410 protein-coding genes, 4 tRNA genes and 6 pseudogenes (1 of these 420 cut by a window edge) are annotated in these 459,307 nt (G+C 61.1%); 168 read left to right on the top strand and 252 right to left on the bottom strand.

Annotation, left to right across the window (positions count from 1 at the left end; genetic code table 11):
- Positions 1–58 precede the first annotated feature (58 nt).
- From IFT59_RS10925 to IFT59_RS10955, 7 genes are all read right to left on the bottom strand, one after another.
- Positions 59–322: a hypothetical protein gene (locus IFT59_RS10925; protein ID WP_062579714.1), complete on the bottom strand. Its 264-nt coding sequence runs from the start codon at positions 320–322 to the stop codon at positions 59–61.
- A gap of 160 nt (positions 323–482) precedes the next feature.
- Positions 483–704: a hypothetical protein gene (locus tag IFT59_RS10930; RefSeq protein WP_062453440.1), complete on the bottom strand. Its 222-nt coding sequence runs from the start codon at positions 702–704 to the stop codon at positions 483–485.
- A 64-nt stretch (positions 705–768) separates the two neighbouring features.
- Positions 769–4,566 (bottom strand): baseplate multidomain protein megatron, encoded by a 3,798-nt coding sequence (locus tag IFT59_RS10935; RefSeq protein ID WP_192086821.1) that lies wholly within the window; start codon positions 4,564–4,566, stop codon positions 769–771.
- 563 nt (positions 4,567–5,129) lie between these two features.
- A complete protein-coding gene (locus IFT59_RS10940; protein ID WP_192086822.1) occupies positions 5,130–5,573 on the bottom strand; it encodes an NlpC/P60 family protein in 444 nt (147 codons plus the stop codon).
- Positions 5,570–6,445, bottom strand: coding sequence for a DUF2163 domain-containing protein (locus tag IFT59_RS10945; protein ID WP_192086823.1), 876 nt, complete (start codon positions 6,443–6,445; stop codon positions 5,570–5,572). Before IFT59_RS10945 ends, IFT59_RS10940 begins: the two co-directional genes overlap by 4 nt.
- Positions 6,442–7,080 carry a DUF2460 domain-containing protein gene (locus tag IFT59_RS10950; protein WP_192086824.1) on the bottom strand — a complete coding sequence of 213 codons (639 nt, stop codon included), beginning with the start codon at positions 7,078–7,080 and terminating at the stop codon, positions 6,442–6,444. Before IFT59_RS10950 ends, IFT59_RS10945 begins: the two co-directional genes overlap by 4 nt.
- A 9-nt stretch (positions 7,081–7,089) precedes the next feature.
- Positions 7,090–7,563, bottom strand: coding sequence for a phage tail tape measure protein (locus tag IFT59_RS10955; protein WP_192087145.1), 474 nt, complete (start codon positions 7,561–7,563; stop codon positions 7,090–7,092).
- A gap of 169 nt (positions 7,564–7,732) precedes the next feature.
- Here IFT59_RS10955 and IFT59_RS10960 point away from each other — a divergent pair, with 169 nt between their 5' ends.
- Complete coding sequence (locus tag IFT59_RS10960; RefSeq protein WP_113111197.1) at positions 7,733–8,503, top strand: hypothetical protein; 771 nt, start codon at positions 7,733–7,735, stop codon at positions 8,501–8,503.
- Positions 8,504–8,516: 13 nt separating this feature from the next.
- Here IFT59_RS10960 and IFT59_RS10965 read toward each other — a convergent pair whose 3' ends face one another.
- The 3 genes from IFT59_RS10965 to IFT59_RS10975 are packed head-to-tail and all read right to left on the bottom strand — an operon-like array spanning position 8,517 to position 9,510.
- Complete coding sequence (locus tag IFT59_RS10965) at positions 8,517–8,732, bottom strand: rcc01693 family protein (protein WP_192086825.1); 216 nt, start codon at positions 8,730–8,732, stop codon at positions 8,517–8,519.
- Complete coding sequence (locus tag IFT59_RS10970; RefSeq protein ID WP_446737815.1) at positions 8,732–9,082, bottom strand: gene transfer agent family protein; 351 nt, start codon at positions 9,080–9,082, stop codon at positions 8,732–8,734. Before IFT59_RS10970 ends, IFT59_RS10965 begins: the two co-directional genes overlap by 1 nt.
- A 20-nt stretch (positions 9,083–9,102) precedes the next feature.
- Positions 9,103–9,510 (bottom strand): phage major tail protein, TP901-1 family, encoded by a 408-nt coding sequence (locus IFT59_RS10975; RefSeq protein ID WP_192086826.1) that lies wholly within the window; start codon positions 9,508–9,510, stop codon positions 9,103–9,105.
- A gap of 110 nt (positions 9,511–9,620) precedes the next feature.
- Between IFT59_RS10975 and IFT59_RS10980 the strand changes: the two genes are divergently transcribed.
- On the top strand, positions 9,621–10,847 hold the full coding sequence (locus IFT59_RS10980; RefSeq protein ID WP_192086827.1) for an MFS transporter: 1,227 nt from the start codon (positions 9,621–9,623) through the stop codon (positions 10,845–10,847).
- Here IFT59_RS10980 and IFT59_RS10985 read toward each other — a convergent pair.
- The 10 genes from IFT59_RS10985 to IFT59_RS11030 form a co-directional block, all read right to left on the bottom strand.
- Positions 10,826–11,227, bottom strand: a complete 402-nt coding sequence (locus IFT59_RS10985) for a DUF3168 domain-containing protein (RefSeq protein ID WP_192086828.1) — start codon at positions 11,225–11,227, stop codon at positions 10,826–10,828. The two genes, IFT59_RS10980 and IFT59_RS10985, sit on opposite strands and share 22 nt — an antisense overlap.
- Positions 11,224–11,556, bottom strand: a complete 333-nt coding sequence (locus IFT59_RS10990) for a phage head closure protein (RefSeq protein ID WP_197978040.1) — start codon at positions 11,554–11,556, stop codon at positions 11,224–11,226. The genes IFT59_RS10985 and IFT59_RS10990 overlap by 4 nt, the downstream gene beginning before the upstream one ends.
- The gene (locus IFT59_RS10995; RefSeq protein WP_192086830.1) at positions 11,556–12,125 is read right to left on the bottom strand and encodes a head-tail connector protein; all 570 of its coding nucleotides are present in this window, start codon (positions 12,123–12,125) and stop codon (positions 11,556–11,558) included. The genes IFT59_RS10990 and IFT59_RS10995 overlap by 1 nt, the downstream gene beginning before the upstream one ends.
- 119 nt (positions 12,126–12,244) lie before the next feature.
- Positions 12,245–13,528, bottom strand: coding sequence for a phage major capsid protein (locus tag IFT59_RS11000; protein ID WP_249407525.1), 1,284 nt, complete (start codon positions 13,526–13,528; stop codon positions 12,245–12,247).
- A gap of 16 nt (positions 13,529–13,544) precedes the next feature.
- On the bottom strand, positions 13,545–14,138 hold the full coding sequence (locus tag IFT59_RS11005; RefSeq protein ID WP_192086831.1) for an HK97 family phage prohead protease: 594 nt from the start codon (positions 14,136–14,138) through the stop codon (positions 13,545–13,547).
- 93 nt (positions 14,139–14,231) lie between these two features.
- Positions 14,232–14,558: a DUF6107 family protein gene (locus IFT59_RS11010; RefSeq protein WP_062453454.1), complete on the bottom strand. Its 327-nt coding sequence runs from the start codon at positions 14,556–14,558 to the stop codon at positions 14,232–14,234.
- A 179-nt stretch (positions 14,559–14,737) separates the two neighbouring features.
- Entirely contained in the window at positions 14,738–15,046 is a 309-nt protein-coding gene (locus IFT59_RS11015; RefSeq protein WP_113111204.1) for a type II toxin-antitoxin system RelE/ParE family toxin, read from the bottom strand.
- The gene (locus IFT59_RS11020) at positions 15,046–15,333 is read right to left on the bottom strand and encodes a CopG family ribbon-helix-helix protein (protein ID WP_184654789.1); all 288 of its coding nucleotides are present in this window, start codon (positions 15,331–15,333) and stop codon (positions 15,046–15,048) included. The genes IFT59_RS11015 and IFT59_RS11020 overlap by 1 nt, the downstream gene beginning before the upstream one ends.
- Positions 15,334–15,393: 60 nt before the next feature.
- Positions 15,394–16,563: a phage portal protein gene (locus IFT59_RS11025; protein WP_192086832.1), complete on the bottom strand. Its 1,170-nt coding sequence runs from the start codon at positions 16,561–16,563 to the stop codon at positions 15,394–15,396.
- Between the two features lie 46 nt (positions 16,564–16,609).
- On the bottom strand, positions 16,610–17,239 hold the full coding sequence (locus tag IFT59_RS11030; RefSeq protein WP_197978041.1) for a hypothetical protein: 630 nt from the start codon (positions 17,237–17,239) through the stop codon (positions 16,610–16,612).
- Between the two features lie 97 nt (positions 17,240–17,336).
- Between IFT59_RS11030 and IFT59_RS11035 the strand changes: the two genes are divergently transcribed.
- A complete protein-coding gene (locus IFT59_RS11035; RefSeq protein WP_062453459.1) occupies positions 17,337–17,537 on the top strand; it encodes a hypothetical protein in 201 nt (66 codons plus the stop codon).
- Between the two features lie 109 nt (positions 17,538–17,646).
- Here the strand turns inward: IFT59_RS11035 and IFT59_RS11040 are convergent, their stop codons facing one another.
- From IFT59_RS11040 to IFT59_RS11055, 4 genes are all read right to left on the bottom strand, one after another.
- On the bottom strand, positions 17,647–18,984 hold the full coding sequence (locus IFT59_RS11040) for a DNA-packaging protein (protein ID WP_249407526.1): 1,338 nt from the start codon (positions 18,982–18,984) through the stop codon (positions 17,647–17,649).
- Between the two features lie 88 nt (positions 18,985–19,072).
- Entirely contained in the window at positions 19,073–19,711 is a 639-nt protein-coding gene (locus tag IFT59_RS11045; RefSeq protein ID WP_192086833.1) for a hypothetical protein, read from the bottom strand.
- A 248-nt stretch (positions 19,712–19,959) separates the two neighbouring features.
- Positions 19,960–21,420: a protein adenylyltransferase SelO family protein gene (locus tag IFT59_RS11050; RefSeq protein WP_192086834.1), complete on the bottom strand. Its 1,461-nt coding sequence runs from the start codon at positions 21,418–21,420 to the stop codon at positions 19,960–19,962.
- 107 nt (positions 21,421–21,527) lie between these two features.
- On the bottom strand, positions 21,528–22,925 hold the full coding sequence (locus IFT59_RS11055; RefSeq protein WP_192086835.1) for an MFS transporter: 1,398 nt from the start codon (positions 22,923–22,925) through the stop codon (positions 21,528–21,530).
- Between the two features lie 181 nt (positions 22,926–23,106).
- Here IFT59_RS11055 and IFT59_RS11060 point away from each other — a divergent pair, with 181 nt between their 5' ends.
- Both IFT59_RS11060 and IFT59_RS11065 read left to right on the top strand, forming a co-directional pair.
- Positions 23,107–23,736 carry an outer membrane protein gene (locus tag IFT59_RS11060; RefSeq protein ID WP_062453463.1) on the top strand — a complete coding sequence of 210 codons (630 nt, stop codon included), beginning with the start codon at positions 23,107–23,109 and terminating at the stop codon, positions 23,734–23,736.
- 268 nt (positions 23,737–24,004) lie between these two features.
- Positions 24,005–25,924, top strand: coding sequence for a diguanylate cyclase (locus tag IFT59_RS11065; protein WP_192086836.1), 1,920 nt, complete (start codon positions 24,005–24,007; stop codon positions 25,922–25,924).
- Between the two features lie 24 nt (positions 25,925–25,948).
- Here IFT59_RS11065 and IFT59_RS11070 read toward each other — a convergent pair whose 3' ends face one another.
- From IFT59_RS11070 to IFT59_RS11115, 10 genes are all read right to left on the bottom strand, one after another.
- On the bottom strand, positions 25,949–27,175 hold the full coding sequence (locus tag IFT59_RS11070) for a nickel/cobalt efflux transporter (protein ID WP_192086837.1): 1,227 nt from the start codon (positions 27,173–27,175) through the stop codon (positions 25,949–25,951).
- A gap of 26 nt (positions 27,176–27,201) precedes the next feature.
- On the bottom strand, positions 27,202–27,483 hold the full coding sequence (locus IFT59_RS11075; protein WP_062453466.1) for a metal-sensing transcriptional repressor: 282 nt from the start codon (positions 27,481–27,483) through the stop codon (positions 27,202–27,204).
- 113 nt (positions 27,484–27,596) lie between these two features.
- Positions 27,597–27,797 carry a hypothetical protein gene (locus IFT59_RS11080; RefSeq protein ID WP_062453467.1) on the bottom strand — a complete coding sequence of 67 codons (201 nt, stop codon included), beginning with the start codon at positions 27,795–27,797 and terminating at the stop codon, positions 27,597–27,599.
- Positions 27,798–28,199: 402 nt separating this feature from the next.
- A complete protein-coding gene (locus IFT59_RS11085; RefSeq protein WP_062453468.1) occupies positions 28,200–28,535 on the bottom strand; it encodes a hypothetical protein in 336 nt (111 codons plus the stop codon).
- 88 nt (positions 28,536–28,623) lie between these two features.
- On the bottom strand, positions 28,624–28,821 hold the full coding sequence (locus tag IFT59_RS11090; protein WP_062453469.1) for a hypothetical protein: 198 nt from the start codon (positions 28,819–28,821) through the stop codon (positions 28,624–28,626).
- A gap of 84 nt (positions 28,822–28,905) precedes the next feature.
- Positions 28,906–29,871: a magnesium and cobalt transport protein CorA gene (locus tag IFT59_RS11095; RefSeq protein ID WP_062453470.1), complete on the bottom strand. Its 966-nt coding sequence runs from the start codon at positions 29,869–29,871 to the stop codon at positions 28,906–28,908.
- Positions 29,872–29,915: 44 nt separating this feature from the next.
- Complete coding sequence (locus IFT59_RS11100; protein ID WP_062453471.1) at positions 29,916–30,116, bottom strand: heavy-metal-associated domain-containing protein; 201 nt, start codon at positions 30,114–30,116, stop codon at positions 29,916–29,918.
- A gap of 15 nt (positions 30,117–30,131) precedes the next feature.
- On the bottom strand, positions 30,132–30,542 hold the full coding sequence (gene cueR, locus IFT59_RS11105; protein ID WP_062453472.1) for a Cu(I)-responsive transcriptional regulator: 411 nt from the start codon (positions 30,540–30,542) through the stop codon (positions 30,132–30,134).
- On the bottom strand, positions 30,539–33,013 hold the full coding sequence (locus tag IFT59_RS11110) for a heavy metal translocating P-type ATPase (protein WP_192086838.1): 2,475 nt from the start codon (positions 33,011–33,013) through the stop codon (positions 30,539–30,541). The genes cueR and IFT59_RS11110 overlap by 4 nt, the downstream gene beginning before the upstream one ends.
- A gap of 96 nt (positions 33,014–33,109) precedes the next feature.
- A complete protein-coding gene (locus IFT59_RS11115; protein WP_192086839.1) occupies positions 33,110–33,580 on the bottom strand; it encodes a YcgN family cysteine cluster protein in 471 nt (156 codons plus the stop codon).
- A gap of 162 nt (positions 33,581–33,742) precedes the next feature.
- Between IFT59_RS11115 and IFT59_RS11120 the strand changes: the two are divergent.
- Positions 33,743–35,950, top strand: a pseudogene (locus tag IFT59_RS11120) (transglycosylase domain-containing protein); the annotation flags it as partial.
- 197 nt (positions 35,951–36,147) lie between these two features.
- On the opposite strand, the gene IFT59_RS11125 reads toward IFT59_RS11120, so the two are convergent.
- Positions 36,148–36,468, bottom strand: a complete 321-nt coding sequence (locus tag IFT59_RS11125; RefSeq protein WP_062453475.1) for a HigA family addiction module antitoxin — start codon at positions 36,466–36,468, stop codon at positions 36,148–36,150.
- Positions 36,469–36,664: 196 nt separating this feature from the next.
- Here IFT59_RS11125 and IFT59_RS11130 point away from each other — a divergent pair, with 196 nt between their 5' ends.
- Together IFT59_RS11130 and IFT59_RS11135 are read left to right on the top strand one after the other, a co-directional pair.
- Positions 36,665–37,249 carry a DUF1214 domain-containing protein gene (locus IFT59_RS11130; protein WP_192086841.1) on the top strand — a complete coding sequence of 195 codons (585 nt, stop codon included), beginning with the start codon at positions 36,665–36,667 and terminating at the stop codon, positions 37,247–37,249.
- Entirely contained in the window at positions 37,246–37,827 is a 582-nt protein-coding gene (locus IFT59_RS11135) for a DUF1254 domain-containing protein (RefSeq protein ID WP_192086842.1), read from the top strand. Before IFT59_RS11130 ends, IFT59_RS11135 begins: the two co-directional genes overlap by 4 nt.
- A 17-nt stretch (positions 37,828–37,844) precedes the next feature.
- On the opposite strand, the gene IFT59_RS11140 is transcribed toward IFT59_RS11135, so the two are convergent.
- Positions 37,845–38,018 (bottom strand): hypothetical protein, encoded by a 174-nt coding sequence (locus IFT59_RS11140; protein ID WP_184654775.1) that lies wholly within the window; start codon positions 38,016–38,018, stop codon positions 37,845–37,847.
- A gap of 655 nt (positions 38,019–38,673) precedes the next feature.
- On the opposite strand from IFT59_RS11140, the gene IFT59_RS11145 reads away from it, so the two are divergent.
- Positions 38,674–39,765: a DUF2336 domain-containing protein gene (locus tag IFT59_RS11145; protein ID WP_192086843.1), complete on the top strand. Its 1,092-nt coding sequence runs from the start codon at positions 38,674–38,676 to the stop codon at positions 39,763–39,765.
- A 3-nt stretch (positions 39,766–39,768) separates the two neighbouring features.
- On the opposite strand, the gene IFT59_RS11150 is transcribed toward IFT59_RS11145, so the two are convergent.
- The gene (locus IFT59_RS11150) at positions 39,769–40,119 is read right to left on the bottom strand and encodes a DUF1491 family protein (protein ID WP_092661659.1); all 351 of its coding nucleotides are present in this window, start codon (positions 40,117–40,119) and stop codon (positions 39,769–39,771) included.
- 146 nt (positions 40,120–40,265) lie between these two features.
- Here IFT59_RS11150 and IFT59_RS11155 point away from each other — a divergent pair, with 146 nt between their 5' ends.
- Complete coding sequence (locus tag IFT59_RS11155) at positions 40,266–40,427, top strand: Thivi_2564 family membrane protein (protein ID WP_092662461.1); 162 nt, start codon at positions 40,266–40,268, stop codon at positions 40,425–40,427.
- Positions 40,428–40,458: 31 nt separating this feature from the next.
- On the opposite strand, the gene IFT59_RS11160 is transcribed toward IFT59_RS11155, so the two are convergent.
- Positions 40,459–41,640 carry a peptidoglycan-binding domain-containing protein gene (locus IFT59_RS11160; protein WP_192086844.1) on the bottom strand — a complete coding sequence of 394 codons (1,182 nt, stop codon included), beginning with the start codon at positions 41,638–41,640 and terminating at the stop codon, positions 40,459–40,461.
- Positions 41,612–43,219, bottom strand: coding sequence for a sensor histidine kinase (locus IFT59_RS11165; protein WP_192086845.1), 1,608 nt, complete (start codon positions 43,217–43,219; stop codon positions 41,612–41,614). Before IFT59_RS11165 ends, IFT59_RS11160 begins: the two co-directional genes overlap by 29 nt.
- A 456-nt stretch (positions 43,220–43,675) precedes the next feature.
- Between IFT59_RS11165 and IFT59_RS11170 the strand changes: the two genes are divergently transcribed.
- From IFT59_RS11170 to IFT59_RS11180, 3 genes are all read left to right on the top strand, one after another.
- Entirely contained in the window at positions 43,676–44,113 is a 438-nt protein-coding gene (locus IFT59_RS11170) for a DUF5330 domain-containing protein (RefSeq protein WP_092661655.1), read from the top strand.
- A 182-nt stretch (positions 44,114–44,295) separates the two neighbouring features.
- A complete protein-coding gene (locus tag IFT59_RS11175) occupies positions 44,296–44,718 on the top strand; it encodes a SufE family protein (protein ID WP_062453480.1) in 423 nt (140 codons plus the stop codon).
- Positions 44,719–44,852: 134 nt separating this feature from the next.
- Positions 44,853–45,869, top strand: coding sequence for an acyltransferase family protein (locus tag IFT59_RS11180; RefSeq protein WP_192086846.1), 1,017 nt, complete (start codon positions 44,853–44,855; stop codon positions 45,867–45,869).
- 5 nt (positions 45,870–45,874) lie between these two features.
- On the opposite strand, the gene IFT59_RS11185 is transcribed toward IFT59_RS11180, so the two are convergent.
- The 10 genes and pseudogenes from IFT59_RS11185 to IFT59_RS11230 all read right to left on the bottom strand — a co-directional run bounded on the left by IFT59_RS11185 (position 45,875) and on the right by IFT59_RS11230 (position 54,610).
- Entirely contained in the window at positions 45,875–46,642 is a 768-nt protein-coding gene (locus IFT59_RS11185; RefSeq protein ID WP_192086847.1) for a DUF6456 domain-containing protein, read from the bottom strand.
- A 22-nt stretch (positions 46,643–46,664) separates the two neighbouring features.
- A complete protein-coding gene (locus tag IFT59_RS23100; RefSeq protein ID WP_082476152.1) occupies positions 46,665–47,105 on the bottom strand; it encodes a helix-turn-helix domain-containing protein in 441 nt (146 codons plus the stop codon).
- 209 nt (positions 47,106–47,314) lie between these two features.
- The gene (locus IFT59_RS11195; RefSeq protein WP_062453483.1) at positions 47,315–47,746 is read right to left on the bottom strand and encodes a MucR family transcriptional regulator; all 432 of its coding nucleotides are present in this window, start codon (positions 47,744–47,746) and stop codon (positions 47,315–47,317) included.
- A gap of 414 nt (positions 47,747–48,160) precedes the next feature.
- The gene (gene mnhG, locus IFT59_RS11200) at positions 48,161–48,505 is read right to left on the bottom strand and encodes a monovalent cation/H(+) antiporter subunit G (RefSeq protein WP_175487268.1); all 345 of its coding nucleotides are present in this window, start codon (positions 48,503–48,505) and stop codon (positions 48,161–48,163) included.
- Positions 48,502–48,795 (bottom strand): cation:proton antiporter, encoded by a 294-nt coding sequence (locus tag IFT59_RS11205; protein ID WP_425503217.1) that lies wholly within the window; start codon positions 48,793–48,795, stop codon positions 48,502–48,504. The genes mnhG and IFT59_RS11205 overlap by 4 nt, the downstream gene beginning before the upstream one ends.
- Positions 48,796–48,851: 56 nt before the next feature.
- Positions 48,852–49,325 carry a Na+/H+ antiporter subunit E gene (locus tag IFT59_RS11210; RefSeq protein ID WP_062453485.1) on the bottom strand — a complete coding sequence of 158 codons (474 nt, stop codon included), beginning with the start codon at positions 49,323–49,325 and terminating at the stop codon, positions 48,852–48,854.
- Positions 49,322–50,938 carry a Na+/H+ antiporter subunit D gene (locus IFT59_RS11215; protein WP_174195844.1) on the bottom strand — a complete coding sequence of 539 codons (1,617 nt, stop codon included), beginning with the start codon at positions 50,936–50,938 and terminating at the stop codon, positions 49,322–49,324. The genes IFT59_RS11210 and IFT59_RS11215 overlap by 4 nt, the downstream gene beginning before the upstream one ends.
- A 9-nt stretch (positions 50,939–50,947) precedes the next feature.
- A complete protein-coding gene (locus tag IFT59_RS11220; protein WP_062453487.1) occupies positions 50,948–51,325 on the bottom strand; it encodes a Na+/H+ antiporter subunit C in 378 nt (125 codons plus the stop codon).
- A gap of 134 nt (positions 51,326–51,459) precedes the next feature.
- Positions 51,460–51,867, bottom strand: a pseudogene (locus tag IFT59_RS11225) (Na+/H+ antiporter subunit B); the annotation flags it as partial.
- A 295-nt stretch (positions 51,868–52,162) separates the two neighbouring features.
- The gene (locus IFT59_RS11230) at positions 52,163–54,610 is read right to left on the bottom strand and encodes a putative monovalent cation/H+ antiporter subunit A (RefSeq protein WP_192086848.1); all 2,448 of its coding nucleotides are present in this window, start codon (positions 54,608–54,610) and stop codon (positions 52,163–52,165) included.
- 173 nt (positions 54,611–54,783) lie between these two features.
- Between IFT59_RS11230 and msrB the strand changes: the two genes are divergently transcribed.
- Positions 54,784–55,194, top strand: coding sequence for a peptide-methionine (R)-S-oxide reductase MsrB (gene msrB / locus IFT59_RS11235; protein WP_062454782.1), 411 nt, complete (start codon positions 54,784–54,786; stop codon positions 55,192–55,194).
- Between the two features lie 76 nt (positions 55,195–55,270).
- Here msrB and IFT59_RS11240 read toward each other — a convergent pair whose 3' ends face one another.
- From IFT59_RS11240 to trhA, 4 genes are all read right to left on the bottom strand, one after another.
- On the bottom strand, positions 55,271–56,155 hold the full coding sequence (locus tag IFT59_RS11240; RefSeq protein ID WP_192086849.1) for an aldose 1-epimerase family protein: 885 nt from the start codon (positions 56,153–56,155) through the stop codon (positions 55,271–55,273).
- 69 nt (positions 56,156–56,224) lie between these two features.
- Positions 56,225–56,635 (bottom strand): (R)-mandelonitrile lyase, encoded by a 411-nt coding sequence (locus tag IFT59_RS11245; RefSeq protein ID WP_192086850.1) that lies wholly within the window; start codon positions 56,633–56,635, stop codon positions 56,225–56,227.
- Positions 56,636–56,730: 95 nt separating this feature from the next.
- Positions 56,731–57,231, bottom strand: coding sequence for a GNAT family N-acetyltransferase (locus tag IFT59_RS11250; protein WP_062453490.1), 501 nt, complete (start codon positions 57,229–57,231; stop codon positions 56,731–56,733).
- Between the two features lie 89 nt (positions 57,232–57,320).
- Positions 57,321–57,986 (bottom strand): PAQR family membrane homeostasis protein TrhA, encoded by a 666-nt coding sequence (gene trhA, locus IFT59_RS11255; protein ID WP_062453491.1) that lies wholly within the window; start codon positions 57,984–57,986, stop codon positions 57,321–57,323.
- A 320-nt stretch (positions 57,987–58,306) separates the two neighbouring features.
- Here trhA and IFT59_RS11260 point away from each other — a divergent pair, with 320 nt between their 5' ends.
- Positions 58,307–59,170, top strand: a complete 864-nt coding sequence (locus IFT59_RS11260) for a VOC family protein (protein ID WP_192086851.1) — start codon at positions 58,307–58,309, stop codon at positions 59,168–59,170.
- A gap of 104 nt (positions 59,171–59,274) precedes the next feature.
- Positions 59,275–60,447, top strand: coding sequence for an AI-2E family transporter (locus IFT59_RS11265; RefSeq protein WP_192086852.1), 1,173 nt, complete (start codon positions 59,275–59,277; stop codon positions 60,445–60,447).
- 23 nt (positions 60,448–60,470) lie between these two features.
- On the opposite strand, the gene IFT59_RS11270 is transcribed toward IFT59_RS11265, so the two are convergent.
- Positions 60,471–60,878, bottom strand: a complete 408-nt coding sequence (locus IFT59_RS11270; RefSeq protein WP_082471859.1) for a DUF930 domain-containing protein — start codon at positions 60,876–60,878, stop codon at positions 60,471–60,473.
- Between the two features lie 145 nt (positions 60,879–61,023).
- Here IFT59_RS11270 and IFT59_RS23290 point away from each other — a divergent pair, with 145 nt between their 5' ends.
- The 4 genes from IFT59_RS23290 to IFT59_RS11285 all read left to right on the top strand — a co-directional run bounded on the left by IFT59_RS23290 (position 61,024) and on the right by IFT59_RS11285 (position 64,488).
- Positions 61,024–61,155, top strand: a complete 132-nt coding sequence (locus tag IFT59_RS23290; protein ID WP_274598265.1) for a hypothetical protein — start codon at positions 61,024–61,026, stop codon at positions 61,153–61,155.
- Positions 61,156–61,253: 98 nt separating this feature from the next.
- Entirely contained in the window at positions 61,254–63,344 is a 2,091-nt protein-coding gene (locus IFT59_RS11275; protein ID WP_192087150.1) for a S9 family peptidase, read from the top strand.
- 295 nt (positions 63,345–63,639) lie between these two features.
- Positions 63,640–63,915: a hypothetical protein gene (locus IFT59_RS11280; RefSeq protein WP_062579631.1), complete on the top strand. Its 276-nt coding sequence runs from the start codon at positions 63,640–63,642 to the stop codon at positions 63,913–63,915.
- Between the two features lie 156 nt (positions 63,916–64,071).
- A complete protein-coding gene (locus IFT59_RS11285) occupies positions 64,072–64,488 on the top strand; it encodes a MerR family transcriptional regulator (RefSeq protein ID WP_062453496.1) in 417 nt (138 codons plus the stop codon).
- A gap of 4 nt (positions 64,489–64,492) precedes the next feature.
- Here IFT59_RS11285 and IFT59_RS11290 read toward each other — a convergent pair whose 3' ends face one another.
- Both IFT59_RS11290 and IFT59_RS11295 read right to left on the bottom strand, forming a co-directional pair.
- Entirely contained in the window at positions 64,493–64,810 is a 318-nt protein-coding gene (locus IFT59_RS11290) for a type II toxin-antitoxin system RelE/ParE family toxin (protein ID WP_192086853.1), read from the bottom strand.
- A gap of 5 nt (positions 64,811–64,815) precedes the next feature.
- Positions 64,816–65,106, bottom strand: a complete 291-nt coding sequence (locus tag IFT59_RS11295; protein ID WP_249407528.1) for a type II toxin-antitoxin system ParD family antitoxin — start codon at positions 65,104–65,106, stop codon at positions 64,816–64,818.
- 179 nt (positions 65,107–65,285) lie between these two features.
- Between IFT59_RS11295 and IFT59_RS11300 the strand changes: the two genes are divergently transcribed.
- Complete coding sequence (locus tag IFT59_RS11300; protein WP_192086854.1) at positions 65,286–65,867, top strand: GNAT family N-acetyltransferase; 582 nt, start codon at positions 65,286–65,288, stop codon at positions 65,865–65,867.
- Positions 65,868–65,954: 87 nt separating this feature from the next.
- On the opposite strand, the gene IFT59_RS11305 is transcribed toward IFT59_RS11300, so the two are convergent.
- From IFT59_RS11305 to IFT59_RS11325, 5 genes and pseudogenes are all read right to left on the bottom strand, one after another.
- A complete protein-coding gene (locus IFT59_RS11305; protein WP_197978098.1) occupies positions 65,955–66,275 on the bottom strand; it encodes a type II toxin-antitoxin system HicB family antitoxin in 321 nt (106 codons plus the stop codon).
- Positions 66,276–66,380: 105 nt separating this feature from the next.
- Positions 66,381–66,428: pseudogene (locus IFT59_RS23105) on the bottom strand (hypothetical protein); the annotation flags it as partial.
- Positions 66,429–66,579: 151 nt separating this feature from the next.
- A complete protein-coding gene (locus tag IFT59_RS11315) occupies positions 66,580–67,494 on the bottom strand; it encodes a cytochrome c (protein WP_192086856.1) in 915 nt (304 codons plus the stop codon).
- 77 nt (positions 67,495–67,571) lie between these two features.
- On the bottom strand, positions 67,572–68,009 hold the full coding sequence (locus IFT59_RS11320) for a c-type cytochrome (RefSeq protein ID WP_062579617.1): 438 nt from the start codon (positions 68,007–68,009) through the stop codon (positions 67,572–67,574).
- Positions 68,010–68,311: 302 nt separating this feature from the next.
- Positions 68,312–68,914, bottom strand: coding sequence for a superoxide dismutase (locus IFT59_RS11325; protein ID WP_062453504.1), 603 nt, complete (start codon positions 68,912–68,914; stop codon positions 68,312–68,314).
- A 190-nt stretch (positions 68,915–69,104) separates the two neighbouring features.
- Between IFT59_RS11325 and IFT59_RS11330 the strand changes: the two genes are divergently transcribed.
- The 3 genes from IFT59_RS11330 to IFT59_RS11340 all read left to right on the top strand — a co-directional run bounded on the left by IFT59_RS11330 (position 69,105) and on the right by IFT59_RS11340 (position 71,074).
- Complete coding sequence (locus IFT59_RS11330; protein WP_192086857.1) at positions 69,105–69,428, top strand: hypothetical protein; 324 nt, start codon at positions 69,105–69,107, stop codon at positions 69,426–69,428.
- Positions 69,429–69,543: 115 nt separating this feature from the next.
- Positions 69,544–70,275 (top strand): sulfite exporter TauE/SafE family protein, encoded by a 732-nt coding sequence (locus tag IFT59_RS11335; protein WP_192087152.1) that lies wholly within the window; start codon positions 69,544–69,546, stop codon positions 70,273–70,275.
- A 169-nt stretch (positions 70,276–70,444) separates the two neighbouring features.
- Positions 70,445–71,074: an alpha/beta hydrolase gene (locus IFT59_RS11340; RefSeq protein WP_342366086.1), complete on the top strand. Its 630-nt coding sequence runs from the start codon at positions 70,445–70,447 to the stop codon at positions 71,072–71,074.
- A 55-nt stretch (positions 71,075–71,129) separates the two neighbouring features.
- On the opposite strand, the gene IFT59_RS11345 is transcribed toward IFT59_RS11340, so the two are convergent.
- Together IFT59_RS11345 and IFT59_RS11350 are read right to left on the bottom strand one after the other, a co-directional pair.
- On the bottom strand, positions 71,130–72,017 hold the full coding sequence (locus tag IFT59_RS11345) for a branched-chain amino acid aminotransferase (protein WP_062579607.1): 888 nt from the start codon (positions 72,015–72,017) through the stop codon (positions 71,130–71,132).
- 146 nt (positions 72,018–72,163) lie between these two features.
- A complete protein-coding gene (locus IFT59_RS11350) occupies positions 72,164–72,346 on the bottom strand; it encodes a hypothetical protein (protein ID WP_062453508.1) in 183 nt (60 codons plus the stop codon).
- Positions 72,347–72,557: 211 nt separating this feature from the next.
- Here IFT59_RS11350 and IFT59_RS11355 point away from each other — a divergent pair, with 211 nt between their 5' ends.
- From IFT59_RS11355 to IFT59_RS11375, 5 genes are all read left to right on the top strand, one after another.
- A complete protein-coding gene (locus tag IFT59_RS11355) occupies positions 72,558–73,286 on the top strand; it encodes a gamma-glutamylcyclotransferase (protein WP_249407529.1) in 729 nt (242 codons plus the stop codon).
- 148 nt (positions 73,287–73,434) lie between these two features.
- A complete protein-coding gene (locus IFT59_RS11360) occupies positions 73,435–73,629 on the top strand; it encodes a hypothetical protein (protein WP_062453509.1) in 195 nt (64 codons plus the stop codon).
- Between the two features lie 109 nt (positions 73,630–73,738).
- A complete protein-coding gene (locus tag IFT59_RS11365; RefSeq protein ID WP_192086859.1) occupies positions 73,739–75,253 on the top strand; it encodes a phospholipase D-like domain-containing protein in 1,515 nt (504 codons plus the stop codon).
- Between the two features lie 168 nt (positions 75,254–75,421).
- Complete coding sequence (locus tag IFT59_RS11370) at positions 75,422–76,246, top strand: aldo/keto reductase (RefSeq protein WP_192086860.1); 825 nt, start codon at positions 75,422–75,424, stop codon at positions 76,244–76,246.
- Positions 76,247–76,439: 193 nt separating this feature from the next.
- Positions 76,440–77,753: an alpha/beta hydrolase family protein gene (locus IFT59_RS11375; RefSeq protein ID WP_192086861.1), complete on the top strand. Its 1,314-nt coding sequence runs from the start codon at positions 76,440–76,442 to the stop codon at positions 77,751–77,753.
- Between the two features lie 68 nt (positions 77,754–77,821).
- Here the strand turns inward: IFT59_RS11375 and IFT59_RS11380 are convergent, their stop codons facing one another.
- Positions 77,822–78,838 carry a magnesium transporter CorA family protein gene (locus tag IFT59_RS11380; RefSeq protein ID WP_192086862.1) on the bottom strand — a complete coding sequence of 339 codons (1,017 nt, stop codon included), beginning with the start codon at positions 78,836–78,838 and terminating at the stop codon, positions 77,822–77,824.
- Positions 78,839–79,110: 272 nt separating this feature from the next.
- Here IFT59_RS11380 and IFT59_RS11385 point away from each other — a divergent pair, with 272 nt between their 5' ends.
- Complete coding sequence (locus tag IFT59_RS11385) at positions 79,111–79,794, top strand: spermidine synthase (protein ID WP_192086863.1); 684 nt, start codon at positions 79,111–79,113, stop codon at positions 79,792–79,794.
- 16 nt (positions 79,795–79,810) lie between these two features.
- On the opposite strand, the gene IFT59_RS11390 is transcribed toward IFT59_RS11385, so the two are convergent.
- From IFT59_RS11390 to IFT59_RS11400, 3 genes are all read right to left on the bottom strand, one after another.
- A complete protein-coding gene (locus IFT59_RS11390; RefSeq protein WP_062579592.1) occupies positions 79,811–79,990 on the bottom strand; it encodes a hypothetical protein in 180 nt (59 codons plus the stop codon).
- Between the two features lie 78 nt (positions 79,991–80,068).
- Positions 80,069–80,461: a hypothetical protein gene (locus IFT59_RS11395; RefSeq protein ID WP_062454796.1), complete on the bottom strand. Its 393-nt coding sequence runs from the start codon at positions 80,459–80,461 to the stop codon at positions 80,069–80,071.
- A gap of 116 nt (positions 80,462–80,577) precedes the next feature.
- On the bottom strand, positions 80,578–81,585 hold the full coding sequence (locus IFT59_RS11400; protein ID WP_184654962.1) for a YihY/virulence factor BrkB family protein: 1,008 nt from the start codon (positions 81,583–81,585) through the stop codon (positions 80,578–80,580).
- A gap of 132 nt (positions 81,586–81,717) precedes the next feature.
- Here IFT59_RS11400 and IFT59_RS11405 point away from each other — a divergent pair, with 132 nt between their 5' ends.
- Positions 81,718–83,304 carry a helicase HerA-like C-terminal domain-containing protein gene (locus tag IFT59_RS11405; protein ID WP_192086864.1) on the top strand — a complete coding sequence of 529 codons (1,587 nt, stop codon included), beginning with the start codon at positions 81,718–81,720 and terminating at the stop codon, positions 83,302–83,304.
- Between the two features lie 8 nt (positions 83,305–83,312).
- A complete protein-coding gene (locus IFT59_RS11410; protein ID WP_192086865.1) occupies positions 83,313–83,708 on the top strand; it encodes a c-type cytochrome in 396 nt (131 codons plus the stop codon).
- A gap of 16 nt (positions 83,709–83,724) precedes the next feature.
- On the opposite strand, the gene IFT59_RS11415 is transcribed toward IFT59_RS11410, so the two are convergent.
- From IFT59_RS11415 to IFT59_RS11425, 3 genes are all read right to left on the bottom strand, one after another.
- Positions 83,725–84,525: a hypothetical protein gene (locus tag IFT59_RS11415; RefSeq protein WP_192086866.1), complete on the bottom strand. Its 801-nt coding sequence runs from the start codon at positions 84,523–84,525 to the stop codon at positions 83,725–83,727.
- 71 nt (positions 84,526–84,596) lie between these two features.
- Complete coding sequence (locus IFT59_RS11420; protein WP_062579583.1) at positions 84,597–85,421, bottom strand: VOC family protein; 825 nt, start codon at positions 85,419–85,421, stop codon at positions 84,597–84,599.
- Positions 85,422–85,467: 46 nt separating this feature from the next.
- Positions 85,468–86,220, bottom strand: coding sequence for a DUF899 domain-containing protein (locus tag IFT59_RS11425; RefSeq protein ID WP_192086867.1), 753 nt, complete (start codon positions 86,218–86,220; stop codon positions 85,468–85,470).
- Between the two features lie 54 nt (positions 86,221–86,274).
- Between IFT59_RS11425 and IFT59_RS11430 the strand changes: the two genes are divergently transcribed.
- Positions 86,275–86,721, top strand: a complete 447-nt coding sequence (locus IFT59_RS11430) for a MarR family winged helix-turn-helix transcriptional regulator (RefSeq protein ID WP_113111296.1) — start codon at positions 86,275–86,277, stop codon at positions 86,719–86,721.
- 83 nt (positions 86,722–86,804) lie between these two features.
- Here IFT59_RS11430 and IFT59_RS11435 read toward each other — a convergent pair whose 3' ends face one another.
- From IFT59_RS11435 to IFT59_RS11465, 7 genes are all read right to left on the bottom strand, one after another.
- Entirely contained in the window at positions 86,805–87,227 is a 423-nt protein-coding gene (locus IFT59_RS11435; protein ID WP_062453520.1) for an organic hydroperoxide resistance protein, read from the bottom strand.
- A gap of 267 nt (positions 87,228–87,494) precedes the next feature.
- The gene (locus IFT59_RS11440; RefSeq protein ID WP_092661600.1) at positions 87,495–88,220 is read right to left on the bottom strand and encodes a L,D-transpeptidase; all 726 of its coding nucleotides are present in this window, start codon (positions 88,218–88,220) and stop codon (positions 87,495–87,497) included.
- A gap of 285 nt (positions 88,221–88,505) precedes the next feature.
- On the bottom strand, positions 88,506–89,330 hold the full coding sequence (locus tag IFT59_RS11445) for a L,D-transpeptidase (protein WP_192086868.1): 825 nt from the start codon (positions 89,328–89,330) through the stop codon (positions 88,506–88,508).
- 82 nt (positions 89,331–89,412) lie between these two features.
- Positions 89,413–90,321 carry an alpha/beta hydrolase family protein gene (locus tag IFT59_RS11450; RefSeq protein ID WP_192086869.1) on the bottom strand — a complete coding sequence of 303 codons (909 nt, stop codon included), beginning with the start codon at positions 90,319–90,321 and terminating at the stop codon, positions 89,413–89,415.
- An 87-nt stretch (positions 90,322–90,408) separates the two neighbouring features.
- Positions 90,409–92,046 (bottom strand): cisplatin damage response ATP-dependent DNA ligase, encoded by a 1,638-nt coding sequence (locus IFT59_RS11455; protein WP_192086870.1) that lies wholly within the window; start codon positions 92,044–92,046, stop codon positions 90,409–90,411.
- Between the two features lie 175 nt (positions 92,047–92,221).
- Positions 92,222–93,232, bottom strand: a complete 1,011-nt coding sequence (locus IFT59_RS11460; RefSeq protein ID WP_192086871.1) for a ligase-associated DNA damage response exonuclease — start codon at positions 93,230–93,232, stop codon at positions 92,222–92,224.
- A 40-nt stretch (positions 93,233–93,272) separates the two neighbouring features.
- A complete protein-coding gene (locus IFT59_RS11465; RefSeq protein ID WP_192086872.1) occupies positions 93,273–94,811 on the bottom strand; it encodes an MDR family MFS transporter in 1,539 nt (512 codons plus the stop codon).
- A gap of 131 nt (positions 94,812–94,942) precedes the next feature.
- On the opposite strand from IFT59_RS11465, the gene IFT59_RS11470 reads away from it, so the two are divergent.
- Entirely contained in the window at positions 94,943–95,464 is a 522-nt protein-coding gene (locus IFT59_RS11470) for a MarR family winged helix-turn-helix transcriptional regulator (protein ID WP_192086873.1), read from the top strand.
- Between the two features lie 82 nt (positions 95,465–95,546).
- On the top strand, positions 95,547–96,926 hold the full coding sequence (locus IFT59_RS11475; RefSeq protein ID WP_192086874.1) for a TIGR03808 family TAT-translocated repetitive protein: 1,380 nt from the start codon (positions 95,547–95,549) through the stop codon (positions 96,924–96,926).
- Here the strand turns inward: IFT59_RS11475 and IFT59_RS11480 are convergent.
- Positions 96,923–97,237 carry a type II toxin-antitoxin system RelE/ParE family toxin gene (locus IFT59_RS11480; protein WP_062453528.1) on the bottom strand — a complete coding sequence of 105 codons (315 nt, stop codon included), beginning with the start codon at positions 97,235–97,237 and terminating at the stop codon, positions 96,923–96,925. The genes IFT59_RS11475 and IFT59_RS11480 overlap by 4 nt on opposite strands.
- A complete protein-coding gene (locus IFT59_RS11485) occupies positions 97,234–97,515 on the bottom strand; it encodes a ribbon-helix-helix domain-containing protein (protein ID WP_062453529.1) in 282 nt (93 codons plus the stop codon). The genes IFT59_RS11480 and IFT59_RS11485 overlap by 4 nt, the downstream gene beginning before the upstream one ends.
- Before the next feature lie 146 nt (positions 97,516–97,661).
- On the opposite strand from IFT59_RS11485, the gene IFT59_RS11490 reads away from it, so the two are divergent.
- A complete protein-coding gene (locus tag IFT59_RS11490) occupies positions 97,662–98,309 on the top strand; it encodes a glutathione S-transferase family protein (protein WP_192086875.1) in 648 nt (215 codons plus the stop codon).
- Positions 98,310–98,312: 3 nt separating this feature from the next.
- Here the strand turns inward: IFT59_RS11490 and IFT59_RS11495 are convergent, their stop codons facing one another.
- Positions 98,313–98,948: a glutathione S-transferase family protein gene (locus IFT59_RS11495; RefSeq protein WP_192086876.1), complete on the bottom strand. Its 636-nt coding sequence runs from the start codon at positions 98,946–98,948 to the stop codon at positions 98,313–98,315.
- 23 nt (positions 98,949–98,971) lie between these two features.
- Entirely contained in the window at positions 98,972–99,979 is a 1,008-nt protein-coding gene (locus IFT59_RS11500; RefSeq protein ID WP_192086877.1) for an asparaginase, read from the bottom strand.
- 101 nt (positions 99,980–100,080) lie between these two features.
- On the opposite strand from IFT59_RS11500, the gene IFT59_RS11505 reads away from it, so the two are divergent.
- Positions 100,081–100,818 carry a DUF3750 domain-containing protein gene (locus tag IFT59_RS11505; protein ID WP_192086878.1) on the top strand — a complete coding sequence of 246 codons (738 nt, stop codon included), beginning with the start codon at positions 100,081–100,083 and terminating at the stop codon, positions 100,816–100,818.
- Positions 100,819–100,922: 104 nt separating this feature from the next.
- Here IFT59_RS11505 and IFT59_RS11510 read toward each other — a convergent pair whose 3' ends face one another.
- From IFT59_RS11510 to IFT59_RS11520, 3 genes are all read right to left on the bottom strand, one after another.
- Positions 100,923–101,069: a DUF1127 domain-containing protein gene (locus IFT59_RS11510; protein ID WP_082471856.1), complete on the bottom strand. Its 147-nt coding sequence runs from the start codon at positions 101,067–101,069 to the stop codon at positions 100,923–100,925.
- Between the two features lie 583 nt (positions 101,070–101,652).
- Complete coding sequence (locus tag IFT59_RS11515) at positions 101,653–102,654, bottom strand: NAD(P)H-quinone oxidoreductase (RefSeq protein ID WP_113112189.1); 1,002 nt, start codon at positions 102,652–102,654, stop codon at positions 101,653–101,655.
- Between the two features lie 100 nt (positions 102,655–102,754).
- Complete coding sequence (locus tag IFT59_RS11520) at positions 102,755–104,563, bottom strand: GGDEF domain-containing protein (protein ID WP_062453535.1); 1,809 nt, start codon at positions 104,561–104,563, stop codon at positions 102,755–102,757.
- Between the two features lie 359 nt (positions 104,564–104,922).
- Between IFT59_RS11520 and betC the strand changes: the two genes are divergently transcribed.
- The 3 genes from betC to betA all read left to right on the top strand — a co-directional run bounded on the left by betC (position 104,923) and on the right by betA (position 110,009).
- Positions 104,923–106,440, top strand: coding sequence for a choline-sulfatase (gene betC / locus IFT59_RS11525; RefSeq protein ID WP_192086879.1), 1,518 nt, complete (start codon positions 104,923–104,925; stop codon positions 106,438–106,440).
- 23 nt (positions 106,441–106,463) lie between these two features.
- Positions 106,464–107,927 (top strand): betaine-aldehyde dehydrogenase, encoded by a 1,464-nt coding sequence (gene betB / locus IFT59_RS11530; RefSeq protein WP_192086880.1) that lies wholly within the window; start codon positions 106,464–106,466, stop codon positions 107,925–107,927.
- 432 nt (positions 107,928–108,359) lie between these two features.
- Positions 108,360–110,009, top strand: coding sequence for a choline dehydrogenase (gene betA / locus IFT59_RS11535; RefSeq protein ID WP_192087154.1), 1,650 nt, complete (start codon positions 108,360–108,362; stop codon positions 110,007–110,009).
- Positions 110,010–110,022: 13 nt separating this feature from the next.
- Here the strand turns inward: betA and IFT59_RS11540 are convergent, their stop codons facing one another.
- The 9 genes from IFT59_RS11540 to IFT59_RS11580 all read right to left on the bottom strand — a co-directional run bounded on the left by IFT59_RS11540 (position 110,023) and on the right by IFT59_RS11580 (position 118,360).
- Positions 110,023–110,322 carry a type II toxin-antitoxin system RelE/ParE family toxin gene (locus IFT59_RS11540; RefSeq protein ID WP_192086881.1) on the bottom strand — a complete coding sequence of 100 codons (300 nt, stop codon included), beginning with the start codon at positions 110,320–110,322 and terminating at the stop codon, positions 110,023–110,025.
- A complete protein-coding gene (locus IFT59_RS11545) occupies positions 110,319–110,594 on the bottom strand; it encodes a YlcI/YnfO family protein (RefSeq protein WP_092661564.1) in 276 nt (91 codons plus the stop codon). Before IFT59_RS11545 ends, IFT59_RS11540 begins: the two co-directional genes overlap by 4 nt.
- A gap of 72 nt (positions 110,595–110,666) precedes the next feature.
- Positions 110,667–112,037, bottom strand: coding sequence for a virulence factor family protein (locus IFT59_RS11550; protein ID WP_192086882.1), 1,371 nt, complete (start codon positions 112,035–112,037; stop codon positions 110,667–110,669).
- Positions 112,034–113,353 carry a phosphatidylglycerol lysyltransferase domain-containing protein gene (locus IFT59_RS11555; RefSeq protein WP_192086883.1) on the bottom strand — a complete coding sequence of 440 codons (1,320 nt, stop codon included), beginning with the start codon at positions 113,351–113,353 and terminating at the stop codon, positions 112,034–112,036. Before IFT59_RS11555 ends, IFT59_RS11550 begins: the two co-directional genes overlap by 4 nt.
- A 193-nt stretch (positions 113,354–113,546) precedes the next feature.
- On the bottom strand, positions 113,547–114,596 hold the full coding sequence (locus IFT59_RS11560) for a sulfate/molybdate ABC transporter ATP-binding protein (RefSeq protein WP_192086884.1): 1,050 nt from the start codon (positions 114,594–114,596) through the stop codon (positions 113,547–113,549).
- A 13-nt stretch (positions 114,597–114,609) separates the two neighbouring features.
- Positions 114,610–115,473, bottom strand: a complete 864-nt coding sequence (cysW, locus tag IFT59_RS11565; RefSeq protein ID WP_192086885.1) for a sulfate ABC transporter permease subunit CysW — start codon at positions 115,471–115,473, stop codon at positions 114,610–114,612.
- Positions 115,474–115,670: 197 nt separating this feature from the next.
- Complete coding sequence (gene cysT / locus IFT59_RS11570) at positions 115,671–116,528, bottom strand: sulfate ABC transporter permease subunit CysT (protein WP_192086886.1); 858 nt, start codon at positions 116,526–116,528, stop codon at positions 115,671–115,673.
- Between the two features lie 12 nt (positions 116,529–116,540).
- The gene (locus IFT59_RS11575; protein ID WP_092661552.1) at positions 116,541–117,575 is read right to left on the bottom strand and encodes a sulfate ABC transporter substrate-binding protein; all 1,035 of its coding nucleotides are present in this window, start codon (positions 117,573–117,575) and stop codon (positions 116,541–116,543) included.
- A 299-nt stretch (positions 117,576–117,874) separates the two neighbouring features.
- A complete protein-coding gene (locus IFT59_RS11580) occupies positions 117,875–118,360 on the bottom strand; it encodes an RrF2 family transcriptional regulator (protein ID WP_192086887.1) in 486 nt (161 codons plus the stop codon).
- Positions 118,361–118,718: 358 nt separating this feature from the next.
- On the opposite strand from IFT59_RS11580, the gene IFT59_RS11585 reads away from it, so the two are divergent.
- The 5 genes from IFT59_RS11585 (at position 118,719) to IFT59_RS11605 (ending at position 125,503) form a co-directional block, all read left to right on the top strand.
- Positions 118,719–119,525 carry a phosphoadenylyl-sulfate reductase gene (locus tag IFT59_RS11585; protein ID WP_192086888.1) on the top strand — a complete coding sequence of 269 codons (807 nt, stop codon included), beginning with the start codon at positions 118,719–118,721 and terminating at the stop codon, positions 119,523–119,525.
- Between the two features lie 69 nt (positions 119,526–119,594).
- The gene (gene cysD, locus IFT59_RS11590; RefSeq protein WP_192086889.1) at positions 119,595–120,548 is read left to right on the top strand and encodes a sulfate adenylyltransferase subunit CysD; all 954 of its coding nucleotides are present in this window, start codon (positions 119,595–119,597) and stop codon (positions 120,546–120,548) included.
- 1 nt (position 120,549) lies between these two features.
- A complete protein-coding gene (gene cysN / locus IFT59_RS11595; protein WP_192086890.1) occupies positions 120,550–122,058 on the top strand; it encodes a sulfate adenylyltransferase subunit CysN in 1,509 nt (502 codons plus the stop codon).
- A 223-nt stretch (positions 122,059–122,281) separates the two neighbouring features.
- Positions 122,282–125,011 (top strand): ABC transporter transmembrane domain-containing protein, encoded by a 2,730-nt coding sequence (locus IFT59_RS11600; RefSeq protein WP_062453552.1) that lies wholly within the window; start codon positions 122,282–122,284, stop codon positions 125,009–125,011.
- A gap of 39 nt (positions 125,012–125,050) precedes the next feature.
- Positions 125,051–125,503: a cyclic nucleotide-binding domain-containing protein gene (locus tag IFT59_RS11605; RefSeq protein WP_062454806.1), complete on the top strand. Its 453-nt coding sequence runs from the start codon at positions 125,051–125,053 to the stop codon at positions 125,501–125,503.
- Positions 125,504–125,701: 198 nt separating this feature from the next.
- Here IFT59_RS11605 and IFT59_RS11610 read toward each other — a convergent pair whose 3' ends face one another.
- Positions 125,702–126,184: a class I SAM-dependent methyltransferase gene (locus IFT59_RS11610; protein ID WP_062453553.1), complete on the bottom strand. Its 483-nt coding sequence runs from the start codon at positions 126,182–126,184 to the stop codon at positions 125,702–125,704.
- 43 nt (positions 126,185–126,227) lie between these two features.
- Positions 126,228–127,505 carry a nucleotide sugar dehydrogenase gene (locus IFT59_RS11615; RefSeq protein ID WP_192087155.1) on the bottom strand — a complete coding sequence of 426 codons (1,278 nt, stop codon included), beginning with the start codon at positions 127,503–127,505 and terminating at the stop codon, positions 126,228–126,230.
- Positions 127,506–127,661: 156 nt separating this feature from the next.
- Between IFT59_RS11615 and IFT59_RS11620 the strand changes: the two genes are divergently transcribed.
- Positions 127,662–128,789: a glycosyltransferase family 4 protein gene (locus tag IFT59_RS11620; protein WP_446737816.1), complete on the top strand. Its 1,128-nt coding sequence runs from the start codon at positions 127,662–127,664 to the stop codon at positions 128,787–128,789.
- Positions 128,786–129,517, top strand: a complete 732-nt coding sequence (locus tag IFT59_RS11625; protein ID WP_192086891.1) for a polysaccharide deacetylase family protein — start codon at positions 128,786–128,788, stop codon at positions 129,515–129,517. The genes IFT59_RS11620 and IFT59_RS11625 overlap by 4 nt, the downstream gene beginning before the upstream one ends.
- A 15-nt stretch (positions 129,518–129,532) precedes the next feature.
- Here IFT59_RS11625 and IFT59_RS11630 read toward each other — a convergent pair whose 3' ends face one another.
- The gene (locus tag IFT59_RS11630) at positions 129,533–130,516 is read right to left on the bottom strand and encodes a glycosyltransferase (protein ID WP_192086892.1); all 984 of its coding nucleotides are present in this window, start codon (positions 130,514–130,516) and stop codon (positions 129,533–129,535) included.
- A gap of 247 nt (positions 130,517–130,763) precedes the next feature.
- Between IFT59_RS11630 and IFT59_RS11635 the strand changes: the two genes are divergently transcribed.
- The 7 genes from IFT59_RS11635 (at position 130,764) to IFT59_RS11665 (ending at position 140,509) form a co-directional block, all read left to right on the top strand.
- Positions 130,764–132,656 carry an ABC transporter ATP-binding protein gene (locus IFT59_RS11635; protein ID WP_192086893.1) on the top strand — a complete coding sequence of 631 codons (1,893 nt, stop codon included), beginning with the start codon at positions 130,764–130,766 and terminating at the stop codon, positions 132,654–132,656.
- Positions 132,653–134,572 (top strand): ABC transporter substrate-binding protein, encoded by a 1,920-nt coding sequence (locus IFT59_RS11640; protein ID WP_249407530.1) that lies wholly within the window; start codon positions 132,653–132,655, stop codon positions 134,570–134,572. The genes IFT59_RS11635 and IFT59_RS11640 overlap by 4 nt, the downstream gene beginning before the upstream one ends.
- Complete coding sequence (locus IFT59_RS11645) at positions 134,572–135,570, top strand: ABC transporter permease (protein WP_062453560.1); 999 nt, start codon at positions 134,572–134,574, stop codon at positions 135,568–135,570. Before IFT59_RS11640 ends, IFT59_RS11645 begins: the two co-directional genes overlap by 1 nt.
- Positions 135,567–136,745, top strand: a complete 1,179-nt coding sequence (locus IFT59_RS11650; protein ID WP_113109646.1) for an ABC transporter permease — start codon at positions 135,567–135,569, stop codon at positions 136,743–136,745. The genes IFT59_RS11645 and IFT59_RS11650 overlap by 4 nt, the downstream gene beginning before the upstream one ends.
- Before the next feature lie 57 nt (positions 136,746–136,802).
- Entirely contained in the window at positions 136,803–138,008 is a 1,206-nt protein-coding gene (locus IFT59_RS11655; protein ID WP_062453562.1) for a glycosyltransferase family protein, read from the top strand.
- An 87-nt stretch (positions 138,009–138,095) separates the two neighbouring features.
- Positions 138,096–139,346, top strand: a complete 1,251-nt coding sequence (locus IFT59_RS11660; protein WP_192086894.1) for a glycosyltransferase — start codon at positions 138,096–138,098, stop codon at positions 139,344–139,346.
- On the top strand, positions 139,343–140,509 hold the full coding sequence (locus tag IFT59_RS11665; protein ID WP_192086895.1) for a glycosyltransferase family protein: 1,167 nt from the start codon (positions 139,343–139,345) through the stop codon (positions 140,507–140,509). The genes IFT59_RS11660 and IFT59_RS11665 overlap by 4 nt, the downstream gene beginning before the upstream one ends.
- A gap of 59 nt (positions 140,510–140,568) precedes the next feature.
- Here the strand turns inward: IFT59_RS11665 and IFT59_RS11670 are convergent.
- A tRNA-Pro gene (locus tag IFT59_RS11670) sits at positions 140,569–140,645 on the bottom strand.
- Positions 140,646–140,929: 284 nt separating this feature from the next.
- Between IFT59_RS11670 and IFT59_RS11675 the strand changes: the two genes are divergently transcribed.
- The gene (locus IFT59_RS11675) at positions 140,930–141,289 is read left to right on the top strand and encodes a hypothetical protein (RefSeq protein ID WP_062453565.1); all 360 of its coding nucleotides are present in this window, start codon (positions 140,930–140,932) and stop codon (positions 141,287–141,289) included.
- 36 nt (positions 141,290–141,325) lie between these two features.
- On the opposite strand, the gene IFT59_RS11680 is transcribed toward IFT59_RS11675, so the two are convergent.
- From IFT59_RS11680 to IFT59_RS11710, 7 genes are all read right to left on the bottom strand, one after another.
- Entirely contained in the window at positions 141,326–142,654 is a 1,329-nt protein-coding gene (locus IFT59_RS11680) for a capsular polysaccharide export protein, LipB/KpsS family (RefSeq protein ID WP_192086896.1), read from the bottom strand.
- Positions 142,655–142,941: 287 nt separating this feature from the next.
- Entirely contained in the window at positions 142,942–144,675 is a 1,734-nt protein-coding gene (locus tag IFT59_RS11685) for a tetratricopeptide repeat protein (protein WP_192086897.1), read from the bottom strand.
- A 145-nt stretch (positions 144,676–144,820) separates the two neighbouring features.
- Complete coding sequence (locus tag IFT59_RS11690) at positions 144,821–145,615, bottom strand: ABC transporter permease (protein WP_197978044.1); 795 nt, start codon at positions 145,613–145,615, stop codon at positions 144,821–144,823.
- A gap of 1 nt (position 145,616) precedes the next feature.
- A complete protein-coding gene (locus IFT59_RS11695; RefSeq protein WP_174195788.1) occupies positions 145,617–146,897 on the bottom strand; it encodes a hypothetical protein in 1,281 nt (426 codons plus the stop codon).
- A gap of 156 nt (positions 146,898–147,053) precedes the next feature.
- Positions 147,054–148,013, bottom strand: coding sequence for a polysaccharide biosynthesis/export family protein (locus IFT59_RS11700; RefSeq protein ID WP_162734889.1), 960 nt, complete (start codon positions 148,011–148,013; stop codon positions 147,054–147,056).
- Positions 148,014–148,361: 348 nt separating this feature from the next.
- Positions 148,362–149,402 (bottom strand): polysaccharide pyruvyl transferase family protein, encoded by a 1,041-nt coding sequence (locus IFT59_RS11705; protein WP_192086898.1) that lies wholly within the window; start codon positions 149,400–149,402, stop codon positions 148,362–148,364.
- 11 nt (positions 149,403–149,413) lie between these two features.
- A complete protein-coding gene (locus IFT59_RS11710; RefSeq protein ID WP_192086899.1) occupies positions 149,414–150,484 on the bottom strand; it encodes a polysaccharide pyruvyl transferase family protein in 1,071 nt (356 codons plus the stop codon).
- A 170-nt stretch (positions 150,485–150,654) separates the two neighbouring features.
- Here IFT59_RS11710 and IFT59_RS11715 point away from each other — a divergent pair, with 170 nt between their 5' ends.
- The 4 genes from IFT59_RS11715 to IFT59_RS11730 all read left to right on the top strand — a co-directional run bounded on the left by IFT59_RS11715 (position 150,655) and on the right by IFT59_RS11730 (position 154,763).
- Positions 150,655–151,839 (top strand): glycosyltransferase, encoded by a 1,185-nt coding sequence (locus IFT59_RS11715; RefSeq protein WP_192086900.1) that lies wholly within the window; start codon positions 150,655–150,657, stop codon positions 151,837–151,839.
- The gene (locus tag IFT59_RS11720; RefSeq protein WP_062453573.1) at positions 151,840–152,559 is read left to right on the top strand and encodes a hypothetical protein; all 720 of its coding nucleotides are present in this window, start codon (positions 151,840–151,842) and stop codon (positions 152,557–152,559) included.
- Between the two features lie 105 nt (positions 152,560–152,664).
- On the top strand, positions 152,665–154,017 hold the full coding sequence (locus IFT59_RS11725; protein ID WP_342366087.1) for a glycosyltransferase family 4 protein: 1,353 nt from the start codon (positions 152,665–152,667) through the stop codon (positions 154,015–154,017).
- Positions 154,014–154,763 (top strand): hypothetical protein, encoded by a 750-nt coding sequence (locus tag IFT59_RS11730; protein WP_192086901.1) that lies wholly within the window; start codon positions 154,014–154,016, stop codon positions 154,761–154,763. The genes IFT59_RS11725 and IFT59_RS11730 overlap by 4 nt, the downstream gene beginning before the upstream one ends.
- A gap of 49 nt (positions 154,764–154,812) precedes the next feature.
- Here the strand turns inward: IFT59_RS11730 and IFT59_RS11735 are convergent, their stop codons facing one another.
- The 3 genes and pseudogenes from IFT59_RS11735 to IFT59_RS11745 all read right to left on the bottom strand — a co-directional run.
- Positions 154,813–155,868 (bottom strand): polysaccharide pyruvyl transferase family protein, encoded by a 1,056-nt coding sequence (locus IFT59_RS11735; RefSeq protein ID WP_249407531.1) that lies wholly within the window; start codon positions 155,866–155,868, stop codon positions 154,813–154,815.
- Positions 155,869–156,307: 439 nt separating this feature from the next.
- Positions 156,308–157,474: a hypothetical protein gene (locus IFT59_RS11740; protein ID WP_192086902.1), complete on the bottom strand. Its 1,167-nt coding sequence runs from the start codon at positions 157,472–157,474 to the stop codon at positions 156,308–156,310.
- Between the two features lie 520 nt (positions 157,475–157,994).
- Positions 157,995–158,586 (bottom strand): annotated as a pseudogene (locus IFT59_RS11745) (IS3 family transposase); the annotation flags it as partial.
- 116 nt (positions 158,587–158,702) lie between these two features.
- Here IFT59_RS11745 and IFT59_RS11750 point away from each other — a divergent pair.
- The gene (locus tag IFT59_RS11750; protein ID WP_192086903.1) at positions 158,703–159,398 is read left to right on the top strand and encodes a DUF6656 family protein; all 696 of its coding nucleotides are present in this window, start codon (positions 158,703–158,705) and stop codon (positions 159,396–159,398) included.
- Between the two features lie 264 nt (positions 159,399–159,662).
- Here IFT59_RS11750 and IFT59_RS11755 read toward each other — a convergent pair whose 3' ends face one another.
- Together IFT59_RS11755 and IFT59_RS11760 are read right to left on the bottom strand one after the other, a co-directional pair.
- Positions 159,663–160,274: a helix-turn-helix domain-containing protein gene (locus IFT59_RS11755; RefSeq protein ID WP_192086904.1), complete on the bottom strand. Its 612-nt coding sequence runs from the start codon at positions 160,272–160,274 to the stop codon at positions 159,663–159,665.
- A 251-nt stretch (positions 160,275–160,525) separates the two neighbouring features.
- Positions 160,526–160,599 (bottom strand) — tRNA-Gln (locus IFT59_RS11760).
- A gap of 194 nt (positions 160,600–160,793) precedes the next feature.
- Here IFT59_RS11760 and IFT59_RS11765 point away from each other — a divergent pair.
- The gene (locus tag IFT59_RS11765) at positions 160,794–161,711 is read left to right on the top strand and encodes an MBL fold metallo-hydrolase (RefSeq protein ID WP_192086905.1); all 918 of its coding nucleotides are present in this window, start codon (positions 160,794–160,796) and stop codon (positions 161,709–161,711) included.
- 7 nt (positions 161,712–161,718) lie between these two features.
- On the opposite strand, the gene IFT59_RS11770 is transcribed toward IFT59_RS11765, so the two are convergent.
- Positions 161,719–162,615, bottom strand: coding sequence for a DUF1499 domain-containing protein (locus IFT59_RS11770; protein ID WP_192086906.1), 897 nt, complete (start codon positions 162,613–162,615; stop codon positions 161,719–161,721).
- Between the two features lie 77 nt (positions 162,616–162,692).
- Positions 162,693–163,061, bottom strand: a complete 369-nt coding sequence (locus IFT59_RS11775) for a hypothetical protein (RefSeq protein WP_192086907.1) — start codon at positions 163,059–163,061, stop codon at positions 162,693–162,695.
- 146 nt (positions 163,062–163,207) lie between these two features.
- Here IFT59_RS11775 and IFT59_RS11780 point away from each other — a divergent pair, with 146 nt between their 5' ends.
- Positions 163,208–163,477 carry a hypothetical protein gene (locus tag IFT59_RS11780; protein ID WP_192076551.1) on the top strand — a complete coding sequence of 90 codons (270 nt, stop codon included), beginning with the start codon at positions 163,208–163,210 and terminating at the stop codon, positions 163,475–163,477.
- 4 nt (positions 163,478–163,481) lie between these two features.
- On the opposite strand, the gene ppdK is transcribed toward IFT59_RS11780, so the two are convergent.
- Positions 163,482–166,154 (bottom strand): pyruvate, phosphate dikinase, encoded by a 2,673-nt coding sequence (gene ppdK / locus IFT59_RS11785; protein WP_192086908.1) that lies wholly within the window; start codon positions 166,152–166,154, stop codon positions 163,482–163,484.
- Positions 166,155–166,331: 177 nt separating this feature from the next.
- Here ppdK and IFT59_RS11790 point away from each other — a divergent pair, with 177 nt between their 5' ends.
- The gene (locus IFT59_RS11790; RefSeq protein ID WP_192086909.1) at positions 166,332–167,312 is read left to right on the top strand and encodes a VOC family protein; all 981 of its coding nucleotides are present in this window, start codon (positions 166,332–166,334) and stop codon (positions 167,310–167,312) included.
- Between the two features lie 275 nt (positions 167,313–167,587).
- Here IFT59_RS11790 and IFT59_RS11795 read toward each other — a convergent pair whose 3' ends face one another.
- The 3 genes from IFT59_RS11795 to IFT59_RS11805 form a co-directional block, all read right to left on the bottom strand.
- On the bottom strand, positions 167,588–171,049 hold the full coding sequence (locus IFT59_RS11795) for a chromosome segregation SMC family protein (RefSeq protein WP_192086910.1): 3,462 nt from the start codon (positions 171,047–171,049) through the stop codon (positions 167,588–167,590).
- Positions 171,050–171,100: 51 nt separating this feature from the next.
- The gene (locus IFT59_RS11800) at positions 171,101–171,805 is read right to left on the bottom strand and encodes a DsbA family protein (RefSeq protein ID WP_113109616.1); all 705 of its coding nucleotides are present in this window, start codon (positions 171,803–171,805) and stop codon (positions 171,101–171,103) included.
- 289 nt (positions 171,806–172,094) lie between these two features.
- The gene (locus IFT59_RS11805) at positions 172,095–172,607 is read right to left on the bottom strand and encodes a DUF721 domain-containing protein (RefSeq protein WP_174195767.1); all 513 of its coding nucleotides are present in this window, start codon (positions 172,605–172,607) and stop codon (positions 172,095–172,097) included.
- 92 nt (positions 172,608–172,699) lie between these two features.
- Between IFT59_RS11805 and mutY the strand changes: the two genes are divergently transcribed.
- The 5 genes from mutY to IFT59_RS11830 all read left to right on the top strand — a co-directional run bounded on the left by mutY (position 172,700) and on the right by IFT59_RS11830 (position 176,027).
- Positions 172,700–173,812 (top strand): A/G-specific adenine glycosylase, encoded by a 1,113-nt coding sequence (gene mutY, locus IFT59_RS11810; RefSeq protein ID WP_446737817.1) that lies wholly within the window; start codon positions 172,700–172,702, stop codon positions 173,810–173,812.
- Positions 173,813–173,830: 18 nt separating this feature from the next.
- The gene (locus IFT59_RS11815) at positions 173,831–174,448 is read left to right on the top strand and encodes an HAD family hydrolase (protein WP_192086911.1); all 618 of its coding nucleotides are present in this window, start codon (positions 173,831–173,833) and stop codon (positions 174,446–174,448) included.
- Positions 174,445–174,960 (top strand): hypothetical protein, encoded by a 516-nt coding sequence (locus IFT59_RS11820; protein WP_192086912.1) that lies wholly within the window; start codon positions 174,445–174,447, stop codon positions 174,958–174,960. Before IFT59_RS11815 ends, IFT59_RS11820 begins: the two co-directional genes overlap by 4 nt.
- A gap of 257 nt (positions 174,961–175,217) precedes the next feature.
- A complete protein-coding gene (locus IFT59_RS11825; RefSeq protein ID WP_192086913.1) occupies positions 175,218–175,502 on the top strand; it encodes a helix-turn-helix domain-containing protein in 285 nt (94 codons plus the stop codon).
- 90 nt (positions 175,503–175,592) lie between these two features.
- Positions 175,593–176,027 carry a VOC family protein gene (locus IFT59_RS11830; RefSeq protein ID WP_192086914.1) on the top strand — a complete coding sequence of 145 codons (435 nt, stop codon included), beginning with the start codon at positions 175,593–175,595 and terminating at the stop codon, positions 176,025–176,027.
- A gap of 232 nt (positions 176,028–176,259) precedes the next feature.
- Here the strand turns inward: IFT59_RS11830 and IFT59_RS11835 are convergent, their stop codons facing one another.
- Positions 176,260–177,390 (bottom strand): site-specific DNA-methyltransferase, encoded by a 1,131-nt coding sequence (locus tag IFT59_RS11835; protein WP_062453606.1) that lies wholly within the window; start codon positions 177,388–177,390, stop codon positions 176,260–176,262.
- A gap of 146 nt (positions 177,391–177,536) precedes the next feature.
- Between IFT59_RS11835 and IFT59_RS11840 the strand changes: the two genes are divergently transcribed.
- The 3 genes from IFT59_RS11840 to IFT59_RS11850 all read left to right on the top strand — a co-directional run bounded on the left by IFT59_RS11840 (position 177,537) and on the right by IFT59_RS11850 (position 180,446).
- On the top strand, positions 177,537–177,833 hold the full coding sequence (locus IFT59_RS11840) for a nucleotidyltransferase family protein (RefSeq protein ID WP_062453607.1): 297 nt from the start codon (positions 177,537–177,539) through the stop codon (positions 177,831–177,833).
- A gap of 176 nt (positions 177,834–178,009) precedes the next feature.
- Positions 178,010–179,647: a Na+/H+ antiporter gene (locus IFT59_RS11845; protein ID WP_174195763.1), complete on the top strand. Its 1,638-nt coding sequence runs from the start codon at positions 178,010–178,012 to the stop codon at positions 179,645–179,647.
- 112 nt (positions 179,648–179,759) lie between these two features.
- Complete coding sequence (locus tag IFT59_RS11850; protein ID WP_192086915.1) at positions 179,760–180,446, top strand: HAD family hydrolase; 687 nt, start codon at positions 179,760–179,762, stop codon at positions 180,444–180,446.
- Here the strand turns inward: IFT59_RS11850 and IFT59_RS11855 are convergent.
- Both IFT59_RS11855 and IFT59_RS11860 read right to left on the bottom strand, forming a co-directional pair.
- Positions 180,443–183,235 carry an autotransporter outer membrane beta-barrel domain-containing protein gene (locus tag IFT59_RS11855; RefSeq protein ID WP_192086916.1) on the bottom strand — a complete coding sequence of 931 codons (2,793 nt, stop codon included), beginning with the start codon at positions 183,233–183,235 and terminating at the stop codon, positions 180,443–180,445. The genes IFT59_RS11850 and IFT59_RS11855 overlap by 4 nt on opposite strands.
- Before the next feature lie 127 nt (positions 183,236–183,362).
- Positions 183,363–183,920 (bottom strand): PilZ domain-containing protein, encoded by a 558-nt coding sequence (locus IFT59_RS11860; protein ID WP_192087162.1) that lies wholly within the window; start codon positions 183,918–183,920, stop codon positions 183,363–183,365.
- A gap of 149 nt (positions 183,921–184,069) precedes the next feature.
- Here IFT59_RS11860 and thrC point away from each other — a divergent pair, with 149 nt between their 5' ends.
- The 4 genes from thrC (at position 184,070) to IFT59_RS11880 (ending at position 190,361) form a co-directional block, all read left to right on the top strand.
- A complete protein-coding gene (gene thrC / locus IFT59_RS11865; RefSeq protein WP_062453612.1) occupies positions 184,070–185,464 on the top strand; it encodes a threonine synthase in 1,395 nt (464 codons plus the stop codon).
- Between the two features lie 41 nt (positions 185,465–185,505).
- Positions 185,506–186,804 (top strand): M16 family metallopeptidase, encoded by a 1,299-nt coding sequence (locus tag IFT59_RS11870; RefSeq protein ID WP_192077106.1) that lies wholly within the window; start codon positions 185,506–185,508, stop codon positions 186,802–186,804.
- Positions 186,805–186,840: 36 nt separating this feature from the next.
- Positions 186,841–187,452 (top strand): GNAT family N-acetyltransferase, encoded by a 612-nt coding sequence (locus IFT59_RS11875; RefSeq protein ID WP_192086917.1) that lies wholly within the window; start codon positions 186,841–186,843, stop codon positions 187,450–187,452.
- A 71-nt stretch (positions 187,453–187,523) separates the two neighbouring features.
- Entirely contained in the window at positions 187,524–190,361 is a 2,838-nt protein-coding gene (locus IFT59_RS11880) for an EAL domain-containing protein (protein ID WP_371816136.1), read from the top strand.
- A 96-nt stretch (positions 190,362–190,457) separates the two neighbouring features.
- On the opposite strand, the gene IFT59_RS11885 is transcribed toward IFT59_RS11880, so the two are convergent.
- The 3 genes from IFT59_RS11885 to IFT59_RS11895 form a co-directional block, all read right to left on the bottom strand.
- Entirely contained in the window at positions 190,458–191,609 is a 1,152-nt protein-coding gene (locus tag IFT59_RS11885) for a zinc-binding metallopeptidase family protein (protein WP_082471851.1), read from the bottom strand.
- 111 nt (positions 191,610–191,720) lie between these two features.
- Entirely contained in the window at positions 191,721–191,912 is a 192-nt protein-coding gene (locus IFT59_RS11890) for a CsbD family protein (RefSeq protein ID WP_062453615.1), read from the bottom strand.
- Positions 191,913–192,015: 103 nt separating this feature from the next.
- The gene (locus IFT59_RS11895) at positions 192,016–192,645 is read right to left on the bottom strand and encodes a YqgE/AlgH family protein (RefSeq protein WP_062453616.1); all 630 of its coding nucleotides are present in this window, start codon (positions 192,643–192,645) and stop codon (positions 192,016–192,018) included.
- Between the two features lie 280 nt (positions 192,646–192,925).
- Here IFT59_RS11895 and IFT59_RS11900 point away from each other — a divergent pair, with 280 nt between their 5' ends.
- Both IFT59_RS11900 and IFT59_RS11905 read left to right on the top strand, forming a co-directional pair.
- Complete coding sequence (locus IFT59_RS11900; protein ID WP_244474004.1) at positions 192,926–193,768, top strand: protein-disulfide reductase DsbD domain-containing protein; 843 nt, start codon at positions 192,926–192,928, stop codon at positions 193,766–193,768.
- Between the two features lie 84 nt (positions 193,769–193,852).
- Positions 193,853–194,338 carry a peroxiredoxin gene (locus IFT59_RS11905; RefSeq protein ID WP_062453618.1) on the top strand — a complete coding sequence of 162 codons (486 nt, stop codon included), beginning with the start codon at positions 193,853–193,855 and terminating at the stop codon, positions 194,336–194,338.
- A 96-nt stretch (positions 194,339–194,434) separates the two neighbouring features.
- Here the strand turns inward: IFT59_RS11905 and IFT59_RS11910 are convergent, their stop codons facing one another.
- The 13 genes from IFT59_RS11910 to coxB form a co-directional block, all read right to left on the bottom strand.
- On the bottom strand, positions 194,435–194,743 hold the full coding sequence (locus IFT59_RS11910) for a Dabb family protein (protein ID WP_192086918.1): 309 nt from the start codon (positions 194,741–194,743) through the stop codon (positions 194,435–194,437).
- A gap of 121 nt (positions 194,744–194,864) precedes the next feature.
- Positions 194,865–195,308 (bottom strand): ribonuclease HI, encoded by a 444-nt coding sequence (gene rnhA / locus IFT59_RS11915; protein WP_342366096.1) that lies wholly within the window; start codon positions 195,306–195,308, stop codon positions 194,865–194,867.
- On the bottom strand, positions 195,302–196,267 hold the full coding sequence (locus IFT59_RS11920) for a homoserine kinase (protein ID WP_192086920.1): 966 nt from the start codon (positions 196,265–196,267) through the stop codon (positions 195,302–195,304). The genes rnhA and IFT59_RS11920 overlap by 7 nt, the downstream gene beginning before the upstream one ends.
- 79 nt (positions 196,268–196,346) lie before the next feature.
- Complete coding sequence (ispH, locus tag IFT59_RS11925) at positions 196,347–197,372, bottom strand: 4-hydroxy-3-methylbut-2-enyl diphosphate reductase (protein ID WP_192086921.1); 1,026 nt, start codon at positions 197,370–197,372, stop codon at positions 196,347–196,349.
- 71 nt (positions 197,373–197,443) lie between these two features.
- On the bottom strand, positions 197,444–198,211 hold the full coding sequence (locus tag IFT59_RS11930) for an SURF1 family protein (RefSeq protein ID WP_246453898.1): 768 nt from the start codon (positions 198,209–198,211) through the stop codon (positions 197,444–197,446).
- Positions 198,212–198,221: 10 nt separating this feature from the next.
- Complete coding sequence (locus tag IFT59_RS11935; RefSeq protein ID WP_192086923.1) at positions 198,222–198,515, bottom strand: helix-turn-helix domain-containing protein; 294 nt, start codon at positions 198,513–198,515, stop codon at positions 198,222–198,224.
- Positions 198,512–198,784, bottom strand: a complete 273-nt coding sequence (locus IFT59_RS11940) for a type II toxin-antitoxin system RelE/ParE family toxin (RefSeq protein ID WP_342366088.1) — start codon at positions 198,782–198,784, stop codon at positions 198,512–198,514. Before IFT59_RS11940 ends, IFT59_RS11935 begins: the two co-directional genes overlap by 4 nt.
- 159 nt (positions 198,785–198,943) lie before the next feature.
- Positions 198,944–199,819: a cytochrome c oxidase subunit 3 gene (locus IFT59_RS11945; protein ID WP_062453626.1), complete on the bottom strand. Its 876-nt coding sequence runs from the start codon at positions 199,817–199,819 to the stop codon at positions 198,944–198,946.
- A 61-nt stretch (positions 199,820–199,880) separates the two neighbouring features.
- Positions 199,881–200,525, bottom strand: coding sequence for a cytochrome c oxidase assembly protein (locus IFT59_RS11950; protein ID WP_192086925.1), 645 nt, complete (start codon positions 200,523–200,525; stop codon positions 199,881–199,883).
- A gap of 25 nt (positions 200,526–200,550) precedes the next feature.
- Complete coding sequence (locus tag IFT59_RS11955; protein ID WP_162734883.1) at positions 200,551–200,691, bottom strand: hypothetical protein; 141 nt, start codon at positions 200,689–200,691, stop codon at positions 200,551–200,553.
- Entirely contained in the window at positions 200,688–201,644 is a 957-nt protein-coding gene (gene cyoE / locus IFT59_RS11960) for a heme o synthase (protein ID WP_184653951.1), read from the bottom strand. The genes IFT59_RS11955 and cyoE overlap by 4 nt, the downstream gene beginning before the upstream one ends.
- A 73-nt stretch (positions 201,645–201,717) precedes the next feature.
- Complete coding sequence (gene ctaD / locus IFT59_RS11965; RefSeq protein ID WP_192086926.1) at positions 201,718–203,454, bottom strand: cytochrome c oxidase subunit I; 1,737 nt, start codon at positions 203,452–203,454, stop codon at positions 201,718–201,720.
- 17 nt (positions 203,455–203,471) lie between these two features.
- A complete protein-coding gene (gene coxB, locus IFT59_RS11970; RefSeq protein ID WP_192086927.1) occupies positions 203,472–204,356 on the bottom strand; it encodes a cytochrome c oxidase subunit II in 885 nt (294 codons plus the stop codon).
- A gap of 326 nt (positions 204,357–204,682) precedes the next feature.
- Here coxB and IFT59_RS23005 point away from each other — a divergent pair, with 326 nt between their 5' ends.
- The 5 genes from IFT59_RS23005 to IFT59_RS11995 all read left to right on the top strand — a co-directional run bounded on the left by IFT59_RS23005 (position 204,683) and on the right by IFT59_RS11995 (position 209,330).
- On the top strand, positions 204,683–205,354 hold the full coding sequence (locus IFT59_RS23005; RefSeq protein ID WP_062453632.1) for an invasion associated locus B family protein: 672 nt from the start codon (positions 204,683–204,685) through the stop codon (positions 205,352–205,354).
- Between the two features lie 122 nt (positions 205,355–205,476).
- Positions 205,477–206,892 carry a metalloprotease TldD gene (tldD, locus tag IFT59_RS11980; protein ID WP_192086928.1) on the top strand — a complete coding sequence of 472 codons (1,416 nt, stop codon included), beginning with the start codon at positions 205,477–205,479 and terminating at the stop codon, positions 206,890–206,892.
- On the top strand, positions 206,889–207,329 hold the full coding sequence (locus tag IFT59_RS11985; protein WP_062453634.1) for a bleomycin resistance protein: 441 nt from the start codon (positions 206,889–206,891) through the stop codon (positions 207,327–207,329). Before tldD ends, IFT59_RS11985 begins: the two co-directional genes overlap by 4 nt.
- A gap of 76 nt (positions 207,330–207,405) precedes the next feature.
- A complete protein-coding gene (locus IFT59_RS11990; protein WP_192086929.1) occupies positions 207,406–208,197 on the top strand; it encodes a TSUP family transporter in 792 nt (263 codons plus the stop codon).
- A gap of 92 nt (positions 208,198–208,289) precedes the next feature.
- Complete coding sequence (locus tag IFT59_RS11995; protein WP_446737833.1) at positions 208,290–209,330, top strand: polysaccharide deacetylase family protein; 1,041 nt, start codon at positions 208,290–208,292, stop codon at positions 209,328–209,330.
- A gap of 21 nt (positions 209,331–209,351) precedes the next feature.
- Here the strand turns inward: IFT59_RS11995 and pdxH are convergent, their stop codons facing one another.
- Positions 209,352–209,972, bottom strand: a complete 621-nt coding sequence (gene pdxH / locus IFT59_RS12000; RefSeq protein WP_062579430.1) for a pyridoxamine 5'-phosphate oxidase — start codon at positions 209,970–209,972, stop codon at positions 209,352–209,354.
- A gap of 63 nt (positions 209,973–210,035) precedes the next feature.
- Between pdxH and IFT59_RS12005 the strand changes: the two genes are divergently transcribed.
- The 4 genes from IFT59_RS12005 (at position 210,036) to IFT59_RS12020 (ending at position 213,448) form a co-directional block, all read left to right on the top strand.
- The gene (locus IFT59_RS12005; protein ID WP_244474003.1) at positions 210,036–210,488 is read left to right on the top strand and encodes an RT0821/Lpp0805 family surface protein; all 453 of its coding nucleotides are present in this window, start codon (positions 210,036–210,038) and stop codon (positions 210,486–210,488) included.
- 223 nt (positions 210,489–210,711) lie between these two features.
- Positions 210,712–211,881, top strand: a complete 1,170-nt coding sequence (locus IFT59_RS12010; RefSeq protein ID WP_192086931.1) for a DnaJ C-terminal domain-containing protein — start codon at positions 210,712–210,714, stop codon at positions 211,879–211,881.
- A 150-nt stretch (positions 211,882–212,031) separates the two neighbouring features.
- Complete coding sequence (gene fabI, locus IFT59_RS12015; RefSeq protein WP_062453638.1) at positions 212,032–212,850, top strand: enoyl-ACP reductase FabI; 819 nt, start codon at positions 212,032–212,034, stop codon at positions 212,848–212,850.
- A 7-nt stretch (positions 212,851–212,857) separates the two neighbouring features.
- Entirely contained in the window at positions 212,858–213,448 is a 591-nt protein-coding gene (locus tag IFT59_RS12020; RefSeq protein ID WP_062453639.1) for a histidine phosphatase family protein, read from the top strand.
- Positions 213,449–213,471: 23 nt separating this feature from the next.
- Here IFT59_RS12020 and IFT59_RS12025 read toward each other — a convergent pair whose 3' ends face one another.
- A complete protein-coding gene (locus IFT59_RS12025) occupies positions 213,472–213,732 on the bottom strand; it encodes a DUF1344 domain-containing protein (RefSeq protein ID WP_062453640.1) in 261 nt (86 codons plus the stop codon).
- 297 nt (positions 213,733–214,029) lie between these two features.
- Between IFT59_RS12025 and IFT59_RS12030 the strand changes: the two genes are divergently transcribed.
- The 7 genes from IFT59_RS12030 to glgB all read left to right on the top strand — a co-directional run bounded on the left by IFT59_RS12030 (position 214,030) and on the right by glgB (position 229,221).
- Positions 214,030–217,173, top strand: coding sequence for a putative bifunctional diguanylate cyclase/phosphodiesterase (locus IFT59_RS12030; protein ID WP_249407532.1), 3,144 nt, complete (start codon positions 214,030–214,032; stop codon positions 217,171–217,173).
- A 159-nt stretch (positions 217,174–217,332) separates the two neighbouring features.
- Positions 217,333–218,430, top strand: coding sequence for a chorismate synthase (gene aroC / locus IFT59_RS12035; protein ID WP_192086932.1), 1,098 nt, complete (start codon positions 217,333–217,335; stop codon positions 218,428–218,430).
- A gap of 10 nt (positions 218,431–218,440) precedes the next feature.
- Positions 218,441–219,541 carry a 3,4-dihydroxy-2-butanone-4-phosphate synthase gene (gene ribB, locus IFT59_RS12040; RefSeq protein ID WP_062453643.1) on the top strand — a complete coding sequence of 367 codons (1,101 nt, stop codon included), beginning with the start codon at positions 218,441–218,443 and terminating at the stop codon, positions 219,539–219,541.
- Between the two features lie 225 nt (positions 219,542–219,766).
- Complete coding sequence (locus tag IFT59_RS12045; protein WP_192087164.1) at positions 219,767–220,258, top strand: cupin; 492 nt, start codon at positions 219,767–219,769, stop codon at positions 220,256–220,258.
- A gap of 133 nt (positions 220,259–220,391) precedes the next feature.
- Positions 220,392–223,646, top strand: a complete 3,255-nt coding sequence (locus IFT59_RS12050; protein ID WP_192086933.1) for a maltotransferase domain-containing protein — start codon at positions 220,392–220,394, stop codon at positions 223,644–223,646.
- 23 nt (positions 223,647–223,669) lie between these two features.
- Positions 223,670–227,014 carry a maltose alpha-D-glucosyltransferase gene (treS, locus tag IFT59_RS12055; protein WP_192086934.1) on the top strand — a complete coding sequence of 1,115 codons (3,345 nt, stop codon included), beginning with the start codon at positions 223,670–223,672 and terminating at the stop codon, positions 227,012–227,014.
- A complete protein-coding gene (gene glgB, locus IFT59_RS12060; protein ID WP_192087165.1) occupies positions 227,014–229,221 on the top strand; it encodes a 1,4-alpha-glucan branching protein GlgB in 2,208 nt (735 codons plus the stop codon). Before treS ends, glgB begins: the two co-directional genes overlap by 1 nt.
- A gap of 55 nt (positions 229,222–229,276) precedes the next feature.
- On the opposite strand, the gene IFT59_RS12065 is transcribed toward glgB, so the two are convergent.
- Positions 229,277–230,467 carry a winged helix-turn-helix domain-containing protein gene (locus tag IFT59_RS12065; RefSeq protein ID WP_192086935.1) on the bottom strand — a complete coding sequence of 397 codons (1,191 nt, stop codon included), beginning with the start codon at positions 230,465–230,467 and terminating at the stop codon, positions 229,277–229,279.
- A 110-nt stretch (positions 230,468–230,577) separates the two neighbouring features.
- On the opposite strand from IFT59_RS12065, the gene IFT59_RS12070 reads away from it, so the two are divergent.
- Genes IFT59_RS12070 through IFT59_RS12080 form a run of 3 tightly spaced genes read left to right on the top strand, consistent with a single transcriptional unit; the run spans position 230,578 to position 232,450 of the window.
- Positions 230,578–231,255: an energy-coupling factor ABC transporter ATP-binding protein gene (locus tag IFT59_RS12070; protein ID WP_249407584.1), complete on the top strand. Its 678-nt coding sequence runs from the start codon at positions 230,578–230,580 to the stop codon at positions 231,253–231,255.
- Positions 231,252–231,857: a CbiQ family ECF transporter T component gene (locus IFT59_RS12075; protein ID WP_192086937.1), complete on the top strand. Its 606-nt coding sequence runs from the start codon at positions 231,252–231,254 to the stop codon at positions 231,855–231,857. Before IFT59_RS12070 ends, IFT59_RS12075 begins: the two co-directional genes overlap by 4 nt.
- Positions 231,858–231,886: 29 nt before the next feature.
- The gene (locus tag IFT59_RS12080; protein WP_062453649.1) at positions 231,887–232,450 is read left to right on the top strand and encodes a biotin transporter BioY; all 564 of its coding nucleotides are present in this window, start codon (positions 231,887–231,889) and stop codon (positions 232,448–232,450) included.
- A gap of 4 nt (positions 232,451–232,454) precedes the next feature.
- On the opposite strand, the gene IFT59_RS12085 is transcribed toward IFT59_RS12080, so the two are convergent.
- A complete protein-coding gene (locus IFT59_RS12085; protein WP_192086938.1) occupies positions 232,455–232,853 on the bottom strand; it encodes an acyl-CoA thioesterase in 399 nt (132 codons plus the stop codon).
- 133 nt (positions 232,854–232,986) lie between these two features.
- Between IFT59_RS12085 and IFT59_RS12090 the strand changes: the two genes are divergently transcribed.
- From IFT59_RS12090 to dxs, 5 genes are all read left to right on the top strand, one after another.
- On the top strand, positions 232,987–233,919 hold the full coding sequence (locus IFT59_RS12090; protein ID WP_192086939.1) for a histone deacetylase family protein: 933 nt from the start codon (positions 232,987–232,989) through the stop codon (positions 233,917–233,919).
- 5 nt (positions 233,920–233,924) lie between these two features.
- Entirely contained in the window at positions 233,925–234,191 is a 267-nt protein-coding gene (locus IFT59_RS12095) for an exodeoxyribonuclease VII small subunit (protein WP_062454826.1), read from the top strand.
- 68 nt (positions 234,192–234,259) lie between these two features.
- Positions 234,260–234,571 (top strand): nucleotidyltransferase family protein, encoded by a 312-nt coding sequence (locus IFT59_RS12100; RefSeq protein ID WP_113166771.1) that lies wholly within the window; start codon positions 234,260–234,262, stop codon positions 234,569–234,571.
- Between the two features lie 219 nt (positions 234,572–234,790).
- Positions 234,791–234,922, top strand: a complete 132-nt coding sequence (locus IFT59_RS23425) for a hypothetical protein (protein WP_192086940.1) — start codon at positions 234,791–234,793, stop codon at positions 234,920–234,922.
- A 293-nt stretch (positions 234,923–235,215) separates the two neighbouring features.
- Entirely contained in the window at positions 235,216–237,135 is a 1,920-nt protein-coding gene (gene dxs, locus IFT59_RS12110; protein ID WP_062453654.1) for a 1-deoxy-D-xylulose-5-phosphate synthase, read from the top strand.
- A gap of 103 nt (positions 237,136–237,238) precedes the next feature.
- On the opposite strand, the gene IFT59_RS12115 is transcribed toward dxs, so the two are convergent.
- Positions 237,239–238,249, bottom strand: coding sequence for a DUF4424 domain-containing protein (locus IFT59_RS12115; protein WP_192086941.1), 1,011 nt, complete (start codon positions 238,247–238,249; stop codon positions 237,239–237,241).
- Between the two features lie 132 nt (positions 238,250–238,381).
- Between IFT59_RS12115 and IFT59_RS12120 the strand changes: the two genes are divergently transcribed.
- From IFT59_RS12120 to IFT59_RS12130, 3 genes are all read left to right on the top strand, one after another.
- Complete coding sequence (locus IFT59_RS12120) at positions 238,382–239,131, top strand: TlyA family RNA methyltransferase (protein ID WP_174195742.1); 750 nt, start codon at positions 238,382–238,384, stop codon at positions 239,129–239,131.
- A complete protein-coding gene (locus IFT59_RS12125; RefSeq protein WP_092661441.1) occupies positions 239,128–240,375 on the top strand; it encodes a class I SAM-dependent RNA methyltransferase in 1,248 nt (415 codons plus the stop codon). The genes IFT59_RS12120 and IFT59_RS12125 overlap by 4 nt, the downstream gene beginning before the upstream one ends.
- A 133-nt stretch (positions 240,376–240,508) precedes the next feature.
- Positions 240,509–242,113: a peroxidase family protein gene (locus IFT59_RS12130; protein ID WP_174195741.1), complete on the top strand. Its 1,605-nt coding sequence runs from the start codon at positions 240,509–240,511 to the stop codon at positions 242,111–242,113.
- A gap of 17 nt (positions 242,114–242,130) precedes the next feature.
- Here IFT59_RS12130 and IFT59_RS12135 read toward each other — a convergent pair whose 3' ends face one another.
- The 3 genes from IFT59_RS12135 to IFT59_RS12145 form a co-directional block, all read right to left on the bottom strand.
- Positions 242,131–242,448: a hypothetical protein gene (locus tag IFT59_RS12135; protein WP_192086942.1), complete on the bottom strand. Its 318-nt coding sequence runs from the start codon at positions 242,446–242,448 to the stop codon at positions 242,131–242,133.
- Positions 242,449–242,540: 92 nt separating this feature from the next.
- On the bottom strand, positions 242,541–243,317 hold the full coding sequence (locus IFT59_RS12140; protein ID WP_192086943.1) for a crotonase/enoyl-CoA hydratase family protein: 777 nt from the start codon (positions 243,315–243,317) through the stop codon (positions 242,541–242,543).
- Between the two features lie 11 nt (positions 243,318–243,328).
- The gene (locus IFT59_RS12145) at positions 243,329–245,110 is read right to left on the bottom strand and encodes an acyl-CoA dehydrogenase (RefSeq protein WP_192086944.1); all 1,782 of its coding nucleotides are present in this window, start codon (positions 245,108–245,110) and stop codon (positions 243,329–243,331) included.
- Between the two features lie 181 nt (positions 245,111–245,291).
- Here IFT59_RS12145 and IFT59_RS12150 point away from each other — a divergent pair, with 181 nt between their 5' ends.
- Positions 245,292–246,323, top strand: a complete 1,032-nt coding sequence (locus tag IFT59_RS12150) for a transporter (protein ID WP_249407533.1) — start codon at positions 245,292–245,294, stop codon at positions 246,321–246,323.
- A 73-nt stretch (positions 246,324–246,396) separates the two neighbouring features.
- On the opposite strand, the gene IFT59_RS12155 is transcribed toward IFT59_RS12150, so the two are convergent.
- Positions 246,397–247,641, bottom strand: a complete 1,245-nt coding sequence (locus tag IFT59_RS12155) for an aromatic ring-hydroxylating oxygenase subunit alpha (protein WP_192086945.1) — start codon at positions 247,639–247,641, stop codon at positions 246,397–246,399.
- Positions 247,642–248,045: 404 nt separating this feature from the next.
- On the opposite strand from IFT59_RS12155, the gene IFT59_RS12160 reads away from it, so the two are divergent.
- The 4 genes from IFT59_RS12160 to IFT59_RS12175 are packed head-to-tail and all read left to right on the top strand — an operon-like array spanning position 248,046 to position 251,536.
- A complete protein-coding gene (locus tag IFT59_RS12160) occupies positions 248,046–248,666 on the top strand; it encodes a DUF6656 family protein (RefSeq protein ID WP_192086946.1) in 621 nt (206 codons plus the stop codon).
- Positions 248,667–248,699: 33 nt separating this feature from the next.
- The gene (locus IFT59_RS12165; RefSeq protein WP_192086947.1) at positions 248,700–249,677 is read left to right on the top strand and encodes an L-threonylcarbamoyladenylate synthase; all 978 of its coding nucleotides are present in this window, start codon (positions 248,700–248,702) and stop codon (positions 249,675–249,677) included.
- A 24-nt stretch (positions 249,678–249,701) separates the two neighbouring features.
- The gene (locus IFT59_RS12170) at positions 249,702–251,147 is read left to right on the top strand and encodes an FAD-binding oxidoreductase (protein ID WP_192086948.1); all 1,446 of its coding nucleotides are present in this window, start codon (positions 249,702–249,704) and stop codon (positions 251,145–251,147) included.
- Positions 251,144–251,536 carry a winged helix-turn-helix domain-containing protein gene (locus IFT59_RS12175; protein WP_062453665.1) on the top strand — a complete coding sequence of 131 codons (393 nt, stop codon included), beginning with the start codon at positions 251,144–251,146 and terminating at the stop codon, positions 251,534–251,536. Before IFT59_RS12170 ends, IFT59_RS12175 begins: the two co-directional genes overlap by 4 nt.
- Before the next feature lie 4 nt (positions 251,537–251,540).
- Here IFT59_RS12175 and IFT59_RS12180 read toward each other — a convergent pair whose 3' ends face one another.
- From IFT59_RS12180 to IFT59_RS12195, 4 genes are all read right to left on the bottom strand, one after another.
- Positions 251,541–253,376, bottom strand: coding sequence for a methyl-accepting chemotaxis protein (locus IFT59_RS12180; protein ID WP_174195734.1), 1,836 nt, complete (start codon positions 253,374–253,376; stop codon positions 251,541–251,543).
- A gap of 229 nt (positions 253,377–253,605) precedes the next feature.
- On the bottom strand, positions 253,606–254,115 hold the full coding sequence (locus tag IFT59_RS12185; protein ID WP_192076515.1) for a plant virulence effector HPE1-like domain-containing protein: 510 nt from the start codon (positions 254,113–254,115) through the stop codon (positions 253,606–253,608).
- A 105-nt stretch (positions 254,116–254,220) separates the two neighbouring features.
- Positions 254,221–255,492, bottom strand: coding sequence for a phosphoribosylamine--glycine ligase (purD, locus tag IFT59_RS12190; protein WP_192086949.1), 1,272 nt, complete (start codon positions 255,490–255,492; stop codon positions 254,221–254,223).
- Positions 255,493–255,573: 81 nt separating this feature from the next.
- Complete coding sequence (locus IFT59_RS12195) at positions 255,574–255,789, bottom strand: hypothetical protein (protein ID WP_062453668.1); 216 nt, start codon at positions 255,787–255,789, stop codon at positions 255,574–255,576.
- A 223-nt stretch (positions 255,790–256,012) separates the two neighbouring features.
- Here IFT59_RS12195 and IFT59_RS12200 point away from each other — a divergent pair, with 223 nt between their 5' ends.
- The 3 genes from IFT59_RS12200 to ubiA all read left to right on the top strand — a co-directional run bounded on the left by IFT59_RS12200 (position 256,013) and on the right by ubiA (position 260,812).
- Positions 256,013–258,313 (top strand): Tex family protein, encoded by a 2,301-nt coding sequence (locus IFT59_RS12200; RefSeq protein WP_192086950.1) that lies wholly within the window; start codon positions 256,013–256,015, stop codon positions 258,311–258,313.
- A gap of 153 nt (positions 258,314–258,466) precedes the next feature.
- Entirely contained in the window at positions 258,467–259,723 is a 1,257-nt protein-coding gene (locus IFT59_RS12205; protein WP_192086951.1) for an SAM-dependent methyltransferase, read from the top strand.
- A 129-nt stretch (positions 259,724–259,852) separates the two neighbouring features.
- Complete coding sequence (ubiA, locus tag IFT59_RS12210; protein WP_192086952.1) at positions 259,853–260,812, top strand: 4-hydroxybenzoate octaprenyltransferase; 960 nt, start codon at positions 259,853–259,855, stop codon at positions 260,810–260,812.
- Between the two features lie 70 nt (positions 260,813–260,882).
- On the opposite strand, the gene IFT59_RS12215 is transcribed toward ubiA, so the two are convergent.
- The 9 genes and pseudogenes from IFT59_RS12215 to IFT59_RS12255 all read right to left on the bottom strand — a co-directional run bounded on the left by IFT59_RS12215 (position 260,883) and on the right by IFT59_RS12255 (position 269,173).
- Complete coding sequence (locus IFT59_RS12215; RefSeq protein ID WP_062579378.1) at positions 260,883–261,449, bottom strand: DUF6101 family protein; 567 nt, start codon at positions 261,447–261,449, stop codon at positions 260,883–260,885.
- A 227-nt stretch (positions 261,450–261,676) separates the two neighbouring features.
- Positions 261,677–262,162 carry a DUF523 domain-containing protein gene (locus IFT59_RS12220; RefSeq protein WP_192086953.1) on the bottom strand — a complete coding sequence of 162 codons (486 nt, stop codon included), beginning with the start codon at positions 262,160–262,162 and terminating at the stop codon, positions 261,677–261,679.
- Positions 262,159–262,464 (bottom strand): type II toxin-antitoxin system RelE/ParE family toxin, encoded by a 306-nt coding sequence (locus IFT59_RS12225; RefSeq protein WP_092661418.1) that lies wholly within the window; start codon positions 262,462–262,464, stop codon positions 262,159–262,161. The genes IFT59_RS12220 and IFT59_RS12225 overlap by 4 nt, the downstream gene beginning before the upstream one ends.
- On the bottom strand, positions 262,457–262,708 hold the full coding sequence (locus IFT59_RS12230) for a type II toxin-antitoxin system ParD family antitoxin (RefSeq protein WP_113166700.1): 252 nt from the start codon (positions 262,706–262,708) through the stop codon (positions 262,457–262,459). Before IFT59_RS12230 ends, IFT59_RS12225 begins: the two co-directional genes overlap by 8 nt.
- Before the next feature lie 60 nt (positions 262,709–262,768).
- Positions 262,769–264,925 (bottom strand): glycine--tRNA ligase subunit beta, encoded by a 2,157-nt coding sequence (glyS, locus tag IFT59_RS12235; RefSeq protein WP_192086954.1) that lies wholly within the window; start codon positions 264,923–264,925, stop codon positions 262,769–262,771.
- Between the two features lies 1 nt (position 264,926).
- Positions 264,927–265,385 (bottom strand): annotated as a pseudogene (locus IFT59_RS12240) (endonuclease domain-containing protein).
- A 279-nt stretch (positions 265,386–265,664) separates the two neighbouring features.
- Entirely contained in the window at positions 265,665–267,578 is a 1,914-nt protein-coding gene (locus IFT59_RS12245) for a DUF2207 domain-containing protein (RefSeq protein WP_192086955.1), read from the bottom strand.
- Positions 267,579–267,591: 13 nt separating this feature from the next.
- Positions 267,592–268,143 carry a LemA family protein gene (locus tag IFT59_RS12250; RefSeq protein ID WP_113109574.1) on the bottom strand — a complete coding sequence of 184 codons (552 nt, stop codon included), beginning with the start codon at positions 268,141–268,143 and terminating at the stop codon, positions 267,592–267,594.
- Between the two features lie 94 nt (positions 268,144–268,237).
- A complete protein-coding gene (locus tag IFT59_RS12255) occupies positions 268,238–269,173 on the bottom strand; it encodes a glycine--tRNA ligase subunit alpha (RefSeq protein ID WP_192087167.1) in 936 nt (311 codons plus the stop codon).
- A gap of 339 nt (positions 269,174–269,512) precedes the next feature.
- Here IFT59_RS12255 and IFT59_RS12260 point away from each other — a divergent pair, with 339 nt between their 5' ends.
- The gene (locus tag IFT59_RS12260) at positions 269,513–271,333 is read left to right on the top strand and encodes a methyl-accepting chemotaxis protein (protein ID WP_192086956.1); all 1,821 of its coding nucleotides are present in this window, start codon (positions 269,513–269,515) and stop codon (positions 271,331–271,333) included.
- 253 nt (positions 271,334–271,586) lie between these two features.
- Here IFT59_RS12260 and IFT59_RS12265 read toward each other — a convergent pair whose 3' ends face one another.
- The 4 genes from IFT59_RS12265 to IFT59_RS12280 form a co-directional block, all read right to left on the bottom strand.
- Positions 271,587–271,781, bottom strand: a complete 195-nt coding sequence (locus tag IFT59_RS12265) for a hypothetical protein (protein WP_184653991.1) — start codon at positions 271,779–271,781, stop codon at positions 271,587–271,589.
- 30 nt (positions 271,782–271,811) lie between these two features.
- Positions 271,812–272,678: a S49 family peptidase gene (locus IFT59_RS12270; RefSeq protein ID WP_446737818.1), complete on the bottom strand. Its 867-nt coding sequence runs from the start codon at positions 272,676–272,678 to the stop codon at positions 271,812–271,814.
- Between the two features lie 84 nt (positions 272,679–272,762).
- Positions 272,763–273,569, bottom strand: coding sequence for a tRNA1(Val) (adenine(37)-N6)-methyltransferase (locus tag IFT59_RS12275; protein WP_446737819.1), 807 nt, complete (start codon positions 273,567–273,569; stop codon positions 272,763–272,765).
- Positions 273,566–273,787 (bottom strand): putative signal transducing protein, encoded by a 222-nt coding sequence (locus tag IFT59_RS12280; protein ID WP_062453679.1) that lies wholly within the window; start codon positions 273,785–273,787, stop codon positions 273,566–273,568. The genes IFT59_RS12275 and IFT59_RS12280 overlap by 4 nt, the downstream gene beginning before the upstream one ends.
- A 106-nt stretch (positions 273,788–273,893) precedes the next feature.
- On the opposite strand from IFT59_RS12280, the gene IFT59_RS12285 reads away from it, so the two are divergent.
- The 4 genes from IFT59_RS12285 (at position 273,894) to moaB (ending at position 278,419) form a co-directional block, all read left to right on the top strand.
- Complete coding sequence (locus IFT59_RS12285; protein WP_062453680.1) at positions 273,894–274,910, top strand: polyprenyl synthetase family protein; 1,017 nt, start codon at positions 273,894–273,896, stop codon at positions 274,908–274,910.
- A gap of 192 nt (positions 274,911–275,102) precedes the next feature.
- Positions 275,103–276,938, top strand: a complete 1,836-nt coding sequence (locus IFT59_RS12290) for a tetratricopeptide repeat protein (RefSeq protein WP_192086958.1) — start codon at positions 275,103–275,105, stop codon at positions 276,936–276,938.
- A gap of 18 nt (positions 276,939–276,956) precedes the next feature.
- The gene (locus IFT59_RS12295; protein ID WP_192086959.1) at positions 276,957–277,871 is read left to right on the top strand and encodes a 4-(cytidine 5'-diphospho)-2-C-methyl-D-erythritol kinase; all 915 of its coding nucleotides are present in this window, start codon (positions 276,957–276,959) and stop codon (positions 277,869–277,871) included.
- A complete protein-coding gene (moaB, locus tag IFT59_RS12300) occupies positions 277,868–278,419 on the top strand; it encodes a molybdenum cofactor biosynthesis protein B (protein WP_184653994.1) in 552 nt (183 codons plus the stop codon). Before IFT59_RS12295 ends, moaB begins: the two co-directional genes overlap by 4 nt.
- A gap of 9 nt (positions 278,420–278,428) precedes the next feature.
- Here the strand turns inward: moaB and IFT59_RS12305 are convergent, their stop codons facing one another.
- Positions 278,429–278,959: a glycosyl transferase gene (locus IFT59_RS12305; RefSeq protein WP_192086960.1), complete on the bottom strand. Its 531-nt coding sequence runs from the start codon at positions 278,957–278,959 to the stop codon at positions 278,429–278,431.
- Positions 278,960–279,089: 130 nt separating this feature from the next.
- Here IFT59_RS12305 and IFT59_RS12310 point away from each other — a divergent pair, with 130 nt between their 5' ends.
- Entirely contained in the window at positions 279,090–280,247 is a 1,158-nt protein-coding gene (locus tag IFT59_RS12310; RefSeq protein WP_192086961.1) for a PA0069 family radical SAM protein, read from the top strand.
- A 238-nt stretch (positions 280,248–280,485) separates the two neighbouring features.
- Complete coding sequence (locus IFT59_RS12315; protein ID WP_192086962.1) at positions 280,486–281,196, top strand: ribonuclease HII; 711 nt, start codon at positions 280,486–280,488, stop codon at positions 281,194–281,196.
- A gap of 52 nt (positions 281,197–281,248) precedes the next feature.
- On the opposite strand, the gene IFT59_RS12320 is transcribed toward IFT59_RS12315, so the two are convergent.
- The 9 genes from IFT59_RS12320 to IFT59_RS12360 form a co-directional block, all read right to left on the bottom strand.
- Entirely contained in the window at positions 281,249–281,734 is a 486-nt protein-coding gene (locus IFT59_RS12320; RefSeq protein WP_062453686.1) for a F0F1 ATP synthase subunit B, read from the bottom strand.
- Between the two features lie 4 nt (positions 281,735–281,738).
- Positions 281,739–282,383 carry a F0F1 ATP synthase subunit B gene (locus IFT59_RS12325; protein ID WP_371816117.1) on the bottom strand — a complete coding sequence of 215 codons (645 nt, stop codon included), beginning with the start codon at positions 282,381–282,383 and terminating at the stop codon, positions 281,739–281,741.
- Between the two features lie 80 nt (positions 282,384–282,463).
- Positions 282,464–282,691: a F0F1 ATP synthase subunit C gene (locus IFT59_RS12330; RefSeq protein WP_037087706.1), complete on the bottom strand. Its 228-nt coding sequence runs from the start codon at positions 282,689–282,691 to the stop codon at positions 282,464–282,466.
- 67 nt (positions 282,692–282,758) lie between these two features.
- A complete protein-coding gene (locus IFT59_RS12335; RefSeq protein ID WP_062453688.1) occupies positions 282,759–283,511 on the bottom strand; it encodes a F0F1 ATP synthase subunit A in 753 nt (250 codons plus the stop codon).
- A 63-nt stretch (positions 283,512–283,574) separates the two neighbouring features.
- Positions 283,575–283,928, bottom strand: coding sequence for an AtpZ/AtpI family protein (locus IFT59_RS12340; protein WP_062579350.1), 354 nt, complete (start codon positions 283,926–283,928; stop codon positions 283,575–283,577).
- 242 nt (positions 283,929–284,170) lie between these two features.
- Positions 284,171–285,346 carry a cell wall hydrolase gene (locus IFT59_RS12345; protein ID WP_192087169.1) on the bottom strand — a complete coding sequence of 392 codons (1,176 nt, stop codon included), beginning with the start codon at positions 285,344–285,346 and terminating at the stop codon, positions 284,171–284,173.
- 239 nt (positions 285,347–285,585) lie between these two features.
- On the bottom strand, positions 285,586–287,487 hold the full coding sequence (locus IFT59_RS12350; RefSeq protein ID WP_192086963.1) for a potassium transporter Kup: 1,902 nt from the start codon (positions 287,485–287,487) through the stop codon (positions 285,586–285,588).
- 272 nt (positions 287,488–287,759) lie between these two features.
- Complete coding sequence (locus IFT59_RS12355; RefSeq protein ID WP_192086964.1) at positions 287,760–288,926, bottom strand: Mrp/NBP35 family ATP-binding protein; 1,167 nt, start codon at positions 288,924–288,926, stop codon at positions 287,760–287,762.
- Between the two features lie 379 nt (positions 288,927–289,305).
- Positions 289,306–290,040 carry a helix-turn-helix transcriptional regulator gene (locus IFT59_RS12360; protein WP_192086965.1) on the bottom strand — a complete coding sequence of 245 codons (735 nt, stop codon included), beginning with the start codon at positions 290,038–290,040 and terminating at the stop codon, positions 289,306–289,308.
- A 189-nt stretch (positions 290,041–290,229) separates the two neighbouring features.
- Between IFT59_RS12360 and IFT59_RS12365 the strand changes: the two genes are divergently transcribed.
- Positions 290,230–291,123 carry an SMP-30/gluconolactonase/LRE family protein gene (locus tag IFT59_RS12365; protein WP_342366089.1) on the top strand — a complete coding sequence of 298 codons (894 nt, stop codon included), beginning with the start codon at positions 290,230–290,232 and terminating at the stop codon, positions 291,121–291,123.
- 227 nt (positions 291,124–291,350) lie between these two features.
- Positions 291,351–291,959, top strand: coding sequence for a PRC-barrel domain-containing protein (locus IFT59_RS12370; RefSeq protein WP_062453695.1), 609 nt, complete (start codon positions 291,351–291,353; stop codon positions 291,957–291,959).
- A 90-nt stretch (positions 291,960–292,049) separates the two neighbouring features.
- Here the strand turns inward: IFT59_RS12370 and IFT59_RS12375 are convergent, their stop codons facing one another.
- The 3 genes from IFT59_RS12375 to IFT59_RS12385 all read right to left on the bottom strand — a co-directional run bounded on the left by IFT59_RS12375 (position 292,050) and on the right by IFT59_RS12385 (position 297,369).
- Positions 292,050–294,095, bottom strand: coding sequence for an NADH:flavin oxidoreductase (locus tag IFT59_RS12375; protein WP_192086967.1), 2,046 nt, complete (start codon positions 294,093–294,095; stop codon positions 292,050–292,052).
- Positions 294,096–294,219: 124 nt separating this feature from the next.
- The gene (locus tag IFT59_RS12380; RefSeq protein ID WP_062579341.1) at positions 294,220–295,575 is read right to left on the bottom strand and encodes a putative bifunctional diguanylate cyclase/phosphodiesterase; all 1,356 of its coding nucleotides are present in this window, start codon (positions 295,573–295,575) and stop codon (positions 294,220–294,222) included.
- Positions 295,576–295,686: 111 nt separating this feature from the next.
- Positions 295,687–297,369 carry a response regulator gene (locus IFT59_RS12385; RefSeq protein WP_062453698.1) on the bottom strand — a complete coding sequence of 561 codons (1,683 nt, stop codon included), beginning with the start codon at positions 297,367–297,369 and terminating at the stop codon, positions 295,687–295,689.
- Between the two features lie 326 nt (positions 297,370–297,695).
- On the opposite strand from IFT59_RS12385, the gene mutL reads away from it, so the two are divergent.
- Both mutL and IFT59_RS12395 read left to right on the top strand, forming a co-directional pair.
- Positions 297,696–299,507, top strand: a complete 1,812-nt coding sequence (gene mutL / locus IFT59_RS12390) for a DNA mismatch repair endonuclease MutL (RefSeq protein WP_192086968.1) — start codon at positions 297,696–297,698, stop codon at positions 299,505–299,507.
- Between the two features lie 79 nt (positions 299,508–299,586).
- Positions 299,587–299,820 (top strand): DUF2093 domain-containing protein, encoded by a 234-nt coding sequence (locus IFT59_RS12395; protein ID WP_184654004.1) that lies wholly within the window; start codon positions 299,587–299,589, stop codon positions 299,818–299,820.
- 26 nt (positions 299,821–299,846) lie between these two features.
- Here IFT59_RS12395 and lpxK read toward each other — a convergent pair whose 3' ends face one another.
- The 6 genes from lpxK to IFT59_RS12425 form a co-directional block, all read right to left on the bottom strand.
- Entirely contained in the window at positions 299,847–300,887 is a 1,041-nt protein-coding gene (lpxK, locus tag IFT59_RS12400; protein WP_192086969.1) for a tetraacyldisaccharide 4'-kinase, read from the bottom strand.
- Positions 300,888–300,890: 3 nt separating this feature from the next.
- Positions 300,891–301,649, bottom strand: coding sequence for an HAD family hydrolase (locus IFT59_RS12405; RefSeq protein ID WP_192086970.1), 759 nt, complete (start codon positions 301,647–301,649; stop codon positions 300,891–300,893).
- On the bottom strand, positions 301,649–302,977 hold the full coding sequence (gene waaA, locus IFT59_RS12410; RefSeq protein ID WP_174195708.1) for a lipid IV(A) 3-deoxy-D-manno-octulosonic acid transferase: 1,329 nt from the start codon (positions 302,975–302,977) through the stop codon (positions 301,649–301,651). Before waaA ends, IFT59_RS12405 begins: the two co-directional genes overlap by 1 nt.
- A 167-nt stretch (positions 302,978–303,144) precedes the next feature.
- Positions 303,145–303,381 carry a DUF4170 domain-containing protein gene (locus tag IFT59_RS12415; RefSeq protein ID WP_062454846.1) on the bottom strand — a complete coding sequence of 79 codons (237 nt, stop codon included), beginning with the start codon at positions 303,379–303,381 and terminating at the stop codon, positions 303,145–303,147.
- Between the two features lie 62 nt (positions 303,382–303,443).
- Entirely contained in the window at positions 303,444–304,247 is an 804-nt protein-coding gene (locus IFT59_RS12420; protein ID WP_062579328.1) for a 3'(2'),5'-bisphosphate nucleotidase CysQ, read from the bottom strand.
- 3 nt (positions 304,248–304,250) lie between these two features.
- Positions 304,251–305,597: a TldD/PmbA family protein gene (locus IFT59_RS12425; protein ID WP_192086971.1), complete on the bottom strand. Its 1,347-nt coding sequence runs from the start codon at positions 305,595–305,597 to the stop codon at positions 304,251–304,253.
- 110 nt (positions 305,598–305,707) lie between these two features.
- Between IFT59_RS12425 and IFT59_RS12430 the strand changes: the two genes are divergently transcribed.
- Positions 305,708–307,516, top strand: coding sequence for a monovalent cation:proton antiporter-2 (CPA2) family protein (locus IFT59_RS12430; RefSeq protein ID WP_062579326.1), 1,809 nt, complete (start codon positions 305,708–305,710; stop codon positions 307,514–307,516).
- On the opposite strand, the gene IFT59_RS12435 is transcribed toward IFT59_RS12430, so the two are convergent.
- Genes IFT59_RS12435 through IFT59_RS12445 form a run of 3 tightly spaced genes read right to left on the bottom strand, consistent with a single transcriptional unit; the run spans position 307,517 to position 311,247 of the window.
- Positions 307,517–308,401 carry a patatin-like phospholipase family protein gene (locus tag IFT59_RS12435; protein ID WP_192086972.1) on the bottom strand — a complete coding sequence of 295 codons (885 nt, stop codon included), beginning with the start codon at positions 308,399–308,401 and terminating at the stop codon, positions 307,517–307,519.
- Between the two features lie 20 nt (positions 308,402–308,421).
- Entirely contained in the window at positions 308,422–308,982 is a 561-nt protein-coding gene (gene rsmD, locus IFT59_RS12440; protein ID WP_192086973.1) for a 16S rRNA (guanine(966)-N(2))-methyltransferase RsmD, read from the bottom strand.
- A gap of 3 nt (positions 308,983–308,985) precedes the next feature.
- On the bottom strand, positions 308,986–311,247 hold the full coding sequence (locus IFT59_RS12445) for a pseudouridine synthase (protein WP_192086974.1): 2,262 nt from the start codon (positions 311,245–311,247) through the stop codon (positions 308,986–308,988).
- Positions 311,248–311,391: 144 nt separating this feature from the next.
- On the opposite strand from IFT59_RS12445, the gene IFT59_RS12450 reads away from it, so the two are divergent.
- Entirely contained in the window at positions 311,392–311,844 is a 453-nt protein-coding gene (locus IFT59_RS12450; protein WP_192086975.1) for a nucleoside deaminase, read from the top strand.
- A 15-nt stretch (positions 311,845–311,859) separates the two neighbouring features.
- Here IFT59_RS12450 and IFT59_RS12455 read toward each other — a convergent pair whose 3' ends face one another.
- Both IFT59_RS12455 and ileS read right to left on the bottom strand, forming a co-directional pair.
- Complete coding sequence (locus IFT59_RS12455) at positions 311,860–312,498, bottom strand: hypothetical protein (protein ID WP_062454852.1); 639 nt, start codon at positions 312,496–312,498, stop codon at positions 311,860–311,862.
- A gap of 135 nt (positions 312,499–312,633) precedes the next feature.
- Positions 312,634–315,543: an isoleucine--tRNA ligase gene (gene ileS, locus IFT59_RS12460; protein WP_192086976.1), complete on the bottom strand. Its 2,910-nt coding sequence runs from the start codon at positions 315,541–315,543 to the stop codon at positions 312,634–312,636.
- A gap of 297 nt (positions 315,544–315,840) precedes the next feature.
- Between ileS and IFT59_RS12465 the strand changes: the two genes are divergently transcribed.
- Both IFT59_RS12465 and IFT59_RS12470 read left to right on the top strand, forming a co-directional pair.
- A complete protein-coding gene (locus tag IFT59_RS12465; RefSeq protein ID WP_062453709.1) occupies positions 315,841–316,107 on the top strand; it encodes a type II toxin-antitoxin system Phd/YefM family antitoxin in 267 nt (88 codons plus the stop codon).
- Positions 316,104–316,562 carry a PIN domain-containing protein gene (locus tag IFT59_RS12470; protein WP_192086977.1) on the top strand — a complete coding sequence of 153 codons (459 nt, stop codon included), beginning with the start codon at positions 316,104–316,106 and terminating at the stop codon, positions 316,560–316,562. Before IFT59_RS12465 ends, IFT59_RS12470 begins: the two co-directional genes overlap by 4 nt.
- Here the strand turns inward: IFT59_RS12470 and IFT59_RS12475 are convergent.
- The gene (locus IFT59_RS12475) at positions 316,559–316,798 is read right to left on the bottom strand and encodes a BrnA antitoxin family protein (protein ID WP_092661361.1); all 240 of its coding nucleotides are present in this window, start codon (positions 316,796–316,798) and stop codon (positions 316,559–316,561) included. The genes IFT59_RS12470 and IFT59_RS12475 overlap by 4 nt on opposite strands.
- Positions 316,799–316,976: 178 nt before the next feature.
- Here IFT59_RS12475 and IFT59_RS12480 point away from each other — a divergent pair, with 178 nt between their 5' ends.
- Positions 316,977–317,129 (top strand): hypothetical protein, encoded by a 153-nt coding sequence (locus IFT59_RS12480; RefSeq protein WP_192086978.1) that lies wholly within the window; start codon positions 316,977–316,979, stop codon positions 317,127–317,129.
- 16 nt (positions 317,130–317,145) lie between these two features.
- On the opposite strand, the gene IFT59_RS12485 is transcribed toward IFT59_RS12480, so the two are convergent.
- From IFT59_RS12485 to chrA, 3 genes are all read right to left on the bottom strand, one after another.
- Positions 317,146–318,126, bottom strand: coding sequence for a bifunctional riboflavin kinase/FAD synthetase (locus IFT59_RS12485; RefSeq protein ID WP_192086979.1), 981 nt, complete (start codon positions 318,124–318,126; stop codon positions 317,146–317,148).
- 13 nt (positions 318,127–318,139) lie between these two features.
- On the bottom strand, positions 318,140–318,988 hold the full coding sequence (locus IFT59_RS12490) for a TIGR01459 family HAD-type hydrolase (protein WP_192086980.1): 849 nt from the start codon (positions 318,986–318,988) through the stop codon (positions 318,140–318,142).
- Positions 318,989–319,133: 145 nt separating this feature from the next.
- The gene (chrA, locus tag IFT59_RS12495; RefSeq protein WP_192086981.1) at positions 319,134–320,483 is read right to left on the bottom strand and encodes a chromate efflux transporter; all 1,350 of its coding nucleotides are present in this window, start codon (positions 320,481–320,483) and stop codon (positions 319,134–319,136) included.
- 158 nt (positions 320,484–320,641) lie between these two features.
- On the opposite strand from chrA, the gene groES reads away from it, so the two are divergent.
- The 3 genes from groES (at position 320,642) to IFT59_RS12510 (ending at position 324,818) form a co-directional block, all read left to right on the top strand.
- Positions 320,642–320,938: a co-chaperone GroES gene (gene groES / locus IFT59_RS12500; protein ID WP_062453716.1), complete on the top strand. Its 297-nt coding sequence runs from the start codon at positions 320,642–320,644 to the stop codon at positions 320,936–320,938.
- 59 nt (positions 320,939–320,997) lie between these two features.
- Positions 320,998–322,644 carry a chaperonin GroEL gene (gene groL, locus IFT59_RS12505; protein ID WP_062453717.1) on the top strand — a complete coding sequence of 549 codons (1,647 nt, stop codon included), beginning with the start codon at positions 320,998–321,000 and terminating at the stop codon, positions 322,642–322,644.
- 239 nt (positions 322,645–322,883) lie between these two features.
- A complete protein-coding gene (locus tag IFT59_RS12510) occupies positions 322,884–324,818 on the top strand; it encodes a methyl-accepting chemotaxis protein (protein ID WP_092661349.1) in 1,935 nt (644 codons plus the stop codon).
- Positions 324,819–324,937: 119 nt separating this feature from the next.
- On the opposite strand, the gene IFT59_RS12515 is transcribed toward IFT59_RS12510, so the two are convergent.
- Complete coding sequence (locus IFT59_RS12515) at positions 324,938–325,258, bottom strand: hypothetical protein (RefSeq protein ID WP_062453719.1); 321 nt, start codon at positions 325,256–325,258, stop codon at positions 324,938–324,940.
- 267 nt (positions 325,259–325,525) lie between these two features.
- Here IFT59_RS12515 and IFT59_RS12520 point away from each other — a divergent pair, with 267 nt between their 5' ends.
- The gene (locus IFT59_RS12520) at positions 325,526–325,972 is read left to right on the top strand and encodes a DoxX family protein (protein WP_062453720.1); all 447 of its coding nucleotides are present in this window, start codon (positions 325,526–325,528) and stop codon (positions 325,970–325,972) included.
- Between the two features lie 70 nt (positions 325,973–326,042).
- On the opposite strand, the gene IFT59_RS12525 is transcribed toward IFT59_RS12520, so the two are convergent.
- The 4 genes from IFT59_RS12525 to hisS all read right to left on the bottom strand — a co-directional run bounded on the left by IFT59_RS12525 (position 326,043) and on the right by hisS (position 330,190).
- Positions 326,043–326,660 carry a class I SAM-dependent DNA methyltransferase gene (locus IFT59_RS12525; RefSeq protein WP_192086982.1) on the bottom strand — a complete coding sequence of 206 codons (618 nt, stop codon included), beginning with the start codon at positions 326,658–326,660 and terminating at the stop codon, positions 326,043–326,045.
- Positions 326,660–327,355 carry an ATP phosphoribosyltransferase gene (gene hisG, locus IFT59_RS12530; protein ID WP_062579299.1) on the bottom strand — a complete coding sequence of 232 codons (696 nt, stop codon included), beginning with the start codon at positions 327,353–327,355 and terminating at the stop codon, positions 326,660–326,662. Before hisG ends, IFT59_RS12525 begins: the two co-directional genes overlap by 1 nt.
- Entirely contained in the window at positions 327,355–328,470 is a 1,116-nt protein-coding gene (locus tag IFT59_RS12535) for an ATP phosphoribosyltransferase regulatory subunit (RefSeq protein WP_192086983.1), read from the bottom strand. Before IFT59_RS12535 ends, hisG begins: the two co-directional genes overlap by 1 nt.
- A 199-nt stretch (positions 328,471–328,669) precedes the next feature.
- Entirely contained in the window at positions 328,670–330,190 is a 1,521-nt protein-coding gene (hisS, locus tag IFT59_RS12540) for a histidine--tRNA ligase (protein WP_192086984.1), read from the bottom strand.
- Positions 330,191–330,337: 147 nt separating this feature from the next.
- Between hisS and relB the strand changes: the two genes are divergently transcribed.
- From relB to IFT59_RS12560, 4 genes are read left to right on the top strand one after another with little or no spacing between them, the layout of a single operon-like run.
- Positions 330,338–330,571, top strand: coding sequence for a type II toxin-antitoxin system RelB family antitoxin (gene relB / locus IFT59_RS12545; protein ID WP_192086985.1), 234 nt, complete (start codon positions 330,338–330,340; stop codon positions 330,569–330,571).
- A 33-nt stretch (positions 330,572–330,604) separates the two neighbouring features.
- Positions 330,605–331,357, top strand: coding sequence for a hypothetical protein (locus IFT59_RS12550; RefSeq protein WP_192086986.1), 753 nt, complete (start codon positions 330,605–330,607; stop codon positions 331,355–331,357).
- A gap of 39 nt (positions 331,358–331,396) precedes the next feature.
- Entirely contained in the window at positions 331,397–331,771 is a 375-nt protein-coding gene (gene copM / locus IFT59_RS12555) for a CopM family metallochaperone (protein ID WP_446737834.1), read from the top strand.
- Positions 331,772–331,831: 60 nt separating this feature from the next.
- A complete protein-coding gene (locus IFT59_RS12560; RefSeq protein ID WP_062453728.1) occupies positions 331,832–332,536 on the top strand; it encodes an HAD family hydrolase in 705 nt (234 codons plus the stop codon).
- On the opposite strand, the gene IFT59_RS12565 is transcribed toward IFT59_RS12560, so the two are convergent.
- Entirely contained in the window at positions 332,523–333,164 is a 642-nt protein-coding gene (locus tag IFT59_RS12565; protein WP_062453729.1) for a DNA-3-methyladenine glycosylase I, read from the bottom strand. The genes IFT59_RS12560 and IFT59_RS12565 overlap by 14 nt on opposite strands.
- A gap of 188 nt (positions 333,165–333,352) precedes the next feature.
- On the opposite strand from IFT59_RS12565, the gene IFT59_RS12570 reads away from it, so the two are divergent.
- Both IFT59_RS12570 and IFT59_RS12575 read left to right on the top strand, forming a co-directional pair.
- The gene (locus IFT59_RS12570; RefSeq protein WP_192086988.1) at positions 333,353–334,147 is read left to right on the top strand and encodes a L,D-transpeptidase; all 795 of its coding nucleotides are present in this window, start codon (positions 333,353–333,355) and stop codon (positions 334,145–334,147) included.
- Positions 334,148–334,296: 149 nt separating this feature from the next.
- Positions 334,297–334,998: a L,D-transpeptidase gene (locus tag IFT59_RS12575; protein ID WP_249407534.1), complete on the top strand. Its 702-nt coding sequence runs from the start codon at positions 334,297–334,299 to the stop codon at positions 334,996–334,998.
- Positions 334,999–335,210: 212 nt separating this feature from the next.
- Here IFT59_RS12575 and glcF read toward each other — a convergent pair whose 3' ends face one another.
- From glcF to IFT59_RS12590, 3 genes are all read right to left on the bottom strand, one after another.
- Positions 335,211–336,527: a glycolate oxidase subunit GlcF gene (gene glcF / locus IFT59_RS12580; RefSeq protein WP_192086989.1), complete on the bottom strand. Its 1,317-nt coding sequence runs from the start codon at positions 336,525–336,527 to the stop codon at positions 335,211–335,213.
- A 79-nt stretch (positions 336,528–336,606) separates the two neighbouring features.
- On the bottom strand, positions 336,607–337,803 hold the full coding sequence (locus tag IFT59_RS12585; protein ID WP_174195685.1) for an FAD-binding protein: 1,197 nt from the start codon (positions 337,801–337,803) through the stop codon (positions 336,607–336,609).
- A 40-nt stretch (positions 337,804–337,843) separates the two neighbouring features.
- A complete protein-coding gene (locus tag IFT59_RS12590) occupies positions 337,844–339,277 on the bottom strand; it encodes an FAD-linked oxidase C-terminal domain-containing protein (protein ID WP_192086990.1) in 1,434 nt (477 codons plus the stop codon).
- A 292-nt stretch (positions 339,278–339,569) separates the two neighbouring features.
- Here IFT59_RS12590 and IFT59_RS12595 point away from each other — a divergent pair, with 292 nt between their 5' ends.
- The 5 genes from IFT59_RS12595 to IFT59_RS12615 all read left to right on the top strand — a co-directional run bounded on the left by IFT59_RS12595 (position 339,570) and on the right by IFT59_RS12615 (position 344,788).
- Positions 339,570–340,076 carry an NUDIX hydrolase gene (locus tag IFT59_RS12595; RefSeq protein ID WP_174195683.1) on the top strand — a complete coding sequence of 169 codons (507 nt, stop codon included), beginning with the start codon at positions 339,570–339,572 and terminating at the stop codon, positions 340,074–340,076.
- Between the two features lie 41 nt (positions 340,077–340,117).
- Positions 340,118–341,626 carry an inorganic phosphate transporter gene (locus IFT59_RS12600; RefSeq protein WP_192086991.1) on the top strand — a complete coding sequence of 503 codons (1,509 nt, stop codon included), beginning with the start codon at positions 340,118–340,120 and terminating at the stop codon, positions 341,624–341,626.
- Positions 341,627–341,643: 17 nt separating this feature from the next.
- Positions 341,644–342,381, top strand: coding sequence for a 16S rRNA (uracil(1498)-N(3))-methyltransferase (locus IFT59_RS12605; protein WP_192086992.1), 738 nt, complete (start codon positions 341,644–341,646; stop codon positions 342,379–342,381).
- Positions 342,382–342,533: 152 nt separating this feature from the next.
- Complete coding sequence (locus tag IFT59_RS12610) at positions 342,534–343,907, top strand: glutamate--cysteine ligase (protein ID WP_192086993.1); 1,374 nt, start codon at positions 342,534–342,536, stop codon at positions 343,905–343,907.
- 89 nt (positions 343,908–343,996) lie between these two features.
- Positions 343,997–344,788, top strand: a complete 792-nt coding sequence (locus IFT59_RS12615) for a DUF937 domain-containing protein (protein ID WP_192086994.1) — start codon at positions 343,997–343,999, stop codon at positions 344,786–344,788.
- A gap of 98 nt (positions 344,789–344,886) precedes the next feature.
- On the opposite strand, the gene IFT59_RS12620 is transcribed toward IFT59_RS12615, so the two are convergent.
- Positions 344,887–345,174 carry a DUF1127 domain-containing protein gene (locus IFT59_RS12620; protein ID WP_192086995.1) on the bottom strand — a complete coding sequence of 96 codons (288 nt, stop codon included), beginning with the start codon at positions 345,172–345,174 and terminating at the stop codon, positions 344,887–344,889.
- A 212-nt stretch (positions 345,175–345,386) separates the two neighbouring features.
- On the opposite strand from IFT59_RS12620, the gene IFT59_RS12625 reads away from it, so the two are divergent.
- Positions 345,387–346,334: a LysR substrate-binding domain-containing protein gene (locus tag IFT59_RS12625; RefSeq protein ID WP_062580164.1), complete on the top strand. Its 948-nt coding sequence runs from the start codon at positions 345,387–345,389 to the stop codon at positions 346,332–346,334.
- Between the two features lie 24 nt (positions 346,335–346,358).
- Here IFT59_RS12625 and IFT59_RS12630 read toward each other — a convergent pair whose 3' ends face one another.
- From IFT59_RS12630 to IFT59_RS12645, 4 genes are all read right to left on the bottom strand, one after another.
- The gene (locus IFT59_RS12630) at positions 346,359–346,778 is read right to left on the bottom strand and encodes an MAPEG family protein (RefSeq protein ID WP_192076468.1); all 420 of its coding nucleotides are present in this window, start codon (positions 346,776–346,778) and stop codon (positions 346,359–346,361) included.
- 84 nt (positions 346,779–346,862) lie between these two features.
- Complete coding sequence (locus IFT59_RS12635) at positions 346,863–347,234, bottom strand: hypothetical protein (RefSeq protein WP_192086996.1); 372 nt, start codon at positions 347,232–347,234, stop codon at positions 346,863–346,865.
- A gap of 133 nt (positions 347,235–347,367) precedes the next feature.
- Entirely contained in the window at positions 347,368–348,852 is a 1,485-nt protein-coding gene (gene guaB / locus IFT59_RS12640; RefSeq protein ID WP_192086997.1) for an IMP dehydrogenase, read from the bottom strand.
- A 187-nt stretch (positions 348,853–349,039) separates the two neighbouring features.
- The gene (locus IFT59_RS12645) at positions 349,040–350,056 is read right to left on the bottom strand and encodes an MBL fold metallo-hydrolase (RefSeq protein ID WP_425503192.1); all 1,017 of its coding nucleotides are present in this window, start codon (positions 350,054–350,056) and stop codon (positions 349,040–349,042) included.
- A 211-nt stretch (positions 350,057–350,267) separates the two neighbouring features.
- On the opposite strand from IFT59_RS12645, the gene IFT59_RS12650 reads away from it, so the two are divergent.
- The gene (locus tag IFT59_RS12650) at positions 350,268–351,689 is read left to right on the top strand and encodes an MFS transporter (protein ID WP_192076467.1); all 1,422 of its coding nucleotides are present in this window, start codon (positions 350,268–350,270) and stop codon (positions 351,687–351,689) included.
- Between the two features lie 2 nt (positions 351,690–351,691).
- Here the strand turns inward: IFT59_RS12650 and IFT59_RS12655 are convergent, their stop codons facing one another.
- Together IFT59_RS12655 and IFT59_RS12660 are read right to left on the bottom strand one after the other, a co-directional pair.
- Complete coding sequence (locus IFT59_RS12655) at positions 351,692–352,495, bottom strand: RlmE family RNA methyltransferase (protein WP_062579257.1); 804 nt, start codon at positions 352,493–352,495, stop codon at positions 351,692–351,694.
- Complete coding sequence (locus tag IFT59_RS12660) at positions 352,492–354,189, bottom strand: Ppx/GppA phosphatase family protein (RefSeq protein WP_197978046.1); 1,698 nt, start codon at positions 354,187–354,189, stop codon at positions 352,492–352,494. Before IFT59_RS12660 ends, IFT59_RS12655 begins: the two co-directional genes overlap by 4 nt.
- 226 nt (positions 354,190–354,415) lie before the next feature.
- Here IFT59_RS12660 and IFT59_RS12665 point away from each other — a divergent pair.
- Positions 354,416–354,489, top strand: a tRNA-Gln gene (locus IFT59_RS12665).
- Between the two features lie 145 nt (positions 354,490–354,634).
- Positions 354,635–356,719 (top strand): integrase, encoded by a 2,085-nt coding sequence (locus IFT59_RS12670; RefSeq protein WP_192086999.1) that lies wholly within the window; start codon positions 354,635–354,637, stop codon positions 356,717–356,719.
- 43 nt (positions 356,720–356,762) lie between these two features.
- Here IFT59_RS12670 and IFT59_RS12675 read toward each other — a convergent pair whose 3' ends face one another.
- Positions 356,763–359,093, bottom strand: coding sequence for a hypothetical protein (locus IFT59_RS12675; protein WP_192087000.1), 2,331 nt, complete (start codon positions 359,091–359,093; stop codon positions 356,763–356,765).
- Positions 359,094–359,318: 225 nt separating this feature from the next.
- Here IFT59_RS12675 and IFT59_RS12680 point away from each other — a divergent pair, with 225 nt between their 5' ends.
- Positions 359,319–359,822 carry a hypothetical protein gene (locus IFT59_RS12680; RefSeq protein WP_192087001.1) on the top strand — a complete coding sequence of 168 codons (504 nt, stop codon included), beginning with the start codon at positions 359,319–359,321 and terminating at the stop codon, positions 359,820–359,822.
- Positions 359,823–359,964: 142 nt separating this feature from the next.
- On the opposite strand, the gene IFT59_RS12685 is transcribed toward IFT59_RS12680, so the two are convergent.
- From IFT59_RS12685 to IFT59_RS12710, 6 genes are all read right to left on the bottom strand, one after another.
- A complete protein-coding gene (locus IFT59_RS12685) occupies positions 359,965–360,903 on the bottom strand; it encodes a DUF429 domain-containing protein (protein WP_192087002.1) in 939 nt (312 codons plus the stop codon).
- Between the two features lie 35 nt (positions 360,904–360,938).
- Positions 360,939–361,712 (bottom strand): ATP-dependent Zn protease, encoded by a 774-nt coding sequence (locus IFT59_RS12690; protein ID WP_192087003.1) that lies wholly within the window; start codon positions 361,710–361,712, stop codon positions 360,939–360,941.
- Positions 361,709–363,676 carry an ATP-binding protein gene (locus tag IFT59_RS12695; protein WP_192087004.1) on the bottom strand — a complete coding sequence of 656 codons (1,968 nt, stop codon included), beginning with the start codon at positions 363,674–363,676 and terminating at the stop codon, positions 361,709–361,711. The genes IFT59_RS12690 and IFT59_RS12695 overlap by 4 nt, the downstream gene beginning before the upstream one ends.
- Positions 363,669–364,172 carry a hypothetical protein gene (locus tag IFT59_RS12700; protein WP_192087005.1) on the bottom strand — a complete coding sequence of 168 codons (504 nt, stop codon included), beginning with the start codon at positions 364,170–364,172 and terminating at the stop codon, positions 363,669–363,671. The genes IFT59_RS12695 and IFT59_RS12700 overlap by 8 nt, the downstream gene beginning before the upstream one ends.
- 149 nt (positions 364,173–364,321) lie before the next feature.
- Positions 364,322–365,461, bottom strand: a complete 1,140-nt coding sequence (locus IFT59_RS12705) for a hypothetical protein (protein WP_192087006.1) — start codon at positions 365,459–365,461, stop codon at positions 364,322–364,324.
- Between the two features lie 319 nt (positions 365,462–365,780).
- Positions 365,781–366,962, bottom strand: a complete 1,182-nt coding sequence (locus IFT59_RS12710; RefSeq protein WP_192087007.1) for a hypothetical protein — start codon at positions 366,960–366,962, stop codon at positions 365,781–365,783.
- A 340-nt stretch (positions 366,963–367,302) separates the two neighbouring features.
- On the opposite strand from IFT59_RS12710, the gene IFT59_RS12715 reads away from it, so the two are divergent.
- A complete protein-coding gene (locus tag IFT59_RS12715) occupies positions 367,303–368,238 on the top strand; it encodes an HNH endonuclease (RefSeq protein WP_192087008.1) in 936 nt (311 codons plus the stop codon).
- A gap of 114 nt (positions 368,239–368,352) precedes the next feature.
- Here IFT59_RS12715 and IFT59_RS12720 read toward each other — a convergent pair whose 3' ends face one another.
- From IFT59_RS12720 to IFT59_RS12775, 12 genes and pseudogenes are all read right to left on the bottom strand, one after another.
- Positions 368,353–369,108, bottom strand: coding sequence for an HNH endonuclease (locus tag IFT59_RS12720; RefSeq protein ID WP_192087009.1), 756 nt, complete (start codon positions 369,106–369,108; stop codon positions 368,353–368,355).
- Positions 369,108–370,787 (bottom strand): DUF2326 domain-containing protein, encoded by a 1,680-nt coding sequence (locus IFT59_RS12725; protein WP_249407535.1) that lies wholly within the window; start codon positions 370,785–370,787, stop codon positions 369,108–369,110. The genes IFT59_RS12720 and IFT59_RS12725 overlap by 1 nt, the downstream gene beginning before the upstream one ends.
- A 271-nt stretch (positions 370,788–371,058) precedes the next feature.
- Positions 371,059–375,546 carry an Eco57I restriction-modification methylase domain-containing protein gene (locus tag IFT59_RS12730; RefSeq protein ID WP_192087011.1) on the bottom strand — a complete coding sequence of 1,496 codons (4,488 nt, stop codon included), beginning with the start codon at positions 375,544–375,546 and terminating at the stop codon, positions 371,059–371,061.
- A 2-nt stretch (positions 375,547–375,548) separates the two neighbouring features.
- A complete protein-coding gene (locus IFT59_RS12735) occupies positions 375,549–378,320 on the bottom strand; it encodes a DEAD/DEAH box helicase (protein ID WP_192087012.1) in 2,772 nt (923 codons plus the stop codon).
- Position 378,321: 1 nt separating this feature from the next.
- A complete protein-coding gene (locus IFT59_RS12740) occupies positions 378,322–383,499 on the bottom strand; it encodes a DEAD/DEAH box helicase (RefSeq protein ID WP_192087013.1) in 5,178 nt (1,725 codons plus the stop codon).
- A gap of 326 nt (positions 383,500–383,825) precedes the next feature.
- Positions 383,826–386,480 carry a DEAD/DEAH box helicase gene (locus IFT59_RS12745; protein ID WP_249407536.1) on the bottom strand — a complete coding sequence of 885 codons (2,655 nt, stop codon included), beginning with the start codon at positions 386,478–386,480 and terminating at the stop codon, positions 383,826–383,828.
- Entirely contained in the window at positions 386,477–393,994 is a 7,518-nt protein-coding gene (locus IFT59_RS12750) for a sacsin N-terminal ATP-binding-like domain-containing protein (protein WP_192087014.1), read from the bottom strand. Before IFT59_RS12750 ends, IFT59_RS12745 begins: the two co-directional genes overlap by 4 nt.
- The gene (locus tag IFT59_RS12755) at positions 393,987–394,424 is read right to left on the bottom strand and encodes a hypothetical protein (RefSeq protein ID WP_192087015.1); all 438 of its coding nucleotides are present in this window, start codon (positions 394,422–394,424) and stop codon (positions 393,987–393,989) included. The genes IFT59_RS12750 and IFT59_RS12755 overlap by 8 nt, the downstream gene beginning before the upstream one ends.
- Positions 394,425–394,802: 378 nt before the next feature.
- Positions 394,803–394,999: pseudogene (locus IFT59_RS12760) on the bottom strand (metallophosphoesterase family protein); the annotation flags it as partial.
- Positions 395,000–395,195: 196 nt separating this feature from the next.
- A complete protein-coding gene (locus IFT59_RS12765; protein WP_192087016.1) occupies positions 395,196–398,315 on the bottom strand; it encodes a helicase-related protein in 3,120 nt (1,039 codons plus the stop codon).
- Positions 398,305–400,158, bottom strand: a complete 1,854-nt coding sequence (locus IFT59_RS12770; protein ID WP_192087017.1) for a phospholipase D family protein — start codon at positions 400,156–400,158, stop codon at positions 398,305–398,307. The genes IFT59_RS12765 and IFT59_RS12770 overlap by 11 nt, the downstream gene beginning before the upstream one ends.
- The gene (locus IFT59_RS12775) at positions 400,151–401,326 is read right to left on the bottom strand and encodes a DUF6361 family protein (RefSeq protein WP_192087018.1); all 1,176 of its coding nucleotides are present in this window, start codon (positions 401,324–401,326) and stop codon (positions 400,151–400,153) included. Before IFT59_RS12775 ends, IFT59_RS12770 begins: the two co-directional genes overlap by 8 nt.
- A 1,070-nt stretch (positions 401,327–402,396) precedes the next feature.
- On the opposite strand from IFT59_RS12775, the gene IFT59_RS12780 reads away from it, so the two are divergent.
- Both IFT59_RS12780 and IFT59_RS12785 read left to right on the top strand, forming a co-directional pair.
- Positions 402,397–402,882 carry a hypothetical protein gene (locus IFT59_RS12780; RefSeq protein WP_192087019.1) on the top strand — a complete coding sequence of 162 codons (486 nt, stop codon included), beginning with the start codon at positions 402,397–402,399 and terminating at the stop codon, positions 402,880–402,882.
- 1 nt (position 402,883) lies between these two features.
- Entirely contained in the window at positions 402,884–403,681 is a 798-nt protein-coding gene (locus IFT59_RS12785; RefSeq protein ID WP_192087020.1) for a hypothetical protein, read from the top strand.
- Positions 403,682–403,851: 170 nt separating this feature from the next.
- Here IFT59_RS12785 and IFT59_RS12790 read toward each other — a convergent pair whose 3' ends face one another.
- A complete protein-coding gene (locus IFT59_RS12790) occupies positions 403,852–404,373 on the bottom strand; it encodes a hypothetical protein (RefSeq protein ID WP_192087021.1) in 522 nt (173 codons plus the stop codon).
- 26 nt (positions 404,374–404,399) lie between these two features.
- On the opposite strand from IFT59_RS12790, the gene IFT59_RS12795 reads away from it, so the two are divergent.
- Positions 404,400–404,765: a hypothetical protein gene (locus IFT59_RS12795; RefSeq protein WP_192087022.1), complete on the top strand. Its 366-nt coding sequence runs from the start codon at positions 404,400–404,402 to the stop codon at positions 404,763–404,765.
- 612 nt (positions 404,766–405,377) lie between these two features.
- Here the strand turns inward: IFT59_RS12795 and IFT59_RS12800 are convergent.
- A complete protein-coding gene (locus tag IFT59_RS12800; RefSeq protein WP_148165676.1) occupies positions 405,378–406,271 on the bottom strand; it encodes a LysR family transcriptional regulator in 894 nt (297 codons plus the stop codon).
- A 104-nt stretch (positions 406,272–406,375) separates the two neighbouring features.
- On the opposite strand from IFT59_RS12800, the gene IFT59_RS12805 reads away from it, so the two are divergent.
- Complete coding sequence (locus tag IFT59_RS12805; RefSeq protein WP_192087023.1) at positions 406,376–407,044, top strand: peroxiredoxin-like family protein; 669 nt, start codon at positions 406,376–406,378, stop codon at positions 407,042–407,044.
- A 168-nt stretch (positions 407,045–407,212) separates the two neighbouring features.
- Here the strand turns inward: IFT59_RS12805 and IFT59_RS12810 are convergent, their stop codons facing one another.
- Positions 407,213–408,295: a hypothetical protein gene (locus IFT59_RS12810; RefSeq protein ID WP_192087024.1), complete on the bottom strand. Its 1,083-nt coding sequence runs from the start codon at positions 408,293–408,295 to the stop codon at positions 407,213–407,215.
- Between the two features lie 151 nt (positions 408,296–408,446).
- Between IFT59_RS12810 and IFT59_RS12815 the strand changes: the two genes are divergently transcribed.
- From IFT59_RS12815 to IFT59_RS12825, 3 genes are all read left to right on the top strand, one after another.
- On the top strand, positions 408,447–409,343 hold the full coding sequence (locus IFT59_RS12815) for a LysR family transcriptional regulator (RefSeq protein WP_148165673.1): 897 nt from the start codon (positions 408,447–408,449) through the stop codon (positions 409,341–409,343).
- A gap of 1,151 nt (positions 409,344–410,494) precedes the next feature.
- The gene (locus tag IFT59_RS12820; RefSeq protein ID WP_342344780.1) at positions 410,495–411,202 is read left to right on the top strand and encodes a GGDEF domain-containing protein; all 708 of its coding nucleotides are present in this window, start codon (positions 410,495–410,497) and stop codon (positions 411,200–411,202) included.
- Positions 411,203–411,250: 48 nt separating this feature from the next.
- Positions 411,251–413,017, top strand: coding sequence for a putative bifunctional diguanylate cyclase/phosphodiesterase (locus tag IFT59_RS12825; protein ID WP_192087025.1), 1,767 nt, complete (start codon positions 411,251–411,253; stop codon positions 413,015–413,017).
- Positions 413,018–413,101: 84 nt separating this feature from the next.
- Here the strand turns inward: IFT59_RS12825 and IFT59_RS12830 are convergent, their stop codons facing one another.
- From IFT59_RS12830 to IFT59_RS12855, 6 genes are all read right to left on the bottom strand, one after another.
- Positions 413,102–413,329 carry a hypothetical protein gene (locus IFT59_RS12830; RefSeq protein WP_156466398.1) on the bottom strand — a complete coding sequence of 76 codons (228 nt, stop codon included), beginning with the start codon at positions 413,327–413,329 and terminating at the stop codon, positions 413,102–413,104.
- Between the two features lie 324 nt (positions 413,330–413,653).
- Positions 413,654–416,914, bottom strand: coding sequence for an error-prone DNA polymerase (locus IFT59_RS12835; protein WP_192087026.1), 3,261 nt, complete (start codon positions 416,912–416,914; stop codon positions 413,654–413,656).
- Positions 416,915–416,924: 10 nt separating this feature from the next.
- The gene (locus IFT59_RS12840) at positions 416,925–418,439 is read right to left on the bottom strand and encodes a Y-family DNA polymerase (RefSeq protein ID WP_192087027.1); all 1,515 of its coding nucleotides are present in this window, start codon (positions 418,437–418,439) and stop codon (positions 416,925–416,927) included.
- Positions 418,357–419,115, bottom strand: a complete 759-nt coding sequence (locus IFT59_RS12845) for an ImuA family protein (RefSeq protein WP_192078267.1) — start codon at positions 419,113–419,115, stop codon at positions 418,357–418,359. Before IFT59_RS12845 ends, IFT59_RS12840 begins: the two co-directional genes overlap by 83 nt.
- 608 nt (positions 419,116–419,723) lie before the next feature.
- The gene (locus IFT59_RS12850) at positions 419,724–420,014 is read right to left on the bottom strand and encodes a hypothetical protein (protein WP_062579170.1); all 291 of its coding nucleotides are present in this window, start codon (positions 420,012–420,014) and stop codon (positions 419,724–419,726) included.
- A 94-nt stretch (positions 420,015–420,108) separates the two neighbouring features.
- Positions 420,109–421,575: an MDR family MFS transporter gene (locus tag IFT59_RS12855; protein ID WP_192087028.1), complete on the bottom strand. Its 1,467-nt coding sequence runs from the start codon at positions 421,573–421,575 to the stop codon at positions 420,109–420,111.
- 286 nt (positions 421,576–421,861) lie between these two features.
- Between IFT59_RS12855 and IFT59_RS12860 the strand changes: the two genes are divergently transcribed.
- Genes IFT59_RS12860 through IFT59_RS12870 form a run of 3 tightly spaced genes read left to right on the top strand, consistent with a single transcriptional unit; the run spans position 421,862 to position 425,823 of the window.
- Positions 421,862–423,109 (top strand): NAD(P)/FAD-dependent oxidoreductase, encoded by a 1,248-nt coding sequence (locus tag IFT59_RS12860; RefSeq protein WP_113109523.1) that lies wholly within the window; start codon positions 421,862–421,864, stop codon positions 423,107–423,109.
- 55 nt (positions 423,110–423,164) lie between these two features.
- A complete protein-coding gene (locus tag IFT59_RS12865) occupies positions 423,165–424,523 on the top strand; it encodes a glutamine synthetase family protein (protein WP_092661257.1) in 1,359 nt (452 codons plus the stop codon).
- A gap of 1 nt (position 424,524) precedes the next feature.
- Positions 424,525–425,823 (top strand): NAD(P)/FAD-dependent oxidoreductase, encoded by a 1,299-nt coding sequence (locus IFT59_RS12870; RefSeq protein WP_192087029.1) that lies wholly within the window; start codon positions 424,525–424,527, stop codon positions 425,821–425,823.
- Between the two features lies 1 nt (position 425,824).
- Here IFT59_RS12870 and IFT59_RS12875 read toward each other — a convergent pair whose 3' ends face one another.
- The 6 genes from IFT59_RS12875 to IFT59_RS12895 all read right to left on the bottom strand — a co-directional run bounded on the left by IFT59_RS12875 (position 425,825) and on the right by IFT59_RS12895 (position 430,794).
- A complete protein-coding gene (locus IFT59_RS12875) occupies positions 425,825–426,481 on the bottom strand; it encodes a TetR/AcrR family transcriptional regulator (protein ID WP_062453755.1) in 657 nt (218 codons plus the stop codon).
- 184 nt (positions 426,482–426,665) lie between these two features.
- Positions 426,666–427,187: a gluconokinase gene (locus IFT59_RS12880; protein WP_192087030.1), complete on the bottom strand. Its 522-nt coding sequence runs from the start codon at positions 427,185–427,187 to the stop codon at positions 426,666–426,668.
- Positions 427,188–427,244: 57 nt separating this feature from the next.
- Entirely contained in the window at positions 427,245–428,315 is a 1,071-nt protein-coding gene (locus IFT59_RS12885) for an AbrB family transcriptional regulator (protein WP_113166252.1), read from the bottom strand.
- 143 nt (positions 428,316–428,458) lie between these two features.
- Positions 428,459–428,935, bottom strand: a complete 477-nt coding sequence (gene rirA, locus IFT59_RS12890; RefSeq protein ID WP_062453758.1) for an iron-responsive transcriptional regulator RirA — start codon at positions 428,933–428,935, stop codon at positions 428,459–428,461.
- 122 nt (positions 428,936–429,057) lie between these two features.
- Positions 429,058–429,189: a hypothetical protein gene (locus IFT59_RS23295; RefSeq protein WP_256413688.1), complete on the bottom strand. Its 132-nt coding sequence runs from the start codon at positions 429,187–429,189 to the stop codon at positions 429,058–429,060.
- Positions 429,190–429,297: 108 nt separating this feature from the next.
- The gene (locus tag IFT59_RS12895) at positions 429,298–430,794 is read right to left on the bottom strand and encodes a CoA-acylating methylmalonate-semialdehyde dehydrogenase (RefSeq protein ID WP_062579163.1); all 1,497 of its coding nucleotides are present in this window, start codon (positions 430,792–430,794) and stop codon (positions 429,298–429,300) included.
- Between the two features lie 122 nt (positions 430,795–430,916).
- Between IFT59_RS12895 and IFT59_RS12900 the strand changes: the two genes are divergently transcribed.
- Positions 430,917–431,822 carry a LysR family transcriptional regulator gene (locus IFT59_RS12900; RefSeq protein ID WP_192087031.1) on the top strand — a complete coding sequence of 302 codons (906 nt, stop codon included), beginning with the start codon at positions 430,917–430,919 and terminating at the stop codon, positions 431,820–431,822.
- Positions 431,823–431,885: 63 nt separating this feature from the next.
- Here IFT59_RS12900 and IFT59_RS12905 read toward each other — a convergent pair whose 3' ends face one another.
- A complete protein-coding gene (locus tag IFT59_RS12905) occupies positions 431,886–432,131 on the bottom strand; it encodes a helix-turn-helix domain-containing protein (RefSeq protein WP_062579161.1) in 246 nt (81 codons plus the stop codon).
- Positions 432,132–432,375: 244 nt separating this feature from the next.
- Between IFT59_RS12905 and IFT59_RS12910 the strand changes: the two genes are divergently transcribed.
- Positions 432,376–432,840, top strand: coding sequence for a hypothetical protein (locus tag IFT59_RS12910; RefSeq protein WP_092661249.1), 465 nt, complete (start codon positions 432,376–432,378; stop codon positions 432,838–432,840).
- Positions 432,841–432,862: 22 nt separating this feature from the next.
- Here the strand turns inward: IFT59_RS12910 and IFT59_RS12915 are convergent.
- Positions 432,863–432,939 (bottom strand) — tRNA-His (locus IFT59_RS12915).
- Between the two features lie 141 nt (positions 432,940–433,080).
- The gene (locus tag IFT59_RS12920) at positions 433,081–433,527 is read right to left on the bottom strand and encodes a phasin family protein (protein WP_192078263.1); all 447 of its coding nucleotides are present in this window, start codon (positions 433,525–433,527) and stop codon (positions 433,081–433,083) included.
- Between the two features lie 238 nt (positions 433,528–433,765).
- Here IFT59_RS12920 and IFT59_RS12925 point away from each other — a divergent pair, with 238 nt between their 5' ends.
- Positions 433,766–437,818, top strand: coding sequence for a PAS domain S-box protein (locus tag IFT59_RS12925; protein WP_192087032.1), 4,053 nt, complete (start codon positions 433,766–433,768; stop codon positions 437,816–437,818).
- A 230-nt stretch (positions 437,819–438,048) separates the two neighbouring features.
- Here the strand turns inward: IFT59_RS12925 and IFT59_RS12930 are convergent, their stop codons facing one another.
- Positions 438,049–440,025 carry an acetoacetate--CoA ligase gene (locus IFT59_RS12930; RefSeq protein ID WP_192087033.1) on the bottom strand — a complete coding sequence of 659 codons (1,977 nt, stop codon included), beginning with the start codon at positions 440,023–440,025 and terminating at the stop codon, positions 438,049–438,051.
- A 134-nt stretch (positions 440,026–440,159) separates the two neighbouring features.
- Here IFT59_RS12930 and IFT59_RS12935 point away from each other — a divergent pair, with 134 nt between their 5' ends.
- Positions 440,160–442,043: an AsmA family protein gene (locus tag IFT59_RS12935; protein ID WP_192087034.1), complete on the top strand. Its 1,884-nt coding sequence runs from the start codon at positions 440,160–440,162 to the stop codon at positions 442,041–442,043.
- A gap of 16 nt (positions 442,044–442,059) precedes the next feature.
- Here the strand turns inward: IFT59_RS12935 and IFT59_RS12940 are convergent, their stop codons facing one another.
- From IFT59_RS12940 to IFT59_RS12965, 7 genes are all read right to left on the bottom strand, one after another.
- Positions 442,060–442,878: an ABC transporter permease gene (locus tag IFT59_RS12940; RefSeq protein WP_062453767.1), complete on the bottom strand. Its 819-nt coding sequence runs from the start codon at positions 442,876–442,878 to the stop codon at positions 442,060–442,062.
- A gap of 1 nt (position 442,879) precedes the next feature.
- Entirely contained in the window at positions 442,880–443,791 is a 912-nt protein-coding gene (locus IFT59_RS12945; RefSeq protein ID WP_192087035.1) for an ABC transporter permease subunit, read from the bottom strand.
- Between the two features lie 11 nt (positions 443,792–443,802).
- Positions 443,803–444,960 (bottom strand): ABC transporter ATP-binding protein, encoded by a 1,158-nt coding sequence (locus tag IFT59_RS12950; RefSeq protein WP_062579145.1) that lies wholly within the window; start codon positions 444,958–444,960, stop codon positions 443,803–443,805.
- Positions 444,961–445,036: 76 nt separating this feature from the next.
- Positions 445,037–446,134: a polyamine ABC transporter substrate-binding protein gene (locus IFT59_RS12955; protein WP_082471837.1), complete on the bottom strand. Its 1,098-nt coding sequence runs from the start codon at positions 446,132–446,134 to the stop codon at positions 445,037–445,039.
- 257 nt (positions 446,135–446,391) lie between these two features.
- The gene (locus tag IFT59_RS12960; protein WP_249407537.1) at positions 446,392–448,113 is read right to left on the bottom strand and encodes a methyl-accepting chemotaxis protein; all 1,722 of its coding nucleotides are present in this window, start codon (positions 448,111–448,113) and stop codon (positions 446,392–446,394) included.
- Positions 448,114–448,409: 296 nt separating this feature from the next.
- Positions 448,410–448,544, bottom strand: coding sequence for a hypothetical protein (locus IFT59_RS23300; protein WP_256413687.1), 135 nt, complete (start codon positions 448,542–448,544; stop codon positions 448,410–448,412).
- 144 nt (positions 448,545–448,688) lie between these two features.
- Complete coding sequence (locus IFT59_RS12965) at positions 448,689–449,870, bottom strand: NAD(P)/FAD-dependent oxidoreductase (protein ID WP_192087037.1); 1,182 nt, start codon at positions 449,868–449,870, stop codon at positions 448,689–448,691.
- Between the two features lie 184 nt (positions 449,871–450,054).
- On the opposite strand from IFT59_RS12965, the gene IFT59_RS12970 reads away from it, so the two are divergent.
- The 5 genes from IFT59_RS12970 (at position 450,055) to edd (ending at position 456,989) form a co-directional block, all read left to right on the top strand.
- Positions 450,055–451,494, top strand: a complete 1,440-nt coding sequence (locus tag IFT59_RS12970) for a glutamine synthetase family protein (protein ID WP_062453771.1) — start codon at positions 450,055–450,057, stop codon at positions 451,492–451,494.
- 13 nt (positions 451,495–451,507) lie between these two features.
- Positions 451,508–452,797, top strand: coding sequence for an NAD(P)/FAD-dependent oxidoreductase (locus IFT59_RS12975; RefSeq protein WP_192087038.1), 1,290 nt, complete (start codon positions 451,508–451,510; stop codon positions 452,795–452,797).
- Between the two features lie 96 nt (positions 452,798–452,893).
- Positions 452,894–454,366: a glucose-6-phosphate dehydrogenase gene (gene zwf, locus IFT59_RS12980; protein WP_062453773.1), complete on the top strand. Its 1,473-nt coding sequence runs from the start codon at positions 452,894–452,896 to the stop codon at positions 454,364–454,366.
- A 7-nt stretch (positions 454,367–454,373) separates the two neighbouring features.
- On the top strand, positions 454,374–455,072 hold the full coding sequence (gene pgl, locus IFT59_RS12985) for a 6-phosphogluconolactonase (RefSeq protein WP_192087039.1): 699 nt from the start codon (positions 454,374–454,376) through the stop codon (positions 455,070–455,072).
- 99 nt (positions 455,073–455,171) lie between these two features.
- Positions 455,172–456,989: a phosphogluconate dehydratase gene (gene edd / locus IFT59_RS12990; RefSeq protein ID WP_192087040.1), complete on the top strand. Its 1,818-nt coding sequence runs from the start codon at positions 455,172–455,174 to the stop codon at positions 456,987–456,989.
- 72 nt (positions 456,990–457,061) lie between these two features.
- Here edd and IFT59_RS12995 read toward each other — a convergent pair whose 3' ends face one another.
- The 3 genes from IFT59_RS12995 to bglA form a co-directional block, all read right to left on the bottom strand.
- Positions 457,062–457,418, bottom strand: coding sequence for a hypothetical protein (locus IFT59_RS12995; RefSeq protein ID WP_192087041.1), 357 nt, complete (start codon positions 457,416–457,418; stop codon positions 457,062–457,064).
- 182 nt (positions 457,419–457,600) lie between these two features.
- A complete protein-coding gene (locus IFT59_RS13000; RefSeq protein WP_092661219.1) occupies positions 457,601–458,689 on the bottom strand; it encodes an ABC transporter ATP-binding protein in 1,089 nt (362 codons plus the stop codon).
- A 33-nt stretch (positions 458,690–458,722) separates the two neighbouring features.
- Positions 458,723–459,307 carry the final stretch of a beta-galactosidase BglA gene (gene bglA, locus IFT59_RS13005; RefSeq protein ID WP_192087042.1) on the bottom strand. 1,083 nt of this gene lie beyond the right edge of the window, so 585 of the gene's 1,668 nt are visible here — the last part of the coding sequence; its start codon lies off the right edge, out of view; its stop codon occupies positions 458,723–458,725.

Below are 459,307 nucleotides of genomic sequence, written 5' to 3' on the forward strand. Positions count from 1 at the left end.
AATCACTGCGGGCCCCGCCGCGGTATGAAGCTTACAAGCCGGTTTACAGGCAACCGGCCTACATGGGAACCCGGACCGTCACCTTGCGCGGACGTTCGCCATTGCCCTGCACCAGGACGGTGACGATGCAGGTCTGTCCGTCCGAGGATGGCTGGGCGGACAAAAGCTGACCTCCCGTGTCGCGCAAGACCTTGTTCGCCGCCGTGCCGCAGTCGCCTGCAACCAGGATCAGATAGTCGCGCGCCGGCGCGTTTGCCGGCACAAAGGCCGCCAATCCCGCTATTGTCGCGGCGATGATCGCAATGATCGGCAGTCGCGCCATGGCTTTCGGTTTCCACTCATAAGACGACAGGTGTCACGCCCCGGGATCACGGTCTTGAATCACGTCCCCGAAATCATGTCCAAAGCATTCGATGGAGTATGTATCCAATACCAACTGAATGGCAAATGAATGGTCTGTAATGCTGACCCTCGTGGCGCCGTCATCCCTTGCCCGTCGGATGGATCGGCGCGCTCGCGACGATCCGCCCGTAGAGCGCCAGCAACCCGCCGAAAGCACCGGCAAAGGTGACCAGAATGTCGGCAAGCTCCCCTTGCGCATCAGCGTTAATCTCCACTCCCGCCACATGCGCAAGCGGGGCGGCAACGGCAATCAGCGCGCCCCAGATCGTCTTCGATTGATACCAGGCTTTTGTCCCGTCCATAGCTGTCTCCCATCACGATATTGTCAGAAATCGGCACGCAAAAATCGGCACTCAAACTCGGCTGTCAGAACTCGATCGTCGCAAGCGCAGCAATGCCGAGCGGCACGGCTTGCCCGATCTGGCGGATGCGCAGGGTGAGGCTCGGCTGCTGAGAGCCGAAATCGGCAAGCTCGTCGCTCGCCGGATAAAGGAACAGCGGAGCCTCGACATCCACCCGCCGCACCACGACGTCACTGGTCCCGAGGATCTCGACGCGGTAGCCTTCGTCCGGCTCGTCTCGCGGAATATCGCGCCCGTCCCAGCCGTCGGCATCGACGCGCCCGCGCCGGATCCAGCGGAACTGGGCAGCGCCATCGGCCAACCGGACACCGCGGATATGCACCGGCGAAAGCGGCGTCTGCGCCCTTTCTCCACCGGCAAACACATGCGGTCCGGATCGGCCTCCGACGGCGCCCAGGCTTTCGGCCAGGAAATTCAGCCTCCGTCCCTGCTCGTCACCGGTCAGCCCGAGCGGCTTCACGGCATCGTCCAGCACCACGCAGGCCGCACCGACAGCGCTCCCGGCCGCCATCGCATCCTCGGTTCCCGCCAGTCCCCGCAGCAATCCGGACAGCCGCCATCGCCCCGCCGCGATCTCCTGCGCCTCGGCAAACCCGACGATCTCCCAGATGCCGTTTGACGCGCGGATGGCTAGCCGGTTGTCGCCGCTCAACACCGCCAGCGTCTGCGCCGACGAGAGACCGCCGAAATAAAGGTCGAGATCGAGCACTTTTGAGCGGTCGAACCGTCCCGTTACACCGGGATCGAGCGCCGAAACCAGCAAGCCGAGCCTTGCTGGGCGATCGACCGTCACCCGCCGGCGATATCCATCGGTCGTTGCCGAAGACGAAACCGCGATCCGCCGCCAGGGCCTGCAATAGGCTGCCACCGCCGCAAACCCTTCATCATCAGAGGAGGTCAGGTGCGGCAGGTCGAGGAAATGGAGGACCGGCGCAAAGGCGTCGCTCGCCGAACGCCCGCTGTCGCGCCGCGTCGTCACCGCGTCATACCGGCCAGGCGGAAGCGGCGCATGGCTCTGCGCCTCGATCCGCCGCACCGCCCCGTCCTCAACTCGCTGGACGACGAACATACCGTCAGGACCATCAGTCAGGTGCACCGCATCGCCGGGCTCAAGCGCCAGATCCTTCGGCGGCAGTGTGAAGGAGATCGAGCGCCGTGCCACGCGCTGCGCCCGCAGCACCGATTCCACTGCTCCGAGCGCCGCTTCCTCGCACAGCGTCGCCGGCAGGTCGTAGCTCGCCACCCGCTCGCTTTCAGCCGTGGCGCGGCGCGACCTTGCGCTCGCCTGCTCGTAGTCCAGAACCGGATTGTAGAAGCCGAGCACCGCTTCCGCCGGAAAATCGCTGTCGTGCCCCCGGCTTTCCGACCAGAGCGGTTCGCCCTCGACCTCCGCCATAACCCCAATCTCGCGTGCAGCAAGGCTCGCGCCCTGCCGTGATCGGAACCGCAAGCGTCCCGCATCCTCGCTGACGTCGATCTGGAACACGCTCAGCAGAGGCTCCAGCAGCGAGCGCGCCGAAGTCACGTCGGCCTGCACGTAGCCGGTCAGATCGCCGCTCACGCCGGACACGTCGAAATCGTCAAAACCGTGATCGGTCAGGATCGCCGCAATCGCATCGGCAAGCGTCGTGCCTCCCAGCCTGCCGTTCAGCCAATGCCCCGTGCGCCAGTTCTCGCCGTCGCTCCAGATCGTCAGGTCGTCGGGAAACGCCGGAGACGGCCGCACATCCCACGTCCAGACGAACACATGATCCGGATCGACCATGCCGGCGGGTGCCGCATCGCCCTGCCACCAGCCATGATGCGCTTCAAGAAACCGTCGCTGCTGGCTGTCGGAGCGCCCGCCGGACGAGAAATACGGCAGGCTGCTTTCCACCGATTTCGGATCGACAAACACATTCGGCTGGTTGGCGCCCTTGTCGACAGCCGGGCAGCCCAGTTCGGTAAACCAGGTCGGCTTCATAGCGGGCAACCAGGCCGTCGCTTCCGCACTCTCCACGCCGCCCACCCGGTTATAGTGACGGTTGCTCCACCAGCCCTGGATATCCTTGGCGCGAAACACCCAGGGCTTGCCCGCCAGCCCGTCGCTGATCGGCGAGCGCAGTCGGTTCGCCCGGTCGGCCTCGCTTGCATAATACCAGTCGAAGCCCTCACCCGCCGCAATCTGCGCCGCCATCGCCGCCCGGTCCTCGCAGGACCGGAACCCATCCGGATTTGCCGCTGCCAGATCCTCGTCGCGCCAGTCGGCGAGCGGCATGTAATTGTCGATCCCGACCGCATCGATATGAGGCGACGCCCAGAGCGGATCGAGATGGAACAACACATCGCCGGAACCATCCTGCGAGTGGTAGCCGAAATATTCGCTCCAGTCGGCGCCATAGGTCAACGCCGTCGCCGGTCCGACAAGCGCCCGCACATCCGCTGCCAGCGACACCAGCGCCTCGACAAACGGAAACTTGCCGCTCTGATCCCGGATCTGCGTCAGCCCCCGCAGTTCCGATCCGATCACCAGCCCCTCGACGCCACCGGCCGTATTGGAGAGCCCCGCATAGTGCAGCACCATCCGCCGATAGCCTTCCGCCCCGCTGGCAAAAGCCTCGACCTGCGTCCTCGCAAGAGCCGTCCTGTCGGCACTTCCAGCCAATCCCGCTGCCGGATGACAGGTGATCCGCCCGCGCCACGGGTAGCTTGCCTGCTCCGCCTTGCCATAGGGATCGGCCAGACCATTGCCCGGCGCGATGTCCATCATCACGAACGGATAGAGAAACACCTTCAGCCCGCGCGCCTTGAGATCGGCAATCGCCGCCAGCACGCTCGCATCCCCAGGCGTGCCGCCATAGGCCGGCCCGCCTCCCGACGAACTGACGCGATGCGCCGCGCTCCTGACCACGCCTGCAACCGACCATGGCGTGCTTTCGTCGCGCCGCGTCTCGACCTCGACGCCCGGCAGAATGCGGCATTGCCCGGCGCGCAGATCCGTCCCGAACCAGGCAACGACCAGCGCCACACTCTCGATATTGGGGCAAAGCGCCTGCAATTCGTCGAGCGAAGCCTGCCAGTCCGTCTCAGCCACCATCGTGTTTCGGTTGAGAATGCGGGCGCTGCCTTCCGCCGTCTTCTCGGTCACCTGGACCGTGTGATAGCCATGCTCCGTCGCACCGGGAATGATCGTCACCGCCCGGATCTGCCGCTCCAGTGTCCCGACCGGCCGCACCACCTCGAACTGCAGCAGCGGAATGCGGTTGCCAAACGCTTCGAGCGGCAACCGGTCGAACACGACATAGGCAAGCCCGCGATAGGCCGGCGCCTTTCCTTCCCCCTGCTTCGCCTCGATCAGCGGATCCGGCAACTGCGTCTCGTCGCCCACATGCACCCGCATCTCGATCGCCGTCAGGTCCAATTCCTGGCCATCGGCCCAGACGCGCCGCACGCAGGCGATCGGACGCTCGCAGAGCCCGACGGCGAAGTTGGCGAAATACTGAAACGTTTCCGTCTGAGACCCGCCCGTCGCCTTGGCGCCGCTCCGCTCCCGCGTCGCCTCCTCCTCGAACCGCGTCGCCCAGATCAGCGTGCCCCCGATCCTCGCGGTACCATACAGCCGGCTGACCGCCGCCCCTTCGTCCGCCCCCGGAATACGCGCCGTCGCAAGCCTCGCACCCGAGACGGTCGAGGAGCCGCCAAGCAATGCCCGATCAACGACGCTCCCCGCCAACGCCCCCGCCGCCCGCCCAAGGATCGCCCCGACAGGACCGAACACCCCACCAAGTGCCGCACCCGCCGCCTGAAACAGGATCGTCGCCATGGAAACCCCTCACGCCGACCCAGTCGTGACCTGGATGCGCGCTCATGCTGTGGATCTATCGGATTGCGGGATGGAGGTGGCTGCCCCTCACCCTAACCCTCTCCCCGCTCGCGGGGAGAGGGAACGTGCCTCGATTAGGCTGGAGCAAGCAGCTTTCGTCCTTCTCCCCGCAAGCGGGGAGAAGGTGCCGGCAGGCGGATGAGGGGCAGATGCACATTCGCCGACGCCAGCCGGATGAGTGGCAGATCCCCGCTCATCCATCACCTAGATACCCGCTAAAATTGTGATAACGTATCGGCGTTTGGAAGCAGAATGCAGCACGCGCCGCGCCAGCCGGCGCATTGGCGGAGATGGGCTCCGCCAGCTCAGGCAGGGAGCCTTGTTTCCAACCATGGAGGTGATGTCATGAGGCTTTGGCCAATTGGCATGACGCTTATCGTGAGGGTGACCCGGACGGGCTGGTCAATGACCGTCCGGATCAATTTCACAAAATAAGCAAACCGATGGGTGGGGTGACAGCCCCATCCATCACTCCATGATCATACGCGGATCCTCGCCAACTTTCAACCATCCCTTGCCGGCGGAAACCGGTGCACGGCAGCGATTTTGCGGCGCCAGGAGGGCACCAGAACCGAGCGCGTCACCGCCACCTGCTCGTAGGCATGAATGAAATGGGACGGCCCGACGAATATGCCCGCATGCTTCACCCTCGTGTCCGGTCGCCAGCGAAACAGCAGCAGATCGCCCGGTTGCATCTGACCAAGGTGAAGCGCCGGTCCAAACAACCGGATGCCAGCCTCCGCCATCCGGTCCTCGCCGCCCCGTTCCGCCCAATCGGGCGCATAAGGCCCCACCGGTTCCGGCTCCTCGCCGTAGAGCTCCCGCCAGATGCCGCGGATCAGGCCGATGCAATCGCAGCCGATGCTACGCGTTGCGCCCTGATGCCGATAGGGCGTGCCGATCCAGCTCTCAGCCACCGCGACGATCCGCTCTCCTGCGCCGCTCATTCGAACAGCGCTCCGCCATCATGCAGCCGCTCGCCATCCACGTAGGAATAGGCGAAATCTGCGCCCGGCACATGCGGAAAGCCGCGGAAATTGAGGATGTTCGCAAACCGCCCCCGGCACATCGAAACCGTCTTGTCGCAACCGGCCGTCAGCGTCACCGCCTGCCCGGGAACGACCGTCTGCTCCAGCGGCAACCAGAATGTCAGCACCGCCTTGCCGTCTGCGCGTCGCTCGTGAAGCTCGACATCCACCTGCGACCCGCCGGGAAATTCCGCGATACCACGCCCGAAAAATCCCTCCGCAAAACCGAACAGACCCGACACGACGATGCGGCTTTTATCAACGACCGCATCCACCACGCCATTCCCGCGCCAGGCCGAGAGGTCGACCCGGCAACGGGTATCGCCAAGGCTCGCGTCGCAGCGCCTGCCATAGACACGGCCCTGCGGCTGGCCCAGCCGATGCGCAAGGCTGCGCAACTCCGCCCTGAAAGCCCCGCCCGATCGCGAAACTTCGCCGATCTCGCGGATATTGAGCAGCATATGCTGAGCCGGATCCGCCCAGTTGACCACGAACAGCTCAACCCGCGCGCCGTCATAGCGCCCGCTTGCAAGATCCGCCTCGTCGATCGCAGCGCTGGAGAGGCCGCCTTCCACCTCTTCCGCGCTGGCTGCCATGCCGAGCGCCTGTTCTGCCTCGCTTGCCGCAAAACCGCTCGCCGCCAGAAATGTCGTGCCGTCGAATACCAGATCGCGGTCATGCTCGGTAAACCCAAGCACCACCGCGTCACGTCGCGTCACCCGCCAGCAATAACAGATCGTGGTCGCCTCGCCGATCAGATGGGCGGCAAGACCCGCCGGGATCGCCCTCATGCCAGCACCTCCGTCAATGGAATGGCCGGGATACGCCCGGCGTCGAAATGCGCCAGATTGATCTCGATCCGGTCGGTATCGAAGCGCACGGCCACGTCGAATTCGAACCCGGCCCGCACGATCTGGCCGGCCGTAGGCACCTGCCCTTCCGCAAAGGTCACGATGCCGGTCGTCGTATCGACGGTGAAGGACGTCGCTGCCTTCGCCACGCCGCCGACCGACACGACCACCGTTCCCGCCACAGGCTTGGTGATCCGTCGCTCCCAGCCGCCGGCCGCATCCGCATAGGTTTTTGTCAGCGAGAACGCGGAGGTCGCCCCATCGCCGACCCCGATCTGCTGGTCGCTTGCCGAGATCGCCTGGCCCGGACCGCAGGATTTCCAGTCGACGGGATCGCGAAACCGAAAACCGTAGAGCTGGCCGCCGCGCGCCTCGAAGAATTCCAGAACCGCATAGAGATCGGCAACCGATTTCACCCCGGATCCGGCCTCATAGCTTCGCCGCGAATCGCGCCAGCGCTGGTTGCGGCTTTCGCGTCCATTGGACAGGTTGACGATATCGGTCCGGCGCACAGGCCCGCCGCTTGCCCCAAGCGCCACCCGCAGGGGAAAGCGCACTTCATGAAATCCGCTCATCGATGCCCCTCACAATCCTCTGTTTCCGCGCGAAACGCTGCGTGCCAGCATGGCCGAAATCTGGCCCTCGCTCTTGCGAAAACTCGCCGCATCGGTCGCCGTCACGTTGAACACCACCTGCGCTCCCCCGCCGCCGCCAGCTGACGCCACGCCGAGCGCCCCGTCCGCGCCGCGCCGTAGCGGCAGGATCGCCTCGGCCCCCGCCTCGCCCATCAGACCGGTGCCGCCACCCATGGGAAAGAAGGTCGGCGCCCGCACGACACCGCCATCGGCAAACGGCGTCACCGAACCGATCAGCCCGCTCACCGCATTGCCCAGCAGGCTTTCGAGCGGCTTCAGCCCTGCCGAGAGCGAAATATCCGCCAGCCGGTTGCCGAGGCCTTTCAGCACGTCGTCCAGCCCCTTGCCCCCGGTCGTCGCCGTGCTCAGCGCACTGGCCAAAGCCCGGCCGAACCGGTCCGAACGCGCCTCAAGATCCGCCATCACGCCGGACAAGGCTTCAGCCCCCGTCACGGCCGCACCAAACGTCTCGTCATCTGGATCCACAGCCTCAGCTCCCGTTCAAATTTCGCCGACCAAACACCTTGCGGCGGGCAGGAACAATGCTAGATTGCAATTAATACTATTTGCACCTTAAGATGGAGGAGGCCGAATGCTGATCGATCGAACATGGTTCCGCAAAAATCTCGGATGGATCATTCTGTTTCTAGCTGTCTTACCGGCTGCAGCCTGGGTCATGGTTTACGGCAGCATCCACCTCCCGGTACTCACTTTCGCCCTGTGCGAGCAGACCAGATGCACCGCTCAGGACTGGGCAAGCGCGACCAGCGGTTGGGCAGCTCTGGTGGCTGCCATCATCGGAACCTTTCTGGCACATGGCCAGCTTTCGCAACAGCGCCGGCAGACTGCCTTCATGCTGGGCGATGCGCCTCCGACGATCGAGCGCGTCGTCATGCGTGACGACCAACAGTATGACTGGATCAGAGTCATCAACTGGAACAGACGAAACTTCAACATCGTCGAGGTGCAGGCGACGGTCGGGTTTCGCAACATGCCGATGGGCAGCGTGAAATTCGTTCGCAAGAACGGGGATGGCTCAATCAGGGAGCTCACACCCAGCGTCGAGGCGGGCAAACTGCAGTATTTCGTTGCCATCCCTGGCTGGATAGATCGTCAGACAACGCCCGGCGCGGTCGAGTTCCGATGCGCCTTCGATCTCAAGTCGGCTCCGCGCGCCCTGGCGAGAAAGCGCGGAAACTACATCACCTTCAAGGTAGCGATCTTCTCCGGCGAGGATCTGACCGAAAGAACCCTGAAGATCAGGCTACCTGCCGGGACGGTCGTGAACTACGTCGATCAAAGTATTGATCTAGTCAACGATCAAGGACTGCACCCGGTCGCCTCGGTTGGTCACATGTCATGAGGCGCGGGGCGAACTAGCCATCCGGAAAAGCCCGCATCAGCGTCTCCAGCCCAGCTCGCTCGATCGACGTTGTGCGTTTGATCAGACCACCGGTTGCGGCAAACAGCTCCCGTGGCGTCAGCGCCCAGAATTGCGGTGCGGAAAGCCGCAGCAGGCAGAGACCGGCATGCATCGCCGCGTCCCATGGAAAAGGCTCAAACCCTTGCGCCTTCCCGCCCGCTGCGGCCATTAGGGGTTTGCGGGTGACGTGCCATCATCCGTTCCGAAGGCAGCACTCAGCAACTCGCCGACGATCCGCGCGCAGGAGAGGATCCCGCCATCGACGCTCATCGCCGCCGCCTCGTCGTCGGTAATCAGGTTGCCGCCGCCGCGAAGGCCCGCCCCGATGATGCGGATCATGTCGGCTGCCTTCATCCGCCCGGAGGAAAACCGTCCCGCGAGCTCCGTCAGATCGCTCGCCGCAAACGCCGTTTCCAGTTCTGCCAGCGCGCCCAGCGTCAGGCACAGGATCCGCCGTTCGCCGTCCATTTCGGCCTCCACCTCGCCGCGGCGGCGGTTGGCCCGTCCATGCATGCCCATGAAATCCCCCTTTCATGCTCCTACAATGCTGTGAAACTCACGACGCCGGCGGATTCGAGTGCAATCTCGAACCTCACCTCGCCATTGTGCTCGCCGGAATATTCGAGCGCCGTCACCTGGAACGCCCCCGCGAGCGTCGCGAAACTGGGGATGATGATCTGCCAGGAGGGGATCGTGCCGCCAAAGAATATGCTGCGCACCAGCGCGTCGCTTGTGCCGTCCTTGAAGATGCCCGAACCGCTCAGCGATGCCCGCTGCACCCCCGCTCCGCCCAGCAGTTCGCGCCAACGCCCGGTGCTTTCGGCATCGGTAATGTCGACCGTTTCCGCGTTGAAGGCGATCCGCCTGGAGCGCAGTCCCGCCACGGTCAGAAACGTCCCGCTATTGTCCACCTTCAGGAGAAGGTCCTTGCCCTTCTGTGCCGCCATGTCCCGATCCTTTTCCAACCGCTTTCAAGTATTGATGCTTTCGGCGTCGCCGCCGACCTGCTACAGCCGCGGGACAGATTTCCTTGCCCGCTTCCCATCGCGATATCGCATTGACCAAGTCCCCCCTCCGGTCCGCCCGGACCATTGGCGTTCTCGCCATCACGCAACTCATCGGCTGGGGCACCACGTTCGAAAGTCTCGGCGTTCTCGGTCGCTCGATCGCGCCCGATCTCGGCCTTGCCAACGAAATGGTGTTTGCCGGACTGTCGGTGATGATGCTCGCCAGCGCGTTTTGTGGTCCGCTCGTGGGACGGCTGCTCGGGCGCCATGGGGCAGCAAAGGTTCTGGCTGCCGGTTCCGTATTCTTCTGCGTCGGGTTGCTCGTGCTGTCGCTTGCGAACGGCCTGCCGCTTTATGCGGTCGCCTGGATCCTGCTCGGTGCCGGCGGCGCCTTTTGCCTGTCGGCACCGGCCTATGCGGCCGTGGTCGAGCGTGAAGGCACGAAGGGCCGTCGCAGCATCACCATCCTGATGCTGTTTACCGGCCTCTCCGCCACCATCTTCTGGCCGCTGCTCAGTCTCGGAAACGATCTCATCGGCTGGCGCACCACGCTGATGGTCTGCGCGTTCCTGCATCTGTTCGTCTGCGTGCCTCTTTACCTCTTTGCGCTGCCGAAGCCGATCGCCTGGGATACGGCAGATGCCGGCGTCGATGCGCCGCCGGTCGCCTTCACAAAGCGGCAAGGCAAGCTCGCCTTCCTTCTGGTCGCCACCGCCACCACCATTGCCTCCTTCGCATCCTACGGCGTGTCGCCGTCGCTTCTGGAACTGTTGCGGCAATCCGGTGCGACGCCTGAATTTGCCCTGCAGCTTGCCGCAGCGCGTGGCGTCATCGGCATTTCGGCGCGTGCCTTCGATATGCTGCTCGGCAAGCGCGGCAACCCGTTCATCACGGCAGTGACCGGCAATAGCTTCATGATCCTCGGCTTTCTCAGCCTCATCGTCCTGCCGTCGTCGACCGCAACGCTGTGGATCTTCATCGGGCTTTACGGCATCGGCTCGGCCGTCCTGCAGGTCGCAAAGGCGCTGCTGCCGCTCGCCCTGTTTTCACCGCGCGACTATGGCCGCCAGGCCGCACGGCTGTCCATGCCGCAGAACCTTGCCAATGCGCTCGCCCCCGTCGTGTTCACAGCACTTCTCGATCGTTCGGGCGCGCTGACGGTTCTCGTCGTCACCGTGCTTCTCGCCGGCTCCGCGCTTACCGGCATCCTCTTCCTCATGCATCTCGTCCGGCAAAGTAACCGCATGGCGGCCTCTCACTCGGTCACCGCGCGATAACGCAGCTCGACCTGAAGATATCGCGTGTTCGGCTCGCGCCTGGTGCGCGATCCCGTTCGCAACAGGCTCACCAGCACAAACCCTTCCAACGTCAGCGCCGCATCGTGCAGCAGCGTGTCCACCCGGCTTGCGATCTCCTGCGCCTGCCGACGCCCTTCGGCCTGCGACCAGACGGTGATCGTCAGGCTATGCGCCTCGCCCGGTTCCGTGCCGGTCGAATAGTCGCGCGTCTCCCACTCCCCGAAGGCGATCGCCGGCAGCTTCGGCTTCGGCAGCAGTCGGTCATGAACGCCGCCTTGACCGACCAGCGCCGTCAGTGCCGCGTCGCCGGTCAGCCGCGCATGGACCGCCTTCATCAGCGCATTGTTAGCGGATGTCATGGGGCCTGCTCCTCGCATTGGCAGACCAGATAGCGACCGGTCTCGTCAGGGTCGCGCACCAGTTTCAGCAGGAAGATGCGTGCGCCTTTGGTCAGCCTCTGCCCGGCCGCGACATCGCTTCGAAACCTTATCCAGATCCGGTGACTGACCGTGCCCACCTCGGCGCTTGCCGCCTCCGTCACCACAAACGAAACCGGCTCGATCTTCGCCCAAACGGCCGCCACAGATTGCCAGGTCACGGTCGCCCCGCCCTGACCGTCGGACACGGCAACCGGCGCTTCCAGCTCTAGCCTCGCGGTCATCTGGCCCGGATCGAGAAACACCACCATCACAGCCTCCGCATGCGAAAGGCCGCGATCAGGCGCTCATAGCCATCGGGAATTCCCGCCGGCTGCTGGTCCGGCGACAGCACGCCGCGGAAGGCGAACATATGGCCGATATGGATCAACATCGCCCGCTTCAGCGTATCCGGCACATCGGTCCCGGCCTCGCCATAGCCGGCCGAAAAGTCGATCTCGATGCCGTTCATCACCTGGCCGGGATCGATCGTCGAGCGCAGCCACAGTCGCGCTGGTCGCCCCTTGCCGTCGAGCAGATGGTCTTCAAGCGACACATGAACCGCAGTGCCTGCAGCGTCGTAAACCGTAACAGTCTGAATCGCTTGCACGGGAGACTTGAGGATGCGGATCACGCCGTCGCAGGGCCAGCGGTCGAGATAGAGCCGCCAGGACTGCGCCATCAGGCATAGGCCCGTCTCACGCTCCAGATGCTCGCGGGCAGTCGCAATCAGCGATCCGATCAGCGCATCCTCATCAGCGCCGTCAAGACGCAGATGCGCCTTTGCCTCGGCAAGCGTCAGCGGTTCCGCCAGGGGCGGATTGGTCTGGGCATAGGTCATGGGGATCCTCGTCGAAGATGATATCCGGCCCTGCCCCACCCTCTCCCCGCCGCTGCGGGAAGAAGGTGGCGATGGCCGGATGACGGGCAGTTCCGGCAAGCGTCGGTAGGCTTGGCCGATCAGCTCACGGCGAACCGCACCAGCTTGATCGCCTCGAAGTTCTGCACCCCGCCGCCGACCCGCTTGGTGGTGTAGAACAGCACATAGGGTTTGGCGGAATACGGATCGCGCAGGATGCGCACGCCGGCCCGATCGACCACGAGATAGCCCGAGCGGAAGTCTCCGAAGGCAAGCGACGTCGAGCTTGCGGCAATGTCAGGCATTTCCTCGGCTTCTGCGATCGGAAAGCCCATCAGCGAGGCGGCCTGGCCCGCACTTGCCGGCGGCCGCCACAGGTAGTTGCCGTCGACATCCTTGAACTTGCGGATATCGGCCTGCACCTTGCGGTTCATCATGAACGTGCCGTTCTGACGATGACCGGCCTTGAGCGCGTAGATCACCTCGATCAGCGTGTCGGAGGGATTAGTCGCCTTCCAGCCGCCGGCAACGCCGGTTGCGATATAGCCGAGACTGCCCCAGGCCCAGCTCGAATCGGCAACAGCCGTATAGGCAAGAAAGCCCTTCGGCTTGTTTACCCCGTCACCGCGCACGAAGGCATCGCCCTCCTGCTCGGCAAACACGATGTCCACCTCGCCGGCGATCCACGCCTCCATGTCCACAGCCGCGTCGTCCAGCAGCGCCTGGGTGGCGGCCGGCATCGCGTAGAGTTCCATCGTCGGGAAGGCGAGTTCGGCCAGAAGCGGCGTATTGGTCTGCGGCCGCGCCGCCGTTTCCGCCACCCAGCCGGTGGTCAGCCCCGTCGTGGAGAACGGTTTCTTCAGGACGGAGGTCGAGACGGTGCGCACGGTCGAGAGCGCCCGCATCGGCGACACGACGGACACGCGGCGGCCGATTTCCGTGTCGGTCTCCGGCGGCACCAGATAGCCGCCATCGGCGCCGACCCCAACCGAGAACGCCTTCGCCTCCAGCTCGCGCAGCCCACTGTCCTCGCCGCGACGGATATAGGCGTCGAACCCCGCCTTGTGCTCCAGCGCCTCAGGCGAAAGCTCGGCACTCTGGCCGTAGCCACTTCTTCCACCAAGCGGCGGTCGCGCCTTCTTCAGCGCCAGCTGGTCCAGCACCCGTTTCTGGTCGTCCATCGCACGGTTGATGCGATCCACCTTGTCGCGGGTCACCACGTCGGCGGTCAGCTTCTGCTCGATCTCGCCAAGCCTTCGGTCATTGACGTCCTTGAACGCCTCGAACGCTTCCATGAATTCATCGAGCGCCGCCGTCACCGTCTCAGGCACGGCTTTCACTTCCGGCGCCACGGCGCCACTTCCCTGCACATGTTCCGTCATCATGTCCTGTCCTTCTCCATTAAGCCTTGTTCTGCCTGAACGACGATCTCCACATCATCTTCGCCGCCCGCCGCATCTGGCGAACCAGCTCCGTCTCGCGGTCGCGGAAGAAGCGCTGATGCTTGACGTCGGACACCCGTGCCGATGGCAGCATCGGAAAGGTCACGACGGAGATTTCCCAAAGATCCGCCTCGAGAATGCGCCGCACCCCAGTCTTGGCGTCGGTGCGGGCCCGCACGGTTCGAAACCCGATCGAGAGCCCGTCCAGCGCACCGGATTTCATCAGCGCCAGCACTTCCCGCGATCGGGCAACGCCCGGCGACAGCACGCCCTCGACGAACAGCCCGCGACCATCCTCGCGGATCGTCTTCCAGGCGCCGATCGGCTCATTCGGGTCGTGCTGGTAGAGCATGCGCACCCCTGGCGCGCCGCGTTCGACAAGCGAGGAGAGAAAAGCCCCCCGCTCGATCCGGTCACGACCGAGATCGACCTCGCCGAACACGCTGGCATAACCGGAAAACGTGCCGTCGCCGGCAATGCCGGCCAGTTCCAGATTGGCGAATTTGCGCACATTCGGGCGCATGGGCGGGCGTTGCCCGCGGTCAGCGTGCATCAGGATCTCCTGCAATGTCATTGGAATTGCTGCACCCCATCCGCTCGCGGCGGCGGCCGCTTGCAGCAGAGGAGGTTCGTAGTCGGGAGCGCCTTACTCCCTGCGGCGCCCGTATCGCTCGGCTAAGCGCGACAGCGCGCCCAGCACCCACCAGGCCGAAAGGCTGGCGGCAGCCGATCCCGCCAGCAAGGTCTCCGGCTCGGGAAGCTCACCGCTGATCCCCAGCCGTGCCATCAGCCAAAGCCCGGCCGGACCGCCGAAGATCAGCCCGCAGGCCACCCCGGTCAGAAACCGGCTCGCCGCCTCGTGCCCGCTTTTCGGCAGGAGATAGACCAGCGAAACGCCCGCACCCGCCACCGCACCTGCGGTCCGCGCAGCCCACACGCCGAGCGTTCCCGGATCATGCCCAAGGTCAGCCATCGTTAAACTTTCTGGGTTATGTTGAGAGTGTCAGCCGGTAAGCGGATCTTCATCCGTAACCGCCAAGGCCTCGCGCATCTTCACGCGCCACATGAGGCTGGCAGGTTTTCATCAATCCCCTGAATCGCTTGAGAGACAGCGTTGACGAGTTGAGTCAGGGGGGTGAGAAGTTGAGTCTCTCAGTTTCCGTCGTCTGCCGGTGCGTCCGCTAAAAGATCGGGCGGCAGCTGACGGCCGTGTCGAATGTGGGAAACGGAGACGATCCCCTTCTCCATCCTGTAGTCGATGACATACTCGCCGGACACGAAACGGCGCCGGCCTTCCAGCGCCTCAATCGGGCTCCCGGCTTGCGGATAGTCCAGCAAGAGCCGCATCGATCCCCGCAACTGCCGCAGCACCGCTTCGGCGGCGCGCGGATTGAAACGCTCCAGATACCGCTGCTCGCTTCTCAGAAAGAGCGCCGCATCCTTGGAGAGCCTGATCCGCATCAGGCGGCGTCGCTCTTCTTCTCGTCGAGCACCTCCGCGAAGAACTCCTCCGCATCGACGAATTCGCCGCGCGCAATTTGTTCCTCGCCCTTGCGGATCTGCAGGATGTCATTCCCCTCCGCCATCAGATAATATTTCAACGCCCGGACAATCACCCAGCTTCTGCTGCGATCGGATGTCTCGGCGATCTTCTCGATATCGTCGAGAATGTCCTGCGGCACGCGCAAGGTGATCGGGTCCGAGAGAACGGGCTTTTCGGCCTTCTTGTCAGAGTTGGCGTCTGCCATGTCGATCTCCATCTGTAATACACCGTATTACAAATTACACCTTGCGCCGCGATCGCGCAATCACGCCGAATAGCCCACCGCCTCGCGCTTCTCGTCCTCCGTCAGGAAGGCTGCAGCGGCGATCCGCGCCCACAGCGCCTCACGCTCGGCCGACAGCCCGGCCACCCGGTCGAGATCCGGTTCCAGCCGAAGTCCCTCCCCGAGCGTATCCGAAAGCCAGGCGGAAAAGCTTGCGGCCGTTCGGGCAATCAACGGCAGCACCGTGAGCCGGTAAAGGGCGCGGTTGGCCTCCTGGTAGTTGGCATAGGTATTGTCACCGGGAATGCCGATCAGCATTGGCGGCACGCCGAGCGCCAGCGCAATGTCGCGGGCAGCACCGTTCTTCGCCTCGATGAAATCCATGTCCTTCGGCGAAAGCCCCATCGCCTTCCAGTCCAGCCCGCCTTCCAGAAGCAGCGGCCGGCCGGCATTTACCGCCCCTGAATAGCCCGCCTCCAGTTCGTCCTTCAGCCGCTGATACTGATCCGCGGAAAGATTGCCGCCGTCCTTCGGCTGGTAGACCAGCGCGCCGGACGGTCTTGCGGAATTGTCGAGCAGCGCCTTGTTCCAGCCCGCCGCCGCATTGGAAAGGTCGAGCGCTGCGCCAGCCGCCACCAGCGGCGACAGGCCACAATGGTCGTCGAGCGGGTGAAACAGCTTCAGGTGCAGCAGCCCCGGCCCGTCACGATCGACGGCAAGCCGCCGTGTCACCTGCCCGGCGCGATAATCATAGGCCGCAATCCATCCGTCGCGCCCCTCGACGACGCTCACCCGGTCGGGCCGCAGCAGATGCAGTTCCCGCAGGTCGCCGCCAAGCGCCAGCGGCTCCACATAGGCATTGCCGGACAAAAGCAGATGCCCGTACAGCGCCTCGAAGAAATCCGGCCCGCTCTGGCGGCCGTTCGGACGTGCCAGAAGCGCCAGCGCCGGATGATCGGCTGCCTCGCTCGTCCCCCGATAGGCGAGCCACGGCACGGCGGCGGCAGCTTCGGCCACCATCCGCATGGCCCGATAGGCGATCGGGTTCTTCATGAACCCGGCCTTTGCCAGAGCCGCATAGGACCGCCCGGACCAGTGCGCCGCGCCATCGCCAGATACGATCGCAAAGCCCGACGATAGCCCCGACGTCGCCTTGGTTTCCTGAGGCGGCGCGATGCGGGAAAGCCCAGGAAGCCGGAATGGAAATCTCATCGTTTCATCCTTCACTCGATCCGGGATCAATTCCCTCTGAAGACGTTCAGGCCGCCATCGCCGCATCGTCCCGCAGCGCTGCCGCGAACGCTTTCGCGTACCCCGCCACCCGCGCCGCCCGGTCATTGCCATTGATGATTTTTCGCGCCCCGACCCAGTCCGATTTCCCAGGGCCGAAATAATCGCCGAGCTTGCGGCCGGTGAAACTGCCGGCCCGCATGCCCTCGATCAGGATTTTTACTGCCACATCCATCTCCATGGCGCGATGAGGTGCCGTGACCAGATCGATCCCTGTCAGCGCCGACATTTTCTGGTAGTTGCGCCTGTGGGTCAGTTGCACGAGCCCGCGCCCCAGCCAGGTGCGGCCATCGGCATCGTAACGCCAGTACGGCGTCTTCACCGTCCGCAGCCGGCCGGCGCTGTAAGCGCTTTCCAGCCGCACCACCGCAAGCTGATCGGTCTTGGCCAGCGTTTCGCGCACCGGCTGCATCGTCGCTGCCGTCTCGTGAAACGCGGTCGCCAGCGCATAGGCAAGCGCCGCGGGGCCTTCGATGGGGTTGCGCGCCTCCCATGCCTCCAAAACAGCAGCCAACCCGGCCACCTGACCACTTGCCAACCGCCCGCTGAACGGGTTCCTGCGCACGTGATCGAAGAAAAAACTGCGCTCGTATCCCATGTTAATCCTACCCCTTTACCGCGTTCGAAGGTTTCAATCGGTTTAGAAAAAACTAAATCGTTTTAGTCTGTTAGTGACGATTTACTTCGGAGTAAGGATGTGGAACCAATCCAACCATGCGACGTTCATAGGGGCGCACCACCATGATGGTGCAGCGCACAATCCGGAGATCATGATGATGCAGCAGACCGCCCAGACAGCCGCCACGAAATCGGTGCCGCAGCACGTCCTCGAGCGCATGGAATCCGAATGGAAGCAGATGCGCGACAGCGCTCCGGCTGTGCCGGCTAAAAGCTGAATTGCAACTGTTGGCAGTAGCCAACTGTCAGATATAGAACGCTTGAGCGGCCCTGTCAGGGCCGCTTTTCGTTGCGCGGTTCACCAGAAGCGCCACACCGGGCCTAGGCTCAAATCCCCCTCACCCGCGGCTCGCCCTGGCCGTCCAAAACAAGCGCCGTCAGCGCCCAGACCAGCGCATCCAGCCGGTCCGGCGAGCGTCCCGATGACAGTCCGTTGGGACCGAAATCGCACATCTGGTCCTCCAGCTCCGCAAACCGTCCCGCATGCACCACCCGTCCCTGCTCGTAGAGGGCTGCGACCGGTTCTGCGCGGGCAAACTTTCCGCGGGATGCATGCACCACCGTTACCGGCAGGTTGGCGTCGATGCTTTTCAGCATCGCCGGCACCATGTCGCCGCCCTGGTTGCCCTCGGCCACGACGCGGTCGGCCGAAAACCGCGCATAGGCCTTCACCACGGCCTTCGCCCAGCCGCCCGGCGTATGGCCGGTCACCGAACAGTCGGCCAGCACCACCGCCCTACCAGGCGAACCTTCGCTTGCCTCGACACCCGCCACGACGATGCCGCAGCAGGAGTTCTCGCCGGATCCCGAGGGCGGATCCACCGCCACCACGATGCGCCGCAGAACCGCGGTAAAGCGCGTCACGCAGGCCTCGAGGTCGGTGCGCTTCCACAGCGCGTCGTCGCGATCCTCGATCAGCTCGCCGCCAAGTTCCTGACGACCAAGTCTCGTCCCGCCATAGCGTCGCTCCAGCGCCGCGATAAAGCCCGGTGCCAGATTGCCGGCGTTACCGGCTGTGGAGATCTTGATCAGCCGCGTGCCGGGGTCGGCAATCAGTTGCTTCAGCACCGGCACCGGTCGCGGCGTGGTCGTCACCAGTTGGCGCGGATCGAGTCCCAGCCGCAGGCCGAACTGCAGCATGTCGAACGTTTCCTGCGCATGCTTCCATTTGCCGATCTCGTCGCACCAGGCGTAATGAAACTGCGGCCCTCGCAGGGCTTCCGGATCCTCGGAGGAAAAGATCTGCGCCACCGTGCCGTTCGGCCAGACCAGACGTTTGCGTGAAATCTCGAATTCGGGCCAGTGCCGTGCCGCAATCCGGCAGATGCCGGACACACCGCCCACCATCACCTCGCGGGCATCGCCCAGCGTTTCCGCCACGAGCGCGATGCGAAGATCGGACCGCTCTCCAGCCGCACACGCCAGCGCATGCACCCATTCGGCGCCCGCCCGCGTCTTGCCGGATCCGCGCCCGCCCATGATCAGCCACGTCCGCCAGTCGCCCTCTGGCGGCCTCTGTCCGGGAAGCGCCGTAAACGCCCAATCCCGGTCGAGACCGGCCACAAACCCGTCAAACGCGTTCTCTCCCGGACCAGGCTCGTCACAGCTCTCCGCCGGCACCGAGTCCGGAGCGCGGGGCACGCCCATCGCACCGGCCAAAACCATTCCGGCCTCCAGATCCCGTGCACTCTTCTCCCTGACATCAGCGATGCCAGACATGCCCGCCCTGAATGACGCGGATGCCTTTACCGCCTCACCCGTGATCTTCTCTGCGGCCCGCCGCATCTTGCGCTGGCTGGGTTCCTCTCGCTGGAAGCCTTTGCGCCACCCATCCCGGTGGGCCATCGCGTTTCCAGGCTTCGAAATACCCAAAGGCTGTTTCATTGGCGCGATCCTCGATCATCCGGACGAAGCGGGCCTTCGCCTCTTCGTATCCGCCGGCATCGGCCAGCCTGTCGGCCTCCACCTGCCGGTCGCGGGACAGCTGACGCTGCAGCGCATCGACCTTTTCCAGCGTGCGCACGATCAGGCTCATCGCATCGGTCGCCGCCTTCACATCGGCCCGCGCCAGTTTTTGCGCCGCCTCGTTGCCGTCAGCTGACACCGCGTCGTCGGCCTCGCCGGACAACAGCCCGGACGCCGCTTCCCGCATCGTCCGGAACGTGGCGAACTGCTGGCGCATCTCCGCCGTCATCTCGTTCAAAAGCTGCCGCAGTTCATCTGCGGGCTTCAGCTCGGTTTCCGCAGACTTGAGCTCCAGCAGAACGTTTCGAACCGTCTCTTCCAGTTCGGCATCCTGCGTCACGTCGTCATCCGCGTCGTAAAGCGGTTCGTCCGTCCACAGGCCGAACAGGTCTGGATCAAAACCGGCGAGAGCATCGGAACGGTTCATGGCAGATCTCCACAGCCGAAAACCCGCCGCGCCGGCTTGCCGTCGCACGTTCGGTTTCGATATCGATGTCCTGGAAAAAAAAAGGGCCCGGAGGTCAATCCGAGCCCTGACTGGAAGCCTTGCGGCGGTCGGGGCGTGAAGCCTCTCCCGACGCAACTCTTCGACTATGCCTAAACACTACCCGACAACCGTCACGCCGTCAAGGATTAAATTCCTATCTCGAAAATTTTACCGGAGCCGCTTCTCCCTCACGTCCCGCAGAAGGTGCGCGCAACCTTCTGTTCCGCCGTCGGCGCAATCGCGTAGTCGGCAAATTCCGGCCGCTCTTCGAACGGTTTTTCGAGCGCCTCCACCAGCTTTTCAAAGAAGCTGAAATCACCGTAATTGGCAGCCGCGATTGCTTCCTCGATCCGGTGGTTGCGGGCGATCAGCCACGGATTGACGCCACGCATCTCTGTTGCCACGTCCGCCGGGCTGCGACCTTCCTCGGCCAGCCGCTCGTTCCATTTCGGCAACCATTCCCGCAGCTTGGCCGTATCCGCGAAACAGGCGAGCAGGTCGTCGTCATGTCCTTCCGCGGCGTTGCAGAGCGCTCGGAACGTACGCGTGAAATCCGCTTCATTTTCCTCCATTGCAGAAAGCAGTCCCTGCACGAAATCGCCATCACCGTCGCGCGCGGTGACCAGACCGAGCTTTGCGCGGAACAACTCGATCCAGTGCGCCTGGAACGTGTCGCCGAATGCCTTCAGGACAGCATTGGCCGCTTCCACCGCCTTTTCCTCGTCGGCATCGATCAGCGGCACCAGCGCCTCGGCAAGCCTTGCGATGTTCCACTGGCCGATGCCCGGCTGGTTGCGATAGGCGTAGCGTCCCTGCCGATCAATCGAGGAAAACACCTTCATCGGGTTGTATTCGTCGAGAAAGGCGCAAGGACCGAAATCGATCGTCTCGCCTGAAATCGTCATGTTGTCGGTGTTCATCACACCATGGATGAAACCGACGCCGAGCCAGCGGGCAATCAGCTCCGCCTGCCGGTCCGCCACGGCCTGCAACAGCGCCAGATACGGGTTCTGCGCCCCCATCAGGTCAGGGTAATGCCGCTCGATCACGTAGTTCGCCAGCGTCCGCACGCCCTCGGTATCGCCGCGGGCGGCAAAGAACTGGAACGTGCCCACTCGCACATGGCTTGCCGCGACCCGCACGAACACTGCGCCCTGCTGCTCCTGCTCGCGCTGAACGAGCTCACCGGTCGAAACCGCCGCCAGGGCCCGCGTCGCCGGTATGCCCAGCGCATGCATGGCCTCGGACACGACATATTCGCGGATGACCGGCCCAAGCGCTGCCCGCCCGTCACCACGGCGCGAAAACGGCGTCGGCCCCGCTCCCTTCCACTGGATGTCGCGGCGCTGTCCGGCACGGTCCATGACCTCGCCGATCAGGATCGCCCGCCCATCGCCGAGCTGCGGTACAAAATTGCCGAACTGGTGCCCAGCATAGGCCATGGCGAGAGGCGATGCCCCCTGCGGCACGACATTGCCGGAAAGCACGGATGCCAGACGATCAGGATCCGAAAGATCCGCCTCGACGCCCAGTTCCGCTGCCAGCTTCTGGTTGAACCTCAAAAGCTTCGGCCCCTCCACCGGCTCCGGGTAGACGGAAGCGAAGAACCGATCCGGCAGGCGGGCATAGGAATTGTCGAACTGGAACACGGGATCTCTCCTTCGGCCCTTTCAGGGGCTTGGTCTCGGGTATGTGCTTGAGTCTGGTCTGTGGCGTATCCCCAATATGGGGTCTCGCGCCTGCGGAACAAGCAAGATCAGCCCTTATTGCCCGCCGTCAAACGCACCCCGAACCCGAGCAGAAACGTCACCAGGGCCGCGGCTGCGGACGTCCCGTAAAGCCAGTAGGCGACCTGCCCGGGATCGCCTTGCGACAACTGCCGTGTCAGCCCGGTCGCTGCCGCGATCATGCCGGCCAGCGCCGATCCGACGGCGTAGCCGGCCGTCGACATGGTCGGCAAAAGCGCGCTCGCCCGGTCGCGCTCCTCGTCGCCGGCGGCCTCCATCGAGGCCTGGTTGATCGCCGCCCAGGACAGGCCGAAACCGGTACCGATCGCCATCTGGCTCAGGATCACGAGCAGGATCTCCCGGACGTCGATCGATATCGCAATCATCAGGAAGCCCGCGAGCTGGAACAGCGGCCCGGCCCGCATCGCAAAATGCCGTCCTTTCAGAGACTTGATCCGGCTGGAGGCCATCGCGACCGCGCTCCAGGTCAGTGCCATCGCCACCACGATATAGCCGACCGCCGCCGGTCCGATGCCCCACACGTCGCGGATGATCAGAGCAAGATAGGTGGCACCAGACGCATGGCCCGCCGACATCAGGAACAGCATCCAGAACCCGTGGCCGAGCACCGATCCCAGCCTGAAAGCGCCAGCCGGAAACAACCGCGGCCCGAGCTTTCCGTCTGTCGTCACGGTCAGCGCCAGCGCCAGTGATCCCAGCACCAGACAGGCGACCTGCCAGCCGATCACCCCCGTTGCGGACGACAGTGCGAAAACGAAGGACGCAGTCACACAGAGCGCCACGGCCAGAGGCGCAAACGCGGCCTTTGCCGCGCTGCCGGTCTCGGGCGTCGTCAACAGCGTGAAAAGACCAAGCAGGATGAGAAACGGCGTCACCGCCAGAAACGCGGCATGCCACGAAAACGCCTCTGCGAGCAGCCCCCCGATAAGCGGCCCGAGCAGAGCCGCGACCGCCCAGACGGTTGCCTCCACCGCAAATACCTTCGCCGTCACCGTGGACGAGAAATTGGCCGGGATGAGGCTGTAGCAGATTGCCACGATCAGACCGTCGGCAATCCCCTGCAACAGTCTGCCCGCAACGATGAAGAAAAAGCTCGGCGCCAGAACCGCCATCAGACCGCCCAGCGAAAACAGCGCCATGGACCAGAACAGGCTGGATTTCACACCCAACCGATCGCGGAGATAGGCAGCACTGGTGCCGCCGGCGATCGAACCGATGAAATAGAGGCTGTAGACCCAGCTGAACCAGTCGCGCCCGCCAAGTTCGGCGGCGGCCAGCGGCATGGCGGCAACAATCGCGAACTGGTTGAAGGCATGCAACCCGATCCCGGCGGAAATCAGCGCCAGCATCAGGCCGTTCCGGCCCGACAAAAGCGTTTTCCATCCGGTGTCTGTTCTTGTCAGCACGGCATGCTCCCCGGTTCATCCGCAAGGCTTTCCCGACCGCAGCAGTGGCGGCGCAAAGTCCTCCGGTCAACGGTCAAGGATCGATTTTGGCGCGCGTGACATTTTAGCTACAGCTTTCCAAGCCGAACGCACTACATTGATCCTCATAACAAGCAGTCGTTGAAAACACGGAGAAATCATCATGAGGAACACACTCGTTCTCGCCGCAGCTCTTGCAGCCGGCCTCTCGTCCGCAGCTCTCGCCGCCGATGCGGTTGAGACCATTCCGAGCGCGCCAGTCGCCTACGAAACCGCTCCGGCATTTTCCTGGTCCGGTCCTTACCTCGGTATCCACGGCGGATACGGCTGGGGCGATGCTGATATCGAAGGCGCTGGTTCCCAGAACTTCGACGGCGCCCGCATGGGTGGCTTCGTTGGCTACAACTGGCAGTTCTCCAACGGTTTCGTTGCCGGTGTTGAAGGCGACGTCAACTACGACTGGAACAACGACGATGTCGCCGCTGGCGTCGATGCCGAAAGCGGCTTCTCCGGTTCGGCCCGTGCGCGTCTCGGTTACGCCATGGACCGCACCCTGATCTACGCAGCAGGCGGCTGGACAGCCACCAATGTTGAAGTCGACACGCCGGTTGGCGACGACGACGACACGCTGCACGGCTGGACGATCGGCGCTGGCGTCGATCACGCCTTCACCGACAACCTGTTTGGCCGCGTCGAGTATCGCTACAACGACTACGGCAACGGCAACCTCGCCGGCGCTGATGTCGACTTCAACCAGCACGTCGTGCAGGTTGGCCTCGGCGTGAAGTTCTGATCGCGTCAAGCATCTGATTGTATGAGGAGAAGGCTGCCGCTCGCGCGGTGGCCTTTTTCTTTGGAACTTGCTCTTCAGGGATTTCGACCACTGTCCCGGCCATCATCACGGCAGGATCAGGCTCCCGTTGCGAGAGGTTCGCTTAACTTTCCTGTATTAGACGGGACTTGTCGGCTCTTTGCCCGTGGTCCTGCCGATGACGTCGGGCTCGGCGTGAATCAGCCGGGTTGCAGTTTCGTGTTTTGACTATTTTCGGAAGTTTCTGCGCATGCCGTTTTCCCCATCGTCTCGCGGGGCAGACCCCGAGAACCGCAAAGGGCTAGGCCGCCGCACCAGACAAGGCCTTGGCCCAGCTCTGGCGACGCCTGCGGCGGTATTGGGCTTCGGTGCGTTTCTGGCACTTTTCGGCTGGGCGGAATATTCCAACTGGAAGACACAGGTCGCACGGGTCGAAGCGGCACTGGAACAGACGGCCGAAGCAATTACCCAGCATGCCGACGACGTGGTGGAAATGTCGCGGCTGCCGCTCGCAAGCCTGATCTCCAAGATCGAGGAGAAAGACGGCGAGGCCGATCTCGCCCAGGCGATCGACGCGCTGATGAAGCGCCAGCTCAGTGCGTCGCCCACTCTCGATACGCTCTCCTATCTCAATGCCGATGGCCAGATGGTTGCGACCTCGTCGGCAACACGCCCCGCCGGGGTCTCCTATCAGGACCGCGACTATTTCAAATTCCACAAGGCCAGCCCCTTCCCGCTCCCGGTCCTTGGCAAGCCCATCCTCAGCCGGCTGACCCAGACCTGGGTCCTGCCGATCTCACAGAAGGTGATTTTACCGGACGGCACGTTCGGCGGCGTTGTGGTCTCCACCATCAAGGTCAACCATTTCGTCAATTTCTTCAGCCGCTACGATATCGGGTCCGATGCCTCCTTCCTGCTCGTTCGCGGAGATGGCGTGGTTCTCGCCCGCGCGCCCATGGCCGACAGCATTCTCGGCCAGGACATGTCGAAGAGCGACCTGTTTGCCCATGTCCGCCAGACCCGCGTCGGCGCCTTTCATTACCAGTCACCGATCGACCAGACGGCGCGGGCGGGTGGCTTTCACCAGAGCCAGCTGACCGGCTTGGTGGCGCTCGCGGCCGCATCGGAATGGCAGGTGCTGATCTCCTGGGCGTCGACCGCGAGGACGCGCTGGATCTATGCGGCGATCCTTCTCATCGCGGCCGGGTTCGCCACGGTCTACTGGCGCCGCCAGATGCAATTGCGCCAGGAGCGCGAAGCGCTGGTCGCCGCGCGCGAGGCGGAGTTCCGCCTGCTCGCTGAATCCTCCAGCGACCTCATCACCCGGTTCGATGAACACGGCATCCGCGAATATGTCTCGCCCTCCTCGATCGGCATCCTCGGGCTCGAGCCAGAGGACCTGATCGGCCGCAGCATCTTTGCCGGCATGGCCGAAGATACCGAATTCCTGGTGCGCCAGGCAACGGAGCGTCTCGGCAGCGGGCGTGGTCATGAGAAATTCCTGATCCGCCACGTCAAGCCCGACGGCGAGGAAGTATGGCTGGAAACGGCGATGAGCCGTCTGCCGGCTTCGCATCCGGCCCAGGCGCCGCGGGTGGTTGCGATCACCCGCGATGTCAGCCGCCACAAGCGCGCACAGGACGAGCTCGATCTTCTCGCCAATACCGACGACCTGACAAGGCTTGCCAACCGGCGCTTCTTCAACGCGAGGTTCGAAGCGATGGTCACTGCGGCGAACCGTTCGATGACGCCGCTGTCGCTGCTGATGATCGACGCCGACCGTTTCAAGCTTTTCAACGACACCTATGGCCACGCGGCCGGCGACGAATGCCTGCGCGCGATCGCACAGGTGGTACGGTCAACCGTCATCCGCCCCGGCGATGTCTGCGCCCGCTATGGCGGCGAGGAAGTGGCGGTGCTGCTCGCCGCAACCGACGCGAAGGCCGCGCATGCCATCGCCGAAAGCATCCGCGTGGGCGTCGAAGAGATCGGTCTGGAACACGGCAGAAACCCACCCTCCAACCGCGCCACGATCAGTGTCGGCCTCGCCACGCTCACCCCCGGCCACGACCTCGTGACGACCTCGCAAGCCCTCTTCAAGCGCGCCGACGAAGCCCTCTACAACGCCAAGGCCGCAGGCCGAAACCGGGTGGAGGTGGCGGGGAGCTAAGCCCCGCCCAATCCGCGACGCCCCTTACGCCGGCAGTCCCTGCCAGCCGTGGATGCCGACATAGAGGCCGACGGCGATGATGAGGAGGCTGGAGACGTAGGGAGCGCGACGGGCAACCGTCGAAAACCAGCTCCAGCGCGACGTGGCGTGACGCACGCTCAGCGCAGCAACGGCCCCGACGGTCACCAGCGTGATTGCAAGGCCGATGGAAAAGCACATGACCAGCACGAAGCCGAGCGTGAATTCCTTGAGCTGTAGGCAGAGAAGCAGAACCGTGATGGCGGCCGGGCACGGGATGAGACCTCCGGTCAGACCGAACAGAACGATCTGCCATGTGGTCACCTTGCGGTCGGCGAACCGGCGACGAATGTCGTTGGCATGCGCCATTTCATGGGCATCCTGATACCCGTCCGTCGCCACGTCTAGCCCCTGCATCTCGTCGTGGTCATGGTCGTGGCCTTCCGTGAAGGACAGGTCGTAGTCATGGGTATGGTTGCCGTGGCCAAGGCTCAGGCTTGCGACGAACGCATGCGGCTCGGGAATGTCCGTGGTCGACTGCAGATATCCGCCCTGATCGGCAAAGACGAAGGCCTGCCGCGATCCATCCGGGCGCTGTGTCGTGACGACGACATCGGACGCCGTCCAGCCGTGGCCGCGCTCGGAGCGAAAACGCCAGACAGGCGCAACGCCGTCTTCGAAGATTTCGAGCGTGACGATGCCGTGCCCGGTATCGACCCGCGTGATGTCACCGTGGCCTGCGGCATGCCCCTGCGCTGAACCGTGGTCATGTGCGCCGTGATGGGCGCCGTGATGGCCGTCGTGGCCATGGCCACCGTGGTGGCCGTGATGACCGTCATGCCCATGCGAGCCATCATGCCCGTGGGCGGCAGCGGCCTTTCCCATCTGCTGATCCTGCCATGTTCGCCACAGCATCCAGAGTGCGATCGCAATGATGACCGCCGCGGAAACAAGCTGGAAATAGGGTTCGGAAGCTTCGGCATCCATGCCCTGCCAGAGATACATGCCCGCAAAGGCGATGCCCCAGACGACGATCGTGTGCGAGATCGTCGCGGCAAGACCGAGCAGCACCGCCTGCGTGACCGTCCCCCTCACCGCAACGATAAAGGCTGCCATCATCGTCTTCGAATGGCCCGGCTCCAAGCCGTGCAAGGCCCCAAGCAGGATGGCGCTTGGAACAAACAGCCAGGCATGGGCAGATCCCTGCTGCAGGAGGTCGGCAAAATCAGGCATGGGAATATCTCACGGGTATTTAGGTCTCAAAGGTATTTGGTGATCGACTTGAACTCGTCGATGGAGTGGCGCTTCTCCCGATCGAGCGCGCCGATCGTGTCTTCGAGACAGTGGTCCAGATGGTCCTGGATCAGGGTGCGCTTGGCATTGGTGATCGCCTTTTCCACCGCATGCAGCTGCTGGGCGATGTCGAGACACGGCCTGCCGCCCTCGATCATGGCGATCACACTTTTGAGATGTCCCTCAGCCCGTTTCAGCCGCTTGACGATTTCGGGATGACTTTCGTGGACGTGATCGTGTTCTGTCATGCGATAATCCTATCCCCCTGGAGGGGATAAGGCAAGTATCTTCAGAACTGCTTTCATACGAGTTCCTCCAGCTCTCTGGGTGGAGGCTGCGAGCGTTGTGCCGTTAGCCTGGCTTACGACCGCCGGGCTTCCAGACGTCTTTTGTCACGCTGGATATATTCGAAACCCATCTCTGTCAGTCGGAACTGGCGTTTCTGGAACTCGCCGCGGATGGTGATGAAGCCCTGCTCTTCGGCTTCGCTCAGCGTCTTCAAGCTGGTGCCCTTGGGCGGAGACTGCCATTCGAGGCCGTTGGCGCTGTGAAGCAATACCATGATCTTGATGATTGTCGTGTCTCCCGGCCAATGCGTTCAGGCCAGACGAATAGCTTTTCGCACGATCCCCTGCAATGACCGATGTTCATGCAGGAATGTCGGGCCCGTGTTGCCAAATTTGCAATGGACTTGACGGCTGCGGTCTGCCAAAAGCGCGAAAGGACGCGACTGCCGTTATCTTTAGAACGGGGTCGGGTGGCCGATTGACGTCACGTCGCTGCCGCGAGATCACGCTGGCCGTCCTTTTGATTTTCCAGTTTTCCCAGCATTCAATCTACGACCTTGGTTGTGACTGCGAACCTTTTGTCATGAAAAAAGGTCCTGCGGCTTTCACCGAGGACCTCTGATCAGGCTCGATCAGACGGGGGTAAGACCCGTCCAACCGCTACCGTCATTGTTTAATCAGCAACCGGTACCCTGGGCAGTTTCGCCCGTCAGGTTCGGCAGGTTGCCGGAGTTTGCAGCATCGCCTGGCTCACCGCCCGGTGCGCAGCCTGCGCGGCTACCGTAGGCGCCGGTCGAACCGACTGCCGAGCCCGGGGTAACGCTGCCTGTCGAATAGGGGTCTACAGTACCCGATGCGGCTGGCTTCGGCGGGATGTTGCCGCCGGCACCGCTCATGTTCTGCTGGACGTCCGCGCGGTTGGCCGAACCGTTCATATCATAGCTCGTCTGCGCAAATGCTGCAGAGGATAGGCCAAACGAAAGTGCGGCAACAACTGTCAAAGTCTTGATCATTTTTGAATTCCTTTTCGTATCCCTACAGGATGTTAACCGGCCGGGCACAAATTGGTTTCATCTCAAATTCCCGTGAGGAACCGCGCTTTTATGGAACCCGTTTGTCGATGAGCGACTGCGCATTGCGCGCTTCGCGTCGCAGCCAGCGCCGGTTGGCGACCTCGGGCAGATCGTGCGCTTTGGGAATGCGCTTGGTCTTCCAGCGGCGCAGGATTAAAAATCCGAGCGTGCCAATACCGGCAAGCAAGACAACGGCCAGCAGGATCATCGGGGTCTGGTCGACCATGGCGGGGTTCTCCGTAGCAAGGGTTTCATCTTTCTGACCGAACCAACTCGACGCCGGCTCGAGAGTTCCCTTGCTTGGTTGCAACTACAACCAGCCGGACTTCCGGAACCGGTAGAAAAGGATGCTGCAGAGAAGGACGATCGCAACCAGCACGGCGGGATAGCCGTATTCGGTCTTCAATTCCGGCATGTTCTCGAAATTCATGCCGTAGATGCCGGCGATGGCCGTCGGCACCGCAAGAATGGCGGCCCAGGCAGCCAGCTGCCTGGTGATGACGCCCTGGCGCTGCTGTTCCAGAAGGTTCGAGGCTTCAAAGACCGAGGTGATGACTTCGCGAAGTCCGCCCACCATGCCTTCGACCCTTCGGATATGATCGAGCACGTCACGGAAGAACGGCTTGGCGTCCCGGTCGAGGCAGGGAAGGTCGAGATTGACGAGCTTGCCCGCCACTTCCGACATCGGGCCCAGGATACGCCCGAACAGGATCAGCTGACGGCGCAGGCGGAAGAGACGGCGGATCTGCTCGCGTTCGAGAAAGTTCGCGAGCATCTTCTGCTCCATTTCCAGCACCTTGTCCTCGATCGTTTGCACCAGCGGCAGATAGCCGTCGGCGATGAAATCGATGATCCCGTGCAGGACGTAGTCAGGCCCCTTGGAGAGAAGCTGCGGCGAGGCTTCGAGCTGTGCCCGGATGGCGGCATGGTTGCGGGCCGAGCCGTGCCGGACGGTGATGATGTGGCGCCTTCCGACGAAGATCGCCGTCTCGCCATACTTGAATTTCTCGCCTTCCAGATGGGCGGTCTTTGCCACCACGAACAGCTGTTCGCCATAGGCTTCCACCTTGGGCACCTGATGGGCGTTGATGGCGTCTTCGACCGCGAGAGGGTGCAGCTCATAGGTTTCGGCCAGCGCATGCAGCTCGTCCGGTGACGGCTCGTGCAGGCCGATCCAGACGAAATCCTGACCGGACAGTCTCGGCGCCGGCCCATCGACAGGCACCGCCTCGGCACGTTTTCCGTTGCGGTACACATAGGAAGCGACAACTGTCATGGTATGCTCTGCGATGGAGTATGGTCTGCGATGCCGATAACGTACTAGGCCTTGGCCCGTTCCGGCGAATAACCCGCGTCACGGATCGCTTGCGCGGCCTTTGCCTCGTCGCCACCCACCATCACCGTATGCGTGACAAGATCGATCGACACGGGTGCATCCGGCAGCGCTTCGGCGAGAGCGTTTCGCAGGGTCTTTTCGCAGTGGCCGCAGGTCATGTCCGGCACGGTGAAGATCACGGTCATCTCAGGTCTCCTTCTTCAATCTGTATGCGCCGGTGACGCGGAACCGGCAAGGTCGTCGAGGATCGGGCAGTCGGGACGGTCGTTTCCACCGCAGCAATGGGCAAGGTGCTTCAATGTCTTGACCATGCCCTGCATCTCCGCGATGCGCCGCTCCAGATCGTCGATATGGGTGGTGGCGATGTCCTTGACGGCGGCGCTCTCGCGGCTGCGGTCCTGCCACAGTTTGAGTAGCGCCTGCGTTTCCTCCAGCGAAAACCCCAGCGAGCGGGCCCGCTTGATGAAGCGCAGCACATGCACCTGATCGCCGCCATAGGTGCGGTAATTGTTGCCGGTGCGGGCGGCCGGCGTAATCAGGCCGATCTCCTCGTAATAGCGGATCATCTTGGCCGAAACGCCGGATGCCTGTGCGGCCTCGCCGATATTCACGCTTTCTCTCCCAGTGCGACGGTTTTCAATCGCAGCGCATTGCCAAGCACGAACGTGCTCGACAGCGCCATGGCGGCAGCGCCCAGCATCGGCGAAAGCGTCAATCCGAGCAAGGGATAGAACAGACCGGCGGCGAGCGGTATCAGCGCCACGTTATAGCCGAACGCCCAGAACAGGTTCTGCTTGATATTGCGCATCGTTTCCCGGCTGATGGCAATCGCCGACACCACGCCGGTCAGATCGCCGCCGACCAGCACCACATCGGCGCTCTCGATCGCCACATCCGTACCGGTGCCGATGGCAATGCCGACATCCGCATGCGCCAGCGCCGGCGCATCGTTGATGCCGTCGCCGACAAAGGCGATCCGGCGTGCCCGGGGTGAAGTCGCCTGTGGCGAGGACACGGCGGCGGAACCGCTCCCCTTCCGCAGGTCATCCAGCGCCTTCACCTTGCCCTCGGGCAGAACCTCGGCAACGACCGTATCGATCCCCACCTGGGCGGCAATCGCTTGTGCGGTGCGACGGTTGTCGCCGGTCACCATGGCAACCTCGATGCCCATCGCCCGCAGCGCCTTGATGGCCTGAACGCTCGACGGCTTCAGCGGATCGGCAACGGCAATCACAGCCACCAGACGACCGTCTATCGCCGTATAGAGCGGCGACTTGCCCTCGCCGGCCAACCGGGCGGCCGTCTGTTCCAGGGGTGCGACCGAAACGCCGAGCTTGTCCATGAACCTGTCGGCGCCGACCGAAACGTCCCGGCCATCGACGCGGGCACTGATGCCGTAGCCGGTGACGGAGCGGAAATCCTCGGTCTCGGCCAAGACCAGACCCTTCGCCTCCGCCGCCTTGACGATCGCATCCGCAATCGGGTGTTCGGAGCGACGCTCCACGGCAGCGGTGAGGCGCAGAACCTCGTCTTCCGAAAACCCGTCCACGACATCCAGATCCGTCAGCTGCGGCCGTCCCATCGTCACTGTGCCCGTCTTGTCGAACACGACGAGATCCACATCCGACAGCGCCTGCAGCGCATCGCCCTTGCGGAAGAGCACGCCGATGCCCGCCGCCCTGCCCGCGCCGACGACGATCGAGACCGGGACGGCGAGACCCATGGCGCAGGGGCAGGCAATGATCAGCACCGCCACCGCGGCCACCAGCGCATGCGACAGCCGCGGCTCCGGTCCGACCAGGAACCAGACGACAAATGTAACGACCGCCAGAAGCATCACGGCCGGCACGAACCACGCAGTCACCTTGTCCACCAGCGTCTGGATCGGCAGTTTGGCGCCCTGCGCCTGTTCCACCAGCCGGATGATGCCGGCAAGCGCCGTATCGCGGCCGACCTTTTCGGCGCGGAAACGGAAGGAGCCGGTGCGGTTGACCGTTCCGGCGGTGACGGACGCGCCCGCCATCTTCTCGACCGGCAGCGGCTCACCTGTGATCATCGATTCATCAACATTCGATTGCCCGTCGATGACGGTGCCATCGACCGGCAGACGTTCGCCGGGACGGATGACGACGATATCGCCGACCACGACCTCGCCTGCGGGAATATCGACGACCGCCCCGCTCCGTTCGACCCGCGCGGTTTTCGCCTGCAGACCGGCCAGTTTCTCGATTGCCTCGCCGGTGCGGCCTGTGGCACGCGCCTCCAGCAGGCGGCCGAACAGGATCAGCGTCACGATGACGGCGGCCGCTTCATAATAGACAAAACGCGCGCTTTCCGGCAGCAGTCCCGGCGCGAATGTCGCAAACACCGAATAGCCATAGGCGGCAAGAACGCCCACTGCGACCAGCGAATTCATCTCCGGATGGCCCCGCAACAGGGCCGGCAGACCAAGCTTCAGGAACCGCAGACCCGGTCCGAAAATCACCACCGTTGCCAGCACGAAGTAGAGGTAGTGGAGGTTCTGCGTGTCGATGACTCCCATCAGCCAGTGATGGAACGGCGCGTAGACGTGGCCCGTCATCTCCAGCACGAACAGCGGCAACGTCAGCATTGCCGCAATGGCGAGATCACGCTTCAGGACACCGGCTTCACCGCCATGCATGTGGGCGTGGTCGTGGGCGGCGTTTTCATGCGTTGGATGCGGATCCTCGGCTTGAGAATGGGCGGCTCGAGTATGATCAGCATGGGTATGACCAGCCTGCGCGCTCGTCTCCGCAGGCTTCAACGCCGGGTGACGATCAGAGCCCGCGTCAAAACCCGCTTCCCGCAGCGCAAGAGCCATCGCGCCGTCGGGGATCTCGTAGCCCATCTTGCGGACAGCCGCCTCCAGCGTCTCCGGATCAAACCCCACACCCGTCTCGACCGTGAGCTTCTTCGTTGCAAAGTTGACAGCGCTTTTCTCGACGCCCGCCACTTTTGCAGCCGCGGTTTCCACCCGGCGCACGCAGGAGGCACAGGTCATGCCCTCGACGGGCACGGTGATCGGTTCGGAGCGATGGATGGGGCGAATAATCTGGTTCATGGGTCGCGATCCTCTTCGCAACCGCATGTAGGGCTTCCCATCATGGGAAGGTCAAGGGCCGGGCCGTTTTTTCGCGAGGGTTGTTCTTCGCGTCTTCTACCTGGCGCCTGGTGTTTCGCCGACATGCAGGGGCCAGTCGATCAGATAATTCTCGAAATCCTCGACATCGACCTCTTCTTCGCTGATCGTGCGGCCTCGGGCCGAGATGCCGGCCTGGTGAACCGTTTCCGGATCGCCTGAGATCAGCGGGTGCCACCAGTAGAGATCGTGGCCGTCGCGCACCAGGCGGTAGCCGCAGGTCGGCGGCAGCCAGGGGATTTCGTCCACCTGGGCCGGCGTGAGCTGGATGCATTCCGGAACGGTCGCCTGGCGGTTGGGATAGTCCTTGCACTGGCAGCTCGTGCCGTCGAGAAGCCGGCAGGCAACCGAGGTGAAAGCCACCTCGCCCGTGTCGTAATCCTCGAGCTTGTTGAGACAGCAGAGCCCGCAGCCATCGCACAGGCTTTCCCACTCCTGCTGGGACAGATCCTCAAGCGTCTTGGTTTTCCAGAATGCGTCTTCCATCATCATATCTGTCGCGGATGGGGACCAATTTTCCCCTGCCGCCTTTACCCTGTTGCGGATTCTCTATCGCGCATAAACCTTTTGTCAGCTAATGCTGAATAACGGTGAGACGCTCATGCCTTTGATCCCTCCGGGGGGTCGGCGTCAAGCGTTTCTCATCGGGCGATGGGGGAAATGGGGCAGGAACTTCCAGTGCAGGACCATCCGAAATCACCGGTTAAGCAAGAGCGCTCCGGCTCCTCGCGCAAGAAGCGCCACATCCTCCTGCGGATCGACAGCTGGATCGATTCCACTGTCTGGAACCTCGGTTTCCGGGCCGGCGAAGTCTGGGAAGAGATCACCATCTTCTTCCGGCGGTTCCGCGTTACAGGCTTGAAAAAGCTTGGTTTCGAGCTTGCCGGCGAGGCTATGACGCTCGGCACGGTCGGTTGCGTTGCGCTTCTGGCGCTTGCCCAGCCAGCCTTTGAAGAAACCAAGGAAGACTGGCGCAACCGGGGCGATTTCGCCGTTACCTTTCTTGATCGCTACGGCAACGTCATCGGCCATCGCGGCATCATCCATGAAGGCTCGGTTCCGATCGAGCAACTGCCCGACCACCTGATCAAGGCGGTGCTGGCGACCGAGGACCGCCGCTTCTTCGATCACTACGGGATCGACTTCATCGGCCTCGGCCGCGCGCTTTCCGAAAACGCCAAGGCCGGCGGCGTCGTCCAGGGCGGATCGACGCTCACCCAGCAGCTGGCGAAGAACCTGTTCCTCACCAACGAACGGTCGATCGAGCGCAAAATCAAGGAAGCGTTTCTGGCCATGTGGCTGGAGGCGAACCTTTCGAAGAAAGAGATCCTGTCGCTCTATCTCGACCGCGCCTATATGGGCGGCGGCACGTTCGGGGCAGCCGCGGCAAGCCAATTCTATTTTGGCAAGAACATTACCGAAGTCAGCCTTGCGGAAAGCGCGATGCTGGCCGGCCTGTTCAAGGCACCGGCGAAATATGCGCCGCATGTGAACCTCCCGGCTGCGCGCGCCCGCGCCAATGACGTTCTGTCCAACCTTGTACAGTCAGGCCTGATGTCGGAGGGCCAGGTGATCGCGGCCCGCCGCACGCCGGCAACCGCGATCGACCGCGCCGAGGTCAAGTCGCCAGACTATTTCCTTGACTGGGCCTTCGACGAGGTGCAGCGGCTGGCCAAGGCCGGCAAGATCCGCGAGCATTCGATGGTGGTCAGGACCACGATCGACATGGGCCTGCAGCAGGCAGCCGATGCGGCGATGGAAACCAGCCTTCGCGAATACGGCGACAGCTTCAAGGTGAAGCAGGGCGCCATGGTGATGATCGAAAACGGCGGCGGCGTGCGCGCCATGGTCGGCGGCCGCGACTATGGCGAGAGCCAGTTCAACCGTGCCACCAAGGCGCTGAGACAACCGGGCTCGTCATTCAAGCTCTATACCTACTCCGCCGCGATGGAGCACGGCTACAAGCCGGAATCGGTGATTTCAGACGCGCCGATCACCTGGCGGGGCTGGTCGCCGCAGAATTACGGTCGCTCCTACAAGGGCAAGGTCACCCTGATGAGCGCCATGCAGCAATCGCTCAACACGGTGCCTGTCCGGCTTGCCAAGGATGTGCTCGGCACCGACGTCATCGTCAACACCGCAAAGGCTTTTGGTGTCGAGACGCCGCTCAGAAGCGACAAGACGATCCCGCTCGGAACGTCCGAGGTAACGGTACTCGACCAGGCCACCGCCTATGCGGTGATGCCGGCCGGCGGCGTGCAATCGCATCGCCACGGAATCGAGCAGGTTCTGGGCTACGGCGGCAACATTCTCTACGATTTCGGCCGCGACGAGGTGCCGGCGAAGCGGGTTCTGTCCGAACAGGCGACCTCATCGATGAACCGCATCCTGACGACGATCCCCTATCAGGGCACGGCGCGGCGCGCGGCACTCGATGGTGGCATCGTCACCGGCGGCAAGACCGGCACGTCGCAGAGCTATCGCGACGCCTGGTTTATCGGCTTTACCGGCAATTACACGACGGCGGTGTGGTTCGGGAACGACGACTTCACCTCGATGAACAACATGACCGGCGGCTCGCTTCCGGCGATGACCTTCAAGGTGCTGATGGACTACGCCCATCAGGGGATCGAGCTGAAACCCATTCCCGGCATCGAAAACCCACTGCCGAACGGCGACCACAAGAGCGACAAGAAGAGCCAGGAAATTGCGAAAGCGAAGGAAGGCGAGAACGCCCTGCCGCCGCTGCAGAGACCGCGCTCGCTTTCGGCCGAAGCCACCAGAACGCTCAAGCAGATCGGCAAGGCGCTGTCCGAGGCTCCACCGCTTACAGCGGGCGGCCCCAAGGTCGCCGATGCCGGCAAGCCAGCTGTCGACGGACAGGCAACCTCTGTTCAGGGTGACAAGGTCCAGGGCGCCGCTACCCAAAGCGACAAGGCGTCGGTGCCGGAAGCCGGTCCCGTGACGGGCTCGATATCGACCCGGCATCAGCCGAAACAGTCGACGGCAAAGGTGACGCCGATCAATCTGGAAGTGCGGCGCTAGGTGGGTTGGCCTCAGACAGCGCGCGGGGTGATCCGCTCGAGATCATCTCCGAGTTCGCGGCGGCGGCGAAGAAGCTCGTAATCAGCCTGCAGGCCGAGAAAGACGCCTTCCGACATGCCGAAATAGCGTGCCAGACGGAGATCCGTATCGGCTGTGATCGCGCGCTTGCCAAGCACGATCTCGTTGATGCGCCGGGGTGGAACGCCGACGGCACAGGCAAGCCCGTTCTGGCTAAGCTGCATCGGCTTTAAGAAATCCTCCAGAAGAATCTCGCCGGGATGCGGGTTCGGCAGCCATTCAGCATCAGCCTTGGTAATTGACGATTTCGACATGCTCGGGCCTCCATCAGTTCAGACGAAATCTATTCACTATTTCCGTTCGATGGGGATCGTTACTTCCATCTCGACACTGCAGGCCGGGCCGGATCGATCGGCATAGATTTCAATATGCCGCGCGAGGCCCTTCCCCCTTCCCGCCAAACAATGCTAACCCTTCGCGAACGCTCCAAAAAGACACAAAGCCAATCCCGTGTTCCGTATCCCCTTCCTCATCGCCGTTGCACTTGCCATCGCATTCGGCGGCGGGATCTGGTCGACCCGGCTGGCGCTTGATGCGACGACCGGGTTCGGGGCGCTCCGGATCGGGCCTTGGGAGGCGTTTCCGCAGGCGCAGACGGCCGATGCAGACCCTTATGCCAAATCGCACCGGGCCAATGCCGGCAAGCTTCTCTACGCCAGTGCCGAAGGCCTGACCTTTACCGCGACGACCGACATGACAGGCGAGCGGCTTGTGGCAAGCTGCTCCTACAGGATCCGGGGTCACACGCCGCACGCACGGTTCTGGACGCTGTTTGCGCAGGCGCCCGGGGCTGCTGCACCCTCGCTGTCGTCGGATTTGCCGCAGGCGCTCAATTCGCGCATCACGCTGCGCCAGCCGAATGGCGAGTTCGAGATCACCGCATCGCCGACGGCCAAGTCCGGCAACTGGCTGGCTCTCACACAAAGCGGGGACTTCAGGCTCGTCCTCACCCTGTTCGACACGCCGACCGCGGGCAGTTCCGGACTGATCGACCTTGCCATGCCGCTCATTGAAAAGATCGGATGCGGCCCATGATCCGGCGGTTTTTCACAGGTCTGGCGTTTGCTGTCGCGGCAGGACTGGTCGGGGCAGCACTGCTGCATTTGATCATCGTGCTGGCACTGCCGCATTTTTCGGAAAACGATGCCTATACGCGGGTGCTGAAGGAAGGCGAAACGCAACGGTTCTACCGACTGACCGAAACGGCGGACCGGGCCGGTCTTTCCAAGGACGATCCCTTCGTGGAGACCGCGGTCTGCGGTTTCGACGTGTCGGAAGGCCCGGTCAGGCTGACGGCTGAAAATACCGGCCTGCCGTTCTGGTCGCTCGGGATCTATGACGGGGCGTCCAACGAGGTGTTCAGCATCAACGACCGAACGTCGCCGGGCGGCATGCTGGATGTAGCGATCGCGACGCCGACGCAGATGACGATGCTGCGCAAAAGCCTGCCCACCGGGATCAGCCAGTCGATCCTTGTCGAGAGCCAGTCGGGCGAAGGCTATGCAGTGCTGCGGGCGCTGACGCCGCAGGCGAGTTTTTCTGAGGCAGCCACACAGTTTCTGAAGGACGCGGATTGTGGCGCGTTCCAGTGGCGCGGCAGAAGCCGCTTCTAGGTCCGTTTCGTACCGGCCTACTCGGCGCGGACGGCGTGGTTTTCGGCCTTGCGGTCCATCCGGTCGTCGAAACGCTCGTAGCGCACGCCGGTAAACAGCACCACTTCGCCGGGATCGGCCTCGCCGATGCGGATCTGCGGCCTGCGGCCATGCTGGTCACGCCATTTGTTCAGTATCACGATCTCTGCCATGCTCGTCTCCGTGACTTTACGAATTCGAGACGGATGAAGACGAAGATATCTCACCCTGCCCTTTCGGGGCTGACGCGACCTGCCTGATACGGCAGGAACATCCGCGTCCTTCTCGTCAGAGCGCCCAATCGCGGCGCAGCGACATTACCTTAGAAAAGCGACCTCACGGTCGTTATGCGAGCCTTCGGGCCATCTACCCAGTTTTACGGGCTTTCAGGGTGCCCAGACGCTTATCAAACCGGATGCTACGGCCCGGTTACAGACCAATACAGCCAGACGTGGATTAACAGTGAGTTAATTCTAATATGGCAGTTGATATCGACGTATGCTGGTATCAGGCTGATGAACGCCAAAACGGCATCTTTGTTCACCGCGTCATTCAAACTTCACAGTCTTCGAACGGCACAATTTTGTCGTTTTCGAACCGTCATCGGTGCGCCAAAACGAGCCGCTTTCACTGACCGTTAACCCTCAAAGCGTTAGCATCTGGTAAACCAAGGCGAAACCGACGGGTGCGGCGCGAGAGACAGCTGCATCCGGCGGAATATGCTCCGGGGAGTTCCCCAGGCACAGGTAGATGAGATGCACCGGGGCGCGTGTTTACCCCGGCGGCATCACGCGTTTCGGACATGTATTGCGTAGATGAGAGTTGCCCGTGACCAACGAGTTTCGAGACCTTGAGAGGCCACAAGCCATGCGAAAAAAGGATGTGGTGTTGATGGCCACCGTCACGAGCTTCGAAAGCCTGTCGCGTCCTTCCCGCTCCGAACTGAGACAGTTCGCCGAGCTGTTCGCACCGCTGTTTGCCGCCTCTTCGGAAGAAGCCCGCCGCGATGCGGTGGCAGCCCTTTCGCAATCACCCGCCATTCCGCCGGCCGTCGCCTTTTTCATCGGAAGCCAGCCGATCGCGGTCGCCGCACCCTTCCTGATTGCCTCGCCCTGCCTTTCCAACGATGCGCTGATCACCATCGCCCGCAGCCAGGGCGTCAACCACGCCCGCGCGATCGCCAAGCGCGAAAGCCTGTCGCCGATCGTCATCGATGCGCTGGTCGGCATGCGCTATGATACGATCGCAAGGCCGATCACCGAACGGCGCGAGCTTCCCGCTGCCGCGATCGAGGCCATGTCGACCGTGGTCGAACCCCCGGCAGACACGCCGGTCGAAACCGCCAAGGCCGAAGACGACTTTCTGCTGCCCGAGGAAGCCCGGGCTGCGCGCGAAGAGGAGCTGCGCCGCCGCATCAAGCTTCTGGCCGGCCATATGGAACGCCAGAGCGACGACCGGCAGGGTCTGCGGCAGCTCAGCGAAACGCATGCCGCCCTTCTCGTCCGATTTGCCCGTGCCCGCGAGGCGACGCTGTTTGCCGGCGTTCTGGCAGACGCGCTGTCGGCCAGCCGCTGGCTGGCACAACGGATCATGCTTGATATCTCCGGCCAGCAGCTGGCGACGACGCTCAAGGGTCTGTTCATGGACGAAGCGGAAGCCGTCTTCGTCCTGGAAAGGTTCTACGGTCACCTCGCACACGAACAGCTTGACGGCACAAGCCGGGCGACGGCCATGTGGCTGGTTCTCGATATCGACGAATGCGGACGAAGGCTCGAAGCCTGGCGCCGGGCCGACGGCTATACCTATGCGGAGCGACCGGTTGCGCAACCCGTCGAGGCCCCTGCCCCCCACGCGACCGAAGAGGCCGAGCGGCCATTCCGTACATCGGCCAGCATGAGACGCGCCGGCCGCGGCCGGTAAGGCCTATCGAGCATCGGCGCTGACGACCTCGATCAGGTCGCCGATCTCGTCAACCTCGATCTCGACCACCCAGAGATCCGGATCGAAGCGCTTTTCGCGATCGATCGTCTCGCGCACCGTATCGGGCTCTGCCCGCACCAGACGCCGTTCGAACTTGCGCCCGCCATCGTCCTCGTCGTCAAAGAAGTTTTGCGGTGCCGGCGCATAAAGCGTTTCGGTGCCATCGCGAAAGCGTTGGCGGATGAAGATGGCACCAGCCTCCTCGGCACCCTTTTTCTCAACCGCTGCGTAGTCGCCCATGGCAAAGACGCGGCGGGTCAGGGCGGAGACAAATATGTGGGTTTTAAGGCGCATTACAGCGTCATAGCGGCTGCGGACGGCATCGTTAAGCGAAAATAATCAAAAGAAAGTGAGGGTAAAGGCTTGGCAACCCTTTCCTTTTGGCATCGCTGTCATATTTCCCACCCCACTACCGCATTTTTGCCAAAAAGGAGTGGGCCTTGAGCGTTCTTATCAGCATTCTGATCACCTTCCTCGTGATCGTCCTCGTACTTTATCTTGTCGCGCGCCTGCCGCTCGAAGCACGGATCAAGCAGATCATCCAGGTTATCGTGCTGATCATCGGCATCATCGCGCTGCTGAAGTATCTGGCCGTATTCTAACAACCGACCCGGCGCGCTTGCGGCTTCAGGCTTAGAGCGCGCCGATCGCCTTCAGTTTCTTCAAGACCGCTTCGCTTGGTTCACCGGTCTCCGGCAAGCGGTAATGCTTTTCGAAACGGCGTATCGCCGCCTTCGTCTGTGCACCGGCAACCCCATCCACTTCGACATCCGAATAGGCAATGTTCTGCAGCCCACGCTGGATCTGCAGCACGAGCTTCGGCGCCGGGATATCCGCCGTCATGACGGCGTTCGACTTCGCGACCGCAGGCGACGGACGCAATCCGCCAGTCGGAATATCCGCGGGCGGGATGCGGATCTGGCCCGACCGCGAACCTGCGGTTTCGGACGAGCGGATCGCCGCCGCCACCGGGTCTTCACTCTTCAGACTGATATTTTCGGCCGGCCGGTTCGCAGGCACGGTCTTCGGCTGCGCCATCGGCTTTGGCTGCACGCGGGCCGTCTCGTCAGCCGCGGGTTTTGCAACGACCGATGGCTGGGGTACGGGGACATGCACGGCAGCGCTCGAGGGCGAGCCGGTCGAGGGCTTGCGTTCCGCCTTCAGCGCCGCCAGCAGATCGCTGCCGGCCTCGCCGGATTGCGCCAGCCCCATGCGCTGCTGATACATCACGATGGCCGACTGGGTGCGCGGACCGGTAACGCCGTCATCGGCCCCGTCATAGAGACCGCGCTTCGTCAGCTCACGCTGGATTTCGGCAACCAGCTCACGATCCTCGTCGGAACCGGGGACCGGCGGTGCTGCGGTGATGAGCGTCGTGATCGGATCGACAGCGGGAGCCTGCATGGGTGCCGGCATTGGAGCCGGTTGGACAGCGGTCTGCTCGGCAGGCTGTTCGACCGGTTCGACAAGGGGCTTGGCATCGCCGGACCGTTCGATGCGGAACGTGGTGACGTCTTCTGCCGGCATGCGCTTGTAAGGCCGGTAGCCGGCGATGGCGTTCGGGTCTTTCGGATCGCGTGTGGCAAGGAAGGGCGACGGATGTCCGCCCGGCTGATACCAGAGCGCATTGGCGGCGACGAAACTGAACAGAACGACAAAGCCTGCCGCGCCCAACACAGGACGCGGATGGCGTGTCAGGACGCCGCCCACGACGCCACCAACAATTCCCCCCGTCGCGGTCACCGCGCGAAGGGCAAGCGCCGGCCGTTTTGCCGGTTTGCGCCTCTCAGGCGATTTTCGCTTTCGCGGGGCCATCGGTAAAATCCTCTTCGTCCATCATGGTCGTAAGTATTTCGGGGGCGATGTGGGCTTGCTGCCTATTCGTGACTGGCTTGTTGGATATCATGAGGCGCGGCGGAAATTCCACCCTCTCCTCACCGTCATCCACGGCTGCGCCTTCGATGCCGGACCCATCGGATGGCAGGGCGATCGTGACGACGGTCCCCTCGCCGAGACGGCTTTCGATCGTGAAGCGGCCGCCGTGCAGGGCGATCAGGCCCTTGACCAGCGACAGGCCGAGGCCCGTGCCTTCATACTGGCGGCTCAAATCGTTTTCGATCTGCGTAAACGGCTGGCCAATCGTCGCAAGCTTGTCTGCGGCGATGCCGATACCGGTATCGCTGACCGTGATCACCAGCTCGCCGGCCACAACGGTGGCATCGATCGAGACGACGCCGCCAGCCGGCGTGAACTTGATGGCGTTGCCGGCAAGGTTGATCAGGACCTGCTGCAGCGCGCGACGGTCGGCCACCACTTCGGCAAGGTTGCGGTTGGTGCGGGCTGTCAGCGTGACGCCCTTTTCGCGAGCCGAGTGATCGAGCATCGCACGGCAGGCTTCGACCGCTTCGCTGATATGGAAGGGTTCGGCGAGCAGCTCGTAACGGCCGGCCTCGATCTTCGACATGTCGAGCATGGTGGTGACGACCGACAGGAGGTGGCCGCCTGACTGGCGGATGAGGCCGACATATTCGCGCTGACGGTCATTGGCGAGCTTGCCGAAATACTCGCCGGCGAGCACATCGGAAAAGCCGAGGATCGCATTGAGCGGGGTGCGCAGCTCGTGGCTGACGGCGGCGAGGAAGCGCGACTTCGCCTCATGGGCCGACTGCGCCTCGATCGTGCGATTTTCGGCTTCGACCCGCAGGCGCTCTTCGGCACTGCGATCGAGCGCCTGGACGAAGATCTGGACCAGATCGCCTTCGCCGTCGCGGATCGCCGACATGTCGAACGACATATGCAGGAACTGCCGGCCGCCGACGGCGCTGAAGGGACGTTCGACACGGATGTCGACGATTGCGTTGCGGCCACCCTGACGCAGCGTATCGACGGCCTGAAGGAGCGCCAGACGATCGGAAACATGGACGATTTCGGCCAGCATTTCGCCAAGGCCGGCTTTCAGCTTGTCCGGGAATGCGGCGTGGTCGCGACCGCCGAGCTTCACCACCCGTCCCTGCGGATCGACTATGAGGGCGAGGCCGGGGCAGGCATGAAAGGCGATATCATCGACGGCTGGCGCGTTGGCGACCGGCCGGACGACATTGCGCGGCCATGCAAAGGCAAGCGCTGCGAGAATCAGGAAGAGCGCCGAAACGACGGTTGCGCCAAGCGGCAGAGCCAGTGCCGGCTTCATAAAGACGGAGAGAAAAGCCGGCACGGCCACGAAGGCGACGCCACCGCAAAAGGCAAGCCGGCGCAGCGACGCGACGGCCGCGGCAGAGACGGTTTCGCCCTCGCCGATGCGTCGCAGCCAACGGGATGCAGCCCCGTCAACCAGCAGAACCGCCCTCTCGGCAATGTCACTCAATACGCGCACGCAAAACCTACTCAGTCTCATATTCGAGGCTTCACAATAGGGCTCGTGCGCTTAAGGAAACTATAAAGACAGGCTTCCGCAGCCCCGTCCAGGGCCCCGTTTTCCGGCTTTGGCACACATCCACGGCTTGTTTTCTGATTGTGGTTAACAGGGCGTAAGCGTCGGAATTGGTTTGATTTTTCTTGATACATTAACCATTGGGGCAGATCCGCGGACCGACAACCCTTGGCGCGTAGGCGGGCCGCCCCATTTATGCTTAATCCGGTTTGTTAAAATTGTCCGGAAGCATCCGTCCACCCCGCCGCCCGAGCAAGGAAAGGTCGTATTTTAATCGAATTTGCCGAAAACCCGAGCGAACCCGTCAAAGCGATGTTCGCTCCCCGCGGCTAGATTAACGCCAAGACCGGAACAGGCAAGCCAGACGACTGGAGCTTAGCCGGCACGCCCGAAAACGGGCAAAACAGGTGGACCAAGACGATGTGGTTTCTGATCAAGGGAAGTGTGTTCTTCGCAGCCGTGCTGGTGGTGCTGTCCTATTTCAGTGCCGAACCGGCCTCCGATGACGCCAACATTTCGCCGCTCCAGGTGGCCGATGCGGTGTCTGCCGCAAGCGGCGCCTATCAGTATATCAGTGCGATCTGCAGCGAACGTCCCGAAGTCTGCGAAAAGGGCGCCGACACGCTTGCCGTGCTTGGTGTCCGCGCCAAGGAAGGTGCCCGTGTCGCCTACGAGCTTCTCGACAAGCAGTTCGGCGACGGCCAGCCGAAGCTTGCCATGAAGGCCGACCCAGAAGCCACCCCGATGCCATCAGGTTCGCTTTCCGACATCAGCATCGAGACCCCCCGCGGCGAGCAGGTTGCGACCGGCACGATCCCCCGCAACATTCCGGTGCCGCTCAAGCGCCCGACGCTCTGAGCGCTTCTCCAACGAAATTCAAAGCTTGCACCGGGTCTCGTGCCACGGTTCCCGGTGCCGGACTGCCTTAACTCTCATCAGCCTATTGCTGACGCCGTGAGGACCAACATCCTCACGGCGATTTTTTTGCTTTAATCGAGGCCCGGACCGCCTATATGAAGGCGCAAACGGGACCGCACGCCATGGCCAGCATCGAACAGATCATCGACGATTTTGCCTATCTCGAAGAGTGGGAGGACCGCTATCGCTATGTGATCGAACTCGGCAAGGCCATGCCCGACCTTTCCGACGACAAGAAGACTGCGGAAAACAAGGTACAGGGCTGCGCCAGCCAGGTCTGGGTCGTCAGCCACGGCAGCGATGACAGCGCCGACCCCGTGATGACGTTCGAGGGCGACAGCGATGCGCATATCGTGCGCGGGCTCGTCGCAATCGTGCTGTCGGTCTATTCCGGCAAGCATGCGTCTGAAATCGCCTCCACGGATGCGATCGAGGTGTTCGACAAGATTGGCCTTGTGGAGCATCTTTCGGCACAGCGCGCGAATGGCCTGCGCTCGATGGTCAAGCGCATCCGTCAGGAAGCGGTGATCATGCAGGCCGCCTGATCAAGACACGGATTTCCGGTATTAACCCTGTCGCACGATAGTAGTCCCGCTCACCCGGACGTGAAGGACTGCCGATCCTCGTTGTTATACTGATGCTCTACTCGCTTATTTAAAAGCAATCACAGGGCAGCAGGATGCAGGACCAGGCAAACCGTATCGCATACCTGGACGGATGGCGCGGCATCGCGATCCTGTTCGTGATCGCCGACCATTTCTCAGGCGGGCTTCTGCCCTTCGGTTCACTCGGAGTCGAACTCTTCTTCGTCTTGAGCGGACGGCTGATGGCCGATATTCTGCTCGTCCGCAAGACCGACATTCCGACCTTCTTCCAGCGTCGGTTCTCCCGCATCTATCCGGCGCTCCTGGTGTTTGCCACGGCGATGCTCGCCGTCTCCGTCGTCGGCGGGCTTGCTGGCGCGCCGCCGCATCTCCTGCTGGAGCCCTCCGCCTATCTCGCGGCGATCACCTTCACCACGAACTATTACGAGGCCTGGACCCACACGTCGTCGGTGCTGGGGCATGTCTGGTCGCTGTCGGTCGAGGAGCACTCTTACGTGCTGCTCGCCCTCCTCGTCGTCCTCGTCATCCGCAATGCGCGGGCTGCTGCCTTCGTCAGCCTGGCGATTGCGGTTGCGGCGATGGCAAACGGTGCGATCCGCACCACTCTCGCCGAACCCGGCGCCATGAGCGTCTACTGGCTGAGCGATGTGCGGATGGCCTCGATCTTTGCCTCGGTGGCGCTGTTCGTGCTCATCGACAAGGTCCGCGTTCCTGCTGCGGCACCGGTACTTGCCGCCTTGGTGGGACTGTCGCTGTGGATCCTGCCGGCGCCTGACATCGCTCGCTATACGCTCGGGACGCTGCTTCTCGCCTTTGCCATCAACACGATCGACATTGCCCCGAAGGCAGCGCTCGGCGCCCTGTCGTTCCAGCCGCTCGCCATGATCGGCATCTGGTCCTATTCGCTCTATCTGTGGAAGCAGCCCTTCTACAAGGTGGCCGAGATCGCTCCCTGGTGGGCGACGCCTATCCTTGTCGCCGCGATGTTTGTGGCAACGCTTGTGAGCTTCTACGGGGTGGAGCAGCCGGCCCGGAAATACATCAACGGCCTCAACCTGTTTCGCAGGCGCCAAGCCATAGCTGTGGTCTGACGTCGTCAGAGGATCGGCCGGTAATCGTCTGCTCCCCAACTGTGGCTGCGGCGGCGGGGATCCGGCCGCGGCGGATCGTAGTGCCGGCCGAGAGCAAGAAGTGCGGTGCGCAGCATCAGCTTGGCGGAGCGTGCCGGCCATTGCCGCTCCCGTTCGACCAGTTCCAGCCCTTTCGAAAAGCAGCAGACGTCGACGGCGACGCCCGACAGTTCCGGTCCCATCGCCTCCACGGCCGCACCAAACCGGCGTCGTGCGTCGATGGCGCTGCCGGCCACATCCGCCTGCCCGCCGCGGCCGCCATCAGCACGGCTGGACAGGCGCGGCTCCCACGAGGCGGTGATCTTGGGCTGCAGCTGACCGCGGGTGAAATCGGCAAGCAGCCGCTCACCCGCCTCGACGGCGGCTGATGGCAGGAAGGCCGACCCGTCCCTGTCCTTCAGCCTTGCGACAGTGCCGAGCGGCGATTCGGCGAGATTGCGGCGGACCGTCTGGCGTGTGCCCTCAACCACCAGCCCGACCCGTTCGATCTCGCCATGCTGAGCGGCAAACCCCTCCTCCTCCCGCTCCGCCACGGCCCGGCGCAGATAGGACCTGGCCTCAACCGACGCCGAAAGCCGGCCATCCTGCTGGACAGCAAGGCCGAGCGACACGGCCTGGTGCACGAGGTCGCGACCATGCGCCGTCTCGACATCCGAGATCGCGCCGTCGTTTTTCAAAAGCTGGCGCAGCAAGCGCACAAGACGCAGACGCTCTTTGCTCTTTTCATCCTTCATCGACCCGTCTCCTCTTTCAGCCTCAGCCCTCATCCGCTTCACCGAAGACGGAGGTGACCATCCGTTCGACGGCGGAAACGAAATCGTCAAAGGCCGGGTTGTCGCGACGGTCCTCGACCAGATGGCAGGCATGGGCGACGGTCGAGCGCTCCCGGCCGAAGCTTGCGGCGATGTCATCGACCGAGATCGACAGCGCCACGTGGCAGACATACATGGCGATCTGGCGGGAATGGGCGGCAAGCCTTCGGCGGTCGCGCCGGACCATGACCCGGTCTCCGAAGAGGAACACCATTTCCGAGACGAGCTGAAACACGATCAGGCATGTGGGTTTCGGCTTTCGACCGATTCGAAGCGTTACCCCGGAAGGCGTGGATGCGCCGGCGGCCATCCGTGCGGTGGAACGGCCGGAAACGCTGAGGCTGGGCGAAACGGGTATTGCCCCGGCGGACGGTTCGGCAGGCATGACAGCTCCTCCACTTCTAGGAATTAATTCACATACGGTAGCGGAGGAAGAGACGGATGGAAATACGAAATGCACCCTAGCGGTCGCCATCCGAGCTAAGCATCAGGAATCTAATTATGATTTTTTTCCTATCTCTAGACAACAAAAACCGGGCATGCGCCCGGTTCTCTTGATTGGCAGTGTTACTGCTGCCGTCTGTTAAAGGCTGATCAAGCCTTGGCGCGCTTGCGGCGCTGGCCGAGGCCCATTTCCTTTGCAAGACGCGAGCGGGCTTCCGCATAGGCGGGAGCGACCATCGGATAGTCGGACGGCAGGCCCCACTTTTCGCGGTATTCTTCCGGCGTCATGTTGTAATGGGTCATGAGGTGTCGCTTCAGCGACTTGAACTTCATGCCGTCTTCCAGGCAGATCAGGTAATCGTCCTCGATGGACTTCTTGATCGGGACCGGCGGCTTCGGCTTTTCAACCACGGCCACGACGGGCGTCGGCGATGCCGTGCCACTCAGTGCCGTATGAACGTCGGCAATCAGTCCTGAAAGGTCGCCGACCGGAACGACGTGGTTGCTCACATAGGCAGCCACGATATCTGCTGTCAGTTCCACCAGCAGGTCCGGGCCTTTGCCCAATGCGATTTCTGTCATTTTCGTCTCCTGTTCGTAATTCGCGGACGGTTGCGAGAGCCGACCAACACCCGCATCCTGCAGAACCACGATGGCATTCCACTGCCCGCACACTGTCCGAAGACTGAAACCTACCCCTAAGTCTCGCGCGCGAAGCCGATCATAAATACCACCGGACATTGTTTACTTCGGACAATTCCCGCATAGGCACACAATTCTGAGACGTATTGTGCGTTTTACACGAGAAATAATCCGCAAGAGAACAATTTCAGGGTTCTACTGCACCTGAATTAGCATCCGGACCCCCAAAATCCAACTGCGAAATCTAGTAATGCCGATCGAATTCTGATGGTAAAGCCGGGGGAAGACCTGATAACTGATAGTGTATCGAAAAAAGACGCCTTTATGACGGGCTTATAGCTCGAACTGCGGCCTCTATATTGATTCTTCGTGCGCTTTCATCTCATCGTGGAGCGAATGTTCGCTCATCGGATAGCCGGCGCGGCGGGCAGCGACGGCCAGAAGATGCGCCGAAACCGGGGCCGTCAGGACGAAGAACAGAAAGCCTGCAATTGCGCGGGCAAGGACCGGCAGATCCCCGGCATAGACCCCGACAGCGAGCAGCAGCAGACCCGAACCGACCGTGCCGGCCTTCGAGGCTGCGTGCATGCGGGTATAGAGATCCGGCAGCCGGTTGATGCCGATCGCGGCAATCAGCGAAAAGCAGGCGCCGGCGAGGACGAGGACGGAGACGACAAGCGCGACGACGAGATCCATCAGCGTTTCCTCCTTTGCACGCGTGTCTTGCCGGATGTCGCTGGATCTTTTGCGGCATCGGTGACGCGCGGCATGATGAAGCGGGCAAAGGCGACGGTCGACAGGAAGCCGACGAGGCCGAGCGCGATGGCGATATCGATATAGAGGTTGAAGCCGGTTCGGATGGCAATCAGCGCGATAAAGCCGATGACGATGCCGACCAGCATGTCGAGCGCAAGCACACGGTCCGGCAGCGTCGGCCCCGCCACCACCCGCCGGATGGTCAACAGGAACGCGACCGACAGGACCGCCATGGCAATCCAGGTGGAGACAGACAGGATCGTCGCGGCCAGGGACGGATCGGACACGGTCATTCGAATGCCTCCAGGATCTTGCGCTCGAAACCGTCAGCGATTTCCCGCTTGGTCGCGTCGATATCGGAGGCGTCAAGCGCGTGCACGAAGAGGAACTTGCGGTCGGCCGAGACATCCACCGACAGCGTGCCCGGCGTGAGCGTGATGAGGTTGGCAAGCAGCGTTATCTCGAAATCGCGGCTGACCGTCAACGGAAAGGCGAAAATTCCGGGTTTGACGTCTAGCCTCGGTCTCGTGACGAGGACCGCCACCTTCCAGGCCGACATTGCCAGTTCCCTGATAAACAGGACGAGGAGCGAGAGCATCCGGCCTATTCGCATCTTACGGCTGGCGCGGTCGATCTCGCCACGCACGACCCAGAGCGCGAGCGCTGCGACGGCAAAGCCGAACACAAGGTTGAGGATGGTGGCGCTGCCCGTGATCGCCACCCAGATGACGGCAAAGACGCAAGCGCGGATGAATGACGTCATCTTATGCCTCCCGACGGCAGGGCGTCCGGAAAGACCGAACGGATATAGGCGGACGGGCCGGCAAGTCCCTCGGCGGCCGATTGCGTCAGCGACAGAAGATGTTCCGGAAACAGGCCGAACCCGGCGGCCAGCAGAACGAGGGCGCACAGCGGCAGCGACAGCCGCCAGTCGCCGCGAACTGCAGTCTGTCGCTCAAGGCCGGCCGCGGATTCAGGCCCCTGCCGCCAGTAGGCGAGAAGCACGATCCGGCCAAGCGTGAGGGTGACGAGAAAGGAAGAGACGAGAATGGCGGCGGCAAGCCACCATGCGTTGATGTCCATCGCGGCTTTCAGAAGCATGATCTTCGGCCACAGACCCGACAGCGGCGGCAGGCCGGCGACGGCGAGGAACACGAGAAGCGACACCGCCGTGAAACCCGGCGACGACCGGTAGAGCCCGCCGAGCGTATGCAGCGACCAGCGGTTTGCTTGGTTTTCGTCGCCGGAAAGCAGGCTTGCGCGGCGGGCCGCCTCGCCGACCACGAGATAGAGCGCCGTCATCGCCACCATCGAATGCAGCGCATAAAAGATGGCGCCGGAAATGGCGGCCGGAGACCCGATCGCCACGCCCGCCAGCATGTTGCCGATGCCGGCGATGACAAGGTAGCCGGCAAGTTTGCGGATATCGCTCTGCGCCAGCGCACCCAGGGCACCCGTTATCAGTGTCAGAATGGCGAGTGTGGCAATGGCGGGGCTCAGCACCTCTCGCTCCACCGGCAGAAGCATGACCGTGACGCGGATCAGCGCGTAGATGCCAACCTTGGTGAGGAGCGCGCCGAACAGCGCCGACACGACGATGCGCGGCGTGTGATAGGAGGCGGGCAGCCAGAAATTGAGCGGAAAGGCCGCCGCCTTCATGGCAAAGGCAAAGGTAAACAGCGCCGTCAGCGTGACGAGCGGTGCCGTGCCCGAGAGGTCGCCGGCCTTCAGCGCAATATCGGCCATGTTGAGCGTGCCGAACAGCGAATAGAGATACCCGACCGAGATCAGGAACAGCGTCGTGGCGATCAGGTTCAGAACCGCGTATTTGAGCGCGCCATCGATCTGTTCGGGTCGTGATCCCAGGATCAGAAGGCCGAACGAGGAAATCAGCAGGACCTCGAACCAGACATAGAGGTTGAAGATATCACCGGTGAGGAAGGCACCCGAGACGCCGGCCATCAGCAGCATCAGGAAGGGATAGAAACCGTAGCGCCGTCCGGAGCCATCGATATCCCTGAGCGCGAAGATGCCGGCGGCGAGTGCCACGAGCGAGGCCGTCAGTGCCATCGTGGCACCGAACAGATCGGCCGTGAAGGCGATGCCGAACGGTGGCAGCCAGCGGCCCATGACCATCGTCACCGGGCCGTTCTCGATCACCCGCAAAAGCAGGCTTCCATTGACGAGGACGAGCAGAAGCAGCGCTGCAATGGCGATCCCGCCGTGGAGGCGGACGGACTTGCGCACCATCAGGAGAATTGCGCCGGCGCCGATCATCAGCACGACGGGCAGGATCACCAGCCAGTCGCCGAGCGGCGGCGGGGTGAGGACCAGGGCGGCTGCGAGATCAACGGGGGATGTTGCGGGGGATGCCATCAAACGTCCTCAATATCCCATCGGCGGCGATGGTTCGTCGCGGGGTTCCGCCAGTCGCATCTCGTCGGAATTGTCGCTGCCGAGATCCTGAAAAGCGCGGTAGGTGAGCACGAGGAGAAAAGCGAAGAACGAAAACGAAATCACGATAGCCGTCAGGATCAGCGCCTGCGGCAGCGGGTTGGCGGCGGTATGGGACAGCGTGTCTGCGCCCGCCGGAATGATCGCCGGGACCGAACGCGTCAGGCCGCCGGCGGTAAACAGCAGCAGGTTGACGCCATTGCCGAGCAGCACGACGCCAAGGAGAATACGGACGGTGAATTTCGACAGCATGAGATAGATCGCGGCCGAAAAGAAGAGGCCGATCAGGATCGCGAGCGGCGTTTCCATCAGCGTTTTCCTCCCGATTTGCGGCGCTTCTTCTTCGTTACCGGATCTGGCGCGCCCTCTCTTGCGGAGGCAGCCGTTTCGGCGCGCCGCGACGTCGTGCCGCGCAATGCCGGAGCGGGAAACTCAGGACCGGGTTCCTGTTCCAGCGCCAGCACGATCGAGGTGATGGCGCCGAGCACGACGAGGTAAACGCCGAGATCGAAGGATATGACCGTCGACAGCGGAATGTCCGTGCCGAACAGGCTCGGCGTGATCCACAGCCCGGTCATGAAGGGCACGCCGGCAAAGATCGACACGAGGCCCGACAGCATGGCGATCAGTAGTCCTGCCCCGGCGATTGCCATCGGATGGAAGCGCAAGGCCCGGCGCACCGCACCGGTGCCGAACGCAATCCCGTAGATCGCCAGACCCGACACCGCGATCAGACCGCCGATAAATCCGCCGCCAGGCTCGTTATGGCCGCGCAACAGAACAAAGACCGAAAAGAGCAGCGTCAGTGCAGTGACGACCGGGGCGACGGTGCGAAGAATGATGGTGTTCATGGCAGGGCCACCTGTTCGAAGCTTTCTGTCACCCGCCGCTCGTTCCTGTGGTTCAGCCTTGCCGTATTCCCGTGGCCCAGCCGTCCAGCACGACTGCGCTCCGCCCTGCCAGCGCGACGTTGCTCCACACTCCCCTCATCTCTGTGCTTGTCACAGAAATCCAGCGCACCCAAGTCCTTGGGTGCGGGAGAGGTGGTCGCGCGAGACGCGTCATTCACGGCGCAGACGCGCCGGGGCTGGGTTCCTGTGACAAGCACAGGAATGAGGGACGTTGGGGGAAGTGTCCGGGCTTTGATCATCGGCCTGGTCTCCCGGTCGATGGTTTGGCCTGCGGGGCTTTGGTGGTCGGGGCTTTGGCCGCTGTCTTTCCAATGGGGATAGCTGTCGCCGTCCGTTTCGCGCCCCCTGCCCCAAGTTCCGTCTTCGTCCCGGCCCGGACCCGGACGAGCGCCAGAACCGCGAGCCCGGTGATCATGACGACGGCGATTTCTCCCAGCGTGTCAACGCCGCGGAAGTCGACGATGATGACGTTCACGACGTTGGCGCCGTGGGCGATGACCTTGGAATAGGCGTTGAAGAAATCCGTCAGCGCGTTGTCGAACGGCGTCTCCACGGATTTGAGCAGCAGCAGCGTAAAGCCCGTGCCGCAGGCGAGCGCGATCGTGCCGTCGAACAGGCGCTGGAGGAGCGGCCGGTGATCGGACGGCGTCAGACGGAGGCGCGTCATGACCAGCGCCAGGATGACGACCGAGAGCGTTTCGACCATGAACTGGGTGAACGACAGATCCGGCGCGCCGAACAGGAGGAAGAGAACGGCGATGGCAAAGCCCTGGATGCCGAGCGCGACGATTGCCGTCAGCCGGTCGGCCGCGCGCAGGACCGCCGCAACACCGATCACGGCAATGCCGAGAAACACCCATTCGTGCAGGGCAACGGTCTGCGGGAACGCCGGCATGGCCGGGAATTCATTGAACAGGAAGGGCGGCACCAGCAGGGTAAGCGCCAAAAGGATGAAGGTGGCGGTGACATAGATTTCCAGCCGGCCGGGCTGGAGAATGCGGGTCAAGACGACTGACAGGCGGATCAGGCCTTGAACCGCATGGTCGAAACCGCGATCGGGCCCGGGACCGAGCGCATCGAACAGTCTTCGCATCAACCCGCGTGCCGTCTCCAATTGCCACAGGACCAGACCCGCAAGAATCAGTGTGAGGACCGAGAGGAGAAGCGGCAGGCCGAGATGCGGCACGGTGGAGATGTCGATGACCGTGTTTTCATGCAGCACGGCGCTTGCCATGGGTGTTGAAAAATACTGGTGCGCGGTGCCCGAGAAAACGCCCGCTAAAAGTCCGAGCAGCGCGAGAACGACGGGGCCGAGCCACAGGCCCCATGGCCCTTCATGGACGGGCCCAAGATCCGGGCGGTTTGGACCGAGAAAAGGTTTGAAACCGATCGCCAGCGCCAGCGCTCCCATCAGCGCGTTGCCGATGACGGCGAGGCAGAGAAAGAAGATCGCTCGCGGATTGCCGTCGACGAGCGCCAGATAGATCTCTTCCTTGGCGAGAAATCCGAAGAACAGCGGCAGGCCGGCCATGGAGAGGGCCGCAAGCGCTGCCGCTGCAAAGGTAACGGGCATCGCCTTGCGCAGGCCGCCGAGTTTCGAGATCTCGCGCGTGCCCGTCTCGTGGTCGATGGCGCCGGCCACCATGAACAGCGCGCCTTTGAACAGCGAATGGGCGATGAGATAAAGCACCGCGGCCTCGATCGCATGGTCGGAGCCGAACCCGGTCAGCATCACCATGAGGCCGAGCGAGGCCATCGTCGTGTAGGCGAGCATCATCTTGAGGTCGGTCTGCCTCAACCCGAGAAGCGCGCCGGAGATCAGCGTGATGCCGCCGAAGAAGGGAAGCAGGATTTCCCAGGCGGGCGTATCGCCGAGAACCGGCTGCAGCCGCATCAGGAGATAGACGCCGGCCTTTACCATGGTTGCCGAATGCAGATAGGCCGAGACGGGCGTCGGCGCCTGCATGGCGTTGGGCAGCCAGAAATGGAACGGAAACTGAGCCGATTTGGTAAAGCAGCCGGCGAGAACCAGAAGAAGAATGGCGAAATACTGCGGGCTGGCGCTGAGCGGCAGGCCCGAATGCAGAAGAAGCGACAGCTGGGTGATGCCGGTGACGTTCCAGAGGAGAACAAGGCCGGCCAGAAGCGCCAACCCGCCGCCGCCGGTGACGACCAGCGCCTGCAGCGCAGCCCTTCGTGCCTCTGCCCGGTCGTGATCGAAGCCGATCAGCAGGAAGGAGGCGATCGAGGTCAGTTCCCAATAGACGAACAGCATGAGAAAGCTGTCGGAGACGACCAATCCCAGCATGGCACCCATGAAGAACAGGATGAAGGCGAGGAAGCGGCCCTGCTGTGGGTGGCCCTTCATGTAGGCGCCGGAATACAGCACGATCAGCGTGCCGATGCCGGTGATCAGCAGCGCGAAGGTGAGCGACAGGCCGTCGAGAAACCAGGAGAAGGACAGGTTGAAACTCGGCACCCAGACATAGCCGCCCGTGGCAGATTCTCCGGCGGCAATTTCCGGAAGGAAGCTCAGGAAATGCAGGCAGGCCAAGGCGGGTGCAAGTGCGAGAACAAGCGCTGTGCGATGGCCCATCAGGCGCGAGAGCATGGGGGCAAGAAGTGCTGCAAGAAACGGCAGCATGAGTGCCGCGAAGGTCAATGCCGGCGTGGTGGCGGCCATGGTCCCCTCCCGTTGAGTATCCTCGCAAATCCCTGCCGAGCGGCAGCGCCCCACGGTTTCTAAGGGAAACCCGTCTGTCCCTCAAGCATTGACGGGCAAGAAACACGGCACCGTGACCTTTATCGACAGGCTGAACGCACCTATCTATGGCTTACAATGAAAGGATGGTTCAGATGTCCGACGTCATCACCAAGAAAGTCCAGAAGACAGATGCAGAATGGCGCGAAGAGCTGACGCCCGAGCAGTATCAGATCTTGCGCCAGGCGGGCACGGAGCGTCCCTTTACCGGGCCGTACTGGAACGCCAAGGATAAAGGCATCTACAGCTGCGCCGGTTGCGGCACGGATCTGTTCGTGTCGGATACCAAGTTCGACAGCGGCTGCGGCTGGCCGAGCTACTTTGAGGCTGTCAGCCCCGATGCGGTGACCGAACTGCGTGATACCACGCACGGCATGGTGCGCACCGAAGTCCGCTGCGCCACCTGCAACGGCCATCTCGGGCACGTCTTTCCAGACGGCCCACCGCCGACCGGCCTGCGCTACTGCATCAACGGCCACTCGATGAATTTCCGCCCGGCAGATTAATCAGCGGGACGGATGTCACCAAAGTACCGACTTGAAATTGACAGCGGCCCCATCCGGGCCGCTGTTTTCGTTTGGCTCACTCCGGCAACTCGACCGTGAACGCAAATCGCGCGGTTTGCCCGGCGGGCAGCATGACGGTGTAGGGACGCGATTCGAGATCGGCACTGGTCCCGTTCTGGGCGGCCGTTCCGTGCCAGGGCTCGATGCAGAGGAAAGGGCCGTTGAGCTTTTGCCAGAGCGCGAGGTTTGGCAGGTTGTCGAAGGAAAATTTCAGCTCCGGGCCGCCTTCCGCCGCATAGGTCAGACCCGTTCCGGCACCTTCTGCAAAGATCATTGCGTCTTCATCGAACATGTCGTGCGACAGCGTCAGCTTGCCGGACGTGAACGGCGAGGCAAGTGGGGTCGGGTCGATCAGCCCGCCGGACAGGCGCGTCATCGCCGGTTCGCCACCGTTGTCGAGCACGATCGTATGGGCCTGGCCTTCTCCACCCGGCAGCGGCCAGAGGAAGGCGGTGTGGAAACCGAGGCCGAACGGCATGGGCCGGTCGCTGCGGTTTTCCACCTCCGCCGAAATCGTGAGTTTCGAACCATCGATCGAATGGGTGACGGCGAGGCGGAAATCGAACGGGTAGACGCTGCGGGTGGTATCGGATGATGCAAGCTCGAAGCGGCAGCTGGTCTCGTCGGAGGCGGCGAGCGCGAAGGTCGAGCGGCGGGCAAAACCGTGCTGCGCCATCGGATAGGGTTTGCCTTCGATTACCACGGTATCGGAGGGCGCCTTGCCGACGATCGGGAAGAGGATCGGCGAGCGGCCGGCCCAGAAGGCGGCGTCGCCGTTCCAGAGAAAGTTGCGGCCATCCGCCGTCTTCAGCGACTGCATTTCCGCACCGAGGGGTGAGATTTCAACGGAGATACGATCGTTGGCGATGCGGGTCACGGTATCATCTGATGCAGCGGACATGCGGCTCTCCTGGCAGATTTTAGGCTTGAGGCGCAGGATTGCCTGCCCTGCGCGTCGGTTAGATGACGATCAGACCGTTTCCCGGGGAATCGCATATTGATCGTCGCTGACAGCCTCCATCCAGTCGGCGGTCTTGCCGTCGAGCGCTTCCCCGATGGCAATATGGGTCATGGCTGTCTGCGACGATGCGCCGTGCCAGTGCTTTTCGCCCGGCGGAAACCAGACGACATCACCGGCGCGGATTACCCGGACCGGGCCGCCCCAGGTCTGGGTGAGGCCGGAACCCGAGGTAACAACCAGCGTCTGGCCGAGCGGATGGGTGTGCCAGTTGGTGCGGGCGCCGGGTTCGAACGTGACCGATGCGGCAACGACGCGGGCAGGCGCTGGCGCCGTATTCAGCGGATCGAGGCGGACTGTGCCGGTGAAATACTCTTCCGGCTGCTTCTTGGAGGCCTGCGAGCCAACACGCTTGATATCCATGGAAAGATCCTTCGTCGTCATGCGATTGATGCGAATGCGATGTCAGCCAGCATATAGGCCGTTCGGACGGAAGTGCCATGAGAAAGCGAAGGACGTCAGCCCGCGACCCTGAGCTCCATGCAGGCGAGATCGAGCCAGCGGCCGAACTTGATGCCGACTTCGGAAAACGTGCCGGTCAGGCGGAAACCGAGCCTTTCATGCAGACGGATGGAGGCGGCGTTGCCCGCTTCGACGCAGGCGATCATCACATGAATGCCATTCGACGCGGCGCGGGTGATCAGCTCGCGCATCAGAAGACGGCCGATGCCCTCGCCGCGGGCCTCGCGGTGCACATAGACGGAATGTTCCACCGTATGACGAAAGCCCTCGAAGGCGCGCCAGTCGCCGTAGGATGCGTAGCCTTTGACGACCCCGTCCTCGTCGGCGACCAGAACCGGAAATCCCCTCGCCCGGCGTGCCGCAAACCAGTCGCGACGGTTGGCGAGATCGACCAGCGTCTCGTTCCAGATCGCCGTCGTATTGGCGACGGCGTCGTTATAGATCTCGAGGATCGCCGGCAGGTCGGCTTCGGTGGCATCGCGGATCAAAGGGGGCACTGGCTATCGTCCATTATAGTGATTGCCCGTCCACTTTATCAGACGGCCGCAGTGTGTAAAGCGGGCTGGCGTCTTGTGGACACGATCGGTCAGGCACTGGCCGACAGGCTAAAGCAGGTCATGACTGCACTATAGTGGACGGCGGCGGCCGCGACGACAAAGGAATGCCAGATGGCATTCTGGAAGCGCAGTCTTTCCCACACGTGGAAGATGACGCCGAGCGAATAGATCAGGCCGCCGATAACAATCAGCAATGCGGAGATCGGCGGCAGATAGGCCGAGACAGGTTCGGCAACCATCAACCCGCTCCAGCCCATGGCCAGATAGAGAAGGATGGTCAGCCGGTCGAACCGGCCGGGGAAAAAGCATTTGATCAGAATACCGAAAATCGCTGTGGCCCAGATCGCGATCAGCATCCCGAAGATCCACGGGTCGGAGGCGCCGCGCTGGAGGAATGGCGTATAGGTGGCGGCGATCAGGATGAAGATCGCCGAATGGTCGAACCGCCGCAGCAGCCACTTGGTCGGCGAGTGCGGCCATATATTGTAGGTAAACGAGATCGACAGGCAAAGGATCAGCCCGATCCCGTAAATCCAGGCGGCAACGATCTCGCCATGGCTCGACCACATGGTGGCGTAAAAGATCAGGGCCGTGGCACCGATCAGGGCGAAGACCAGTCCGATGCCATGGACAATCCCATCCGCGACGATCTCGTGAAAATCGTAGTTTCTGCCAAATTTGAAGAGATCGCTCATTACCCACCTTCCATACCGGTCCCAAGAATGGGGCCGAGCGGAAAGCTTGGCAAGACTGCGCGATTCACAATAAATTTCCGATGGTTTCAACTCTTGGTTATGAGCCGAAAACTGTGGCTGCACGAGCCGGTTCCGGATGGTGCGGGAACGGCGGCAATGAAGCCTGTACGGCTAGAGGTGGCCGCCCCAGCGTCAATAAATCGAGAACAATCTATCGCCGAACTGCTCACTATCGTGAACGATCGATGGCGCGCATAACTGTGGAAAGATTGGCATGGCGCGTCGTCATTTCGATCCCGTTGAAAGCTGGAGGACAGATTATGACAGAACAGAAGCAGCCGTTTGCACTCAGCCGCCCGCTGCATGTCGGGCGGGCGCATCTCGTCGTCAACGATCTTGCTCGCGTCTCCGGTTTCTACCAGAAAATCATCGGGCTTTCGGTGCTTGAAAAGACGCCGAGCGGTGAGGTTCTGGGCGTCGCCGGCGTGCCGCTTCTGACGCTGACGACGGGCGGCAACGTGGCCCGCGCGCCGCGCAATGCGGCCGGCCTCTTCCACACGGCCTTTCTGGTGCCCGGTCGCCTTGAGCTTGCCCAATGGCTGGCCCATGCAGCGCATAACAATATCCAGCTCGAAGGCGCATCGGATCATCTGGTGAGCGAGGCGCTCTATCTTTCCGATCCCGAAGGCAACGGCATCGAGATCTACCGCGACCGCACGCCCACGGAATGGACCTACCATCAGGACGGCACCGTGGCGATGGCGACCGACCGGCTGAACCTTCAGGAGCTTTATAACAGTGCGCCCCAGGCGGCATTTGCCGGAATGGCTGAGGGTACTGCGCTCGGTCATATCCATCTTCAGGTCGGCGACATTCCGCAGGCGGACGCCTTTTACCGCGACGTGCTGGGCCTGAAGATCATGGCGCGGTATCCCGGTGCGAGCTTTTTCGCGACTGGCGACTATCATCACCATATCGCTGCCAACGTTTGGAACAGCCGCGGCGCCACGACCCGGCTTGAAAACATGACCGGGCTTTCCGATTACACCGTGAAGTTCAACGATCAGTCGGCCTTGGCGAACGCGCTTTCCGCACTGGAAAAGCACGAAATCGCGACAACCAAAACCGTCGAGGGCTGGGCTCTCAGAGACCCGTGGGGCATCGGCCTGACGCTTGCTGCGTAACGCGCGCTGAATTCCTGATCGTTGCTATCGTAAACCTGAGCAGTATTCCGGAACCGGAACACTGTTTTTGCGTTGATCGCGACAACGAGGACATCAGACAATTCATGGCCATGACGAGCACGCGCGCAGCCAATCCTAAAAAACGGCTGATCGACTTTGCCGCCAACCGGTCTGCGCATCGCAAGGATGCCGTCATTTCCGGCCTGGAGAGCGAAGACGCCGATGAGAGCCTCGTGCTGGGGCGCGAGGCGCTGGAAGTCGCCAAGGCCTGGGCCGTGATCGGCATCTTCGCGATCGTTTTCTTCGCCATCGTCCACATGATGTCGCTGGTGCTTATCCCTGTCACGCTTGCCGTCGTCGTCGGACTGATTCTCGGTCTGGTCGCGGATAAGCTTGGCCGCCTGGGCGTACCCAAATTCGGCATTGCGATCATCCTCTCCAGCGCTGTGTTCGCCGCGGTCTTTCTGGTCGTCAACGCGCTGGCCGAACCGTTTGCGATGATGATCCAGGAAGGTCCGAGCTTTCTGCAACGCATGATCGACCGGGTGATGCCATTTCTGCAGCGCCAGGAATGGCTAAACATCTCGCCGGCCACGTTCGAAACCGGGCCGATGTCGATGCAGGCGCTGTTGGAGAATTCCGGCAACATCCTCAGCGTCGTTACCGCCAATCTGACGCCGGCCGTCGTGCAGGGCATGATCTTCTTTGCGGCGCTGCTTCTGTTTCTCTACGGCAGGCTTAGACTTCGCCGTACCCTCATCCTCGCCTTCCCGCGGCGTCACCAGAGGCTGATTGCGATCCGTGTGCTGAACGCAATCGATCAGGTTCTCGGCTATTATTTTGCGACTGCGAGCGTGCTCTATCTCGGTCTCGGCATCGTGATGATCGCAATCGCCTATTTCGGCGGCCTCAGCATGCCGCTTCTCTGGGGTCTGTTCGCATTCCTGTCGAGCTTCATCCCGTTTCTCGGGATCACGATCATGACCCTCGCGGTTGCAGCAGGTGGCATTATCACGCACGATACCCTTCTCCTCGGACTGCTGCCCGCGATCGTGTTCTTCTCGGTGCACTTGCTGATGGAAAACCTGATCTTCCCCGCGATCATGGGCCGGCAGTGGGAGATCAATCCCTTTGTCGTGTTCGTCGCCATCCTGTTCTGGACATGGATGTGGGGTGCCGTCGGCGCCATGCTGGCGCTGCCCCTGTCGCTGATCATGATGACCGTACTGTCGGAACTGTTTCCAGAAAAGAAGACCGTTCCGCATCTGCCGGGCTAAAGCCCGGCGATGTCAGCGACCCGTCAGTCGTAAAGGTAGTACTTGTCCCATTCCTCGCGCGGGATCTTGGACCCGACCTTGTAGTCGAATGCGGTGACGCTGAGCCCTTCAGCGTTGGTCTCGCACTTGAATTTCAGCTTGAACCAGTCACCGCCGCTGCGGAACGCTGCGCCGGTTGCCTTGAGGCCGTTGTCGTTCCCGACCGGGTCTGAAAACGTGTAGGCGATCACCTTGTCGGGGCGGAAATCGCCTTCCTTGCGCAGGCGATCCATCGCCTCGAGATCGCAGCGCTGTTCGACTCTTTCTTCCGGTGCAAGGGCGTTCAGCTGGCGAACAATGCGGCCGTCGAGCGCGTGGGCAGGCAGGGTGGAGGCGGCGCAAATCAGGAGAGCGCCTGTCATGGATGCCCGGGCGGGCAGCAGTATCGTCATGGAATCCTATCCAAAGTGACTCGGACGGGGCGGAAACTAGAAGACGGATTCGTTGTTGACCACCTACCAGAGCGGGAATTATCATGACGCATATTCTTTAGGTGGTCGGGACCGGAATCGGTATCATGCTTGGAGGACTGAACAGATGACAGCCGAACTGGCGATGGTATTCCTGATGAGTGGCATTGGGCTATCATTGGTCGTCGCCTTCATATTCTGGCAGCAGCACCGTGACCTCGCACCTCTCGCCAAGTCCCGCGAGCCTGAGAAGAAGTAGGCTCAGGCGGCTTGCCCGCTTGCCTCATGGTCCGGCCGCCCCTATCTCTGGCACTCCCTTCATGACTTCGGAGTGCTTCCTTGGCCCCCTCCCCGAAAATGCCGTTCGAAAATCTGCCCACGCCTCCGGTCGCGGCGAAGAAGCCGGTGACGGATACCCGTCACGGCATTACCCGCACCGACGACTATGCCTGGTTCCGGGCCGACAACTGGCAGCAGATGTTCAAGGATCCGTCGATCCTCGATCCTGAAATCCGCACCCATCTGGAGGGCGAGAACGCCTATATGGAAGCGGCGATGGGCGACACGGCTGCATTGCAGAAGACGCTGTTTGCCGAAATGCGCGGTCGCATCAAGGAAGACGATTCCTCCGTGCCGATGAAGGACGGACCGTTTGCCTACGGATCGCTGTTCGTGACCGGCGGCGAGCAGCCAAAGTATTTCCGCACCCCGCGCGACGGCGGCGATCAGACGATCCTGCTCGACGGCGACAAGGAAGCGACGGGCAAGGACTATTTCCGTCTGGCCGGCATCGACCATGCGACGGATCATTCCAAGGGCATCTGGGGTTACGACGACAAGGGTTCGGAATATTTTACCCTGCGGGTTCGCGATCTCTCGACCGGCGAGGACATGTCGGACGTGCTGGAAAACACGGCCGGCGGCGGCGTCTGGGCGCCTGATGGCAAGAGCTTCTTCTATACGCTGCAGGACGAGAACCACCGTCCCTCCAAGGTCTTCCACCACATTCTCGGCACGCCGCAGACGGACGACCGGCTGGTGTTTGAGGAAAAGGATCCGGGCTTCTTCATGGGCGTCGGCGGATCGCTGCTGGACGACGTGATCTATCTCGACATTCACGATCACGAAACGTCGGAATACCGCCTCATCCCGACCTCGGACCTGACCGCCGAGCCGAAGCTGGTGGCGGCGCGCGAGGAGGGCATCGAGTATTCGATGACCGAAGGCGGCGATGTCTTCTACATCCTGACCAATGACGGCGATGCCAAGGACTTCAAGATCGTCGAGGCGCCGTTTGCGGCACCGGGCAAGGAAAACTGGAAAGAGATCGTACCGCACGAGCCCGGCCGGCTGATCATTTCGCACATGGCCTATGAGCAGCACCTGATCTGGCTGCAGCGCAACCAGGGTCTGCCGGAGATCATCATCCGCGACCGCCGGACCGGCGAGGAGCATTCGATCGCGTTTGCCGAAGAAGCCTATTCGCTGGGGCTATCGGGCGCTGCCGAATATGACAGCACGGTCATCCGCTTTTCCTATTCGTCGATGACGACGCCGACCCAGCTCTACGACTACGATATGGTGAGCCGGACGCGCACGCTTTTGAAGACGCAGGAGATCCCCTCCGGCCACAATGCCGCAGATTACGTGACCCGCCGCGTGATGGCCCCGTCCCATGACGGCGAGCTGGTGCCCGTGTCGCTGCTCTACCGCAAGGACACGCCGCTCGACGGCACCGCGCCCTGCCTGCTCTACGGCTACGGTGCCTATGGGATGACCATCCCCGCATCGTTCTCCACCAACAACCTGTCACTGGCAGATCGCGGCTTCATCTATGCCATCGCCCATATCCGCGGCGGCAAGGACAAGGGTTTTGCCTGGTACGAAGACGGCAAGATGGAAGCCAAGGAAAACACGTTCAAGGATTTCATCGCCGCTGCCGACCACCTCGTGGCCGAGGGCTTCACGTCCTATGAGAACATCATTGCCGAAGGCGGCTCGGCCGGCGGTATGCTGATGGGCGCGATCGCCAACATGGCGCCGGAAAAGTTCGCGGGCATTATCGCGGCCGTTCCGTTCGTCGATGTGCTCAACACCATGCTCGACGATACGCTGCCGCTGACGCCGCCGGAATGGCCGGAATGGGGCAACCCGATCGAGAGCCTGGAAGAGTACCAGTGGATCGCCGCCTACTCGCCTTATGACAACGTGGGTGCAAAACCCTATCCGCCGATCCTTGCCATTTCCGGCCTCACGGATCCACGCGTGACCTACTGGGAACCGACCAAGTGGGTGGCGAAGCTTCGCGAATTCTCGACCGGCTCGGCACCGATCCTGCTCAAGACCAACATGGCTGCCGGCCATGGCGGAAAGTCGGGGCGTTTCCAGCGCCTGGAAGAGATCGCCTTCGAATATGCATTCGCGATCAAGGTGGCCGGGAAAGCCTGACCGTGCGGATCGCGCAGAATCGATCATCTCCAATGACAATCGCCGCAGTGCCTCGATCGGGCGCTGCGGCTTTTTTGTGTGAAAACAGTTTTGAATATGCGGAAACGCGCATATGCCTTGGCGGCGTTCGATTTTCCCGTCAGATCGCTGATTTTTCGACAGAAATCGCGGCGGCGCGAATAAGTCCCATGCGCGCTGTCAAGCCCCAAAACCGGCCGGAAATCTCCCGGCGCAAGCTTCGCACAAGCTTCAGGCGTTAACTCTTGCTTAACCCAAGCGAGATCGAGGCGGTGCCATGAAGATCGATAGTGGCCTCAGCGGCTACAACTACCCCCAGCGGGCGGTCGACATCGATCGCAAGCAGGACGAAACCCAGCAGCGCGACACACCTGCGTCTACCCGTTCCAGCGGTTCGCTGACCGGCAGCAGCACACTGTTTGCAAGCTCGCTGGTGAGCGCCCTGTGGGCCCTCGATGCCGGCGACGACAGCGCTTCGACCTTTGCCACAAGCGGCGCGACCGCTCCCGTGCAGCAGGCCTGGGTTCAGGACATCTACCAGGAATTCTCCTGATCAACGTCTGATCGATCATGGCCCGTCACCGCGGTGACAATCCACGTTCAGGGTTAACATTCCCTGAAGGCGCCCTTCAAGCCAACATGGTGATCCTTGTACCTGTGGTAAATGCGTCCTATCTCAACCTCGAGACATTAGAGGTTTGAGCCTGCCATGCTATCGATCGGCGATCTTTCCAAAAGAACCGGCGTCAAGGTGCCAACCATCCGCTATTACGAGCAGATGGGATTGCTGGCGGCTGCCACGCGATCTGAAGGGAACCAGCGGCGCTACGAGCGCAGCGATCTCGATCGGCTGGCCTTCATCCGCCACGCCCGCGATCTCGGCCTCGACATTTCCGCGATCCGTGAGCTGATCGCGCTCGGTTCGCATCCGCAACAGCCCTGCGGCGATATCGACCGGATCGCAGCCGAGCATCTTTCCGGCGTGCGCGAAAAGATCGCCAAGCTGAAGAAGCTCGAGGAGGAACTCGAGCGCATCGTGTCCCACTGCGACGGCAACCACGCGATCAAGGACTGCTACGTGATCCGCTCACTCTCGGATCACGGGCTCTGCGAGGGGGAGCATTGAGGGGTTAGAGGCGGTTGCGCAGTATGTCATCGCTCACCAGACGGCCACTGAAGAAGAGACCGAGGATGATCACCTCGGGAGAGCGGACGACAAAGGCTATGCTGACACTGCGCCGATAGCCGATGATACGGACGCCCGGGACCTCGCTCTCGCGCACTGTTCCTCGCTCCGGAAAATCAGCGAGACCATTGAGAAAAGCACGCAGTTTCGTCACATAGGTCCAGGCGACGGTCGGGCCGGGACGGTCAGCGACGTAATCGTAGAACTCTTCAACTTCACGCTCGGCTTCCGGATGCAAGATGATCGCATACCGGTTCCCCATGGACCTTATCGGCCTTCGTCGGCAGATTTCGCTTCAGCGGCAAGGCGGGCGCGGTGCCTGTCTTCCAGACGCGAGAAAGCATCGTCAATCGAAACGCCCTCTGCCCTGCCCTCGATCAGCTCGTCATACCGGCCCGGAATTTCATTCCGGAGCCATTCCTCCAAGGGCTGCTCGTTGCTTGCAAGCATCTGGAGACCGGCATCAATGACCTCATCGGCATTCTCGAAGCGGCCGGACTCGATCTGCTTTTTGATGAAACGCTCTGCGTCCTTGCTCAACGCGGTGTTCTTCATCATGGCCCTCGCTTTCAAGACAGCACTGACTGTAGCACTCCTCACGCCACCCAGACAGTCATCAACACCCGCTTGACAAGCATTTTATTCCGGCGCAGAAAGTTGTCATGATGATTACGTGCACCACCACCGCCGCAACGTATTTTTGGGCCTACCTGTAAAGGGCGGCTCGACAGTTCATCATGTCAACAAGCCGCCGTCAGGCGGCTTGGTTGTTTCTAAGGGCACCTGACGGCACGACGAGACCGAAAAGGAATGCCGGAATGCCCCCGATTTCGATCGAAGACAGCGAGATCTCACTGCCGCGCCCGGCCGTGGTGACGATCCGCGCCGCCAAGCGTCACGACCTGCCGCAGTTGAAAGAGATGATCGCAGCCCTTGCCGCGCATCACAACGATCTGGCCGACATTACCCCCGAAATGCTGGAACGCGACCTGTTCGGCGACCTGCCCTGGATCACCGCACTGGTTGCGGATGCGGGCGACGCCCTGATCGGCTACGCCATTCTGGTGCCGCTCTACCGCGCGCAGGAGGGAAGCCGCGGCATGGACCTGCACCACCTGTTCGTGCGCGACGGTCACCGTGGCCACGGCATCGGCCAGCATCTCGTCTCGCGCGCCCGCGACATTGCCCGCAATGCAGGCTGCGGCTATCTCTCGGTCAGCGCCGCCACCGGCAACTTCGCCGCCCACAAGTTCTACGAACAGATGGATTTCAAGCCACGCCCGGTGACCGGCATGCGGTATATGCAGACGTTGGTGTGAGGGTGGATGTTCAACTTGTGACGGCGGGGTAGTTACTGCCGCCGTTCTCGGACGAGCATTGCTCAGATGCAGCACGGAGCTTGACGATTACTTCGCAGCCTTCGCCAGCACCTCGCCAGCCCATTCGTTGAGGCTCTTGCCGGACAGTTCCGCAGCCCTTGCGGCGCGCGCGTGAACTTCGGGATCGATCCGAAACATCACCTTTCCGGAGTAGGGCTTTTGAGGATCTTTGCCGATCCTCGCGCAGGTTTCGAGATAGTCATCGACAGCCTCGCGGAACGCATTCCTGAGACCATCGACATTGTCGGCGTGGAAACCGACGCCGTCGCGGATGCCAGCGATCTGCCCGAACAGAATACCGTCTTCGTCGTCATAGTCGATGCGGGCCGAATAGCCCTTGTAGGTCATCACATTTTTCACGGCTTTACCCCAAGTCGTATCAGATAGGCGCGCAGCTCGCACCTGATATCGCTTTGCTTCCTTGGACGGGTACGGACGATGGAAGGTCTCGACTTCGCCCTTGTTTTCGAACCGGACGCGTGAGCCGCTTCCCTCGATCACTGTGCATCCGGATGCGACAAGCAGGCTTTCGATCGCAGCCCATGGGAGCGCTCCCGATACCGGGTCTGTGAAAACAGCTTCGAGGGTCTTGCGCTGCTTGCCGTCATCACGGCATCATAGGCCTGCTATCATTTATTGCAAGCACCCGCCCTCACCTTGCCGGCACCGCCTTGAGATAGGCGGCGATGGCCTGCAGGTCGCTTTTCGGCAGATGCGCGATGTTCTTCTGAACCTCGACCATGGATCCGCCGACGCTGTCGAAATCGGGGGTGAAGCCGGTCGAGAGGTACTCGGTTATTTCCTCCTCGCTCCAGGCGCCGATGTCCTTGGAGCCGGGGGTGATGTTGGGAATGCTGCCCTGCCCTTCCGGGTTGGGGCCGCCGGCCAGCCACTGTCCTTTTTCGAATCCGCCGAGCGCGTTGCGGGGCGTGTGGCACTCGCCGCAGTGGCCGGGGCCTTCGACGAGGAACTGGCCGCGTTTGACCTTATCATCGGCGGAAGCGAGTTCGACGCGTGGGCCGTCGTCGAAATAGAGGAGTTTCCAGCCGCCGACCGCGAGCCGCTGGTTGAACGGAAAGCCCAATTCGTGCGGCTGCGCGACATTGCTGCTGGGCGGCAGCGTTTTCATGTAGCCGTAGAGGTCGTTGACGTCGGCTGCCGACAGGCGTGCGTAGGAGCCGTAGGGAAAGGATGGATAGAGATGCTCGCCGTTCGGACCGACGCCCCGTGTCATCGCGTCGCCGAACTGGGCAAGCGTCCAGGAACCGATGCCGGCTTTGGGATCCGGCGAGATGTTGGGGACGTGGAAGGTGCCGAACGGGCTTTTCAGCGCCAGTCCGCCGGACAAAATCTTTGCGGCGTCGCCTTCTGCGCCTTCTGCGGCATGACAACCGGCGCAGCCGCCCGCCCAGAACAGTTGCTCGCCCTTGGCAAGATCGGCCTGACCGACGCTCGACCAATATCCGGCCTCATGCGGCTGGGGCTTTGTCAGCGCCCAGGCCGTAACGGCGCCGGCGGCGACAACGACCACGCCGATGCCTAACACTTTTGCCCATCTTGCGGCCATCGCCCGATCCTTCTCCGACATCAACGCGGAACGGAACGGCTGCCTTTGCGACAGCCGTTCAAGCATGTAGGCATGCGCTACTTCTTCAGGCGGTAGGTCTCGTGGCAGGAGCCGCAATTGGCGCCAAGCGTCCCAACGGCCTTCTGGACGCCTGCGGCATCCGTCGGCATCGAAGCGAGGATCATGTCGGCATCGGAGGCGAGCTTGTTCGCTTTGGCGCGGAAATCGGCTTCGTTCTTCCAGATCGCCGGCGATGCTTCCGAATTGGCTTCGGATCCGACAGGGAACTGGTCCGGGAAGGCCTTCATATTGGTGCTGATCGTGGTCAGCGCTGTCTTGATGGCATCGGCGTCGTAGGGTTTGTCGCCTTTGGCGATGTTGCGCATGGCTGCCGTGGAGGCGGCCACCTGCTTCATCATCTGTTCGCGCTTCTCGACCACCGCATCCTGCGCAAGGACAGCGGTGAAGCCGAGACAGAGTGCCGCGGTCGTCATGGCGATAGTTCTGAATTTCATTTCCGGCTCCGATCCCTAAAACGATGTGATGTCTGCGTCTCACATCATCAACGCATTCGCGTGATGATGATGGCAAGCTTACATGACCGAAAGAAGTCACGATTTCGTAATTTAGCGCTCGATTCTAGAAGTCGTCAAACCCAATGCAAAGTCATGTTTTTCAAGCGCTTCAGATCGACCGCGCGTGGGCGGACAGCGGCGCCTGACGATAGCCAGGCTTGATCAGACATCGGGTGATCAGAAACGCAAACACCCGGCGCCTTGCGGCACCGGGTGTCTGGTAAATCAGCAATTAATTGCGCTTACTTGGAAGCCGCCTCGTAGCGTTCCAGCACGTAATCCCAGTTGATCAGGCTATCGACGAACGCCTCAAGGTACTTCGGGCGGGCGTTGCGATAGTCGATGTAATAGGAATGTTCCCAGACGTCGACGCCGAGGATCGGCTCTGCGCCGTGGACCAGCGGGTTTTCGCCGTTCGGGGTCTTGGAGATGACGAGCTTGCCATCCTTCACCGAAAGCCAGGCCCAGCCGGAGCCGAACTGCGTGGTGCCGGCTGCAATGAAATCAGCCTTGAACTTGTCGTAGCCGCCGAGATCAGATGCGATCGCTGTTTCGAGCTTGCCCGGCAGCTTGTTTCCGCCGCCGTCCTTCTTCATCCACTTCCAGAAATGGACGTGGTTGTAATGCTGGGCAGCATTGTTGAAGAGGCCCTGGTTGGTGCCGAAGGACTTCTTGACGACGTCCTCGACCGACAGGTCAGCCATGCCGGCTTCGGCCGCCAGCTTGTTGCCGTTGTCGACATAGGCCTTGTGGTGCTTGTCGTGGTGGTATTCCAGCGTTTCCTTCGACATGAAGGGCGCAAGGGCTTCGTAATCGTATGGAAGTTCGGGAAGTTCGAAAGCCATTGGTATACTCCTTTTGGCAAACACCGTGGGTGAAGGTCGTGCTGGAACATAGGAGCGCGATGGGGAAGAGGCAACGGTGAACCTTCCAAAAACAACCGCTCAATCGACAAGAAATTGCTGAATTTTCCAAGCATTAGCGAGAGGAATCAATCGCTTTCGCACCGAATGCAGAAACCGGAGAAAATTGACGATGAAAAACTTTGTGGCACCGATCCTCCTCGTTTGCGCAACCGGCGCCGTGACGGCCCAGGCCGCTTCCGACGATGCGTGGACGACGTTTCAGGCTGACGTCGGCAAGGCCTGCGTGGCGGCATCGAAAGACCTGATCGAGAACGGAAGAGCGGTGGTCGATCCGTTCGGAAGCCAGTCCTATGGGCTTGCGGTCGTCACCGGCAAAGCCAAAGGCGCCAAGGTCAGGATCAGCACGATCTGCGCCTACGACAAGAAGACCAAAAAGGCCGAAGTGGGTGGCGAGATCTCCGCCGACATGCTGAGGGCAAAACCTGGCAAGTAACATCCGCGACCGCGCGGGCGGCAGCGTTTGGGAACTTTTCCACCACGGCAGACTTTTCCGGGCATGAAACACTGCCGGGAGGGCTGCCGTGTTTGATTTCTTGACCTTCGACTTTCTGACGTCCGATTTCGTGATCTTCGTGGCAATCGGCTTTTTCGCGCAGATCATCGATGGCGCGCTCGGCATGGCTTTCGGCGTTCTCACCACCACTAGTCTGCTTGCTTTCGGCGTGCCGCCGGCAGTCGCCAGCGCCATGACGCATGTGACCGAGTGTTTCACGACGGCTGCATCCGGTGCCTCGCATCTCTACCATCGCAATGTAGACTGGCGGCTGGTCAAACGACTGGCGCCGGCCGGCATGCTCGGCGGCGCGATCGGCGCCTATCTCCTGTCCAGTATCGACGGCAAGGCGATCGAGCCGTTCGTCTCGGTCTATCTGATGCTGGTCGGATGTTACATTCTCTACAAGGCCTTCCGCCCGGCCTTCAGGCGCGACATGCATGACCGGATCGTGCCCTATGTGGGCGGTGCGGGCGGCGTGCTCGATGCCATGGGCGGCGGCGGATGGGGGCCGATCGTCACCAGCTCGCTTCTCGGCCGCGGCCATGAACCAAAGAAGGTGATCGGCTCCACGAACCTCACCGAATTTGCGGTAACGACGGTGATCTCGGCGACCTTCATCGCCACGCTCGGCTGGTCCGAACTGTCGTCGGCGCTCGGCCTCATCCTCGGTGGCGTGCTGGCGGCCCCGTTCGGAGCGCTGATCGTCAAGCGACTGCCGACCAAACCGCTGATGGTCGCCGTCTCCCTGATCATCATCGGTACGGCTGCGGTGCGGATCATCTGAGGGCGATGCTCCTCTAACCTTCCAGCCCATCGCAACATCCCACATCCGCTGCCCTGCACCTGTCCCTTTGGCGGCTGGCGCGCTAGATAACGGGTATCGCGGTTTCCTCCGGGGGCCGTAGCGGAGTGTTCTCCGACGTCTGATCCTCATCTGCAAAGGTATGTCTTCCATGGCCGAAACGAACAGCCCGAACCTTCTCGTCATCCTCTTGCACGGTGTCGGCTCCAGCGGCGACAATCTGGCGCCGCTTGGGGAGGAATGGGCGGGGACGCTTGGCGATGCCGTCTTCGTTTCGCCCGATGCGCCGGAGCCTTCAAGCTTTGGTGCCGGCTACCAGTGGTTCAGTGTGGCAGGCGTCACGCCGGAAAACCGTGGCGAGCGGATTGCGGCGGCGCGGCCGGGTTTCGATGCCTTGATCAACGGCATCATCGCGGACAACGGCTTTTCCGACAGGCTTGATCGCGTGGCGCTGGTGGGGTTTTCGCAAGGAACGATCATGTCGCTCGACGCGGTCGCGGACGGCAGGTTTGGCGTGGGTGCGGTGGTCGGTTTCTCCGGCCGGCTGTCATCGCCTGAGCCGCTGTCGCCCTCCAAGGGCATGCCGGTGTTTCTGGTGCATGGCACCGCCGACGACGTCATCCCGTCCTGGGAAAGCGAACAGGCGGCCGATACGCTGGCGAAGCATGGTTTCGACGTGGAGACATCGATCGAGCCCGGGCTCGGCCACACGATTTCCGGCGCCGGTGCCGGTCGCGCCGTGGAATTTCTGGCGAAAGTGTTTGGATACGAAGCGCTTTAACGCGGCAGAACAAGGTTGAGGGACGGCGCCCGGACCGGGTGCCGTCCCTCGTCAATCAGACGTCTTCGCCCTTGGTCGAGCGTGCCCAGTCCATGTAGAGTTCGAGCGCCTTGCGGGCGACAGGACCTTCCTGCAGGGAGCGGTCCTCGAACCGGTTCACCGGGGCGATTTTCGAGTAGTTGCCGGACGTGAAGATTTCGTCGGCATTGGCGAAATCGGCAGCAGTCAGCGTGACTTCGCGCACGTCGAAGCCGGCGCCGCGCAACAGGGTCAGCACGCGCGAGCGGGTGATGCCGGCCAGGAACGTGCCGTTGGCGATCGGCGTCATGACCACGCCGTCCTTAACCATGAAGATGTTCGAGGATGCGGTTTCGGCGACATTGCCGTTCATGTCGAGCGCGAGCGCATTGTCGAAGCCGCGGCTCTGCGCCTCGACGATCATGCGGCCGCTGTTGGGATAAAGGCTACCGGTCTTGGCGGCCGTCATGGCCACCTCGGCGCTCGGGCGGCGGAACGGCGACACGGTGAGCGACGATGCCTTTGCCGTGTGCATCGGAGCTTCGAACAGGCAGAGCGCAAACCGGGTCGATTCCGGATCGGCGGCGACGACGCTGGTGGGAAGACCGTGCTCGGCCCAGTACATCGGCTTGATGTAGATCGCCGTCTTGCCGTCGAACTTCTTGACGCCTTCCAGCGCCAGCCGCTCGATCTCTTCTGCGGCCATGACCGGCTTCATGCCCATATTGATGGCCGAGCGGTTGACGCGCTGGCAGTGCATGTTGAGATCCGGCGAGATGCCGTCGAACCAGCGGGCGCCGTCGAACACGGTCGTGCCCAGCCACATGGCGTGCGAGGTGGGTCCGATCAGCTTCGGATTGCCTTCCACCCACTCACCATCCACGTAAGTCCAGGTGGTGGAGCGAGGGGATGTGTCGACGGCCATGATATTCTCCTTCGGGTCTTCAAAGCTTGGCGGGGGTCGCTAAAATTTGGCGTGAATGAAATCCCCGAAGCCCTCAAGGTCAAGCGACAATCCGAGATGATTCATCACAAATATTGATGGCACGCCGAATTGCCGCCGTCCGATGGTCAGGGCGCTCGCTGCGGTGCGGGTGCCGGAAGAAGCGGCGAGTCCGATGGCTGGCGCGGACTGCCCGGCGCTCCCTGCAACAGGTTATCGCTGCCCAGCTGACGACTGTCGTTCTGCATCAGGGTGATTGACAAAATGACGGCCACCAGCAGGCCAAGGACAATGAGAAACAACCAGCGCATGTATCGAAAACTCCCTCTCACGCAGAATAACGCGAACATTTCCGTCTGAAACGTTGCGTGATCCCTTCGACCAGAACAGTGGGGCCACTCTGCGGCAACGCAGCAAATCCTTCACAAACGCGGCCCAAAAACGTTGACAGCAGCCTTTCAGGCTTGCAGTCTTGCGCCTCACCTCCCGTTTACGCACTCATTTTTTTACAACGCAGAGGCCATGTCCAGATCCGGCGCCCTCACCTCAACGGCTCTCAAGTCATCCTCCATGGCGTTGACGCAGGACCTCGTCGACCTGTGTTTTCGTGACGAGATGGATCCGGGCGCACCGCCAACCTGGGAACCGCTGACGGATGCCGACTATGCCGAGATTACCGAGCGGCTGGTGGGGGATATCGGCGATGAGCCTTTGTGGATCTTTGCCTACGGTTCGCTGATCTGGAAGCCGGGCTTCGATTCGATCGCCTGCCAGCGGGCGACGGCCTATGGCTGGCATCGGTCGTTTTCGCTGCATATCGAACGCGGCCGCGGTTCGCCGGACCAGCCGGGGCTGATGATGATGCTGTCGCGGGGCGGGCGTTGCGACGGCGTGATCTACCGGGTGTCCGATTCGGAAAAGCGCGAGCAGATCGACAAGGCGCTGCGCCGCGAGGTGAGCCACAAGGACAGCCTTTCGACCTTCCGTTTTCTCCCCGTGCGGACGCAAGGCGGCGAGACGATCCGGGCGCTGACTTTCTGGGCCGGCGGCAAGAGCCCGCGGATCATCCGGCCGCTTCCGCCGCTGCAGGATGTGGCGCCGGTTCTGGCACGCGCCTGTGGCCATCGCGGTTCCTGTGCCGAGTATCTCTATAATACCGTCGTGCATCTGGCCGAATTCGGCATCCGCGACCGCAATCTCTGGCGGCTGCAGGAGATGGTGGCACGCGAAATCGAAGCGATGCACGCGTGAAAGCATGATGCCGACCGTCGGGGCCGGCAGTGCGAAATCTGGCACTCTCTCATAAAAGTTGAGGACGGCGGGCTCGATCCGTGTTTGAACGCTTTCGGGGGCGCGTGCGACCCCCATCGCGATGACCGGTACCGTGCCAGCGAGACCCATGACGACTCTAGCCACCATAGTGTACCTGACGGTAGCGACCGCGTTCTTCGGGATGACGTTGGCCGAGGGTGTGACACGACGGCTTCCCTGGAGCTTCGACAGGATCATGGGACTTTTGCTGTCGTGCCTGTGGCCGCTGATCCTGATTGCGATCGCGGTCAGCAGTCATCGCGATCGCAGAAATGCAGGATGACGCGGCTGCGCATTACTCCACCGATCCTTGTATATTTCCCGTAGAAGCAGCGCGGCGCTGCCCTATATCCTCGATAACCGAAAAGACGAAGACTGGGGCGACTGGATCGATGCAAAGCATCCTCAACGAAGGCGACACGTGCTGGCGGATTGCCAAGGCGGACAGACTTTCCATCATCATCGATGCAGCCGATTTCTTTCGCTTCGCCAAGCGCACGATGACGAAGGCGAAAAAGTCGATCTACCTGATCGGCTGGGATTTCGACACGCGCATCCAGCTGGAGCCGGGCAAGAAGGATGGCAAGGCTGACAAGGCCGCGAACGAAGAATGGCCCGACGAGCTTGGCAAGTTTCTGAACGCGCTCGCCGAGCGAAACAACGGGCTCGATATTCGCATTCTCAAATGGGATATCGGGCTGATCAATTCGATCACTCGCGGTGAAACCCCGTTTTATATTCTCAAATGGATGTTCGACAAGCGCATCCATCTGAAGCTCGACGGCGCGCATCCGGCGCTGTCGGCGCATCACATGAAGCTTCTCGTCATCGACGACGAAGTGGCGTTCTGCGGCGGGATCGACATGACCGTCGGGCGCTGGGACAGTCGCGATCATTCGGAAGACGAGCCGTTGCGCAAGTCGCCGATGGGGTTTGCGCAAGGTCCCTGGCACGATGCCACCACCTGCCTTTCCGGCGAGGCCGCACGGGCGCTTGGCGAGGTCGCACGGCGGCGCTGGAAACTGGCAACCGACGAGACGCTCGATCCGCCCGACGAGAATACCGCCACGGAGAACGATCCCTGGCCGGACGAGCTGGAGGTCGGGTTTCGCGACATCTCGATCGGCATCGCCCGCACCGCGCCTGAATACGAGGGGCGCAGCCAGATCGTCGAGATCGAGACGGCCAAGCTTGCGATCATCGGTTCGGTGAAAAAGACGCTTTATGTCGAGAGCCAGTATTTCGCCTCGCGCCGTATTGCAGAGGCCATGGCGGAACGGCTGAAGGAGCCCGACGGACCGGAAATCGTGCTGATCAATCCGGAAGGCTGCGAAGGCTGGCTGGAAGCCAAAGCGATGGACAGCGCCCGCATTCGGCTGATGAAGATGGTGAAGGACGCCGATGTTCATGATCGCTTCCGGATCTACTACCCTGTCAACGAGGCCCGCACGTCGATTTATGTGCATGCCAAGATGATGTTTGCCGACGACCGGATCGTGAAAATCGGCTCGGCCAATCTCAACAACCGCTCGATGGGCTACGATACGGAATGCGACCTCATCCTCGAGGCGCAGCCGGGTGAGGACACGCTGAGCGCCAAAATCGTCAGCACCCGCGACGATCTCATCGCCGAACATCTTGGGCGCGAACCGCAGGAAGTGCGTGACGCGGTTGCAGCGCATGACGGGTCGATCATCGCGGCCATCGAGGCCTTGAACCGACAGAGCGGCCGAGGTCTGCTGCCGGTCAAGATGCGGGAGCTGAGTGCCGACGAGGAATTGCTGGCTGAATCGGACATTGCCGATCCCGAGCGACCAAGCGGCGTGCGGTACCGGACATCAAACTTTCTGAAACAGCGGTTCGGTCGAGTCGCGAGACGGGCGAAACGGGCGCGCAAAGAGACCTGACGAGGCCGATTGCGCGGCCTCCAGCGCCTTCTTTCAAGCCGATTTGTCGCATCCGGTGGAGTGATCATGGGCCGGTCTCTGCTTGATCGCCGGATTTCACGGCCCATCTAGAGTGCGCCTCTTCTTTGCCCGGCTCCCCGTCGGGCCCCCTTTTCCAAGGAGCACATGATGCAAACCGTCAACGCCAACGGCGCCCATATCCCAGCTCTCGGTTTCGGCACGTTCCGCATGCCCGATGCGGATGTTCATCGCATTCTGCCGCAAGCCCTCAAACTCGGCTTCCGCCATGTGGACACTGCGCAGATCTACAAGAACGAGCAGGCTGTCGGCGACGTTCTTCGTCAGTCGGGCATTCCGCGCGACGACATCTTTCTCACCACGAAAGTCTGGGTCGACCGCGTCGGTCACGATGCCTTTATCGCTTCGGTGGACGAAAGCCTTTCCAAGCTGCAGACCGACCATGTCGACCTTCTGCTGCTGCACTGGCCGCAAAGCGAAATGCCGCTGGCCGACCGGATCGGCGCGCTGAACGAGCTGAGAACCGCAGGCAAGGTCAAGAATATCGGCGTTTCCAACTTTGCGACCGCGCTGATGGCTGAAGCGATCAAGCTGTCCGATGCGCCTATCGTCAACAACCAGGTGGAATATCACCCCTATCTCGACCAGACCAAGGTGCTGATGGAAGCGCGCAAGACCGGCATGTCGGTGACCGCCTATTACCTGATGGCCGATGGCGCGGTGCCGAAGGACGAGGTGTTGAAGGAGATCGGCGCGAAGTACAAAAAGACCGCCGCTCAGATCGTGCTGCGCTGGGCCGTGCAGCAGGAGGACGTGATCGCGCTGTCGAAGACCGCGACCGAAAGCCGGCTGCCGGAGAATTACGACATCTTCGACTTCTCGCTGTCGCCGCAGGAAATGGAAGCGGTGTTTGCGCTGTCGCGGACAGACGGACGCATCGTATCGCCGGTGCATCTCGCGCCAGAGTGGGACTGATCCGGTCCGAGGCTTCGGTCTCGGACAATGGTCCGTTTGGGTCGCTTCCCACACACTCCCGCCGTGGTTTGTGTGGGATCCCGCCCAATTGCCCGGCGAGCCTCCCCCACGCGGCAGCCGAGGCCACGTCTTCTCTTGCCTCTCCCAGCCAGAACCATAGGTCTTGTCACGGGCTGGAAGAGGAGGAGTTTTCATGCATTTCAGAACGATATTGATGTCCGCGGCGGCGGTGGTTGTTACCGCCCTGCCCGCCAGCGCGCAGCAAAAGCCTGCGGACCCGGCGCCGAAGGACTGCCCGAGTTCGATGCCTGTAGGGACCGAGTGCTTTGCGGGTCAGGATCTGCACGGCGCCTATTACTGGATCGCCAAGCCGAAGGACTGGAACGGCACCCTTGTCGTTCATGCCCATGGCGGGCCGCGCACCGCAAAGCCTACGCCGGACGATCCGGTCGAGGATCTCGAGCGTTTCGCGGTCACCGTTCAGGAGGGCTATGCCTGGGCCGGTTCCAACTATCGCCGCGAGGGCTATGGCGTGCGGATGGCGGCGTCCGATACCGACACTCTGCGCCAGATCGCGATCGCGCTTCTCGGTGAGCCGAAGCATGTCCTGCTGCACGGCCAGTCCTGGGGCGGCAATGTGGCGGCAAAGACGGCCGAACTCTACGCACTCGACTGGCGCGGCCAGAAGAATTACGACGGCGTGGTGCTGACCAGCGGCTTGCTGGCCGGCGGCGGCCATGGCTATGACTTCCGCGCCGATCTGCGGGCCGTCTACCAGTATTACTGCAAGAACCATCCGCGCGCCGACGAGGTGCAGTATCCGGTCTGGCAGGGCCTGCCGAAGGGCGTGAAGATGTCGCGCGACGAGCTGCAGCAGCGCGTCGACGAATGCACCGGCATCTCGCTTGCGAAGGACAAGCGGTCGCCAGAGCAAGCGAAGAACCTCGCCAATATCCTCGCCGTCACCAAGGTGCCGGAAAAGACGCTGGTGGCGCATTTGAGCTGGGCGACCGGATTGTTTTCCGACATCGTCTGGCGGCGCATGGACGGAAAGAATCCGTTCGACAATTCCAACGTTCAGTACAAGGGATCGGACGACGACGCGGCGCTGAACACGGGTGTCGAGCGGTTCAAGGCGGACCCGCAAGCGGCTCGGCTGATGGCCTATGATGCCGATCTCACCGGCCAGATCGTCGCGCCGACCATCACCCTGCACGCCAAGAACGATCCGACCGTGTTTGTCGATCACGAGGCGATCTATCGCCGGACGGTGGACAAGGCTGGCAATGGCGAGCTGCTGGTGCAGAACTTTTCGGACGAGGCGGAGCATTCCAAGCTCTCGACGCCGCAATATGCAGCGCTGTTTTCCGCCATGCTGAGCTGGATCGACAAGGGCGAGAAGCCGACGCCGCAGACGGTGGCAGCCCTGTGTGCGGAGAAAGCCGAGACCTACAAAGAGCCTTGCAGGCTTCTGCCGGATTTCGTGCCGCAGATCCAGGAACGCTAGAGAGCGTCTTGCCGCGTAGATCAGGCTAGGACGGGCGGAGCACGTGCTCCGCCCGTCTTCGTTTGTGACTACAGCCAGCCCTTACGGCGGAAGTAGAGATAGGGCAGCGCCATCGAGACGATCATCAGGCAGAGCGCCAGCTGATAGCCGTAATGCCATTGCAGTTCCGGCTGGTTGGCGAAGTTCATGCCGTAGACCGATGCGACGAGCGTCGGCGGCAGGAACACGACGGACGCAACCGAGAAGATCTTGATGATCTGGTTCTGCTCCAGATTGATCAGGCCCAGCGTCGCATCGAGCAGGAAGTTGATCTTGCCGGACATGAAGGCCGAGTGATCGCCAAGCGAGGTGGCATCGCGCTGCAGCAGTTTCAGGCGCTGGCGCATTTCCTTGGGCAGCTTGCGATCGACACCATCGAGGGCTGCATAATAGGCGACGACGCGCGAGACGCTGACGAGGCTTTCGCGCACGACGGTGATGAACTCGCCCTTCTGGCCGATCGCCCGGATCAGTTCCTGCAGGTCGCGCGTCTTCTTGTTGGCCTTGGAGGCCTTCGCCTCGAAGATGTCGCGCGAGATCTGGTCGATATCGTTGCCGAGACGCTCCAGCGTGTCTGCCATGCGGTCGATGATCGCCTCGACCAGACCGGTCAGGATCAGTTCGCCGGTTGCCGAATGGAGGCCGAGCCCGTTGCCCTTGCGGGCACGCGCCATGAACGCATCGAAGGGACGCGGCTCGGAATAGCGCACGGTGACGAGAACCTGGCCCTTGACGATGAAGGTGACGGGAACCTTGTGCGGCGTGCCGGCATCGGGACGCGTCAGCACGGTCATGGTCATGAACTCGGCGCCGTCTTCCTGGTAGAGCCGGGAGGACAGCTCGATATCCTCCATCTCGTCCTGGGTCGGAACGGTGATCCCGAGGCTTGAGCCGACATCGAGCTCTTCCTTGGCGGTCGGGTTGATCAGGTCGTACCAGATCACCGGCGGGCGCGAGGCGGCGGACGTCCGCTCTGTGGCAGCGCCGGCAGTGACGGCGTCGGCCGCGACAAGGCGGTCGTGATCATAGGCATGGATACGCAGCATGACGGCTCCTATTCCGGACCATTGGGGTCCCCGGAGCGCATCACCGATGAGAACGGTTCAGAGCCCCGAAGCGGCAGGTCTATCTGTTGACGTCGAACTTCGACTGTCGGGGTTCATCTCGGTTTGTCCTTTGAAAGAGCGGCACCCGAACGGGCAGCGCTTTGCGCGTGAAATGGAGCGAATACGGTGGAAAGTCAACTCCCCGGAGCGCAGCATTGACCCGTCCTTTGCGCTTCTGTAGCAAAGCCGCTCCGACCAAGAGGTATCCCCCCATGCTGCCCTGGATCCAGCTCGACCGCGCAACCATTCCCGGCGCCCTGCCCGGCGAGGAAGGCGAGCTGCGTCTGAAGCAGCGCGGCCAGGAATTCTCGATCATGCTCGGCACCAACGAGCTGATGAACAGCCGCCTCAGCGGTTCGGAAGAAGCGCTGGCGACACTCGCGCAGGAGAAGATCGGCAAGAGGGCCAAGCCTTCGATGCTGATCGGCGGGCTCGGCATGGGGTTCACGCTGAGGGCAGCACTTGCCGTTCTGCCCGAGGATGCGCAGGTGACCGTGGCCGAGCTGGTGCCGGCCGTGGTCGACTGGGCGCGCGGGCCGATGGCGCCTGTCTTCAAGGGCTGCCTCGATGATCCGCGCGTGACGATCTTTGAGGGCGATGTCAGCGAGTTGATCCGCTCCTCGACCGGCGCGTTCGATGCGATCCTGCTCGATGTCGACAATGGCCCGGACGGGTTGACGCGGGCCTCGAACGACCGGCTCTACAATATGGCTGGTCTCTATGCCGCACGCTCGGCACTGAGGCCCGGCGGCGTTCTCGCCGTCTGGTCGTCAGGGCCCGACGCGGGTTTCACCCGGCGGCTGAAGGAAGTGGGATTTCAGGCAGACGTAGTGAACACGCGCGCCAATGGCAAGCGCGGGGCAAAGCACGTGATTTGGCTGGCAGCCAAGGGCTGACGTTCGGCCGGTTTGCTCAGACGCCCGGAGGGGCGCTGCCGGCGAACTGGAAATAGAGGAATGCCAGGACCAGGCCCGCGATAATGGCGACCCAGAACAGCATGCGTTTCACACCGGGCGCCATGTTTTTGAACGGCGACTTGCGCGGCGGCTTGACCGGTTTCGGACGCTGGAACTTGATGATGTTGTCGCTCATCGCCGACCTATAGCATAGCTGATGATTTAGAAAAGCCGCCGGCAGTTGTGCCAGCGGCTTTCGGATTGCGTTTCGAAATCAGACGAACTGGCTGAGGCCGGGCACCGATGCGATGACCGTATCGACGGTTTCGTCGCCGGCATGTTCGCGCGCAACAGCCATGGTTTCCTTGGCGAGTGCGGTGATCTCGCCCATGCCGAGGCCCTGCGACATCAGCTGCTGGCCGAGCGTCATGATGCCGCCGCCGCCAAAACTCGACATCAGGCCGCCGAGCAGACCACCGCCACCGGCACCTTCGCCGTTGAATTTGCCGACCAGTTCTGGCGCGCCGGGAATGGCTTCGATCATCCGCGCCACGGCAGCGTCATCCGCCTCGCGCTGCAGGAATCCCAGCATCATGCCGATCGCTTTTTCGGCCGCATCAGGTGCAAGACCGACGCGGTCGGCAACGCGGGTAACCATCTCGTTCATCAATATCTCCTCAGTTTTGACGTTCACGTCAAGGTCATACATAGACTCGTGCCGGATGCCAACAGGCGTGTTCCAACTGGTGCCACGCAGCCCGGGTTGGCGCAACCGGCGGCTTATCAATCCTCGGCGGCGACACCGACCGTATCGGCCATTTCAGCGCCACGTGCCCCCATCGGCTTTGGATGGCCGGTGGTGGAATCGATCGAGGTCTGGTGTTCGAGCTCGGCGTTGATCTCGGCTCCGACAACCACGATGATGACCGATACCCATGTCCAGACCATGAAGCCGATCAGCGCGCCGAGCGTGCCATAGGTGGCGTTGTAATCGGCGACATTGGCCAGATAGTAGGACACGCCGAGCGAGGCGAGAAGCCAGAAAATGGTGGAAAAGGCAGCACCCCAGGTCAGCCACTGGATCTTCGCCGGCTCGCGGCTGGGGCCGAACCGGTAGAGCGCCATGATGCCGAGCGTGACGAAGACCATCATCAACGGCCAGCGGGCGATGCGGATGATCATTTCCGACCACTGGTCGAGCCAGAAATATTTGAGCAATGCCGGGACCACGCCCATGGCAAACAGGATGACGATGGCAATCAGCATCGCGCCGAGCGTGAAGAGCAGCGACATCAGGTTGAGCTTGACGATGCCGCGCTTTTCCTGCTCGCCGTAAGCGACATTCATGGCCTCGAACAGCGCCTTCATGCCGTTGTTGGCGCTCCAGAGCGCCAGCGCCAGACCCGCGATCAGGCCGATCGACAGCGTTGCGCCGCGTTCGCTTGAGAGGGCCCGGACCTGATCGAGGAAGATGTTCAGCCCTTCGGCGGGCATGATCGTGCTCAGAAACGCGATCCGATCGGCAATCGTCACTGGATCGGCGACGAAACCGTAGATCGACACGAGCGCGCTTGCGGCGGGAAACAGCGCCAGCAGCAGGTAATAGGTGACGCCGGCGGCGATCAGCGTGATGCGATCTTCGGTTACGCCGGCATAGACGCGCCAGAACACGTCTTTGAGGCCGCGGGCCGGAATGCCCATCGGGCCATCCGCATGGCGACCCCTCTGCGCATCGCGCACGCCTTGCGCATCGAGTGTCCGAGTTCCCGCCGGTCCGGCTGTGTCCGTCATCGTCACTTATTCACCCCTCTTCTGCCGCCTCTCGCGCCAGTTTTCACTTGGCCGATTTTCAGCCGTTGCCCGGCTCTTCAGCGCATCCTATAAAAGCCGAGGATTGAACGCGTTTAGGGAGCGCATAGTTGCATGGCGAATATTGATGCGGACGATCAGGCGAAACTCTTTATCGGCGGCAGTCGCAACCCTGACGACACGTTGAACAAGGCCGAATTCCTCGACATGAAGTTCGGCAACCGCCACGGGCTGGTGACCGGAGCGACCGGCACCGGCAAGACCGTGACGCTGCAGGTTCTGGCCGAGGGCTTTTCGCGGGCCGGCGTTCCCGTTTTTGCATCCGACATCAAGGGCGATCTTTCCGGCGTCGCGGCCAAAGGCGAGCCCAAGGATTTCCTCGCCAAGCGCGCCGAGCAGATCGGCTTTGCCGATTACGAGTTCGAGCAGTTCCCGGTGATCTTCTGGGATCTCTACGGCACCAAGGGACATAGGGTTCGCACCACGATCGCCGAGATGGGGCCGCTTTTGCTGGCCCGTCTGATGGATGCATCCGAACCGCAGGAAGGCGTGCTCAACATCGCCTTCAAGCTGGCCGACAAGGCCGGGCTGCCGCTGCTCGACCTCAAGGACCTGACCTCGCTTCTGAATTACATGGCGGAGAATGCTTCGGAGCTTTCCAAGGAATTCGGCCTCATTTCCAAGGCTTCTGTCGGCTCCATCCAGCGGGCGCTGCTGGTGCTGGAACAGCAGGGTGCGGAGCATTTCTTCGGCGAGCCGGCGCTGAAGATCACCGACATCATGCGGGTGAACCCGAATTCCGGTTACGGCCAGATCTCGATCCTTGCCGCCGACAAGCTGATGATGAACCCGCGGCTCTACGCGACCTTCCTTCTGTGGCTGCTATCGGAACTGTTCGAGGAACTGCCCGAAGTGGGCGATCCGGACAAGCCGAAGCTGGTGTTCTTCTTCGACGAGGCGCATCTGCTGTTCGACGAAGCGCCGAAGGTTCTGCTCGACCGCGTGGAGCAGGTGGTGCGGCTGATCCGCTCCAAGGGCGTCGGCGTCTATTTTGTCACCCAGAACCCGCTCGACGTGCCGGAAAGCGTGCTGGCCCAGCTCGGCAACCGGGTGCAGCATGCGCTGCGCGCCTATACGCCGCGCGAGCAGAAGGCAGTGAAGACCGCGGCCGACACGTTCCGGCCGAACCCGGCCTTCGATTGCGCCACCGCGATCACCCAGCTCGGTACCGGCGAGGCGCTGGTCTCGACGCTCGAGGGCAAGGGTGCACCATCGATGGTGGAACGGACGCTGGTCCGCCCACCCTCGGGACGGATCGGTCCGCTGACCGACGCGGAGCGGCAGTCGGTGATGGATCGCAGCCCGGTTCTCGGGATCTATGACGAAGATCTCGACCGCGAAAGCGCCTTCGAAATGCTTGGCGCCCGGGCAAAGCAGGCCGCCGATGCGGCGGCGGCCCGAAAGGCGCAGGATGAACTCGAGCCCGCGCCGCCTGCCGGCTCCGGCGAAACCACCGGCTGGACCCTGCCCGGCTTCGGCAACAAGGAAGAAGACGAGCCGAAGGGCCGAAAGACCGTCGGCCGCTCCGGCTACCAGCGCGAGACGATCATCGAAGCGGCGATGAAAAGCGTGACGCGCACCGTCGCCACCCAGGTGGGCCGGGCGATCGTGCGCGGCATTCTGGGCAGTCTGAAGCGGTGACCGGGCGGATGCACGAAGCGGCAAGGACAGGGCTCTGCGCCCTCGCCCTTGTCGCGCTCGCCTTTTTCTCGACCGCGCAAGCGGCGGATGCCGGCAACGGCAAGCGGGTGTACCAGAAATGCGTCGCCTGTCATGTGGCCGACCGGGAAACGAACCGGTTCGGCCCGCATCTCAAAGGCGTCGTCGGGCGACCCGCAGCGCAAGTGCCTGACTACAAGTATTCGCAGGCGATGAAGGATGCGGCCGCTGCCGGGCTCGTCTGGGACGACGCGGCATTGTCGGCTTTTCTCTCGAGCCCCAAGAAGAAAGTGCCGGGAACCAGCATGCGCTTTTTCGGACTGTGGACCCAAGCCGAGATCGACGATGTGATCGCTTACCTGAAGACGACAGCTCAAGGAGAGTGACGGCCGGGAACGGTCGTCAGCCGTTCGGGTAAGCAGTTGAGACGGCCACGAATTCGTCGTCGCGGACGGGTGCGGCAGGAGCAACTTGCGTGCCCGCGAGCGCCGTTTCGCGCCAGGTTTCCAGGAGCCAGGCGAGCTGGGCGAAATCGAGCCCATAGGCATCGTGCAGACCGGAATTGCGGCCGGTCGCATCGCGGCTCATGCGGATCAGGGCGGTTTCCGGGAGCGACAGGTCGTCGAACACGACCATCTTCATCTCCAGCTTCGGCAGGAACCGCACGGAAATCGGCGTCATTGCGCCCGCCTTGAAGCCTTCGACATCCTGCCAGCGCCAGACTTTGCGACGTCCGAGCGTGACCATGGTGAAGCCGTCGCCATGCAGTTCCAGCCGCTGACCGACAAGGACGCCCGCCATCATGACGGAGGCGCAGAGCGACAGGAAACCGACGCCGAGCCAGAGAATGACCTGTCTCAGTGCCGGCATTGGCGGTTCGGCGGGGTCGGCATCCAGCAGCAGAAACAGAAGCAGGACGGCGAAGGCTGCGCAGCCGACGGCCAGCGAGAAATAGCGGACGCGGCTGGAATAGAGGGTGACCGGACCGGGAAAGCGGGCAATCAGCGTTGCGGCATCCTGCCGCCTTCGGTGGAAGGTTTGCGGCCAGAGCATATGGGCAAAGACGAAGGCGCCTGCCCCGAACAGGGCCAGCACCGGCCAGCCGCCCCTGAAACCCGTCAGGACCATGATGATTCCAGACAGGGCCAGGAACGTGCTGATGCCGAAGAATGCAAGGCTCAGCGGACGGGGCAATGGATGCATGAGTGGGTCCTCCGGCCTTATGCGTGAAGGTGCAATTAGGCCTGACGAGGACAGGTTCAAGGTTTCGGGGATCAAGAGCGCTTCGGAGCGACGAGGCAGAAGAAGGCGCCCTGCGGATCGGTGGCCTGGACGATCCAGCTTCCGCCGGGCACTTGCATCGGCCCGAACACGACACTACCGCCGCCGGCCGTGATCCGCTCGATGGCCGCGTCAATCGCCGCGACGTTGAAGTAATAGGACCAGCACGGCGCAGGCACCGTGTCCGGTTTCGTCATCATGCCGCCGATCGCCCGGCCGGGATGGCCGTCATAGGCAAAGATGCGGTAGACGCCCCTCTCGCCCATGTCCATGTCATGGTCCTTCGCCCAACCGAACACGCTTCCATAGAATTCGAAAGCCTCCTCGCCGTTGCCCGCCATCAGCTCGCACCAGCCGAGATTGCCGGGATCGGCGGGGCCGAGCTGGCGGGGCGGGTTTGCCGGCGGGATCGGCGTCATGATGCAGAGAACCGCCCCATGCGGATCGGCCACAACAGCAAACCGGCCGACGCCCGGGATATCCTCCGGGTCGCGCTGGATGCGTCCGCCAAGGGAAACGAAGTCACTTGCGGTTTCATCGACATCGTCGACGGCAACATAGCCGGTCCAGTTCGGCGGCATCTTGCCTTCAAGCTCCGGCGGAAAGTGCATCATGCCGCCGATGCCGGGGCAATTCTCGCCCTCGCCCATTTCGAACAGGTAATAGGACGGCATATCAGGCATGGCGAGTTCGCGGACATTCCAGCCGACCACCGAGGCGTAGAACCTGCCCGCCGCTGACGTGTCTGACGTGATCAGTTCGCACCAGATGAATTTTCCATGCGTGTCCGAACGGGATTTCGAAACGATCTGCAGCATGCCCATCTCCCTCTTGTGTGTGTTGAACGGACCCGGCGACAAGCTCTCAATGGCAGCAGGATGACGCCTGTTGCTCGGGCTTTGCCGCATATTCGTCGTGGCGCTTGAGGAAACTCATCGTCTTGTCCTCGTTGCGGCCGAGCGGCGCGCGGTCGAGCAGCATCAGCGTGCCGATCACCTCCTCCGGGCCGCGGGCATAGGTGGAATAGGTATGGAAGATCTCGCCGGCCTCATTCTTGTAGAAGGCTGACAGGCCCGGAAGCTCCTCGAAACCTTCGCTCGCGGGCATGGCGCGGAAATTGTAGTTGATCGTCTCGCCCTGCATCTCTTCTTGCGTGAAGGAAACGCGATAGTCGTGGTTGAAATCCGTGGCGTAGGACGAGACCCAGGGAAACTGCCAGTTCATGCGGGCCTTGTAGGCCTCGATTTGCTCCAACGTGCCGCGCGAGACGGCGACCAGCGTGACGTCGTGATGATTGAGATGGGCAAGCGTGCCGTCGAAATGGTCGGCCATGAAGGAGCAACCGACACAGCCTTCGCTCCAGTCGGGTCCGAACATGAAGTGATAGATCAGCAGCTGGCTGCGACCGGCAAAAAGATCGGACAAGGTCTTGCCGCCCTCCGGCGTGTCGAAGACGTAGTCCTTGTCCACCCTCACCCAGGGCAAGGCACGGCGGGCGGCGCGGACCGTGTCACGCAACCGCGTCTCCTCCTTCTCGAGCGCCAGAAGCTCGAGCCGCGCCTTCAGCCACTCGTCTTTCGACAGGACGGTATTGGTCGGGAATGCGCTGACATCCATAAGAACCTCCCCTTTCTTGACAGAATAGGTTGATATCAACATAATATTTCCATGCTGTCAAATCCCGATTCGGTTCCGTTTTCCGCCACGCTTCATGTCCGCGACACCTGTCTTTGCCTGCATGTGCAACGGGCAGCGCGGGCCTTAGCGCGGACCTTCGATACGGCGCTGAAGCCGGTTGGATTGAACAATGGCCAGTTCTCGCTGATGATGTCGCTCAACCGGCCGCAGCCGGCGACGATGAAATCGGTCTGCGACCTGCTTGCCATGGACCGCACGACGCTAACTGCGGCCCTGAAGGTTTTGCACGCGCGTGGCTGGATCGGCAGCGCCGTTGACCCGAAGGACAAGCGCGGACGGCTCCTGACACTGACAGAGGATGGCCGCGCGGTTCTGGCGAAAGCCCTGCCGATCTGGGAAGCGACGCATGCAGAGCTTGATGCCGCGCTGCCCGGCGGCAATGCTGACCAGCTGCGAGATTCGTTGAAGGCTGTGAGCTGAACGCGGCCCGCTGAAATCCGGGCAAACAAAAAGCGGCCGAAGCCGCTTTTTGCCGTCCCTTGGCGGGACAAAGTCGCGTCGTGTTACTCGACGGTAACCTGAACTTCTGTCGAAGTCCGCATCGCGTGGCTGTAAGGGCAAACGATATGGGCCTTGGCGACAAGGTCTTCGAGCTGGGCCCGTTCGATGCCAGGGGCGTTGACCGACAGCGAGACTTCGATGCCGAAGCCGCCGCCATCTTCGCGCGGGCCGATGCCGACCGTTGCGGTGACCTTGGCCTCGTCCGGGATCTTCACCTTTTCCTTGGCAGCGACGGCCTTCAGCGCGCCGAGGAAGCAGGCCGAATAGCCGACTGCAAACAGCTGTTCCGGATTGGTGCCGGTGGCGCCATCGCCGCCGAGTTCCTTCGGAACCGTCAGCGTGACGTCAAGCACGCCGTTGTCGGAAGCACCGTGGCCGGAGCGGCCACCGGTTGCGGAACCCTTGGTCGTGTAGAGAATGGGCATGGAGTAACTCCCTTGGTGATAGGTATTGCCGGCTCATCGCGCGCACATTCGATGGCACGAAACTTGAACCGGCATCAGTCCAGCGACATGGTCGCTAGGCAAGAGATAGGGCACGATGGCCCGAAGTCAGGGTCGGGGCGGGAGATAGTGAACGGGGAACGGGGAGAGAAGTCAGCCGATGGCGCCATTGCCGAGGGATGGATGGTTACCGGATGCAAAAAAGGCTGCGGTCTCCCGCAGCCTTTTCGTCGTAGATCAAGAAGATGCTTACTGCCAGACGACGACGCGGGCCTTGTTGGGGACGCGCTCATAGAGGTCGATGATGTCCTGGTTCATCAGGCGCACGCAGCCCGAGGAGACGGCTTTGCCGATCGAGTTCCATTCCGGCGAACCGTGCAGGCGGTAGAGCGTGTCCTGGCCGTTCTGAAAGATGTAGAGCGCGCGGGCGCCGAGCGGGTTGGTGAGGCCCGGGGGCATGCCGCCGTTTGCGATTGAATACTTGACCAGTTGCGGCTGGCGCGCGACCATTTCGTCCGGCGGGGTCCATTTCGGCCACTTCTGACGCCACTGGATGACGCCCTCGCCGCTCCAGGCAAAGCCATCGCGACCGATGCCGACGCCGTAGCGCATGGCCGAACCGCCGGGCTCGACCAGATAGAGGAAGCGCGACGGGGTGTCGACGACGATCGTGCCCGGGCGTTCGCCTGTCGGATCGACAACGCGCTGGCGATAGTAGCGCGGATTGATCCGCTCATAGGGAATTGCGGGGATGAGATAGCCACCATCTTCGACGGCGCCGTACATCATTGCGGCTTCGGGATCACCGCCAACCGGCGGAAGGCCGTCGTTGCGGAGGGCGACGCCGTCACGGTAGGTGACGATATTGCCGGAAGGGCCCGGCGCAGTGGAAGCGCAGCTCGCGAGCGTCGAGGCAGCGCCGACACCCAGCATGGACAGGAAGCCCCGTCGGGAGAAAGAAGAGTTGGAAATCATGTTCGGAAAGTCACCCTAGAGGAACGCGTCACTGCAAAAGCAAAATTTAACGGCAATCGAACCGATTGGTTCCCTGCCTGATGTTTTGCTCCACTATCACATAACGCGGCCAGCTTCATCGACCATTCACGAGGTTGACACACACCATCACAGGGATGCGACACAGCCTGTGTCCCCTGCGCAACAGCGTAATCACTTCACTGTGTGTGAGGGCAGATACGAGACATGAGGGATTGACGCGCGACATGCAAGCTTGCCGTGGGCAGTTTTGCCACGCGTCAACGGTCAGAGTACGACGATCGGAGTGCCGTTCGGGACGCGGTCGAACAGGTCGATGACATCCTGGTTGAGCATGCGGACGCAGCCGGATGAGGTTGCCCTGCCGACGGACTGCCAGTCCGGCGTGCCGTGAACGCGGTAGAGCGTATCCTTGCCGTCCTTGTAGATATAGAGCGCGCGGGCGCCGAGCGGGTTGTTGAGGCCGGGATCGGCGCCGCCTGCCGCGGATGCGAACTGGCGCAGTTCCGGCTGGCGCGAGACCATTTCGCCTGAAGGCGTCCAGCGCGGCCATTTCGCCTTGCGCTGGATGACGCCGCGGCCGGACCAGGCAAAGCCCGCCTTGCCGAGACCGACGCCGTAGCGGATTGCCTTGCCGCCGGACTGCACGAGATAGAGGAAGTTGGCGCGGGTATCGACCACCAGCGTGCCGGGCGCTTCGTTGGTCTGGTAGGATACGTCCTGGCGCAGGAAGCGGTTGTCGATGCGCGAATAGGGAATGGCCGGCAGCGTATGGCCGTCGTCGCGGATCACTTCATACATCACCCGGTGCACCGGGTTGGAGATCGGCAGGCCGTAGGTCTGCTGGAACTGCGTCTGATAAAGCTGGCGCTTTTGCGGAATGGCCTCTTTCTGGAGGACCGGCTGCGGCTGCACCGGCTCGCTATAGGCCGGCTGGTAGAAAACAGGCGTGGTTTCGCGGGCAAACACGGCCGGGTCCATGCGGGTCGTATCGGTGACGAAGGGCACCTGGCAACCGGTGAGCGCCGTCGTCGCCACAAGAACGGCCGCGAGACCGGAGATCCGGCTGAGCGATAAGGCTTTGTTTTGCATGGCAGACCCGCTTCGGCATTGATGACGTCGGCGGCAATCTGTCAGGTCGCGCTTTCGCGAGGCTGGAGCGGTGGCAGCCGAATCACGTGAACTGATTGAAGAAGCGGATGCTTTCGACCACGGCGCCCGGCACGACGCCGCTGTGATTGCCCGGCAGAAGCTTCTTGTCGATCGTCACACCGGCAGAGCGCGCCCGATCGATCAGCAGTTGATGGTCGCCATCATAGGGGCGCTCTTCCGACCCGCGCAAAAGCAGCGTCGGGCATTTGAGGCTTGGCCCGAAACAGGCGGATGACCGCATCACGAACTCTTTCGGATCGGCCGCGTCGAAAGGCACTTCGTTCGAGTATCGGGTAAAGAAGCGCCAGGAATTGACGCCGGCGGAAATCGGAACTGCGGCTCTGAACCGGCGCGTCATGCCTGAAAGAAGCGACAGCGTGCCGCCATTGCTGTGGCCGGCGATGAAGATCCGGCTGCGATCGATGCCGGGCAGGTTTTCCAGATAGGTCGCGGCTGCCAGAGCATCGGAGGTTTCGTCGTAGAAGCCGGAGAAATTGCCGGCCTGTCCGTTTTCGCCGCGAAAGGACGGATGCAGAACCACGAAGCCCGCTTCCCAGTAAGCTTTCATCAGTTCCCAGTGGCCGTCGCCGGTGGCATTGCCGCCGTGCAGGAAGAGCACCGCCGGCTTCGGCTTGCCCGACGCTTCGTAATGGGAAAGCCAGGCGATCAGTTCGAGCGAGCCATCCGGACCGCCGTGATAGACGACCTTTTTCGCACCCGGCGGGGTGCCGAGCGGTGGCGAGGCTTCGGGTGCCGGACCGTGCTTCAGAAGATGGGTGCGAAAGCGGCGCCTTGCTTCGGCATAATCTTCCTTTTCCAGCGGCAGGGTTTCGGGGACGGGAAAGGGCGCGGCCAGGGCCTGGGGTGCAGCAAGGGAACCAAGTGCACCGAGTGCCAGACCGGTCATCAGCATGCGGCGGGTGATTGACATGGAACGACCGTCTATAAGGATATGAGTAGTCTCAGATATCGGGATTGAGCGTAACCCCGACGGTTCAGAACGCAAGCGGGCCAGCGGTCACATCTTCGCGTCCGCCGTTTTGGCATCGATCATCGCGGTCAGCGTTTCCAGCCGGTCGGCATCGCGCGGCAGCTTGTCCATCCGCAGCCGTGCAATGCGGGGAAAGCGCATGGCGACGCCGGACTTGTGGCGCGTCGAGCGGTTGATGCCCTCAAACGCGACTTCCAGCACGAAGCCGAAATCCTTATCGGCGCGCACCGCCCTTACCGGCCCGAAACGCTCGACCGTGTTGTCGCGCACGAACTTGTCCAGCACTTCCAGTTCCGCATCGGTAAAGCCGAAATAGGCCTTGCCGACGGGCACGAGATGATCGCCATCGGGGCCATCAGTCCACACGCCGAAGGTGAAATCGGAATAATAGCTGGAGCGCTTGCCGTGGCCGCGCTGGGCGTAAAGCATGACCGCATCGACATTATAGGGGTCGCGTTTCCACTTGAACCACGGGCCTTTCAGCCGGCCGGCCTGATAGACGCTGTCGCGCCGCTTGATCATCACGCCTTCGATGACCGGATCCGGCGGATCGCGGCGCAGGGCTTCGAGCTCATCCCAGGTGGTGAAGGCTACGAGATCGGAGAGGTCGAACCGGTCATGCGGGGCGTGGCCGATCACCTCGGAGAGGCGCTCGCGGCGCTCCAGGAAGCCTTTTGCGCGCACATCCGCCTCGCCGTCGAACAGGATATCGTAGGCGCGCACGAAGGCGGGGTAATCCTCCAGCATCTTCGCGTTGACCGTCTTGCGGTTTAGGCGCTGCTGCAGGTCGGAAAAGGTTCGGGTGGGATTGTTGGAGCGCATGGTGCCGCCGACCAAAAGCTCACCATCGACGACGCCGTCGAAGTTGATCTGCTCGACGATATCGGGAAATGCGCCGGTGATATCGTCGCCGGAGCGGGAATAGAGTTTCTTGGTGCCGCCATGGGCCGACATCTGGACGCGGATGCCATCCCATTTCCATTCGGCGGCGTAATCGGCGGGATCGAGCTTTTCGAGATCGCCGCTTTCGACCGGATTGGCGAGCATGACGGAATGAAAGATCGCCGGCGTCGCCAGAACCGGCTTGTCGGCATGGCCTTCCAGCCAGGCAAACAGCGACACATAGGGCGGCTCCAGCCCGTGCCACAGCGTTTCGATCTCCGTCACATCCTTGCCCGACATTTCCGACAGGGCCTGCTTTGCAAGCCGCGCCGAGACGCCGATGCGCAGCGAACCGGTAACGAGCTTCAGAAAGGCGAAACGGCCGGACGGATCAAGATGGTCGAGCAGATCGCGGACGGCTGCTCGCACCTCGGTACGCCCGAGCGAATTCATGCGGGCGACGACCTCAGACAGACGCGGCTGCTCGGCGTCGGTGGTGTCGTCCTTCTCGAGGCCATCCCAGACCAGCGCAATGGTTTCGGCGAGATCGCCGACATAGTCGTAGGAATACTGAAACAGAACCGCATCCATGCGCTCCAGCACCAGTTCGCGCAGCATCGCCGGCTTGACGCTTTTGAGATCGAGCGCACTTGCCAGCGCCGCCAGGCCATAGCCGCGATCGGGATCGGGCGTGGTGCGGAAGTAATCCACCAGCAGCGTGATCTTGCCGTTGCGCGACGGGGTGAGGACGAGGCGATCGAGAAGTGTGGCGAAGGGTTTCATGGGCGCAGCACTTTTCGAAAAACCCCCTCTGGCCTGCCGGCCATCTCCCCCGCAAGGGGGGAGAAAACCAGCGGCACGGCACTGCCCCTGTTGTGCGACAGGGGCGCGACGGGCTCTAACCCTCCCCCTTGTGGGGAGGGTTGGGAGGGGTCTTTTCTCAGCAATCCACGCATCATCAATCCCCCTCGTCCTCGTAGCCGACCAGATGCAGCGGCCGCGCTGGAATGCCCTTCAGTTCGCACCAGCGCACCAGCGCTTCCTCGCGGCCGTGGGTGACCCAGACTTCGGAGGGGGCGACCTCGTTGATGGTTTCGAGCAGTTCCGGCCAGTCGCAGTGGTCGGAAATGACCAGCGGCAGTTCGACGCCGCTTTGTTTGGCGCGCTGGCGCACCATCATCCAGCCGGAGGCAAAGGCGATCAGGGGTTCGTTGAAGCGGCGGGCCCAGCGATCCTGAAAGGCTGACGGCGGGCCGACGACGACGGCGCCCTTGAACAGGTCAGGGCTGCTCTTGTCGATCGTTGCAGGGCGGATTTCGCCGAGCACGATGCCCTGGCTTTCGTAATAGTCGCAGAGTTTTGCCAGCGCGCCGTGGATATAGATCGGTTCGTCATAGCCGCTGTCGCGGATCAGGCGGATCACCCGCTGCGCCTTTCCCAAGGCGTAGGCGCCGACCATGTGGCTGCGGTCGGGAAACTGCTTGAGCGAGGTCAAGAGCTTGCCGATCTCCTCGCGCGGGTGGGGATGGTGGAAGACCGGCAGGCCGAAGGTTGCTTCGGTGATGAAGACATCGCAGGAGACGGGCACGAAGGGTGCGCAGGTCGGATCCACGCCGCGCTTGTAATCGCCTGACACGACGATGCGCAGATCCTTGTGCTCGAGCGCGATCTGCGCCGAGCCCAGCACATGGCCGGCTGGATGGAAGCTGACATTGACGCCGCCGACATCGATCACCTCGCCCCATGCAGCCTCCTGTTCGGAGGTGCAGAAGTCGTCGCCGTAGCGGATCTTCATGATGTCGAGCGTCTGGCGGGTGGCCAGCACATGGGTATGGCCGGCACGGGCATGGTCGGAATGGCCATGGGTGATCAGCGCCCGCTCGACGGGGCGCACCGGATCGACATGGAAGCCGCCGACGGGGCAGAACAGGCCTGCCGGTGTGGGATGAAGCAGTGCCTCGGGTTTCATAGGACGAGAGATAGGCGGGGAAAGGCCGCTTGGAAGAGCCTTACGGGGTGGGCAGCTTGTTTTGTTGTGCGGCGGCCGCGACTTGCGCGGTCGGCAGCCGTTTCGGCTTGAGGAAAAGAGCGGCGATCAGGCCGATGGCGGCGATCACGGCGGCGGCGAAGAAGAGCGGCGTGAAGGCGGAGAAGTAGACGGAGGCTACCGCCTCGCGGGAGGCCTGCGGTAGCTGGTCGAGCACTTTCGGGGTGAGCGCGCCGATATCGGCAACGCCTGGAATGACGACGCCGCTGCCCTTGACCGACGAGCCGATGATGGCGCCGTAGAGCGAGATGGCGATCGAGGCGCCGCCCATCCGCATCAGCGTGACGGCACCGGTGGCGGCACCCATGTCTTCCCGCGGTGCGGAATTCTGGACGCCGATGATCGGGGCCTGCTGGCCGAAGCCGACTGCAAGTCCCTGCAACATGAGAAGGATGGCGACGAGCCAGAGCGGCGTAGCAGACGTCACCTGCGACAGAAGCAGAAGAGCGCCGATGCTCATGACCAGGCCTAAGACGGCGAACGGTTTGTAGCGGCCCGTGATGGAAATCAGCCTTCCCGCCGACATGGAGCCGACGACGATGCCACCGGTCAGGCCGATGAAGAACAGGCCGGCCTGCGACGGCGACAGGCCCGTCGTCGTCTGCAGGAACAGCGCGTAATAGTTGACCATGCCGATGCCGACCGCGCCTGAGCAAAGTGTGATGATGAGAAACAGCGAGAAGGTGCTGTCCCTGAACAGTTTGAGCGGCACGATCGGTTCCGGAACCCGGCTTTCGACGAACACCCAAAGGCCGGCGCAGGCAATCCCGAAGGCGAGAAGGACCAGCGACTGAACCGCGATCAGCGAGCCGAACAGCTGGTGGCTGTCGGCAAAGGTGACGAGGCTCGCGATCGTCAGCGCCAGAACGACGGCGCCGGCATAATCGATCTTCGGCTTGCGCTGCGGGCGGCGATAGGGAAGCAGCAGGGCGAGGCCTGTCACGACGATGACGCCGAGCGGCAGGTTGATCAGGAAGATCGAGCGCCAGCCGAACAGATCGCTGAGCGTGCCGCCAAGAACCGGGCCGATGCTGCCGGCGGCCATGATCATCAGGCTGGAATAACTCTGGTATTTTGCGCGCTCGCGCGGCTCGAACAGATCGGCATTGATCGAGAAGATCGAAACCATGATGCCGCCGCCGCCAAGGCCCTGGAAGACGCGGGCCGCGATCAGCGAATTCATCGACCAGGCGAAGCCGCAGAGAACCGAGCCGAGCGTGAAGAGCACGATGGCAAACAGCATCACGTATTTGCGGCCGAACAGATCCCCCAGCTTGCCGTAGATCGGCATGACCGCGCTCATGGCCAGAAGAAAGGCCGAGGAGACCCAGCCGAAACTTTCCATCTGGCCGAACTCGCCGACGATGGTGGGAAGCGCTGTGGAAACGATGTGATTGTCGAGCGCCGCCATGAACAGCGCCGCCATCAGGAACCAGAAAACGAGAAGACGCTGTCGTTTGTCGGCAACAAGAGGGGTCTGGGCCGGGCGTGACATATCCATGGCATACTTCCTGAGGGGTCGACGAATTTATGTGACTTCAGCATATAATTGTCAATGACAGACAGATGCACTCTGCAACAATTTCGTTGAAACAACCCGGCACCTGCTGATAAGTTGCAGCGATGACGACCATGATTTCTGTATCAGACCCACAGCCCTCGACCGAAACCGCCGCATTTGCGGAGGGGCTTTTGCGTGTCAGCGACAACCTGACCCGGATGCGGCACCTGATGGGGCGCCGGATGATTGCGCGCACCGCGATCGCCAACACCGTTCCGGGGCTGGAAACGGCGCATCTCGACGTGCTTGACGTCATGGGCCGGATAGAGGGCGAAATCACCGTCGGCGCGATTGCCGAGACGATGCGGATCGACCCGTCGCGCGGCAGCCGTCTGGTGACCGATCTCGTGTCGCGCGGCGTTCTGAGACGCGACGCTTCGCAGGAGGACGGGCGGCGCTCGCTGCTGGTCAGGACCGAACTCGGCGATGCGTTGCTGACCGAGCTACAGGCGGTCAAGCGTTCGCTGCTGGTGAATGTGCTGGGCGACTGGCCGGAGGAAGAGCTTTCGGCGTTTTCGCATCTGTTCGAGAAGTTCATCTCCGGCTTCGAATCCGTCTATCCCGGCGGCGCGGGCCGTCCCTCTACGACCTGACCGCTCCGGCACCCGTCCCGAAACCACACACTTCCGCTGGCACGGAAAATGCGTGCTCCAAGGGGATGACGGAGACGGCTGAATGATTTCGAGACGCAGACTGCTGGGCTGGAGCATGACGGGCACTGCTGTTGCGGCACTGCCGCTGCCAGCGTTTCCGGCACCCGCCAGCGTTTCCACCGTTGACCTCCGCGGCTCGATCGACGCGCGCGACCATGGCGTGTCGCCTGATGGCGGCGATGTTTCCAGCCGCAAGCTGATGGCGCTGATCGAACAGGCGGCGCGGCAGAACAAGCCGGTTTACCTGCCGCCCGGCGATTACCGCGTTTCCGGTCTCGACCTCCCCGACAACACGCGGCTGGTCGGCGTTTCAGGCGCTTCCAGGCTCGTCTATTCCGGCGACGGATCGTTTATCCGTGCAACCGCGGCAAGGCGTATCGAGCTTTCCAATCTGGTGATCGACGGCGGCAATCGCTGGCTCGATGATCAGACCCCTGCCCTTATCCATTTCTCCGGCATTCCCGACGTTTCCATCGACAATTGCGAGATTCTGGGCGCGCGCAAATCCGCGATCCAGCTGGAGCGATGCGGCGGGCGCATCGAACGCTCCAAGATATCCGGCGCTGCGGATTACGCGGTCTATGCGGTCGAAAGCACCGGTCTATCGGTGACCGCCAACAGCGTATTTGATTGCGGCAATGGCGGCATCCTCATCCATCGCTGGGAAAAGGGCGTCGATGGCAGCATCGTCACTGATAACCGCATCTTCCGGATCGGCGCCAGAAATGGCGGCACCGGGCAATATGGCAATGCGATCAACCTGTTTCGCGCAGCCAACGTGATGGTGAGCGGCAACCACATCACCGACTCTGCCTTTTCGGCGATCCGCGCCAACAGCTCCTCCAACGCGCAGATTTCCGGCAACCAGTGTTTCCGCTCCGGCGAGACGGCGATCTATGCGGAATTCTCGTTCGAGGGCGCTGTTATCTCGGGCAATACGGTGGACGGCGCGGCAAACGGCATTTCCGTCGTCAACTTCAACGAAGGCGGCAGGCTTTCGACCATTTCCGGTAATATCGTCCGCAACCTTTCGGCAACCGGCCCCTACAAACTCGACGGCGCCATCTTCGGCGTCGGCATCAGTGCCGAGGCCGACACGGCGATCACGGGCAACGTGGTGGAAAATGCCGCCCTCTGGGGCCTGGCCCTCGGCTTCGGCCCCTATCTCCGCAACGTCGTCGCCGCCAACAATATCGTGCGCGGCGCCAACGTGGGTTGCGCCGTCAGTGTAGCCGAGGGCGCCGGTTCGACTGTGATCACCGGCAACGTCTTCCAGGACGTGAACGATGGCGGCGTGATCGGCTATCGCTGGACGCAGGCGGCGACGGAAGAGTTGGGCGGGTCGGGCGATGCGGCGGCGGCGTTTCCGCATTTGACGGTTATGGGGAACCGGGTGGGTTAGGTTTCGGGGTCGGGAGCTTCGGGGTCGAAGTCTATGTTGCGGCCGTGGTGGAAGATGCGCAGGATGATGACGGTGTCGCCCTTGATCATGAAAGCGATCGTCGCCTTCTTGCGGTAGCCGACAAGGCGCACGCCGAGTTTGCTTTCCAGGCGAGATCCCCGTTCCGGAAAGAGCTCGAACGAGTGGCAGTGGTCGACGATTTGGTCGACATAGCGCCGGGCAACCCGTTCTCCGGCACGTGGCAAGAGATAGGTCAAAAGTTCGATCACATCGTCTTCGGCCGCGTCAGAAAAGCGAACCGTGTAGTTCATTTTCCGTCGCCAACCATCCGGTCGATCCTGGCGTGCAAACGCTTGCGTGTCTCCTCCAGCGGACGGGTTTTAATGGTTCCCGCGTCGATGGCCTGAAGCGTCGGCACCACCTCGTCCCTCAGCCACTTCTCGATCGCCGCATCGTGTGCTGCCATCGGGCGCAGGCCCTCGGCGATCACGTCGCTTTCCGAGGCGTATTCGCCGGAGGCGACCTTGGCTTCGACCATGTCGGCGATCTCGACCGGCAGGGTGATGCTGAGCGAACGGGTGGCGCGCATGGGGTTGGCCCTTGGAAAGATCAGAATGCTGATGACTATACCGAAAACTGAAGCGGACGTCCAACCGGTCGATTTGAGGGGGCTGCATCTTCCGTTCGGGGCCGAAGCACTCTAGCGTCGCCCGCGACACACAATGGGAGATACGCATGCTGAAAATCTATGGCGTCTATCGTTCGCGCGCGACGCGGCCGCTCTGGTTGATCGAGGAACTGGGATTGCCGTTCGAGCATATTCCTGTCATCCAGGCCTATCGGCTGGATGACGCTTCGGTTGATGGCGCGCCTGTCAACACGCGGTCGCCGGAGTTTTTGAGCGTCAATCCGATGGGCTCGATCCCGTCGATGGACGATGACGGTTTCGTGCTGCACGAGTCGCTTGCCATCACGCTCTACCTTGCCCGGAAACATGGCGGCGAGATTGCTCCAAAGACGATCGAGGAAGAGGCACAGATGGTGCAGTGGTCGCTGTTTGCGGCAACGAGCATCGAAACCCCTGCCCTGACGATCCAGTCGTCCAGCGCGTCGACCGACGAAGGCAAGGCGGCGATCGAGGCTGCTGCACGCACACTCGCTCGGCCGTTCGACGTGCTTGAAAAGCATCTTTCCGAAGACGGGTTCATGGTGGGCAAGCGGTTTACGGTTGCCGATATCAACGTGACGGAAATCGTGCGTTATGCGCGCAGCCATGCCGCCCTGTTCGACGGCCGCCCGGCGCTCAAAGCCTGGTACGACGGCTGCGTCGCCCGGCCCGCCTATCAGGCGATGTGGGCAAAGCGCAACGCCGAGCCGGCCTGACGATCAGGCGGCGGGTTTCGCTGCTGCTTCTTCCGCCAGCACCCTTTGCACAGCCGGGCGCATCTCGATGCGCCGGTAGTGGGCGGCGACCTTCGGGAATTCGGCCATGTCGACATGGTCGCTTTCCAGCCAGCCGGTCATAACGAAGAGATAAGCGTCGGCGACCGAAAACGTTTCGCCGAGCACGAATTGGCCTTCGACAAGATCGTTCTCGATCAGAGCGAAGCTGTCGCGCATGGTCTGCGGCACCTTGGCGATCATGTCCGCATGCGAGGCGGCATTATCGGCCCAGCGCGCGCCGCGGCGGCCATGGGCGTGGTTGATGTGGACGGTGGAGGAGAGATAGGCGTTGAAGGCCTGCATTTTTGCAAACAGGAAGGGATCGTCCAGCGGCGCAAGGCTCTTTTCCGGCACGAGCTGGGCGATGTAGGGAAGCAGTGCGACGGTTTCCGTCAGCACGCCCTTGTCCGTGACCAGTGCCGGCACCCGGCCCTTCGGGTTGACCTTCAGATAGGCTGGCGATCGCTGCTCGCCCTCGGCAAAGCGGATGAGCGAGACCTGATAATCGAGGCCCGACTCGGCCAGCGCGATATGGCTGGCGCGTGAGCAGGTGCCGGGCGTGATGTAGAGCGTCAGCATCGATCCGTATCCCTTCGTCGGTATCAGGCAAACAGCGCGTCGGTGACCCGCACTTCGCCGACGGTGAGGCCGTTCCAGTTCTTCATCGTGCGGTTGGCCATTGCCATCAGCTTTTCCTGCGTCTCGCCGCCCTTTTCGAAATAGCGGGCGATGAGCGCGAAGATCATCGCTTCGGCGGCGCGGGTCGTACCGTCCTCGCATTTGACCGCCATGGCAATGCCCTGATCGGGAAGTGCCGCGACGAAAACGCCTTCGGCACCGGTCTTGGCAAAGATCTTGCCCGGCGCCAGTTCCATCAGCTTGGTGCAGGCGCGGCCAGTGCCGGCGACGTAGAAGGGTTCGGCCATGCAGGCATCCATCAGCCGGCGCGATGCTTTCGCCCGTTCGTTGGACAGGCCGGTGCCGGTCAGCATTTTCGCAAAGCCGTGGGCGAGGCCCTTGAGCGGCACGGCATAGGTCGGGATTGAGCAACCGTCGATGCCGCAATTGTCTTCAGCCAGAACCGCACCGGTGAGGCTACCCATCACGTCGCGGATTTCCTTCTGCAGCGGATGGTCGTAATCGACATAGCCCTTCAGCTGCGTGCCGGAATGGACGCAGGTGCAGACGAAGCCAGAATGTTTTCCAGAGCAGTTGTTATGCAGGGCCGTCGGATATTCGATGGTGCGGGCCTGGTGGATGAGCGAGGCCTGTTCGGATGCCCAGTGGGCGCCGCATTCCATGTCGTCGACACTCTTGCCGGCCTTGGCGAGCATCGAGGCGGCCATGGCCACATGCGCGTCCTCGCCGGAATGGGAGGCGCAGGAAAATGCCAGTTCCTTGTTGCCGAACCCATAGGCATCGGCTGCACCGCTTTCGATCAGCGGCAGCGCCTGCATGGCCTTGCAGGAGGACCGCGGAAACACGCCGGCTTCCGCATCACCGAAGGAAAACAGCGTCTTGCCTTCGCCATCCACGACGACGCCGAGGCCGCGATGGCGGCTTTCGACGAGAGAGCCGCGGGTCACTTCAACGGTCACGGGATTTTGCATCGGTCAGTCCTGAATTTGCCGGCTTCTATTGCTCATTCGGCTTAAACGCCATTTCGGCGGCGTTGATAGCCGTTTCGGCGATTTGTTGCACGGGAATGTTTATGAAATCGGTAAAGCGACTGCTGCTCCTTATCTTCGTCGTCTACCTTCTTCCCACCTTCGCTTCCGCCAGCCTTTGGGCGATGCGCGAACACCCGTCCGGCTGGAGTGCCGCGCGCTGGTCGTCGGCCGGCATCCTTCCCAAGGCGAACGAAAGCAACGATGCGGCGATCTATATTTTCTCGGCGATGACGGGCGGATTGAAAGGTTCGGTGGCAAGCCATGCCTGGATCGTGACCAAGGCAAAGGGTGCGGCCACCTATACCCGCTATGACAAGGTGGGCTGGGGCAACCCGATCCGCCGCAACCACCGCGATCCGGATGCCTTCTGGTATTCGAACCCGCCGCAGCTGGTGACATCGATCACCGGATCGAAGGCGGAGCTGCTGATCCCCAAGATCGAAGGCGCGATTGCCGCCTACCCTTACGCCGAGCCCGGCGGCTACACGATCTGGCCGGGGCCGAATTCCAATACGTTCGTGGCCTATGTGCTGCGCACCGTGCCTGAGATCGGCGCGGTGCTTCCGCCGCATGCGGTGGGCCGCGACTATCTGCCGGATGGGGAATTCGTGCATCTGGACGAGGACAGCCGCGACCTGCATGTGACGCTGCGTGGACTGTTAGGCTTTTCGGTGGGGGTGCGGAGCGGCATCGAGGTCCATTTCCTCGGTCTCGTCGCGGGCCTCGATCTCGCCCGGCCGGGCATCAAGGTGCCGGCGCTCGGACGGATCGGCATCTAGCCGAGAGAGCAGTGCCGCGATGCATGGGAGCCATGCATGAAACGCAAAACGCCCGCAGATTTGCGAGCGTTTGCAAACATTCGGATTATACGATCAGAAACCGATCAGAAGCCAACGGCAGTGCGTGCGACGCGACGGATATCGCTACGGTCGATACCGAGGTCGTGGAGTTCGCGCGAGGTCATACGGTCCAGTTCGGTGACCGTCTGACGATACTTGCGCCAGTTGTTGATGGTGCGTGCTACGTTCATGATGATCCCCTTTCCTGAGGCTTTCGAAGCTTCAGCTGCCAGATGCTGGCGCTTTCTCTTGCTTCGATGACCTCTTTATACGCTGCCCAAGGATGAAGCAGAAGCACTGAAGCGTCAGGCCACCCATGCGCGCCATGCATGTCTTTCCAGGGTGCATGTCAGGGAATTGGTCATCATTGCCAGGCAGAATGGAAGACCATCGAAATTTGCGACCGGCAGACATGGAAAAGGGCCGCTTGAGCGGCCCTTCCATGAGTTTGGTCCGGTTGAACGAACCCGGGCTGCAATCATGCAGTCCGAAGGAAGATGTCATTCAGGCCGAGGGCTGCCCCGTCAAGACCAACAACTTTCCATTGCCCGCTACACAGACCGAAATCTCATTAGACATTGGACCACCTTCCTTTCATTACGTTGATGATGATCAGAAGGTAGGTGCGATCTGCGGCGCTTGCAAGGCAAGTTATGTAAACAATCGAAGATATTATTGAGTTGCGGATCGGCGGCGGTTCGACCACTATTCGCGCAGCCGGCGGCGGGGTGCCTTCCGGGCGATGCCCAAGGCCACCCCTGCCCCCACGTTTCCTCACCCCAGCTTCATCACGATCTTGCCGATATGGCTGCTGGTTTCCATCAGCCGGTGCGCCTCGACCACGTCATCAAACGGCACCACGGAATGGATGACGGGTGAGACCTTGCCGGCTTCGAGAAGCGGCCAGACCTCGCTCAGCAGTTCGTCGCGGATTGCCCGCTTTTCGTCGGCGGTGCGGGGCCGCATGGTCGATCCGGTTACCGTCAGGCGCTTGACCATGATCGGTGAGAGATTGACCTTTTCCGCCATGTTGCCGCCGAGGAAGGCGATGATCGACAGGCAGCCGTCCTTGGCAAGGACCGACAGGTTCTTTTCGAAATAGGAAGCGCCGATCATGTCGAGCACCACATCGACGCCCTTGCCGTCGGTCTCGGCCTTGATCACCTCGGCAAAGTCCTCGGTCTTGTAATTGATCGCCTTGGTCGCGCCGAGCTTTTCGCAGGCGTCGCATTTGTCCTTCGAGCCGGCGGTCGCATAGGCCGTCGCGCCGAATGCCTTGGCGAGCTGGATCGCGGTCGTGCCGATGCCGCTTGAGCCGCCATGGATCAGCACGCTCTCGCCTTCGGTCAGGCCCGCCATCTGGAACAGGTTGGCCCAGACGGTGAAAAAGGTTTCCGGAACGGCTGCGGCCTTCACCGCATCATAGCCTTTGGGCCATGGCAGCGCCTGGCCAGCCGGCACGACGCAATACTCCGCATATCCGCCGCCGTTCGACAGGCCGCAGACCTTGTCGCCGATCTTGAATTCGGTGACGCCCTCGCCGAGCGCCACGACTTCACCCGCGACTTCGAGGCCGAGGATCGGGCTTGCATCCTTCGGCGCCGGGTAGTTCCCCTGGCGCTGGGCCACATCGGGCCGGTTGACGCCTGCGGCCTCCACCTTGATCAGAATTTCGCCTGCTCGGGCCGACGGGCACGGGCCAGTGGCATGGGTCATTACATCGGGCGCGCCGAAGGACGGCAGGTCGACGAAACGCATCTGGGACGGCATGGACATGGGTCTACTCCTGTCAGTATCTGACGACTGACTTAGGACAGTGCCCCTTGCTTGGAAAGGCGGAGGTTGGATGCATGCGTCCGGTCGAGCCGGTGTGGCGCTACTCTGCCGCGTCACCGTAGCTTGCGAAAACAAGGCCACGGTCGCTTTCCTTGGCGGCAACCTTGACCGTTGCGATCTCCGTTCCGATCCGGGCGATATCGTCGAGGATCAGGCCCTGCGGCAGATGGACAACGCCGATCGAGCAGCGCAGCAACGGGAAATCGCGCTCCACGCCGGTGCGGTCATGGCCACGGATCCGGCCTGCCGCCCGCTCCTCTTCCGAATAGAGCGCAACGGCGTCATCGTGGAAATCCGATAGAAGGCGCTCGAGGATTTCCTCCAACTCGTCGCGGGACCAGTCGCGAATGCCGATAAAGAAATCGTCGCCGCCGACATGGCCCAGAAAATGTTCGTCGGAGAAGAAGTAGCGCTTCATCAGCGCCGCAAACAGCGAGATTGCGTGGTCGCCCATCTGGAAGCCGTAATGATCGTTGAACGGCTTGAAATGGTCGAAGTCGCAATAGCAGAAGAAGCGCTGCTCGTCGTCATCGCGGCCGGCCTGGTACATGAAGTCGCGGATGGCCCGGTTGCCGGGAAGACCCGTCAGCGGGTTCTGGTCCTGGGCGATCTTGAGCTGCTTTTCGTTGACCACCTTGATCAGCGATGCCGCCGAGACGACGCCGGCATAACGCATGTTTTCGGTAAGGATGACGCAGGCGCTGTTTTCCATGTTGGCAAACAGGCTCATCAGCTCTTCCGCCTCGGCATCCAGACCGATGATCGGCGCGCGCTCGACGAAATGGGCGATGGTGCGCTCATAGACCTTGTTCTTTAGGAGATCGCGGCCGAAGGGCTGATAGATAAATTCCTTGAGGTGATATTCGTTGATGACGCCGCGCGGTTCGCCATTGGCGTTCAGCACCGGAAAGAAGGCCTGGCGCGGATTGCGGCGAAACAGTTCAAAGACGCTGTCGATGCTCTCGTTCTCGAACACGGTCGGCAGTTTTTCGATCTGCTTGCGGATGAGGATTTCGTCGAGAGACTGGCTGGAGCGGCGCGACAGACCGATTGCGGCCAGATGCGGATAGGCCGGCTGCAACTCCGTGACGAAGCTGGTGGGTCTTGCGATGAAATAGCCCTGTACCAGATCGACGCCGTATTCACGGCAGGCCAGAAATTCGGCCTCGGTCTCGATGCCTTCGGCAATCACGCGGATGCCGAGCACATGGGCAATGTTGACGATGTTCTTGACGAGATGCCGTTTGCGCGGATTGACATCGATATCCGAAATGAAGTGCCGGTCGATCTTCAGGTAGTCGACCGGGTAGTCGCAGAGCAGCTTCATCTCACCATGGCCGACGCCGAAATCGTCAATCGCCAGCTTGAAGCCTGCCTTGCGCATCTCGCTCATCAACTCGGCAAATTCCGGCACCGAGGTGTTGTCGAACCGCTCGGACAGCTCGAAGCAGACCGAGGACGGCGCGACGCCTGCCTGGCGCAGATGCTGGACGATCTTTTCGAGGAAAAGCTGGCCGTCGCGGATCATCCGGACATCGAGATTGAGAAACAGCGTCTGGCTGGAGAAATCCGGAAGGCCAGCGAATTTGGCAAGGGCCCGGTGGGCGACCATCTGTTCGAGCGCCAGAAGCTGGCCGCCGTCATGGGCCTGGTCGATCAGTTCGAGCGGCGAGGCAAAGCCGAGACGGTCATGGCCGCGCAGCAGCGATTCATAGCCGAACACGGACCCGGTGGCGACCTCCACGATCGGCTGGAAGGCGTTCTCGATGACGAGCTTGGCCAGAGGCAAAAGCTGATCGCTGGCATAGCGACGGAAAACGCCCGGTTCCAGAACGGCCGCAGACGACATGCAATTCACCCCATTTACTGCGTGGGCGAGATCCGCCCGGCGGCTTATTCACGGGCGCCACCTTTGCCTCCATTGGTCAAAAATACCTTTCCCGCAAATGACAGTTCGATGAAACTTCCATGACAGTAATTTATCTTTCTAATACAATGAGTTGTAAATATTACATCGTCTGGCTTGGGCAGGTGCGGTCCCACGTCAACGCCACGAGCCAAGCTTAAGCTTCCACAGGGATTTCCCCCACAGTCCCCGGCCGTGCGCTTTTGAGACAGCGCTGTTCGCAATCCCTGCTTGATTGCGCGGCCAATCGAAAATAACTCATTCTGGCGGTCTTCCTCATCTTCAAGAAAAGCAGCCCGGTCATGTCCCGTCCGAACATTCTCATCATCATGGTCGACCAGATGAATGGCACGCTGTTTCCGGATGGGCCGGCGGACTGGCTGCATGTGCCGCATCTGAAGGCGCTGGCTGCACGCTCTGCCCGCTTCCAGAACAACTACACCTCGTCGCCGCTTTGCGCGCCGGCCCGCGCCTCGTTCATGGCGGGGCAGCTGCCGAGCAGAACCGGGGTTTATGACAATGCCGCCGAATACGTTTCGTCTATCCCGACCTATGCGCATCACCTGCGCCGCGCTGGCTATTACACAGCGCTTTCTGGAAAGATGCATTTCGTCGGGCCGGACCAGATGCACGGGTTCGAGGAACGGCTGACCACCGACATCTACCCGGCCGATTTCGGCTGGACGCCGGATTACCGCAAACCGGGTGAGCGGATCGACTGGTGGTATCACAACATGGGTTCCGTCACCGGCGCCGGCGTTGCCGAGATTTCCAACCAGATGGAATATGACGACGAGGTGGCCTTCCTCGCCAACCAGAAGCTCTACCATCTCAGCCGCGACAACGACGATGCGGACCGCCGGCCCTGGGCTTTGACGGTATCGTTCACGCATCCGCACGACCCTTATGTGGCACGCCGGAAGTTCTGGGATCTGTATAACGACTGCGAGCACCTGATGCCCGAGATCGGCATGCTCGCAGAGCAGGATCCGCATTCGGCCCGCATTCTCAAATCCTGCGACTATCCGGCCTTCGAGATCACCGACGAGCATGTGCGGCGGGCGCGTCAGGGCTATTTTGCCAACATTTCCTATATCGACGAGAAAGTCGGCGAGCTGGTCGACACGCTGACGCGGACACGGATGCTGGATAACACATTCATCCTGTTCTGCTCCGACCATGGCGACATGCTGGGCGAGCGCGGATTGTGGTTCAAGATGAACTTCTTCGAGGGGTCATCCAGGGTTCCGCTGATGATCGCCGGTCCTCAGATCACGCCGTCGCTAAACTTTGCGCCGGTTTCCAATCTCGACATTACGCCGACGCTTTGCGATCTTGCCGGCATCTCGATGGACGAGATCATGCCCTGGACCGATGGCGAGAGCCTGAAGCCTGTCATCGACGGCGGCACCCGCACCGCGCCGGTGCTGATGGAATATGCCGCCGAAGCCTCGCATGCGCCGCTGGTGGGCATTCGCGAGGGCAAGTGGAAATACGTTCACTGCGAGCTCGATCCCGAACAGCTCTACGATCTCGACGCCGATCCGAACGAGCTCACAAATCTGGCGCATGACCCGGCGCATGCCGCCGTCATGAACGGGTTTCGCGCCAAGCGGGCGCAAAAGTGGGACATGGCAAAATTCGACGCGGCCGTGCGCGAAAGCCAGGCGCGGCGCTGGGTGGTCTATGAAGCGCTGCGCAACGGCGCCTATTACCCGTGGGATCACCAACCCTTGCAGAAAGCCTCGGAGCGCTACATGCGCAACCATATGAACCTCGACAATCTGGAAGAGTCCAAGCGCTATCCCCGCGGGGAATAGGCGCCAAGGAACGGAGAAGACCCATGAAAGCACAACCAGTCGCCAGCCATTTCATCGACGGCGAGTATGTCGAGGATACCGATGGCAGCGTCATCGAGAGCCTTTACCCGGCGACGGGTGAAGTGATCGCAAGGTTGCATGCGGCAACGCCCGCCATCGTCGAAAAGGCGATCGCCGCCGCCAAGCGCGCCCAGCCGGAATGGGCGGCAATGAGCCCGACTGCTCGCGGCCGGATCCTGAAGCGGGCAGCCGAGATCATGCGGACCCGCAACCGAGAGCTTTCCGAGCTGGAGACGCTCGATACCGGCAAGCCGATCCAGGAGACGATCGTCGCCGACCCGACATCGGGCGCCGACAGTTTCGAGTTCTTCGGCGGCGTGATCGCGGCCGGAATGAATGGTCAGTACATCCCGCTCGGCGGCGATTTTGCCTATACGAAGCGGGTGCCACTCGGCGTCTGCGTCGGCATCGGCGCCTGGAACTATCCGCAGCAGATCGCCTGCTGGAAGGGCGCACCGGCGCTCGCCGCCGGCAATGCGATGGTGTTCAAGCCGTCCGAAAACACGCCGCTCGGCGCGCTCAAGATCGCCGAGATCCTGATCGAGGCCGGCCTGCCGAAGGGCCTCTTCAACGTTATCCAGGGCGACCGGACGACCGGACCGCTTCTGGTCGAACACCCTGATGTGGCCAAGGTGTCGCTGACCGGCTCGGTGCCGACTGGCCGCAAGGTGGCGGCGAGCGCTGCCGGCAACCTCAAGCATGTGACGATGGAACTGGGCGGCAAGTCGCCGCTGATCGTGTTCGAGGATGCCGATATCGATTCCGCCATCGGTGGGGCGATGCTCGGCAATTTCTATTCGACCGGACAGGTCTGCTCCAACGGCACCCGCGTGTTCGTGCAGAAGGCAATCCGGGACGAATTCCTGTCGCGGCTGAAGGCCCGCACCGAAAAGATGGTGATCGGCGACCCGATGGACGAGGCAACCCAGGTCGGCCCGATGGTCTCCTACGATCAGCGCCAGAAGGTGATGTCCTATATCGAAAAGGGCAAGTCGGAAGGGGCAACGCTCATCACCGGCGGCGGCATTCCCAACAATGTCTCGGCCGAAGGCTATTACATCCAGCCGACGGTGTTTGCCGACGTCACCGACGACATGACCATCGCCCGTGAAGAGATCTTCGGACCCGTCATGTGCGTGCTCGACTTCGATAACGAGGAAGAGGTGATCGCGCGCGCCAACGCGACCGAATTCGGCCTCTCCGCCGGGGTCTTTACCGCCGATCTGACACGCGGCCATCGCGTCGTGGATCTTCTGGAAGCAGGCACGCTGTGGATCAACACCTACAATCTCTGCCCGGTGGAAATCCCTTTCGGCGGGTCAAAGCAATCCGGCTTCGGCCGCGAAAACTCGCTCGCGGCGCTGGAGCATTATTCGGAACTGAAGACGGTCTATGTGGGAATGGGCAAGGTCGAGGCGCCGTATTGAGAACGGAGTCAGTGACGCGCCCGGCGATATCGGTGAATAATGAGCACAATGGAGGCGGCGAGAGATATCGAGAGGCAAATGTAGATGTTCAAAGATGTCGAATAGTGAAGAAGCAACGCTGACGCGATCATCAGACCACTTTGCAACTTGTTTCGAAGCCATTGCCACGCAAATGACCGATGGTCAGATGAGCGATGACGAATTTTCGGAGTGTGTCGATTTCTCTCTTCATCAGCAAGACGCGCTTCCTCGGTCGTACGCAATTGCTCGATCAGCTTGGTGGTGAAACCATTCGACATCGGCGTTCGCAAAACCTGAGATACCATCGCTGCGGAATGTCGCATTCTTCGTCTGCGGCAAAGCACGAGTCAAATCCGGATCAACGAAATCCGGTTGATGCCTAACAGAACCCAAATCGGATAAGTTACCATGCTGCAGGCAGATTTCGTCATCATCGGTTCCGGCTCGGCGGGTTCGGCCATGGCCTATCGGCTGTCCGAGGACGGGAAGCATTCTGTCATCGTGATCGAGGCGGGCGGTACCGATTATGGGCCGTTTATCCAGATGCCGGCAGCACTGGCCTGGCCGATGAGCATGAAGCGCTACAACTGGGGTTACCATTCCGAGCCCGAACCGAACCTTGGCAACCGCCGGATTACCGCGCCGCGGGGCAAGGTGCTGGGTGGATCTTCTTCGATCAATGGTCTCGTCTATGTGCGCGGCCATGCCGAAGACTACAACCGCTGGGAGGATCTGGGCGCGAGCGGCTGGTCCTATGCGGATGTGCTGCCCTATTTCAAGCGGATGGAAACGGCCCATGGCGGGGAAGAGGGATGGCGCGGCACGGACGGGCCGATGCATGTGCAGCGCGGGCCGATGACCAATCCGCTGTTCCACGCCTTTATCCGGGCGGGTGCGGAGGCCGGTTTCGAGACGACCGACGATTACAACGGATCGAAGCAGGAAGGCTTCGGGCTGATGGAGCAGACGATCCATGACGGTCGCCGCTGGTCCGCGGCCAACGCCTATCTGCGGCCGGCGATGAAGCGGAAGAATGTCGAAGTTGTCTATGGGCTGGCGCAGAAGGTCGTGATCGAAAACGGCCGTGCGATCGGCGTCGAAGTTCTCCGGCGGGGCGTGCCGGAGGTGGTGAAGGCAAACCGCGAGGTGATCATTGCCGCGTCCTCCTTCAATTCGCCGAAACTCTTGATGTTGTCGGGGATCGGGCCGGCGGCGCATCTGAAGGAGATGGGGATCGAGGTCGTGGCCGACCGGCCGGGCGTCGGTGCCAACCTGCAGGATCACATGGAGTTCTATTTCCAGCAGATCTCGACAAAGCCGGTGTCGCTCTATTCGTGGCTGCCGTGGTTCTGGCAGGGGGTGGCGGGTGCCCAGTGGCTGATGACCAAGGGTGGCCTTGGCGCCTCCAACCAGTTCGAGGCCTGCGCCTTTCTGCGCTCGGAACCGGGCCTGAAGCAGCCGGATATCCAGTATCACTTTCTGCCCGTTGCAATCTCATACGACGGCAAGGCGGCCGCGAAGAGCCATGGCTTCCAGGTGCATGTGGGCTATAACCTGTCGAAGTCGCGCGGCGCGGTGACGCTGCGATCCTCCGATCCGAAAGACGATCCGGTCATCCGCTTCAACTACATGAGCCACGAGGAAGACTGGATCAAATTCCGCCACTGCGTGCGGCTGACGCGCGAGATCTTCAGCCAGAAGGCGTTCGACGATTATCGCGGGCCGGAGATCCAGCCGGGCGAACAGGTTGAGAGCGACGACGAGATCGATGCCTTCCTGCGCGAGCATCTGGAAAGCGCCTATCACCCCTGCGGTACCTGCCGGATGGGTCGCGCGGATGATCTGATGGCGGTGGTCGATCCGGAATGCCGGGTGATCGGCGTCGAAGGGCTGCGGGTCGCCGACAGTTCGATCTTCCCGCATGTGACCTATGGCAACCTCAACGGCCCATCGATCATGACCGGCGAGAAGGCGGCGGATCATATTCTAGGCAAACAGCCCCTGCCCCGCAGCAATCAGGAACCCTGGGTCAATCCGAGAGCGGCGATGAGCGACCGCTAAAGGTCGTGCGACGTCAGTGGTAGTCGTCTTCGCGCTGGTGGCGGATGGCGAGGATGGTGACGGACGTCTCGCTGTCTATTCTGAACAGCACGACATAGCCGGACGAACCGAATGGAACGAGCAGTTCTCGAAGGAGTGCGTTGCCGCCTGAGGCCTTACGGCAACTGAATGGGAACTCTTCGAGCAATACCACCGACTGTTCAACAAGATCCAGCACACGGGCCGCGGCGTCCTCGTCGCGATCCAGCAGATATGCATAGAGCCGTTTGAGATCAACTCGCGCGCGCTCCGTCCACTTCACGAGATAGCTCATTTGGAGCGCTTTTCGGCCCGCTTGGCTTCAAGCATGCCTTTCAGTTCTCCAAAAATCTCTTCGGATGAGTAGTAAACCCCGGTGCGCTCAGCTTCGGCCAGACCTGCCAGCCCCCTAGCGATAAACTCCGCCTGGGTCTTTCGGTAATCGATCTGCTTTTTCAGCGAGTCCTCGACGAAGGCGGAGAGCGTTTCGCCTTCCTTCAGCACGCTTTCTGCAGCCGCGCGGAGTTCCGGGTCGACGCGCAGCGACGGGATGGTTGCGGTTTTCATTAGCATCACCTCATGCGTTGCAAGTGCGATGCATGATGCGCCTGGAAGCGTATTCTGGCAAGTGGATCCGGATCACATCGCGGGCGACGACAAAGCCTTGATGCGGTCCACGATCAGCCGGTTGAGGGCGCGGTAATCGCCATCGAAATGGTGGCCGCCGGGGCGTGAATGGATGAGCGTGCCGGGGATGTCCTCAACAGCAGGACAGGCGGTGTCTTCCTCCTCCGTGCCGTAGATGCACTGGATCTTGTGCGGCTCGATCTTAGCGATGTCGTCGACGGGATCGCCCTGCTTGGCGGCCCCTGCCCAGCCGAGCCAGCCGGTGACGGCGATCTCGAAATCGGCCTGATGCGAGAGCGCCAGAAGCGAGAGCAACGAGACGGCCTGTTTGTCTGCCTCGGGCAGCAGTCGATAGGTGGCCGGCAGGATGTTGGCGCCGAAGGAATAGCCGATCAGGACGACGTTTTTGACGTTCCAGCGCTGGCGGTAGGTGGTGATGATGCGGGAGAGATCGGTGGCCGTCTCCTGCGGTGATTTCTCGGTCCAGAAATAGCGCAGCGCATCGACGCCGACGACCGGGATGCCGTCTTCCACGAGATAGGCGGCGAGCTTCTGGTCGATATCGCGCCAGCCGCCGTCGCCCGAATAGATGATCGCCAGCGTATCGTGCAGCGGCACGGCCGCGGTCGGAACGATCGGCAGGCCGAGCGGCGAGGATGACTGGCGAAGGCGGCCAAGCGTTGTGGAAACGTTTTGCAGCAGCAGGTTTTCCGCGGTTTCGTCCCAGGCGGTGATCTCGATTGCCGGGTGGGTCTGCTTCAGCGCGTCCGCATGGGCTTCACCCGCCGGATCCGCCTGCGGCGTCAAAAGGATGCGCACAGGTTCCGGCAGCGGGCCCGGCGTGAAGCCGTATGCAACGCCGCCGTCGACCACCGTCTTGGGGGCCGGCGTGCAGAGGATCTTTTCGACGGGAATGAAGGCCTGAGGATCGATGGCGATCGTTTCCGCGATGGTCGAGGCCGGCGTCTGGGCGGCAATCGCGAGCGCCAGGGCGCCACCGCCGCCGATGCCGGCGATGACCGGCGGGAGGTAGGCTGAGATCTCCTGCTCACGGTGGATCTGGCGGCTCAGTTCCTCGATATCGGAGACGAGATAGAGGCAGGTCCGGTCTTCTTCTTTAGCCAGAGCAGCGAAGTAGTCCGGCAGATCGACGCCGACGACCACGGCGCCGTCGGCAGCCAGTGCATCGGAGACCGTCTGCTCGCGGTCCGACCAGCCTTCGGTGCCGGACAGGAGGAGGACGATGCCGGATGCATTTCTGTCGGGATAGGCGATGCGGTCTGTCGGCAGGCGTCTGATGCCGGGGCCGGCCCACCACTCAAACGCATTCACCGCGGCGGCGACCACGGTGATGCCGGCAACGATTGCTGGCAGAAGCTTCATCGGCGAAGGATGCCCCTCAGGCCGCCGGCAATCAGCTTGGTCACGTCGAACAGGGCAACGAGCGGCATGCCGCGGCCGGAGACGGCGAGATAGCGCGGCTGCCATTCCGGATCGAATTTCGACTTGAAAGCCTGAACGCCGCGGAAATTGTAAAAGCGCTCGCCGTTTTCGAAGATGCGGTTGCCGATATGGTTCCAGAGCGGCGCGCGGCGATGGGTGGCAAGACCTGAGAGCGGCGCCATGCCGAGATTGAGCGTGCGATACCCTTCCGACTTGAAGTGCTCCATGATGCGCACGAAGAGCAGATCCATCATGCCGCGATGGGTGTTTGGCACATGCCGCATCAGGTCGATAAAGGCATCGCCGTTCGAGCTCGTCGCATGGATATTGGCGAAGGCGACGATGCGGCCTTCGAGACGGATGACGGCGACCGGTCCGGCGGCCACATAGGCCGGCTGGAAAGTGCCGAGCGAAAAGCCCTTTTCGGCTGCGTTATGGGCGGCAAGCCAGGCGCGGGAAACGCCAATAAGCTCGTCCATCACGCCGGGCACAGCTTCGGCCGGCAGCAGCGAGAATTCGAGGCCGTCGCGTTCGGCACGGTTGATCGAGCGGCGCAGTTTCAGCCAGGCGCCGCCTTTCAGATCGAAATCGATGAGATGAACCACCGCCTGTTCGCCGAGCTTGTAGGGTTTCAGACCCGCCTCGACTGCGCAGGGCAGAAACTCGGGCGAGACCTGGTAGAACACGGCGCGGCAGCCATCGCGGCGCGCGGCGTTCATGAACTTGACGATCAGGCCCGGCCACGCCTTGCGGCAGCCGACCGGATCAAACAACGCCGCCCAGGACCGGCCGGAGCGCGCATACATGACGAAGGCATTGCCGCAATCGGAAAACAGCACCTTCTTGTCGCCGAGCCGCACGAGGCCGGCGCTGGCATTCGGCTGGAGCGCCAGGATATCGAACGCTCTCTGCAGATCTTCGCCGGATGGAATACGGGAGACAGGCCGTGGAAGGCGCAAGTGCCGGCTGGCGGCGAGCGAGCCGACGAAGGCGACGGTGACGAAGCCGGCCGAGACGCGTGTCGCGACATCACCGACAATCAGACGCCACGCCACGGCAAGCAGGTTCTCCTCCAGAAACACGTAGAGTGACAGCGCCACGGTGAAGGCGATCAGCGCGAAATAGAAGGCAAGGCCGCGATTGCCGAGGACGTCCAGCAGTCGCTCGGCAAGAAATTTGCCGAACTGACCCACAGCGGAGACCGCTTCGCCCTCCGCAACGGCGGGGGCCATCGTTTCATGCGCAATATCTGCCATAGGAGACCTGTCGGACTATCGAACTGCGAGCTTCATAGAGCACTTTGATTTACCGAAGCTTACGCGCGCAGGCTGCATATCAGCTTCCGATGCCGCCGGAATTGATAGGGATCAATTTAAGGTCGAAACTCGTGCCTTACGCTTCGTCGCGGGCGACTGGAAGGCTGGTACGCGGTCGGTACCAGCCACAATGTCATCGGCCGAATATCTTCCAGCGGGTCGGACGGAACCTTGCTTCGGAGCCGAGTTCGATCGGGGCGTGCAGAGGCACCTCGATCTCCACATGGAAGGGCTGATGGTCGTTACTTCCCCCGGGGTTGGAGATATCGATCTCGGCAATGCGGGTGCCGGCGAGACGGCGTGAGGCGGTGACCTTGCCGAACAGCGCGTCCCGCTCCTGCGTCAGCTCCACGTCCTCAGGACGGAAGTAAAGGTCGCCGGAACTGTTCGCCTCTCCGGAAACGCCGATCGGCTCGCCCTGGAACAGGACGGTGCCATCCTTTACCTCGACCGGCAGATGCGAGGATTCACCGATGAAGGAGAACACGAAGGGCGATCCCGGGCGATCATAGACGTCGTCCGCCGAGCCGACCTGTTCTATTCTGCCCTGGCTCATGACAACGACGCGGTCGGCCAGTTCCAGCGCCTCTTCCTGGTCGTGAGTGACGAAGACGGTGGTGTGGCCGGTGCGGTCATGAAACTCGCGCAGCCAGCGGCGCAGCTCCTTGCGGACCTTGGCATCGAGCGCGCCGAAGGGTTCGTCGAGCAGCAGGATGCGCGGCTCGATCGCCATGGCGCGGGCAAGAGCGACGCGCTGACGCTGGCCGCCGGACAGCTGGTTCGGATAGCGGCTCTCAAGGCCCGACAGCTGAACCATATCGAGGAGGTCGGAGACGCGCTTGCGGATCTCGGTCTTGGACGGGCGGCTGGCGGAGGGGCGGACCTTCAGGCCGAAGCCGATGTTCTCGGCCACCGTCATATGCCGGAACAGGGCGTAATGCTGGAACACGAAGCCGACATTGCGATCCTGCACGGAATGATGCGAGGCATCCTCCGTGCCGAAGAAGATCTGGCCGGCGGTTGGAAAATCCAGCCCTGCGATCAGCCGCAGCAGCGTCGTCTTGCCGGAACCGGAGGGACCGAGCAGCGCGATCAGTTCGCCGGACGCGATCTTCAGCGACACGTCGTTCAGCGCGGCGAAGCGGTCGAATTCCTTGCGGATATTGTTGATGCTAACTTCCATAGAGCGGGAGCCTTTAATGTCTGCCGCCGGCTGAGCCGGCACCGAACCGAAGTTCGAGAAGGGTTTTGAGAGCGAGCGTGACGAGCGCTAGAAGTGCGAGCAGCGAGGCCACCGCGAAGGCTGCAACCATGTTGTACTCATTATAGAGTATCTCCACATGCAGCGGCATCGTGTTGGTGAGCCCGCGGATGCGACCTGATACGACCGAGACGGCGCCGAATTCACCCATGGCGCGGGCATTGCAGAGAAGCACGCCGTAAAGCAGGCCCCACTTGATGTTGGGCAGCGTCACATACCAGAAGGTCTGCCAGCCGGTTGCGCCAAGAGACAGGGCCGCCTCCTCGTCGCCGGTGCCCTGATCCTGCATCAGCGGGATCAGTTCGCGGGCGATAAAGGGAAAGGTGACGAACACGGTGGCAAGCACGATGCCGGGCACGGCAAAGAGGATCTCGATGCCATAGCTCTTCAGCCAGGGTCCAAGCACGCTGGCACTGCCGAACAGCAGCACATAGACGAGACCGGATATGACCGGCGAGATCGAGAACGGCAGGTCGATCAAGGTGATCAGAAAGGCCTTGCCCTTGAATTCGAACTTGGCGATGGCCCATGCCGCCGCAAGCCCGAAGACGAGGTTGAGCGGCACGGCGATGCCGGCGACCGTGAGTGTCAACCCGATCGCGGCCCAGGCATCGGGTTCGACCAGCGCTTCCTCATAGGCACCCCAGCCATCGCGAAACGCCTCAACGAAGACCGAGACGAGCGGAAGGAACAGGAAGAAGCCGAGAAACACGAGGGATACGCCGACCAGAACGAGCTTGGTGGTGAGGCTTTCATCGGCGGGGCTGTGGAAACGTGTGATGCGGGCGGACTTAGACATGAGACAAGACCCTCTCTGCCCTGCCGGGCGACCGGGGACGAGCCACCGGTCTCGCCCCGTCCTTCGGCCCACCCACGAGGAGGGAGAACCGACGTGGCAAGCGCTGCGTTCCTGCATCAGAGGGTGAGGCTGGGTTCAGCCCTCCCCCTTGTGGGGAGGGTTGGAAGGGGTTCTTCTTCAAGGCAGCTCTGAAAACATCACACATAACCATACCTCCTGCGGCTCCAGGCCTGGATGAGGTTGATGACCAGCAGCATGGCAAACGAGATCAGCAGCATGATCGTGGCGATTGCGGTGGCGCCGGCGTAGTTGAACTCTTCCAGCCGGATGACGATCAGGAGCGGCGCGATTTCCGAGACGTATGGAATGTTGCCGGCGATAAAGATGACCGAGCCGTATTCGCCCACGCCGCGGGCGAAGGCGAGTGCGAAGCCGGTGAGGATGGCGGGTGCCAAGCCCGGCAGCAGAACCTGGAATATGGTCTGGAACCGGTTGGCGCCGAGCGTTGCTGCCGCCTCCTCCACTTCGCGATCGATCTCTTCCATGATCGGCTGCACGGTGCGCACGACGAAGGGAAGACCGATGAAGATCAGCGCGATGACGATGCCGTAAGGCGTGAAGGCGATGCGGAACGGCATGAACAGCGAACCGATCCAGCCATTCGGCGCATAGAGCGAGGCGAATGCGATGCCGGCGACCGCCGTCGGAAGTGCGAACGGCAGGTCCACCATCGCATCGATCAACCGGCGACCGGGAAACCGGTAGCGGGTCAGCACCCACGCAAGCAGCGTGCCGAACACGACATTGATGAGCGCGGCCGCAAAGGCCGTGCCGAAGGACACGGTGAGAGCCCGGATCGTTCTTTGATCCGAGAGGACGGCGAAGAAGCCTGACGAGCCGAGCTCGGCGGTGCGCCAGAGCAGGCCTGCGATCGGAATGAGGATGATAAGCGACAGGTAGGCGAGCGAAAAGCCGAGCGTCAACCCGAAACCCGGGATGATGCTCGGCTGTTTTACCCGCCACCGTGCCGACGTGGCAGCGGTGGATGAGGTCATTCTGGTTCCGACTTATTTGCCCGGCTTGTAGATCTGGTCGAAGATGCCGCCATCGCCGAAGTGTTCCGGCTGCGCCTTTTTCCAACCGCCGAAGATCGGGTCGTCGATGGTGACGAGCTTGATATCCGGCAGCTGTTTCAGCAATTCAGGCTTTACCACATCGCGCCTGGACGGACGATAGAAGTGCTTGGCCGCGATGTTCTGGCCTTCATCGGAATAGAGATACTGAAGATAGGCTTCGGCGACCTTGCGGGTGCCCTTTTCATCGACCGTCGCATCCACTACCGCAACCGGCGGCTCTGCGAGGATCGAGATCGGTGGTACGACGATGTCGAATGCGTCCTTGCCGAATTCCTCGCCGGCGAGATAGGCCTCGTTTTCCCAGGCAAGCAGCACGTCGCCGATCTGGCGCTGCGCGAACGTCACCGTGGAGCCGCGGGCGCCGGTGTCGAGGACAGGCGCGCGCTTATAGAGATCGGCGATATAGGCCTTGATCTTGTCCTGGTCGCCCTTGAATTCTTCGTTAGCCCAGGCCCAGGCCGCCAGATAGTTCCAGCGGGCGCCACCTGACGTCTTCGGGTTCGGGGTGACGATCGAAACGTCGCCCTTGACCAGATCGCCCCAGTTCTTGATGCCTTTCGGATTGCCCTTGCGTACCAGGAAGACGATCGTCGACGTGTAGGGCGAGGAATTGTTCGGCAGGCGCGACCGCCAGTTTTCCTTGATCTTGCCGGCCTTCTGGATGGCGTTGATATCGCTTTCGAGCGCCAGCGTCACGACATCGGCCCCCAGACCATCGATGACGGAGCGGGCCTGCGCGCCGGAACCGCCATGCGACTGGCGGATGGCGACATCATCGCCACCTTCTGCCTTCCAGTGCTTGGCAAAGGCGGCGTTGAAATCCTTGTAGAGCTCGCGCGTCGGGTCATAGGACACGTTGAGGAGCTGGGTGGCTGAAAAAGCCGGCGCCACGCTGCCGGCGGCCAGCGTCACGCCGAGCGCCAGTGCCAGAAGCCGCTTCGATATCCCATCGGTAAAATTCAGCATGAATGCCTCCCCTGTGATCTGCACAAACTCTACCGAGCCGGTCGTCTTAGTCAATCGACGGCGAAACCAAGGCAAAACTGTTTCCCTTTGACGGGCTGCGGCGACAAGGGCGCGTTCCCGCGAGGCCGAGAGGCGAAACGGCAGCGTTGGGAAAAGCGGAAGAAGGGGTAAGGCAATCCGGGAAGCGGGTCGGGTTTTGGACGAGAGAGGACGCCTCGAACAGGCCGTCAGAGGCCCGCATGTGCTCGATGGCCAATCAACGCGACACAGTAAATTCTTAGATGCGCGCTAGCCAGATACTAGGCCGACAGCAGTTCGCGCACCTGTCCGGCGTCGGCAGCGTCAGTGTCCGCTGCGGCCACTTCGACCCCTGCCCCTTCCACCGCATCGGCGATGGTAGTGCTGAACAGCACGTCGCGGGTGGCGTCAGCAACGCGGGCGAAGACGTGGCGGATTTCGCAGAGGTGTTCGCCGTCGCAATCATCGCATTTGCGGTAGGCGGTCTGGGACAGGCACGGCAGCGGCGCGATCGGTCCGTCGACCAGACGCAGCACTTCGCCGAAGGTGATGGCGTCGGCGGGCCGCAGGAGAAGATAGCCGCCCTGCTTGCCGCGCCGCGACACGACGATCCCCGAACGTTTGAGGTCGAGCAGGATCTGCTCCAGAAACTTCTTCGGAATGCTCTGCTGAACCGCGATCTCGGAGATCAGCATCGGTTCTTTAGGATCCGCCTGCGCCAAGGCCGTCAGGGCTCTCAACGCATATTTCGCCTTCTGGGATATCATACCGCGACCACTAACAGCAGCGCCGCCGCAAGGCCGAAATCGGTCTCACGTCGCCGCTAATTTTCCTCTGGGCATCCACGATGAAGCCGCAACCGGCATTCGCGAGGAGCAGGCCGGCACGCGGCGATGCCGCAATGCAAAACCTGGTCCTGGGATAGCGCAAATGGCAAGAAATTACAAACCAATGGCCGCATTGGCGGGCAAAAAAGGCTCACATTTAGTTAAGGCGTCGGGTTTTCTGTGTAGGCGGAGCTTTGGAGAGATATTTGCTCCCGCAGTCCGAAGGTTGAAACGGCTTTTCCTGTCTTTCCGCAACGGGTCCGACAATAATCTTGCCATTGCTTACGGAAGATGACCGATGACCTTTCAGGACGTGGCAAGGCTTGACCATCAGGCACTTGCAGCAAATCTCGATACTCGCCTTGCAGGCCTCGACCTTGCCGGTCGTTTGTCGCTTGCATCCGAACTTGGCCGCGCCGTGTTCACCACGTCGCTCGGGATCGAGGATCAGGTGATTACCGCTGCGATCGGCACGCATCGTCTGCCGATCGAGGTATCGACGCTGGAGACCGGCAGGCTGTTTCGCGAAACCGTCGATCTGATTGCGGAGACCGAAGCACGCTACGATCTCGAGATCATCAGGTTCTACCCAGCCAAGGACGATGTTGATGCGTTTGTCGACACATATGGCATCAATGGTTTCTATGACAGCGTCGAGGCCCGCCACGCCTGCTGTCGTGTGCGCAAGCTCGTGCCACTCGCACAGGCGCTGTCCGGCGCCGAGATCTGGATCACCGGCCTTCGCCGCGGCCAGTCCGGCAACCGGGCGACGACGCCGTTTGCCGAATTCGACGCCGAGCGCAACCTGATCAAGATCAATCCGCTGGCCGACTGGGATATCGACCGCATCAATGCGCATGTCGCATCCGAGCATATCCCGATCAATCCCATGCACGCCCGCGGCTATCCGTCGATCGGCTGCGAGCCCTGTACCCGCGCCATCAAGCCGGGCGAGCCAGAACGGGCCGGCCGCTGGTGGTGGGAAAACGACGAAAAGCGCGAATGCGGCCTGCATGTTTCGGAAAGTCACGCGTCTGACGCGCAGGCCTCCGAAGACCCCGCGGCCCGCTCCTCGGTCATCCAAGGGGCAAGCGCCATCCGATGATCCGTCCGGATCGCAGCGCCTGCCGCCCTTGCCATCTATGTTGTGTCTTTAAGAATACCGGAGACTGAAATGCCCCTGTCAGTACAGGAAACGGAAATCAAGAACCCGCCCGTTTCCCGCCCGCCGCTCGATCCTCATCTCAAGGCCCTCGAAAACGAAGCGATCCACATCTTCCGGGAGGTGGCGGCCGAATTCGAAAACCCGGTCATGCTCTATTCGATCGGCAAGGATTCCTCCGTTCTGCTGCATCTCGCCCGCAAGGCCTTCTTCCCGGGTCGCGTGCCCTTCCCGCTTCTGCATGTGGACACGACGTGGAAGTTCAAGGAGATGATCGAGTTCCGCGACAAGATCGCAGAGGAGTACGATCTCGACCTCGTGGTCCACAGCAATGTCCGCGGCAGGCAAGAAAACATCACCCCGTTCACCCATGGTTCGTCCTTCTACACCGACGTGATGAAGACCGAAGCCCTGAGGCAGGCGCTGGATGCCGGCGGTTACGACGCGGCCTTCGGCGGCGCGCGGCGCGACGAGGAAGCAAGCCGCGCCAAGGAACGGATCTATTCGTTCCGCACGCCGGACCATAAGTGGGATCCGCGCAACCAGCGGCCGGAACTGTGGAACGTCTATAACGGCATGATCCGCAAGGGTGAAAGCGTGCGCGCCTTCCCGCTGTCGAACTGGACCGAAGTGGATATCTGGCGCTACATCCAGGCGGAAAGCATTCCGCTGGTGCCGCTCTACTACGCTGCCGAGCGCCCTTACGTGGAGCGCGACGGAATGATGATTCTTGCCGAAGACGAGCGGCTGGAACTGCTTCCCGGCGAAGAGATAAAGCATGGCTCGATCCGGTTTCGCACGCTCGGCTGCTTCCCGCTGACCGGCGCGATCCGCTCGACGGCGTCGAACCTCGAAGAGGTCATCGCCGAACTGGAAATTGCCACCGTTTCCGAACGCCAGGGCCGCGCCATCGACCGCGATCAGTCGGGTTCGATGGAAAAGAAGAAGCGTGAAGGATATTTCTGAGATGAGCGTGACAGCAACATCCACCGCCGCTTCGGCCACCATTCTGCCCTTCGCCGAATCCGCTGCCAAGATCACCCGTGACGTGCGGCCGCTGCGGCTGATCACCTGCGGTTCCGTCGATGACGGCAAGTCGACCCTGATCGGCCGGCTTCTCTGGGATACCAAGGCCGTCAAGGAAGACCAGGCGGTGACGCTTGCCCGCGATAGCGGCGGCCAGAACGATCTCGGCCTGCCGGATTTCGCGCTGCTTCTCGATGGTCTCCAGGCGGAGCGCGAACAGGGCATCACGATCGACGTCGCCTATCGCTATTTCTCGACCGAGAAGCGTTCGTTCATCGTGGCCGACACGCCCGGCCACGAGCAGTATACCCGCAACATGGCGACCGGCGCCTCGACGGCCGGTCTCGCCATCCTGCTTGCCGATGCCCGCGTCGGGCTTCTGGAACAGACCCGCCGGCATGCGACGATCGCATCCTTGATGGGCATCCGGCAGTTCGTTCTGGCGGTCAACAAGTTCGACCTCGTGAATTACGACCGCGAGATCTTCGACCGCATCAGCCACGAATTCCGCGAATTCGCGCTGTCGCTCGGCGTTCGCCAGATCACCGCAATCCCGATGTCGGCGCTGAAGGGCGAAAACGTCGTCTATCCCGCAACGTCTGTGATGCCTTGGTATGAAGGCCCGACGCTGGTCGAGGCCTTGGAACTGGCGACGACCCGCTCCACCCAGACCGGTGGCTTCCGCCTTCCCGTCCAGCGCGTCTCGCGTCCCGGCGAAAGCTTTCGCGGCTATCAGGGCACGGTTGCGGGCGGCTCGATCAAGCCGGGCGACAGCGTCGTCATCCTGCCATCGGGCACGATTGCCAACGTCAAACAGATCGTCACCTTCGACCTCGTGCGGAACGCTGCCGTCGCCGGCGATGCGATCACGCTCGTGCTCGACCGACAGGTGGACGTCGCCCGCGGCGACGTGATCGCCTCGCTCGATGGCCAGCCGATGACCGGCCTCAACTTCGAGGGGCAGATGGTGGCGTTGCAGCCTGGCGGCATCGAGCCCGGCAAGCGCTACTGGCTGAAAAGCGGTTCGCGCCGCCAGCGCGTGGCGGTGGAGCCGATCTCGCAGCTCGACCTGCAGTCGGGCAGTTGGGCTCCGCATGCGTCCGGCCTAGACATGAACGCGATCGGCAAGGTGCGCCTGTCTTTCGAAGAGCAGGCGGTGTTCGACACCTATGAGCAGAACCGCTCGACCGGTGCCTTCATCCTGATCGACCCGGATACGCTGAATACGGTCGCCGGCGGCATGATCACGGCCAAGCGCGGCGAACTCGGCGGCATTCGCCGTGGCGAGCCAGTGCAGGGCGACCGCGTGATTCTCTCCCTGCCGGCCGATCTTGCCGAGCTGCTGATGGCAACCGACGCGTTTGCCGCCCGCCGCGACGACGTGGAGATCCGCAGGGTGAGCGGCGCGGAAGCTGCCCAAATCCTGACATCGGGCGACAAAGACCGTTGATTTAAAACAGGAATTTTCAAACACTGATGGGCCGGGGTGCAGAACCCGGCCCTTAGCCATCCCGGCAGGTTTGCCACACTTGGCGGCGAACCAATCGCCTAATCAAGCAGCATCGTGCACGAGACGTTTGCACAAGCGGCGGATCCACCTATATCATGCCTCCCTTCACCCTTCCGGGAGGCGCGCTGTGCAATCCAGCCTCGGGAACTGAGATCCGTTGCCGATGGAAAAACATCTACTTCGTTATATCTGGAATCATACGCGACCGCAGCAGTTATGGGTTCTCGCGATCGTTCTGATTTCGATGATTCCGTACTTCCTTGCGTTCGACCTTCCCAAGCAGATCATCAACGGGCCGATCCAGGGTGAAGGGTTCGAGATGGCGGCCGCAACCCGGCCCTTCCTCGCATTCCAGTTCACCATTCCTTTGACGCAGTGGTCCTTCGGTTTCGAAGGCTTCGAGCTCAACCGGCTGGCGACGCTGATGGCGCTTTCGGGCGTGTTCCTGCTGCTCGTCATCGTCAACGGGTTGTTCAAGTTCTACATCAACACCTACAAGGGACGGCTGGGCGAACGGCTGCTACGCCGTATCCGCTACGAGCTGGTGGACCGTCTTCTGCGCTTCCCGCCAAGCACGATGCGGCAGATCCGCGGTGCGGAAGTCTCCAGCATGGTCAAGGACGAGGTGGAGCCTTTCGGCGGCTTTACCGGTGACGCTTTTGTGCAGCCGGCCATGCTGGGTGGACAGGCGATCGCCGCCCTCACCTTCATTCTCTTGCAGAACCTGTGGCTGGGGCTGATCGCAGCCTTCATGGTGGCGATCCAGGTCGGCATCATTCCGAAGATGCGCCGTCGCCTGATCGATCTTGGCCGTCAGCGGCAGATCACCGCCCGGCATCTGGCGGGCAAGGTGGGCGAGATTGTCGAGGGCATGGATACGATCCACAGCTACGACACCAGCAATTACGAGCGTGCCGATATTTCCGACCGGCTGGGGCAGATCTTCCAGATCCGCTACGACCTCTATCGGTGGAAATTCATCGTCAAGTTCGTCAACAATTTCCTGTCGCAGCTGACGCCGTTTCTCTTCTATTCGATCGGCGGCTATTTTGCCTTGCGCGGCACGCTCGACGTCGGCCAGCTGGTGGCCGTCATCAACGCCTACAAGGACCTGCCGGGCCCGCTCAAGGAACTGATCGACTGGGACCAGGCACGCCAGGACGTGCAGGTGAAATACGAACAGGTGCGCGAACAGTTCGAGCCGGGCGTGCTGATCGCGCCGACGCTGCATGCGCTCGCCCACGATGTGCCTGACCATACGCCGTCTCCCCTCGCCGCGCTCAACCTCACCATCGTCGATGGCAGCGGCGCCCATATCGCCGAAAACGTGACACTCAAGATCGAGCCCGGCGAGTTGGTGGCGATGATCGACAATGCCGGCATCGGCGCCGAAGCGACGGCGGAAGCTTTCGGCCGCATCACCTGGCCGGCCTCGGGCCGCGTGATGCTGGGCGAGGTCGACCTTCTGGAACTGCCGGAAGCGGTGACCGGGCGTCAGGTCTCCTACGCGTCGGCCGACAGCTACTTTTTCCACGGGACGCTCAAGGACAATCTTCTCTACGGTCTCAAGCACGCGCCGGCCGTGCAGGAGAAGTCCGCAGACGAGCCCAAACACAAGAAGCTTCGGCGGCGCTGGAAGATGAGCGAAGCCGAACGCGCCGGAAACACGACGCACGATCCGTCCGTCGACTGGATCGACCGTCGATCCACCTCCGTATCGGAAGGCGGCGAAGACGATGTCAAGCAGTCGGTCTTGAGGGCCCTCGATGCGGTGCAGCTGACAGCCGACGTGATGGAACTGGCCTTGCATTCCTATCTCGACCCGGCCGAACACGAGGAACTGACCGGTCGTGTCGTCGAGATGCGGTTTGCCCTGCGCGAGGAACTCGCCAGTCAGGGGCTTGGCAATCTCGTCTCCTATTTCGATTTCAGCGCCTACAACACCGAAGCGACGGTGCGGGAAAACCTGCTGTTTGCGGCGACGCGCCAGTCGGCGGAGCTGGATATGGAACTGGCCGAGGGAGAGTATGTCTTCGAAGTGTTGAAGACGGCCAATCTGTTCGACCTGTTCTACGACATGGGACTTTCGATCGCCGAAAACCTGTCGGAAATCTTCCAGGGCCTGCCGCCGGAACATCCGCTGTTCCAGCAGCTCGAGCATATCACCACCGACGATATCGCGTTCTACGAGCAGCTTTTGAAGCGCAAGCGCAGCCGCCGGGACTTCAAGCCTAGCGAGGACGACCGGCGCGCGGTGGTCAAGCTCAGCCTTTACTATATCGAGCCACGCTACCGCTTCGGCGTCCTGACCGCCGAGATCATGAACCAGATCGTTGCCACACGCGATATCTTCTATGCCAACCTGCCGGCATCGCTGCGCAGCCGCATCGAGCGCTACGATCCGCACAAATACATGGGCTCGGCGACGCTTCGCGAAAACATCCTGTTCGGCAAGCTGTCGCAACGCAACGCCGACGCGCCGACCAAGATCCGCAACGTGGCGGGCAAGCTGCTGCGCGAAATGGGTCTCTATGAGAGCTTTATCGGCATCGGGCTGGACTACGACATGGGCGCCAGCGGCCGGCGACTGACACTGGTCCAGCGCCACAAGCTGAGCCTTGCCCGTGCCCTGGTGCGGCGCTCCAATTATTACATCTTCAACAAGCCCCTTCCGGGCCTCGATCGGAGGGCTCAGGAAGAAATTGTTAAGAATGTGCTTCACTTCCTCGCTCAGCAGGACAATAATCCTTCTGTGGCGTGGGTTTTGTCGAATACTGCCCTGTCACGATTGTTTCATCGTGTTATCGTATTCGACAAGGGATCCGTGGCCGAAGACGACTCTTTTGAGGCTCTGGATACAAAGAGTGGTATTTTTAAATCGTTGGTGGCATAATATCGCAGCCGCCAACAAGATGACCAAATGGTGGAAACCATGTTGCTCAACGATGAAGTGCAGTTGCTGAAGAAAGTTCCTTATTTTTGCCGGGTCGATCCGTGCAAACTTAAGCTGCTTGCCTTTACCTCCGACCGCGTTCTCTACGAACCGGGGCAGGATATTTTCTCACAGGGCGACAGCAGCGATGCTGCCTACGTGATCCTGTGCGGAAAGGTCGACATGATCAGCGGTTCGGCGAATTCCGAGACCAAGATCGGTGAGGCCGGGTGCAATTCCATTATCGGCGAGATGTGCCTTCTCTCCAATTGCTCGCAGGCCGTGACAGCACGTGCAGTGACTGAGGTCGATGTTCTGCGCATTACCAAGGATGCCTTCTTCAAGGTGATCTCCGACAATCCGCGCATGAGCATGGAAATCAGCCGGACGCTCGCCGAAACGATCCGTGGTGCCCGCATGGACGACATGCGCCGGGACCGTCAGCACGCCTGATTGCCCGTCATCGGCCGTTATCCACAGGTTATCCACAGCCTTTCCCTCGGCTCATCCGCTGGTCTTTGAGCGCGCAAACGATGCAATTTGCGCGCGTTGGACACTCGGTCAGCGATGCTGACGATAGATTTTTTCTGACCTGAATTTGTGGCGGAACACGGGCGTGGCGCTGGTCCTCACGCCCGTTTCACGGCCTGTTTATCGCTTGCGATAATAGAAGTAGCGGCCCTCTTCCACACTGGGCAGGCGCGGCAGTTCTTCAAGATCGGGGTGGTCGAGCGGCAGCCCGCTGACGGCATAGGCGCCTGACGCGAGCATGCCAGCCGCCATTTGCGGCAACCACTGCAAGGTTCTCGCATCCGCATCCGGATAGCCGGTGCCGATATCCGCATGCACGAGGGCAGCGTTCTTGCCGACATAAGCCTGGCCGGTATCCTTGATCTCTCCCAGCACGACGTCGTCTTCGGACGGTGCTTCAGTGCGGTGGGCGCCGTTGGAGCGGTCGAAGGCGAGGATGCGGCGGTCGGCGAACAGCTCGCGCAGATGGCTATAGGTGCGGCCGTTGCCGATGCCGACCTCGTAGACATCGCCCGATGCCGGCAGGCCGAGATCGTTCTTGATGTGATTGAGGATGTCGCGCTGCGCGGTCATCCGGTTGATGAAGCTGTCCAGTCTGCTCATTGCTTTCCCTTTTCCGGCGATCAAGCGTTGAGATAGGGCACGGTTACGCCTTGACGATGGTTTGCGACGTGATGCCGCGATTGGCCATCGCATTGCGGGTATCGACGACCAGCGGCGCGTCATCGGCAATCGCCTGGTAGTCGAAGCTGTCATGATCGGTGGCGATGACGACGGCATCGAAATCGCCGAGTTGATCGAGCGCGACGGACTTGCGGCCCATCAGGTGACCGTATTCGCGGGTGCGCGGCACTTCGGAGACGTAAGGGTCGTGATAGGCCACGTCGGCACCGCGTTCCAGAAGCAGTTCCATCAGCCGCAGCGACGGGCTTTCGCGGATATCGGGCACGTTCTTCTTGTAGGCGAGACCGAGGATGAGAACCCGCGAACGGCTGAGCGCCTTGCCGAGCATGCGGTCGAGCGCTTCGGCCAGCCGGTCGACGACATAGCGCGGCATTGCCGTGTTGATCTCGCCGGCGAGTTCGATGAAGCGGGTCGGCTGGTCGTATTCGCGCGATTTCCAGGTGAGGTAGAACGGATCGATCGGAATGCAGTGACCGCCGAGGCCCGGGCCCGGATAAAACGGCATGTAGCCGAACGGCTTGGTCTTGGCGGCGGCGATGACTTCCCAGACGTCGATGCCCATTCGCTCGTAGACGATCTTCAACTCGTTCACGAGCGCGATGTTGACGGCGCGGAAGACGTTTTCCGTGAGCTTGACCGCTTCAGCCGTGCGGGTGCCGGAGACCGGAACGATGGTTTCGACGACGGCGCCGTAAAAGGCAGAGACCATGGCAGACGCCGCCTCGCCATCGCCGGCAACGACCTTAGGGATGGTCGAGGTCTGGAAATCGCGGTTGCCGGGGTCTTCCCGTTCCGGCGAGTAGCCGAGGAAGAAATCCTCGCCCGCAACCAGCCCGGTCTTTTCGAGGACCGGCTTCATCACCTCTTCGGTCGTGCCGGGATAGGTGGTGGATTCGAGAACGACGAGCTGGCCCTTGCGCAGGGTGCCGGCGATCTGTTCGCAGGTTTTCGCGACATAGGAGAGGTCCGGTTCGCGGTGGCGGGTGAGCGGCGTCGGCACGCAGATGGCAATCACGTCGCATTCGGCAAGGCGTGCGAAATCGGTGGTGGCTGCGAACCGGCCGGCGTTTCGCTCTGCGGCCAGCACGTCGTCGGGCACGGCCTCAATATAGCTTTTGCCCGCTTCGATCGCGGTCATCTTGGACGGATCGATGTCGAAACCGGTGACCTTGAAGCCGGCGCGGGCGACCGTCATCGCGAGCGGCAGGCCGACATAGCCGAGGCCGATGACGCCGATCATTGCGCGCTTGTCTTCGATGGCGGACAAAAGATCTGCCGCCTGTGGCGATTGCTGGTTCAAGGATGGCACTCCGGAGGCATTCAAACTGGGAAGCCATCAGGTGAGCCCAACGACTGGCTCTGTCAAGAGATCGGGCTTTTCACGCTGGCGTGACGGATGCTATCCCACAGCATGGACATCGCCTTCTACGCGCCACTGAAATCGCCGAACCATACCGTCCCCTCAGGCGACCGGCTGATGGCACGGCAATTGATCGAGATCCTTGGGGTCAAAGGACACAAGGTCGATCTGGTTTCGGAGTTCCGCGCGTTTCTGCCCGAGCAGACCTCGTCGACTGGGGAACGCGATGCGCAGGCGGCGCACGAGGTCGAGCGGATTTCGACTGAGTGGGAAAGACGACTGGCACTCGGCGAGAGACTGCCGGACCTGTGGTTTACCTACCACCTTTATTACAAGGCGCCGGACCTGATCGGCCCTACCCTCTGCAGTCGTTTCGACATTCCCTATGTGACGGCGGAAGCCTCCTATTCGCATCGGCGCAATTTGGGGCAGTGGATGGAAGCGCAGGAAATTGTAGTGGATGCGGTCGCACTGGCGGCGACCAATATCTGTTTCACCGGTCGCGACGGACGCGGGCTTGCAGAGGTGGTGCCGGATGCGAAGCTTTCGCGGCTGTTTCCGTTTATCGATCCGACGCCCTATCTGGCCCGCGCGCCATCGCCCGAACCGGGGCGGCTGGTGGCTGTCGGCATGATGCGGCCGGGCAACAAGTTTGCCTGTTATGCAGCGCTTGCCGAGGCGCTGAAGCAGATTGCCCATCGTGACGACTGGCACCTCACGGCGATCGGCGACGGGCCGATGCGGGCTGAGGTGGAGGCTCTCTTTGAGGGGGCGCTTGCCGGGCGTGTGGAGTGGATGGGCTTGCAGAGCGCCGAGGAGGTTGCAGCGCTGCTGTCGACCGCAGCGATCCTGACATGGCCGGGGGTTTCGGAAGCCTATGGGCTTTCCTATCTGGAGGCACAGGCATCCGGCGTGCCTGTGGTGGCGGAAAACGGGGCCGGTGTACCCGAGGTGGTGACCGACGGGATCGGCGGCATCCTGACGCCACCGGGAGATGCGGCGGCCTATGCGGCGGCTATCGAGCGGCTGCTGGATGACGAGACGGAACGGCTGCGGCTCGGCCACGCTGCGCGCGATTTCGTCGCGTCGCAACGATCGATTACGGCTGCGGCTGATCGGCTCGACGAGATCATGACCACGATTGGCGCAAAGGATAGAGCATGACCGAAAACGACCTGAGGCTAGCGCTCGACAGGCTTGCGGACAACGGACGGCGGGTCGATTTCTGGCTGCGTGACGATGACGCTGTCGAGCCGACGGAACAGCTGGCAAAGCTTGCGACCATGGCCGATGGGTTTTCCGTACCGGCAACGCTTGCTGTCATCCCCGAGAACACGGGCGCCGATCTCGCGACCTATCTCGACACCCAGCCGCATCTCGACGTCGCGGTGCATGGCTGGTCGCATCGGAACTATGCGGGTGCGGGAGAAAAGAAGCAGGAACTCGGGAGCCATCGCCCCCTGCCCGATATCGTGTCCGAGCTGAAGGCCGGGTTCGACAAGCTGGCAGAGCTGCATGCGCCCCGCTTCCTGCCGATGCTGGTGCCGCCGTGGAACCGGATTGCGCCCGAACTGGTCGAGGCGCTGCCGGCGCTTGGTTTCAAGGCGCTTTCCACCTTCGGGCCGGAAAAGACGGCGTCGGTTGCGATGCTGAACAGCCATGTCGACATCATGGACTGGCACGGCACGCGCGGCGGACGGCCGGCTTCCGAACTCATCGCGGAAACGATCGCGCTGATCGAGACACCGGAACGGGTACCTGTGATCGGCGTGCTCGGCCATCATCTCGTACATGACGACAATGCCTGGCACTTCCTCGACCTGTTGTTCGGCGTGACGGCGGATCACCCCGCTTGCCGCTGGCGCTCGGCCCGCGACCTGCTGGGGCTCTGATCGATCGCTTCGAGCCTACCAGCTTTTCCAGGCGACCAGCAGGCCTTCTCCTGACGCAACCGCGTCCGCGCAGGCTTTCTCGACATCTTCGATCGGTGCGCCGCGCTTCAGCGAGGCGGCGACGAGGCCGAAGGGGGCGAGGAACACATTGGTCTGCCGAAACAACATGGTCATGATCAGCGGACCTGTGGACCACCAGGCGGGCGCCTGCGGCAGCGCCGCCATCACGTCGGGAAACACGGCAAGCATCTTTGCAAAGGCGGGATGGCCGGGCGGTGTGGCGATGAAGGAATTGGCAAGGAGAAGGCTCCCCGCCCCGACATCGCGCGCCACGTCCTCGGCAATGGCGCCGAGGCCGATCAACGGCAGAAGATCGCCAAAACCGATATCCTCGCGGGTCGGATACCAGTCGCAGTCGAGATAGATGCCGCCATGCTCCAGCAGAATGGCATAGCGGGCGACATCGACGGCACCGGGGTAATCGCCGTCTGCGAGCATCGCGAGATAGGCCGGATGGCTTGCAATACCAAGCTGTTCGAGATCCGCCTCGCGCCACAGCCGGTATTCGAAGCCGGTCGCCTTTGCATGGCTTTCCCAGCGCGCGACGGCTGGTGGCAGCGGCAGCGAGCCGATCCAGATCTGGTGAATGATGCGCGGCACCGGCTCTCGCCCAAGCTCTGCCATCAACCGTTTCTCGTCTGCATCGAAGGTGATGAACGGCGCCATCACGGCGGGATCGGGGACGAGGCCGTGCTGCAGACCGACGCGGCCGATTGCGTCGCCCTCCGCTTTGGCAAGCTTCAGCCATGCGGAGTGAAGCTTGCGCGGCATTCCGAGAGCCGTGCGCTCGCCAAGAACGTCTGTCGTCATCACCGTTTCGTCGGCGGAAAGTGATGTCAGCGCCGCCTGCGCCTCCTCCAGTTTTCCAGCCTCGATCAGGGCACGGGCATCGGTGATCTTGCGCTTATAGGTTTTCTGGTCAGACTTTTCGGCTGTCACGTGTAATTTCACCTCGCTGTCACGCAACGCTCCTAGGGGATATGCGTTTAACACTCGAATTTCTCGATCTCCGCCAAGAGGTCAGGCTTATTGGCGCAGATGTCAACCGACATGCAGGGGGGCGCATGATAGGGACGATCGGCAGCGGGGTTGCTGCAATGGACAGGTGCACGAGCGTGCGCTACCGTGTCTTGCAATCGATCAATCTCACCTCTCTGCTCCAATCTCCGGGAGCCGGACTTCATTGATGAACCCACCGAAGGAAGTTCTCCGCATCGAAGGATTGAACGTGTCGTTCCCGGTCTGGGGCGGCGCGATCCAGGCGGTCCGGAATCTCAGCATGCGGATACGCCCGGGCCAGGTCACGGCACTGGTGGGCGAAAGCGGTTCCGGCAAGTCGGCTCTCGGCCGCGCGATCATGGGGATCGAGACCGACGTCGCCAAGATTTCCGGGCGCGCGGTGTTCGACGATCCAGCGACCGGCCAGTCCGTCGATTTGATTGCGCTGCCCCGCGACGGGCGGCAGATCCGCGCGATCCGCGGCAGCCGCATCGGCATGATCTTTCAGGAACCAATGACCTCGTTCTCGCCGATCCACACGGTCGGCAACCAGATCGAGGAAAGCCTGAAAATCCATACGGCGATGTCGCCTGCGGAGCGGCGAGAGGCGAGTGAGGAGACGCTGTCTCTGGTCGGTTTCGACAATCCTGCCCGCGTGTTCGACATGTATCCGTTCGAGCTTTCCGGCGGCATGCGCCAGCGTGCGATGATCGCGATGGCTCTGGTCTGTCGCCCGGCGCTTCTGATCGCCGACGAGCCGACGACGGCGCTCGACGTGACGATCCAGGCGCAGATCCTCAAGCTGCTGCAGGAGCTGCAGGCCAAGCTCGGCATGGCGATGCTCCTGATCACCCACGATCTCGGTGTCGTTGCATCGATGGCCGATGAAGTGGTGGTGGTCTATCGCGGCGAGGTCATGGAGGCTGGCTCGGCCTCGGACATTTTCCGCAATCCGCAGCATCCCTATACGAAGGGGCTGATGGCAGCGGTGCCGGATTTCGACAGGCCACGCGAGGAGCGCCTGAAGCCGCTGCGCGAAATCAAGGTGGATACGGTTGGCCTCATGGGACGGCGCAAGAGCGAGCAGGTCCTTCCCGAGGTACTGTTGTCGGTCAACCACGTCACCAAGAGCTTCGTCACCAAGAAGGGTGCAGGCTTCGGTTTCGGGGCAAAGCCCGATCGGACGGTGGCGGTCAACGATGTCAGCTTCGAGATCCGCCGTGGCGAGACGCTTGGTCTCGTGGGCGAAAGCGGCTGCGGCAAGACCACGCTCAGCAAAATCCTGATGCGCGGACTGTCGGTCGATCATGGCAGTGTCGTCTATAACGGCGAAAACGGTCCGGTCGACGTGCTCAACTGCGAAGGCGAAGTGCTGGACGATCTGCGCACCCGTCTGCAGATGGTGTTCCAGGATCCGGTCTCATCACTTTCGCCGCGCATGCCGGTTCGCAGCATCATTCGCGAACCGCTCGACATCCATGACCGCGGCCCGCTGGCCAAGCGGCAGGAAGCGGTGCGCCGGCTGATCCATGCGGTGGGCATGCCCGAAAGCGCGCTGATGCGCTATCCGCATTCGTTTTCCGGTGGCCAGCGCCAGCGCATCGGGATCGCGCGGGCACTGGCTCTCGGGCCGGATCTGGTGATCTGCGACGAACCGGTTTCGGCGCTCGACGTGTCGATCCAGGCGCAGGTGCTGAACCTGATGAAGGACCTGAAGTCCGAACTCGGGCTGACCTATCTGTTCATCTCGCACAATCTGGCGGTCGTGAACTACATGGCCGACCGGGTGGCGGTGATGTATGCGGGGCGGATCGTGGAAATCGGCCCCTGCGAAACGATCATGCGGGCACCTGTTCATCCCTATACGAAGAAACTGCTGGCCGCCGTGCCTCTGCCGAGCCTCGACCACAAGCTGGATTTCGAGACGATCGGCACGCCGACGGCATCGGCCATGAAGATCTGGGGCAAGCAGTTCCTCGACGAGAAGGATAGCGACCAGCTGACCCATGTGGATCTCGGCGGCGGGCATCTGGTTCTTGCCCGCACCAATGTCGATGCGCGGGAGCTTGTGGCAGGATGACGATTTCCAGACGGCATATGCTGGCCCTGTTGGGCTCGGTCGCGGGTGCAACCGCAATCCCGGCGCGGGTGTTTGCGGCCTTTAGCCAGTCCGACTATCTGGCGCAGATCCCGACCGAGACGCCGCTGCCGCCCATAGAGGAGCGTCTGCCGAAGACGCCGCGCGTCCTCAACCTTGCAGAGCGCGGGCTCAAACCCGGACGTTACGGCGGTTCGATGCGGATGCTGATCGGCGGTCAGCGCGACATCCGCTTCATGCCGATCAACTGCTACAGCCGGCTTGTCGGATACAATTCCGACCTGAAGCTTGAAGCCGATATTCTGGAAGCCTACGAGGTCGAGAACGACCGCGTCTTCACCTTCCATCTGCGTGAAGGCCATAAATGGTCGGACGGAAGCCCGTTCACGGCGGATGATTTCCGCTATGTCTGGGATGACGTTTTTCACGAAAAGAAGCTCGCCAAAGGCGGACCGCCGGCTGGGTTGATGATCAACGGCAAGCCGCCCCGGTTCGAGGTGATCGATGCGCGCACGGTGCGCTACAGCTGGGACGATCCGAACCCCGATTTCCTCGCCGACCAGGCCTCGCCTTCGCCGATCCGGCTCATGTTCCCCGCTTCCTACATGAAGCAGTTCCATATGCGCTATCAGACGAAGGAGCTGCTGGCACAGCATATCGCCAAGGAACGGGTGGACGACTGGGCGGCGCTGCACCAGAAGATGTCGCGCGTCGTTCGCCCTGAAAACCCGAACCTGCCAACTCTGGATGCCTGGCGCAATCGCACCGCACCGCCGGCCGAGCGCTTCGTGTTCGAGCGCAATCCCTACTACTACCGCGTCGACGAAAACGGGCTGCAGCTTCCCTATATCGACAAGGTGATGCTGGACGTGTCCTCAGCGGATCTGATCGCCGCCAAGACCGGCACCGGCGAGAGCGACCTACAGGTGACCAACCTCGATTTTGCCGATTACACGTTCCTGAAGAGTGCCGAACAGCGCTACCCGTTGAAGGTGGACTTGTGGAAGCGGACGCAAGGGTCGCGCATGGCGCTGTTTCCCAACCTCAACTGCAAGGACGAAGTCTGGCGCAACCTGTTTCGCGATGTCCGCTTCCGTCGTGCGATGTCGCTTGCGATCAATCGCGGCGAGATCAACAAGGCTGTGTTCTACGGCCTTGCCACCGAGAGCGCCAATTCGATCCTGCCCGACAGCCCGCTGTTCAAGCCCGAATACCAGAAGGCCTGGGCGGCATTCGATCCTGATCAGGCAAACCGGCTGCTCGACGAAATCGGCCTTGTGCTGGACGAAGACGAAGGCATGCGCCGCCTGCCCGACGGCCGGCTTGCGAAGATCATCATCGAGATAACCGGCGAGAGCACGTTCGAGACCGATGCCTTGGAACTGATCGGCGACCAGTTGCTACAGGTCGGCATCAAGATCTACCCGCATGTCGCCCAGCGTGAGCTTCTGCGCCGGCGGGTGAAGGGCGGCGATGCGATTATGTCGGTCGGCGGCGGCCTCGACAATGGCGTACCAACTGCCGACATGGCGCCGAAGGAACTGGCACCGACCAGCGACGACCAGCTGCAATGGTCGATCTGGGGACTGCATGCGCTTTCCGGCGGCAGCGATGGCAAGGCGCCTGATCTTCCCGAGGCAAAGGCGCTGCTGGACCTTTACAGTGAATGGCGTAAGGCAGAGGGCTTCGATCAGCGAACGGATGTCTGGCACAAGATGCTGGCGCTGTTTACCGACCAGGTCTTTACGATCGGCATCGTCAACGCCACGCTGCAGCCCGTCGTGCAATCGTCCAAGCTGCAAAACGTGCCGTCGAAGGCGCTCTACGGTTTCGACCCAACATCCTATCTCGGCGTCTATCTGCCGGATGCATTCTGGTATGACGAGGAAACTGCCTGATGTTCCGCTACATTATCTGGCGCATCCTCGTGATGATCCCGACGCTGGTCCTGATCTCGATGCTGATCTTCACGATCATCGAGCTGCCGCCGGGTGACTATTTCGAAAGCTATGTCGAACAGCTGAAGGCGATGGGCGAAAAGGCCGATCTGCAGGAGATCGAAGACCTGCGTGCCCGTTACGGTTTCGATCAGCCCGAGCCGATCCGCTACCTCAACTGGGTGGCCGGCATGATGACCGGCGATTTCGGTTATTCGTTCGAATACCGTATGCCTGTCACGGACGTGGTCGGTGACCGGGTGTGGCTGACGATCCTCGTTTCCACGCTGACCATCATCATCACCTGGGTTCTTGCCTTCCCGATCGGCGTCTATTCGGCCACGCACCAGTATAGCTGGGGTGATTACGGGCTGACGCTTCTTGGCCTGATCGGTCTCGCCGTTCCGAATTTCGTGCTGGCCCTCGTTCTCATGTATCTCGCCAACATCTATTTCGGCACGTCGATCGGCCATCTGATGGACGCGCAGTACATGTCGGAATCGATGAGCTGGGCGAAGTTCAAGTCGATCCTCGAGCATATCTGGATCCCGGTGCTGATCATCGGCACTGCCGGGACGGCCGGCATGGTGCGGCGGCTGCGGGCCAATCTTCTGGATGAACTGCACAAGCAGTATGTGATGACGGCGCGTGCCAAGGGCCTGCATCCGTTCAAGGTTCTGACCAAGTATCCGCTGCGGATGTCTCTCAACTTCTTCATCTCCGATATCGGCTCGATCTTGCCCTCGATCATTTCAGGGGCTGAAATCACCGCGGTGGTGCTTTCGCTCGAGACGACCGGGCCGATGCTGATCCGGGCCCTGCAGAGCCAGGACATGTATCTTGCCGGCTCGTTCCTGATGTTCCTCAGCTTCCTTACTGTTATCGGCGTGCTGATTTCAGACATTGCGCTTGCGATGTTCGACCCGCGCATCAGGCTTCGCGGCGGGAGAACCAAATGACGGTGATCGACAGCAGCGACGCGGGCAAGCTGCCGCATTACGTCCGCGAGGGGGCGTTCGACCCTTACGAGATCGAGCGCGATGCCGATGGCGGCGCGCTGAAGGTTCACGAGGCATCGCAGCTTCAGCTGATGTGGTGGCGCTTCAAGCGGCACCGGCTGGCGCTGATTTCCGGCATCCTTCTGCTCATCGCCTATCTGATGATCGTGGTCGTCGAGTTCCTGGCGCCCTACAAGGTGCATACCCGCAATATCGACTTCATCTACGCACCGCCGCAATCGGTGCATCTGTTCCACGAGGGTAACTTCGTCGGTCCGTTCGTCTATGGCCAGAAGATGGACCTGGACATGACGACGCTGCGGCGGAACTATTCCGACGACACGGCCGATGTGCAAAAGCTGCGCTTTCTCTGCCAGGGCGATCCCTACCGGTTCTGGGGCGTCGTCGAGATGAGCACGCATCTGGTCTGCCCCGCAGAAGGCGGCCAGTTCCACCTGCTCGGCACCGACCGGCTCGGCCGCGACATGCTGTCGCGCATTCTCTACGGCGCGCGGATCTCGCTGACGATCGGCCTGCTCGGCGTCGCCACAAGCTTTATTCTCGGCATCGTCATCGGTGGCATCGCGGGCTATTGGGGCGGCTGGTTCGATACGGTGACCCAGCGCATCATCGAGGTGCTGCAATCGATCCCGAGCATTCCGCTATGGCTGGCGCTGGCAGCCGTCATGCCGGCCGACTGGAGCCCACTCGTCATCTATCTCGGCATCACCTTCATCCTCGGTCTGCTCGACTGGACAGGACTTGCGCGCGCGGTGCGCTCAAAACTCCTGTCGCTGCGCGAAGAGGATTACGTGCTTGCCGCACAGCTGATGGGCGCCGGCAGCACGCGCATCATCGGCCGCCACCTCATCCCCGGTTTCATGTCGCACCTGATCGCCAGCGCGACGCTGACGATCCCGGGCATGATCCTTGGCGAGACCACGCTGAGCTTCCTCGGCCTCGGGCTTCGCCCGCCGATCACAAGCTGGGGCGTTCTTCTCACAGAAGCGCGAAGCGTCAGCGCTATCGCACTTTATCCTTGGCTGCTGCTGCCGGTCGTGCCAGTGATATTCGTCATACTTGCCTTCAATTTCCTCGGTGATGGTCTTAGAGATGCGGCAGATCCATATAAATAGTGACTGCTGCTTCAAGCCGCTTTGTCAGCCACTTCGTTGCCGGTAGGAGTTTCGGGCATGCCGCGACATTTGAATAATGCCCGCATTCTCATGTACAGCCATGACACGTTCGGGCTTGGCCACCTGCGCCGTTGCCGCACCATCGCTCATTCGCTGGTGGAGAATTACCGCGGCGTGCAGGTGCTGATCATTTCCGGTGCGACGATTGCCGGTGCCTTCGATTATCGCGCCCGGGTGGATTTCGTGAAGATCCCCAGCGTGATCAAGCTGCACAACGGCGATTACACGTCGATGGACCAGCATATCGACCTGGCCGAGACGCTGAAGATGCGCCATTCCAGCATTCGCCATACCGCCGAAAGCTTCGAGCCCGACATCTTCATCGTCGACAAGGAGCCGCTTGGCCTTCGCGGCGAAGTGGAGGACACGCTGGTCTATCTGAAGACCAAGGGCACACGTCTGGTGCTCGGCCTTCGCGACGTGATGGACGCGCCGCATCTGCTCAAGGCCGAATGGGAGCGTCACGATACGCTGCGCAAGATCGGCCAGCTCTATGACGACGTGTGGGTCTACGGCCCGCCGGAATTCCACGATCCGCTCGAAGGGCTGGATGCGCCGGCATCCGTGCGCAAGAAGATGCATTTCGTCGGCTTCCTGCAGCGTAAGGTAACGTCCGGTGCCGTGCCGGAAACCGATGCGGACGAAGATTACCTGCTGGTGACGACCGGTGGTGGCGGCGATGGCGCAGACCTGGTGCGCGACGTGATTGCAGCCTATCAGGCCGATCCGGCGCTGACCTACAAGACGGTGATCGTGCTTGGGCCCTACATGCCGGCCGAGCAGCGCGCCGTCTTTACCGAAGCCTGCAAGGACGATCCGCGCCTTGAGGTGATCGAGTTCGACAACCGCATGGAAGACCGGATCGCTGGCGCCAAGGCGGTAATCGCCATGGGCGGCTACAACACCTATTGCGAGATCCTGTCATTCGACAAGCCGGCGCTGATCGTGCCGCGCACGCAGCCGCGCGAGGAACAGCTGATCCGTGCGACACGCGGCGCGGAGCTCGGTCTCGTCGACATGCTGTCTGCCGACGACAGTGCCGATGCCACGAAATTTGCAGCCGCGATCAAGGCGCTGTGGCAGCGCGACCCGCCCTCGGTGACGGCGCCCGGCCTGCAGATGGAAGGCCTGCCGCATATCGGCGAGATTGTCGAAGGCTGGATGAAGAACAAGGGACGCCACCTTGCGATTGCGCAAGGCTAACACGCCCTCTCCTGACCGGACGCAGCCCCGGATGCAAGATCGCCCGGATGTAAAAGCGCTGCGCATTTCTGCTGGAACTGCTTTGACATGACCAACAAGACCATCGTCGTGCTGCTGAAAGGTTATCCGCGGCTCTCGGAATCGTTTATCGCCCAGGAACTGCTGGGGCTGGAACGGGCAGGCTTTACCCTGAAGCTGGTGGCCATGCGCCGCCCGACCGACAAGAAGCGGCATCCCGTGCATGACGAGATCAAGGCGCCGGTCAGCTACCTGCCGGAATACCTGCATGAGGAACCGGTGCGGGTGGCTAAGGCGCTCATGAAGGTCGTGACGCTGCCGGGTTTCGGCTCGGCGCTCATGGCGTTTTTCCGCGACCTGCCGCGGGACTTTTCCCGCAACCGTTTCCGGCGTTTCGGCCAGGCTGCTGTTCTGGTGGCGGAATGGCCTGATGATGCCGGCTGGCTGCATGTGCATTTCATTCACACGCCGGCAGCCGTTGCCCGCTACGCAAGCCGCATGAGCGGCATTCCCTTTACCGTTTCGGCACATGCCAAGGATATCTGGACGTCCGAGCCCTGGGATCTCTCCGACAAGCTTGATGAGGCCGACTGGACGGTAACCTGCACCAAGGCGGGTCATGAGCGGCTGCAGAGCCTTGCCTCCCGCGACAACGTGCATCTGAGCTATCACGGGCTGGATCTCGACCGGTTCCCGCATTTTGCAGGAACCCGCCCTGCCCGCGACGGGCATGATCCGGACGATCCAGTCCGGATCGTCAGCGTCGGCCGGGCGGTGAAGAAGAAGGGCTATGATACGCTTCTGAGGGCGCTGGCGCTGCTGCCGCAGGAGCTTGCCTGGCGCTTTACCCATATCGGCGGCGGCGACGAGCTTTCCCCCCTGAAGGCACTTTCCGAAGACTTAGGGATCGCATCCCGCATCACCTGGAAGGGTGCGCTGGACCAGCGCGAGGTGCTGGAGCATTACCGCGACAGCGACCTTTTCTCGCTCGCCTGCCGGATTACCGCCGACGGCGACCGCGACGGCCTGCCCAACGTGATGGTGGAAGCCGCCAGCCAGAACCTGGCCGTGGTGGCGACCAATATTTCAGGCATTATCGAACTTTTCGTCGATGGGGAAAACGGACTGCTGGTTGCGCCGGAAGATCCCGTGGCACTGGCGGCAGCGCTCGAAAAAGCGATCCGCGAACCTGACCTTCGCCAGCGCCTGGGTCAGGCCGCGGAGCTAAAGGTGCGCCACGACTTCGACCACCATACCAGCATTGCCGACCTCAAACGCCTGTTCAATCAAAGTTTCGCCAGCCGGGAGACAAGTCGATGAGCAACGGCCCCTCAATTGGCAACGGCCGGCGCGTCCTCTTCTACGTGCAGCATCTACTGGGCATCGGTCACATCGTTCGGGCCAGCCGCGTGGCATCGGCCCTGCAGAGCGCCGGGTTCGATGTGACGCTGGTGACGGGCGGCACGCCGGTGAAGGGCTTTCCGCCTGAAGGCATGGCGCATGTGCAACTGCCGCCCGTGGTCGCCTCCAACAGTGGATTTTCGGCACTTGCGGATGCGGTGACCGGCGAGCCTGTCGACGAGGCTTTCCAGGCCCGCCGCACCGGCCTGCTGCTCGATCTTTTTCACGACCTGAAGCCTGACGTGGTTATCACCGAAGCGTTTCCCTTCGGTCGCCGGCAGATGCGGTTCGAACTGCTGCCGCTGCTGGACGCGATCAGGTCTGCTGAAACAAAGCCGCTGCTTCTCGCCTCCGTGCGCGACATTCTGCAGGAAAACCGCAAGTCCGGCCGCGACGACGAGACGATTGCCCTGATGCGCGACCATTTCGACGGCGTGCTGGTGCATGGCGATACGGGCTTCGTGAAGCTTGAGGAGACGTTTCGCAGGGCGTCGGAATTTGCGGGCAAGATCCATTATACCGGCCTCGTCGCACCCAACACGCCCACCCCCTCGCCCGACCGGTTCGACGTGCTGGTATCCGCCGGCGGCGGCGCCGTCGGTGCGGGGCTGATCGGCGCGGCCCTGGAAGCCGAGCGCATTCTCAACGACGGCCGCAGCTGGTGCGTCATCACCGGGCCCAATCTTCCCGCGGAGGATTTCGACCGTATTTCGGCAGAGGCCGGCTCCCGCGTGACGGTCATCCGTTTCCGCCCCGACTTCCCGTCGCTTCTGGCAAATGCCCAAATCTCTGTCTCGCAGGCCGGCTACAACACCGTCTGCGACCTCTTCCGAACCACCTGCCGGCCAGTCCTCATCCCGTTCGCGACCGGCGGCGAGACTGAGCAGACTGTGCGCGCCGAAAAGCTCAAAGCGCTCGGACTTGCGCAAGTGGTGGACGAGGCATCGCTGACCGGCCAACCACTGGCAGAGGCCATCCAAAAGGCGAGCGAGGTCACGGGCTTTCGGGAACTGCCGTTTTCTCTGGATGGTGCGGAGAGGTCGGCGGAGATTGTGGCGGGGATGCTGGATGGGCGTGGATGAAACGCGCTCTTGTGAAGTGAGATTTTTCGGGAAGGAGCCTCGCGGGACAAGGGTCAAACTGGTCGGAGTGAGAGGATTTGAACCTCCGACCCCGTCGTCCCGAACGACGTGCGCTACCAGGCTGCGCTACACTCCGTGACCAGTGGCGCCTCTATAAACCGGCATTTTCCGTTGCACAAGCGTGTGCTTTGAAAAAATATGAGGTCTCGTGCAGGCCTGATCACCGCTTCAAACACCTCGAGAACAAGGCGTTGCAAAAAAGCGGCTCGGATGAAAATTGAGAGCTGTTTGGAAAGATGATGTCGCGACAGGCAGCGGAAATCTGTTAGTGCGAGATCAAAGCTTTGCCCATCTCAAAAGCCCTGCCTGGCAGGCATTGTCTGGGGCGATCACCACATGCAAGAGGATTTGTTGAAGATTATGAGCCGCCGCCTGTTCCCCTTGACCGCCGTTCTCGCGGTAGCGCTTTCTGCATGCACCACTGTCAGCGTTGCCAGCAGCCCGATCAACACCTACTGGACCGGCCGTTCGGCTGGCGAGTTCTTCGCCAAGTTCAGCCCGCCCTTGAGCGATGTCGATAGCGGCAGCTCGACGATCTACAACTGGCGCGGCGGCTATACCCGCATCAAGCTTGCAAACGGCAAATCGGTGAGCGTCAGCTGCTCGGCCAAGGTCACCGTTTCCGAAAGCTACACGATCCGTGACATCACCATCACCGCAGATCGTCCCGGCTCCACTGGCCCAAGCTATTGCGAAGAACTGCTGCTGCCGAAGAAGTAAATGGAACGGGCATCGCCGTCACTCGGCGATGCCCGCTCAACGGCTCTCCCCATCGAGGGGATAGAGGATCCGTCCGAGGCGTCTCAGCCACGGATTGGATAGCTCGCGGAAGAACAGGATCGGGTTCCGGCGGAAATCGCGCGCATCCTGCTCTGACCCCGCCAGTTTGATCAACCAAGCAATCGGCACGGTCAGCAGATGCCGCCAGCCGAACAGGCCATAGGCGCCCCGCATCTCGAAGCCCGGCCGCGCCGGCATCGGTACTTCCCTGATTTGAGTTTCCGGCATGCCCTTTTCGCGCCACTGGAGCGCCAGCGCCAGACAGGTTTCGAAATCGATCTGGGTTCCATCGACCGGATTAAAATAGCGCGGATAGAAAAGATAGGCCGCGGCGAACAGCTGTTCGATAGTAAGCTTGCGGCCCCGCCGCGGGTTCGGCTGCCGATCGTCGGTCAGGCCCCACCCGGCATAGAACGGACATCCGGCCACCGTCACGGGAATGCCCCGCAGCAGCGCTTCGAAGCCTGCGAGCGACGTGATGGAGTAGACATGATCGGCGCGCGCGAGAAGCTCCGGGAGCGACACCGGCGCGAAGACAATTGTTGCGAGATGGGCGACGTCGGACGGATCGGACCGCTGCGCCCGGACACCGTTCAGAACATCGGGATGCGGCTTGTAAAGGATTTCGGCATCCGGGTTTTCCGTGGCTGCCAACCGCACGAGGTCGTTGTTGGTAAACGGACGATCGCAACCGAAGCGGATCGACGCGTCGTCCTCCACCTGGCCGATAACAAGGATGCGACGTTGCGCCCGCACCACAGCATCGGCCGGTACAGCCTTTGCCGCCAGGACATCTGCTCCTGCGCCTTGTCGGGCAGCGGCATTGTATTTGCTGAGGCCGGACCGGAGCAGCAGGTCGATGGCCGCCTTTGCCCGCTCCATCAGGTCAGGGTCGGCATCGAAATCATAGCTGTTCAGGATATCTTCGAGATCGGAGGGCTGGCGGCTGTCGAAATAGGGCGTGCGGCTATCAAGTGCGAGCGAGAACGGCAGGCTCTTGCTGGCATTGCCGACCAGCGAGCGGATGAACCCGTCTTCCAGAAACACGACCGGGATATGGTTGGAATACGCGAATTCCAGGATGGCATCCGAGACATTCCGGCTCCAGACCAGCAGGGTCGCGCCGGGTGTTGCGAGGATTAAGTCCTGCCAGTCTCGAACAAACGTGAGATCGCTCAGGTAAAGCGGCAGGTACTGAAAGCTCGAATGCGGAAAATAGGCCTCCAGCATCCCCCGCTTCCAGCGGCGGATATGCACCGCAAACACGTGTCGTCCGTCAAGACCCGGCACTCCAGCGGCAATCATCCTCGACTGTCTTCCTTGTTCAAGCCTGTTTGTATCGGCGACATCGGAGGTTTTACGGCAATGGCGGGCGTCCGTCACGTGATTGCTAGGGAGACCTGAGACCGCTTCCGCAGCGCGGTCAAAAGCGGGGCAGGTTCTGTGATAAAAGCGCTGGCGACTGGAGTGTCAAGCGACAGCACTGACCACATGGACGCAGCGGCTGTGGCACGAGCAATCAATCTCAACATCCCGCTTATCTGCGTGGGAGCGCGCGACGGCAGTTTGGAGGATGATCGGTTCCCCTCGCTTCATGAACCGAAGCCGAGCAAGACCCCTGTAGCGGTCCAGGCACCGACTTCTTCTCCGGCGAGAACGTTCATCGCCGAACTTAACAACGTCGGAAACAGAGCAAACTGTTCGGTATCGACAAGCGCCCTGCTGACAATGGCCGACTGCGCCCGCATACGGGCAATGACTGCATCCCGGCCCTGCTTGCCTTGCTCTTGGTAGCGGCGAAGCTGCAGTCTCCTCAAACGCAGCTGGTCTGTCGTACTTGCGGGCAGCAGTTTCTGGACGCGGACACCCGCATCGATAGCCTCGGAGATTCGTCCTGCCGCTTCGAGATAATTGCGCTTGCGACGAAATAGAGAGACATTATCCGGCGAGATCGCGATCGCTTGGTCGAGCCAAAGCAAGGCCTTGTCAGTCTCTGCCGTCTTAAAATAGATGTTCGCCAGCTGAACCATGTCTGAGACACTGTTCGGTGCCAGGGATATGGCGACAAGGGCGGCGTTCTCCGCATCCAGCATTCGGGCCACAGCTTCAAGGCAAACGCGTCGGCGGCGAACGGTGGAAAGGTCGAGAGACGCCTCAGGATTGGCATCCAGATGCTGCAGTGCCTCGGCGTGGGCTCCCTTTGCGATCAGCATTCCGGCCAATTGCATTCGGTCGGACACGCTTGCGGGCAAAATTTCCAACACCGTCAACGCGTCGACGAATGCCGCATCCAGACTGCCACGTTTCTCCAGGAGGTTCCTCCGGGTACGGAGCAGACCAACATTGCGGGGTGACAGTTCGAGGCCTGCATTGATGGCGTCCAGAGCTGCGTCCTGTTCATCCAGTCTGCTGCAAAGGGAAGCGAGCCGATGGTAGAGCGATACCGTTCCGCCTCCAGCGACAATTGCATCCTTGGTTGCCTTTTTAGCCTCGCTGAGAGCCCCGCTCGCAATCATGACAGCAACCTGCTGGTACAGAAAGTCTGGGCGGCTACCGCCAATTCCGACGGCTACTTGCGACAGACGCGCAGCCTGCGCAAATCGGTTGCGATCAACCGCCCACTTGGACATCTCGTTGACTATGACGGCGGAGCGCCGCTTGGAACCGGCAGAAACGATACGCGGGCCGGGACAATCCCCCGCTAGCGCAGCCTGGGCAAACGGCTTCAGTTTGCCGATCTCGAGCATCGCCTGAGCTGAAGGATGGCCGGAAAAGGGGAACTCAACAAAATGCGCAACGGGGAACGCCGGACGAACCTCTCGTTCGATATAGGCTTTGTCCGCTGCGACGAGAGGGTCGTAGACAACATATGGCCTGAGTATCGGGTCGGAAATATCCTTCAGTGGCCTGTGCTGTGTTGGCCAACTGGTGACAAAGTGGGAATAGCTGGTGATAAGAAATCTCGGGTCGATCGAGTTGCGCGGCGAGATCGCAATGGCCGTCGCGCCGATGCAGCTGGCATAATAGAGAGCCGCATACCCACCCATGCTGGTGCCATACGTGAACCGCCGATTAAAGCCCCCTAGAACCGATTCTAGGGCTTCGGTAAAATCTGCAAAAGAGAGGTCTCGATACCAGTTGTCATGCCGCTTCTTCACAGAGACGACGGCATAGCCTTGCTTTTCGAGAAACTTTTGTCCGAACCCATCGCGGCTGGGATCGTTTTCGCCGAAAGACGAAAAGGTGACGACAACGCCCAAGCGTGGAGCTTGATACTGTCCAGCTTCGATAACGGTGTGGCCGTTGTCAAATAAGACGATCCCCACGTCCCATGCTCCCCAATGCAACTATGAATACATAGTCCAAAGTGCAAGCGCAGGCAATCTCGGATTGCTCGGTAACGGAATACAACCAAGCCTGCCGTGGTATTCTTGCATCGCTAGTCAAGCGGTTCCGGAAAAACCGTACGCCTTAATGATGGATACGCATATCCCGAAGCGCACGCTCGAGAGCCAGCCCCAAGAGCAGAACCGCGCAGGTCCAACCGATGATGTAGGGGACCGACAGCAGGTGGGTCGGATACGTGGGGTAAAAGCCCAACCTAAACAAAGCCACAAAATGCATGATCGGGTTGTAGGCGAGGATCTCCTTCACCTGTGGGACCATGTATTCCGGAATAAAGAATACGGCGCTGAAGAAGATCTGAATGCGCGAGATCATCCCCCAGGCAAATTTCCAAAGCGGGAATAGAGCGATCAAGAAAGAGTTGATGAGACCAATACCGAACGAAAAGAGCGCGATTATGATGCCAAATTCTATGATCGCACGAGGATTATACGGAATGGCGAACTTCGACAGCCCAAGTGCTGAGATCATCGCGAAGAAGAGTATGAACATGATCGAGAACGAAAGAAATTCAACGAACGTTCTCGCGATCGAATAGTCGATTGCCTCAACATACGGAATCGTTGTGACGGATTTCGCCGCAGCAATAGCCGATGCCGCACGAATGCTCATGGTTCTGAAAAACAGGACCGGGAAGATACCCGTCGTGATGAACAGGAGCAGACTGTCGCCGATCAACAGACCTCGATGCAAGAAGGTGAAGATCACCCAGTGAGCGAGGATAAAGAAGAGCGCTTCCAAAAGATCAAATAGCTGCGAGAATGCGTGCTTGCTGTTGCGCAGCCGCACTTCGCGGATGGTGAGGGCCGTGACGACCCGCACCTGACGCTGCAGGCCCAGCGCAACCGTGTTAAGCAGCATATCAGACGTGATCCCTGATACTGTAGTAGACCAGCGTCAACACGACCCAGATACCACAGGCGGAAAGGAAGACCAGAAAGGTATCGAAGAATACCTTGGGATAGGACGCAACCTCAGGCAACCCCGGCTGCACGTAGGTCGCAAGATAAATCTGGTTGTGGCTCGCTTGTGCCCTAGCTGACTCGTAGTTCGTAAGAGCCGACTGATAGAGTTTTGTTGCGATCTCGACATCCGTTTGGATTTGGTCGTAGCGTGTCAGCACCTGTGCGTTGATCATTTCGCTGCCGGCACTTCCACCCTGCATGTTGCTGCCAACCTGGTCCTGAAGCTGTGCGACCTGCTCCTTGGTCGCGTTGATCTGGTTCCTCATCACAGACAGACGTGGCGACTTCGGGTCCATATATTGCGTCAAACTGTCATACTGCGCCTGCAGGCCGGCGAGTTCGCTGCGCAGCTTCAAGTTCAACTGAAGCCGACCGTCGGCCTCCTTGCGCGCATCGATCGACTTTTGGGTCGTGCGCAACTCTGTCTCTTCGCGACGAACATCCTTCAGGCGCGACTCGGCACGGGCCATTTCCGTATGCGCAAAGTCCATCTGGCTCTTGCGGGCTTCGTCAGAAATCTGATTGACCAGGCTCTCGCAAAGGACCTTAAGCGCGTTGGCGATCTTCTGGGCGTCGGCTGGCGTGAACGCCGCGACTTCCACGACGTTGATACCCGTCGTGATATCGTAATTCGTATGGATCGACGAGTTCCAATATTTGACGAGCGTTTCCAGCGAAGCCGAAGGATCGAGTCGGCTCATGTAATCAACGGCACCGCTGGAATATATCTGTCGAAGTCCGACAGCTTCCTCGAGCGCTACGACTGCATCGCGGCTGCCCACGTAGTCAGATACGATATAGCTGTTCGACATGATTAGCAAAGAGTCCGCCGACGACGAGCCCGCCCCCGCGCCGAGGTTTGGCCGCACGGAAAAGCGAAATTCCGAAACATACTGGGGCGCCGCAAAGAACGCGTAATAGACACCGGCGATGATCGTTGGGATAATCACGGCGATCAGGAAGAAAATCCATTTACCCCAAGTCTTGAGTCCGCCCTCGGAGGGCGCTCCGCGAACCTTGTAGGTAACTACGCTCTTCTGGCTGGGCGGAACTAAAGTGGGCTTCAGATCGGGGGTTCTTGCCGGAAGGTTGGCTGAAGACGGCTGCCGGCGGGCAAGGCCTGTCCCTCCAGGACGCACCTCATCCAGCCGCCTGAGCAGTGAGCCGTCTGACTTCATCCGATCGCCCTTTGTCAAATATGTTTGCTATGAAAAGTAACATAACGAAATGTCAGTCACCAAACAACCCGGCGCTCCACGTCTCGACCAGAAACGGGATCGTGAGCGCGTGTTAAACAGCGATATCGGCTTTTCGAAGGCTTAAGAGCGCTCGGCTTACAATCCGTTAACAGTGGAGGCGACACCCGCGCCCTGCGTGACAGGGGAAACAGTCGTGCTGACTAGGGTAGAGAACTTACGAAGCTCCGCAAGCGATGAGTTGGCAATATAAACCAGATCGCCGTTATTGACCTTGAAGCTCTTGAGGACGAAGAAGCCGCTCGGGTCCTTCAAATCGATCTGGTAGATGACGTTGACTGTTCCATCCGAATGCATGGCGCGCGCCGACGGATTGAAGCGACGAACCTCCGCGAGAGGTTCTCGACGATAGATGAAGATGCCCTTTGCGTTGGCGCGTTCATCGTTGAGACCACCTACCTTCGCGAGAGCCTGATTGAGGAAGAGCTGCGACTGGTCGAACGGCACGGATGCGTTGGCTGTCGCGGCGCCGAACACCGTGAAACTGCGCGGCTGACGGATCAAAGCGATGACGTCGTTAGCCTGCACATAGATGTTCTCGCGCGGGCTGGAGATCAATTTCTCCATCGGCATCGTCTCTGTCCGCATACCGCGCGAGATCTGGACAGCCAGCTGATGCGATTCCATGCGAGGTCCGCCGGCAGCGGCGATGACGTCCAGAAGACGCCCGCCGCCCGCGGTCAACGGAATTCGCCCGCTGGAGGCAACTTCGCCTGTCACAGTCACAGCGTTCGCATTGTTCTTTGCGACGTTGACGAGCACTTGTGGCTCGACTGCCATGCCGGAAAGAGCCTTCTCGATATCGGCCTTGACTTGCTGAGGGCTGCGTCCAGCGGCGCGGATCGTACCGGCATAGGGAACGACAATCATACCGCTTTCAGAAACAGGCTGCTCAGGAATCTGTGCACCACCCTGCCGTCCTGCGCCTGCGGAGAACAGGCCGTTCTCAGACGCTTCCCAAATCGCGACGGTGACGACGTCGCCGACGCCGATAAGGGATGTACTCGCGCGGCCGGAGTTACCAAAGGCAACTGACAACGGCTTCTCATCAGAAACGGAAAGAAGATCGGCAACTCGCTGCGTGACATTGATCAGAACGTAGGGCGCTTCGACAGAACTTGAACCCGATTCGATCTGACCAGCACTCGGGCCGGAGCTCGGAATAACGGAACATGACGTTGCAAATGAGCAAAGGGCTACCGCCGATGCGGCCAAAAGTCGTCTATAGGACTGCATTCACTTTTACTCTTCGCAATGGCTGCAACACTCCCCTGAGGAGCGCCAGCATCAGTAAACTACCGAGCAATCTTGTTCAACTGCGAATCCGGATATGAAACAGATTTGCAGAGGTATTTCCTTGTAAAAGGATTGGCTTAACAATTTCTTCTAAAGTGGAATCTGGGAAAGAATCGCAGGGGGTATCTCCCACTCTGCTTCACTGAGATCCACGTGCTTCCTCAACGGAAAAGCGTCAAAAAGACCAGTGGAATCATAGCTGAGAGATTCCCAGTTTTCGTCAAGAAAGCGAATCACATTCTCCCAATCCGTGTGGTGATCGAGCGGCTGAAGATAGCTTAAAACGGTGTCGCGGTCGGCGCCGCTGTAAAAGTCCTTCATCCGGTGATCGATCGGCTGGCTGCCATCGATCGCGAGCGATCCGGACTCGCCGCCATAGGTCGCAAACCAAGCACATGGTATACCGTAGGTCTCGGCAATCACGAGACCATGCAAACTTGTGGACAGGATCCGCCGACAGGCAAGAATTTCCTCCGTTTTCGATCGGAGCCCGTCAATAGTCGCTGGTGTGTACGTGTTGATGATATGCACGCGCTCCGCCAGGTGCGGCGGAATTTGGTACCGCGCAATCGCCGCTTTTACCAGCGCGTTGGCATTTGGTGCTTCGAGTTCGGATATGTGGACGATTACGCCGAGATCCCATTTCTTCACGTTTGGATCCGGAAAGATTTTGGGTAGGAACCAGACGGGATCACCGTAGGCTTCTGGTACGACAATACCCTTTGCGCGGAGCGCTGCGGCGGTTCTGCGGCCGCGCACCGCGTGGACGACAAGTTCGGTGTCATCTGGAATCTGGTAACCGACAAGGCCGCCCGTGCGATCGCGCTGCATGTCAAATCCGGTACCCCAGAGATGCACCTTGCCGAAATGCAGGGCATGTCCGATCGTACCGACAGCAGCCAGGCGCTCCTTCTTGGCACTGAAAGGTGCTCTGAGAATTGGCAGCCGAGACATGGCTGCAACGACGACTGCACTCAAGGCATCGCCGAGATTTGCGTCGTAATGCGTGTCCGTTGTCCAGACCCAGGTGAACCTGAGCGAGCGCGGACGGCCGAGCCTTGGCCGTGTCACAGCTCCGCTGGCGGGATTTTTTTCACGGCTGAGAAACCGCTTTGCGGCACTGAGTGGCATGGAGCTCTCGCTTACCGAAAGTGGGAAATGACGCGTTTAAAAAGCGAGGAACCGACGTTCGTCGATGGCTCCGGCTTTGGCGGGATCATCCGGCTCAATGAGGGATGATCGAACGCACTTCCTGTCGGCCCTTTACTCAGAGGCGCGACCTGAAGCGGAAACGCTTCAATGAGTGCATCTTCATCAAGCGTCTTCGGGAACCAGACGCTGTCGATCGCACGGATCAACTCACCCCAGTCCGTAGGCTTGGAACGGGGCTGATACCAGACATCCAAAGCCGTTTGACCGAGCCCCCTGTAGAGATCGTTGAAACGCAGATCGATCACATCCGGCTCAGAAAAATCGATTTTTCCAAGCCCAGCACGGGACGCCCGCGGGGAGAAATACAGACAGGGAATACCGTAAGATTCGGCGAAAACCATGCCGTGCAAGCTGGTCGACACGATACGCTTGCAGGACAGAATATCGTCGAGGCGCTCGCGAAGCGCGGCTGTGGTGGGAGCGGTTACGGTATTGATCAGCTTGACGGATGTCTCGTCCGCCCCGGACAACCGATAGCGAAGATACTCGCTCTTCGGCGTAGCGACGTAGTTGCGGTCAGCAAGTTCTGAAAGGTGCAGGATGACACCCAGTTCAAAGCGCTTTTCCTTCGGCGCCTCGTGAAAGCGCGGCAGCAGCCACAGCGGATCTCCGTAGATAGCCGGGCCGGCCTGATCGAGTCCGAAGACCTCGCGCGTGAAGGGGCCCCGCGTCGCATAGGTCGTTATGGTCGTATCCTGCGGGCGAGAATAAGGAACCTTTTCCTTCGGTGCGTCGTGTGGGTTGAGATGGGGAGACGTACCAGTACCCCAGAAGGAGACATCGCCTCCCCTGAACATGTGACCTATCGTTCCGACGGCTGCCAGGCGAGTCTCTCGGGATTTCGCAGCGACGTGTTTTACAGGCAGCCCCGATAGAAACGATACGATGACCGGCGACAGGGCGTCACCGAGATTGAAATAAGACTGTTTGGCCGATTGCCCCACCCAAGACAGAGGAATGGTGCCGGTCGAGGCCACAACCTCCTTCAAACTGTTTGACATCTCGTCCCATTCTCGTGTTGGAAATATACGTCTAGGTCTTGCGCCAGGGTGGCGCAATCGGTCTTATCACTAGGCCTTAAAGCAAAACGCCACCGTTTTTCAATCGCCCCGCTGCCGTCACGTGCATAAACATTGCGGCACCAATCTGACAAGAGTATCAGAAGAGCCAGATGTTCAAGCTGCAGATGCCACCAGTTCCGATCGAAACCAGCCAGGTACTGTTCGATCTCTCACGGTTGTTGCGCAGCCGGAACAGGGCGTTTGCAACCGGTGTCGATCGCATCGATCTGGAGATCGCGCTCGATCTTGCGGCTCGGTTTAAAACGTCATGTTATTTTCTCTATGCCGGAGCAGCTGGCGTAACTATCTTGCGCCACGAGACTGGAATGTCCTTGCTTCGCGCCCTCGACGCGCGGTGGAACGGTAAGCAAAGCCCTAACGAACGCGCTCGAAGTACCCAGTCGTACACAGCCGAGATTGCATATGGGTCGGTCACGAGACGTGACCAGAGAACGGTTGTCACCTCCGACACGACCTATGTCGTTGCATCGCATTCGGGACTTGGAAAAATTAAGGGGGGGATCGGTCGACTCGATCCCCTGAAGGCGATGAAGAGGGTCATCTACATTCATGACATCATCCCTTTGGAGATGCCGGAGTATCAACGTCCGGAAACTCGCCCGGCTTTCGAAAATTATCTGGGCGAGTTAATGGATGCGCCGGTGACCATAGCATCGAACTCGCACGACACCGATACGCGCTTTCGCCAACTGGCCGGGACAAAGGGGTGGACGGTCGAGAGGTTTATCGTCCTTAAACCGGCGCTGATCCCAACCACCGCTGCGCGGCTCCCGATCCGCACCGAAATCGAGACCTTTATCTCTCGCCAACGTTCACTTTTTACCGTCATCGGTACGATTGAACCGCGAAAAAACCATCTTTTGCTTCTGAACCTATGGCGGCAGATGCTGGAGCAGCAAGAAGACGCGCCGCATCTCTGCATCATCGGTAAAAGAGGCTGGGAGAACGAGAACGTCTTGGATATGCTGGACAGGTGCGTGGCGATCAAAGGTAGCGTCACCGAATTCGGCGACCTTTCGGATGGAGAAGTGCAAGCCGTGATGAAAGCATCGACTGCGCTGCTGTTTCCGTCCTTTGTAGAAGGTCTTGGTATCCCGCTTCTGGAAGCTGCAGCCCTTGATCTGCCCTGCATCGTTTCCGATATTCCCGTTTTTCGCGAGATCGCTCCGACAGGTACGGTGTTTCTTGATCCGCTCGATGGTCCAGGTTGGAAGCGCGAGATCATTTCGCGGTCGCTCCCTCCTGCCCACGACATAACGAGACAGGTCGGATAGATGTCAGTCGTTTTTGAAAACGTCTACAAAACATTGAAGCAGAAAAACAAGAAAACGAAAGTTTTCGAAGCTGCCGATGTGACGTTCAGCCCCGACAGGATCACTGGCATCCTGTCGCCCAGCGGCGCCGGCAAAACCACGGCGACCGATCTCACCACCGGTAAACTGCGGCCAGATTTCGGGCGCGTCAAACGCAGTTCGCTGGTTTCCTTTCCCGTCGGTGGTGGCGGTGTGTTCAACAATCTTCTCACGGGCCGCGAAAACCTTGCGTTCCTCTGCCGGGTCTTCGGGTTCGACCCGCGCCCGATCATCCAGTTCGTTGTCGATTTCGCCGATCTTGGTAAGACGATTGACAAGTCGTTCAAGCTCTACAGCAGGGACGAGCGTACCAAGTTCATCTTTGCCTCCAGTTACGCCATCCCCTTCGACACCTATGTGGTGGACGACTCGCTGATTGGTGGGCGCGGACCGTTTCGCGATCAGTGCACGAGCCTTGTCAGAGAAAGAATGGAGACGTCCGGCTTCATCATCTACACCTCCTCTCCGACGGTCATTCGCAAATATTGCAACGAGTTTTACGTCATAGACAGAATGAGTATCCAGCAGACAGATACTGCCGATGAAGCGATCGCTCTACTCGGTGAAGCGACGTTGCGCGATGGAGACGGGACTAGCGAAGACGCCACTGGAGGTGAAATCCAGTTGGTCAATCCAGGGTAGCCTTGAGGAGATCAGTGATGCGCCGGGCTCAGCGGTTGCAAATTTTGGCTCGATCCCGCAATTAAGGTCGACGACAACAACTCGGGCTACAAACGTCTCCGATACGTGCAAAACAGCGAAAGTCCAGCAAGAGATATCATGACCAACAGACGCATTATGATTGACGGCTACAACCTTGCTCTGGAAAGAGGCACGGGTGTTGCCACGTATTCGCGCAATCTTAGCCTGGAACTGTCGAAGCTCGGACACAAGATTGATCTGCTCTACGGCCTGCGGACGTCAACCGGTACGAACCCTCTGCTTAACGAAGTAAACTTCTTCGATCCGGTGACGAAATCGCCGAAGATCATGGACGTGGCAAAAACGCTCCTTCGATCACCGATGGGATTGAAGGCTCGCGAAGTACCCATCACCGGCAAGGTCATTGCGAGGCACCCGACGAGGATATTGCCCCCGTACGACCGCATCTTCAACTACCAGCACCTCTTCACCGTCGCTCGTTGGCATTTCAAGGTCTACGGCAAGTTCATGGAGACCTCGTATGAGCGTCCCGCTGAAATTGCCCACTGGACTTACCCGCTTCCCATCCGCCTGAAGCACGCCCAGAACATCTACACTATCCACGATCTGGTCCCGCTGCGCCTTCCCTACACAACACTCGACAACAAGAAGGAATATTTCCGCGTTGCGCGCGATATCGCCCGTGACGCCGATCATATCGTGACGGTATCCGAAGCGTCCAAGCGCGATATTGTCGATCTTCTTGGCGTACCCGAGGAGAAGGTTACGAACACCTATCAATCGGTCAGCTTGCCGAGTGCAATTCTGGAACGGCCATTCGACGAAGTGGCGACAGAAGTCGAAGCGATCTTTGGTCTCGAACCCAAGAAATATTTCCTGTTCTTTGGCGCAATTGAACCGAAGAAGAATGTTGGCAGGATTATCGAAGCCTATCTCGCGAGTCAGTCAAGATATCCGCTGGTCGTGGTAGGGCAGTTGACGTGGAAGGATGCCAACGATCTGCGTCTCCTCGGCGTTTCCGGACAAAGCGGCGGTAAAAAAACCGTCGATCCGTCGATCAGCGCTGTTTCACGAGCCCAGCAGATTATCCGTCTAGAATATCTGCCGCTCAACATGCTCGCCTCGATCATAAGGTGCGCGCGCACCGTCGTGTTTCCTTCGCTTTACGAGGGTTTCGGCCTGCCTATCCTCGAGGCGATGCAGCTTGGCACAGGCGTGATTACAGGGACGGAAGGATCGAACCCGGAAGTATCGGGCGACAGCGCCTATCTCGTCGACCCATATGACGTCGGGGCGATCGCACGGGCGATCCGTGACATGCAGAACGATGACGACATGGTTGCGCATTACGAGGCAGCGGGGCGAGAACGCGCCAAGCTGTTTTCGCCAGAGCGTTACTCAGAACGACTAACTGAGCTTTACAAGAAGCTAAAATGAGCCGCATATTCAAAATAACTGAGGCTATAGGCCTAAGGAAAAGGGGATTAGACATCAGCGAAATTGCCTCAAATGCTGAGCCGTCCCGCAACGACGACCTGCTCGGACAGGCTCGCGATCTCGCAGCGCAGTCTCCCGATGCGCCGTCCTCTGCACTTCTGCTGGAACTTTGCGCGGCTATTGAAGCAGGTCCGCGCGACATTGCGGAGATTAGACGAGAGATTTTTCGAGATGCCGTGAAGGGCATCGCCAACGTCATTCGTAACGGACAGCTGCCCGCGGAACTACCTTTAGCTAAAATGGTACCCGGCGGATACGGTTCACCCGAATTGCTGGCTCAGGAGATCGAAAAAGCGAACGCGACCAAGCCGATCACTATTGGCGAATTACGAAGCATTCGCGGAAAGGTGAAGGCGGCTGAGGAAGCAAGCGAGGCCATCGACGATCTTGCCAAGCGCATCTACTATGCCAAGATCTTCGACACGAACCCCTCGACCGAAGATATCCTGCCGCCGGGCTCGCCGTCTCGGTCGCTAGACCTAATGTCCATGATCATTCAGAGAGTGCTCCCGAATGGCTGGTGGACATTGGGTAGCAACGGCGAAAACCTCAGTGATCCTTCGATCGCGAAGGTCGGCACTTGGGCTGGTGACGAACCGAAGCCTGAGTCGGCTCCTACCCCTGCCCTGGCTTTGCTGAGTGCGTTTATCCTCAGCCTCATCGAGACGGCAAAGAAAGACGCCTGATGTTTCAACGCACCCGCCGCCGTAGCAGTGGGTGCGTTACGCGGTGCGATCACGCGCGCTTTTTCGCGGCTCGGTTGATCTCCTTGACGTCATGCTGGAAAATCAGGTTGTTTAAGACCGGATGTTCCCAAATGGTCGTTCCGGCCGCGGGTATGATCGGGTCATAGTCAACCGGGAAGGCGTCGATGAGCGCCTGTTCATCGAGGCGCCTCGGTTGCCATGCCTCGTCAATGGACTTCGTCAAGTCATGCCAGTCTGTCTGCTCGCCATGCGGCTGCGTATAAACCGGCAGACTGGAAAGACCCAGACCGCGGTAAAGATCGACAATGCGAAGGTCGAGGACCTCGTCCGAGTGCAGATCTCGCACACCCAGGCCGCTCTCTGCGCCGGTCGACGGGAAATGGAGGCAGGGTATGCCGTAGCTTTCCGCAAACACCATTCCATGAAGGCTTGTGGAGACAATGCGCTCACATGCTAGGATCTCGTCGATCTTGCCGCGTATGCCCTGGATGTCGATCGCGCTCACGGTATTGATGATGCGGATGTCGTCCCGCATTTCTAGGGGGATCTGATAACGGAGAAGCTCGGCCCGCAAATGCGCCTCCGGATCGCGATCGGAGAGCTCCGAAAGGTGAACGATCACCCCAAGCTTCCACTTCTTCTCGACTGTCGGATTGTAGAAACGTGGTAGCAACCATACAGGATCGCCGTAGACCCCGACAGTTCCCTCTCCGCGGCCGGTCAAAATGCTTTCGGACACGGGGCCGCGCGTGGCAGTCACCGTAAAGCTGGAATCGGGCGTGATCTCAAACTCGCGGCGCTCCGCCGCGGGCGCAGAAGGATTTGTCCATCTCGAAGATCCGGTGCCCCAGAAAAACACCTCACCGCCGGAAAAGCCGTGGCCGATGGTCCCGACGCAACCCATCCGAAGCGCTTGGGTTTTCGTTGGAAGGCGCTGTACATCTTGACCGGACATGAGAGCGACCATGACCGGGCTCAGCGCGTCACCGATGTTGAGGTAGTCCATTGCCATTGTGGAACCAGCCCACGCGAGCGGCACATAGCCGCTCGTACGGGCGAACTGGGCAAGCGCATTTGTCTTCATAGATACCTACTAATTAGGAGATTGCATGCCCTTGGGTGCAATCGTTGTTACCAGCCCGAACCATCGCCCACGGCCTATGCTCTATGCCGGTCAGCCTGGACAGGCGTTGCCCTTACAATACTGTGACGTGGCTTGGAAAGCCTAGCAGCGCGGCGCTCCGTCTGCCTCAGCCGCCGCCGCTCTTCGCGCTCCCCGATCGTTGTTATCCATTTGTCCATTGACCTTGCAAGAGCGGCGTCCTCTTTTGCCTGCTGCCGATGCGCGACCGCAAGCACCCTGATGGCGAGCAAGATACCTGCGGTCGTCAAAAGAACGACTGCGCCGATTGTAGATATAAAGATCATCGCGATACTCATGTCGAGCATATGTGTTGCCGCAGTCGGCTATGCAACATAGCGGCCGGTATCGACTCCGTGATCAGGCCGGCACGCCACGCTGCTCAACGCCAGTAGATGTCATTGGCAAGTCCGTTGATCGATTTGATATAGTCCATCTTTGGGGCAGCCGGCGATGCGTTGGTGTAGTCCTCGCATAGCGTCATGTACCACACATGTCTTTCGCCAGAGCTCGGGTCGGTCACTAGACGGCTGTAGACGTTCGGTTCAGAAGAAACACCCGACACCTGTAAGTTGGCGTTATATCTAACAGCCGCCAATTCTGGCCTGCTGCATCGACCCGCCGAGACAAGCCTTTGTGCCAGGTCCGCAGCGGACTTCTGAGACCGCGGATGAACCCAGTCCTCACGAGCCCACTTTTCCCAGCGAGAGAGACCAAATTCCCTTGTCCAGTAAGTCTGCTCGACTTGCATTGCCTTCCCGGGTCCCTTGCCATCCTCGCCGCTACGCGAGTAGTGGCTTGAGACAATCGACAACAGACGACGGTCTGACTTGTAGGTGAAATCATCAACAGCCCAGGTGGTGAGGCCGCGATTGTAGCGCGTTGCGCAGGCTACCGGCAGTTCGGAAGGCTGACCGTTGTGAAGCTTGCTTGGAAACACGCCATATCCGCTTTCGCCTCTCGCCGGAACAGTTGCCGGTGCGATCACCCATCCTCGGAAAAAGCGGCGCGACGTACCGCCGCTATCGGCGCACTGGTCCGATTCAAATGTCGACAAGGCAACGGGGCTATAGCTTCCCATCAGGAAACCATACCCTTTGTCGTACCACTGGATGGAAAGTCCATTGTCTTCGACACCTTCGACATCGTCAACCGATTGGGGGCCCGCGCACCCCGCCTTGAAAGTAGAGCTCGTGATGCGCGTATTTGCCCCGATGGTGACGGGTATGTTTACCTTGGTGACGGCGCCGCCGGCGCACTTGGATCTTGGTCCAGAGAAGTTCTGCAGGATATAGGTAGGCTGTTCACCAGGCTTGATGTTGCGCCGACTGCTGCAGTCCGGCGAGCCAGGGATCTTACCCATCGCAACGGAGCCATCCGACTGCGTGCACACGTCCATTGTCATGAAGTCCGAGATGGGCCCTGAGCCTTCGGCCGCCTGAAGCGCCTGTGGCGACAATGAGACGAGTGCTGCGGCAACTCCGCCCAAAACGTTGGAACGGGAAAAGCAGGACCGACGCAAGGCGCCATGCGAGCGAGTATACATCATCAATCTTTCTGAGCTCCGGCGCGATTGCGGCACTGTCAGCATTCTCAATAACTAAGGCGACAATGCGGTAATGCGTCTGCTATTCTTCCGAAAGAAAAGCAGTCTCTTTCCCCGAGTTTTGGATGGTTTCCCTCTCCACACTTTCCGTTCTGGTTGTCATCGGTGCAGTCGTCCTGTTTACGGTTGCCGGGATCGGCTTTCATCGGAAGGTGCAGGAACAGGAACGTCAGCGTGCCGAGTATCGTAGGCGCGCCGAGGTGAAACTGCGTGCTAACGCCCTAAAGTTGAAATGGCGGTCAATACTCAGACCCCTGGGGATGAAGGGTATTGCACTGGAACCTTATCGGACCATGAAGTCGGTTGACCACCGGCGCCGGATCAATCTGCACGCCGATCTGGATAGTGGCCCAAGGCAGTAGGATTGATTTGCAAGCACGGTTTCACTTCAAGAAAACCCGGCAGTCTACAAGAGGGTGATAACCGAAACTGTATAGCCACGAGTTTCGTAGACACCCTCGGTTTAGGTTGTCTTCTGCTTCTCGGACTCGACGAGCGAAAGCATCCCGTTCCTGACGTGCTTGCGTTTGGGGTTGTAGAACATTCAAATGTAGTCGAACACGTCCTGACGGGCTTCGTCACGCGAGAGATAGATCCTGCGGCGTATGCGTTCACGCGCTAGAAGGTTGAGGAGCTTTCGGCGACCGCGGTGTCGTGGCAGTTTCCACGACGGCTCATTGTGAACCAGATTGTGGCGCTTCAAGAACGAGGCCCAGTCCATGCTGGTGAACTGCGACCCTTAATCCGAATAGACCAGAACCTAATCCTTTGGCTTGCTCGCCAAACCGCTATCAGCAAGGCTTGCAGCACGAAATCAGCGGACTGACGGCTTTGCATTGCCCAGCCAATCACCCGGCGGGAATTGAGATCGATGACGACAGCAAGGTCGGCTAAGCCCTCGCAGGTCTGGACATAGGTGATGTCCGTGACCAGGCTTTGTCCGCAGCCTCGACGTCGAACCGCCGGCCGAGCGTATTGTCGACCACGACTGAAGGGCGACCCCCGTATTTGCCGGGACGACTCGAGTAACCGTTCTCGGCCTTAATCCCGGCAAGCGCCCCCGAGCGAAAGTTGACCTGCGTCAATTGAGGGGGAAACTACGGAGCGTCTGGGAGCAACCTCTTAAGGCTGCACTCATATCTTCTTCATCAACGCAAGAAGAGAGGGCATCATGAGTGTAGCCAAGCTCCAGTACAGGGACCGTTTCGGTGACGACGTAAAGAAAATCTCGCGCACGGCGTTGTCCGCCTCAAGTTCTAGCGATGCTGCGCTCCCATCAGCGAAATACACACGCTGGTTTCATGGCGAAGCGGGCGAGCCGGAACCGATGGCAACCTCAGCCAAAAAGTTTCGACGGCTCGCCGCAGACATGGTTCTTTCAGAAGTCATCGCTGTCACGAAGGAGAACCTGTCGATCCTCGGCGACGATGCCAATCACCTCTTCGCTTCTTCGCTTCCGACAGGGCACCGGATGCGCAAGGCAATTCGTGCGTCGATTCTGCAGTCTATCCCGCATCTTGGAGCCTGCAAGTTCGGGGAAGTCGTGACCGAGCACGGCCCCAACGCCATCGCCGTCACGCAGATGTTCATCGCGAATTTCGACGGCGAGATCAACACGTCCGCAGGCGGCACAGATCTTTACAAGCCGCGAAGCCAGGACTTCGACCAGATGTTCTTCGGCCTCCACGTACTCCTCGACCGCAATGGCAATTTTCTCGGCTTCAATCACCGGCTCGGCGAAAATGGTCTGGCCTTCCAGACCAAGAATATCTCCACTGCCCTCTACAATGTCGCATCGACAAGTACCGGATTGTCGCTTGAGGCTCTCCGGGAAAGAGCTGCCATCAATCGGGTTGTAAACCGGTAACCGAGAGCGTTTCCCAGCGAGAGTAAATCATCCTGCCGGCGCAGGATTTCGGACAGGCAAGGCGAAGGGCATATCTGTGGGTACGTCAAAGCCGATCGGCTTTGAGCCTGGCGAAAGGCTGCCCGGCCCATCGGGTTGGCTGGATCGGGAGGCCTGAGCGCCCGGCCGACTTGACCGTCGGATGTGGCTACGACGGGCGCCGACCGGGCAACCATCTGCAATCGTTCGAGCCAACAGAATGCTTCAATCTTGCCAGGAAACGCTCTAGGGCTTCTCTCTTTCCCGATGACCCATCTGCGTGGCGACGAGCTTTGCCACCAGGTGCACGAGGTTCTTGGCTTCGAACCGACCCTTCAGCTTGTCGATGCGATGCTCGATCGTCCTTGGCGAGAGGTGAAGGTCTTCGGCGATTTCCTTGGTCGTCTGCCCCTCGATCAGCAGCTGGATGATGTTGTCATCCGTCATGTCGGTCTTTGCTTCTTTCGACGGCGGAATAAAGAACCGCCCTTCGACCAGACTGATACACCAGTTCGGCCTTCCCTCCCACTTTTGAGGAAGCAGCAGTCGCTCGTAGCCGATCCTGACCCCGAGAACCTTCGTTCTGACAAGCTCAAGCGTCGGGCGCCCGACCTGCAGACAGCGGGAATAGGTTGGGATGATGGCCTCATCGACGAAGCCTCGATCGAGATCCCGAAGGTTGGCATCGGGAAATTGCAGCCTCAATTGACCAAGCAAATGGCTCTTGAACCCAAAGTCCCTCACCCGCCGAAACCGCCAGTCATACGGGTCTTCGTCTCCCGTTGCGACAACGGACAGCGCCATCTTGATGGAGAGGCTGGAGACGAAGCTAGAATACACGCTTTCCGGGTCTGCCATCTCGCTCGACCGCAGCCAAACATCGATAAGGCTTTGAGAGATTGTATTGAATGAACTCATTAATGCGACACAAGAACCAATTTCTTCCTGTTCGCATATGCAACTCTCAAGGGTTTCAAAAGAATTACATTCGTCTAAAATAAACTACGTCGTCAGTTATGGAAAACGCGGCAGACCACAGGATCTGAGGACCATACGCGGCCAGGCGCTTCTCGGTCACTTGTTGGAGGGTTTGCACGAAACGTGATGCATGGCTGGGGCGCCAGGATTCGAACCTGGGATGCCGGTACCAAAAACCGGAGCCTTACCGCTTGGCGACGCCCCAACAGGTCGGGGGCAAATCATTGCTGGCCCGGACCGGAAGTGGCCTTGCTCTAGCAAAGCTTTGCCGCCCTCTCAACGGCAAATTTCGGGATTGTCACGAATTAACGCGGGGTTTCGGGTTTACGCGCGTTGATCGGGTGTTAAACCTCGGGGAGATGACAACAAGCGCCCTTGGCGGCAGGACAGTTTTTGAGCATGCCGGAAGACCTTGATTTCGATCTGACCTTTTCGCCCTCCTATGGCGTGCCCGTGACGATCGCGGCAGGGGTGCAGCGGTTGACGGTGAACAATCCCTCGCCGTTTACCTTTCATGGCACCAACAGCTATATCGTCGGGACATCGTCGGTGGCCGTGATTGATCCGGGGCCGGAGGACGAGGCGCATTTTGAAGCCTTGATGGCGGCGCTTGAGGGGCGGCATGTCAGCCATATCTTTGTCAGCCATACGCATCGCGACCACTCGCCGCTGGCACGGCGGCTGAAGGCGGCGACCGGGGCGTTGACGGTGGCGCAGGGGCCGCACCGGGCGTCCCGTTCCCTGCACGCGGGCGAGATCAATCCGCTCGCTGAAAGTGCTGATACCGATTTCGTGCCCGATATCGCGGCCGGTGATGGTGAGAGGATCGAGGGCGACGGGTGGGCGCTGACCGTCCTCCATACACCCGGCCATACCGCCAACCACTGCGCCTTCGCGCTGGAAAATTCCGGCATCCTGTTTTCTGCCGACCACGTGATGGCCTGGGCGACGACGATCGTTGCGCCGCCGGATGGATCCATGGCGGATTTCATGGCGTCGGTTGAAAAGCTTCTGGCCCGCGGGGACGAAGACCGGATTTTCTTTCCCGGACATGGCGGACCGGTGACCGAGCCCGCCTCTTTTCTGCGCGGCCTGCGGACGCACCGGCGGATGCGCGAGCGTGCGGTGCTGGAGCGGATCCGCGCCGGCGACCGGTTGATCCCGGACATGGTGACGGCGATCTATGCGCGCACGGATCCGCGTCTGCATGGTGCGGCCGCCCTTTCGGTGCTGGCGCATCTGGAAGACCTGATCGGCAAGGGACAGGTTGCGACGGACGGACCGCCATCGCTTTCAGGCATCTATACGCTGGCTTGACGGGCGCTTAGCCGCCGGTGATGCCGAGCAGTTCGGTATCGAGACGATCGAGGAAATCCTGGGCAATCTCAGCCCCGAGGCCGAGATCATGCGGGCCGAAGCGCGAGACGACGCGCAGATCGACGGAGGTCGTCTCGGCATCTTCACGCAACCGGATCACGATATCGAAGCGCAGGCCGAGCACCAGCGTGCGGGTCTCGCCCTGAAGCAGCACATCGCCGGCGGTGCCGATCGTCGGCTCGAGCGTGAGTTCAGGCCGGCGCAGCGGCACCGGCGCCACATCCGGCACCGGCGCCTGCTCGTCGCGGGGCGCTGCACGGGTGAGGATGTCGGGCTCCACCAGCTCCAGCCCCTCTGTCTTGACGATGCCGATCCGGGCGGACCGTAGCGCCTTCTGGACGCCTTCGTAGACGCGGTCGACGGCCCCTTCGTAACGTCGTCCGGTGAGGCGCGGATAGGCGGCAAACTGCGCGCCGCGCTCAGTGGGCGTGACCATCGGCGGGCGCTGCGGCAGGAAGCGCTGGTCGGCTGTCGGTTCGAAGACGAAGGCAGGCGGATCGGCGATATCGGTGGAGATGTCGTAAAGCGGCGGCAGCGTGAGATAGGACACGGTTCCCATCACCACGACGGCAAGCGGGACGGCTGCAAACACCAGCCCGTGGGCAGCAGCAACGCCTCCTCTTGCACCGACACTCCAGAGCCGCGCGAGACCCAGCAGCGACAGCGGTACCGAGGCAGCCGCTATGGCTGCGGAACACAGAACAAGTGCCACGAAATCCGGCTCGTTCAGCGGCCCGAACCGATGCGCGACGGCTGAAAACACGAATAGAAGAAAAGCGCAGAAGCCGAGCCTGCGCCCGAAATAGGCGGCGCGGGAAACGGGCCGGACAAAGCGGACGGTCATTGTGTGAAAGCGGCTCCATGCAAAGTCTCGTTCTTTCTGTAGAACAGCGCGGCGGGGAATGGAATCCTTGCAGATTATTAGTCGCGGATCACCTGGCTTTCCGTCACCTTCCCAGATTGAGACAGGCGCACCACGAGCCATTCGGAGTCGATGGACAAGAAGCCGCGTTCATCGCCGAGGTGATAGACGAGATCATAGTCCGTGAACTTGGCTGTGGGTGGTGGCTGTCCGAGTTTCGCCAGGAGCTCGCCACGGCTCAAGCCTTCCAATGCGCCTGTCATCACGAGCCAGTCAGCCATGCGGTGGCGTTTGGAAAAGCGGTCGTGCGGATCGTCATCTGCAGCGTGCCACCAAGCCTGCACAAAAGGAAATGGAACGCTGGTTATCATGTAGACCGCGAATAGGGCGGCGATGATCGCCCATGCAACAATGCCTACCTTCTTCATTCGGTCACACGAGTGCCGGGCCAATCCAACCTCCACTGGTGACAGGCTTTGACATGTCTGGAGCATTGCGTCGTTATAGGTTTGGTACCGAGTTGGGATCCGCGAAAGCGACCTCCGGATGCCGCAGCCAAGATCTGGAGCCTATCATGCGTCTTGCCCTTCTCGCTACACTGGCCGTCATCGGAACGGCACTCACTTCCTGCCAGACAATCACACCGGAGGAGCGGCGGGCGGCGGATCAGCAGTCCTGCGCGCGCTTTGGGTTCCGTCCCGGGACCGATGCCATGGCGCGCTGCCTGCTCGACCTCGAGCTCGACCGCCGCGCCGAGCGACGCGCATGGCGGGCAGAAAGCGATGCGATGATGGGACGCCCGCCGATCGTGGTGACGCGGCCGGTTTATATTCACCGCCACTGACCGGTCAGCTCTTCGTCCGCTCGATCGCTGCCTGGGCGGCGGCGAGCCTTGCGATGGGGACGCGGAAGGGGGAGCAGGAGACGTAGTCGAGATCGGCGTTTTCGCAGAAGCGGATCGAGGCCGGGTCGCCGCCGTGTTCGCCGCAGATGCCGAGCTTCAGGTCTGCCCGCGTCTTGCGGCCGCGCTCTGCTGCAAGCTGGATCAGTTCGCCGACGCCGTCGAAATCGAGCGAGATGAAGGGGTCGTGCTCGATAATGCCCTTGCGCTGATAGGTGGGAATGAAGGCCGCCGCGTCGTCGCGCGACATGCCGAAGGTGGTCTGGGTGAGGTCGTTGGTGCCGAAGGAGAAGAACTCGGCGGTTTCCGCGATCACATGGGCGCGGAGGGCCGCACGCGGCAATTCGATCATCGTGCCCGCCAGATAGGCGATCGGCACGCCGGTTTCGCGGGCGACATCTTTCGCCACCGCATCGATGACGCCCTTCACGTAATCCAGCTCCTTGCGCAGGCTGACGAGCGGCACGAGGATTTCGAGTTCGACCGGCTCTCCGGTGGTCTTTCCGGCCTCTACAGCCGCCTCGAAGATGGCGCGTGCCTGCATTTCGGCGATTTCCGGATAGGAGATCGCAAGCCGGCAGCCGCGATGGCCGAGCATCGGGTTGAACTCGTGCAGGGCATCGATGCGTCTTGCGAGGAAAGCCGGCGGCATGCCCATGGCGCGGGCAACGTCGTCGATCTCGGCCTCGGTCTTGGGCAGGAATTCATGCAGCGGCGGATCGAGCAGGCGGATGGTTACGGGCAGGCCGTGCATGATTTCGAACAGTTCGGTGAAATCCGACCGCTGCATCGGCAGAAGCTTGCTAAGCGCTGCGCGTCGGGCCTTCTCGGTTTCTGCCAGAATCATCTCGCGCATGATGTGGATGCGGTCGCCTTCGAAGAACATGTGCTCGGTGCGGCAGAGACCGATGCCCTCCGCCCCGAACGAGCGGGCGGCGCGGGCGTCCTGCGGCGTATCGGCATTGGTGCGCACGGTCATGCGGCGGGTCTTGTCGGCCCAGGCCATCAGCTTGCCGAAATCGCCAGACAGCGCGGGCTGGGTCATCGGCACGGAACCCTTCAGCACCTGGCCGGAGGATCCGTCGATGGTAATGATTTCGCCGCGCCTAAGGCTGACGCCGTTTGCGGCAAGAAGCACCTCGTTGCGCAGGTCGACGCGCATGGAGCCGGCACCGACGACGCAAGGAATGCCCATGCCGCGGGCAACGACGGCCGCATGGCTGGTCATGCCGCCGCGGGTGGTCAGGATCGCTTCGGCGGCGTTCATGCCGTGGATGTCTTCCGGGCTGGTCTCGATGCGCACGAGGATGACCTTGCGGCCTTCCTTGTCAGCCTCGACGGCCTCCTCGGCTGTAAACACGATCTCGCCGGTAGCAGCGCCCGGCGATGCAGGCAGGCCGGAGCCGATCACGTGGCGTTCGACGCGCGGATCGATGGTCGGGTGCAGCAGCTGGTCGAGCGAGGGCGGATCGATGCGGCAGACGGCCTGGCTTTCGGTGATGACGCCTTCCTCGACCATGTCGACGGCGACTTTCATGGCGGCACGGGTGGTGCGCTTGGCGTTGCGTGTCTGCAGCATCCACAATTTGCCGCGCTCTATGGTGAATTCCACATCCTGCATGTCGCAGTAATGGGCTTCCAGCCGGTCGCAGATCGTGCGGAACTCGGCGAATGCCTGCGGCATCAGCTTCTCCATCGACGGCTTGTCGGAACCGGAGGCGAGCCTGCCTTCCTCGGTGATCGATTGCGGTGTGCGGATGCCGGCGACCACATCCTCGCCCTGCGCATTGACGAGGAACTCGCCGTACAAGGCTTTCTCGCCGGTCGAGGGATTGCGGGTGAAGGCAACGCCTGTGGCCGATGTGGAGCCGAGATTGCCGAACACCATGGCCTGGACGTTGACCGCGGTTCCCCATTCCTCGGGGATACGGTGCAGCATGCGAAAGGTTTGCGCGCGCGGGTTCATCCAGCTGGCGAATACGGCAGCGATCGCCTTCCAGAGTTGCTCATGCGGATCCTGCGGGAAACCGGTCTCCAGTTCCTCTCCGATCAGCTGCTTGTAGAGGGAGACGATGTGCTGCCAGTCGGCGGCGCAAAGTTCGGTATCGTATTCGTGTCCCAGCCGCGCCTTCTCGTCTTCCAGGATCTCCTCGAAGATTTCGTGGTCGAGGCCCATCACCACATCGGCATACATCTGGATGAAGCGGCGGTAGCTATCCCAGGCAAACCGGGCATCGCCGGAATCTTCAGCAAGCGCCTGCACCGTCTGGTCGTTGAGGCCGAGATTGAGGACCGTGTCCATCATGCCGGGCATGGAGGCCCTGGCGCCGGAGCGGACGGAAAGAAGCAGCGGCTGCACGCCGGCGCCGAAACGGCGGCCGGTGATTGCTTCCATAGCGGCGATGCCATCGAGAACTTCGGCCTTCAGGCCATCGGGCAGCATGCGCGCGTTTTCGAAATAATGGGTACAGGCATCGCAGACGATCGTCAGTCCCGGCGGCACCGGCAGGCCGAGGCTTGCCATTTCCGCGAGGTTTGCGCCCTTGCCTCCAAGACGGATGCTGTCACCAGCGCCTCCTTCCGCCTTGCCATCGCCGAAGCGATAGACCCATTTCGCCATTTCGCATCTCCACCCAGTCTTCTCAAGCATTTACAGCGTTTATGATCGTTTGGGAATTATGCGTCAGGATTATGTTGCAGCGCAGCAAAATCGGTGAGTTGTCATGCCTGACAGGAAAGTGACGTGCGCATGGGCTAGCGCGTCTCTATAACGCCGCCGGAACCTGCAGGGCCTTCGATGACCATCACGAGACGGAATGCTTTGAAACTGGCGGGTGTCGTGTCTGCGACGGCCGCCCTTAACGGCGCGCTGCTGGCGGAAGGAACGAGCGCGGCTATCGCTGCACCTGCCCTGCCCTTTGCCGTGACGACGCCTGTCCATGTGGATCAGGCGGCGCTTCGGGTGCGGGACCTCAAATCCATGACCGCGTACTACCAGGGCATGCTCGGGCTCGAGATCATCGAGCAGGATGATGTTTCCGGCGATCGCGTCGTGCTGGGTGCGGGGGGATCGCCGCTTCTGCATCTCGTCCGTTCGGCAGAGGCCGCCTTCGAGACGCCGGGGTCTGCCGGTCTGTTTCACATCGCCTACCTGATGCCGGACCGCGGCGATCTCGCCCGCTGGCTGGTGCATGTGGCGCAGCGGCAATTTCCGATCACAGGATTTGCCGATCACAGCGTCAGCGAGGCGGTGTATCTGACCGATCCCGAAGGAAACGGCGTCGAGGTCTATTGGGATCGGCCGCACGAAATGTGGACATGGGAGGGCGAGGTGGTGACGATGGGCACCAACGCGCTCGACGTGGACGATATCGTCGCGACTACCGACATCAACCGCGACACCTACACAAAAGCGCCCGCCAACCTCAGGATCGGTCATATCCATCTGCGGGTCGGCGAGATCGACAAAGCGCGGGCCTTCTATGGCGATCTGATCGGCCTGTCATCGACCCGGGGCACCAGAGACGACTCGGGCTTCTTCTCGTCCGGCCATTACCATCACCACCTCGCCTTCAACACCTGGCAGAGCGCCGGTGCGGGAATGCGGGAAGAGACGCAAACCGGGCTCGACTGGTTCTCGCTGGAATTTGCAGAAAAGAGCGACCTGCTTGCGCTGAAGGACAAGCTGAAACAGGCGTCGGTCAGCTTCACGAGGGCTGTCGATCATATCGACATTCTCGACCCTTGGGGAACGAATGTGCGGCTGACGGGGCTGTAAGGACGCCTGCGGCGCGGATGTCGGAAAGAGATGAAAACGCTTTGCGGGGCCGGATCACATCGGCCCCGCAAAGCCTTCCGCACAGGACAGGAAAACCCGTGCGGGGGGTCTCTATATCGGCGGTACTTCGATGCTGAACTTGCGGCATCGAGGCACCACACGTCAATATGATTTTAGTTAAATTACACTACGCCGAGACGCTGATGTCCCATATGAGTAAATTGACGTAGGTAGAAATACGGAGGCCGCGACCGGTTGACCGGGAAAGCCTGCTATCAGCTGGCTTCGCGCAGCAGTTCCGCCGTCTGCAGATCGACCGAGACCAGCTGCGATACACCCTGCTCCGCCATGGTCACACCGAACAGACGGTTCATGCGGGCCATGGTGATGGGGTTGTGGGTGATGATGATAAAGCGCGTCTCGGTCGACGCGGCCATCTCGTCCATCAGGTTGCAGTAACGCTCGACATTGTGGTCGTCGAGCGGCGCATCCACTTCGTCCAGCACGCAGATCGGCGCCGGGTTGGTGAGGAAGACGGCAAAGATCAGCGCCATCGCCGTCAGCGCCTGCTCGCCACCGGAGAGAAGCGTCATCGTCTGCGGCTTCTTGCCCGGCGGGCGGGCGAGGATTTCGAGGCCGGCTTCGAGCGGATCGTCGCTCTCGATCAGCTGCAGCTCTGCCGTGCCGCCATTGAAGAGATGCGTGAACAGCCGCTGGAACTGCTTGTTGACCACATCGAAGGCGGCCAGCATGCGCTCGCGTCCTTCGCGATTGAGGCTCTGGATCGCGCCACGCAGTTTGCGGATGGCGTCGATGATGTCGTCGCGCTCGTGGATCAGAGCGCTGAGCTTGTCGGAAAGCTCCTTCTGCTCTTCCTCGGCGCGCAGGTTGACGGCACCGAGCCGCTCGCGCTCCATCTTGAGCCGGTCGACTTCCCGTTCGATCTCGCGGATGTCGGGAAGCGTGGCGCCGGGCGCGATGCCGGCGATGCGCATCACGTCATGCGGCTCCACATTGAGCGCCTCGCGGATGCGCAGCTCGCCCTCGTGGCGCTTTTCGGCGGCGGAGACCAGACGCTCTTCGGCACGGCCGCGTTTCTCGCGGGCTTCGGCGAGTTCGGACAAGGCCGTGGCGGCGATACGGTCGGTTTCGCGCTGGCGGGTTTCGGCCTCGACCAGCCGATCGGAGGCGGCCTTGCGGGCAGCTTCCGCCTTTTGCAATTCGTTGATCAGTGCCCGGCGGCGCTCGTCGAATTCTTCAGGTGCTGCTTCGAGATCGACGATCTCGTCGCGCGCCTCTTCCTCGCGCTGGCGCAGGCTGCCGATATGATCGGCGGCGCTGGCGATGCGGGAGACCCAGGCGGCGCGTTCCTGGGCGATGGCGGCGATGCGGCGCTTGCGCACCTCGATCTCGCGGCTCTGGCCCTCATAGGCGGCGCGCGCTTCGGCGAGACGGCCCCGATCGGTGGCGACAACGCTTTGCTGGTTCAACAGCTTGGCATCAATGGCGGAGAGATCCGGTGCGTCCTCGAGCTCGATGCGCGCATCTTCCTCCTGGACACCGAGATCCTCGATCTGGCCGGTCAGCTGGCTGACCGCTTCCGCAACCACATCGCGGCGACGGGTGAGATCGCCGGCTGCCCGTTCGGCAGCGGCAAGCGCATCGCGGGCATCGCTCAACTGGCGGGCGGCAAAACGGCTGCGGTCGCGCGCTTCGGCGAGCCGTTTTTCCTCAATCGAGATGGCGGAGCCGGCTTGCGCCAGCGCATCCTCGGTTTCAGACAGGATATCGCGCGCCTCGTCGATCTCGCCTTCCAGCTCCGACAGACGGTTTTTCTGGGACAGGCGAAGGGCAGCCGCACCCGGCGCTTCGGAGCCCGAGATATGGCCATCCCAGCGATAGACGGCACCCTCTCGGGTCACGAGGCGCTGGCCGGGACGCAGCAGCGGCATCAGCCTCTCGGCGTCGTCTTGCGAGATCACGCCGATCTGCCCGAGCCGGCGCGCCAGTTCCGGCGGCGCCGTGACATAGGACGACAAGGGCAGCGCACCCTCGGGCAGGCCGGGATCAGCGGCGCCATCTCCATTGATCGACCAGTGGGCGGAGGCAGAGGCATCGACAGGTGTTTCGAGATCATCGCCGAGGGCTGCACCAAGCGCTGCCTCATAGCCACGATCGACGCGGATCATTTCGGCAACGGGAACGAAGCCACCGGACAGGGCGCCGGCGGCCAACATGCGCGAAATTGTGCGTTTTTCGGTTTCGAGCGCGTTCAGCGCCGAGCGAGCCGCTTCCACCGGGCCGCGGGCCATGAGTTCGTTCGAGCGCGCATGGGCGAGCGCCGACTCGACTTCTTCGGCCGCGATCGTCGCATCTTCGACGGCAATTTCGGCGGCTTCCACCGCGTCCTGCCGCTCGGCCGGGTTGTCGAGGCCATCAAGCTTTTGTCCGATCGCGTCGAGTTCGCCCGTCGCATCGGCCATCTGCCGGTCGAGGCGCTGGCGTCGTTCGGCGAGATCGCGGATCAGCCGGTCCAGCGCGTTGCGTCCCGCGGAAGCTTCGGCGCGTTCGGCGGTGACTGCGGCAAACAGCTTTTCGCTGTCGGCAAGCGTTGCGGCTGCGGCCTCGAAGGCCTCGCGCAGGTCTTCGGCTTCGGCGCCTGAATCCGCCAGCGTCTCGGTCAGCTCGGCTTCTTCGCCATCCAGCTTGTCGAGGAAGGCGGTGTTGTCGGCAGCAAGCTGTTCCTCGCGGCTTATGTCTTCGGCAAGCTGCGACAGTCTTCGCGTCAGTTCGTCGCGACGCCTCAGCAGGCGGCCGGCTTCTTCTTCCAGCTGGCCGCGGGCGATCTGCAGGCGCTGCAGGGCGGCACCGGCTTTTGCCTCGTCCTCACGCAGTTCCGGCAATCTGAGGCTGGCAATCGCCTGCGCCTTTGCCGCCTCCATCTGCCCTTGCGCCTTTTCGGCGACGATGTTGGTTGCCTGGTTGAGTGCGGTTTCGGCTTCGGCCTCCGCCTCGCGGGCCTGGACGAAGCGGATATGCAGAAGCATCGCCTCGCGGGCGCGGATATCGGCCGACAGCATGCGGAAACGGTTGGCCTGGCGGGCCTGGCGCTTCAGGCTTTCGATCTGGCTTTCCAGCTGGGCGACGACGTCTTCCAACCGCTCCAGATTGGTTTCCGCGGCGCGCAGGCGAAGTTCGGCCTCATGGCGGCGCGAATGCAGGCCGGAAATGCCGGCCGCTTCTTCCAGAAGCTGGCGACGGGCCTGGGGCTTGGCATTGATCAGCTCGCCGATCCGCCCCTGCCCAACCATGGAGGGCGAGCGCGCGCCGGTCGAGGCATCCGCGAACAGCAGCTGCACATCCTTGGCGCGGGCTTCCTTGCCGTTGATACGGTAGAGCGAGCCGTTCTCGCGCTCGATGCGGCGCGACACCTGGATCTCGTCGGCATCGTTGAAGGCTGCCGGTGCCGTATGATCGGAATTGTCGAGATAGAGGCCGACTTCGGCGCTGTTTCGGGCCGGACGGTTGCCCGAGCCCGAAAAGATCACGTCGTCCATGCCGGACGCGCGCATGTTCTTGTAGGAGTTTTCGCCCATCACCCAGCGCAGCGCCTCGACAAGGTTGGACTTGCCGCAGCCATTGGGGCCGACCACGCCGGTCAGCCCTCGCTCGATGATGAATTCCGTCGGCTCGACGAAGGACTTGAAGCCCACGACGCGCAGCTTGTTGAATTTCATGCTGCGCCCTTTCTCCCGCCGACGGGTCCCCTACCCGCCGGGGTGGCGATCTTACAGAAGGCTGTCGAAAAGCTTCGACATGGAGTCAACCGTCATATCTCCGGAGTATTTCTTGCCGTTGATCAGGAAGGTCGGTGTGGAATTGACGCCGAATTCCTCGTTGCCCCGCTTAACGACGGTATTAATGTCGTCGAGAAGCTTCTGGTTCGTCAAGCAGGCTTCGAAACTCTGCTGTGAGTAACCTGCAAGCTTGACCGACTGCAGGAGGGCGCCGCGCACATCCTTGTCGGCAGGTGCCGCCCAGGCGCGCTGCTGCTTGAACAGCATCGACACCATCGGGTAATACTGCGCAGACGTTGCGAGTTCGGCCGGGTTCTGCGGGTTGCAGCGGGCCAGCATGAAGGCAGCGGTCGCGACCGGATCGAACGGGAATTCGCGGATGATGAAGCGAACCTTGCCAGTATCGATATAGTTCTTCTTGATCGTTTCGAACGTGGTGTTGTGGAAGTGTGCGCAATGCGGGCAGGTCATCGACATGTATTCGATGACGGTCACCTTGGCGTTTTCTTCACCAAGCGCCATTTCCGGCAGGGTGCCAGGCTTCAGCGCCGCCGCCATATCGACATCGCCCTGCGATTCCGGAAGTGCCTGGGCAAAGGCGTCGGAGATGCCGAGCGGCAGCGACAGGCAAAGCGCCGTGACCGCCACTCCGCCGAGAAGCGCGCGTCTGGTGATGGTCTTATCGTTCAACTGCATGGAACACCCGTGTTCGAGATTTGAAAAAGTTCGATAGTCCGTATCGTGGCGCCTTGGCCCCGACAAGCGGTGGAGTATTAAATCCCTTCAAAGAATTGTGACGAAATGGCGGTGCGAGGGATAGTTCGGTGTATTCCTCGGCCTTTTCCGCTCTGTTGCGTCACGATGCGTATGCTAGTCGGAGGGAACCTGGCCTTGCGATGAAAAGAGTTATTTCAGCCCAAGGACTTGGGCTGGCTGGATTCCTGTGACGAGCACAGGAATGAGAGTGGCGGGGGCCCTGGAACTTTCATTTGCGCTTCTGCTGGAGAACGGCGGTGCCGAGCCTGGCGACGGCTTTCTTGAGCGCTTCGCTTTCGATCCCTTCCATCATGCCCTCCAGCCGTTTCGCCGCTTCGCCTTTGAGCGGCTGCAGCTTGCGCGGATGCTTGAAGGTCTGCGAAACCGGTTTCTGCACGATGCGGATCTGGCGCACAGCGGGAAAGCCGAAGAAGCCGTTGATGCGGGCGATCAGTTCGCCCTGGGCATGACCGAGGAACAGCGCGCGGGACCCTTCGCAGGCGATGGTGAGGACACCCGGCTGGTGGCCGCCCTCGCTATAGCCGTCGTTATAGCGCGACCAGGCGATTTTTTCGGGGCGGGTACAGTCGGCGAAATCCTCGCCGGCGATCTCATCCCAGGAGCCGAGCAGCGCGGTGGATATGCCGGCGCGGCGGGCCAGCACCGGATCGATGATGCCGTTCGCCACTTCGGAGATCTGCAGCGCGCCTTTGCGGCGGAACGGAGGTTTCGGAGCATTCATCGCTGGATAACTGGCCGCCTGAGGTTGTGCCGTCCTTGATGCCGGCGCATTGACGCATACCTATAGGCCATTCCAGCGGCAAACGGCAAACGATGCTCCAGACGCTTCCCAAGATGACGAATTCGGCCGATGGCCCGACCCATGCGGAAAGGCTTCTCGCCTGGTACGACCGGCACCACCGCGAGCTGCCCTGGCGGATCAGCCCGACGGCTGCCAAAGCCGGGATCCGGCCCGACCCCTATCGCATATGGCTGTCGGAAGTGATGCTGCAGCAGACGACGGTGCAGGCGGTCAAACCGTATTTCGCAAAATTTCTCGAACGCTGGCCGAAGGTGACCGATCTTGCCGCAGCCCCTTCCGACGACGTGATGGCGGCCTGGGCGGGGCTTGGCTACTATGCCCGCGCCCGCAACCTGAAGAAATGCGCAGAAGCGGTTGCAGCCGATCATGGCGGGGTGTTTCCCGATACGGAAGACGGCCTGCGCGCCCTGCCCGGCATCGGCGACTATACGTCGGCCGCCGTTGCCGCGATCGCGTTCAACCGGCAATCGGCTGTGATGGACGGCAATGTCGAGCGAGTGATCTCGCGTCTCTATGCGATCGATGCGCCGCTGCCGGGGTCCAAGCCCGCCATGAAGGCCAAGGTCGTCGAACTGACGCCATCGGACCGGCCGGGCGATTTTGCCCAGGCGATGATGGATCTCGGCGCGACGATCTGCACCCCGAAACGTCCCGCCTGCGCGCTCTGTCCGTTCCGGGACGACTGTCTGGCCTTGGCCGGCGACGACCCTGAGCGGTTTCCGGTGAAGGCCGCAAAGAAGGAAAAGCCGGTGCGCCAAGGCGCTGCCTTCGTGGCGGTGACGCCCGATGGCGAGGTGCTGCTTCGAAAGCGCATCGAGACCGGACTTTTAGGCGGCATGACGGAAGTGCCGACCACCGCCTGGACCGCGCGGCTCGATGGCGGTACGACGATCGATCACGCGCCGATCCCGTCTGCCGACTGGCAGGCCTGTGGTACGGTCATTCACGTCTTCACCCATTTCGAGCTGCGGCTTTCGATTTTTCGCGCGAAGGTGACCAAGGTGGCTGTGGACAATGGCTGGTGGGAACCGGTGGAGAGCCTGGAGAACCAGGCCTTGCCGACCGTCATGAAAAAAGCAATCGTCCAGGCTATACCACTCGCCTTCGCAAAAGCTCCAAACTGACAGCAGGAAACATCCTCTATGGCGGCCAAGATTGATCACATCGTTTTCGACATCGGCAAGGTTCTGATCCACTACGATCCCAACCTTCCCTTTAGCCGGATCATTCCCGACGAGACCGAACGCAAGTGGTTCTTCGACAACGTCTGCACCCACGAATGGAACCTGGAACAGGACCGCGGCCGCAACTGGCATGAGGCCGAAGCGCTGCTGCTCGAGCAGCATCCGGAACAGGAAGCCAATATCCGCGCCTTCCGCCAGCACTGGCACGAAATGGTGCCGCATGCCTATGACGGCTCCGTCGCCATCTTTGAAAGCCTGATCGAGAGCGGTCGCGACGTAACCATGCTCACCAACTTCGCCGCCGACACGTTCGTCGAAGCCCGCCGGAAATTCCCGTTTCTCGACAAGCCGCGCGGCGTCACGGTGTCGGGCGAGATCGGCCTGATCAAGCCGGATGTGGCCATCTACGAAAAGCACGCCCGTGATTTTGGCCTCACCCCCGAAGCCTCGATCTTCATCGACGACAGCTATCCCAACGTCGAAGGCGCGCGCGCAGCCGGCTGGCAGGCCGTGCATTTCACGGATCCGGAAACGCTGCGGAGGGATTTGGCGGGTTTTGGCATCGAATTGCGATGAATAAGAGCCCTGGACAGGACCGCATCCCGGTGAATGAAAAGCGGCATCAGAACCAGCTTGCGCTGCGTATCGCGGAAACGGCAACGCCGGAGCAAAATGAGGCGCTCAGAAATTGGTTAGCCGAGCTTCTCCGACTTCACGAAAGCGACCTTTCCGCTTTTGCAAAATTGAGGCAATCGCTTGCCGTCACCGCAAGAGCGCGGGTAATAATGCCTGTGATCCTGATGATAGCGTCGCAGGTGAAACGGCACGGATGGGATAAGCGAACGAAATCCCAACGCTTCGGCCTAAGCGGTGCAGCCATCGGCATCGCAGCGTTTGGTGGACAGGGCGCCGGTATCGCTGCTCTTGGCACAGCAATTGGCGTGCCGTTATGGATTGTACTCGGAGCAGGTTCGATGTTTGCCAGAAGCTTGTTTGAAGAGCTAACTCGCAAGTCTGACGAGGCGGTTCAAAGCGTAGAGGTTCCGTCGGGAACAAATACGATAGATCTTACCGCCAACAAGCAATGACAAAAAGATCACGCCCAGATCGTTCAAACTCCGGGTGTCATGATTCACTTCTTGGACTGAAGGTACAAAACCGGAAGAGGAAGCTCACGATCTGAAAGGGGGCGAGGTCCCGGGACTTGTGGCTCAGTCCGCGTTTGGCCGTTTCGAAAAATGGTGCGAAGCTTGGCCGGAACAAGCGGAGCGAGCAAGCTGCGCCATGATCGCGAGGACATCCTGCCCAGGCTGGCCGATGCCTACCGAAAGAGAAAGGACAAGGCATGACGTTCGGAAAAGAGCTCATCGAGAGTGCAGAAGAAGACCTTGCGATCGCAGAGGGGCGCGCGGAGCCGGCTGCGGTTTTCGTTCCCGAAACCATCGACATTGCGGCCATCCGCAAACGCCAGAAACTCTCGCAGGCTGCGTTTGCGAAGCGGTATGGCCTGCCCGCAGGGACGATCAAGGATTGGGAACAAAACCGCCGTCGACCGGATCGTGCCGCAATACTTTTGTTGAAAGTGATCGAGCAGGAGCCTGACATGGTAGCGAAGGCAATTCGCGCGTGATCGACTAGCATTCTCGGACCGCCGGACAATACTCGCGACGGCTTACCCGCCTCGTTTCACAACCAAACTCAGGTTAAAACGGCACCCCTCATGGCAATTCCATTCGCTCCCGTCGGCATTGATCACATCGTTCTTCTGATCGACGACATGAAACGTGCGCTTACGTTCTACACGGATGTCCTGGGGTGCCGGCCTGGCTATTCCTATCCGGCACTGGGGATGGAGCAGGTCTGGTTCGGCTCCTCGTTGATCGTCTTGTGGGATGTAACTCACCCGGGCGGAACGAAAGCAGCGCCTCCGGTGACCGGTGGGCGCAATGTCGATCATGTCTGTCTTGCGACCAGCCCTTTCGACCATAACGAACTGCGGACGCATCTCGATAAGCACGGGGTAGAGATCGTCCAGGAAGCGTTTCATGGGGGTGCCCGGGGCATGGGGCACTCGTTCTACATCCATGACCCGTTTGGCAATAAGATCGAGATCAAGGGGCCTGCAGAATACCCGGATGGACGGCAGGCAACCTAGCCGGGTGATCGGCGGACGGGCCGAAACATTCGAATTCGGAGGTGTTCAGGGTTACTCTGGTCAGAGCCTGCGTCGTTGCTGCCCCGAAATCAGTGCATTTGCCCCATAAAAAAGATGACGCCCGGAGCCTTCACACTCCGGGCGTCACATGATCCTCTTCCGGGACTAGAGGTACAAAACCGGAAGAGGAAGCTCGCGAGCTGACATGGGATCTGGTCCCGGGACTGGTGGCTCAGTCCGCTTTTGGCAGGCCGTTGCGAATGATGGTGCGAAGGTCGTCGATCGGTTTCAGGACGCCGGCCTCCTCGTAGTGCCAGAAGGTCCAGCCGTTGCAGGCATCAAACCCCTGAACCTTGGCGCCGAGCCGGTGGATCGATCCGGCGTCTCCGTTCGAAGTCAGCGTGCCGTCGGCGCGGATGATGGCGCTGTGGCGGCGGCGGGCGTCGGTGAGGATCTGGCCAGGCTTGACGAGACCGCTTTCGACCAGTGAATTGAAGGCGACACGCGGTTCGGCGCGCTTGCCGGTCATGACCGTCAGTTCCGTCTTGCCGAGCGGTTCGACCGACGCGATGCGGGCGGATGCGGCGTCGATGTAATCCTGCTCGCGTTCGATGCCGACGAAATTGCGGCCGAGACGCTTGGCGACAGCACCCGTGGTGCCGGAACCGAAGAACGGGTCGAGCACGACATCGCCGGGCTTGGTGCAGGACATGATGATGCGGGCGAGCAGCGCTTCCGGCTTCTGGGTCGGATGAACCTTCTTGCCGTCGTCACCCTTCAGGCGTTCGCCGCCAGAGCAGATCGGAAACAGCCAGTCGGAGCGCATCTGCACGTCGTCGTTGGAGGCCTTCAAGGCTTCGTAATTGAACGTGTAGCCCTTGGCCTTGGCATCGCGGCTGGCCCAGATCATCGTTTCGTGGGCGTTCTGGAACCGGCGGCCTTTGAAGTTCGGCATCGGGTTGGTCTTGCGCCAGACGATATCGTTGAGGAGCCAGAAATTCAGGTCCTGCATGATCGCGCCGACGCGGAAGATGTTGTGGTAGGAACCGATCACCCAGATCGTGCCGTTCGGCTTCAGCACGCGGCGGCAGGCAAGCAGCCAGGCGCGGGTGAAGGCATCGTAGACCTGGAAGGACGCGAACTGGTCCCAGTCGTCATCGACGGCATCGACCAGGCTCTGGTCGGGGCGATGCAGGGCGCCGCCGAGCTGCAGATTGTATGGCGGATCGGCAAAGATCGCATCCACCGATTTATCCGGCAGCGCCTCGAGGGCTGCCACGCAATCGCCCTTGATGATGGAGTTCATCCAGGCGTGAGGACGGGCCTGTTTCTGGAGGTCGATCAAAGGAAGGACTGCGGCCATGAGACACTCGCTACGCTGTACTGGATACGAATTTACTGACTGTTATGGTTACTCATTTTGGTTACCAAAGACTGAAGCCGGTGGCCTGTTTCTGGAAAAAAGCAAAATGATGGAACGCGGCGCGAAGATGCGCTAGGCTACAACTCATGAAAAAAGCAGAGGCGATCGAGAAGCTGAGACGGCAGGCCGACGCGATCAGGGCGCTCGGCGCGACCTCGCTTTATCTGTTCGGCTCGGTTGCCCGCGACGAAGCCGGACCCGACAGCGATCTCGATCTGTTTATCGATTATGACGAGAGCAAGAAGTTCTCTCTGCTCGATCTTGTCGGGATCAAGCTGTTTCTCGAGGATGAACTTGTCGTGCCTGTAGACGTCACGACGCGGGACAGCCTTCATCCGATCCTGAAAGATCGGATAGAACTTTCTGCAACACAGGTGTTCTGATGGACCAGGTCATCTGGGACGTCATCGCGCATGACCTGCCGCCGCTCAAATCCGCGATGCTGGGTCTGCAGGAACGACTGAGCCGGGCGTAAAGGTCGCACCGCCCTTCCCGCCCCTTGCCTCATCCATTGCCATTTCCTATTCAGGCCGAAACCGGAACGGATAGGAGTGCCACCATGGAAAGCATCACCATTGCCCTGGTCCTGCTTCTCGCCGTGGTTCTGAGCGGCACGCTGGCAAGGCTTTCGCCGGTTGGCATTCCGCTGCCGCTGGTGCAGATCGCGCTCGGGGCCGCGATCGCCGGCGTGACGGGGTCTGCGGTGCAGCTCGATCCGGATTTCTTCTTCCTGCTGTTTCTGCCGCCTCTGCTGTTTCTCGATGGCTGGCGAATTCCCAAGGAAGGGCTGTTTCGCGACAAGGCGGTGATCCTGGAGCTGGCGCTCGGGCTTGTCGTGTTCACCGTGATCCTGATCGGTTTTCTGGTCCACTGGATGATCCCGGCGATACCGCTTGCGGTCGCATTCGCGCTTGCCGCCATCCTGTCGCCAACCGATCCGATCGCCGTCTCGGCGATTGCCGCGCGGGTGCCGATACCTGGCCGGCTGATGCATATTCTGGAAGGCGAATCGCTGCTTAACGATGCGTCCGGCCTTGTGTGCATGCAGTTTGCGGTGGCCGCCGTGCTGACCGGTGTGTTCTCGCTGGCAGATGCGGTGGGCACATTCCTCTGGGTGGCGATCGGCGGCATCCTGATCGGCTTTGGCACCACATTCGTGGTCATGAAGGCGAAGTATTACGTGTCGCGCAAGCTGGGCGAAGAGCCCGGCGCGCAGATCCTGATCAGCCTGCTCATTCCGTTCGGCGCCTATCTTCTGGCCGAGCACCTGCATTGCTCCGGCATTCTGGCAGCGGTTGCGGCCGGCATCACCATGAGCTTTGCCGAATTGCGCGGCCAGACGATGGCTGCCACACGCATGCGGCGCTACGCGGTGTGGGATACGGTGCAGTTTGCGCTGAACGGCATCATCTTCGTGCTGCTGGGCGAACAGATGCCGGGCATCGTCTCCGGCGCCGCTCGGATCGTGACGGAGACTGGCCATCTCCACCCGATCTGGCTGATCGCCTATGTGGCGGTGATTACCACCGCACTCGCGGCCCTGCGGTTCGCCTGGGTGTGGGTATCCTTGCGCTTTACCCTGTATCGCGCCGCGCGTCGCGGAGAGGCGATCCGCAAGCCGCACTGGCGGCTTCTGGCTGCGATGTCGCTTGCCGGCGTGCGCGGTGCAATCACGCTTGCGGGTATCCTTACCCTGCCGCTTGCCATGAACGACGGCACATCGTTTCCGGCGCGCGATCTGGTGATATTCCTGGCAGCCGGGGTGATCATCCTGTCGCTGACGGCGGCCAGCATCGGTCTTCCGTATCTCCTCCAGAACCTCGAACTGCCGCCGGAACCTGACCACCTCCAGGAAGAGGATATTGCCCGGATCGCGGCGGCAGAGGCGGCGATCCGAATGATCGAGAAATTGCAGCATGCGATGAGCGAAGGCCGGACCGATGCCGATCTTTACGGCGAGGTCGGCACGCGGCTGATGGAACTCTACCGGCAGCGGATCGAGGGCCGTTCCAAGCTCGGAGATGAGGCAGAGCTGTTGCGCAAGATGGAGGAGGTCGACAAGCGGTTCAGGCTTGCGGCGCTGCGTGCCGAACGCGACGAGCTGTTCCGGCTTGGCCGCCGGCGCAAGATCTCCGAGGAAATCGCACGAAAGCTCGTTCGCGAGATCGATCTTGCCGAGGCGCGCTACGGTTTCTGAGGCGCGCCGTGTTCTTGCCGCTTTGGCGGTAGAGGAAATCGCCCTCCGCATTGTTTCCGGCGCTGCCCTCGTGTAGATCGCCCTCACCTTCTTTCATCAAAGAGTATCCATCATGAGCGGCTTCGACCTCATCATCTTCGATTGCGACGGCGTGCTCGTCGATTCCGAAATCATCGCGGCACAGGTCGAATCCCGGCTGCTGACGGAAGCGGGCTATCCGATCAGCGTCGAGGAAATGGGCGAGCGCTTCGCCGGCATGACCTGGAAGAACATTCTTCTGCAGGTGGAACAGGAAGCGGATATTCCGCTGTCGGCCTCGCTGCTGGACAAATCGGAAAAGCTGCTCGACCAGCGGCTGGAACGCAGCGTCAAGATCATCGACGGCGTCAAGTTCGCGCTATCGCGGCTGACCACGCAGCGCTGCATCTGCTCGAACTCGTCGAGCCATCGGCTGGACATGATGCTGACCAAGGTCGGGCTCAAGCCCTATTTCGAAAACCATATCTATTCCGCCAAGGACCTCGGTCCCGACCGCGTCAAGCCGAAGCCGGATATTTTTCTGCACGGCGCAAAGCAGTTCGGCGTCGAGCCGGACAGGTGCCTGGTGATCGAGGATTCCACCCATGGCATCCATGGTGCACGCACGGCCGGCATGCGGGTGGTGGGGTTTACCGGCGCATCGCATACCTATCCGAGCCATGCCGACCGGCTGACGGATGCCGGCGCCGAAACGGTGATTTCGCGCATGAGCGACCTGCCGGCGGTGATCGCAGCACTCGGCGAATGGGGCGGGATCTAGAACTGGACCACGAGGCTGGCCTTGGCGGTATGGCTTGTCAGCGAATGGGCAAACTCGCCGGAATAGCTGAGCTTCAGCCGTGCGGATTTTGAAACCTGCGCCGTGACGGAGGCCTCGACGACGGCAGTGTCGCGCGGCAGGGCTACGCCTTCCAGCATGAACGGACTGCCGCCGCTGGCAAAAGCGAGCCGGGATGCGGGCGTCAGGTCGCCCATTGCATGGCGCCATCCGAGCATGCCGGAGACGGTGAGCGGCAGGTCCTCGACCGGCATTTCAGCCGACCAGCGAAGGCCGAATGTGGAAAGGGCGATGTTGTCGGTTTCACCATTTCCCGTTAGAGCGGCCGCCCCGCCCCTCTCGCGAAAACCATCGGTGTCGAGATTGATATAGGCAAGGCTAGCGAAGGGCTGCAGCGTCACGGGACCGGACGTTGTCTTCCAGGACAGGTCTGTGAACAGCTGGCGGGTGGCGCCTCTGTAATCGGCTTGAAGATCGTCCGTGAACGTGCCGAAGTCGACGCTGCGCGACGTGGAGATCCGGTTTTCCGAATAGACCGCGCCGGATGTGAGGGCAACGTCGCCCCATTCTGCGGCGGCGTAGAGCCCGGCGTGATAGCTTTCCCAGTCCGCCTCGCTGCCAGCGGAAGCATTGCTGTAGCCGAACAATCCGCCGAGCCGCCAGTGATCGGATGCCTGCCCGTCGAAGCCCGCGATCAACCCCGCCGCATGGCTGTCGATGCCGGCCGCGTTGCCGTCGCTGCGCAATTGCCCAGTTGCTGCGATGCCGGTTGCCCAGAAGCTGGTCGCACCATCGGCCGATGAGCGGATCGGGACTGCACCGTTGACGCGGTCGACGATGGCGTCCCGAATGAGCCGGCTGTCGCTTAGAAGCTGGGTTTTCAACGAGGCATGGCTCTCGCCGCTGAGCTGCGAGAAGGCATCGCGAGCGCCATCGGCGTTTTGCTGGAGAACGCCGAGGAAGACGTCGTTTGTCGTTCCGAGCGACTGGACCGCTGTGGCCGTTGCCCGCGTATTGGCGGTGTTCGCCACGTCGGCGAAATCGACATCGTTCCGGTAGAGGCTCAGCGTCACATCGTCGGCGCCATAGGCAAGGATGGGCGACAGGAAGGCGAGGTCGGTGATGACATCGTCGAAGGCGCCGGTAACGCTTTCGCCTGTGATGATCGTGTAGGTCGTAGCGGGTGAATAAGTGCCGCTACCCGCGAGAACCTTTACCGTGCCGCCTTCGATGCTGACGGACCCGGTTGCAGCAAGGCTGTCGGACGTGCCGTCCGTTTCCGTTTCCACCTGATAGGTCGAGCCGGCTTCGAAGGTGACATCGCCATTGACGGCAAGCGTCGCGATACCCGGGCCGGGTGACAGCGTGCCGCCTGACCTGACGGTGAGGCCACCGATTTCCCCTGTGCCTGACAGCATGCCATCCGTGCCGATGTCGATCGCGCCGCCGATCGTGCCGTCGTTGACGAGCACTCCTCCTGTCACCGTCGCATCGCCGCTGATCTCGCCGGTGTTGGAAAAGCTGCCACCGGTGTTCGTAAGCGAGGCGATGGTGCCGTCGTTGGATGAGGTCCCGGCGTTTGTGACATCGCCGGCGGCCGCGCCTGAATTGTTGACGAAGCTGCCGGAAGCCGCGACATCCACGTCGGTGACGACGAAATTGTTGGTGACCGTGCCGCCTGTCACGGTGGTGCTTCCGGTGATTTCGCCGCCGTCGTTGTTGGTGAAGGTGCCGCCGGTATTGGTGAGCGAGGCGATCGTGCCGGCGTTCGAGGCGTTGCCGGCATTGGTGACGTCGCCGGCCGTGGCACCTGAATTGTTGACGAAGATCGCAGCCGCCGCGACGTCCACCGTCGTCACCACGAAATTGTTGGTGAGCGTGCCGCCCTCGAGTGAGGTTGCGCCTGAAATGGTGCCGTTGTTGGTAAAGCTGCCGCCGGTATTGGCAAGCGTTGCCACAGTGCCGGCATTGGACGCCGTGCCCGCGTTGGTGACGGCTGCTGCCGACGCACCTGAATTGTTGACGAAACTAGCGGTTTCAGCGACATCGACGTCTGTGACGACGAAGTTGTTGGTGACGGTGCCACCCGAGACCACCGTATCGCCGGTGACCGTGCCGCCATCGTTGTTGGTGAAGTATCCGCCGGTATTGGTGAGCGACGCGAGCGTTCCGGCGTTGGAGGTGGTGCCCGAATTGGTGACGGCACCGGCCGTTGCGCCGGAATTGTTGACGAACCGGGCGGTCGCTTCGACATCGACATCGGTGACGACGAAATTATTTGTCATCTGCGCATCGCCGGACAGCGTCGTGCGGCCCTCGATCGTGCCGTCGTTGACGACTTCGCCACCCGAAGATGCAAGGTCACCGGAGAGCGTTCCCGAGTTACTGATGGAGCCGCCGGACATCGTGACGTCTGATGACAGCGTGCCGCTTTCCGAGATCTCCATGCGGCCCATGTCGAACAGGGTCGTGCCGCTCGTCGCTGTCAGATCTGCATCGACGTGGAGCGTGCCGCCGGACACCGCGAGCGTCTCGACGGCCGTGCCGGTTGACACCGTCGGGACGCCGGAGCCGATCGAGGCTGCGTCCGATGGGCCTGGGGCATCCGGTGCCGTTGTCCAGTTCGCGCCGTTTTTGAAATTGTTGTCGGAGGCGCCGGTCCAGACCGTTTGCGCCGATGCGCCGCCGGGAACGAGCGCTGCCAGCGTGACGATGGCGGTGCAAAGCCGCAGACGCCGCTTCGCGTCCGCCACGATAGCTGGAGCAATCATCCCAAACCCTGTCTCGAATGGTCGCGGGCGACGCGCCCTTGACGATCTTCACATACTGGGTACGGATTTATGGTTAACCGAAGATTAAACGGGCGCCGTCAGCGCCCGAACCGCTTGACCATGAGCCTTAGCTGCGGCGTGCGGGCTTCTTGGCGGGTGCGCCATTGTCGAAACCGACGCGAACGCGGGTGAAGCGCGATGCGCCGCCCTGCGCGTTCGGGATCTGCACATCCGCCTTCTGGAAGATGAACTGCGTGCCGCCGGCCGGAAGATCGACCGGATAGGCGACCTTTTGCGAGTAGATCGTGTTGTCGCCATCGACGACCTCGACCAGGATTGGCAGGGTCACGCGGCCCGGCGCACCGACAGGTCCGTCGACGAGGCGGCCCTGGACGACGACATTGATGGTCATCGTCGTTTCGTTTGCCGTGCACTGACGCGTCGCGTCGGCCAGCGATGCCTGGTAGACGAGCTTCTGCGGATCATCCTGACCGCCGCGTGCGTATTCCTGGCGTATCGCCGTCTGTTCGCGCAGAACGACCTGCGGGCAATAGGCCTGCACCACCGCCGGGGTTTCAGCCTGTGCCGTCGGCGCAAGGCCACCCGCCGGAGAGGACGAGTTGCAGCCGGCGAGCGCCGTCAGGAGGGATACCGTTACGAGACCATGGGAAATCTTGCCAAACACAATACTCAACCTTGTTCCATCCCTTTTGACCGGCTTGCCGCGCCAAACATGCTCATGGCGTAACGCAGCGCCGTTTTCCAGTCTTTCACCGCAGATTTCAATCGTCTATACCAGCGGCGCGAATAAAAATCGATTGGGGATTATCGGTCGTGGACTACATTTCTACCCGGGGCGAAGCGCCCGCTCTAGGCTTTCGTGATGCACTGCTGGCCGGCCTTGCCCGCGACGGTGGTCTTTACCTGCCGCGCCACTGGCCGCAGCTGTCCAAGCGGGACATCCGCAATCTGCGCGGAAAGTCCTATGCGGAAGTGGCTTTCGAGATCCTCAAGCATTTTGTCGACGGGGAAATTCCGGACGACAAGCTGAAGACCATGATCAACGAGGCCTATGCGACCTTCCGTCATCCGGCGGTCGTACCGCTCGTGCAGACCGGCCCGAACGATTTCGTTCTCGAGCTTTTCCACGGCACGACGCTTGCCTTCAAGGATGTGGCGATGCAGCTGCTGGCGCGGCTGATGGATCATGTTCTGGCCGAGCGCGGCGAGCGCGCGACGATCGTCGGCGCGACATCGGGCGATACGGGCGGTGCGGCGATCGATGCCTTTGCCGGGCGCGACCGGACCGATATCTTCATCCTCTTTCCCGAAGGCAAGGTGTCGCCGGTGCAGCAGCGCCAGATGACCTCGTCGACCGCATCCAACGTGCATGCGGTGGCGCTCAAGGGCAATTTCGACGACTGCCAGAACATCGTGAAAGAGATGTTCAACGATGTCGCCTTCCGCGACCGGGTGAAGCTTTCGGGCGTCAACTCGATCAACTGGGCCCGCATCATGGCGCAGGTGGTCTATTACTTTACAGCTGCTGTTTCGCTCGGCGGACCGGATCGCAAGGTATCGTTCACGGTGCCGACAGGCAATTTCGGCGATATTTTTGCAGGCTACGTGGCCAAGAAAATGGGCCTGCCGATCGACCGGCTGGTGATCGCCACCAATGACAACGACATTCTTGCCCGCACGCTGAAGACCGGGCGCTACGAGATGCAGGGGGTGATGGCGACCACGTCGCCGTCGATGGATATCCAGATCTCGTCGAATTTCGAGCGGCTTCTGTTTGAAGCCTATGGCCGCGATCCGAGCGCCGTGCGCTCATCCATGGCGAGCCTGAAGCAATCGGGTGCGTTCGAAATCAAGCCGGAAGCGCTGAAGGCGATCAAGCGCGAATTCCGCGCCGGCCGCGCCACGCAGGAGCAGGTTGCCGAGACAATCCGTGAGACGCTGGAAGCCACCGGATACCTGCTCGACCCGCATACGGCGACCGGTGTTTTCGTGGCTCAGAAGAACGCTCGACCCGGCAGCCCGATGGTGACATTGGCCACGGCGCACCCCGCCAAATTCCCGGCGGCGGTAAAATCCGCTTGCGGAATTGATCCGGCACTTCCATCATGGCTCGCTGATCTGATGCACAGGGAGGAGCGCTTCGATACGCTGGACGCCGAGCTGAAGGCCGTTGAAACATTCATCGGCGACCACGCACGGGCCAACTGAGCCAGTTATCGGCAGTGCCGGAAAGACGCGAAGACGTGAATATGAATGTTGAAATCACCCGGCTCCCCTCCGGGCTCACAGTCGTGACCGAGACCATGCCACACCTGGAGAGCGTCGCGCTCGGCGTGTGGATCAAGTCCGGTGCCCGCAACGAGACCGAGAACGAGCACGGCATCGCGCATCTTCTCGAGCATATGGCGTTCAAGGGTACGGCGAGGCGGACCGCCCGCGATATCGCCGAGCAGATCGAGGATGTCGGCGGCGAGCTCAATGCCGCGACCTCGACCGAAACCACATCCTATTATGCCAGGGTGCTCAAGGACCACGTGCCGCTCGCGGTCGATATCCTTGCCGATATCCTGACGGAATCGGAATTCGACGAGGAAGAGCTGCGCCGCGAAAAGCACGTCATCCTGCAGGAAATCGGCGCGGCCAACGACACGCCCGACGACGTGGTGTTCGACCGCTTTTCCGAAGTCGCCTATCGCGGCCAGACGATCGGGCGCGCCATTCTCGGCACGCCGGAGACGGTAAAAGGGTTCACGCCGCCGCAGATCCGCGGCTATCTCTCGCGCAATTATACGACCGACCGGATGTTCATCGTCGCGGCCGGCGCTGTCGACCACCAGGTGTTCTGCAAGCAGGTCGAGGAGCGGTTCGCCAGCCTGCCGACCATGCCGAGTGCGACGCCCGTTCTCGAGCCCGCCCATTATATCGGCGGCGACACCCGCGAAGACCGCGACCTGATGGATGCCCAGCTGCTGATCGGCTTCGAGGGCAAGGCCTATCACCAGCGGGACTTCTACTGCTCGCAGATTCTCGCCAACATCCTCGGCGGCGGCATGTCCTCGCGGCTGTTCCAGGAAGTGCGCGAGCGTCGGGGCCTTTGCTATTCGGTTTATGCATTCCATTGGGGCTTTTCCGATACGGGCATTTTCGGCGTCCATGCGGCGACCAACGGCGACGAGTTGCCGAACCTCGTGCCTGTCGTCGTCGAAGAGCTGCGCAAGGCGTCCGAGACGATCCATCAGGCGGAAATCGACCGGGCACGTGCGCAGATCCGTGCCCAGCTTCTGATGGGCCAGGAAAGCCCTGCCGCCCGCGCCGGCCAGATCGCCCGCCAGATGATGCTCTACGGCAAGCCGATCCCCAATGACGAGATGATGGAACGGCTGGAGGGGATCACCACCCAGCGGCTGACCGATCTTGCCGGACGTCTGTTCTTCGACACGGTGCCTACGCTTTCGGCGGTTGGGCCGATCGCACAACTGCCGTCGATGGAAGAGATCGCGGCGTCGCTTTCCTCACCAGGCGTGACAACCAAAAAGGCGGCCGGCTGATCAAGCCGCCTGCCCTGCCCGGAGCACACAAGCACCATGGCCAAGTCCGTGTTTCGGTTCCTATCGCGACATCCGGACACACCGGAGATCTCAGGCGAGGGCCACATCATGCGCCTGCCGCGTTATGCCGACTACAAGGCCTGGATGACGCTGCGGTCGCAAAGCCGGGCGTTCCTGCAGCCGTGGGAGCCGACCTGGCGTCCTGACGAGCTGACGGAATCGGCGTTTCGGGCCCGCGTGGTGCGCGCCACCCAGGAACATGCGTCAGGCGTTGCCATGCCGATGCTGCTTTTCCGCCGCGACACGATGGAGCTTTTGGGGGGCCTGACGATCGGCCATATCCGCCGCGGCGCGTCGCAGAGCTGCATGGTCGGCTACTGGATGGGCGAGAAACATTCGGGCCAAGGCCATATGTTGGCCGCATTGGAGATGGCTATCCCCTACATCTACGGCGGACTTCAGTTGCACCGGATCGAGGCAGCCTGTATTCCGGACAATTGGAAAAGCATCCGGCTTCTCGAAAAGGCCGGATTCGAGCGGGAAGGTCTTTTGCGGAAATATCTCAAGATCAATGGCGAGTGGCGCGACCACGTGATTTTCTCCCGACTGCCAGAAGATGGTGAATTTGCGAAAATGCTGAACACATGATGCTGCGTCACATGAGTTTCTCGGCCATGCCGCGCCTGCCGTCGGTTCTTGGAATCGTTTCCGCTGTCCTGATGTTTCTTGCGGCGGCGACGTTTGCACAGGCGGCCGAGCCGGTGAAAATCTCGCGCGACGACACCGCGCTCGACCTGACCCGCACGACCGACATCTACGCCAACCAGGGCGAGGCCTTTCAGGTTTCCACAGCCGCTGCTGCCGACGGTATCCGTCGCCGCATCGAGGTGCGCGCGTCTTCGCCGTCGCACCAGGGCGACTGGGCAGTGTTCGCGCTTTCCAACGTTTCCGAAGAGCAGCTGGAGCGGGTGATCGTCGCGCCGCATTTCAGGCTGGTGAATTCCAAGGTTTTCTGGCCGGATCTCGGCTCGCAGCGCATCATCTCTATCACGCCATCCGAAGGGTTTGCGCTCGACCGTATCGCCAGCCCCGATGCCGACGTGTTCCGCATCACGCTCAATCCGGGCGCCACGATCACCTTCGTCGCCGAGCTTTCGACGCCGGCGCTGCCGCAGATCTATCTCTGGCAACCGGATGCCTACAAGGATTCGGTCAACTCGTTCACGCTCTACAAGGGCATCGTGCTCGGCATTGCCGGTCTGCTTGCGGTGTTCCTGACCATCCTGTTCGTGGTCAAGGGAACATCCATGCTGCCGGCGGCGGCAGCCCTTGCCTGGGCGGTGCTTGCCTATATCTGCGTCGACTTCGGGTTTCTCGACAAGCTCATCAGCGTGACATCGTCCGACGAGCGAATATGGCGTGCCGCAGCCGAAGTGGCGCTTGCCTCGTCGCTCGTCATCTTTTTGTTCACCTATCTCAACCTCAACCGCTGGCACGTGCACCTGGGTTATGCGACGCTTGCCTGGGTGGCCGGCCTCGTGCTCCTCGGCGGTGTGGCGATCTACGATCCGTCTGTCGCATCCGGTATCGCGCGGCTTTCGTTTGCGTTGACGGGTACTGTCGGCATCCTCCTGATCGTCTATCTCGGCTTCAACCGCTATGACCGCGCCATCCTTCTGGTGCCGACCTGGGCGCTGCTGCTGGTCTGGCTGTTCGGGGGATGGCTGACGGTGACCGGCCAGCTCGACAACGACATCGTGCAGCCGGCGCTTGGCGGCGGACTGGTTCTGATCGTGCTTCTGATCGGCTTTACCGTGATGCAGCACGCCTTTGCCGGCGGCGCCTACCAGCAGGGTCTGTTTTCCGATCTGGAGCGGCAGTCGCTGGCGCTGACCGGTTCGGGCGACACCGTGTGGGACTGGGATGTGGCGCGCGACCGCGTGGTGACTACGCCCGACATCTCGACGCGGCTTGGCCTCGAGCAAGGCTCGATGCACGGGCCGGTGCGCAACTGGCTGCCGCGGCTTCATCCCGATGACCGCGACCGGTTCCGCGCCACGCTGGACGTGCTGCTGGAACATCGCCGCGGCCGGTTGAACCACGAATTCCGGATTCGCGCGGAAGACGGGCATTTCCACTGGCTGCAGATCCGCGCACGGCCGGTGCTCGGCTCAAACGGCGAAATCATCCGCTGCGTCGGCACCGTCATCGACGTGACCGAGCAGAAGAACTCGATCGAGCGTCTGCTGCAGGACGCGATGCATGACAACCTGACCGGGTTGCCGAACCGCCAGGTGTTCCTCGACCGTCTGCAATCGGTACTGACGCTGGCACCCGGCGACGGGCATCTGCGCCCAACCGTCATGGCGATCGATATCGACCGCTACAAGCAGGTCAACGACTCGCTTGGAATTGCCGCAGGCGACAACATTCTGATCGCGCTGACGCGGCGCCTGCGTCGTCTCTTGAAGCCACAGGATACGCTGGCACGGCTTGCCGGCGACCAGTTCGGCCTCATCCTTGTGTCCGAGCGGGACCCGGGCAAGGTCGCGGATTTCGCCGATGCGGTGTCCAAGGCAATCATGGTGCCGATCAACTTCGCCAATCGCGAGATCGTCCTCACCGCCTCGATCGGCCTAGCCTCCTGGGTAGATCAGCAGGAAAGCGCCCCGGGACTTCTCGCCGATGCGGAACTGGCGATGTACCGGGCCAAGCGCGCCGGCGGCAATCGCGTCGAACCGTTCCGTCCGGCATTCCGCTCGACCGGCACCGATCGTCTGCAGATCGAAACTGACCTTCGCCGCGCCATCGAGCGACGCGAACTGACACTCGCCTATCAGCCGATCATCCGGCTTGTGGATGGCGAGATCGCCGGCTTCGAAGCGCTGATGCGTTGGGAACATCCCAAACGCGGTAGCATTCCGCCCTCCGAATTCATTCCGATCGCCGAAATGTCGGACCTGATCGGCCCTCTCGGCCTCTTTGCGATGGAACGGGCGGCCTCAGACCTCACGTCCTGGCAGGCACAAACCGGTTCGCTGCCGATCTTCGTATCCGTCAACGTCTCGAGTGCGCAGCTCCTGAACGCCGATCTCTACAATGACGTCCGGGCATTGCTGCAGAGGACGCAGGTGGCACCGGGCCAGCTCAAGCTGGAGCTGACGGAGTCTCTGATGATGGAGAACCCGGAGCAGGCGCGTCTTGTTCTGGCCAAGCTCAAAGAGACCGGCCTCAGCCTCGCGCTCGACGACTTCGGTACCGGCTACTCTTCGCTCGGCTATCTCACGCAGTTCCCGTTCGACACGATCAAGCTCGACCAGTCGCTGGTGCGCGATGCAACCGACAAGCGCGCAGTGCTGCTGCGCTCGGTCATCGCCATGGCGCGGGCGCTCGAGATGGACGTGGTGGCTGAGGGTATTCAGACCGACGAAGACGCGGCGGAACTTGCCAAGATGGGCTGCCATTTCGGCCAGAGCTACCTGTTCGGCCCGCCGGCGACGACGGATGCGATTGGCCGACTGCTGAAAGAACGGTTTCCGCTGACGAAACGGGCTTGAGTTCCGACTTTCTCATCCTGCCCTTGTGGCGGGGATGAGGGAGACGAGCAGCCCGACAGGCCTGATGTCAGGCCCGTCCGCTTGCATAGAGCCTGATCACACAGCCGTTGCCATCGCGGCGCCGCTCATGGCTTCCCAAGTCGCGCCCGGATGCTGACGGCGGTTTTCCTGGATCATGTCGTGGATGAACTGCAGCTTGGTGGTGACCGCCGGGGCGAGGATGAACGGATAGAGATCCGGCACACCCATGGCGCGGTGGATGCTGTTCAATGCCATGCTGAACGGAATCCACGCCCGAACGAGCTGCTCGGCGCTCGCTGCCTCGTAGGGCTGGAACGCAACTTCTGCCGCCAGTTCGCCGTGGCGTCTCGGATCGATCGACAAGCCGTAGGCGCGTGCCATTTCCAGCGTATCGACGATATGGATGTAGTGGGCGAAGGTTTCGGCAAAATCCTCCCACGGATGCGAGCTCGCATAGGTGCTGATATAGGACTGTTGCCAGCCAACCGGCGGGCCTTCTTCGTAGTTGCGGCGCAACGCGTCGGCATAATCCATCGTCTCGTCGCCGAACACGGCGCGGAATGCATCGGTCCTGCCGCCGTCGCGGATAAGCTTGTCCCAGATGTAGTGGCCGGTCTCGTGGCGGAAATGGCCAAGCATCGTGCGATAAGGCTCGTTCATGGATATTCGGATCTGCTCGCGGGTCGCGTCGTCGGCTTCGGCAGCGCGGATGGCGATGAGGCCGTCTTCGTGGCCGGTCATGGCGGGCTTCACCGTTCCATCCGGCTGGATCTCGTCGATCAGGAAATCGAAGACGAGGCCGCCCTGCGGATCTTCTTCGCGGTTGGTGCGCGGCAGGTTCCATTTCATCAGCGAATAGAACAGATGGCGCTGCGCCTGGCTGATGCGACGCCACTGGTCGAGCCCCTCCTCGGTCGAGGCGTCAGGCACCAGGCGGTTGTGCCGGCAAGCCGGGCAAAACGGGTTGGGGTCCTCGGCAACGACCGTCCAGTTGCAGATATCCAGGCTGCTGTTGGCACAGAGCCGCACCTTGCTGTCGAGGTCGCCGAACAGGTGCCAGGTCGGGTCCGCCACGGGAGCGTCGGGACCCGCAACCATTTCGTCCTGCTCCAGAGCCATGATGGCGAGCTTTTCCGGAACGAAAGCCAGTTTGTAACCGCAGTGGACGCAGTTGCGATTGTCGAAATAAACCGGTTGGCCGCAGTGATCGCAGTCGAAGAGGCGCATGGACAGATCCGCTAGACGAAGTGGAAGTTGGGGTGAACTGAATTCTGGATGATAAAAAACCTGCCCCGGTAGGACCGGAACAGGTTTCTGGATTTGGCGGATTCGGATCGCTTAGGCGCGATCAACGATGTCCTTGCCGGCTTCCTTGATCTTGCCCTTGGCCTGCTGGGCTTCGCCCTTGGCTTCCTGGGCAGCGCCCTTGGCTTCCAGCTCGTGGTTGTCGGTCATGTCGCCGACAGCCTGCTTGACCTTACCGGAGACTTCATTGCCCATTCCGGAAATTTTATCGCTGGTGCTACCCATAGTGTTTCTCCTTGAGCTTAGCGGCATCGTTTTCGATGTCTTGCAATAGGAGAACTCCGAGCCTTGGCAGTTCGTTCCGGCATCGCTCAAGAATTTCAGAAATTCAGGCGTGGCCGGCGTCGGAGGACAGCATTGCGGGCGTCACGCCCATCGAGGCGAGCGCGCGCTCGTACTTGTCTTCCAGCGTCGTACCGAAGATCAGATCTTCGCTGGCCGGGCAGTTCAGCCAGCCGTTGCTGGAAATCTCCCGCTCCAACTGTCCTGCACCCCAGCCTGCGTAACCGAGCAGCATGGTAGCGCGTGATGGCCCCCTGCCGTCACAGATGGCGCGGATGATATCGAGCGTGGCGGTGAGCGAGATATCGTCGCTGACGGGAATGGAGGACTCGCTCGAGAAGTCGTCGGAATGCAGCACGAAGCCGCGACCGGTTTCCACCGGACCTCCAGACAGGATCGGGAACTCACGGCATTCGTGCGGGAGGGCAATGATCTCGTGCTCGTCCAAGAGCTTGAGGTGCCGCAACACTTCCGTGAAGGAAATTTCCTGGGAGCGGTTGATGATAAACCCCATGGCGCCGGCCGGAGAATGGGCGCAGACATAGATGACCGTGCGGGAAAAATTGGTATCCTGCATACTCGGCATCGCAATCAGGAACTGTCCGTCAAGAAAGCCGCGTTCGCGACCGCCCTTGCCGCCGTCGTCCTGAGCACCCGAGAGAAGCGAAAAAGCCATCATGCCTCCACCTGCAGCGCTTTGAAACCTATTCTAGCAAAACTGCGGCCGTTTGAAATGTCTGTACTGACTGTCTTTGAAGGCCGGGCTCGCCTGGTTGTGAGAGCGTGCCGTGGCTGCTGCTTCACAGCAGCGTTCCTGAAACATGGGGCACGAACCGCGGCGATCAACGGAAAATGATCCTGTTTTTCGAAAGCGCTGCTGGTTCGTTCAACATTTAACGGTTAATCCCTGAGCGATGAGGAGCCTGACCCCAATTCGAACCACAACCGCAAACCTGTTGCTTGGTGCTGCCATCTGCCTTGGATTGCAGACGGCGGCGGCCGATGCTCTGGCGGAAATGACGCCCTGGGCCACCAACGAGGGCGGCCGCATGCGGATCGTCACCATGCCTCCAGAGCCCGATGGAACCGTGCGCGGGGCTCTGCAGATCGAGCCGAAGGATGGCTGGATCACCTATTGGAAAGAGCCGGGTGAAGCGGGCATTCCGCCGCAACTGACATTTTCGCGCGAAAGCGGGATCACCTCCCAGACGATGTCCTATCCGGTTCCAAAGCTGATCACCAACGGTGACGTGACCGACATCGGCTATGATCGCGCCGTGGCATTTCCGTTTGCGCTGAAGCTCGACAAGCCGACCAAGGCGGGGCAAGCCTCACAGGTCTTGCCGTTGGGGGCAGCAAGCATCGACGTTTCCGCGTTTATCGGCATTTGCCGTAATATCTGCATACCCTTCCAGGCCGAATTCTCTCTGCCGATGAAAGCGGTCCGGGGCACGCCGGTGGAAGAGGCAATGATCCTCAACGCCGCCAGCGCCGCACTCCCCTCGCCTCCGGCCAACGATTTTGCCGTGACTGATTATGCGATGGTGAAGGGCGGGAAGGTTCTACGGCTGACGCTGCGGCTGCCGGACAGTGCGACCGCGCCGCCGCAGGTGGTGGTGACCGGTCCCGAGGGGCATGTGCTCTTCGAAAGCGTCGATGCGAAGCGGCAGGGTCATGCCTATACGCTGGATATGCCGGTGGGCAAATTGCCTGACAATTACGACATCAGCGGCAAACGGTGGGGCATTCTGGCGACCAGCGGCAGTCGGTCCATGGAGACGTCCATCGTTTTCGACTGAGACCTCTCCCGTCTTCGCTTGCCTCTTGCCGACCGCGACCTATAGTTCCGCCGAACGGCAAACTTCAAGCCAACAGGAGATCCCATGACCATCGCCATCGGTGAAAAACTACCCAGTGCCACCTTCAAGGAAAAGACTGCTGACGGCCCGGTCGAGATCTCGACGGACGCGCTGTTTGCCGGCAAGAAGGTCGTGCTGTTTGCGGTACCTGGCGCCTTCACGCCCACCTGCACGCTGAACCACCTGCCCGGCTATCTCGACAATCGCGACGCGCTGCTTGCCAAGGGCGTCGACGACATCGCCGTCGTTGCCGTCAACGACTGGCATGTAATGGGCGCCTGGGCGCAGCAGACCGGCGGCATGGACAAGATCCATTTTCTGGCCGACTGGGACGGCGCCTTTACCAAGGCGATGGGCCTTGATGCCGATCTTTCCGCCGGCGGGCTTGGCGTGCGCTCCAAGCGCTACGCGATGCTGGTCGAGGACGGTGTGGTGAAGTCACTCGACATCGAGGAAAGCCCTGGCCAGGCGACCGTCTCGGGTGCCGACGCGATGCTGGAACGCCTCTAAGTCAATTAGTATTCCATGAGATCGTTTGAGGGGCTCATGCCCCTCATTCCCATTTCGCATGAGACGCTGCGACGGGCTAGAGCCCGCCTCGAACCATTACACTGCCATATCGAAAACCATCAGGCCCGACACGCCGCCATCGGATGCGGCGACAATGCGTTCGGCGACGGTAATATGGTCGGGATGGACGAGATAGGCGTCACGGCTTTCCAGCGTCTCGAATGTGACGATGAAGCCGTCGAGGAAGCCGCCGTTCAGGCCTTCCGATGAGGCGTTCGGGCCGGATTTGACATCGACGATGCCGGGAATGAGCGTTTTGAGGCCGTGGATGGCCTCGTAAATTTCCTGCTTTTCGGCCGGCTGCAATGCAGTCTTGAAGCGCATGAAGACGCAATGAAGGATCATCGGTGGGTCCACCCTATGGCTGTTCTGTTTGGCAGAAAATCGTATCGGAGGCTGCGTCCGGCGCAGGCCGACGGACAAGCCGCTTCGCACCTTTGCTGGAATTGGCGCCCGAGAGCAACCGCTACTTTTTCTTGAACGGCGCCATGCCGGTGCGGGCCAGTTCGTCGGCGCGTTCGTTTTCCGGATGGCCTGCATGGCCCTTGACCCAGTGCCACTTGACCTTGTGGCGCTGGTTGGCGACATCGAGCTGCTGCCACAGTTCGCCGTTCTTGACGGGCTTCTTGTCGGCCGTCTTCCAGCCGTTCTTCTTCCAGCCGAAGATCCACTTGGAAATGCCGTCCATGACGTATTTGCTGTCGGTGTGGAGATCGACCTCACACGTGTCCTTGAGCGCATTGAGCGCGCTGATGGCGGCCATCAGTTCCATGCGGTTGTTGGTCGTTTCGGCTTCGCCGCCGGACAGTTCCTTGGTGGTTTCGCCATAGCGCAGGATGGCGCCCCAGCCGCCGGGGCCGGGATTGCCGGAACAGGCGCCGTCGGTGAAAATGTCGACCTGTTTCATGATGTCAGTCCATAATCTGCAGCAGAGGAAATGCCGCGGTGGAACCGCAGCTTGCGAAGATATTCGAGCGGATCCTTCTTGACCACCAGCGCGCCCTCCGGCGTCGTCAGCCAGTCATAGAGGCGGGTGAGGAAGAAGCGCAGGGCCGAGCCACGGGCAAGCACCGGCAATGCAGCGATCTCCTCGGAAGACAGCGGCCGGACACTGCGATATCCTTCCAGCATGGCCATGCCCTTTTCGGCGTTATAGCTGCCGTCTGCTTCAAAGCACCAGGCATTGAGGCAGATCGACACGTCATAGGCGAGCAGGTCGTTGCAGGCGAAGTAGAAGTCGATGACGCCGGACAGTTCGTCGCCGAGGAAGAACACGTTGTCCTGGAAGAGATCCGCATGGATGACGCCGGCCGGCAGATCCTTCGGCCAGTTGAGGCCAAGAAATTCCAGCTCCGAGGTGATCTCGTCCTGCAGCCCCTTCTCGACCTCGTCGGCCCGGTCTGCGGATTTCTCCCACAACACCTTCCAGCCATCGAGCGACAGCGCATTGGGGCGCTTGATCTCGAACCCTTCGCCGGCCAGATGCATCTGCGCCAGCGCCTTGCCGACCTCACGGCAGTGCCGGGCCTCCGGCCGTCTCAGCCACATACCCTCGAGAAACGAGATGAGGGCTGCCGGCCGTGTCGAAAGCTCGCCGAGCAGTTGCCCGTCGCGGCGTGGCAACGGCAGCGGGCAGGACAGGCCGCGATCGGCCAGATGCTGCATCAGGCCCAGAAAGAACGGCAGGTCGGATTTCTCGACGCGTTTTTCATACAGCGTCAGGATCAGCGGATCACGTGTGGTGTGGAGCAGGAAATTCGAGTTCTCGACGCCCTCGGCAATGCCCTTGTAGGACGTGAGCTCCCCGACATCATATTCGGCCAGGAACCGGTTCAGGTCGATTTCGGTGATATCGGTATAGACGGCCAAGATTTCGTCCCGCTGATGATCGTTGCGCTGGATCTCTTCCTAGCGGCTTGGCCGGTGCTTCGCTAGAGCCGAAGGCGGTTCATCCAGCGGAGAGAGGGCGCTCGCCGTTGACCCAGGCCATGTCTTCGATGGTGAGGGGGACGGAGCGGAGTTCGCGGTTGACGAGGAAGTTTTCGGTTTCCTCGGCGGTGATCGCAAGCTCGATTTCGGCCGAAAACCTCTGCTTGAAGGCTTCGATGATTTCGTCGACGATGACTTCGGGCGCAGAGGCGCCGGCGGAGAGGCCGAGCGTCTGGATCTGGCCGATCTCATCCCAGTTCAGCTCGGAGGCGCGCTGCACCAGGATCGAGCGTCTGGCGCCGGCTCGGAGCGCGACTTCGACCAAACGCTTGGAGTTGGACGAGTTCGGTGCGCCGACCACGATGAAGAGATCGCAGCCGGGTGCTGCTTCCTTGACGGCTTCCTGGCGGTTGGTGGTGGCGTAGCAGATGCTGTCGGCGGCCGGTGCCGTCAGGTTCGGGAAGCGTTCCTGCAGCTTGGCGATGACACCGGCCGTATCATCCACTGACAGCGTCGTCTGGGTGACGTAACCGAGATTGTCAGGATCGTCTGGAATATAGGCTTCGGCATCGGCGATCGTGTCGACGAGCGAGACCGTGCCTTCCGGCAACTGGCCCATTGTGCCGATCACTTCCGGATGTCCAGCATGGCCGATCAGGACCACATGGCGGCCCAGCCGCTGGTGGCGCATCGCCTGCTTGTGGACTTTTGAGACGAGCGGGCATGTGGCATCGAGATAGAAAAGATTGCGGGCCTGGGCATCCTCGGGCACCGATTTCGGCACGCCATGAGCGGAAAATACCACCGGCTGTTGGCGATGCTCCGCCGGGATCTCATCCAGTTCCTCAACGAAGACGGCGCCCTTGGCTTCCAGTCCCTCGACGACATAGCGGTTGTGGACGATCTCGTGACGGACATAGACCGGCGCGCCATAGGCTTTCAGCGCCAGCACGACGATCTGGATTGCCCGATCGACGCCGGCGCAAAAGCCGCGCGGACCGCAGAGGCGGATCGTGAGAGCCGGTTTTGTGACCTGGATGTTCATGTCGCTTCCGTAAGCCGTTGCAGTCCCCATATAGGCGAGCCGGCTCCGCCACGCCAAGAAAAAAGTGACGGCTATGGCGTCGCAGGCTTGGCACGGCGCCACCATGCGCCGATGACGACCGCCACCAGTGCCGCTGCAAGCCCGTACCAGGTGAAGGCATATTGGAGGTGGCTGTTGGGGAGATCGAACTGGGTGACGCCGCCCTTCGGCCAGCCGCCGGGATTTTGAACCAGATCATCCACATCGACAAAGAACGGCAGGGTTTTGGCCGGATCGAGACCTGATGACGACGCCATGACGTCGAGATCCTTCCAGAAGAAGATGTTCTTGGCGATATCGTTGTCGGGCACGATGGAGGATGGCTTTTGCGCCAGACGGCTGCGGGCATAACCGGTCAGCCGCTGCTCGCGCGTGACTTCGCCGGCCGTGCGCGTCGAGACCTCTTTCATCTCGTAGGGAATGAAGCCGCGATTGACGAGAAGGGCGCGACCATCGGAAAGGATCAGCGGGGTGTAGACGTAAAAACCGGTCTGGCCCTGAAACGTGGCGAAGAAATGCCGTTCTTTCGTGTGGTCGAACGTGCCTGAAAGCGCGACGCGGCGGTATTCGATATCGCCGCCATCCGCCGCGATCCGCTCGATGTCTGCCAGCGGTACGGGATCTGCGCTGCGCCGCTCGGCGATATCGGCGAGCAGGCCTTCCTTCCAGTGCAGCCGTTCCATCTGCCAGGTGCCGAGAGCAAGGAGGATGGCGAGCGAGGCCAGGATGAGGGTGATTGTGGCGATGGTGCGCACAAGACTGCGGGAGCGCCTTGAAGAGGCCGGCTGTCGCTCGGTCAACTGATGCATGCTAGACCAGCTCGATACGGAGATTGCGGCCGACAGCTGCCGCAGCACGGCGCAACGTCAGAAGGGTAACCGAGGGATTGTTCGGGTCGAGCAATCGATCAAGCTGCTGACGGCTGGAATTCATCCGCTCGGCCATGGCAGTCTTCGTGAGGCCTTCCTTTTGCATGGCCGCCCGTAACTGGTCGGCAATCACCTGTTTCAGGGCAATCGTCTCGGTTTCCTCCAGCAGGCCATCGGCTTCAAGGAAATCGTCGAAAGTCTCTGTCCTGTCGATATAGCCCTTTTGCTCCGTCATAGTTCCACATCCCGTTTTCGTGCCAGCGCGAGGTCAAGATCCTGAGCCGGTGTCTTCTGGGTCTTCTTTTCAAAGCCGTGGAGAAGGATCATCTGACCCTCGTGAATGAAAAAGATCACCCGTGCGATGCGCCCGCCGGAGAGGTTGGTCCGAACTTCCCACAGTCCATTTCCGAGAGAGCGGCAATAGGGCATGCCCAACGGCCAGCCAAACTCGACCCTTTGGATATCGATACCGATCTGCCGCCTGTCTTCTCTCGTGAGATCCATCAGCCATTCGCGTACCGGCCTGCGCCCATGTGCGGTCGAGTAGAACCTTCCGACGATCTTTTTCGGCAAATCCGTCATCAAGGAGAATTGTACCAATTTTGGTACACTTTCGCAACAAAAAAGGGCGGCATCGGCCGCCCTTCGAAGTGTCGTTTGTTCTCAATGCGCCAGCGGTGCGCCCCAGCCGCCCCAGATGTAGATAGAGAAGAACAGGAACAGCCAGACGACGTCGACGAAGTGCCAGTACCAGGCGGCTGCTTCGAAGCCGAAGTGTTTTTCCGAGGTGAAGCCGCCGTTCATGGCTCTGATGAGGCAGACCAGCAGGAAGATGGTGCCGACCAGAACGTGGAAACCGTGGAAGCCGGTGGCCATGAAGAACGTGGCGCCATAGATCGAATTGGCGAATTCGAACGGGGCGTGGGCATATTCGTAGGCCTGCACGAACGAGAACAGTACGCCGAGTGCGACTGTCAGCGACAGGCCGGTGACGAGGCCCTTCCGATCGTTGTGCAACAGCGCGTGGTGAGCCCAGGTGACGCAGGTGCCTGACAGCAGCAGGATGATCGTGTTATAGAGCGGCAGATGCCATGGATCGAGAACCTCGATGCCCTTTGGCGGCCATTGTCCGCCGAGAACCTGTGTTCTGGACGCCTGGATCGCCTCGTTGGCGTAAAGGCTGGCGTCAAAGAAGGCCCAGAACCAGGCGACGAAGAACATCACTTCCGACGCGATGAACATGATCATGCCATAGCGCAGATGCAGCGACACGACGCGCGTATGGGCGCCCGCATTACCTTCCTTGATCGTATCCGACCACCAGCCGATCATCACGTAGATGACGATCGCGAGGCCGATGAAGAAGACCCATGGCGTTGCCAGGTTCATGCCGAAAATGTGAAATTCCGAACCCTTCAGGTAGCGCATGTATCCGACGCCGCCGAACGCCATCACGAAGGCGCCGATCGAGGCAAGAAGCGGCCAAGGGCTGGGGTCGATAATGTGATAATCGTGGTTCTTCTGATGCGCTTCTGCCATGCCTGCCCCTCCCAAGGGTGCTTACCGCAAGTGTTCCACCCGCCAAAAACGGCGGGCCATTTTAAAGCTTACTGCCCTTATCCTGCACTTCATTCCGCAAGGCCGCAACCGGCTTCGGCGCCGGCTCCTTGCCCGGATAGAAGGTGTAGGACAGGGTAATGGTCTTGATGTTCTTCGTCTCGTTCGCCTTGACGATCTCGGGATCGACGAAGAAGACGACCGGCATATCGATCGTCTGGCCCGGCTGCAGCGTCTGCTCGGTGAAGCAGAAGCACTGGACCTTGTTGAAATAGACCGCCGCCTCCATGGGGGTGACGTTGAAGACCGCGGTTCCAGTCGTCGCCACCGGCGACCGGTTCTTCGCGGTAAACGACACCTGCCCGGTCTCGCCGATCTTCAGTTCCACCGGTTTCGACGGCTTGAAATCCCAGTTCAGCCCGGGCGACACATTGGCGTCGAACGTGACCTTGATGGTCTTGTCGAGGATCGTATCGGAATATTGCTCGCTCCGCTGGGTGGTGCCGTTATAGCCGGTGACCTGACAGAAGAGGCGGTAGAGCGGTACGGACGCATAGGCGGCGCCCACCATGCAGGTGACGAACACCGCGCAGCCGGCAAAGATCGCGGCATTGCTGACCCGCTTTGCCTGACCATGGCCCGGCCGCGGGGCGTTGCCCTGACCATTCCCGTGAACCTCTCCTCCCATGCGCCTCCTCCTCAAGCTTTCTGGGTCAGTTGCCGACGCCGCCGACTTTGACCAGCGTCATCACGTAGAAAAGGACGACCAGCCCGGCGAGGACCAGTCCCAGCGCCACATTTCTGTTGCGACGGGACTTTCTCTGGGCGTCGTTGAGCTTGACGGTGTCAATCATAGAAGGCTTCCGATCAGGGTCGCCACACCGGCTGCCGCGTGGTCGGCAAGCAGCGCGGAAAAGATGATGAAGAGATAGAAGATCGAGTAACCGAACATCTTGCGGGCCGGCACCATCCGCTCGTCGCCTTCAGGCATGCGCAGGACTGAGATGGAACAGGCAATGAAGATCAGTCCCAGCACGCCGGCAAAAATGCCGTAGCCGATGCTGGCAAGGCCGGTGAAGCTGGGTGCGACGCCGAGGACGGCGGTCAGAACCGCATAGGCGAGCATCTGGATCTTGGTGGAACGCTCGCCGGCAACGTTCGGCATCATCGGCACGCCGACCGAGCCGTAATCGCGCATCTTGTAGAGCGCTAGCGCCCAGAAGTGGGCAGGCGTCCAGAGGAAGATAATGAGGAAAAGGATGACGCTGTCGAGCGAGATTCCGCCGGTGACGCAGGCCCAGCCGATCATGGGCGGGAAGGCGCCGGAGGCACCGCCGATGACGATGTTCTGCGGCGTCGAGCGCTTCAGCCACATCGTATAGACGACCGCGTAGAAGAAAATGGTGAAGGCAAGCAGACCGGCGGCCAGCCAGTTGACGGCGAGACCGAGGATCGCCACCGAAAACACCGACAGCGTCAGGCCGAAGGCAAGCGCTTCGCTCGGCCGCACGCGACCATCAGGAATTGGGCGCTTGGCGGTGCGGGTCATGACGGCATCGATATCGGCGTCGTACCACATGTTGAGCGCGCCGGACGCACCGGCGCCAACGGCGATACAGAGAACCGAGATTGCAGCGAGAACCGGATTAAGCGTGCCGGGCGCCAGAACGAGACCTGCGAACGCCGTGAAGACGACGAGCGACATGACCCGCGGCTTCAGAAGTTCGAAGAAATCGCGCGCGCCCGCTTCAGACAGGAACAGGCCTGCGTCATTGCCGAGAGCGTCGCGATCATCGATAACTGTCATGAGACCTAAAAACCTTGCATTTTCGGGGGACAGCGCGCTTCACACGCGATGTCCCTTGGTCGGAACGCTGCCTTTAGCGGATGCGCGGCAGCTGCTCCCACTGGTGGTAAGGCGGCGGCGAAGACAGCTGCCACTCGAGCGTCGTTGCACCTTCACCCCATGGATTGTCGCCGGCGACACGCTTCTTGGCGAAGGCTTCCCAGACGCCGAAGAGGAAGACCAGAACACCGGCGAAGGAGATGTAGGAACCGATCGAGGAGATGTAGTTCCAGCCCACGAAGGCATCCGGATAATCGATATAGCGGCGCGGCATGCCGGCGAGGCCCAAGAAATGCTGCGGGAAGAACACCAGGTTCACGCCCACGAACATCACCCAGAAATGCAGGTGTGCCACCTTCTCGCTATACATGTAGCCGAACATTTTCGGGAACCAGTAATACCAGCCGGCAAAGATTGCAAATACGGCGCCGAGCGACAGGACGTAGTGGAAGTGAGCCACCACGTAATAGGTGTCGTGCAGCGACCGGTCGAGGCCGGCATTGGCGAGCTGGACGCCGGTGACGCCGCCCACGGTGAACAGGAAGATGAAGCCGATCGCCCAGACCATCGGTGCCTTGAAGGTGATCGAGCCACCCCACATCGTCGCGATCCAGGAGAAGATCTTGATGCCGGTCGGCACCGCGATCACCATGGTTGCGAACACGAAGTAGCGCTGCGCATCAAGCGACAGGCCGACCGTGTACATGTGGTGGGCCCAGACGATGAAGCCGACCGCGCCGATTGCCACCATCGCATAGGCCATGCCGAGATAGCCGAAGACCGGCTTTTTCGAGAAGGTCGAGATGATGTGGCTGACGATGCCGAAGCCGGGCAGGATCAGGATGTAGACTTCCGGATGACCGAAGAACCAGAACAGGTGCTGGTAAAGGATCGGATCGCCGCCGCCTTCAGGCGAGAAGAACGTGGTTCCGAAATTGCGGTCGGTCAGCGCCATGGTGATGGCACCGGCGAGAACCGGCAGCGACAGAAGCAGCAGGAAGGCGGTGACGAGAACGGCCCAGGCAAACAGCGGCATCTTGTGCAGCGTCATGCCCGGAGCGCGCATATTGAGAATCGTCGTGATGAAGTTGATCGCACCGAGGATCGACGAGGCACCTGCAACGTGGAGTGCCAGGATCGCCAGATCGACGGCCGGACCCGGATGACCCGAGGTCGACAGCGGAGGATACATGGTCCAGCCGCCGCCCGCGCCGTAGGCACCGGACGGTCCCTCGACGAACATCGACAGCATCAGAAGCAGGAATGCCGGGATGATCAGCCAGAAGGAGATGTTGTTCAGACGCGGGAAGGCCATATCAGGCGCGCCGATCATGATCGGCACCATCCAGTTGGCAAAACCGCCGATCATCGCCGGCATGACCATGAAGAAGATCATGATCAGGGCGTGCGCGGTGGTGAACACGTTGTACATGTGCTTGCCGCCATCGATCGCGGCATCGCCCTCAAAACCGTAGACCATGGCCGCCAGACCGTGGAAAATCTGGATGCCAGGTTCCTGCAGCTCCATGCGCATCGCAACCGACAGAAGGCCGCCGAGGACGCCCGCCATGATCGCGAAGATCAGATAGAGCGTACCGATATCCTTGTGGTTGGTCGAAAACAGCCAGCGGGCGGCAAAGCCCGGTGTGTGGGAATGATGATCGCCATGCGCATGCGCATCGTCGTGAGACGCGCGGGCATGGGCATCAAGAGCATGGTCGTCATGGGCGTGAGCGCCATGGGGATCCGTGTGAGTGGTATGTCCGGCCATTATCGTCAGCCTCCTGATTACTTCGCAGCGACGGCAAGGCCGTCGGCGGGCTTGGCCGTGCCGGCATCGGCGACCAGTGCTTTATAAGCACCGGGAAGGTCGCTGGCGGCCTGGGCAAGCCAGGTGTTGTACTTTTCCTCGGAGACGACGTGGATGGCGATCGGCATATAGGCGTGATCCTTGCCGCAAAGCTCGGAACACTGGCCGTAGTACATCCCCTCGCGATCGGCCTTGAACCAGGTCTCATTGAGACGGCCGGGAACGGCATCGATCTTGACGCCGAAGGCCGGCATGGCGAAGGCGTGGATCACGTCGGACGGCGCTGCCGTCACCAGCATGCGTACCGTCTTGCCGACCGGAATGATCATTTCGTTGTCGACGGCAAGAAGCCGCGGATAACGATCGATATCGGTCTTGCCAGCGGCAGCGCGATCCGGATCCTTCAACATGTAGCTGTCGAAGGCGACGGGCGTTTCGCCGGAACCCTCATATTCGTAGTTCCACTGCCACTGGGTAGCGGTGGCCTTGACCGTCATGTCCGCATCCGGAATTTCCAGCTGTGCGTTCAGAAGGTTGAAGGACGGGATGGCGAGGAAGAACAGGATCAGCACCGGCGCCACGGTCCAGACGATCTCGATGACCGTGTTGTGGCTGGTGCGCGAGGCAACCGGATTGCGGCTGGCGCGGAACTTGACCGCAACCATGATCAGCAGCACCAGAACGAGCAATGTCACCGGCACGATGAACCAGAGCGTATAGTGCTCGAACCAGCGAATTTGGTGCATGATCGGTGACGCGGGCGCCTGCAAATCCATCTGCCATGGCCTCGGCTGGTCCGCAAGGGCCAGCGAAGCCGTGAAAAAACAGATAAGCGACGCCATTGCGGCGTAAGCTCTCAACATAACGATAAACCCTCTCTCCCATGCGCCCGAGTCCCGCGATCGAACGGCATGCGGAATTCAAGCGCCTGGTTTGGTTCAATCACAGTTTGCGGGTCGTCGCAATATCTGCGCGGCATTGCTCATGCGGCATTTTGAACCTATCGGCATGCGGCCGAGTGCCTGCGCCGTCAGGAACATGCGGCATTGCTTGACGAGATGGCGCCGCACGGTCGCAAACCTCTCAAGTCCCATTTTCGCCGTACTCGGCTGAAAAGAGAGCGAGGCCTTTCATTTCGGCGTAGGACCGCCAAGAATAGTCACACTGATTCGTCCGTTTAGAGGTCTACATGGGTCGTCCCTACCGCCTTCGCGCCTGCCTTGCCTTGATGCTTGCGGGGGCCGTCGCATTACCCGCAGTCGCGCAGCAGCCGGGACCTCGGCCGACTCCCAATACCCCATCGGCACCGGCTCCTTCCGCGCCGGCTCCTGCCCCATCGGCCCCTGCCCCATCGACTGGTGCCGCACCGAAGACCGGGCAGAATGCACAGCAGGCGCCACAGAGCCCTGCCCCCGGTTCTCCGGCACAGCCCGGCAACGTGAAGGAAAACCACGGTGCCTGGTCGATCATCTGCGACAAGCCGGCCGGTGCCTCCGTCGAGCAGTGCGCGATGATGCAGAACGTGATCGCCGAAGATCGCCCGGAAGTCGGCCTGTCCGTCGTCGTCCTCAAGACCGCTGACCGCAAGGCGCGCATCCTGCGCATTCTTGCCCCGCTTGGCGTTCTTCTGAAGGACGGCATGGAACTCTATGTCGACAGCAACAATATCGGCCGCGCCTATTTCACCCGCTGCTTCTCGGAAGGCTGCTATGTGGAAGTGGAAATCGACGACGAGCTGATGCGCATCCTTCGCGCCGGCAAGAACGCCGTGTTCGCGCTGCGCGAATCCGCTGACCAGGACCGCGTCGGCATTCCGATCGAGCTCAACGGTTTCGGCCCCGGCTACGACGCGCTTCCGTAAAGACGCTTGTTTCGGCGGATTGCCGGAACTACATCGGGCTCCAGATATCTCGACTTGGGCGCGTATGCATTCGCGCCCCTCGGTCCCGAATGCACTGATGTGCGCAAGCGGAGCATAGAACAATGAACACCGACCTGATCTCCCTCTTCGATTGCGACGAGACGAAGCTGCGTTCTATCCTGAGCCAGGCGCTCTCAGGCGCTGACGATGGCGAGCTCTATCTCGAGCATGCCCAGGCGGAATCGCTTTCGTTCGACAATGGCCGCCTGAAGGGTGGTTCGTTCAACACCGATCAGGGTTTTGGCCTGCGCGCCGTTGCCGGCGAGGCTGTCGGGTATGCGCATGCGGGCGAGCTTTCGGCTTCGGCGCTTTCGCGTGCGTCGGATGCGGTTCGCGCCGTCACCGCCAACCATTCCGGCTCCTATGCCGCCGCACCCCAGCGCACAAATAAGAAATACTATGGCGACGAGAACCCGATCGGCTCTCCGAGCTTCGAGGCCAAGGCCAAGCTTCTGACCGAGATCGACGGTTATCTGCGCGCCAAGGATCCGAAGGTACGGCAGGTTTCGGCAAGCCTTGCTGCCAGCTGGCAGGTGGTCGACATTCTGCGCGCCGATGGACACCGGGTGCAGGACATCCGGCCGATGACGCGCATCAACATTTCGGTCGTCGTGGGTGACGGCGACCGCCAGGAATCGGGTTCGTTCGGCACCGGCGGCCGGATCGGCTTCGGCGATTTCGTCGCGACCGGCAACTGGCAGGCAGGCGCCGACGAGGCGCTTCGCCAGGCACTCGTCAATCTCGAGGCGATCGACGCACCGGCCGGCACGATGGATGTGGTGCTTGGCAATGGCTGGCCGGGCGTGATGCTGCACGAGGCTGTCGGCCACGGGCTGGAAGGCGATTTCAACCGCAAGAAGACATCCGCCTTTGCCGGCCTGATGGGCGAGATGGTGGCAGCCCCCGGCGTCACTGTCGTCGATGACGGCACGATCGACAACCGCCGCGGGTCGCTGACCGTCGACGACGAAGGCACGCCTTCGGCCTATAACGTCCTGATCGAGGACGGAAAGCTGGTTGGTTACATGCAGGACCGCCAGAATGCGCGGCTAATGGGTGTCGCACCAACCGGCAACGGCCGCCGCCAGGGCTATGCGCACATACCCATGCCGCGCATGACCAACACATTCATGCTGGGCGGCGACAAGTCCCCGCAAGAGATCATCGCATCGGTCAAGAAGGGCATCTATGCCGTCTCCTTCGGCGGCGGACAGGTGGATATCACCTCCGGCAAGTTCGTGTTCGGCTGCACCGAGGCCTACATGATCGAGAACGGCAAGATTGGCGCACCGGTCAAGGGTGCGATGCTGATCGGAAACGGTCCGGACGCGATGAAACGCATCTCGATGGTCGGCAACGACCTGAAGCTCGATACCGGTATCGGCAATTGCGGCAAGGGCGGCCAGTGGGTGCCAGTTGGCGTCGGCCAGCCGCATCTGCGGATGGATCAGGTCACGGTGGGCGGCACTAAGGCGTGACGCGGCACCGGTCCAACGCGCTGGTTCCCGAGCTTTCCGTCAGCGATTGGCGCAAAAGCTGCGATTTCTACTGCGAGCTGATCGGTTTCGATATCGTCTATGACCGTCCGGACGAAGGGTTTGCATTCCTGGCGCTTGGCCAGGCGCAACTGATGATCGACCAGATCGGTATCGGCCGAGATTTTGCTCTGCCCGACGGGGCGTCCCCCGCCTATCCGTTCGGTCGCGGCTTGAACCTGCAGATCGAGGTTCCATCCTCGGGAGCGATCCTGACGCGGCTGCAGGCAGCGGGCGTGCCCCTTCAGCTCGAACCGGAAGACAAGTGGTATCGCCGCGGCGATCATGAGGTCGGCAATCGGCAGTTCATTGTTGCCGACCCTGATGGATATCTGCTGCGGCTGTTCGAACATCTGGGAGAGCGGCCCCTGCCGCTCTGAACCCGTCGGCGTGACGGCTTGACACCTTCGGCCAAATCCCTGCAGTTGCCGGCTTTGTAACAGTGCAAGCCGATCCATGCCCTCCTCCACCCCCATTGCCGACATGTTCAGCCTCTGGCTTCCCGGCCATTCGCCGGGTGAACTCGCCTTCGTGTTCTCAGCCGCCATGATCGCCGGCCTTGCCCGCGGGTTCTCGGGATTTGGCGGCGCCCTGATCTTCGTGCCGCTGGCAGGTACGGCGATCGGTCCGAAACTCGCGGCGGCGCTGCTGCTGGTCATCGATGGCGTGATGACGCTCGGGATGGTGCCGGACGGCTGGCGAAGGGCAAACCGGCGCGAGGTGTTCACGATGATGATGGGTGCCGTCGTCGGCGTGCCCGTCGGTGCGGCGGCGCTGGCATTGCTTCCCTCCGTCACCCTGCGCTGGATCATCTCGGTCGTCGTCTTGTGCCTACTCGTGTTCCTCATCTCCGGCTGGCGCTACCAGGGCCGGCCGAAGGCGCCGTTGACCGTTGGGGTCGGGGCGTTGGCCGGCCTGTTTGGAGGCGCGGCGCAGATGTCGGGACCGCCGATCGTTGCCTACTGGCTTGGCGGCGCGACGGCACCTGATGTCGTCAGGGCAAACCTCGTCCTCTATTTTGCGCTCGCCAGCGTCATCTCGTCAGTGTCGTATCTGATCGGCGGCATCCTGACGTTCGAGGTGCTGCTGATCGCGCTGATCGCAGGGCCGGGCTACGGGATCGGGCTGTACGCGGGTTCACGGCTGTTCGGGCGTGCGAGCGAGGCGACGTTCCGGCGTATCTGCTTTTGCCTGATCGCATCCGTCGCCCTGATCGGCCTGCCGCTGTTTGACGGCATGATTCGCTAAAACAGGTCTTCAGCAACGCTTAACGGCTGACACGGTAGGTTGCATCTCGGGGTTGAACGGGCGTGGCGACGATGGTGAATTTGAAAGCAAAGTTGCCGGCGGCATGGGTCCGTGGTCTGAAACGTCAGGTCACGACGACGGGTCTCGAGGCGTCGGCAGCACTCGCGCGGGCCGGCATGCTGGCAGGTGCGCGCGGTCGTGGTTCTATCTTCACGCTTCATCACGTGCGCCCCAAACAATCGCTCGCGTTCCAGCCGAGCGGTCATCTGGAGGTTACCCCGGAATTCCTGGCCGATGCGATCGAACGGCTCTCGGCGGATGGATATGCGTTCGTGCCGCTGGACGAAGTGCCGGAGCGGCTTGCCAATCCAACCGGTCAGCCGTTTGCAGCCTTCACGCTTGACGATGGCTATCGCAACAACGCCGAACATGCGCTGCCGGTATTCGAGAAATACGGCGTGCCATTCACCGTTTTCGTCGCCCGCGGCTTTGCGGAGCGGACCCATTCGATGTGGTGGGAGACAATGGCGGACCTGATCGGTCGCGAGCGGGAGCTGAGTTTCGATTTCGGCAATGGACCCGAGCGGATCGAGCTCGGCTGTGAAGAGCAGAAGTTCGACGCCTTCGACCGGTTTGCCGATCTCGTGTTTCGCGATGACGAAGCAAGTGCCGTTTCCAGGATGGATGCGCTTGTGCGGTGCCACGGTATCGACCCGTTGCAGATGACCGCCGACCTGACGATGGATCCGGCCGAGCTGCGCGAACTTTCGCGGCACAAGCTCGCAACACTTGGCGCCCACACAATCAGTCATCGCGCCGTCGGGCGGCTATCGGAAGCGCAGGCGCGGGCCGAGATGTCGAGTTCTGCCGACTATGTTCAAGAACTGACCGGGATACGGCCGACCACGATCGCCTATCCCTACGGCACGCGGAAGGCGGTGGGCGAGCGCGACTACCGCATCGCCCGCGACCTCGGCTTTTCGGTCGCCGTCACGACCCAGCCGGGAACGATCTGCGGGAAATGGCTGACCCGGCTGACGGGTCTGCCGCGGATTTCGCTGAACGGCCATTACCAGCGGGCGCGCTATGTGTCGGCGCTCGCCTCGGGCATTCCCTTCAAGCTTGCGCGCTAGGCGCAAGCTCTCATCGGTCGCTCACGGATACATCCGCACCTTTTCCCAGGCACCGTCTGGCGTATCGCGGCGGAATTCGATCCGGTCATGCAGGCGGAACGGTCGATCGTGCCAGAACTCGATCGACACGGGACGGATGCGGAAACCGGACCAGTGCGGTGGCCGCGGTATCTCGCCGATCGCAAATTTCGCGGTGTATTCGGCCACGGATTTTTCCAGCGCGAAACGGCCTTCGAGCGGCCGTGACTGTTTCGAGGCCCAGGCGCCGATTCGGCTTCCGCGTGGCCGCGTCGCATAATAGGCATCCGCTTCGGCATCGCTGACGATCTCGACAGGGCCGCGCAGACGCACCTGACGTCTCTGCGACTTCCAGTGAAAGACCATCGCAGCCTTTTTCTGGCCGAGAATTTCCTCGCCCTTCTGGCTTTCGAAATTCGTATAGAATACAAACCCGTCCTCGTCGTAGCCCTTCAGCAGGACCATTCGCACATTGGGAAGCCCATGTTCATCGACGGTCGCAAGCGCGACGGCGTTCGGATCGTTGATCTCGCTGGATTCGGCATCCTTCAACCACGACCCAAATAAGGTGAATGGTTCACTTTCCTGCGTGAAGTCACCGCTTGTTAACCCGTTTTCCGACATATTGACTAAAGTGCTCCCGATCTGATGAACATGCCCGAGACACTTGGCCGGACAGGATGCAAGGTGATTGTGATAGCAAATTCGATGTGCCGTACAAAGAGCCTGAATGGCGCCAGCCTGCGAATCATCGCGATCGTCGCACTGTGCGGTTCGCTTGGCAGCTGCACCAGCATGGATGTGTTCGGCGGCGCGGACAAGGTCGATCGTAGTATCTCGACGAGCAGCATTCCCAGCAAGCCAAAAGCGGGTGATCCGCAATCGGACGAAGCCACCGTGCGCAATGCCGTGACCTCGGCCGATCTCGCCAAGGTGGGTGCGAACCCCCTTCCCTGGGCAAATTCGGCGACCGGCAGTGCCGGTGTCGTCTCCTCGATCCACGAGGACCGGAGCGCCGGCCTACTCTGCCGCGCCTTCACCACCAGCCGCCATTCCTATGAAGGAATATCGCTGTTTTCCGGTCAGGCATGCAGGACCGAAACGGGCGACTGGTCGCTCACGGCATTTGACCGCCAGTAGTGTTAAGGACAGCACTGTGCGGTAAACGTTTTGTTTACCGTAACATGCATCGACCTTCTCTCCGTAACCTCTGATTCAGCAATTCCTCCATACGGTTACTGCCTGTGATCCGGCCAGCCTCGGGGCATGAGGAACCGAAGGCTGCCGCGAGAGTTGTTGAGTTACGGGGGGTCCGGAATTGGATACGCGACCCACCGCCCCAAGCTTTACGGGTGGTTTCAAAATGCGCGATCCCTACTCTATTCTCGGCGTCAATCGGAGCGCCAACGCTGACGAGATCAAATCGGCGTGGCGTTCGAAGGCAAAGACCATTCATCCCGATCAGAACAAGGACGACCCCGACGCCGGCGAGCGCTTCGCCGAAATGGGCCAGGCCTATGAGGTGCTGAAGGATCCCGAGCGGCGCAAGCGCTACGACCGCGCATCCGCTCTTCAACAGACATTCATGCAGCAGCGCCAGGCAGCCCGCGAAGCGGAAATGCGTGCCAAGGCTTCCCGCGAGCGCGCGGCAAAAGTGATGGAAGAGCTTGCCCGTGCCAGCGCCAAGCGGGCGCAGGCCGAAGTACTTCAATCCCAGGCGCAGCAGCAACAGCAGAACGGCAAGGCCCGTGGCGATGCTCCGCCGGAACCGGCCGAAGACATGGTCGAGCGTATCTTCGGCGTCTCGCCAGACGGCCAGACCGCCGACTCCGGACAGAAGAAAACCGCAGACGAGGCGTCGAGCGCGCAGGCCGCTCGTCCATCGTCGAAAAGCGACGCGACAGGAGCCGATGCAGCGGATGAGGGTCCCGGCAGCCGCCCGGCCCCGCCGACCACCGGCATGGGTTCCGGTCTTCTCAACACGCTGCTGCGGCGCATCCGCGGCGAAACCGTGACCGTTCTCGAAACGGCGCCGGATCTTCTGGCCGAAGCGGTCGTGACGATCGAAGACCTTCTCAACAGGGGTTCGGTCATCGTGCATTCCAGCGACGATCGTGACGTGCGCGTTTCGCTTTCCGCGGGCATGACCGAGAGTCATGTTGTGCGGCTGAAGGGCCAGGGGCTGAAGCTTCCCGGGATGAAGCAAGGCGATCTCGTGGTGACCCTGAAAGTGGCCAAGCATGCGGATTTCCGGGTGAGCGGTTTCGATATCCACACCATTTTGCCGATCTCCCTCGAAGACGCCGTTCTCGGCGCCGAGCCGATGCTGAAGACGCCTGAAGGCGAGCAGACGATCGCGGTTCCCGCATGGTCGGGGTCCGATCAGGCGATCCGGCTGGAAGGCATGGGGCTCTACAACGATGCAGGCGGCCGCGGCGATCTGGTGGCGGAACTGCGCATTGTGCTTCTCGAAAAGCCCGACCCGAAGGTGACCGATCTGATGCGCCACATGCGCCACGGGCTGTATCTGTAAGACATCGATCCCCAACCGGCTCCGGCGACAGCTGAAACGTTGGCCTCCCCTTTCGCCAAAGAGTGGGCCTACGAGTTGGTATCCGCAAGCTTGAACCCTTGCCCTGCCTATGTCATAGGCAAGGCCAAATCGAGTTTCCAGGGGATATTCATGGTTCAGGCTTCCGGCCTCATGTCAGGCAAACGCGGCGTCGTCATGGGTGTCGCCAACAATCGCTCCATCGCATGGGGCATTGCCAAGGCCATTCACGATCAGGGTGGCGAAGTTGCTCTGACCTACCAGGGCGACGCCCTGAAGAAGCGGGTCGAACCGCTCGCTGCCGAAATCAACGCTTTCATGGCCGGCCACTGCGATGTGAGCGACGAGTCGACCATTGATGAGGTGTTCGCCAACATCGAGAAGAAGTGGGGCAAGATCGACTTCTTCGTGCATGCGATCGGCTTCTCCGACAAGGATGAACTGACCGGCCGTTATGTCGATACGACGCCTGACAACTTCGCCAAGACGATGCAGATCTCGGTCTACTCCTTTACGTCGGCCGCACGCCGCGCCGAAAAGCTGATGACGGACGGCGGCGCCATGCTGACGCTGACCTATTACGGTGCCGAAAAGGTGATGCCGAACTATAACGTCATGGGCGTTGCCAAGGCTGCACTTGAAGCCAGCGTCAAATACCTGGCCGTTGACCTCGGACCGAAGAATATCCGCGTCAACGCGATCTCGGCCGGCCCGATCAAAACGCTTGCCGCGTCCGGTATCGGCGACTTCCGCTATATCCTCAAATGGAACGAGTATAACGCACCGCTTCGCCGCACGGTCACGATCGAGGAAGTGGGCGATGTCGGTCTTTATCTTCTGTCGAACCTGTCGCGCTCCGTCACCGGTGAGATCCACCATGCGGATAGCGGCTATCACGCCATCGGAATGAAGGCCGTCGACGCGCCTGACATTTCCGTCGTGAAGGACTGAGCGCCCCGTGCTTCTCTACGTCATCCGTCACGGCCAGACGGACTGGAACGCTGAAGGCCGGCTTCAGGGTCAGAAGGATATTCCTCTGAACGATACGGGCCGCCTTCAGGCTACCGGCAATGGTGAAGCGCTGAAAGAACTGCTCGGCGACGATGTCGCCGATTTTGACTTCGTGGCAAGCCCGCTCTCTCGCACCCGCGAGACGATGGAGCGGCTGCGCACAGCGATGGGGCTCGATCCCCTCGCCTACCGGACCGACGACCGGCTGGTGGAAGTTTCGTTCGGCGACTGGGAAGGCCAGACGCTGGCCGAAGTCAAAAAACTCGAGCCCGAGCTGCTGAAGGAAAGAAAGCGCCAGAAATGGAGCTTCATTCCGCCGGGCCAAACTGCCGAGAGCTACGAAATCCTGTCATGGCGCATCGGCGCCTGGATGCAGTCTCTGACCGGTCCGACCGTGGCGGTTGCCCATGGCGGCGTCATCAGGTCGATCTTTCGCCTGATCGGCGGCGTTGGAGAAGAAGAAGCATCGTCCATCGCCATCCATCAGGACCGTATCCTGAAAGTGGAGCCGCTCGCCGGCCGGATGGAATGGCTCTGAGCCGCTGAGGCCGGTTCCGGCCCTTACTGTACGATTTCGAGATCGTCCACGACGCGGTTGCCATCGACGACCGTGTAGAACACCAGAACCTTGACGCCCGCCTTCAGGCCCTCGAAGTTGAACTCTTCCGGCACCTTGTAGGTCTTGCCGTCGTCCAGCGTCAGGCTGAGCGACTTGGCGTCGATCGTCTTGATCGTCGCCTCGACGTCCACGCTCTGCGCCCAAGTGCTCAGCGGCGAGAAAACACCGGCGGTCGCAAGCAAGGCAGCAATGAGGATACGCATGATGAAGATCCCTGGAACAAACGGTCTGTACTAATTCGGTGCAAGATAGCCTGCCGATTGTGGCGAAAATTGCTCGCCAGCATGACATTTTCGCTACAAACAACAGTTTGATTATTAACCATATTCTTCCGAATTCAAGACGCCTTAAGACCAAATCGAACGTTTAGTGACCGCGTTTACCAACTATTTGCAATAAAACGCGGCTTCACAGCTCTAAGGCGGATGTGGAATGGGAAATTAACTGCGCCACAATACAGTTATACCCGGTCACAAGAGTTAACGAGAAGGTGTTCAGTTTTGGCGCTCTGGCGTTCCTCCATTACCGAAAGGTTTCGCCCTTTCAGCAGTGCATGCGCGCCTGCCGTCGCAGCCTTCCTCGTTTCGCTGACAGTTATCGTCACCGCGGTGGTCCTCGATCACCGATTCGTGCAGAAACATCGCGACGATATTCACGCCGCCACGACACGCGCGGCCGGCACGGCGGCCCGTCAGATCGCCTCGCGGCTGGAGCTTGATTTCGCGGTCGCCGATAGCCTGCGCAATGCGTTGATCGGTCAGGCAGGATACAAGCCCAACGATATGCAGACCGCTGCTCGTCAGGCACTCGCCGACCTGCCGCACCTTTCCGCAGTGATCGCGGCACCGGGATTCACACCAACGACCTTCTTCCGCCGCGACAGCTTGGCCGGTGAGACCGGTATCGATCTTGCTGGTCTTAAGGCGGATCTCGACCGGGCCGGCAACAAGGCGCGCCCAAGCGTGCTGACCGGATCGCAGACGGGCAGGCTTACCCTCATCATGCCGGTGCCTTCCGCCAGCGGACAGGAAGCCGGGCTCTGGGGCGCTCTGGTTCTCGTCCTCGATGTCGCCGATCTGCTTGATCCCGCGACACGCCCTCAGGTTGGCGACGCGGCACAAACGTCCGAGACGGTCTTCGACTGGCTCGATCTCGCGCTCGTCGACAACAGTCGAGCCGACCAAGCCGTGTTTTACGGCAATGAAGCGGGAAAGGGCGGCGATCCGGTCCGGTGGTCGATCACCGTCAAGGGTACGGACTGGCAGATCCTTGCGGCGCCGCGCGTCGGCTGGAATGCTTCGCCCGCCGGTCAGATGCGGTTCCGGTTGATCCTGGCGCTGGCATCGCTTGCGATCGTCTTGCCGGTGCTCATTGCGACCTCGCTGATTTCGGAACGCAACCGGCATATCGAGACGCTGCGGCTGCGCGAAAACAAGCTGTTTGCACTGTCGCGACGGTTCGGGCTTGCCATGGAAGCGTCGATGATGGGCATCTGGGAAGTGACTGATGAGGGTGTGCAGCTCTCCTGGGACGATCGCTCCGCCGCTCTCCACGCCAATCCGTCAGCCACCACCGGCAACAGGTTCGATGACTGGATGGCATCGATCGCGCCTGAGGACAGGGCTGTCGCGGAAGCGCATCTCTTTACAGTTCTCTGCACCGACAGCCCATCGACCGAGACCTATCGCCTGATCCTGCCCGGCGGCGACATCCGGCATCTTCGCTCCGCCGGCGCGAGGGTCCAGAACGAACGCGGCATCCAGGCGACCGGCATCGTCTGGGACGTCACCGCCGACGTGACGATGGCACAGACCCTGCGCGACGCGAAAGACAACAGCGAGGTCAAGAATGCCGAGCTCGAACTGGCGCTCGACGAATTGTCGGACCGGGAGCAGGAACTGGAAGGTCTGTCGCGCAAGCTCGACCTCGCACTCGGTTCCTACGGATGCGGCGTCTGGGAATATGATCCGGCAACCGGCTGCGAGATATGGGACGCTCGCATGTGCCAGCTTTATGGCGTTGCCCCGATTGCCGGCCCCCTTCCCCACGACTTCTGGCTGTCTCTGCTGGTTCCGGAGGATCGCCAGAGTGCTCTTGACGCGGCAATGCGTTACCTTTCCGGCGACGTCGAGGAGGCTCTGATCGTTCGCGTGCCGCAGTCTGACGGCAGCCTCCGCTATATCCGGTCCGTCGGTCAGCTGGTGATCGGTCGCGACGGTTCACGCAAGCTTATCGGCCTCGCCTTCGACGTGACCAAGGACGCGGTGATGACGACCGAGCTCAAGTCTGCAAAAGCGGAATCGGATGCTCGCAATGTCGAGCTTCAGATGGCCAAGACCCGCATCGAGCACAATGCGCTGCACGACCCGCTGACGATGCTTGGGAATCGCCGCAAACTGGACATGGAACTCGACCACCTCTCGCGTGCAAGCCAGGTTGAGCGGCAGAAGTTCTTCATCCTTCATCTCGACCTCGACCGGTTCAAGCAGATCAACGACACGATGGGCCATGCGGCCGGTGACGCGATGCTGGTGCATTCATCCCGGATCCTGTCCCGCAACGTGCGTGACGAGGATATCGTTGCGCGGATCGGCGGCGACGAGTTCGTCATCCTGATGAACAATTCCGCATCCATCGAGGACGTGGCCGAGCTTTCCCAGCGGATCATCGCCGAGTTTCGTCAGCCCTTCGACTTCGACGGCTTTTCCTGCCGGTGCGGCGTTTCGATCGGCATTGCGCAGGCAACCGGCCTTAATGTCGATGCACGACGCACGCTGGTCAACGCCGACATCGCGCTCTACCGAGCCAAGGGCCTCGGCCGCAACCGTTTCGAATTCTTCACGCTCGACCTGCAGGAAGAGATCGTCAGCCACAAACGGACCGCCGACGAAGTGCTCTCGGCGATCGACAACGGCGAGTTCGTGACCTGGTACCAGCCGCAGTTTTGCGCCAGAACCGGTGAACTGACCGGGGCCGAGGCGCTGCTACGCTGGAACCATCCGCATCACGGCATCCTGGCGCCGGCGCGGTTCCTGAGGATCGCCGAAGACCTCAACGTGTCGGCGGTGCTCGACCAGATCGTGCTTGAGACGGTGCTGAAGGACAAGATGCGCTGGACCGCGCTCGGCCTCAAGGTGCCGAAGGTCTCCGTCAACGTCTCGTCGAAGCGGCTGCATGACGAAAACCTGATCGCGAACCTCGAGTCGCTGTCCATCACGCCCGGCGAGATCTGTTTCGAGCTGGTGGAGTCGATTTTCCTCGACGACGGCGACGTGTCGGTATCGGGCAATATCGAACGCATCAAGGGAATGGGCATCGACATCGAGATCGACGATTTCGGGACCGGTCATACCTCGATCGTCTCGCTGCTGAAGCTGAAACCGAAGCGGCTTAAGATCGACCGGCAGCTGGTGATGCCGATCCTCGAAGCGCCGCAGGAACGGACCATGGTCCGCTCGATCGTCGACATTGCTCGCTCGCTTGGCATCGACACGGTGGCGGAAGGTGTGGAGACGATGCAGCATGCGGAATTGCTGCGCGAACTCGGCTGCGACCTTCTGCAGGGCTATGCCTTTGCCAAGGCCCTGCCCTTTGACGAATTCGTTGAGGCGGCCAGAGCCGACTGGCTCAAACAGGCGGCATGAATGGCACCGAATGGCCGGCCGTGCATCCATGTCCGGGATCGACAGCCCGATATGGGGCAAGAAGGGCTTGTCGCCCGCCGACCTTTTCCATAAGACATCCGCGTCAAAGTTTGACGTCCAAGATTGACGGAGGCGGCCCCTCCGAAGCCGGTTAGTGAAATGTCGCACAATACTTTCGGTCATCTTTTCCGTGTCACGACCTGGGGCGAAAGCCACGGGCCGGCGCTCGGCTGCATCGTGGACGGATGCCCTCCCGGCCTGCGCTTCACGCTTGCCGAAATCCAGGCCTGGATGGACAAGCGAAAGCCCGGACAGTCGCGTTTCGTGACCCAGAGGCGCGAGGACGATATCGTCAAGATCCTCTCCGGCGTGATGATGGATGCCGACGGCGAGACGATGATTTCAACCGGCACCCCGATCTCCATGTTGATCGAGAATACCGACCAGCGCTCCAAGGACTACGGCGAGATCGCCCGCAGCTATCGCCCCGGCCATGCGGATTTTGCCTACGACCTCAAATACGGCATCCGCGATTATCGCGGTGGCGGCCGCTCATCGGCCCGCGAGACGGCAGCGCGTGTCGCTGCCGGCGCGATTGCCCGCAAGGTCGTGCCGGGAATGACCGTGCGCGCAGCCCTGGTGCAGATCGGCAAGCACAAGATCAACCGTGACAACTGGGACTGGGGCCAGGTCAACGAGAACCCGTTCTTCTGCCCCGACCCTGAGATGGTGCCTGTCTGGGAAACCTATCTCGACGGCATCCGCAAGGCCGGATCGTCGATCGGCGCGATCGTCGAGGTGGTGGCGGAGGGCGTTCCCGCAGGGCTTGGCGCACCGATCTATGCCAAGCTCGACCAGGAAATTGCTTCCGGCCTGATGTCGATCAATGCCGTGAAGGCCGTCGAGATCGGCGATGGTTTTGCCGCCGCCGAGCTTTCCGGCGAGGACAATGCCGACCAGATGCGGATGGGCAACGATGGCCAGCCTATCTTCCTCTCCAATCATGCCGGCGGCATCCTCGGGGGCATTTCGACCGGCCAGCCGATCGTTGCCCGCTTCGCCATCAAGCCGACCTCGTCGATCCTGAGCGAGCGCCAGTCGATCGACGCTGATGGCAACAATGTGGATGTACGCACCAAGGGTCGCCACGATCCTTGCGTCGGCATCCGCGCCGTGCCGATCGGGGAGGCGATGATGGCCTGCACGATCGCCGACCATTTTCTCCGTGACCGGGGTCAGACCGGTAAAACCCGCTAGGAATCATCACATGCCCTACGATCAGAAGCGCGTCGTCGACGCCATCCGCGCCTTCGAAGCCGGCGAAATCGTCGTTGTTACCGATGACGACGGACGCGAAAACGAAGGCGATCTGATCGTCGCTGCGGTCCATTGCACGCCGGAAAAGATGGCCTTCATCGTGCGCCACACATCCGGTATCGTCTGCACGCCGATGCCGCGCAGCGAAGCCAAGCGCCTGAACCTCAACGCCATGGTGGCGGAAAACGACAGCGCGCATACGACGGCCTTCACGGTGACGGTCGATTTCAAGCACGGCACGACGACCGGGATCTCGGCCGACGACCGGACGCTGACGGTGCGCAACCTCGCCAACCCGAATGTCGGCCCGGCCGACTTCGTGCGTCCCGGCCACATCTTCCCGCTGATTGCCCGCGAAGGAGGCGTTCTGATGCGCTCCGGCCATACGGAAGCGGCCGTCGACCTGTGCAAGCTCGCCAACCTGCCGCCGATCGGCGTGATCTGCGAACTCGTCAACGACGACGGCACGGTGACGCGCGGTCCTCAGGTGACGGAGTTTGCGATCACCCATGGCCTGAAGCAGGTGTCCGTTGCCGATCTCATCGCCTATCGCCAGCGCAAGGAAACGTTGATCGAGCTGCACGGCACGTTCGACATCGAGACCCCGAAGGGCAAGGCCAAGGCACACGCCTACTCCCTGCCCTGGGAGACGATGCAGCACGTCGCCATCGTGTTCGGCGACATCAGGGACGGCGTCGACATTCCGGTCCGCCTTCATCTGGAAGACGTGGCGCGCGATGTGTTCGGCGCGGCGCGCTCCGTGGACCGTTACATGGCAAAGATCGCCGACGAGGGTCGCGGCGTCATCATCTATCTGCGCGAGGGTTCGGTTGGCGTCGGTGCCAGCACGACGTCGCGCAAGGTCCGCTTCGGCGAGGAATCGCACGCGGAGGCCAAGGTCCGCGACAGCGAGTGGCTGGAAATCGGCCTCGGCGCCCAGATCCTGCGCGATCTCGGCGTGTCTTCGATCAAGCTTCTGACCAGAAGCGAACGTCATTACGTCGGCCTCGAAGGGTTCGGCATCCAGATCGCCGAGACCGTGATCTGCTGAACGGCCACTGAGCGGAGCGCGTTTCCGTGCTGACCTTTTGAAATAGAGGTTGTCGCGGGAACATCGCATTTGCGCACGTGTTCAGTCTCAGGACGTTGCTGGAAAATGCCGGCGACGTCCGACAGACGCAACCGTGCAAGGATCAAGTCCGTGACCCGAAGCCTGAACATCGTTCCGCCAGCCCTCGATCCCGCCGTCTCCGCTGAAAGGACGACCGTCGAGAGCATGACGTTTCCGCCGAGCGGCTTCGTGCCCAACCACCCCCACCTTCCGGCTCTGATCTACCGCAACGCCCTTGCCATCGATCCTCTGGTTGGCGATCCCGCCAGCCTGTTCGAAGACCTTTTTGCGAAAAACGGATGGCAGGGCATCTGGCGCGATGGCGTATTCGATTATCAGCACTACCACACCGGCGCCCACGAGGTCCTCGGCATCGCAAATGGTCGCGGCCTGCTGCTGATCGGCGGTCCGGATGGCACCGAAATCTCAGTCCATGGCGGCGATTGCATCGTGTTGCCGGCAGGCACCGGGCACATGCGGCTGGAAGCCAGCCGCGACTTCGTGGTTGTCGGCGCCTATCCGCCAGGACAGCGTGCGGATCTTCAGACCGGACCCGCGGATTCTGAGGGTCTCGGCCGAATTTCGAGCCTTCCCGTGCCGCAGACCGATCCGCTCCGTGGTCGCGACGGCCCCCTCCTTCGGCACTGGGTCCGTTAGGGTTCATTCATGTACATCTAATGCGTGCGCAAAAATCCGATAGGCACAATTTTATCGGAACAAGCACAGCAGCCTTGCAGTTACCCCGCTGATCGCCACCCGCTCTACGGCCCGGCAACCCAAGGCTATAAAGATGAACACGCGTCCTCAATTCGCCTCGTCCACCCCGCTGTCAAAGCTCCCGCCGCAAATCTACTACGTGCATCCTCTCATGCTCAAAGGCTTGCAGGATTGGCGCCAGGTTTTTGCCCTTGCGAAGGATCTCGGCTTCGATACGGTCCTCAGTGCGCCGCTGTTTGCACGCGGCGCGGACACGAGCATTTTCGTCAGCGGAGACCTGGACAGGCTTGATCCGGCGCTGGGACTTGGGGAAAGCGTCGACGACGGCGTGAAGGCACTGACAGGTGCCGCTAAAGAGCATGGCATCAAGCTGATGCTCGACATTGCCATCGATCGGATCGCCGATGCCTCGAACCAAGGCAGCGCCGTCGTATTCGACCCGCGTCGCTCGCCGCAGGAAAGCGGCAGCCGCACGATCGATATCACTCATGAAACGCAGCTGCTTGATGACTGGCGCCGCCGACTGGCGCGGCTGGCCGGGCTTGGCATCGCCGGCTTCCGCTGCATCGGCATTGGCAAGGTCGCGCCCGACGTCTGGAAGGACCTGATCGCTGCGGCCCGCAGTGCCGTCTCCGACACCATCTTCCTTGCCTGGACGCCAGGCACCAGTTTTGAAGATCGCAAGGCGCTCAAGGGCGTCGGCTTCGACGGCAGCTTTTCGTCCTTTGCCTGGTGGAACATGGAGGAACGCTGGATCCTCGACGAATACGAGGTGCAGCGCGAACTCGGCTACCAGATTACCTTTCCGGAAGCCCCGTTCGGCAAGCGCATGGCGCATGGCATTGACGGAACCGAAGTGTCGGAGCGCCGAGCGGTCCGGGCCCTGAAGCTCGCGTCGACCTTCGCCAGCGGCCTCATGGTGCCGATGGGCTTCGAATACGGCTCATCCATCCCACTTGACCCGCTGACCGGTGACGGAATGGGTCTGCGTGGGCTCAAGGACCAGGGCGTGTTCGACCTGTCGAGCGACATCCGAGCCATCAATGCCGCGCCGAACAAGACATCGGCCGGGTTTGGCCGCCAGCCGCTGAGGTTGATTTCCACCAGCCAGACTCAGGCTGTGGCGCTCTTGCAGACCGACCATGAGGATATCCGTGCGTCGTCGAAGATCCGCGTCGTGATGCTGAACCGCGATTTGCGCAGGGTCACCAAGGCTCCGTTCAACGTGCTGCGTGAAGCAGCCTCCCCTTTCCTGCCGCTGACGGCGCCGGGGAATGACGCCGACATTTTTGCGCCCGATCTCATGCTGAAGCCGGGCGAACTTCGCGTTTTCGAAGGCCATGCCTCGCAGCCGATCATCGAAGCTGTTCCGGTTTCCACCGCAGCACAGGCCGCGGCCACGCCGCGGCTGGCGATCGAGAAGATCACGCCGTCGGTGGACGACGGCCGTTTCGTGGTGAAGCGTGTGGTCGGCGAGACGGTCAAGGTCGAAGCCGACGTGTTCGGCGACGGGCACGATCCGCTGTCGGCGTCGGTGATGTGGCGTGCGGCCGACGAGGACCAGTGGACCGAAGTGCCGATGACGCTTGTCACCAACGATCGTTGGGCGGCAGAATTTCCTCTGAAGCGGATGGGTCGCCACGAGTTTGCGATCGAGGCCTGGAAGAACCCGTTCCAGATCTTCCGCTACGAATTCACCAAGAAGCACGAGGCGCGGCTCGATCTGCGGCTGGAGATCCAGGAAGGCATCAATCTGGTGCTTGATGCGCTGGATCATGCCACGGGTGACCTCAAGACCGAACTGAAGGTGCTGTTCGACAAGCTGACGGCGCAGGACGATCCGAAGCGGACCGAAACGCTACTGCTGGCCGACACGGCCGAGCTGATGGTGGAAGCCGACCGCCGCCCGCATCGGGTTCGCTCGACGCTGATCCCGGTCGATGCCGAGCGGACGGCCGCAGCGTTTGCGAGCTGGTTCCAGGTGTTCCCGCGCTCCCAGAGCGGCGATGCGAACCGTCACGGCACCTTCGACGACGTGATTGCGCGGCTGCCGGCGATCCGGGAGATGGGCTTTGATGTCCTCTACTTCCCGCCGGTGCATCCGATCGGTTCGACCAACCGCAAGGGCAAGAACAACACGCTGACGCCGGCCCCTGATGATCCGGGCAGCCCATACGCGATCGGCTCGGAAGATGGCGGCCATGACGCGATCCATCCGGAGCTCGGCACGTTCGAGGATTTCCGCCGGCTGGTGGATGCCGCCAAGGAGCACGGGCTGGAGCTCGCTCTCGACCTCGCGATCCAGGCATCGCCCGACCACCCGTGGCTGAAGTCCAATCCCGGCTGGTTCGACTGGCGGCCTGACGGCACGATCCGCTATGCCGAAAACCCGCCGAAGAAATACGAAGACATCGTCAACGTCGATTTCTACGCCAAGGACGCGGTGCCTTCGCTGTGGATCGAACTGCGTGACGTCGTCCAGAAGTGGGTCGATAACGGCGTCAAGCTGTTCCGCGTCGACAATCCGCATACGAAGCCGTTTCCGTTCTGGGAATGGATGATCGCGGACATCCGTTCGCGCCATCCCGACGTCGCCTTCCTGTCGGAAGCGTTTACGAAGCCGAAGGTGATGTACCGCCTCGCCAAGGTCGGGTTCTCGCAGTCCTATACCTACTTCACCTGGCGCAACGCAAAGTGGGAGCTCGAGCAGTATATGCGCGAGATCACCACAGAAGAGCCGAAGGAATTCTTCCGTCCGCACTTCTTCGTCAACACGCACGATATCAACCCGGATTTCCTGCAGAACGCACCGCGTCCGGCTTATCTGATCCGTGCGGCTCTGGCCGCGACGCTATCGGGCCTGTGGGGCGTCTATAACGGGTTCGAGCTTTGCGAGGGACGCCCGGACGCCAAGCGCAAGGAATACGCGGACTCCGAGAAGTACGAGATCCGTGCCTGGGATTACGACCGTCCGGGTCACATCAAGGGCGAGATCGCGCTTCTCAACCGCATTCGCCGCGAAAACCCGGCGCTGCATTCGCATCTCGGTCTGCAGCTCCTGCCCGCCTGGAACGACAACATCATGTTCTTCGAAAAGGCCAGTGCCGGCCGCGAGAACGTGCTGCTGATCGCCGTCAATCTCGATCCGCACAACGCACAGGAAGCGGATATCGAACTGCCGCTGTGGTCGTTCGGCATTCCGGATCACGGAACCCTCGACCTCGAAGACGTCATCGGCGGCGATCGCTTCTCATTGACCGGCAAGGTGCAACGCATCCGCCTCGACCCTCACTCCGGCCTGCCATTCTCCATCTGGCGCGTCCGTTAAAGACAAGAATGGGAGGAGACATCATGGACATCACGAGCGGCCGAAACCAGGGCCAGGACCAGAATCAAGCGATGAACGACGATCCACTATGGTACAAGGATGCAGTTATCTATCAGCTGCATATCAAGTCGTTCTACGACGCCAATGGCGACGGTATCGGCGACTTTCAGGGGCTGCACGAGAAGCTGGATCACGTTGCCTCGCTCGGCGCCAACACGATCTGGCTGCTGCCGTTCTTTCCATCGCCGCGTCGTGACGATGGATACGATATTGCCGACTATACCAGCGTCAGCCCGGACTATGGCACGGTGGACGAATTCAAGGCCTTCGTGGATGCCGCCCATGCGCGCAATCTGCGGGTCATCATTGAGCTCGTCATCAACCACACATCCGACCAGCATCCATGGTTCGAGCGCGCGCGCCACGCACCTCCCGGTTCGCCGGAGCGGGATTTCTATGTGTGGTCGGATACGGACCAGAAATTCCCGGAAACCCGGATCATCTTTCTCGATACGGAAAAGTCGAACTGGACCTGGGATCCGGTTGCCGGCGCCTATTACTGGCACCGCTTCTATTCGCACCAGCCCGACCTTAACTTCGACAACCCAGCCGTTCTCGAAGAGCTGTTCGAAGTCATGCGTTTCTGGGCCGATACGGGCATCGACGGTTTCCGCCTCGACGCCATCCCGTATCTGATCGAGCGCGAAGGCACGATCAACGAGAACCTGCCGGAAACCCACGACATCCTGAAGAAGATCCGCGCGGCGCTCGACAGCACCCATCCCGGCAAGATGCTGCTGGCGGAAGCCAACCAGTGGCCGGAAGATACGCGCGAATATTTCGGCGATGGCGACGAGTGCAACATGGCGTTCCACTTTCCGCTGATGCCGCGCATGTATATGGCGATCGCCAAGGAAGACCGCTTCCCGATCACCGATATCATGCGCCAGACGCCTGAAATCCCGGACAATTGCCAGTGGGCGATCTTCCTGCGCAACCACGACGAGCTGACGCTCGAGATGGTGACCGACGAAGAGCGCGATTACCTCTGGAACATCTATGCCGCCGACCGGCGCGCCCGCATCAATCTCGGCATTCGTCGCCGTCTTGCGCCGCTGATGGAGCGCGACCGCCGCAGGATCGAGCTGATGAACGGTCTGCTGCTTTCCATGCCCGGAACTCCCGTCATCTACTACGGTGACGAGATCGGCATGGGCGACAACATCTATCTGGGCGACCGCGACGGCGTTCGCACGCCGATGCAGTGGTCTCCGGACCGCAATGGCGGTTTCTCCAAGGCCGATCCGGCGCGCCTCGTGCTGCCGCCGGTCATGGATCCTCAGTACGGCTATGAGGCGGTGAATGTCGAAGCGCAGGGCGCCGACGCACATTCGCTGCTGAACTGGATGCGCCGGATGCTTGCGCTGCGCAACAAGCATGCCGCATTCGGCCGCGGCACGCAGCGTTTCCTGACGCCCGGGAACCGCAAGATCCTTGCCTATCTTCGCGAATACGAGGGTGAGACGATCCTGTGCGTCGCCAACCTTTCACGCCTGCCGCAGGCGGTGGAACTGGATTTGTCGCAGTTTGCCGGCTGGGTGCCGATCGAGATGTCCGGCATGTCGCCGTTCCCGCCGATCGGTCAGCTGACCTATCTGCTGACGCTGCCGCCCTACGGCTTCTTCTGGTTCCAGCTGGTGGAAACTTCCGACGGCCCCGTCTGGCGCAAGGAGCCACCGGAGCAGATGCAGGACATGGTGACCATGGTCGTTCGCCGTGACCTGCAGGAGCTCGGCGAAGACTCGCCGCTGTCGCAGATGTTTGCCAAGGATATCCTGCCGCCATACCTCTCGAAACGCCGCTGGTTCGGCTCCAAGGGCTCGATCCTCAATTCGGCGCGGCTTGCCAACGTGACGCCGATCGCATTTGCCAACAACATCCTGCTCGGCGAGCTAGAGGTCGATGTTGCCGGCAAGTTGGATACCTATCTCCTGCCGCTCGCCATCGCCTGGGATGAAGCCCAGCCTTCGGCGCTTGCCCAGCAGCTGGCGCTTGCGCGCATCCGTCAGGGTCGCCGTGTCGGCTTCCTGACCGACGGCTTTGCGATGGAAGGGCTGGCGCGCGGCGTGATCCGCGGACTGTCCGAACGGGCCGTGATCTCGGGCGTTTCAGGCGCCCTTGAATTCGTCGGCACCGACACTCTCGACCAGCTCAACTTCAACGACGACATGCCTGTGACCTGGCTTTCGGCCGAACAGTCGAACAGCTCGCTGATCATCGGTGATCTCGCCATGGTAAAGCTGATCCGTCACATCTTCCCGGGTATCCACCCGGAAGTGGAGATGACGCGTTATCTCACCAATGTCGGCTACCAGAATACGGGACAGCTGCTCGGCGAAGTCGCCCGCACCTCGCCGGAGGGCAACCGCTACACGATGATCATCGTGCAGCGCGCGATCCGCAATCAGGGCGATGCCTGGAACTGGATGCTCGGCAACCTGCGCCGCGCAATCGACGAGATTGTGGTGACCGGGCTCGAGGGCGAAGGGATCGACGAGCACTTCAAGCCGCTCGTCAATCTTTCGGCCACCATCGGAACACGGCTTGGTGAGCTGCATGTCGCACTGGCCCAGCCGACCGATGACGAGGCATTCAGCCCGATCTGGGCTGGCGACGCCGATATCTCGAGATGGCGCGCGGGCGTAACGGCTCAGATCGACCAGAGCCTGACCATGCTCGAACTGAACAGCGAGGGACTGGAAGGTCGCGCCGCAGAAGACGCACGAATGATCCTCAGCCGTCGCGAAGACCTGTTCGGCCTTGTCGAGACGCTGTCCGGCTTTGCCATTTCGACGCTGATGACCCGTACCCACGGGGACTTCCACCTGGGCCAGATCCTGGTGGCAGAGGGCGACGCCTATATCATCGACTTCGAGGGCGAACCCGCCCGCGATCTCGAGGAACGTCGTGCGAAGTCAAACCCGCTGCGCGACGTGGCTGGCCTCCTGCGGTCGCTCAGCTATCTCGCAGCCTCGGCCGATCTCGATCGGGAGGTCGTCAGCGAAGTGGACGACGCCCGTCATCCGGAGCTCGTCAGCCGCTTCATCGACAAGGCGGAACCGGCATTCCTGCAGGCCTATTTCGATGCTGTGGAAAAGTCCGACTCGCTCAACATCCCGCACGAGAAGCGGTCGAAAATACTCGACCTCTTCCTGCTGGAAAAAGCCGCCTACGAGATCGCCTACGAAGTGCGCAGCCGGCCGAAGTGGCTGCCCCTGCCGCTCGCAGGTTTTGCGACCATCGCGGCGCGACTTCTCGACACCGACAGCAATTCCACCCCTGATGCACCCAAGGGAGAGACAGAGTGATGCGATACGAGCGCACGGACCTCATCATCGGAACCGTTGAGGAGGGCCTCCAGGCCCTCGTCGACGGCCGTCATGGCGATCCCTTTTCCATTCTCGGCCGCCATCAGTACGGCGACCTCACCGTGGTGCGGGTGCTGCTTCCCGGGGCGCTTTCGGTTGAGGTCGTCGAGCGCGATACGGCCAAGGTCGTCGCGGAGCTGGACAGCATCCACCCCGGCGGTCTGTTTGCCGGCGTGACCAATTCGACTGCGCCCTATTTCCTGCGCATCGAATGGCCTGAAGCAATCCAGGAAACTGAGGATTCCTATTCCTTTGCGCCACTGCTGGGCGATCTCGATCTGCACCTGATCGGCCAGGGCACCCATTACGATCTCGGCCGGACGCTCGGCGCGATCCCGATGGAAGTGGATGGAGTTGCCGGCGTGCGTTTCGCCGTCTGGGCACCGAACGCCACCCGTCTCTCGGTCGTGGGCGACTTCAACGCCTGGGACGGCCGCCGCCATCCGATGCGGCTGCGGCCGCAGGCTGGCGTCTGGGAACTGTTCGTGCCTCGCCTGACCCATGGCGAGCGCTACAAGTTCGAAATCCTCGACGCTCACGGCAATATGCTGGCGCAGAAGGCTGACCCGATCGCGCGGGCATCGGAAGCAGCACCTTCGACTGCCTCCGTTATCGCCTCGTCCAAGCCGTTCCGCTGGACCGATGGCGACTGGATGGCGGCGCAGGCCAAGGACCGTGCGCGCGAAGGCGCGATGTCCGTCTATGAGGTGCATCTCGGTTCATGGGTTCGGATTGCCGAGGAAGGCAACCGGACGCTCGACTGGGTGGAACTCAGCCAGCGCCTGGTGCCCTACGTCAAGAAGCTGGGCTTTACCCATATCGAAATGCTGCCGATCATGGAGCATCCGTTTGGCGGATCCTGGGGCTACCAGCCGCTTGGCCTGTTTGCGCCGACCGGACGCTACGGCACGCCTGAAGACTTCGCCTATTTCATCGATCGCTGCCATGCGGCCGGGATCGGCGTCATCCTCGACTGGGTGCCAGCGCATTTCCCGACCGACGTCTGGGGTCTGGCGCAGTTCGACGGCACGGCGCTCTATGAGCATGCCGATCCGCGCGAAGGGTTCCACAAGGACTGGAACACTCTGATCTACAATCTCGGTCGCAACGAGGTGAAAGGCTTCCTGATCGCGTCAGCGCTGGAATGGCTTGACCATTTCCATATCGATGCGCTCCGCGTCGATGCGGTGGCCTCCATGCTCTACCGCGATTACAGCCGCGAGCAGGGCGAATGGATCCCCAACAAGTATGGCGGACGTGAAAACCTTGAATCCGTTGAATTCTTCAAGCACCTGAACAGCATCATCCATGAACGGTGCCCGCATGCCTTTACGGTGGCCGAGGAATCGACCGCCTGGCCGGGTGTGACCGAAAGCGTCGAGCACGGCGGACTGGGCTTCGACTTCAAGTGGAACATGGGCTGGATGCACGACACGCTCCACTACATGGAGGAAGATCCGGTCTATCGAAAATACCAGCATGGAAGCCTGACCTTCGGCATGGTCTATGCCTATTCCGAACGCTTCATGCTGCCGCTGTCCCATGACGAAGTGGTGCACGGCAAGGGCTCACTTTTTGGCAAGATGCCGGGCGACCACTGGCAGAAGATGGCCAATCTCCGCGCCTATTACGGTTTCATGTGGGGCCATCCCGGCAAGAAGCTGATGTTCATGGGTGGCGAAGTCGCTCAGGTGACCGAGTGGAACCACGACGCGTCCGTTGTCTGGGATCTGCTGGACAGCCCTAATCATGCGGGCATGCAGCGCTTGATCGCCGATCTCAATGCGCTCTACTCGGCCGAGCCGGCGCTTCAGTATGGCGATTTCCATCCTGAAGGCTTCGAATGGGCCGTGTCCGACGATGCGGAAAACTCCGTCACCGCGATGCTGCGCCTGTCGCAGGACCGGCAGTCGGCAATCATCGTCGCTTCCAACATGACGCCTGTGCCGCGGCATGGCTACCGGATCGGCGTGCCGTTCGAGGGGCGCTGGGAAGTGGTGCTGAATACCGATGCTGCGATCTACGGCGGCACCAATTTCGGCCAGACGGAAGCCTGGACGGAAAACCAGTCGGCGCATGGCAAGGCAGCGTCCGTCGCTCTCGACATCCCGCCGCTGGCGACGGTGTATCTGCGGTGGCGGGGTTAAGTCCCCGGCATCGCCCGGATTGAGCGCTTCCGAGAGATGAAACGGCTGACGGGACCTAGTCCCGCCAGCCGTCTCGATAGACGAGCTTGTCCACGCCGGCAAACCGCCCCACCCGCTGCAGCTCGGCATCGAGCTTGGCCAGCCTGCCTGCGGATGCCCGAACACCCTTTTCCAGCCACAGCCGCCTGACATCAAGCACACCCGTTTTGCGCTCCGCCTTCATGTCGATGCGACCGATCATGCGGTCGCCTTCCAGAAGCGGAAAGACGTAATAGCCGTATTGCCGCTTCGGCTCGGGCACAAAGACCTCTATGCGGTAGAAGAAATCGAACAGCCGCACCGCCCGGTCACGGTTGCGCAGTAGCGGATCGAACGGGCTGAGCACCCTCACCCGTGCCGGCGGTTCTGGAATATCGCCGAGGTTTTGGGGAAAGCCTGAGAACGCGAGGGAAGCGCGCGGGCGGCTGTCGTCGGCGGTTTCGATCAGGACTTCGACGAGTTCATCGCGATGGGCTTTCACCCAGTCCCTCGCCTCTTCCGGCGTGACGATATCCCAGAAGGCAGCGAGTTCTCCCGATGTGGCAAAGCCAAGCTTTTCCATCGCGCTGCGGCAGGCCCAGTCGATGAAGTCCTCGTGGCTGACATCCGGTTCGTGATGGTGGGCGGCAATAACGCGCTCGGTCAGATCGTAGATCTTCTGGAAATTCACCCGGCCTGCAATCGAAAGCTTGCCGGTGTGCCAGTAATATTCGAGCGCCGTCTTGTTCGGGTGCCAGTTCCACCAGCCGCCGGACTTGTGATCCTCCATCTTCATGTCGCGCGACATGATCGCGCCGTTTTCCGAAATGTGCCGGAACGTGTCCTCGAAGGCGGAATCGAAACTCTCGCCATGCCATTTGCGCCAGCGCTCGGCGAGGATCGGTTCGCGGCGGCGGAAGCGGTGCTTCCAGTAGCGGAACAGACGCGCCGGAATGATCGAGGCGTCGTGGGTCCAGTGTTCGAACAGCTCGCCGTCTTTTTCCAAGAGCGACGTCAGGTGTTCGCGCCGATAGGTCTGGTTGCGCGAAAACAGGATCATGTGATGGGCGCGCTCTACGGTGGCGATACTATCCACCTGGACGAAGCCCAGATCATCGATCAGTTGCAGAAGACCGGCCTTGTTGAGCGCACGGGTCGGCGGTGCAGAAAGCTGCTGCCGTTCGATGAAAATCCATCTTGCGCGGGCATTGTTGATCAGAATCGCCATGGCAACGAGACTAGGGCGACAGTGGACCGGATGCAATGTTCACTTTTCATTCCGCCTTCCCGCTCTGCTCCCGCCGCGATATAGACCGTTCCAGCAACCGAGGACCGGCATTGGACATCCATTTCGACAAGGCCGAAGCCCGCTTCGACGGGCGTGTCACGCTGCATCCGCTCACGGTGCGGCTGACCGAGCGCCGCATCGGCGTGATCGGCCTCAACGGCTCCGGCAAGACGACGTTTGCACGGATGATCAACGGACTTGTCTCTCCCTCGAGCGGCAATGTCGTCGTCAACGGCTTCGATACGAAGGCCGACACCGACCGCGCCCGCGCGCAGGTTGGTTTCATCTTCCAGAACCCGCAGAACCAGATCATCCTGCCGATCCTGAAGGAAGACATCGCGCTCGGCCTCACGCCCCGCAAGCTTTCGAAAGCCGAGATCGAGGCCCGAACGACGGCGATCCTCAAGCGCTTCGGCATCGGACATCTTGCCGACCGTCGCTCGCACGAGCTTTCCGGCGGCGAATTGCAGCTTGCGGCCTTTGCCTCGGTTCTGGTGACGGAACCGGACATTTTGATCATGGACGAGCCGACCAACCAGCTGGACCTGAAGAACCGCAACCTGGTGGCCCGCACGATCAGCGAGCTCACCGAAAACGTCATAGTGCTCACCCACGATCTCGATCTCATCGCGGGCTTCGAGCGGGTTCTGTTGTTTGACAACGGCCGGCTTGCCGGCGACGGAAACGCTGCCGAGATCATCGCCCGTTACCGCGAGCTTGCCGCATGAAGACGCTTTACGTGGACGGCAGCGGCTTTCTGCACCGGCTTTCGGCCCGGGCGAAGCTTGTGCTGCTGGCTGCCGCAAGCCTTGCTCTGTTCCTCATCCAGTCGCCGTTAGTACTTGGCGTCGGTGCGGTCGCCAGCTGCCTGCTTTTCGCTTCGCTGCGAATCGGATGGCGGCAAACATGGCTGCGGCTGCGGGTTCTTTTCCTCACCATCGCAGCCGTTGCGCTGTTCACGCTGGTTTTCAACAGCCCTGTCGAGGCCGTCAGCGTGTTTTTCCGGCTCTCGGCGCTGGCGCTTCTTGCGTCCGCGGTGACGGCCACGACTACTACCGGCGATTTTATTACGGAAGTGACATTTGCGGCTTTGCCGCTTGAAAAGCTCGGGCTTGTAAAAGCTGCGGATATCGGCCTGTCGATCGGCCTTGTCCTTCGCTTCATTCCGGAAATCCTGCTGCGCCACCGGGCCATCCGCGACGCCCATATCGCGCGAGGGTTGCGCCCTCGAACCCTCTCCATCATCGTCCCGCTGATCATCCTCACATTGAAGAATGCCGACGAGATTGCCAGCGCAATTGACGCCCGGGCAATCCGTGCGCAGAAGTGATACAGATTCAGTCGTCAAGGAATAGCTATTTGCCTACTCGTGATCTCGTTCTGGCCGCCCTGTTTGCCGCTATCATCATCGTGCTGGGACTGGTGCCGCCGGTCATGCTCGGTTTCATTCCCGTCCCCATCACGGCGCAATCGCTCGGCGTGATGCTGGCCGGCGTCGTGCTCGGCGCCAAGCGCGGCACGATCGCGGTCCTCCTGGTCCTGGTACTTGCAGCGATCGGTCTGCCGGTTCTGTCCGGCGGCCGCGGCGGCCTTGCCGTCTTCATGGCGCCGACGACCGGTTATCTGATCGGCTGGGTGTTTGCCGCGATGGTAACCGGATATCTGTCGCAGATCATGGTGGGTCGCGACCAGGCGGGGCTGGTGCAGGGCGTGAACTTCTTTATCGCAGCCCTGATGGGCGGCGTGATCGTGCTTTACGGGATCGGCATCACCTATCTGGCGCTGATCACCGGCATGGGCTTCGTCAAAGCGTTTCTCGGCTCGCTCGCTTTCATTCCGGGCGACGTCCTGAAGGCTGTGATTGCGGCGCTCGCCGGTCGGGCCGTGATGGCAGGCTATCCGCTGCTGCCGCAGCGCGCGTAAGCAGTCAGTCGAGGAACTGATACAGCCAGTCGCGCAGGTCTTCGGGCAGCGCGGCCGGCGTCCGGGTTTCCGGATCGCATGCGGACCAGACGATTTCGGCTTCGGCCACCTCATCGCTGCCGCGCGTGAAGCGGACGATAAAGCCTGCGGACTTGCCGCCGATCTTGCTCACTCCGACATGGGTATGGATGAGATCGCCGAGCTTCAGCGGCATATGATAGGTGCAGGAGATCTTGCCGACCGCGAAGAACGGGTCATCCGTTGCCGGCTTGCGGCGGTGCCAGAATTCCGTGACCGCCTGTTCCGCAAGGCCGATATAGGCAGCGCGAAACATTTCGCCGTTAAGATCCACATCGCGATAGGCAACGCGAAAATCATGGGTCTTGCCGATATCCTTCGCCATTCCTGCCCGCACTCCAAAAAACGCCTAATGCGCCTACTTCACGGCAAATCCAGTGAAGAGCAAGGGGTATGCGCTTGAAAACATCGCCGTTCTGCGCCATGTCCGAGCTCAACATACCTCACGAGGCCGCCCAATGACCACGCGCCTTTACGAAAACTCCATATTTCTCGAGCATGCGACGCCGGAAGGCCATCCTGAACGGGCAGACCGGCTGCGTACGCTCAACATCGCGCTCGAACACCCCAATTTCGACAAGCTCGACCGCAAACAGGCACCACAGGCCAACGAAGACACGGTGCTTCTGGCGCATCCGGAAGAACACCTGCGCTGGGTGATGCGCAAGATCCCCGAGGAAGACACGATCCTGCAGATCGAGGCCGATACGCAAGTGGGGCCGAAAAGTTTCCAGGCGGCACTGACCGGCATCGGCGGCGCGATCGCGGCCGTCGACGACGTGATGACCGGCAAGGTGGACAACGCATTCGTTGCCTCGCGTCCGCCGGGACATCACGCGGAAAAGACCAAGGCGATGGGCTTTTGCCTGTTCAACAACATCGCCATCGCCGCCCGCCATGCGCAGCAGACCTATGGCGTCGAACGTGTCGCGATCGTCGACTGGGACGTGCATCACGGCAACGGCACGCAGGACATCTTCTGGGACGATCCGTCCGTTTTGTTTTGCTCGACGCACCAGATGCCGCTTTATCCCGGCACAGGCGCCAGAGACGAGACGGGCACGAAGAACACGATCGTCAACGCGCCGCTTTCGGCCAATGACGGCAGCGACCATTTTCGCGATGCCTTCAAGAGCCGCGTCCTGCCGGCGCTCGAAAACTTCCGCCCGGATCTTGTGCTGATCTCGGCAGGCTTCGATGCGCATCACCGCGATCCGCTGGCGCAGATCAATCTGGTCGGCGACGATTTCGACTGGGCGACCGGCCGGTTGATGGAAATTGCGGGGAAATACGCCGGCAACCGGGTCGTCAGCCTGCTCGAGGGTGGCTATGATCTGGAAGGGCTGGCGGAATCGGCCGGCCTGCATATCTGCAGACTGATGAGAGGATGAAGGACATGACCGAAGCCCCAGGCGAGCCGAACGCTCCGATCGACGTCACTGGTTATTCCTTCGAAAAGGCCGTTGCCGAGCTGGAAAGCATCGTAGCGCGGTTGGAACGCGGCGACGTGGCGCTTGACGAATCCATCGCCATCTACGAGCGCGGCGAAGCGCTGAAGAAGCATTGCGAAAAGCTGCTCAACGCTGCCGAAAGCCGGATCGAAAAGATCCGCCTCGACCGCAGCGGCAAGCCGCAGGGCGTGGAGCCGCTCGACGGCGAGTGAGGCCTTCACTCGCATGAAGCCCTGAGTTGCATCTCGACTGAAATCCCGACCTGCGCTATAGTCTCCCCATGGACAAGGACCAGGTCATCGCCAAGCTTCGGGAGCACGAGGCCGAACTGCGCGCCGCAGGCGCGGAGCGGATGTCGATCTTCGGCTCGGTGGCGCGTGGCGAGGCGACGGACGAGTCAGATCTTGATGTTCTGGTGACGTTTTCAGAGCCGGTCATACAGTCTGGCTGGGGGTATTTTACGGCCGTCGAAGAGCTACGTGCCCTGATCGTTGGCATTACTGGTGTAAGGAGCGTTGACATAGTTCCCGAACCGTTGCGCCGGAAACGTTTTAGCCGGAGCGTGGAGAGGGATAGGGCGATTGCCTACTAAGCGTCCTCTGATCCGTTTCCGAGACATTGTCGAGAACGGTCAATCCATTCTCGAATATACACACGGTATGGATTTCGACGCGTACTCTGTCAGCAAGATTACACGGGATGCGTCTGAGCATGTCTAGCACGAATTTCCGAAGCCTCTTGGAAGCTTGGTTCGACGGCAGAAGAAATCTTTCCAAGCCACAACTGGGGCGCCATCAGGGGTTTTGGAAACATGCTCGGGCATGAATACGATGATATTCTTGATGAAACCACTTGGGCAATTGTCACCCGGCACCTCCCGCCCCTCCTTTCCGACCTCGAAACCTTCCTCGCGCGCTACCCCGAAGATCAGGAAACGCTGTAGGAAGGCCGACGTCATTCTTCCGGGCATCGATCCCATCCGGATGATGCATCTGCCTGCGATGCGGTCGAAACGCTGATCATGCCTTGGTCCTCCGACATCGTACCTGATGACGACCAGGAGTTCGTGCCGTTGGCGACACCCTCCCTTCCCCGAGTCCCTCCCCTTGCCCGTCAGCTGAAATCGATTAAAACCGCGGCAAGGTTGTCTCCGTGGACAACTTGAAAAAGCCGGTTTCATCCTCATGTTGGGGTGATAGTTGCTTTTGAGAACAAAAGAAGAGAAAGCCAGCCTCTGTGACACCCCTGCCCGAGACGCCGCTGCTCGACACCGTCAAGCTTCCCGCCGACCTTCGCAAGATCGATGACCGCGACCTGCCGAAGCTTGCCCGCGAACTGCGAGACGAGATGATCGACGCCGTCTCCAGGACCGGCGGACATCTGGGTGCCGGCCTCGGCGTCACGGAACTGACGATCGCCATCCACAAGGTGTTCAATACGCCTGACGATCGGCTGATCTTCGATGTGGGCCACCAGTGCTACCCGCACAAGATCCTCACCGGTCGCCGCGACCGCATCCGCACGCTGCGCCAGGAAGACGGTCTTTCGGGCTTCACGCGCCGGGCGGAAAGCGAATACGATCCGTTCGGTGCAGCCCATTCCTCGACCTCGATTTCGGCCGGCCTCGGCATGGCAGTGGGTTCGGATCTCGCCGGTTCGAAGCGCAATGTGATTGCCGTGATCGGTGATGGCGCGATGTCGGCCGGCATGGCCTATGAGGCGATGAACAATGCCGGTGCGCTCGACGCGCGGCTGATCGTCATCCTCAACGACAACGACATGTCGATCGCCCCGCCGACCGGCGCCATGAGCGCCTATCTCGCTCGCCTTGCTTCCGGCCGCACCTATATGGGCATGCGCGAAGTGGGCAAGAAGCTGACCGGCTATCTCGGCAAGAACATCGACCGGGCGATCACCCGTGCGGTCGAACACGCCCGCGGTTATGTGACCGGCGGCACTATGTTCGAGGAGATGGGTTTCTATCATATCGGCCCGATCGACGGTCATTCGTTCGAGCATCTTCTGCCGGTGCTGCGCAATGTGCGCGACAATGCCAAGGGCCCGGTTCTGATCCATGTCGTCACGCAAAAGGGCAAGGGTTATCCGCCCGCCGAAGCTGCGGCCGACAAGTATCACGGCGTCAACAAGTTCGACGTCATCACCGGCGCGCAGGCCAAGGCCAAGCCAAATGCGCCGTCCTATACCAGCGTGTTCGGCGACGCCCTCGTTCAGGAAGCCGGCTTCGACGACAAGATCGTCGGCGTGACTGCCGCGATGCCGAACGGTACGGGGCTGGACAAGCTGCAGCTTGCCTTCCCCAACCGCACATTCGATGTGGGCATTGCCGAACAGCATGCCGTTACCTTTGCGGCAGGCCTTGCGACGGAAGGCTTCAAGCCGTTCTGCGCGCTCTATTCCACCTTCCTGCAGCGCGGTTACGACCAGGTTGTCCACGACGTGGCGATCCAGGGTCTGCCGGTGCGCTTCCCGATCGACCGCGCCGGTTTCGTCGGTGCTGACGGGCCGACCCATGCCGGTTCGTTCGACACGACCTTCCTCGCCACGCTTCCCGGAATGGTCGTGATGGCCGCAAGCGACGAGGCTGAGCTGAAGCATATGGTGCGCACCGCCGCAGCCTATGACGAAGGCCCGATCTCGTTCCGCTATCCGCGCGGCGAAGGCGTCGGCATCGAGCTGCCGGAACGCGGCCAGATCCTGGAAATCGGCAAGGGCCGCGTCGTCAAGCAGGGTTCGAAAGTGGCGCTTCTGTCGTTCGGCACGCGCCTCAAGGACTGTCTGCTGGCGTCGGAAGATCTCGATGCCGCCGGTCTGTCGACAACGGTGGCCGATGCCAGGTTTGCCAAGCCTTTGGACCATGACCTGATCCGCCAGCTTGCCCGCCATCACGAAGTTCTTGTCACCATCGAAGAAGGCGCCGTCGGCGGCTTTGGCAGTCATGTGCTGCAATTCCTCAGCACCGAAGGCCTGCTCGATCACGGTGTGAAGGTTCGCTCGCTGGTGCTGCCCGATGTGTGGATGGAACAGGCAAGCCCCGACGTGATGTACGCCAAAGCCGGCCTCGACCGCGCCGGCATCGTCAAGACGGTGTTCAATGCGCTGGGCAAGACCCAGGTTGGTGTTGGCGCTGCGGGGTAAAGGCCTAAGCCTCGCTCTCATTGCCCGTCCGTCTCGTGACTTAGATGTCGTGCTAGCACTCGGCAGGGCGAGATGAAGACGTTCGTCCGGGCGAGTTTGTTCGCTACTCCCCCGCCGTCAGAAACAGCACGTGCAGTTCCTTCTCCGGCGTGAAATCCTCGGCGGTCATCTCGAAGGTTATCGGGTCGGTTTTCTTGATGTTGGCGGCGCAGAGGCTGACGTAATCCTTGGGGTTGCCCTTGTCGATTGTCAGGCGGAATTTGTCGATGGGGCCGGACCAGTTGGCGCCGGTGGTCAGCACATAGGACAGCCATTGCTCGGCATAATGCGGGCCGCCCTTGGTGGCTGCGACTTGAAGCTTTGCGGCTGTCTTCATGAAGCTGTCGTCGATGCAGTAGCGTTCGACGTAGCGGGCGTGCTCATAGGCCGGCTTGCCGTTTTCGATGAAGGTCATGGCCACCGTGCCGCCGACGCTCGGTTTGTAGCGGTGGCTGACCTTGACCGGCTTTTGCGCGGGGAACGTCGTCTTCCACCAATAGGCGGAGCGGAGCGTCCATGCCGGCGTGATGTCCTCCTGCCAGCCTTTTCCGGCATCGTAGCGATCTATCCGGACCAAGCCCTTGGCAAGAAAGTCGGCCTTGACGTCATCGGGCAGGGTCTTGAGGGCCTCGGTGGTTCTGTCGCTATAGGGCAGAAGCGGTACCTTGTGGGCGACGAGGTCTTCGGTGCGGTCAATGCCGGTGGCAATGATGCGTTGCTGGAGCTGCGGCTTGATCTCGCGGCCGTCCTGCAGGACCGTGAAGCCGAGGAAGTTGTCGGCTTCCGGGTCGCCATAGGCTATGTCGCTCTGGGCGCCGCCAGTTATGTCCGGCATCGGGAAGGCGATGACGCTTTCGACATCCTTTTCGGTGTCGTTCCTGAAGATGTAGTCGACCCGGACTTCCTGACGCGAGAGCTGAAGGTGCTCTTCAGCCATGGTGATATCGGAGGTCTGGACATAGACGAGGCCGCCGGTCGTCAGTTCCGCCGTCGTATCATTGGCGAAAAGTGGCGGTGCGGCCACAAGCAGGCCGGCCATCAGCGTGGCCCCGAAGGCAATTGTCCAGCGTCTCATCCATTCCCCTCCCGGTTGGCGCGGCAACAATAGGCAGAAGAAGCGAACTATAAAAGGCCGGCGGAGGCTTGTCCGGCAGGTCGAAACGCGTTTTTGTCTTGCGTGCGGGGCTCGCCCGCGTCATGGGAAGGCATGTCAGACATTCAACAAAGACTTGACCAGCTTCTGGTCACCCTCAACCTCGTCGACAGCCGCTCGCGCGCGCGCGACGCGATTGCCCGCGGCACCGTCAAGGTCGACGGTCGCATCATTACCAAGTCCGGACAGATCGTGTCCTCGACAGCGCAGATCGAGATGGACGATCCCGCGAGCGCCTATGTGTCGCGCGCGGCGCTGAAGCTGGTTGCCGCACTCGATCACTTCAAGCTCGATCCGACCGGTTGCGAATGTCTCGATGTGGGCGCCTCGACAGGCGGCTTTACCGAAATCCTGCTCGCCCGCGGCGCAGCACATGTGACGGCACTCGATGTCGGCCATGCGCAGATGCATCCGCGGATTGCCGATGATCCACGCGTCAGCAATATCGAGGGGGTCAACGCCCGCTATCTCGAGGCTGACGATATCGACGACCGGCCGATCGATTTCGTCGTTTCGGACGTGTCCTTCATCTCAATCAAGCTGGCCCTGCCGCCGGCGCTGGAACTGGCGCTGCCGGGCAGCTATTGCGCGCTGCTGGTCAAGCCGCAGTTCGAGGCCGGCCGCGACGCGATCGGCAAGCGGGGCCTCCTGAAGGAACCGGACACGGCACCGGCGGTGGCGGCTGAGCTGGAACGCTGGCTGGTGGAAGACATGGGCTGGGAAAGCCTTGGCCTGATCCCCTCGCCGATTGCCGGCGGTGATGGCAACGAGGAGTTTCTCCTGGCAGGACGGAAGCCGGAATGAGCACGGTTCACGTCACCATCAACCGTCTTGGCGCACAGGGCGACGGTGTCGCCAACGGCGAGGACGGGCCGGTCTATGTTCCCTATGCTCTTCCGGGCGAAACGCTGGCGATCGCCCGCAATGGCGACCACGGCACGGTCATGTCGACGGGCAACCTTTCGCCGGACCGGATCGAACCGGTCTGTCGCCACTTCGGACCCGATGGCGATGCCTGTGGCGGCTGTTCGCTGCAGCATCTCGCCAAGGCGCCGTATAATGACTTCAAGCGCCAGCTCGTCATCGACGCGCTGAAATCCAAGGGCCTGACGCCCGACGTCAAGGAGACGGTCGAGTGTCATCCGGGCGAACGGCGGCGCACGGTGTTTTCCGCGCGGAAGACGGAGAAGGAGCTTCTGCTGGGCTACAACCGGGCAGAAACGAACCATATCATCTCCATCGTCGAATGTCCGATCGCCGCGCCCGGCATCGTGGCGCGGCTTGATGCGATCCGCGCGATCGGCATGGCGCTGGCAACCGGCTCGGAGACGTTCCGCATCTCGGTGCTGGAAAGCCTCTCCGGTCTCGATATCGCGGCCGAGGGGTTGAAGCCGCTCTCGGACAAGCAGCGCCGCAAGGTGACCGAGACGGTTCTGGCGCTGAAGGGCATCGCCCGTGTTTCGGCCAATGGCGAAATCGTGCTGGAGCCGCAAAAGCCGGTGATCGATTTCGGTGGCGTCAAAGTTTCTCCTCCGCCCGGTAGCTTCACGCAGGCGACGAAAGAGGCAGAGGAAGCCATGGCGACGCTGGTGCATGGCCATATGGGCAAGGCCAAGCGGGTGCTGGACCTGTTTGCCGGCTCGGGCACATTTGCGCTGCGACTGGCGAGAACGGCACGCGTGCACGCGGTGGAAAGCGACGACAAGGCACTGAAGGCGCTGGACCATGCGGCCCGCAACAGCCAGGGGCTGAAGCCCGTCAGCATCGAGAAGCGCGATCTCTTCCGCCGGCCGCTGATCCCGATGGACCTGAAGCACTTCGATGCCGTCGTCTTCGACCCGCCGCGGGCGGGTGCCGAAGTGCAGGTCAAGGAACTGGCGCGGTCGAACATCAAGACGATTGCTGCGGTCAGCTGCAATCCGCTGACACTGGCGCGGGATCTGAGGATCCTTGTCGATGCCGGGTACCGGATCGTCTCCGTGACCCCGGTTGACCAGTTTCTCTGGTCGCCGCATGTCGAGGCCGTCGCGCTGCTCAGCAAAGTTTGACGCTAGTCTTGACAGAACGCAATTCGGTTGTGCAACCTTGGTTTACAACCTAGCCATAGAGGCGTAGCTTTCCCGTGTCGCATCCAAGGCGGCAAATGACTTGCCGCCAGTGCGATCTCCAAGGGGGGAAAGCATGGCACAGATCGCAATGCATGGGCATGGCGTGCGCGGCATGAAGCCGGAAACGCTGCATTCTTTCGACGGCATCGGTGATCCCGGGAAATTCGGGATCATGTTTCCCAATCTCTTACCGTTTTCGGCAAGCGACGATGCGCTTGCCGCCCTGGCCAAGTCTATGGCGGATAAACTGCTCGACGACGGCAACCCGGAACCGGGCAAGGACAACCCGAACATTCCGGCCGGCTACACCTATCTTGGCCAGTTCATCGACCATGATATTACGCTCGACACGACGCCACTCGACCAGCAGCATGCCGACCCGAAGGCGACCACCAACTTCCGGACACCGGCGCTCGATCTCGATTCTCTCTACGGCGATGGGCCGGGTATCCATCCCTATCTTTACCAACGCGACGTCGAAACGCTGCAAACTTCCGGCAAACTGTTGATCGGACGGGCAGCGGCGTCATCGGATCAGCAAGGCGCTGCGATCCCCGATCTTCCCAACGACCTTCCGCGCAACCAGGAGGGCCACGCGCTCATCTTCGACGAACGCAACGATGAGAACCTGCTGGTGGCACAGACGCATCTGCTGATGCTGAAGTTTCACAACAAGGTGTTCGACAAGGTCGCATCGGAAAGGCCTGACCTCAAGGGTACCGCGCTCTTCAAAGAGGCTCGGCGGATCGTCACCTGGCACTACCAGTGGATTGTGCTGTTCGATTTCGTGGAACGTCTGACCGAGCCTGGCTTGATCCAGAAGATCAAGAAGGAGGGTCGGCGGTTCTACCGGTTCAAGCAGCGGCCCTATATGCCCGCCGAATTCGGCGCCGCGTGCTACCGGCTCGGCCATTCGATGGTGCGGGAAAGCTATAGCCACAACCGGGTGTTCAACCCTACAGCCGATAGTCTTGCGAACGCGACGCTCGACCTTCTGTTCCTGTTCACCGGAAAGTCCGGGAACATTACCGGCGAGCTCGCCAACGACCCGGGCGTCGGGTTTGCCGCGCTCCCGTCGAACTGGGTGGTCGACTGGCGGCGGTTCTACGATCTGGATACGCCCGAAGGCGAGAAGGAGACCAATTTCGCCATCAACCACAGCCGGCGACTGGACCCTTTCATCACACCCGCCCTGCACACCCTGCCCGGCGGACCTGGTGATGGCTCGGTTGCATCGCGGGAATTCGACCTTGCCTTCCGCAACCTGCGTCGCGGCGTACAGATCGGACTTCCCTCCGGGCAAGCAATCTGTCGCGCCATGGGTCTTCAGCCACTGACGCCCGAGCAGATTGCCACGGGTCCGGACGGCAAGGCGGCCAAGCAGCACAAGATGCTCGAGGAAACACCTCTGTGGTATTACGTTCTCAAGGAAGCGGAGGTCTTCAACAAGGGAAGACGGCTCGGGCCGATGGCATCCACCATCATCGCCGAGACATTCCTCGGCATGGTGCATGGCGACCACGAGTCGTTCCTGTGGCTGCGCTCCGACTGGAAACCGGAACTGCCGAGCGACACGCCCGGCCACTTTACGATGGCCGATCTCGTCAAGTTCGTCGGTGACGTCAATCCTCTCGGTGCGGCTGTGCCGCAACCCGCAGAAGAGAAGGTCGACGGCTGACGGGTGGAGGACATGCTCTAGTCGTCGAGGTCGAGCCTGCCGGTGCCTGTGACGCCGGAGCAGCGGCAGGTACCGCCGACCCGGCCTTCATCGGCCCGGCAGACATAGGGACGGTCGCGGTCGTCGCTCTGGCGCGGCTGCACCACGCAGACATAGCGCTGACGGCGTCGGTCGCGCCGGTCCGTCTGCTCGGAAAGACTTTGCTGGCTCTGTATCAGGGTGATCGGCGCGTTCGCTGTATTGGCGGACGCGGCAAATGCCGGGCCAGCATCGGCGGGCAGGCAGGAGAGGCCAAGAGTTGCAAGAGAAAGCAGGCCGGTCAGGGCTGTACGCATGATGTCCTCCTCGTTTGAGGAGTATCTAGCCACGCTTGCCTTGTGAATGAAGGCGCAGCGCGGCGTAGATGGAACTTTGATGCAACTCAGCGTTAACGCCGCATGAAGGCCTCGAAAGCGGCGCGAGCTTCGGCGCTTTTCAGCCGGGCAGAGAAATGCGTCAGTTCCTCGTCCATCCGGGCGAGCACGTCGTCGCGGGGGCCGCGCACCAGATCGCGGGCGATTTTTAAGGCCTGCGGTGGTTTTGCCGAAAGTTTAGCGGCGAGAGCCAGCGTTTCCGCCTCGACGGCCTGCGGCTCGACCACCTTCCACACAAGGCCGGCCTCGTGGGCGGCATCGGCAGAGAACCCCTCGCCGGCAACCAGCATTGCAAAGGCGCGCTGGTGGCCCATAACCCTTGGCGCCAGAAGGCTGGAGGCTGCTTCCGGCACAAGCGCCAGATCGACGAAGGGTGTCTTGAACAGGCTGCGGGACGAGGCGATCGTCAGGTCGCAGTGGAGGTTGAGCGTGGTGCCGATGCCGATCGCCAGGCCATCGACGCCTGAAACCATCGGCTTTTGCGCGAGCGCCAGCGCCCGGATGAAGAGGGCTGCGGCCGGTGGTTCGTCCGTGCCTGAGACCGCGTGGGCCAGAAAATCCGCCATGTCGTTGCCGGCGGAAAAGCAGCCTTCGGTGCCGAGAAAGGCGACCGCGCGGATCGTGTCGTCGGTATTGGCATCTGCGAGCGCCGCCGTCATGCGGTGATACATGGACGAGGTGATCGCGTTCTTCTTTTCCGGCCGGTTGAATCGGATCGTGAGCACGCCCTCGTAGTCGGCGGGGCGTTCGATCAGGACATGGCTATTTGCTGTTGGGGTCGCGTCGCTCACGGCATTCCTCCTCAGGCAAGCACGATGCGTGCAGCTTCCAGGCTCTCGGCACCGGCGATGACGCGGTCCTTCAAGGCTGCGGTCTCCGACAGCATGTTTTCGGCCGCAAACCTGCAGAGCGACACGCGCTTCTCACCCGATCCGTCTTCCGATGCGACGAGCGCGCCCTTGGCGAGATAGGCACCGGTCAGGACGAGGCCGAACAGACGCTGGTAGGGCGTCGCGCCCGCAAGGGCTTCCGCCACGCGGCCTGAGGCCTGCGCCTCCAGCAGCCAGTCGGCCGACGCCTGGAGATCGTCGATCGATGCGGTCAGCCGTTCAGCAGTGCTGCCGAAGCGGGGGGCATTGAGGCTTTCGACTCTCTGCGCGATGTCGCGCAGCTCACCGATGAAGGTCCGCACCTGCGCGCCCTTGGAAAGCGGCAGTTTGCGCAGCACGAGATCGATCGCCTGGATGCCGTTGGTGCCCTCGTAGATCGGGGCGATGCGGGCGTCGCGGAGATAGCGCGCGGCACCGGTTTCCTCGATATAGCCCATGCCGCCATGCACCTGGATGCCGAGCGAGGCGACGTCGACGCCGCAATCGGTGGCGAAGGATTTGGCGATCGGCGTCAGGAGTGCGGCACGCTCGACCCAATGGGTGGCCTGATCGCCTTCGAGGTGATGCGACATGTCGATCGCGTGGGCGCAGGCAAAGCAGATGGCGCGCGACCCTTGCGTCAACGCCTTCATCGTCAGCAGGGTGCGGATGATATCGGGGTGCTGAATGATCGGGCTCATCTGCGGACCAGTCGACCCGGGCGCCCTGCCCTGGGTTCGATCGGACGCGTAGGCGACCGCCTTCTGGGTCGCAGCTTCCGCGATCGCGACACCCTGCATGCCGACGGCGAGACGTGCGTTGTTCATCATCGTGAACATGCAGGCGAGGCCCTGGTTTTCTTCCCCGATGAGATAGCCGATCGCGCCGGTGCCATCGCCGAACTTGCCGTCGCCATAGATCATCGTGCAGGTGGGCGAACCGTGGATACCGAGCTTGTGCTCGATCGAATGACAGATCACGTCGTTGCGCTCACCGAGCGAGCCATCCTCGCCGACCAGGAACTTCGGCACCAGAAACAGTGAAATGCCGCGGGTGCCGGCAGGCGCATCGGGGAGACGTGCGAGGACAAGGTGGATGATATTGTCGGCGGCGTCGTGTTCGCCCCAGGTGATATAGATCTTCTGCCCGAACACACGGTAGCTGCCATCGGCCTGACGTTCGGCGCGGCTCTTCAGCGCGCCGACATCGGAACCCGCATGCGGCTCCGTCAGGTTCATCGTGCCGGTCCATTCGCCCGAAACCATCTTTTCCAGATAGATAGCTTTCAGATCGTCGCTGCCATGGGCAACCAGCGCCTCGATCGCACCCATCGTGAGGGTCGGCGCGAGCGCGAAGGCCATCGAGGCGGAATTCCACATTTCCAGCGTCGCGACGTTGAGCATATGCGGCAGCGCCTGACCGCCGAACGCTTCCGGCGCCGTCAGGCCGTTCCAGCCGCCTTCGCGCCACTGCCGATAAAGTTGCGGCCAGCCATCCGGCGTCTTCACCACGCCGTCCTCAAGCCGCGCGCCCTGGCGATCGCCGATATCGCCCAGCGGCGACATTTCGTCGCTGGCAAAACGGCCGGCTTCTGCCAGGATGGCATCGACGAGATCGGGGGAGAGGTCGCCGAACCGGCCGATCTCCAGCGCGTCGGCAAGACCCGCCACATGGTTCAAGGTGAAGGCAATCTCCTCCACGGGTGCCTTGTACATGTCGCTTCTCCCAAATTGACAATTCTTCCGGTCGATGACGCAGGTGCGATCACCGAACTCCCACTGGCTTTTTACGTAAACGTAAACGAGGTTGTCAATCGATCCATCGCGGTTCCGCGGCAGGATACGAGAAAATCCCCGTTGCAACAGGTGTCACACATAGCGCCTAATGAGGGGCGTCATGCTTGCAGGTCTTCAGTCCATGCCTCCGATAAATTCTCCGATTATTCCCGCCACGCCAGGTCTTGTCTGGGCCTATCATTTCCGGCCCGGCGAGGCTGGCACATGCTCAAGGCTTTCGCTGGAGGCGACGCCGTCGGAGCTGGCGATCGACACCGGTTTCCTGTGGCTGCATCTCAACCTAGCAGACCTGCGGGTCGGCGCCTTTCTGGAGAATTTTCCAGGCCTGCCGGCGGCCGCAGCGGTCGCACTGACCACCCATGAAACGCATGCGTCGATCACGCTGGACGAGCAGTCCGTCTATGGCACGCTGATCGATTTCCAGCGCGAGTTCGACAGCGACACCCGCGATATCGGCTGGCTGCATTTCTTCGCCTCCGACAAGGTGATCATCACGACCCGGCTGCAGCCGCTGCGTTCGGTCGACCGGGTGCGCGGCGCGATCGAAAAGAATGCCGGTCGCTACAAAAGGCCGCTCGACCTGTTCGAGACGCTGGTGGCCGAATTCCAGCGCACGATGATCGCGATGGTGATGGAATTTACCGAAGAGCTGAACCTGATTGAAGACTTCGTCTACGACAACGTGCCGCGCGACGAACGCCGGCGGCTTGCTCCCGTGCGGCGTATGGTGGTGCGTTTGCACCGGCACCTGCGCACGACCCTGTCGCTGATGCGGCGTGCGGCGGCCGCGGACGACGATGATATGCCGCCCAGGTTCGACGATATCGCCTCACGGCTGATCGGCCGGCTCGAAGCCGTCGACCACGACGTCTATGCGCTGCAGGAGCGGGCCCGGCTGCTGCACGAGGAAATCGATTCCAAACAGGCATCGGAGACCAACCGGCACCTCTACATACTCTCGATCATGACCGCCTTCCTGCTGCCGCCATCACTGGTCACCGGCTTTTTCGGCATGAACACGTCGTCGCTGCCGTTTGCCGAGGGACTGCACGGCACGGCCTTCGCGCTGGGTTTCATGGTGCTTTCGGCGGCAATTGCCTGGTGGCTTCTGAAGCGGACGGGAATTTTCTGAAAGAATGGCAAAACGAAATCAGCCCGCCCGGGCATGCCGGACGGGCTGTCTTGTCGTGCAGGTTTTCGCCGGATCAGGCGACGGCGTGGAGCTTCGCCTGATCGCCCTGGAGGCGATTGGTCATGAAGTGCGCGTACCATTCCACGAACTGCATGACGCCGCCTTCATGCGCTTCCGAATAGGGACCCGGCTCATAGGCCGGCGAGCGGATGCCGAAGGCATTTTCCTCGACGATCTGGCGGTCCTGGTCGTTGGTCATGTTCCAGACGTGGGTCAGTTCCTCGACTGTGTAGTCGACGCCTTCAACCGCATCCTTGTTGACGAGCCATGTGGTGGTGACGGCCGTTTCTTCCGGCCCGATCGGAATGACGCGGAAGGAGATCGCGTGGTCGACCAGCATGTGGTTCCAGGTGGTCGGATAGTGGAACATCAGCATGGTGCCGATATGGGAGATCTTCACGTCTTCCGACAGCGCCTTGGCAACCGCCGGCCGGCCGTTCATCGTGTAGCTTTCGGCATCCTCGATCAGCGGCATGCGGGCGACGCGGTACTGGCCGTCCGTCGACATGTTGAACGTGCTTGGCAGGTTTGCCGCCTCGCAGCGCTGCCAGTGTTCGGAAATGAACGGATCGTCGCCGGCACCCTGCACGCCGGTCGCAGTCGGCGCTTCCGGATAGGTGCGGCAGAGTTCCGGATGATTGGCGGCGCAGTGGTAGCACTCGCGATTGTTTTCCCAGACGAGCTTCCAGTTGCCCTTTTCGATTATCGTGTTCTTGGCAGCGACCTTCGTTTCGGCCAGGCGATGCGGTGCCATGTAGGGCTGGATGGTAGCCCGGACGGGCGCGAAATCGGGTGCCTCGTTGGCAAGGCAGACGAAGATATAACCGGCGACGGATTCGCAGTGAACAGGCTTCAGGCCGAACTGCTTCTTGTCGAAATCCTCGCCCATATGGCGGGCCGACATCAGCGTGCCGTCGTGCTGGTAGGTCCACTGGTGATAGGGACAGACGAGACGGGTCGCAGAACCGCTATCCTTGGTGCAGACGCGGTGGCCGCGGTGACGACAGGTGTTGTGGAAGGCGCGGATGTCGCCTTCGCGGGTGCGCAGCACGAGGACCGGATAGTCGCCGATCTGCAGCGTCACGTAATTGCCGGCCTTCGGGATTTCGCAATCATGGCCGACGAACAGCCAGTCGCGATACCAGATCATTTCCAGATCGAGCTTGTAATAGTCCGGATCGATGTAAAAGGGCTGTTCGAGGCTGAAGCCTTCGCGGCGATTGTTGAGCTGCCGCAGAACCTGGCTGTGAATGTCCATCGTGTCTTCCTCGTCAAATCCACTAGCGAAAGACTTGGGGGAGCTTGCGGACAGACCCTCCTGCCCCCAATCCTACCCCGAACGCCCACCGCGATCGGTCGTCATCACATCCGCAGATTGGCACGTCCCCAGACTGAACTGCTATCAAGACGGCCGGCTTCCCAATTTTCCGCCTTCCGTAGCTGAGGCGACTCCTTGAGTTTCATCGATTTAAGCACTCGCGCTGCCTGTCGCACAGGCGACATTGCGACATCGGAAAACGCATTGACGACGACGGCTCACATGACAGGTCGGGTTTTGTGCTGGAGACCAGCGGACGGCGCTGTTTGCGCGGTGCGTCGGACCGTAAACCGCCTGTTAAACCGCTCCAGCTAGACTTCGTCTTGCGCGAAGGGGCCAGCCGCATGCAGACAAACGGAAAGCTACGCTACTACGACGCGAACCGGCCGCCACCGCCGGTGTCGGCGCAGGCGCCGACGAGCGCGATCGGGCATTCCGAGTTCCTGCGCACAGGTCGTATCTCCAGGACACAACCGCTGTGGCTGCCAAAGGAGCGCCGTTATCTCACCTATGAGGAAGTCGCGGAGCGGACGGGGCTGAAGCTGGAGTCTGCCGGCGAACGCACGCACCAGCGGATCAACGGCTTTCATCACTCGATACAGTTTCCGAAAATGGTGTTCCACCGCACGCTGGAGCAGACCCCTCACCTCGGCTATTGCCATGTGACGGCCGCAAGCACCCTGTTTTCGCCGACAGCGAAGGTGAAGTGGTCTTTCTACATCGCCAATTTCCTGGCCGAGATCGGCGATGAGGACGAGTTCTTCAAGCGGGTCAACACCCAGTATTCCCGCATGTATTTCGCGGTGGCGACCGAAAGCGACCCGGATCAGTCGATGAAGATCGACCGCAGCATCCGCAAGAACGGTCTTCTGTTTCGGACCACCGACCCGAAGGAAGCGCTGAAGAACGTGCTGATGCTGGGTGCGCCCGACCAGGCCGTGCGAGCGATCATCAAATCGCTTTAACGCGGTCTCAGTCCGCGCTATGCACAGCGGGACATGACGGCAGAGATCATCGACATCAGGACGGACAGGAACGGCGCGCTTGACCACGCGTGCGCCGTGCTGTCGCAAGGCTTTCCGGTCGCCATTCCGACGGAGACCGTGTACGGGCTTGCCGCCGACGCCACGAACCCTTCGGCGATCACCCGCATCTATGAAACCAAGGGGCGGCCGCGCTTCAACCCGCTGATCTGCCATATGGCCGATGTCGCGATGGCGGAGCGGTATGCATCGTTCGATCCGATCTCGCGTCGGCTGGCGGAAGCCTTCTGGCCGGGGCCGCTGACGCTGATCCTGCCGCTCATTCCAAAAAGCGGTATCCATCCGCTCGCAACTGCAGGGCTCGATACGGTCGGCATCCGCCTGCCATTGGGCTTTGCCGCCGATCTCATCCGCGCCTTCGGCAAGCCGCTGGCAGCACCGAGCGCCAACACGTCCGGCAAGGTCAGCCCGACCAGTGCCGGCCATGTCGCTGGTGATCTCGGGAGCAAGCTGAAACTGATCCTCGATGGCGGCGCGTCGTCGGTCGGCGTCGAATCGACCATTGTCCGCGTCGAGGGCGAAACGGTCCGGCTGCTGCGTCCCGGCGGCGTTGCCGCTGAAGAGATCGAGGCGCTGATTGGTCGCGCGGTCATTCGTCCGGAAGGACCGGCAGCGATCATCGAAGCGCCCGGCATGCTCGCCTCGCATTATGCGCCATCGGCAGCCGTGCGGTTGAATGCGACCCATGTGGCACTGGGCGAGGCTTTGATCCGGCTGGGGTCGGATCCGATCGACGGTATCGAGCAGGCGACAGCGGTGTTCAACCTCAGCCCCGCCGGCGACCTTGCCGAGGCAGCCGCCAATCTGTTCGATTATCTGAAGAAAGCCGATGCGGTTGGGGCGACGCGCATTGCAGTCACAGCCATTCCCGATACCGGGCTTGGCGAAGCCATCAACGACCGGCTGGTCCGAGCGGCAGCCCCGCGGGAATAAAAATACGAGCCCAGGAGAAACGCCATGGACATGCCCCTCCCTTCCCCGGATCTACTTGCCCGGTTTACGGCGATCGTCGGCGCTGCGCACGCGGTCAGCGATCCGGTGGAGCTTGCGCCGCATCTCGTCGAAAACCGCGGGCTCTATAAGGGCGCGTCCCCTCTCCTTCTCAAGCCCGGTTCGACGCAGGAAGTGTCGGCGATCCTGAAGCTTGCCAGCGAGACCGGGACGGCCGTCGTGCCGCAGACCGGCAATACGGGTCTTGTTGGTGGCCAGACTCCACGCAGCGGCGGATCCGACATCATCATCTCGCTGGAACGGATGAACCGCATCCGCGAGATCGATCAGATGGCAAACGTGATCGTTGTCGATGGGGGCGTCATTCTTGCCGAAGTGCAGAAGGCGGCGGAGGAGGTCAACCGGCTGTTTCCGCTGTCGCTCGGGTCGGAAGGCTCATGCCGGATCGGCGGCAACCTCTCCACCAATGCCGGCGGCACGGCCGTGCTTGCCTATGGCAACATGCGCCAGCTCTGCCTCGGGCTGGAAGTGGTGCTTCCGACCGGCGAGATCTGGGACGGGCTGCGCAAGTTGAAAAAGGACAATACCGGCTACGACCTGCGCGACCTGTTTATCGGCGCCGAAGGCACGCTCGGGATCATCACCGGCGCGGTGCTGAAACTCTATCCGCGGCCGGTCGGGCATCAGGTGGCGCTTGCCGGCCTTGCCTCGCCGGCCGATGGGCTCTTGCTGTTTCAAAAGGCATCGAACCTCTGCGGCACGGCGCTGACCGGGTTCGAGCTGATGCCGCGGATCGGCATCGAGTTTACCACGCGGCATATCGACGGCGTGCGCGATCCGCTGTCTCAGCCCTATCCATGGTATGCGCTGATCGATATCTCGACATCGGACGCTGCCGAAACCGCCGACACGATGGTGCAGGCGCTGCTGGAACAGGGGTTCGAGGCCGGACTGGTCATCGACGCGGTGATCGCCTCGTCGGTCGCGCAGCAAAAGGCGCTCTGGCACATGCGCGAAAGCATGTCGGATGCGCAGAAGCCTGAAGGCGGATCGATCAAGCACGATGTTTCGGTGCCGATCTCGAAGATCCCGCATTTCATGGAGGAAGCCGAGCAGGCGGTTCTCGCCGCCGTTCCCGGAGCCCGCATCTGCGCCTTCGGCCATCTCGGCGACGGCAATATCCACTACAATATCTCCCAGCCGCTCAGCAACGACATGGGAGGCAACAAGGCAGCCTTCATCGACCGCTGGCGGGAGGTGAATGCCATCGTCCACGGGATCGTGCTTGCCGCGGGCGGCTCGATTTCCGCTGAACACGGGATCGGCCAGCTGAAGCGCGACGAGCTTGCGCATATCCGCCCGCCGATCGAGATGGAGCTGATGCGGCGCATCAAGCACGCCTTCGATCCGGCCGGTATCATGAACCCCGGCAAGGTCGTGGCATTGCCATGAGCAAGCCGGCACCGGACCGGCCGACCATGACGATCCGCGTCGATCTGGAAAACGGCGTCCGGCTGGGGCCCGGCAAGGCGCAGCTTCTGGAACTGATCGCCGAACATGGTTCGATCCGGGCCGGCGGCGCTGCGATCGGCATGTCCTACCGGCGTGCCTGGCTGCTGGCAGACGAGATCAACCGGATGTTTCTGGAGCCCTCGATCTCGACCCGGCATGGCGGCAAGTCTGGCGGCGGTGCGGGGCTGACCGAATTCGGCCAGCAGCTTCTTGGCCGCTACAGGGATATGGAAGCAAAAAGTCGGGCTGCAGTGCAACCCGACCTCGATTGGCTTGATAGTGTGACGGACCCGCAATTCCGGGCCGCCGGTAGCGACAAGGCCGACTGAGCGATCAGCCCGCCCGGCGCATCCGTTCACCCATGCCCTGCAGAGCGCCCGGCTGACGCCCGGTGCCACTGACGCGGAAGCTGCGGATGAGGTTGAGCAGTTCTTCCGTATCGGCAGACAAAGCCTCGGCGGAAGCCGTGGTCTCTTCGGCCATCGCGGCATTGTGCTGGGTGGCCTGGTCGAGCATGTTGAGCGACGAGGAGATCGAGCGCAGCGTCGTATCCTGTTCGGCTGCCGAATGGGCGATGCGGCCGACGATGTCGCTTGCCGACTTCACCTGATCGGAAATCCGCTTCAGGGCCTGACCGGCCTCGCCGACGAGGCGGACGCCGTTTGCGACCTGGCCGGACGAGCGGGAGATCTGTTCCTTGATCTCCTTGGCGGCGGCGGCCGAACGCTGGGCCAGTTCGCGCACTTCCTGGGCGACGACGGCAAAACCCTTGCCGCTTTCGCCGGCGCGGGCCGCTTCGACACCGGCATTGAGGGCCAGAAGGTTGGTCTGGAAGGCGATCTCGTCGATGACGCCGATGATCTTGGTGATTTCCGCCGAGGACTGTTCGATGCCGCTCATGGCGCCGATGGCTTCCTCGACGACGGCGTCGCTGCGATTGGCTTCGGTGCTGACAGCCGTGACGCGCTGGGCGGCGTCGCGTGCACCGTCGGCGGTCTGGCGGACGGCGACGGTCAGTTCGTCAAGTGCGGCGGATGTTTCCTCGAGGTTGGCGGCCTGGCGTTCGGTCCGCTGCGACAGTTCGTTGGAAGCGCGGCGGATTTCCTCTTTCGAGCCGCCGATATCGATACCCTTGTCGTTGACTTTGGACATCGCAGCTTCGAGATGACCGAGCGCTTCGTCGAAGTTGTCGCGCAGACCGGCGTAGCGGGTGCCGAGATCGCCGCAGCGAACCGTCAGATCTCCCTTGGCGAGCTGTTCGAGCGCCGAGCCGATCGTCGAGACGACGCGGGCCTGAAGCGCTGCTTCGTCGCGCTGCATGTCGAGATTGTGCTGGCGTTCGCCGTCGAGCTCCTCCTGCTGGCGCTGCTGGCTTTCCTGCATGGCATGGCGCTCGCGCACCTTTTGCTGCAGCGCCTGCGTTGCACGGGCCATCAGGCCGACTTCGTTTTTCATGTCCGTGTGCGGGATCTGCATCGTCACGTCTTCGTCGGCCACGGCGTTCAGCGCCTGACGGATCGCACCGAGCGGACCGGAGATGTTGCGGATTACGACGAAGGCCAGCAGCGAGCCGAGGAGCAGGATGACGAAGCCGAAGGACAGCGCCTTGAAGACTTCGCTGCGGATCTGCGCCTGGAGATCGTCGACGTAGACGCCGGTGACGAGAACCAGCTGCCAGGGCTCGAAGGCGAGCGCGTAGGAGCTCTTCAGGAAGCTATCGCCTTCCTGACCAGGCTTGGGACCGAGAAAATCGACGGTGCCGCCACCCGCGCGGCCGATCTTGACCAGTTCGTCACGGTACATGAAGCCCTGGCTGTCCGGCTTGCCCTTGAAACTCTGGCCGAGCCGCTTGGGATCCGGATGGACACGCATGTTCACATCGTAGTCATAGGCAAAGAGGTAGCCGTCCGGGGTGAAGGTCATGGCCGACACGGCTTCGAACGCCCGCTTCTGCGCCTCTTCGCGACCCATCGCACCGGAGGCCTCGAGAGCCTGGAAACGCTTGAAGATACCGATGCCGGATTCCACCTGCGTGCGCAGCATGCCGTAACGTTCGGCGTAGATCGCCTGGGTGGACGTGCGCAGCTGCATGTATGTGGCAGCGGCAAAGCCGGCGATCAGCAAAAGCACGAGCAGCAGCAGCTGGTGGGAGATTTTGAGATTCTTCATGGTCCGCTCACCTGTGACCGGCAGCGACCGCGCAGGCCGCACCTTGGGAAAAATGATGTTTGTGGGAGGCGGCACATTCTGCACCATGTCGTCTGCAATGATTGCAGTGCAACGACCATATGAGCGATGCATAAATAATTATTTAATCACACAATAACGCAGAAAAACGTATGGCCGCACAGTAACTGCGCGACCTTTTCTTGACTGCCTGCAACGACTTGCTGACTGTTTATTCAGCCCGTTTCAGCCTGAGGCTGAAGTCTTCGAAAGTGATCGGTTTCGCCGAGGTTTCCGCAACTTGAGGGGCTGGCGCAACAGCGCTCGTGGTGGCCTCCAGATCGATGCCATCGCGCGGCGGTGGCGCATTCTCGATCATCTCTTCGAACGAGGTGGAGGTCGGCGCTGGCACATTCGCAATGGTTTTTCCGGCATCCATCCAGGCCGGGACTTTTCCGACGAAGACGACGGGCGATCCGCCGAACCATGCTTCGGTGCGGACAAGACGCTTTTCGCCGTTGATTTCGATGATCTCGGTCTTCTGTGTGCCGGGCTCGAGGACCGGAACCTTGTAGTTGGACAGATCGGGCTTTGCGGCCGGAGGCTCGCAGTCGCTGCAATGCCACGATACGATGCTCGAGGATTTCTGACTGCCATTGGTGGCGGTGACGGACGACGCCTGGGCGCCGCCGGCCAGCAGTGCTGCGGCTACCGTTGCTGCCGTGATCAGAACGCGATGCATCGCCGGACTCCCGAGTTTGGTCCGACAATCTATAGCAATGCTTCGTTTCCAACCCGTCAGGAGAATTGGTAAATTTTGAACGAAACCGCGGCTGCTGAACCGTCTCTAACGGGTTTCGCGCTCGATGGCGCGCCAGCCGATGTCGCGACGGCAGAAGCCGTTTTCCCAGTCCACCGCGTCGACCAGCCGGTAGGCGTTTGCCTGGGCTTCCGCAACCGTTCTGCCTGTCGCGGTGACGTTGAGTACGCGGCCGCCGGTTGCGACCAGCGCGCCATCCTTCATCGCCGTGCCGGCATGGAAGATCTTCTCGCCCTCGCCTGCTGATGGCAGCGAGGCGATCGGCGTTCCCTTGTCATAGGCGGCCGGATAACCTTTCGAGGCCATGACGACGGTGAGCGCCACATCGTCGCTCCATTCCGCCTTTACCTCGTCGAGCGTGCCGGTGGCGGCGGCGTAAAGGATCTCCAGCAGATCGCTCTTCAGCCGCATCATCAGAACCTGGGTTTCCGGATCGCCAAAGCGGACATTGTATTCGATCAGTTCCGGCCCCTTGGCGGTGATCATCAGGCCTGCGAAGAACACGCCGGTGAACGGATAGCCGCTTTCCGCCATGCCGCGAATGGTCGGCTCGATGATCTCCTTCATCGTCCGCTCGACCATATCTTGCGTCATCACCGGGGCCGGCGAATAGGCACCCATGCCACCGGTGTTGGGGCCGGTATCGCCATCGCCGACTCGCTTGTGATCCTGCGCGGTTGCCAATGCCAGCGCCGTCTTGCCGTCGGAGAGGCAGAAGAAGCTTGCTTCCTCGCCATCGAGATAGGCTTCGACCACGACCTCGGCACCGGCGGCCCCGAAGGCGCCATCGAAACAGTCGTCAATCGCCGCCAGCGCTTCTTCCACGGTCATGGCGACGGTGACACCCTTGCCGGCCGCCAGACCATCGGCCTTGACGACGATCGGCGCACCCTGCGCCTCGACATAGGCCTTGGCGGCTGCGCCGTCCGTAAAGCGCTGGTAGGCGCCGGTCGGGATATTGTAGCGGGCGCAGATATCCTTGGTGAAGCCCTTGGACCCTTCGAGCTGGGCGGCGGCGGCGGACGGGCCGAAGACGGCGATGCCCGCTTGCCGGATACGATCGGCAATGCCGGCGACCAGCGGCGCTTCCGGGCCGACGACCACGAAATCGATGGCCTCGCTGCGGCAAAATGCAAGGACCGTCTCATGGTCGTCGACATCGAGCGCGACCAGTTCGGCATTTTCGGCCATGCCGGGATTGCCGGGAGCGGCAAAGAGTTTCGTCAGTTTCGGTGATTGGGCAAGCTTCCATGCCAGCGCATGTTCGCGACCGCCCGTGCCGATAAGAAGAACCTTCATCTGCCGCCCTCGATTTATCATCTGTGCTGGCGGTTAAGGCGAGGGACGGAAAAGGTCAAGTCTCGCCGGCAAAAGCGGCATTCAAGACGGCCGGTCCGGTTGCTGACGAAAACTGTCGCTGCGCAATCTCAACGTTGCTTTGAATATCACTTTGTTACGAAAGGCCAGAAATGGGACAGGCTCGTTGCGCCGCGCCGCGTCCTGCAGTTTTTCGTCGAGATAGATGATCGCCGCCTCCAGTTCTTCGGAGCCAACGGCATCGTCGGACGCCAGTATATGGGCTATTTTGCTAGGCATTCATACCTCCTTACACGCCAAATCATGTGGCAGGAGCAACTATAGGATTCTGGCACAATGCGAGAAGGTGTCATCTCTTTTTCCACCGGTTCGCGGTTACCGACCGGTAAATAACGCCCCATTCCGAGACGACTGCCTGGGTAAGCTGTGAACCGTTCCGATGGTCGGTTGTCTTGCCGCAAAGTTTGACTATGGTCTCGCCTCCTATCCAACGAGGACTTGCATGGCCGTCGAAAACCGCCTTCTCGCCGCCGTGATCGCTGCGGAAATCAACGCCCGCCCGGACCAGGCCATTGCCGCAATCGGGCTTCTGGACGAGGGCGCGACCGTGCCCTTCATCGCGCGCTACCGAAAGGAAGTGACCGGCGGACTGGATGACACCCAGTTGCGCAACCTTGCCGAACGGCTGATCTATCTTCGCGAACTGGAAGCACGCCGCGCATCGATCGTCGATTCGATCAAAGGCCAGGACAAGCTCACCGACGAGCTTGCGGCGAAGATCGGCAAGGCGGTGACCAAGGCCGAACTCGAAGACCTCTATCTCCCCTTCAAGCCCAAGCGCCGCACCCGCGCCGAGATCGCCCGCGAACGCGGTCTTGGCCCGCTGGCCGATGCGATCTGGGCCGACCGCACGCTCGATCCGGCCAAGCTTGCCGAGACATTCGTTCAGGGTGAAGTGACCGACGTGAAGGTTGCGCTGGACGGCGCTCGCGATATCGTCGCCGAAGCGTTCTCGGAAAATGCCGACCTGTTGAAGCGACTGCGCCAGCACATGCGCGACGGTGCGGTGCTGAAAGCCCGCGTGGTCGCCGGCAAGCAGGAGGCCGGCGCCAAGTTCTCCGACTATTTCGAGCATACGGAGCGCTGGGCCACCACGCCGGGACACCGTGCGCTTGCCATGCTGCGCGGCTGGAACGAGGAATTCCTGACGCTGACGATCGAGGTGGATGCAGACGACACCTCGCCGATCAAGCCGGCGCAGCGGATTATCGCGCTTGCTTTCCATATCAGCGACAAGGGTGCCGCCGACCGGTGGCTGATGGAAGTTGCCGGCTGGACATGGCGGGTGAAGCTCTCCGTCTCGCTGTCGCTCGACCTGATGCGGGAAATGCGCGAACGCGCCGAGCAAGAGGCGATCCATGTGTTTGCCCGCAATCTGAAGGATCTGCTGCTGGCCGCTCCCGCCGGTTCGCGCGCCACGATGGGCCTCGATCCGGGCATCCGCACCGGCGTCAAGGTGGCGATCGTCGATGCCACCGGCAAGCTTCTCGAAACGACCACCGTCTACCCCTTCCCGCCCCGCAACGATGTGCGCGGCACCCAGGCGGAACTCGCAAGCCTGATCGCCAAACACAGAATAGAGCTCATCTCGATCGGCAACGGCACCGGCAGCCGCGAGACGGAAAAGCTGGTGGCCGACATGCTGGCCAACCTGCCGGGCAGCAAACCGACCAAGGTGATCGTGTCTGAGGCCGGCGCTTCGATCTATTCGGCATCCCAGGCGGCAGCAGACGAGTTCCCCGGCCTCGACGTGTCGCTGCGCGGTGCCGTGTCGATTGCCCGCAGGCTGCAGGATCCGCTTGCGGAACTCGTCAAGATCGAGCCGAAATCGATCGGCGTTGGCCAGTACCAGCACGATGTCGATCAGAACAAGCTGTCGCGTTCGCTCGAAGCCGTTGTGGAAGATGCCGTGAATGCCGTCGGAGTCGATCTCAACATGGCATCGGCACCGCTTCTGTCGCGTGTATCGGGCCTCAGCAAATCGATTGCCGAGGCGATCGTCGCCCATCGCGACCAGAACGGCGCCTTTACCACGCGCCGGGAGCTCCTGAAGGTCGCAAGGCTCGGCAACCGCACGTTCGAACAGGCGGCCGGGTTCCTGCGCATCGTCAACGGCAAAGAGCCGCTCGACGCGTCTTCCGTGCATCCGGAAGCCTATGGTGTCGCGAAGAAGATCGTTGCCGCCTGCGGCCGCGACCTGCGTTCCCTGATGGGTGACAGCGCAGCACTCAAATCCGTCGATCCGCGCCAGTTCATCGACGACACGTTCGGTCTGCCGACGATCAAGGACATTATCGCGGAACTGGAAAAGCCCGGCCGCGATCCGCGTCCGAGCTTCAAGACCGCGACCTTTGCGGACGGGATCGACGAGATCACCGACCTCAAGCCCGGCATGCAGCTGGAAGGCACCGTCACCAACGTGGCGGCGTTCGGCGCCTTCGTCGATATCGGCGTGCATCAGGACGGGCTGGTTCATGTCTCGCAGCTGGCGGACAAGTTCGTGAAAGACCCGCATGAGGTGGTGAAGGCCGGCGACGTGGTGAAGGTTCGCGTCGTCGAGGTGGATGTGAAGCGCAAACGCATCGCGCTCAGCATGCGCAAGGACGGCGGCGAAGCCCCGCCTCCGGGCCCCCGCGGCGGTGATCGCGACAAGCCCGTCAACCCGAAGTTTGCAAAGACCGACAGCAAGCCATCTCAGGGCGCGTTCGGTGCAGCGCTTGCCGAAGCTATGAAGCGCCGCTGAGCCTGCGACGCCCTGGATAACCTCAAAAGCACTCCGTTGAGCACTGGCTCGACGGAGCTACTTCCAGTTGCGTTTTTTTGCGCTTGCAGTTGAATTGAAAGACGGTAGATTTGATGATCAGCAAGGCATCCATCGTGTTCAGGAAGTGGGTCCATGACCTTGTCCCTTCACAGACTGCTTTCCAAGATCATCAGAAATGGCACTCTCATCGTCCGCGGATCGGGCGGGGAAACCTATTACGGCAGCGGCGGCGGACGGACCGTTGCAATCCGCTTTACCGATGAAGCGGCCGAAAAGGGCCTGGTTTCCGATCCGCAACTGCAGCTCGGCGAACTCTATATGGACGGCCGGATCATCGTCGAACAGGGCGACATTTACGAGTTCCTGGCGCTCATCAAGGACAACACGCTGAAGGAAGGACTGACCTTCCAGATCCTCATGCGCAGCCTTGGCAGAATAATCGCATCGCAGTTTCGCAATCGTGTGCCGATCAACCACAACCGCCGCAACGTCGCCCACCATTACGATCTCGACGAACGGTTGTTCGCGCTGTTTCTGGACGAGGACTGGCAATATTCCTGCGCCTATTTCAACCCGCCCGGTATTTCCCTGGATGAGGCCCAGATCGCCAAGAAGCGTCATATCGTGGCAAAGCTTCTGGCAGAACCCGGGCACAAAGCCCTGGAGATCGGCTCCGGATGGGGCGGCATGGCGATGTATCTGGCGGAATCGTCCGGCGTCGACGTAACCGGCATCACGCTTTCCACCGAACAGCTGAAGATTTCCAAAGAGCGTGCGGCACGACGCGGGCTTGCGGGCAGTGTACGCTTCGAGCTGCAGGACTATTATCACCTTCCCGCCGACCAGCGCTACGACCGGATCGTCTCGGTGGGCATGTTCGAGCATGTGGGACGGCTGAACTACCGAAAGTTCTTCAACAAGGTCACCGACGTGCTGTCCGACGACGGCGTGATGGTGCTGCACTCGATCGGCCAGCCCTACCCGGCGGTCTATAACAATCCCTGGATGGACAAATACATCTTTCCGGGTGGCTACATTCCCTCGCTTTCAGAAGTTCTGCCGGCGATCGAGAAAGCGGGACTTCTGGTTTCCGACATCGAGATCCTGCCGATGCACTACGCGCATACGCTGCGGCACTGGCGCGAGCGCTTCATGGCGAACCGGGACAAGGCAATCGCGCTCTATGACGAACGCTTCGCGAGAATGTGGGAGTTCTATCTGGCCGCGTCGGAAATGGCCTTCACGCATGAGGCCTTTCACATTTTCCAGATCCAGATCGTCAAGAAGCGGACGGCCGTACCGGACAATCGCGACTATATCTATGAGCGGGAGGCCGAGCTCTACGCATTCGAACAGGGCCGCATGCCGCTCGAGCAGATTGCAGGTTGAGGCTGGACGCGCTGAGCGGGGTCGATGGGGAAGATCATAGGCTGGAAGAGACGGCTCGCGGCGGCTCGCACCACCCTGTCCGGATCGTCCCGCTTGACGATTTCCACCACTGGGGGCATGACATCGGCCATGACCGAGAAACCAAATTCCGATGCTTTCGGCGGCCGCGTCTCAGACGCTCCATCCGACAATTTCGTCTATCAGGTGCTGCCGCGCGCCGCTTGGCCCTACGCGCAGCTGGCGCGCTGGGACCGGCCGATCGGCTGGCAGTTGCTGATGTGGCCGTGTTTCTGGTCGGCCGCCCTTGCCGCCAATGCGGCGATGGACGAGGGCATGTTCCAGCCCTGGCAGCTGATCTCGCATCTGGTGCTGTTCTTCATCGGTGCCGTGGCGATGCGCGGCGCCGGCTGCACCTATAACGACCTGATCGACCACGAAATTGACAATGAGGTGGCGCGCACCCGCTCGCGGCCGCTCCCCTCTGGCCGGGTGTCCCGCTTCGAGGCGAAGGTGTTTTTGGCGGTTCAGGCGCTGGTCGGGCTTGTCGTGTTGTTGCAGTTCAATACGTTTTCCATCCTGCTCGGCATCGCGTCGCTTCTGGTCGTCGCGATCTATCCGTTTGCCAAGCGGTTCACCGACTGGCCGCAGTTCTTTCTGGGACTGGCGTTTTCCTGGGGTGCGCTGATGGGCTGGGCCGGCGTGTTCGGCAGCCTTTCCTGGGCGCCGATATGGCTTTATGCGGCAGCCGTTGCCTGGACGATCGGTTACGACACAATCTATGCCCATCAGGACAAGGAGGACGACGCTCTGGTTGGCGTGCGCTCAACGGCAAGACTGTTCGGGGACAATACCAAGGCCTGGCTGATCGGGCTTTACGGTCTGACGCTTGTGTTTTTGCTGTTTGCCTATATCGCCGGCGACGCGGGCCTCTTTGCCTATGTCGGACTGATCGCCGCGACCGTCATGCTCGCCTGGCAGATCCTGATCATCGATATCGACAATCCCGACCAGTGTCTCAAACTGTTCAAGTTCAATACACAAGTCGGCGCCGTCCTGTTCGGCGGACTGATTTTGGGCCTCATATTGTAACTAAGGAAAAGCCCGGCTGTTTGGCCGGGCTTCGCATTTTCGCGGGCGGTGGTTCTTAAGAGTACGTCTCTTAACGCCGCGCGATGATTTCCTTGCCTTCGATCTTCATGATAACACCGAGGCTGCCGGTTGCGCGGCGCACCAGGAAACGCGGGCGGCGCTCTGCGAAATAGGAATGGCGGCGGCGCGGCTTGGTCGTGGCGGTGCGAAGATCGCCGAGGTGGTTTTCCAGCGGACGGGCAATGCCATCGGCTTCGACCATCAGCATCGGAATGCGGAACGCATCCGACCAGCTGCGCCAGTCTGCAGCGATATCGCAGAGATCGTGGGCGACGAGAAGCGGGATGCAGAGATCCGGATCATCGTGATGCAGTTCAAGCGTGACAGTGACGTCGCCATCGCCATGATCGATGGCGCGGGCGGCCACACCCTTGAAGGCGCGGGCCGGGAGAGCGAAGGAAAGCGGCAGACCGCTTTCCGGCAGGATCTTGCGCAGAACAGCTCCGCGCTCGTCGATGGTGATTGTTACATCTCCTGACGTCTCGTTCATCGCATAGGTGACCTGCTGCGGAAAACGTGACGGATCGATCCTCAATGTCGACCCTGCCCAGACGGGCTTCAGAACGGTATTCGTCATCGGTTGTGCTACCCTTGTTTTACCTGAGAGCCGTTTCCGGTGTTTCCGGCTGCGTATCTCTGCGGGACTTATGTCCTCTGATAGGCTCACAATAAGCGGGCGCTGTTCTAGACTGCTTAAAAATCGCGGTTAAGGAAAACCTGCCGTTTTGAATGGTTAGCGAAACCGCATATGCTTTAAGTTTCCGAAGGATGAACGGGATCAAGTGTGTGCCCCATCGGGACGGATCAGACCCGCGCGGTGAGACGGTCGATCTCGGTATGGGGAAACACCTCTATTCCCGCGGAGATAAGCAGCGCCGCGGTGACGCCGTTGCCGGCGTGCTTTCTCCCGGAAAACGACCCGTCATAGATCAGGCCCGAACCGCAGGACGGGCTGCCGTCGATCAGCAGCGCATGGGTGCAACCGTTTTGGCTCGCAAAATCCAGCGCGCGGCGGGCACCGGCCACAAACTCCGCCGTCACGTCGCCGCCGGTGATTTCGAGCACGCGGGCGCGACCGGCAAGCACGTCCTCACCCGTCATGCCATTCTCGATTTCGGCTGGCGGACGCGGCACGCTCATGCCGCCGGCAAGCTCGGGACAGATCGTCACCAGCCGCCCCTCTTCCCGCCAACGGTCGATCGCGGGATGGACGAGCGGCTTGCCCGTGCCATCGTAACGGACGGCATGGCCGAGAAGGCAGGCGCTGATGAGGATCTTTTGTCGTGTCATGCGGATGGATCGAGATGCCGGAGGGCGTCGCTCTTTTCGTGCAGGATGCGGATGATTTCGACCGATCCGTCCGGAACGACTGCGTAGAATACGAGGTGATGTCCGGCTCGGCGCCGGCGATAGGAATGGCGGATCCCAGACAGGTTCTGCCCCGACAGCGGATGCTCCGCTATCAGCTCGATCACGTCCATGATGTCATCGATATATCGTTCTGCCTGCTTGGCCGACCAGATGCTTCGGGTATATTTGCCGATATCGTGCAGGTCGACCTTAGCCGTTCTACGTATCCGGACATCAACCACGTTCTTGCCAGGACTTTTTTATCGATGCCATGAGCGCATCGCGATCGAAAACCTCAGCCGGACCGCTGTTTTCGCCCTCGATCAGAAGCGCGCGCAGCTTTCCATATTTGGCGTGGTCTTCCTCGAGCAGGCGCAAGCCGGCTTCGATGACGGCCTGGGGCGAGGCGAAACGGCCGCTTTCCACTTCGTTTTCGACGAAGTCTGCGAAGGGTTCGCCGAGGGTGATCTGCACGGGCTTGTTCATGGGCTTTGTCCTATCGGCTCCACGCTATGAAGATAGCACGGAGCCGATTGAGAACAAAGGTTAGGACACGATGCGGGAGAAGTCCGCAACGGTGGCTGTCGCCTCGCGGATCGCCTTCAGGAGAGCGAGGCGGTTGGCGCGGATTGCGGCATCCTCGTCATTGACGAGCACGTCCCCGAAGAACGTATCGACCGGTACGCGCAGCTTCGACAGGGCTTCCATGGCCGAGCGGAAATCTTCCTTGGCAACCGCGTCGGACGCTTCCTTCGAGGCTTGCGAAATCGCCGCCCAGAGCGCCTTTTCGGCATCGAGCGTCAGGAGAGATTCCGAGACGCGATCGGCAACGACAGTGCCCTTCTTCTCCTCGGCGGCCAGCAGCTGCGTGGCGCGCTTGGTGCCGGCAAGCAGGTTCTTGCCGTCCTCGGAGGTGATGAAGGCCGTCAGCGCTTCGGCACGACGGGCCACCAGCAGCAGATCGTCCGCGTCCGGCGTCAGCACCGCATCGATGATGTCATGACGGGCGCCGAGATCGCGGAGATAGACTTTGAGGCGGTCGTGGAAGAAGGAGAGGAGATCTGAATCCTTGGTGACCGCAAGCAACGGCAACCGCACCTTCCGCTCCAGCAAAATCCGCACGACACCCAGCGCTGCACGGCGCAGCGCATAGGGGTCCTTGGAGCCGGTCGGCTTTTCGTCGATGGCCCAGAAGCCGACGAGCGTATCCAGCTTGTCGGCGAGCGCCAGCGTCAGGCCGACCTTGTCTTCCGGCAGGCGGTCGGAGGGGCCGTTCGGCTTCCAGTGGTCCTGGATGGCGGCGGCGACCGATGCATCCTCGCCCTGCAGCACGGCGTAGCGGCGGCCCATCAGGCCCTGCAATTCCGGGAACTCGCCGACGGCTTCGGTGCGCAGGTCCGCCTTGGCGAGCACGGCGGCACGATCGACCAGAACCGGATCGGCACCGGTGATCGGCGCCAGTTCCTTTGCCAGTGCGCGGATGCGGGTGACGCGTTCGCCCTGGCTGCCGAGCTTGGCGTGGAAGGTAACGTTAAGCGCATCGAGCTTGGCCATGCGCTGGTCGAGCGGCTTCTTGAGATCGAGGCCGAATTTCTCAGCCGAGGCTTCGAGCGTCGCGAGATCAGGCAGGTCGCCCTGGTCGCGGGTCCAGAAATGGCGAGCGTCGGAAAGGCGCGCGCGCACGACCTTGCCGTTGCCGTGAACGATTTCCTTGCCGCCATCCTTGGCCTCGATATTCGAGATGAGGATGAAGTGGTTGGACAGGCTGCCATCGTCAGCACCCTGACGACGGGTGACGAAGCATTTCTGGTTTGTCTTGATGGTGAGACGGATGATCTCGGCCGGGATTTCCAGATAGTCTTGCTCGAACGTGCCGAGCAGAACATGCGGCCATTCGACGAGGCCGGAGACTTCCTCCAGCAGGCCTTCGTCCTCGACGAGGTCGAGACCGTTGGCGAAGGCGATGTCGCGGGCATCGTGCAGGATCATGTCCTTGCGGCGATCCGCATCGAGCATGACCTTCGCCTTTTCGAGGTTCGACACATAGTCGTCGAAGCGGCGCACGGTTATGGCCTCAGGCGCATGGAAGCGGTGGCCATAGGTGACATTGCCGGCGGTGATGCCGTCGATCTGGAACGGAATGACCTTGGTTTCTTCATGCTCGGTGCCGAACATGCAGACGATCGATTGCAGCGGGCGCACCCAGCGCAGGCTTTCAGACCCCTTGCCCTCGATACCGCCGAAGCTTGCGCCCTTCGGCATGGAGGCGGCACCCCAGCGCATGGATTTCGGCCAGGGGAAGGAGCGGATGATGCCGGGCATGACCGCTTCGATGATCTCTTCCGCCGCACGGCCGGGCTTGGAGACGACGGCCACGTAGAAATCGCCCTTTTTCGGGTCGCTGGCGACCTGGGCTTGCGAGATATCGGCAAGGCCTGCCTTGCGCAGGAAGCCGGCGATCGCCTGTTCCGGCGCCTTGGTGGATGGGCCCTTGATCTCCTCGCGCTGATCGGCCGAGCGCGCGTTGAGACCGCGGATATCCAGGGTGAGGCGCCGCGGCGTCCAGTATTCGCGAACGCCCTCATAGGTCAGGCCCGCATCCACCAGCGCATCGGTGACGAGTTTCCTCAGATCGCCGGCAGCCTTGCGCTGCATGCGGGCCGGAATTTCCTCGGAGCGGAGTTCTAGGAGCAGATCGGGCATATCATTCTTCCTCACCCTCCCCTTGAGGGGGAGGGTCGGACCGCAGGTCCGGGGTGGGGTGACAATCGTGTGCTTCTGCTAGCAAAGTTAAGCGCTGCTGCACAATGGCAAATATGGTGTCGAGAACGGCTTCGAGTTCGTCAAGCACTTCAGCATTCCAGAATCGGACGACGTGGTAACCCGACGCCTTGAGGTAAGCGGTCCGTTCGGCGTCATATCGGCGCGCAGTCTCCTGCGCATGCTGGCTACCATCCAGTTAGATGATCAGGCCGATCTTGTGGCAGGCGAAATCGGCGAAGTACCGGCCGATCGGGACTTGCCTGCGAAAATGCGTGCCTTCAATCGGGATCTTCCAGAGATGGCGCCAAAGCCTGGCTTCGGCATCCGTCGCGTTGTTTCGCAAACGACGCGCGTTGGCGACTTTGAAGCGTTGAAGTTTTGCCGGTTTTTCCTCTGCCATGCGCCACCTCGAGAGAGTGTTCGAAGCATGCAATTACCCCCACCCGCCGCTTCGCGGCGACCTTCCCCCTCAAGGGGGGGGTGAAGAAAGTCATGAGCCGCGTCCCCCTTGAGGGGGATGTGGTTGTGGCAGGGTCGAGGTTTCTGCCATGCGTCACCCCACGAGAGTGCTCGAGGCAGGCGTCACCCCCACCCGCCGCTTTGCGGCGACCTCCCCCCTCAAGGGGGAGGTGAAGGAAGTCACCGGCGACTTCACCTCCTCACGCGGAGGTGAAGGACACTACCAGCCGCCTCCCCCGCCTCCACCGCCGCCGCCGCCCGAGAAGCCGCCGCCGGAGAAGCCTGAGGACGAGGAGGATGTGGGTTGTGGCAGGGTCGAGGATATGGTCGAGGCCATGGAGGAGGAGAAGCCGCCGATGCGGTCTCCGAAACTGTTGAAGCCGCCGCCGTGATACCAGGCGGCGGTGTAGGCGGCGCCGAGACCGGCGGCTGCGAGCCAGGTGTCGAATGCCTGGCTCCACGGCTTCTCGACGCCGAGCGCTACTGCATAGGGCAGAAGCTTTTCGAAATGCTGCGGCGACATTTCCGGTGCGCCGGCCATGTTCATGCGGTCCTTCTCGGCCACGGTGAGATAGAGGCGCAGGCCTTCGATCCCGTCCATCAGCTTGGCGCCGATCGGCGTCGGCGCCCCCATCAGGAAGAAGAACATGACGTTGGCGAGCACGATGCCGCCGACCGAGACGAGAAGCGGCCAGTGATCGGTACCGGTGAGTTCGGAAACGAGCGCCACCAGAACGGAGGTGACGATCGAGAGCGCGACGAGGCCGATAAAGCCGAGCACGACCACGGTCATGATGCGGCCAAACAGCGACGAGCCACGCCGCAGCTTCTTGCCGAAGCCGACCGCGATGAAGCCGAAGAAGACGGCCACGAAGACCGGCACGATCAGCACGGCGATCATGTCCGGTTCCAGATTGCCGAACACAAGCAGGGCTATGAGGAAGATGACGCTGAGGCCGATGCCGCCGAGCACATAGCCCCAGTTGGCGTTGTAATATTTGCCGCGATGTTCGCGTTCGATCGCCTGCCGGAAATTCTTGCCGACAGTCTGGACGGCGGTGCCGTTGTTCTTGTCGATGACGAAGCTTTCACCCTTGCCGCCGACTGCCGAGAGAATCACGGACTGACCGGCGGGCAGATCGCGGCCGCTGCTCTTATCGGTGCGCCTGATGACGATCTGCCTCGAGAGATCGTCGAGCACGACATAGCCCTTGACGGCGAGATCGATGGCGCTCGCGGCAAAGGCGGTCCAGCCGCCACCGGAAAAGCCCTTGTTGTCGATATAGTTGACCAGCGCCGGGGACAGGCCTTCCGGCGCATCCCAGCGCGGAACGACGATGCCGCGCGCCGGATCGCGGCCGACGCGTTTCCAGACGGCGAAGTAATAGGCCAGCACGATGACGAGACCGGCGCCGGCGATCAGCGTGCCCATATGATCGCGCAGCCACCAGCTGCGTTCCTGATCCTTTGAGGGTACGGCCACGACGCCCTTCGGAAAGCCGGCAACGATCGTCAGCCCTTCCTGCGGTCCGAGCGGTCGCGTCGTCGAGAAGACAGCACTGTCACCGTTTGCCTGCATGCGGGCATTGCGGGCGGTCGAGCCGAGCGGGCCGGTAAAGGCGGCCGTCTGCTGCACCTGCCCGCCATCCGGCAGCGTCACCCTGGCCGAGGCCTGGGCGATGCGGAAATCCCAGCCGTTGCCGGTGACGTTCCAGTAGAGTTCGTCGTGATCGTCAAAGTAGCGGATCTGCCGGTCGGTCCTGTAGGTAAGCACGAATGTATGCTCGCCATCGCGAAGGAAAACGTCCTGGTCTCCGGAATAGATGCGGATGCCGCCAGCGATGGTCTCGGTCCGGTAGGGTTCATTGCGGCCATCGCGGGTGACGGAGACGATATCGAAGCCGACCCGAACCGTGCGTCCCTCGGCATCGACCATGGTCAGCGGAAAGTCGCGGAAGATGCCGCGGCGGATGCGGTTGCCTTCCGACTTGGCGACGATCGTCTCGGTCACCTTAAGCTCGCCATCCGGCGCGACTGCGATTTCGGAATGGTAGCTGCGGATATACTCCTCGGCAGCGGCGGGAAGCCATGCCGCGCAGAAGAGCACAACAGCGAGAACAAGGCGCCGAACCATCAGCCGGCTCCGATCAGAATTTCACGGTGGGTACAGCGCGATCGGCTTCGTTGGTAATCTCGAAATACTCGCGTTTGGAAAAGCCGAACTGGCCGGCAACAAGGTTGTTGGGGAAGGTTTCCACCTTGACGTTCAGTTCGCGCGCAGCACCATTGTAATAGCGGCGCGACATCTGGACTTCGCTTTCGATGGTTTCCAGCGAGGCCTGCAGCTCGGAGAAATTCTGGTTGGCCTTGAGATCCGGATAGGCTTCCGCGAGTGCAAACAGTTTCCCGAGCGCTTGAGAAAGCATGCCTTCGGCCTGGGCACGGCCCGCGACGTCGCCGGCCGGCACCGCCTGCGCCTGGTTGCGCAGCCGCACCACCTCTTCGAACGTGCCCTTTTCGTGGGCCGCGTAGCCCTTGACGGTCTCGATCAGGTTGGGGATCAGATCGGCGCGACGCTTCAGCTGCACGTCGATGCCGGACCAGGCTTCCTCGGCCATCTGTCGCGCCTTGACGAGGCCGTTATAGATGACGACGAGATAGACAGCCACGAGGGCAAGAATGCCGAGCGCGATATACATGACGAGAACTCCCCCGGATAACAATAGCCGGGCGGAGACTAAGTCGGGTTCAGTGAATTGTCACTGGAAATCGGTGGGTTAGCCCGGAAACGCTCTAGGCAGCTTCCCGGCCGAGTTTGGCGCCGCCGGCATCCGTCAGCAGGAAGGCTTCGCCGCAGGCCTTGGCCAGTGTGCGCACCCGCAGGATATAGCTCTGGCGTTCGGTGACCGAAATCACGCCGCGGGCATCCAGCAGGTTGAACACGTGGGATGCCTTGATGCACTGGTCATAGGCCGGGAAGACGCATTTGTGCAGCATCTGGTTCGCCTGATCCCTCGGCGCGCCGAAAGCGAGCAGCGCCTGGCATTCCTTTTCGGCATCGATGAAGTGACGGTGCAGCATTTCGGTGTTGGCGAATTCGAAGTTGTGGCGGGAATATTCCTGCTCTGCCTGCAGGAAGACATCGCCGTAGGAGATCTTCTCTTCGCCTTCGCGGCCGTTGAAATTCAGGTCATAGACGTTGTCGACGCCCTGGACATACATGGCCAGCCGCTCGAGACCGTAGGTCAGTTCGCCGGCGACCGGCGAGCATTCGATGCCGCAGACCTGTTGGAAGTATGTGAACTGCGAGACTTCCATGCCGTCGCACCAGCATTCCCAGCCGAGACCCCAGGCGCCGAGCGTCGGGCTTTCCCAGTCGTCCTCGACAAAGCGCACATCGTGCAGAAGCGGATCAAGACCGATCGCGGCCAGCGAGCCGAGATAGAGTTCCTGCAGGTTGGACGGGTTCGGCTTCAGGATGACCTGATACTGGTAATAGTGCTGCAACCGGTTGGGATTTTCGCCGTAGCGACCATCGGACGGGCGACGCGAGGGCTGCACATAGGCAGCTTTCCAAGGCTTCGGACCAAGCGCGCGCAGCGTTGTGGCCGGATGGAACGTGCCGGCACCGACTTCCATGTCGTATGGCTGCAGGACCGCACAGCCCTTGTCAGCCCAATAGGCATGCAAGGTCAGGATCAGCGCCTGGAACGAGCGCTTCGGGTTCATGTGATCTGGCAGGGTCGTGGCGGTCATGGGACTGGTCGCTATTTGCTTATTTCCGGTGGCGTCAGGTGCCACGGGCGGGACTGGGGGTCAAGAGTTTTGCGGCATTCGCCCGGCTGCGGCCGCAGTTGCGAACCGCGACATCGCCGGGCCAAACGTCACTTGATCAATCGCAATTCACGCAGGGGCAGGTCACCTATGGTTCAAAGCACCGTTCGGATAAATCTCTGATTTTATTGCCAAGTATAGAACGACCCAGACCGGACCGGGCGTCGGAACGTTTCATTTTTCTTAAGTAAACTATGCTAAATTTCAACAAATCCGCACAATAGGACGATTGAAATGGTAACAATTCGTACCAAGATGATCTTTACGAGCCTTGCGATGTTCGTGCTTGCGGGCGGTGCTGCCGGAGCCGGGATTTGGGGTTCGACGACGCTGACGAACAATGTCGATACCGTCGCGCGCACCGCCGAGATTTTGCGCAATCATATGCAGGCCGACATGATGCACGACGCCCTGCGCGCCGATGTTCTTTCGGCACTGATGGCACGCAATGCCCAAGGCGAGATCTCCACCGCTGACGTCACCTCGGATCTGAAAGAGCGTGTCGAGTCGTTCCGCAAGGCAATCGACGACAACAAGGCTCTGGTGACCGATCCCGAGATACAGGCTGTTCTTAAAAACCTGGATACGCCTCTGCGTGGTTACATCGACAATGCCAGCGCCATTGTCGCGCAGGCAGCGAGCCACCCGGATCAAGCACTGTTGTCGCTGCCTGCATTCCAGCAGCAATTCTCGATCCTCGAAACCGCCATGGAAAAAGCAGGCGATAGCATCTCGTCGCTGTCCGACGGCGTCAAGCTCAACAGCGACCGGCTGGCGGTTCTGATCGACACGATCCTCAAGACTGTGCTGGCCGCAACGGCCGTATCTGCGCTTGTCCTGCTGTTCGTATCGCGAAAGACCATCATTCAGCCGATCCGCTTTCTTGCAGGCGACATGCAGAAGCTGGTCGGAGGCAACACGGCGCTGTCCATCACGGGGATCAATCGCACCGACGAAATCGGCGAGATGGCGACGGCTGTCGAGGTGTTCCGGCAGGCAGCGATCACCAACAAGCGACTGGAAGCGGAGGCGATTGCCGCGCGTGAGCGCAACGAAGCCGATCGCATCCGGGTGACCAGGGAAGCAGAAGCGGCAGCCCGCGTGATGCTGCACGAGGCAACCTCCAGCCTGGCGGGCGGGCTGCGAAAGCTCGCGGCAGGCGATCTCAGCTTTCACCTTTCGGACGCTTTCGCACCTGATTTCGAAGCGCTGCGGCACGACCTGAACACAGCCGTACATCAGCTTGACCAGACGCTGACCACCGTCGCACAGGCGGCAGGCTCTATCGACACCGGCACCCGCGAAATCAGCATCAGTTCGGACGACCTGTCGAAACGCACGGAACAGCAGGCCGCCTCGCTGGAAGAAACTGCTGCGGCGCTTGACCAGATCACCATCAATGTCGCCAACGCCTCCAAGCGCGCCGACGAAGCCCGCGCGATCGCGATCCAGGCCAATGCCAGCGCCACCCAGTCCGGCATCGTCGTTGCCAGTGCGGTCGATGCGATGCAGCGGATTGAGGAGTCCTCGGGACAGATCTCCAGCATCATCGGCGTCATCGACGAGATCGCCTTTCAGACCAACCTTTTGGCGCTCAATGCGGGCGTCGAGGCCGCACGCGCCGGTGAGGCCGGCAAGGGCTTTGCGGTGGTCGCACAGGAAGTCCGTGAGCTGGCGCAGCGCTCTGCTCGGGCCGCCAAGGAGATCAAGGAACTGATCCGGAATTCGACGACAGAGGTCGAGAGCGGTGTGAAACTGGTGCGGGAAACCGGCGGCTCCCTGAAGGTGATCGGCGACTACATCATTACCATCAACCAGCATATGGACGCGATCGCAACGTCGTCGCGCGAGCAGTCGGTCGGTCTTGCCGAGGTCAATACAGCCGTCAATCAGATGGACCAGGTGACGCAGCGCAATGCAGCGATGGTGGAGGAAACCAGTGCCGCCAGCGCCTCATTGGCCACCGAAAGCCACCGCCTGCACGAGCTGATCTCACAGTTCACACTCGGCCGGCCCGCTGCCAGCCAGCATGACAAGACACGCCGGGCCGCCTGATCATCGGAGCCCGGAACTACCAACGCAAAAGCAGCGCCCGGGAACGGACGCTGCTTTTTTTCTATGTGGAGCGCCAACCTCCCTCATTCCTGTGCTTGTCAGGGAAGAGAGGGAGGCGTGGGCGGAGGAAGGAACGAGAGCGCGAGTAGAGGATGGAGCAACGTGGCAAGCGGGTGACGCGGCCATGAGCGCGATATCAAAGTGTATGTCTTTAAACCGTATCGACAGCGACTACTCGCCGGCGACAGCCTGATCAGACGTCGTCGTCGCGCTTGACCCGGTATTCGCCCGTCACCGGATCCTTTTCCAGCGTTCCCATGGCGCCGGTGCGTTGCTGCTCTTCCTCACGGCGCGTGCGGGCCGTCAATTTTTCGGCGTCCTTGATGAAGCGCTTGTAGAGCATCCATCCGCCGCCGATCAGCAGGGCCAGAAGTATGAGCTGAGCCATTTCCCGTCGAAACCTTATAAGGCGGGCATATCAGAGCCCGAAGCGGCTCCACATTGCCCGTTCTTCCAGGCCTTCGGCAAGACCTGCCGTGGCGCCTGAGGCAATTTCCCCCAGATTGGCGGATCCTAGCGCAACGCCCGGCACCCGGCGACCGAACAGGGTCCGCGTGCCGCCGATCAGCTCCAGCTTGGCATCCTTGCCGAAACGGCGCTTAATCACATCGCGCATCTCGCCCAGCCCATCGATGAGGCCGAGTTCGAGGCCACGGGTGCCAGTCCAGAAGAGCCCGGAGAAAATCGTGCTATCTTCGCCAAGCCGCGACCCGCGGCGCGATTTCACCATGTCGATGAAGACCTTGTGGATCTCGAGCTGCAGCGTCTTCAGGTACTCGATGTCGCCTTCCTTTTCCGGCTGGAAAGGATCGAGAATCACCTTGTTCTCGCCGGCCGTATAGACGCGGCGTTCGACGCCGATCTTCTTCAGCATTTCCGGGAAGCCGAAACCACCCGACACGACGCCGATCGAGCCGACGATCGAGGTCGGATCGGCAAAGATCTCGTCGCCGGCAAGAGCGATCATGTAGCCGCCAGACGCTGCCACATCTTCCACGAAGATCAGAACCTTCTTGTTCTTTTCCTCGGCGAGAGCCCGGATGCGCTGGTAGATCAACCTCGACTGGACAGGCGAGCCGCCCGGCGAATTGATGGAGATGGCAACGACCGGCGCATCCTTCTTTGCGAAGGCCTTTTCCAGCATCGGCGCCACGGTTGCGATGTTGAGGGTCTGCTTGAACTGGCTGCCGCCCGCCATAATCGTGCCATGCAGTCGGACCACCGGGATCGACAAACCGGTCTTGCGGAAACGTTTTGGCAGCAGGCGATTCAAGAAGCTCATCATCCATCCTGTTCAAGCATATATCGGAAGCCTGGATGTATGTTCTCGAAGGGCGAACACAATGGCTGAGCCTCTAAAAACGGGGTTTTACCGCCGTCTTCGGTGATAGGCGGTGCGGCCGTTGTTCAAATCGTCCGCCTGCGACATGAAGGAATTGCCATCCGCTCCATGCACGATCAGCGGCGCGCGGAACACCAGCCGCGCTCTCGATCCCTTGACCCCGGTTACCAGAATGCGGGTCGCATCCTCGCCCGGGCGGGGGTGGACCGGGGTTATTTCAAGCCCGCCGAAGCGCTTGCCGCAGGCCTCGATGATATCGCCGATGGAATCCGGACGGGCGATCAGCGACAATTGCCCGCCGGGTTTCATGATGGCGGCGGCCGTGCGCAGCCAGTTTTCGAACAGGCCAGCGGTCATTGCATGCGCTTCGGCCTTCAAGGCATCCGGCGTTATGCGGTCGTCGGCGTGGTTGAAGGGCGGGTTCATGATCACATGGTCGTGCACGCCGTCGTGCAATCCCGCGTCGACCCGGGCCTTGCCCGTGAGCGTCACATCGGCGCCGAGAACCGTGATACGATCAGACAGGAAAGCATTTTCCGGCAAAGCCAGCGTTCGCCGCGCATACTCCGCCATCAACGGCAACTTCTCGACCAGAACGATGCGGGCGTTTTCGAGCCGGCTCGCGACCGCTAGTCCTGCGGCACCGGCGCCGGATCCGAGATCGGCAACCGAAACGGACCGTTCGTCCGCCACAAGCGAGGCGAGCAGCATCGCATCCACGCCGGACCTGTGGCCGCCGCCCTTCGGCTGCACCAGATGGAAGCGGCCGCGGTGAAACGCATCGATGGTGAAGTCCGACGAAAGATCCTGCGGGATGCCGGCGGACGTGGTCACGGTCGAAGCTCCGCCTCCAGGCCGGCATCGATCAGGATGCGGCGGGCTTCGTCTCCCCTCTCCTCCTCGACAAGGAAGCGTTTCGACAGCATGCCGAGCGAGCCTTCGAGCACGCTCATGGACTGGTCCGCAACCATGAAATGAATGCCGGCATCCTTCATCAGGCTGCTCGCAACCGAGAGAAGCACCGGGTCGTTGGCGCGAATGAGTTCCCGCATGCGGCAAAAATCCCCCTCAAAAACGGCAGGTCAGCGAATTGTCACTTGCCGCATCCTGCCACGCTTTCTATTGTCCAAGCCGGAACTTAATTTAGGAGTCCGGTCGTTGGGCGTCGTAATACCGCTTGAAGAAGGCAAAAACAAATCTGCTTCCGTGAAGCCCCTGGTGGACCTCACGAGAGGAGACATGGAGCGGGTCAACCAGCTGATCCTGTCGAAGGCAGGCTCCGACGTGCAAATGATCCCGGAAGTTGCCAACCACCTGATCTCGTCGGGCGGAAAGCGGCTTCGGCCGATGCTGACGCTCGCGTCTGCGGTGCTGTTCGGCTACAAGGGCGAAGGCCATGTGAAGCTCGCGACCAGCGTCGAATTCATGCATACGGCAACGCTGCTGCATGACGATGTAGTGGACGAAAGCGATCTGCGCCGCGGCAAATCCACCGCACGGATGATCTGGGGCAACCAGGCCAGTGTTCTCGTCGGCGACTTTCTGCTCGGCCAGTCCTTCAAGATGATGGTCGAAGTCGGATCGCTTGAAGCGCTGGACGTTCTGGCAACCGCGGCTTCCGTGATTGCGGAAGGAGAAGTGCTTCAGCTTTCCGTCGCCAAGAACATGGAAACCACCGAGGACGACTATCTCTCCGTCATTCGCGCCAAGACGGCGGCGTTGTTTGCGGCGGCGGCGGAAGTCGGCCCGATCATCGCCAATGCCGACAAGGCCGGGCGTTCCGCAATGCGCTCCTACGGCATGAACCTTGGCTACGCCTTCCAGCTGGTCGACGACGCGCTCGATTACGGCGGCACCGCTGCCGATCTCGGCAAGAATGTCGGCGACGATTTCCGCGAGGGCAAGATCACGCTTCCGGTCATCCTTGCCTACCGGCGTGGCACCGAAACGGAGCGGGCATTCTGGAAGACGGCGATCGAACAGGGCGAAAGCAGCGAGGAAAATCTTGAAAAGGCGCTGGGCCTGATCAAGAAATACGACGCGCTGAACGACACGATCGGTCGGGCCCTGCATTACGGCACGATTGCCCGCGATGCGCTGGCGCCGCTGCCGGCATCGCCGCTCAAATCCGCGATGCTCGAGGTGATCGACTTCTCCATCCAGCGCGTGAACTGACGCTCTCTCCGTCGCGTTGACGAAGGTGTGACCGTTCCTGCCCGGCATCCGCTCTCTGCGATGCCGGAGAATTCCTTGCGGACATGCTTCAAAAAAGCCATTCTGTCATGACTCAATTGGCGCGGGATGGTGGCGATTTGCCACCGTCAAAGCGTCGCCTGCTCAAGGCCCACCACGAAAGGCATTCTTTTTATGCGGCAGAAATACAGCCTCCGTCTGCTTTCCAGCGCAGCGCTCGCAGCCGTTCTCATGCTCGCCGGTGCAGCGCAAGCGGCGACGCCAGAGGCGAAGCCGGCCGCCGCGGAGAGCGTGAAATTTGATGCCAGCGACGCGCAGTCGTTTTCGGGCGCGTTCCTCGCTGCCCGCACCGCCGATGTCGACCATGATTACGCGAACGCGATTGCGCTCTATCGCAAGGCGCTTTCCTTTGATGCGGCCAACCTTGAAATCCGCGAACGCCTGATGATTTCGCTGTTTCTGAGCGGCGATTTCGAAGGCGGCTTGAGCGAAGCGGAGAGGCTGAAGGACGATGCCGGCGTCGAGCGCATCACCCGCATCGTGCGGGGGCTGGATGCGATCCGCGACAAGCGCTTAGATGCCGCCAAAAAGACGCTTGCCTATACCGGCCCGAACGATCTTGACCGGCTGACCCACCAGATGATGATGGCGTGGGCGGATGTCGGCGCAGGCCGCGGCCGTCAGGCGATCTCGACTATTGCCGGCCTCAAGGGGCCCGACTGGTTCAAGGTGTTTACGGACTATCATCTTGGCGCCATGGCGCTGGTTTCCGGCGACACGGCCAGCGCACGCAAATATCTGACCACCGCCATTACCAACCAGGAAGCGGTTGCGACAGCTCCCGATACGTTCATGCGCGCCATCATGGCGCTTGCCCGTCTTGAAGCCGCTGCCGGCAACAAGCAGAAGGCGCTCGACGCGATTTCGGTCGGCGACCAGATGATCAGCAACTATGCGCCACTGAAGGCGCTTCGCCAGAGCATTGAAAAGGGCGAGAAGCCCGAGCAGCAGATCACCAATGCTGCCGAAGGCGCGGCCGGCGTGCTGTTTTCGATCGGCGGCGCGCTGAACCGCCAGGGCGCTGAGGATATGGTCGGTCTCTACCTGCAGATCTCCCATGCGATGGACCCGAAGAGCGCCGACACGCTGATCCTGCTCGGCGGCATTGCCGAGAAGATGGAACAGCCGCAACGCGCCATCGAGCTTTATGCAAAGGTGCCGGCCGACAGCCCGATGCGCCGGATCTCCGAATTGCAGCTGGGCATCACCCTGTCCGATACCGGCAAGGTCGACGAGGCAAAGAGCCATCTGAAGGCGCTGATCGATTCGGATCCGGCCGACATCCGCAGCTATATCGCCTATGGCAGCGTGCTCTCCGAAGCCAAGGACTACAAGGCGATGGCCGCCAATTACGACAAGGCTGTCGAAATGATCGGCTCCGTGCCGAAGCCGGGCGACTGGACCGTGTTCTTCCAGCGCGGCATTTCCTATGAACGCCTGAAGCAGTTCGACAAGGCCGAGCCGAATTTCCGTCGGGCCCTGGAGCTCAACCCCGAGCAGCCGCAGGTTCTGAATTATCTCGGCTATTCGCTTGTCGACCTCAACCTCAACCTTGCCGAAGGCCTCGACATGATCCGCAAGGCAGTCGATGCGCGGCCGGACGATGGCTATATCGTCGATTCGCTGGGATGGGCCTATTTCCGCCTCGGCAAGTTCGATGAAGCCGTGACCGAACTGGAACGCGCGGTACAATTGCGGGCCGGCGATGCGACGATCAACGACCATCTGGGCGATGCCTACTGGCGTGTCGGCCGCAAGCTGGAAGCGGTCTACCAGTGGAACCGGACGCTGATCTCCGAAGGCGAGGACGTCAACAAGGAAATGGTCAAGGAAAAGATCGCCAACGGCCTGCCGCCGCTCGATCCGAACGCGACGACGGCCGATCGCGGCCAGGCAGCACCAGTGCCGCCTGCCCCGCCGGCACCTGCCACTCCCGACAAGAAATCCTGATAAAGCGGGCTTTCCAGCATGACCATATCCGATACGCAAGACGCCACAGACGTGGCCCTGACAGAACTTGCGCCTGCGAAGATCAATCTTGGCCTGCATGTCGTGGGGCTTCGCTATGACGGGTTTCACCTGCTGGAAAGCGTCGTCACCTTCGCCGATCTGGGTGACGAGCTGACCTTCACGCTCTCGGAATCGGATGAGTTTTCCGTTTCCGGCCGCTTTGCGTCCGAGCTTTCAAATGACGAGGCGGGCCAGGCTGGCAATCTCGTGGTGAAGGCCCGTGGTCTGTTTCGCCAGCAGCTGGTTGCAAACGGCTTTCCGGCGCCGCCCGTTTCGATCCATCTCAGGAAGGATCTGCCGATTTCGGCCGGGATCGGCGGCGGATCGGCTGATGCGGCGGCCACGCTTCGCGGCCTGTTCCGGCTGTGGAATGCGGAGATACCGGAAGCTGCCCTTCTGGCGCTCGGCCTATCACTGGGTGCCGATGTGCCCATGTGTCTGACGGGGGCTGCCATTCTGGCCGAAGGGATCGGCGAAAGGCTTGAGCCGCTGCCGACCATGCCTTCCCTTTCCCTCGTGCTCGCCAACCCGCTGATCAGCGTCTCGACGCCTGAGATCTTCAAGCTACTGGTGGACAAGGAAAACGAGGCCCTGCCGCCGACGCCGACCGACGCAGGCGGCTGGCTGCCTTACCTGAAAACGCTTCGCAACGACTTGGAGCCGCCAGCTCGCGCGCTCATCCCGGAGATCGAGGAACTCTCCGCGATGATCGCAGCGCAAGGTGCCGAGCTGGTGCGCATGTCCGGATCCGGAGCGACCTGTTTCGGTGTGTTCCCTTCGAAGACAGACGCGGAAGCCGCCGCGCAGGCGCTGACCTCCCTGAAGCCGGACTGGTACTTCGAAGCGGTCGAAACCGTCGGAGCAAAGCCATGAGCAAGATCGCCGAAACGCGCGAGTTCATTCCTATTTCGATCGCGGTGCTGACCGTGTCGGATACCCGGACTATGGTGGACGACAAATCTGGCGATACGCTGGTTGCCCGTATCGCGGAGGCCGGTCACAGGCTTGGGGCACGCGCCATCGTGCCCGACGACAAGGAGCGTATTGCCGGCCAGGTGCGCGAATGGACGCTCGACCCTGAGATCGACGTGGTCATCACCACCGGAGGAACCGGCTTTACCGGCCGCGACGTGACGCCGGAAGCGCTGGAGCCGCTGTTCGACAAGAAGATGGACGGGTTTTCCGAGGTGTTTCACCGGATTTCCTACGACAAGATCGGTACTTCGACGATCCAGTCGCGGGCCACCGGCGGCGTTGCCAATGCAACCTTCATCTTCGTGCTGCCAGGCTCTCCCGGTGCCTGCAAGGATGCCTGGGACGGCATTTTGAAAGCGCAGCTGGACTACCGCCACATGCCCTGCAACTTCATCGAGATTATGCCGCGGCTGGACGAGCACCTGCGGCGCGGTTCGGGCAAGTAACGGCCTGATCTACCGCGCGGACGCTGCGACCCAGGCAGGGATTATCTCGCTCACCAGTCTCGACGGCTTTGCGGCTGACGTCACAGCCTTGGCGATATCCTCAAGACCCATCCCGGATTTTGCACGCGCGACAGCCTCGCGCTTGGGCAGGATCAGCCCCTGCTCCAGCGGCGGAACCGAGCGGACGATGCGCGTGAAGAACGGCTTGCGGTAGGTTCGCGACGGAGAGAACCTGGCCGGTTGCCGGTTGAGCGCCAGATATTCCATGACCTCGTCGATCCAGCCGGCCTGGAGACGCGCTCCGGGCTCCAGCAGAAGCAGCCATTCGGCGCGCGCCTTGTGCAGGATATCGACGATATCCCAGGAGCTGTGGAAACGGCAGCCGGCTGCATCCGCCACACGGGAAGACCCGTCGCGCGAATTGTGATCGAGCACCACGACATCGCTGACCAACCCCTCCACCGCGGCGGAAACAAGGATGGACAACGTCTGCGCGAGCTCGGCTTCCTGATCCCGGCATTCCAACAAAACAGTCAGCATTTTCAATGTCTAGCGCATTGTACAACGGATTGCCACAAATCCTTTGCGAGTTTGTTCTTGCATTGTTCTCAATGTCGCGATAGGAATCTTGTCATTCAAGAACGGGAATTTTTCCCGTTAGGAGTGCCCCATGAACGAGCTGTCCCATTTGCGGCAGGACGCATTCGCGCCTGCTCATACGGCTGATATTGCCGATGCATTGGTGAAGACCTCCGGCCTCCGGATCGAGGGGGATCGCCGGCGCGGTCGTGGCGCCGGACTGAACCCTTCAGGACGTTTCGAGACGGAGCGTCGCGAGGCTTTCGACGACGGCTGGCAGACGATCGAGGAACTTGAACCGTTCAGGACCGAGGTGCAGGTGGAAAAGCCACGTACCGCGATTACCCGAAACGATTCTCCCGACATTCCCTTCGACCGCTCAATCAACCCGTACCGCGGCTGCGAGCATGGCTGCATCTACTGCTTCGCGCGGCCGAGTCACAGTTTCATGGGGCTTTCGCCGGGGCTGGATTTCGAATCGAAACTGTTTGCCAAGCCTGACGTGCCGAAGCTTCTGGAGCGCGAACTGAGCCGGTCCGATTACAAGGTCCGGGCGATTGCGATCGGCACCAATACCGATCCCTACCAGCCGATCGAACGGGAATGGCGCGTCATGCGCCAGATTCTGGAAGTCCTGCAGAAGGCCAACCACCCGGTGACCATTGTCACCAAATCGTCGCTGGTCACCCGCGACATCGACATTCTTTCCGACATGGCGTCGAAGGGCCTCGCCAAGGTCGCGATATCGCTAACCACCCTCGACCGCAAGCTTGCTCGCAGCATGGAGCCGCGCGCGTCGACGCCCGCCAAACGGCTCGAGGCGATCAAAGCGCTCTCGGACGCTGGCATACCGACAGCTGTGTTCACCTCGCCGATCATTCCGGCGCTGAACGACCACGAGATCGAGCGGCTCCTGGAAGCGGGGCACGCTGCCGGCGCAACGGAGGCGAGTTACGTGCTCTTACGTCTGCCGCTGGAAGTGGCGCCGCTGTTCCGCGACTGGCTGCTGCAGCATTACCCGAACCGCTACCGGCATGTGATGTCGCTCGTTCGCTCGATGCGGGACGGAAAGGATTATGACGCGGAGTTCGGCAAGCGGATGAAGGGCACCGGTCCTTACGCCTGGCAGATCGGGCGACGCTTCGAGATGGCAACGAAGCGGCTCGGCATGACGCGTCGGGGTATGCCGCTGCGCGACGACCTGTTCCTGCGCCCGGATGGGGCTGGCGTCCAGCTGTCGCTGCTTTGAATTCTATTCGCAGGAGCTCCGTCGCCCCTGCGAAACTGCCTGATGACGTCTCGCAGGGTACAGCGGATATCATTCAGGTCGATTAATTTCTAATTTCGGCACGGTCCCCGCATATCACCTGCCGAAAGACCCCCGGTCCCACCATCATCCCGAAAGGGCGCCCCCGATGGTGGGCAACGACGCCGCACTCGTTGTCCGGGGGTTGCCGGAGGTCGGGCGGGCGTGCGAAACTGCCGCCATGTTGCTTCGCACGCCGCCCGATTCTCCGACATTGTTTGAAGAGACGCCATTCGTTCCGGATTTCAGCCTGGAGCTGATGGCGCGGGATGCCGGACATTGGCCAGTGGCCGGAACCGACGAGGCAGGCCGCGGTCCCTTGGCGGGTCCGGTTGTGGCCGCCGCCGTGATTCTCGATCCCGACAACATTCCGCCCGGTCTCAACGATTCCAAGAAGCTCAGCCTCAAGCAGCGCGAGGCGCTGTTTGCGATGATCATGGCGACGGCGCATGTGTCGATTGCATCGTCTGGTCCGCGCCTCATCGACGAGCGCAACATCCTGCGCGCCAGTCTCGACGCCATGCGGCGTGCGGTGATCGGACTGAATATCAAGCCGGCCTATATCCTCACCGACGGCCGCGACATGCCGCCAGGCCTTTCATGCCCCGGCAAGGCGGTGATCAAGGGTGACAGCCGTTCGGTCTCCATCGCCGCGGCCTCGATCGTGGCGAAAGTCACCCGCGACCGGATGATGGGTCGCGCATGCACCGTTTTTCCGGCCTATGGCTTTGCCAAGCATGTCGGATACGCCACCAAACAGCACCGCGACGGCATTACGAGCCACGGCCCCTGCCCGCTCCACCGGATGAGCTTTCGTCCGATGCGGAAAGATCCGCTGCCGGAAGACGATCTCGCCGATCTCCAGGCCTCGGACATTACCCTCACCCCATAACGCAAAAGGCCGAGCTTTCGCCCGGCCTTTTCTTAATTCATGTATCTGAAGCTTAGTTCAGGCGCGTTTGAACCGTACCGACGGCGTCTCTGAACAGGGCTTCCTGCGTTGCTGCATCGGCCTTGCGGGCGATGACGCTTTCGGCGGCAGCGATGGCGAGGTCGACGGCGGCGGCGCGAACGGCGCTCACGGCATCGGCTTCCGCCTGCTTGATCTTCTGCTCGGAGACCGCATTGCGGCGAGCGACGAATTCTTCCGTCTTCTGGCGGGCTTCTTCCGTCAGGGCAGCGGCTTCGCGCTCGGCGGAGGCGACGATGCTGGCAGCGTCGGCTTCGGCCTGCTTGCGCTTCTTCTGGTATTCAGCCAGCAGCGCCTGGGCTTCTTCGCGAAGCTTCTTGGCTTCGTCGAGTTCGCTGCGGATGTTGGCGGCGCGTTCGTCGAGCGACTTTGCCATCATGCCCGGCACCTTGATGTAGATCAGGATGCCGAGGAAAATGACGAGACCAACGAGTGCGAAAAATGTTGCGTCGAATGCCATGCGATCAGGCCCCCGTCTTGGCGGCCGCGACGGCAGCCTTGATGTCATCGCCGCTTGCCTTGCCGCCGATCATGAGATCGACGATGGCGGATGCGGTCTCTTCGGCGATCTGGCCGACTTCAGCAAAAGCCTTGTCCTTGATCTCGCCGATGCGGGTTTCTGCTGCACTGAGCTTTGCGGCCAGTTCGGCTTCGATGGCGCTACGGTCGGCAGCAGCCTTCGTCTTGGCGGCTTCGCGGGCCGCTTCGGCAATGCCGTGCGACTTGGCGCGGGCGGCGGCCAGTTCCTTTTCATAGGTCTCGACGGCAGCATCGGCTTCCGCCTTGGCGCGGCCGGCTTCCTCGAGATCCTTGGCGATACGATCGTGACGATCCTCGATGATTCCGCCAACGCGCGGAACGATCACCTTCTTCATGAGAAGGTAGAAGAGACCGAACGTGATGACGAGCCAGAGAAGCTGCGACGCGAAATGGGATGAGTCGAGCGGCGGAAACGCGCCACTGTGCTCAGTGTCGTGGGCGACACCGGTTTCGGTATGCACTTCGCCAGCCGGAGCAGCATGCGGTTCGGCCGCCGGTGCGGCGCCCGGTGCTGCAGGCGTTTCAGGAGCGGCCGGCGCGGTCTGCGCATATGCCGAAGTCACGAACATCATCACCTCCGGGTGAATTCCAAATGCGAAGGATCACGGTGCGCTTTGAGACGACCGTGATCCGAAGTCCAGGTCTGGTATTAGACCACGAACAGGAGAAGGAGCGCTACGAGCAGCGAGAAGATGCCCAGAGCTTCCGTAACGGCGAAACCGAATACCAGACGGCCGAACTGGCTGTCAGCGGCAGACGGGTTGCGCAGGGCGCCCGACAAGTAGCTGCCGAAGATGTTGCCGAGGCCGAGGGCCGTGCCGGCCATGCCAAAGCAAGCCAGACCTGCGCCGATGAACTTTGCTGCTTCCGCTTCCATGATGAACTCCTTGAATGGGTTTGCGGCTGATGACTGACGCCTCAGGACGCCAATTTGGTAGTTATTCTTAGTGCCCGCCGGGATGGACCGCGTCGTTCAGGTACATGCATGTGAGTACCGCGAAGACATAGGCCTGGAGGAAGGCAACGAGGAATTCGAGACCGGTCAGGGCGACCGTCATGGCAAGCGGCAGGATAGCGCCGCCGATGCCGAGTGCGCCGAGTGCTCCAAGCGAGCTGACAAAGCCCGCGAACACTTTCAGCGTGATGTGGCCGGCCAGCATGTTCGCGAAAAGACGAACGGAGAGCGAAATCGGCCGGGACAGGAAGGAGATGACTTCGATGACGACGACCAGCGGCAGAAGCGCGCCGGGTACACCGCTTGGCACGAACAGCTGAAGGAAGCCGAGGCCATGCTTGTAGAAGCCGTAGACGATGACCGTGCCAACCACCAGCAGAGCCAGTGCGAAGGTGACGATGATCTGGCTGGTGACGGTAAAGAAGTACGGGAACATCCCGAGCAGGTTCGCGGTCAAGACGAACATGAACAGCGAGAAGACCAGCGGGAAGAACTTCATGCCATGGCTGCCGGCGCCTTCGCGCAGCATGTTGGCAATGAACTGGTAGGACATTTCGGCGACCGACTGCGCGCGGCCCGGGATCAGGCTGCGGGCGGACGATGCGAAATACAGGAAGCCGGCTGCGCAGGCGACCGTAGCAGTCATGAACAGCGATGCATTGGTAAAGGATAGGTCGATACCGCCGATCTCGATCGGGACGATCTTGCTGATCTGGAACTGATGGATCGGATCGTTTGCCACCGCTTACCCTCTTTCATATGCCGCCATGCCGGCGGCTCAATTCGTGTTGCGAAACCAAGCCTGTTAGTGCCCTGCCCCGTCCCCGCTGCCTTTTTTCCGCAAGGGCGGCGGCTCGGCCACCTTGCCCACGGATCGAAGCACGTTCAGAACACCGGCGCAGAAACCAAGAAGGAGAAGAATGATCATCCCCCACGGCGACGTGCCGGCATAGTAATCCAGTCCATAGCCCAGAATGGCGCCCACTGCGACAGCCGAGATGAATTCGGAGGAAATCTTGAAGCCGAGGGCCATGCCCTTTCGACTTTCTTCAGATTGCGCTTCCCGCTTCGCCTCTACCGCGTCACCAGCCTTCCGATCCGCCAATTGTGCGGACAGACGCTTTCGGCGTTCTTCCAGACCGTCCTCGCGGTTGTCCATCCTCACGTCCTCCCATCCGCCCTTGTTCGGAGCGGACCAACCGCAACAGCAGCCAGCGGGGTTTCGCGCCTTCCGGCTCGCTTCTAAGTCGCGCGCAACATAGTTTTGAGAGGACTTATAGTCAAGGCGGTGCCGGGCCTTGATTCAGGGGAAATTAACGCTTCGATTTCAAGCGGTTATCGCTGAATTCCCGGCAACATGGCAAAACCTTCGCGGGAATATTCACAGATCGGCCGGGTTTATCAGCTCCAACCACCACCATAGGTACGGTAAAACACGTGCAGACCGATGCGTCCGACCTTTTTCATGGTCTTTGCCCAGTTCGGACGAACGTAGACGGCGTGGTAGTGAGTGGCCGAGCCGACTTCCGGCAGCCAGATCTTGCCGGCGGTCACCGCCATCGCAACTTCCTGGGCTGTTTCGAAATGATCCGGCGCGCGGATTCGGTCTGGAATGTTGTCGCAGGCGAAGGAGAACTGGCAGCGGTTGCGCCAGTCTTCGTTCTGATAGACGACGTCGCAGATGCTTTTCGGATAGTGCGGATTGCGAACGCGGTTGAGAATAACCTGTGCGACCGCTGCCTGGCCACGCACTTCTTCTCCGCGCGCTTCAAAATAGATGCCGGCGGCCAGGCATTGCTGCTGCTTGGGCGAAAACGATTCTTCCGGCAGCGCTGTTGCTGCCCAGGCGTGGTCTTCCGGGCCGATCGGCGGAATGAAGCGGCCGGTTTCTGGCTTTGCGCCCAGGATCGCATCGAAGGGCGACTTGCGCGAGAAGTCGGGCTTGGCCGGTGCATAGGCGGTTGCCAGCACATCTGCCTTCTCGTTGGTGATGAGGTCGGCGAGCATCGAAGGAAGACCGGGCTCCTTTACCTCGTCCTTGCGGAAATAGAATTCGGCGAGCTCGACCGGGTGGTCGTCGGCTTCGGCTTTGACGAAGGCGGTCATTTCATCGCTGGCATCCACAGGCGTGGTCAGCGAGCTGGAACGCTCGAGGATCGACCCGGCCGAAAAGGCCTTCGGCGGCTGCATCTGTTCGACGGCTACGATCCGGCTCTTCTTTTCAGCGCGGTTGACGCGGTCTTCGTCCGGCGTGTCCTCACCTGACTTCTCGTTGCCGGTGAATGCAACGCGGCGACCGTCGGGCAGCGTCATGCCGGCATCGCCGCCGAGCACGGAACCGCCACCCGGAAAGGCAAGCGATGCGTTATGAATAGAACCGGCCGGCGAGTTGGTCATGACCATGCGCCACTGGTCGCGGCCGCGATCGATGCCGGAGAGGAGATCGGTGAGATCGCCTTGTGCGGGAACGGCTGGAAACACCAGCCAAGCAGCAAGTCCAAGGACGCCAGGCGCCAGCCAGATATCGCGGCGCGACAGGGCGCGGTGCAAAAGAGACTTCGTCCGAGCCGCCGGCATGGCCACTTTAGAGGACTTTCGACGCTGTACGGTCTTCGAACGCAAAACCGGCTACTCCACAAGGCAGGTCAACCAGGGACCTCAATGACTGATCGATGGGTCAAACATCAATCATTAACCTTGATGAGCAGTTAACGCTTATAGACAGAATCCCTTGTAACGCTGGGATTTGGGCATTTTCACTTAAACGTCAGAGGCTCGTGTCCGAAATGCCACGCGGGTTTTGGGCGACCTTTCCGTCAGATGATGACGTGCGAACCCAGTTCGACGACGCGGTTGGCCGGCAGGTGGAAATAGTCGGACGGATCGGTTGCGGCATTGGCGAGCGCGATAAACAACCGGTCCTGCCACATGGGCATGCCGGAGGCTGCGTCCGGTACCAGCTTGCGTCGGCCGAGATAGAACGACGTCGACATGATATCGAACTTGAAGCCGGTCTTTCTCAGATAGGCAAGCGACTGCGAGACATTGTGCGATTGCATGAAGCCGAAGCGCAGTTCGATGACCGTGAACCGATCCGACAGCTTCTCGACCCGGTAGCGATCCTCGATCGATACGCGCGGCTTGTTGACCGTGATGATGGTCAGGATGACGTTCTTCGCATGCAGGACGTGATTGTGCTTGATGTTGTGCAGCAAGGCCGCCGGTGCTGTCTGCGGATCACCGGTCAGGAAGATGGCGACGCCTGGCACGGACACCGGAGCATGATCGCTTTTCTTTTCCACCATGGGAATAAAGGTCTGCAGCGGCACATCGATGCGGCGGGTCTTTTCAAACAGGATCGCAGCACCCCGCTTCCAGGTCCACATGACGACGGTAAAGCCGATCGCCATCATGACCGGCACCCAGCCGCCATCATGAATCTTCAAAAGATTGGCGCCCAGGAAAACGAATTCGAGCAGCAGAAGCGGCGCGAGCACAAGGGTTGCCAGCACACGCGGCCAGCGCCATCTCAGCCGAACGAACTCGAACGCCATCAGCGTCGTCACCACCATGGCGCCGGTCACCGAGATTCCGTAGGCGGTGGCCAGAGCATCGGAGCTCTCGAAACCAAGAACCAGCGCGATGACGCCGACCAGAAGCAGCGTGTTGACGCCCGGCAGGAAGATCTGGCCGGTATTGGTTTCCGAGGTGAACAGGATCTGCATGCGCGGCAGATAGCCGAGATGGATCGCCTGGCGCACCAGCGAGAAGGCGCCGGTAATGACAGCCTGGCTTGCGATGATGGTGGCGCAGGTGGCGAGAATGATGACCGGAACGAGCGCCCATTGCGGGAACATCAAATAGAACGGATCGCTCATCGCTTCGGGGTGGCTCAGCACCATGGCGCCCTGACCGAGATAATTCAGCGTCAGCGCCGGAAATACCAAGACGAACCAAGCCCACTGGATGGGACGGCGACCGAAATGGCCGAGATCAGCATAAAGTGCTTCCGCGCCGGTCACCGTCAGAAAGACGGCGCCGAGAACGACGACGCCGGCAAAGCCTTCTTCGCTCATGAACTGGAAGGCATGCAATGGATTGAAAGCGGCCAGAATGCTGAGGTCGTCGAAAATATGCACCAGGCCGATGCCGCCCATCACGAGAAACCAGATGGCGGTGATCGGTCCGAAGAACTTCGCCACCATGCCGGTGCCCTTCGACTGGATGGCAAACAGCGCAACCAGGATGGCAATCGAAATCGGCAGAACGGCGCTTTCGAAATGCGGTGATACGTATTTCAGGCCTTCCACCGCCGACAGGACCGACAGCGCCGGCGTGATCATCGCATCGCCCAGAAACAGCGCGGCGCCGATCAGCCCGAGCAGCATCAGGACAGCCCGATGGCCGCACGCTCCTTTGGTCATGAGCGCCAGAAGCGACAGCGTGCCACCCTCTCCATCGTTATCGGCGCGCAGCAGGAAGAGAACGTATTTGAAGGTGACAATGATGGTCAGCGTCCAGATCATCAGCGAGATGAGGCTGATGATTTCCATCTGCGTGACGCCGTCATGGGCGACGGGCTTCAACGCCTCGCGAAAGGCATAGAGCGGGCTCGTGCCGATATCGCCATAGACGACACCGACAGAGCCGAGCGCAAGCGCGAACAGCCCATGTCCTTTGGTTTTCTCGGCGGCACTATGTTCTGCTGGGTGGCCCATTCGGCATCTGGCGTTCGAGCCAGCCTTTCAACGGAAAAATGCGGATACTTCGCTCCGCCCGCGAAGAGCAAGGAAGCGCCCTCCGGCGGGAGGCGCCTATAAAGACAGCAATTGCACAAGGCAAGGGCTGCAACTGCATGCTTTCACTATCGCCGCAGACGTCTAGCGGCGATGTTTAACAATTTCGAAACAAAAAGAGAGGCGATTTCAGAGTATTGACCGCCACTGACCGTGTATTCCTGCCCGGGAGACCGTCCAAACTCGAATAGGTTCTATTCGAAAACGATGGCAGGCGCCTTGCGCAGCGGCTTGCCCTTAATCTCTGCCCAGGCCTTGGATGCGATCTCCCGATAAACGGCGGCGGATGCACTGTCCGGATCGGAAACGACGACCGGCGTGCCCGCGTCGGAGCGTTCGCGGATGTCCATCGTCAAAGGGATTTCGCCGAGGAAGGGAACGCCGATGCGCTCGGCTTCCGACTTTGCGCCACCATGGCCGAAGATGTCGTAGCGGGTGCCCGTATCGGGAGCGAGGAAGTAGCTCATGTTCTCGATGATGCCGAGGATGGGTATCTCGACCTTGCCGAACATGGCGATGGCCTTGCGGGCGTCGATCAGGGCGAGATCCTGCGGCGTCGACACGATCACGGCTCCCGCAAGCGGCACCTGCTGGGCGAGCGTCAACTGCACGTCGCCGGTTCCCGGAGGCATGTCGATGACGAGGACATCGAGCTCGCCCCAGCCGACTTCGCGCAGCATCTGCAGCAGCGCCGACTGGATCATCGGGCCGCGCCAAATCATGGCGGTCCCCTCCTCGACCAGGAAGCCGATCGACATCGCCTTCAGCCCATAGTTTTGCATCGGGGCGATCTTCCGGTCTTCAAGCTGCTGCGGCTTGCCGGAGATGTTGAGGAGACGCGGGATGGACGGGCCGTAGATGTCAGCATCGAGAATGCCGACCTTGAGACCGTTGGCCTGGAAACCCAGCGCCAGATTGACTGCTGTCGTCGATTTGCCGACGCCGCCCTTGCCGGACGCTACCGCGATGATGGCACCCACGCCCGGAACGCCGGCTTTCGGTGCGGGCTGTCTCGGCCCGGGTGTGGCGGGGGAATGCGGATGCGCGTGGCCGGCGGCAGACGCTTGCGGCTTTGGCGGAGGTGCCGTCTTGGCAGGTGCCGTTCCAGCTCTGCGATCGGCCGTCAGCGTAACCAGCGCGCCGTTGACGCCCTGCATCGCGGCGACCGTCCGTTCGGCGGCCATGCGCAGCGGCTCGAGTTCGGTTGCGCGATCGGCCGGCACGGTAATCGAGAAATAGACCTTCTTGTCGGAGATAAAGACGTCGGAGACCATTCCGCGAGAGACGATATCACCCTCGAGGTCGGGTCCGCGAACCTTCGCGAGAACCGCCAGAACCTGTTCCTTGGTGACGTCGGACATTGCCTGCTCCTGATAGCGATCTCGACACAAACTGCCCGCGCCGGATCCAAGGCTTATATAGGAAGTGTCACCGGTCTCGAGCAAGACGCTTCGTTGAAACGCCCCACGTCAGAAAAAAGAAAGCCGCTACCCGGATGGCAGCCAGACGGCGCCCCGGATAGCGGCTTGTTTTTATCGCGCCTCTTGGGACGCTTTCAGCCCCCTCTGGACCTGCCTGTAAACAAGCACGAACCATGCCAGACCGTAATGCGGATGTTTACGTAGTCGAAACAGGGTGTTAGGGACAGGCAACTGGAGAGCGTTGGGAATTTGCCCAGTGAACGATCAATTGACCGCGTAGAAAACAGAGGCGTTGATCAAATAATGATCGCCGGCATCGTTACTTGATGATGCCGGATCTCAACGCCTTGGCAACCGCCTGGGTGCGGTTGACGGTGTCGAGCTTGCGGGCCGTGCGGTTGAGATAATGGTTTACGGTGTGCTCGGAGAGTCCAAGGATTTCGGCAATTTCCGCGCTGGTCTTACCCGCAGCCGTCCAGTTCAGGCAATCGACTTCGCGTTCGGTCAGGACATCGTTGGTCTTGACGTCGAGGCTGCGGATCTGCGCCAGCTGTTCATAGACGTGAACCGAGAGATAATGCAGTTCCATCATCTGCTGCTGGTCAAATGTCTTGCCCGTACCGCCGAAGCAAACGGCGCCGCGATTGCCGAGCCGGTCATGGACGGGGAAACAGGCGCCGCGCTGGATGCCGAACCCGGAAAAGATCTGCGTGACCTCGTCGCTCGAATTGATCACGCCGCGATCGCTCGAGAGATCGAAGACGAAGGGCGTCGTGAACTTGCGCAGATGTGAAAGGCCGGAGCTGGTCTGCATCAGACCGCTTTTGTCGAACTGCGACATCAGCTCCGCCGGCCAATTGGTAACGACGGTATTTTCGGACAGTTCGCGAGACGTGATCGACGGAAGGTTGAGAACCATGAAGGTGCGACAGTTATAATACTGCGTCACTCGCTTCAGGAACCGGATCACATCAAACTGGGTCTGCAGGGTGGCGATTTCGGCGACACTGCCGTCGAGAAAGGACATCTCTTCGGCTTTTTCGGTCTTAGACATGTACTGCTTCTTGCTCCGACCAGACCTTACGCACGCAAACGTCACCAGGTGATGGTGATAGGTTCTCGCATTTGCGAATCTTGTCGCATGGTTTCAGGAATTTGTCAGGGAAAATCTGATGACGCGGCTAGCCATCGCGGCGGTTCGCGTTAATTCTGCAACGAACAGAAGCTTCTGCGGAGGATGCCCGTGACCACAGCCGATTTTGTCTCTCACCCGTTCCAGGGTAGCGTATTGTCCTCGACGCCTTGTGAACTTGGCGAAGGAGCCAGCTTCGATGCGGATACCGGGACGATCTGGTGGTTCAGCATTCTCGAAAAGCAGCTTCGCTCGCTCGACATCAACACCGGCAAAGAATCTGTGCAGATCCTCCCCATAATGGGAAGCGTTCTCGTGCCGGTCGACGCCGAGCGGCAGCTGATCGCCTCCGATCAAGGGCTCTTCATACGGGATCGCGCCACCGGCGAACTGACCCTGCACTGCGACCTCGAGAAGGACGAGCCGGACAACCGCTCCAACGACGGCCGGCTGCACCCTTCCGGTGCGCTGTGGATCGGCACGATGGGGCGCACCGCTGCGGAAGGCGCGGGTGCGATCTATCATGTCGTGGGCGGCAAGGTCACGACGCTGTTTGACAAGATGAGCATTCCGAATGCGATCTGCTTTTCGCCGGACGGAAGCACCGGCTATTATGTCGACACGCGCATCAACCACCTCATGCGTGTCGACCTTGATCCATTGACCGGACTCCCGACGTCAAAACCCACCCTCTTCATCGATGGCAGCGGCAGCCCCGGTGGAATGGATGGCGCGATCTGCGATCAGGACGGCACGATCTGGAACGCCCGCTGGGGTGAAGGTGCGGTCGACCATTATGGTCTGGACGGTGTCCTTCTCGCGCGTTTCGAAGTGCCCGCCAAGAGAACGACCTGCCCTGTCGTGATCGGAAATGGGCGCTTGGCTGTCACATCAGCCTGGGAGGGAATGGACCAGGACGCCCGTACCTCCGATCCGCTGGCGGGAGCGTTGTTCGAACTCGCCGTTCCAGTCACGCTTGGTCGGGAACCCCGATACTCGGCCTGACTTTAAGGATCTATATTCTCGCTGATAAAGCCCCAAACCCGCCAAGTGCTGAAACGTTCCGCAGTTTCTGCCTAATAAAACGGCATGGAAATGCGGAACCAAACCGGCGTTTCGGCCATTTCCCTACCGAAGCCAAGCAGAACGAATGCGTCCTTCTTGGTCGAGACGGCCCTTCAATGCGAGAAGCCGTCCTTCATGACGAATTAGATGGAAAAGGTAGGAACACGATGAAAAAGACTCTCAGCACGATCGCCGCAGCAGCCGTTCTCATGGCGTCCACCACACTTGCACCGGCTTTTGCCCAGACGGCACAGCCTGCTCCGGCGACACCGGCAGCACCTTCGGCACCGGCCGATACCACGACAACGACCCCGGCTGCACCAGCAGGTGGCATGGCTACCACTGCAGACGGCAATTACCTGACCGAACAGGCGACCACCCAGGTCAGCGCCAACGATTATATCGGCAAGTCGATCTACAATTCGGCTAACGAAAGCATCGGTGACGTCAACGACCTACTGTTTGAAGAAAACGGCGGACTCGTTGCAGCAGTTGTCGGCGTCGGCGGCTTCCTCGGCATCGGCGAAAAGGATGTAGCTCTTCCGATCAGCAAGCTGACGCTCACCCGCGACGCACAGAACAACAACGAAGTGCGTCTGTCGACCACCGAAACGGCCGAAGCGCTGAAGTCTGCTCCAGAGTTCAAGACACTGGACGACAAGCAGGCAGCATCCGACACATCGACCACGTCGTCCACGATGAACCCGGCTCCGGGCACCCCGGCAGCACCGGCTGAAAATGGCGCCACAACTCCGTCGACGGCTCCTAAGAACTAATCTTAGGGACCTGGAACGGGCTACACGCCACGTGACAGACGATTGAATGGAAGAGGCGGCATTGATAATGCCGCCTTTTTCGTGCGCGGTTTACAAAAGCGAGCAGTATCGCAGCGCATCGTAGATTGCTGCATGGACATTGCGGCTTGCCACAGCGTCGCCGATCCTCACGAGATCGAAAGCGGCATTAGGGTTCTTCGGCAGCAGCGGTGCTTTTCTGTTAATCAGCATCGCGTAATCCACGGCGCCAAGATTGCGCGAGAGCGGCTTCAGCTCGAAATAGAGATCCGCGTTCGCGGCCGTGCCGTGCTCGACCACGACCTGTGCGACCCGCCTTTCCTCGACCACATCCCTTGCGTAATCGGATCCGAGGCTTGCCACCAATGCATTGCCGTCACGCCGCACCGACTTCAACCGCGTGTTGATCGTCACGCGGACACCCTTCTCGGCAAAAATCCGTGCGTAGGGGACATGGTTCATGCCCCCCATCTCAGGTGCGAAGAAGCGTTCGGGGGAGACAAGCTCGAGATCCGCGCCTGATGTGGCGATGACTTCGGCGGCACTCATACCCGGATGGCCGCCATTGTCATCGAACAGCAGAACCGGGCCTGCGGGTTTGGCAGATCCGGCGAGAATATCCCAGCTGGAGGTCAGAAGCTCTTCGCCCGCCTCAAGTTGCGGCGACTGCGGTATGCCGCCGGTTGCGACGACGACGAGTTCGGGCTCGAGTTCGAGGACATCGTCGGCGCCGGCGAACACGTCGTAGCGGATCTCGACACCCAACCGCTCAAGCTCCGCCAGCCGCCAGTCGATGATGCCGATCATTTCGCGGCGGCGCGGATTGCGAACCAGAAGATTGATCTGGCCACCCGCCTCCCCCGTTGCCTCGAGCACGGTGACTGCGTGGCCGCGCTCTGCCAGCACGCGGGCCGCCTCGAGCCCGGCAGGACCGGCACCGATCACGACGGCCCTTCGGACAGCTGCTGACTTTTCGATCACATGCGGCAGCAAGGCTTCGCGCCCCGTCGCCGCATTGTGGATACAGAGAGCCTCTCCTCCCTCGTAGATGCGATCCAGACAGTAGGTCGCACCGACGCAGGGGCGAATGGTCGCCTCCTTGCCACTTGCTACCTTGTTCGCGATATGCGGATCGGCAATGTGGGCACGGGTCATGCCGACCATGTCGAGCTTGCCTTCGGCGACCGCATGCCGGGCCGTTGCAACATCGGCGATTCGGGCTGCATGAAAGACCGGGAATTTCGTCGCCTTCCTGACATCGCCGACAAAGTCGAGATGCGGCGAGGATCGCATGCCCTGGATCGGGATCACCTCGTTCAGGTCCGCATCGTGATCGATATGGCCGCGGATGACGTTCAGGAAGTCGATACCGCCAGATGCCACCAGCCGCCGGGAGATCTCGATCCCCTCTTCGCGGGAAAACCCCTTGTCCCAGTTCTCGTCGGCAACCAGGCGGATGCCGACGATGAAATCCGGACCGACGGATTTTCGCACCGCATCGATCACCATGGTCGAAAACCGCATGCGGTTTTCGAGCGACCCGCCGAACGCATCGTCGCGGTGGTTGGTGGCGGGCGACCAGAACTGGTCGATCAGGTGGCCGTAGGCTTCGATCTCGATGCCATCGAGACCCGCCGCCTGCATGCGGCTGGCGGCATCGGCATAGTCTGCAACGATGCGCTCGATATCCCAGTCCTCGATCTCCTTCGGGAAGGCGCGGTGGGCGGGTTCGCGAATGGGAGATGGCGCCAGCACAGGAAGCCAGGCCCCCTTGTTCCATCCGGTCCGGCGCCCGAGATGGGTGAGCTGGATCATCACCGCCGTGCCGTATTCATGACAGTCATCGGTGAGCTTCTTCAGCCACGGCACGATGTCGTCGCGATAGGCGTGCAGGTTGCCGAATGCGGGTGGACTGTCCTGCGAGACGATCGCGGAACCTGCGGTCATGGTGAGCGCGATGCCGCCCTTTGCCTTTTCGAGATGGTAGAGCCTGTAACGATCCTTCGGCATGCCGTCTTCGGAATAGGCCGGTTCGTGCGCCGTCGACATGAAGCGGTTCTTGAGGGTGAGATGCTTCAGCTGAAACGGCTGCAGAAGGGGATCGTTCGAAACGGACATGGTGATCTCGCAATGCGGCTTGCAAAACCACATCATCGCGCAGCGGACAGCCCCGTGCGAGCATCAGACGCGGCGCGGACTGTCCACTCCGCGCCCTCTCCTCAACGTTGGTGGAGGCGGAAGATCAGTCCCGTTCGGGGGTCATGAAGTCGCGGTGATGGGTGCTCAGATAGCGCAGCGTCGAGGCCGTATCGGCGGGTCTGCCGTGGTAATAGCCCTGCCCCATGGCACAGCCCAGCGATCGCAGCATTTCCGCTTCTTCCGGCTGCTCGATGCCCTCGGCGACCACTTCCAGTTCCAGACCGTCGCACATGGCGATGATCGCCCTGACGATGTGTCCAGAGGCACGGTCCGAGGTGATGCGGGAGACGAAGGCGCGATCGATCTTGACCTTGTCGAAGGTGAAGTCGCGCAGACGTCCGAGACTGGACTGACCGGTGCCGAAATCATCGAGCGAGATGCGCGCGCCTGCCTTGCGAAGATCCGTGATGATGCGCTCTGCCGTATCGGCCGAGGTCATCACGGCGGTTTCGGTGATCTCGAATTCGAGCCGATGCGGATCGAGCCCGACGCGGGCGAGCGTCGAAAGGATGCTTTCCGTGGTCGTCGGGTCCATCAGCTGGGCGGAGGACAGATTGAAGGACAGGAACAGATCCCGCGGCCAGGACAGCGCTGCCTCGGCTGCCTTGCGCAGCAGGGTTTCCGACAGCGCATCGATGAAACCGCGCTCTTCGGCAAGCGGCACGAAGACGGCGGGCGATACGAAACCGAGATCCTTGTCGTTCCATCTCGCGAGTGCCTCGAACCCGACGACCGATCCATCGTCCAGGCGCACGATAGGCTGGAAATGGACATCCACGGCATCGCTGATGATCGCATGGCGCAGCGCCTGTTCAAGCTGCGTCGCGCGCATCATCTCCTGCGCGATTTCCTGGGAATAGACCGTGATCTGGCCGCGACCGCGGCGTTTGGACCGGTAAAGCGCGGTTTCAGCGCTCTTCAGCAGTTCCTCGAAATGCTCGCCGGCGAAGGGGTAGATGGCAAAGCCGAAGGACGCCGAGAGACGCACATTGCGATCCCCCAGATCATAGGGTGCGGAAAGAACATCCCGGATCATCTGGCCGATCCGTTCGGCACCGGTGCGCTCGAAGACGAGCGGCAGCACGAAGGCAAACTCGTCGCCGTCGTGACGAGTGACCGTTGCGCCATCCGGAATGCAGGCCTTGAGGCGATGCGCCACCTGGCAGAGGATCTCGTCGCCCGCTTCCATACCGAACAGGTCGTTGATCGGCTTGAAACCATCGAGATTGGCAATGCAAACAGTAAACGGGGCGGGATCGGCTGCACGCTCTGCGGCGAGAAGGTGAACCTTGTCGCGCATACGGTGTCGGTTTCCAAGACCCGTAAGCGGGTCGCTATAAGCCTTGGCCTGCAGCTCATGCTGACGGAGCTGCGGCAACGGGTTTTCCGCCAACGTCATAAGTTTATCCGCTTGCACCACATTTGATAGGCGACGATGCGGGACAAAGCTTAACATTTCATAGCGGAACCGTAGCGTTTCGGGATAGCCGTCCGCGCTTCCGATCCATGCTCAAGACAGCATCTGCTGCGAACCGGCAACGACGAGAAATTTCGCGAACAGGGTTTCCAGCACATCGGGACTGATCGGCTTCAGGATCACGTCGTCCATTCCCGATGCAAAGCATTCCTCGCGGTCGCGGTCGAATGCCTGGGCGAGGACGCCGACGATCGGTGTCGACGCCTGCCCTTCTTCCTCGAGCGTGCGGATCGCCCGCGCTGCCTCGAAGCCGTTCAGGGTCGGCAGAGTGACATCCATCAGCACCAGCGAAGGACGAAGCTCGTGCCACATCCTGACCACCTCTTCTCCATCGACCGCAATCGCATAGCGGTACCCGAGGCTTTCGAGGATCTGCGAGAACACGATCTGGTTCACCTCGTTATCTTCAGCAACAAGGATATCGACGCAGGGCTGAGGGTCATCGGGCAGGATCTGCCAGTTGTCTTCTTCGTCCTGTTCGACAGGTCCACGCAACTTGGTCAGTTCGCGGCTGAGGGTCGGAACGAGATGCTCTTCGAGAGCCGCAGCATCGAAGGCCACGACCTGTTTGTCGTAATTTGAGCCGATGGCGCGGCAGGCGGACGCCAGATCGCGATCCGCGACGATGAGATCGACCCTGACCGCGGCGTTGGACACGAGTTCGAGGCAAAGCGCCAGTTCGTGTTCATCAACGACCGAGGATGCCTCGACCTGAAAATCCGCAAGGATCGCCTTCGCGGTTCCAGTGAAAAGCGGGTCGCTCGAGACGATCAGGATCTGGCTGCCGGCGATATCGGGATCCGCGCCCTGCAAAGCGTCCCGCATCTTGCTCTTGCGATGCAGCTTGGCGGAAAACAGATTGGGGTCGTCGAACAGGCGGATAAAGCCACGCCCGTCCTCTTCCACTTCTACCATTCGGGAAATGTCCTGCATGGCGGTGACGAGATAGTACCGGCCTGGTTTGCCGATCCGGTACTTGTTGGCGACGATCACCATCTGCGAGCCATCCGGACGCGTCAGACGCTCCGGCAGCTGGATCTCCTCGCCGTCTTCCACCACCCGGCGATTGATGCCGTCGAGCCGCTGGGCCAAGGCCGGAGCATGGATGTCGGTCCCCGTGCAGCCGAGCAGCGCTTCGGCGGGGAGATCGTGAAAGCGGCAGGCGGCCTTGTTGACGGCGACGAAGGCGAGATTGGTGTCCTTGACCATGACCGGGAACGGCAGGTTGTCGAGGATATCCTCGGTCAACTGCACGCGCTCCATGTCGGCGCGCCACTGCTCTTCGCGCTTGCGCTGTTCGGACACGTCCCGGAGGATGCAGACGCCGTAGCCCGACGGCAGGCGCCGTTTGGCAAGACTGATCCAGCGATCGGCACCACGGCGCATCAGCGCCTCGTGCCGCTCCTTCCAGAGCGTGGCAATATTGTCGGAAATCCAGTCGTCGCGGCTGAGCAATCGTTTTGTGCCGCCGGTCTCGGACATGAACCGTCCGCCGCCGTCATAGATGGCACCAAGGAGATCGCGCAGCCGTGTACCGGGTGCAAGGACGCTGTCAGGAATGCCGAGAAGGATGGTCAGTTGTTGACCGGCAAAGATCAACAGGTCGTTCTTGTCGTAGACGACAAGGCCGCCTGAGTGCCCACCCGAGATCGCCTCGGAAATCACTTCCATCATCGCAGTCTGAATGTCCGCGTCCGCCGACGCCAAATCATTCATGTGACAAAACCCCCTGTGTGTTCACAGACTCGGCCAATCGCCGGCACCATGCGGTGCAATCCGTCTCAATTAATCAAGTCGGGTAAGACACATGCTGGCTTCAAGTCCTCGAACAAAGGGCCGATCCTCGTGTACGGGTGCCCAGCCGGCCCATACATCGGTTCCTCTGCGGAGAGCTGGCGCTCTCCCGGGTTCATCCTGTTCAACTCAGATTGAATATCGGTTTTCGGTTAAGGCCGAATTAAGATAGGCTTGCTGCAGGGCTTGCAGGGGACAAACCATCCGGCAGCCTTTCCTTCCCGCCGGAAATCCTTGAAAATAGCGCCATGTTCATCAAGCAGCTTTCCGAAACGCTCATCAACCAGATCGCTGCCGGCGAGGTCATCGAGCGACCCGCGAGCGCTGTCAAAGAACTGGTCGAAAACGCCATCGATGCGGGTGCGACGCGCATCGAGATCGCCACGGCGGGCGGCGGCAAGTCTCTTCTGCGCGTCACGGACAATGGATCGGGCATGGAGCCCGCCGATCTCAACCTCGCGATCCGCCGCCACTGCACCTCGAAGATTGCGACGACGCTCGACGATATCAGAACGCTCGGCTTTCGCGGCGAGGCACTGCCGTCGATCGGGTCGGTCGCGAAACTCACGATCACCAGCCGGCGCCAAGGGAGCGACAGCGGCTCGCAGGTGTCGGTGACCGGTGGCAAGACGACCGCGGCGCGGCCGGCACCGGCCAATCCCGGCACGGTGGTGGAAGTTCGCGACATCTTCTTTGCAACGCCGGCACGCCTGAAATTCCTGAAGACCGAACGGGCGGAAGCCGGTGCGATCACCGAAATCGTCAAGCGCATGGCGATCGCTTTTCCGCATGTGCGTTTCGTTCTGTCGGGCTCCGACCGCACCACGCTGGACCTGCCGGCGACCGGCGAGGACCATCTGGCGCGCATGGCGCAGGTTCTCGGGGCCGAGTTTCGCGACAATGCGATCGAGATCGACGCGATGCGCGAGGATGTGGGCCTCACAGGCTTTGTCGGGCTGCCGACATTCCACCGGGGCAATTCCGGACATCAATACGCTTTCGTCAACGGACGGCCGGTGCAGGACAAGCTCATCCTGTCGGCCATCCGCGGTGCCTATGCGGAGCGGATGCCGTCCGGTCGCTATCCGGTGGCGGTGCTGTCGATCACGCTCGATCCGGCGCTGGTGGATGTCAACGTGCACCCGGGCAAAGCAGACGTCCGGTTTCGCGATCCGGGGCTGGTGCGCGGGTTGATCGTCGGCGCCATCCGCGAGGCGTTGCACCGCGAGGGCGACCGGGCGAACACGACCGGCGCATCCGGCATGATGCAGGCGTTCAGGCCGGGGTTTTCATCCGGCCCCGCCTATCGGCCCCCGACGCCTGCGCCCTGGAGCCCGGCAGCGTCGCCATCGCGGCCGCTGCAGGCACCGTTCGGCTTCGGGGAACGGGCGCAACAGGATTTCGACGGTTTGACCATGCCGGCGGCCCGCACGGACGATGCCATATCTGAAACGGTGCACGTTTCGGAAGACAGGCAGCGCCACCGGCTGGGTGCTGCGCGTGCGCAGGTGCACGAGAATTATATCGTCGCCCAGACGGAAAACGGCCTTGTCATCGTCGACCAGCATGCAGCCCATGAGAGGCTGGTCTACGAGGCGCTGCGTCAGGCTTTGAACGACAAGCGGCTGGCGTCCCAGGTTCTGCTCATTCCGGAGATCGTCGATCTGCCGGAAGAAGATTGCGACCGGCTGATGACGCATGCGCAAGAACTCGACCGGCTGGGGCTGGCGGTCGAGCGGTTCGGTCCCGGCGCGGTTGCCGTGCGCGAGACGCCCGCCATGCTGGGCGAAGTGGATGCATCCTCGCTGATCCGCGACCTCGCCGACGAAGTGGCCGAATGGGGCACGGCCGGTGCCCTGCGCGGCAAGCTGGAATATGTCGCGGCCACCATGGCCTGCCATGGCTCGGTGCGCTCAGGGCGCCGGCTTCGGCCCGACGAGATGAATGCGCTTTTGCGCCAGATGGAGGCAACGCCCGGTTCCGGCACCTGCAACCACGGCCGCCCGACCTATATTGAACTCAAGCTCTCCGACATCGAACGCCTGTTCGGACGGACTTGAAGGCGCGCCACACGCGGTGTAGGGAATGACGGCCAAAGGCGCGAGCAATCCGATGTTTTTTCGCAGGAGACGCAGACAGATGAACCGGTTCGAAGGCGGCAGCTTCCGCGAAGCGAAAATCCGGTACCTGGATGGCGACTACCAGATCGTCAGCAGCGGTTCTTTCGTGATCTGCGCGATGACGGGTGCACAGATCCCGGTCGACGAGCTTAAATACTGGAGTGTGGCGCGCCAGGAAGCCTATGCCGATTGCGCGTCCTCGCTGGAAGCCGACAAGCGCGCCGGCCTGCTGCCGAACCAGAGCCGGGCTTAATCCACAGTCGCGCGTTTGCGCCGTGATCAGGGTTTTACGCCACTCTTCAAGCGGCGCTCGCGAAACCTTGCGAAAGCCGCGTCGATGATCTGGCCGGGCGCCTTCGGATTGTCGAACCGCATCTCCACATCCACCACCTGCACCCGGTTGAGCAGCGTTTCGGCCGGGCCGTGATGACCGACGAGACGCACGGCGTCCTTGGCCGTCGTCACCAGATGGAGGCCGTGTCTGTCGGCCTCCTCCAGCAGGCTTTCGATCTCATCCGTCGTGAAGAAGTGATGGTCCGGGAACGACCGGCGCTCTGAAATCAGCCCGCCGACGCTGTTGACGGTGCGGTAGAATTTCTCCGGATCGGCAATCCCGGTAAAGGCGAGAAGATTTGTGCCCGCCAGCGACTGGCCGGGGCTTGGATCGAGTGTCGCGACGTGGACCTGCTTGCCGGCGCGCGATGCCTGGCGCACGATCCTGTCGGCCGCGTCGCCGTTGCCGACCTTGAGGATGGCGGAGGCCTGACGCATCTGCTCGGCCAGCGGTGCCCGCACGGGACCGCCCGGCACGAGATGGCCATTGCCGATGCCGCGGACGGAATCGATCACCACCAAAGCGAAATCGATCGAGAGACGGGCGCTCTGGAACCCGTCATCCATGATGATGAGATCGGCGCCGTTTTGCGCCAGCATTCTCGCACCGTCCACGCGGCGGCGGGAAATGACGGTCATCGCTTCGCGCTCGAGAAGCAACGCTTCGTCACCGACGGCTTCGGCCCTGTGTTTGGAGCGATCGACCATTGTCGTGACGTCGAGCGATCCACCATAGCCGCGGGTGAGGAAACCGGGCGTGAGGCCTTTCTCCTTGGCAGCGCGGGCAAGCGTGATCGCCGTCGGTGTCTTGCCGGCACCGCCGACGGTGAAGTTTCCGACGCAAATGACCGGCAGCGGCGACTGCGCCCGCTTAGACTTCGCCATGCGGCGGCCGGAGACGGCACCATAGACGAACGAAACCGGCGACAGCGCCCAGACGCGCCAGTCGGCCTTCGTCCACCAGAATGGCGGTGCTTCGGAAACCACCGCTCAGCCCGCCGCAGCCGGTGCCGAGACCGGCAGGAGGGCGGCAAAGGCGGAGATATCGTCGAGGCAGAGATCGGCGGCAGTCGACAGCGTCTGGCGCGAACCGGTCCCGGTCAAAACCGCGACCTTGATGCCGGCGCCTGCCGCCTCGCCCATGTGCATATCGTGATTGTTGTCGCCGACCATCGCCACCTGCGCGGGGTCGAGACCGACGACCTCGCAGAATTTCAGAAACATGCCGGGTTTGGGCTTCACACCAAAACCGCTGTCATAGCCGCAGATGAAATCGACATGATCGATAAAGCCGAAACGGATCGCCGTCTGGCGGATGGCTTCCTCATTGTCGCTGGAGGCGATGCCGAGCTTCAGGCCGCGTGCCTTCAGCGCGCCGAAGAAGGCGGCGAGATCGGTGACCGGAACGGAATATTCGGCCGAGCGCACGAAGAGTGCATCGAGCTGACGGGTGAGATCTGCCACATCCATGGGGGCGCCTGCGGACACGAAACCTGCGGCGATCTCGGCGGCATTGCCGGCCGCAAGCAGGCTGTCTGCACGGGTGTGGCCGGAGACGGGATCCATGCCGCCGGCTTGCAGGAGGCGCGTTTCGAGATCGGCGTCGCCGCCCGACGCGATGCGCGCCGCTTCCCGGTTCACCGGTCCCCAGCTCGCATCATAGTGCAAAAGCGTGCCGTCCTTGTCGAACAGGATGCCGGCGATATGCGAGAAGTCCCTATCCACCACGTCGCCTGTCTCCCCGGCCATCAGCGTGCAGCACCGGCGGCGGCTGTCTTCGGCTGAAGTCTGGCACTGACGGTCAGCGGATTGACGTAAGGTTCGAGCGCCTTGACGGTCTTGGCCAACGCGCCGCGCATCTCGTCCATCGCATCATGGCCGGCTTCGACCATCTTGCGGCGGGCAAGGTCGTTGATCATCAGGTAATGTACGGCTTTCGCGAGCATCTCGACATCGCGGACCATCCGGGCGCCGCCCTTCTTGACCAGATGCTGGTAGGCATCGCGGAAATTGTCGATGTTCGGGCCGGACAGAACGGCAGATCCGAGCATGGCCGGCTCCAGCGGGTTCTGGCCGCCCTCGTTGGTCAACGACTTGCCGACAAAGGAGATTTCGGTCAGCCGCAGATAAAGGCCCATTTCACCGATGGAATCACCGAGGAAGATATCGGTTTCCGGCGTGATCGTGTCGTTGCGCGAGCGGCGGGCGACGGTGAGACCTTCGGCCTTCAGCATGTCCTCGATCGCATCTGCGCGATCCGGATGACGGGGCACGAGGATGGTCAACAGGTTGCTTTTCGGCTTCAGCGCCCGATGCACGGTGGCGGCGGCCTTTTCCTCGCCATCGAAGGTGGAGATTGCAGCCCAGGTCTTGCGCTCGCCGATTTCGGCCTTGTAGCGGGCCAGGAGCTCCTCGTCGCATGGCGGCGGGTCGGTGTCGGTCTTGAGGTTGCCGGACACGATCACCGGCCAGGCGCCGAGATCACGGAAACGCTCGGCATCGAGATCGGACTGGGCCACCACGAGCGCCAGCTTTTCGAACAGCGCTTCGGCGATGGTATTATGATTGTGCCAGCGCGTGAACGAGCGATCGGAGAGGCGTGCATTGACGCGGATCTGCGGGATGCGACGCCGCGCCAGCTCGGCCACCGTCGTCGGCCAGATTTCGGACTCGGCCGTAATGCACGCATCCGGCTTCCAGTAGGAGACAAAGCGCTTGATGGAGAATTTCAGATCGAACGGCACATATTGATGAATGACTTCATCGCCGAGCCTGGCATCGACCAGTGCTGCGGATGTAACGGTCCCTGTCGTCAGCAGGACATGGATCTCGCGACGGCGAAGTTCGCGGATCAGCGGCATGATCGACATGGTTTCGCCGACGCTTGCGGCATGAACCCAGACCAGCGGTCCGCGCGGGCGCGGGAGGCTGGCATAGCCGAGCCTTTCGAGACGGCGCGAGGAATCTTCCTTGCCCTTCATCGACCGGTACGTGAGGTACGGCCCGGCAAAGGGATAAAGCGCGATGCCGGCCAGGCGGTATCCCGCCAGGGCCATGCGAGCCATACTGCCGCTCATCGCTTTTGCCCCCACTGCATGATGGCCGTCATCAATCCCGGTCGTCCTTCTGATATCGTATCAGTCGCCGAATTTCTGTCATGCACAAATGCGTCAAAAAGGGGTCCCGGACCCTATGTTCCAGACCTTGGCATTTCGAAACCTGGCAGATCAGGCTTGCTTCAGCGTTACTTGGGGCCTGGCTCGAGCAGGCGATGCATGTGAACGATGAAATAGCGCATCTGGGCGTTGTCGACCGTCTGCTGTGCCTTGCTGCGCCAGGCCGTCAGGGCCGTTGCATAATCGGGATAGATGCCGACGATATCCAGCGCCGCAAGATCCTTGAACTGAACCTCTTCGAGGCTCGAAAGTTCGCCACCGAAAACCAGATGCAGAAGCTGTTTCTTGTCAGTCGTCGCGGTCATGTCCATCCTGTCCCGTTTATCCTCTCCGCCCGATCCTCATCTGCGGCATTACGCCACAAAGGTCAAGCGGCCGGAAATCGCTGGATCTGCGGCAATAGCCGTTCCAGTGCATGCTCTGCGCCAGCCACCAGCATCTCGTGGCGGACCTGCCGCCGGTTGTACGTGAGCGGGCTTCCCGCAAGGTCGGTCAACCGGCCGCCTGCGCATTCCAGGATAAGGTCGGCGGCGGCGAGATCCCAGTCATGCGAGTTGCGCTTGACGACGGTGCCATCGAGGCGTCCGTCCGCGACCATCGCCAGCCGGTAGGCGAGCGACGGGATATGCCGATGGCGTTCGACATGGCTGCGGAACGGCAGATCAAATTTCTTCACAAGGTTTTCATCGGCAGCGATCACAAGCTTATCATGATCATCCTTGGTAACAGAGATCGGCGCACCGTTGCGGATCGCCTGACCGCCCTTGACGGCAAAGAACTCCTCGCCGAGCGCCGGCGCTACCAGAACGCCCGCCACGGGTCGGCCGTGATGGACGACGGCGACCGAGACGCACCAGGTCTTTTCGCCATTGATGAAGGCGCGGGTGCCGTCGATCGGATCCACCACGAACAGCGTGTCGAGTGAAAGCCTGGCGTCGTCGTCATCCGTTTCTTCGGACAGCCAGCCGTAATTGGGACGGGCGGTCAGAAGCAGGCTCTGGAGAATGTCGTTTGCCGCAAAGTCTGCGGCACTGACGGGCGACGAGCCCTCGTTTTTCCACCAGACTTCCGGCGACTGGCCGAAATAGCCATGCGCGATCTCGCCGGCCTGACGGGCGGCATCGCGGATCAGGTCCAGATCTTCAAGCCATTGCCCTTCCGCGCCAGCCATCGGTCAGCGTCCCGCCAGCGTCATGCCTTCGATGGCGATCGTCGGAGAGGCAGTGCCGAACTTGCGGTCGATGTCGTTGGCCGGCGTCATCCGCATGAACATGTCCTTCAGGTTGGAGGCGATCGTCACTTCGGACACCGGATAGGCAAGCTCGCCGTTCTCGATCCAGAAGCCGGTCGCGCCGCGCGAATACTCGCCGGTGATCATGTTCACGCCCTGGCCGATCAGTTCGGTGATGTAGAAACCGGTGCCGATCTGGCGGATCAGGTCTTTGGGCGAAATATCGCCCGGTTCCAGCGCGAGGTTCGTGGAGGCCGGGGTGACCGACGTGCCGCCGCGCACGCCGCGGCCATTGGTCGGGAACCCGATCTCGCGGCCGGTCGAGGTAGAGAGGAACCAATGGTTCAGCACGCCGTCCTCGATCATCACGAGACGCTCGCCCTTCACACCCTCGCCATCGAAGGGGCGCGAGGAAGAACCGCGCACGATCAAAGGATCGTCGGTGATGTTGAGACCTGACTTCAGCACCTGCTGGCCCATCTTGTCGCGCAGGAACGATGTCTTGCGGGCAACCGATCCGCCATTGATGGCGCCGGCGATATGGCTGACAAAGCCGCGCGCAATGCGGGGTTCGAAGACAACGGTAACATTGCTGCCGGTATCGACCTGGCGCGGATTGATGCGCTTGACCACCCGCTCGCCGGCACGCCGGCCGATCAGCTTCGGATCGTCGAGATCGGCTGCAAACAGACGGCTGTCGAAATCGTAGTCGCGCTCCATCTTCGTGCCCTCGCCGGCGATGACGCTGACGGAGCGGCCGAAGCGGCTGGCCATATAGGCGCCGGAAAATCCGTGCGAAGTAACGAGAACCATTCCGCCCATGCCGGCAGAGGCGCCGGATCCCGACGAATTGGTGACGCCTGCGACATCGAGGGCCGCCTGTTCCATCTCGAGCGCCACGTCGCGCATCGTATCGGCGGAGACTTCGGTCGGATCGAACAGGTCGAGATCGGGGTAATCTCTCGCAAGGTCCTTTTCATCCGCGAGGCAGGCGAAGGGATCCTCGGGCGAGACCTTTGCCATGGCGACTGCGCGTTCGGCCAGCACCTTCAGATCGAAACCCGGATTGGCGGAAACGCTTGCAACCTTGTTGCCGACGAAGACACGCAGCGAGAAATCGTCGCTTTCCGAGGATTCGGTTCCTTCCACCTTTCCGAGCCGGACGCTGACCGAACTGGAGCGGGAGCGGACGACCACCGCATCCGCCTTGTCGGCGCCCGCCGCCTTGGCCAGATCGATCAGTTCGCCGGCACGCGCCAGAAGGGAGGCGGAATCGATTTGCGAGGTCATGTTTGCAAGCCTTTCGTTTGCACCCCATTTATTGTGCACCGACCAAAGCATCAAGGGCAGCGCTCCGATTCCCCGGTTGACCTTCCGCATTCCCGACCCGAAAGTGCCCCATGACTGCAAACGGCTCCCACTTTACCGAAATGTTGATGCTGCTTGCCGGTGCGGTGATCGCCGCCCCGCTGTTTCGCAGGCTCGGTCTTGGCACCGTGCTTGGATATCTCGCGGCCGGCATCCTGATCGGTCCGGTGCTGCAACAGGTGACCGATACGCAGGAAGTGCTGCATGTCGCCGAATTCGGCGTCGTGTTCCTGCTCTTCGTCATCGGGCTGGAGCTGAAACCCTCGCGTCTGTGGCAGATGCGGGCCGATGTGTTCGGGCTTGGGCCGGCGCAGGTGGCGATATCGGGTGGCATCCTGAGCGGTTTCGCCTACCTGTCGGCGATGGCGGACTGGCGCGGCAGCCTGATGATCGGCTTCGGGCTTGCCCTGTCGTCCACCGCCTTTGCGCTGCAGATCCTCAATGACACAGGTGAGATGAACAGCCGCTACGGCCAGCGCTCCTTCTCCGTTCTCTTGTTCCAGGATCTCGCGATCGTGCCGCTTCTGGCGTTGATCACAATCCTGGCACCCGGCACCAGCGAGGCAGCCGCCACCCCGATGCTGGACTTTGCAATCGCTGTCGCTGCCGTGGGCGCCATGGTGATTGCCGGCAAATACCTGCTGACACCGATGTTCCAGATCATTGCCAGCAGCGGTGCCCGCGAGGTGATGATTGCCGCCGCCCTTCTCGTCGTGCTCGGTTCGGCGGCTGCGATGCAGGCCGTCGGTCTGTCGATGGCAATGGGTGCTTTTCTCTCCGGCGTGATGCTGGCGGAATCCTCCTATCGGCACGAGCTGGAAGCGGATATCGAACCCTTCCGCGGCCTGCTTCTGGCGCTGTTCTTCGTCGCTGTCGGTCTTTCGCTCGAAGTCCAGGTGATCTTCGAAAACCTTGCCTTCCTGATCCCGGCCGTTGCCGTGTTCATGGGTGTGAAGGCGGCCGTGGTCTACGCTCTCTCGCGTCTGTGGGGTTCGCCGCCCAATGACGCCCTGAAGATCGCGTTCCTGTTGCCGCAGGGTGGCGAATTCGGCTTCGTGCTGTTTACCACCGCAACCGCCGCGGGCCTCCTCTCTTCCGCCACCGCTTCGCTTCTGATTGCCGGCGTGACGCTGTCGATGGCGCTGACGCCGCTTGGCTCTGCGCTTGCTAGGCGCCTGCAGAAGAGCGAGACGCGCGAACATCTGGAGGAGGATTTCGAAGGCGCCGGAGCCGATGTGCTGATGATCGGCTTTTCCCGTTTCGGCCAGATCGCGGCGCAGATCCTGCTTGCCGGCGGCAGTTCCGTGACTGTCATTGACGACAGTCCCGAGCGTATCCGGCAGGCGGCCAATTTCGGCTTCCGGATCTATTTTGGCGACGGTGCCCGCAAGGACGTTCTGATCGCGTCCGGTATCGAGAAGACGAAGATCGTTGTGGTCGCGACGCAGAAACGGGAAACGACGGACCGGATCGTCGACCTGATTGCGTCGGAATTTCCCGATGTGCGCCTGTTCGTGCGGTCCTACGACCGGGTTCATTCGCTGGCGCTGCGCGAAAAGAACGTCGAATACGAGTTGCGCGAAACGCTGGAGTCCGGGCTGCTGTTCGGGCGACGGACGCTGGAAGCGCTCGGCATGAGCGAGGCTGCCGCCTCCGAGATCGGCGACGATATCCGCCGTCGCGACGAGGAACGGCTGCAGGTTCAGGCCGTGCAGGGTTTGGGCGCCGGCCGCGAGATGCTCTTCAACAGTCCCGTTCGCCCCGAGCCGCTGATCAAGCCGAAACGCACCGGCAAAAGCCCGGAGGAAAAGGCTTCCGGTGTTTCGATCGGCAAGTGGTGATCAGGCAGCCCTTTCCAGAGCCTCGATCGCACGCTTCAGCTCTTCTCTTGTGCCTTCTGAGGCTTCGAGGATGTCGCGCGCCTTAAAGAAATCCATTACGCCGAAGCGATTGACGCTGGGACGCAGGAAGATGTGCGGCGGATTGAGTTTCAGCTTGAGGGCGATGCTGGCCTGCATGGTGAGCTGGCTTGCGCCGAACAGGCTGTCGAAGCGGTTGGGCGGATGCAGGCCATCGCCTTCCGGCGCGCCGACCACATCGATGCCGATCACCACGTCGGCGAGATCCATCAACTGCTCGTAAGGGACGGGATTGAAGACGCCGCCGTCGATCATGATGCGGTTGTTGACCCTGACCGGCATGAACAGGCCGGGAATGGCGGCAGAGGCGGCAATCGCCTTGCGCAGATTGCCCGTCTCGAGGATCACCTCCGCCTGGCCATAATAATCGGTGGCGGAGATCTTCAAGGGTATGGCGAGATCGGCGAAATCCTGGGGGATCTGGTTCGGCAGGAAGGCCTCGAGGATCGGCTCCAGATTGAAGTGACCGAAGCGAAATCCGCCGAGTGCATCCCGCATCGTCGACGGGCCGAGACCCCAGAGCCGGTTCACCAGCGAGCCGCGGTTGCCGACGGTCTCGACGGTATAGTCGCGGATCTCGCGGCCCGACATGCCCGATGCCATGGCGGCACCCATGATCGCGCCGATCGAAGAGCCGGAAATTGCTACCGGCCGGATGCCGAGTTCGTCCAGCGCTTCAATGACATGGATATGGGAAATGCCGCGGGCGCCGCCGCCGCCGAAGGCGACCGCATAGCGCAGATCGCCCTTCTTGCCGCCAGGGCGATCCGCAGTCTCATGATCAGCAAGGGTCAGCCTCGTGTTCATGGATCGCCTCCCGCCTTTGCTCAGGCCGGCTCGTAGCGGAAGAAATCCATCCGCGTATCGCCGAATGTTCGGCTTTCGAGCAGTTTGAAGGCCGGATCGACGGCAACCGTGACATCGGCGCGTTCTTCCAGGATCGCGAGTGCGCCGGGCACCAGCCAGCCGCCGACATGGGCTGCAAACAGAGCCCCATCACCCAGCTTCTGACCATAAGGCGGATCGGCGAAGAGGAAGTTGTAGGGTTCCAGCGTACCGACCGGGCCGAGCTTGGTGGCATCGCGGCGCAGGATGCGGGCGCGGCCATGCAGGCCGAAAGCGTCGATGTTCTCCCACAGGAGACCGCGACCTTCGACACCGTTTTCGACGAACAGCGCATGACGACAGCCGCGCGAGACGGCTTCCAGTCCGACGGCACCGGTGCCGGCGAAGAGATCGATCACCCGCGTGCCATCCAGCGCCTGCGGATAGACATGGCCGATGATGTTGAACAGGCTTTCGCGCGTCCGGTCGATGGTCGGCCGGATCGCGCTGGTCTTCGGCGTGGCCAAAGTGCGGCCGCGGAATTCACCCCCTACGATGCGCACGGATCAGCCTCTCGGGGTCCGCGGTTTTCCACCCGGGCCGCCTGAGCGAGCGCCAGCCGGACGTCCGCCGGGCTTGCCACCCGAGGGACGGCCACCGGAAGGCTTTCCGCCCGAAGGTTTGCCGCCGAAGCTTGGCTTGCCACCGCTCGGCTTGCCGCCGAAGGATTTGCCGGCAGGCCGTGCACCCCTGGGCTTATCGCCGAACGCGGGCTTGTCACCGAACGGACGATCCGAGCGCGGACGATCGGGACGACCTTCTCCAGCACTGAACGAGCGTGCGGGACGATCACCATCCTCGCGCGGGCGACGGTCGCCCGTTGGCCGGTCACGTGTTGGGCGGTCACCCGTCGGGCGGTCGCCGGTGGAGCGATCACCGCGCGCCGGCCTGTCGCCATAAGGGCGATCCGAGCGCGGACGATCGGCGCGGCCTTCGCCGGCGTTGAAGGCACGGGCGGGACGGTCACCATCCTGACGTGGGCGACGGTCGCCGGTCGGGCGGTCACCTGTCGGGCGGTCACCACGGGAAGGACGATCCCCAAACGAACGCTCGCCGCGGGGCTTGTCGCCATAGGGACGATCGCCGCTTTCGCGTGGCTTGCGGTCACCGAAGGAGCGCTCGCCTCTCGGGCTGTCACCGCGGGGGCTATCGCTGCGGGGTCTGTCGCTTCTCGGCTTGTCGCCTCTTGGTTTGTCGCCACGGGGTTTGTCACCGCGCGGCTTGTCACCGAAGGAACGCTTGGCGCCGAATTCGCCCTTTTCCGGCTCCGGCGGAGAATCCGCACGGATCCAGTCGGCGTCGTCATCGGCGCGCTTCACGATCACGCGGCGATCATTTTCCGGCACCTGTTTCCTGAACAGCTGCTCTGCCTGCGCACGAGCGGAAACCGCCCGGACGCTGCCGTCGGCGTTTGGACGCGCACCCGGCGCCATCCAGACATTGGCGGTGCGGCTGGTGCCCATCGGCGGACGCTTCTTCGGCTTTTCGTCGCCGAGATCACGGTCATTGGACTTGAAGCCCGGCTTTGCACCGAACTTGCCCTCGGGCTTGCCGCCGAATTTGCCGGCCGGCTTTTCGGAGAACTTGCGTTCGGTCGCCTTGGTATCGAGACGGCCGAGCGAGCGCTCGCGTCTGTCCTCGTCGCGTGGCCGTGCCGGACGATCCGCCGGGCTCGACCATTCGGAGCGGGAGGAGCGCGCCGGCTTCTCGTCTTCAGAGGCAGCAGGCGTTTCGTTGTAGATCGGCGCGTCGAAATTCGCCTTCGCTTCTTCGATCAGGCGCGGACCGAGCTGGTCGCGGAGCGTGCGGCCGCGCACTTCCATGACCTCGCCTTCCGGCAGGTCGCCGAGCTGGAACGGGCCGTAGGAGATACGGATCAGGCGGTTGACCTCAAGGCCGAGGGCGCCGAGGACGTTCTTGATCTCGCGGTTCTTGCCTTCGCGAAGACCCATGGTGATCCAGACGTTGCGGCCCTGCGAACGGTCGAGCGTGGCTTCGATCGAGCCGTAGAGAACGCCATCGACGGCAATGCCGTCCTTCAGCTTGTCGAGCGCTTCCTGATCCACCTCGCCATGGGCGCGGACGCGGTAGCGACGCAGCCAGCCGGTGGTCGGAAGTTCCAGCACGCGCGACAGACCGCCGTCGTTGGTCAGAAGCAGCAGGCCTTCGGTATTGATGTCGAGACGGCCGATGGAGAGCACCCGCGGCAGTTCGCCGGGCAGGTTTTCAAACACGGTCTGACGTCCTTCCGGATCGGAATTGGTCGTCACGAGGCCGCCGGGCTTGTGGTAGAGCCACAGCCGCGTGCGTTCGACGCCGCGGATCGGCACGCCATCCACCTCGATCGCATCGTCGAAGGTGACGTTGACGACAGGCGTATCGAGAACCTTGCCGTTGAGCGACACACGGCCATCCATGATCATCCGCTCGATATCGCGGCGGGACGCCACGCCGACGCGGGCAAGGATCTTGGAAATACGCTCGGGCTTACCATCCGACGCTGCCGTTTCGGCAGAGGCTGCCTGACGGCGCATCAGCTTTGCCGGCTTGTCGGCGGCAGCGTTTTCAGAGCGCGGCTTTTCAGCACGCGGCGCATCGGAACGCGGCCGGTCGGAGCGGGGCGCGTCGGAACCGGGCTTTGCGGGCGCCCGTTTCTTGAAGCCCGTCCCCGTCTTTGTCTTGCCGGCTGCAGCATCTGCAGATTTCGGCTTGATCTCGCGGATGAAGGTTTTGGCTTCGCCGCGCTTCGGCTTGTCTTTTGAAGTCATTTGTTGTTTGCCTGAAGCATGATGTCTACGGAAACGAACCGGACATTCGTGTTCGTGGATGGTGATGAAACACGCGCACAGCGCGCTTCGTGTTGAATGCTTCCTACCAGTTCATGCGAGCCGGGTTAAGAGGAAATCGCGGAAATGCCCAAGAGCGACGGTTTCATGGATGCCGCACTCACAGAAGCCAGGCTTGCAGCGGCACAGGGCGAAGTTCCCGTGGGTGCCGTGCTGGTCATGGACGGCCAGATTATCGCCAGATCCGGCAACCTGACCCGCACCAAGAACGACGTGACGGCGCATGCCGAGATTGCGGTTATCCGGGCTGCGGCCGGGGTTCTCGGCCAGGAACGGCTTAGTGGTGCCGATCTTTACGTGACGCTGGAACCATGTACCATGTGTGCGGCGGCGATTTCGTTCGCGCGAATTCGCCGGCTGTATTACGGCGCGGGAGATCCGAAGGGTGGCGCTGTCGAAAATGGCGTGCGCTTCTTTTCGCAGCCGAGCTGCCATCATGCGCCGGATGTCTATTCCGGGCTCGGAGAGCGGGAAGCCGCCGACATTCTGACAGGCTTCTTTCGCTCACGCCGGGATTAAGCAAGACAAAAGGTCTTACTGGAAGGGCTTCCACCAGCTGCTGTTCGACGCCTGGGTTGCGCTCTGCGCTTCCTTCTTGCGACGGCGCTCCTTCTCGTTCTCGGGTTCTCCGAGATCCTGAAGCGTTGCGGCATCGGCGGCACGGAATTCAGCCGGCGGCTCGGACAGCGAACGGCGGCGCGAGCCCATGTTGACCGTTTCGACATCCTGCTTGGCCTTGCGGAAGGCTTCCCATTTTTCCGTTTCGGTCATCTGACCACCCTGGCCACGACCGGCCATCAGCGGCGAACGGTAATTGTTGTTGCCTTCGTTTTCCTTGGCTTCCAGACGCAGGCGCGCACGGGTCTCTTCCGGAGATTCAACCCAGTTCGGGTTGCTTTCGCGGTTGGCGAGCGACTGCTGGGGCGCCGGAAGGCTGGCCTGACCCTTGCCGGCAACGACCAGCGTCGGGCGGGGATTGTAGCGCAGCTTTTCTTTTTCTTCATCGCGGGCGCTGCCGAGAGCCACGGCTGCTCCAAGATCGTCGCCGAGCTGGGCCATTGCCGTCTTGTCGGTGCCATAGGTCGGGCCGCCCATGCAGCCGGAAAGAGACACGGTTGCAGCCAGCATGCCAACCGCACCGATCGCGGCACGAAACGCATAAGTCGTTTTCATCAAACCCCTACCATCGGCGCCCGTCCTGACGCCTTCAAAACCGGAAGTCATCTCGTGCCGGAACATTCCGGCCAATTTCAGGCAGGAATACCGGATGACGCGGCCAAGCGCAATCATCCGGTAATCTGCAAGCCATCAGAGCCGGCCAAGCTTGGCCAGTTCTGTCAATGCAGCCGCATCGCGGGCCGAAACATCCGGCCAGGCGGGATCTGACCCGACATCCGTCGTCACCCGCCACGAGCGGGCGCATTTGACGCCGTCAGCAGGCTTCGGCTCAACCGACACGCCGGACACTTCCGCCAGACGGAACGCCGTCTGCTGGCCTTCGTCTGCCACGATCGTGATCGCGGACGTGATGCAGGTCTCTTCGAAATCGAGCCCTTCCAGCGCCTTCAAGAGCTCTGCATCGGCGACGTGGACGACGGGAGCAGCTTCCAGCGACGACCCGATGCGCTTGTCCTTGCGCTCGATTTCCAGCGCGCCTGTGACGACCGAGCGAACCTTGCGGATCTTTGCCCATTTCTCGGCAACCGCATCGTTCTTCCATTCGGCCGGCACATCCGGGAACTGTTCCAGATGCACGGAGACGGCATCGGGCTTCAGGGACAGCCATGCCTCTTCCGTGGTGAAGGGCAGCATCGGTGCGAGCCAGGTGACCGTGCATTCGAAGATCTTGCGGATGACCGCAAGCGAGGCGCGACGGCGCAGCGACGACGGGGCGTCGCAATAAAGCGCATCCTTGCGGATGTCGAAGTAGAAGGCCGACAGTTCGATATTGCTAAAATCGATCAGCGCGCGGGCGATCTTCTTGAATTCGAACGCATCGTAGCCTTCACGCACCAGCTTATCCAGTTCGGACAGGCGGTGCAGCATCAGCTTTTCGAGCTCCGGCAGCTCGGCATAAGCGATCTCTTCGCCATCGTCGTGGGCCAGCGTGCCGAGCATCCAGCGGATGGTGTTGCGCAGCTTGCGATAGGCATCGACATTGGTCTGGATGATCGTCTTGCCGAGGCGCTGGTCTTCCCAGTAATCGGTGGTCATGACCCAGAGGCGCAGGATATCGGCGCCAGCATCCTTCATGACGTCCTGAGGCGCCACGACATTGCCGAGCGACTTCGACATCTTCTGGCCCTTCTCATCCATGGTGAAACCATGGGTGACGACCGTGTCATAGGGCGCCCGGCCGCGGGTGGCAGCCGATTCCAGAAGCGACGAATGGAACCAGCCGCGATGCTGGTCCGACCCTTCGAGATAGACGTCGGCCGGCCATTTCAGGTCCGGACGATCTTCGAGCGTGAATGTGTGCGTCGAGCCTGAATCAAACCAGACGTCGAGGATGTCCATGACCTGCGTCCACTTGGCGCCGTCATGGGCATTGCCGAGGAAGCGTTCCTTGGCACCTTCGGCAAACCAGGCATCGGCCCCTTCGGCATCGAAGGCTTCCAGGATGCGGGCATTGACCTCTTCATCCTGCAGGACATTGCCTTCCTCATCCGCAAACACGCAGATCGGGACGCCCCAGGCGCGCTGACGCGACAGAACCCAGTCCGGGCGCTGCTCGATCATGGCGCGCAGGCGGTTCTGGCCGGCGGCGGGCACGAAGCGGGTATCGTCGATGGCGGTCAGCGCACGGGTGCGCAGCGTCGTTCCGTCTGCGAGGTCCTTGTCCATATAGACGAACCACTGCGGCGTGTTGCGGAAGATGATCGGCTTCTTCGAGCGCCAGGAATGTGGATAGGAATGCTTGAGGCGGCCGCGGGCAAACAGCGCTTCGCGTTCGATCAGCGCCTTGATGACGCGATCGTTGGCATCGCCCTTCTTGCCGTTGTCATCCATGACGCGAGCGCCCTCGAAACCGGGGGCGTCGGTGGTGTAGGTGCCCGAGTCATCGACCGGGAACGGGATGCGCGGATCGATACCGCGGGCTTCAAGTTCCTTGACGCTGGACATCCAGGCCTCAAAGTCCTCGCGGCCGTGGGATGGGGCGGTGTGGACAAAACCGGTACCGGCATCGTCGGTGACATGGTCGCCGGCGAGGAGTGGGACGGTGAAGTCGTAGCCGAGATCCTTGAGGGGATGCGCGCAGGTGACGCCAGCCAATTCGTCGGCGGAGACGCCCCGCAGACGGTTGAAGGCGAGCTTTGCCTTAGCTGCGGCTTCGTCCGCCAGGCTGTCTGCAAAGATCAGTTTCTCGCCCGGCTGCGGGCCAAAATCATTGGCAGCTTCGGTGACTTCGTAGAGGCCATAGGAGACCTTCGGCGAATAGGCGATGGCGCGGTTGCCCGGGATGGTCCACGGCGTCGTCGTCCAGATGACCACACGGGCGTCAGCCAGTTCTGCCGAGCCACTGTTCACCGGGAACTTCACCCAGATCGTGTCGCTCTCGTAGTCGTGGTATTCGACCTCGGCTTCCGCCAGCGCCGTGCGCTCCACCACCGACCACATGATAGGCTTCGAGCCACGATACAGCTGGCCGCTCATGGCGATCTTCAGAAGCTCGCCGGCGATGCGGCTTTCCGAGTGGAAATCCATGGTCAGGTAGGGTTTGTCGAAATCGCCGACAATGCCGAGGCGCTTGAATTCTTCGGCCTGGATGGCGATCCACTTCTGCGCATAGGCGCGGCATTCCTTGCGGAACTCGATCATCGCGTCCGGCTGCTTCAGGTCCGGCTTGGCCTTGCCCTTGGCGCGGTAATTCTCTTCCTCGATCTTCCACTCGATCGGCAGGCCGTGGCAATCCCAGCCGGGAACGTAATTCGCGTCATAGCCGCGCATCTGGAACGAGCGGGTGATGACGTCCTTGAGGATCTTGTTCAGCGCATGGCCGATATGGATGTTGCCGTTGGCGTAAGGAGGCCCATCGTGCAGCACGAACTTTTCGCGGCCGGCGGCAGAGGCGCGCAGCTTCTTGTAGAGATCCATCTCGCGCCAGCGCGCAACGGTTTCCGGCTCTTTCTGCGGCAGGCCTGCACGCATCGGAAACTCGGTCTCGGGCAGGTAGAGGGTCTTCGAGTAATCGAGCTTTTCAGTCACTGTATCGGTCATATTGGCTATCGTCTCTGGCGCCGGGACAAGGGCGCATGCGGATGAAATCGGTGGCAGAAGCGCTCCTGGAAGCGCCGAAAACCCGGACCCTCCGGCCGACTGTTCAAGCCGCGCGGAAGGCCGGGCCGATAATTCGTATGAACATCGCGGCCATGATCCTGGCCCGCCGGAAATCTGTCATGGGGGCGGTTATTACGGTGTTTTTCGGGTGAAAGGAAGGGGCAAAACCGAGATGGTTCGTGGACTCCCTGCCCGCCCTTGGATTACAACTGACTATCTGACCAGTTGGAGGACGACATGCCGGAAAGACGTCAGGAAAACATCTGGAAGCTCGAAGATGCCAAGGCACGGTTTTCCGAGGTGGTGCGGCGCGCCCGTAACGAAGGCCCGCAGCACGTGACGGTGCGCGGCAAGGACAGCGTCGTGGTGATCAGCAGCGAAGAGCTGGAGCGGTTGAGCAGGCCGGCGCCCAAGACATCGCTGATCGATTTCATGGAAGGGTTGGGACTGGAAGATCTCAATCTCGACCGGGATGCCGACCGCGGACGGGACGTGGAGCTGTGATCGGCTGGCTTCTCGACACCAACGTCATTTCCGCCCTGATCAACCCAAACGGCGCGCCTTCCGTCAAGCGCTGGGCGGCAGACCAGGATGAAGATCGGCTGTTCATCAGCGTTCTGACGCTCGCCGAGTACGACAAGGGAATTGCGAACCTGCCCGACGACGATGCCAATCGCTACCGGTACAAAGCGGCCACCAATGCACTGGAAGCGCGGTTCAGTGGCCGTATCCTGTCCGTGACCGACCCTGTCGTGCGCCGGTGGGGCGAGATTTCGGGACGCGTGAAGTGTGCCACCGGTCACGCGCCGCCGGTTATCGATACGCTGTTTGCGGCGACCGCGATCGAGCACGACCTCTATCTCGTCACCCGCAACGCCAAGGACTTCCGCATGTCGGGCGCAGCGATCTTCGATCCCTGGCAGGACGACATAGCGCTGTTTCCGTTGAGCGACCGTTAATCCTTCGGGTTCGCCTTCATCACCGCCACCAACGCATCGTTGATGCGGTCCTGCCAGCCGGGGCCGTCGTCCTGGAAATATTCGATCACGGCGCTGTCGAGCTTCAGGGACACGAGTTCCTTTGCCTGCGGAGCGGCGCGTCGTTCCACTGCTGGAGCAGCGGGTTTCTTGACCGGCTTAAACAGCGCTTCGGCCGCTTCCATCGGGTTTACGGGCCTGCGGGGTGGGGTTGCCATGGGATATCATTCCTGCGTTGCGGACTACTGATGACAGATATATGGTTTTCGGGAAACCGCAGACCTTCAGAGTAGACACCGTGAAGAGAACATTCTTTCTCAAAGCTGTCTGGGATGAAGAAGCCAGGGTCTTCTATTCGGAGAGCGACATCGAGGGCTTCATATCGAGGCGCCCGACGTGGATACCTTTGAAGACATTATTTTCGATGCCGCCATCGATCTGATCGTCGCCAATCATATTTCCGCAGAGGATCTGGCACAGACGCCGGTGAAGTACCTGATCCCGGCAATTCTCTGGCAACGGCCCGCCGAGATGACGGCGGCCGCCTGATATACGCCTCTAAAGCCTAAAACGCGATCTTCATGTCCAGTTCGCCGAGCGGCCTTACGCCTGAAAGCAGCGCCCTCGCCTCTTCCTCGTCGTTTTTCATCTGGGCAACCAGTGGGTCGAGGCCGTCGAATTTGAGTTCGGGACGCAGGTAGCCGAAGAAGGAGACCGAGCAGAGCTCACCGTAGAGGTTTCCGGTGAAATCGAACAGATAGGTTTCGAGAAGCGGTGCGCCGTCGTCCGTCACCGTCGGGCGGCGGCCGTAGCTTGCGACGCCGTCGTGCAGGGTGCCGTCGGCGCGTCTGAAGCGCACGGCGTAGATGCCGGGCTTCAGTTCCGTTTCGGGTGCAAGCTTCATGTTCGCGGTGGGATAGCCGAGCTGGCGGCCAAGCTGTTCGCCGCCGATCACTTCTGCCTCGACCGTATAGCGATAGCCGAGCAGACCTGCGGCAGCGACGACGTCTCCTTCGGCGATCAGATCGCGGATGCGGCTCGACGACACGACTTCTGCGTTTTCATCGCGAAAGGCATCCACCAGCGAAACGGTGAACCCGTGACGATCGCCGGCGGTCATCAGGAAGGCCGGTCCGCCTTCACGGCCCTTGCCGAAATGGAAATCGAAGCCCGTGACGACGGCGCTTGCGCCCAGCCAGTCGGTCAGGATCGTCTTCACGAAATCCTCGGCCGAACGGGTCGCGAAGTCGCGGTCGAACGGGTACTCGATGACCGAGCGGAACCCCATCGCTTCCAAGAGCCGTGCCTTGAGTGGCGCCGGCGTCAGCCGGAAGACAGGCTGGTCGGGCTTGAAGACGGTGCGCGGATGCGGCTCGAAGGTCAACACTAGAGCGGGCACGCCGCGTTCACTGGCAAGTTCCAGCGCACGATCCAGCACACTGCGATGGCCGCGGTGGACGCCATCGAAATTGCCGATCGCGACGACGCCACCCTTGAGGCTTTCGGGCAGCGGCTCCTTCATTTCGTTGCGGTGAAATACGGTCATGACAAGTTCCGGATCAGGCGAGGCGCGGCATCCAGAATTTCGGCGCCGCGTTCTCGCTTTTCAGCCATGCCTGCATGATCGCCTCATCGGTTTCGCCATCGACGGAATATTCCGCGATGTGAATGCCGGCACTGATATAAAGCAGGTCGAGGCCTTGCGAAAGCGCGCCACGAACATCGGTCGGCATGCCGTCGCCGATCGCGAGAACCCTCGCCTTGTCGACATCGCCGCGCTCCTTGCGGGCAAGCGAGAGCGCTTCGTCGTAGATCGGCTTGTGCGGCTTGCCGGCAACCCGCACCTGGCCGCCGAGCTGTTCGTAGTAGGCAGCGACCGCACCGGCGCAGGGAATGATCCGGTGACCGCGCTCGACGACCAGGTCCGGGTTGGCGCAGATCATCGGCACGTCGCGCGCAATGAAGGTGGTCAGCATCTGGGTATAGTCTTCGGGCACTTCCTTCTCGTCGTCGAAGAAGCCGGTGCAGACGACGCAATCGGCGTCGGCTTCAGAAACGATCTCGATACCCAGTCCATCGAAGAAATTGAGGTCGCGTTCAGGCCCCAGCAGAAACACCTTCTTCGGGCCTTCGGCGACCAGATGCCGGGTGACATCGCCAGACGTGACGATCCGGTCATAGGTTCCATCGGGAACGCCGAGATGCTTCATCTGTTCGATGACGCCAGGTGCGGGGCGCGGCGAGTTGGTGATCAGCACGACAGTGGCGCCGGCTTCTCTCGCGGCGGCCAAGGCTGTGCAGGAATGCTGGAAGGCTTCGACACCGTTATGGACCACGCCCCAGACGTCCGAAAGCACGACATCGTAGCCCTCGATCACGTCGTTCAAATTCTGGATGCGCTTTGCCATATCAAAAGTTCCTGCCGGTTTTGCCTGCTCGATTAGGAGGCTGACATCGCAAACCGTTGGCGAGATTACAAGGGACAAGGCGGTGAAAGGCGCCGCTGCGAGGCAGAACCTGGGAAAACTTCATATTTTTGCAATGGTCCGATCTTCACTGGATCAGGACGATTTGGGCGAGGAAACCGGCCGCCGCGCTGATGGCTAGCACCGGCACCATGCCGAGCTTCAGGACGAACAGCATGACGGAGGAGGCTGCGAAAAGCACGAGCGCGATGGGATCGAGGCTGGACCAGACCGGGACGGAAAGGCCAAATCCTGCTAGCGCAAAGAGATCGACGTGGCGAACCTCTCTGAACAGAACATGCAGGCCGAACCAGATCGCGAGGTTGAGGATGACGCCGACGACCGCGGCGGTGATGGCCGACAGCGCGCCCGATAAAAGGGCGTTGCCGCGCAGGCGCTCGATCAGGGGCGCGCCCGCAAAGATGAAGACGAAGCTCGGCACGAAGGTTGCCCAGGCAACAAGCAGGCCGCCGATTATTCCGCCTGTGACGGGGCCGAGACCGGACGCTTCCCGGAAGCCGACGAGGAAGCCGACGAAGGACAGAACCAGCACGAGCGGGCCCGGTGTGGTTTCGGCAAGCGCCAGTCCATCCAGCATCTCCCCCGGCTTAAGCCAGCCGTAATCGGCGACTGCGACCTGCGCCACATAGGCCAAAACCGCATAGGCGCCGCCGAAGGTGACCAGTGCCATCTTGGAGAAAAACGCGAACAGGCTGGACAAGCTTTCCGGCGCACCAAAGGCCCAGAGCGCCAGGACAGGCGACTGCCAGACGAGGATCCAGAATACAAGCGTCGCGATCGTGCGGGCGACACCCGGTGTTTTCGCGCCGGGAGGACTGTCCTCTTTGGCGACGCTGTCTCGAGTTTGCTGCCCCCCTGCCCGCGTCATCAGATAGCCGGCGAGACCGGCTGCAAACACGACGAGCGGAAACGGCAGGCTGAAGAAGAACAGGGCGACGAAGGCGGCGGCCGCGACGCAGCGCAGGAATGTGGTTTTCAGCGTGCGGCGTCCGAGGCGGATCACTGCCTCCACCACGATTGCAAGGACTGCCGCCTTCAGGCCGAAGAACAGGCCTGCAAGCCACGTCGCGTCCTGATAGAGGACGTAAGCCGCAGACAGTCCCAGAATGATGGCAAGGCCGGGAAGGACGAAAAGAAGGCCGGAGACGATACCGCCGCGCACGCCAAACAGCAGCCAGCCGATATAGGTGGCCAGTTGCTGCGCTTCCGGGCCGGGCAGCAGCATGCAGTAGTTAAGGGCGTGCAGAAACCGCTCTTCCGAGAGCCAGCGTCTTTCTTCCACCAAAGTCTTGTGCATCATGCCGATCTGTCCGGCAGGCCCTCCGAAACTGAGGGCACCTATCCGGGCAAACACGGCCACGATCTCACGAAAGCTCGTCGCCGGGCCCGGGTTTTGGTCGTTAAGCGTATTCTGCATGGCCGCTCCTTGAGCCCTGAATTTTTCAAGCCCGTTCTTGACTCAGCTCGCAGCCATCCTTATCTCGGGTCTCGTTAGCACTCTCGATAGATGAGTGCTAAACGTCACTCCGCGGGTCCTTGAGACCCGTCCATGTCATTTGATCGAGGGATTAGACAATGACAAGCACCAATTTTCGCCCCCTGCACGACCGCGTTGTAGTCAAGCGCGTCGAGTCTGAAGAAAAGACCAAGGGCGGCATCATCATTCCCGATACCGCCAAGGAAAAGCCAGCTGAAGGCGAAATCATCGCCGTTGGTCCTGGCGCCCGCGACGAAAGCGGCAAGCAGGTTGCACTCGACGTCAAGGTCGGCGACCGCGTTCTGTTCGGCAAGTGGTCGGGCACCGAAGTCAAGCTCGATGGCGTCGACCTTCTGATCATGAAGGAAGCCGACATCATGGGCATCATCGGCTGATTTTAGCCGACTGCTCTTCTTCCAATATTTGCTGACACCCCTTTTCAGGAGTTCCCAACATGGCAGCTAAAGAAATCAAGTTTGGCCGAACCGCGCGCGAAAAGATGCTTCACGGCGTCGATATCCTCGCTGACGCAGTGAAGGTCACGCTCGGCCCTAAGGGTCGTAACGTCATCATCGACAAGTCCTTCGGCGCTCCGCGCATCACCAAGGACGGTGTTTCGGTCGCCAAGGAAATCGAACTTGAAGACAAGTTCGAAAACATGGGCGCCCAGATGGTCCGCGAAGTTGCTTCGAAGACCAACGACATCGCCGGCGACGGCACAACGACTGCTACCGTTCTTGCACAGGCCATCGTTCGCGAAGGCAACAAGGCCGTTGCAGCCGGCATGAACCCGATGGACCTGAAGCGCGGCATCGATCTCGCCGTTGCAGAAGTCGTCAAGGATCTCCAGGCCAACGCCAAGAAGATCTCGACTTCGGAAGAAGTTGCACAGGTCGGCACGATTTCGGCAAACGGCGACGCACAGGTCGGCCGTGACATTGCTGAAGCCATGCAGAAGGTCGGCAACGAAGGTGTTATCACCGTCGAAGAAGCCAAGACCGCTGAAACCGAACTCGAAGTCGTCGAAGGCATGCAGTTCGACCGCGGCTACCTGTCGCCTTACTTCGTGACCAACCCGGAAAAGATGGTCGCCGATCTCGACGACGCTTACATCCTTCTGCACGAAAAGAAGCTTTCGAACCTTCAGGCCATGCTGCCTGTTCTCGAAGCTGTCGTTCAGACCGGCAAGCCGCTCCTGATCATCGCTGAAGACGTCGAAGGCGAAGCTCTTGCAACGCTCGTCGTCAACAAGCTGCGTGGCGGCCTGAAGATTGCTGCCGTCAAGGCTCCTGGCTTCGGCGACCGCCGCAAGGCCATGCTGGAAGACATCGCCATCCTGACGGGCGGCACTGTCATCTCCGAAGACCTCGGCATCAAGCTCGAAACCGTAACGCTCGACATGCTCGGCCGTTCGAAGAAGGTTTCGATCACCAAGGAAAATACGACGATTGTCGACGGCGCCGGTCAGAAGACCGACATCGAAGGCCGCGTTGCACAGATCAAGGCACAGATCGAAGAAACATCTTCGGACTATGACCGCGAGAAGCTGCAGGAACGTCTTGCCAAGCTCGCTGGCGGCGTTGCCGTCATCCGCGTCGGAGGTTCCACGGAAATCGAAGTCAAGGAACGCAAGGACCGCATCGACGACGCGCTCAACGCGACGCGCGCTGCCGTTCAGGAAGGCATCGTCCCAGGCGGCGGTACCGCACTCCTGCGCGCTTCGACCAAGATCACGTCCAAGGGCGCGAACGACGACCAGGAAGCCGGCATCAACATCGTCCGCAAGGCGCTGCAGTCGCTGGTTCGCCAGATCGCAACCAACGCTGGTGACGAAGCTTCGATCGTTGTCGGCAAGATCCTCGACGGCGACAGCGACAACTTCGGCTACAACGCCCAGACGTCGGAATATGGCGACATGATCGCCATGGGTATCGTCGACCCGGTCAAGGTCGTTCGCACGGCTCTGCAGAACGCAGCTTCGGTTGCTTCGCTGCTGATCACCACCGAAGCCATGATTGCCGAACTTCCTAAGAAGGAATCGGCTGGCGGCGGCATGGGCGGCGGCGGCATGGGCGGCATGGGCGGAATGGACATGATGTGATCAGGCCGTAAGGTCTGCACATCTGATCCTTCAGGTTCAGTGTTTCGGAAAGGGCGTCGGGCAACCGGCGCCCTTTCTGCTATTGAGGCATACAGCATGCATAGCATTTCCCCCTCTGAACTTACCGAACGACAAGGACTGATAATTTTTATTCGTATAAAATAGTAATTCGGCAGTGACGCTCTTCTAAGCAACTTCACATTAACTGCGCTTAATCAAACACCAACGCGCAGGTTGCCATGAAGCACGTATCTTTGATCGGTAAATTTCTGACGCTCATGTCGTTCTTCGGCATATTCGTCGTCGCAACTGCCTTCTACAGCAGCAACAGCATTCGAACGCTGGATAGCGAGTATGGCGGGCTTCTCCAGCAGGAAAGCCTGGCAACTTTGGCAATTGCACGCGCCAATCGCTACATGCAGACCGGGCACGCTGCCGCTGGCGACCTGCTTGTGTCGCGCACTGACGAAGAGAACGCGAGCAATCTTGCGGCGTTTGAAAAAGCCAAATCCTCTTTTGGTGGCTGGATGGACAAGGCGATGGCGGCCCTTCCCGCTAATGCCAAGCTGGCGCCGATCAAGGCGGAAGGTTTGAGCGTTCTCAATGACGCTTGCGGCCCTGTGGTTCAGGCCGCAGCTCAGGCCACGGACGAGGCTGCCGTGCTGGCGTCTCAGGAAGCCTTCATGAGGGACTGCAAGCCGAAGTTTGCGGCCGTTACCGAAAAACTCACGGTGGTGACCGACGAAGTGATGACAGCTGCAAATCAGGAAAGCGAAAATCTCAGCGCCAGTGCGAAGACAACCATCTACGCCACTTTCGGGGCCGTTATCGGAGGTCTCGCCCTCGTGCTCGTCGCAGGCTTCTTCTTGATCCGTGCCTGGCTTGCACGACCCATCCAGCACTTGCAGCGCACGATGCTGACCCTTGCAAACGGGGATCTGTCGGCGCTGGTGGCTGGCGCGGACCGCCGCGACGAGGTCGGCAGCATGGCCAAGGCCTTGCAGGTGTTCAAGGACAATGCTCTGCGCAGCAAGGAAATGGAGCACGAAGCCGAGCTGAACCGTACGACCCAGGAAGCGGACCGTGTCCGCAACGCGGAGAGCGAACGCCAACGCAGCGAGGCGATGGCCGAGGCGACCAATGGTCTGGCGGAAGGCCTCAAGCGGCTCTCGGCCGGAGACCTGACCTTCCAGTTGGACCGGGCTTTCGCCGCAGACTTCGAAGGCTTGCGAGCGGATTTCAACGACTCAGTCGCCAAGCTGCGCGACACGCTCCACTCCGTCGCCAACGCCACCAACGCGATCGACGGCGGATCCCGCGAACTCAGCCAGAGCGCCGGCGACCTGTCAAAACGCACCGAACAACAGGCCGCCTCGCTCGAAGAGACAGCTGCAGCGCTCGACCAGATCACGGCCAATGTCAGCACCTCCACCAGCCGCACGGAGGAAGCCCGGTCGATGGCGATCGAAGCCAATCAATCGGCTGCCCAGTCCGGCGCCGTCGTTGCAAAAGCGGTCGATGCGATGCAGCGGATTGAACAGTCGTCCTCGCAGATCTCCAACATCATCGGCGTGATCGACGAAATCGCCTTCCAGACCAACCTTCTCGCCCTCAATGCGGGCGTTGAGGCGGCGCGCGCCGGTGAAGCCGGCAAGGGCTTTGCGGTGGTTGCCCAGGAAGTGCGCGAGCTCGCGCAGCGCTCCGCGCAGGCCGCAAAGGAGATCAAGGACCTGATCCGGAACTCGGCGTCCGAAGTCAAGAATGGCGTCGAACTGGTGAGCGCCACAGGCACTGCGCTTCAGGTGATCCAGAATCATGTCGTGGCGATCAATTCGCAGCTCGATGCGATTGCCACGTCCGCAAAGGAACAGTCGGTCGGCCTGTCGGAAGTCAATGTTGCCGTCAACCAGATGGACCAGGTAACCCAGCAGAACGCCGCGATGGTGGAAGAAGCAACGGCGGCAAGCGCTGCGCTTGCCCAGGAAGCCCAGCGACTGCGCGAGCTCGTCGGTCGGTTCAACACCGAAGGCGACCGCGGAATGTCCGCATCGGTGCGCGTCGCCGATCACGCAACCGCCCGCGCCACCCCCTCGCCGGCACGCACCCTCGCCAAGAAGGTTGCGTCAGCCTTCGGTTCGCTAGCGCCAGCCGCCTCCAACTGGGAAGAGTTCTGATTGACCACATTGACGAACCGAAAGGGCGGTCTCCGGGCCGCCCTTTTTTCGTTTCGCGCCCATAAAAAAACCGCCCGGCAGAGCCGGACGGTCAAGGGTCATTTCAAGTGCCGCTCGGCTTAGTACATCGTGCGGCCGTTGTTGTTCTTGCGGTAGATGTTGCGCGACGCGTTGTTCTGGCGGCGCTCGATCTCGCGGCGCTCGCGCGGGGTGATTACGCCATCGCGGGCTGCGCGGTTCTGGGCGCGATCGATGCGGTTCTGCTGGCGAGCGATGTTGCGAAGCTCCTGCGGCGTCAGTTTGCCGGTGACGGCACCGCGGTAGATCCGGTTTTCCTGCCGGTTTTCGCGGCTTTCGCTGCGGTATGTCTGCGCAAAGCTCGGCACTGCAAATGCAGACGCCATGACGAGTGCGAGCGTGGTGATGGCGATCTTCTTCATATCTTCCTCCTAGTTCGAGGTCGAACTCAATGTGAGAACGACCCGATGGTAGGTGCCAAACGGTGAACCCCGGCTGAAGGTTGCGTTCACCTTCGCTTGCATATGCGGTTTTTTGCACATTCTAAAATGGCCGTGATCGTTCACTTTTATGAGACAAACAGTCTCCGATCGTTCATCTTTCGCGTTTGGCAGAAAGGGGTAATGTCCGGTTCAAGAATTCACACGCGGCGGGAAGAAAGATCCAGCGCCGCAACCCGGAGACTTCCCATGTCCAGCACCAACAACATCATCATTCTCGTCGCACGCATTCTTCTGTCGTTCATGTTCATCTTTGCCGGCTTCGGCAAGCTGGCCGATCCTGCAGGCACTGCCGGCATGATCGCAGGCGCCGGCATGCCGGCTGCAACCGCCCTTGCCTATCTCGCCGGCCTGTTCGAATTCGTTGCCGGTCTTGCCGTTCTCGTCGGCTTCCAGACCAAGATCGCCGGCTGGGCCATCGCCCTGTTCTGCATCTTTACCGGCGTGATGTTCCATTCGGGCACCGTTGCCGTTCCCGGCTGGCCGGATGCCGCTCTTGGCTGGATCAACACGCTCAACGGCATCATGCTGATGAAGAACGTGACGCTGGCCGGCGCCTACATCCTGCTCGCCACCTACGGCCCAGGTCTCTACTCGGTCGACGCACGCCGCGGTAAGGTCGCAATCGCTGCCTAACCTTTGAGCGTTCCCTGCCATGAAGGCCCGCCAGTCAACTGACTGGTGGGCTTTTTTTATTCTTGAATTGCTATGATGTCCGGCGGCGGATGTTCTTTGCCAGCCAGACGGTTGCGCCACCGCATTGGGGATCCTGGGCGACGCTCGCCACCACCTCGAAGCCGTTTTTCGTGAGGAGCGCTTCGTATTCCTCCGGTGACAGGCTGGCGTGGTAAAGCGGTTCACCGCCGAACTCCCCCATCGCCTCGCCTTCGAAATGGCCGGCGGTAAACATCAGCGCCGCACCGGGGCCAGCGAGTGCTGCAAAGCGCGGAAACATGGCGCGCTGGTCCTGCGGGTTGAGGTGGAAGAAGCTGTGCCATGCGATGATGCCATCGAACTTGGTCGGCTGGTAGAACTTGCGCATGTCGGCAACGATCCAGGCGCGGCCCGGAAACCGTTCGCGGGAAAGCCCGATCAGCGTTTCCGATGTATCGACGCCGGTGAGGCGAAGATTGCGGCGGATGAGGTCGGCCGCGATCGGTTCCGCTGCACCGCAGCCGAGATCGAGCACGTGACCACGCGGCGGCATGGTGGCCGCGAACCTGTCGAGCCATGGTCGTTCGAACAGGGTCTTGCCGCGCAGCTTGTCGAAGGCAGCTGCGTGGCGTTCGTAAAGCCCGATGATATTGGCGTCTTCGCCGGCCATCAGAGCGCGTTGCGCACGGCGTCGACGATATGCGCGATGCGCGGATCGCTCTCATGCGCGGATTTGCGCGCTCTCACCAGGCAGGCCTGCGACTTGAGGATGACGCCATCCGACAGGATCTTCAGGTGGTTGGCGCGCAGTGTCGAGCCGGTCGAGGTGATATCGACGATGATATCCGCCTGGCCGGCTGCCGGTGCGCCTTCCGTGGCGCCGAGGCTTTCGACGATGCGGTAAAGCTGAATGCCGTGCTGCGACGAGAAATGCTGCTGGGTGAGCCGCCAGTATTTCGTGGCGATCTGCAACCGCCGACCGTGGCGCGCGCGAAAATCGGCGGCGACATCGCCGAGATCGGCCATGGTATCGACGTCGAGCCAGATTTCCGGAACGGCGACGACCACATCCGCATGGCCGAAGCCGAGCCGGGCGACGATCTCGACCTGCCGGTCTGCATCGACCAGGCCTTCGCGCACGAGATCCTCGCCGGTGACGCCGAAATCAACGGCGCCAGCACCGAGTTCCCGGGCGATCTCGGAGGCCGAGAGAAAGGCGATCTCGATATCCTCATGGCCTTCGACGCGACCGCGATAGGAGCGGTCATTGCCGACGGCGACGATGGGAAGGCCGGCGCGCTCGAAGATCGCCGAGGCGTCGTCCTTCATGCGGCCCTTGGAGGGCAAAGCGATGGTAATGGTCATCAGCGCGCCCTCGCCTGTTCGATCCGGTCGAGCCACAGCGAGAAGCCGACGGCCGGAATATCGTCCACGGCGCCGAGCAGCGTCAGCAGCCGATCGAAGCGACCGCCGCCGACCAGAACCGCGTCCGACCCCTTTTGCGTGACCTCGAAAACGAGGCCGGTGTAATAATCGAGCGGACGACCGAAGGCCGCACGATAGGTGATGCGCGACGGGTCCATGCCGAGATCCTGAAGCGCTGCAACGCGGGCTTCGAATTCGCCAAGCGCATGGCCGAAGGACAGGCCTGCGGCATCGGCAAAACCGGCAAGAGCGGCGGCTGCCTCCGAAAGTGGCAGTTCCAGCGACAGGAACTCGCTCAGCAGAAGAAGTGCTGCGCCATCCAGCCGGGTTTCGGCGAGCGCCAGCTTTTCCGTCAACCGTGCGGCAATCTCGCGCGGCGAGCGGCTGGCATTGGTGGAATAGCCGGTGTCCTGCATGGTCTGGTCGATATGGTCGATCAGCGCCGCCTCGTCCTGTTTCAGGAGATCGGCAAGCTCGGGCGACAGGCCGGCGACGGGCTGCGGGGTGGCGAGTGTCAGCAGCAGTTGCTTGAGAAGCGCGGTATTGCCGAAGGCCTGGATCAGCCGCTTCTGCCAGCCGAGTGGCAGGCCGAGCGAGCGCACGACCGCTTCGAACACGGTCTGATCGCCGAGCGTGATCGTGAGAGCGCGACCGGGAAGCAGGCTTGCGATGATTTCGACCGCATCGGTGACGGCCCGGGCATCGGCGCTTGCGACGTTCTTTTCGCCGAGATCCTCGATGCCGGCCTGATAGAACTCGTTGTCGCCGTCACGCCGCTGGCGAAACACTTCGCCGAGATAGCAATAGCGCCGCGGCGTGCCGGTGGCGGTCTCGATATGGCGCAGGCAGACGGGAATGGTGAATTCCGGCCGCAGACACAGGCTTTCGCCGCGCTCGCTTTCGGTGAGGAAGATGCGGCGGCGAAGATCCTCGCCGGCCATGTCGAGAAAGGGTGCTGCCGGCTGGATCACCGGCGTATCGATGCGGGCCGCACCGCGACCGGCAAATTCATCGAGCAGGCGGCCGGAGAATTCGGGCATGTTGATCAGCGGCATGGGACGGCTCCTGCGGTAGGGGAGAAAGTCCCCCTCTGGGCTGCCGCCCATCTCCCCCACGGGGGGGGAGAAGACCCGCGGCAATCGCCGATCTCACCAGCGAGGCGCAGCAGGAGATCCGACGCTGGCGTCACGCACCAACGCGCTCCCTCCCCCTTGTGGGGAGGGTTGGGGAGGGGAAAAGCCACCGGCACAGACATCATTCGCCCTTCGCCCGCCTGCGATCTTCGGCCTGGGCTGCCAGGATTTCCTGCACCTTGGCGACGAGATCGGCTTCTGCGACCGTATCCTGCGCGACGCGGGCTTCGCGCCATTCGGCATTGTCGGTGATCTCGCCGGAGAGGCGCTTGCCCTCGAACAGGTCCTTCAGCTGCACGACACCCTCGGCGCGCTCGTCGCCGCCCTGGATGATGGCGATCGGGCAGCCTCTGCGGTCGGCATATTTCAGCTGGTTGCCGAATTTCTTCCAGTTGCCCTGGTACATTTCAGCGCGAATGCCGGCTTGGCGGAGATCCTGCGTGAATTTCTGGTAGCGTCCCATGCTCTCGACATCACCATCCATGACGGTGACGAGGACGGGTGCGACCACCTCATCCTGGCCGAGCTTGCCAAGGTTCTTCAGCGCCGTCAGCAGCCGCGAGACGCCGATGGAGAAACCGGTGGCCGGCACCGGCTGGCCCATGAAGCGCGACACGAGACCATCGTAACGACCACCGCCGCCCACGGACCCGAACACGACCTTTTCGCCTTTATCATTTGTGACGTCGAAGGTGAGTTCGGCTTCGAAGACCGGGCCGGTGTAGTATTCCAGGCCGCGGACGACGGAGGGGTCGATCTTGATACGATCGGGGCCGTAACCGGCACCTGTTGCCAGCGCGCCGATGATGTTCAGTTCCTCAACGCCCTCGCTGCCCCTGGCTGTTCCAGCAACCAGTTCGCCGAGTTCAGCCGCGCTTTCCGCGTAATCCTTGATGCCAACGAAGAAGAGAACCTTTTCGATCTGTTCCTCGCCAAGTCCCGCACCCTTGGTGAAGTCGCCACTCTCATCCTTGCGGCCGGCACCCAGCAACAGAGCAACGCCCTCAGAGCCGAACTTGTCGAGCTTATCGATGGCGCGCAGCACGTTCAGCCGCTGGCCGGCCTTGTCGTCGCCACCGAGGCCGATCGCCTCCATGACGCCATCCAGAACCTTGCGGTTGTTTACCCGGATCACGTAATCGCCGCGCTTGATACCCAGCGCTTCCATCGTGTCGGCCATCATCATGCACATTTCGGCATCGGCCTGGACGCCGGGTGCGCCGACCGTATCGGCGTCGAACTGCATGAACTGGCGGAAACGGCCGGGGCCGGGCTTTTCGTTGCGGAACACGTAGCCGGCGCGGTAGGTGCGGAACGGCAGCTGGATCTCGTTGAAGTTTTCGGCAACGTGGCGGGCGAGCGGCGCGGTCAGATCGTAGCGCAGCGACATCCACTGTTCGTCGTCGTCCTGCAGCGAGAAGACGCCCTCGTTGGGGCGGTCGCTGTCGGGCAGGAACTTGCCGAGCGCATCGGTATATTCGAACAGCGGCGTCTCGAGCGGATCGAAACCGTAGCGCTCGTAGACTTCGCGGATTTTTCCGACCATTTCGTTGGTGGCGTGGATATCGGCGCTCGAACGATCGACAAAGCCGCGCGGCAGGCGGGCCTTCAGTTTCTGGGGCTTCTTTTGTTTGTCGCTCATGATCGATATTCCATTGCCTTCGGGCCTTCGGGAAAGGCCGGATTAGTGTGCGGTTTCTTAGAGGATGACAGCCGGAGCGGCAAGGGCGGCGGCTGGCGAACAGGGTGGAGCGGTGGTATATATTGCGCCACCATAAGGGTTACGGCCATGAACAAGCGCGTCACGATCGAAATCCCGGAACCGATGCATCGCCTCCTGAGGCGCTATGCCGATCTGCATGGCTTCGATACCTACGCTTATATTGCTCAGGTTCTCCACAAGCATCTCGAAGATCTCCATGATGTTGCCGTCGCTGAAGCGTATCTAGAAGAAGTCCGAAATGGCAATTCAGGCACGTATACGATGGAACAACTCGAACGCGAGCTTGGCCTGAATGATTGACAGAACCGGCAGCCAGGCCTCTATCGCTCACCCATGATCCTCGAAGCGATCCATTACACCGCGACCCTGCCGGTCACGTCTGCCGAATTCCGGCCGTTCATCCGGTCCTCGGTAAACCTCTGGTCGCGGGCCAATCGATGCTCTGCGGCCTGGGCGCCGCATGAGGAAAACTGCAAGGCGTTCATTCGCGAGACTGTTGCGGACATGAAGCAGCGGCGGACCGTCGTCGTGCTTGGCTCCGGTCTGTTGCGCGACGTGCCGATCGAGGATCTGGCGAAGGGTTTCGATACGGTCGTTCTGGTCGATCTGGTGCATCTCGCCTCCGTGCGGCTGCGGATGCTTGCGGGCAAATACCGTAATGTGCGGCTGATTTCGCGCAATCTCTCCGGTCTCGACAAGGCACTTGCCGGCGATGTGCCGGAGCCTTTGGCGTTTCTACGGCAGGTGCCGTATCTCGATCTGGTGGTGTCGGCCAATATCCTGTCGCAGATCGGCGTCGGTGCGAGGCGGCAGCTTGAGGAGATGAGGCACCCGGAGCCGGATGCCATCGTTGCCAAGCTTGTCAGCGCGCATCTGGACGGGATCTCCGCCCTGCCCTGCCGCCAGATCCTGTTGACCGATACCGCCTATAGAATTGTCGATCGGCAGGGAGAGGTTCTGGAGACAACGGATCTTCTGGCCGGCGTTACGCCGCCGCAGGCGGTCCGAGCCTGGTCCTGGCCGGTCGCGCCCTATGGCGAACTTGGCCGTGAGTATCAGGCTGTCCATGATGTGATCGCGCGGTAGCTTGATTTGCGCGATGCCGCGTTTTAGCGTCAGCGCATGATGACACGCACGCTTTCCATCGCCGCCGCCGTTCTTGCCCTTTCCTTCAGCCTGGCCGTTGCGCAGGACATGAAGGGGCATGACCATTCCTCGACAAAGCCGCAGGGACAGACGGACACAAGCCCGTCTACGAAGGCCTACAAGGATGCGGCCGCAAAAATGCACAGCGACATGTCGCTGAACTATTCCGGCGATGCAGATGTCGATTTCGCGCGCGGCATGATCGCTCACCACCAGGGCGCGATCGACATGGCCAAGGTCGAGCTGGAACACGGCAAGGACCCTGACCTGCGCAAGCTGGCTGAAGAGATCATCAAGGCGCAGGAAAAGGAAATTGCCGAGATGCAGGCATGGCTGAAGGCGAAGGGACAGTAAGCTTCGAAGCTTGTCCAACGTCGCATCCTTCCGTATCTTGACGGTCTGGAGGCTAGTGACATGCGCCCGATTACCGCAATCGGTTTTGATGCCGACGACACGCTCTGGCAGAACGAACAATACTACCGCCTGACGGAACGGCACTTCCAAAAGCTGCTTGGTGATTTTGGCGATGGCGCCGATATTTCCGCGCGACTGCTGGAGGCCGAGAAGCGCAATCTCGGATATTATGGTTTCGGCATAAAGGGCTTTACCCTGTCGATGATCGAAACCGCGATCGAAGTGACGGACGGCAACGTACCATCCCGCACCATCGGCGAAATCCTCGATATCGGCCGGGAGCTGCTGCGCCACCCGGTCGAGGCGCTGCCGCATGTGGAAGAAACGCTAAGATCGCTGAACGGCCATTATCTGCTGGTGCTGATTACCAAGGGCGACCTGTTCGACCAGGAACGCAAGCTGGCGCAATCGGGCCTCGGCGATTTCTTCGATGCGGTGGAGATCGTTTCGGACAAGACGGCCACCACCTATCGGCGCATTTTCCAAAAACTGGCCGACGGGCCGGAACGGGCGATGATGGTGGGCAACTCGCTGAAGTCAGATATCGTGCCGGCCATCGCCGCGGGATCCTGGGGCGTTTACGTGCCGCATGCCCTGACCTGGGTCCTGGAACATGTGGACGCGCCGACCGAAGCGCCGCGTTTCCGCAAGATCGAGAACCTTGGCGAGTTGCAGCGGGTCCTTACCGAAGTCATGGCCGTTTGAAATTCAGCCGTGCCTGCGCGACCTCCGGCTGGCAGAAACAGCCCTCGAAATGATCGTTGACGAGGCCCATGGCCTGCATGAAGGCATAGACGGTTGTCGGGCCAACGAAGGTCCAGCCGCGCTTCTTGAGCACCTTGGACAGTGTGACGGAGACTGGCGTCGTGGGGTTGGCGCACAGCGTGGCGAGATCCATGATCGCGGGTCGGTCTTCCTCGCGAGGTTCGAAACTCCAGAAGAATTTGGCGAGGGTGCCAAACTCATCGCGCATCTCGACGGCGCGCTTGGCATTGTTGATGGTGGACACGATCTTGCCGCGATGGCGGATGATGCCCGCATCGAGCACCAGTCGTTCGACATCATCTGGACCGAACTGCGCCACGGTGTCGAAATCGAAGCCTGCGAAGGCTGCGCGGAAATTCTCGCGCTTGCGCAGGATCGTCAGCCACGAGAGACCGGACTGGAAGCCTTCGAGGCAGATCTTTTCGAACAGCCTGATATCGTCGGCCATCGGCCGGCCCCATTCCTCGTCATGATAGCGGCGGTAGTCTTCGAGACCGCCGTGCCAGAAGCAGCGGCCCTTCCCATCTTCGCTCGTGATGATGCCGGCCACTTGCTTCTCCCAAACCATGACAATCCAATCCTTAACGTCAGTCTGACAGGTCTTCAGCTTGCGGCAACCATGTTTACACACGGGCCGGTAACCCTGCCAAAAGCTTTATGCGAATTCCAGCGCCGAACACCCCACCCGTTTACCAAACGCTTTGACGTGCCATTCACCATGGCCGCCAGATCCGTAAACGAGTGGACGTGGAACCGATGACGACGAAGACCCTGCTTCTGGCCCTAGGCCTGACGACCGCGCTTTGCAACACAGCTTTGGCAAACGACCGCTACGGCGACCGCCCGCCGGTCATCGTCAGCCCGGATCTTGCCGCTCCGTGGGTGATGCAGCTTGCCGGACCGAATGGACGATCGGCAGCAACCGTGCGCCAATATCGCCAGCCGCAGAACGACCGGCAGCAGACCGCACAGCCGCGGGTGATATACCGCGAGCAGGCCCAGCCGCGGCCGGTCCGCCGTGGCATATTCGATCGCGGTCAGCCGAGAGCGCAACAGGTCGCCATGCGGCCCAACGCGCCGGCACGCAGCCGCATCGATCCGCAGTTCCTGCCGCAGATGGTGGCCTATGACACCAAGGAAAAGCCGGGCACGCTCGTCATCGATACGAACAACCGCTTCCTCTATCTCGTGATGGCGGACGGCCAGGCACGGCGCTACGGCGTCGGCGTCGGCAAGCCGGGCTTCGAATGGGCCGGCGAACACAAGGTGACCCGCAAGGCCGAATGGCCGAGCTGGATCCCGCCGCAGGAAATGATCAGCCGCGAGGCCGCCAAGGGCCACTATCTTCCCGCCCGCATGGACGGCGGACCGGAAAACCCGCTCGGCGCCCGTGCCCTCTATCTCGGCTCTACGCTCTACCGCATCCACGGCACCAACGCGCCCTGGACGATCGGCAGCGCCGTCTCCTCCGGCTGTATCCGCATGCGCAACGAGGACGTGACAGACCTCTACGGTCGTGTTGATGTCGGCACCAAAGTCATCGTGATGTAAGCGCCACCGCGGCTGCTGTGGCCATATGGCCACGGTGGCTTCGGCGATCGTTGAGCGCCCGTGTATATTCACCTCGTCTCATCTTGCCGCGGGCGATGGGTCGGGACATGTTTTCCTGCAGTTCAAGACGAAAATACCAGGGGGTAAGGATGAAATCGGGTAAAATGCTGTTTGCCGTGGCCGGCGTGATGGTTTCGATTCTGGCAGTGGATGCTTCGACCCACGCAGCCTCAGCGCAGAGCTCCAGTTCGGCGCGGCCGCAGACGACCGCCAGCGACGTGGCGCCTTCCGTGCGCAACCGCACGGTGCCGGAGAAATTCCAGCGCCGGAAGGTGCGGTTTGCCACCAATGAGGCGCCGGGCACGATCATCGTCGATACGAACAACAAGTTTCTCTACTACGTCGAGGGCAACAACCGCGCTACCCGCTACGGGATCGGCGTCGGTCGCGAAGGCTTCGGCTGGTCGGGCGTGGTTTCAATCGGCCGCAAGTCGGAATGGCCGACTTGGACGCCCCCTGCCGAAATGCGCGCCCGTGAGGCCCGCCGCGGCATCAGGCTGCCCGTCGTCATGCAGGGCGGCCCGGAAAACCCGCTCGGCGCCCGCGCCATGTACCTCTACAAGGGCGGCCGTGATACGATCTTCCGCATCCACGGCACCAACCAGCCCTGGACGATCGGCCTCAACCTTTCCTCCGGCTGCATCCGCATGATGAACAAGGATGTCGAGCATCTTTACGCGCGCGCTGCTGTCGGCTCCAAGGTCGTGGTCATCGGCCCCGGCAGCAAACCGGGCGATGTCGCCTTCGAAGACCGCGGCCTCGACATTTTCAGGACGATCTTCGGCGGCTGATTGTTAGGCTGGATGCATCTCTTCTCGCATTCCTGTGCGCGTCACAGGAATGCGGTCGGTCTAGGTTAACGGACCGAAGAGATTCTTCCGCATCGCGGACGCGACGCTGCTCACTCCCTGTGACAAGCACAGGGATGAGGGTGGAGAGTGGGCGGTGCCGGCGGCAATCAGACGACGATGTCGCCTTCGAGAGTAAGATCGGCCAGCCTCGCCTAGACGAGTGCCTTTGCCTTTCTCGCGAGCTTTGCCGGTTCGGGCCCGCCATAGGCCCAGTCCAGCAGTTCCACCGTGTGGACGATCGGGATGGCTGTTCCAGACGCGATCTGGGTGATGCAGCCGATATTGCCTGTTGCGATCACGTCCGGCTTCGTCGCCTCAATATTCCTGACCTTGCGCGCCTTCAACTGGCCTGAAATTTCCGGCTGCAGGATATTGTAGGTCCCGGCCGATCCGCAGCAGAGGTGGCCTTCTGCGGGATCGCGGACGGTAAAGCCTGCTGCCTTCAGAAGCTGCTTTGGTGCGGCGACGATCTTCTGGCCGTGCTGCATCGAACAGGCCGAATGATAGGTGACGGTGAGCTTTTTCGGCTCTAGCTTGGCAAGATCAAGCGTGAACAGGTATTCGGTAATGTCCTTTGCGAGCGCCGAGACTGTTGCTGCCTTGTCCGCATAGGCCGGATCGAGCCGCAGCATGTGGCCGTAATCCTTGATCGTGGTGCCGCAGCCGGACGTGGTGATGATGATCGCGTCGAGACCGCCCTTTTCGATTTCGCTGATCCACACATCGACATTGGTGCGGGCGAAATCCAGCGCCTGTTCCTCGCGGCCCATGTGATGCACCAGTGCGCCGCAGCAGCCTTCCCCTTGCGGGCTCACGACCTCGACGCCGAGGCGCGACAGCAGCCTGTGTGTTGCGCCATTGATGCCGGGATCGAGCACCGGCTGGGCGCAACCCGACAGGATTGCGACCCGCCCGCGGCGTTCGGCGTTCGGAATCTGAGATATCGCCGGGGCTGATCCGGCTGGTGGAGCGACTCTCGGCGCAAGTTCCAGCATGGCTGCGAGGGGCCGAAGCGGCTTGATGCGCTTCAACAGCGGCGCCAGGGGTCGTCCGAGCCTTGCCAGCGACAACGCCGTTCTGAACCGTGCCGGATAGGGAAGGACCGCGGCCAGCAGGCTGCGGATCAGCCGGTCGGCAAGCGGCCGGCGGTAGGTGTTTTCGATATGGATGCGGGCGTGATCGACCAGATGCATGTAGTCGACGCCGGAGGGACAGGTGGTGACGCAGGAGAGGCAGGACAGACAGCGATCGATATGGGTGACGACCTGCTCATCGGCTGCCCGATCGTTTTCCAGCATGTCCTTGATGAGATAGATGCGGCCGCGCGGGCTGTCGAGCTCATCGCCCAGCGTCACATAGGTGGGACAGGTGGCGGTGCAAAAGCCGCAATGAACGCAGCGGCGCAGGATCTTTTCGGACTCCGCCACATGCGGGTCGAGCAGTTGTTCGGGGGTGAAGGAGGTCTGCATCAGTGCGCTTCTTCCCTGTCAACTTGGCCCCGCCTGCCGCAGGCGGCGCAGGACCTCGATACCGATGATGGTCTCATGATCACCACCCCATCTTGCCCGGCGAGAAGATCCCGGCCGGGTCGAGTTTCTGTTTGACCCGGGCCGAGAGTGCGGCCACGGCATCCGGCACCGGCTCGAATGACGGGGTCGCGGCTCTTGCGGATTTCGAGGCGCGGATGAGCGTGGCATGGCCTCCGCCGAGTGCGCGAATATAGCCGCGCAGGAAGTCGGCTTCGGGATCTGCCTCCATCTGCATCCAGACCAGTCCGCCCTGCCAGTCGTAATAGGCATCGACGCCCGCCTCCATGCGAAGAGCGGCGACAAGCTGGCAGCCGGCCATCGGCGCCATCGAGACGCGCCAGAGGGGCCGACCGGCACCGTTGGCATAGGGATGAACGTCGCGGATCTCGCGCCAGAGCGACAGGCTGTCTTCCATGCCGAGTCGGATGACGGGACCAAAGGCCTGCATCACGGCGACCAGCTTTTCGGCACGCACCGCGACGGATGCGGCGAGACCTTCGAGACGCAGGACGGTTGCTTCGTTCTCGGGCAAGGCGCCATCGATAAACCGGGCTCGCACGGTCTGGGGCAGATGGGCGGCACCGGACACCTCCACCGGCAGCGCCATGGCGGCCGCCATCGCCTTGGCGGCGGTCTCGTCGTCGAGGCCGGAGATGACGATGGTTTCAACTGTCTGCGGCACCGGAAGGACGCGAAAGGTCACTTCAGTCAGAAATCCCAGCGTGCCGTGCGAACCGGCGAGAAGTTTGACCAGATCGAGGCCGGTAACGTTCTTCATCACCCGCCCGCCCGCGCGCAGCAATTCGCCGCTGCCGTTGACGAAACGGATGCCGAGAAGACTGTCCCTCGCCGCTCCCGCCACGAAGCGGCGCGGACCGGAGACATTGGAGGCAAACACGCCGCCGATCGTGGGCTCTCCTGACGTGCCCATGATGCCGCGGTGATCCATCGGCTCGAACGCCATCATCTGGCGGTTTTCGGCAAGGGCCGCTTCCACCTCGGCGACGGGTGTGCCGGCCTTGACGGTCATCACCATTTCGGCCGGGTCGTAATCGACGATGCCGGTGAGGCCGCGCGACGACAGGGGCTCTGCGCCCTCGGTGGCATTGCCGAAGCCGGAGCGGGTGTTGCCGCCGCAGAGCGCGAACTTCCGGCCATCGGCCACGGCGCTGCGGATGACATAGGCGGCATCGGTTTCGGAATGGGGTATCAGCAAAGGAAACCCACTTCAGGAATGGTGTTGGTGGGCATGAAATTCACCTGCGCCCCTCGAGCGGAAACACCTTGGACGGGTTCAGTATCCATTGCTCATCGAAGGCTGAGCGGATTGCCATCTGCTGGTCGAGTTCGGGCTGGGTAAACTGATGCCGCATCAGGTCGCGCTTTTCGATGCCGACACCATGCTCGCCGGTGAGACAGCCGCCGGCATCGACGCAGAGCTTCAGGATCTCGTTGCCGGCTTCCTCCGCCTTCATGGATTCTTCGGGATCGTTGGCATTGAACAGGATCAGCGGATGCATGTTGCCGTCACCCGCATGAAACACGTTCGCCACCCTCAGGCCGAAGCGTTCGACGATTTCGGCTGTCTTTTCGAGCACGTAGGAGAGTTTGCCGAGCGGCACCGTGCCGTCCATGCAGATATAGTCAGCGATGCGGCCGGTTGCGCCGAAGGCGGATTTGCGGCCTTTCCAGATCAGCGCCGCCTCGGTGGCCGACTGGCATTCGCGCACGGTCTTGACCTGATGCCTTCGGGCGATTTCGACGATGTCTTTGAGCGTCGCGTCCATCTCCGCTTCCGATCCCTCGACCTCGACAATCAGGAGCGCTGCGACATCCAGCGGATAGCCGGCCTTGGCGAACGCTTCGCAGATCTCGATCGCAGGCTTGTCCATGAACTCGATCGCCACCGGAATGATGCCGGAGCCGATGATATCGGCGACGCAGGCCCCTGCCTCTTCCGAGCTATCGAACCCGAACAGAACCGGGCGCGCGCCCTCCGGCTTGGCAATCAGGCGCACCGTCGCCTCGGTGACGATGCCGAGCTGGCCTTCCGAGCCGCAGACGAGGCCGAGAAGATCGTAACCTGCGGCATCCAGATGCTTGCCGCCAAGCTCGATCACCGTGCCATCGACAAGCACCATCCTGACGCCGAGCAGGTTGTTGGTGGTGACGCCGTATTTCAGGCAGTGGGCGCCGCCGGAATTCATGCCGATATTGCCGCCGATCGTGCAGGCGAGCTGCGAACTCGGGTCCGGCGCATAGAAAAACCCATCGATGCCGACCGTCTCCGAAATGCTGAGATTGGTGACGCCGGCCTGCACGGTGGCGGTGCGATTGCTGTAGTCGACTTCCAGAACCCGCGACATCTTGGAGAGGCCGAGCACGACCGCATCCTCCTGCGGAATGGCTCCACCCGAAAGCGAGGTTCCCGCCCCCCTTGCAACGACCGGAACGGCGTGGCGATGGCAGTATTTCATCACAGCGGCAACCTGTGCGGTGGTGCGCGGCAGCACGACGGCAAGCGGGACGCGCCGATAGGAGATGAAGGCGTCGGTCTCGAACGGTGCGAGTTCGCGTTCTTCGTGGATGAGACAGTCCGCCGGTACGAGACGGGCAAGATCGGTCACGATGTTATCCCGCCGCGACAGGACGGACGCGCGTGGCGGCAGGAATGCGATTGCCTCGGCCATGGCCTCCTCCTCAGAACGCGTGGCTTTCTCTATCTCGTTACAGCGTATGCCATGACGGTGTCGCACATCAACTCGAATGCGGGTTGCCCACGCATAAACCACAGATCCGCTCTCGACATTATCAGCGTACAAAGCGCGGTCCGCGCAAAATAGACGTTGACGCAACAGTAGCCGGCTTCAGAATGGAGAATGCGCCTTTAGAGATGATTCTCCTAAAATAATCCTCTTTTGCTCGTTAAGCCCGGCGCAAGCATTATATTAGCAACATACATTTTTTGGAGGCGTTTCGAAATTGGGCTTGATGGACCGACTGACCGGCAATCTTCGTTTGATGCTGCAGCGCCCTGCGCGACAGCAGTATGCCGCGTTGTGCTATCGCCTGACGAAGAAGCGGACGCAGCTGGAAGTTCTGGTCGCCACAAGCCGCGATACGGGGCGTTGGGTCATTCCCAAGGGATGGCCGATGAAGGACAAGAAGGCGCATCAGGTAGCCGAACGCGAGGCTTACGAGGAAGTGGGCGTCAAGGGTAAGGTCGAGAAGGACGCGCTTGGCTTTTTCCACTACCGCAAGACCCTCGACAGCGGCCTGAAAGTGCTGGTGCGCGTGCAGGTTCACGCACTGGAAGTTGCCGATTGCCTGAAGAATTTTCCGGAAAAAGGATCCCGGAAGCTGGAATGGGTCTCCTGCGAGGAAGCGGCCAACCGCGTCAACGAGCCGGAACTGAAAATTCTCTTCCTGCGGTTTGCCGAAAAAATGGATCCGCTTCGTTCAACGGTGCCGATCAAAGCCGCAGGCTGACAGTCCGCTCGACCAACCAAAATCGTATACTGGAATAAATGATGGGCCAAACGCGGCCGCGTCTGGCCAAGCCGACGCTCGACAAGGATCTTGAAAAGCTCTCCTCGGTGGAAGACGCCGCGCGCCAGACGTCGCGCGGGCTTGCAGCACCCGGTGCAGCGCTGTTGTTCATCGTGCTGGTGGCGATCTTTGCCGCTTCCTATGTGACCGGACATCCGGGTGCTGTGGTGGTGATCGCGGCCTCCGCGCTTGCGGCCTATATGGCGATGAATATCGGCGCCAACGACGTTACCAACAATATCGGTGCGGCCGTCGGCGCGCGCGCGATGACGATGGCGTTCGGCCTGACGCTGGCGGCAGTGTTCGAAATCGCCGGCGCGGTGATTGCCGGCGGTAGCGTTGCCGGTACGATCGCCAACAACATCATGCGTGCCGGTGTGATCACCGATCCGAACGTGATGATCTGGGCGATGATCGCGGCGCTGCTTTCCGCCGCCGTGCTGATCAACATCGCCACATGGCTCGGCGCGCCGATCTCCACCACCCATTCGATCGTCGGCAGCGTGATGGGAGCCGGCATCGCTGCGGCCGGTTTTTCGGCCATCAACTGGGCGACCATCGGTGGCATTACCGCAAGCTGGGTGCTGTCGCCGCTTCTTGGTGCCGTGATCGCTGCCGGACTGCTGTTCCTGATCAAGGAAACCATCATCTACCGCGAGGACAAGATCGCCTCTGCGCGGACCTGGGTGCCGATCCTGATCGGCCTGATGGCCGGCGCCTTTGCGGGCTATCTGTCGCTTGTCGGTCTCGGGCAGCTGATGGTCGTCTCGCGGCTGACCGCAACCGCGATCACGCTGATCACGGCTCTCGTCGTCTGGCGACTGGTCATTCCAGTCATCGCCAGACAGTCGCGCGGGCTGGAGAACCGCAACCAGTCGCTGCGCAAGCTGTTTCGCATTCCGCTTGTGTTTGCCGCGGCGCTGATGTCGTTCGCGCATGGGGCCAATGACGTTTCGAACGCGATCGGGCCGCTCGCCGCGATCGTTGCGGCAGCGCAGCGCGCAACCGTGTCGGGCCCCGTCGGCATACCCATGTGGGAACTGGTGATCGGCGGGCTTGGTATCTCGCTCGGACTTTTGCTGTACGGACCGAAACTGGTGCGGCTGGTGGGTGCCGAAATCACCAAGCTCAATCCGATGCGCGCCTATTGCGTCTCGTCTTCGACGGCGCTGACGGTGATCGTCGCATCCTGGGTCGGCCTGCCTGTGTCTTCCACGCATATTGCGGTCGGCGCCGTGTTCGGCGTCGGGTTTTTCCGCGAATGGTACACGCGCCATTCGCGCCGCCGTTACGAGTATATGCGGGTCAGGGCCGGCAAGGATCCGGATGTCGGTCAGGAGCACGAGCACGACGAGAACGAGGTGAAACGCCGTTTTCTGGTACGCCGCTCGCATTTCCTGTCGATCATCGCCGCCTGGATGATTACGCTGCCCGCATCGGCTGCGCTTGCAGCGCTGGTCGCGACGGTTATCTTCGCGCTGTTCGTCTGAGTTTCGAAAGTTTTCCCATGCGTGCCAATTTCCGGATACAGCGCCTGTTCATCGACGCACCTCTTGCGAAGGCAGAGCACCAGGAGGTGGGAGCGGAGCATTTCAACTATCTCGCCAATGTGCTGCGCTTGACTGAGGGTGCCGAGATCCTGGCGTTCAATGGGCGCGACGGCGAATGGCTGGCGAAACTCATCTTTCCGAGCCGCAAGAAGATCGCGCTTGAACCGGTCGAGCAGGTGCGCCCGCAGCCGCCGGCACCAGACCTGCATTACCTGTTTGCGCCGCTGAAGGTGGGACGGCTGGACTATCTGGTGCAGAAGGCGGTCGAAATGGGCGCCGGCACGCTTCAACCCGTCATGACGCAGCACGTGCAGGGCAAGATTACGAGCATGGAACGGCTGCAGGCGAACGTGATCGAAGCTGCCGAACAGTGCGGCATATTGTCAGTCCCGCAGGTCCTTTCGCCGAAGAAACTCGGCGATGTCCTCGACCACTGGCCGTCCGACCGGCGCATCATTTTCTGCGACGAGGGCGATGAGGGACAGAACCCGCTGACGATCCTCGCAAAGATCGAGGAGACCAAGCTGGCGCTGCTGGTTGGCCCGGAAGGCGGGTTTTCCGAAGAAGAACGGGCACGTCTGCGTTCGCTGCCATTTGTCAGTGCCATTCCGCTCGGACCGCGTATCCTGAGGGCCGATACCGCAGCGGTTGCAGCACTTGCCGTGGTCCAGGCTTCGATCGGCGACTGGCGTTGAACATGCTCCCAACCGGCGCGACAGATTTGACACACAGCTGCCTGTTTTTCTAAACCAGCGTTGAAAGAAATTCACTTGCACCGCACATCATTCCGGTCCAATCAGCCGGACGTTCGCTCTCTAAATACGGCACTCCGAACAAGGTAGTTTTCATGGCCCGCGACACCACCGACCAGACCCCGCTTTCTTCGGTGGCCGAGCTTTCCAGCTACATGGCCGAGGGACCGCGACCGAAGGAAAAATTCCGGATCGGGACCGAGCACGAAAAGTTCGTCTTCTTCAAAGCCGATCATTCGCCCGTGCCCTATGCCGGTGACGCCAGCATTTCCGCGCTGCTGAATGGCATGCAGGAACGGCTGGGCTGGGAGCCGATCACCGATGGCGGCAACATCATCGGGCTTGGCGAACAATCTGGCATGGGCGCGATCTCGATCGAGCCCGGCGGCCAGTTCGAGCTTTCGGGCGCGCCTCTGGAGACGCTGCACGAGGTGGCGACCGAGGCCGAGCAGCATATCGCTCTCGTCAAGGAGATTGCCGAGCCGATGGGCATCGGCTTCCTCGGCATTGGCGGCAGCCCCAAATGGACGCGCGAAGAAACGCCGCGCATGCCGAAATCCCGTTACGACATCATGACCCGCTTCATGCCGAAGGTCGGCAGCAAGGGTCTGGACATGATGTACCGCACCTGCACGATCCAGGTGAACCTCGACTTCTCGTCCGAGGAAGACATGGCCGCGAAGATGCGGGTGTCGATGAAGCTGCAGTCGATCGCCACCGCGCTGTTTGCGGCATCACCGTTTACCGAGGGAAAGCCGAACGGACTATCCTCCTGGCGCGGCGACATCTGGCGCGACACCGACAACAGCCGCTCCGGCGTGCTGCCCTTCGTGTTCAACTCCGATTTCGGATATGCCGATTATGCAGAGTGGGCGCTCGACGTGCCGATGTATTTCATCGTGCGCAACGGCAAGTATCACGACTGTACCAACATCACCTTCCGGCAGTTCATGGATGGCGTGCTGAAGGGTACGGTCGACGACTGGCAGCCGACGATGGGCGACTGGATCAACCATCTTTCCACGCTGTTCCCGGACGTGCGGCTGAAGAAGTTCCTGGAAATGCGCGGTGCCGACGGCGGTCCGCTCGATCGCATCTCGGCGCTTCCCGCCTTCTGGGTGGGTCTGCTCTATGACGAGACGGCGCTTGCGGATGCGCAGGAGCTGACGAAGGACTGGACGTTCGAAGACGTCGTCCAGATGCGCGACACCGTTCCATCAAAGGGGCTTTCTGCAGAGATCCGTGGCGTGTCGGTTCTCGATATTGCCCGCGAGAGCGTGCTGATCTCCAAGGCCGGCCTCAAGGCCCGCGCGCGCAAGAATGCCGAGGGCGACGACGAGACGATTTTCCTTCGTCCGCTGGAAGAAATTCTGGTGAAGAAGGCAACGCTTGCCGACGAAATGCTGGCGCTGTTCAACGGGCGCTGGGAAGGCTCGGTCGAGCCGGCGTTCAAGGACTACGCTTACTGAAACCCGCATCCGAGTGGCCCGATAATCCGCTTTGAGGCTCTGCCTTTCCGGCTATAATGGGGCAATCACCCGTGCCGGAAGGGATGCCCATGCTGCCATTGTTCGACATGATGATGAAGGCCGGAGGGGGCCAGGGCGGCGGCGCATCCATGGAGGCCTTCGCCAAGCAGTTCGGTCTTGCCCAAGAGCAGGTTTCGGAGGCGATGGCGGCGCTGATGCCCGCCTTTTCCTCCGGCTTCAAGCGCAAGTCTGCAAACCCTTACGACCTTTCTGACCTGATGAGCACCGTGTTTTCCGGCGCCTATGGCAAATATTTCGAGGACATGGGCAAGGCTTTTACACCGCAGGGTAAGGCGGACGGCAATGCCGTGCTGGAGAAGCTGTTTGGCTCCAAGGAAGTTTCCCGCGCGATCGCCGCGCAGGTGGAGAAGTTTACCGGCATCGGCCAGGACATCATCGAGAAGATGATGCCTGGCATGGCCAATACGCTGATGGGCGGCTTCTTCAAACAGTTTACAGGGCAGATGGGCGCGCCTTTCGCGACCCAGTTTCCGGCCGGCGGCGATACGTTCGGCCCGGCGCTGGAGACGATGCAGAAGCAGTGGATGACCGCGATGGGTTTTGACAAGGCGGCACCGAGTCCGGACGCGACGAGCAATCCCTTGGACAATCCCTTTGCACAGGCGATGCGGGCGATGTGGGGCCTGGAAAAGCCAGAGCAGCCGCAGCCTTCCGCCACCGCTCCGGGCGCTGCCCAAACCTATGCAGATCTCGTCAACCGGATGTTCGACAGCGGCGTCGAGGCGAATAAAGGCTACCAGAAGAGCCTGGAGACGATGTTCGACGGTTACTTCGGCGCTGGAAAAGCGGCCAAGCCCTGAACGAAAAAATCGCTTGAACGAAAAAGCCCGGCGCGGATAAACCGGCCGGGCAAAGGCAGGGCTATTGGCAATCGCCCTGCGGGGAAACTTGAGGCTCGCTAGAGCCGCTTGAAGCGTGTACGCGCATGCTCGCGGGCGGCACGCGTCAGAAGCCGCGACGGATCATCGAGAACGCCCGAACGATCGAGCGCCTTCACCACATCGTGGCGGGTAATGCCGATATCTTCGAGCTGGTAATCGTCGAGGTCGTGAAGGGAATTGGCCTCGAAGCGATTTCGAAGAGCGCGCCATACGGATTTCGTTCGAAGCATGATCTGCGCTGCAAAGCGGGTCTTCGCTGCTGCAGGGTAAAGCTTCAGGTCGGTTCCGCAGTCGGTCGTGCTCATCGGATCATCCTTTCGTAAGGCACGGAGAGGCTCACCCCTTCCACAACGGCTTTGCGGAAAGGTTGCCCTTTGTGAAGGCATCCGGGAGGAGGCCTTCGCTGGTTCTGATTTTGCATCGTGTTTATGCGGGAAAATCTATTGATCAGTCCAACGAATGTTTCTAATGATATGCATCAATCGCTCTTATGAATGACGTTCATCTGGAGGCCCGCATGTCCGCACCGCTCGACATCGATCAGCTACACACGTTCATCGCCATCATCGACACCGGCAGTTTCACCAAGGCGGCCGATCGGGTGTTCAAGACCCAGTCGGCGGTGTCCATGCAGATGCGCCGGCTGGAAGAACGGATCGGCAAGCAGCTGTTTGCCAAGGACGGGCGCGGCAACCGGGTGACGGCCGAGGGCGAAAAGCTGATGAATTACGCAAGGCGCATCATCAGGCTCAACAACGAGGCGATCGCCGCCTTCGACGACAACCGCCTGGAAGGTTCGATCCGGATCGGCACGCCGGACGATTACGCGGACCGCTACATGCCCGAGATCATCGGACGGTTTGCGAAGACGCATCCCAATGTGGAGCTCTACATCGTCTGCGAACCCTCGGTCAGCCTTGCCGAGAAGATGGCGCGCGGAGAGCTGGATATCGCGCTCGTGACGCACAACCCACGGCAGCGGATATCAGATGTCGTTCGCACCGAGCCTCTGTGCTGGGTGGGTTCGGCCAACCACACGCTGAAGGACGACGCGCCGGTGCCGCTTGCGGTCGGTCGGCGCGACTGCCTCTGGCGCCAGCTTTCCTGTTCGGCGCTGGATGCGTCAGGCCGCGAATATCAGGTCCTGTTTACGAGCTGGTCGTCGACCGTCGTTGCGGCGGCCGTGCTTGCCGGCATGGCTGTCTCCGTCCTGCCGGAATCGGCGCTGCGGCCCGGCATGAAGGTTCTGACGGCTGCCGACGGTTTTCCGCCGCTGCCACCCGTGCAGATCGGCTTGATGAAGCGGCCGGGGGTCTCACCGTCGCTGATGAACGCCATCACCGACCATATCACCGCCTGCCTCGACAATATCTCGCCGGCCGTGGTGCCTGACGATCTCGATGCCGACACCAAGGCGTTTCCGCGCATGGTGCGGTCGCGCGGTTCGGTGATGCCCGGCTGGTAATGCAGACAAGAACGTCGCCTGCCTTTAGTTGAGGGCAAGCCACACGGCCTGCCAGACCCAAAGCGCGACCAGCGTGAAGAAGCCGAGCATGAACAGCGGCCGGCGATAGCGCAGGCGATTGCTGGTCACATGCACATAGGCATGGGCATAGCGGGAGGCGACGAAGAGCCAGGAGAGCGCCACCGTGCCCCAATTGTCTGCGGTCGATGCATAAAGCACCAGGCAGACGACGTGAAACAGCACCGGCAGTTCAAACTGGTTCTTGATGTTGTTGTGAACCAGCAGGCTTTCCGCCGGTTCCTGCAGGTTCTCGCGAAACTGCGCTACCTCGACGCGGCCCGACCTTACGGCGGCAACGCGTTTCTTCGACAGCATCCAGTAGAGACAGAAGACGAGCGCGACATGCGCGATCATCGGCCAGAGCGTTGCATTGGTGGAAAGCATTGATCCTCCTGTCGTCATAAGAATGCATAGACGAAGCAAAGGCCGCCGACAACGGGCCGACGGCCTTCGTGAGACAGACTTGGATTATCGGGGCGTCAGGGTTTCGGTGCCGGATCCGTCCTGGCCGGAAATCATCCAGGCACCTTCCAGCACGCCATCATCGCGCACCTCATAGACGACGAGGCCGACTTCGCCATCCAGCACGTAACCTGCGGCAAAAGCGTTCTCATAGAGCATGCAGATGCCGTTCGACGTAGCCTTCTTGCCCGAACCCGTCTTCCAGACGATGGCACAGGTCGTCTCGCTGGTCAGCTTGATGGTGGCGGTGCCGTCATAGGCGGATCCGTCGAGATTGGTGCCCTCAACCGTGTACGCGCCGGCCTTGACGGTCTGCGCCTGGGCAGGCGCAATGAAAGCGGCGCCCAGAAGCACCGCAGCAAGAACTGTTCTCTTCACGAAAGTCTCCCCTTAAGTCGATCTCTATCGACGACGAGAAGATATCAAAATTTGTGCTGGCGGATACTGGGGGCACGAAATAAAAAGGGCCGGGCTACTATGCCCGGCCCTGTTGTTTTGGACGTCGCTACGTTCAGGCGCCGGAGCCCGGATAGTTCGGGCTTTCGCGGGTGATCGTCACGTCATGCGGATGGCTCTCGCGCAGGCCAGCACCGGAGATGCGAACGAAGGTCGCCTTCTCCTGGAAGTCCTTGATGTCCTTGCCGCCGACATAGCCCATGGCAGCTTTCAGGCCGCCTGCGAGCTGATGGATGACGCCGGACACCGGACCCTTGTAGGGCACCTGGCCTTCGATGCCTTCCGGCACCAGCTTCAGGGTGTCGCGGACTTCAGCCTGGAAGTAACGGTCGGCGGAACCGCGGGCCATGGCACCGACGGAACCCATGCCGCGATAGGCTTTGAACGAGCGGCCCTGGTAGAGATAGACTTCGCCGGGGCTTTCATCGGTGCCGGCGAGCAGCGAGCCGATCATCACGGCCGACGCGCCGGATGCGATCGCCTTGGCGACGTCGCCGGAGAACTTGATGCCGCCATCGGCAATGACCGGAATGTCCTGCGCGTGCGCTGCCTCGACTGCCGACATGATGGCGGCAAGCTGGGGAACGCCGACGCCTGCAACGATACGGGTTGTGCAGATCGAGCCCGGGCCGATACCGACCTTGACGGCGTCTGCGCCTGCATCGATCAGCGCCTTGGTGCCGCTTGCGGTGGCAACGTTGCCTGCCATGACCCGGACGTGGTTGGACAGCTTCTTGACGCGGGTGACGGCTTCGAGAACGCGGGCCGAATGGCCGTGTGCGGTATCCACGACCAGAAGGTCGACGCCGGCTTCGATCAGCCGCTCGGCACGCTCGAAACCATCATCACCGACGCCGATCGCGGCCGCGGCGCGCAGGCGGCCCTGCATGTCCTTGGAGGCATGCGGGTTGAGCTGCGACTTTTCGATATCCTTGACGGTGATGAGACCGACGCAGCGGCCTTCGCCATCGATGACCAGCAGCTTTTCGATGCGGTTGGTATGCAGCAGGCGCTTGGCCTCCTGCTGATCGACGTTTTCCTTGACGGTGATGAGGCCCTGATGGGTCATCAGCTCGTGGATCTTCTGGGCCGGATCCGAGGCAAAGCGCACGTCGCGGTTGGTTAGGATGCCGACCAGACGGCCAGACGCTTCGACGACCGGAATGCCGGAGATGTGGAAGGTCTTCATCAGGGCCAGCGCATCGGCAAGCGTCGCATCCGGGCCGATCGTGACCGGGTTGACGACCATGCCGCTTTCGAACTTCTTGACCTGGCGGACCTGTTCGGCCTGCTCGACCGGCGTCAGGTTCTTGTGGATGACGCCAAGACCACCGGCCTGCGCCATCGCGATGGCGAGACGGCTTTCGGTGACGGTGTCCATGGCCGACGAGATGATCGGAATGTTAAGCTCGAAATCAGTGGCAATGCGGGTGGCGACGCTGGTCTGGCCCGGCAGAACTTCGGAATGCCCCGGCTGCAGCAGGACGTCATCGAATGTGAGGGCGTCGAGACCGGTCGGCGTTTCTATAATACGAGCCATTGCCAATTCCTTCGATCTTAAAAATGCGGGACCGCTCAGGACCGTGAATACGTCCCGACGTTCCGGCAACAATTGCTTGGAAGTTGGCGAGGGCTGGTAACACGATAATGACAGGAAGGGAACATTTAAAACCCGGAGGCAGGCCCTCCGGGTTTGCATAGCTGTGAATTTACCGCGTCAATATTCGTCAGATATCGAACTGGTAGCTCTTGGGGACGAAGCGGTAGCCGGTTTCCTGCTTTTCGGCGTAGCCGACGGCGGGGAACGGCATGTGGTAGCCAAGGAAGGCGACCTTGTCGGTGGCGATCATGTCGAACACGCGCTTGCGGGTTGCGGCCGCCTTTGCCTTGTCCATGTCGAACTTGACCTCCCAGTCCGGGCGCTGCAGCGACAGGACGAAGTGGTTGGCGGTATCGGCCGTGAGGATCAGGCGCTTGCCCTGCGATTCCACGTTGAAGATCATCATGCCGGGCGTGTGGCCGGGTGCGAGCATGCCGGTGATGCCGGGTGCGACGTCGTCGCCTTCGCCGATAAAGGTCATCTTGTCCGCCAGAGGCTTTACATTGGCGAGCACGGACTTCTGATTGCCTTCAGCGGGCGTTCCGGCGCGGGCGCCGTCGACCCAGAAATCATATTCCGTCTGACCGGTGATATAGGTCGCCTTGGGGAAAGCCGGCTTGCCGTCTTCCATCAGGCCGCCGATATGGTCGCCGTGGAGATGGGTCAGGACCACTTTTGTGACATCGCCCGGCATATAGCCGGCAGACGCCATGCCTTCGACCAGACGGCCGGCACCCATGGCATGACCCGACTGGCCGAATCCCGTATCGAACAGGATGACGTCGCTGCCGGTATCAATGAGCGTCGGGGAAAAGCCGTTGACGAACTGATCGGTCGGCAGAAAGTTGTCTGCGAGAAGCGCGCTGACGGTCTCGGCCGACTGGTTGGTTCCAAACGTCTCGTTCGGAGTGCCGGAAGCGCGGGAGCCATCCTTCACCACGAGAACATCGAAGCTACCGAGCTTGAATTTGTGAATGTCGGGAGGGGTTACGCGATCGATTGCCAATTTCTTCTCCTGTGCCAGCGCTTTGCTGCTCATCAGCGCCTGGCCACTCCATATAGCCGGCGCCGCGAGGACGGCCAGTCCGGCACTTCCCAGCAGCGTGCGGCGTTCCATGCCCTTTGGTTCGTCCTTGAACGTCATGATCTCATCCCTCCGTTTGAAAGCTTTCGGGGGTGCACCGAAAATGCCCAAGCCCCGCACACGAATAGATAACAGGCGACAGGCAAAGGGAAACAAGCCTCACGCAGACGTGACATCGTCTCCCGGAAATTGACATCGTGCAATTGGCTTCATGCCGGAACAGGTCTAGAGCGGGGACGTTGAAGTGCGTCGCGTATCGCAGGCCCTCCCCATGAACCGCATCATTCCGCTTATTCTGGCCGTCGCTCTGTTCATGGAGCAGATGGATTCGACCGTCATCGCCACCGCACTTCCCACCATCGCCGCCGATCTCGGGGTCAGCCCGATCACGCTGAAACTGGCGCTGACATCCTACATGGTAGCGCTTGCCATGTTCATTCCGCTGAGCGGCTGGATGTCCGACAAATTCGGGGCAAAGAAGATCTTTCGCCTGGCGATCTGCGTCTTCATCGTGGGCTCGATCCTCTGCGCAATCTCCGAGTCACTGCTGCAGTTCGTGATGTCGCGCTTCCTGCAGGGCATGGGCGGGGCAATGATGACGCCGGTCGGCCGTCTGGTGCTACTGCGAACGACGAAGCGCAGCGAACTTGTTTCCGCCATGGCGCTTCTGACGATTCCGGCGCTGGTCGGGCCTTTGACCGGGCCGCCGATCGGCGGTTTCATCACCACCTATTTTTCCTGGCACTGGATCTTCATCATCAACGTGCCGATCGGCATCGCCGGCGTGATCCTGACCGGCATCTACCTGCCGCACGTGCCGCCGGTGGAGACGCCTCGAATGGACTGGTTCGGCTTTCTGCTGACCTCGGTCGCGGCCTCCGGCGTCGTCTTTGGCCTGTCGGTGATCGGCCTGCCGGCGCTGCCGCCGGTCGTCGGCATCACGGCCACGTTTGCCGGCTTTGCCGCCTGCATTCTCTATTATTTCCATGCCAAGCGGCATCCGTTTCCGGTGCTGAACCTCACGATCTTCAACGACCGGGCTTTCCGTGCCTCCACCACCGGCGGCACGATGTTTCGCATCGCGACCGGGGCGATCCCCTTCCTGATGCCGCTGATGCTGCAGCTGGGTTTCGGCCTCAATCCGTTTCAGTCCGGCCTCATCACCTTCGCCGGCGCGATCGGTGCGCTGACGGTCAAGTTCCTTGCAAGGCGGGTGTTTGCGATGACAGGCTTTCGAACCGCGCTGATCTTTGCCGGCATCCTTGGCGCAGCATCGACGGCGGTCAACGGGTTTTTCACCCCGGACACACCCCATATCGTGATCATCGGCGCGCTGCTCGCGGCGGGGCTATTCCGCTCCCTGTTTTTCACAGGTGCCAATGCTCTCGGCTATTCGGAGATTACGGACCAGCAGGCGAGCCAGGCGACGTCCATGGCCTCATTCCTGCAACAGGTGAGCCTGGCACTCGGCGTCGCGTTTGCAGCCTTCATTCTGGAGATGTCGTCGACGTTTTCCGGCAGCCAGCTGGCGCTCGCGGATTTCCATCTCGCGTTCTTTATCGTCGCCGCTGTTTCGGTGTTTGCGGTGATCCCGATCCTCAAGCTCGACCCGATGACCGGCGCCGACGTATCGGGACACCGGCGCGGAGTGCGCGTCGGACAGGTAGAGCCGACACCGGGAGCCGGCGAGTAAACTCAGTCCCGGCCGAAACCCTCGTCGCCCGCCTGTTCCCGCGGATCATCCTGTGCTTCGTCCGCTGCATCATCGCCGGGATGGTCGCCGGCCGCTTCGTTGGCGAGCCTGTGGGCCTGGCCTTTGAAGTGTTTTGCAAGCAGGAACATTTCCACCGATTCCTGGCGCGACGAGCCGGGCTTGATGTGGATGACCTGCTTGAAATTCTTCTTCAGCATGTCGAGAAGATCCTTCTCGGTGCCGCCCTGGAAGGTCTTCGCCAGGAAATGTCCGCCCTCGCCCAGAACCGAGACGGCAAAATGCGCGGCGACTTCACACAGATGCATGGTGCGCAGATGGTCTGTACGGTGGTGGCCGGTGGTCGGTGCCGCCATATCGGACAGGACGACATCCGGCGTGCCGCCGATCGCTTCCATCAGCTGGCGCGGAGCATCGTCATCCAGAAAGTCGAGCTGCAGGATCTTGACGCCGGCAAGCGGCGCCATTTCAAGAAAATCGATCGCCGCGACGCGCATATCGTCATCGCTGGATTCGGTGACCTTGGCGGCGATCTGCGACCAACTGCCGGGGGCTGCACCCAGATCGATGATGCGGCGCGCGCCCTTGAGCAACTGGTGCTTCTCGTCGATCTCCAGAAGCTTGAACGCCGCCCGAGCGCGATAACCCTCGAGTTTGGCGCGCTGGACATAGGGATCGTTGATATGGCGCTCCAGCCAGCGGCGTGAAGACGCCTTCAGCTTGCCCTTCTTGACCTTCTGGCCAAGCTTGCGACCGGTGCGGTTGCCGCCAACGGATGGTTTCGTCATTGCTTGCGTCCCGTTTCCTGCGTCTGCCCGTGGCCTGAATTATTCGTCTGATGGTGGCCCTGGCCTGAACCGCTGCCTGCCCCCTGGCCGAACCTTCGTCCCCTGCCGCGGCGCCAGACACCGTCATCAGCCATCATATCTGTCAAAAGACCTTCGCGCAGCCCGCGATCGGCAACCCGCATGCGCTGGCTCGGCCAGCGGCGGCGGATCGCTTCGAGGATGGCGCAGCCGGCAAGAACCAGATCGGCCCTGTCAGGACCGATGCAGGCATTGGCGGCGCGGCCGGCGAAATCCCATGACAGGAGCTTTGCCTGCATGGCGGAAACCTCGGAATCCGACAGCCAGAGACCATCGACCTTGCGGCGATCGTAGCGTGGCAGATCGAGATGGACGCCGGCAAGCGTGGTGACCGTGCCGGATGTGCCGATCAGATGAAAGTCCTCGGCACCCTGCTGGTGCGGGGAACCGATCGGCGGGCAATCGAACTTCGACAGCATGCCCTCGACCTCATCGACCATCCCGGCAAAGACGGCCGGCGTGACATCACGGCCGCCATGGCGTTCCGACAGCGTCACGACGCCGACCGGCAGCGAGGTCCAGTGGGTAATGTGGTTGGCGAGCCGCGACGAGCGGCTGTCGCCGATGCGGATGACAGCGATTTCAGACGAACCGCCGCCGATATCAAACAGCACGACGGAGCGGGCCTCGCGACCGACCAGCGACGAGCAGCCGGACACGGCAAGCCGCGCCTCGGTTTCGCGATCGATGATTTCGAGCTCGAGACCGGTTTCCTCTGTCACCCGTGCCAGAAACGCCTCTCCGTTTTCGGCAGCGCGGCAGGCTTCGGTGGCAATCAGCCGCATGCGGCGGATCGGCCGGTGCGCAAGTTTCGACGCGCAGACTCGCAAGGCATCGACGGCGCGATCCATCGCTTCCGTCGACAGGCGACCGCTTGCCGCCAGCCCCTCGCCCAGACGGACAATGCGCGAAAACGCGTCGATGACCCGGAACTGGCCCGGCCGCGTCGGCTGGGCGATCAGGAGACGGCAATTGTTGGTGCCGAGATCAAGGGCTGCATAGAGTTCGTCGCGGAAGCCTGCGAGCTTGTCGGCGCCGGGAGAACCATGGCTTTCATGCCCGAGCGCCGCATAACCGGCGTGGCCTGCGGCGGAAACCGTTTTGGCGGTGACCAGCGGTCCCTGCTTGGCCTGCGTCAGCGGCCGACCCTGCGGGCCCCGACCGGCACGCTTCTTCTTGCGGCTCTGATTGCGATCCTGCTGCGGGCCCTGCTGGCGCGGCTGCTTTCCGGCCGGCTTCGCGTCACCGCGCAAGCCTTCGCCCGCCGGCGCATCGGCGCCAGATAGGCGATCGCCACCATCCACGGATGGGTTTGGCGCATGTGCAGAATTCTCCGTGACCGCGGGGCGCGAACGGGAGCGACGGCGCTTGCGCTTGCGCGGATGCGGTGAGCCCGGCTCTGGCCGCCCGCCGTCGGATGTGCCACCATCCGGTTTCATGCCGTGCGGGCGTCCGGCCTGGCCGGCCTTTTCAGCCGGGTTTGCGTGCGCCATCGACGCCGCGTCACGGTCTTTGCCGTTTCGCTTCGCCTTGCGGCGCCGGGAGTTCTTGACATCCCTGCGCAGTTCCGCCGACGCCCCGCCTTCCGGCGGCTTTCCGCCGCTATCGGGGTTCATCACTTTATAAGTCCATCTCGCCGCGCAACACTTTGAAGCATGCAGCTGGCGTCTGATCGTTTCGTTGACCTGAAGATAACAGCCTCAGGCGCATTCGCCAACGGCTTTTTAGGGCGCGGCAAGCAGGACCAAAAATGATGTCGATTTTTTTCACAAAGGGTATTTGCAAGCGCCAAGTGTTTGGTTATAAGCGCCGCACACCGATGAGCCACAAGGCTTTTCCTGCTGGGGAATAGTTCAACGGTAGAACGACGGACTCTGACTCCGTTAATCTTGGTTCGAATCCAGGTTCCCCAGCCAATTCTCCCTAAAAGCCCCTAATTCTTTCATTTTCCAGCCGTGCCGGATATCGTTTTGGCATCATTGGCGACCTGATGCCCAAAGGTGATGCCCAGCCGAATTCGGCGCGGTCAAACCTTCAGGCTTGATACAGGGTCTGTTCGTCATGGCTGTGCGCCACGAGGTCGAGAATCTCATCCGCCGCGGAAACATCTTCTACTGGCGCCCCCGGGTTCCGGCCACTTTCACTCAATGCCAGCCCGGCAGCCGGCTTTCACTTAGCCTTCATTGTTCCGATCATAAAAAGGCTCAGATCATTGGCCGAAAGCTCAATACGCGGCTGGCCGAATTGAAGACGCATTCGAAGGAAGCGATGTCCAAGCAGCAGCTCCAGAAACTGTTCGAGCATGAGCGCGACAAGGAACTCGAACGGCTCGACGACATCAACATGATGGCCCGCCGCAACGGGCGCGGTGGCGATGTCGTCGAGATGGAACTCGATCTCGAAGCAGGTTGGGCCTGCCAGCTCGTCGCGAAGTTCGGGAGCCGGGTGGAGCTGACGCTGGAGAGTGGCTGCGCTGGCCTTGCCTACCTCCTGAACAACGGCGTCCCGGCATCGCATATGGACGCTATCGGGGCGAACTACAGGGGCGAACTGGCAATCGCTCGCAGCCCTGGCTTCGAAGACGGCATCCGACGACTGATCTACAATTTCGAAATCGACGACACCGTCGCTAATCGGCAGCGTGCCATGTCAAAGATCTTCGAGGGTCGTGCCGCAGCTCTTCTCGATATCGAAGCGCGTCATGAACTGGTGGACAAAGGTCAGAGCGAATTCACAGGCGGCGGAAGAGCCGTTGCGCCCGATCCTAAGACCCAGGCGGCCGACATCGCGGCTTCAGATCCTGCTCCTCCGGCTTCTTTCCATGAGCGACCCTTGCCGACGGCTCTGATCGCCACTCCAGAAGAAACGGAGATCACCCAGCTCGATCTGACCCCTCGCCCGGCGGTGACGAAGAAGGCCACGCCGAATGCTTCGGAGGCCGGGCAACGGGTGGTCGCCGTTTCAGATTTCGAGCAGGAGTGCGACAAGCTTATTGCCAACATGGGAGACGAATGGGAGCCAGCCACCGCGCGGGATGCAATGGCGCTGGTGCGGATGTTCAAATCGGTGCTTATCGAGCATGGCGTTGAGCATTCCGGGCAAGTTGAGCAGTACCATATCGGCCTGTTGCGCCAGCACCTCAACCACATTCCGACAAATTGGGGACGTAGCAGTAATATGCGTGTCATGTCGGCGCCGGACCTGCGTGCTGAAGGCGAAAAACTGCGCAAGGCTGCTGAGCTGACGGGCACGATTGCAAAAGTTGGTCTGGCCCCAACGACGATCCGAAAGCACTTTGGAAATTTGCAGCACTTTCTAAAACATCTCAAAGGCCACGGGTTCCAGATCGAGAGCTGGACCTTTGAAGGGCTGCGTCCGAAAAAGCCGAAGGTCGGCGAGATTCGCGGCAAGCAGTACAAGCCATCGCCGCAGGATATCGCTCCGATCTTTAACAGCCCGCTCTACGTCGGCTCACTGGGACACCTGCGCGGACAAAGGCGAGCAGCCGGACAGCAGGTCTTTCATGACTCGCTCTACTATTTGCCGATCATGTTCACTTATCTCGGCCCTCGCCGCAGAGAATTTGCGGGGCTTCATGTCAATGACATTGCGAGAGACGGGGACGGCTATGTCATCATCCTTAGGACCAACGGAATTCGCCGACTGAAGAACATCCAGTCGCAACGCATGCTTCCCATGCCCGAAGAGATGGTTCGATTGGGCTTCATCGAATACGTCCAAGCAATCAAGAAGCTGGGATATGCGACCCTCTTCCCGGATCTCTTCTCGGACAAAACGGAAAACGATCCAGGCGACAGGTTCTACGACACCTTCGTTCCGATCATGCAGGCCGTCCTCGGCGAAAAAATGTGGGAGCGCGCCATTCATGCTTTCCGGCATGGCTTCGCAGATACTCTCAAGCAGGCTGGAGTCTCGCAAGACGTCATCGAGGACATTTCGGGGAGATTGGCTGAGGGCAATGAGACCAGCACTCGATACACCAATCCTGCTGGGCTGCCGTTGATGCGAAGCGCCCTGCAACACTATCCGATCATCTCATCGGTCATCGAACCCAAGCCATTGCAACTTCTGCCGTGGGTCGAAAAGAGACAACCACCGCCGTGGGCACGCGAAGGCAAGAAGTGAATGATCAAGGCGGAAATGATTTCCGCCTCGATCCGCCACATGATCAGGCGGCTTCCCAGACCTGATTGAGAATTCGTGCCGCGAGCGCCGCCTTGTCCTGCGGCAGGAAACGGCCGTAGTGCTTGGCCACCATGTCAGCCGTATCTTGGATCGCGTAGCTTGCCTGCTCGTATGAGCCGGTCTGCTTCAAGATATGGGTCGCGAGCACATCCCGCACGTTATGTGGACCGTGAGGCAGCAGACCCTTGATCGCCCCTCGTCCGGTATAGGGATTATAGATGCCGTAACGCTGGATGGTCAGCCTCCAGGCCTCGTAGAAGGTCGTCACGTCGTATGCCGCATCGGTGCTTATCGTCTTGACGGTTTTCACGAAGAACGTTCCCGGATCAGCAACGCCCCTGAGAAGCGTAGCGCGATGCCGTTCGACATAGTCATCGATGTAACGGTAGAGGTCTAGCAGATCCGGTAGAACCAGTCGGAACGGCTTGTCTCCGAAAAATGACGAATGGGCATTCTTGAAGGCCACTGCTGGAATCAGCACTTCCCAGCCACCGTCTCGCTCGCTCCAGCGGATTTCCCCGCGCTTCAGCTTTTCGAGGACACGTTCCGGACGCGGCATCTGTCCGCGTGGGCAGAGCATCAATTGCCGAAGATTTTTCTGGCGAAGCCCCAGATGCAATCCCAACCGCAACATGAGGAACGATCGAACTGCCTCCGCGGCCGGGCGCGGATAACGCTCTTCGTCCGGCATCAGGCGAATGATCTCCTCGGTGATCTTGCGATACTCGCCAACAGGACTGTCGGCCTCGAGCACTGGCATGATCGGCTCGAACGGATCACGATGGACGCGAGCGATGCGCTGGATTTCCTTTACGCGATGGGCGGCATGGCTGTGGAAATCCTCACACGCACCATGCCAATCCTCTCGGGCATAGTCGATCTCGTTTTGGGAGACCAGACCGGGAATGGGCTGAACGCGAGCGAGAAGTTCAGGATGCTGTCGAAGCCATCCAGTGCCTTCCTTGGTGATCGCCAGCGCTATCCGCAGCATATCGACTTCCCAGGCCGTATAGAAACCGCGACGGCTTTCGCGCCATTGCAGATACCAATCCCATATGCCCGGGAATATCAGTAGACCGAATGTCAGGTGACGAACTGGTACCCCGTACCCCTTGATCTCGCCCGTCTTCGATGCCGCCAAGGCGCCGAACATGAGACCCAGATGCTCGATCTTCTGAGAAGCCGTCTCCTCGCCCCAGACGCCGTTGCGTTGGAAGCCGATCGAAGTCAGGGCCGAGGTCTTGAAGCGCACGAGGTCAGCCATTTCCATGGCCAATGCCGGCGGTGCATCCACGACGCCCGACAGGAGTTCGGGATCCTCGATCCATGTCTCTTCATAGTTTGCCGGCACCGCTATCTTGCCGTCTCGCGGTGCGCGTCCGCCATAGGACACGCCCGGGAAGCGGATGGCGTAGCGTTGTTTGGCTGCGGCCGCCTGGAATTTTCTGTAATCCGTTGAGCCGCTGATGATCACACGACGCACCCAATCCAGGATCTCCTGGCGCTTGGCAAATGACAGAGAATTGAAGTCGTCCGGGAGATGCCAAGCGATCCTTCGACGTTCAGCCGGATCGAGTTCCGACAGATTGAAACCGGACGCTGACCGTGACTGATGCGGAAGTTTCGCCTTGAAGTATCCGTCCGGAAGGCGGTAGCGGCGCTCGATCCGTCCGAGCACTTCAAAGCTGTCGGTACTGCGAGGCACGCGCCGTCCTTCGATCCAGCTCAGCAGTGTGTTTTTATCCATCGGCTCATCGGAGCGGACCACGGAACGATGGAGGACCCAATAGGTTTCGCCATGCCGTCGCATGTGAAGCTGGAGCGCCTCGGCGAAACTGGAAGGATCGGACCATTCCCGGAACACGGGTTCCGGGAAGTCGATGATGTCCGCCGGCTTTCGTTTCGGGAGATCGTCCCGACGCCGCGTGCTGTCTGCTGCGACAGTTCCCGGACGAGCCTTCGGCTGATCGGCCAAAAGCGCCTTCTTCTTCTTCACGGTAGACTTCCGCAAACCGGGTGGCGCATCTTTCCCGGCGTCGCCATCCTTGCTCCATCGAATGATGGCATCAAATGCCGGATCGATTGCACGGTGATGCACGGCGAGCATCGCCGCATCCACGCCAGTCAGCCGGGCAACCACATCCCAATCCGTCTGACCTCCGGTTCGCTGCGGACCGCATCGTCGCTCGATGAGACGCCGCATATAGGCGGCGAGAGCGTCGGTATCGTTGGTCGAGAAGATTGGGGACAGTCGCATCGCGCAATAGGCGTCGATTTTGCGCTGGAAGGCTTTCATTGCGGTAAGTTTCGTCATTTCACTTCATGCTCGTTGTTATTGGACCCCTCAGTTCAAGGGGGCGGTCGAGCTAAGCGAAGCGCGTTAATGAAACGTTGGAGCCCACGGCACGCTCTGGAAATTCGATTCAGAATCGAACGGCGTTTTACGAAGTAATGGGGGGAGAACACGTGAGATGGACAAACGCAGTTAGGCACTGAGCGGCACCAGCAACAAGGAAGACCGGAACCGCTGTGGTCCAAAATGAACGACCGCTCAAACGTCCTGATCGACACCATCGGGATAAAGGAGGTGAAGCTTCCGGCGGAATGGAAGGCCACCGGACCGGTACTTCGAGACGAGGTCGTCGAAGACCCTATCGCATTCGCCCTCATCGAAGCCTTGATCGCTGAGCATCGAGACGACCACGTCCTGGAATTTCCCGAGTTCCGCTTCCTGGCCTTTATCGACCGCTCTGCGGATGAGCCAAAAAAGCGCCACCCTCGCGAGATCATCCCGCTCAGGCCGACGGGCACTCCTGTTCGCATCACGAAGCGCCTTCTGCCGCTGCCTTGCAGCTTTTCCATTCATCATTCGCCCTCCCATTCCTCGGCCTCCTCAATGGTCAGGGGACCGGCCGACCGGCGCAAGCGCCGTTTGGCAGAATCGAAAATATCGAACCGGGAATCGGCAGCTCAGAGATTTGAATCAAAAGAGCGCAATTTGTTTGGCGTTGCGGGCAACTTACCGCGCGTCAACACAGGTTGACCTGCCGCAAACGGCGTTGCTGAATCGTTTGGTTTGAGTTCTGAATCAAAAATCCCGAACTCGGAATCAAAAGAGCGCAATTTGTCTCAGGTCCTGAAGACGTGAGATCCATTGCTAACAACCTGCATCAAGCCGTCTCGGGTCAATGAGCGTCATTCCGATGATGACCAAGGATCCATCCCTCCCACCGGCGCACGCCATCGACATCAGGAACGCCTTCGTCGCGCCGCCCGTCGACGACGTCGAGCATGCCAAACAGGCCGACGGCTGCATCAAACCGGTCTTCACCGGATTTGTCGGCGCCGAAGCCATCTTCGATCATCGGCAAGAAAGCATGAGCGTCGATATCCGGCCGTGCCTCAAGCCAAGGTATCATCATCTTCGCTATCCGCTGGCGGTCGACCTGCCGCCGCTTGCTCCAGCCGCTGCGGGGCATGCCGAGCTGTCTGTAGACATCGCCGGGATAAGTCTCAGCGATAACGCATGACCTGGTATCGAGGAGATCGATCAGATTGCCGTCGAAGGGCCAGAGGCCGATGTCATCCAACCGCGGGACGATCATCTCGCGCCATCCCGTGATGGCGCCCTTTCCGACCTGATTGCCGCCGAGCGTCCAGAACAGCATGCAGGCGGCCTGCCTATCCGGGGCCGCGCGTTCGCAGAGACGTAAGAGCGCGTGCGGATCGGTTACGCCGAGAGCATCGAAGAGATGAGCACGTTGGGTGCCGCCCGGCCGCGCCGGATAGAACGGGCGGTGGAGGGAGATACGGCTACGGTGGTCCGCAACGCTATACCAGTCCGACCAGATACCCGATCCGAACGAGGCAAGGGCTTCACGAAACGAACCAAGCTCGGTGGCACGCGCGTAGGCCATCGGAAGACCGATCGGGAAATCGAAGCCGAGGAGCAGAGCGCCTTTCTCCACCGATCTGGCCTTCATCCGATCAATCAGGGTCGACGTGTCTCCCACCAGCTCTGGCGCATGCATCTGCCAGCGCACGCCGTCCCGGATGGCAACCGCCATCCATCGCTTCTTCCTGTCCATGCTCCAGTCGCAGTGAGCGACGACAGCAACATTCATAGCTTACTCCCCATCACGATGCGCACCGAAGGCTATCAGCGTCCTCCTCCGCGATCACTGTGTTTGAGGAGTTGCGTCACGGCCACTCCATCGAGCGCCTGGGCGTCGAACAGCGCCTTGACCAAAGCATCAAGTCTGTCCCGGCTCTCGTTCAGGATCTCGACGGCCCGTGCGAGCGCCTTCTCAAGCCGCGCATGAATGCGAGCCGACAGATCCGGATTGCCATCGAGCACGGCGGTCGGATCCTTGTCATCCCGATAGAGCAACGGCTGGATGGCGCCGAAGCCGAGGCTGCGCTCCATGGCGAGTGCAAGCTTCGTCGCCCGCGCCAGATCGCTGTCGTCGGTGCCGCCAGATCCGGCAGACACCTTACCGACCACGATCTGCTCGGCTGCCCTACCCGCCATGAGCATCGCCAGCATGTCCTCGCGATAACCGAGCGTATCGCTGCCGGATGCGGTGAAGCCAAGCTGGCTGTAGCCACCGCCGCCAGGCGTATCGATGTTGAGGCCGTGGATCGGACCGAGCCGGAGAGCGTGGTGAACGACCGCATGGCCGGACTCGTGGATCGCAAAACGCCAGCGCAGATCATAGGGCACCATCGGCCGGTCCATCCGGATACCTTCCTCGATGTCCTCGTAGCGGATCGACCGCTTCTGCCGGCGCGCTTTCAGCCGTGCCTGGCGAACGATCCGCTCGATGTCGGCGCCTGTCAGACCCATGGCGCGGGTCGCCAACCGGTTCAAGATCGCCTGAACGGCGGCGTTAGGCGTGGCGGGTTCAGTGTTCTGGTTTGAAGTGGCGGTCATTTCGCTGCTCCTTTCCGGACTTCGTCAGAACGAGGTTCGTCATCATCGTTGTTATCGGCCTGCCCGTCGAACACCGACGGTTCTTCGGTCAAGGCGCCGGCATCCTTTGAACATCTCTCCCCAGCGTCAGTGCTCTTCGATCCAGCCTCGCTGACCAGTGCCGCAACATCATCACCGAGATGGTGGGCAAAGATCTCCGCAAGCGTGGCGACATCGGGCATGGGGATTTCAATGTGGGTCTCCAATCGCCCGGAGCGCTTGATCGCGTCATCGATCTGTTCCGGCCTGTTCGTTGCGCCAACGATGACCAGCCCTTCACTCTTCACGGCGCCATCCAGCAGCTCGAGCGCCTTGTTGACCATTGTGTTCCAGTAGTCGGCGTACTCCTGTTCCGCTGGCTGCCGTTTGCCGATGCCGTCGATCTCGTCGATGAACAAAATTGACGGAGCAAGCGCACGTGCCTCCGCAAACGTCTTGGCCATCTTGTCGATGACATCGTTGAGATGCCCACCCTGCAGCCAGGTGGAAACGGAGGTGACGACCAGCGGAACCTGCAGGGTGTTGCAAAGCGCCCGGGCGAAGGTCGTCTTGCCGGTCCCCGGCGCGCCGTAAAGCAGAAGCTTGGTGCTCATGTCCGACCAGGCAAGCGAGCCTGTACGGTAGTCGGCGAGATCCAATTTCAGGTCCAGTGCCCAGGTTTTGGCCTTACCATATCCGGAGAGCGTTTCGACCGTCAGTGACGGGCGACCGGGCGCAATGGCTTCATTCATCGGCTCCGGCTGAATGACCTCGGCGCCCGATGGCTTGTCACGCTTCCACCCACCGCCGCTGTCCTTTCCGAACGAGGTCTTCTCTGACGATGCCGCACCCTGCTTCGACTTCGATGCCGTGCCGGCGTCGGTCGTAGCCGGATCGGCTTCGCCATCATCGCCGTCCCGGGCCGCAATGCGATTGCGCTCGGTGAGCGACGCCAGCACCGCGATCACCTCAGGCGTACTGCGCCCCGGCCTGAACGCCAGCACGGCGTCGTCGATGGTCAGATAGTGGGCATCGTAGGCATTTGACCACTGCTCGAGAGCGGCGATGCCAGCAGTGCCATGCATCACTTCCACCATCGTACTGATGAAGGCATAATCCAGCCAGCCTGTGGCGAGATCGATATCGGCGGCAATAATGATCTCGGACGGAATGCAATCCGACTTCTCCGAGATGGCCACAACGGGATAGTCCCGCGTCAATGCATTCACCAGCCGCCGCTGCAGCGCCGCCCCGCCGATGCGCCGGACATTGTCTCCGATGAACTGGATATAGGTCCGTCCCGCTCCTTCGGACGCTGCAAAAGATGCGTCGTCATAAACATAGTCACCATCAATCCCATTCGGCGCGCCCCCCGGGATGAAGCCAGGTACCTCGATCAGCCGCCGCATGGCCTGCTCGAAGCCTGCCATCGGTGCATGCAGTGATACGACTGGCGCCGACATGGCAGCAGCGCGAGCGATCTTGGCGAAGGGCTGATTGCTGTTCTCGATCGCGCGGGAAAGCACGATTGCGGCGACGATGTTGCTGACCAAGGGCGCTCTCCCCGCCCGGCCGACCAGGCCGACGGCGTAAGCGCGGCGCGCATGATCGGCGGCGGAGATACGCTCACCGCCCCCGGCGTGCGTCCCTCCGGATGGAAACGGCGCGACGAACGCCGAAGGCCTGCCTTCGGTCACGACGACGTCGGAAGTTTGAGGCGGCGGCAGAAGATAGCCGCCAAAATTCCGGCGCAGCCATACCAGATCCTGATCACGATCTCCGGACAGACGGGACGTATCGAAGGCCGGTGCATAGCGCCGCATGACATGGCCGCCGATCTCGACGATCTTCATGTGCAACAGGCCATTGCGATGCGCGTTGCGCTGCGCCTCGCGGCGGGCGATGCGCTCCAGGCGGCGGACGAGCAGACGGGAAAGCTTATTCATCGATCCGGCCCTCCGTCGTCGCGGCAATAATTGCCGTTTTGGCATCCGGCGACTGGGACATGGTCGGCTTATATTTTTTCAAACTACCCGGCCCTGCCTGGCGGCGCTCCCGGATCATGCGGCGACCGGGGCGGGGTTTGGTCGAATGCGGCTTGGCCGGATCCGGCTGAGATAAGGCAACAAGATCGCGGTTGCGCCCTGCGAGCCAGTCGAGCAACAGCCGGCAAGCAGGATTGCCGTGATTGGCATGCGCCCGCAGTCGATCGACGATGGTGTCTGGCACGGTGCCGGTAAGCCCATCACCCTGCCGGACATGACCGAGTGCAAGTCCAATCAGCACAGCCGGATCGTCGGCAAGCGGACGGACAAGACCGGATCCGGGATAGTGGAGGATGGTACCATGCGAGCGATGGCAGGCGAGGTTCGATGAGGCAGCGGACGAGGTCGCCTCGCAACGGATGCGCGGTGGCACGTCCGGATGGGTGTCGGAAGACATGACGGCTCCTCGGCCAGACCGCTGCGGGTCCGGCGCCAATGAGAGATGAGGGAAGGATGAGGAAGCCACGGCCTCTGGCCATGGCGGTAACGTCCGATGCCTGACGGCGAGCGTCAGGGCACGGCGTTCAAACCATCAGCACGGGTCGGTCAATGCGCCGCCGGACGGCGGGCATAGCCGACGCGGAAGAAGACCGGTGTTGGCGCGTCATCCTCGATCTCGTCGCACGGGCCGAAGACATCGGCGCCCAGATCATCACAAGTGCGATCATCACGAGCGAGATCGTCCTCACCCAAGCGGGCAGCCTGGTCTTCCTCGAAGGTGCGGCCTGGACCGTTGAGATTGATCTGCGAAGGAATGGGGACTGATGAATGACCGACCTCCTCGGCCGCAACGGTCACGACCTGCTCGTTCACCCCGATCGCCTTGCGCGCCTCGACTTCGAGAAGCTGCTGCACACGACGACCAAAACGCCGACGCAGTTCGGCCATGCAGGCCGCGACACCATCGATCTCCAGAAGGTCGTCAATCTCGGACAGGGCCCAGACCCCGTTGGCATGATCGCTCGGGCGGCTGGCACCATCGACGATCGCCACCTCGACCGTGTCGACCATCAGGCGCTTGTAGTTTTTGTAGAGCCAGTCCGGCAAGACCATCGCCGACGCCATCATCTTCATCTTCAACTCCTCGAGCCGGCTCGTATCGCCGTAGGAAGCGAGCGACCGCTTGAGGTCGAGGATATATGCCGTATGCCGGGCGCGGTTCACCACGATCAGGTCCGGGGTGTAGCTGCCTTTCGCCGGTGCCTCGCAATCGAGCTTCACGCCATCGAGGCTGGTCCAGTCGTTTCCGGACAGGGCTTCCATCGCCGCCTTGACCAGTGGCAGCTTCAGGGACTGCGTCAAGACAAGGACGTTCGGGTTCGCCTTGGCCAGGCGATCGACCGCCTGCTCCAACAGCTTGCCTTCGCGGAAAGAGACCGCCCGGACGAGCGAGGCGATATTGACGTAATGGCCGAGGATCTCGTCTTCCGTCGGATCGCCATCAACGATAGCCGCAATGGCGCGATCGATCAGCAGATCGAGATCGGCCTCGACATCGGCGAAGCGCACGAGATGCGGATGACGGCGCAGGACCGCAGGCTCGTGGACCGAAGCCACAGCCTGAACCGTGTTGCGGCCAAAGGCGAACGGGCGCGAGCGGGATGCGGCGGCCGCGGCGGCTTCGGCGGTGTTGATGATAGAACGGAGAACTTCCCCATAGGGGACAGAAATGGTATTCGTGCTCATAGCCCGATTCCTTCTTACCAAGGTTGACGGTCAGGCCCTTGTCGATGTTAGAGCATCGGCAGGGGCCGTCTTGTTCCGGCCATCCGGAACGTCCGTAACCTGGCAGGACCCGAGGCCCGGCTCAAGGACCCGGATCATAAAAAGAGAACGAAGCCGGTACAAGGTTAACGCCGGGCTCACAGTCACCGACCTGGATGGGATCGTAGATCGCTAACCGATTTCGTTTCCGCAGAATTCTGGCTGGATCCGGAAAATGAGAAAGGGCCGACAAGCGGCCCTCTCGAACTCGATGGCAAGACCAGGAGACCGGCCTTACAAGTTAAACCGTGGCGGATGGTGGCGAGGTCGGCTTTGCCTTGGCCAAGAATGCCGGACGCTGGACACGCTTCTCGGTCTTGGCCAGGGCTTCCGTCAAAGTCGGGATAGATTCCTGCCCCTTCTTCTCCGGCAGCGACAAGTCGACCGTGGCGACCATGCCAAATGCCGCCGCCATCGACGTTAGCGATTCTTCGACCGATGGCACACTGGCTACCTCCGACTTCGAACCCTTGGGAGCTTCGACCACCACTGTCTCGGCCACGGGAACCGCAAGGGCAGCGGCCTTCGCGTCCGGCCAGATCGGCCCGGCCTTTTTCGAGGTCGCCCAGTCCAGCAAGGGGACCACTTCGGTTTCCAGCCAGATCCGAAGCTCGGTCTTGTCGGGCCAATAGGTCTCGCTGCCCATTTTGTAGAGCAGCCGACTGAGCTTTTCCCAACCTGATTTCGTCGGCAACGCGGTGGACGACATCGTATGCTTAGAGTTCGGATGCGGCTGGACGAACTGTACCAGGCTTTCCAACTCACGGTGTGCGAGGCGTGCAGTCAAGTGGGTTTTCTCGGCGAGATCCTTCTTGACGATGTTGTTTTTCGGCAAAGCCTCGACAACGTGGGCGCGGATCTCCTCGATGTGCCCCGCGAATGACTTCATGCCCTCGCGGACCTTGATTGCGATGATCGCCTTGAGCCCGTCGAGCCCGCCGGCATCGTAAGGATCAACCTCCGGCTTCGGTTCGACGCCCTGCTTCGACCCGGCCATGATCGCCGCGACGTCCTGCACCCGCAGACGACCATTCAAACCAGCAAAGCCGATCGCCTGCTCGATCTGCTCCGGCGTTGCGGAACTCAGCTTGCCGAGAACCGTCGGCCCGACAGCGAGCTCAACGAGCATCGCCTTGTAAGCCTCCAGATTGCGGGACACGGCGCGCGCGGTCCGGATGTGCCGTGACGTGTAACCACAGCGCTCGACAGCCCATTTTTCCAAAGTTCCTTCCGGAAGCAGCGCGGCTGCCTTTTCGAGGTGCTCCCCGAGCTCAAAGGCCTCCGCGGTTGACCGACGCGTCACGCTAACGAGGAAGACAGCCGTATCCTCAAGCTGGGTCTGTGCTTCCTCCGGGATTGAGTTGGCTTCGTAGAAGGGGTGGGCAGCAGAGGCAAAAGCAGATGCTTTATTGATGTTCTTCACAGTCTATCTCCTTGAGTGTTTGTGGCAGTAAGTTTCCATGAACTTACCCAACTATTATCGCACAGGGCCCCGAGAAATAAACCAACTAAAGGTTTTGCAATAATTTGTTGCCAAGATTTATACGTAAAACAATACTATAATTACTTGAAGATTGGGCAGTTTACCCGCTTGGCAGAGGAATCTTGCTTCTCATTGCGGCAAGAAAAGCCTACACTTAATACGAGTGCGGCCTGAGGCGCTTTCCGGCCCGGGTGCACCCAAGCGCCCCCTTTCAACATCCTGCCCCGCCTGGTAGTCAGAACGGACTGGCCGCAACTCGTCTGCATGGAAGAGCGCGCTTATGGCGAAGGCAATTCTGACCACCAAGGTCGACCCGACCTACGACGACCTTCCGGAGGAGCGGTATCATTTCCCGCGCACCTACCTGCGCCAGGTCGAGGCTGCGAGGAGAGATTGGGTCGTCTATTACGAGCCACGGCGGCCCAGCGGCGATCTGATGAAGTCGGGCGGCAAGCAGGCCTATTTTGCGACGGCCAGGATCAGCGACATTATTGAGGACCCGTCAAAGCCCGACCACTTCTATGCGCTGATCGACGACTTCCTGCCCTTCGATCACGCCGTCCCCTTCAAGGAAGCGGAGCACTATTATGAGAGCGGGCTACGAAAGGACGACGGCTCGACCAACAAGGGAGCGTTCGGTCGCGCTGTCCGAAACATTTCCGACGCCGAATATGACCTGATCCTCGCCGCCGGCTTCGCGCATGTGCTCGGCAAGCGGGATCGCGAAAGATCGGCGCCCGATCCGGTCGAGGAGGCGCGCATCGGATTTGGAGACAATCCGCAGATGCCCTTCGAGATCGACAGCGTCGATCGCCGGATCGTATCCCAAGTGCTACAGCGTCCATTCCGGGACCGGGCCTTCTCGGTGGCCATCAAGTCGGCCTACCAAGACACCTGCGCCGTCACCGGCTTCAAGTTGATCAACGGTGGAGGGCGCTCCGAGGTTCAGGCCGCGCATATCCGCCCGGTGGCAGACCGCGGGCCGGATAGCGTTCGCAACGGCCTCGCACTTTCCGGAACCGTGCATTGGATGTTCGATCGCGGCCTGATTTCGATCGATGACGATTACAGCTTGCTGATTGCCGACAGCGGTGTGCCCGACACCATCACAAGGCTCATCAATCCAGAGCGGCGCCTGCTTGTCCCAGCACGCGCGGACGAGCGACCGCATTCGCAGTTTCTGCAATACCACCGCGAGAAGTTGTTCAAGGGTTGAGGATGCGGAAATAATTTCCGCTATTGCCGCAACCGGCATAGCTTGCGGCTCGGCAACCCAACGTTCCTGGACGCCGGTACAGCCGCTTGACGTCCTGAGCCTTCAAATAAATGCCTATGCATCCTCATACAGAAATGCGGCTCGATGCCATGCCAGCTTCTCGCGATGTTTATCGCTTAACGGAAGCGGGTTTTCCCAACGGAGCAACGCCTTTCCATCGGAGCTGAGCGTGGGCGAAAAGAGTGGCCTACCTGCATCATCGAAACTCACGAGACCGCTATCGAATGCGGCATCCCAGAGGGCTGAAAGGAGAAGGCCATTGTGAACGTCGAGCCGCTCCGCATCGCTATCGCAGTCTTTCCAGGGCTTGACGTGGGAAGCGCGCAGAAGCGCTGTGTCGGTAACGCCCGTCAAGGGGCAACGCCCTTGCCAATATGCCATAAGTCGCTCGCGGAAAATGTTCTGCCCGACCCGTTGCACAACGAGTCGCTCCGCCTCGGTCGATCGAGGTAAAATCTCCGTCCGGTGAAGGAACTCCTGAAGCGGCGCATCCGGAAGGCTCACAGCGAGTTCGTAGACACGCGGCATTGTTGCATACAGCAAAGCCAAGTCGGCGAACCGAAAGCGCGCGATGCCGGGTCCCTCGGCATCGCGCGGTTCGACGCCGATCTCCGCGATGACGCCAGCGTGATCCAATGCGAGGAGCCAGCCGCCTGTATTGTCGCGCGTGAGCCAGAGCGAACCCTGCGCCGTCGTAGAGGTGTAGTGCCGCCAGCCGCCGCTTTCGCCATGTGTCCGGCGAAAGCCATTCTGAAACGCGACCTTGTCGCATTCGTGACTCGTAACAAATGACTGTGGGGCACCGACCATCAAAAATCCATCGCGAACAGCCGGGCCTCGGGAGGTGTGGATGAGAGTTGGAGTCGCATGGCCGGATGATCGGGTTTGATCTGCGACGGTGCCGTTGTTGTCGTAACGATGTACTGGAAAGGTGGAGGATCGGCCTTCCTCTCCAGGCCCAAGGCGAAATCGAAGAGGTTCGAATAAATGCCAGCGTCGAGGTCTGCCTCACGTGGACTGTCATGAACAAGAAACGACGGCATGTCGGCCTTGCCATTCCCAGCCAGGATCATAGCAGCGAGGTCAAAGGCGACAATCTTGAATGACTCCACCGCGGCGGTAGACAGCCCTGCGCCGCGTGCCAACGATATCTCCGCATGAAGGCGTTTGCCGTCGAGCTTCATTTTCCCGGAGCATCCTTTCGGCATTAGGGCGGCAACGAGTTGCTGAAACAGTGCACCAAGATCGCCTATTGCCGCTGCTACACGTTCTCGCTCGAGCGCCACCGTCTGACTGAGCACTTCCAGCCTTCTATCGATGGCGTCCAAGCGTTGTACCGTTGGTATACGATCACTAAGTTGGCGATCGAACCAAGTCGCCTCACGAACCAATTCGCGCGCCCGATTGACAACCTTGTTAGCGGCAGAGTCCTGTTGCTCAAGCTGCGCTAACGAATTGTCAACCTGGGCGATCTCTTGGTCGAGCCGAACAATCTCTCGATCGAGCTGATCTATTTCGTCGGGCATCGCGCCTTTCTGCCGCTCCAGCTCCATCACCTGTTGCTCTGACCGAGCCATCCTGGACCGCAACTGGTCGATGTCACAACGCTCCAAAGAGATGCCGCATCCCTTTGCGGTCACTTCGTCGATATTTACATGGCAAATTGTGCAGCGGACAATGACGCCAGTTTCGAGCCTCGCTTGCTCGGTTCCCTGTTCCGCGCGGGCAGCGGCAATCTGACTCGGCAAGCTTTTGAAAAACGCTCTTTTCTCAGCCCTGTCTTCGCTTCTGTCATTTCGTTCAAACTGCAGCGCATGGCGCTTCTTTCGCAGCGTATCGCTTGGCCTCTGGCCCATGGCATGGTCGGCGCCCATAGCCCTCGCAAGTTGTTCTTGAGCTTTGTCGATGAGCTCCTTGCGAACCACTTCCTCGTTCGGGTCGCGATCGCTGGGAATGGAAAGGCTTTCGGAAAGTTCGGCGAACCGCTGACCCTGGAACCAGTCGATGTGGCCGAGCTTCTCTCGCAGGGTATCTCGTTCGCGCGCAAGCGCGCGGGCCGCGACGCTGGCTTGAACCTCGTCAGCGGAGAGCGCTTTGATTGCAAGGCGCATCAGGCTCAACTTCGTTTCAAGCGACAGCTCCTGCGCGGGTGATCCGGAACCAGATCGCTTGGATCTCCAGTCGAATAAATCGTCCAGGCGGCACTCTTGATCGCGGGTGAGCCATGCGAGGAGCACATCCCAAACTTGCTCTGCCTTCAAGTTGCCAGGGACCTGGTCTCTATAGCCAGCACAAAACCGATCCGAGATCACCGATGCTATCGTTGGAGGTTCGGTGCCCACAAGAATCTGATCAAACGTATCCTCGATGCGATCGGCACGTTCGGTGCGCGACGGAAGATTCATGCCGATAGGACGTGTTACTACCCAGCATTCCCCATCAATGATGATCTCTGCACCGACAAAGCCGTTTGGCAGCTTGTACTGCATGAGCGGACGTTGTTCTTCATTGGAGAAGTGCCGCTCACCCAGGCAGTATCGGATCAGCCGACAAAATGTCGTCTTTCCGCTGCCGTGAGGTGTGGCGCCGGTCCCATTCGTCGAGAGGTCCGGCGACCATACAATATTCACTCCGGGCCGAAGCGAAATGTTGCGCAACAGGGTCTTACTATCCTGCCAGAGCGCTATGCGCCGAACCCAAAGGCGTGGGCCTTGCTGACTTCCTGGCGAGGTGAACTCAATCTCATCTGGCTGAAATAGGTCAGGCTGCAAGACGTCCCTCCCGGATGAAAGGCAAGATTGCCGATGGCACCTGGCCGAGCCCCTGATCCAGATCAACGCCCTCGAGCCGTGACCAGGCGAAAAGTGCGCGACCGATAGAAGGATCGTTTGCATTCAGGGTTGAGCGGTCGAGCCTTACGCCAGCACCCCAGCGGCTGCCATCGGGCGACACATCCAGTACGGCTGATGAGACGAGCTCGTTGAAAGCTGCACCCCACGCTGCATTTGTCGGTGGAACGAGCTGGGTCAAGCCCTCTGGATGTGCCACAAGACGTTTCCATTCACGACGATCCGCTTCCGAAAGGAACCCATCAAGCAAACCTGGCTGCAAACAGGCCAACGCGGCCAAACGGACGCGGCGAAGGTCGGACGGCTCTGGCAAAATACCTACTAGGGCACGAAGCTGAGCGCGCACCCGATCGCGCTCACTTATCCCGTGCGGCCAGGCCCATACTGCATTAGAGAACTGTCCAAGCTGCGGAAGCTGGATCGGCCGCGCCGTGGCAGATACAGCATTGGCCATTCCGAGAACGGCGAACGTTCCGTCTTGCTGCATCCGATCCCATGCCTCGAGGACGAGGCGGCGGGTGCGGTATTCGCCGTATTGACGGTTTTCTTTTTCCTTGAGGACGCGGAAGGTTTCCGAGGGATAGTTGGGACCCTTCATATCGGCTGGATCGAGGATGTAGCGCAGCTCGTCGCGGGTCAAGTCGTAGGCGCGGGCGTAGAAGGCGTCGAGATCAGCGCGGAGCTGAGCACGGCGGTCCTCATCCCAGGCGAAAGGCGGGCCGCCGTAGCCTAGATCGCGGGCGAAGGGGGCGAGGCTGTGCGAGGTGTAAGTGAGTTCCAGGACTTTCGGGATGATGAAGGCAAGGCGGAGTTCGGTGTAGAAATCGGGTGAGAAAACGGGTAGCTGACGAAACGTGAACAGAGTTAATGAAATCCCACCAACTTTTTGCCTTGCGATAAAGTCTGTGCAAAGACTCGCCAAATTTGCATAGAGGCACGCAATCAGAGGGGGGGCAGTTCTTGGAAAAATCAGAAGAAATTTGTTTCCATTGCCCACCGCCGGAATAATACTACAAACAAGAGTTCTTTCATTTGTGCTTGCAGTAATATCTCGCCAACCGACTAGCCATTTTCTTTCCCAACTCTTTGAGCTCAGGCGCGCCCGCACCTCATCGTAAGGGACCCAATAGAAAGGTTCAGGCTCAAAGCTTGGATCTTGCCGTTCAGCCAACGACGTCTCTGGCAAAACGCGATTTCCTCGATCGTCACCGCGTTGACCATACCCGGCTGATCGATGATCGAAGAACGTGCACATTTTTGCCTCGTAAAGAGGAACGTAACGCGTTGAATTGCCGTCATGCCTCGTCGCGTCGGATGCAGGCGATATCCAATCTTGTTTTTCTCGCAGAAAACCCGACTTTGACAATTGATCGGCGGACCTAAACCACTCAGCGTCTTCCGCCATGTGCCAAATCCGCGTGTGAAAATCAGCGCTCCATGGATTTGAGGTCGGGACACTTGAGTCATCAATCAAGACGCGAGAGCTTTTATAGATCTTCGCCGTCAATTCTGCATCTGTCCGGGATCTAAATACTGGTGCGGTCTTTGTGTTAGGATTAATTGCAGAAATTTGCTGAGGTGAGAGAGTAAAATTGCGCTCCGCCTCCGACAACTGCGACGGAGCATTAAGATAAAATGCGAAGTGCGCATGCTGTTCATCACGGCCTAAGGTCAGCAAGGTGAACTTCATTGCACTATGAACGGCTGGGAATAGCCCGGCGCGGTTTTCGAAATCGACAAACATCGCGAGCCGTCGTTTCTCTACTATGTGCGCGAAGAAGGGCGCGGTTGTAGCATCAGTTGCAATGCCGGTAGGCACGATCACACCAGCGCGCAGGCGTGAGAGATTGGCGAATAGTTCTGCAAACAGCGCGTATGTGTTCACATCTCCTCGACCGGTCAGTGCAAATCGTCCACCATCTTCACCTGCAACACGGACGAACTCGCTGGTTGCCTCGGCCTCGCGTTTTGCGGTCTTGAAAGCATCTGAGAGGGCACGTTCCGCGCTGCCAGATGGGGCCTTTTCTAAAGCCTTGATGAACTTGTCCCGCGCGGCCTTGTTCGGTGCATTGGCGATCTCGGGCGAAAGGGCCGCAAAGAATTCCTGCTCCTGCAGCTTGATCCGCTCCCATGGCGGGTTGCCCAGCACAACGTCGAATCCGGTGCGCTGCATCACGTCGGGGAACTCCAGTGGCCAATGAAAGGCGCGGGCACGGCGGGCGGCCTTGGAGGCGTCCATCGTTGAGGGCCGGATATTGCCCTGATTGAGGGCCAACCACAGTTCCTCAGTCGTCGGCACGGTGCGGGCCGAAGCCCCTGCCGGTGCGCCTCCGACTTTCGGCAGCAGGAAAGCCGCGACATAGAGGTTCGCCGCCACCGTCGCCCGGACAAAGGCCTTCCCCTTGCGTAGCTCCTTGAACCGCGCGGCCTTGGCCCCGATCTGTTCCACCGTATCCTCGGGCAGATCGCGGAAGCCCGAGAAATCCAGTGCCAGCGGTTTCATCTCGGGCATACCGACCTGCCCGGTGCCGAAATCGAACCCTCCCTGACCCGAGATCGCGGCGCGGTTGGCCTGCAGGTAGTATTTCGCGGTGTCCTTGTCATCGCCGGTCAGCGATTTGTAGGCGGCATCGGGGATGCCGTCCTGCAGCACCTTTAGGTCAAACACCCCCAGCAGTGCATCGCCGCAGCGGATCTGCGCATCGAAGAAGCCGAGGGGAAGGCCGGGGTCTACCGTCTCGATCCACAGCGCGACCTTGGTCAGCTCCACTGCCATCGGGTTGCGGTCCACCCCGTAAATGCAGCAGCGCGCGACATCGCGCAGCGCATGGCGGAAGTCGGCCAGCGAAGGGGTGCCCTCCGCGCGAATGCGGGCCAGCCGCGTGGCGATGCGGCGGGCGGCAGCCAGCAGGAAGTGGCCCGAGCCACAGGCGGGGTCGATGACCGAGAGCTTCAGCAGTGCCTTGGCGGGATCGTCCGCTCCGGCCTCGGTCTTGTCGAGGACCGGATCGAGCGCGGTGTCGAGAAGTGCCTGAACGAGGCTGTCTGGCGTGTAGTAAGAGCCGGTGGTTTTGCGCTGGTTACCCCTCTGCTCGGCTGACTCGGAGGCGAAGACAAGCGTCTTGCCGTCCCCACCCAGTTGCGGCTGGAGTTCGAGGAGGGATTCGTAAACCGAACCCAGTTCCTCGGTTTCCATCGCGCGCCAGTTGACCGGCACCATGCCGTTCTTGTCCGACAGCCAAGCCAGGCGGTAGAGAGCCTCCATGAAGGCGCGGTTGCGCAGACGGGCGGTTTCGAGATGAGGCAGCTTGTCCTCGGCGAAAAGGCCGCCAAGAGCCGGAAGTTCGAGGGCGGGCTGGCCGCGCGTGAGGGCCCGGAAGACGACCTTCATGCCCTCGTAGCGGTCATGGTGCTTGTCCCAGGTCGCGGCGCGATAGCATTGCTTGCGCAGCGACTGCAGTGAGTAGCCTTCGGCGTAGAGGCTGCGGGCCTCGGGCTTTGACTTGTCTGGGTGAAGAAGATTTCGATCCTCAGCAACCATGAGAAAGATCAGACGGTAGACGAGGCGCAGCAGTTCGTTGAACCATTCGGTGAGGTTTACTTCGCCAGAGTGCAGTTTCGCTGCAAGATCGGGGTTGGCCTCCAGAAAGCCGGACCCGAGAAGCTTGAGGGCATCTTTCACCTGAAGGGCCAAGCGGTCACGAGCGGCTTCACCTTCCTTCGAGCCAGCGTCGCGCCATAGCTCCAGAGCGCAATCCGCTGCCGGGGCACCGGCTGCGCCGAAGCGGGATCGGTGAATCAGAAGCCATAGTACAGCGAAGGACGCGATGTCTTCGTTCATGAACATCTGGGTGAGATCGGCCTCGATGTAAGCGGGCCTTGTCAGCGAGGCATTGTCGCGCATCAGGCGCAACTGCACGCCGTTGGTCACGATGCCCCAAAGGGCATCTTCGCTGTCGTTCAGATAATCCTGAAGAGCGAAAGCCGGGGAGCGCGACCGGTCCGTCGAAAGCGTCGGGCTGCGGCGGTCAAGCTGCTCTTGAGGCGGGACAACCACGATAGGCACCCGGCCGGACGTCGACAGAGAAATCGGTGCCGATGCGGCAACGATGTCGGCATACCCGAACGTCTCCTTCAAAAACCCGGAGAAAAAGCGTGAGGTTGCGGCAGCCGACGGGCGCTCGATCTTCGCAAAGGCGTCGAAATGCGATTGCCCTACACGAAAGGCCGTCGCGATTTCCTCGCGGATCTGCAGACCCTTGCGAACCGAATAGTCCTCAGGGGACTGCTCGGGAGCCTGGCGCTGATCGATCTTGGAGATCATCGCGGGAGCGATCAGGTTGCCTTCAAGACTCAGCGATGGCCATGACGACATATCGGTGATGGTTTTGCGTGCCATGACTACACCTCACCCGGAACAAGCACGAAGAGGCCAATGACATCAGGGGGAATGATGGGCTCGACACTGACACGAGACGCCGAACCAGCGGCGGCGCGCAAACGCGAATGGTCTTCAACCAGCTCTGCGGCGCGCTTTCGCACAAATTCAGCAATCGGACCAGACAGCAGATCTGGGAGTGCCACCCGTGCCGCGTTGATCATACGATCACGGGCAACTGGTGCCAAGTCCGCAGTCGCAGGAGAGGCGAGCAGCTCGCGCGCCTTGGTGCCGGAAGTGATGACGGTGTTACTGTCGAGTGCAACGAGTGCTGCTTCTTCCGCCAGCAGCAAGCGTTCGCGCCTTGCATGAACCGTTAGCTTGTAGCGAATGCGCAAGAGGACAACGCGCGTCATCTGGGAGACAGCGGCACTCGGCCAAGCGCCCACGCGACCGATACCCAAGTCCGGCAACGCTTCACTATCAAGCGAGGCCTCGAGAAGGCATTCCGCCAACGAAGAGGTCAGCGGGTGCGTTCGGGTCAGGACGGATGTCCCTGACGGAGCCGGCTCCTGCATTGCGAGTTTGAGGGATCCCTTAAGGCCCCGTTGTTCCAGCTTTTCTTTCAGACTAGGCTGAAGAGCATGCACATGTGCTAGCTGCAGTGACTTCTTCTTTTCAAGCGGAACCCCGAACCGCGACATGGCTCGTTCGACAAATTCAAGCGTTTCTTCGGGCGATCCGAGCAGAGATTTGACCTTCTCCCATTCCGGGGCGACTTCACTCGGCTTCATGGCATTCTGCGCAAATCGAGCACGCGACCGCTTTTCGTTTTCGCTTGCATCGCGCCAACGGGTTTCCATCACTTGGACGCCGTTGGTTAGTTGCAGGTCGAGGGTGAGCTGCTGATGGACTCCACCGCCGCGGCGAAGCATCACCGCGGCCATCAGCGCATCGGTCACCGGCCCACGCTCATCAGGGAGAGGAACAGTCACACCAGTCGCCTTGCGAATTTCCTCCGCCTTACGAAGGATCACGTCAAGCACAGCGCCATCGATCCCGCTATCGGGTGAAAACATCATGATCGACCGCACGATCTCGGCAGGCTGGCCGAAGCGATCCACGCGCCCTTCACGTTGTTGATGGCGTGTTGGATTCCAGGAAAGATCGTAATGGATCACCGTGTCGAACAATTGCTGAAGGTTGACACCCTCTGATAGGCAATCGGTTGCAACTAGGATCCGTTGGTCAGCGGTGTCAGCATTTCCGGTTGCCATTTCGGCAATGCGGTCGCGGCGTTCGTCGGGTGTTAGCTCTCCCGTCACCGCCTGGACGTTCTGCTTGGGAAAGGCTTTGCGAAGCCCTTCCTTCACATGTTCCGCTGTCGCGAGGTAGCGGCAGAACACGACGGGGTTCGCGCCCTCTTTGATCAAAGGTTTGAGGGCCTTGATAAGGGCGTTCAGCTTTGGATCATCCGCTAAAAGTAGCGCGCTGGCCTTGTCAAGCAGCCCTTGGAGCGCGGGATCGTTGGAGAAGACAGTATTTGGCTCGATATCGACAGCGTCTTCGTCGTCACCATCCTCGTCAAAGATCTGCGGTTCCAGACGGTCATCTTCGTTGGACGCCCGGTTTCGCAGCGCGCTCATGGCCGCAGCGGACGAAGATCCAACACAGCGCATCAACGCGAGCGTGCCCCAGAAGGCGAGGCGACGATCTCTTTGCGTATCACCCGCCCGAGCGACAACCGAGAAGCAATAGTCGAGTACTGCCTCATGGAATGCTCGATGTTGGTCGCTCAAACGATACGAGTATTCAGTGGTCTCGTGCTTGGGAAAGGCACGATTTTCGTCCCATGCCCCTTCTACGAGGTCGACGCGTCTGCGTTGGACGTAATGTCTGGAAAGCCGCTCTCGATATTTGGCATCATCGAAGTTCACGGTACCGAACTCCCTGTCGATCAATGACAGCAACCGTGCGAACGCTTCTTCATCCCCTGAATGCGGCGTTGCGGTCAGCAGTACCATTCGCCGCTCGGGATCGCGCGAAAGCCCTTGCAGCAAGTCGAAGCGCTGCTGCCTCAATTTATGCGTGCCGACGCAGGCATGCGCTTCATCAACAATCACGAAATCCGGGCATGCCCTGGCAAAACCATCACGACGCTTTTCAGCCTTGATGTAGTCGAGACTGACCACTGTGAAGGGGTAGGCATCGAACAGTGTCTGCGCCAAAGGCAGATTTCGCTCAAGACGGGCAGCCGTTCCGGAAGTGACGGAAACAGCATCGATCCCGAATCTATCCTTCAGCTCGATGATCCACTGATCAACGAGATGAGGTGGGCATAACACCGAAAAGGCGTCAACCTCACCACGATCCATCAGTTCGCGTAGAATCAGGCCGGCTTCAATCGTCTTGCCGATGCCGACGTCGTCGGCAATCAGGAGGCGCGGCACCTGAAGACGCAAAGCCATCAACAAGGGGACAAGTTGGTAGCTGCGCGGCTCGAATGCGAGCTGCGCGGCCGACCGGAATGGACCTGCGCCGCGACGAAGGGTTAGCCGGAGCGCATCCGCAAGCAGCGCCGCCTTCGACTGGACTGTTGGGCGAGCATCGTCTGGCAAGTCAAAGCGAGCAGCTTCGACAGGTGTTAGTTCGAGATCCGGTGCGAGAACGACGATGTCGTTTTCGTTACCTGAGAGAGGGCGTAGAGCAAGAAGCCCCTCCCCGGGCGGCGGCAACGCTACCCATTCACGGCCGCGCGCTTTGACTAGGTCTCCAGGAGTAAAATTCAAACTCATATCAACCTTCAAAATTCTTGATGAAACCGTCCGGCAGCCCGGAGGACGGGGATTCTGGCAATTTGCATACAACCCAGCCCTTGCTCACAGCATCCGCTTCAACTTCCTCTGTAAGTTCTTTGGTCGTCGCAGCAACCGCGAACGCACGCCACACAAACTCTAACTCAATGCCTCCAAATCGCGCGGGCATCGTATCGATTTGAGGAAGACCGGCTGCCCCGAACCCCTCAGGCCATGGTGAGACATCTGCGCCGGCTGCTGCCTTTACTGCTTGGGAAATCTTCCCCCGGCTGAGATCGATCATGAACTGCGCCACTTCCGGGCTCGCACGATTGATCAGCTCGTGGTCCGGTTGATTGAAGTAGGATAGAAGACAGCGGTAGCAGCCACGTACACAACTCCCATTCTCTTTCTCCTGCAGCAGACCTGCATCACCTGCGGCAATCGCGGCATCCACATTCTCGAAATGCATCAGCTTCAGTGCGGTCCTCGCGACCTCATTGATTGCTTTTCCGTCGTCCATCAAGCGCGTAAGCACACCGGCACCGCCCTCGGTCGCCTCGTATGTGAGAATTGTTCGACGGTTGTCTCTTGCGGGTAGCGGCTCGCTCAGGATTTCGCCCTCCTCAAGCTGGAAGACCACCTCGATCCCACGCAGCAAGGCATGTTGGATAGTGGCGATCGTTTCCGGCTCGTATTGTTCGGGCTTTTCAAAGCGGAACAGCAAGGCATTCTTTCTGTCACGAACGATTGGAACTATTCTGACTGGTTTCACCACGTCCGGCGGCACATCGGTGTCGCTATCCTCGTCCTCCGATTTCGCCCAGTAACCAGACCTAGGATCAATATGGAAGCCAAAAACGGTCTGGTCCCTTCTACGCTTCAAGCCCTTGTTCAAGCGGCTGATTTCGGCGCTATTAGCGTATTGAAGGGCCAGCAAGGAGGTTTCCTCGCATACGAACTCGGCGTCAGTGACCTGGACCTGACCGTCCTTCCTCGGCCAAGAGAACACAGTCTGGATATCAAAACCTTGCCGAACTCGTTCTTCATCGTTCGCCGTGATCCGCTCAGTCGGAGCCGCTTCTACATTGTCAATGCGAAGCGTCTTCTTGATAGGTACCTCTCCTGCCATGTGGTTGTTGCACCCGTGGCAGCGCTCCACTTCACCTTCGTGGGACGCGCCACAGTTCGAGCAAATGTAGATGTCCTTTGTCGCCAATTCCGATCCATCGCCTTGGCGAACCTCTGGCGGCAGCTTAGCCTTCACAACCCGGTAGGCGCGGCCTTCATGGTAAATCAGACTTCTCGGTCCAAATTCGGAAATTGCAAGGAAACGGGCCCTCGACAAGAAAGACCCAGTCTTCCCGTCTCCGGGAACAAACGCGTATAGCGGCAGGCGTGGGAAATTGTATCCAGGCAAAAAGCCTTCCGTCGCCAGATACCGATACGAATAGAAATCGGATCCATTCGAGGCTTTGCCTTGTTCGAGGATAGCGATTTGATCCTGAGCCTGCATTTGCGCAGCCTTGATCTTGCGTCGGTCCGCTCCCGATAGGCCGGTCATTTCAGAGCGCTTGTTCGCCTCGGCCAACTGCGTTCTTGCGGAGCTATAGAGCTCACGCCAACGGTCAAATGCCCGATCAAGCTCCCGCGGTGCGTTCATGGCTGTGTGAAGGACGAACTCGTGCGGATCTTCCATCCAGATTGGGGTGCTACCACCATCGGAAGCCAGAATCTGTTTCAGAACACGCGCCATCGGGCCTAGTGTACGCGAAACAAGTGCGGGCTTTGCAATTACCGCCAGAACCTCCTCCTTCAGCGGGAACTTATTACCGTGAAGGTCGAGAATCTCCGGAATATCCGGGGAAATCGCCAGTTTTGATTCTGCCAGCCACACCGCATGAAGGTGTGACCGAACTAGCTCTTCATTCGTGATGTCAAGCGCCGGGGGCCGAACAACCCCAGCAACCATATCATTGCGCCGTTCGAAGAAGTATTGGTCATGCGGAGAGCCCGAAGCGCAGTATGTCACGACGACCGCGGCCTGGCCAGAACGTCCAGCCCGTCCAGCCCTTTGTGCGTAGTTCGCCGGCGTGGGCGGCACGTTACGCAAGTACACGGCGCTCAAGGCCGAGATGTCAACGCCGAGTTCCATTGTGGGTGAGCAGAATAGCGCTGGCAAGAAACGGTCAGACTCGCCGGTTGCCCGAATTTCCGTGCGGTGCTCCGATGTCGCCAGATGTTCAATATCATCCTGTTCGAACCGGAACCGCCACTCACGCCATTCGCGCTGTTTCTGTGAAACCTGCGCAGTATGTTCGCGCCCCTCCAGGCCCCAGTAGGGACTACGCCCGTCGCCCAGGTCGTTCGCGATCGTGCTATAAAGGTCATGGAAGTATCGGTTGCCACGCTGGGTTTCATCAGAAACAGCCGGCCCCGGAATGAGCCGGACGGCGGATGGCGACAGGCGCCAGCCTGACACGTCACTATCAAGCTCGACGGGTACAAGCAGTCCTTCATCGCTCAAAAATGTAAGCATCCCCTCCATAAACTCGTAATACTCATCCTTGTTCAGTTTCGTGCCGAGGACGGATTTCCGGTTCACAAGCCTCGCGACTCTGGAATTGGGACCAGCCCGCAGAAGAGTTTGCTCTTCACGCAGCGTGACGACATTCCTGCTGCCCGCGCGCAGGACCAGCGAAGAGCGTGCTCTCGGATTTTCCTTCTGGTCGATTGCCCAAGGCGCACGTAGCAGCATCCGAGATTTCTGTGCCACACCATCAAGAAGCGTCAGATCCAAGGCCTCCGTCTGAACGGCCAGGCCTTCGAGCATCGCGGACAAAATCGCTTTGAGAATTGCCTGCCGCTGACCATTATCCAGATCACCTAGCGCGGGATGGATCGCCATGAAGCGTTCGCGATCTTGCGCGAGCTCCTCGAGACCGAGGAAATTCACATCGATTAGGTTAAGAACAGACAGGCTGGGGTTGGTGAAACGCCAACCACGGCGTAGGTCTGTCCAGACACGATGAGCGAGCACCTTTGCAAGCGAACGCTGTGCGTCTTCCCGAATTATAGCGCCAGCAGTCGCGTCCAGCAGCCAATGCTGCCGCGCCTCCTTGTTGGCAGCGGTGAAGCCTAGTGCCTTCACCACCTGAATGCCGAACTCGTCTTCTCCGAGACCTCCGGAACCGGCAAAGATTACCGCACGAAGGATGGCGCCGCGCAACAGGCTTACGAACAGGAAGTCGTTGAAATGGCCCGACTGCAGTGCCGCATCCTGACGATTGTCTGTGAAGCCCAACAGTTTGCGCTTCGTCTCCGTCACGGCGCTGCCCGGTCTGTTCATCCACTCCAGGGCACTGGCCACGAGCAGCGTTGTTGCAGAGCTACGCCCTTCACCAGAGAGACCGGCAAGCTTGCTGCGTTCACGCATACCTTGCGTGGGCTCGTCGTGACAGCAAACGCAGAAGGCGAACTTCCCGGGAATGAACCAGAAGTCATTCCCGCCTGCCCCATGACGGCCATCAGCACCAACAACGTAGGATACCGGCACACGCTTTTTGCGATAGCCTCTTAGCCGTTCGATGCCCTTCTTTTCTTCCCGCCAGCTTTCAGGATACCCCTCAAGCTCGCCAGTGAATTGAAACTCAGTATCATCAGGATTCACTGGACAGAGATAGCCCGCGACTTCGTCTTCCTCTGTGTCGAGCGGTGTGTCGTCGATGCTTCGGGGCAAGAAGCGCAGCTTCCCATCATCGTCGACCTTCGTCACGACATGGTACTCTTGGCCGCAGCTTCGGCAAAACCGGGTGGGATACAGGCGATTGCCTGGTGCTTCGGGATCCTCAAGCTGACCTTCAAAAAGAACCCGCCGGGGTCTGGCTGCGAGCGTCGTAAAAATCTCTCCTGCGCCGGAGATGAAACGGTGGAGCTTGAAGGCGAGAAACGCACCATCCTTTACGCCGCCACGCTCATTTTCAGGCAGACTTACTCGGGTCAGGAACTTCTCGAGATAGTCGCGGCAAGTTTCTGCATCGACCGCACTGGCCAGCGACAGCCTTTCGACGGCCTTTTCAAATGGGACCGGTTTCTTTCTGCGGAGTTCGAGACCATCGTCTAATCCGAGTTCCAGCTCCGTCCACACCGAGAGCGGATGGCGCCTCAGAGTTTCGTCATCCAAATTTTCCGGGAGAGGCCGCCTTAGGACCGCGCTCAAGGCGCCAACGACGTGCTCGGCCTTCAAGGCGTCATCAGTGGCACGCTGCAAAGACTCGTCGACGACCGCGTCTGGACCAATGTCGGCACCAAAAAGTCGCGACGCGACCTTTGCGACTGCAAGTGCGCGGCTCTCGTCCGATCCCTCGGAGGCCATGGTTGCCGAGGTGCCGATGCAGATCGGTTCTTTGTCCGGAGAGCACCTATCACGCAACCGCCGAACGAGGATGGCGACATCGGCCCCCTGACGCCCGCGATAAGTATGCAGTTCATCGAGAACGATGAACTCGAGGCCAGCGGCGTTCGCGATGACCTGCGAGTCGAGTTCATCCTGACGCGTGAGCAGCAATTCAGCCATCATAAAGTTCGTCAAGAGAATGTCCGGTGGGTCCGCAGCGATTCGCTCGCGTTCTTCACGACTCTCCTGTCCTGTATATCGCTTCACCACGGGCCTGAGGTCGGCGGGCAGGCCAGAGCCGGAAATGAATTTGTCAATTTCTTTCATCTGGCTGTTCGCCAGGGCGTTCATCGGATAGACGATAATTGCGGCGGTTCGCCGAACCTTGTTCTTCCGACGTGCCCTGATGATGGCATCAACGATCGGTACAAAGAAACACAAGGATTTCCCCGAACCAGTACCAGTTGTGACGACATAGCTCTTGCCCTGCTTCGCCTTCGCAATTGCTTCAGCTTGATGTCGATGGAAGCGTAGGGGTATGTTGCCAAAGCGGAAAACCTTTCCTGTACCCTCGTCGAGGTCCCCTGTTGCAACAAGTTCATCGGCTGTCGGCCCGGCCATGAACTTCGGGTTGAGTGACAACAGGGCGTCAGGCCAGAACTTCCCCGCATCATACTGGGCGTCGATCTCTGATTTTAGGTCAGGTGCCCGGATCGCACTGAACGAACGCGAAAAGTGCTCATAAGCGCCTATCAATTGGTGATCAAATTCGAACGCTTTCATCGGGATACCTAACTATCTGAACGACAGGAATTATCTCACGATAGACAGCAGGTTGTGAAAACACAATCGGCTAACCGATAGTCGCAGGCCGGCCATGTCATTCTGCTTCAATCGAATAATGAGGCATCATGCTTATCGCTGCACGCGTGTAATGTTTCCAATGGATGCACAGAGCGGAAATGATTTCCGTAAAGGTGCCAGAAGCTGTCAGTCCGGCTCCGAAGATACCGGTCGACAAAGCTGACATCCAGTATCGGTCTGGATCTACTTCGGCCGGCCATAACCGATAGCGATCAGCACGACGTTCGCTATTGCCTTGTGAGGTGCTAGCCTGCCGCGCACGGAAGGAAGAGCATTTCCGGCCACGACATTGGCCGCCGGAGCGTTGACGCATGGGAGGAAATGTCAACATCAAATGCCCGTTTGAGGCGTGCGATCACTGTTTCAGCAGCCTCAGCCATCGGCCCAGCCCCAGGAGGACTTTTGACCGTGAGCGCGTTCATCGCTTGCAACAGCTCCCAATCTCGCAAGACTTCGATCTTCCCGTCCGTCTCCGTAACCCCGAAAATCAACCTATGAACGAGCGAGCCAGTCCCGGTAACTTCGTCCTCAACAGCTAGGATCAGCACCGGGTTGCCGAGGCCCTCAACGGAAACGGCTCGCGCTGAGATGTCCTGCGCATCATCGAGCGCAATGTCGAACAGAGGATGGCCTATCCCCAGAACCCGAGAGGCGGCATTGGCACCACGGAGGCTCCGGTCGAAAACCAGTCCCTCGTACTTGTCCCGGAGCGCATAGCTGCGTGCTTTCCAATCATCCGGCGTCCTGATCTCCAGCCCATCATCCCGCCGGAAAATCCGGCGCCCATGCCTGCCAACAGTTTGAGTGAAGAATCGCTCCAGGTCAGGAAGGTCAACCTTCGGCAGGTCTTTTCCGACTTGTTGAAAATCAAATCTCGACACGGAGCCCAGCATCTCGCGCACGGTTTCAACCACGTCGCGCCCGCCGAGCGTGGATGTGGCGCGATCAAACCAGGCTCCCAATCGATCACCGTAGAACCCTTCGCTCCCAGAGAACAGCTCGTTGAAGAGCGAGTTGCCGGCCATGCCTATAACCAACTGCGAAATATCCTCTCGTTCCTCCATCACCGAGGAGAGAGCAGCCTGAATGCGCTCCAGCTTCGCATTGAGCAAATCCCAGATTCGCGCCTCGACAGTCTGGGGGTTTCGCAAAATATAGACCGAGACGGGTCGCGTTTGGCCATAGCGCGATAGTCGCCCGACCCTCTGGTGGAGTCGCATCGGGTTCCAAGGCATATCGGCATGGACCAGCACAGCGCAGCGCTCTTGAAGGTCGATTCCTTCGCCGCCAGCCTCAGTGGACACAAGAAATCGCACTTTTCCCGCATTGAAGGCATCCGCAGCGTGCTCGCGAGGCTGGCTGATCGTCTTTGCCGAGCCCGAAACCTGCTCAAGATTATCCAACCGTTCATCCCCGTTGATGAACGTAGCCGAACCAAACCTGAACCGGCGATGCAGCGCATTGATGATAAGGGCCTGGGTTGCTTTGTATTCCGTGAAGAGCAAGATCGGTTCGTCGGGGCCAAACTCCTCCCAGATCATCTGAAGCAGGCGCTCTATCTTGGTCTCTCGGACTATGGCGTCGGCGAGAGCGATCAGCTCGTCGAGACGCTGTATTTCGTCCTCCATTAGCAAGACGGCAGCAGAACCTGGCAGCGCCTCTTCGGCTTCAGCCAATTCGTCAAACGTCGCCTGCTCGTGATCAGGAAGCGGGACGGATTCATTTGAACGGCCAACGAGGTTCGCAAGCATTGTTCGACGTTTACGGAGCGCATTGCGGATTGCCGCGATCGAACTGGCAGCCAGCTTCTGTAGTGTGATCAGCACGAGCATCCGTGCTGTCTGCGCACGCCCGTCAAGGGTCGCGGCGTAGGCCCGGCCGTCGATGACAAACTCGCTTAACGTCCGATAGAACTGCGTTTCATCGTCGCTATACTGGTATTCCCGGCTGAAGACGTTAACAGGCTTGAAGAGTTTTTGTCCCTGGAGATCGGTGACAGTCGCCTTGTTGTTTCGGATCATGACTTTGGAAAGCTGGGAGAGCTGTTCTAGCGGGTCACGCTCCGGGTCGAAGAGATCCGGCCGCACGAGGTGCATCAGGCTGAAGAAGCTGTAGTCCTTTCCACGGTGCGGAGTCCCGGTGAAAAACAGCAGGGAGTTGATCTTGCCGCGCTCTTGAAGGTCGGAGACAAGGCTATATGCCAACGTCGCGCCGGTGCGTTCATCCACGCCGAGGTGGTGGGCCTCATCGACAATGACCAAATCCCAGGGATCGGCGTTAAGGAGCCTTTGCCGTGCGCCGCGACGGTCGTCTCTCAGCGTATGGAAGGATGCGGCCACCATCGAAGCGGTCGCCCAGAAATCGCCGCGCGCCGTGTCCGCCTCCGTGACATAGCGTTGGAGCCGAATGTCGAACATATCCTTGAGACGGAATTGCCACTGCGGGACAAGCTTCGCCGGCGCTAGGATCAGTACCCGGCGCACGCGTCCGGATGCGATCAACGGCATGAGGACAAGGCCACATTCGATTGTCTTGCCCAGTCCCACGTCGTCAGCGACAAGCCAGCGAAAGGGCCATCCTTGGGTCACTTTGCGGCAAACCCATAGCTGGTGAGGAAGCAACTGCACACGCGAGCGTGAAAACACACCCCACTGGTCATTGACGGATCGGATGGCAAGCGCCTGCGCACGGATTACCGCATCAATGGGTTCGGCGTTCGAACCGACGCGGAGAGCCGAGTAGAGAGACGGTATCTCGACAATCTCACTTTTGAGAACTTGCTCAACATTCCCGCCGAAACGAACGACGGCGGTGGCTCCCATATCCACCACGACGCGCCCATTGCCATGACGAGGATGGGAGACAGGAACACCAGCGGCCAATGGTTGGGCTTCTGTCATTCGTCACTGTCCCCCATCTCGCCTTCACCCCCCAATTCATGTTCGTCATCCAGGAAGTCCGGCGGAGCGCTCCCGACCTCGGCAAAGCATTCTTCTAAAGTATCTCGATGCTTACGCCGCGTAATCAACTGAAGCGGGAGATCGAAATCCCCCTCAAATCGACGGTCGTCTCCCAGATGTTTCGTTACAAAATCATAGATCGTCCGACTTACTTCCTTGTCCGCCCGCTCACCGACATCAGCGCCTAACTCATTCAACAGGACGCGGACGCGCTGGGACGGAGCCCAAGCATAGGGAAGCATCAGGTGCTCATCGCGCGGCTTATAAGTGCCGTGCCGCAGCAGTTCACGGATCATCCAGTTCATGCCGACACCGAGAGAACGGTTTATTGGGGCGGCGTCGATGGAAAGGCTCATTGCCGGCGGCCAGTAGCTCGGCTGCAAAGCGCCATTGAGAGAGATGACGCCATGCTCCTCGATAATTCTCGGTAGCTTGACCGTAACCTCGCGATACTCATCCAGCCAACGTGCAACGGAATACAGATCGACGAATGTGCGTCGCCACGTCAGATATTGCTGATCGAAATGGTCGGGCGCGCTCCATCGTTCGAGCCGTTCAAGCCATGACTGCACCTCATCGGGAGGCCGTGACTCGGAAAGTTCTTGCCACCAACCTTCTCTGATGCCCGTCTCGATAAAGCTTCTATGCTGCCCATCCTGCGTGCGACCAAACGACTGGAAACAGGCCAAGGCGAACATCGTGAACCATGCAGTCCGGTCCTGCGCCTCTCGAAGCTGCGATGGTAAGAAGGACTCCGGGTAGACTCTCTCCGCGTATATGGCACGCAGGCCGGAACCCTCAGCGCGCCACCAGTCATGGATCGCCCTCAGAACCGTTGCAGGCTCAGGCGGTGATAGTATGGGTGAGGCTAGCGAAGTATCGGCGAGACTGAAGAGGTTATAACCACCAAGCTCAAGGAGTAGTCGCTTCTTATCTTCCTCCACCCATGCTTCGAGCAAAGCGCTCGTAAGAAGACTTTCCAACGGTCGAGGAATCCAGCTTGGCAAATCGCCACGCATTTCGGCGGCCAGTGTCCGTCCTTGGCTGCCGTCGACTATGTATCGAAGCACAGCGCGGTGGCTTTCTATGCAGTTGGCGTCCTTCGCCCATTTCAGAAGAAGAGACACTTGTGGACCGTAGCCAGATTGCGCGCGTGCCGTTTTGAAGAATTCGAGCGCAGCTTTTTGATAGCCATGATCCAATAGTGCACTTGCCGGCGCGAAGCCGCAGCGCAGCTTTTCATCATCGCTGCCGGCATCTTCGGAACTGAGGTCTCGGACGGAACGCCACGAACCATCTTGAGCACGGAAATATGCTTTTCCCGCGGCACCCAGAATTTGTTGGCGCTCCTGATTTAGCGGCTCATGTTCGACTGCTTCCGGGGTCAATACTTGGCCGAGCCGCATTGCTAGATCGACGTTAACACGCCTTTCTGATCCCATCTCGATATCCATCACATCCGATAGACGGATGGGATGGATGTTCCCAAATCCGAGTTTTTTCAGTTGCCCGGCTACATCGGATGCAATGGTCCGACCACGCAATTCCGTCATAGCCGACCAGTCCCGCACCTTGGCGAGCAAGGTGGAGTCTGACAATGCGCCATCGACGAAACTGGTCGCGTCCGACGCCTTCACCAACGAAGCGAATGGGGCTGGCAGACGTGTCGGGACGACCTGGCGCTGACCTATGAGGTGGCCGTACCCACGACCATCGGCGTGCAGGTGTCGGGCCAGATCGTCATCGAAGTCCGGCGCGAGGACATCGAACAGGTGAGACCAAAAGGTGCTCCACGCCAAGGTTCTGGAGGCGTCGGAGGCATCCAGATCGAGGCTTTCCGAGAATCCGCGCCAGTCTACATCCGCGAGATCGTGCAATTTCAGGAGGCGGTCTCCCAATACCCGACCGAGTGTTCGGAATTTCTCCGTCTGGTCAGCCATTGAGCCGGCCAGTCCCGTGCGTCCTGGATCGACATCGAAAGGACCGTTGAGCAGCCAGCCAGAGCGGGACGGCACCTCGAGCGGGGCCAGATTCCAGAGTCGGTTCAGATCGTCGGGAAATCTATCCGGTCCGGCGGCGCCGATATGCAGCAAAAGAGCAAACCCGGACGACAGATCGAAGCGCAGGGCTCGCTCGCGGCGCCAGCCTGACATGGAAACGACGATGACCTGGCTCTCGCCGAGGAGCGGCAAAGACGAGCAATCAACGCTCACGGGAACGTCGTCCTCTATTTCGACGCGGCGGATGGTGCGCGCGAAAGCAGGCAGAAAAGTCACGGCGGATTTGAACGCCGCCATCGCTTTGGCGCCTTTGTCAGCCGTCTCCACTGAAAAGGGAACCTCGATAACGGTCGCCTTTCGGCCGTCGGAGGCCTTTCGTCCCTCTGCTATGTCGATGCCTTCCGGCCAAGGCATCGGCAAAAAGCCACCGGCCGTGCGCAAGGCGATGAACCCGCTGGCGATGCCGACACCATTCGACAGCACATGCACGCTCTTGAAGCCCAAGCCAAACTTGCCGGTGAGATCGTCTCCGGGGCGTTTCTCGGAGAAGTTCATCAGCAGCATATTGAGCAGGTCTCGGTCGTAACCGACGCGACGCCCCTCCTCTGCGTCATGCCCCATGTGATTGATCGGGCGACCCCAATGGACGACACGAAATCCACCTGGGTTGCCCGGCAGGGGCTCTATACGGAAACGGGCGTCCCACACAGGTTCACCATGCTGCCGATAGGCATCGTCGGCGTTCTGGAAAAGCTCGAACAGAACCCGGCTGGAGGAATATCCGAAATCTCGAATTTTAGCGCGAACAGCAGACAGAAGCTCGGTTGCCAGCGTGCTGTCGGATACCTTTCGCCATAGCTCCGCTTTCAGCTCTTCCATCTTCTGCGCCGACGCGGAGAGGTGATGGAAGTGGGTTTCCTCAGCTTGATATTCGCGCAGCACCTTCTGCGTTCGGTACTCGGTCGGAAGCTTCAACTCGGCAAGAATCGTGGGGAGCCGGTCTCGAAGCAGGCGTTCGGTTTCCTCTATTGTCGATTGATCGACCTCAACCGCCCTGTCCAACATCTTCCGTAGCGCGTCACGCTGTTGTTCCATACCGAGCCACAGGCAGTCCGCCGCGACTGTCTCGACAAACCGCCGGAAGATGCCGCTGGCCTCTTTTTGACCGTATCTGCTCGGATCGACTTGCCTGACTGGCAGCGTGATCAATGACCGCACTCTGCCATCATCAGCCCGGATGCCTTCGTGGCTCTTGTGCAGATTCCCGATGATGATTCCCTTACCAGGATCACCCAACGGCGCGTCGAACACATCCCCCGACAGAGCGACCGCTTGCACATGCTTGCCCGCGACCGGCTCGATCAGGAAACGGCGTTGATCGACCTCAGCCGCCAACGGATTCGGATAGAGGATTTCTCTGTGAAAGTGATTGTCGAGGTCGGCCCAGAGGGTGTCCACATCGGCAGTCGCGTCGATCGTCCATTCGTTGGCAAGGCGCCAGAAAGGCTCGCTGCGGCCGATCAGGCCGAGATACACGATTATTAGGTCGGACGGTACACGTCCCTGCCATGTGGTGAGGAACGACCGATGCTGGTCTGCCCACTTGGATTCCAATGCAGCCAGATCGACATCCCTGATCTCCCCCCGGCGATGATCGGTTTTAGATAAGTCGTGAACTTTATATCCGGCGCCATGCCTCTCGGCAGGTGATGCTTCAGGTTTTCCAAGCGCGGATGCGTAGTCTCGCGCCAACACATAATACGGATCGAGCCCGTCACCGCCGTGGACGACCTCCCGGCCACTGCGCCAATCTCCGGCCTCGGTAGGAACCAGCGTCTCACCGAACACCCGACGGCGAGAATCTTCCGGCCAGCGGGAGACGACGTTGAATCCGTAGCGATAGACTCTGCGTGCCGCCTCGCTTTTCCGCCCGTTTTCCTCCGCCAGCATCGCCAGACGGTTGAGGTGGCTTCCTGCCAAATTTGCGTCGGAGGGGTGAACCTCCGTGAATGCCGCGACAACCTTTCTGGAGTCATCGCAATCAGTTTCTGAGATCAGAACTGCCGCCAGCAGAGGCCAGCCCGACAAGCCAATATCACCGCTGTCTTTCGCCAACGTCGCAAAATCGTCTATCGGAAACTCATCCGCCGTTCCGAGGCGTCCGATGATGTCCGCATCCTCGACCATCAGCGCCAGCGCTTCAAATGACGAGCGCCTGTCGGGCAGAACCCATTTCCCAAGATGTTCGAACCCGTGATGATCGCGCACGTCGATGGCTAGCTTTGCAGCGGGCAAGAACGGGGGTGCCTCTTCGTTCTTCAAAAGAAGCGATCGCGCGGCTTCATCGACCGCTGGCGGAAGAGCGAGCACATCCTGCGGCGCGACAGGCTGCCCGTCCGCCAGAAGCCACAGTTTGGTGCGAAGCGCATCTAGTAGGCGATCATCGGGGGGAGATTCTAGCTTGGCGAGTGCGTCGAGTATTTCGCCTCGAAAGCGGTGTGGATCGTCGCGATCAAGCGCGACCTCAATCTGGCTTAATGGGGACCATGCCCCAATAAGCTGCCCCTGCCGTTCCCTCGCCTTCCGGCTTTGGCATGGCTGGGCGATGGAGACGACCGCCCGCAACGCTTCAGGAACAGGCCATTCTTTCGTCTCACGAAAGATGCCGTTTCCATCTCCAACGGTACCGTCCCGCTTTTCGTGAATAGGCAACCGGATCAGCAGATCATCGGGCAGGCCAGCCTCAAGGACCGCCTCTCGCTCTGAAACATCAGGGCTCAGTTCCGCGATGGCGGCGATGTTCTTCTCGAATAAGGTTTCCAGATTGGCCGCGTCAAGCACCTCTATACGAAGGTGGTTTCGTTGCGTCCTGGATAGTCCATCAGCAATGCCGGTCGGGACAAGAAATTCGTGCTGGCTCCGGGCAACAAGAGCCGTGGTAATGCGTTCAATTCGTTTTTGATTCGGGTCGAGTGTCCAAAGCTTCGATACGGAGTATCCCGCTTCGTGGATACCAGCGCAGAGGCGCCGGGCAGCCGCTGGATCATCCCTATTATCGAGTCCGATCTCATCGAGTAGCCGCTGGCGAGCGCCTATCTGCCCAAAGCTCATAGCTTTGTTAATGAGCAAGAAAGCAGACTCCTTGCCCGCCGACTGAAGCTCGAGCTTTGCCTCATCTCGAAGGAGAGGCATCGCGCCGCTATCCACGATCAGCGGGGATACCTCTGGCAATGCCTCCACGAGTGAAGGCAGCCATGCATTCGCCTGAGGCGAGTTTAGGAACAAGAGTCCGGCCCTCGAGTGTTCAACAAGCGCTTGGAGCGACAGCACAATCGGGCCACGGATACGGACATCCCGCACACGCATAACCTTGATGGACGCGAAATCGGGATCACGCGCCAGTTCGGAGATATTCCGCTGGGCCTGAGCGAGCAGCGCCAACGCGGCCGTAGCCGCTTGATCCGCCTGATCGCCTTCAATCAGCGGTTCGAGTGCGGTGAGCAACATCTTGAGGTCACCATCGGATAGTCGGGGAGGACGTCGGCCATCGTCGAGCCATTCGCCGCGAACTGGTAGGATAATCGCCGGGACAGATGCCAGCGCACGCAGGACTTGCCGGTTATCGACAGATGCCGGAAGCGGGAACAACGTGCTATGCGGAACGTAGGCAAGAGCCGATTTAACCAGTTCGGACGGAGCAAGCGCCTGAGTTTCCGCCATTGCCGCGCGCAAGGCCGTGATTATGTGCGGCCCGATCACGGAATGCTCGGCATCGCTGAGCGTCGGCATGTCGAGGAAATCGACAAGAAGTCGCGAGAGATCGCGCGATTGAAACACACGCGTCGAAATCCCGGAGAAGATTACGTCGAGGTCTGCTTCAGTCCAGCGTGTTGGTCGTGCGCTTAACGCGGAACCGACATCGACGATGAGATGCGCAGCGCTCGACTCGGCCCAAGCGCGAAGGGTTCCGAACAATTCCCCAATCCGTTGAGGGGCGCCCGCCACCGAAGTCGGCAGCGGACGCAATGTTTCTCCCGCCGGAACGACACGCCAAACGATGGCTGGCCCTTCAAGCACACGCACCAACGCATGTTCTCGGCAAATGGCGTCGCGGTTGCGCCGAAACCAGTCATGACGTGCGAGCGCCGAAACAACCTGAGTGAGTTCCGATGATGTTACCATCGCCTCGCCAAGCGCGTCTCTCAGCACAGTTGGCAGGAGTGGGAGAACCACAGAGTCACGAAGTTCGGCATTCCACGCGCGGCGCAACGCCATAGCATCGGTAGGAGCGCCTGTTTCGACGGCAGCATTAAGCCCTTCGATTTGGCGACGGCCGCTGTCGAGGAAGAAATAGCCATGTAGCAAGAAACGGAACTCGCCGAGCGCGCTGTCGTCGAGCGGGATGACGATGCTGGATTCATCGGAGATCGGTAGAAACACGGCCCAAGAAATGCGTATTTGCGCAGGCGCAATGCGTGCAACACCCGCTGTGTGGGGGATGCGCAAGAGCGTCGCCGCCCCATGCGGCTCTCCCTTCTCCGGGACGGGATGTGAGCTGAGAACTGTTATCGTTTGCGGCCAATGCGGCGTGCGTTTCAGCTCCGCCAGACGACCACCAAGAGCCATCGCTTCACGCCCGACAAATGACGCTGTCGATTTTTCAGGCGCAGCTTCGATCTTGCCGCCCAAGGCGTAAACACCATCGCCCAAACCGTTCGGTCCGACGAAACGGCCCTGCGCAAAATTGAGTTCTAACCTACTGCGAGGTTCACCGTTTGCTAGAATCTCAATCGATGTCAGGTAGCGCGTCGTCGTCAGGACAGCGCGCAAATCGTCAGGTCGGATGAGTTCCCCGATCGTCTCTATTGCCGTTGGCATATTGCTGGAAAAGCCAACCCCTGGGGCTGGCTGGATACCATCCCGGCGCAGCGGCAGCCAAAGAACGAGGTAGCGATCCGGGAAATCTGAGACGACCTTCCCTTCCAAAAGCCCGATATCAGCAGAGTCGAGAGGCTCCCACTGCCGGCTGATATTGCCTGCAACATCCACCTCCAGGAATGGGTTGACGACCGTGTTGAAGGTGTCGCCGTCTTCCCTTCGGGCGCAGACGATAAACGCGTCGCAGAGGTGAAACACGGCCTTCTGGCCGAAACCGAATTTGCCGATCGCCGCACTGTCGGCGGCTTTGCTGCTCTCGCCAAACGACGTGATTCCGCCCTCGTCTTGGCTGCGGAAGAAGCCATCATTCACGATCAGAAGACCCGGCCCGTGCAGCAATGGATTCACCGAGCTTGGCCAGCCAGGCAGCACGTCCAGTCTGAATCGTCTGGCTTCTGCGTCGTCGGCGTTTTGAAGTAACTCCTTGAGGATCGGATACCCGGAATCGTACCGATCTTGCAGATTGCTCTTGATCTGATTGACAATCGAGATCGGGGAGATACGAAAATCAGGCATTGGTGCAGCACACTTTTCGCGTTCCGCCTGCGCTCGCATTGATACTCGTTCGCCTGGCTCTCGCCTTCGTCTCGGCACCCGATCTCAAGGCGGCTTGAGTTGCATTGGCGTTGTCTGCGAAGTCTCCACAAGGGATCTCGATCACGCTGCGGCCAGACGCCTTCAGAAGGTCCAGGCGAGCTGCTTCATGAAGATCACCTTGCCTCTGCAGGAACGCCGCGTCGTCGCTATCTTGAGCCAGCTCAGGACCATCGCCTCGCAGGTGCATGATGACGAGCAACATCGCATAGGCAGATCCCATGAACCGCATTAGATCGGTTGCCGAAAATAATTGTCTACCGCCAAAATTCCGCATAGGCCCCCGAAAAGTATCCAGCGCAACCCGAAGCAGAATCGCCATATCGATTGCAGCTTCGCCAACGTTCGTCATGGATGTCAATGGGCTTGGGCGCGGTGAACTGAACAAACGCCTTGTTTCACCTGAATTCATTAGCGTGGCCCCCAATCAAGCCAGTTGGATTGCGCGCCAAGCGGGCATGAGACGTTCATCGATGTGAGACCGCTCGTCTAACCGATCATGCGTCATGCCAGGGGGCATGGCGCAACTGCACAAGGGTCACCTTGTGTCGACGATTGATTGCTGACCGGAAAGTAGATCCGTCATTTGGGTGGCGCACTCATCTCAGGTCGCAATCCAACAGTTTTAAGCGGACAACCGAAGTAGACTAGACAAGGCTGCCGGACGCTTTGTCGCCGCAGCAATTGAACCTGAGGTCCGAAAGCGGAAATTACTGCCGCTCGCTCGTCCGCCGGCCTGATGCAGCCGTTCCATCTGCGTGGCGAGGAAGCGCGCGGTCTTCATCGAGGTCTGGTCGCCGTCGTAGAGGTCGCCGGCGATCACGAGTGCATCCACCTGCTCGCAAGGCAGAGATCGACGATGGCTATGAACGCTTGCCTGCTCGCATCACCGACGATCTCGGCCAACTCCGGATTGCACATCGCCAGGGATCGCTAGGGCGAATCCAACTGCATTTCTGCGGTGGGGACGAAACGGAATGCCATGGAATTTCCGGTGGCCGTCATAGATGGTGCTGAGGCGTATACCTTTCAGGCAGACAGCTAAGCTTTCGGGCCAATGCCTAATGGGTGAAGATTGGCGTCATCTTCGAACGCCACAGAGGGGACGAGCGTGTTCGGCTTCTCATGGACGCAACCTGATCTGCAGCTCATCGAACTCGCTGACATCGAAGCCATCGCCGACCAGCCGGACGAGGTGTGCTAGGAGATCATCTTGCCGTGGCTGCCCAAACGCCAGCCTATAGACAGTAAGGCTTCGTTTCAGCCATTGAAGCCGCTTCTCCTCTCGACTCAATGGTATCAGGGGTACGCGCCGCTCGACCTTCGTCGAGCCTTCGAAGATCCAGTAGGGGATCAGTTCGTCGCGGCTCTTGGTAGCGCGGCGTGCCGCGGCAAACATCGCCGCCCAAGGGTCGGTAGGTGGCTTGCGGCCTTGGCGAACCGCGTCGGCGTGCGCCTCGGCGACGTTGAGACGAACGGCATGGCCCTTGAAGCGCTGGACGCGCCCTTCGCGCTGCTCAAGATCGACAGGGTTGCCGGGCAAGTTCCAGTGGTAGACTCGATGGCAATAAGGGTGGAAGTCCAAGCCCTCTTGGCCGATCGAAGTCGTGGCAAGGACGAACGGTCTGAAAGGCGAGTTGAAGGCTTCCCGAACCGTCGACAGCCTAACAGCACCGCCTTCCTCGTCCGTGAGTTCTGCCAAGCGCATCGCGAACCGACCGCGCATCTTGATAGGCTTTTTGAAGACAAGGCGGCCGTTCTCGGCCCTGACGTCGTCGACCTCGATCTGGGATGGGCGAATGGACAGTGCGCTGACCATGGCCTTGGCCACGCCGCTTGCGCGTTCAGTCGGCGACTTGGTCACCAACCCCTCTCCTTCGACGAGATAATGGGCGTACTCGTCGAGTACAGCCTGGAGATTGTGAGCTGTGCAATGCGCCAGGACGCTGCGCCAATAATGCTCATCGCTCTCGTGTCGCAGCAGCGCCACGGTCTCGTGCTGGTTGAACAGGGTTCGGAAGCCCCAAGCGACATGGGCCGCTGCTTCCAGGAGCTGGGGCGCATCCCAGGCAAGTTCGGGCGCGATACGTTTGAGGGCGCGAACCGCACACACTGCAGGGCTTCCCAACGCGATATCGATGATAAGTTCCAATGCAGCGTCGCTACCGTCTTCATTGATGCCTTGTGCGGCGCTCAGCTCGTTGACGTGATCTCGGAATCCGGCCTCAATGCCCGTCGTGGCGAAGGCTCCGCTCCTCACCCATTCCGGAGCCCCATTGCCGGCCGCGGCGTCCAGCAACACCGCCATGGACCATTCCCAATCTCGCGCGCTCGAGGTTTTGCCATCCTTGGCCTTGGGAAGCTTAACAAGACGTTCGGCAAGCTTTTGGCGCAGTGCGGTCCGCATCTCCTCAGTAGTGGGCCGTTGGGCAGCAGCCGCGAAGACCGACAATGGGTCGCCGAGTTCGGCCAGGAGAGGGGAAGGATAGATAAGGTTGAGCGTGCGCAACGCGGCTGGCCGGTCGTTGGTGTCGAGCCGAAACTGCAAAGGCCGGCGTTTCGCTGCGTCGGAATAGGCCAGCTTTGAATCTGCAGCGCCCATGCGACGTTCGGCTTCGTACGAGATGAGGGCTGCGAGCGCATCCGGGACCATCTGCCAGGCGGAGAAGACCAACGCCTTGGTCAGAGGCCGCGCTTTTGCTGCTTCCCCATAGTAGGCGAGCGATGGGGAGATCCAGAGGTGCTGATCAAGCTTAGCATCAAAGAGGTCCGACATCAGGGCTCTGAGCCGGGCGTTCCCCGGCTCGACCGGCTTGTAGGCCTCGATGTCGTCCATCCGCAGCGCCAGTGCCTCCGCCTCGGCGACCGCAGCGACCAGGACTGGGTCCGGCTTGGCAACCGCTTCCTTGAGCAGCTTCTTCAGCTTGTAGTCGCGCATGAAGTTCAGCAGGTAGGGCGCGGACTTCCAGTACTCGATGATCTCGGGCGCCCCAGCGCATCGCGCTACCTGTGCCGCCACCATCGCTTGACGAAGGTCCTCCGCGACTATCTTCGCTTCCATTGGTGGCTCGCTCAGCATCGAGTCTCTCTCGATGGTGCTGTCGACCCTTTCGGTGCGGCTCATTACCTTCTTGAGGCGAGCTTCGATGTCCTTGCGCGCCTTCTTGGCCTGCTTGGTCGCCGCAGGCAGATCTTGAAGGAAGCGTCGGAACCGACGCATCTCGAGGTCGAGTTCATCAGCGACCGCGGAAGCGCGATCACGACCGTGCAGGAAGCCAATCGTCTTGAGGAAATCCTCGTAGTGGTTGCCGTCATCGGGCGAATCCTCGGAAAGCGTCAGCATTTTGTAAGGGGTGGCCGAGAGCAGGAGAGTGCGGGCACCCGTCTCTTGATCCCCGTACTCGAACAGGGCGCGAGCCAGCTCGGCAGCATCATCGTCGCCCGAGAGCAACTCGCGGAAGCGCTGGAATTCGTCGAGGATGATCAGGTCAGGCTGCAACGCCATCACGCATGCATGCGAGAGCGCCTTTCGCAATTTGGCGACCAGTGATGTGCGCGAGAAATTGGATGGCTTTGGGTACTTCTTCCGGTAAGTTCCGAAGAGTTCGCACACCTCGCCCAATTCAGCCATGAGCACCTTGTTCTTTGAGACGGTCGACTGGAAGCGACGAACGATCGTCTTTTCGATGCCGTCCAGGTTCATCTGGCTGACCTGCCAGTTCCAGTTCTTCCGTTTGGCGCCCACCTGGAAGGCGTTCTTGAGCGAGGCCACAGGTGCCAACGGCTCAAGCAACCGCAGCAGAAGTGCGCGCTCTTCCATCACGCCGTTCGACGAGTGCAGGTTGAAGGTCGTGCCGGGCGTGAGGCTGATGAAGTTCACGCCGTTCGGATTGATCGTGTTCTTCTCACGCATCCGCAGCGGCATCAAAGTGATACGAGTGGGAAGGGCCATTGCTTCCTTCCCCATTACGTTGAGCCGGTTGAGGTTCTGTGCTGCGATCGATTGATTGGAGCAAATGTAGACGATGTCGATGCGCTTTGCTGTGGGCCAGAGCATCTCGATGGTCTTGGCGACTATACCACGAGCGACCATTGTCTTGCCAAGGCCGACCTCGTCGGCGACGAGGAACTGGCGCATTTGGTCCGGTCCATGCAGGCGGTCGAACACGTAGTCAACGGTTTTGCGTTGGAATCGCTTGAGCTGGGCCAGCGAGGTCGAGGCATCGAAGGGTTCACCGCGCATCCTGAGTCTCCAAAACCGTGCGGAACACCTGCCAGAGTTCCTTGAAATGCGGTGGGAGACGGTCGTCGGTGCCGTCCTTCGCGCCAACCTCCATGCGGGCCACGAGCCGATCGACGGCACCCAAACGCCCGTCACCAGCACAGAGAGCACGCATGAGATCCTCGAGGATTGGTTCATCGTCGGCGCCCGGACCCCAATCACCCACGCCCTTGCCTTTCGTCTTGTTAGGCGGCAGCAGGGGATGATCGATGAAGGACGCCAGGAGCAGCCTGAGATAGGCCATGAACTTCTGCCGGCTGTCGATGACCCAGTTGAGGATCGCAAGATCGCGCTCTTCCGGCATTCCCTCGACGTCGAGGCCCGTGCTGAAGATCTCGCTGCGACCCGTTGCGAGATCCGTGATCTCCACCGCGATGAAGCGGGTGAGGTCGACAAGCGGGAGCAAACCAAGATCGATGGGAGAGCCGCTCCGGATCCCGTCAAGCAGTTCCTTGGCGTGACCTTCCCCGAGAGTGATCGGCCAGGCGCGGATCCGACCGAGCTCCTTGAGCTGCAAACCGGCGCTTGGGATCAGCCAAAGCCGCCAGTGCTTGGTGTCGTCCTGCAGCGCTTCGCAGCGAAGCGACAGCGCACCGCGTGCCAGAGCTCTTCGGGCATCAAGAAGTCGCTGCTCGGCAGCGATCTCTTCGGCAGCAGTCGCTTCGACCTCGTAAGGCTCGAACGCCCTCAGCAATCGACCGAAGCCTTGGTCACCCAAGATATCATCAATCGAACCCAGTTTGGACTTCTGCCCCTTAAGGCTTGCGAAGACCTCCACGTTCCGAGTCGACTGACCTCGCTTGTTGAGAAGCGCGGTCCTAGTGGCATTGCCCGACCCCAAGGTGAGAGTCGTGCTCCTTCCTTCTTCCTGGATGAAGACCTTGGCATGAAGGCCTTGCTGCTCATTGGGCAACGGCTCCTCGCCATCGTCGCCCTCGGCCATTTCGTCGAGGACCAGAACCTGGTCGAACTTGCCCAACGTGGCTTCAGGGATACAGGCGAGTTGGTCGGGCCTGCTGATCAGTTTCTTGGCTGCCCGAGGTGCTAGGGCAGCCAGATGATCCAGGGCCTCTGCGTCTATGAACGGGGACATCACCGCGATGCTCCTGCTCTTGGCTGGCTTCCAGCCACCAGCCCCGATGCCATTGACGTGTAAATCAAGTTCGTCGCAGCCCGTGGGCATGTCCCAGTCGACGTATCTGAGCTCGTCCGCCATAGCCAACGTCATTTCTCGCCGCGCTTCGTCCATCAATCCGACGGCCATCCCTGGCAATTGCTTGAACAGATCGTGCAGCGGCCGGTTGCCGGCGAAAGGCCTCGAAACGACCCTACCATCCAGCGACAGCGCAGCATCCCAGGATCTATCGCGTGTCAGATTGCGCGACAGGATCAGCAACCGCATCTTGATTGAATCGTCAGAGCCGATCGGCTTAAAGCGCAGCGCCCAAAGCTTGGGATGAAAGCTGCCTTCGCCCGGCGCCTTCACCTCGACGACCGTCTTCTCAAGCAGGGAAGCCAAACGCGACCCTTCGCCCCTTTTGGCATGGATCTGCCCGGCATCGGCATAGACGACGAGCTTCTTGACGGTGCGTTCAACGGCTTCGAGCAACGCGACATGGTCACCGAGGACATCGTCTCGGTTCTTCGATGACAAGAAGGCGATGCTGACCGGCACGGCCAAGGCCGTCTCAAAGTCCATCGAGTAGGTCGTGGCCACTCCGCAATCGAATTCGTAGCCCGGGGGAGCCTTGAGGCTATCGCCATAGAGGAGGCGCGTTTCTGGATCCAGCGTCGACTTAGCCACGGGCAAGGTCCTGCAAATGGCGGCTCGCTTGAGACCAGCGGAACTGAAGGCGGTAGGCGCCGGAAGATCCTTTCCAGCGGCTCAGTGCTGCTTGGTTGGTGAAGCGCGACTGCCCCTTCTTGAGGCGCCGCTCTCGCTCCTTCACCAGCGCCTGTCCTCTTGCCTTGTCGCGCTTGAGGCCGCCGCTCGTCTTGAGCAAGTCGGTCCAATCGGTAACGAACCGTCGCGCCGGCTCGAGCACCCGGTGCGCCGGGTGGCGGATATCGTCCCAGAATTCCTCCAACGACCAATGTTTCAAACGAGCAAGATCAAGGTCCTGCAGCCACTTCGCGATCTGCGACTCGTAGTCTTCGACCCAGTCCTCCTTGTCACGCAACTGGCTGAGCTGGAGATTGTACTGAAGGGCTGCACCGTACATGGCCTCCGAGAAGATCGAGGCGTGCTCGACAAGGCGGCGCATGCGGGCGGGGAACTCGGACACGTGTGGATGGGTCCAGATGTTGCCGGCTCGAGCGTTGCCGCCCTTTTGTGCGAGGAACGTGAGCAAGCTGTCGGGGTTGCTACCGTTGAGACGGTCCACGATGAATTCGGCTTCTTCTTCGCTCAGCGCAAAGCTCGCGTTCTCGAAGAGGCCCTTCGGGGGCGAGGGAAGCTGGGGGTGCCATAGAGGTGGCGCGGATCTGTTCGCACCGTAGTCATCCGCGTGATGGTCCCTGCTGGTAACTTTCGGCCAGGAATGCAACGAGGCGGCGTAGGAGTCGATGGATCCCGGAAATAGTCGGATGCCCCAATTCTCCAATCCAGCCCAATAGACGCTTGCAGGCAGCCTCTTCAAGCCGGGGCCGGCATTCACGCCGATGACGCCATTGCTTTCCCTGCCAGCGACAAGGGCATTGCGAAGCTTGAGCTGGTCGGCCCGCATCTGGTCCAGCACTTCCATGGAGTTTCCATGGCGAGGAAGCCGGGAGAAGATCCAAGGCACGAACAGCATGTAGCGGAGCCGGGTTTGGACCGTGCTGGTGCCTGGGAAGAGGTGATCGGCGATGGAATCCCGGATCGCGCCCATCCCCAGTTCGTCCCTTGCCTCCTGCTCGGTGAAGAGTTGCATCAGAGCGTTGGCCCGGTCACGCTCCTTTTCGTCGAAATCGATCCATCCGATTGAAGACAAGAGTATCCCCACACGCGGGGTGCTCACGAAAAAATCAATTGTGCGAAGCGCTTGGTGCGCCCCCTTCACCAGCCATAACACCGTGCCCGAATTAACATACCCGGGCAACTAGGGGTCAGAGGTTATTATCCGGAATTCTCTGTCACCTGAACTCCGATGCAATAATCGGCTGGCCAATGACTACCAACGATAGATAGCAACGGATCCGTGTGGGCCGGATTTTATGGCAGAGTTGCAGGTCAAATGGTCAAGGGCCCCGGCGGAGCAATCCACCAAGTGTCCGCTCTTGGTCACTCGCTGTACCGGACTTCATGGCAGACAGGAAGGCGCGAAGCGGCCATCCGTGCGGCGACCGCGGGAACATGAGCTTCAGCCCGAAAGCGGAAATTATTTCCTGTTCCGGGCCATATTGACTGATGTCCAGAGCCAGGGCAGGCTTTCGGCGCACCAGAGGATGAACCTGCCACTCTCGCCAGACATGCTCCTGCTCCGCATGTGGATAGGCCTCGGCAACTTTCGCCGGATCGACAAGGTCGCCCGTTACCGCCGTCACGACGATGATAACGTAGATTGCAGTGGCGATAGGCCTATCAATGGCGGCAGGTCGGCGGTCTGCACCGGAAGGCGCCTCTTACGGCGCTCCAGAGCACGGCGCCTCGCCTTCGCCTCCTCCTCGATCCCCTTGCGTGCCTCGGCGCGTTTCCTACGCTCCTCCGGCTCGCAACGCTTCGCGGCCTGCTCAATGGTCTCCCACTGGTGCTGCAGGTCGTCGTAGGAAGCATGGGGCACCTCCCAAAGCTTCTATCGCCGTTCCACCGCGCGAAGGGTATGCCGTGTAAGAATATGATGAGAGACTTGTCGTGCATGTCGATGCAATGGCCAGGTGAAGATCGCCGAGGGCGCTCGACCCTAGCGCGGCGCGCCCTCACACCCCGAAGAACGGAGCGTCAGCAGGATGGTTGAATATGCTAAAGCAGATAACAAAGCGCACGGTACCGCGAGGGTCATTTAATTCGACCTAAAGTTTTTCTTGCTATTGGTTGCAGTAGGTCGTTCACAGAGGGCACTCGATGTTACGGGTTTCAGACGATGTAATGGAGCTGGTGCAACTTCTCAACGAAGAAGGCTACGCTATCCTGGCGGGTGAACTACTGTTAGAAATGGGCCTCGGCCACGAACCCGATCTGCTTGACGAAGATCCCGACGTCAATTTGCAATTCGGCCAATCCGTGGATCGGCCTGAAAGTGAAATCAATCGCTTGCCGCTATTGCTGGACGAGCAGATGGACTTCGCATTGTCGTTTATCGAGCTGCGACTGGTGTCACCTATGCGGGCATTGGCCGAAGCTGAAGTAGTAGCGGGGAAACTGTCCGTTCCTGAAGACAAGTCTCCCCTAGCTGACAAGATGGAAGAATCTGGCCGCCCTATCCGGCTATCTTTCCGATCACCCCCTGGAGAGCCAGACATTGAAATCAAGCGTGCCGACGTACCGGGGGGGACCACCTCGATAGAGGAATTGTCCGGAGCCCTCTCCTACCTGCGTCAAGATATCTGAAATGGCCATCCCGTCAGCAAAGGTGACAGAGCTGCGCAGAATCCTGAGAGGTTTTGCGGCCGCGAATGGACCTGCCTCCGTCCCAGGCGGCGCGGGAAAGGCGTTGGAGGCCTGGATTTTCATGCACCTGGCGATGGCCGCGAGAGCTTCTGGAAACTGGCATGTCACCCTACGGCGTGGTGACGGCACGCTTCTACCGGTGGGAGCAGACTTTACCTTCGCTACTTTCCAGGCCGGGATCCAGCCGGCAGCGCTTTCTGCACCCTGTTACGCGTTGATAGAGAGCCGGGCAAACCCGCCTGTCGCACTTGAGCTTCACGGCAGCCTGCAATGGGAAGGCCGCAGTCAAGCCACACACGAGATCGACGTTTCGGCCATACCAAGCTTAGTAGCCGACGCCCTCCGCGCTTCAGGCGGGGGGCGTCCAAGAGGAGTACCCATCGTTGCCATAGAGTGTAAAGACAAAACAAACTCAGGCACGCTCGACGAGATGCGCCAGACCCTCGCTAGATTGTATGATCTCGCGCTGGTTACGCCGCCGAACGCACCGAACGGGTGCCGAATTTCTGGACCCAGCGGTCTTGCAGCTTGGGGGAGGAGGGGTAGCTCTTATCGTACTGTCTTCGAACAGAGCCTTTCCGCAATTGCCAGAGCGGGCACATTTTCAAGCGGTGCTCGTCTTTTGGGGAAGCATTACAACATCAAGCAAAGCGGCAGTGTGTACGATCCTGGCGCCGCTGCAATCCGTGATCTCGAACAAAAATTCCTGGATGTTCTCGATCAGATGAATACTTACTGAGTCGGATCTGAACTGGCATCGCCCTTTCCGGCAATCGATCATATCCTAACGGATGATGTCGCAGCCTTCTGCGATCGCGCAGACGATGCCCTCTGTTTGATTAAGGCCTCACGTAAGCTCGGCGACCGTGGTGTTCCCCGCCGCCGCGCTGCTGCTATTCACCAACGTTCTCAGCTTGCCGTCGCCGGCTCGGCCGCGGAATTTCGCACTTTCACCCTCAACGCGTTCGGATGGAAATTACTCATCAAATAGCCGCGTCCGGTTTTACCGAATGGCAAGGGCTTGTTCTTCCCAACTACTGCTTCGAGTTTTTGGTAAAGACCCTCGCTGACCGTCAGCATATGCGGATCCGCCCAGATGAACAGATTATCATCAACGACCTCTTGACTAAGTATGTCTGTGAACTCGGCCCGTCGGGTACCAAGCCACAGCTTATTTTTGCCGAAAAGTCCTTCTGCCAAGCTGTCAAAAGTAATGATCTTAAAGTCGTCGCGCTCTTCCGCGCGGACGCGGCTGCGCCGCAATTCACTGTCGGCGTACTCGGCGCGACGGCCGAATACCAGCACAAACTTCGGGTAGGTCGGGTTACGCTGCATAATTGCTGGCACGCGGATTGTGCTCAACTGATTGATGAACGCCTGCAGGTTGCCGTCGATGGAAAGCCAGGCCCGCCAAGTGTTGATCTGCTGCAAGGCATGCACGAATCGCGATGATACTCGTGGCTGCCATCTTTAAAGAAACGCGAGCTCGGCTTTTCGATCTCGACGAAACCTGCATTTTAATCGTCGGAGCTCTTAGACAAGAAGAAGTCGCTTTTGAAATCGGCTCCAAATGCCAGCTTTCGCAGTACCAAATTCAGATGCACGCCGTGGTTCTGCACAAAGTCACGCGGTACGAGCTGCGTGTTAGTTTCAATCATGTCCTGATAAATCTGCTCCCTATGTTCGGCATCAAGCAGGGCAAGATATCCGGCCCTCAATTCGGTTACGTCATTAATGCTGCACCTCCGGCTCTTATCCAATGTGGCATCTATCGACGCCGGCTGCCAATGGCAGCATTTGGGAACACACAGAGACTATCTTAATGGCTGCAGATGGTGCGCAAAGCTGCCGGGAGCTATGGCCGCCTCGTCGCAAACGTGAGGTCGCACAGCGGAAATTATTGCCGCTCGCCCTCCCTGTTGACTGAAGCCCAAAGCCAGGGCACAAAGGTGGCATCCACGGTCGCTCGCGATGGGAAAACAAAGGGAATTTCAAGGCTTTTCCATCAAGCCTTTGAAATCATGTGAGAATCCAGGTCTCCCAGGCAGGTCATTTTTGACCGATTTTTCGATCCAAGTTGGCGGTCATCTCCCGCACAGAAAAGTGGCGTCTTCTCAATAAGTTGGCCGATCTGGGACGCAGTTCCTCAGGCCATCGTCGTGTTCGAAGACGGCTAAGAATATTGGCTGGGGACCCGCAAGCAACGACCCTAACGGATCCAGAGTCCGACTGTCGGATATTGCGTCGGAGAAAAAGATAACGCTGACATTGAAGCACATGGCGCTGTTGTCCCCTTCGGGGCCCAAAGCGGAATTTGGGCCGACTCCGGTCCTTAAATCAATGCCTTGCCAATCGAGGCGCCGCCATCGACTGCTTAGTGACCAGCATGACCGGGAAAGGGACGTCATCGTCATCAGCCATAGCAGCATGTGCGATTAGACGGCCGGCCGAAGTAGGCCTGCGATCAAATGGTCGATCAGCGCCCTGACCTTTCGAGATGGTTTTGGGCCGACAGTGTAGACCGCGTACACCGCTGCAGGCTCCAGCGCATATCCTTCCAGCACCCGGACAAGCCTGTTGTCGGCTCGTTCGTCTGCCGACATGACGTCGGAGACAACGGCCAAACCCAATCCCTGGACGCTGGCCGCCAAGATGCCTGGGGCCGAATTGATCGTGAGCCTGCCGCGAATGTCGACCGAGATCAGCGTGTCGTCTCGCTTGAAACGCCAGGCTCCCTGACCGAATGCACCATAACCGAGAATGCAGTCATGAGCGATGAGCTCATCAGGGGTGGCAGGTGTGCCCTTCCTGGCGAGGTAGGCGGGAGATGCCACGACCATTCGTTCGAGAGAAGCAATTCGTCTGGCGCCGAATGTCGAGTCGGGAAGTGTGCCGGTGCGGATTGCAAGATCAACACCGTTCACGACCAGGTTTTGCCGTTCATCCGCCATCAAGATCTCGACCTGAAGGTTGGGATAGGCATCCATGAAACTTAGCAGCAACGGCATGATGGCCCGCGAGCCGTAGGCAGTCGGCAAGGCCAGCCGAATGACGCCATCGAGCGAGTCGGTCCTCCGCGCTGCGTGTTCTGCCTCCTCGATCGTCGCAAGGACATCGCGCGCCTTGTCGAGAAATGTCGCGCCTGCCTCGGTCAAGGTAAGGTGGCGCGTCGTGCGGATCAGTAGTTTGACACCGATGCGTTCCTCGAGCTCCGTGACGATCCGCGAGACCGAGGGCTGGGATAGCCGCAGGTCTCTCGCGGTCTGGGAAAAGCTGCCGCTCTCAGCTACCCTGATGAAGACGATGAGTTGCTGCCAGCGATCACTCATTTGCTGCCCGAATAACAGTTGTCCAAAGTCTCGCGATACCCGCTGTCGACCTGTCGACATAGCCTTCTTTCCGTTGCGGAGGTTCCGCTTTGAAAGGAAGAGCTATGAAATTGCAAGACAAGCTAGACACGCTACGTGACGACTTTGAAAACGGTCGTCTTCCTCTTGTCCCGACATCCGAGCAAATTGAAATCATGCATCGAGCCACCCAAACGCTCATAGACAGCGGACAGGTAGGCCGTGCATTGAAAGCGGGCGACAGGGCGCCGGACTTCAGTCTTTCGGATTCTGAGGGCGACATGTACATTTTGCCCGACCTCCTGGTCCGTGGCCCCGTTGTTGTCACCTTCTACCGCGGTGTTTGGTGCCCGTTTTGCAATCTGGACCTTGCCGCTCTTGAGGCCGAGCGCGGAGAGATCGAAGCACGTGGCGCCCAACTCATGGCCATTTCGCCGCAGACTCCTGCCAACAGCCGTAGATCCCAGCGCGACAACAAACTCAACTTTCCGATCCTCAGTGACCCCGACAGTGAAGTCGCGGAAACTTTCGGTCTTCGCTTTTCGCTACCGGACGAGCTTATAGAGGTTTACAAAAGCTTCGGGAGCAACCTTTCTCATTTCAACGCCGGTCAGGACTGGCGCCTGCCAATGCCTGCCCGATATGTGATCGGTCGCGATGGTCTGATCGCCTATTCAGAGATCAATCCTGACTATACCCGCCGCCCGGATCCTTCTGAACTTCTGCCCGCCCTGGACAAGCTCAGGTCAAATTGAAGAGAGGCTTTTCCCTGCGAGATTCTTAGTCTTGCGGGGAAGACCCGGGGCCGCCGCGTCGAAAAGTCGCCGCCGCAGTATCTCTCACCCTCTCGAGCGACCGACTCACATTCACAGGCCTCCGTGGCTTGCGCAGTCGACCGCAGGACCAGGACGTAGGTTCAGTCCCTATCGATCGACGTGATTGTCGATCCAGTCGATCAAGACGTCCGCGACCTTGATGTTCTCTCTGCCCTGCATGAACATATGCGTGCTGCCCTTGATCCCGACATCGGGGAGCGAGAGGAAGGTGATGTCACCGCCGGCCGCCTTGATCTGCTCTATTTCCTTGGCGCAGGCCGCGGCTGGGTTGCTGCCCATGTAATCGCCAACCACCACGAGGATGGGCACCTCGGCCAGCGCCTTGACCTGCTCGTCCGATAGATTGGAGAAGCAGCCGGTCTCAAGCTGGATCAGGCCCTTGATACCACCTTTGCCCTTCAGGACTGCCTGGCTCGGAAATCCCGCCGACTGCGAGTGGCCGACGAGGATTGCGCCTCCGAGGTCTGCAGCCAGATCGGCAACGTTGGCGACGGTCGGGTTCTTCGTTTCAGGCTGGATCAGCGCGCCCAGCAGGCTCGGCAGCTGGGTCTCGATCATGTCAGGGATCACCTGCTTGGCGAATTCATCGATTGCATCGATTGGGAACTGGACGTCTGGCCAGGCCTTGCCAAGTTCAGGACCGAACCTGAACACCTTCCAGGCCATGCTCGACGTGCCAAGAAAAACCTTTGGCTGCGCCTCAGGTGGCAGACTTTTGTTTTTCACCTGGTTGAAAATCGTACCGTTGAAGCCCGAGCGTGCCCGGCCCGTCTGTTCCGCAAGATAGGTGGGAAATCCTTGCCGCGTGAAATACTCGAACCAGCCCATGCGACCATCCGGCGTCGTCTCCCACTGCTTTGAAGAGAGCAGCCCGCCATGCATGAAAACGATCGGCAGGTGTGTCGGGTTCGGTGGGCTCTGGAACTGGACGTACATCTGATCGACGACGACATCACCCGCTTCGAAACTCTCTCCGAAGATGTCCTTGAGGTCGCCCCAGCCGGCACTCTCGGTTTTGACGGTCCGGCCGCCGACGAAGAAACTACCCTGGCTTTGAAGCAGAAGCGGCTCCGGAGAGGACTTGATGTCGGAGAGCGATTGCGCTGAGGCACCGGTGGTACTGAGAAGGAGCGCAAGCACGGTTGCCTGCATTTTGGAGAGCATCTGCATCATAAACCCTTGTGTGGAGCGATCGTTTGATGACGGGAAGACAGGTCATTTGGAGCGAATTCACACGCCATCTGTGTCTTCTGGGTGTACAGCGGCCGTTACCTGCGAATAAACTCCGAGATCAAACACATGGGATATGAAGAAACGCACCATGGATCATTGGGATGAGTTGCGGATGTTCCTTGCTGTGGCCAAAGGCGGAACGGTGCGCGCGGCGGCTGAAGCGCTCGACCTCAACCACGCAACGGTGCTTCGAGGCGTTGCGCGCCTGGAGCAGCGGCTGAAAACGAAACTCTTCGAAAAGCTTCCTTCCGGGTACAGGCTGACGTCTGCGGGTGCTGACATTGTGGATCTCGCCGCGCAGATGTCGGAGGCATCCACGAAGATCGAGGGAAGGATCTTCGCTCGCGACCAGAGCGTATCTGGCCCGTTGCGTCTTACCCTCCCCGTCTCGTTTGCGACCGATCTTTTGATGGAGACCCTGACGGAGTTCAGATCCGCCTATCCGGATATCGCGCTCGAAATCATCGGAACGGGAACGGTTGCCAACCTGAGCAACCGGGAGGCGGATGTGGCATTGCGCGTCGTTCTTGGAAACGGTTCGCCTCCGGAAAGCCTGTATGGAAGCAGGCTCTGCGGGTTCCACACGGCGTTTTACGGATGCCGTGACCGACACGGCGATGTTTCGTCCTGTTTGGCCTGGTTGCTCGGACCGGGCGAAGTCGCTCCCAGTGACTGGGTCCCAGAAGACATCGAAATGGCCGCCACGCCTGTTCGCTTTTCCGAGATGCGCTCGAGGCTCCAGGCCACGCGCGCGGGCATGGGCATCACATCGCTACCCTGCTTTGTTGGCGACGCAGACTTGTCGCTTTCTCGTGCCTCAGGCAGTCCGGTCATACACACCGGCGATGTATGGCTCCTAACCCACGTCGACACCCGGCAAACTCTGCGCGTCAGACTTCTGTGCGACCGTATACGCGACACCATGCGAACCGTCTCCGCCAGAGTTGAGGGGCGCGCGGACGCGGCCAGATCGGACCATCTGTAAGCTTGCCGAGAGCTCAGGTAAGATCGCCATCGGCAACCGTTCAGTTGTAGCAACGCCGCCAATCGCGAGCAGCACGGTATCCCGCAGATGCTGGCGGACGACGCACCCATCAGTATGTGGTCCACCCGGTTTGGGGATGACTGGGCTTTCCTTAAACATGGAAACATTTGTCTCGGTCGCCGTATCGAAACGACTTCTTTTGACGACCGCCGGGCGCATCCGCGCAGCTTTTTATAGGCCTCATAGCTTGGTCGCGACGTCTTAGGGAAGGTTCAAGCGAACGTCAGAACCGCTGATGGTACACTCCTTAGCGGACTTGAACTTCCCACAATCCGACCCATCGTCAGTTTTTCCGCCAGTATACTGTGAAGCGCCAAGGCTCGGGCGCTCGCGGATCTCGTGTAGACGATCGTCGGCTGAGGCCATGGCTCCTGACGAGTTGGTCAGGTGATGCTCTGCACGGCAATGTCCGCTTTCGGGCGCGGGCAATCACGATGTTGATGACCTTAGATGAAGGCGCGAAGCTGCCGCACGCTTTATGGCCACCTCACCGCAAACTTGGCCTCCGAAGGCGGAAATTATTGCCGCTCGACCGCCCTGTTGACTGATGCCCAAAGCCAGGGCACAAAGGTGGCATCCACGGTCGCTCGCGATGGGAAAACAGAGGGCATCTCAAGACTTTTCTTCTAAGTCATTGAATTAATGTGAGAATCCAGGTTCCCCAGCCAATTCTCCCCGACAACAATCGCGGTCGTTGCAAAACTCTCAGCGCCAATGCTGTCGCGTTTGGTTGCGCATCATTTCTCGGTATTACTTCGCAGGTTCAACTCGTCCACGCGACAATTGCCCGAGAGACCGTCCGGCAATTGGGAACAATGCCCGAGCGCAACTTCGAAAAGAGCCTATCGCCAGCACACTCCGTGAGCAATTCAACCGGTCATGACGCGAGCGGATCTCACTGTCGATAAGCCGAACTTGCCGCGCATGGAACAAGCCAAACATGTACGGGTATCTACGTACCAAATCGAGACGATTTGAGTGTTTGATATAGCGCTTTTCTTAATAGGCAGATGCTAATTCAGAAGGTCTGAATCTAGGGTACAGCATTGCCGTTCGTCCACCTTATCCGTCAAGAGACTTCGAGACTGCGTGTGTTTGCAGGAACACTGCTTGGCACAGCTCTTTGCGTTGTCGCCGCAGTATTGGCCGACTCGTTTAATTTCGCGGAGATGTCGCAGGATCATTTTCGTCGCGCACTCGCGACAGACATCCTGCTCCCGACCCTGATCGGCGGGCCTTTCTTTTACTTTCTGCTGGAGAAGATCCGGCAACTCGCCGTGGCCAAGGTGGAGCTGCAACGGCTTGCTTCGACAGACAGTCTTACCGCCGTGCTTAGCCGCGGTGCATTCGAAATGCTGGTCGAAGCCTATCTGGAAAGAGCGCGGGCGGGATCGCTTCCGCAAACGGGATCGTTTCTGATCGTTGATGCGGATCATTTCAAGGCAATCAATGACAGTCACGGGCATCAGGCGGGTGACCAGGCCCTGAAGTTGATTGCTGGGGCTATCAAGGAAACTCTGTCGCCGGCAGATCTTGTCGGACGCGTCGGCGGCGAAGAGTTCGCCGTCTTCCTGCCGGCTGTTGTCGATGACACGGCGTCGCGCACGGCCGAGCTGATAAGACAGAGGATCCGCGCACTGCCCTTCCCCAGGGACGTTGGCGAAGGGCTGCTGTCGGTCAGCATCGGCGGGGCCACCTTCCGCGAAAACACCAGTTACGAAGAACTGTTCAAGACGGCAGATCGCCGTCTGTACGAGGCAAAGGCGTCAGGCCGCAACCTTGTGAGAATGTCAATTTAAACGCCGTCCCAACTTTATCCCGAAAAGACATTACGACTGAGATATTACATGAAAACCAATGAGGAAATCCGTCTCGCCGCTCTGCACTCTTTGAAATTGCTCGATACGCCAGCAAGTGAGAGCTTCGACCGTATCACGCGCATGGCGAGCCAGATATTCGACCTGCCGATCGCGGCCATATCGCTAACCGATTCCGACAGGCAGTGGTTCAAGGCGCGTGTCGGGGTGGAGCACCAGTCTATTCCACGAGACAAGGCGCCCTGTGCGGCAGTGGCCGAGAGTACCGAACTTCTCGTCGTTCCGGACCTGTCCAAGGATGCGCACTACCACGACAGTGTCCTTGCAAAGACAGGCGTGCGTTTTTACGCGGGAGCACCGCTCACGACGCGCGAGGGGCATTGTCTCGGCGCCTTGTGTGTCCTTGGAGCCGAGCCGCGTGAGACCACCGAAAACGAGATTGCCAGTCTCCAGGACCTTGCCGCAATGGTGATGGCCCAGATCGAACTGCAACATGCGTATGGCAGGATCGAGCCGGTCAGCGGGCTTCCCAATCGTACCCAGTTTTCCGAGGACGTGAGCGACCTTCTCAGAGGACCGGCCTGGCGGACGGCCTATACCGGTGTCCTGATCGACCTTGCCGAGACGCGGCAGCTTGACGACCTTTCCCGCGTGATGGGAACATCCGAAATCGATGCGAAAGTGCGCGATGCCGCACAGCGGCTCAGAGCCATCGTTGGCGGCAAAACCACACTTTATCACGTCTCTACGACGCAGTTTGCGTTCATAAGGGACAGAAATATCGCAGGCCTCGACTGCATGGTTTACCTCAGACAGCTGCTGGGTGACCTGGACGACGAGTCGGACCTCAGATTTCTGATGACGCCGGCAATCGGCGTCGCGCCGCTCAAACCCGACACCACGCCGTCGGATTTCCTGCGTGCCATGAGCAGCGCAGCGCAGGACGCTCGTCTGACAGCGACACATGTCGCGGTCTTTTCACAGGCCAGTGACGATCGCTACCAGCGGAGTTTCCGTCTGCTGCAGGATTTCGACAACGCCCTTCAAGGCAGCGATCAGCTATCGATCGTGTTCCAGCCGCGTGTCAGTTTGCCGGATGGCCATTGCGTCGGAGCAGAAGTCCTCCTGCGCTGGCTCCATCCGGAACTGGGAGCCATCTCCCCCGGCGAATTCGCTCCCATCATCGAGCAGTCTCCACATATAGGCAAGATGACCGCGTGGGTTCTGGATGCCGCTCTGCGCGAAGCCGGCAACCTGAAATCCAGGGGGGTAATCGTTCCGGTATCGGTCAATATCTCGGCGGCAAACCTCGATGAACCGGACTTTGTCCAACGGGTGCAACTGTCCCTCTTGAGACATGGTATCCGGCCGGCGATGCTGGAGCTGGAGGTCACCGAAAGCGCGATCATGAAGGACGCGGCAAACGCGCTGGCGAAGTTGCAGGCGCTTTCCGATGGCGGGGTCCGACTATCGATCGACGACTTCGGCACGGGCTACAGCAGCCTGTCCTATCTCCAGACCTTGCCGACCACCGTGGTCAAGATCGATCAATCCTTTATCCGCAGCATGGATGATGGCTTTCGCGAAACCAATCTCGTCAGATCGATGATCCAGCTGTCGCACGACCTGGGCTACCAGGTCGTGGCGGAAGGGGTGGAGACGACCGAGGCGGCCGAGGCTTTGAGCAAGATGGGTTGTGATGAAGCGCAGGGGTATCTTTTTGCAAAGCCGCTGTCGCCAGCCGCATTCGAAGAATGGTTCTTCGAGAGAAAAATAGAACACCAGATCGCATGCTGATCCGATAGGCTGCCGGCACGAGAAACAGACGATGTCGAATTTCCAACGCGCATCGTGTTTCAAGCGTGTCGGCTCTGCCGGAAGCTAGATCAAGGTCGATGATTTCAAGACGCTGAAGCTGTTGTCATGGTGCAATGCTATGACGCCTTCATGTTCCAGGGCGTAGAGCGCGTTCAGAAGTTCGTTTCTTGAATATCCGGTAGTCGCGGGCGTGTTCGCGATCGTCCCGAACTTGACCTGCGATGGCGGCCTGACCCGCAACCGTCTTAAAACATCCGTCACGGCATTGACGACTTCGATACGTGATTTCACGATAGCGGGCCTCCGGAGAACGGTCATCCCATAATCCGTTCTGTCTTCAACAACACCGGAGGGCTGACTTTGATCCATCAAAAAGACATATCGTGAGCATGCGCCCTCTCCCGCATGCGCCTGGTCTACGCGTTCAAGCGGGCATAGCGCCGACGCTATCAACGTCCGCAGTCAGTCCTGGAATGGATGACACGGACGAATTCGTGCGGATACGCAACCCGCCGCTCCAACCCTGTGAGGGAAGCCGTAACCGGCTGGAGCACAGGCAAAACGGGACAGACTTGAGAGCAATATCAACAACGCTGTCTTTGACATCCTTGCCGGTCAATGGAAGTTTCTCGACTTGACCTTGAGCGTGTCGATGTGGAGATCCGGGATATAGATGTCGCGCGTCGGGATGACAGGCTTCGGATTGTCGCGGGGATCAGGCCCGCTGCCGTGCTTGGCTCCGTCGCCACGGCCGTACGGCAAGGGGAAGTCGCCGCCAAGCTCGCCGAGACTGGAGAGATCGCCGGAAAAGTCGAACAGGCGCTGGGCGACCAGATGAACGACCTCGCCTTCGCGCTGTATCCTGCCATGGATCGCCATCATCGAAGCCGACATGACGATCCGGCGCTGTTTCTCGAATAGCGAGGGCCAGACGACGGCATTGACGACGCCCGTCTCATCTTCAAGCGTCAGAAACATCACGCCTTTGGCGCTACCAGGCTTCTGACGCACGAGGACGAGGCCCGCCGTCCAGAGCCAGCGGCCGTCGCGCTCCCCCATCGCTTCGGCGCAGGTGACGATCCGCTTTTTCTTCAGTTCCGGACGCAGGAAAGACACAGGATGCGACCTCAAGCTGAGGCCCGTATGGGAATAGTCCTCAACGACCTCCCTGCCCTCTTTCATCGACTTGAGCGACACGTCGGGTTCCTGCATCTCGGCAACAACCCTTGCTTCACGCTTTGCGGCTGCGGCCCATAGTTCCAGCGGCTCGTCGCGCAGTGCCTTGATGTCCCAAAGTGCCTGACGCCGTTCCAGCTTCAACGACGGTAGGAAGGCATCGGCCTCTGCCAGCTTGACCAGGGACGCTGTCGGCACGCCGGATCGCCGCCACATGTCGTCGGCACTCTCGAAAGGCTGGTCAACACGGGCAAGAACAATTCTGGCAGCATTATTCAGCGGCAACCCCTTTACCATGCGCATACCGAGACGAACCGCAAAGCGGCCGGGCCTTCCGGTCTCCTCCATCGTGCAGTCCCAGCGAGACCGATTGACACAGACGGGCCGGACCTCCACCCCGTGGTTGCGGGCATCGGTGACGATCTGGGCAACGCTATAGAACCCCATGGGCTGGGAGTTGAGGAGAGCGGCGCAGAAGATATCCGGATGATGGCACTTCATCCAGGAACTGGCATAGGCGATGAGGGCGAACGAAGCTGCATGGCTTTCCGGAAAGCCATAGGAGCCGAAGCCTTCCAGCTGGCTGAACGTCCGCTCCGCGAAGTCTTGAGAGTAGCCGTTCTTGACCATGCCGTTGACGAGCTTCTCCTTGAACCTCGACACGCCGCCCGTAAACTTGAAGGTCGCCATGGCCCGACGCAGCTGGTCCGCCTCGCCTGCACTGAAACCCGCACAGACCATGGCAACCTTCATGGCGCTCTCCTGGAAGAGCGGGACGCCGAGCGTCTTGCCAAGCACCGCCTCGAGCTCCGGCGTTGGATACTCCACCTTCTCCTTGCCCTCCCGCCGACGCAGATAGGGATGCACCATGTCGCCTTGGATCGGGCCAGGGCGGACGATGGCGACCTGAACCACGAGATCATAGAAGGTGCGTGGCTTGAGCCTTGGCAGCATCGCCATTTGGGCGCGGCTTTCGATCTGGAAGGTACCAAGCGTATCCGCCTTGCGGATCATCGCGTAGGTCTTCGGATCCTCCTGCGGAACGTCTGCCAGACCCATCGCTTCGTTCTTGTACTCCGCCAGCAGCTCGAAGGAGCGGGCCATGCAGGACAGCATGCCGAGTGCCAGGACATCCACCTTCATGAACTTCAACGCGTCGATATCGTCCTTGTCCCATTCCACCACCTGGCGGTCATCCATGGCGGCGGGCTCGATGGGGACCAGATCATCCAGTCTGTCCTGCGTCAGCACGAAGCCGCCGGGATGCTGTCCCAAATGGCGTGGCGCTCCCATGAGCTGCGAGGCAAGGTCGAGCGCCAGACGCAGCCGATAGTCGGACGCGTTCATGTTGTTTTCCCTGAGCTGCTTTTCGCCGATGCCATCCTTCGACCAGCCCCAGACGCCGGAGGTCAGTTGACCGATCAGGTCTTCGGGCAGGCCGAGCGCCTTGCCCACATCGCGCAGTGCACCCTTGGTTCGGTAGCGGGTGACGGTGGAGCAGAGGGCGGAGCGCGAGCGGCCATAGGTTTCGTATATCCACTGGATGACCTCCTCACGCCGGTTATGCTCGAAGTCGACGTCGATATCCGGTGGCTCGTTACGCTCCATAGACACGAAGCGCTCGAACAGGAGGTCTCCTGTTTCCGGGTTGATGCTGGTGATCCCGAGGCAATAGCAGACGGCGGAGTTGGCGGCCGACCCCCTGCCCTGACAGAGGATGTTCCTGGAGCGTGCAAAGCGGACGATGGAAAAGACGGTGAGGAAATACGCAGCGTAGTTCATCTTCCGGATCAGGTCGAGTTCGTGCAGGATTGCCTTGCGGACCTTGTCGGGAATGCCTTCTGGATAACGCTCCGCCGCACCTTCCCAGGCGAACTTGGCCAGCGACTGCTGGGCGTCGAGCCCTGGCACAATTGCCTCTTCAGGATACTGGTACTGCAACTCGCTCATGTCGAAACGGCAACGCTCGACGATCTCGCGACTTCTTGCGAGAGCTTCGGGATAGTCGACAAACAAGCGGTGCATCTCCTCCGGCGCCTTGAGGAAGCGGTCAGCATGCCGCTCCCGGTCAAAGCCGACGCTGTCGATGGTGGTGCGGTTGCGGATGCAGGTGACGATGTCCTGAAGCTGTCGGCGGCCGGGCTCGTGGAAGAGCACATCGTTGGTCACCACCGTCTTCACCTTGTGACGCTGCGCCATGTTCGACAGATCATGCAACCGCAGCCGGTCGTTCGGACGCCGCCGCAGGCAGAGCGAGACATAGGCGCGGTCACCAAAGACTGCGGCCACCTTGCGGAGCTGACCCGCATAGATATCGTCCGCCTCATCGGGAATGAGGATCGCAATCAGACCCTCGCTATAGGCCTCGACATCAGACAGGTCGAGAATGCACTTGGCCTTGCCGCCCCGACTTTTGCCAAGCGTCAGCAGCCGGGTGAGCCTGGAATAGGCGAGCCGGTCCGTCGGGTAGACGAGCAGCGACATGCCATCCGTGAGGTCGAGATGGCAGCCGACCACCAGGCGCACCCCGGTTGTCTTTGCCGCTTCCCAAGCCCGGACAATGCCGGCAAGCGAGTTGCGGTCGACGACACCAAGGGCGTCGATGCCCAGTGCGGCGGCCGTGGCAAACAGTTCTTCCGCGGAGCTTGCACCCCGCAGGAACGAGAAATGCGTGGTCACCTGGAGTTCGGCATAGCGCATAGTTCAAACCTTACCCGAAGATGCCGTGGAGGAACCATTTGTGTGACCCCGTGCCTGCATCGACGCCGTCGCCGGCGCGGAAGACCCACAGCCGATCGCCGTGCTCATCCTCGACCACGAAGTAATCGCGCACCGCCTGCATTTCGCGCGGCCGGAGCCACCATTCGCCGAAGATGCGCTCGGGCCCATCGGCACGAACGATGCGGCGGCGCTTGCCGCGCCAGGTGACGACGACTGGCGGCTGGTCGGGCAGGACAGCCATGGTTTCGATTTCTTCGGGATAAGCCAGCAGCCGTGACGGCCGCGGCCACCTGGCTGCCCACTCGGCACCCGTCTCGACGGCCGTCGGTCCGATCCGCCGGAGAGATCGTTCCGGAACGTCGGAGGCGACCGGCGTGATGCGGTAAAGGCGCTGGCCCCGGTTGCCGAGAATATCGACAAGCGGCGTCACATCCACAACCGCCTCTTCCACCAGCGCGTTTGCGACCTGCTTTATTTCCAGCGGCTCGGCCATGACCGCCACCAGCACCATCCGCTCGATGCCGAAACCCGGGTCGATCTTTTCGATACGGTCACAGAGAAGCTTTGTCAGGCGGGCAGGATCACGCACGGGCTTGGCAAGTCCTGCTCGAAGACACTGGCGTGTGTTGTCGACGCGATGGATGATCAGATCGGAGCGCCGGACGCCCAGCCCCCGCTCCTCCAGCTTTGCCGTCAGTTGCGCCACCAGCCGGCGGACGTATTTTGCAATCGTATCGGGCGCACCGATGGGCTCCTGGAAATTGCGCGCCACCTCGACCAGATCCGGCGTGCGCAACGGCTCGATGGGTTCTGCGAGACGGCCGAAGAGCTGATCGAGACGGCGTCCGACCTCCGGACCAAATCGCAGTGTCAACGGCGCACGCGGCAGTGCCGACAGCTCTCCCACCGTCTCGATACCCAGGATGCGCAATGCCTGGATCGTATCTGCCGCAAGCCGCAGACAGTGGATTGGAAGTCCGATCACGGCCTTGGTGACATCACCGCGCGGCACCACCGTCGTTTCGTTCGTCGTCAGTCGCGCCAGTGCATGCGCCGCACCCCAGGTATCGGCGACAGCGGCACGTGCCGTCAGGCCCTTGCCGCGGAGACCGTTGACAACGCCGGAGATCAGCAGCTCTTCACCACCCTGAAGGTGATCGGCACCTTCGGTATCCATGACGATGCCATCCGTTCCATCCACGGCAACGACGGGGCTGTATTGACGAAGCGCCCATAGCGCCAGGCGCTCGACGGCTGCGGCGTCGGCAACGGGATCGGCGTCCACCATATGAAGGTTGCCAATCATCGCCTGTGCCTTGCTGGCAGCCATGCCGACTTTGAGGCCCAGCTTGCGGGCAGCCGTATCGGCTGCCGATATCCAGCGTTTCGAGCCGCTGCGCGAGACCACGACCAGCGGCTGGTCAACCGACACGGCTTCCTCGCCATGCCGACGTATCCGATCCGTTGCTAGATAGGGGAAGTAAACAGACACGACCCTCGGCATCGCAGGCTCCTAACTCAAACTCGGCACATTGCCCCGCCTTTACCCGCATCAATTCCGCCAGCCACCTCGCCCGTCCCACGCCGGCGACAGGAAGCGGCTCGGACGGCAGGGTGCTGATCCTCCAGCGTGTTGTGGACGCCGTCGGCTGACCGTAGTCGGAGGCCTCCGTCTGCCGTCGCCAGCGCCGGACGACCAGGCCGAGCGTCCCCGTCTTCTCGGCAGCCAGTTGAAGACGCCGCGACGCGGTCATCGGCAGCCTCACCAGTTCCCCGACGACGGCCGCCAATCCCCCGAAGGACAGCCCCTCTTCCATCGAGGCAAGCACGTCCTCCTCCCTGTCCGCTTCGCAGTAGATGACGCGATCCGGGTGAAGCCCCGCCTGCGACAGCGCCGGCGCAAAGAGATCCGGCCGGGTCAGGCACCAGAGAACCTTTCCCTTGGCCCGGGCCGCAATACCTGCCGCAAACAGGGCGGCCGCGGCACCGTCGATTGTACCCGCCCCGCCACCTGCAATTTCATGCAATGCGCCATAGGCAAGCCCCCCGCCCGGCAATCGCTCGTCAACGTCAGGCACCCCGAAGGGCAGCACGAGCGCCTTGCGCGACACGCTGCCTTCCAGATGCGCAATCCGGTCTCTCAGTTCCTCGACAAGCCTTGAGGCAGGGGCATGCGACATCGTTCACGGCCCTCCTCAAGGTTCGCGTTGCACAGGACTTCATGTCCCAAAGAATGTTGGTGTTCTGTTTCTGTTCCGCCGCGACAGAAGAGTCAAGCGGGGTCAGAACGGGATAGCTCTCGGCATTTTAGCGCCGGTGAAGATTCATCGTTCTGAATCAGCTTCGTAGGCGGCTTGAGAGGCTCGATGGAGTGCTTGAGATTTTTTGCATGTTCTTGATCTGGGCTAGGGCGACACGAAAACCGTGAGAACTTTCCGTTCTCAAATCGCCCAATCTGCATATCAAGAATGTAACAGAGTGGCTCGGCGATGTGTGGCAGAGCCAAAGGGGATGAACACTCGCGCTCATGCGGGACTATGGCCGTCTGCGGCCATCCGCCCACGAGCCGCCGCCCTTTGGCTCTTTCCCTTTCCCGCAGACACCAAGGAGCACAACGCTACCATCTGTGCCATCGCCGAGGAACTCGACGTTGGATTTGCAGGCGTTCAATGTCAGACGTTTTGTATAGGAGACCAGTGAAGGCTTGCCGCATCAGGTGGCGTCTTCTCCCCTGCGAGAGAATGCGGGAGACAGGCAAGGTTGCCCGTCGCCCGCCGTGCCGCCGTCCTCAGTGGATCGCGGTGCTGACGATCCGGTAGGGGTGTTCAGCTTCATATTCGACCATGATCTGGACGGCCTGTTCGAGAACCTGTTCGGCTTCCTCGACGTGATCGCGTGCAAGCTGATCGGCGTTGATGAAGATCGCTTCGGCCATGTTGCCGGAGATCGCAGCGAACTGGCGGTTACCTTCGACCAGGGCTTCTCTGGCAGCGCCTTCAAGCGCGTGCGCCATGGTGATCAGCGCGTCTTCGCGCTCCTCGATCGTCAGGTCCCGGATTGTCTTTGTCATCTGCTGCATCGTGCCACCCACCTTAATAGTCGTTGTGACGATATCGGTCCCGGTAGGGCCCCGTTCACAGCGAAATGGGCATGTTGGCGCCAGATTTCAAGGTTCAGGCCCGCACGGGCTCGTCCTTGTGGACGGCATCGCGGGGCACGAACAGGCAAGCGGGCACGATCAGGACGGCAAACAGGAGCATGGTCAGGAAGGTCGCGTGCAGGCCGTCCTGCAGCGCAAGGCGAACCGCTTCGGCATCGCCACTCACGAGACCGGTTCCGTTCAGGAGAGCACGCAGCTGGTCGGTCGTGATCACCTGTCCGCTGGTCGTATGGACCAGGCCCCAGCTCAGCACCGCCCCGAGAATCGCCGCGCCCAGCGTGCTGCCGAGGTTGCGGGAAAACACGTTCGACGCCGTGGCACTGCCGCGTTGCGAGGCCGCGACGCTTCCCTGGGTGAGGATCAGTGCGCCGATATTGAGAAGGCCCATGCCGAAGCCCATGACGAGCGAGCCGGCACCCGCAAGCACCGCCGAACTGGATGGCGTCAGCAGGGTCAGGAGGAAGGTTCCCACGGGGACGAACACGGCGCCCACCAGCATGATCGGCCGCAGCCCGAACCGGGTGAAGTTCCGCGAAGCGATCGTTGCGCCGCACGGCCATCCCAAGAGAAGCATGGTCAGTGCAAAGCCCGCCACCAGCGGCGACTGGTTGAGCACGGTCTGCACATACATGGGCAGGAAGGTGGTGAGCCCCATGATCGCCATGGAGGCGAAGAAGACAGAGATGTTGGCGGCCGCAATCGGCCGGTAGAGCCAGAGATCCGGCGCGACCATCGGTTCTTCGACGCGGCGCTCCTGCCAGATGAACAGCGCAAGCGACACGGCAAACAGGACGAAGGAGACGATCGCGGACGTCGACAATCCGGTCTCGGAGACCGTGAGGCCAATCATCAGCGCCGAGATGGAGACGGCAAACAGCACGGCGCCCAGGATATCGATCGAGACCGTCCGGGTGTGCTTTTCCTCGTGGTAGAACAGGATGAACGCTGCGGCAGCGGCGAGACCTACCGGCACGTTGATCCAGAAGATCCAGGCCCAAGGCAGGTTATGGATGATGACGCTGCCGAGCAGCGGGCCAACCACGGCCGAGAGCGCCCAGACGCTGGCCAGATAGCCCTGAACCTTTCCACGCTGGCTGCCCGGAAAGAGATCGGCCACCACCGTCATGGCGACAGGCTGAATGGCGCCAGCGCCGATGCCCTGGAGCAGTCTGAAGGCAATCATGGACGGCATCGACCAGGCAAATCCGCAGAGGATGGAGGCGACCAGGAAGACGGCGATGCCAGCCAGCACGATCGGCTTTCGCCCGTAGATATCGGAAAGCTTGCCGAAGACGACGGTCAGCGCGGTCTGCGACAGGAGGAAAGCGGAAAACACCCAGCTGTAGAGATTGAGCTGCCCGAGCTGGGCTGCGATCTGCGGCATGGCGGTGGAGACGATGGTCGCTTCGATGGCGATCATCGCCATGCTTGCCATGATCGCGGCTACGACGAGCCCGCGATGTGAGACTTTTTCAGACATGAATGAATCCGAAGCCCTGACGGAGGGCGCGACAAGAGAGAAATTCGGCGGTCGCGGCAGGATATTGCGTCTGCAAAGCGTGCATCTGCAAGTTCTGGTGGCCGTCAGTGCGTCATCGACTTAGGAGCGCAAACTTGGTTGCGTCAAGCTATATTTGATTTAGATCAAGTTCCACAAGCGCTCCTCACCCCTTGGATATCCAGGCGGCCGCTGCAATTTTCATTTGCGCTGCGCCTGACCCGGCGTCATGGTGACCTGCTCAGTTATCTCATATGGATTCAATATCATGGCAGCGGATGTGATCGTTCTCGGCGCCGGCATCATCGGTGTTTCGACGGCTCTGCAATTGGCGCGGCGGGGAAAATCGGTCGCCCTGGTGGACCGCAGGGAGCCCGGGATGGAAACCTCCTACGGCAATGCCGGCCTGATCCAGCGCGAGGGCGTTGTCCCCTACAGCTTTCCCCAGCAGTTCGCCCAGATCCTGCGCTATGCCAGGAACAACCGCATCGACGCGCATTTTCACTGGAGCGCGATGCCGTCGGTCTCCTCGTTTCTGGCAAAATACTGGTGGCATTCCAACGTGCCGAGGCATGAGCTGATCGCCCGCGCCTATGCGCCGCTTATCGAGCATTCGATCGCCACCCATGACGAACTGATCCGCGAGGCGGGCGCCGAGGATCTGATTGCCAAGAACGGCTGGCAGGAAGTGTTCCGCTCGCAGGCCAAGCTCGACGAGACGGTGCGCGAAGCCGACCGACTGAAGCGCGAATACGACCTTTCCTTCAAGGTGATGACGCCGGCGGAACTTGCGGTTGCGGAACCCAATCTCTCCGACGATTTCATCGGCGCGCTGAAATGGGAAGACCCATGGGCGGTCAAGGATCCGCTCGCGCTGACGCGTGCCTATGTGGCGCTGTTCGAAAAGCTTGGCGGTCGGGTGCTGACGGGTGACGCAAAGAGCCTTTCGAAGACCGCGACCGGCTGGCGCATCATTGCCGGCGAAGGCGTGGTCGAGGCGAAGGATGTCGTGGTCGCGCTTGGTCCGTGGTCGGACACGGTGACCAAGCCGCTCGGCTACAATTTCCTCGTCGGCGTCAAGCGCGGCTACCACATGCATTATGCGCCAAAGGGCAATGCCAAGCTCAACGGCTGGACGATGGATGCGGAGCGCGGCTATTTCCTGGCCCCGATGAACCAGGGGATCCGGCTGACGACCGGTGCCGAATTTGCGCGCCGCGATGCGCCGAAGACACCGGTTCAGCTTGCCCGCGCCGAAGCTGTGGCACGCGAAATCTTCCCGCTTGGTGAGCGGCTGGACAAGGAGCCCTGGATGGGCGCCCGCCCCTGCACGCCGGATATGATGCCTGTCATCGGCAAGGCGCCGCGTCACGACGGATTGTGGTTCGCCTTCGGCCATGCGCATCACGGCCTGACGCTCGGTCCGGTCACGGGTCAGGTCATCGCGGAAGCGATGATGGGCGAAAAGACCCGGATCGACATATCCGCTTACAGGCCGGAGCGGTTTAACGTCTGACCCTCTTCTTCATTTGGTCTAGCGGCAGGAGAAAGTCTGGGCTACCGGTGTTTTCATGGATACGATCGATACAGCCCGGACCTTTCTCGATGACAATCCCGATATCGAGGTTCTCGAAGCCTTCGTGATCGACGTCAACGGCGTGCCGCGGGGCAAGTGGATCCCGCGCGAACGGGCGCTTGACGTGCTTTCGAAGGGCATGGCGATGCCGCGCTCGGTCTACGCGCTCGACGTCTGGGGACGCGACGTCAATGCCGCGGGCCTTGCGGAGGGCACCGGTGATCCGGATGGCATCTGCTTTCCCATCGCCGACACACTGTCGCGCGTGACATGGCTGAAGCGGCCAACGGCGCAGGTTCTACTGGGCATGAACGAGCAGGACGGGACCGGATTTTACGGCGATCCGCGCCAGGTTCTGGCGAATGTTCTCAAAGGTTTCGAGCGGATCGGCCTGACGCCGGTCGTGGCGACGGAGCTGGAATTCTACCTGATCGACCCGATACGTTCGGCGATCGACCCGGTGCGGCCACCGAATTCACGCGAGGGCCGCTGGCATACGGGCCAGACACAGGTGCTCTCGATTTCCGAGCTGCAGGATTTCGAGAATGTCTTCCACGGCATCGCCTCTGCAGCGAGGGCGCAAGGGATACCGGCCGATACGACACTGCGGGAAAACGGCCCGGGCCAGTATGAGATCAACCTCAACCACGTGCCAGACGCGCTGAAGGCTGCCGATTATGCGGTGCTCCTCAAGCGGATCGTCAAGGGCGTGGCGCGCGCCAACGATCTCGACGCGACGTTCATGGCAAAGCCCTATGGCACGCAGGCCGGAAGCGGCATGCATGTGCATTTCTCGCTGATCGATAGCGACGGCCGCAATGTCTATATGGGCGAGAACGGGCCGTCCGAGGCGCTGTTTCATTCGGTGGGCGGGCTTTTGGAAAACATGGGGGAAAGCATGGCGGTGTTTGCCCCGCATGCCAATTCCTACCGGCGCCTGCGCCCTTCCGAACATGCCCCGACCTATGCCTCCTGGGGCTTCGACAACCGCTCGGCCGCCGTGCGCGTCATCACCGCGTCGAAGCCGGCGACCCGCATCGAGCACCGCGTTGCAGGTTCCGACACCAATCCCTATCTTGTGCTGGCGATGATCCTCAGTGCAGCCCTTGCCGGCATCAAGGAAAAGCGCAATCCGGGCGGGGCGATTACCGGCGACGACCATGCGATCAGCCACGAACCGCTGCCGACCAACTGGGACTATGCGCTGCAGCAGTTTTCCCGCTCCACGTTCGCCTACGCGACGCTCGGGCCGAAATACCGGTCGCTCTACACGGCCTGCAAGCAGCAGGAGCTGTCGGAATTTTCTCTGCGGGTGACCGACGTTGAATACGACGCCTATATCAGGACGGTGTAAGATGGCTTTCAAACCCGCAGACAATCCCCGCCACGCCAATTCCTGGTATGCCGCCTCGGCCAATGACAAGCGTGTGCGCCCTGCCCTCGAGGGCGAGATCGAGGCCGATGTCTGCGTGATCGGCGCGGGCTTTTCCGGCATCTCGGCCGCTCTCGAACTGGCCGAGCGCGGCTATTCCGTCGTGGTGCTGGAGGCGGAGCGGATCGGCTTCGGCGCTTCGGGCCGCAATGGCGGGCAGATCGTCAACGGCTATAGCCGCGATCTGGAAACGATCGCCGGACGCTACGGGCGCGACAAGGCCGTGCAGCTTGGCGCGATGTCGCTCGAAGGCGGCGAGATCATCCGCGCCCGCGTAGCGCAATACGGGATCGACTGCGATCTCGTGCCCGGCGGTTTCTTCGCGGCCTTTACGGACAAGCAGGTGCGCGAGATGGAGCTGCACAAGGCCGTCTGGGAACAGCACGGCCATGACGGGCTGGAGATGGTCTCGAAGGCAGACGTCGGACGCTATGTGAAAAGCGACCGCTATGCCGGCGGCATGATCGACAGGAAGGGTGGCCATATTCACCCGCTTAATCTCGTGCTCGGCGAAGCGGCAGCGGCCGAAAGCCTCGGCGCGCGTATTTTCGAGGGATCGCGGGTGGTGGGTATCGACCAGACGGCAAAGCCCGTGGTCAGAACCGACAAGGGTCGTGTCACGGCATCCTATGTGCTGGTGTGCGGCAACGCCTATCTATCGCCGCTGCTGCCGGAGATCCATGGCCGGATGATGCCGGTTTCGAGCCAGGTGATGGCGACGGAGCCGCTGGATGCGGGCCTGATCGAGCGCCTTCTGCCCGCAAATTACTGCGTCGAGGATGCCAATTACATTCTCGATTACTATCGCCGCACCGCCGACAACCGTCTGCTCTACGGTGGCGGGATCGGTTATGGCGGCAGCGACCCGAAGGACCTGACGGGCGTGATCCGCCCGAACATGCTCAAGACCTTCCCGCAGCTGAAGAATGTCAGGATCGACTACGCGTGGAGCGGCAATTTCGCACTGACGCTGACCCGCATTCCGCATGTGGGAAAGCTGTCCGACACCGTGTTCTTCTCGCACGGCGACAGCGGCCACGGCGTGACCACCACGCATCTGCTCGGCAAGATCCTTGGTGAGGCGGTTGCCGGCCATGCGGAGAGGTTCGATACCTGGGCATCCCTGCCCAACCTACCCTTCCCGGGCGGGCGGGCGTTCCGCGTGCCGCTCACCGCGCTTGGGGCCTGGTGGTACGGCATGCGGGACAAACTCGGGCTGTAGCTTACAGCGATGCGGGAAAACTGCCTTTGAAGTAATAGGTCGACTGTGCCCGCACGATCGACTTGAACTGTGCAACGATTTTGGCTGCCTCGTCTTCCGTCACCATCAGCGCCAGACGCAATGTTGCCGCGGCCATGTGGAACATAAGAAACAGTGTGCGGGCGTAGTTCTCCCAAAGCTGTTCGCTGACGAACCGCTTGGTGATCTCGAAGAAGAGGTCGGCCTGGAAGCGGGTTTCGGTAATGTCACGGTCTGCCAGCGCCTTGTCGGCCTGGATGGCGTTCAACAGATCCTGCGTCGACGGCTTTTCGCGCATGCGGGTGTAATAGAGGTCGAAAAGAACGTCCGTTGCATCCAGCGCGTCTTCAGCCGTCGAGATCTGCGGAATATGTCCGACGATGATACCGCGGACTTCCTCGACATAGCGCTCATGGAGCATGGCGATGATCGCCGACTTGTTGGGGAAATACTGGTAGACGGAGGCGATCGGACCACCTGAAAGAGACGCAATCTCCTTCATCGTGACCGCATCGATACCCTTTTCGCCGATCAGCTCCATCGAGACCTTCAGGATATCATCAATGCGTTCGCGGCTTCTTTCCTGTTTCGGTACCCGACGAAGTGAACTCCCGCCTGCACTCTGCATCGAATCTCGCATCCGCAACTCTCTCCGTACGCCCTGTTGCCTATACTGGACGGGGCGATAAGAGAGGCACCTGGCAGCATAGTTACATTATAAGTTTGCGTTGTACGGCAAGTCAGGCATGTCGGATCACCGAAAGCATTAGAATTTTGAAAATAATTCGACACTCAAACAGTTTAACTTGAATTAGGATTGCGTGTCATATCGCATCCTTCAGCCCCGCTACGGCATCTGCCACGATGCGGTCGAGCGTGGCGTCAATGTCGACGGTCACGACGCCTGCTTCACCCTCGGGGCTTTCCAGCGTGGCGAGCTGGCTTTGCAACAGCGACGTCGGCATGAAATGGCCCTTGCGCTCGCCCATCCGGCGGCTCAACAGCTCCTGACTTCCTTTGAGAAACACGAAGGTCAGCTTGCCACCCGCAGCGCTGCGCAGCCGTTCGCGGTAGACGACTTTCAGTGCAGAGCAGGTCACCACGAGGTCTTCTGAACGCGCGAGAGCCTCGGCGATCTTCTCGCCGATCACATCGAGCCAGGGCCAGCGGTCTTCATCGGTGAGCGGCGTTCCCTGCGCCATCTTGTCGACATTGGACTGCGGATGCAGACTGTCGCCTTCCATGAAGCGGCAATTCAGGCTCTCTGCCAGACGCTCAGCGACGGAACTCTTTCCAGCGCCGCTGACGCCCATGACGATGATGGCTCTGCCAGCCTGTTTGCTCATTGGTTGCTCCTCTTTGATATCGACAGCCGGTCTCCTTCAACCGCATTGAGCGACAGATCACAAGTCCCGGCGATCTTCAACGCCAGTCGCGGACTTGCCCGGACCCGTTTCATCGCGCCCGAGCGCAAACGGCATCAGGATCGACAGAAAGATCAGGCGCAGGACGTGATGGGCGCCGACATAGGTCGGGTCGGCATGCAGCATGACCGCCATCGCCGCCATGGTCTCCAGCCCACCGGGCGAAAACGCGATCAGGGCCGCATCGAGCGGTATGTCCAGGACATACGAGACGGTGCCGGCCATGGCCGCCGCCATGACCGAGACGATCACCGTGACCACGAGGCCGGATACGAGCGCTGTGCGCACCTCGAGAAGCGAGATTCCGCAAAAGCGCGTTCCGATGTTGGCGCCGAGAAGGATATAGACGGGGACAATGAGCCAGGAGGGAACGCCACCGGTGGCGAACGATGTCACGTGGGTGGAGATCGAAACCAGTGTGCCGGCGAGCAGAAGGGCTGCGGGAAGCTTCCAGCGCAGGAAGAGCATGCCGATGACGGTCGACACCGCAAGGATGCCCAACAGCATCGGCAGGTCCATCGCGATGACCTGAGCGACACTATCTCCGCCGCCAAGATCAAATGCTGTGACAATCAGGGGTACGCTGATCGTCAACAGAAGCACGCGCACGCTCTGGGAAATGCCGACCGTTCGCTGGTCGCAACGCATGTCAGCGGCAAGACTGAGGACGTAGCTCAGATGTCCCGGCGAAGCTGCGAGGAAAGCCGTGGTGCGGTCGTAATGGAAGAAACGCTGCATGACCCAGGCCGCGACGTAAAGCAGGGCCGTGACGGTAACCATGACCATCACAAAGCTTAGCGGCCAGCGCTTGATCGCCACCAGGATGTCGGGCGTGACGGTCGCCCCCATCGAGATGCCGATGACGATGAAGCAGCCGTTCCGGACGATTTTCGGGATCGAAAGGGTGAGGCCTGCGATACCCGCAAGCGACACGGCCAGCGCCGGACCGATCAGATAGGGAGCGGGGAAGCCGATCATCGCGGCGATCAGCGCACCGCCGGCACCGACCAGCGCGGTCAGGGCAAATTCACGCAGTTGGGAAAAGGGCATGGCAACGAATATCTGGGTGACCACCCGGAGCCAGGCTCAAGGGGCCATCAATAAAGGAAACGTTGCCTACTCCTAAAGAAGACAGCCCGGAGGTCAACCTGCCGGGCCGCTAAACTGATGCTGCGATGAGATCAGTATTGAGATCAGGCGGCCGGTGCCGCGACCATCTTGGCGATTGCCGGCGGCGGATCGATCCCGAGCAGGAAGTTGATCTGCGGGCGCGCCTTGACCAGATCGTCGATCGTATAGTCTGCCAGCACGTCGAAGAAGGCATTCAGCGCCTTGCGAAGTGCCGAGTTGAGACCACAGCTATCGACCAGAGGACATTCGGCGACGCCCTCCTCGAAACATTCGGCCATCGCGAAACTGTCTTCCGTCACGCGGATCACATCAAACAGAGTGATACGGTCGGCAGCGCGACCGAGGCGAACACCGCCGTTTCGGCCGCGAACGGTCTCGACCAAGCCGGCCTTGGTCAAAGGCTGCAGGATCTTGAAGAGAAACAGTTCGGACACGCCATAGGCGCGCGCGATCTCCGGGATGCGGCTGAGCTTCCCCTCGTTCGCAGCACAGTACATGAGCATGCGAACGGCGTAGTTGGTCTGCTTTGTCAGGCGCATATTCGTCTCCCGAGACTCGTCACGGCCCCATACATAGTGGGTTTGCTAGTTTTGAACAATTCCAAAGTTTGCGAAATTGCCCTTGAACGCTGCGTTGCCGATGACGCGCTTTATTGCCGGCATTATCCGGCAAGACCCATGTGTACCGCAAACCAGACTGGAACTGCAAACAGGAAGGTCGCCGCCAGAAACGTTATGCCAATTTTCGCCAGGCGGATGCGGCGCGCGCGCGAAACGTCCCACTCGTAATTCATGATGAACACTCCCCCTCACACGAATGTGTAAATTAGCAGCGCCTAGGAAGAGGTCAATGTCTCCGCCGCACGAGAATGCGGCGGAGCGTGTCTATTCGACAGTCGGGCTTACTTCATCACGGGCATGACGAATTCGGCGCCATCCTTGATGCCTGTGGGCCAGCGGCTGGTTACCGTCTTGGTGCGGGTCCAGAACTTGATCGAATCCGTGCCATGCTGGTTGAGGTCGCCGAAGGACGAGGACTTCCAGCCGCCGAAGGAGTGATAGGCGAGCGGCACCGGGATCGGAACGTTGACGCCGACCATCCCGATATTGATCCGCGAGGCGAAGTCGCGGGCGGCATCGCCGTCGCGGGTATAGATCGCGACACCATTGCCGTATTCGTGCTTCATCGGCAGGTCGAGCGCTTCCTCATAAGTCTTGGCGCGCACCACTGACAGGACAGGGCCGAAGATTTCGGTCTTATAGATGTCCATGTCGGGCGTGACGTTGTCGAACAGGCAGCCGCCGACGAAATTGCCGTTTTCATAGCCCTGCAGCTTGAAATCGCGGCCATCGACAACGAGGTTTGCGCCCTCTTCGACACCCTTGTTGATCAGGCCGAGAATACGCTCCTTGGCTTCCTTGGTGACGACAGGACCCATGTCGGCCTTTTCGTCCGTGTAGGGACCGATGCGCAGGGATTCGACCATCGGTGTCAGCTTCTCGATCAGGCGGTTGGCGGTTTCCTCGCCAACCGGGACCGCAACCGAGATCGCCATGCAGCGCTCGCCGGCCGAGCCGTAACCGGCGCCCATCAGGGCGTTGGCGGCCTGGTCGAGATCGGCATCCGGCATGATGATCATGTGGTTCTTGGCGCCGCCGAAGCACTGTGCGCGCTTGCCGTTCATGGCGGCGGTTCCGTAGACATAGCGGGCGATCGGCGTCGAGCCGACAAACGAGACGGCAGAAATGTCCGGATGCGTCAGGATCGCATCGACCGCGGACTTGTCGCCGTTGACGACGTTCAAAATGCCAGCCGGAAGGCCTGCCTCGATCATCAGTTCGGCCAGACGCATCGGCACGGACGGATCGCGCTCGGAGGGCTTCAGGATGAAGGCATTGCCGCAGGCAATCGCGGGTGCAAACATCCACATCGGGATCATCGCCGGGAAGTTGAACGGCGTGATGCCGGCACCGATCCCGACCGCTTGCCGAATGGAATACATGTCGATGTTCGGACCGGCACCCTCGGTGAACTCGCTCTTGGAAAGATGCGGGATGCCGATGACGAATTCACAGACTTCAAGACCGCGAACGATGTCGCCCTTGGCATCCTCGATCGTCTTGCCATGCTCGCGCGACAGCATCTCGGCAAGTTCATTCATGTTGTCATTCAACAACTGGACGAACTTCATGAAGACGCGGGCGCGGCGCTGCGGGTTGGTGGCGGCCCAGTTCGGCTGGGCAGCCTTGGCATTCTCGACGGCTGCATTCAGATCCGCATCGCTCGCAAGCGCCACGGTCGCCTGGACTTCGCCCGTTGCCGGATTGAAGACATTGGCCGTGCGCCCGCTCGTGCCGGCAAAATGCTTGCCGCCGATGAAATGACCGATCTCGTACATGGTGATCCTCCTTCTTGAAATTATAAGCGGCGAGGATACGCGTCAATTTGCACAAGGCAACGCCATGGTTTACGCATCCGTTGTGCAAAATTCGACACAACGATACCCACCGTGAGGTGACGATGAACTGGGATGACCTGCGGCTTTTCCTGGCTGTGGCGCGCAGCGGACAGATCCTGGCGGCTTCCCGTCGGCTGGGCATCAACCATGCGACGGTCGGGCGCCGGATATCAGCGCTGGAAGAGGATCTGCGCACGCGGCTGCTGATCCGCCGCACCAATGGCTGCGAGTTGACGCCGGAGGGAGAGGTGTTTCTGCGGGCCGCCGAGCGGATCGAAACGGAAATGCTGGACGCGCAGGCGAGTACCGGCCGGATCGACGCGGCGATTGCCGGAACCGTGCGGGTCGGCGCGCCCGACGGGTTCGGCGTGCACTTCCTTGCCTCGCGCCTGGGAATGCTGACGAAGCGGCATCCGCAGCTGAAACTGCAACTGGTGCCGGTGCCACGCTCGTTTTCGCTGTCGCAACGGGAAGCGGATATCGCAATCACGATCGACCGGCCAGAACAGGGGCGCCTGGTCTCATCGCGGCTGACGGATTACACGCTCGGCCTCTACGCCTCGAAAGCCTATCTCCAGGACGCAGGCGTGCCCGACAGTATCGAGGCGCTCAAGGACCATGCGCGGATCGGTTATGTGGAAGACCTGATCTTTTCCCCGTCGCTGAACTTCACCGGCGAGGTGATGCGCAACTGGGATGCCGTGTTCGAGATTTCGAGCGCAATCGGCCAGATCGAAGCGGTGCGGTCCGGCGCCGGGATCGGCATTCTGCACGACTATGTCGCTTCGCAGGACATGAACCTGACCCGCATCCTTCCGGACATCTCCATTCGCCGGGCCTATTGGAGCAGTTATCACGAGACGGCCAGGAACCTGGTGCGGGTTCGAACCGTCGCGGATTTCCTGCGGGAAGTCATTCAGGAGGAAGCGCGGATCTTTGTGTGGAAACCGCCGTCCGGACAAAAATAAAGCCCGCGAGAAGCGGGCCTTAAGCATTCACAGCGTCCAGCATGATAGGCCGGACGTCTGCGATTACGACGCCTTTAGAACCGACATCGGCATCTTGAGGGCATTTGCGATGCGCTTCAACTTGGCAGGATCGAAATCCGTGCCGTTCTCCATACCCACGATCTCATCCGTGACCAATCCGGTCGTAACGGCAAGATCGTCGATGCTGTAGCCGGCAGCCTGGCGCGCCTGGGCAATCAACCCAGCCACCTGATCCGGTGCGAGAACCTGTTCTGTCGAGGCACGAAAGTTATTAATGGAAACCGTCATGGTAATCTTCCTTCCGTCAAAATCTGCCGCTAGGCAGTGAAGGGGGCAAGCAGCCCGAAGTTCGACTGCACAATATTCGTGCCGCCAGAGCGCAATAGATATGCATTGATGCCCCCACGGCAAGGGCATTCGCTGCACTGCAACAAAAAGTGTTGAGCGTCGTCGCGGATCTGAGCCCGTTGTTTGCCGCTTTTTCGAACAAAAACAGTCTTCGCGCGTTCTCTGCTCGAATAGGGACGTCAATATGCATCAGTCGAGTTCGAAACGTTTTGAAAATCTGGGTATACCCGGAAGCACCGATGCTGACATTCTCGAGGCGGCGCATCGCCTTGTGGAGCTTCACCTGACCTATTTGCGCGAACACGAGACGAAGAACGACCTCTTCGACGTGCGCGACCTGCCGGCCTCCAAGGACTCGCTGGTCAATGCTTTCCGGTTGACGCTTGCGACCGAAAACAGGACTCATATGCGCACGCTGTTGCTGAAGGCGGGCATGACATTGGCGCAGTTTCAGGAAAACATCGGTCGCCCGATGATTGTCAAATCGCAGGATGGCCAGAAACCAAACCAGGTCCGGCGGAGCGATATCGATGCTGCCGTAGCGCGGCGGTTCAACAAGGCCCTGGTCCAACTGGGTGAAGAACGCGCCAGGCTCGGCCGTGTGTTTCAGGACGCCATGCGGATTGCCGGCGACAAGCCGCTTCACTGATCTGAAATTCCAGGAAAAGAAGTGGTACGGTTGAGTGGGGTCGAACCACTGACCTCAGGCGCCACAAGCCTGCGCTCTAACCAACTGAGCTACAACCGCACGAGACGCCTAAATCGCGTCGCCGGTGCAGATACTGCCATCGGCAGCGTTTGGCAAGCCCCTTTTGAGAGAACGAAGCCAAAAATGGAATGGCCGCCCAGTCGGCGGCCATGGAATACGGGCGTGATGCGCAGGTCGCGATCAAGCGGTCCGGAAATTTGCCATTGCCTTTTCGGCAGCATCCTTGCCCGGCCGCGACACGTCTTCTGCAAGCTGGCGGGCCATGTCCTGCATGGATTTTGCCTGCTCGACCGTCGCCTCTGCCTGACGGCGGATGAACGAGGTCTGCAATTCGAAGAATTCCGACGCTGATTTGACGCCGAGCAGCGCCTGCATATGCGAGAGTGACAGATCCGCACTGGACCGGAACGCTTCCAGTGCCTTAAGCCCGAGTTCAACGGAACCGGACTGGGCCGTGTGAACTGTGGATTCCACCGCCATGGTGGCTTCCTCTGTCGCGGCTTTCATCCTAGCATAGGCTTCACTGGACTGGCTTGCGCCCTGCCCGGCAAAGTCGCGAAGGCGTTCGCCAAGCTTCATGGGATCGAAAGCGGAAAACGAAAACATCTCTTCTGTGCCGTGTGCCATCGCCAAAGCTCCTCCAAGGCTCTACCCCGACTTTTAAATGGGCAAAAGCCGGAGTTGGATGCCTGAAATATAATCGCAAACGTTGTGCCGCGCAACGAATTTGTGCGGCGCACAAAAGCGCCGCCGTTAACCCTGACGGAGGTTTAACCGGTCGGCCTGTGGACCCCGGAAGGGGGGCAAGGTATTAACGAAGGATTAAGTCTCTCAGGAATGCCGGTAGTTAACCGACAGGTCGTTCATGTCCTCTGTACAGTACCCTTTCATCGACATCGCCGTCCACGAGCGCGTCAGGGAACGCTTTGCAGCGGGCGACGGAATCGTGCTGTTTTCCTCCGACATGCGCATGCCTCTGTGGGCGAACGGACGCGGTGCAGCGCTCTTCGGATTTGGCTCGATCTACGACCTGATCGATCAGGGGCCGAACCGCGCCGACGTGGCCTTTCGCCAAGTCGAGGCAACCGCCCGCCAGCTTGCCAAGGTCGGCGATACAAGAGGCCTCGCAGTCCGCGTTATTTCAGGTTTCCAACGGGTCGTGCTTCGCGGGGCCTGTGAACTTGTCGAAGTCCATGGCGAGCGGGCCATTCTGTTTTCGGCAGCACCCGAGCGGGAGCTTGCAACGATCGCCGAGCGTGCGGAGCGGATGATCGAGGGCTTCGAGGAAGCAGACACCCATATCGCTATCGTCGACGCAGCAGGCAGGGTTGCTGCTGCCTCCGAGCGTTTTGAAAGTCTCGACATATCGGAAGCGGCGATCACGACGCTTTCGGCGACGGCATCCGCCGATCCCAGCCGGCTTGCCAAACGGCCGATCATGACCGCCAAGGGCAACCTTCCGGCTGCCATCGGCAAGCTTTCGGACGCCCCTGCCCTCTACATTCTGTTCACTGTCGATATGGCGACCGATGACGCGGTTACCCCACAAACCGTGGTTGATCCCGGCGTCGTTGCGATGGTGCCCGATGACGAGACTGCCGTCATCGACGCCCTTGCCGCGATCGAGGACGACGTTGAGGCTCAGGAAGAGTTCGAGCTTCCCGAAACCGTGACGGCGACAGAGGCAACCGAGATCAACACGGTCGCGATTGAAGAGACTGCGGCGGACGAAGAAATTTCCGAGCCCGCCGAGCAGCCGGAGCCGGTTGCGGAAATAGAGGCTGCGGTAAGCGCGGTTAACGACGCAGCTACGGTTGCTGACGCGCCGGTCGATGGCGACGTACCAGTTGAAGAAGCGGCGGCGGTAGAGCCGGAGAGTGAAGAAGTCGATCTGGAGCCGGCTCCGGAAGCAGTTGCCGAAGACATCGTGTCGGAGGATGTTGTCGAAGACATTCCGGCGCATGAGATCGCGGAAGCCTCGGACGAGATCTCGGAAGACCGCTTTCCGGCACCGGAGGCAGCGGATGCATCCGAGCCGGCCGAAACGCCGAGCGAGCAGGCTCTGACATCGGTCGCCGCTCCGGAAACTACGGTTGCCGAGCCCGATGCATCCGGCGACGTGGAAGGCTTCGTGTTCAGCCGCGATTCACGCGCTGTGCGTTTCGTCTGGAAGATCGATGCCGATGGGCAGTTTACAGAAGTCTCGGGCGAATTCGCCAAGGCCGTGGGACCGCATGCGGCAGATGTTGTCGGCATGGCGTTTTCCGACCTCGCCGCTCTCTTCCATCTCGATCCCGAGGGGCGCATCACCGAACTGCTCGGCAAGCGCGACACCTGGTCGGGCAAAACCATCTGGTGGCCGGTAGAGGGCACGGCACTTGTCGTGCCGGTCGATCTGGCGGCACTGCCCACTTATACCCGCAGTCGCGAATTCGACGGCTTCCGCGGCTTCGGCATCGTGCGGATCGCCGACGCCAAGGATGATCCTGACGCCACCGGCCTGACGCTTTCGCCGACGACGGTCGAGGATGAAGCGGTCAAGGAGACTGCCGAACCGGGCATCGAGGACGCGGTAAACGACGCCGATCTGCCATCCGATGACGCGGAGCAGGTCTCCGACGTTCTGGAAGACCGCCCGGTGGAGACGGAAGCGCAACCGGCGGAGCCCGAAGCAACGTCCCCCTCCGATAGCGCTATCTACGGAACCACCTATTCCGATAGCGACCGTTCCGACGCTGCCCCGCTCGAGTGGCCAGCCGGTGAGCGTCCTGCGCTGCGACTGGTCGAGAACCCCGGCCGTCGCCAGTCCGACAAGGTCATCCAGCTCGAAGAACACCGCGCCCGCCTGACGCCGGTCGAACAGGCGGCCTTCCGCGAGATTGGGCGCCAGCTCGACCGCGCAACGGAAGAAACGCCAGTGAGCGCCGAGACTGCGCCTGCTGAACCAGCGCCGAGCGAAGCTTCCCCCACAAGCGAGATTTCCGCGGAGAATACTGACGTTTCAGAGCCAGTGGCAGATGAGACTGATGTGACCAATGCTTGGCAGGAGCAGCCTGCTTCGCACGTGGCATCCGAAGAAGAGGTGCGTTCCGCCGATGACGCACCGGCCGCAGAAGACCACGTGTCGGATGAGGCCGAGATCGCCGCTCAGGCGGAAGACGAAGACCAGAGCATCGAGGCATCCGAAACCGATCTCGACGGCAGCGCTGTTGACGACCACTTCGCCTCGGACTTCCCGCCTGTCGCTGCAAACGAGAACCAGAGCGACAGCGAGGACGACGCTGGCACGGAAATCCCGGCTGCAGCAATGCTTGAGCCCGCAGATGTTGCGCCGGAGCCAGAGCATGTCGAGCCATCCGACGTCCCTCTGCTGAGCATGATCCCGGTGCGCGAGCGCATCGGCCTCTCCGCCGAGATTGTCGACCAGATGCCGGTGGCACTGCTCGTTCACAACGGCGACACGCTGATCCATTGCAATCCGGAATTCCTCAAGCTGACCGGCTATGCATCACTTGAGGAACTTGAAGAGGTCGGCGGGCTGGATGCCCTCTTGCAGCGCCAGGACTTCGATGGCGATGGTGCGAGACCAAGCGGCATGGTGGTGGTGCGTGCCGACGACGAGATCCTGCCGGTGACCGCACGTCTGCAATCGGTTCGCTGGGACGACACGACGGCCCTGATGCTGGCGCTGATGCCGACGACATCCGACGCGTCGGAAGCAAACTCGCTGTCCGATCACCCGGGCGAGGAAATCCGCACGGTTGCCCGCACGGTCCGCCCTGCCGACCAGTTGGTCCGGCTGCAGGTGGAAGTCGAAGAGTTGCGTGCAATCCTGGAAACTGCGACCGATGGCGTCGTGCTGATCGGTGCGGATGGCGAGATCCGTTCGGTGAACAGGGCGGCAAGCGCGCTGTTCAACTACGATCAGGAAGAAATCGACGGCAAACCGTTCGTGATGCTGTTTGCCCATGAAAGCCAGCGGGCGATCGTCGATTATCTTTCCGGACTTGCCGGGCATGGCGTTGCCAGCGTGCTGAACGATGGCCGCGAGGTGATCGGTCGCGAAGCGTCCGGCGGGTTCTTGCCGCTGTTTATGACGATCGGCAAGCTGACCTCGTCGAACGGTTATTGCGCCGTGATCCGCGATATTACCCAGTGGAAGCGCACCGAAGACGAGCTTCGCACGGCAAAGCGCGCCGCCGAGACAGCCAACGCGCACAAGAGCGATTTCCTGGCGCATGTCAGCCACGAGATCCGCACGCCGCTTAACGCCATCATCGGCTTTTCAGACATGATGGCCGGCGAGCGGTTTGGGCCGATCGGCCATCCGCGCTATATCGAATATGCCAACGACATCGGTCGGTCCGGTCGCCACGTACTCGACATCGTCAACGACCTTCTCGACATCTCGAAAATCGAAGCCGGCGAGATGGAACTGGATTTCGTCGCAGTCGGCCTCAACGAGACGATATCGGAAGCCGTGTCGCTGGTGCAGCCGCAGGCAAACGGCCAACGGGTGATCATCCGCACCGCGCTGTCGCAGGCTGTGCCGCAGGTCGTGGCCGACCTGCGCTCGGTCAAGCAGATCGCGCTGAACATCCTGTCGAATGCGATCCGGTTCACACCATCCGGCGGGCAGATCGTGGTGTCGACCGCCTATGAGCCGAATGGCAGCGTTGCGCTGCGTATCCGCGATACAGGGATCGGCATGACCCGGGCGGAACTGGAACTTGCGATGAAGCCTTTCCGGCAGGTTGCCGGTGCTGCCCGCAAGCGTGGCGACGGAACAGGTCTCGGGCTGCCGCTTACCAAGGCGATGGTGGATGCAAACAAGGCAGCCTTCTCGATCAGCTCGGCGCCGAACGAGGGAACGCTGGTGGAAATCACCTTTCCGCCGCAGCGGGTGCTTGCCAACTGAACGCACGTAAAAAGAAGGCAGCCCTGAGGCTGCCTGGAATTGATGCTGTTCGAAAAGTGACGGAAGACTTCCTAATCAGCAAAGCCTGAGCCTTGCTCATCTTCCCTACACGAAAAGTATCATGCCGGATCAGTTTTGGCGGGCGAGGCTTAACACGCCGTTAAAAACCAATACCAGTTCCGGCAATGCAGGAACGGCGACCCGCAATGGCACAGGGCACCTGATGGCCGTCAATTCCGCAACTCCGCGACATTGGCAAACAGCTCCAGCGCGTCCGGGTTGGCAAGCGCCTCCCGATTTCTGACCGGCCGATTGTGAACGATATCGCGCACGGCAAGTTCGACGATCTTGCCGGATTTGGTGCGGGGAATATCGGCGACCTGGACGATCTTTGCCGGCACGTGCCGTGGCGAGGCGCCTGCGCGAATACGCGCCTTGATCTCCCTGGTCAGTCGGTCGTCCAGCGTCAGTCCGTCCGCCAGCCGGACGAACAGCACGACGCGCACATCCTCGTCCCAGTCCTGGCCGATACAGATCGCTTCGGCGATCTCGTCCATCTGCTCGACCTGATTGTAGATCTCAGCCGTGCCGATCCGAACCCCGCCGGGATTAAGCGTCGCATCGGAACGGCCATGGATGACGATGCCGCCATGGGACGTCCATTCGGCGAAATCGCCGTGGCACCAGATGTTGTCGAACCGCTCGAAATAGGCGGCTCGGTATTTCTGACCGTCGGGATCGTTCCAGAACATCAGCGGCATGGAGGGGAATGCCTTGGTGCAGACCAGTTCGCCCTTTTCGCCACGCACCGGCTGGCCCTCGTCGTTCCAGACATCGACGGCAAGGCCGAGTCCCGGCCCCTGGATCTCGCCGCGCCAGACCGGCTTCAGCGGATTGCCCAGCACGAAGCAGGAGACGATATCCGTGCCACCGGAGATGGAGGCGAGATGGACGTCGTTCTTGATGCCCTGATAGACGAAGGAAAAGCCTTCCGGTGACAGCGGCGAGCCCGTCGAGGTCACGAGGCGAAGGGTGGACAGATCGTGGCTCTGCGCAGGCACGATGCCACTTTTGCGCACGGCGTCGATATATTTCGCGGACGTGCCGAAAACGGCGAACCGCTCCTGTTCCGCATAGTCAAACAGGATGTTGCCATCCGGAGCAAAGGGCGAACCGTCATAGAGGCAGAGTGTGGCGCCAACTGCGAGACCGGAGACCAGCCAGTTCCACATCATCCAGCCGCATGTGGTGAAATAGAACAGGTTTTCACCCGGCTCGATGCCGCAATGCAGCCGATGTTCCTTCACATGCTGGAGAAGCGTGCCGCCGGCCGAGTGGACGATGCATTTCGGGATGCCGGTCGTGCCTGACGAAAACAGGATGTAGAGCGGATGCGAGAACGGCAGCGGCTCGAATTCGACGGTCCGTGCCGTAAATGGCGCCAGGAAATCGGCAAGCGCGCGGCCGTCGGATAGGGTCTTTGCGAGCGGCGCGGCATTCTTGTCCTGCGACCCTGCATAGGGCACGACCAGAACCGGTACGCCGAGCGTCTTTGAAACCGCGTCGACCTTTGCCGACACATCCTGCAGTTTGCCGTTGTACCAGTAGCCATCGCAGGTGATGAACAGCTTTGGGCCGATCTGTCCGAACCGGTCCAGCACGCCCTGTTCACCGAAATCCGGTGAGCAGGAAGACCAGATTGCCCCGATAGAGGCTGCTGCCAGCACGCAGGCGATCGTTTCAGGCATATTCGGCATCATCGCGGCGATGCGATCTCCCCTGCCGATGCCGAGTGCGCGGTATGCCTGCTGAAGCCTTGACACCTCGCCCTGCAACCTTTCCCAGGACCAACGGTCCTTGACCTTGTCCTCGCCCCAGAAGACCAGAGCGTCCGAGGTCTTCGCGTCGGCTCCGCTGCCGGCAAGCAGGTTTTCGGCGAAGTTCAGGCGTGCATGGGGAAAGAAGCGGGCGGCGAGCATCTCGCCATCGTCGTCCAGGTAGACGTCGCCCTTGTCGCCCTTGACGCCGCAGAAATCCCAGACGGCGGACCAGAAATCGCCGCGCTGTTCGATCGACCAGCTGTGGAATGCGTCGTAATCCTCAAAACCGATTGAATACCGCTCGCTGCACCAGACGATGAAGCGGGCAAGCGGTGCTGTCCGCAACGTCTCCTCCGATGGCGACCAAAGCGGCTGCTGCTCACTCATGCAATTCTCCTCCTATGCCGTTCACAGGCGCGTCCCTGACCGTCTGTATATCATGCGATCGAAGGGGATAAAGCACTGGAGCGCGCGCTTGCTGCATTTGCGCGACGCCGGCATTTCCTATATTCGCGTGAGCCATGCCCAACGAGACAGACGGAAAGCTGCGTAGGACCTTCGGACGCCCCTTAGGGAAGCGGACGCGCATCGCCTTGATCGTTCTGGTCTCGCTGCTGAGCCTCTTCGTCGCCTTCCAGCTCGCGGCACCCTTCCTTGTTTCGACCGTGCTGGTACGGGAACGAATGGAGCGCGCCGTCGAGGAATGGATCGGCCACGACGTGTCGATCGGCGGACAGCCGTCGCTTGCCTTCTGGCCGGAGCCGCGCATCACATTCTCCGATGTAATGGTTCGCAACATCGATCATGGCAAGAAAGGCATGCTTGGCAGCGTCCGTGAACTGTCGGCGTCGTTCGATCTTCTGGGCGCGCTGGTGGGACAGCCGGAATTCAAGGATTTCCACCTCAAGGACCCGCAGCTTTTCGTGCTGCGCAAACCGGATGGGCGACTGGACTGGACCAATGACGGATTGCTCAGCCGCGCCGTTCGCGCTGTCAAAAGCGATGGCACCGGTCAGTTGCTGGACAATTCGAATGATGCGCCGATCGGCGATGTCCTGATCGAGAACGGCACGCTTCAGATTACCAACGAAGAGGATGGCCGCATCGTCCGGGTCGACCGGATCGACAGCGAGATCGACTGGTCCTATCTTTCACGCAGCGCGAGCTTCAAGGGCCAAGCAACGATTGCCGGCCGCAGGGTCACGGCCGATATCACCTCGCGCCAGCCTCTGCTTCTGTTTTCGGGCCGCAGCAGTAGCACTTCGGGCTCAATCCAGTCGGACCTGTTCAGCGCCAAGTTCAGCGGCGTCGTCAACCTCGCGAGCCACGGCTTTTTGTCCGGAGATGCCGAATTTGCAACGGCGGATGGCGCCAAAGCCATGCAGTGGATGGGGTTCGACCTGCCAGGCACGGAAAAGCTGAAGCAGCTCTCCGTGAAGGCCCGGCTGATCACCAACGATACGGCGATGCGGTTCGAAAGCCTGTCGCTCGGTATCGACGACATCACGGCAAGCGGCATTCTGGACCTGACCATGCCGGCGGATGCTCCCCCGCGGCTGACCGGGACGCTCGCCCTCAACACCCGCGACGTGTTGCCGATGCTGGCCGAGATCGCGCCGCGACTTCTCGACAAAAGCGATCCCGCCGCAAGACTGCGCGACCGGCTCGAGCTGGATTTGAGGCTATCCGCACAAAGCGTCGAGATCGGCCCCTTCCAACTCAGCGAAGTTGCCGTCGGCATCATGAATATCGGTGACCAGTCACGGATCGATATTCTCGACAGCGATTTCGAAAACGGACGACTGACCGGCCGCATCGCGACGATCAAGGACGGGGAAACGGGCGGCGTTGCAATAAGGCTCTCCGTACAGGACGCCGACTTCGCCAGCGTGATCAGCCGGCTTGGCCTGACGGCCCCGCTACCCGGCGCCTCGGGCTCGCTCGAACTGGCGCTGGACGTGGCGCGACCGGTGACGGCGGAAACGCTGCGCAACGCCAAAGGATCTCTGCGCTTTCGTGCCGGCAGCGGAACTCTGCCCGGTGTGGACATGGCAGGCATAAGACGGCTGGCGACCCAAAAACCCTATTTCACGCTGAGCGAAGCAGGGACAGGAGCTTACGAATTCCAGAGTGTCGATATTAACGTCACCGTCGCCGATGGTTTAGCCGATATCCGCAACGGGCTGATCGTTGGAACCAACGAGCGTATTACGCTCAACGGCATCGTGCCCTATGCCAATAACAGCCTCGCGCTTTCTGCCGGTGTGCTCACAGATTCCAGCGGGACAACCAGCGGGGACGCTGCCGCTGGCCGCCCGGATGCCACCCACTTTTTCATCGGGGGATCCTGGCAGAACCCGGTGATCTGGCCGGTCGCGAAGCCCGCGCCGAAGATCACCGAATGACGCACGCCCTGAAAGTTCAGCTGCCGGTCCGCAGCGCCATATGCTCGTCGCGGATGCGCCGGACCTCGGCCCGCTTGGTGCCGATCGAGGTGGCGATGACGCCGAGTGTCACCAGCGCGATCAGGATCGTGCAGATTGCGTTGATTTCCGGCGTCACACCGAGCCTCACCTGCGAATAGATCTTGATTGGCAGCGTGGTGGCACCTGGCCCGGTGTTGAAGCTTGCGATCACAAGATCGTCCAGCGACAGGGTGAAGGCGAGCATCCAGCCGGAGATGACGGCGGGCAGGATCAGCGGCAGGGTGATCTGGAAGAACGTCTTGACCGGCGGGCAGCCAAGATCGAGCGCTGCCTCTTCCAGACTGCGATCGAAGGTGAGAAGCCGCGACTGAACGACGATCGCCACGTAACACATGGTGAAGGTCGTGTGGGCGATGATGACAGTCCAGAACCCGCGATCGACGCCGATCGCCACGAACAAAAGCAGCAGCGACAGGCCGGTGATGACCTCCGGCATGACCAGCGGCGCATAGATCATGCCTGAGAACAGCATCTTTCCCGGAAACTTCTGGTAGCGGACCAGCGTCAGCGCGGCCAGCGTGCCGAGGATGGTACCGAACGTGGCGCTCAACAGACCGACGCGGGCCGTGACCCAGGCGGCATCCATAAGACCCTGGTTCGACCACATCGAGACGTACCAGTTGAGCGAGAAGCCGCCCCAGACCGTGACAAGCCGCGAGGCGTTGAACGAGTAGACGACCAGAATGATAATGGGGATGTAGAGGAAGGCGAAGCCAAGCGTCAGGACGGTGGCATCAAGGCGGTTCTTTGTCATCTCACGCCACCTTCTTCTGCTGGTTCTGGAAGATGGCGATCGGCACGACCAGCATCAGGAGCAAGACCACTGCTACGGCCGAGGCAAGCGGCCAGTCGCGGTTGCTGAAGAACTCCGTCCACAGCGTCTTGCCGATCATCAGCGTATCGGCGCCGCCGAGCAGATCCGGGATGACGAATTCGCCTGTGATCGGGATGAAGCAGATCATCGAGCCTGCGATGACGCCCGGCAGCGACAGCGGGAAGGTGATTTTCCAGAACGCCTTCCACGGCGGGCAGCCGAGATCGTTGGCGGCTTCCAGCAGAGTATTGTCCATCTTTTCGAGCGCCGCATAGAGCGGCAGGACCATGAAGGGCAGATAGGAATAGACGATGCCGATAAAGACGGCCGTGTCGGTTCTGAAGATCTCCACCTGTTGATCCGGTCCCATCAGCCCGATCGTCTGCAAGGCGAGCGTCAGCAACCCGTCCGGCTTCAGGATGCCGATCCAGGCATAGACGCGGATGAGGAACGAGGTCCAGAACGGCAGGATGACCAGCATCAGAAGGATCGGCCGGATGGAATTGGGTGCGCGCGCCATGGCAAGCGCCATCGGATAGCCGATGAGGAGAAGCAAGAACGTCGAGATCGCGGCAATCCGCAGCGACGACATATAGGCCTGGAAGTAAAGCGGGTCCTCGGTCAGGAACAGGTAGTTCTCGATGTCCAGCTCGGAGACGAAATCGCTGAGGGCGCTCCAGCCGCCGAAGACCGGCGTATAAGGCGGCATGGCAATGGCCGTGTCCGACAGCGAGATCTTGAAGATGATCAGGAAGGGCGCGACGAAGAACAGCAGCAGCCAGAGATAGGGCACTGCGACGACCAGCCAGCGGGCCGGGTTGGCATGCGGATTATCGGCTGTCGTATCGGCCATGATCGCGCTCCCTATCGTGTCAGCACAAGGCCGGCATCGCGTGACCAGGTCAGCCACACCATGTCGCCGAAGGTGATCGGCCGATCGACCAGGCGCGAGACGTTGGCCTGAGCGGCGCGAACGATACGGCCATCCTCCATCTTCACGAGAAATACCGAGAAGTCGCCGAGATAGCCGATGTCCCAGACTTCGCCATAGGCCGCATTGAGGGACGTATCAGCGGGCTGTTCCTGCGAGATACGCACCTTTTCCGGACGGACCGCGTAGGCGACGTGATCTCCCTTGACGGCCTGGCATTCCTGTTCCGCGGCAACGCTCAGACCGTCGCTGTCGATCCGCACCAGACCGGGGGCGCCGAGCGCGCTATCGGTTTGCGTCACCGTGCCTTCGAGGATGTTGATATCGCCGATGAAGTCCGCCACGTAGCGGCTGTTCGGAGCCTCGTAGATTTCGGCAGGCGTTGCCACCTGCATGATGATGCCCTTGTCCATGACCGCGATACGGTCGGACACGGTCATCGCCTCTTCCTGGTCGTGGGTGACGATCAGGAAGGTGAGCCCCAGCGTCTGCTGGATATCCATCAGTTCGAACTGGGTTTCCTCGCGCAGCTTCTTGTCCAGCGCGCCGAGTGGTTCGTCGAGCAGCAGCACCTTAGGACGCTTGGCGAGCGACCTTGCCAGCGCCACGCGCTGGCGCTGGCCGCCGGAAAGCTGTGCCGGCTTGCGCTTGGCGAACTGCTCCAGCTTGACCAGCTTCAGCATTTCCTCGACGCGGGTATCGATCTCGCCCTTTGGCAGATTGTCCTGCTTGAGACCGAAGGCGATGTTCTTTTCAACCGACATATGCGGGAAGAGCGCGTAGGACTGAAACATCATGTTGGTCGGGCGCTTGTAGGGCGGAACACCGGAAATGTCCTTGCCCTGCAAAAGGATGCGGCCTTCCGTCGGCTCCTCGAAGCCTGCCAGCATCCGCATCAGCGTCGTCTTTCCGCAGCCGGACGGCCCGAGCAGCGAGAAGAATTCCCTCTCGTAGATATCGAGCGTCAGATTGTCGACGGCGGTAAAATTGCCGAAGCGCTTGGTGATGTTTTCAAAGCGGATGAAGGGCACCGACGCCGGATCGGTCCACGGAGAGAATTTTCGTTTTACCGGTCCGAGTGTTTTTGCCATCGCCTGCCCCGCCTGCCCTCAAGAAATATTGCCAGAAACAGATCGGGGCAGGTTTTGCCTGCCCCGAAGCCGATGGTTACTTGCCGGTCTTGATCTGGGTCCAGAGCCGGTTCAGCACGCGCTGTTCCTTGGGCCCGTAAGGCGAGATCGTGAAGAGCTTCTTGGTGACCTCTTCGGTCGGGTAGACCGCCGGGTTTTCCAGGACTTCCTTATCGATGAACTTCTGCGAGGCCAGGTTGCCGTTGGCATACTGAACATAATTCGATGCCTTGGCGATCACTTCCGGCTTCATCAAGTAATTGATGAATTCATGCGCTTCGGCCACGTTCTTGGCATCGGCCGGGATCGCAAGGTTGTCGAACCACATATAGGTTCCTTCCTTGGGGATCGAGAACTCGATGTTGACGCCGTTCTTGGCTTCCTCGGCGCGGGTCTTTGCCTGCAGAATGTCGCCCGACCAGCCGATGGTGATGCAGATGTCGCCGTTGGCGAGATCATCGATATAGGACGAGGAGTTGAACGTCTTTGCCGAGGAGCGGATGTCGGAATAGACCTTTCCGCCCGCTTCGAGATCCTTCGTTTCCTTGCTGTCGGGATCCTTGCCGACATAGTTCATGCCGATCGCAAAGGTTTCGTCGGATGCGTCGAGGATGTTGACGCCGCAGGACTTGAGCTTTGCAGCATTTTCAGGCTTGAACAGCACGTCCCAGCTGTCGAGGGGCGTATCGCCGAGTGCCTTCTTGACCTTATCGACATTGTAGCCAATGCCGGTCGTGCCCCACATGTAGTTGACGGCGTATTCGTTGCCGGGATCGTATTTGGCAAGACGCGCCGAGATTTCCGGCCACAGGTTGGAAAGGTTGGGGATCTTGGACTTGTCGAGCTTCTGGAAGACGCCGGCCTGGATCTGGCGGGCGAGGAACGGGGCGGTCGGCACCACGACGTCGTAACCGGAGCCGCCGGCAAGCAGCTTGGTTTCCAGGATATCGTTGCTGTCAAAGACGTCGTAGACAACCTTGATGCCGGTTTCCTTGGTGAAGTCCTGCAGGATCGATTCATCGATGTAGTCGGACCAGTTGTAGACATGCACAGTGCGTTCCTGGGCGGAAACACCAGACACGCTGAAAGCGGTCGCAGCCAAAGCGGCGGCTATGCTGAGCAAATGGGCTTTCATCAATTCTCTCCTGTTGCAGCACCTGCAGCCACCGCCCCTGCGCGGCAGGACGGTTCGCGCGAATTTCCCTATAATTTTGAGGAGAGTAGAAAGGAATTCCCCAGGCCACAAGGGGGAATGTGCAATGCAGCAGCGGTTACCGGAAATCGACGCCGCCCGAACCCATGCCCTTGTGCCAAGCCGAAATCGCAACCGGCTCATCGTTCACAAAAAAGGGCGGCCCGAAAGCCGCCCCTTGTCATTTCATCTTCCCGCGCTCAGGCTGCCCGGCTATCCTGACGGGCCATTGATCTCTGGCTGTCGATCTTGAACTGCTGGACGAGGCCGAGCAGCATATCCGCCTCTTCAGCAAGACGACGGCTCGCCTCGCTGGTTTCGCCCACCATGGCACCGTTCTGCTGGGTCATCTGATCCATCTTGTTGACGGAGCTATTGATGTCCTGAAGCGCTGCGGCCTGGTCGCGGCTGGCAGTGGCGATCGTATCGACATGCTTGCTGATGATGGTGATGTCGCTGCTGATCGTGGCCAGCACTTCGCCCGCTTCCTGCACCAGCGTCGATCCGGAATGGACCTCGTGGCTGGACTGGTCGATCAGGCCCTTGATCTCCTTGGCCGCATCAGCGGAGCGCTGGGCCAGTTCACGGACTTCCTGGGCAACGACCGCAAAGCCCTTGCCGGCATCCCCTGCCCGCGCGGCTTCGATGCCGGCGTTCAAGGCGAGGAGGTTGGTCTGGAAGGCAATGTCGTCGATGACGTCGATGATCAGCTCGATCTTCTTGGACGCTTCCTCGATCTTGCCCATGGCTTCGACGGCATTGCGGACCACGGTGCCGGAACTGTCGGCGCTCTTCTTGGTCTGCGTCACGGCGTCATTGGCTTCACGAGCGCGTTCGGCAGAGGAGCGCACGGTGACGGTGATCTCGTCCACGGCGGCTGCCGTCTCTTCGAGCGAAGCGGCCTGGCTTTCGGTGCGGCGTGACAGGTCCGTCGACGAGTGGCTGAGATCGGAGCTGCTCTTCTGGATCGAGAGCGTGCTGGCCCGGATATGCGTCATCGTTTCACGCAGCCGCAGGATCGAATTGTTGAAATCGGTCCGCAGGCCTTCAAGACGTCCGGAGAACGGCGTGTCGATCGAAGCGGACAGATCGCCCTGGGACAGACGCGACAAGGCCGATCCAAGCTGCGTGACGGCGTGCTCGATCTGGGCGTCGACATGCTGCTTTTCGGTATCGTTGCGATGGCGATCCGCTTCCGCCTCGGCACGCTCTGCGGCGCTGCGGCTTTCGATCAGCTGCTTTTCGCGGTCCTTATCGCGGAAAACCTCAAGGGCCCTGGCAATGTTGCCGAATTCGTTCGGCAGCTGGAGATAGGGGATCGCACTCTTGTTATCGCCCTGCGCAATGGCGCGGACGCTGCCGGTCAGCACGCCGAGCGGGCGCACGAGAGCCCGGATGGCGAAAAAGCTGAAGAAGCCGAGCACCAGAAGCGCGATCGCCGACGTGCCAATGAGGATATAAGCAGACGACGCGATATGGGCGAAATAGACTTCCATCGGAACACCGATGAAGAGGACGCCGGTGACTGCACCTGCGGCATTGGTGATCGGGAAATACCCGGTCATGTAGTCCTTGCCGAACAGAACCGCGTTTCCGAAATAGGATTCGCTCTTGCCGAGCTTCGGCTGCGCCGGATGTTCGGGAGCAAGCTTCGTGCCGATGGCGCGCTCACCCTTTTCCGTCTTCACGTTGGTGGAGATGCGGACGTAGTCTGCGCCCTGCTTTTCAAAGATCGTTGCAACGCCGCCGATGGCAGCAGCGGCACGGTCGACCACGTCATGGCCTTTCAGAGCGCCTTCGCCCTGGAGAACCTTGTTGACGACTTCGTCGCGGATCTCGGTCTTCGCACCGGGCAGTTCCAGCTCATAAAGAAGCCCCAGCGTGCGCATCGCCTTATAGGCATCGGCACGTGCACTCGACATGACGTCGTTCCGAAGATTGACATAGGCAAGCCCGGAAAGAGTAGCCGCTGCCACGGAAACGAGAAAAAGGCAGAGGAGAACAATCCGGGATACAACGGATGAGGGGAGAAGCTTCTTGGTCAAAACAGGGCTCTTTCCAAAATGTGAGAGACACTGTTGTTTTTGACGGAGATATCTGAAGATTAGATAAATAGGAAATTGACGTAACTCAAGCGACCGACGTAGATCCAGAGCTACACCGACGCCGTTACTCGTTCACACATTCCTTGCCGCAGCAAGGCTGCGGGGAGACTACGTCAGAAGTAGAAAGGAACCGAAAGAAGAGCAACAGTTGCTCCAATCGCCATCGCCAGAAATCTTACGCGGATCAACTTTGCGTTATCCTGGGTCTTGGCAATAGCAATTGCACGGGCGCTGCGGGTCTTCTGCATAGGTATCCGACTCCACGATCTTGGTGATGGCCGCCGGAAGCCGGCGGGTACGCAGCCTATAGACCAAACAAATGGGCTGGCATTAAGGCAGCATCCTCCAGGCATATTAACAACACCTGAATCGAGCACAACTGGCATTTCTACCTAGAGGCTGTCTCCGCAAGCATAGCCGGAAGACCAGGCCCACTGGAAGTTATAGCCGCCAAGCCAGCCTGTAACGTCGACGCACTCGCCGATGAAATACAAGCCTGGCACGGCCTTGGCCTGCATCGTTTTGGAATCCAGTGCGGAAGTATCGATACCACCCAGCGTGACCTCGGCCGTGCGATACCCTTCCGAACCGGCGGGGCGGATCTTCCAGTCCTGGATCGATGCTGCAAGCCCTGTCAGCATCTTGTCGGAGAGATCCGCGAGATTGCCGGTGACGCCCCGGTTTTCGACGAAGTATTGGGCAAGACGCTTGGGCAGTATTTCGCCAAGCGCCGTCTGCGCCGCCTGTCTGCCGTTCGTCTTGCGGGCCGCCTTCAGTGCATCGCTGATTGAGGCATCCGGTTCGATCGACAGCGTGATGTCGTCACCTTCCCGCCAATAGGAGGAAATCTGCAGGATGGACGGGCCACTGAGGCCGCGATGGGTAAACAGCATGGCCTCGCGAAATCCCGTCCGGCCGTGGTGCACTTCTGCAGGAACCGCGATCCCGGACAGCGGCGACAGTTTTTCGAGTGTGTTCTGGTCGAAGGTCAGCGGCACGAGGCCGGGGCGCGTCTCGACCAGCTTGAGCCCGAACTGCGCAGCAATCTCGTAGGCGAAGCCCGTGGCGCCCATTTTCGGGATGGAGTTGCCGCCCGTCGCCACCACCAGCGACCCGGCTTCGAACTGGCCGGCAGAGGTGGCCAGCCGATATCCGTCGGGCGATTTTTCGATGCCGTCGATCGCCGTCTGAAGCTTCAGGGACACTTTCGCGGCCGACATTTCCGCCAGCAGCATCGCGATGATGTCCTTGGCGCTGTTGTCGCAGAACAGTTGGCCGAGCGTCTTTTCATGCCAGGGAATCCGATGCCGTTCCACCAGATCGAGGAAATCGCGGGCCGTGTAGCGGGCAAGTGCCGATTTGACGAAATGCGCGTTGCCGGAGAGGTAATGCTGGGGGGCCGCACCGATATTGGTAAAGTTGCAGCGGCCGCCGCCCGAGATGCGGATCTTTTCGCCGGGCGCCTTGGCATGATCGAGCACCAGCACCGAGCGACCACGCTGGCCGGCGCGGATGGCGCACATCATGCCGGCGGCACCGGCGCCCAACACGATCACATCGAATTTCTGTGCCAATGGTCATCCTCTCGTCATCGACTTGCTGTTTTCGATTGGAGCCTCCAAGTCAAGATGGCGGGGACACAATAGCGGATTCAGCCTGCTCCTCGCCAAGAAGTCAGCGCGCTCTCAGCCAAAGAGTGTTCCCAAACATCATTCCATGGCTATGATGGGGCTCCGATCAACATGACCCCGGTGTGTTATGCCGCGCAAGAAATCATCCCCTGTCCTGGCAACCGGAACCGTGGCGAAAGCCGCGACAGCCCAGCCGACACTGACTTCGCTTCGCGGCGTTGCAGACTGGCGCGAGGCAGCCGCTTGGCTTCGGGCACGCGGGATCGAAGACATCGAATGCATCACGCCCGATCTAGCCGGCGTGCCGCGCGGCAAGATGATGCCCTCGTCGAAGTTTACGTCCAACACCTCGCTGGCGCTGCCTTCGGCGCTCTATCGCCATACCATCTCCGGCGAGTATCCCGACGAGACGGCAAACTTCCGCTACGAGCCCCGCGACAGCGACCTCAAGCTGATGCCTGACCTTTCGACGCTTGCCGTCGTGCCCTGGGAAAGCGACCCGACGGCGCAGGTGATCTGCGACATCGTCGACACAGATGGTCAGGCGGTGTCCTATACGCCGCGCAACGTTTTGAAGAATATCGTCAAGCTCTATAACGACCGCGGGTGGAAGCCCGTCGTGGCGCCGGAGATCGAGTTCTATCTGGTCGCCAAGAACGACGACCCGGATTACCCACTGCATCCACCGAAGGGCCGCTCCGGTCGGTCGATCCTCGGTGGACAGAGCTATTCGATTGCCGGCATCAACGAGTTCGACGAACTGATCGACGACATCTACCATTTCTCCGAAAAGCAGGGCCTCGAGATCGATACGCTGATCCACGAGGAAGGCCCGGCGCAGCTGGAAATCAACCTTCGCCACGGCGATCCGGTGGAACTGGCCGACCAGGTGTTCATGTTCAAGCGCACCATTCGCGAGGCGGCACTGAAACACGGCATCTACGCAACCTTCATGGCAAAGCCGATGCAGGGCCAGGCGGGATCGGCGATGCACATCCACCAGTCGGTGGTGGAGATCGAGACCGGAAAGAACGTCTTCTCAAATGCCGACGGTTCGGCATCGGAGGAATTCTTCCACTTTATCGGCGGCATGCAGGCCTTCATTCCGAAGGCGCTGGTGATGATGGCGCCTTATGTGAATTCCTACCGGCGTCTGACGCCGGATATGGCGGCACCCGTCAACTCCGCCTGGGGTTACGACAACCGCACCACGGCCTTTCGCGTACCGGTTTCGGACGCGAACTCGCGGCGTGTCGAGAACCGGTTGCCGAGCTCCGATGCAAATCCGTATCTGGCGCTTGCGGCCTCTCTCGGCTGCGGCCTGCTCGGCATCAAAAACAGGCTCGACCCGACACCGCCGACGGAAGATTCCGCCAATGAAGGCGAGATCGACCTGCCGCGCGATCTCCTAAAGGCAGTCTCGCTGCTCGAGGACGAGCCGGCGCTTGCGGAAGTGTTCAGCAAGGAATTCATCGGCCTTTATGCCGGCGTGAAGCGTGGGGAGTTCGAGACGTTCATGCAGGTGATCAGCCCTTGGGAACGGGAATTCCTGCTCCTCAACGTGTGAGGGAAAAGGTATTTTGGACAATTGGCAGAGCCCCATCGCCTCGGGCATTTCTTGGTATCAGGCAAGCGTTGGCGACCGGGCGACCTACCCTCCCCTCGACGGCTCGAAGAGCGTTGACGTTGCCATCATCGGCGGCGGCTATACCGGGCTCCAGGCCGCCTACACGCTGGCGAAAGCCGGCACGTCGGTGGTGCTGATCGAGGCCGCGCATTTTGGCGACGGCGCATCGGGACGCAATGGCGGGCAGTTGGGCACAGGCCAGCGCTCATGGCCGGAGGAGATCGAGGAGAAGCTGGGTTTCGAGCGCTCGAAAGCGCTGTTCGACATGGCCGAGGGCGCCAAGCGCTATCTGATGGATTTCGCGTCCGCCCACGGCATCGACATGGAATACGTGCCGGGTCAGCTGAACGTTGCCCACAAGCGGGGATACGAACGCTACTACCAGGCCAATGCCGACATCGCAGCGGAGCGCTACGGCTATCCGCATGTCACGTTCATGGGCGCGAAGGAAACCGCCGAGCGGGTCGGCACGACCGACTACCATTGCGGCGTGCGCGACATGGGAACCGGCCATATCCATCCGCTGAAGCTCCTGATCGGACTGGCACGGGTGGCGCATGACGCAGGCGCTGCGATCCATGAGGAAACGCCGGCAACCAGGATCACGCAGTCGGGCGGCAAGACGCTGATCGAGACGCCGCGCGGCACGATTTCGGCCGCTCGGGTGCTGCTTGCCACCAACGCCTATATCGGCAATCTCGAACCGGTGACCGGCGCGCATATCATGCCGATCGGATCCTTTATCGCCGCAACCGAACCGCTCGATGAGTTTCCGCAGGTCATTCCCGGCGGCGAGGCCGTCTGCGACAGCCGTTTCGTGGTGCGCTACTTCCGCAAGTCGCTGGACAACCGGCTGTTGTTCGGTGGCCGCGAGGTCTACACGTCGAGCAATCCGAAGGACACGGCAGAGGCCATCCGCCGCCAGATCGTCGATACCTATCCGGCGCTGAAGGATGTCCAGATCACCCATGCCTGGGGCGGCAATGTCGGGATTACCCTGCCGCGACATCCGTTCGTTCGCGAGGTGATGCCGGGCGTCACATCGATCGGCGGCTATTCCGGTCATGGCGTGATGCTGTCGAATTATTGCGGCAAACTTTACGCCGATATGGTCCTAGGAAATCGCACCGAGCTCGATTATCTGCGGGACCTCGACATACCGTCCTTCCCCGGCGGGCGGCGCATGCGAAGCCCTCTTCTGTTCCTCGCGCTGACTTGGTTTGCGCTCAGAGACAGGATGTGAGACGCCTCCCCTACCGCCCAGTTGCGATTTCGGGCTAGCGTTTTTAAATCGATTAGAATATGTGTTCCACCAACTATGCGAGATGAAAGAATAGCGATGAGCAGCCAGATCATCCCAGTCGAGCCGTTTGATTGCGTCGTTTTCGGCGGCACCGGCGACCTTGCGGAGCGCAAGCTTCTGCCGGCCCTCTACCATCGTCAGATCGAAGGCCATTTCACCGAACCAACCCGAATCATTGGCGCATCGCGCAGCGCGCTTTCGCACGACGACTACCGCAAGTTCGCCCAGGACGCCCTCAAGGAGCATCTCAAGAAGGGTGAATACGACGAGGCGGAAGTCGAGAAGTTCTGCAAGCGTCTCTATTACGTGTCCGTCGATGCGAAATCGGAAGGCGGATGGGCCGAGCTGAAGAAGCTGCTCGACGAGGGCAAGGACCGCGTCCGCGTGTTCTATCTCGCCGTCGCGCCTGGAATTTTCGGTGCCATTTCCGAAAAAATCCGCGATCACAAGATGATCACCAAGCAGACCCGTATCGTCGTCGAAAAGCCGATCGGCCGCGACCTTGCGTCAGCGCTGGCGCTCAACGACCAGATCGGCAAGGTCTTCCCGGAAGAACAGATCTTCCGCATCGACCACTACCTCGGCAAGGAAACCGTGCAGAACCTGATGGCGCTGCGGTTTGCCAACGCGCTCTATGAGCCGCTGTGGAACGCCAACCATATCGACCACGTGCAAATCACCGTTGCCGAAGCGGTGGGCCTCGAAGGTCGCGCGGGTTACTACGATACGGCGGGTGCTCTGCGCGACATGGTGCAGAACCACATCATGCAGCTCGTGTGCCTTGTGGCGATGGAAGTCCCATCGTCGATGGACCAGGAAGCCGTTCGCGACGAAAAGCTGAAAGTGCTGCGTGCGCTGAAGCCGATCAACGAATCCAACGTTCAGCAGATGACGGTGCGGGGCCAGTACCGCGCCGGCGCTTCGGCAGGCGGCGCCGTCAAAGGCTATCTGGAAGAGCTGGAAGGCGGAGTTTCCAACACCGAGACCTTCGTTGCCATCAAGGCCGAAATCGGCAACTGGCGCTGGGCCGGCGTTCCCTTCTACATCCGCACCGGCAAGCGCCTTGCGAGCCGCATGTCGGAAATCGTCATCACCTTCAAGCCGATCCCGCACAATATCTTCGATGCGAGCGCTGGCCGGATTGCAGCCAACCAGCTGATCATCCGCCTGCAGCCGGACGAAGGCGTCAAGCAGTCCCTGATGATCAAGGACCCGGGTCCGGGCGGCATGCGCCTGCGCGAAGTGTCGCTGGACATGAGCTTTGCTGCTGCCTTCAACGTGCGCAACCCGGATGCCTACGAGCGTCTTCTGATGGACACGATCCGTTCCAACCAGACGCTGTTCATGCGTCGCGACGAAGTGGAAGCCGCATGGCGCTGGGTCGACCCGATCCTCAAGGGTTGGGAAGCCGCCGGCCAGCAGGTTCAGGGCTATACGGCCGGAACCTGGGGACCGAGCCAGGCGATTGCCCTGATCGAGCGCGACGGTCGCACGTGGCACGAGACCTGAGGTAGCCATGACCTATACGACCCACGACTATTCTGACGGCGCGGCTCTGGCAGCCGCGCTTGCCGACGAGGTGGCAAGCCGCCTCGCCGCAGCGATCTACGCACGCGATTCCGCCTGCATCGCGGTTTCGGGCGGCTCCACGCCGAAGAAATTCTTCGAGGAGCTTTCGAAGCGCGAGCTTGCCTGGGACAAGGTGAAGGTGACGCTGGTCGACGAGCGCTTCGTGCCCGCTGACAACGAGCGCTCCAACCATCTTCTGGTTGCCAAGCATCTGCTGACCAACAATGCGGCGGCGGCAACCTTTGTGCCGCTCTATTACGATGCGCCCTCGATCGAGGAGGCGGCCGTGATTGCCACGAAGGCGACGGCTGCGCTCGACAAGCCGTTCGACGTCGTGATCCTTGGCATGGGTGGAGACGGGCACACGGCCTCGTTCTTCCCGCATGGCGACAATCTTGAACAGGCGCTCGACCTTACCGGTCTTTGCCGCGTCATGACGATGAAAGCGGAAGGGGCCGGCGAAGAGCGGTTGACCTTCTCCTTCTCCAGCCTTTCGGATGCCCGCTTTCTGGCGCTGCATATCGAGGGACAGGGCAAGAAGGACGTGCTGGAAAAGGCGATCGCCGGATCCGACGAGACCGAAATGCCGGTCCGTGCGGTCTTGAACCGTGCCGCCTCGCCACTCGACATCTACTGGGCGCCGTAACACGCGTCTTACCTGGCGGCTCCTTTTGAGGGGTCGGAGCAGTAACACCAGCGATCCCGGCACTCTCCCAGACCGGGATCGACCCAAGGAGGATGAACCATGGGCGCCCATTCCGGCATCGAGGCGATCACCGCCCGCATCGTCGAACGATCGAAACCGCATCGTGAGGCCTATATCGACCGGGTGCGCCGCGCCGCATCGCGCGGGCCACATCGCACCACCCTGTCCTGCGGTAACCTTGCACACGGCTTCGCGGTCTGTTCCCCCGCCGAGAAGGACGCGCTCGCTGGCGACGTCGTTCCGAACCTCGGCATCATCACCTCCTATAACGACATGCTCTCGGCTCACCAGCCCTACGAGACCTTCCCCGCGATCATCCGCGAGGCGGCACGCGCAGCCGGCGGCATCGCCCAGGTGGCGGGTGGCGTTCCAGCCATGTGCGACGGCGTCACACAGGGGCAGCCCGGCATGGAGCTGTCGCTGTTTTCCCGCGATGCGATCGCCATGTCGGCCGGTATCGGCCTTTCGCACAACATGTTCGACGCGGCCGTCTATCTCGGCATCTGCGACAAGATCGTGCCGGGTCTGGTGATCGCCGCTCTGTCCTTCGGGCATCTACCGGCGGTTTTCATTCCGGCCGGACCGATGACGACGGGCCTGCCCAACGACGAGAAGTCGCGCATTCGCCAGCTCTATGCGGAAGGCAAGGTCGGCCGCGCCGAACTGCTTGAAGCGGAGTCCAAATCCTATCACGGCCCGGGCACCTGCACGTTCTATGGCACGGCCAATTCCAACCAAATGCTGATGGAAATCATGGGCTTCCATATGCCCGGCGCCTCCTTCGTCAATCCGGGCACGCCGCTTCGCGAAGCGCTGACGCGCGAGGCCGTCAAGCGGGCGCTGGCCATCACCGCACTCGGCAACGAGTTCACGCCAGCGGGCGAGATGATCGACGAACGCTCGATCGTCAACGGCGTCGTCGGCCTGCATGCGACCGGTGGCTCCACGAACCACACGATGCATATCGTGGCGATGGCGCGTGCCGCCGGCATCCATCTGACCTGGGAAGACATTTCGGAGCTTTCCGACATCGTTCCGCTGCTGGCTCGCGTCTATCCGAACGGACTGGCCGACGTGAACCATTTTCACGCAGCCGGCGGCATGGGTTTCCTCATCCGCGAGCTCTTGAAGACCGGCATGGTGCATGATGACGTGCGTACCGTGTTCGGCCACGGGCTCGAGGCCTATACGGTGGAAGCCAAGCTCGACGAAAAGGGCCTTGTGGCACGCCATACGGTTCCGCAGACAAGTGGCGACCCGAAGGTTCTGGCGCAGATCGAAACCCCGTTCCAGCCGACCGGTGGCCTGAAGATGCTGACCGGCAATATCGGCAAGGGCGTCATCAAGATTTCCGCCGTGAAGCCGGAGCGCCATATCATCGAGGCGCCGGCTATCGTGTTCCACGGCCAGCAAGAATTGCAGGATGCGTTCAAGCGCGGCGATCTGAACCGCGACTTCATCGCCGTCGTGCGCTTCCAGGGACCGCAGGCGAACGGCATGCCGGAACTGCACCGCCTGACGCCGGCACTCGGCGTTTTGCAGGACCGCGGCTTCAAGGTGGCGCTGCTTACCGACGGGCGCATGTCTGGCGCATCCGGCAAGGTGCCGGCCGCCATCCACATGACGCCGGAAGCCTGCGATGGCGGGGCGATCGCCAAGATCCAGAACGGCGACATGATCCGTCTCGACGCGGTGGCAGGCACACTGGAGGTTCTGGTAGATGCCGCCGAATTCGACGCACGCCTGCCTGCCACGGCCGACCTTTCCGAAAACGAATTCGGCATGGGCCGCGAACTCTTCACCGCCTTCCGCCGCAATGTCGGCCGTGCCGAGCACGGCGCCAGCGTGTTTTCCTGAAATAACAAAGGGCGGCCTTGAGCCGCCCTTTCAAGAACTCCGACAGTGCCCGCGGTCCTTGGACCGGTGGATTTACCAGGCCCGGAGGTCGATCGTCATGTCGCGGTGGTTCGGATGCGTCGAGAAGACAAAGATGCGGTTCATCTCCTTCTTCGTCAGCATCTTCAGGAAGCGAACCTGAATGGTGTTGTTGGTGTTGACCCGCATCAGGATGCAGCCGACCTTGGAGATGCGGGCGTCCGGGATGTCGAGATAGAATTGCTTGGGCAGGTGGTACTGGGTGATGATGCCGAGAACCGCTTCGGTTTCGGATATCTGCACAACGTCGCAGCGGCGCTGCGCCATGTTCATCACGCCGTTTTCGGTATACTCGATGCGGGCTGCGTTCATCGTGTCATGCATCTTGAACCGCGCTTCGCGGTCGTACATGAACGACTCTTCCTTATTCAGAAAATGGCTTTTTCCAATGGGGGCCGCGGTCACGACAGTGTCTCCTATTCCAATGTCAAAGAGTAGGGCCTGAAGTTTAACAGAGCGTTGGAATTTCATATGCGGCCCGAATCGGAGCATTAGTCACAAAATTCCGGTAAATGTAAAGTTATCCCGATCCGTCAGCGGCGATAGGTCTGCCCGTCCGCATCGAAGAGATGCAGCTTCTGCCGATCGGCTGAAAAACGCATCGTGTCGCCTCTTTTCACGTCGATGATCCCAGGCAGTTTGGCGATGATCGGCTCCTTGGCCGACAAGCCTTCGATGTAGAGGAGCGTGACCTCCCCGAGCGCCTCGACGATGGAGACCTTGCCTTCGAAGAGATAATCCTCGCCGGTCGCGATGGTCAGATCTTCGGGCCGCACGCCGAAGCTTGCGCTCTTGCCGTTCGCGCCGGTTTCGGTCGCGATCGGTACGATGACCGACTTTCCGTCGACAAGCGAAACGGTGGTCACAGCGCCGGTTTCCTTGACCGTGACGGGCATAATGTTCATCGCCGGCGAGCCGATGAAGCGCGCGACGAACAGGTTTTTCGGGCGCTCATAGAGTTCGAGCGGTGGCCCGACTTGTTCAATGCGGCCGGCCGAGAGGACCACGATCCGGTCGGCGAGCGTCATCGCCTCCACCTGATCGTGGGTGACGTAGATCATCGTGGTGTCCGGCATCTGCTCCTTGAGCCGGGCAATTTCGATGCGGGTCGCGACGCGGAGCGCTGCGTCGAGGTTGGACAGTGGCTCATCGAATAGAAAGACTTTCGGGTCACGGCAGATCGCCCGGCCAATCGCCACGCGCTGGCGCTGGCCGCCCGAGAGCGCTTTCGGCAGGCGGTCGAGATAGGGCGTCAGTTGAAGGATATCGGCGGCCGCGCGGACCCGTCGGTCGATCTCCTCCTTGCTTTCCTTGGCGATCCGCATGCCGAAGGCCATGTTGTCGTAGACGGTCATATGCGGATAGAGCGCATAGGACTGGAACACCATGGCGATGCCACGGCGCGATGGCGGAACGTCATTCACCACCTGACCATCGATCAGCATCTCGCCGCCGGTGATCGTCTCGAGCCCGGAGATCATCCGCAGCAGCGTGGACTTGCCGCAGCCGGACGGGCCGACAAACACCACGAACTCGCCCTGCGCAATGTCCAGGTCGATGCCGTGCAGCACCTTCACCTGGCCATAGGACTTGCGGATATCCTTCAGTACGACACCGGTCATGACGTGATCCTCCCCGTTACCCTTTGTTGTCTCTTACGTGTGGCGAGCGAAATACGCCCCCCAAGGTGGCAGCTCGACACGATTGCCTTCGACACGGCTGTCAAAACCGTGGCCGACGAGCATGTCCCACTGACCGATCGGCAGGTCGGTCGCGACCTCGCCCGCACTCATGTTGAACAGGCAGAGCAGCGTCTCATTGCCGTATTGGCGTTTGTAGCCCAGCACCGTGTCATCGACCGGAAGAGACATGAACTGCCCCTTGCTCAGGGCCGGATGCAGTTTGCGGAAGGCGAGAAAGCGGCGATACTGCTCCAGCACCGAAGCCGGATCGCCATACTGGGCGCCGACGGCTTTCAGCTGGTGTTCGACCGGGATCGGCAACCATGTCTTTTCGGCCGTCGAAAAGCCGGCCTGAAGCGCCTGGGCATCCCAGACCATCGGCGTGCGGCAGCCGTCGCGGCCCTTGAATTCCGGCCAGAACTGAATGCCGTAGGGATCGCGCAGGTCGGCATAGGCGATATCGGCCTCGGTCAGGCCCAGTTCTTCCCCCTGATAGATGCAGACGGAGCCGCGCTGGGTGAGAAGAATGGCCGAGAGCATTTTTGCGTAGGCTTCACG

The organism is Rhizobium sp. CFBP 8752 (assembly GCF_014842035.1).
Lineage (GTDB): Bacteria > Pseudomonadota > Alphaproteobacteria > Rhizobiales > Rhizobiaceae > Neorhizobium > Neorhizobium soli.

What these genes read in the sequence shown, in the direction of transcription:
- IFT59_RS10925 (WP_062579714.1), bottom strand. Translation starts at nt 322, where the DNA reads ATGGCGCGACTGCCGATCATTGCGATCATCGCCGCGACAATAGCGGGA.
- IFT59_RS10930 (WP_062453440.1), bottom strand. Translation starts at nt 704, where the DNA reads ATGGACGGGACAAAAGCCTGGTATCAATCGAAGACGATCTGGGGCGCG.
- IFT59_RS10935 (WP_192086821.1), bottom strand. Translation starts at nt 4,566, where the DNA reads ATGGCGACGATCCTGTTTCAGGCGGCGGGTGCGGCACTTGGTGGGGTG.
- IFT59_RS10940 (WP_192086822.1), bottom strand. Translation starts at nt 5,573, where the DNA reads ATGAGCGGCGCAGGAGAGCGGATCGTCGCGGTGGCTGAGAGCTGGATC.
- IFT59_RS10945 (WP_192086823.1), bottom strand. Translation starts at nt 6,445, where the DNA reads ATGAGGGCGATCCCGGCGGGTCTTGCCGCCCATCTGATCGGCGAGGCG.
- IFT59_RS10950 (WP_192086824.1), bottom strand. Translation starts at nt 7,080, where the DNA reads ATGAGCGGATTTCATGAAGTGCGCTTTCCCCTGCGGGTGGCGCTTGGG.
- IFT59_RS10955 (WP_192087145.1), bottom strand. Translation starts at nt 7,563, where the DNA reads ATGGCGGATCTTGAGGCGCGTTCGGACCGGTTCGGCCGGGCTTTGGCC.
- IFT59_RS10960 (WP_113111197.1), top strand. Translation starts at nt 7,733, where the DNA reads ATGCTGATCGATCGAACATGGTTCCGCAAAAATCTCGGATGGATCATT.
- IFT59_RS10965 (WP_192086825.1), bottom strand. Translation starts at nt 8,732, where the DNA reads ATGGCCGCAGCGGGCGGGAAGGCGCAAGGGTTTGAGCCTTTTCCATGG.
- IFT59_RS10970 (WP_446737815.1), bottom strand. Translation starts at nt 9,082, where the DNA reads ATGGGCATGCATGGACGGGCCAACCGCCGCCGCGGCGAGGTGGAGGCC.
- IFT59_RS10975 (WP_192086826.1), bottom strand. Translation starts at nt 9,510, where the DNA reads ATGGCGGCACAGAAGGGCAAGGACCTTCTCCTGAAGGTGGACAATAGC.
- IFT59_RS10985 (WP_192086828.1), bottom strand. Translation starts at nt 11,227, where the DNA reads ATGACATCCGCTAACAATGCGCTGATGAAGGCGGTCCATGCGCGGCTG.
- IFT59_RS10990 (WP_197978040.1), bottom strand. Translation starts at nt 11,556, where the DNA reads ATGGTGGTGTTTCTCGATCCGGGCCAGATGACCGCGAGGCTAGAGCTG.
- IFT59_RS10995 (WP_192086830.1), bottom strand. Translation starts at nt 12,125, where the DNA reads ATGACCTATGCCCAGACCAATCCGCCCCTGGCGGAACCGCTGACGCTT.
- IFT59_RS11000 (WP_249407525.1), bottom strand. Translation starts at nt 13,528, where the DNA reads ATGATGACGGAACATGTGCAGGGAAGTGGCGCCGTGGCGCCGGAAGTG.
- IFT59_RS11005 (WP_192086831.1), bottom strand. Translation starts at nt 14,138, where the DNA reads ATGCACGCTGACCGCGGGCAACGCCCGCCCATGCGCCCGAATGTGCGC.
- IFT59_RS11010 (WP_062453454.1), bottom strand. Translation starts at nt 14,558, where the DNA reads ATGGCTGACCTTGGGCATGATCCGGGAACGCTCGGCGTGTGGGCTGCG.
- IFT59_RS11015 (WP_113111204.1), bottom strand. Translation starts at nt 15,046, where the DNA reads ATGCGGATCAGGCTCTCCAAGGATGCGGCGCTCTTTCTGAGAAGCGAG.
- IFT59_RS11020 (WP_184654789.1), bottom strand. Translation starts at nt 15,333, where the DNA reads ATGGCAGACGCCAACTCTGACAAGAAGGCCGAAAAGCCCGTTCTCTCG.
- IFT59_RS11025 (WP_192086832.1), bottom strand. Translation starts at nt 16,563, where the DNA reads ATGAGATTTCCATTCCGGCTTCCTGGGCTTTCCCGCATCGCGCCGCCT.
- IFT59_RS11030 (WP_197978041.1), bottom strand. Translation starts at nt 17,239, where the DNA reads ATGGGATACGAGCGCAGTTTTTTCTTCGATCACGTGCGCAGGAACCCG.
- IFT59_RS11035 (WP_062453459.1), top strand. Translation starts at nt 17,337, where the DNA reads ATGTGGAACCAATCCAACCATGCGACGTTCATAGGGGCGCACCACCAT.
- IFT59_RS11040 (WP_249407526.1), bottom strand. Translation starts at nt 18,984, where the DNA reads ATGGTTTTGGCCGGTGCGATGGGCGTGCCCCGCGCTCCGGACTCGGTG.
- IFT59_RS11045 (WP_192086833.1), bottom strand. Translation starts at nt 19,711, where the DNA reads ATGAACCGTTCCGATGCTCTCGCCGGTTTTGATCCAGACCTGTTCGGC.
- IFT59_RS11060 (WP_062453463.1), top strand. Translation starts at nt 23,107, where the DNA reads ATGAGGAACACACTCGTTCTCGCCGCAGCTCTTGCAGCCGGCCTCTCG.
- IFT59_RS11065 (WP_192086836.1), top strand. Translation starts at nt 24,005, where the DNA reads ATGCCGTTTTCCCCATCGTCTCGCGGGGCAGACCCCGAGAACCGCAAA.
- IFT59_RS11070 (WP_192086837.1), bottom strand. Translation starts at nt 27,175, where the DNA reads ATGCCTGATTTTGCCGACCTCCTGCAGCAGGGATCTGCCCATGCCTGG.
- IFT59_RS11075 (WP_062453466.1), bottom strand. Translation starts at nt 27,483, where the DNA reads ATGACAGAACACGATCACGTCCACGAAAGTCATCCCGAAATCGTCAAG.
- IFT59_RS11080 (WP_062453467.1), bottom strand. Translation starts at nt 27,797, where the DNA reads ATGGTATTGCTTCACAGCGCCAACGGCCTCGAATGGCAGTCTCCGCCC.
- IFT59_RS11085 (WP_062453468.1), bottom strand. Translation starts at nt 28,535, where the DNA reads ATGATCAAGACTTTGACAGTTGTTGCCGCACTTTCGTTTGGCCTATCC.
- IFT59_RS11090 (WP_062453469.1), bottom strand. Translation starts at nt 28,821, where the DNA reads ATGGTCGACCAGACCCCGATGATCCTGCTGGCCGTTGTCTTGCTTGCC.
- IFT59_RS11095 (WP_062453470.1), bottom strand. Translation starts at nt 29,871, where the DNA reads ATGACAGTTGTCGCTTCCTATGTGTACCGCAACGGAAAACGTGCCGAG.
- IFT59_RS11100 (WP_062453471.1), bottom strand. Translation starts at nt 30,116, where the DNA reads ATGACCGTGATCTTCACCGTGCCGGACATGACCTGCGGCCACTGCGAA.
- IFT59_RS11110 (WP_192086838.1), bottom strand. Translation starts at nt 33,013, where the DNA reads ATGAACCAGATTATTCGCCCCATCCATCGCTCCGAACCGATCACCGTG.
- IFT59_RS11115 (WP_192086839.1), bottom strand. Translation starts at nt 33,580, where the DNA reads ATGATGGAAGACGCATTCTGGAAAACCAAGACGCTTGAGGATCTGTCC.
- IFT59_RS11125 (WP_062453475.1), bottom strand. Translation starts at nt 36,468, where the DNA reads ATGTCGAAATCGTCAATTACCAAGGCTGATGCTGAATGGCTGCCGAAC.
- IFT59_RS11135 (WP_192086842.1), top strand. Translation starts at nt 37,246, where the DNA reads ATGATCCGGCGGTTTTTCACAGGTCTGGCGTTTGCTGTCGCGGCAGGA.
- IFT59_RS11140 (WP_184654775.1), bottom strand. Translation starts at nt 38,018, where the DNA reads ATGGCAGAGATCGTGATACTGAACAAATGGCGTGACCAGCATGGCCGC.
- IFT59_RS11150 (WP_092661659.1), bottom strand. Translation starts at nt 40,119, where the DNA reads ATGCGCCTTAAAACCCACATATTTGTCTCCGCCCTGACCCGCCGCGTC.
- IFT59_RS11160 (WP_192086844.1), bottom strand. Translation starts at nt 41,640, where the DNA reads ATGGCCCCGCGAAAGCGAAAATCGCCTGAGAGGCGCAAACCGGCAAAA.
- IFT59_RS11165 (WP_192086845.1), bottom strand. Translation starts at nt 43,219, where the DNA reads ATGAGACTGAGTAGGTTTTGCGTGCGCGTATTGAGTGACATTGCCGAG.
- IFT59_RS11170 (WP_092661655.1), top strand. Translation starts at nt 43,676, where the DNA reads ATGTGGTTTCTGATCAAGGGAAGTGTGTTCTTCGCAGCCGTGCTGGTG.
- IFT59_RS11175 (WP_062453480.1), top strand. Translation starts at nt 44,296, where the DNA reads ATGGCCAGCATCGAACAGATCATCGACGATTTTGCCTATCTCGAAGAG.
- IFT59_RS11180 (WP_192086846.1), top strand. Translation starts at nt 44,853, where the DNA reads ATGCAGGACCAGGCAAACCGTATCGCATACCTGGACGGATGGCGCGGC.
- IFT59_RS11185 (WP_192086847.1), bottom strand. Translation starts at nt 46,642, where the DNA reads ATGAAGGATGAAAAGAGCAAAGAGCGTCTGCGTCTTGTGCGCTTGCTG.
- IFT59_RS23100 (WP_082476152.1), bottom strand. Translation starts at nt 47,105, where the DNA reads ATGCCTGCCGAACCGTCCGCCGGGGCAATACCCGTTTCGCCCAGCCTC.
- IFT59_RS11195 (WP_062453483.1), bottom strand. Translation starts at nt 47,746, where the DNA reads ATGACAGAAATCGCATTGGGCAAAGGCCCGGACCTGCTGGTGGAACTG.
- IFT59_RS11205 (WP_425503217.1), bottom strand. Translation starts at nt 48,795, where the DNA reads ATGGCGGTCCTGTCGGTCGCGTTCCTGTTGACCATCCGGCGGGTGGTG.
- IFT59_RS11210 (WP_062453485.1), bottom strand. Translation starts at nt 49,325, where the DNA reads ATGACGTCATTCATCCGCGCTTGCGTCTTTGCCGTCATCTGGGTGGCG.
- IFT59_RS11215 (WP_174195844.1), bottom strand. Translation starts at nt 50,938, where the DNA reads ATGGCATCCCCCGCAACATCCCCCGTTGATCTCGCAGCCGCCCTGGTC.
- IFT59_RS11220 (WP_062453487.1), bottom strand. Translation starts at nt 51,325, where the DNA reads ATGGAAACGCCGCTCGCGATCCTGATCGGCCTCTTCTTTTCGGCCGCG.
- IFT59_RS11230 (WP_192086848.1), bottom strand. Translation starts at nt 54,610, where the DNA reads ATGGCCGCCACCACGCCGGCATTGACCTTCGCGGCACTCATGCTGCCG.
- msrB (WP_062454782.1), top strand. Translation starts at nt 54,784, where the DNA reads ATGTCCGACGTCATCACCAAGAAAGTCCAGAAGACAGATGCAGAATGG.
- IFT59_RS11240 (WP_192086849.1), bottom strand. Translation starts at nt 56,155, where the DNA reads ATGTCCGCTGCATCAGATGATACCGTGACCCGCATCGCCAACGATCGT.
- IFT59_RS11245 (WP_192086850.1), bottom strand. Translation starts at nt 56,635, where the DNA reads ATGGATATCAAGCGTGTTGGCTCGCAGGCCTCCAAGAAGCAGCCGGAA.
- trhA (WP_062453491.1), bottom strand. Translation starts at nt 57,986, where the DNA reads ATGAGCGATCTCTTCAAATTTGGCAGAAACTACGATTTTCACGAGATC.
- IFT59_RS11260 (WP_192086851.1), top strand. Translation starts at nt 58,307, where the DNA reads ATGACAGAACAGAAGCAGCCGTTTGCACTCAGCCGCCCGCTGCATGTC.
- IFT59_RS11265 (WP_192086852.1), top strand. Translation starts at nt 59,275, where the DNA reads ATGGCCATGACGAGCACGCGCGCAGCCAATCCTAAAAAACGGCTGATC.
- IFT59_RS11270 (WP_082471859.1), bottom strand. Translation starts at nt 60,878, where the DNA reads ATGACGATACTGCTGCCCGCCCGGGCATCCATGACAGGCGCTCTCCTG.
- IFT59_RS23290 (WP_274598265.1), top strand. Translation starts at nt 61,024, where the DNA reads ATGACAGCCGAACTGGCGATGGTATTCCTGATGAGTGGCATTGGGCTA.
- IFT59_RS11275 (WP_192087150.1), top strand. Translation starts at nt 61,254, where the DNA reads ATGCCGTTCGAAAATCTGCCCACGCCTCCGGTCGCGGCGAAGAAGCCG.
- IFT59_RS11280 (WP_062579631.1), top strand. Translation starts at nt 63,640, where the DNA reads ATGAAGATCGATAGTGGCCTCAGCGGCTACAACTACCCCCAGCGGGCG.
- IFT59_RS11285 (WP_062453496.1), top strand. Translation starts at nt 64,072, where the DNA reads ATGCTATCGATCGGCGATCTTTCCAAAAGAACCGGCGTCAAGGTGCCA.
- IFT59_RS11290 (WP_192086853.1), bottom strand. Translation starts at nt 64,810, where the DNA reads ATGGGGAACCGGTATGCGATCATCTTGCATCCGGAAGCCGAGCGTGAA.
- IFT59_RS11295 (WP_249407528.1), bottom strand. Translation starts at nt 65,106, where the DNA reads ATGATGAAGAACACCGCGTTGAGCAAGGACGCAGAGCGTTTCATCAAA.
- IFT59_RS11300 (WP_192086854.1), top strand. Translation starts at nt 65,286, where the DNA reads ATGTCAACAAGCCGCCGTCAGGCGGCTTGGTTGTTTCTAAGGGCACCT.
- IFT59_RS11305 (WP_197978098.1), bottom strand. Translation starts at nt 66,275, where the DNA reads ATGACCTACAAGGGCTATTCGGCCCGCATCGACTATGACGACGAAGAC.
- IFT59_RS11315 (WP_192086856.1), bottom strand. Translation starts at nt 67,494, where the DNA reads ATGGCCGCAAGATGGGCAAAAGTGTTAGGCATCGGCGTGGTCGTTGTC.
- IFT59_RS11320 (WP_062579617.1), bottom strand. Translation starts at nt 68,009, where the DNA reads ATGAAATTCAGAACTATCGCCATGACGACCGCGGCACTCTGTCTCGGC.
- IFT59_RS11325 (WP_062453504.1), bottom strand. Translation starts at nt 68,914, where the DNA reads ATGGCTTTCGAACTTCCCGAACTTCCATACGATTACGAAGCCCTTGCG.
- IFT59_RS11330 (WP_192086857.1), top strand. Translation starts at nt 69,105, where the DNA reads ATGAAAAACTTTGTGGCACCGATCCTCCTCGTTTGCGCAACCGGCGCC.
- IFT59_RS11340 (WP_342366086.1), top strand. Translation starts at nt 70,445, where the DNA reads ATGGCCGAAACGAACAGCCCGAACCTTCTCGTCATCCTCTTGCACGGT.
- IFT59_RS11345 (WP_062579607.1), bottom strand. Translation starts at nt 72,017, where the DNA reads ATGGCCGTCGACACATCCCCTCGCTCCACCACCTGGACTTACGTGGAT.
- IFT59_RS11350 (WP_062453508.1), bottom strand. Translation starts at nt 72,346, where the DNA reads ATGCGCTGGTTGTTTCTCATTGTCCTTGGCCTGCTGGTGGCCGTCATT.
- IFT59_RS11355 (WP_249407529.1), top strand. Translation starts at nt 72,558, where the DNA reads ATGTCCAGATCCGGCGCCCTCACCTCAACGGCTCTCAAGTCATCCTCC.
- IFT59_RS11360 (WP_062453509.1), top strand. Translation starts at nt 73,435, where the DNA reads ATGACGACTCTAGCCACCATAGTGTACCTGACGGTAGCGACCGCGTTC.
- IFT59_RS11365 (WP_192086859.1), top strand. Translation starts at nt 73,739, where the DNA reads ATGCAAAGCATCCTCAACGAAGGCGACACGTGCTGGCGGATTGCCAAG.
- IFT59_RS11370 (WP_192086860.1), top strand. Translation starts at nt 75,422, where the DNA reads ATGCAAACCGTCAACGCCAACGGCGCCCATATCCCAGCTCTCGGTTTC.
- IFT59_RS11375 (WP_192086861.1), top strand. Translation starts at nt 76,440, where the DNA reads ATGCATTTCAGAACGATATTGATGTCCGCGGCGGCGGTGGTTGTTACC.
- IFT59_RS11380 (WP_192086862.1), bottom strand. Translation starts at nt 78,838, where the DNA reads ATGCTGCGTATCCATGCCTATGATCACGACCGCCTTGTCGCGGCCGAC.
- IFT59_RS11385 (WP_192086863.1), top strand. Translation starts at nt 79,111, where the DNA reads ATGCTGCCCTGGATCCAGCTCGACCGCGCAACCATTCCCGGCGCCCTG.
- IFT59_RS11390 (WP_062579592.1), bottom strand. Translation starts at nt 79,990, where the DNA reads ATGAGCGACAACATCATCAAGTTCCAGCGTCCGAAACCGGTCAAGCCG.
- IFT59_RS11395 (WP_062454796.1), bottom strand. Translation starts at nt 80,461, where the DNA reads ATGAACGAGATGGTTACCCGCGTTGCCGACCGCGTCGGTCTTGCACCT.
- IFT59_RS11400 (WP_184654962.1), bottom strand. Translation starts at nt 81,585, where the DNA reads ATGACGGACACAGCCGGACCGGCGGGAACTCGGACACTCGATGCGCAA.
- IFT59_RS11405 (WP_192086864.1), top strand. Translation starts at nt 81,718, where the DNA reads ATGGCGAATATTGATGCGGACGATCAGGCGAAACTCTTTATCGGCGGC.
- IFT59_RS11410 (WP_192086865.1), top strand. Translation starts at nt 83,313, where the DNA reads ATGCACGAAGCGGCAAGGACAGGGCTCTGCGCCCTCGCCCTTGTCGCG.
- IFT59_RS11415 (WP_192086866.1), bottom strand. Translation starts at nt 84,525, where the DNA reads ATGCATCCATTGCCCCGTCCGCTGAGCCTTGCATTCTTCGGCATCAGC.
- IFT59_RS11420 (WP_062579583.1), bottom strand. Translation starts at nt 85,421, where the DNA reads ATGCTGCAGATCGTTTCGAAATCCCGTTCGGACACGCATGGAAAATTC.
- IFT59_RS11425 (WP_192086867.1), bottom strand. Translation starts at nt 86,220, where the DNA reads ATGGATGTCAGCGCATTCCCGACCAATACCGTCCTGTCGAAAGACGAG.
- IFT59_RS11435 (WP_062453520.1), bottom strand. Translation starts at nt 87,227, where the DNA reads ATGCCCATTCTCTACACGACCAAGGGTTCCGCAACCGGTGGCCGCTCC.
- IFT59_RS11440 (WP_092661600.1), bottom strand. Translation starts at nt 88,220, where the DNA reads ATGATTTCCAACTCTTCTTTCTCCCGACGGGGCTTCCTGTCCATGCTG.
- IFT59_RS11445 (WP_192086868.1), bottom strand. Translation starts at nt 89,330, where the DNA reads ATGCAAAACAAAGCCTTATCGCTCAGCCGGATCTCCGGTCTCGCGGCC.
- IFT59_RS11450 (WP_192086869.1), bottom strand. Translation starts at nt 90,321, where the DNA reads ATGTCAATCACCCGCCGCATGCTGATGACCGGTCTGGCACTCGGTGCA.
- IFT59_RS11455 (WP_192086870.1), bottom strand. Translation starts at nt 92,046, where the DNA reads ATGAAACCCTTCGCCACACTTCTCGATCGCCTCGTCCTCACCCCGTCG.
- IFT59_RS11460 (WP_192086871.1), bottom strand. Translation starts at nt 93,232, where the DNA reads ATGAAACCCGAGGCACTGCTTCATCCCACACCGGCAGGCCTGTTCTGC.
- IFT59_RS11465 (WP_192086872.1), bottom strand. Translation starts at nt 94,811, where the DNA reads ATGGATATGTCACGCCCGGCCCAGACCCCTCTTGTTGCCGACAAACGA.
- IFT59_RS11470 (WP_192086873.1), top strand. Translation starts at nt 94,943, where the DNA reads ATGATTTCTGTATCAGACCCACAGCCCTCGACCGAAACCGCCGCATTT.
- IFT59_RS11475 (WP_192086874.1), top strand. Translation starts at nt 95,547, where the DNA reads ATGATTTCGAGACGCAGACTGCTGGGCTGGAGCATGACGGGCACTGCT.
- IFT59_RS11480 (WP_062453528.1), bottom strand. Translation starts at nt 97,237, where the DNA reads ATGAACTACACGGTTCGCTTTTCTGACGCGGCCGAAGACGATGTGATC.
- IFT59_RS11485 (WP_062453529.1), bottom strand. Translation starts at nt 97,515, where the DNA reads ATGCGCGCCACCCGTTCGCTCAGCATCACCCTGCCGGTCGAGATCGCC.
- IFT59_RS11490 (WP_192086875.1), top strand. Translation starts at nt 97,662, where the DNA reads ATGCTGAAAATCTATGGCGTCTATCGTTCGCGCGCGACGCGGCCGCTC.
- IFT59_RS11495 (WP_192086876.1), bottom strand. Translation starts at nt 98,948, where the DNA reads ATGCTGACGCTCTACATCACGCCCGGCACCTGCTCACGCGCCAGCCAT.
- IFT59_RS11500 (WP_192086877.1), bottom strand. Translation starts at nt 99,979, where the DNA reads ATGCAAAATCCCGTGACCGTTGAAGTGACCCGCGGCTCTCTCGTCGAA.
- IFT59_RS11505 (WP_192086878.1), top strand. Translation starts at nt 100,081, where the DNA reads ATGAAATCGGTAAAGCGACTGCTGCTCCTTATCTTCGTCGTCTACCTT.
- IFT59_RS11510 (WP_082471856.1), bottom strand. Translation starts at nt 101,069, where the DNA reads ATGAACGTAGCACGCACCATCAACAACTGGCGCAAGTATCGTCAGACG.
- IFT59_RS11515 (WP_113112189.1), bottom strand. Translation starts at nt 102,654, where the DNA reads ATGTCCATGCCGTCCCAGATGCGTTTCGTCGACCTGCCGTCCTTCGGC.
- IFT59_RS11520 (WP_062453535.1), bottom strand. Translation starts at nt 104,563, where the DNA reads ATGTCGTCTGCGGCCGTTCTGGAACCGGGCGTTTTCCGTCGCTATGCC.
- betC (WP_192086879.1), top strand. Translation starts at nt 104,923, where the DNA reads ATGTCCCGTCCGAACATTCTCATCATCATGGTCGACCAGATGAATGGC.
- betB (WP_192086880.1), top strand. Translation starts at nt 106,464, where the DNA reads ATGAAAGCACAACCAGTCGCCAGCCATTTCATCGACGGCGAGTATGTC.
- IFT59_RS11540 (WP_192086881.1), bottom strand. Translation starts at nt 110,322, where the DNA reads ATGAGCTATCTCGTGAAGTGGACGGAGCGCGCGCGAGTTGATCTCAAA.
- IFT59_RS11545 (WP_092661564.1), bottom strand. Translation starts at nt 110,594, where the DNA reads ATGAAAACCGCAACCATCCCGTCGCTGCGCGTCGACCCGGAACTCCGC.
- IFT59_RS11550 (WP_192086882.1), bottom strand. Translation starts at nt 112,037, where the DNA reads ATGAAGCTTCTGCCAGCAATCGTTGCCGGCATCACCGTGGTCGCCGCC.
- IFT59_RS11555 (WP_192086883.1), bottom strand. Translation starts at nt 113,353, where the DNA reads ATGGCAGATATTGCGCATGAAACGATGGCCCCCGCCGTTGCGGAGGGC.
- IFT59_RS11560 (WP_192086884.1), bottom strand. Translation starts at nt 114,596, where the DNA reads ATGGAAGTTAGCATCAACAATATCCGCAAGGAATTCGACCGCTTCGCC.
- cysW (WP_192086885.1), bottom strand. Translation starts at nt 115,473, where the DNA reads ATGTCTAAGTCCGCCCGCATCACACGTTTCCACAGCCCCGCCGATGAA.
- cysT (WP_192086886.1), bottom strand. Translation starts at nt 116,528, where the DNA reads ATGACCTCATCCACCGCTGCCACGTCGGCACGGTGGCGGGTAAAACAG.
- IFT59_RS11575 (WP_092661552.1), bottom strand. Translation starts at nt 117,575, where the DNA reads ATGCTGAATTTTACCGATGGGATATCGAAGCGGCTTCTGGCACTGGCG.
- IFT59_RS11580 (WP_192086887.1), bottom strand. Translation starts at nt 118,360, where the DNA reads ATGATATCCCAGAAGGCGAAATATGCGTTGAGAGCCCTGACGGCCTTG.
- IFT59_RS11585 (WP_192086888.1), top strand. Translation starts at nt 118,719, where the DNA reads ATGACCTTTCAGGACGTGGCAAGGCTTGACCATCAGGCACTTGCAGCA.
- cysD (WP_192086889.1), top strand. Translation starts at nt 119,595, where the DNA reads ATGCCCCTGTCAGTACAGGAAACGGAAATCAAGAACCCGCCCGTTTCC.
- cysN (WP_192086890.1), top strand. Translation starts at nt 120,550, where the DNA reads ATGAGCGTGACAGCAACATCCACCGCCGCTTCGGCCACCATTCTGCCC.
- IFT59_RS11600 (WP_062453552.1), top strand. Translation starts at nt 122,282, where the DNA reads ATGGAAAAACATCTACTTCGTTATATCTGGAATCATACGCGACCGCAG.
- IFT59_RS11605 (WP_062454806.1), top strand. Translation starts at nt 125,051, where the DNA reads ATGTTGCTCAACGATGAAGTGCAGTTGCTGAAGAAAGTTCCTTATTTT.
- IFT59_RS11610 (WP_062453553.1), bottom strand. Translation starts at nt 126,184, where the DNA reads ATGAGCAGACTGGACAGCTTCATCAACCGGATGACCGCGCAGCGCGAC.
- IFT59_RS11615 (WP_192087155.1), bottom strand. Translation starts at nt 127,505, where the DNA reads ATGATCGGCGTCATCGGCCTCGGCTATGTCGGCCTGCCGCTCGCGATG.
- IFT59_RS11620 (WP_446737816.1), top strand. Translation starts at nt 127,662, where the DNA reads ATGCTATCCCACAGCATGGACATCGCCTTCTACGCGCCACTGAAATCG.
- IFT59_RS11625 (WP_192086891.1), top strand. Translation starts at nt 128,786, where the DNA reads ATGACCGAAAACGACCTGAGGCTAGCGCTCGACAGGCTTGCGGACAAC.
- IFT59_RS11635 (WP_192086893.1), top strand. Translation starts at nt 130,764, where the DNA reads ATGAACCCACCGAAGGAAGTTCTCCGCATCGAAGGATTGAACGTGTCG.
- IFT59_RS11640 (WP_249407530.1), top strand. Translation starts at nt 132,653, where the DNA reads ATGACGATTTCCAGACGGCATATGCTGGCCCTGTTGGGCTCGGTCGCG.
- IFT59_RS11645 (WP_062453560.1), top strand. Translation starts at nt 134,572, where the DNA reads ATGTTCCGCTACATTATCTGGCGCATCCTCGTGATGATCCCGACGCTG.
- IFT59_RS11650 (WP_113109646.1), top strand. Translation starts at nt 135,567, where the DNA reads ATGACGGTGATCGACAGCAGCGACGCGGGCAAGCTGCCGCATTACGTC.
- IFT59_RS11655 (WP_062453562.1), top strand. Translation starts at nt 136,803, where the DNA reads ATGCCGCGACATTTGAATAATGCCCGCATTCTCATGTACAGCCATGAC.
- IFT59_RS11660 (WP_192086894.1), top strand. Translation starts at nt 138,096, where the DNA reads ATGACCAACAAGACCATCGTCGTGCTGCTGAAAGGTTATCCGCGGCTC.
- IFT59_RS11665 (WP_192086895.1), top strand. Translation starts at nt 139,343, where the DNA reads ATGAGCAACGGCCCCTCAATTGGCAACGGCCGGCGCGTCCTCTTCTAC.
- IFT59_RS11675 (WP_062453565.1), top strand. Translation starts at nt 140,930, where the DNA reads ATGAGCCGCCGCCTGTTCCCCTTGACCGCCGTTCTCGCGGTAGCGCTT.
- IFT59_RS11680 (WP_192086896.1), bottom strand. Translation starts at nt 142,654, where the DNA reads ATGATTGCCGCTGGAGTGCCGGGTCTTGACGGACGACACGTGTTTGCG.
- IFT59_RS11690 (WP_197978044.1), bottom strand. Translation starts at nt 145,615, where the DNA reads ATGCTGCTTAACACGGTTGCGCTGGGCCTGCAGCGTCAGGTGCGGGTC.
- IFT59_RS11695 (WP_174195788.1), bottom strand. Translation starts at nt 146,897, where the DNA reads ATGAAGTCAGACGGCTCACTGCTCAGGCGGCTGGATGAGGTGCGTCCT.
- IFT59_RS11705 (WP_192086898.1), bottom strand. Translation starts at nt 149,402, where the DNA reads ATGCCACTCAGTGCCGCAAAGCGGTTTCTCAGCCGTGAAAAAAATCCC.
- IFT59_RS11710 (WP_192086899.1), bottom strand. Translation starts at nt 150,484, where the DNA reads ATGTCAAACAGTTTGAAGGAGGTTGTGGCCTCGACCGGCACCATTCCT.
- IFT59_RS11715 (WP_192086900.1), top strand. Translation starts at nt 150,655, where the DNA reads ATGTTCAAGCTGCAGATGCCACCAGTTCCGATCGAAACCAGCCAGGTA.
- IFT59_RS11720 (WP_062453573.1), top strand. Translation starts at nt 151,840, where the DNA reads ATGTCAGTCGTTTTTGAAAACGTCTACAAAACATTGAAGCAGAAAAAC.
- IFT59_RS11730 (WP_192086901.1), top strand. Translation starts at nt 154,014, where the DNA reads ATGAGCCGCATATTCAAAATAACTGAGGCTATAGGCCTAAGGAAAAGG.
- IFT59_RS11735 (WP_249407531.1), bottom strand. Translation starts at nt 155,868, where the DNA reads ATGAAGACAAATGCGCTTGCCCAGTTCGCCCGTACGAGCGGCTATGTG.
- IFT59_RS11740 (WP_192086902.1), bottom strand. Translation starts at nt 157,474, where the DNA reads ATGATGTATACTCGCTCGCATGGCGCCTTGCGTCGGTCCTGCTTTTCC.
- IFT59_RS11750 (WP_192086903.1), top strand. Translation starts at nt 158,703, where the DNA reads ATGAGTGTAGCCAAGCTCCAGTACAGGGACCGTTTCGGTGACGACGTA.
- IFT59_RS11755 (WP_192086904.1), bottom strand. Translation starts at nt 160,274, where the DNA reads ATGGCAGACCCGGAAAGCGTGTATTCTAGCTTCGTCTCCAGCCTCTCC.
- IFT59_RS11765 (WP_192086905.1), top strand. Translation starts at nt 160,794, where the DNA reads ATGCCGGAAGACCTTGATTTCGATCTGACCTTTTCGCCCTCCTATGGC.
- IFT59_RS11770 (WP_192086906.1), bottom strand. Translation starts at nt 162,615, where the DNA reads ATGACCGTCCGCTTTGTCCGGCCCGTTTCCCGCGCCGCCTATTTCGGG.
- IFT59_RS11775 (WP_192086907.1), bottom strand. Translation starts at nt 163,061, where the DNA reads ATGAAGAAGGTAGGCATTGTTGCATGGGCGATCATCGCCGCCCTATTC.
- IFT59_RS11780 (WP_192076551.1), top strand. Translation starts at nt 163,208, where the DNA reads ATGCGTCTTGCCCTTCTCGCTACACTGGCCGTCATCGGAACGGCACTC.
- ppdK (WP_192086908.1), bottom strand. Translation starts at nt 166,154, where the DNA reads ATGGCGAAATGGGTCTATCGCTTCGGCGATGGCAAGGCGGAAGGAGGC.
- IFT59_RS11790 (WP_192086909.1), top strand. Translation starts at nt 166,332, where the DNA reads ATGACCATCACGAGACGGAATGCTTTGAAACTGGCGGGTGTCGTGTCT.
- IFT59_RS11795 (WP_192086910.1), bottom strand. Translation starts at nt 171,049, where the DNA reads ATGAAATTCAACAAGCTGCGCGTCGTGGGCTTCAAGTCCTTCGTCGAG.
- IFT59_RS11800 (WP_113109616.1), bottom strand. Translation starts at nt 171,805, where the DNA reads ATGCAGTTGAACGATAAGACCATCACCAGACGCGCGCTTCTCGGCGGA.
- IFT59_RS11805 (WP_174195767.1), bottom strand. Translation starts at nt 172,607, where the DNA reads ATGAATGCTCCGAAACCTCCGTTCCGCCGCAAAGGCGCGCTGCAGATC.
- mutY (WP_446737817.1), top strand. Translation starts at nt 172,700, where the DNA reads ATGCTCCAGACGCTTCCCAAGATGACGAATTCGGCCGATGGCCCGACC.
- IFT59_RS11815 (WP_192086911.1), top strand. Translation starts at nt 173,831, where the DNA reads ATGGCGGCCAAGATTGATCACATCGTTTTCGACATCGGCAAGGTTCTG.
- IFT59_RS11820 (WP_192086912.1), top strand. Translation starts at nt 174,445, where the DNA reads ATGAATAAGAGCCCTGGACAGGACCGCATCCCGGTGAATGAAAAGCGG.
- IFT59_RS11825 (WP_192086913.1), top strand. Translation starts at nt 175,218, where the DNA reads ATGACGTTCGGAAAAGAGCTCATCGAGAGTGCAGAAGAAGACCTTGCG.
- IFT59_RS11830 (WP_192086914.1), top strand. Translation starts at nt 175,593, where the DNA reads ATGGCAATTCCATTCGCTCCCGTCGGCATTGATCACATCGTTCTTCTG.
- IFT59_RS11835 (WP_062453606.1), bottom strand. Translation starts at nt 177,390, where the DNA reads ATGGCCGCAGTCCTTCCTTTGATCGACCTCCAGAAACAGGCCCGTCCT.
- IFT59_RS11840 (WP_062453607.1), top strand. Translation starts at nt 177,537, where the DNA reads ATGAAAAAAGCAGAGGCGATCGAGAAGCTGAGACGGCAGGCCGACGCG.
- IFT59_RS11845 (WP_174195763.1), top strand. Translation starts at nt 178,010, where the DNA reads ATGGAAAGCATCACCATTGCCCTGGTCCTGCTTCTCGCCGTGGTTCTG.
- IFT59_RS11850 (WP_192086915.1), top strand. Translation starts at nt 179,760, where the DNA reads ATGAGCGGCTTCGACCTCATCATCTTCGATTGCGACGGCGTGCTCGTC.
- IFT59_RS11855 (WP_192086916.1), bottom strand. Translation starts at nt 183,235, where the DNA reads ATGATTGCTCCAGCTATCGTGGCGGACGCGAAGCGGCGTCTGCGGCTT.
- IFT59_RS11870 (WP_192077106.1), top strand. Translation starts at nt 185,506, where the DNA reads ATGAATGTTGAAATCACCCGGCTCCCCTCCGGGCTCACAGTCGTGACC.
- IFT59_RS11875 (WP_192086917.1), top strand. Translation starts at nt 186,841, where the DNA reads ATGGCCAAGTCCGTGTTTCGGTTCCTATCGCGACATCCGGACACACCG.
- IFT59_RS11880 (WP_371816136.1), top strand. Translation starts at nt 187,524, where the DNA reads ATGTTTCTTGCGGCGGCGACGTTTGCACAGGCGGCCGAGCCGGTGAAA.
- IFT59_RS11885 (WP_082471851.1), bottom strand. Translation starts at nt 191,609, where the DNA reads ATGCGCCTCTTCGACTGCGATCACTGCGGCCAACCGGTTTATTTCGAC.
- IFT59_RS11890 (WP_062453615.1), bottom strand. Translation starts at nt 191,912, where the DNA reads ATGGGTAGCACCAGCGATAAAATTTCCGGAATGGGCAATGAAGTCTCC.
- IFT59_RS11895 (WP_062453616.1), bottom strand. Translation starts at nt 192,645, where the DNA reads ATGGCTTTTTCGCTTCTCTCGGGTGCTCAGGACGACGGCGGCAAGGGC.
- IFT59_RS11905 (WP_062453618.1), top strand. Translation starts at nt 193,853, where the DNA reads ATGACCATCGCCATCGGTGAAAAACTACCCAGTGCCACCTTCAAGGAA.
- IFT59_RS11910 (WP_192086918.1), bottom strand. Translation starts at nt 194,743, where the DNA reads ATGATCCTTCATTGCGTCTTCATGCGCTTCAAGACTGCATTGCAGCCG.
- ispH (WP_192086921.1), bottom strand. Translation starts at nt 197,372, where the DNA reads ATGAACATCCAGGTCACAAAACCGGCTCTCACGATCCGCCTCTGCGGT.
- IFT59_RS11935 (WP_192086923.1), bottom strand. Translation starts at nt 198,515, where the DNA reads ATGACGGAGCAAAAGGGCTATATCGACAGGACAGAGACTTTCGACGAT.
- IFT59_RS11940 (WP_342366088.1), bottom strand. Translation starts at nt 198,784, where the DNA reads ATGGATCTCACGAGAGAAGACAGGCGGCAGATCGGTATCGATATCCAA.
- IFT59_RS11945 (WP_062453626.1), bottom strand. Translation starts at nt 199,819, where the DNA reads ATGGCAGAAGCGCATCAGAAGAACCACGATTATCACATTATCGACCCC.
- IFT59_RS11950 (WP_192086925.1), bottom strand. Translation starts at nt 200,525, where the DNA reads ATGGGAGGAGAGGTTCACGGGAATGGTCAGGGCAACGCCCCGCGGCCG.
- IFT59_RS11955 (WP_162734883.1), bottom strand. Translation starts at nt 200,691, where the DNA reads ATGATTGACACCGTCAAGCTCAACGACGCCCAGAGAAAGTCCCGTCGC.
- cyoE (WP_184653951.1), bottom strand. Translation starts at nt 201,644, where the DNA reads ATGACAGTTATCGATGATCGCGACGCTCTCGGCAATGACGCAGGCCTG.
- ctaD (WP_192086926.1), bottom strand. Translation starts at nt 203,454, where the DNA reads ATGGCCGGACATACCACTCACACGGATCCCCATGGCGCTCACGCCCAT.
- coxB (WP_192086927.1), bottom strand. Translation starts at nt 204,356, where the DNA reads ATGTTGAGAGCTTACGCCGCAATGGCGTCGCTTATCTGTTTTTTCACG.
- IFT59_RS23005 (WP_062453632.1), top strand. Translation starts at nt 204,683, where the DNA reads ATGGGTCGTCCCTACCGCCTTCGCGCCTGCCTTGCCTTGATGCTTGCG.
- tldD (WP_192086928.1), top strand. Translation starts at nt 205,477, where the DNA reads ATGAACACCGACCTGATCTCCCTCTTCGATTGCGACGAGACGAAGCTG.
- IFT59_RS11990 (WP_192086929.1), top strand. Translation starts at nt 207,406, where the DNA reads ATGCCCTCCTCCACCCCCATTGCCGACATGTTCAGCCTCTGGCTTCCC.
- pdxH (WP_062579430.1), bottom strand. Translation starts at nt 209,972, where the DNA reads ATGTCGGAAAACGGGTTAACAAGCGGTGACTTCACGCAGGAAAGTGAA.
- IFT59_RS12010 (WP_192086931.1), top strand. Translation starts at nt 210,712, where the DNA reads ATGCGCGATCCCTACTCTATTCTCGGCGTCAATCGGAGCGCCAACGCT.
- fabI (WP_062453638.1), top strand. Translation starts at nt 212,032, where the DNA reads ATGGTTCAGGCTTCCGGCCTCATGTCAGGCAAACGCGGCGTCGTCATG.
- IFT59_RS12025 (WP_062453640.1), bottom strand. Translation starts at nt 213,732, where the DNA reads ATGCGTATCCTCATTGCTGCCTTGCTTGCGACCGCCGGTGTTTTCTCG.
- aroC (WP_192086932.1), top strand. Translation starts at nt 217,333, where the DNA reads ATGTCGCACAATACTTTCGGTCATCTTTTCCGTGTCACGACCTGGGGC.
- ribB (WP_062453643.1), top strand. Translation starts at nt 218,441, where the DNA reads ATGCCCTACGATCAGAAGCGCGTCGTCGACGCCATCCGCGCCTTCGAA.
- IFT59_RS12045 (WP_192087164.1), top strand. Translation starts at nt 219,767, where the DNA reads ATGACGTTTCCGCCGAGCGGCTTCGTGCCCAACCACCCCCACCTTCCG.
- IFT59_RS12050 (WP_192086933.1), top strand. Translation starts at nt 220,392, where the DNA reads ATGAACACGCGTCCTCAATTCGCCTCGTCCACCCCGCTGTCAAAGCTC.
- treS (WP_192086934.1), top strand. Translation starts at nt 223,670, where the DNA reads ATGGACATCACGAGCGGCCGAAACCAGGGCCAGGACCAGAATCAAGCG.
- glgB (WP_192087165.1), top strand. Translation starts at nt 227,014, where the DNA reads ATGCGATACGAGCGCACGGACCTCATCATCGGAACCGTTGAGGAGGGC.
- IFT59_RS12065 (WP_192086935.1), bottom strand. Translation starts at nt 230,467, where the DNA reads ATGGCGATTCTGATCAACAATGCCCGCGCAAGATGGATTTTCATCGAA.
- IFT59_RS12075 (WP_192086937.1), top strand. Translation starts at nt 231,252, where the DNA reads ATGAAGACGCTTTACGTGGACGGCAGCGGCTTTCTGCACCGGCTTTCG.
- IFT59_RS12085 (WP_192086938.1), bottom strand. Translation starts at nt 232,853, where the DNA reads ATGGCGAAGGATATCGGCAAGACCCATGATTTTCGCGTTGCCTATCGC.
- IFT59_RS12090 (WP_192086939.1), top strand. Translation starts at nt 232,987, where the DNA reads ATGACCACGCGCCTTTACGAAAACTCCATATTTCTCGAGCATGCGACG.
- IFT59_RS12095 (WP_062454826.1), top strand. Translation starts at nt 233,925, where the DNA reads ATGACCGAAGCCCCAGGCGAGCCGAACGCTCCGATCGACGTCACTGGT.
- IFT59_RS12100 (WP_113166771.1), top strand. Translation starts at nt 234,260, where the DNA reads ATGGACAAGGACCAGGTCATCGCCAAGCTTCGGGAGCACGAGGCCGAA.
- IFT59_RS23425 (WP_192086940.1), top strand. Translation starts at nt 234,791, where the DNA reads ATGCTCGGGCATGAATACGATGATATTCTTGATGAAACCACTTGGGCA.
- IFT59_RS12115 (WP_192086941.1), bottom strand. Translation starts at nt 238,249, where the DNA reads ATGAGACGCTGGACAATTGCCTTCGGGGCCACGCTGATGGCCGGCCTG.
- IFT59_RS12120 (WP_174195742.1), top strand. Translation starts at nt 238,382, where the DNA reads ATGTCAGACATTCAACAAAGACTTGACCAGCTTCTGGTCACCCTCAAC.
- IFT59_RS12125 (WP_092661441.1), top strand. Translation starts at nt 239,128, where the DNA reads ATGAGCACGGTTCACGTCACCATCAACCGTCTTGGCGCACAGGGCGAC.
- IFT59_RS12130 (WP_174195741.1), top strand. Translation starts at nt 240,509, where the DNA reads ATGGCACAGATCGCAATGCATGGGCATGGCGTGCGCGGCATGAAGCCG.
- IFT59_RS12135 (WP_192086942.1), bottom strand. Translation starts at nt 242,448, where the DNA reads ATGCGTACAGCCCTGACCGGCCTGCTTTCTCTTGCAACTCTTGGCCTC.
- IFT59_RS12145 (WP_192086944.1), bottom strand. Translation starts at nt 245,110, where the DNA reads ATGTACAAGGCACCCGTGGAGGAGATTGCCTTCACCTTGAACCATGTG.
- IFT59_RS12150 (WP_249407533.1), top strand. Translation starts at nt 245,292, where the DNA reads ATGCTTGCAGGTCTTCAGTCCATGCCTCCGATAAATTCTCCGATTATT.
- IFT59_RS12155 (WP_192086945.1), bottom strand. Translation starts at nt 247,641, where the DNA reads ATGGACATTCACAGCCAGGTTCTGCGGCAGCTCAACAATCGCCGCGAA.
- IFT59_RS12160 (WP_192086946.1), top strand. Translation starts at nt 248,046, where the DNA reads ATGCAGACAAACGGAAAGCTACGCTACTACGACGCGAACCGGCCGCCA.
- IFT59_RS12165 (WP_192086947.1), top strand. Translation starts at nt 248,700, where the DNA reads ATGACGGCAGAGATCATCGACATCAGGACGGACAGGAACGGCGCGCTT.
- IFT59_RS12170 (WP_192086948.1), top strand. Translation starts at nt 249,702, where the DNA reads ATGGACATGCCCCTCCCTTCCCCGGATCTACTTGCCCGGTTTACGGCG.
- IFT59_RS12175 (WP_062453665.1), top strand. Translation starts at nt 251,144, where the DNA reads ATGAGCAAGCCGGCACCGGACCGGCCGACCATGACGATCCGCGTCGAT.
- IFT59_RS12180 (WP_174195734.1), bottom strand. Translation starts at nt 253,376, where the DNA reads ATGAAGAATCTCAAAATCTCCCACCAGCTGCTGCTGCTCGTGCTTTTG.
- IFT59_RS12185 (WP_192076515.1), bottom strand. Translation starts at nt 254,115, where the DNA reads ATGCATCGCGTTCTGATCACGGCAGCAACGGTAGCCGCAGCACTGCTG.
- purD (WP_192086949.1), bottom strand. Translation starts at nt 255,492, where the DNA reads ATGAAGGTTCTTCTTATCGGCACGGGCGGTCGCGAACATGCGCTGGCA.
- IFT59_RS12195 (WP_062453668.1), bottom strand. Translation starts at nt 255,789, where the DNA reads ATGCCTAGCAAAATAGCCCATATACTGGCGTCCGACGATGCCGTTGGC.
- IFT59_RS12200 (WP_192086950.1), top strand. Translation starts at nt 256,013, where the DNA reads ATGGCCGTCGAAAACCGCCTTCTCGCCGCCGTGATCGCTGCGGAAATC.
- IFT59_RS12205 (WP_192086951.1), top strand. Translation starts at nt 258,467, where the DNA reads ATGACCTTGTCCCTTCACAGACTGCTTTCCAAGATCATCAGAAATGGC.
- ubiA (WP_192086952.1), top strand. Translation starts at nt 259,853, where the DNA reads ATGACCGAGAAACCAAATTCCGATGCTTTCGGCGGCCGCGTCTCAGAC.
- IFT59_RS12215 (WP_062579378.1), bottom strand. Translation starts at nt 261,449, where the DNA reads ATGACGAATACCGTTCTGAAGCCCGTCTGGGCAGGGTCGACATTGAGG.
- IFT59_RS12220 (WP_192086953.1), bottom strand. Translation starts at nt 262,162, where the DNA reads ATGACACGACAAAAGATCCTCATCAGCGCCTGCCTTCTCGGCCATGCC.
- IFT59_RS12230 (WP_113166700.1), bottom strand. Translation starts at nt 262,708, where the DNA reads ATGAACAAGCCCGTGCAGATCACCCTCGGCGAACCCTTCGCAGACTTC.
- glyS (WP_192086954.1), bottom strand. Translation starts at nt 264,925, where the DNA reads ATGCCCGATCTGCTCCTAGAACTCCGCTCCGAGGAAATTCCGGCCCGC.
- IFT59_RS12245 (WP_192086955.1), bottom strand. Translation starts at nt 267,578, where the DNA reads ATGGTTCGGCGCCTTGTTCTCGCTGTTGTGCTCTTCTGCGCGGCATGG.
- IFT59_RS12250 (WP_113109574.1), bottom strand. Translation starts at nt 268,143, where the DNA reads ATGTATATCGCGCTCGGCATTCTTGCCCTCGTGGCTGTCTATCTCGTC.
- IFT59_RS12255 (WP_192087167.1), bottom strand. Translation starts at nt 269,173, where the DNA reads ATGAACCCGAAGCGCTCGTTCCAGGCGCTGATCCTGACCTTGCATGCC.
- IFT59_RS12260 (WP_192086956.1), top strand. Translation starts at nt 269,513, where the DNA reads ATGGTAACAATTCGTACCAAGATGATCTTTACGAGCCTTGCGATGTTC.
- IFT59_RS12265 (WP_184653991.1), bottom strand. Translation starts at nt 271,781, where the DNA reads ATGGCTCAGCTCATACTTCTGGCCCTGCTGATCGGCGGCGGATGGATG.
- IFT59_RS12270 (WP_446737818.1), bottom strand. Translation starts at nt 272,678, where the DNA reads ATGATGAGCTTCTTGAATCGCCTGCTGCCAAAACGTTTCCGCAAGACC.
- IFT59_RS12280 (WP_062453679.1), bottom strand. Translation starts at nt 273,787, where the DNA reads ATGCGGGAACTCATTCGCGCCAACGACCCGGTGCTTCTCTCGGTTGCG.
- IFT59_RS12290 (WP_192086958.1), top strand. Translation starts at nt 275,103, where the DNA reads ATGCGGCAGAAATACAGCCTCCGTCTGCTTTCCAGCGCAGCGCTCGCA.
- IFT59_RS12295 (WP_192086959.1), top strand. Translation starts at nt 276,957, where the DNA reads ATGACCATATCCGATACGCAAGACGCCACAGACGTGGCCCTGACAGAA.
- moaB (WP_184653994.1), top strand. Translation starts at nt 277,868, where the DNA reads ATGAGCAAGATCGCCGAAACGCGCGAGTTCATTCCTATTTCGATCGCG.
- IFT59_RS12305 (WP_192086960.1), bottom strand. Translation starts at nt 278,959, where the DNA reads ATGCTGACTGTTTTGTTGGAATGCCGGGATCAGGAAGCCGAGCTCGCG.
- IFT59_RS12310 (WP_192086961.1), top strand. Translation starts at nt 279,090, where the DNA reads ATGAACGAGCTGTCCCATTTGCGGCAGGACGCATTCGCGCCTGCTCAT.
- IFT59_RS12315 (WP_192086962.1), top strand. Translation starts at nt 280,486, where the DNA reads ATGTTGCTTCGCACGCCGCCCGATTCTCCGACATTGTTTGAAGAGACG.
- IFT59_RS12320 (WP_062453686.1), bottom strand. Translation starts at nt 281,734, where the DNA reads ATGGCATTCGACGCAACATTTTTCGCACTCGTTGGTCTCGTCATTTTC.
- IFT59_RS12325 (WP_371816117.1), bottom strand. Translation starts at nt 282,383, where the DNA reads ATGTTCGTGACTTCGGCATATGCGCAGACCGCGCCGGCCGCTCCTGAA.
- IFT59_RS12330 (WP_037087706.1), bottom strand. Translation starts at nt 282,691, where the DNA reads ATGGAAGCGGAAGCAGCAAAGTTCATCGGCGCAGGTCTGGCTTGCTTT.
- IFT59_RS12340 (WP_062579350.1), bottom strand. Translation starts at nt 283,928, where the DNA reads ATGGACAACCGCGAGGACGGTCTGGAAGAACGCCGAAAGCGTCTGTCC.
- IFT59_RS12345 (WP_192087169.1), bottom strand. Translation starts at nt 285,346, where the DNA reads ATGCCGGCGGCTCGGACGAAGTCTCTTTTGCACCGCGCCCTGTCGCGC.
- IFT59_RS12350 (WP_192086963.1), bottom strand. Translation starts at nt 287,487, where the DNA reads ATGGGCCACCCAGCAGAACATAGTGCCGCCGAGAAAACCAAAGGACAT.
- IFT59_RS12355 (WP_192086964.1), bottom strand. Translation starts at nt 288,926, where the DNA reads ATGTCCGACGTCACCAAGGAACAGGTTCTGGCGGTTCTCGCGAAGGTT.
- IFT59_RS12360 (WP_192086965.1), bottom strand. Translation starts at nt 290,040, where the DNA reads ATGTCTAAGACCGAAAAAGCCGAAGAGATGTCCTTTCTCGACGGCAGT.
- IFT59_RS12370 (WP_062453695.1), top strand. Translation starts at nt 291,351, where the DNA reads ATGAAAAAGACTCTCAGCACGATCGCCGCAGCAGCCGTTCTCATGGCG.
- IFT59_RS12375 (WP_192086967.1), bottom strand. Translation starts at nt 294,095, where the DNA reads ATGTCCGTTTCGAACGATCCCCTTCTGCAGCCGTTTCAGCTGAAGCAT.
- IFT59_RS12380 (WP_062579341.1), bottom strand. Translation starts at nt 295,575, where the DNA reads ATGACGTTGGCGGAAAACCCGTTGCCGCAGCTCCGTCAGCATGAGCTG.
- IFT59_RS12385 (WP_062453698.1), bottom strand. Translation starts at nt 297,369, where the DNA reads ATGAATGATTTGGCGTCGGCGGACGCGGACATTCAGACTGCGATGATG.
- mutL (WP_192086968.1), top strand. Translation starts at nt 297,696, where the DNA reads ATGTTCATCAAGCAGCTTTCCGAAACGCTCATCAACCAGATCGCTGCC.
- IFT59_RS12395 (WP_184654004.1), top strand. Translation starts at nt 299,587, where the DNA reads ATGAACCGGTTCGAAGGCGGCAGCTTCCGCGAAGCGAAAATCCGGTAC.
- IFT59_RS12405 (WP_192086970.1), bottom strand. Translation starts at nt 301,649, where the DNA reads ATGGCCGGGGAGACAGGCGACGTGGTGGATAGGGACTTCTCGCATATC.
- waaA (WP_174195708.1), bottom strand. Translation starts at nt 302,977, where the DNA reads ATGAGCGGCAGTATGGCTCGCATGGCCCTGGCGGGATACCGCCTGGCC.
- IFT59_RS12415 (WP_062454846.1), bottom strand. Translation starts at nt 303,381, where the DNA reads ATGACCGCGACGACTGACAAGAAACAGCTTCTGCATCTGGTTTTCGGT.
- IFT59_RS12420 (WP_062579328.1), bottom strand. Translation starts at nt 304,247, where the DNA reads ATGGCTGGCGCGGAAGGGCAATGGCTTGAAGATCTGGACCTGATCCGC.
- IFT59_RS12425 (WP_192086971.1), bottom strand. Translation starts at nt 305,597, where the DNA reads ATGACCTCGCAAATCGATTCCGCCTCCCTTCTGGCGCGTGCCGGCGAA.
- IFT59_RS12430 (WP_062579326.1), top strand. Translation starts at nt 305,708, where the DNA reads ATGACTGCAAACGGCTCCCACTTTACCGAAATGTTGATGCTGCTTGCC.
- IFT59_RS12435 (WP_192086972.1), bottom strand. Translation starts at nt 308,401, where the DNA reads ATGAACACGAGGCTGACCCTTGCTGATCATGAGACTGCGGATCGCCCT.
- IFT59_RS12445 (WP_192086974.1), bottom strand. Translation starts at nt 311,247, where the DNA reads ATGACTTCAAAAGACAAGCCGAAGCGCGGCGAAGCCAAAACCTTCATC.
- IFT59_RS12450 (WP_192086975.1), top strand. Translation starts at nt 311,392, where the DNA reads ATGCCCAAGAGCGACGGTTTCATGGATGCCGCACTCACAGAAGCCAGG.
- IFT59_RS12455 (WP_062454852.1), bottom strand. Translation starts at nt 312,498, where the DNA reads ATGAAAACGACTTATGCGTTTCGTGCCGCGATCGGTGCGGTTGGCATG.
- ileS (WP_192086976.1), bottom strand. Translation starts at nt 315,543, where the DNA reads ATGACCGATACAGTGACTGAAAAGCTCGATTACTCGAAGACCCTCTAC.
- IFT59_RS12465 (WP_062453709.1), top strand. Translation starts at nt 315,841, where the DNA reads ATGCCGGAAAGACGTCAGGAAAACATCTGGAAGCTCGAAGATGCCAAG.
- IFT59_RS12475 (WP_092661361.1), bottom strand. Translation starts at nt 316,798, where the DNA reads ATGGCAACCCCACCCCGCAGGCCCGTAAACCCGATGGAAGCGGCCGAA.
- IFT59_RS12485 (WP_192086979.1), bottom strand. Translation starts at nt 318,126, where the DNA reads ATGACCGTATTTCACCGCAACGAAATGAAGGAGCCGCTGCCCGAAAGC.
- IFT59_RS12490 (WP_192086980.1), bottom strand. Translation starts at nt 318,988, where the DNA reads ATGGCAAAGCGCATCCAGAATTTGAACGACGTGATCGAGGGCTACGAT.
- chrA (WP_192086981.1), bottom strand. Translation starts at nt 320,483, where the DNA reads ATGCAGAATACGCTTAACGACCAAAACCCGGGCCCGGCGACGAGCTTT.
- groES (WP_062453716.1), top strand. Translation starts at nt 320,642, where the DNA reads ATGACAAGCACCAATTTTCGCCCCCTGCACGACCGCGTTGTAGTCAAG.
- groL (WP_062453717.1), top strand. Translation starts at nt 320,998, where the DNA reads ATGGCAGCTAAAGAAATCAAGTTTGGCCGAACCGCGCGCGAAAAGATG.
- IFT59_RS12510 (WP_092661349.1), top strand. Translation starts at nt 322,884, where the DNA reads ATGAAGCACGTATCTTTGATCGGTAAATTTCTGACGCTCATGTCGTTC.
- IFT59_RS12515 (WP_062453719.1), bottom strand. Translation starts at nt 325,258, where the DNA reads ATGAAGAAGATCGCCATCACCACGCTCGCACTCGTCATGGCGTCTGCA.
- IFT59_RS12520 (WP_062453720.1), top strand. Translation starts at nt 325,526, where the DNA reads ATGTCCAGCACCAACAACATCATCATTCTCGTCGCACGCATTCTTCTG.
- IFT59_RS12525 (WP_192086982.1), bottom strand. Translation starts at nt 326,660, where the DNA reads ATGGCCGGCGAAGACGCCAATATCATCGGGCTTTACGAACGCCACGCA.
- hisG (WP_062579299.1), bottom strand. Translation starts at nt 327,355, where the DNA reads ATGACCATTACCATCGCTTTGCCCTCCAAGGGCCGCATGAAGGACGAC.
- IFT59_RS12535 (WP_192086983.1), bottom strand. Translation starts at nt 328,470, where the DNA reads ATGCCGCTGATCAACATGCCCGAATTCTCCGGCCGCCTGCTCGATGAA.
- hisS (WP_192086984.1), bottom strand. Translation starts at nt 330,190, where the DNA reads ATGAGCGACAAACAAAAGAAGCCCCAGAAACTGAAGGCCCGCCTGCCG.
- relB (WP_192086985.1), top strand. Translation starts at nt 330,338, where the DNA reads ATGAACAAGCGCGTCACGATCGAAATCCCGGAACCGATGCATCGCCTC.
- IFT59_RS12550 (WP_192086986.1), top strand. Translation starts at nt 330,605, where the DNA reads ATGATCCTCGAAGCGATCCATTACACCGCGACCCTGCCGGTCACGTCT.
- copM (WP_446737834.1), top strand. Translation starts at nt 331,397, where the DNA reads ATGACACGCACGCTTTCCATCGCCGCCGCCGTTCTTGCCCTTTCCTTC.
- IFT59_RS12560 (WP_062453728.1), top strand. Translation starts at nt 331,832, where the DNA reads ATGCGCCCGATTACCGCAATCGGTTTTGATGCCGACGACACGCTCTGG.
- IFT59_RS12565 (WP_062453729.1), bottom strand. Translation starts at nt 333,164, where the DNA reads ATGGTTTGGGAGAAGCAAGTGGCCGGCATCATCACGAGCGAAGATGGG.
- IFT59_RS12570 (WP_192086988.1), top strand. Translation starts at nt 333,353, where the DNA reads ATGACGACGAAGACCCTGCTTCTGGCCCTAGGCCTGACGACCGCGCTT.
- IFT59_RS12575 (WP_249407534.1), top strand. Translation starts at nt 334,297, where the DNA reads ATGAAATCGGGTAAAATGCTGTTTGCCGTGGCCGGCGTGATGGTTTCG.
- glcF (WP_192086989.1), bottom strand. Translation starts at nt 336,527, where the DNA reads ATGCAGACCTCCTTCACCCCCGAACAACTGCTCGACCCGCATGTGGCG.
- IFT59_RS12590 (WP_192086990.1), bottom strand. Translation starts at nt 339,277, where the DNA reads ATGGCCGAGGCAATCGCATTCCTGCCGCCACGCGCGTCCGTCCTGTCG.
- IFT59_RS12600 (WP_192086991.1), top strand. Translation starts at nt 340,118, where the DNA reads ATGGGCCAAACGCGGCCGCGTCTGGCCAAGCCGACGCTCGACAAGGAT.
- IFT59_RS12605 (WP_192086992.1), top strand. Translation starts at nt 341,644, where the DNA reads ATGCGTGCCAATTTCCGGATACAGCGCCTGTTCATCGACGCACCTCTT.
- IFT59_RS12610 (WP_192086993.1), top strand. Translation starts at nt 342,534, where the DNA reads ATGGCCCGCGACACCACCGACCAGACCCCGCTTTCTTCGGTGGCCGAG.
- IFT59_RS12615 (WP_192086994.1), top strand. Translation starts at nt 343,997, where the DNA reads ATGCTGCCATTGTTCGACATGATGATGAAGGCCGGAGGGGGCCAGGGC.
- IFT59_RS12620 (WP_192086995.1), bottom strand. Translation starts at nt 345,174, where the DNA reads ATGAGCACGACCGACTGCGGAACCGACCTGAAGCTTTACCCTGCAGCA.
- IFT59_RS12625 (WP_062580164.1), top strand. Translation starts at nt 345,387, where the DNA reads ATGTCCGCACCGCTCGACATCGATCAGCTACACACGTTCATCGCCATC.
- IFT59_RS12630 (WP_192076468.1), bottom strand. Translation starts at nt 346,778, where the DNA reads ATGCTTTCCACCAATGCAACGCTCTGGCCGATGATCGCGCATGTCGCG.
- guaB (WP_192086997.1), bottom strand. Translation starts at nt 348,852, where the DNA reads ATGGCTCGTATTATAGAAACGCCGACCGGTCTCGACGCCCTCACATTC.
- IFT59_RS12645 (WP_425503192.1), bottom strand. Translation starts at nt 350,056, where the DNA reads ATGACGTTCAAGGACGAACCAAAGGGCATGGAACGCCGCACGCTGCTG.
- IFT59_RS12650 (WP_192076467.1), top strand. Translation starts at nt 350,268, where the DNA reads ATGAACCGCATCATTCCGCTTATTCTGGCCGTCGCTCTGTTCATGGAG.
- IFT59_RS12655 (WP_062579257.1), bottom strand. Translation starts at nt 352,495, where the DNA reads ATGACGAAACCATCCGTTGGCGGCAACCGCACCGGTCGCAAGCTTGGC.
- IFT59_RS12660 (WP_197978046.1), bottom strand. Translation starts at nt 354,189, where the DNA reads ATGAACCCCGATAGCGGCGGAAAGCCGCCGGAAGGCGGGGCGTCGGCG.
- IFT59_RS12670 (WP_192086999.1), top strand. Translation starts at nt 354,635, where the DNA reads ATGGCTGTGCGCCACGAGGTCGAGAATCTCATCCGCCGCGGAAACATC.
- IFT59_RS12675 (WP_192087000.1), bottom strand. Translation starts at nt 359,093, where the DNA reads ATGACGAAACTTACCGCAATGAAAGCCTTCCAGCGCAAAATCGACGCC.
- IFT59_RS12680 (WP_192087001.1), top strand. Translation starts at nt 359,319, where the DNA reads ATGAACGACCGCTCAAACGTCCTGATCGACACCATCGGGATAAAGGAG.
- IFT59_RS12685 (WP_192087002.1), bottom strand. Translation starts at nt 360,903, where the DNA reads ATGAATGTTGCTGTCGTCGCTCACTGCGACTGGAGCATGGACAGGAAG.
- IFT59_RS12690 (WP_192087003.1), bottom strand. Translation starts at nt 361,712, where the DNA reads ATGACCGCCACTTCAAACCAGAACACTGAACCCGCCACGCCTAACGCC.
- IFT59_RS12695 (WP_192087004.1), bottom strand. Translation starts at nt 363,676, where the DNA reads ATGAATAAGCTTTCCCGTCTGCTCGTCCGCCGCCTGGAGCGCATCGCC.
- IFT59_RS12700 (WP_192087005.1), bottom strand. Translation starts at nt 364,172, where the DNA reads ATGTCTTCCGACACCCATCCGGACGTGCCACCGCGCATCCGTTGCGAG.
- IFT59_RS12705 (WP_192087006.1), bottom strand. Translation starts at nt 365,461, where the DNA reads ATGAGCACGAATACCATTTCTGTCCCCTATGGGGAAGTTCTCCGTTCT.
- IFT59_RS12715 (WP_192087008.1), top strand. Translation starts at nt 367,303, where the DNA reads ATGGCGAAGGCAATTCTGACCACCAAGGTCGACCCGACCTACGACGAC.
- IFT59_RS12720 (WP_192087009.1), bottom strand. Translation starts at nt 369,108, where the DNA reads ATGGTCGGTGCCCCACAGTCATTTGTTACGAGTCACGAATGCGACAAG.
- IFT59_RS12725 (WP_249407535.1), bottom strand. Translation starts at nt 370,787, where the DNA reads ATGCAGTACAAGCTGCCAAACGGCTTTGTCGGTGCAGAGATCATCATT.
- IFT59_RS12730 (WP_192087011.1), bottom strand. Translation starts at nt 375,546, where the DNA reads ATGGCACGCAAAACCATCACCGATATGTCGTCATGGCCATCGCTGAGT.
- IFT59_RS12735 (WP_192087012.1), bottom strand. Translation starts at nt 378,320, where the DNA reads ATGAGTTTGAATTTTACTCCTGGAGACCTAGTCAAAGCGCGCGGCCGT.
- IFT59_RS12740 (WP_192087013.1), bottom strand. Translation starts at nt 383,499, where the DNA reads ATGAAAGCGTTCGAATTTGATCACCAATTGATAGGCGCTTATGAGCAC.
- IFT59_RS12745 (WP_249407536.1), bottom strand. Translation starts at nt 386,480, where the DNA reads ATGACAGAAGCCCAACCATTGGCCGCTGGTGTTCCTGTCTCCCATCCT.
- IFT59_RS12750 (WP_192087014.1), bottom strand. Translation starts at nt 393,994, where the DNA reads ATGCCTGATTTTCGTATCTCCCCGATCTCGATTGTCAATCAGATCAAG.
- IFT59_RS12755 (WP_192087015.1), bottom strand. Translation starts at nt 394,424, where the DNA reads ATGACGAACGTTGGCGAAGCTGCAATCGATATGGCGATTCTGCTTCGG.
- IFT59_RS12765 (WP_192087016.1), bottom strand. Translation starts at nt 398,315, where the DNA reads ATGCGCGGTGAACCCTTCGATGCCTCGACCTCGCTGGCCCAGCTCAAG.
- IFT59_RS12780 (WP_192087019.1), top strand. Translation starts at nt 402,397, where the DNA reads ATGTTACGGGTTTCAGACGATGTAATGGAGCTGGTGCAACTTCTCAAC.
- IFT59_RS12785 (WP_192087020.1), top strand. Translation starts at nt 402,884, where the DNA reads ATGGCCATCCCGTCAGCAAAGGTGACAGAGCTGCGCAGAATCCTGAGA.
- IFT59_RS12800 (WP_148165676.1), bottom strand. Translation starts at nt 406,271, where the DNA reads ATGAGTGATCGCTGGCAGCAACTCATCGTCTTCATCAGGGTAGCTGAG.
- IFT59_RS12805 (WP_192087023.1), top strand. Translation starts at nt 406,376, where the DNA reads ATGAAATTGCAAGACAAGCTAGACACGCTACGTGACGACTTTGAAAAC.
- IFT59_RS12810 (WP_192087024.1), bottom strand. Translation starts at nt 408,295, where the DNA reads ATGCAGATGCTCTCCAAAATGCAGGCAACCGTGCTTGCGCTCCTTCTC.
- IFT59_RS12815 (WP_148165673.1), top strand. Translation starts at nt 408,447, where the DNA reads ATGGATCATTGGGATGAGTTGCGGATGTTCCTTGCTGTGGCCAAAGGC.
- IFT59_RS12825 (WP_192087025.1), top strand. Translation starts at nt 411,251, where the DNA reads ATGAAAACCAATGAGGAAATCCGTCTCGCCGCTCTGCACTCTTTGAAA.
- IFT59_RS12835 (WP_192087026.1), bottom strand. Translation starts at nt 416,914, where the DNA reads ATGCGCTATGCCGAACTCCAGGTGACCACGCATTTCTCGTTCCTGCGG.
- IFT59_RS12840 (WP_192087027.1), bottom strand. Translation starts at nt 418,439, where the DNA reads ATGCCGAGGGTCGTGTCTGTTTACTTCCCCTATCTAGCAACGGATCGG.
- IFT59_RS12845 (WP_192078267.1), bottom strand. Translation starts at nt 419,115, where the DNA reads ATGTCGCATGCCCCTGCCTCAAGGCTTGTCGAGGAACTGAGAGACCGG.
- IFT59_RS12850 (WP_062579170.1), bottom strand. Translation starts at nt 420,014, where the DNA reads ATGCAGCAGATGACAAAGACAATCCGGGACCTGACGATCGAGGAGCGC.
- IFT59_RS12855 (WP_192087028.1), bottom strand. Translation starts at nt 421,575, where the DNA reads ATGTCTGAAAAAGTCTCACATCGCGGGCTCGTCGTAGCCGCGATCATG.
- IFT59_RS12860 (WP_113109523.1), top strand. Translation starts at nt 421,862, where the DNA reads ATGGCAGCGGATGTGATCGTTCTCGGCGCCGGCATCATCGGTGTTTCG.
- IFT59_RS12865 (WP_092661257.1), top strand. Translation starts at nt 423,165, where the DNA reads ATGGATACGATCGATACAGCCCGGACCTTTCTCGATGACAATCCCGAT.
- IFT59_RS12870 (WP_192087029.1), top strand. Translation starts at nt 424,525, where the DNA reads ATGGCTTTCAAACCCGCAGACAATCCCCGCCACGCCAATTCCTGGTAT.
- IFT59_RS12875 (WP_062453755.1), bottom strand. Translation starts at nt 426,481, where the DNA reads ATGCGAGATTCGATGCAGAGTGCAGGCGGGAGTTCACTTCGTCGGGTA.
- IFT59_RS12880 (WP_192087030.1), bottom strand. Translation starts at nt 427,187, where the DNA reads ATGAGCAAACAGGCTGGCAGAGCCATCATCGTCATGGGCGTCAGCGGC.
- IFT59_RS12885 (WP_113166252.1), bottom strand. Translation starts at nt 428,315, where the DNA reads ATGCCCTTTTCCCAACTGCGTGAATTTGCCCTGACCGCGCTGGTCGGT.
- rirA (WP_062453758.1), bottom strand. Translation starts at nt 428,935, where the DNA reads ATGCGCCTGACAAAGCAGACCAACTACGCCGTTCGCATGCTCATGTAC.
- IFT59_RS23295 (WP_256413688.1), bottom strand. Translation starts at nt 429,189, where the DNA reads ATGAATTACGAGTGGGACGTTTCGCGCGCGCGCCGCATCCGCCTGGCG.
- IFT59_RS12895 (WP_062579163.1), bottom strand. Translation starts at nt 430,794, where the DNA reads ATGTACGAGATCGGTCATTTCATCGGCGGCAAGCATTTTGCCGGCACG.
- IFT59_RS12900 (WP_192087031.1), top strand. Translation starts at nt 430,917, where the DNA reads ATGAACTGGGATGACCTGCGGCTTTTCCTGGCTGTGGCGCGCAGCGGA.
- IFT59_RS12905 (WP_062579161.1), bottom strand. Translation starts at nt 432,131, where the DNA reads ATGACGGTTTCCATTAATAACTTTCGTGCCTCGACAGAACAGGTTCTC.
- IFT59_RS12910 (WP_092661249.1), top strand. Translation starts at nt 432,376, where the DNA reads ATGCATCAGTCGAGTTCGAAACGTTTTGAAAATCTGGGTATACCCGGA.
- IFT59_RS12920 (WP_192078263.1), bottom strand. Translation starts at nt 433,527, where the DNA reads ATGGCACACGGCACAGAAGAGATGTTTTCGTTTTCCGCTTTCGATCCC.
- IFT59_RS12925 (WP_192087032.1), top strand. Translation starts at nt 433,766, where the DNA reads ATGTCCTCTGTACAGTACCCTTTCATCGACATCGCCGTCCACGAGCGC.
- IFT59_RS12930 (WP_192087033.1), bottom strand. Translation starts at nt 440,025, where the DNA reads ATGAGTGAGCAGCAGCCGCTTTGGTCGCCATCGGAGGAGACGTTGCGG.
- IFT59_RS12935 (WP_192087034.1), top strand. Translation starts at nt 440,160, where the DNA reads ATGCCCAACGAGACAGACGGAAAGCTGCGTAGGACCTTCGGACGCCCC.
- IFT59_RS12940 (WP_062453767.1), bottom strand. Translation starts at nt 442,878, where the DNA reads ATGACAAAGAACCGCCTTGATGCCACCGTCCTGACGCTTGGCTTCGCC.
- IFT59_RS12945 (WP_192087035.1), bottom strand. Translation starts at nt 443,791, where the DNA reads ATGGCCGATACGACAGCCGATAATCCGCATGCCAACCCGGCCCGCTGG.
- IFT59_RS12950 (WP_062579145.1), bottom strand. Translation starts at nt 444,960, where the DNA reads ATGGCAAAAACACTCGGACCGGTAAAACGAAAATTCTCTCCGTGGACC.
- IFT59_RS12955 (WP_082471837.1), bottom strand. Translation starts at nt 446,134, where the DNA reads ATGAAAGCCCATTTGCTCAGCATAGCCGCCGCTTTGGCTGCGACCGCT.
- IFT59_RS12960 (WP_249407537.1), bottom strand. Translation starts at nt 448,113, where the DNA reads ATGTCGAGTGCACGTGCCGATGCCTATAAGGCGATGCGCACGCTGGGG.
- IFT59_RS23300 (WP_256413687.1), bottom strand. Translation starts at nt 448,544, where the DNA reads ATGCAGAAGACCCGCAGCGCCCGTGCAATTGCTATTGCCAAGACCCAG.
- IFT59_RS12970 (WP_062453771.1), top strand. Translation starts at nt 450,055, where the DNA reads ATGCCGCGCAAGAAATCATCCCCTGTCCTGGCAACCGGAACCGTGGCG.
- zwf (WP_062453773.1), top strand. Translation starts at nt 452,894, where the DNA reads ATGAGCAGCCAGATCATCCCAGTCGAGCCGTTTGATTGCGTCGTTTTC.
- pgl (WP_192087039.1), top strand. Translation starts at nt 454,374, where the DNA reads ATGACCTATACGACCCACGACTATTCTGACGGCGCGGCTCTGGCAGCC.
- edd (WP_192087040.1), top strand. Translation starts at nt 455,172, where the DNA reads ATGGGCGCCCATTCCGGCATCGAGGCGATCACCGCCCGCATCGTCGAA.
- IFT59_RS12995 (WP_192087041.1), bottom strand. Translation starts at nt 457,418, where the DNA reads ATGTACGACCGCGAAGCGCGGTTCAAGATGCATGACACGATGAACGCA.
- IFT59_RS13000 (WP_092661219.1), bottom strand. Translation starts at nt 458,689, where the DNA reads ATGACCGGTGTCGTACTGAAGGATATCCGCAAGTCCTATGGCCAGGTG.